This window comes from Advenella incenata (assembly GCF_004217095.1).
Classification (GTDB): domain Bacteria; phylum Pseudomonadota; class Gammaproteobacteria; order Burkholderiales; family Burkholderiaceae_B; genus Advenella; species Advenella incenata.
Map to the genome: position 1 here is coordinate 1 of NZ_SHKO01000003.1, position 461,373 is coordinate 461,373.

At 55.2% G+C, this 461,373-nt stretch carries 404 protein-coding genes, 7 tRNA genes, 1 other RNA gene, 1 pseudogene and 1 riboswitch (1 of these 414 only partly in view); of the genes and pseudogenes, 213 read left to right on the plus strand and 200 right to left on the minus strand.

Annotated features, from left to right (window positions below):
• Positions 1 to 553: 553 nt before the first annotated feature.
• The gene (locus EV681_RS16240) at positions 554 to 1,588 is read right to left on the minus strand and encodes a LacI family DNA-binding transcriptional regulator (protein ID WP_128395081.1); all 1,035 of its coding nucleotides are present in this window, start codon (positions 1,586 to 1,588) and stop codon (positions 554 to 556) included.
• Between the two features lie 241 nt (positions 1,589 to 1,829).
• On the opposite strand from EV681_RS16240, the gene hpsN reads away from it, so the two are divergent.
• The 4 genes from hpsN (at position 1,830) to EV681_RS16260 (ending at position 6,435) form a co-directional block, all read left to right on the plus strand.
• The gene (gene hpsN / locus EV681_RS16245) at positions 1,830 to 3,143 is read left to right on the plus strand and encodes a sulfopropanediol 3-dehydrogenase (RefSeq protein WP_130304653.1); all 1,314 of its coding nucleotides are present in this window, start codon (positions 1,830 to 1,832) and stop codon (positions 3,141 to 3,143) included.
• Between the two features lie 20 nt (positions 3,144 to 3,163).
• Positions 3,164 to 3,931, plus strand: coding sequence for an SDR family NAD(P)-dependent oxidoreductase (locus EV681_RS16250; protein WP_130304654.1), 768 nt, complete (start codon positions 3,164 to 3,166; stop codon positions 3,929 to 3,931).
• Positions 3,932 to 4,010: 79 nt separating this feature from the next.
• Complete coding sequence (locus EV681_RS16255) at positions 4,011 to 5,378, plus strand: MFS transporter (RefSeq protein ID WP_128395079.1); 1,368 nt, start codon at positions 4,011 to 4,013, stop codon at positions 5,376 to 5,378.
• Positions 5,379 to 5,430: 52 nt separating this feature from the next.
• Positions 5,431 to 6,435: a galactitol-1-phosphate 5-dehydrogenase gene (locus EV681_RS16260; protein ID WP_130304655.1), complete on the plus strand. Its 1,005-nt coding sequence runs from the start codon at positions 5,431 to 5,433 to the stop codon at positions 6,433 to 6,435.
• 207 nt (positions 6,436 to 6,642) lie between these two features.
• Here EV681_RS16260 and EV681_RS16265 read toward each other — a convergent pair whose 3' ends face one another.
• The gene (locus EV681_RS16265; protein ID WP_242612295.1) at positions 6,643 to 8,844 is read right to left on the minus strand and encodes a TonB-dependent receptor; all 2,202 of its coding nucleotides are present in this window, start codon (positions 8,842 to 8,844) and stop codon (positions 6,643 to 6,645) included.
• A 290-nt stretch (positions 8,845 to 9,134) separates the two neighbouring features.
• Here EV681_RS16265 and EV681_RS16270 point away from each other — a divergent pair, with 290 nt between their 5' ends.
• Positions 9,135 to 9,449 carry a DsrE family protein gene (locus EV681_RS16270; RefSeq protein ID WP_128395077.1) on the plus strand — a complete coding sequence of 105 codons (315 nt, stop codon included), beginning with the start codon at positions 9,135 to 9,137 and terminating at the stop codon, positions 9,447 to 9,449.
• A 287-nt stretch (positions 9,450 to 9,736) separates the two neighbouring features.
• Here EV681_RS16270 and EV681_RS16275 read toward each other — a convergent pair whose 3' ends face one another.
• The gene (locus EV681_RS16275; protein ID WP_128395076.1) at positions 9,737 to 10,012 is read right to left on the minus strand and encodes an SWIB/MDM2 domain-containing protein; all 276 of its coding nucleotides are present in this window, start codon (positions 10,010 to 10,012) and stop codon (positions 9,737 to 9,739) included.
• A gap of 482 nt (positions 10,013 to 10,494) precedes the next feature.
• On the opposite strand from EV681_RS16275, the gene pyrC reads away from it, so the two are divergent.
• The gene (gene pyrC / locus EV681_RS16280; RefSeq protein WP_130304656.1) at positions 10,495 to 11,556 is read left to right on the plus strand and encodes a dihydroorotase; all 1,062 of its coding nucleotides are present in this window, start codon (positions 10,495 to 10,497) and stop codon (positions 11,554 to 11,556) included.
• A 290-nt stretch (positions 11,557 to 11,846) separates the two neighbouring features.
• Complete coding sequence (locus EV681_RS16285) at positions 11,847 to 12,527, plus strand: O-methyltransferase (protein ID WP_130304657.1); 681 nt, start codon at positions 11,847 to 11,849, stop codon at positions 12,525 to 12,527.
• On the opposite strand, the gene EV681_RS16290 is transcribed toward EV681_RS16285, so the two are convergent.
• Positions 12,528 to 14,348 (minus strand): ATP-binding cassette domain-containing protein, encoded by a 1,821-nt coding sequence (locus tag EV681_RS16290; protein ID WP_130304658.1) that lies wholly within the window; start codon positions 14,346 to 14,348, stop codon positions 12,528 to 12,530.
• Positions 14,349 to 14,484: 136 nt separating this feature from the next.
• Here EV681_RS16290 and rnpB point away from each other — a divergent pair.
• The 16 genes from rnpB to lpxC all read left to right on the plus strand — a co-directional run bounded on the left by rnpB (position 14,485) and on the right by lpxC (position 33,915).
• Positions 14,485 to 14,867, plus strand: an RNA gene (gene rnpB, locus EV681_RS16295) — RNase P RNA component class A.
• 251 nt (positions 14,868 to 15,118) lie between these two features.
• Complete coding sequence (mraZ, locus tag EV681_RS16300; protein ID WP_128395134.1) at positions 15,119 to 15,547, plus strand: division/cell wall cluster transcriptional repressor MraZ; 429 nt, start codon at positions 15,119 to 15,121, stop codon at positions 15,545 to 15,547.
• Positions 15,547 to 16,626 carry a 16S rRNA (cytosine(1402)-N(4))-methyltransferase RsmH gene (gene rsmH / locus EV681_RS16305; RefSeq protein WP_128395072.1) on the plus strand — a complete coding sequence of 360 codons (1,080 nt, stop codon included), beginning with the start codon at positions 15,547 to 15,549 and terminating at the stop codon, positions 16,624 to 16,626. Before mraZ ends, rsmH begins: the two co-directional genes overlap by 1 nt.
• The gene (ftsL, locus tag EV681_RS16310; RefSeq protein WP_242612296.1) at positions 16,608 to 16,952 is read left to right on the plus strand and encodes a cell division protein FtsL; all 345 of its coding nucleotides are present in this window, start codon (positions 16,608 to 16,610) and stop codon (positions 16,950 to 16,952) included. Before rsmH ends, ftsL begins: the two co-directional genes overlap by 19 nt.
• Positions 16,949 to 18,769: a peptidoglycan D,D-transpeptidase FtsI family protein gene (locus EV681_RS16315; protein WP_128395071.1), complete on the plus strand. Its 1,821-nt coding sequence runs from the start codon at positions 16,949 to 16,951 to the stop codon at positions 18,767 to 18,769. The genes ftsL and EV681_RS16315 overlap by 4 nt, the downstream gene beginning before the upstream one ends.
• Positions 18,766 to 21,564, plus strand: coding sequence for a bifunctional UDP-N-acetylmuramoyl-L-alanyl-D-glutamate--2,6-diaminopimelate ligase MurE/UDP-N-acetylmuramoyl-tripeptide--D-alanyl-D-alanine ligase MurF (gene murF, locus EV681_RS16320; protein WP_130304659.1), 2,799 nt, complete (start codon positions 18,766 to 18,768; stop codon positions 21,562 to 21,564). Before EV681_RS16315 ends, murF begins: the two co-directional genes overlap by 4 nt.
• Entirely contained in the window at positions 21,554 to 22,723 is a 1,170-nt protein-coding gene (gene mraY / locus EV681_RS16325; protein ID WP_128395069.1) for a phospho-N-acetylmuramoyl-pentapeptide-transferase, read from the plus strand. The genes murF and mraY overlap by 11 nt, the downstream gene beginning before the upstream one ends.
• Entirely contained in the window at positions 22,720 to 24,252 is a 1,533-nt protein-coding gene (murD, locus tag EV681_RS16330) for a UDP-N-acetylmuramoyl-L-alanine--D-glutamate ligase (RefSeq protein ID WP_128395068.1), read from the plus strand. The genes mraY and murD overlap by 4 nt, the downstream gene beginning before the upstream one ends.
• On the plus strand, positions 24,249 to 25,469 hold the full coding sequence (ftsW, locus tag EV681_RS16335) for a putative lipid II flippase FtsW (protein ID WP_128395067.1): 1,221 nt from the start codon (positions 24,249 to 24,251) through the stop codon (positions 25,467 to 25,469). The genes murD and ftsW overlap by 4 nt, the downstream gene beginning before the upstream one ends.
• A complete protein-coding gene (gene murG / locus EV681_RS16340; protein ID WP_130304660.1) occupies positions 25,466 to 26,554 on the plus strand; it encodes an undecaprenyldiphospho-muramoylpentapeptide beta-N-acetylglucosaminyltransferase in 1,089 nt (362 codons plus the stop codon). Before ftsW ends, murG begins: the two co-directional genes overlap by 4 nt.
• Positions 26,551 to 27,966, plus strand: coding sequence for a UDP-N-acetylmuramate--L-alanine ligase (murC, locus tag EV681_RS16345; RefSeq protein WP_128395065.1), 1,416 nt, complete (start codon positions 26,551 to 26,553; stop codon positions 27,964 to 27,966). Before murG ends, murC begins: the two co-directional genes overlap by 4 nt.
• Complete coding sequence (locus EV681_RS16350) at positions 27,956 to 28,918, plus strand: D-alanine--D-alanine ligase (RefSeq protein ID WP_128395064.1); 963 nt, start codon at positions 27,956 to 27,958, stop codon at positions 28,916 to 28,918. The genes murC and EV681_RS16350 overlap by 11 nt, the downstream gene beginning before the upstream one ends.
• The gene (locus tag EV681_RS16355) at positions 28,919 to 29,728 is read left to right on the plus strand and encodes a cell division protein FtsQ/DivIB (protein ID WP_128395063.1); all 810 of its coding nucleotides are present in this window, start codon (positions 28,919 to 28,921) and stop codon (positions 29,726 to 29,728) included.
• Entirely contained in the window at positions 29,725 to 30,954 is a 1,230-nt protein-coding gene (ftsA, locus tag EV681_RS16360; protein WP_025371687.1) for a cell division protein FtsA, read from the plus strand. Before EV681_RS16355 ends, ftsA begins: the two co-directional genes overlap by 4 nt.
• Before the next feature lie 324 nt (positions 30,955 to 31,278).
• The gene (ftsZ, locus tag EV681_RS16365) at positions 31,279 to 32,499 is read left to right on the plus strand and encodes a cell division protein FtsZ (protein ID WP_128395062.1); all 1,221 of its coding nucleotides are present in this window, start codon (positions 31,279 to 31,281) and stop codon (positions 32,497 to 32,499) included.
• A 492-nt stretch (positions 32,500 to 32,991) separates the two neighbouring features.
• Positions 32,992 to 33,915: a UDP-3-O-acyl-N-acetylglucosamine deacetylase gene (lpxC, locus tag EV681_RS16370; RefSeq protein WP_130304661.1), complete on the plus strand. Its 924-nt coding sequence runs from the start codon at positions 32,992 to 32,994 to the stop codon at positions 33,913 to 33,915.
• Here lpxC and EV681_RS16375 read toward each other — a convergent pair.
• Positions 33,894 to 34,325 (minus strand): DciA family protein, encoded by a 432-nt coding sequence (locus EV681_RS16375; protein WP_165393096.1) that lies wholly within the window; start codon positions 34,323 to 34,325, stop codon positions 33,894 to 33,896. The genes lpxC and EV681_RS16375 overlap by 22 nt on opposite strands.
• Before the next feature lie 131 nt (positions 34,326 to 34,456).
• On the opposite strand from EV681_RS16375, the gene EV681_RS16380 reads away from it, so the two are divergent.
• A complete protein-coding gene (locus EV681_RS16380) occupies positions 34,457 to 35,497 on the plus strand; it encodes a M23 family metallopeptidase (protein ID WP_128395060.1) in 1,041 nt (346 codons plus the stop codon).
• Positions 35,498 to 35,580: 83 nt separating this feature from the next.
• Entirely contained in the window at positions 35,581 to 38,331 is a 2,751-nt protein-coding gene (secA, locus tag EV681_RS16385; protein WP_128395059.1) for a preprotein translocase subunit SecA, read from the plus strand.
• Positions 38,332 to 38,579: 248 nt separating this feature from the next.
• Here the strand turns inward: secA and mgtE are convergent, their stop codons facing one another.
• The gene (mgtE, locus tag EV681_RS16390) at positions 38,580 to 40,061 is read right to left on the minus strand and encodes a magnesium transporter (protein WP_128395058.1); all 1,482 of its coding nucleotides are present in this window, start codon (positions 40,059 to 40,061) and stop codon (positions 38,580 to 38,582) included.
• Between the two features lie 20 nt (positions 40,062 to 40,081).
• A complete protein-coding gene (locus tag EV681_RS16395) occupies positions 40,082 to 40,933 on the minus strand; it encodes an inositol monophosphatase family protein (protein ID WP_128395057.1) in 852 nt (283 codons plus the stop codon).
• A gap of 209 nt (positions 40,934 to 41,142) precedes the next feature.
• Here EV681_RS16395 and EV681_RS16400 point away from each other — a divergent pair, with 209 nt between their 5' ends.
• From EV681_RS16400 to EV681_RS16415, 4 genes are all read left to right on the plus strand, one after another.
• A complete protein-coding gene (locus EV681_RS16400; protein WP_130304663.1) occupies positions 41,143 to 43,119 on the plus strand; it encodes an FAD-dependent oxidoreductase in 1,977 nt (658 codons plus the stop codon).
• 131 nt (positions 43,120 to 43,250) lie between these two features.
• Positions 43,251 to 45,476, plus strand: coding sequence for a glycoside hydrolase family 31 protein (locus tag EV681_RS16405; protein ID WP_423191222.1), 2,226 nt, complete (start codon positions 43,251 to 43,253; stop codon positions 45,474 to 45,476).
• A gap of 107 nt (positions 45,477 to 45,583) precedes the next feature.
• Positions 45,584 to 45,659 (plus strand) — tRNA-Lys (locus EV681_RS16410).
• A 441-nt stretch (positions 45,660 to 46,100) separates the two neighbouring features.
• Positions 46,101 to 47,297 carry an MFS transporter gene (locus EV681_RS16415; protein WP_130304664.1) on the plus strand — a complete coding sequence of 399 codons (1,197 nt, stop codon included), beginning with the start codon at positions 46,101 to 46,103 and terminating at the stop codon, positions 47,295 to 47,297.
• 194 nt (positions 47,298 to 47,491) lie between these two features.
• On the opposite strand, the gene EV681_RS16420 is transcribed toward EV681_RS16415, so the two are convergent.
• Genes EV681_RS16420 through EV681_RS16455 form a run of 8 tightly spaced genes read right to left on the minus strand, consistent with a single transcriptional unit; the run spans position 47,492 to position 55,449 of the window.
• Positions 47,492 to 48,796 carry an ABC transporter substrate-binding protein gene (locus EV681_RS16420; protein WP_423191218.1) on the minus strand — a complete coding sequence of 435 codons (1,305 nt, stop codon included), beginning with the start codon at positions 48,794 to 48,796 and terminating at the stop codon, positions 47,492 to 47,494.
• Between the two features lie 28 nt (positions 48,797 to 48,824).
• Positions 48,825 to 49,949: a zinc-dependent alcohol dehydrogenase family protein gene (locus EV681_RS16425; RefSeq protein ID WP_130304665.1), complete on the minus strand. Its 1,125-nt coding sequence runs from the start codon at positions 49,947 to 49,949 to the stop codon at positions 48,825 to 48,827.
• 12 nt (positions 49,950 to 49,961) lie between these two features.
• Positions 49,962 to 50,714, minus strand: a complete 753-nt coding sequence (locus EV681_RS16430; RefSeq protein ID WP_128395040.1) for a glucose 1-dehydrogenase — start codon at positions 50,712 to 50,714, stop codon at positions 49,962 to 49,964.
• Between the two features lie 31 nt (positions 50,715 to 50,745).
• Complete coding sequence (locus EV681_RS16435; RefSeq protein WP_128395039.1) at positions 50,746 to 52,179, minus strand: aldehyde dehydrogenase family protein; 1,434 nt, start codon at positions 52,177 to 52,179, stop codon at positions 50,746 to 50,748.
• Positions 52,160 to 52,855, minus strand: a complete 696-nt coding sequence (locus EV681_RS16440) for an ABC transporter ATP-binding protein (protein ID WP_130304666.1) — start codon at positions 52,853 to 52,855, stop codon at positions 52,160 to 52,162. Before EV681_RS16440 ends, EV681_RS16435 begins: the two co-directional genes overlap by 20 nt.
• Positions 52,855 to 53,598 carry an ABC transporter ATP-binding protein gene (locus tag EV681_RS16445; RefSeq protein ID WP_130304667.1) on the minus strand — a complete coding sequence of 248 codons (744 nt, stop codon included), beginning with the start codon at positions 53,596 to 53,598 and terminating at the stop codon, positions 52,855 to 52,857. Before EV681_RS16445 ends, EV681_RS16440 begins: the two co-directional genes overlap by 1 nt.
• Positions 53,599 to 53,611: 13 nt before the next feature.
• Positions 53,612 to 54,547: a branched-chain amino acid ABC transporter permease gene (locus EV681_RS16450; RefSeq protein WP_128395036.1), complete on the minus strand. Its 936-nt coding sequence runs from the start codon at positions 54,545 to 54,547 to the stop codon at positions 53,612 to 53,614.
• Positions 54,544 to 55,449, minus strand: a complete 906-nt coding sequence (locus EV681_RS16455) for a branched-chain amino acid ABC transporter permease (RefSeq protein ID WP_128395035.1) — start codon at positions 55,447 to 55,449, stop codon at positions 54,544 to 54,546. Before EV681_RS16455 ends, EV681_RS16450 begins: the two co-directional genes overlap by 4 nt.
• A gap of 348 nt (positions 55,450 to 55,797) precedes the next feature.
• Between EV681_RS16455 and sodC the strand changes: the two genes are divergently transcribed.
• The 4 genes from sodC (at position 55,798) to rraA (ending at position 59,154) form a co-directional block, all read left to right on the plus strand.
• The gene (gene sodC, locus EV681_RS16460) at positions 55,798 to 56,331 is read left to right on the plus strand and encodes a superoxide dismutase family protein (RefSeq protein WP_130304668.1); all 534 of its coding nucleotides are present in this window, start codon (positions 55,798 to 55,800) and stop codon (positions 56,329 to 56,331) included.
• 327 nt (positions 56,332 to 56,658) lie between these two features.
• A complete protein-coding gene (locus EV681_RS16465) occupies positions 56,659 to 56,991 on the plus strand; it encodes a YnfA family protein (RefSeq protein ID WP_128395033.1) in 333 nt (110 codons plus the stop codon).
• A 6-nt stretch (positions 56,992 to 56,997) separates the two neighbouring features.
• Complete coding sequence (locus EV681_RS16470) at positions 56,998 to 58,512, plus strand: patatin-like phospholipase family protein (RefSeq protein ID WP_130304669.1); 1,515 nt, start codon at positions 56,998 to 57,000, stop codon at positions 58,510 to 58,512.
• Between the two features lie 144 nt (positions 58,513 to 58,656).
• Positions 58,657 to 59,154 (plus strand): ribonuclease E activity regulator RraA, encoded by a 498-nt coding sequence (gene rraA / locus EV681_RS16475; RefSeq protein ID WP_128395031.1) that lies wholly within the window; start codon positions 58,657 to 58,659, stop codon positions 59,152 to 59,154.
• A 96-nt stretch (positions 59,155 to 59,250) separates the two neighbouring features.
• On the opposite strand, the gene EV681_RS16480 is transcribed toward rraA, so the two are convergent.
• Positions 59,251 to 60,141, minus strand: a complete 891-nt coding sequence (locus EV681_RS16480) for a pirin family protein (protein WP_130304670.1) — start codon at positions 60,139 to 60,141, stop codon at positions 59,251 to 59,253.
• 402 nt (positions 60,142 to 60,543) lie between these two features.
• Here EV681_RS16480 and EV681_RS16485 point away from each other — a divergent pair, with 402 nt between their 5' ends.
• From EV681_RS16485 to EV681_RS16530, 9 genes are all read left to right on the plus strand, one after another.
• Positions 60,544 to 62,862: a TonB-dependent hemoglobin/transferrin/lactoferrin family receptor gene (locus EV681_RS16485; RefSeq protein WP_130304671.1), complete on the plus strand. Its 2,319-nt coding sequence runs from the start codon at positions 60,544 to 60,546 to the stop codon at positions 62,860 to 62,862.
• A gap of 65 nt (positions 62,863 to 62,927) precedes the next feature.
• A complete protein-coding gene (locus tag EV681_RS16490) occupies positions 62,928 to 63,980 on the plus strand; it encodes a hemin-degrading factor (RefSeq protein ID WP_165393126.1) in 1,053 nt (350 codons plus the stop codon).
• Positions 63,981 to 64,014: 34 nt separating this feature from the next.
• The gene (locus EV681_RS16495; protein WP_165393097.1) at positions 64,015 to 64,860 is read left to right on the plus strand and encodes a heme/hemin ABC transporter substrate-binding protein; all 846 of its coding nucleotides are present in this window, start codon (positions 64,015 to 64,017) and stop codon (positions 64,858 to 64,860) included.
• Positions 64,850 to 65,860, plus strand: coding sequence for a FecCD family ABC transporter permease (locus tag EV681_RS16500; RefSeq protein ID WP_130304672.1), 1,011 nt, complete (start codon positions 64,850 to 64,852; stop codon positions 65,858 to 65,860). The genes EV681_RS16495 and EV681_RS16500 overlap by 11 nt, the downstream gene beginning before the upstream one ends.
• Entirely contained in the window at positions 65,857 to 66,672 is an 816-nt protein-coding gene (locus EV681_RS16505; protein WP_242612298.1) for a heme ABC transporter ATP-binding protein, read from the plus strand. The genes EV681_RS16500 and EV681_RS16505 overlap by 4 nt, the downstream gene beginning before the upstream one ends.
• 847 nt (positions 66,673 to 67,519) lie before the next feature.
• Entirely contained in the window at positions 67,520 to 70,333 is a 2,814-nt protein-coding gene (gene acnA, locus EV681_RS16515) for an aconitate hydratase (RefSeq protein WP_128395025.1), read from the plus strand.
• A gap of 124 nt (positions 70,334 to 70,457) precedes the next feature.
• On the plus strand, positions 70,458 to 70,889 hold the full coding sequence (locus tag EV681_RS16520; RefSeq protein ID WP_130304673.1) for a GFA family protein: 432 nt from the start codon (positions 70,458 to 70,460) through the stop codon (positions 70,887 to 70,889).
• A 150-nt stretch (positions 70,890 to 71,039) separates the two neighbouring features.
• Positions 71,040 to 71,789 carry an AzlC family ABC transporter permease gene (locus tag EV681_RS16525; RefSeq protein ID WP_130304674.1) on the plus strand — a complete coding sequence of 250 codons (750 nt, stop codon included), beginning with the start codon at positions 71,040 to 71,042 and terminating at the stop codon, positions 71,787 to 71,789.
• Positions 71,776 to 72,111: an AzlD domain-containing protein gene (locus EV681_RS16530; protein ID WP_165393098.1), complete on the plus strand. Its 336-nt coding sequence runs from the start codon at positions 71,776 to 71,778 to the stop codon at positions 72,109 to 72,111. The genes EV681_RS16525 and EV681_RS16530 overlap by 14 nt, the downstream gene beginning before the upstream one ends.
• 9 nt (positions 72,112 to 72,120) lie before the next feature.
• On the opposite strand, the gene EV681_RS16535 is transcribed toward EV681_RS16530, so the two are convergent.
• From EV681_RS16535 to EV681_RS16550, 4 genes are all read right to left on the minus strand, one after another.
• A complete protein-coding gene (locus EV681_RS16535; RefSeq protein WP_130304675.1) occupies positions 72,121 to 72,921 on the minus strand; it encodes a thiazole synthase in 801 nt (266 codons plus the stop codon).
• Between the two features lie 18 nt (positions 72,922 to 72,939).
• Positions 72,940 to 73,167 (minus strand): sulfur carrier protein ThiS, encoded by a 228-nt coding sequence (gene thiS / locus EV681_RS16540; protein ID WP_130304676.1) that lies wholly within the window; start codon positions 73,165 to 73,167, stop codon positions 72,940 to 72,942.
• Positions 73,164 to 74,237 (minus strand): FAD-dependent oxidoreductase, encoded by a 1,074-nt coding sequence (locus EV681_RS16545; protein ID WP_130304677.1) that lies wholly within the window; start codon positions 74,235 to 74,237, stop codon positions 73,164 to 73,166. The genes thiS and EV681_RS16545 overlap by 4 nt, the downstream gene beginning before the upstream one ends.
• A 179-nt stretch (positions 74,238 to 74,416) precedes the next feature.
• Positions 74,417 to 74,854 (minus strand): hypothetical protein, encoded by a 438-nt coding sequence (locus tag EV681_RS16550; protein WP_128395018.1) that lies wholly within the window; start codon positions 74,852 to 74,854, stop codon positions 74,417 to 74,419.
• 128 nt (positions 74,855 to 74,982) lie between these two features.
• Between EV681_RS16550 and recQ the strand changes: the two genes are divergently transcribed.
• Together recQ and EV681_RS16560 are read left to right on the plus strand one after the other, a co-directional pair.
• Positions 74,983 to 76,812, plus strand: coding sequence for a DNA helicase RecQ (gene recQ, locus EV681_RS16555; RefSeq protein ID WP_130304678.1), 1,830 nt, complete (start codon positions 74,983 to 74,985; stop codon positions 76,810 to 76,812).
• A gap of 146 nt (positions 76,813 to 76,958) precedes the next feature.
• Positions 76,959 to 77,864, plus strand: a complete 906-nt coding sequence (locus EV681_RS16560) for a polysaccharide deacetylase family protein (protein ID WP_128395016.1) — start codon at positions 76,959 to 76,961, stop codon at positions 77,862 to 77,864.
• 136 nt (positions 77,865 to 78,000) lie between these two features.
• On the opposite strand, the gene EV681_RS16565 is transcribed toward EV681_RS16560, so the two are convergent.
• Both EV681_RS16565 and EV681_RS16570 read right to left on the minus strand, forming a co-directional pair.
• On the minus strand, positions 78,001 to 78,783 hold the full coding sequence (locus EV681_RS16565; protein ID WP_165393099.1) for a (2Fe-2S)-binding protein: 783 nt from the start codon (positions 78,781 to 78,783) through the stop codon (positions 78,001 to 78,003).
• A complete protein-coding gene (locus tag EV681_RS16570; RefSeq protein ID WP_242612299.1) occupies positions 78,777 to 80,939 on the minus strand; it encodes a TonB-dependent siderophore receptor in 2,163 nt (720 codons plus the stop codon). The genes EV681_RS16565 and EV681_RS16570 overlap by 7 nt, the downstream gene beginning before the upstream one ends.
• Positions 80,940 to 81,097: 158 nt before the next feature.
• Between EV681_RS16570 and EV681_RS16575 the strand changes: the two genes are divergently transcribed.
• Positions 81,098 to 82,042, plus strand: coding sequence for a helix-turn-helix transcriptional regulator (locus EV681_RS16575; RefSeq protein WP_130304680.1), 945 nt, complete (start codon positions 81,098 to 81,100; stop codon positions 82,040 to 82,042).
• 127 nt (positions 82,043 to 82,169) lie between these two features.
• Here EV681_RS16575 and ruvB read toward each other — a convergent pair whose 3' ends face one another.
• The 10 genes from ruvB to EV681_RS16625 all read right to left on the minus strand — a co-directional run bounded on the left by ruvB (position 82,170) and on the right by EV681_RS16625 (position 92,258).
• Complete coding sequence (gene ruvB / locus EV681_RS16580) at positions 82,170 to 83,222, minus strand: Holliday junction branch migration DNA helicase RuvB (protein WP_128395013.1); 1,053 nt, start codon at positions 83,220 to 83,222, stop codon at positions 82,170 to 82,172.
• 99 nt (positions 83,223 to 83,321) lie between these two features.
• A complete protein-coding gene (locus tag EV681_RS16585; protein ID WP_130304681.1) occupies positions 83,322 to 84,596 on the minus strand; it encodes a TRAP transporter large permease in 1,275 nt (424 codons plus the stop codon).
• Positions 84,597 to 84,780: 184 nt separating this feature from the next.
• Positions 84,781 to 85,281 carry a TRAP transporter small permease gene (locus EV681_RS16590; protein WP_130304682.1) on the minus strand — a complete coding sequence of 167 codons (501 nt, stop codon included), beginning with the start codon at positions 85,279 to 85,281 and terminating at the stop codon, positions 84,781 to 84,783.
• Between the two features lie 26 nt (positions 85,282 to 85,307).
• The gene (locus tag EV681_RS16595; protein ID WP_423191223.1) at positions 85,308 to 86,231 is read right to left on the minus strand and encodes a TRAP transporter substrate-binding protein; all 924 of its coding nucleotides are present in this window, start codon (positions 86,229 to 86,231) and stop codon (positions 85,308 to 85,310) included.
• Positions 86,232 to 86,712: 481 nt separating this feature from the next.
• On the minus strand, positions 86,713 to 87,279 hold the full coding sequence (ruvA, locus tag EV681_RS16600; protein ID WP_128395009.1) for a Holliday junction branch migration protein RuvA: 567 nt from the start codon (positions 87,277 to 87,279) through the stop codon (positions 86,713 to 86,715).
• A gap of 277 nt (positions 87,280 to 87,556) precedes the next feature.
• A complete protein-coding gene (gene ruvC, locus EV681_RS16605; RefSeq protein WP_128395128.1) occupies positions 87,557 to 88,108 on the minus strand; it encodes a crossover junction endodeoxyribonuclease RuvC in 552 nt (183 codons plus the stop codon).
• Between the two features lie 57 nt (positions 88,109 to 88,165).
• Positions 88,166 to 89,755: a bifunctional phosphoribosylaminoimidazolecarboxamide formyltransferase/IMP cyclohydrolase gene (gene purH, locus EV681_RS16610; protein ID WP_128395008.1), complete on the minus strand. Its 1,590-nt coding sequence runs from the start codon at positions 89,753 to 89,755 to the stop codon at positions 88,166 to 88,168.
• Between the two features lie 10 nt (positions 89,756 to 89,765).
• On the minus strand, positions 89,766 to 90,002 hold the full coding sequence (locus EV681_RS16615) for a helix-turn-helix domain-containing protein (RefSeq protein ID WP_128395007.1): 237 nt from the start codon (positions 90,000 to 90,002) through the stop codon (positions 89,766 to 89,768).
• 35 nt (positions 90,003 to 90,037) lie between these two features.
• The gene (dusB, locus tag EV681_RS16620; protein ID WP_130304684.1) at positions 90,038 to 91,051 is read right to left on the minus strand and encodes a tRNA dihydrouridine synthase DusB; all 1,014 of its coding nucleotides are present in this window, start codon (positions 91,049 to 91,051) and stop codon (positions 90,038 to 90,040) included.
• Between the two features lie 49 nt (positions 91,052 to 91,100).
• Positions 91,101 to 92,258, minus strand: a complete 1,158-nt coding sequence (locus EV681_RS16625; protein ID WP_130304685.1) for an FAD-dependent monooxygenase — start codon at positions 92,256 to 92,258, stop codon at positions 91,101 to 91,103.
• Positions 92,259 to 92,379: 121 nt separating this feature from the next.
• Between EV681_RS16625 and EV681_RS16630 the strand changes: the two genes are divergently transcribed.
• Both EV681_RS16630 and EV681_RS16635 read left to right on the plus strand, forming a co-directional pair.
• The gene (locus tag EV681_RS16630; RefSeq protein WP_242612300.1) at positions 92,380 to 92,814 is read left to right on the plus strand and encodes a hypothetical protein; all 435 of its coding nucleotides are present in this window, start codon (positions 92,380 to 92,382) and stop codon (positions 92,812 to 92,814) included.
• Positions 92,815 to 92,868: 54 nt separating this feature from the next.
• Positions 92,869 to 93,801, plus strand: coding sequence for a cytochrome c oxidase assembly protein (locus EV681_RS16635; protein ID WP_423191219.1), 933 nt, complete (start codon positions 92,869 to 92,871; stop codon positions 93,799 to 93,801).
• Positions 93,802 to 93,922: 121 nt separating this feature from the next.
• Here EV681_RS16635 and EV681_RS16640 read toward each other — a convergent pair whose 3' ends face one another.
• The 3 genes from EV681_RS16640 to EV681_RS16650 form a co-directional block, all read right to left on the minus strand.
• Positions 93,923 to 94,918, minus strand: coding sequence for a YheT family hydrolase (locus EV681_RS16640; RefSeq protein WP_242612301.1), 996 nt, complete (start codon positions 94,916 to 94,918; stop codon positions 93,923 to 93,925).
• Positions 94,919 to 95,053: 135 nt separating this feature from the next.
• Positions 95,054 to 95,512, minus strand: coding sequence for a YybH family protein (locus EV681_RS16645; protein WP_128395004.1), 459 nt, complete (start codon positions 95,510 to 95,512; stop codon positions 95,054 to 95,056).
• A complete protein-coding gene (locus EV681_RS16650; protein ID WP_014751614.1) occupies positions 95,502 to 95,699 on the minus strand; it encodes a zinc-finger domain-containing protein in 198 nt (65 codons plus the stop codon). The genes EV681_RS16645 and EV681_RS16650 overlap by 11 nt, the downstream gene beginning before the upstream one ends.
• Before the next feature lie 277 nt (positions 95,700 to 95,976).
• Between EV681_RS16650 and EV681_RS16655 the strand changes: the two genes are divergently transcribed.
• The 3 genes from EV681_RS16655 to EV681_RS16665 all read left to right on the plus strand — a co-directional run bounded on the left by EV681_RS16655 (position 95,977) and on the right by EV681_RS16665 (position 98,583).
• Complete coding sequence (locus EV681_RS16655; protein WP_128395003.1) at positions 95,977 to 96,741, plus strand: AzlC family ABC transporter permease; 765 nt, start codon at positions 95,977 to 95,979, stop codon at positions 96,739 to 96,741.
• A complete protein-coding gene (locus EV681_RS16660; protein WP_128395002.1) occupies positions 96,738 to 97,058 on the plus strand; it encodes an AzlD domain-containing protein in 321 nt (106 codons plus the stop codon). The genes EV681_RS16655 and EV681_RS16660 overlap by 4 nt, the downstream gene beginning before the upstream one ends.
• Positions 97,059 to 97,164: 106 nt before the next feature.
• Positions 97,165 to 98,583, plus strand: coding sequence for a DEAD/DEAH box helicase (locus tag EV681_RS16665; RefSeq protein ID WP_130304686.1), 1,419 nt, complete (start codon positions 97,165 to 97,167; stop codon positions 98,581 to 98,583).
• 155 nt (positions 98,584 to 98,738) lie between these two features.
• Here EV681_RS16665 and EV681_RS16670 read toward each other — a convergent pair whose 3' ends face one another.
• The gene (locus EV681_RS16670) at positions 98,739 to 99,125 is read right to left on the minus strand and encodes a thioredoxin family protein (RefSeq protein ID WP_130304687.1); all 387 of its coding nucleotides are present in this window, start codon (positions 99,123 to 99,125) and stop codon (positions 98,739 to 98,741) included.
• Positions 99,126 to 99,209: 84 nt separating this feature from the next.
• Here EV681_RS16670 and EV681_RS16675 point away from each other — a divergent pair, with 84 nt between their 5' ends.
• The 4 genes from EV681_RS16675 (at position 99,210) to phaP (ending at position 102,714) form a co-directional block, all read left to right on the plus strand.
• On the plus strand, positions 99,210 to 100,022 hold the full coding sequence (locus EV681_RS16675; protein ID WP_242612302.1) for an EI24 domain-containing protein: 813 nt from the start codon (positions 99,210 to 99,212) through the stop codon (positions 100,020 to 100,022).
• A gap of 48 nt (positions 100,023 to 100,070) precedes the next feature.
• A complete protein-coding gene (locus tag EV681_RS16680) occupies positions 100,071 to 100,880 on the plus strand; it encodes a competence/damage-inducible protein A (protein WP_128394998.1) in 810 nt (269 codons plus the stop codon).
• Between the two features lie 106 nt (positions 100,881 to 100,986).
• The gene (locus EV681_RS16685) at positions 100,987 to 101,793 is read left to right on the plus strand and encodes an IclR family transcriptional regulator (protein WP_130304688.1); all 807 of its coding nucleotides are present in this window, start codon (positions 100,987 to 100,989) and stop codon (positions 101,791 to 101,793) included.
• 339 nt (positions 101,794 to 102,132) lie between these two features.
• Complete coding sequence (gene phaP, locus EV681_RS16690) at positions 102,133 to 102,714, plus strand: TIGR01841 family phasin (protein ID WP_128394996.1); 582 nt, start codon at positions 102,133 to 102,135, stop codon at positions 102,712 to 102,714.
• A gap of 109 nt (positions 102,715 to 102,823) precedes the next feature.
• Here phaP and EV681_RS16695 read toward each other — a convergent pair whose 3' ends face one another.
• The 5 genes from EV681_RS16695 to EV681_RS16715 all read right to left on the minus strand — a co-directional run bounded on the left by EV681_RS16695 (position 102,824) and on the right by EV681_RS16715 (position 106,739).
• Entirely contained in the window at positions 102,824 to 103,885 is a 1,062-nt protein-coding gene (locus EV681_RS16695) for a quinone-dependent dihydroorotate dehydrogenase (protein ID WP_130304689.1), read from the minus strand.
• Positions 103,886 to 103,891: 6 nt separating this feature from the next.
• Positions 103,892 to 104,644 (minus strand): arginyltransferase, encoded by a 753-nt coding sequence (locus EV681_RS16700; protein ID WP_128394994.1) that lies wholly within the window; start codon positions 104,642 to 104,644, stop codon positions 103,892 to 103,894.
• Positions 104,645 to 104,702: 58 nt separating this feature from the next.
• Positions 104,703 to 105,449, minus strand: a complete 747-nt coding sequence (gene aat / locus EV681_RS16705) for a leucyl/phenylalanyl-tRNA--protein transferase (protein ID WP_130304690.1) — start codon at positions 105,447 to 105,449, stop codon at positions 104,703 to 104,705.
• A 27-nt stretch (positions 105,450 to 105,476) separates the two neighbouring features.
• Entirely contained in the window at positions 105,477 to 106,049 is a 573-nt protein-coding gene (locus tag EV681_RS16710) for an NUDIX hydrolase (RefSeq protein WP_128394992.1), read from the minus strand.
• Positions 106,050 to 106,118: 69 nt separating this feature from the next.
• Complete coding sequence (locus EV681_RS16715) at positions 106,119 to 106,739, minus strand: DUF2946 family protein (RefSeq protein WP_128394991.1); 621 nt, start codon at positions 106,737 to 106,739, stop codon at positions 106,119 to 106,121.
• 248 nt (positions 106,740 to 106,987) lie between these two features.
• On the opposite strand from EV681_RS16715, the gene EV681_RS16720 reads away from it, so the two are divergent.
• From EV681_RS16720 to EV681_RS16730, 3 genes are all read left to right on the plus strand, one after another.
• The gene (locus tag EV681_RS16720) at positions 106,988 to 107,269 is read left to right on the plus strand and encodes a 4a-hydroxytetrahydrobiopterin dehydratase (RefSeq protein WP_128394990.1); all 282 of its coding nucleotides are present in this window, start codon (positions 106,988 to 106,990) and stop codon (positions 107,267 to 107,269) included.
• A gap of 298 nt (positions 107,270 to 107,567) precedes the next feature.
• Positions 107,568 to 108,467 (plus strand): phenylalanine 4-monooxygenase, encoded by a 900-nt coding sequence (gene phhA / locus EV681_RS16725; RefSeq protein WP_130304691.1) that lies wholly within the window; start codon positions 107,568 to 107,570, stop codon positions 108,465 to 108,467.
• Between the two features lie 215 nt (positions 108,468 to 108,682).
• A complete protein-coding gene (locus tag EV681_RS16730; RefSeq protein ID WP_130304692.1) occupies positions 108,683 to 111,265 on the plus strand; it encodes an OmpA family protein in 2,583 nt (860 codons plus the stop codon).
• 763 nt (positions 111,266 to 112,028) lie between these two features.
• Here EV681_RS16730 and EV681_RS22870 read toward each other — a convergent pair.
• The 8 genes from EV681_RS22870 to araD all read right to left on the minus strand — a co-directional run bounded on the left by EV681_RS22870 (position 112,029) and on the right by araD (position 119,309).
• Positions 112,029 to 112,223, minus strand: coding sequence for a hypothetical protein (locus tag EV681_RS22870; protein WP_130304858.1), 195 nt, complete (start codon positions 112,221 to 112,223; stop codon positions 112,029 to 112,031).
• Positions 112,224 to 112,346: 123 nt separating this feature from the next.
• Positions 112,347 to 113,573 carry a YeeE/YedE family protein gene (locus EV681_RS16745; protein ID WP_130304694.1) on the minus strand — a complete coding sequence of 409 codons (1,227 nt, stop codon included), beginning with the start codon at positions 113,571 to 113,573 and terminating at the stop codon, positions 112,347 to 112,349.
• A gap of 217 nt (positions 113,574 to 113,790) precedes the next feature.
• Complete coding sequence (locus EV681_RS16750; RefSeq protein WP_128394986.1) at positions 113,791 to 114,651, minus strand: aminoglycoside adenylyltransferase family protein; 861 nt, start codon at positions 114,649 to 114,651, stop codon at positions 113,791 to 113,793.
• A 101-nt stretch (positions 114,652 to 114,752) separates the two neighbouring features.
• Positions 114,753 to 114,962: a hypothetical protein gene (locus tag EV681_RS16755; protein ID WP_128394985.1), complete on the minus strand. Its 210-nt coding sequence runs from the start codon at positions 114,960 to 114,962 to the stop codon at positions 114,753 to 114,755.
• 746 nt (positions 114,963 to 115,708) lie between these two features.
• Positions 115,709 to 115,782: transfer RNA gene (locus tag EV681_RS16760), tRNA-Cys, on the minus strand.
• A gap of 154 nt (positions 115,783 to 115,936) precedes the next feature.
• Positions 115,937 to 116,656: a GntR family transcriptional regulator gene (locus EV681_RS16765; RefSeq protein WP_128394984.1), complete on the minus strand. Its 720-nt coding sequence runs from the start codon at positions 116,654 to 116,656 to the stop codon at positions 115,937 to 115,939.
• Positions 116,657 to 116,845: 189 nt separating this feature from the next.
• Positions 116,846 to 117,562: a ribonuclease activity regulator RraA gene (locus tag EV681_RS16770; protein ID WP_128394983.1), complete on the minus strand. Its 717-nt coding sequence runs from the start codon at positions 117,560 to 117,562 to the stop codon at positions 116,846 to 116,848.
• Between the two features lie 13 nt (positions 117,563 to 117,575).
• Complete coding sequence (araD, locus tag EV681_RS16775; RefSeq protein ID WP_128394982.1) at positions 117,576 to 119,309, minus strand: L-arabinonate dehydratase; 1,734 nt, start codon at positions 119,307 to 119,309, stop codon at positions 117,576 to 117,578.
• A gap of 287 nt (positions 119,310 to 119,596) precedes the next feature.
• Here araD and ada point away from each other — a divergent pair, with 287 nt between their 5' ends.
• Positions 119,597 to 120,676, plus strand: coding sequence for a bifunctional DNA-binding transcriptional regulator/O6-methylguanine-DNA methyltransferase Ada (gene ada, locus EV681_RS16780; RefSeq protein ID WP_128394981.1), 1,080 nt, complete (start codon positions 119,597 to 119,599; stop codon positions 120,674 to 120,676).
• Positions 120,677 to 120,967: 291 nt separating this feature from the next.
• The gene (locus tag EV681_RS16785; RefSeq protein WP_242612303.1) at positions 120,968 to 122,626 is read left to right on the plus strand and encodes a 3-(methylthio)propionyl-CoA ligase; all 1,659 of its coding nucleotides are present in this window, start codon (positions 120,968 to 120,970) and stop codon (positions 122,624 to 122,626) included.
• A 5-nt stretch (positions 122,627 to 122,631) separates the two neighbouring features.
• Here EV681_RS16785 and EV681_RS16790 read toward each other — a convergent pair whose 3' ends face one another.
• Positions 122,632 to 123,537 (minus strand): LysR family transcriptional regulator, encoded by a 906-nt coding sequence (locus EV681_RS16790; protein ID WP_128394980.1) that lies wholly within the window; start codon positions 123,535 to 123,537, stop codon positions 122,632 to 122,634.
• Positions 123,538 to 123,712: 175 nt separating this feature from the next.
• Here EV681_RS16790 and EV681_RS16795 point away from each other — a divergent pair, with 175 nt between their 5' ends.
• Both EV681_RS16795 and EV681_RS16800 read left to right on the plus strand, forming a co-directional pair.
• The gene (locus EV681_RS16795; RefSeq protein ID WP_128394979.1) at positions 123,713 to 124,720 is read left to right on the plus strand and encodes a Bug family tripartite tricarboxylate transporter substrate binding protein; all 1,008 of its coding nucleotides are present in this window, start codon (positions 123,713 to 123,715) and stop codon (positions 124,718 to 124,720) included.
• Entirely contained in the window at positions 124,717 to 125,679 is a 963-nt protein-coding gene (locus EV681_RS16800; RefSeq protein WP_128394978.1) for a M14 family metallopeptidase, read from the plus strand. The genes EV681_RS16795 and EV681_RS16800 overlap by 4 nt, the downstream gene beginning before the upstream one ends.
• Positions 125,680 to 125,805: 126 nt before the next feature.
• Here the strand turns inward: EV681_RS16800 and EV681_RS16805 are convergent, their stop codons facing one another.
• On the minus strand, positions 125,806 to 126,642 hold the full coding sequence (locus EV681_RS16805) for an isocitrate lyase/PEP mutase family protein (protein ID WP_130304695.1): 837 nt from the start codon (positions 126,640 to 126,642) through the stop codon (positions 125,806 to 125,808).
• A 201-nt stretch (positions 126,643 to 126,843) separates the two neighbouring features.
• Between EV681_RS16805 and EV681_RS16810 the strand changes: the two genes are divergently transcribed.
• The 4 genes from EV681_RS16810 to EV681_RS16825 all read left to right on the plus strand — a co-directional run bounded on the left by EV681_RS16810 (position 126,844) and on the right by EV681_RS16825 (position 131,058).
• The gene (locus EV681_RS16810; RefSeq protein WP_128394976.1) at positions 126,844 to 127,542 is read left to right on the plus strand and encodes a GntR family transcriptional regulator; all 699 of its coding nucleotides are present in this window, start codon (positions 126,844 to 126,846) and stop codon (positions 127,540 to 127,542) included.
• A 125-nt stretch (positions 127,543 to 127,667) separates the two neighbouring features.
• Positions 127,668 to 128,645, plus strand: coding sequence for a Bug family tripartite tricarboxylate transporter substrate binding protein (locus tag EV681_RS16815; RefSeq protein ID WP_128394975.1), 978 nt, complete (start codon positions 127,668 to 127,670; stop codon positions 128,643 to 128,645).
• A gap of 64 nt (positions 128,646 to 128,709) precedes the next feature.
• Entirely contained in the window at positions 128,710 to 130,077 is a 1,368-nt protein-coding gene (locus EV681_RS16820) for an MmgE/PrpD family protein (RefSeq protein WP_128394974.1), read from the plus strand.
• A gap of 12 nt (positions 130,078 to 130,089) precedes the next feature.
• Positions 130,090 to 131,058: a D-2-hydroxyacid dehydrogenase family protein gene (locus tag EV681_RS16825; protein ID WP_128394973.1), complete on the plus strand. Its 969-nt coding sequence runs from the start codon at positions 130,090 to 130,092 to the stop codon at positions 131,056 to 131,058.
• Between the two features lie 73 nt (positions 131,059 to 131,131).
• Here the strand turns inward: EV681_RS16825 and EV681_RS16830 are convergent, their stop codons facing one another.
• From EV681_RS16830 to EV681_RS16870, 9 genes are all read right to left on the minus strand, one after another.
• Positions 131,132 to 131,980, minus strand: coding sequence for an SAM-dependent methyltransferase (locus EV681_RS16830; protein ID WP_128394972.1), 849 nt, complete (start codon positions 131,978 to 131,980; stop codon positions 131,132 to 131,134).
• Positions 131,981 to 132,002: 22 nt separating this feature from the next.
• A complete protein-coding gene (locus tag EV681_RS16835; RefSeq protein WP_130304696.1) occupies positions 132,003 to 133,376 on the minus strand; it encodes an APC family permease in 1,374 nt (457 codons plus the stop codon).
• A gap of 639 nt (positions 133,377 to 134,015) precedes the next feature.
• Positions 134,016 to 135,143, minus strand: coding sequence for a metallophosphoesterase (locus EV681_RS16840; protein WP_130304697.1), 1,128 nt, complete (start codon positions 135,141 to 135,143; stop codon positions 134,016 to 134,018).
• Between the two features lie 369 nt (positions 135,144 to 135,512).
• Entirely contained in the window at positions 135,513 to 136,331 is an 819-nt protein-coding gene (locus EV681_RS16845; protein ID WP_242612304.1) for a phosphodiesterase, read from the minus strand.
• A gap of 10 nt (positions 136,332 to 136,341) precedes the next feature.
• Positions 136,342 to 137,601 carry an ABC transporter substrate-binding protein gene (locus EV681_RS16850; protein ID WP_130304859.1) on the minus strand — a complete coding sequence of 420 codons (1,260 nt, stop codon included), beginning with the start codon at positions 137,599 to 137,601 and terminating at the stop codon, positions 136,342 to 136,344.
• A 15-nt stretch (positions 137,602 to 137,616) separates the two neighbouring features.
• Positions 137,617 to 138,459, minus strand: coding sequence for a carbohydrate ABC transporter permease (locus EV681_RS16855; RefSeq protein WP_130304699.1), 843 nt, complete (start codon positions 138,457 to 138,459; stop codon positions 137,617 to 137,619).
• Complete coding sequence (locus tag EV681_RS16860) at positions 138,456 to 139,328, minus strand: carbohydrate ABC transporter permease (protein WP_128394967.1); 873 nt, start codon at positions 139,326 to 139,328, stop codon at positions 138,456 to 138,458. The genes EV681_RS16855 and EV681_RS16860 overlap by 4 nt, the downstream gene beginning before the upstream one ends.
• A 9-nt stretch (positions 139,329 to 139,337) precedes the next feature.
• Positions 139,338 to 140,474: an ABC transporter ATP-binding protein gene (locus EV681_RS16865; RefSeq protein ID WP_130304700.1), complete on the minus strand. Its 1,137-nt coding sequence runs from the start codon at positions 140,472 to 140,474 to the stop codon at positions 139,338 to 139,340.
• Positions 140,467 to 141,159 carry an HAD family hydrolase gene (locus EV681_RS16870; RefSeq protein WP_130304701.1) on the minus strand — a complete coding sequence of 231 codons (693 nt, stop codon included), beginning with the start codon at positions 141,157 to 141,159 and terminating at the stop codon, positions 140,467 to 140,469. The genes EV681_RS16865 and EV681_RS16870 overlap by 8 nt, the downstream gene beginning before the upstream one ends.
• A gap of 127 nt (positions 141,160 to 141,286) precedes the next feature.
• Between EV681_RS16870 and EV681_RS16875 the strand changes: the two genes are divergently transcribed.
• The 4 genes from EV681_RS16875 to EV681_RS16890 all read left to right on the plus strand — a co-directional run bounded on the left by EV681_RS16875 (position 141,287) and on the right by EV681_RS16890 (position 145,686).
• Positions 141,287 to 142,069, plus strand: a complete 783-nt coding sequence (locus tag EV681_RS16875) for a DeoR/GlpR family DNA-binding transcription regulator (RefSeq protein WP_128394964.1) — start codon at positions 141,287 to 141,289, stop codon at positions 142,067 to 142,069.
• 187 nt (positions 142,070 to 142,256) lie between these two features.
• Positions 142,257 to 142,517, plus strand: a complete 261-nt coding sequence (locus tag EV681_RS16880; protein ID WP_128394963.1) for a helix-turn-helix domain-containing protein — start codon at positions 142,257 to 142,259, stop codon at positions 142,515 to 142,517.
• Between the two features lie 4 nt (positions 142,518 to 142,521).
• Positions 142,522 to 143,877 carry a type II toxin-antitoxin system HipA family toxin gene (locus EV681_RS16885; protein WP_130304702.1) on the plus strand — a complete coding sequence of 452 codons (1,356 nt, stop codon included), beginning with the start codon at positions 142,522 to 142,524 and terminating at the stop codon, positions 143,875 to 143,877.
• A gap of 957 nt (positions 143,878 to 144,834) precedes the next feature.
• The gene (locus EV681_RS16890) at positions 144,835 to 145,686 is read left to right on the plus strand and encodes an alpha/beta fold hydrolase (protein ID WP_130304703.1); all 852 of its coding nucleotides are present in this window, start codon (positions 144,835 to 144,837) and stop codon (positions 145,684 to 145,686) included.
• Between the two features lie 196 nt (positions 145,687 to 145,882).
• On the opposite strand, the gene EV681_RS16895 is transcribed toward EV681_RS16890, so the two are convergent.
• The 8 genes from EV681_RS16895 to cyoA all read right to left on the minus strand — a co-directional run bounded on the left by EV681_RS16895 (position 145,883) and on the right by cyoA (position 154,312).
• A complete protein-coding gene (locus tag EV681_RS16895) occupies positions 145,883 to 146,848 on the minus strand; it encodes a glycosyltransferase family 9 protein (RefSeq protein ID WP_130304704.1) in 966 nt (321 codons plus the stop codon).
• 406 nt (positions 146,849 to 147,254) lie between these two features.
• Positions 147,255 to 147,800 carry a response regulator transcription factor gene (locus EV681_RS16900; protein ID WP_130304705.1) on the minus strand — a complete coding sequence of 182 codons (546 nt, stop codon included), beginning with the start codon at positions 147,798 to 147,800 and terminating at the stop codon, positions 147,255 to 147,257.
• The gene (locus EV681_RS16905) at positions 147,797 to 149,146 is read right to left on the minus strand and encodes an ATP-binding protein (RefSeq protein WP_130304706.1); all 1,350 of its coding nucleotides are present in this window, start codon (positions 149,144 to 149,146) and stop codon (positions 147,797 to 147,799) included. The genes EV681_RS16900 and EV681_RS16905 overlap by 4 nt, the downstream gene beginning before the upstream one ends.
• Before the next feature lie 48 nt (positions 149,147 to 149,194).
• Entirely contained in the window at positions 149,195 to 149,974 is a 780-nt protein-coding gene (locus tag EV681_RS16910) for an SURF1 family protein (RefSeq protein ID WP_128394957.1), read from the minus strand.
• 173 nt (positions 149,975 to 150,147) lie between these two features.
• The gene (cyoD, locus tag EV681_RS16915) at positions 150,148 to 150,549 is read right to left on the minus strand and encodes a cytochrome o ubiquinol oxidase subunit IV (protein WP_128394956.1); all 402 of its coding nucleotides are present in this window, start codon (positions 150,547 to 150,549) and stop codon (positions 150,148 to 150,150) included.
• Entirely contained in the window at positions 150,546 to 151,184 is a 639-nt protein-coding gene (gene cyoC, locus EV681_RS16920) for a cytochrome o ubiquinol oxidase subunit III (protein WP_128394955.1), read from the minus strand. Before cyoC ends, cyoD begins: the two co-directional genes overlap by 4 nt.
• Positions 151,177 to 153,168 carry a cytochrome o ubiquinol oxidase subunit I gene (gene cyoB / locus EV681_RS16925; RefSeq protein WP_128394954.1) on the minus strand — a complete coding sequence of 664 codons (1,992 nt, stop codon included), beginning with the start codon at positions 153,166 to 153,168 and terminating at the stop codon, positions 151,177 to 151,179. Before cyoB ends, cyoC begins: the two co-directional genes overlap by 8 nt.
• 73 nt (positions 153,169 to 153,241) lie before the next feature.
• Positions 153,242 to 154,312 (minus strand): ubiquinol oxidase subunit II, encoded by a 1,071-nt coding sequence (gene cyoA, locus EV681_RS16930; RefSeq protein WP_128394953.1) that lies wholly within the window; start codon positions 154,310 to 154,312, stop codon positions 153,242 to 153,244.
• A gap of 193 nt (positions 154,313 to 154,505) precedes the next feature.
• Between cyoA and EV681_RS16935 the strand changes: the two genes are divergently transcribed.
• Both EV681_RS16935 and EV681_RS16940 read left to right on the plus strand, forming a co-directional pair.
• Positions 154,506 to 155,813, plus strand: coding sequence for an MFS transporter (locus EV681_RS16935; protein ID WP_128395122.1), 1,308 nt, complete (start codon positions 154,506 to 154,508; stop codon positions 155,811 to 155,813).
• Between the two features lie 563 nt (positions 155,814 to 156,376).
• Positions 156,377 to 156,673, plus strand: a complete 297-nt coding sequence (locus tag EV681_RS16940; protein ID WP_128394952.1) for a helix-turn-helix transcriptional regulator — start codon at positions 156,377 to 156,379, stop codon at positions 156,671 to 156,673.
• Between the two features lie 146 nt (positions 156,674 to 156,819).
• Here the strand turns inward: EV681_RS16940 and EV681_RS16945 are convergent.
• Positions 156,820 to 156,895 (minus strand) — tRNA-Gly (locus EV681_RS16945).
• Positions 156,896 to 157,194: 299 nt separating this feature from the next.
• Here EV681_RS16945 and murB point away from each other — a divergent pair.
• Entirely contained in the window at positions 157,195 to 158,208 is a 1,014-nt protein-coding gene (gene murB / locus EV681_RS16950; RefSeq protein WP_130304707.1) for a UDP-N-acetylmuramate dehydrogenase, read from the plus strand.
• A gap of 171 nt (positions 158,209 to 158,379) precedes the next feature.
• Here the strand turns inward: murB and dapB are convergent, their stop codons facing one another.
• Positions 158,380 to 159,171 carry a 4-hydroxy-tetrahydrodipicolinate reductase gene (dapB, locus tag EV681_RS16955; RefSeq protein WP_130304708.1) on the minus strand — a complete coding sequence of 264 codons (792 nt, stop codon included), beginning with the start codon at positions 159,169 to 159,171 and terminating at the stop codon, positions 158,380 to 158,382.
• A gap of 135 nt (positions 159,172 to 159,306) precedes the next feature.
• A complete protein-coding gene (locus EV681_RS16960; RefSeq protein ID WP_128394949.1) occupies positions 159,307 to 159,897 on the minus strand; it encodes an outer membrane protein assembly factor BamE in 591 nt (196 codons plus the stop codon).
• 152 nt (positions 159,898 to 160,049) lie between these two features.
• Here EV681_RS16960 and fur point away from each other — a divergent pair, with 152 nt between their 5' ends.
• Positions 160,050 to 160,484, plus strand: a complete 435-nt coding sequence (gene fur / locus EV681_RS16965) for a ferric iron uptake transcriptional regulator (protein WP_278044088.1) — start codon at positions 160,050 to 160,052, stop codon at positions 160,482 to 160,484.
• A gap of 160 nt (positions 160,485 to 160,644) precedes the next feature.
• Here fur and recN read toward each other — a convergent pair whose 3' ends face one another.
• Both recN and EV681_RS16975 read right to left on the minus strand, forming a co-directional pair.
• The gene (recN, locus tag EV681_RS16970) at positions 160,645 to 162,297 is read right to left on the minus strand and encodes a DNA repair protein RecN (RefSeq protein WP_128394948.1); all 1,653 of its coding nucleotides are present in this window, start codon (positions 162,295 to 162,297) and stop codon (positions 160,645 to 160,647) included.
• 65 nt (positions 162,298 to 162,362) lie between these two features.
• Positions 162,363 to 163,250 carry an NAD kinase gene (locus EV681_RS16975; protein WP_128394947.1) on the minus strand — a complete coding sequence of 296 codons (888 nt, stop codon included), beginning with the start codon at positions 163,248 to 163,250 and terminating at the stop codon, positions 162,363 to 162,365.
• A gap of 163 nt (positions 163,251 to 163,413) precedes the next feature.
• On the opposite strand from EV681_RS16975, the gene hrcA reads away from it, so the two are divergent.
• From hrcA to EV681_RS17030, 11 genes are all read left to right on the plus strand, one after another.
• Positions 163,414 to 164,415 (plus strand): heat-inducible transcriptional repressor HrcA, encoded by a 1,002-nt coding sequence (gene hrcA, locus EV681_RS16980; RefSeq protein ID WP_130304709.1) that lies wholly within the window; start codon positions 163,414 to 163,416, stop codon positions 164,413 to 164,415.
• A 218-nt stretch (positions 164,416 to 164,633) separates the two neighbouring features.
• Positions 164,634 to 165,620 (plus strand): ferrochelatase, encoded by a 987-nt coding sequence (hemH, locus tag EV681_RS16985; RefSeq protein ID WP_130304710.1) that lies wholly within the window; start codon positions 164,634 to 164,636, stop codon positions 165,618 to 165,620.
• Between the two features lie 39 nt (positions 165,621 to 165,659).
• Complete coding sequence (locus tag EV681_RS16990; RefSeq protein ID WP_130304711.1) at positions 165,660 to 166,535, plus strand: MOSC domain-containing protein; 876 nt, start codon at positions 165,660 to 165,662, stop codon at positions 166,533 to 166,535.
• Positions 166,536 to 166,780: 245 nt separating this feature from the next.
• The gene (gene grpE, locus EV681_RS16995) at positions 166,781 to 167,362 is read left to right on the plus strand and encodes a nucleotide exchange factor GrpE (protein ID WP_128394943.1); all 582 of its coding nucleotides are present in this window, start codon (positions 166,781 to 166,783) and stop codon (positions 167,360 to 167,362) included.
• Positions 167,363 to 167,588: 226 nt separating this feature from the next.
• Positions 167,589 to 169,517: a molecular chaperone DnaK gene (gene dnaK, locus EV681_RS17000; protein WP_014751546.1), complete on the plus strand. Its 1,929-nt coding sequence runs from the start codon at positions 167,589 to 167,591 to the stop codon at positions 169,515 to 169,517.
• 98 nt (positions 169,518 to 169,615) lie between these two features.
• Positions 169,616 to 170,740 carry a molecular chaperone DnaJ gene (gene dnaJ / locus EV681_RS17005; protein ID WP_128394941.1) on the plus strand — a complete coding sequence of 375 codons (1,125 nt, stop codon included), beginning with the start codon at positions 169,616 to 169,618 and terminating at the stop codon, positions 170,738 to 170,740.
• A 114-nt stretch (positions 170,741 to 170,854) separates the two neighbouring features.
• Complete coding sequence (locus EV681_RS17010; RefSeq protein WP_128394940.1) at positions 170,855 to 171,745, plus strand: methylglyoxal synthase; 891 nt, start codon at positions 170,855 to 170,857, stop codon at positions 171,743 to 171,745.
• 252 nt (positions 171,746 to 171,997) lie between these two features.
• Entirely contained in the window at positions 171,998 to 172,774 is a 777-nt protein-coding gene (modA, locus tag EV681_RS17015; protein ID WP_128394939.1) for a molybdate ABC transporter substrate-binding protein, read from the plus strand.
• Between the two features lie 12 nt (positions 172,775 to 172,786).
• On the plus strand, positions 172,787 to 173,458 hold the full coding sequence (modB, locus tag EV681_RS17020; protein WP_128394938.1) for a molybdate ABC transporter permease subunit: 672 nt from the start codon (positions 172,787 to 172,789) through the stop codon (positions 173,456 to 173,458).
• Between the two features lie 62 nt (positions 173,459 to 173,520).
• Positions 173,521 to 174,219, plus strand: coding sequence for an ATP-binding cassette domain-containing protein (locus EV681_RS17025; RefSeq protein ID WP_128395120.1), 699 nt, complete (start codon positions 173,521 to 173,523; stop codon positions 174,217 to 174,219).
• Positions 174,216 to 175,085 carry a TOBE domain-containing protein gene (locus EV681_RS17030; RefSeq protein WP_128394937.1) on the plus strand — a complete coding sequence of 290 codons (870 nt, stop codon included), beginning with the start codon at positions 174,216 to 174,218 and terminating at the stop codon, positions 175,083 to 175,085. The genes EV681_RS17025 and EV681_RS17030 overlap by 4 nt, the downstream gene beginning before the upstream one ends.
• A 108-nt stretch (positions 175,086 to 175,193) precedes the next feature.
• Here EV681_RS17030 and EV681_RS17035 read toward each other — a convergent pair whose 3' ends face one another.
• Both EV681_RS17035 and EV681_RS17040 read right to left on the minus strand, forming a co-directional pair.
• Positions 175,194 to 176,366, minus strand: coding sequence for a vWA domain-containing protein (locus tag EV681_RS17035; RefSeq protein WP_128394936.1), 1,173 nt, complete (start codon positions 176,364 to 176,366; stop codon positions 175,194 to 175,196).
• 34 nt (positions 176,367 to 176,400) lie between these two features.
• Complete coding sequence (locus EV681_RS17040; RefSeq protein ID WP_128394935.1) at positions 176,401 to 177,273, minus strand: AAA family ATPase; 873 nt, start codon at positions 177,271 to 177,273, stop codon at positions 176,401 to 176,403.
• Between the two features lie 163 nt (positions 177,274 to 177,436).
• On the opposite strand from EV681_RS17040, the gene EV681_RS17045 reads away from it, so the two are divergent.
• Together EV681_RS17045 and EV681_RS17050 are read left to right on the plus strand one after the other, a co-directional pair.
• Positions 177,437 to 177,790 carry a c-type cytochrome gene (locus EV681_RS17045; protein ID WP_128394934.1) on the plus strand — a complete coding sequence of 118 codons (354 nt, stop codon included), beginning with the start codon at positions 177,437 to 177,439 and terminating at the stop codon, positions 177,788 to 177,790.
• Positions 177,791 to 177,803: 13 nt separating this feature from the next.
• Positions 177,804 to 178,172, plus strand: coding sequence for a c-type cytochrome (locus EV681_RS17050; RefSeq protein ID WP_128394933.1), 369 nt, complete (start codon positions 177,804 to 177,806; stop codon positions 178,170 to 178,172).
• Positions 178,173 to 178,510: 338 nt separating this feature from the next.
• Here EV681_RS17050 and EV681_RS17055 read toward each other — a convergent pair whose 3' ends face one another.
• Entirely contained in the window at positions 178,511 to 178,939 is a 429-nt protein-coding gene (locus EV681_RS17055; protein WP_130304712.1) for a DUF1841 family protein, read from the minus strand.
• 255 nt (positions 178,940 to 179,194) lie between these two features.
• Between EV681_RS17055 and EV681_RS17060 the strand changes: the two genes are divergently transcribed.
• Both EV681_RS17060 and icd read left to right on the plus strand, forming a co-directional pair.
• Positions 179,195 to 183,280 carry a Pls/PosA family non-ribosomal peptide synthetase gene (locus EV681_RS17060; protein WP_341273447.1) on the plus strand — a complete coding sequence of 1,362 codons (4,086 nt, stop codon included), beginning with the start codon at positions 179,195 to 179,197 and terminating at the stop codon, positions 183,278 to 183,280.
• A 189-nt stretch (positions 183,281 to 183,469) separates the two neighbouring features.
• Positions 183,470 to 184,726, plus strand: coding sequence for an NADP-dependent isocitrate dehydrogenase (gene icd, locus EV681_RS17065; RefSeq protein ID WP_128394930.1), 1,257 nt, complete (start codon positions 183,470 to 183,472; stop codon positions 184,724 to 184,726).
• Between the two features lie 321 nt (positions 184,727 to 185,047).
• Here icd and EV681_RS17070 read toward each other — a convergent pair whose 3' ends face one another.
• The gene (locus EV681_RS17070) at positions 185,048 to 186,043 is read right to left on the minus strand and encodes a tripartite tricarboxylate transporter substrate-binding protein (RefSeq protein WP_130304714.1); all 996 of its coding nucleotides are present in this window, start codon (positions 186,041 to 186,043) and stop codon (positions 185,048 to 185,050) included.
• 39 nt (positions 186,044 to 186,082) lie between these two features.
• Positions 186,083 to 187,249 carry a mandelate racemase/muconate lactonizing enzyme family protein gene (locus EV681_RS17075; RefSeq protein WP_128394926.1) on the minus strand — a complete coding sequence of 389 codons (1,167 nt, stop codon included), beginning with the start codon at positions 187,247 to 187,249 and terminating at the stop codon, positions 186,083 to 186,085.
• 122 nt (positions 187,250 to 187,371) lie between these two features.
• Here EV681_RS17075 and EV681_RS17080 point away from each other — a divergent pair, with 122 nt between their 5' ends.
• Positions 187,372 to 188,295: a LysR family transcriptional regulator gene (locus EV681_RS17080; RefSeq protein WP_130304715.1), complete on the plus strand. Its 924-nt coding sequence runs from the start codon at positions 187,372 to 187,374 to the stop codon at positions 188,293 to 188,295.
• Between the two features lie 141 nt (positions 188,296 to 188,436).
• The gene (locus EV681_RS17085) at positions 188,437 to 189,405 is read left to right on the plus strand and encodes a Bug family tripartite tricarboxylate transporter substrate binding protein (RefSeq protein WP_128394924.1); all 969 of its coding nucleotides are present in this window, start codon (positions 188,437 to 188,439) and stop codon (positions 189,403 to 189,405) included.
• Here EV681_RS17085 and EV681_RS17090 read toward each other — a convergent pair whose 3' ends face one another.
• Positions 189,406 to 190,110: a GntR family transcriptional regulator gene (locus EV681_RS17090; RefSeq protein WP_128394923.1), complete on the minus strand. Its 705-nt coding sequence runs from the start codon at positions 190,108 to 190,110 to the stop codon at positions 189,406 to 189,408.
• 146 nt (positions 190,111 to 190,256) lie between these two features.
• Between EV681_RS17090 and tcuA the strand changes: the two genes are divergently transcribed.
• The 3 genes from tcuA (at position 190,257) to trhO (ending at position 193,895) form a co-directional block, all read left to right on the plus strand.
• Positions 190,257 to 191,651, plus strand: a complete 1,395-nt coding sequence (gene tcuA / locus EV681_RS17095; protein ID WP_128394922.1) for an FAD-dependent tricarballylate dehydrogenase TcuA — start codon at positions 190,257 to 190,259, stop codon at positions 191,649 to 191,651.
• Positions 191,638 to 192,732: a tricarballylate utilization 4Fe-4S protein TcuB gene (gene tcuB / locus EV681_RS17100; RefSeq protein ID WP_130304716.1), complete on the plus strand. Its 1,095-nt coding sequence runs from the start codon at positions 191,638 to 191,640 to the stop codon at positions 192,730 to 192,732. The genes tcuA and tcuB overlap by 14 nt, the downstream gene beginning before the upstream one ends.
• A 134-nt stretch (positions 192,733 to 192,866) precedes the next feature.
• Positions 192,867 to 193,895: an oxygen-dependent tRNA uridine(34) hydroxylase TrhO gene (gene trhO / locus EV681_RS17105; protein WP_130304717.1), complete on the plus strand. Its 1,029-nt coding sequence runs from the start codon at positions 192,867 to 192,869 to the stop codon at positions 193,893 to 193,895.
• A 335-nt stretch (positions 193,896 to 194,230) separates the two neighbouring features.
• On the opposite strand, the gene EV681_RS17110 is transcribed toward trhO, so the two are convergent.
• Both EV681_RS17110 and trxB read right to left on the minus strand, forming a co-directional pair.
• Complete coding sequence (locus tag EV681_RS17110; RefSeq protein WP_165393100.1) at positions 194,231 to 194,962, minus strand: Smr/MutS family protein; 732 nt, start codon at positions 194,960 to 194,962, stop codon at positions 194,231 to 194,233.
• Positions 194,963 to 195,005: 43 nt separating this feature from the next.
• Entirely contained in the window at positions 195,006 to 195,965 is a 960-nt protein-coding gene (gene trxB / locus EV681_RS17115; RefSeq protein ID WP_128394918.1) for a thioredoxin-disulfide reductase, read from the minus strand.
• A gap of 305 nt (positions 195,966 to 196,270) precedes the next feature.
• On the opposite strand from trxB, the gene EV681_RS17120 reads away from it, so the two are divergent.
• The 7 genes from EV681_RS17120 (at position 196,271) to EV681_RS17150 (ending at position 205,614) form a co-directional block, all read left to right on the plus strand.
• Positions 196,271 to 198,658 carry a DNA translocase FtsK gene (locus EV681_RS17120; RefSeq protein ID WP_128394917.1) on the plus strand — a complete coding sequence of 796 codons (2,388 nt, stop codon included), beginning with the start codon at positions 196,271 to 196,273 and terminating at the stop codon, positions 198,656 to 198,658.
• Between the two features lie 237 nt (positions 198,659 to 198,895).
• Positions 198,896 to 199,627, plus strand: coding sequence for an outer membrane lipoprotein periplasmic chaperone LolA (lolA, locus tag EV681_RS17125; protein ID WP_128394916.1), 732 nt, complete (start codon positions 198,896 to 198,898; stop codon positions 199,625 to 199,627).
• Between the two features lie 119 nt (positions 199,628 to 199,746).
• Positions 199,747 to 201,084, plus strand: a complete 1,338-nt coding sequence (locus tag EV681_RS17130; protein ID WP_130304718.1) for a replication-associated recombination protein A — start codon at positions 199,747 to 199,749, stop codon at positions 201,082 to 201,084.
• Between the two features lie 364 nt (positions 201,085 to 201,448).
• Positions 201,449 to 201,946: a hypothetical protein gene (locus EV681_RS17135; RefSeq protein ID WP_130304719.1), complete on the plus strand. Its 498-nt coding sequence runs from the start codon at positions 201,449 to 201,451 to the stop codon at positions 201,944 to 201,946.
• A gap of 166 nt (positions 201,947 to 202,112) precedes the next feature.
• The gene (gene serS, locus EV681_RS17140; protein ID WP_128394913.1) at positions 202,113 to 203,471 is read left to right on the plus strand and encodes a serine--tRNA ligase; all 1,359 of its coding nucleotides are present in this window, start codon (positions 202,113 to 202,115) and stop codon (positions 203,469 to 203,471) included.
• Between the two features lie 143 nt (positions 203,472 to 203,614).
• Positions 203,615 to 204,385, plus strand: coding sequence for a peroxide stress protein YaaA (yaaA, locus tag EV681_RS17145; protein WP_128394912.1), 771 nt, complete (start codon positions 203,615 to 203,617; stop codon positions 204,383 to 204,385).
• Positions 204,382 to 205,614 carry an MFS transporter gene (locus EV681_RS17150; protein ID WP_130304720.1) on the plus strand — a complete coding sequence of 411 codons (1,233 nt, stop codon included), beginning with the start codon at positions 204,382 to 204,384 and terminating at the stop codon, positions 205,612 to 205,614. Before yaaA ends, EV681_RS17150 begins: the two co-directional genes overlap by 4 nt.
• A gap of 189 nt (positions 205,615 to 205,803) precedes the next feature.
• On the opposite strand, the gene EV681_RS17155 is transcribed toward EV681_RS17150, so the two are convergent.
• On the minus strand, positions 205,804 to 207,993 hold the full coding sequence (locus EV681_RS17155) for an FUSC family protein (RefSeq protein ID WP_128394910.1): 2,190 nt from the start codon (positions 207,991 to 207,993) through the stop codon (positions 205,804 to 205,806).
• Positions 207,994 to 208,483: 490 nt separating this feature from the next.
• Between EV681_RS17155 and EV681_RS17160 the strand changes: the two genes are divergently transcribed.
• The 6 genes from EV681_RS17160 to EV681_RS17185 all read left to right on the plus strand — a co-directional run bounded on the left by EV681_RS17160 (position 208,484) and on the right by EV681_RS17185 (position 214,967).
• Complete coding sequence (locus EV681_RS17160; RefSeq protein WP_128395118.1) at positions 208,484 to 210,202, plus strand: acetolactate synthase 3 catalytic subunit; 1,719 nt, start codon at positions 208,484 to 208,486, stop codon at positions 210,200 to 210,202.
• Between the two features lie 9 nt (positions 210,203 to 210,211).
• Entirely contained in the window at positions 210,212 to 210,706 is a 495-nt protein-coding gene (gene ilvN / locus EV681_RS17165) for an acetolactate synthase small subunit (protein ID WP_014751512.1), read from the plus strand.
• 62 nt (positions 210,707 to 210,768) lie between these two features.
• Positions 210,769 to 211,785: a ketol-acid reductoisomerase gene (gene ilvC, locus EV681_RS17170; protein ID WP_128394909.1), complete on the plus strand. Its 1,017-nt coding sequence runs from the start codon at positions 210,769 to 210,771 to the stop codon at positions 211,783 to 211,785.
• Between the two features lie 167 nt (positions 211,786 to 211,952).
• Positions 211,953 to 212,732 (plus strand): transporter substrate-binding domain-containing protein, encoded by a 780-nt coding sequence (locus EV681_RS17175; protein ID WP_130304721.1) that lies wholly within the window; start codon positions 211,953 to 211,955, stop codon positions 212,730 to 212,732.
• Positions 212,733 to 212,802: 70 nt separating this feature from the next.
• Positions 212,803 to 213,945, plus strand: coding sequence for a methionine aminotransferase (locus tag EV681_RS17180; RefSeq protein WP_130304722.1), 1,143 nt, complete (start codon positions 212,803 to 212,805; stop codon positions 213,943 to 213,945).
• Positions 213,946 to 213,977: 32 nt separating this feature from the next.
• On the plus strand, positions 213,978 to 214,967 hold the full coding sequence (locus EV681_RS17185; protein WP_130304723.1) for a Bug family tripartite tricarboxylate transporter substrate binding protein: 990 nt from the start codon (positions 213,978 to 213,980) through the stop codon (positions 214,965 to 214,967).
• Between the two features lie 206 nt (positions 214,968 to 215,173).
• Here the strand turns inward: EV681_RS17185 and EV681_RS17195 are convergent, their stop codons facing one another.
• From EV681_RS17195 to EV681_RS17225, 7 genes are all read right to left on the minus strand, one after another.
• A complete protein-coding gene (locus tag EV681_RS17195; RefSeq protein WP_128394905.1) occupies positions 215,174 to 216,421 on the minus strand; it encodes a D-amino acid dehydrogenase in 1,248 nt (415 codons plus the stop codon).
• Between the two features lie 132 nt (positions 216,422 to 216,553).
• A riboswitch (glycine riboswitch) is annotated at positions 216,554 to 216,640 on the minus strand.
• A gap of 207 nt (positions 216,641 to 216,847) precedes the next feature.
• The gene (locus EV681_RS17200) at positions 216,848 to 217,807 is read right to left on the minus strand and encodes a Bug family tripartite tricarboxylate transporter substrate binding protein (RefSeq protein ID WP_128394904.1); all 960 of its coding nucleotides are present in this window, start codon (positions 217,805 to 217,807) and stop codon (positions 216,848 to 216,850) included.
• 261 nt (positions 217,808 to 218,068) lie between these two features.
• Positions 218,069 to 218,668, minus strand: coding sequence for a nitroreductase family protein (locus tag EV681_RS17205; RefSeq protein WP_128394903.1), 600 nt, complete (start codon positions 218,666 to 218,668; stop codon positions 218,069 to 218,071).
• Between the two features lie 501 nt (positions 218,669 to 219,169).
• Complete coding sequence (locus EV681_RS17210; RefSeq protein ID WP_128395117.1) at positions 219,170 to 220,111, minus strand: tripartite tricarboxylate transporter substrate binding protein; 942 nt, start codon at positions 220,109 to 220,111, stop codon at positions 219,170 to 219,172.
• A 126-nt stretch (positions 220,112 to 220,237) separates the two neighbouring features.
• Positions 220,238 to 221,392, minus strand: a complete 1,155-nt coding sequence (locus EV681_RS17215; protein WP_128394902.1) for an acyl-CoA dehydrogenase family protein — start codon at positions 221,390 to 221,392, stop codon at positions 220,238 to 220,240.
• 33 nt (positions 221,393 to 221,425) lie between these two features.
• Positions 221,426 to 222,178, minus strand: a complete 753-nt coding sequence (locus tag EV681_RS17220; protein ID WP_128394901.1) for an enoyl-CoA hydratase-related protein — start codon at positions 222,176 to 222,178, stop codon at positions 221,426 to 221,428.
• Positions 222,178 to 223,146 (minus strand): NAD(P)H-dependent flavin oxidoreductase, encoded by a 969-nt coding sequence (locus EV681_RS17225; RefSeq protein ID WP_128394900.1) that lies wholly within the window; start codon positions 223,144 to 223,146, stop codon positions 222,178 to 222,180. The genes EV681_RS17220 and EV681_RS17225 overlap by 1 nt, the downstream gene beginning before the upstream one ends.
• 372 nt (positions 223,147 to 223,518) lie before the next feature.
• On the opposite strand from EV681_RS17225, the gene EV681_RS17230 reads away from it, so the two are divergent.
• Entirely contained in the window at positions 223,519 to 224,340 is an 822-nt protein-coding gene (locus EV681_RS17230; RefSeq protein ID WP_128394899.1) for an IclR family transcriptional regulator, read from the plus strand.
• Positions 224,341 to 224,416: 76 nt separating this feature from the next.
• Here EV681_RS17230 and EV681_RS17235 read toward each other — a convergent pair whose 3' ends face one another.
• The 3 genes from EV681_RS17235 to EV681_RS17245 are packed head-to-tail and all read right to left on the minus strand — an operon-like array spanning position 224,417 to position 227,266.
• A complete protein-coding gene (locus tag EV681_RS17235; RefSeq protein WP_128394898.1) occupies positions 224,417 to 224,836 on the minus strand; it encodes a PaaI family thioesterase in 420 nt (139 codons plus the stop codon).
• A 15-nt stretch (positions 224,837 to 224,851) separates the two neighbouring features.
• Positions 224,852 to 226,015: an acyl-CoA dehydrogenase family protein gene (locus tag EV681_RS17240; protein ID WP_128394897.1), complete on the minus strand. Its 1,164-nt coding sequence runs from the start codon at positions 226,013 to 226,015 to the stop codon at positions 224,852 to 224,854.
• A 54-nt stretch (positions 226,016 to 226,069) separates the two neighbouring features.
• Positions 226,070 to 227,266: an acyl-CoA dehydrogenase family protein gene (locus tag EV681_RS17245; protein ID WP_128394896.1), complete on the minus strand. Its 1,197-nt coding sequence runs from the start codon at positions 227,264 to 227,266 to the stop codon at positions 226,070 to 226,072.
• 330 nt (positions 227,267 to 227,596) lie between these two features.
• Between EV681_RS17245 and EV681_RS17250 the strand changes: the two genes are divergently transcribed.
• The 6 genes from EV681_RS17250 (at position 227,597) to pcaF (ending at position 235,394) form a co-directional block, all read left to right on the plus strand.
• Positions 227,597 to 229,681 (plus strand): 3-hydroxyacyl-CoA dehydrogenase NAD-binding domain-containing protein, encoded by a 2,085-nt coding sequence (locus EV681_RS17250; protein ID WP_130304724.1) that lies wholly within the window; start codon positions 227,597 to 227,599, stop codon positions 229,679 to 229,681.
• A gap of 219 nt (positions 229,682 to 229,900) precedes the next feature.
• Positions 229,901 to 231,079 (plus strand): acetyl-CoA C-acyltransferase, encoded by a 1,179-nt coding sequence (locus EV681_RS17255; RefSeq protein ID WP_128394894.1) that lies wholly within the window; start codon positions 229,901 to 229,903, stop codon positions 231,077 to 231,079.
• Positions 231,076 to 232,725 (plus strand): long-chain fatty acid--CoA ligase, encoded by a 1,650-nt coding sequence (locus EV681_RS17260; protein WP_130304725.1) that lies wholly within the window; start codon positions 231,076 to 231,078, stop codon positions 232,723 to 232,725. Before EV681_RS17255 ends, EV681_RS17260 begins: the two co-directional genes overlap by 4 nt.
• An 86-nt stretch (positions 232,726 to 232,811) precedes the next feature.
• Positions 232,812 to 233,492, plus strand: coding sequence for a 3-oxoacid CoA-transferase subunit A (locus tag EV681_RS17265; protein ID WP_128394892.1), 681 nt, complete (start codon positions 232,812 to 232,814; stop codon positions 233,490 to 233,492).
• Positions 233,493 to 233,504: 12 nt separating this feature from the next.
• Positions 233,505 to 234,143 carry a 3-oxoacid CoA-transferase subunit B gene (locus EV681_RS17270; RefSeq protein WP_128395116.1) on the plus strand — a complete coding sequence of 213 codons (639 nt, stop codon included), beginning with the start codon at positions 233,505 to 233,507 and terminating at the stop codon, positions 234,141 to 234,143.
• A gap of 48 nt (positions 234,144 to 234,191) precedes the next feature.
• Complete coding sequence (pcaF, locus tag EV681_RS17275; protein WP_128394891.1) at positions 234,192 to 235,394, plus strand: 3-oxoadipyl-CoA thiolase; 1,203 nt, start codon at positions 234,192 to 234,194, stop codon at positions 235,392 to 235,394.
• A gap of 126 nt (positions 235,395 to 235,520) precedes the next feature.
• Here the strand turns inward: pcaF and EV681_RS17280 are convergent, their stop codons facing one another.
• The 4 genes from EV681_RS17280 to EV681_RS17295 form a co-directional block, all read right to left on the minus strand.
• On the minus strand, positions 235,521 to 236,255 hold the full coding sequence (locus EV681_RS17280; RefSeq protein WP_128395115.1) for an amino acid ABC transporter ATP-binding protein: 735 nt from the start codon (positions 236,253 to 236,255) through the stop codon (positions 235,521 to 235,523).
• A 17-nt stretch (positions 236,256 to 236,272) separates the two neighbouring features.
• Positions 236,273 to 237,040: an amino acid ABC transporter permease gene (locus tag EV681_RS17285; RefSeq protein ID WP_128395114.1), complete on the minus strand. Its 768-nt coding sequence runs from the start codon at positions 237,038 to 237,040 to the stop codon at positions 236,273 to 236,275.
• Positions 237,041 to 237,049: 9 nt separating this feature from the next.
• A complete protein-coding gene (locus EV681_RS17290; protein ID WP_128394890.1) occupies positions 237,050 to 237,814 on the minus strand; it encodes an amino acid ABC transporter permease in 765 nt (254 codons plus the stop codon).
• A gap of 83 nt (positions 237,815 to 237,897) precedes the next feature.
• Positions 237,898 to 238,788, minus strand: a complete 891-nt coding sequence (locus EV681_RS17295) for an amino acid ABC transporter substrate-binding protein (RefSeq protein ID WP_128394889.1) — start codon at positions 238,786 to 238,788, stop codon at positions 237,898 to 237,900.
• Positions 238,789 to 239,391: 603 nt separating this feature from the next.
• Here EV681_RS17295 and EV681_RS17300 point away from each other — a divergent pair.
• Together EV681_RS17300 and pssA are read left to right on the plus strand one after the other, a co-directional pair.
• Positions 239,392 to 240,075 carry a phosphatidylserine decarboxylase gene (locus EV681_RS17300; protein WP_128394888.1) on the plus strand — a complete coding sequence of 228 codons (684 nt, stop codon included), beginning with the start codon at positions 239,392 to 239,394 and terminating at the stop codon, positions 240,073 to 240,075.
• Positions 240,072 to 240,989: a CDP-diacylglycerol--serine O-phosphatidyltransferase gene (gene pssA, locus EV681_RS17305; protein ID WP_130304726.1), complete on the plus strand. Its 918-nt coding sequence runs from the start codon at positions 240,072 to 240,074 to the stop codon at positions 240,987 to 240,989. Before EV681_RS17300 ends, pssA begins: the two co-directional genes overlap by 4 nt.
• Before the next feature lie 29 nt (positions 240,990 to 241,018).
• Here pssA and EV681_RS17310 read toward each other — a convergent pair whose 3' ends face one another.
• Positions 241,019 to 241,630, minus strand: a complete 612-nt coding sequence (locus EV681_RS17310) for a hypothetical protein (protein ID WP_128394886.1) — start codon at positions 241,628 to 241,630, stop codon at positions 241,019 to 241,021.
• A 520-nt stretch (positions 241,631 to 242,150) separates the two neighbouring features.
• On the opposite strand from EV681_RS17310, the gene rpsO reads away from it, so the two are divergent.
• Both rpsO and pnp read left to right on the plus strand, forming a co-directional pair.
• Positions 242,151 to 242,420 (plus strand): 30S ribosomal protein S15, encoded by a 270-nt coding sequence (gene rpsO, locus EV681_RS17315; RefSeq protein ID WP_014751468.1) that lies wholly within the window; start codon positions 242,151 to 242,153, stop codon positions 242,418 to 242,420.
• A 160-nt stretch (positions 242,421 to 242,580) separates the two neighbouring features.
• The gene (pnp, locus tag EV681_RS17320; RefSeq protein ID WP_128394885.1) at positions 242,581 to 244,743 is read left to right on the plus strand and encodes a polyribonucleotide nucleotidyltransferase; all 2,163 of its coding nucleotides are present in this window, start codon (positions 242,581 to 242,583) and stop codon (positions 244,741 to 244,743) included.
• Between the two features lie 204 nt (positions 244,744 to 244,947).
• On the opposite strand, the gene gdhA is transcribed toward pnp, so the two are convergent.
• From gdhA to EV681_RS17335, 3 genes are all read right to left on the minus strand, one after another.
• The gene (gene gdhA, locus EV681_RS17325; RefSeq protein WP_128394884.1) at positions 244,948 to 246,300 is read right to left on the minus strand and encodes an NADP-specific glutamate dehydrogenase; all 1,353 of its coding nucleotides are present in this window, start codon (positions 246,298 to 246,300) and stop codon (positions 244,948 to 244,950) included.
• Between the two features lie 367 nt (positions 246,301 to 246,667).
• Positions 246,668 to 247,075: a heme-binding protein gene (locus EV681_RS17330; RefSeq protein ID WP_128394883.1), complete on the minus strand. Its 408-nt coding sequence runs from the start codon at positions 247,073 to 247,075 to the stop codon at positions 246,668 to 246,670.
• A 291-nt stretch (positions 247,076 to 247,366) separates the two neighbouring features.
• Positions 247,367 to 250,927, minus strand: coding sequence for an indolepyruvate ferredoxin oxidoreductase family protein (locus tag EV681_RS17335; protein ID WP_130304727.1), 3,561 nt, complete (start codon positions 250,925 to 250,927; stop codon positions 247,367 to 247,369).
• A gap of 397 nt (positions 250,928 to 251,324) precedes the next feature.
• On the opposite strand from EV681_RS17335, the gene EV681_RS22565 reads away from it, so the two are divergent.
• Positions 251,325 to 251,495, plus strand: coding sequence for a hypothetical protein (locus tag EV681_RS22565; RefSeq protein WP_165393101.1), 171 nt, complete (start codon positions 251,325 to 251,327; stop codon positions 251,493 to 251,495).
• Positions 251,496 to 251,793: 298 nt separating this feature from the next.
• Here the strand turns inward: EV681_RS22565 and EV681_RS17340 are convergent.
• Positions 251,794 to 251,869: transfer RNA gene (locus EV681_RS17340), tRNA-His, on the minus strand.
• Positions 251,870 to 251,986: 117 nt separating this feature from the next.
• Between EV681_RS17340 and EV681_RS17345 the strand changes: the two genes are divergently transcribed.
• From EV681_RS17345 to EV681_RS17360, 4 genes are all read left to right on the plus strand, one after another.
• Positions 251,987 to 253,441, plus strand: coding sequence for a phospholipase D-like domain-containing protein (locus EV681_RS17345; protein WP_128394881.1), 1,455 nt, complete (start codon positions 251,987 to 251,989; stop codon positions 253,439 to 253,441).
• A 243-nt stretch (positions 253,442 to 253,684) separates the two neighbouring features.
• The gene (locus EV681_RS17350) at positions 253,685 to 255,676 is read left to right on the plus strand and encodes a BCCT family transporter (RefSeq protein WP_130304728.1); all 1,992 of its coding nucleotides are present in this window, start codon (positions 253,685 to 253,687) and stop codon (positions 255,674 to 255,676) included.
• Between the two features lie 611 nt (positions 255,677 to 256,287).
• Complete coding sequence (locus tag EV681_RS17355; RefSeq protein ID WP_130304729.1) at positions 256,288 to 257,448, plus strand: SMP-30/gluconolactonase/LRE family protein; 1,161 nt, start codon at positions 256,288 to 256,290, stop codon at positions 257,446 to 257,448.
• 271 nt (positions 257,449 to 257,719) lie between these two features.
• Positions 257,720 to 258,043 carry a VOC family protein gene (locus EV681_RS17360; protein ID WP_207227097.1) on the plus strand — a complete coding sequence of 108 codons (324 nt, stop codon included), beginning with the start codon at positions 257,720 to 257,722 and terminating at the stop codon, positions 258,041 to 258,043.
• Between the two features lie 342 nt (positions 258,044 to 258,385).
• Here EV681_RS17360 and EV681_RS17365 read toward each other — a convergent pair.
• Positions 258,386 to 258,462: transfer RNA gene (locus EV681_RS17365), tRNA-Arg, on the minus strand.
• Between the two features lie 93 nt (positions 258,463 to 258,555).
• Here EV681_RS17365 and EV681_RS17370 point away from each other — a divergent pair.
• From EV681_RS17370 to bamC, 3 genes are all read left to right on the plus strand, one after another.
• Positions 258,556 to 259,185, plus strand: coding sequence for an L-threonylcarbamoyladenylate synthase (locus tag EV681_RS17370; protein ID WP_128394877.1), 630 nt, complete (start codon positions 258,556 to 258,558; stop codon positions 259,183 to 259,185).
• 203 nt (positions 259,186 to 259,388) lie between these two features.
• Positions 259,389 to 260,294 carry a 4-hydroxy-tetrahydrodipicolinate synthase gene (gene dapA / locus EV681_RS17375; RefSeq protein ID WP_130304730.1) on the plus strand — a complete coding sequence of 302 codons (906 nt, stop codon included), beginning with the start codon at positions 259,389 to 259,391 and terminating at the stop codon, positions 260,292 to 260,294.
• Positions 260,295 to 260,381: 87 nt separating this feature from the next.
• A complete protein-coding gene (gene bamC, locus EV681_RS17380) occupies positions 260,382 to 261,431 on the plus strand; it encodes an outer membrane protein assembly factor BamC (RefSeq protein WP_242612305.1) in 1,050 nt (349 codons plus the stop codon).
• A gap of 75 nt (positions 261,432 to 261,506) precedes the next feature.
• Here bamC and EV681_RS17385 read toward each other — a convergent pair whose 3' ends face one another.
• The 3 genes from EV681_RS17385 to EV681_RS17395 all read right to left on the minus strand — a co-directional run bounded on the left by EV681_RS17385 (position 261,507) and on the right by EV681_RS17395 (position 266,091).
• Positions 261,507 to 262,694, minus strand: a complete 1,188-nt coding sequence (locus EV681_RS17385; RefSeq protein WP_130304731.1) for a JmjC domain-containing protein — start codon at positions 262,692 to 262,694, stop codon at positions 261,507 to 261,509.
• On the minus strand, positions 262,691 to 265,324 hold the full coding sequence (gene mutS / locus EV681_RS17390; RefSeq protein ID WP_242612306.1) for a DNA mismatch repair protein MutS: 2,634 nt from the start codon (positions 265,322 to 265,324) through the stop codon (positions 262,691 to 262,693). Before mutS ends, EV681_RS17385 begins: the two co-directional genes overlap by 4 nt.
• Positions 265,325 to 265,401: 77 nt before the next feature.
• The gene (locus tag EV681_RS17395; protein WP_165393103.1) at positions 265,402 to 266,091 is read right to left on the minus strand and encodes a FadR/GntR family transcriptional regulator; all 690 of its coding nucleotides are present in this window, start codon (positions 266,089 to 266,091) and stop codon (positions 265,402 to 265,404) included.
• A 153-nt stretch (positions 266,092 to 266,244) separates the two neighbouring features.
• Here EV681_RS17395 and EV681_RS17400 point away from each other — a divergent pair, with 153 nt between their 5' ends.
• The 3 genes from EV681_RS17400 to EV681_RS17410 are packed head-to-tail and all read left to right on the plus strand — an operon-like array spanning position 266,245 to position 269,366.
• Complete coding sequence (locus EV681_RS17400) at positions 266,245 to 267,213, plus strand: Bug family tripartite tricarboxylate transporter substrate binding protein (RefSeq protein WP_242612307.1); 969 nt, start codon at positions 266,245 to 266,247, stop codon at positions 267,211 to 267,213.
• Between the two features lie 6 nt (positions 267,214 to 267,219).
• On the plus strand, positions 267,220 to 268,425 hold the full coding sequence (locus tag EV681_RS17405) for a mandelate racemase/muconate lactonizing enzyme family protein (RefSeq protein WP_130304734.1): 1,206 nt from the start codon (positions 267,220 to 267,222) through the stop codon (positions 268,423 to 268,425).
• A 32-nt stretch (positions 268,426 to 268,457) separates the two neighbouring features.
• Complete coding sequence (locus EV681_RS17410; protein WP_130304735.1) at positions 268,458 to 269,366, plus strand: dihydrodipicolinate synthase family protein; 909 nt, start codon at positions 268,458 to 268,460, stop codon at positions 269,364 to 269,366.
• A gap of 285 nt (positions 269,367 to 269,651) precedes the next feature.
• On the opposite strand, the gene EV681_RS17415 is transcribed toward EV681_RS17410, so the two are convergent.
• Entirely contained in the window at positions 269,652 to 269,906 is a 255-nt protein-coding gene (locus tag EV681_RS17415; RefSeq protein ID WP_130304736.1) for a hypothetical protein, read from the minus strand.
• Between the two features lie 319 nt (positions 269,907 to 270,225).
• On the opposite strand from EV681_RS17415, the gene ehuB reads away from it, so the two are divergent.
• The 4 genes from ehuB (at position 270,226) to ehuA (ending at position 273,496) form a co-directional block, all read left to right on the plus strand.
• Entirely contained in the window at positions 270,226 to 271,080 is an 855-nt protein-coding gene (ehuB, locus tag EV681_RS17420; protein ID WP_242612308.1) for an ectoine/hydroxyectoine ABC transporter substrate-binding protein EhuB, read from the plus strand.
• A 177-nt stretch (positions 271,081 to 271,257) separates the two neighbouring features.
• Entirely contained in the window at positions 271,258 to 271,929 is a 672-nt protein-coding gene (gene ehuC, locus EV681_RS17425; RefSeq protein WP_128394868.1) for an ectoine/hydroxyectoine ABC transporter permease subunit EhuC, read from the plus strand.
• A 2-nt stretch (positions 271,930 to 271,931) separates the two neighbouring features.
• Positions 271,932 to 272,624 (plus strand): ectoine/hydroxyectoine ABC transporter permease subunit EhuD, encoded by a 693-nt coding sequence (gene ehuD / locus EV681_RS17430; RefSeq protein WP_128394867.1) that lies wholly within the window; start codon positions 271,932 to 271,934, stop codon positions 272,622 to 272,624.
• 8 nt (positions 272,625 to 272,632) lie between these two features.
• The gene (gene ehuA / locus EV681_RS17435; protein ID WP_278044089.1) at positions 272,633 to 273,496 is read left to right on the plus strand and encodes an ectoine/hydroxyectoine ABC transporter ATP-binding protein EhuA; all 864 of its coding nucleotides are present in this window, start codon (positions 272,633 to 272,635) and stop codon (positions 273,494 to 273,496) included.
• A 160-nt stretch (positions 273,497 to 273,656) separates the two neighbouring features.
• Here the strand turns inward: ehuA and EV681_RS17440 are convergent, their stop codons facing one another.
• The 4 genes from EV681_RS17440 to EV681_RS17455 all read right to left on the minus strand — a co-directional run bounded on the left by EV681_RS17440 (position 273,657) and on the right by EV681_RS17455 (position 277,849).
• Positions 273,657 to 274,313 (minus strand): nicotinamidase, encoded by a 657-nt coding sequence (locus EV681_RS17440; protein WP_128394866.1) that lies wholly within the window; start codon positions 274,311 to 274,313, stop codon positions 273,657 to 273,659.
• Positions 274,313 to 275,266, minus strand: a complete 954-nt coding sequence (locus EV681_RS17445; RefSeq protein ID WP_130304737.1) for a D-2-hydroxyacid dehydrogenase family protein — start codon at positions 275,264 to 275,266, stop codon at positions 274,313 to 274,315. The genes EV681_RS17440 and EV681_RS17445 overlap by 1 nt, the downstream gene beginning before the upstream one ends.
• A 151-nt stretch (positions 275,267 to 275,417) precedes the next feature.
• On the minus strand, positions 275,418 to 276,347 hold the full coding sequence (locus EV681_RS17450; RefSeq protein WP_128394864.1) for an AEC family transporter: 930 nt from the start codon (positions 276,345 to 276,347) through the stop codon (positions 275,418 to 275,420).
• Positions 276,348 to 276,355: 8 nt separating this feature from the next.
• Positions 276,356 to 277,849: an AMP nucleosidase gene (locus EV681_RS17455; protein WP_128394863.1), complete on the minus strand. Its 1,494-nt coding sequence runs from the start codon at positions 277,847 to 277,849 to the stop codon at positions 276,356 to 276,358.
• Positions 277,850 to 278,101: 252 nt separating this feature from the next.
• Here EV681_RS17455 and EV681_RS17460 point away from each other — a divergent pair, with 252 nt between their 5' ends.
• Complete coding sequence (locus EV681_RS17460; RefSeq protein WP_165393104.1) at positions 278,102 to 278,941, plus strand: mechanosensitive ion channel family protein; 840 nt, start codon at positions 278,102 to 278,104, stop codon at positions 278,939 to 278,941.
• Positions 278,942 to 279,159: 218 nt separating this feature from the next.
• Here EV681_RS17460 and EV681_RS17465 read toward each other — a convergent pair whose 3' ends face one another.
• Positions 279,160 to 280,020, minus strand: coding sequence for an RNA methyltransferase (locus EV681_RS17465; protein WP_207227098.1), 861 nt, complete (start codon positions 280,018 to 280,020; stop codon positions 279,160 to 279,162).
• Between the two features lie 111 nt (positions 280,021 to 280,131).
• Between EV681_RS17465 and EV681_RS17470 the strand changes: the two genes are divergently transcribed.
• Positions 280,132 to 280,926 (plus strand): inositol monophosphatase family protein, encoded by a 795-nt coding sequence (locus tag EV681_RS17470; RefSeq protein ID WP_128394862.1) that lies wholly within the window; start codon positions 280,132 to 280,134, stop codon positions 280,924 to 280,926.
• A 25-nt stretch (positions 280,927 to 280,951) separates the two neighbouring features.
• Positions 280,952 to 281,809, plus strand: coding sequence for an undecaprenyl-diphosphate phosphatase (locus tag EV681_RS17475; protein WP_423191224.1), 858 nt, complete (start codon positions 280,952 to 280,954; stop codon positions 281,807 to 281,809).
• Between the two features lie 133 nt (positions 281,810 to 281,942).
• Here EV681_RS17475 and EV681_RS17480 read toward each other — a convergent pair whose 3' ends face one another.
• Together EV681_RS17480 and EV681_RS17485 are read right to left on the minus strand one after the other, a co-directional pair.
• Positions 281,943 to 282,809, minus strand: coding sequence for a MaoC/PaaZ C-terminal domain-containing protein (locus tag EV681_RS17480; protein ID WP_130304738.1), 867 nt, complete (start codon positions 282,807 to 282,809; stop codon positions 281,943 to 281,945).
• Between the two features lie 17 nt (positions 282,810 to 282,826).
• A complete protein-coding gene (locus EV681_RS17485; protein WP_128395109.1) occupies positions 282,827 to 283,741 on the minus strand; it encodes an SDR family NAD(P)-dependent oxidoreductase in 915 nt (304 codons plus the stop codon).
• A gap of 155 nt (positions 283,742 to 283,896) precedes the next feature.
• On the opposite strand from EV681_RS17485, the gene EV681_RS17490 reads away from it, so the two are divergent.
• A complete protein-coding gene (locus EV681_RS17490; protein WP_130304739.1) occupies positions 283,897 to 284,805 on the plus strand; it encodes a LysR family transcriptional regulator in 909 nt (302 codons plus the stop codon).
• Between the two features lie 115 nt (positions 284,806 to 284,920).
• Here EV681_RS17490 and EV681_RS17495 read toward each other — a convergent pair whose 3' ends face one another.
• Together EV681_RS17495 and EV681_RS17500 are read right to left on the minus strand one after the other, a co-directional pair.
• Entirely contained in the window at positions 284,921 to 285,130 is a 210-nt protein-coding gene (locus EV681_RS17495) for a CsbD family protein (RefSeq protein ID WP_128394859.1), read from the minus strand.
• A 110-nt stretch (positions 285,131 to 285,240) separates the two neighbouring features.
• Positions 285,241 to 285,429 (minus strand): hypothetical protein, encoded by a 189-nt coding sequence (locus EV681_RS17500; RefSeq protein ID WP_130304740.1) that lies wholly within the window; start codon positions 285,427 to 285,429, stop codon positions 285,241 to 285,243.
• 207 nt (positions 285,430 to 285,636) lie between these two features.
• Here EV681_RS17500 and EV681_RS17505 point away from each other — a divergent pair, with 207 nt between their 5' ends.
• Both EV681_RS17505 and EV681_RS17510 read left to right on the plus strand, forming a co-directional pair.
• A complete protein-coding gene (locus tag EV681_RS17505; protein WP_207227099.1) occupies positions 285,637 to 285,849 on the plus strand; it encodes a CsbD family protein in 213 nt (70 codons plus the stop codon).
• Between the two features lie 250 nt (positions 285,850 to 286,099).
• Positions 286,100 to 287,098, plus strand: coding sequence for a Bug family tripartite tricarboxylate transporter substrate binding protein (locus EV681_RS17510; protein ID WP_128394857.1), 999 nt, complete (start codon positions 286,100 to 286,102; stop codon positions 287,096 to 287,098).
• Positions 287,099 to 287,202: 104 nt separating this feature from the next.
• On the opposite strand, the gene EV681_RS17515 is transcribed toward EV681_RS17510, so the two are convergent.
• The 6 genes from EV681_RS17515 to EV681_RS17540 form a co-directional block, all read right to left on the minus strand.
• A complete protein-coding gene (locus tag EV681_RS17515; RefSeq protein ID WP_130304741.1) occupies positions 287,203 to 288,177 on the minus strand; it encodes a Bug family tripartite tricarboxylate transporter substrate binding protein in 975 nt (324 codons plus the stop codon).
• A 78-nt stretch (positions 288,178 to 288,255) separates the two neighbouring features.
• Positions 288,256 to 289,239 carry a Bug family tripartite tricarboxylate transporter substrate binding protein gene (locus tag EV681_RS17520; RefSeq protein ID WP_423191220.1) on the minus strand — a complete coding sequence of 328 codons (984 nt, stop codon included), beginning with the start codon at positions 289,237 to 289,239 and terminating at the stop codon, positions 288,256 to 288,258.
• A gap of 226 nt (positions 289,240 to 289,465) precedes the next feature.
• Positions 289,466 to 290,164, minus strand: a complete 699-nt coding sequence (locus EV681_RS17525; RefSeq protein WP_128394854.1) for a 3-oxoacid CoA-transferase subunit B — start codon at positions 290,162 to 290,164, stop codon at positions 289,466 to 289,468.
• Positions 290,157 to 290,831: a 3-oxoacid CoA-transferase subunit A gene (locus EV681_RS17530; RefSeq protein ID WP_128394853.1), complete on the minus strand. Its 675-nt coding sequence runs from the start codon at positions 290,829 to 290,831 to the stop codon at positions 290,157 to 290,159. Before EV681_RS17530 ends, EV681_RS17525 begins: the two co-directional genes overlap by 8 nt.
• Positions 290,832 to 291,014: 183 nt before the next feature.
• Positions 291,015 to 292,187, minus strand: coding sequence for a thiolase (locus EV681_RS17535; protein ID WP_130304742.1), 1,173 nt, complete (start codon positions 292,185 to 292,187; stop codon positions 291,015 to 291,017).
• A complete protein-coding gene (locus EV681_RS17540) occupies positions 292,184 to 292,582 on the minus strand; it encodes a Zn-ribbon domain-containing OB-fold protein (RefSeq protein WP_128394851.1) in 399 nt (132 codons plus the stop codon). Before EV681_RS17540 ends, EV681_RS17535 begins: the two co-directional genes overlap by 4 nt.
• A gap of 317 nt (positions 292,583 to 292,899) precedes the next feature.
• Between EV681_RS17540 and paaG the strand changes: the two genes are divergently transcribed.
• Positions 292,900 to 293,700, plus strand: coding sequence for a 2-(1,2-epoxy-1,2-dihydrophenyl)acetyl-CoA isomerase PaaG (paaG, locus tag EV681_RS17545; protein ID WP_128394850.1), 801 nt, complete (start codon positions 292,900 to 292,902; stop codon positions 293,698 to 293,700).
• 88 nt (positions 293,701 to 293,788) lie between these two features.
• Here paaG and EV681_RS17550 read toward each other — a convergent pair whose 3' ends face one another.
• The 3 genes from EV681_RS17550 to EV681_RS17560 form a co-directional block, all read right to left on the minus strand.
• Positions 293,789 to 294,592 carry a UDP-2,3-diacylglucosamine diphosphatase gene (locus EV681_RS17550; RefSeq protein WP_165393105.1) on the minus strand — a complete coding sequence of 268 codons (804 nt, stop codon included), beginning with the start codon at positions 294,590 to 294,592 and terminating at the stop codon, positions 293,789 to 293,791.
• Positions 294,579 to 295,088 carry a peptidylprolyl isomerase gene (locus EV681_RS17555; protein WP_128395106.1) on the minus strand — a complete coding sequence of 170 codons (510 nt, stop codon included), beginning with the start codon at positions 295,086 to 295,088 and terminating at the stop codon, positions 294,579 to 294,581. Before EV681_RS17555 ends, EV681_RS17550 begins: the two co-directional genes overlap by 14 nt.
• 122 nt (positions 295,089 to 295,210) lie before the next feature.
• A complete protein-coding gene (locus EV681_RS17560) occupies positions 295,211 to 295,924 on the minus strand; it encodes a tetratricopeptide repeat protein (RefSeq protein WP_128394848.1) in 714 nt (237 codons plus the stop codon).
• A 194-nt stretch (positions 295,925 to 296,118) separates the two neighbouring features.
• Here EV681_RS17560 and cysS point away from each other — a divergent pair, with 194 nt between their 5' ends.
• The 8 genes from cysS to EV681_RS17600 all read left to right on the plus strand — a co-directional run bounded on the left by cysS (position 296,119) and on the right by EV681_RS17600 (position 303,941).
• Entirely contained in the window at positions 296,119 to 297,570 is a 1,452-nt protein-coding gene (cysS, locus tag EV681_RS17565; protein WP_130304743.1) for a cysteine--tRNA ligase, read from the plus strand.
• Between the two features lie 11 nt (positions 297,571 to 297,581).
• Positions 297,582 to 298,205 (plus strand): DNA-3-methyladenine glycosylase family protein, encoded by a 624-nt coding sequence (locus tag EV681_RS17570; RefSeq protein ID WP_165393106.1) that lies wholly within the window; start codon positions 297,582 to 297,584, stop codon positions 298,203 to 298,205.
• Positions 298,206 to 298,250: 45 nt separating this feature from the next.
• Complete coding sequence (locus EV681_RS17575; protein ID WP_128394845.1) at positions 298,251 to 299,210, plus strand: acetyl-CoA carboxylase carboxyltransferase subunit alpha; 960 nt, start codon at positions 298,251 to 298,253, stop codon at positions 299,208 to 299,210.
• Positions 299,211 to 299,217: 7 nt separating this feature from the next.
• The gene (tilS, locus tag EV681_RS17580) at positions 299,218 to 300,261 is read left to right on the plus strand and encodes a tRNA lysidine(34) synthetase TilS (protein ID WP_165393107.1); all 1,044 of its coding nucleotides are present in this window, start codon (positions 299,218 to 299,220) and stop codon (positions 300,259 to 300,261) included.
• Positions 300,262 to 300,649: 388 nt separating this feature from the next.
• A complete protein-coding gene (locus EV681_RS17585) occupies positions 300,650 to 300,976 on the plus strand; it encodes a PepSY domain-containing protein (protein WP_130304744.1) in 327 nt (108 codons plus the stop codon).
• A 551-nt stretch (positions 300,977 to 301,527) separates the two neighbouring features.
• Positions 301,528 to 302,766, plus strand: a complete 1,239-nt coding sequence (sorA, locus tag EV681_RS17590; RefSeq protein ID WP_128394842.1) for a SorA family sulfite dehydrogenase catalytic subunit — start codon at positions 301,528 to 301,530, stop codon at positions 302,764 to 302,766.
• 11 nt (positions 302,767 to 302,777) lie between these two features.
• A complete protein-coding gene (locus EV681_RS17595) occupies positions 302,778 to 303,188 on the plus strand; it encodes a cytochrome c, class I (RefSeq protein WP_128394841.1) in 411 nt (136 codons plus the stop codon).
• A gap of 99 nt (positions 303,189 to 303,287) precedes the next feature.
• A complete protein-coding gene (locus tag EV681_RS17600) occupies positions 303,288 to 303,941 on the plus strand; it encodes a glutathione S-transferase (RefSeq protein ID WP_128394840.1) in 654 nt (217 codons plus the stop codon).
• Here the strand turns inward: EV681_RS17600 and EV681_RS17605 are convergent.
• Complete coding sequence (locus EV681_RS17605) at positions 303,934 to 304,830, minus strand: LysR substrate-binding domain-containing protein (RefSeq protein ID WP_128394839.1); 897 nt, start codon at positions 304,828 to 304,830, stop codon at positions 303,934 to 303,936. The two genes, EV681_RS17600 and EV681_RS17605, sit on opposite strands and share 8 nt — an antisense overlap.
• A gap of 126 nt (positions 304,831 to 304,956) precedes the next feature.
• Here EV681_RS17605 and EV681_RS17610 point away from each other — a divergent pair, with 126 nt between their 5' ends.
• Complete coding sequence (locus tag EV681_RS17610) at positions 304,957 to 305,796, plus strand: class II aldolase/adducin family protein (RefSeq protein WP_128394838.1); 840 nt, start codon at positions 304,957 to 304,959, stop codon at positions 305,794 to 305,796.
• A gap of 105 nt (positions 305,797 to 305,901) precedes the next feature.
• Positions 305,902 to 307,275 carry an MFS transporter gene (locus tag EV681_RS17615; protein ID WP_128394837.1) on the plus strand — a complete coding sequence of 458 codons (1,374 nt, stop codon included), beginning with the start codon at positions 305,902 to 305,904 and terminating at the stop codon, positions 307,273 to 307,275.
• A 29-nt stretch (positions 307,276 to 307,304) separates the two neighbouring features.
• Here the strand turns inward: EV681_RS17615 and EV681_RS17620 are convergent, their stop codons facing one another.
• Positions 307,305 to 307,985, minus strand: coding sequence for a GntR family transcriptional regulator (locus EV681_RS17620; RefSeq protein WP_128394836.1), 681 nt, complete (start codon positions 307,983 to 307,985; stop codon positions 307,305 to 307,307).
• A 250-nt stretch (positions 307,986 to 308,235) separates the two neighbouring features.
• Between EV681_RS17620 and EV681_RS17625 the strand changes: the two genes are divergently transcribed.
• Complete coding sequence (locus EV681_RS17625) at positions 308,236 to 309,798, plus strand: Rieske 2Fe-2S domain-containing protein (RefSeq protein ID WP_128394835.1); 1,563 nt, start codon at positions 308,236 to 308,238, stop codon at positions 309,796 to 309,798.
• A gap of 70 nt (positions 309,799 to 309,868) precedes the next feature.
• Entirely contained in the window at positions 309,869 to 310,867 is a 999-nt protein-coding gene (locus EV681_RS17630) for a PDR/VanB family oxidoreductase (protein WP_130304745.1), read from the plus strand.
• 183 nt (positions 310,868 to 311,050) lie between these two features.
• Here the strand turns inward: EV681_RS17630 and EV681_RS17635 are convergent, their stop codons facing one another.
• The 3 genes from EV681_RS17635 to EV681_RS17645 are packed head-to-tail and all read right to left on the minus strand — an operon-like array spanning position 311,051 to position 314,975.
• Entirely contained in the window at positions 311,051 to 313,135 is a 2,085-nt protein-coding gene (locus EV681_RS17635) for an acetate--CoA ligase family protein (protein ID WP_130304746.1), read from the minus strand.
• 19 nt (positions 313,136 to 313,154) lie between these two features.
• Complete coding sequence (locus tag EV681_RS17640) at positions 313,155 to 313,955, minus strand: enoyl-CoA hydratase/isomerase family protein (RefSeq protein WP_128394832.1); 801 nt, start codon at positions 313,953 to 313,955, stop codon at positions 313,155 to 313,157.
• Positions 313,956 to 313,982: 27 nt separating this feature from the next.
• Complete coding sequence (locus EV681_RS17645; RefSeq protein ID WP_128394831.1) at positions 313,983 to 314,975, minus strand: tripartite tricarboxylate transporter substrate binding protein; 993 nt, start codon at positions 314,973 to 314,975, stop codon at positions 313,983 to 313,985.
• A gap of 152 nt (positions 314,976 to 315,127) precedes the next feature.
• Here EV681_RS17645 and EV681_RS17650 point away from each other — a divergent pair, with 152 nt between their 5' ends.
• Positions 315,128 to 315,904: an IclR family transcriptional regulator gene (locus EV681_RS17650; protein ID WP_130304747.1), complete on the plus strand. Its 777-nt coding sequence runs from the start codon at positions 315,128 to 315,130 to the stop codon at positions 315,902 to 315,904.
• Positions 315,905 to 316,024: 120 nt separating this feature from the next.
• Here the strand turns inward: EV681_RS17650 and EV681_RS17655 are convergent, their stop codons facing one another.
• From EV681_RS17655 to EV681_RS17680, 6 genes are all read right to left on the minus strand, one after another.
• The gene (locus EV681_RS17655; RefSeq protein WP_130304748.1) at positions 316,025 to 316,429 is read right to left on the minus strand and encodes a DUF1801 domain-containing protein; all 405 of its coding nucleotides are present in this window, start codon (positions 316,427 to 316,429) and stop codon (positions 316,025 to 316,027) included.
• A gap of 192 nt (positions 316,430 to 316,621) precedes the next feature.
• Entirely contained in the window at positions 316,622 to 317,191 is a 570-nt protein-coding gene (locus EV681_RS17660) for a GNAT family N-acetyltransferase (RefSeq protein WP_128394828.1), read from the minus strand.
• A gap of 294 nt (positions 317,192 to 317,485) precedes the next feature.
• On the minus strand, positions 317,486 to 318,466 hold the full coding sequence (locus EV681_RS17665) for a Bug family tripartite tricarboxylate transporter substrate binding protein (protein WP_242612309.1): 981 nt from the start codon (positions 318,464 to 318,466) through the stop codon (positions 317,486 to 317,488).
• Between the two features lie 45 nt (positions 318,467 to 318,511).
• The gene (locus EV681_RS17670; RefSeq protein ID WP_130304749.1) at positions 318,512 to 319,024 is read right to left on the minus strand and encodes a carboxymuconolactone decarboxylase family protein; all 513 of its coding nucleotides are present in this window, start codon (positions 319,022 to 319,024) and stop codon (positions 318,512 to 318,514) included.
• A gap of 40 nt (positions 319,025 to 319,064) precedes the next feature.
• Positions 319,065 to 319,871 carry an SDR family NAD(P)-dependent oxidoreductase gene (locus EV681_RS17675; RefSeq protein ID WP_128395104.1) on the minus strand — a complete coding sequence of 269 codons (807 nt, stop codon included), beginning with the start codon at positions 319,869 to 319,871 and terminating at the stop codon, positions 319,065 to 319,067.
• 18 nt (positions 319,872 to 319,889) lie between these two features.
• Positions 319,890 to 320,684, minus strand: a complete 795-nt coding sequence (locus tag EV681_RS17680) for an SDR family NAD(P)-dependent oxidoreductase (RefSeq protein WP_128394826.1) — start codon at positions 320,682 to 320,684, stop codon at positions 319,890 to 319,892.
• A gap of 93 nt (positions 320,685 to 320,777) precedes the next feature.
• Here EV681_RS17680 and EV681_RS17685 point away from each other — a divergent pair, with 93 nt between their 5' ends.
• Together EV681_RS17685 and EV681_RS17690 are read left to right on the plus strand one after the other, a co-directional pair.
• Positions 320,778 to 321,680, plus strand: a complete 903-nt coding sequence (locus EV681_RS17685; RefSeq protein WP_128394825.1) for a LysR family transcriptional regulator — start codon at positions 320,778 to 320,780, stop codon at positions 321,678 to 321,680.
• A 165-nt stretch (positions 321,681 to 321,845) separates the two neighbouring features.
• Entirely contained in the window at positions 321,846 to 323,045 is a 1,200-nt protein-coding gene (locus EV681_RS17690; RefSeq protein ID WP_128394824.1) for an MFS transporter, read from the plus strand.
• A 31-nt stretch (positions 323,046 to 323,076) separates the two neighbouring features.
• On the opposite strand, the gene EV681_RS17695 is transcribed toward EV681_RS17690, so the two are convergent.
• Complete coding sequence (locus EV681_RS17695) at positions 323,077 to 324,051, minus strand: glutathione S-transferase family protein (protein ID WP_130304750.1); 975 nt, start codon at positions 324,049 to 324,051, stop codon at positions 323,077 to 323,079.
• Between the two features lie 378 nt (positions 324,052 to 324,429).
• On the opposite strand from EV681_RS17695, the gene EV681_RS17700 reads away from it, so the two are divergent.
• Positions 324,430 to 325,929 carry a catalase gene (locus EV681_RS17700; RefSeq protein WP_130304751.1) on the plus strand — a complete coding sequence of 500 codons (1,500 nt, stop codon included), beginning with the start codon at positions 324,430 to 324,432 and terminating at the stop codon, positions 325,927 to 325,929.
• Between the two features lie 350 nt (positions 325,930 to 326,279).
• Here EV681_RS17700 and EV681_RS17705 read toward each other — a convergent pair whose 3' ends face one another.
• The 11 genes from EV681_RS17705 to EV681_RS17755 all read right to left on the minus strand — a co-directional run bounded on the left by EV681_RS17705 (position 326,280) and on the right by EV681_RS17755 (position 337,639).
• The gene (locus EV681_RS17705) at positions 326,280 to 327,299 is read right to left on the minus strand and encodes an NAD(P)-dependent oxidoreductase (RefSeq protein ID WP_165393110.1); all 1,020 of its coding nucleotides are present in this window, start codon (positions 327,297 to 327,299) and stop codon (positions 326,280 to 326,282) included.
• Positions 327,281 to 328,429 (minus strand): mandelate racemase/muconate lactonizing enzyme family protein, encoded by a 1,149-nt coding sequence (locus EV681_RS17710; protein WP_128394820.1) that lies wholly within the window; start codon positions 328,427 to 328,429, stop codon positions 327,281 to 327,283. Before EV681_RS17710 ends, EV681_RS17705 begins: the two co-directional genes overlap by 19 nt.
• A gap of 53 nt (positions 328,430 to 328,482) precedes the next feature.
• On the minus strand, positions 328,483 to 329,454 hold the full coding sequence (locus EV681_RS17715) for a Bug family tripartite tricarboxylate transporter substrate binding protein (protein WP_128394819.1): 972 nt from the start codon (positions 329,452 to 329,454) through the stop codon (positions 328,483 to 328,485).
• Positions 329,455 to 329,632: 178 nt separating this feature from the next.
• The gene (locus EV681_RS17720) at positions 329,633 to 330,577 is read right to left on the minus strand and encodes a LysR family transcriptional regulator (protein WP_130304753.1); all 945 of its coding nucleotides are present in this window, start codon (positions 330,575 to 330,577) and stop codon (positions 329,633 to 329,635) included.
• A complete protein-coding gene (locus EV681_RS17725; protein WP_128394817.1) occupies positions 330,574 to 331,467 on the minus strand; it encodes a LysR family transcriptional regulator in 894 nt (297 codons plus the stop codon). The genes EV681_RS17720 and EV681_RS17725 overlap by 4 nt, the downstream gene beginning before the upstream one ends.
• A gap of 113 nt (positions 331,468 to 331,580) precedes the next feature.
• On the minus strand, positions 331,581 to 332,552 hold the full coding sequence (locus EV681_RS17730; RefSeq protein WP_128394816.1) for a Bug family tripartite tricarboxylate transporter substrate binding protein: 972 nt from the start codon (positions 332,550 to 332,552) through the stop codon (positions 331,581 to 331,583).
• Positions 332,553 to 332,630: 78 nt separating this feature from the next.
• On the minus strand, positions 332,631 to 333,617 hold the full coding sequence (locus EV681_RS17735) for a Bug family tripartite tricarboxylate transporter substrate binding protein (protein WP_130304754.1): 987 nt from the start codon (positions 333,615 to 333,617) through the stop codon (positions 332,631 to 332,633).
• A gap of 91 nt (positions 333,618 to 333,708) precedes the next feature.
• Entirely contained in the window at positions 333,709 to 334,740 is a 1,032-nt protein-coding gene (locus tag EV681_RS17740; RefSeq protein WP_130304755.1) for an acyl-CoA dehydrogenase family protein, read from the minus strand.
• Positions 334,741 to 334,749: 9 nt separating this feature from the next.
• The gene (locus EV681_RS17745; protein WP_130304756.1) at positions 334,750 to 335,901 is read right to left on the minus strand and encodes an acyl-CoA dehydrogenase family protein; all 1,152 of its coding nucleotides are present in this window, start codon (positions 335,899 to 335,901) and stop codon (positions 334,750 to 334,752) included.
• A 36-nt stretch (positions 335,902 to 335,937) separates the two neighbouring features.
• Positions 335,938 to 336,402: a MaoC family dehydratase gene (locus EV681_RS17750; RefSeq protein WP_128394812.1), complete on the minus strand. Its 465-nt coding sequence runs from the start codon at positions 336,400 to 336,402 to the stop codon at positions 335,938 to 335,940.
• A 13-nt stretch (positions 336,403 to 336,415) separates the two neighbouring features.
• Positions 336,416 to 337,639 carry a CaiB/BaiF CoA transferase family protein gene (locus tag EV681_RS17755; protein WP_128394811.1) on the minus strand — a complete coding sequence of 408 codons (1,224 nt, stop codon included), beginning with the start codon at positions 337,637 to 337,639 and terminating at the stop codon, positions 336,416 to 336,418.
• A gap of 271 nt (positions 337,640 to 337,910) precedes the next feature.
• On the opposite strand from EV681_RS17755, the gene EV681_RS17760 reads away from it, so the two are divergent.
• From EV681_RS17760 to EV681_RS17770, 3 genes are all read left to right on the plus strand, one after another.
• Positions 337,911 to 338,528: a TetR/AcrR family transcriptional regulator gene (locus EV681_RS17760; protein ID WP_128394810.1), complete on the plus strand. Its 618-nt coding sequence runs from the start codon at positions 337,911 to 337,913 to the stop codon at positions 338,526 to 338,528.
• A 79-nt stretch (positions 338,529 to 338,607) separates the two neighbouring features.
• On the plus strand, positions 338,608 to 339,720 hold the full coding sequence (locus tag EV681_RS17765) for an efflux RND transporter periplasmic adaptor subunit (RefSeq protein WP_130304757.1): 1,113 nt from the start codon (positions 338,608 to 338,610) through the stop codon (positions 339,718 to 339,720).
• Entirely contained in the window at positions 339,717 to 342,782 is a 3,066-nt protein-coding gene (locus tag EV681_RS17770; RefSeq protein ID WP_130304758.1) for an efflux RND transporter permease subunit, read from the plus strand. Before EV681_RS17765 ends, EV681_RS17770 begins: the two co-directional genes overlap by 4 nt.
• A 152-nt stretch (positions 342,783 to 342,934) precedes the next feature.
• On the opposite strand, the gene EV681_RS17775 is transcribed toward EV681_RS17770, so the two are convergent.
• Positions 342,935 to 343,180, minus strand: coding sequence for a hypothetical protein (locus EV681_RS17775; RefSeq protein ID WP_165393111.1), 246 nt, complete (start codon positions 343,178 to 343,180; stop codon positions 342,935 to 342,937).
• Between the two features lie 502 nt (positions 343,181 to 343,682).
• Here EV681_RS17775 and EV681_RS17780 point away from each other — a divergent pair.
• Both EV681_RS17780 and EV681_RS17785 read left to right on the plus strand, forming a co-directional pair.
• Positions 343,683 to 344,396 carry a response regulator transcription factor gene (locus EV681_RS17780; RefSeq protein WP_128394807.1) on the plus strand — a complete coding sequence of 238 codons (714 nt, stop codon included), beginning with the start codon at positions 343,683 to 343,685 and terminating at the stop codon, positions 344,394 to 344,396.
• The gene (locus EV681_RS17785; protein ID WP_130304759.1) at positions 344,393 to 345,763 is read left to right on the plus strand and encodes a sensor histidine kinase; all 1,371 of its coding nucleotides are present in this window, start codon (positions 344,393 to 344,395) and stop codon (positions 345,761 to 345,763) included. Before EV681_RS17780 ends, EV681_RS17785 begins: the two co-directional genes overlap by 4 nt.
• 270 nt (positions 345,764 to 346,033) lie before the next feature.
• Here the strand turns inward: EV681_RS17785 and EV681_RS17790 are convergent, their stop codons facing one another.
• The 3 genes from EV681_RS17790 to EV681_RS17800 form a co-directional block, all read right to left on the minus strand.
• Entirely contained in the window at positions 346,034 to 347,545 is a 1,512-nt protein-coding gene (locus EV681_RS17790) for a tripartite tricarboxylate transporter permease (protein ID WP_130304760.1), read from the minus strand.
• A gap of 12 nt (positions 347,546 to 347,557) precedes the next feature.
• Positions 347,558 to 348,007 carry a tripartite tricarboxylate transporter TctB family protein gene (locus EV681_RS17795; protein ID WP_130304761.1) on the minus strand — a complete coding sequence of 150 codons (450 nt, stop codon included), beginning with the start codon at positions 348,005 to 348,007 and terminating at the stop codon, positions 347,558 to 347,560.
• Positions 348,008 to 348,481: 474 nt separating this feature from the next.
• A tRNA-Arg gene (locus EV681_RS17800) sits at positions 348,482 to 348,559 on the minus strand.
• A 289-nt stretch (positions 348,560 to 348,848) separates the two neighbouring features.
• On the opposite strand from EV681_RS17800, the gene EV681_RS17805 reads away from it, so the two are divergent.
• Positions 348,849 to 349,301, plus strand: coding sequence for a hemerythrin domain-containing protein (locus EV681_RS17805; protein ID WP_207227100.1), 453 nt, complete (start codon positions 348,849 to 348,851; stop codon positions 349,299 to 349,301).
• A gap of 185 nt (positions 349,302 to 349,486) precedes the next feature.
• Here the strand turns inward: EV681_RS17805 and EV681_RS17810 are convergent, their stop codons facing one another.
• Together EV681_RS17810 and EV681_RS17815 are read right to left on the minus strand one after the other, a co-directional pair.
• Entirely contained in the window at positions 349,487 to 349,621 is a 135-nt protein-coding gene (locus tag EV681_RS17810) for an entericidin A/B family lipoprotein (protein ID WP_014751378.1), read from the minus strand.
• 126 nt (positions 349,622 to 349,747) lie between these two features.
• Positions 349,748 to 350,320: a ferritin-like domain-containing protein gene (locus EV681_RS17815; RefSeq protein ID WP_128394789.1), complete on the minus strand. Its 573-nt coding sequence runs from the start codon at positions 350,318 to 350,320 to the stop codon at positions 349,748 to 349,750.
• A gap of 229 nt (positions 350,321 to 350,549) precedes the next feature.
• Here EV681_RS17815 and EV681_RS17820 point away from each other — a divergent pair, with 229 nt between their 5' ends.
• Positions 350,550 to 351,014, plus strand: a complete 465-nt coding sequence (locus tag EV681_RS17820; RefSeq protein ID WP_130304762.1) for a GNAT family N-acetyltransferase — start codon at positions 350,550 to 350,552, stop codon at positions 351,012 to 351,014.
• Positions 351,015 to 351,168: 154 nt separating this feature from the next.
• Here the strand turns inward: EV681_RS17820 and EV681_RS17825 are convergent, their stop codons facing one another.
• On the minus strand, positions 351,169 to 351,810 hold the full coding sequence (locus tag EV681_RS17825) for an FMN-binding negative transcriptional regulator (RefSeq protein ID WP_128394787.1): 642 nt from the start codon (positions 351,808 to 351,810) through the stop codon (positions 351,169 to 351,171).
• A 371-nt stretch (positions 351,811 to 352,181) separates the two neighbouring features.
• Here EV681_RS17825 and EV681_RS17830 point away from each other — a divergent pair, with 371 nt between their 5' ends.
• The 3 genes from EV681_RS17830 to bioA are packed head-to-tail and all read left to right on the plus strand — an operon-like array spanning position 352,182 to position 355,287.
• Positions 352,182 to 353,342, plus strand: a complete 1,161-nt coding sequence (locus EV681_RS17830) for an aminotransferase class I/II-fold pyridoxal phosphate-dependent enzyme (protein WP_128394786.1) — start codon at positions 352,182 to 352,184, stop codon at positions 353,340 to 353,342.
• 2 nt (positions 353,343 to 353,344) lie between these two features.
• On the plus strand, positions 353,345 to 353,965 hold the full coding sequence (gene bioD, locus EV681_RS17835; protein ID WP_128394785.1) for a dethiobiotin synthase: 621 nt from the start codon (positions 353,345 to 353,347) through the stop codon (positions 353,963 to 353,965).
• Positions 353,966 to 353,976: 11 nt separating this feature from the next.
• Positions 353,977 to 355,287, plus strand: a complete 1,311-nt coding sequence (gene bioA / locus EV681_RS17840; RefSeq protein WP_130304763.1) for an adenosylmethionine--8-amino-7-oxononanoate transaminase — start codon at positions 353,977 to 353,979, stop codon at positions 355,285 to 355,287.
• Between the two features lie 267 nt (positions 355,288 to 355,554).
• Here the strand turns inward: bioA and EV681_RS17845 are convergent.
• Together EV681_RS17845 and EV681_RS17850 are read right to left on the minus strand one after the other, a co-directional pair.
• Positions 355,555 to 355,648, minus strand: a tRNA-Ser gene (locus tag EV681_RS17845).
• Between the two features lie 160 nt (positions 355,649 to 355,808).
• Positions 355,809 to 357,071 (minus strand): aspartate kinase, encoded by a 1,263-nt coding sequence (locus EV681_RS17850; protein ID WP_128394783.1) that lies wholly within the window; start codon positions 357,069 to 357,071, stop codon positions 355,809 to 355,811.
• A 266-nt stretch (positions 357,072 to 357,337) separates the two neighbouring features.
• Between EV681_RS17850 and EV681_RS17855 the strand changes: the two genes are divergently transcribed.
• From EV681_RS17855 to EV681_RS17875, 5 genes are all read left to right on the plus strand, one after another.
• Positions 357,338 to 358,285 carry a 2-hydroxyacid dehydrogenase gene (locus tag EV681_RS17855; RefSeq protein ID WP_165393134.1) on the plus strand — a complete coding sequence of 316 codons (948 nt, stop codon included), beginning with the start codon at positions 357,338 to 357,340 and terminating at the stop codon, positions 358,283 to 358,285.
• A gap of 229 nt (positions 358,286 to 358,514) precedes the next feature.
• Complete coding sequence (gene mmsB, locus EV681_RS17860; RefSeq protein ID WP_128394782.1) at positions 358,515 to 359,408, plus strand: 3-hydroxyisobutyrate dehydrogenase; 894 nt, start codon at positions 358,515 to 358,517, stop codon at positions 359,406 to 359,408.
• Positions 359,405 to 360,571 carry an acyl-CoA dehydrogenase family protein gene (locus EV681_RS17865; RefSeq protein WP_128394781.1) on the plus strand — a complete coding sequence of 389 codons (1,167 nt, stop codon included), beginning with the start codon at positions 359,405 to 359,407 and terminating at the stop codon, positions 360,569 to 360,571. Before mmsB ends, EV681_RS17865 begins: the two co-directional genes overlap by 4 nt.
• 73 nt (positions 360,572 to 360,644) lie before the next feature.
• The gene (locus EV681_RS17870) at positions 360,645 to 361,910 is read left to right on the plus strand and encodes a magnesium and cobalt transport protein CorA (RefSeq protein ID WP_130304764.1); all 1,266 of its coding nucleotides are present in this window, start codon (positions 360,645 to 360,647) and stop codon (positions 361,908 to 361,910) included.
• A 160-nt stretch (positions 361,911 to 362,070) separates the two neighbouring features.
• Entirely contained in the window at positions 362,071 to 363,219 is a 1,149-nt protein-coding gene (locus EV681_RS17875) for an NAD(P)/FAD-dependent oxidoreductase (protein ID WP_130304765.1), read from the plus strand.
• A gap of 157 nt (positions 363,220 to 363,376) precedes the next feature.
• Here the strand turns inward: EV681_RS17875 and EV681_RS17880 are convergent, their stop codons facing one another.
• On the minus strand, positions 363,377 to 364,075 hold the full coding sequence (locus tag EV681_RS17880) for a tellurite resistance TerB family protein (protein WP_130304766.1): 699 nt from the start codon (positions 364,073 to 364,075) through the stop codon (positions 363,377 to 363,379).
• A gap of 226 nt (positions 364,076 to 364,301) precedes the next feature.
• Between EV681_RS17880 and EV681_RS17885 the strand changes: the two genes are divergently transcribed.
• On the plus strand, positions 364,302 to 364,787 hold the full coding sequence (locus tag EV681_RS17885; protein ID WP_128394777.1) for a YajQ family cyclic di-GMP-binding protein: 486 nt from the start codon (positions 364,302 to 364,304) through the stop codon (positions 364,785 to 364,787).
• A gap of 338 nt (positions 364,788 to 365,125) precedes the next feature.
• On the opposite strand, the gene efp is transcribed toward EV681_RS17885, so the two are convergent.
• The 7 genes from efp to acnB all read right to left on the minus strand — a co-directional run bounded on the left by efp (position 365,126) and on the right by acnB (position 376,091).
• Complete coding sequence (efp, locus tag EV681_RS17890) at positions 365,126 to 365,683, minus strand: elongation factor P (protein ID WP_128394776.1); 558 nt, start codon at positions 365,681 to 365,683, stop codon at positions 365,126 to 365,128.
• A gap of 96 nt (positions 365,684 to 365,779) precedes the next feature.
• The gene (locus EV681_RS17895; protein ID WP_130304767.1) at positions 365,780 to 367,099 is read right to left on the minus strand and encodes an elongation factor P maturation arginine rhamnosyltransferase EarP; all 1,320 of its coding nucleotides are present in this window, start codon (positions 367,097 to 367,099) and stop codon (positions 365,780 to 365,782) included.
• Positions 367,083 to 368,282, minus strand: coding sequence for a DUF2863 family protein (locus EV681_RS17900; RefSeq protein WP_128394774.1), 1,200 nt, complete (start codon positions 368,280 to 368,282; stop codon positions 367,083 to 367,085). The genes EV681_RS17895 and EV681_RS17900 overlap by 17 nt, the downstream gene beginning before the upstream one ends.
• A 178-nt stretch (positions 368,283 to 368,460) precedes the next feature.
• On the minus strand, positions 368,461 to 371,148 hold the full coding sequence (acnA, locus tag EV681_RS17905; protein WP_130304768.1) for an aconitate hydratase AcnA: 2,688 nt from the start codon (positions 371,146 to 371,148) through the stop codon (positions 368,461 to 368,463).
• A gap of 151 nt (positions 371,149 to 371,299) precedes the next feature.
• The gene (locus EV681_RS17910) at positions 371,300 to 372,490 is read right to left on the minus strand and encodes an aminotransferase-like domain-containing protein (RefSeq protein ID WP_130304769.1); all 1,191 of its coding nucleotides are present in this window, start codon (positions 372,488 to 372,490) and stop codon (positions 371,300 to 371,302) included.
• A 398-nt stretch (positions 372,491 to 372,888) separates the two neighbouring features.
• Positions 372,889 to 373,260, minus strand: a complete 372-nt coding sequence (locus tag EV681_RS17915; protein WP_128394771.1) for a glyoxalase superfamily protein — start codon at positions 373,258 to 373,260, stop codon at positions 372,889 to 372,891.
• A 245-nt stretch (positions 373,261 to 373,505) separates the two neighbouring features.
• Positions 373,506 to 376,091, minus strand: coding sequence for a bifunctional aconitate hydratase 2/2-methylisocitrate dehydratase (gene acnB, locus EV681_RS17920; RefSeq protein WP_130304770.1), 2,586 nt, complete (start codon positions 376,089 to 376,091; stop codon positions 373,506 to 373,508).
• A 232-nt stretch (positions 376,092 to 376,323) separates the two neighbouring features.
• On the opposite strand from acnB, the gene EV681_RS17925 reads away from it, so the two are divergent.
• The gene (locus tag EV681_RS17925) at positions 376,324 to 377,289 is read left to right on the plus strand and encodes a DUF3139 domain-containing protein (RefSeq protein WP_128394769.1); all 966 of its coding nucleotides are present in this window, start codon (positions 376,324 to 376,326) and stop codon (positions 377,287 to 377,289) included.
• A 27-nt stretch (positions 377,290 to 377,316) separates the two neighbouring features.
• On the opposite strand, the gene EV681_RS17930 is transcribed toward EV681_RS17925, so the two are convergent.
• From EV681_RS17930 to EV681_RS17950, 5 genes are read right to left on the minus strand one after another with little or no spacing between them, the layout of a single operon-like run.
• Positions 377,317 to 379,422, minus strand: coding sequence for an acetate--CoA ligase family protein (locus tag EV681_RS17930; protein ID WP_130304771.1), 2,106 nt, complete (start codon positions 379,420 to 379,422; stop codon positions 377,317 to 377,319).
• 14 nt (positions 379,423 to 379,436) lie between these two features.
• On the minus strand, positions 379,437 to 380,417 hold the full coding sequence (locus EV681_RS17935) for a tripartite tricarboxylate transporter substrate binding protein (protein WP_128394767.1): 981 nt from the start codon (positions 380,415 to 380,417) through the stop codon (positions 379,437 to 379,439).
• 37 nt (positions 380,418 to 380,454) lie between these two features.
• The gene (locus tag EV681_RS17940; protein ID WP_242612310.1) at positions 380,455 to 380,751 is read right to left on the minus strand and encodes a Zn-ribbon domain-containing OB-fold protein; all 297 of its coding nucleotides are present in this window, start codon (positions 380,749 to 380,751) and stop codon (positions 380,455 to 380,457) included.
• 56 nt (positions 380,752 to 380,807) lie between these two features.
• Entirely contained in the window at positions 380,808 to 381,953 is a 1,146-nt protein-coding gene (locus EV681_RS17945; protein WP_130304773.1) for a thiolase family protein, read from the minus strand.
• Between the two features lie 11 nt (positions 381,954 to 381,964).
• A complete protein-coding gene (locus tag EV681_RS17950) occupies positions 381,965 to 382,714 on the minus strand; it encodes an IclR family transcriptional regulator (protein ID WP_128394764.1) in 750 nt (249 codons plus the stop codon).
• Between the two features lie 204 nt (positions 382,715 to 382,918).
• Between EV681_RS17950 and EV681_RS17955 the strand changes: the two genes are divergently transcribed.
• The 6 genes from EV681_RS17955 (at position 382,919) to EV681_RS17980 (ending at position 388,722) form a co-directional block, all read left to right on the plus strand.
• Positions 382,919 to 383,686 carry an SDR family NAD(P)-dependent oxidoreductase gene (locus EV681_RS17955; protein WP_130304774.1) on the plus strand — a complete coding sequence of 256 codons (768 nt, stop codon included), beginning with the start codon at positions 382,919 to 382,921 and terminating at the stop codon, positions 383,684 to 383,686.
• Between the two features lie 10 nt (positions 383,687 to 383,696).
• Complete coding sequence (locus tag EV681_RS17960) at positions 383,697 to 384,893, plus strand: acyl-CoA dehydrogenase family protein (protein ID WP_130304775.1); 1,197 nt, start codon at positions 383,697 to 383,699, stop codon at positions 384,891 to 384,893.
• A gap of 73 nt (positions 384,894 to 384,966) precedes the next feature.
• On the plus strand, positions 384,967 to 385,932 hold the full coding sequence (locus EV681_RS17965) for a phosphotransferase family protein (RefSeq protein WP_242612311.1): 966 nt from the start codon (positions 384,967 to 384,969) through the stop codon (positions 385,930 to 385,932).
• Positions 385,916 to 386,293 carry a DUF6285 domain-containing protein gene (locus tag EV681_RS17970; RefSeq protein WP_130304776.1) on the plus strand — a complete coding sequence of 126 codons (378 nt, stop codon included), beginning with the start codon at positions 385,916 to 385,918 and terminating at the stop codon, positions 386,291 to 386,293. The genes EV681_RS17965 and EV681_RS17970 overlap by 17 nt, the downstream gene beginning before the upstream one ends.
• A 13-nt stretch (positions 386,294 to 386,306) precedes the next feature.
• Positions 386,307 to 387,962, plus strand: coding sequence for an AMP-binding protein (locus EV681_RS17975; RefSeq protein ID WP_130304862.1), 1,656 nt, complete (start codon positions 386,307 to 386,309; stop codon positions 387,960 to 387,962).
• A 64-nt stretch (positions 387,963 to 388,026) separates the two neighbouring features.
• Positions 388,027 to 388,722, plus strand: coding sequence for a TetR/AcrR family transcriptional regulator (locus tag EV681_RS17980; RefSeq protein ID WP_128394759.1), 696 nt, complete (start codon positions 388,027 to 388,029; stop codon positions 388,720 to 388,722).
• 50 nt (positions 388,723 to 388,772) lie between these two features.
• Here the strand turns inward: EV681_RS17980 and EV681_RS17985 are convergent, their stop codons facing one another.
• From EV681_RS17985 to EV681_RS18010, 6 genes and pseudogenes are all read right to left on the minus strand, one after another.
• On the minus strand, positions 388,773 to 389,048 hold the full coding sequence (locus tag EV681_RS17985; protein WP_128394758.1) for a GNAT family N-acetyltransferase: 276 nt from the start codon (positions 389,046 to 389,048) through the stop codon (positions 388,773 to 388,775).
• A gap of 61 nt (positions 389,049 to 389,109) precedes the next feature.
• Positions 389,110 to 389,526 carry a hypothetical protein gene (locus EV681_RS17990; RefSeq protein ID WP_242612312.1) on the minus strand — a complete coding sequence of 139 codons (417 nt, stop codon included), beginning with the start codon at positions 389,524 to 389,526 and terminating at the stop codon, positions 389,110 to 389,112.
• Between the two features lie 267 nt (positions 389,527 to 389,793).
• Positions 389,794 to 391,245, minus strand: a complete 1,452-nt coding sequence (locus EV681_RS17995) for a bifunctional 2-methylcitrate dehydratase/aconitate hydratase (protein WP_130304777.1) — start codon at positions 391,243 to 391,245, stop codon at positions 389,794 to 389,796.
• A gap of 39 nt (positions 391,246 to 391,284) precedes the next feature.
• Positions 391,285 to 392,502 (minus strand): bifunctional 2-methylcitrate synthase/citrate synthase, encoded by a 1,218-nt coding sequence (gene prpC, locus EV681_RS18000; RefSeq protein ID WP_128394756.1) that lies wholly within the window; start codon positions 392,500 to 392,502, stop codon positions 391,285 to 391,287.
• A 27-nt stretch (positions 392,503 to 392,529) separates the two neighbouring features.
• A pseudogene (gene prpB / locus EV681_RS18005) lies at positions 392,530 to 392,802 on the minus strand (methylisocitrate lyase); the annotation flags it as partial.
• Positions 392,803 to 393,079: 277 nt separating this feature from the next.
• Positions 393,080 to 394,069, minus strand: coding sequence for a malate dehydrogenase (locus EV681_RS18010; protein ID WP_128394755.1), 990 nt, complete (start codon positions 394,067 to 394,069; stop codon positions 393,080 to 393,082).
• Positions 394,070 to 394,246: 177 nt separating this feature from the next.
• Between EV681_RS18010 and EV681_RS18015 the strand changes: the two genes are divergently transcribed.
• The 7 genes from EV681_RS18015 to EV681_RS18045 all read left to right on the plus strand — a co-directional run bounded on the left by EV681_RS18015 (position 394,247) and on the right by EV681_RS18045 (position 400,019).
• Complete coding sequence (locus EV681_RS18015; RefSeq protein WP_128394754.1) at positions 394,247 to 395,002, plus strand: GntR family transcriptional regulator; 756 nt, start codon at positions 394,247 to 394,249, stop codon at positions 395,000 to 395,002.
• A gap of 97 nt (positions 395,003 to 395,099) precedes the next feature.
• On the plus strand, positions 395,100 to 395,513 hold the full coding sequence (sdhC, locus tag EV681_RS18020; RefSeq protein WP_014751349.1) for a succinate dehydrogenase, cytochrome b556 subunit: 414 nt from the start codon (positions 395,100 to 395,102) through the stop codon (positions 395,511 to 395,513).
• Positions 395,513 to 395,890 carry a succinate dehydrogenase, hydrophobic membrane anchor protein gene (gene sdhD / locus EV681_RS18025; protein WP_128394753.1) on the plus strand — a complete coding sequence of 126 codons (378 nt, stop codon included), beginning with the start codon at positions 395,513 to 395,515 and terminating at the stop codon, positions 395,888 to 395,890. Before sdhC ends, sdhD begins: the two co-directional genes overlap by 1 nt.
• Positions 395,891 to 395,893: 3 nt before the next feature.
• Positions 395,894 to 397,672, plus strand: coding sequence for a succinate dehydrogenase flavoprotein subunit (gene sdhA, locus EV681_RS18030; RefSeq protein ID WP_130304778.1), 1,779 nt, complete (start codon positions 395,894 to 395,896; stop codon positions 397,670 to 397,672).
• 10 nt (positions 397,673 to 397,682) lie between these two features.
• Entirely contained in the window at positions 397,683 to 398,399 is a 717-nt protein-coding gene (locus EV681_RS18035; protein ID WP_128394751.1) for a succinate dehydrogenase iron-sulfur subunit, read from the plus strand.
• Between the two features lie 6 nt (positions 398,400 to 398,405).
• Complete coding sequence (locus EV681_RS18040; RefSeq protein WP_128394750.1) at positions 398,406 to 398,663, plus strand: FAD assembly factor SdhE; 258 nt, start codon at positions 398,406 to 398,408, stop codon at positions 398,661 to 398,663.
• Between the two features lie 42 nt (positions 398,664 to 398,705).
• A complete protein-coding gene (locus EV681_RS18045) occupies positions 398,706 to 400,019 on the plus strand; it encodes a citrate synthase (protein ID WP_128394749.1) in 1,314 nt (437 codons plus the stop codon).
• A gap of 401 nt (positions 400,020 to 400,420) precedes the next feature.
• Here the strand turns inward: EV681_RS18045 and EV681_RS18050 are convergent, their stop codons facing one another.
• Together EV681_RS18050 and EV681_RS18055 are read right to left on the minus strand one after the other, a co-directional pair.
• On the minus strand, positions 400,421 to 400,819 hold the full coding sequence (locus tag EV681_RS18050) for a DoxX family protein (RefSeq protein ID WP_207227109.1): 399 nt from the start codon (positions 400,817 to 400,819) through the stop codon (positions 400,421 to 400,423).
• Positions 400,816 to 403,098 carry an NADP-dependent malic enzyme gene (locus EV681_RS18055; protein WP_128394747.1) on the minus strand — a complete coding sequence of 761 codons (2,283 nt, stop codon included), beginning with the start codon at positions 403,096 to 403,098 and terminating at the stop codon, positions 400,816 to 400,818. The genes EV681_RS18050 and EV681_RS18055 overlap by 4 nt, the downstream gene beginning before the upstream one ends.
• Positions 403,099 to 403,199: 101 nt before the next feature.
• Between EV681_RS18055 and EV681_RS18060 the strand changes: the two genes are divergently transcribed.
• The 13 genes from EV681_RS18060 (at position 403,200) to EV681_RS18120 (ending at position 420,621) form a co-directional block, all read left to right on the plus strand.
• Positions 403,200 to 403,394 carry a hypothetical protein gene (locus tag EV681_RS18060; protein ID WP_130304780.1) on the plus strand — a complete coding sequence of 65 codons (195 nt, stop codon included), beginning with the start codon at positions 403,200 to 403,202 and terminating at the stop codon, positions 403,392 to 403,394.
• 300 nt (positions 403,395 to 403,694) lie between these two features.
• A complete protein-coding gene (locus EV681_RS18065) occupies positions 403,695 to 406,571 on the plus strand; it encodes a 2-oxoglutarate dehydrogenase E1 component (RefSeq protein ID WP_128394745.1) in 2,877 nt (958 codons plus the stop codon).
• Between the two features lie 33 nt (positions 406,572 to 406,604).
• A complete protein-coding gene (gene odhB / locus EV681_RS18070) occupies positions 406,605 to 407,840 on the plus strand; it encodes a 2-oxoglutarate dehydrogenase complex dihydrolipoyllysine-residue succinyltransferase (RefSeq protein WP_128394744.1) in 1,236 nt (411 codons plus the stop codon).
• Positions 407,841 to 407,932: 92 nt separating this feature from the next.
• Positions 407,933 to 409,363, plus strand: coding sequence for a dihydrolipoyl dehydrogenase (gene lpdA, locus EV681_RS18075; RefSeq protein WP_128394743.1), 1,431 nt, complete (start codon positions 407,933 to 407,935; stop codon positions 409,361 to 409,363).
• A 214-nt stretch (positions 409,364 to 409,577) separates the two neighbouring features.
• Positions 409,578 to 410,669 carry a cell division protein ZapE gene (zapE, locus tag EV681_RS18080; RefSeq protein ID WP_128394742.1) on the plus strand — a complete coding sequence of 364 codons (1,092 nt, stop codon included), beginning with the start codon at positions 409,578 to 409,580 and terminating at the stop codon, positions 410,667 to 410,669.
• Between the two features lie 24 nt (positions 410,670 to 410,693).
• Positions 410,694 to 412,100, plus strand: coding sequence for a tryptophan--tRNA ligase (locus EV681_RS18085; protein WP_128394741.1), 1,407 nt, complete (start codon positions 410,694 to 410,696; stop codon positions 412,098 to 412,100).
• A 164-nt stretch (positions 412,101 to 412,264) separates the two neighbouring features.
• Positions 412,265 to 412,828, plus strand: a complete 564-nt coding sequence (gene ddpX / locus EV681_RS18090) for a D-alanyl-D-alanine dipeptidase (RefSeq protein WP_128394740.1) — start codon at positions 412,265 to 412,267, stop codon at positions 412,826 to 412,828.
• A 230-nt stretch (positions 412,829 to 413,058) separates the two neighbouring features.
• Positions 413,059 to 414,609: an ABC transporter substrate-binding protein gene (locus EV681_RS18095; RefSeq protein ID WP_165393112.1), complete on the plus strand. Its 1,551-nt coding sequence runs from the start codon at positions 413,059 to 413,061 to the stop codon at positions 414,607 to 414,609.
• Positions 414,610 to 414,930: 321 nt separating this feature from the next.
• Positions 414,931 to 415,944: an ABC transporter permease gene (locus EV681_RS18100; protein WP_242612313.1), complete on the plus strand. Its 1,014-nt coding sequence runs from the start codon at positions 414,931 to 414,933 to the stop codon at positions 415,942 to 415,944.
• Positions 415,944 to 416,822 (plus strand): D,D-dipeptide ABC transporter permease, encoded by an 879-nt coding sequence (gene ddpC, locus EV681_RS18105; RefSeq protein WP_128394739.1) that lies wholly within the window; start codon positions 415,944 to 415,946, stop codon positions 416,820 to 416,822. The genes EV681_RS18100 and ddpC overlap by 1 nt, the downstream gene beginning before the upstream one ends.
• Entirely contained in the window at positions 416,822 to 417,874 is a 1,053-nt protein-coding gene (locus EV681_RS18110) for an ABC transporter ATP-binding protein (protein ID WP_130304781.1), read from the plus strand. The genes ddpC and EV681_RS18110 overlap by 1 nt, the downstream gene beginning before the upstream one ends.
• Positions 417,867 to 418,829 (plus strand): oligopeptide/dipeptide ABC transporter ATP-binding protein, encoded by a 963-nt coding sequence (locus tag EV681_RS18115; RefSeq protein WP_130304782.1) that lies wholly within the window; start codon positions 417,867 to 417,869, stop codon positions 418,827 to 418,829. Before EV681_RS18110 ends, EV681_RS18115 begins: the two co-directional genes overlap by 8 nt.
• Positions 418,819 to 420,621 carry an ABCB family ABC transporter ATP-binding protein/permease gene (locus tag EV681_RS18120; protein WP_128394737.1) on the plus strand — a complete coding sequence of 601 codons (1,803 nt, stop codon included), beginning with the start codon at positions 418,819 to 418,821 and terminating at the stop codon, positions 420,619 to 420,621. Before EV681_RS18115 ends, EV681_RS18120 begins: the two co-directional genes overlap by 11 nt.
• A 248-nt stretch (positions 420,622 to 420,869) precedes the next feature.
• On the opposite strand, the gene EV681_RS18125 is transcribed toward EV681_RS18120, so the two are convergent.
• Complete coding sequence (locus EV681_RS18125; RefSeq protein WP_128394736.1) at positions 420,870 to 421,832, minus strand: Bug family tripartite tricarboxylate transporter substrate binding protein; 963 nt, start codon at positions 421,830 to 421,832, stop codon at positions 420,870 to 420,872.
• Between the two features lie 148 nt (positions 421,833 to 421,980).
• On the opposite strand from EV681_RS18125, the gene EV681_RS18130 reads away from it, so the two are divergent.
• Positions 421,981 to 422,931, plus strand: coding sequence for a dihydrodipicolinate synthase family protein (locus EV681_RS18130; RefSeq protein WP_128394735.1), 951 nt, complete (start codon positions 421,981 to 421,983; stop codon positions 422,929 to 422,931).
• Between the two features lie 122 nt (positions 422,932 to 423,053).
• Complete coding sequence (locus tag EV681_RS18135; RefSeq protein ID WP_242612314.1) at positions 423,054 to 424,022, plus strand: Bug family tripartite tricarboxylate transporter substrate binding protein; 969 nt, start codon at positions 423,054 to 423,056, stop codon at positions 424,020 to 424,022.
• Between the two features lie 49 nt (positions 424,023 to 424,071).
• On the opposite strand, the gene EV681_RS18140 is transcribed toward EV681_RS18135, so the two are convergent.
• The gene (locus EV681_RS18140) at positions 424,072 to 426,447 is read right to left on the minus strand and encodes a Tex family protein (protein WP_130304784.1); all 2,376 of its coding nucleotides are present in this window, start codon (positions 426,445 to 426,447) and stop codon (positions 424,072 to 424,074) included.
• Positions 426,448 to 426,566: 119 nt separating this feature from the next.
• On the opposite strand from EV681_RS18140, the gene yoaA reads away from it, so the two are divergent.
• On the plus strand, positions 426,567 to 428,657 hold the full coding sequence (yoaA, locus tag EV681_RS18145; RefSeq protein WP_242612315.1) for a DNA repair helicase YoaA: 2,091 nt from the start codon (positions 426,567 to 426,569) through the stop codon (positions 428,655 to 428,657).
• Positions 428,658 to 428,737: 80 nt separating this feature from the next.
• Here the strand turns inward: yoaA and EV681_RS18150 are convergent, their stop codons facing one another.
• Complete coding sequence (locus tag EV681_RS18150; protein WP_165393113.1) at positions 428,738 to 429,562, minus strand: outer membrane protein assembly factor BamD; 825 nt, start codon at positions 429,560 to 429,562, stop codon at positions 428,738 to 428,740.
• Positions 429,563 to 429,663: 101 nt separating this feature from the next.
• On the opposite strand from EV681_RS18150, the gene EV681_RS18155 reads away from it, so the two are divergent.
• The 5 genes from EV681_RS18155 to phaR all read left to right on the plus strand — a co-directional run bounded on the left by EV681_RS18155 (position 429,664) and on the right by phaR (position 434,566).
• Positions 429,664 to 430,629, plus strand: a complete 966-nt coding sequence (locus EV681_RS18155) for an RluA family pseudouridine synthase (RefSeq protein WP_130304786.1) — start codon at positions 429,664 to 429,666, stop codon at positions 430,627 to 430,629.
• Positions 430,626 to 431,363, plus strand: coding sequence for a peptidoglycan editing factor PgeF (gene pgeF, locus EV681_RS18160; protein WP_423191221.1), 738 nt, complete (start codon positions 430,626 to 430,628; stop codon positions 431,361 to 431,363). Before EV681_RS18155 ends, pgeF begins: the two co-directional genes overlap by 4 nt.
• Before the next feature lie 164 nt (positions 431,364 to 431,527).
• Positions 431,528 to 433,156, plus strand: a complete 1,629-nt coding sequence (locus EV681_RS18165; protein ID WP_128394729.1) for a PHA/PHB synthase family protein — start codon at positions 431,528 to 431,530, stop codon at positions 433,154 to 433,156.
• A 51-nt stretch (positions 433,157 to 433,207) separates the two neighbouring features.
• A complete protein-coding gene (gene phbB / locus EV681_RS18170) occupies positions 433,208 to 433,945 on the plus strand; it encodes an acetoacetyl-CoA reductase (RefSeq protein ID WP_128394728.1) in 738 nt (245 codons plus the stop codon).
• 45 nt (positions 433,946 to 433,990) lie between these two features.
• On the plus strand, positions 433,991 to 434,566 hold the full coding sequence (gene phaR / locus EV681_RS18175; RefSeq protein ID WP_128394727.1) for a polyhydroxyalkanoate synthesis repressor PhaR: 576 nt from the start codon (positions 433,991 to 433,993) through the stop codon (positions 434,564 to 434,566).
• Positions 434,567 to 434,724: 158 nt separating this feature from the next.
• On the opposite strand, the gene EV681_RS18180 is transcribed toward phaR, so the two are convergent.
• Positions 434,725 to 435,885, minus strand: a complete 1,161-nt coding sequence (locus EV681_RS18180) for a GNAT family N-acetyltransferase (protein WP_128394726.1) — start codon at positions 435,883 to 435,885, stop codon at positions 434,725 to 434,727.
• A gap of 67 nt (positions 435,886 to 435,952) precedes the next feature.
• Between EV681_RS18180 and EV681_RS18185 the strand changes: the two genes are divergently transcribed.
• The gene (locus tag EV681_RS18185; protein ID WP_165393114.1) at positions 435,953 to 437,047 is read left to right on the plus strand and encodes a CobW family GTP-binding protein; all 1,095 of its coding nucleotides are present in this window, start codon (positions 435,953 to 435,955) and stop codon (positions 437,045 to 437,047) included.
• Between the two features lie 518 nt (positions 437,048 to 437,565).
• On the opposite strand, the gene EV681_RS18190 is transcribed toward EV681_RS18185, so the two are convergent.
• Positions 437,566 to 437,775: a CsbD family protein gene (locus EV681_RS18190; protein ID WP_014751317.1), complete on the minus strand. Its 210-nt coding sequence runs from the start codon at positions 437,773 to 437,775 to the stop codon at positions 437,566 to 437,568.
• Between the two features lie 422 nt (positions 437,776 to 438,197).
• Positions 438,198 to 438,938 carry a haloacid dehalogenase type II gene (locus EV681_RS18195; protein ID WP_130304789.1) on the minus strand — a complete coding sequence of 247 codons (741 nt, stop codon included), beginning with the start codon at positions 438,936 to 438,938 and terminating at the stop codon, positions 438,198 to 438,200.
• Between the two features lie 402 nt (positions 438,939 to 439,340).
• Here EV681_RS18195 and EV681_RS18200 point away from each other — a divergent pair, with 402 nt between their 5' ends.
• The 3 genes from EV681_RS18200 to EV681_RS22780 all read left to right on the plus strand — a co-directional run bounded on the left by EV681_RS18200 (position 439,341) and on the right by EV681_RS22780 (position 441,489).
• Positions 439,341 to 440,438: a YadA-like family protein gene (locus EV681_RS18200; RefSeq protein WP_165393115.1), complete on the plus strand. Its 1,098-nt coding sequence runs from the start codon at positions 439,341 to 439,343 to the stop codon at positions 440,436 to 440,438.
• A gap of 304 nt (positions 440,439 to 440,742) precedes the next feature.
• A complete protein-coding gene (locus tag EV681_RS22875) occupies positions 440,743 to 440,934 on the plus strand; it encodes a hypothetical protein (RefSeq protein ID WP_130304791.1) in 192 nt (63 codons plus the stop codon).
• Between the two features lie 420 nt (positions 440,935 to 441,354).
• The gene (locus tag EV681_RS22780) at positions 441,355 to 441,489 is read left to right on the plus strand and encodes a hypothetical protein (RefSeq protein WP_278044092.1); all 135 of its coding nucleotides are present in this window, start codon (positions 441,355 to 441,357) and stop codon (positions 441,487 to 441,489) included.
• A 93-nt stretch (positions 441,490 to 441,582) separates the two neighbouring features.
• Here EV681_RS22780 and EV681_RS18210 read toward each other — a convergent pair whose 3' ends face one another.
• Positions 441,583 to 442,152, minus strand: a complete 570-nt coding sequence (locus EV681_RS18210) for a TetR/AcrR family transcriptional regulator (protein ID WP_165393116.1) — start codon at positions 442,150 to 442,152, stop codon at positions 441,583 to 441,585.
• 191 nt (positions 442,153 to 442,343) lie between these two features.
• Here EV681_RS18210 and EV681_RS18215 point away from each other — a divergent pair, with 191 nt between their 5' ends.
• Entirely contained in the window at positions 442,344 to 443,864 is a 1,521-nt protein-coding gene (locus tag EV681_RS18215) for an MFS transporter (RefSeq protein ID WP_207227102.1), read from the plus strand.
• 159 nt (positions 443,865 to 444,023) lie between these two features.
• Here EV681_RS18215 and EV681_RS18220 read toward each other — a convergent pair whose 3' ends face one another.
• The 5 genes from EV681_RS18220 to EV681_RS18240 form a co-directional block, all read right to left on the minus strand.
• A complete protein-coding gene (locus EV681_RS18220; RefSeq protein WP_130304794.1) occupies positions 444,024 to 444,656 on the minus strand; it encodes a flavin reductase family protein in 633 nt (210 codons plus the stop codon).
• Between the two features lie 6 nt (positions 444,657 to 444,662).
• The gene (locus EV681_RS18225) at positions 444,663 to 445,634 is read right to left on the minus strand and encodes a Bug family tripartite tricarboxylate transporter substrate binding protein (RefSeq protein ID WP_130304795.1); all 972 of its coding nucleotides are present in this window, start codon (positions 445,632 to 445,634) and stop codon (positions 444,663 to 444,665) included.
• Positions 445,635 to 446,017: 383 nt separating this feature from the next.
• Positions 446,018 to 446,848, minus strand: coding sequence for a DNA-binding transcriptional regulator (locus EV681_RS18230; RefSeq protein ID WP_130304796.1), 831 nt, complete (start codon positions 446,846 to 446,848; stop codon positions 446,018 to 446,020).
• Between the two features lie 91 nt (positions 446,849 to 446,939).
• On the minus strand, positions 446,940 to 447,683 hold the full coding sequence (locus tag EV681_RS18235) for an HpcH/HpaI aldolase family protein (protein ID WP_130304797.1): 744 nt from the start codon (positions 447,681 to 447,683) through the stop codon (positions 446,940 to 446,942).
• 53 nt (positions 447,684 to 447,736) lie between these two features.
• Positions 447,737 to 448,693 carry a Bug family tripartite tricarboxylate transporter substrate binding protein gene (locus EV681_RS18240; protein ID WP_165393117.1) on the minus strand — a complete coding sequence of 319 codons (957 nt, stop codon included), beginning with the start codon at positions 448,691 to 448,693 and terminating at the stop codon, positions 447,737 to 447,739.
• A 211-nt stretch (positions 448,694 to 448,904) separates the two neighbouring features.
• Between EV681_RS18240 and EV681_RS18245 the strand changes: the two genes are divergently transcribed.
• Positions 448,905 to 449,330 carry a hypothetical protein gene (locus EV681_RS18245; RefSeq protein ID WP_242612318.1) on the plus strand — a complete coding sequence of 142 codons (426 nt, stop codon included), beginning with the start codon at positions 448,905 to 448,907 and terminating at the stop codon, positions 449,328 to 449,330.
• 17 nt (positions 449,331 to 449,347) lie between these two features.
• On the opposite strand, the gene EV681_RS18250 is transcribed toward EV681_RS18245, so the two are convergent.
• The 9 genes from EV681_RS18250 to mdeB all read right to left on the minus strand — a co-directional run bounded on the left by EV681_RS18250 (position 449,348) and on the right by mdeB (position 459,321).
• A complete protein-coding gene (locus tag EV681_RS18250; RefSeq protein ID WP_130304799.1) occupies positions 449,348 to 450,217 on the minus strand; it encodes a cupin domain-containing protein in 870 nt (289 codons plus the stop codon).
• 29 nt (positions 450,218 to 450,246) lie between these two features.
• The gene (locus tag EV681_RS18255; protein ID WP_130304800.1) at positions 450,247 to 450,882 is read right to left on the minus strand and encodes a flavin reductase family protein; all 636 of its coding nucleotides are present in this window, start codon (positions 450,880 to 450,882) and stop codon (positions 450,247 to 450,249) included.
• The gene (locus tag EV681_RS18260) at positions 450,883 to 451,743 is read right to left on the minus strand and encodes an amidohydrolase family protein (RefSeq protein WP_130304801.1); all 861 of its coding nucleotides are present in this window, start codon (positions 451,741 to 451,743) and stop codon (positions 450,883 to 450,885) included. It lies immediately after the preceding gene.
• Positions 451,744 to 451,911: 168 nt separating this feature from the next.
• The gene (locus EV681_RS18265) at positions 451,912 to 452,739 is read right to left on the minus strand and encodes an amidohydrolase family protein (RefSeq protein ID WP_130304802.1); all 828 of its coding nucleotides are present in this window, start codon (positions 452,737 to 452,739) and stop codon (positions 451,912 to 451,914) included.
• Between the two features lie 5 nt (positions 452,740 to 452,744).
• Positions 452,745 to 453,626, minus strand: coding sequence for a Bug family tripartite tricarboxylate transporter substrate binding protein (locus EV681_RS18270; RefSeq protein WP_128394709.1), 882 nt, complete (start codon positions 453,624 to 453,626; stop codon positions 452,745 to 452,747).
• A 273-nt stretch (positions 453,627 to 453,899) separates the two neighbouring features.
• Positions 453,900 to 454,886 (minus strand): Bug family tripartite tricarboxylate transporter substrate binding protein, encoded by a 987-nt coding sequence (locus EV681_RS18275; RefSeq protein ID WP_130304803.1) that lies wholly within the window; start codon positions 454,884 to 454,886, stop codon positions 453,900 to 453,902.
• A 546-nt stretch (positions 454,887 to 455,432) separates the two neighbouring features.
• Entirely contained in the window at positions 455,433 to 455,885 is a 453-nt protein-coding gene (gene queD, locus EV681_RS18280; protein WP_130304804.1) for a 6-carboxytetrahydropterin synthase QueD, read from the minus strand.
• On the minus strand, positions 455,882 to 456,514 hold the full coding sequence (gene queE / locus EV681_RS18285; RefSeq protein WP_128394706.1) for a 7-carboxy-7-deazaguanine synthase: 633 nt from the start codon (positions 456,512 to 456,514) through the stop codon (positions 455,882 to 455,884). Before queE ends, queD begins: the two co-directional genes overlap by 4 nt.
• A gap of 95 nt (positions 456,515 to 456,609) precedes the next feature.
• A complete protein-coding gene (gene mdeB / locus EV681_RS18290; protein WP_130304805.1) occupies positions 456,610 to 459,321 on the minus strand; it encodes an alpha-ketoglutarate dehydrogenase in 2,712 nt (903 codons plus the stop codon).
• A gap of 120 nt (positions 459,322 to 459,441) precedes the next feature.
• Here mdeB and EV681_RS18295 point away from each other — a divergent pair, with 120 nt between their 5' ends.
• Positions 459,442 to 459,921, plus strand: coding sequence for an Lrp/AsnC family transcriptional regulator (locus tag EV681_RS18295; RefSeq protein ID WP_128394704.1), 480 nt, complete (start codon positions 459,442 to 459,444; stop codon positions 459,919 to 459,921).
• A 292-nt stretch (positions 459,922 to 460,213) separates the two neighbouring features.
• Here EV681_RS18295 and EV681_RS18300 read toward each other — a convergent pair whose 3' ends face one another.
• Together EV681_RS18300 and EV681_RS18305 are read right to left on the minus strand one after the other, a co-directional pair.
• Positions 460,214 to 461,065 (minus strand): N-formylglutamate amidohydrolase, encoded by an 852-nt coding sequence (locus EV681_RS18300; RefSeq protein ID WP_130304806.1) that lies wholly within the window; start codon positions 461,063 to 461,065, stop codon positions 460,214 to 460,216.
• A gap of 2 nt (positions 461,066 to 461,067) precedes the next feature.
• Positions 461,068 to 461,373, minus strand: partial view of a Bug family tripartite tricarboxylate transporter substrate binding protein gene (locus EV681_RS18305; RefSeq protein ID WP_130304807.1) — the 3' end only. The gene runs 684 nt beyond the window's last position; 306 of the gene's 990 nt are visible here — the last part of the coding sequence; its start codon lies off the right edge, out of view; it ends in the stop codon at positions 461,068 to 461,070.

The window sequence follows — 461,373 nt, forward strand, 5'->3', positions numbered from 1 at the left end:
CCTACTGGGATGAATTACTCCACCAAGAACCTGATGGAGATTCAATCCTCTACGATCTGTCGCTGATATTCAAGATGGGTTTACCGGACGCTTACCACCTGAGCTGTGCACCTAGCCTCGATCTCTCAATATATTTCATTCCCTGACGCGCCGCCTTGGCTAAAATTACACTAGCAATGGCGTTCGTGATTGCAACTTCTGAACGATGCCTTCCAGGGCATTCGTTCAGCGGTGCACTCTACGTAGTTCTCCGCTTTGCTTAATGATTTGCTTTGGCTTTATTTTGTGTGAGGGTTTTGTGTGACGTGGTTTGCTTAACAATCAGTCCTATCCACCGAAACTTACCGGCCGGCTTCACGGATCGGCATACATTGGCCCGGGCCCCAGTGGTTTCGCAGACTATTGCATTTGCCATAGCATGTGTTTGAATTCTGGCCAGCGGGCACACTGGGTGCGACCCATGTCAATGTGCTTTTTCATAGAGGTAGCGGCCTGGCAACCCATTGGTTGTCGACCTATGTGCTTGCGGCCGTTTGTGGCTTTATTCGGATTTTTATTTGTTTGCAGAAATGGCGGTAGGCATCTTTGGCGGATGACTCGTGGTGCCGCGGACAATCAGCTCGATATCCAGGCACACGGACACTGGCTGTACATCCTTTTCTATCCATTCCAGTATCGAATGCGCACATTCGATACCCAGTTCATAAGTAGGCAATTGCACCGTGGTCAAGCCTGGAGGCAGGTGCGACACAATGGGTAGATTATCGCAGCCTACAATAGAAAGGTCTCGGGGCAATTGAACCCCGTGTTTCTGCGCTTCGAACATGCATCCCATTGCGAGTACATCATTGCCGCAAAAAATGGCCGTGGGAGGCACGGGCAATTGCATCAGGCGTGCCCAGCCAGTGCGGCCACCGGCAAACCCAAAGGGCTGTTCGATCAGATTGCGTTTGTCAAATGCAATGTCGTTGCGGCGCAAGGTGTCGATGAATCCTTCAGCACGTTGTCGCGCCCGGTCATTGTGGCGTGTGTAGCCCGAAATCATGCCAAATTGCCTGTGCCCCAGCGCAATGAGATGTTCGGCGGCCAATTGACCAATAAGGCGATTATCGAAAGCCACCGAAGGATAGCTTTCGTGAGCGGCCCAAGCGACCAGCAATGGGGTCCGACTGCGCCGCACCAGATCCCATGTTGTTTCGGCGTGATGTGTGCCAACCAGCACCAGCGCATCTATTCGCGTTTCCAGTAAGGCACGGACCTGCTGTGCTTCGGTTTCAAGATTATATTCATGAGCTGCGATGAGTAGCTGGTAGCCGTGCGCTGCCAGCGTCGTTTGCAGGCCTTGGACCGCCAGCGCAAATATCGAATTATCCAAAGTGGGAACGACCATACCAACTGTGTGACCATGGCCTGAGGCCAGTGCGCGGGCCGACCCATCCATAAAGTAGTTCAATTCATCAATGGCGCGCTGGACCCGTTCGCGGGTAGCGGGCTTGACTGAGTCTGGATTCGATAGGGTACGGGATACAGTGGCAACTGACACTCCTGCCAAGGATGCAACGTCAGCGATGCGCGCCCGGTGTTTCATGGCTGGCCTTTGTCTTCGTTCATAAACAGAATGTATTATAAGCCGCTGCCGGGTAGAAATTTATTGTTTATACATTGACGCACTTGCAATCCTTCACTACAATAAAATGTAAGCGCATACATTATATAGATCAATAGCGCGAAAACTTATTCGAGACAATAGATAATATTCAACAAATACAATGCATTATATTAATTAAAGTATTCTCTTTAATGAAAGCGAATACATTTTAGGATGAAAAATGGCGATTGAATACTTAAAGAAGGCAGACAAGACACCAGAGACCGAGACAGGCGCTGCAAGGGCGGTGGTTGACCAAATGCTGGCCGATATACGCGCCCGTGGGGAAGTAGCGGTGCGCGAGTATGCGAGCAAGCTGGATAAATGGACTGGAGAGATTGTGATGAGTGATGCACAAATCAACCAGGCCACTCGGGATATTCCCACAGCCATCAAAAAGGATATTGAGTTTGCCGTACGTCAGGTTTATGACTTTGCAGTAAGACAACGCGACTCTATTGAAGAGTTTTTCGTTCAACTTGAGGGCGGCGTCACCGCCGGTCAGCGGGTGTTGCCTGTGAATGTTGTAGGCTGTTACGCACCTGCCGGCCGCTATGCGCATATTGCATCTGCCTATATGGGTGTGGCCACCGCTAAAGCGGCGGGTGTAAAAAATATTATTGCCTGCTCCAGCCCGTTCCGTGGCGGTGCCATGCATCCATACGTGTTGTATGCGTTTCGGACTGCCGGAGCAGACACCATCATGACGCTCGGTGGCGTGCAGGCGATCGCCAGCATGGCTTTCGGCCTCTTTACGGGAACCCCGGCAGATGTAGTAGTGGGACCGGGCAATAAATTTGTTGCTGAGGCCAAGCGCAGCCTTTTTGGACAGGTTGGTATCGATGTATTCGCCGGCCCTTCAGAGGTCGCAGTGATTGCCGATGAAACGGCTGATCCGGAAATTGTCGCCAGTGATCTGGTGGGCCAAGCAGAGCACGGTCATGAATCACCGGCCTGGTTGTTTACGACATCACGCCCGTTAGCGGAAAAAGTGGCGCAGCGTATACCGCAACTTATCGAACAGCTTCCTGGTCTTGCCCGCGACGCGGCTACCGCTGCGTGGCGTGATTATGGTGAAATTATTCTCTGTGATACGCGTGAGGAAGTGGCAGAGGTTTCCGATAGATATGCATCGGAACATCTTGAAGTCCAGGCCGATGATCTGGATTGGTGGCTCGAGCGCCTGACGTGCTACGGTTCGCTGTTCCTGGGTGAAGAATCCACCGTGGCCTTTGGCGACAAATGCAGCGGGCCCAATCATGTGTTGCCGACCAAGGGTGCGGCACGATACTCGGGCGGGCTGTCTGTTCATAAGTTCATGAAAACACTTACGTGGCAGCGCATGTCCAAAGATGCCGTCAGGCAGATCGGTCAGGTGACAGCGCGTATATCCCGGCTGGAGGGAATGGAAGCCCATGCTCGTACCGCTGACGATCGTCTGGCAAAATACTTCCCCGGTGAAACATTCGATTGCGGCCAGGCCGTGACCGTATAGGCGACGGACAGGAGGCAATGATGAAAAATCGAGCACTGTTCGATCTTTCCGGCAGGACAGCGCTGGTGACCGGAGGCAACTCCGGCATTGGTGCTGCCATTGCCAGAGGGCTGGGACTGGCAGGCGCACAGGTGGTATTGGTGGCCCGTCGCGAACAGCCGTTGCGCGACCAGGTGGCGCTACTGGCTGAAGATGGCATAAAAGCGCGCTATTGCATCTGTGATCTGGCTGATCACTCGGCGCTGCAGGCTTGCGCCAGTGAGGCAGTTGGCAGCGCCGGGGCGATCGATATTCTGGTCAATGCAGCGGGGGTCAATCTGCGCCAGCCGTTTGAGCAGGTGGATCACGAATCCTGGCGCCTGCAGATGGAGCTTCATCTGGCGGCGCCATTTTTCTTAACCCAGGCGCTGGCACCGGCGATGAAAAAAAATGGCTGGGGACGCATCATCAACATTGCGTCGTTGCAGTCCTACCGCGCGTTTGCCCATAGCGCCCCGTATGGTGCGGCAAAAGGCGGCGTGGGGCAACTGACGCGTGCCATCGCCCAGGAGTGGTCGCCACATGGCATTACCTGCAATGCGATCGGGCCGGGTTTTTTTCCAACGGCGCTGACCGCGCCGGTATTTGGCGATACAAGCCTGAGCCAGCATCATGCTGCGCAAACGTGTATTGGTCGCAATGGTCAGTTGGAAGATTTACATGGTGTTGCCGTGTTTCTGGCCAGCCAGGCATCAAGCTATATCACCGGGCAGGTAATCATGGTCGACGGAGGTTACACCGCGAAGTAGGCAGTATTCTTGCGGCAGAATTTTGCCGTTCCTCAATATATATAAAAACAGAATAAAAGCGCTATGGAGCAGAGACAGCATGAACAATTCAGAACATGGACAGGCCCGCACTAATCTACACCGGGCGACGATATCAAGCCTGTTTGGGTCGATTATCGAGTGGTACGATTTTTTCCTGTACGGTGTGGTAGCCGGACTGGTGTTTGACAAGCTTTATTTTCCCGGGGAAAACGAGTTTATATCCACCATGCTGGCGTACGGAACGTTCGCGCTTGGATTCGTTGCCAGGCCCCTGGGCGGCATCATATTCGGGCATTTCGGCGATACGGTTGGTCGCAAGAAGATGCTGATGCTCACGCTACTGTTAATGGGCGGTGCCACAGTCGCGATTGGCTTTATTCCAACCTATGCCCAGATCGGTATCTGGGCGCCGATTCTATTGCTGTTCTTTCGCATCGTGCAGGGAATTGGCCTGGGCGGTGAATGGGGCGGGGCGGTATTGATGACCTACGAATCAGCCCCGCAAGCGCGACGTGGATTTTTCAGCAGCATTCCCCAGACCGGCATGTCGCTGGGGTTGGTGCTCGCCTCTGGTGTGGTGGGGTTGTTGTCATGGCAACTGAGCAACGAAGCTTTTCTATCCTGGGGCTGGCGCGTTGCTTTTCTGTTAAGCGGCCTGATGGCGCTGGTCGGTGGTTATATACGCAATCATGTGTCCGAGACGCCTGAATTTGAAGCAATGAAACAAAAGGCCACTGCAGCAAAAAGCACTGAAAAACCTGTGCTGCCACTGGTTGATACCTTGCGCCGATACCCTCGCATGATTCTGGCATGCATGGGCGCGCGCATGATCGACGGCGTATTCTTTAATGTGTTTGGTGTCTATTCACTTAACTATCTGACGCGTGAACTGGATTTGCCGCGTACACATGCACTGCTGGGCGTGATGATGAGTGCAGTATTGATGACGTGCTTTATTCCGTTCTGGGGAGCGGTTGCCGATCGCGTCGGTAAGGCTCGCGTATACGGACTGGGCGCACTGTTTGCATCGCTGTCAGCGTTTCCTGCGTTCTATGTGATGCAGACATTCTCCGACAACATCTATCTGGTCTGGCTTGCCATTATTATTCCGTTTGGCATATTTCATGCTGCGGTGTTTGGCACCATGTCGTCATTTTTCTCATCATGCTTTGATGCGAAGGTGCGCTATACCGCGATTTCATTTGTGTATCAGCTGGCAGGCGTTGTGGCGGGTGGTCTTACGCCCATTATTGCTACCGTGCTGACCGATATCAATGGCGGCGATCCGTGGTTGTTGTGCCTGTATGTTCTGGCGGCCGGTCTGCTTAGTGTCGCATGCACTCGGTGGATTGCCCGGCATGTGCCGGATCAGGTCACATATGCACGCCGTGAACCGGCAGGCGCCGCGCAAACGTCAATATCTTGATTCGGTACCGGATCCGGCAGGCGCCGGATCTGCACACAAGGAGTTTTATCAAATGAAAGCACTGGTTTATACCGCGCCCAACCAAATGGCGCTACAAGAGCGTCCCCTGCCCGAATTGCACGCGGGAGAAGTGGTCCTGCGTATCGAAGCCGCAGGCATTTGCGGATCTGATATGCACGCCTATCATGGACACGATCCCAGACGCAAGCCGGGCCTGGTTCTAGGGCATGAGCTGGCTGCCATCGTGGCAGAAAGCGCAACAGATGCAATCAAAGTTGGCCAGAGGGTGACGGTCAATCCGCTGATCACCTGCGGGGTTTGCCAATATTGCTTGCAGGGCAGAGACAATTTATGCAGTAATCGTGGCATGGTAGGAATGTCGCGGGCCGGTGCGTTTGCGCAATTTATGTCGGTGCCTGGCAAATCGGTGGTCCCCGTTCCTGCCGATATGAAGCCTGTGGTGGCGGCCTTGACTGAACCGGCTGCCACGGTGCTGCATGCATTGAACTTGGCAATGGAAAAGATGCATCGTCCTTTGCCGGAGGGCCGCGTGCTGGTGATAGGAGGCGGGGCAATCGGACTGCTGACGGCAATTTTACTGCGCGCATATGGCTGCAAACAGGTGGACCTGGCAGAAACCAATGCATTGCGACGGACATCGGCCGAGCAACATGCCGGGTGCGTGGCCATCGACCCGATGGCGACAACGCCTGAGCAGGATTGCTACGATCTGGTTGTGGATGCGGTTGGGGCAAAACCCACACGCAATACGGCGCTCAACAGTGTGCGACCAGGCGGCACGATATTGCATATCGGCTTGCAGGACTGGAGCAGCGAAATTGATATGCGCAAGCTGACCCTTGCAGAAATCACCTTGCTGGGAACCTATACCTATACGATGGCAGACATGTACGCCACCGTCAATGCCTTGCACAATGGAACCTTTGGGGACCTTTCCTGGGTAGAGACGCGTTCCCTTGATGAGGGTGTGACTGCATTTACCGAACTGGATCGGGGGAACATTGCTTCGGGCAAAGTAGTATTGCTGCCGCAATGATTTGCAGGCGATCTGCTAGTGGTACGTGATGCACCTGCAGCCGCGACGTTACGTATCCGAAATAACGCCGACGGTACTGCGGTACGATGCACCATAGACAGTGATTGACGGTGTGCTCAATGCCGGCGGCGATTACGGCATTAAATAGCGCAGCGTGATGCATTGGACGGTTGTCATTGCACGCTCAATTGATCGGGTTGATTGCCTCTAGAACTCCATTTCTGCCGACAGTAGTACGGTGCGCGGCGCGGCGGCCGTTGCGACGGTAAGCCGTGAGCTGCTCGATAGCCAGTATTTCTTGTTAAAGACGTTTTCGACGCTGGCACGCAATGTGAGCGGGCGGCCCTGGAAGGTCGTGCGATAACGTGCACTCAGGTCATAGCGTGTCCACGATGGCAGTGTGAGGGTGTTTTCGGCATTATAGGGTGTTGCTGCGGTGTGAATGGCGCGTCCGCCCACGCTCAAGCCGGGTACCCACGGCAAGTCCCAATCAGCTGCCAGGTTGAACGTGCGCTTGGGCACACCATTGGCCTGGTTGCCCTGATTGACGCCACCTGCAGTGCGACGCAGTTTGGCATTATAAAAAGTGGCACTGGCCATAACGCGCAGACCATCGGTCACTTCACCGACAGCCGACAATTCCACTCCGCGATTACGCTGCTCGCCATCGTAACTGTAGATATTGGTGTCCGGGTCGGTAATCGCGTTTGGACGATCTACCTGGAAAACCGAGACCGTGGTCATGACGCGACCCCAGTCGACTTTGACGCCGGCTTCGTACTGCTTGGACTTATAAGGTGCAAACACTTCGCCGGCATTGGCTGCATCGATGGGAGCCGTGCTACCCGTGCTCAGGCCTGATGTAAAGTTACCGTATATCGACACGTTGTCCAGCGGGCGTATAACAATACCGAAAAGCGGTGATACCGCGCTTTCATTGTACGAGGAGGTGACTGCGCCAGCGAGGTTGAAATTTTCCGACTTCACCTGTTGCCTGCGCAGGCCGCCGGTAACCAGGATGCGGTCGTTGGCAAACGACAGGGTGTCGGTCAGGGAAATGCTGGAGAGCTGGGTTTCCGAATTCTTGCTCGGCGACTGGCGATCGCCGGTCATTGGAATCAGCGGCACCGGATCGTAGATATTGGAGTCGATCTTTTGACTCAATGGCGCTGACAAGTAGAAGCTTCCCGCTTCTGTTTTGAGAATAGAGCCGGACAGGGTGACCAGGTGGTTCACACCAAATGTACTGAATTTTGCGCGCGCGCCGATCTCGGCCGTTTTGTTGCGTGCGTAGGCGTCATACCACGAATTGATAACCCGCAAATTACCCAAATCGTCCACTGCATCGGTCGCACGCGCAGAAGGGAAATCCTGTTCGCTGGCGCCGGAGTGGTAGCCTGCCGCCGCATAGACCATGAGTCGGTCGGAGATATCGTATTCCAATCGTGAGGCGATGGTCGAGTCGCGAATCGTCAGGTCAGCACCTGAATAGATGGCACGATGGCCCGAAGGGGCTGATGGCACGTTTGCTGTATCAGGATGGAACCCGGTCTGCGCACGAAAGTTGTCAACGTTCTCACGTTGTGCATACGTGTCCAGGGACCACCGCAGTTTGGCCGAGCGGTAGTCCAGTGACAGCGCGCCAAGGGCAAATTTCTGGCGACCGTCGTCCAGACTTGTTTTGCCATTGCGGTATACGCCGTTAAAGCGGATGCCCCATTGCTTGTCATCGCCAAAGCGGCGTCCCATATCCAGGTGCGCGCCAAAAATTGATTTGCTTTCGTACGTTGTGGTGAGGCGGGTCAACGGTTCATCTTCGGCGCGCTTGGTAACGATATTGATGTTTCCGCCAATGCTGCCAGTGGGGCTGATGCCGTACATCAGTGTGCCCGGCCCTTTGAGAACTTCAACCCGTTCCATCATGGCTGTGGGCATGCGGTTGGATGAGGCCAGGCCATATAGTCCGTTAAAGCCGACATCGCCGCTTTCAACGTTGAAGCCACGGATCTGGAAATCTTCGCTGAAACTGCCCGTTGACGTCATCACGCGTACAGATGCTTCGTTGACGACTACGTCAGCCAAGGTACGGGCTTGCTGGTCATTCAGAAATTGCGATGTGTAATTGGTGGTGCTAAAGGGCGTATCCATGACATCAGACGAACCCAGCACGCCCAGACCGCCACCGCGCGCGACCTGGCCGCCGGCGTAGGCAGTGGGAAGCGCATCGTCGGCGCCGCTTGCCATGATAGGGGTCAATTGCACAACGCTGCTTTGAGCGTAAGCGGCCAACGGCAATCCCAGTACAGAAAGACTAAGGGTATTGATCACAAGCCGGTTCATGAGCGAGGGCGAGTTCGGCGACGTGGTTTCGCAGGCGGGAGCGAGTCTCGCAGGCTGAATGGTTCTCATGAACGGGCCTTCAATTAATTTGGAAAGGGCAAATTATATAACAATAATGATAATGATTATCAGTAATCCTATCGTTTTTGTTGTCTGTGCATTTGTGAATGTGAATGTCGGCGGACGTCATTCGTCCTCTGAGGCTGGCCAGCTCAAATATTGAAATGATGTCAGCGTGCTCGCCGGTGAAGTCGGTTTCGGCAACTGCCCCGGCTATTGCGGGAAGCAGGGGGCAAACGTGTGGTACTCGCACCAGGTGCTGAACGGTGGGATAATGGTCTTTTTGAAAGTGAATTGTGATGACTGATCAAGCTGTTCTGAAAGTGGTGCTTCATGCGCCAACCGCAGATGCTTTGCAGCGTGCCCGCAGCAATGCAGGCAATCTGCTGCGTGAGGAACCGGGCGCGCGCGTTAAAATTGTACTCAATGCCCAGGCGGTGATTGCTGCCCTGGATGAGCCACAGGAGCAGCTTGATGCCATTACCTGGTTATGTCCCAACACCCTGAAGCGGGCAGATCGGCAGAACAGAGACCCGCTGCAGGTACTCCCGCACGGCGCTATGGTTGAGCTAGCTCGGCTGCAGCAGGACGGATGGGTATACATTCGGGCGTAATCCCATTGCACCTGGGCCCCTCACGCGCATGACGCGTTGTTTTGTATATGGCCCGGCACGCAGGGCAGAGGCGCCGGCAACGCTCGGACTTGTGGTTGACTGCAGCAGGTGATGCAGATGCAGACTGCGATCGTTTTTTCCGCGGGGCGCCGTGGTCTGTTTGCCGTTCGATAAAAATCTTATAAAACAGGCCGTTTAATGTGCTGATGTGTCATAGGAATGGCAAAGCAGGACGAAAAAAAACGAACCCACGGGATTCGTTTTTTTAACCGGCAATGAACAGCTGATTATTTCAGGTGTGTGCTGACCAGTTTTGTCATTTCGAACATGCTGACCTGATCTTTACCGAAAATGGGCCGCAGTTTTGCGTCGGCATTAATGTTGCGACGGTTTGCTGGATCCTGCAGATCGTGTTTTTTGATGTATTCCCAGATTTTCTTGGTCACTTCTGTACGAGGTAACGGATCACTGCCGATTACTTGAGCCAGCTCAGCGCTGGGAGTCAGCGGTTTCATGAAAGCTGCGTTTGGCTTACGGGCTGGTTTTTCTGAAGTTGTTGCCATATTTGTAAATCTCCATAAAGGCGTGTGTATATTCGTACATGGGAGAGAATAACGTGTAATTTGCCTCTTGCATAGTTTTTTTTTATGCGAAATTGGCGAAAATTACAGATATTGTTTTTTGAAAGCAAAATAAAAGATATTGAATGAAATAGAATGTCTTTTACGCGATTTTTGTGATTTTTTAGAAAATGGCCGATTTGTTAAGAATTATTAGCATTGTCGTGCATAAGCCGCTTTGTGCGGGGCGCTGCGGCGTTTTGTTCAGCCCCCGGTCAGTGTAAACCATTGCTGCCAGCGGCAGCCGGCTGGATCTGCGGTGCTCGTATCTGGTGGTGCAAGCGCCGCACTTGCTCAAAGTTTGCTCAAAATGCTGCAGCCCGATTAGGCGACTGTCTTTGCTTCTATATGCGACGGATGCGTCAGCACGAAATTTCCCTTCGGTTTTCTGTATAGTATTGGTCATCAAAAGGACATCCATCATTATGCTGATTACAGATACTGCCATCACCCTTATTCAGCCAGACGACTGGCATTTGCATATGCGGGACCAGGAGGCGTTGCGAGCCGTGGTCGCGCATTCTGCGCGCCAGTTCCGACGTGCCATTATCATGCCTAATCTGCGACCACCCGTAACGACGGTGGAGCAGGCGGGGGCTTATCGTGATCGTATTGTCTCGGCCCTGCAAGAGGCCGGGCGCGATCCGGCTACCTTTACTCCCCTGATGACGTTATATCTGACCGAGGGCACGACGGCGCAGGACATTGCGCAGGCTGCCGCCTCTGATTTCGTACACGCGGTCAAACTGTATCCGGCCGGCGCCACCACCAATTCAGATGCCGGCGTGACCAATTTGCTGGATCAGTGCGACAAGGCGCTGGCAGCCATGGAAAAACACGGCGTACCATTGCTGGTGCACGGAGAGGTCACCGATCAGACGGTCGATCTGTTCGATCGTGAGGCGGTATTTATCGACCGGGTAATGATCCCGCTGCGTCAGCGCTATCCATCGCTGAAAGTGGTATTCGAGCACATTACGACCAAAGAGGGCGTCGATTATGTGACGCAGGCAGAGGGCCCGGTCGCGGCCACGATTACGGCGCATCATTTGCTGTACAACCGCAATGCCATTTTCACCGGTGGGATCCGGCCGCACTATTATTGTTTGCCGGTATTGAAGCGTGAAACACACCGCCTGGCTCTGGTGGCTGCGGCCACGGGCGACAGCGATCGTTTTTTCCTGGGAACCGATAGCGCACCGCATGCCCGGGGGCTCAAGGAGCATGCCTGTGGGTGTGCCGGTTGTTATACGGCATTGCATGCGCTGGAGTTGTACGCCACGGCATTTGAACAGGCCGGGCGTCTGGATCAACTGGAGGCCTTTGCCAGTCTGAATGGGCCTGCCTTTTACGGGTTGCCTGTCAATGCGGGCACGGTAACGCTGGAACGCAAGGCGTTTGAGATTCCCTTTACGCTTGCCTATGGCGCCACTGAATTGGTGCCGCTGGCGGCAGGTGAGACGCTGGGCTGGTCATTTTCCGATTGACCAGACAGGTTGATGGTCTGGGTCGTCAGTATGGAGGCCAGAGGTCTTCGTATGAATGGGGCAGGCCTGGATATAGGCGGATCCAGGCATGTGCCGGCCCTGATGAGTGCGGCGCTGCAGTCGTTATCTGGCCGCAGTGACTCGACGGGCGCTGGCAAAGACGGCCTTGGCGGTTGAGTCAACCGATCTCGATGCCCTGTGCGCATTTCCCCGTGGCTTGCTCCCGCCGGCCTAACCTGTCCTGCCCGGCAATCGCTGCTGGCTACTTTTGTTATTAGAGTCTTAATGCTATGAAAATTCAGATTACTCCCGAGCGTTACGTTGCGGTCGATGATTATTTCAATAGTCTGCTGCTGGCTGACGATGCCATTCCTGCCAAGGTGCTCGCCCATTGCGAGGCGCATGCCATACCCGCGATTCAGGTCGCGCCCAATCAGGGCAAGCTGCTGAACCTGCTGGTGCGTATCAAGGGGGCAAAGCGTATTCTGGAGCTGGGCACGCTGGGCGCCTACAGTACCGTTTGGATGGCGCTGGGCATGGGGCCTGATGGCCGGCTGCTGACGCTGGATTTTGACGAAAACTATGTGAGAGTGGCGCGAGAGAGTCTGCGCATTGCCGCGGTGGATGACCGCGTGGAGATCCGCCTGGGACGGGCCGCCGATCTGATGCGGGCGCTCATTGATGAAGGCGCGGCGCCGTTCGATTTCATCTTTATGGATGCAGACAAGGAAAACAATCCTCGCTATCTGGAATTGGCGCTAAAGCTATCGGCGCCAGGCACGGTTATCGTGGCCGATAACGTGGTGCGTCAGGGGCAGATTCTGGACGCCCATTCGGACGGCAGCAATATCAAGGGTTTGCGTCGTTTCTTTGATGACATGGCCGGCAATGAACGCCTGTCGGCCACGGCCTTTCAGACCGTGGGCAGCAAAGGCTGGGATGGCCTGTCAATTGCCATCGTCAACGGCTGATCAGCCGCCTTTTTTGCTTTCGAGCAATTCCCAGCGCTCCAGCTTGGCCAGCAGCGTTTCTTCAATTTCCAGCAAACGCTCGTGAATGCCGGCGGCTTTTTCCGGGCCATCGGCATACAGGTCGGGCTCTGACAGATGTTGGGTCAGCTCGCTTTGTTCCGTTTCCAATGCAACGATTTCCTTGGGAATGCGGTCCAGTTCCTGTTGTTCCCAGTTGCTCAGACGGCCGGATTTGCCATCCTTGCGTGCGCTCGCCTGCGTCTGGCCCGATGCGTTCTTTGCTGACATCGATGTGCCTGCGTTATCCTCTGGCTCTTGTATGGATGCAGGCCGCTGGGCAAGCCAGTCGTCGTAACCACCTACATAATCGCGCCATTGGCCGTTGCCTTCGCAGGCAATGGTTTGGGTAATCACGTTGTTCAGGAATGTGCGGTCGTGGCTGACCAGCAATACGGTGCCGGAAAACTCCTGCAGCAGTTCCTCCAGCAATTCCAGCGTTTCAATGTCCAGGTCGTTGGTGGGTTCATCCATGACGAGGATATTGGCTGGGCGGGCGAAAAGGCGCGCCAGCAGCAGCCGGGCGCGTTCGCCGCCCGACAGGCTGGATACCGGCGAGCGGGCACGGGCCGGTGAGAAAAGAAAGTCGCCCAGATAGCTCATGACGTGCTTGCGCTGGTTGCCAATTTCCACCCATTCGCTGCCTGGATTGATGACGTCGGTGAGGGCGGCGCTGTCGTCCAGCTGTTCGCGCATCTGGTCGAAATAGGCCACCGACAGATTGGTGCCCAGTCTGACGTTGCCGCTGTCTGGCGCAAGTTTGCCCAGAATGATTTTGAGCAGCGTGGTTTTGCCAGCGCCGTTGGGGCCAATAATGCCGATCCGGTCGCCACGCATGATGGTCGTGGAGTAATCGCGTAAGACGGTTTTGTCGCCGAAAGCCTTGTTGACGTTTTCCAATTCGGCAACCAGCTTGCCCGAACGCTCGCCTGTGGCCAGGGCAAAGTTCACATTGCCTACACGCTCCCGTCTTTCAGTGCGCTCGCGCCGCAACTGCTCCAGCCGCTTTACCCGGCCTTCGTTGCGGGTCCGCCGGGCCTGTACGCCCTTGCGTATCCAGACTTCTTCCTGTGCCAGGACTTTGTCGAATCGTTCGTTCTGTACTTTTTCAGCGGCCAGCCATTCGGCCTTGTGGGTTTGCCACTGGCTGAATGTGCCGGGGTAGCTGTGCAGTTTTCCGCGGTCCAGTTCTACAATGCGTGTAGTGACGGCATCCAGAAAGCGCCTATCGTGGGTGATGACTACGCAGGCCCCACGGTTTTGCAGGATGCGTTTTTCAAGCCAGGCGATACCCAGGAAGTCCAGGTGATTGGTCGGCTCGTCCAGCAACAGGAGATCGGGCTCTTCGACAAAGGCGCGCGCCAGGGCAATACGCTTGCGCGTGCCACCAGACAGGCCGGCGATTTTAGCGTCTGGGTTCAGACCCAGGTCTTCGATCATGGCGTTTGCCCGTGTAGGACGCTGCCAGTCTTCTGTGCTCAGAAAATCACCAACAATGGCATCGTATACCGTACTTTCTTCGGGAAGCTCGGGTTCCTGTTCGACAGTCATCGAGCGCAGTGACCCCAGTCGAGATACCTCCCCGTCGTCCGGGTCGGAGCGGCCGTCCAGGATGCGCAGTAACGACGATTTGCCGGCGCCGTTGCGGCCGATCAAGCCTATGCGATCGCCCTCGATAATGGTGAGCGAGGCATGATCGAGCAGGGCGTGATGGCCGAAGGCCAATTGTGCGTTCAGAAGCGTGATGAGCGTATTTGCTGCCATAGGGAAACTGCGAACCTGAAAGAGAAAGCCTGAGAGAGCTGAAATTGAACAATACCAACATTGTCGCATTATTCGTGGGCCCACTTGTGGATATCGCTGGCTAGTGAGGCATTATCACGGTTACAATAGTGGCCGCAGGGAAGGTTGGGCAATCGCGGTACTTCAGTATCGAGGAATGTCCGGACTCCGCAGGGCAGGATAGCGGCTAACAGCCGTCCGGTGGTTTGCGCCATCGAGGAATAGGGCCACAGAGACGAGACTGGCGCGCGGGCTTAACCGCACTGATACGGCGACTTCCGTACGACGTCATCCGAGAAGGGTGACAGCGCGTCAGGGTGAAACGCGGTAACCTCTATCCGGAGCAACATCAAATAGGCATGCGTGTGATTCGTCACGAAGGGCGGCTCGTCCAAGCATGCGGGTAGATGGCTTGAGTGCCTTAGTAATAAGGTTGCCAGAGGAATGATTGCCAACCGGGAAACCGGTTTACAGAATCCGGCTTACAGACCTTTCCTGTCTTCTTTTTCTCACATGTCGCTAATGTTAATAAATGCTAATAATTATTCCGAAATTAGCGACTGTTTCTGACATTTTCCTGTAATTAATTTTAACTCCCTGATTTTTATAAACAAAAATTTCGCGTTTTCGGCGAAGTTGGCTAAGTCTTTGTTGTGATTGAAAAAAGTCACTAAATAGAACTTGACCATTTACGCGCATTCACTTAAAGTGGGAAAAAGTAGGATTTTGTGTAAAATTGTGGGATAAAAGTGATATTTCAGGGAAACAGTGCGCTCACGCTGGATGCCAAGGGGAGGATGACCATTCCAACCCGGTATCGTGACGCCCTGACCGAGGCCGCAGACGGCGCCCTGACTGTCACCCGCAACTTTGACGGCGGTTTGCTTATATACCCGCGCCCGGTATGGGAAGAGAAACGCGAGGCCATCATGGCGTTTCCTATGTCGGCTCGCCACGTGCAGCGCATGTTGCTGGGTAATGCCCAGGATGTCGAAATTGACGGCTCGGGCCGCATTTTGATTGCGCCGGAATTGCGTATGGCAACCAGCATTGCGAAAGATGTGGTGCTGGTGGGCATGGGCAAGCACTTTGATTTATGGGATGCCACGATCTTTGCGCAGCAACAGGCACAGGATCTGGCCAAGGGTCTGCCTGACAGTCTTGAGCATTTTTCACTGTGATGGCAGAAGCAGGATACGAACACAAGCCGGTTTTGTATGAAGAAACCGTCAACGCACTGGTACTTGCCGATTTTTACGCCAAATCTGCCGCTGTCAGGCAGTGGGCGCCACCGGCAAAGCGCGATGGTGTGTTCGTAGATGGAACTTTTGGTCGGGGTGGGCACAGTCGCCTGCTGTTGTCCGCCCTGAGCAAAAGTGCCCGGTTGTTTGTGTTTGATAAGGACCCGCGCGCGATAGAAGCGGCAATGCAGTTAAGTCGCGAGGATGCCAGGGTCACGGTAATTCATGATGGTTTTGCCACCATGGTGCCGGCGCTGGCCGAGCAGGGTGTGACGCAGATTGATGGCGTCATGATGGATTTAGGCGTTTCATCGCCACAGATTGATGATGCAGCCAGGGGCTTTTCGTTCATGCGGAATGGGCCACTGGATATGCGGATGGATACAAGTCGCGGTCAGACGGCCGCACAGTGGCTGGCCCAGGCCAGTGTGGACAACATGAAGGAGGTCATTAAATATTATGGCGAAGAACGGTTTGCTTTCCAGATTGCAAAGGCGATTGATGCTCGCCGCCAATCCAGCCCTTTGTGCACAACGCTCGAACTTGCCGAGCTCGTCGCAAACGTCGTCCGTACGCGGGAAAAAGGCCAACATCCGGCCACACGCACCTTTCAAGCTATACGGATTCACATCAATGAAGAACTCAAGGAATTGGCGGACACCCTCGCGTCAATTCTGAAGGTACTGGCTCCACAAGGAAGAATGGCGGTGATCAGTTTTCATTCTCTTGAAGACCGCATGGTCAAGCAGTGTTTTGCCGCAGCTTCGTCGCTGCCGCCCGAGCTTGCCCGTATGCCTTTGCGTGAGAGTGAAATGCCCGAGCCGGTTCTGAAGAATCTTGGCAGGGTATTGGCCGAAGAGGGTGAGGTTCGCGATAATCCGCGTTCGCGCTCTGCCGTGCTGCGTGTTGCCGAACGCACCGATGCAGCCTGGAATCAGGCACATGAGAATGCGATCCGCGCGGCGCTGCCCGGCGTGGATACACAGAAAAGGAGAGGATCGTGGCCCGCCTCGCACTGATATTTCTGATCGGTTTTTTCATGTACAGTGCCATTTCTCTGGTGTCCAGCCGCTATCAGCAACGTTTACTTTATATCGATATTGGTCGGGCCCAGGCCGCCGAGCGCGAACTGGAAGTTGACTGGCGTCACTTGCTGCTTGAACGTGCGCAACTGACCACCAGCGCCAATATAGACCGGGTGATGTCCGATAAGCTCAGCATGCAGACCCCGCAGATTAATCAAACCGTTTTCATCAAAGAATCAGAAATGAATGCAGGCATTGCCCGAGCGGCAACGGCCACGGAAAAATCTGCTGCCACACCGGCGCCAAGGGGAGCGCAATGAAGCTGAATCTGGACTTGTTCAAATCAAAAAAAACAACACGCGGCGGTTACCAGCCAGGTAAGCGCCCGTCCCAACATCACTACTACAGCAGCAGTCCGGTGCTGCATGTGCAGATACCCAAGTGGCGTGCGCGTTTGCTGTTTGTCGTGATCAGCCTGGGGTTCACCACCGTCATTGCAAAATCGCTTTACCTGCAGACGATGAACAATGATTTTCTGCAGGCCGAAGGCGGCAAACGCTATGAACGCACCCTGGTGCTGCCGGCCAATCGCGGACGTGTGCTGGATCGCAATGGCGAATTTCTTGCGACCAGTATTCCGGCAAAAGCGGTCTGGGCTTCGCCTGAAGAGACCCGCAGCGCCACGCCTGAACAGCTGGCACGCCTGGCGCAGCTGCTGGATATGTCACTCAAAGATCTGACGACGCGCCTGAGCAGTTCGGATAAAACCTTTGTCTACCTGCGCCGTCAGGTGGCCATGGAGCCGGCGACCGAGATCCAGAAAATGAAAATTCCCGGGATTGGACTGCTGTCCGAAACCCGCCGCTCTTACCCGCAAGGTTCACTGATGGCGCACATCGTGGGCTTTACCAATATCGAAGATCGCGGTATTGAGGGCGTAGAGATGGAATTTAACAAGCAGTTGTCGGGCCAGCCCGGACTGCGCAAAGTGCTGCGCGATCGCCTGGGCCGCATCATTGGCGACATGCAGGAAGTAGAGCCGGCGCGCGACGGGCAGAATCTGGAGTTGACAGTCGACAGCCGCGTGCAGTTCCTGGTTTCCAAGGCCCTGCAAAAGGCCATCGCGGATCATGAAGCATCTTCTGGTGCGGCAGTGGTCGTCGATGCACAGAACGGTGAAATCCTTTCAATGGTCAGCCTGCCTACATACAATCCCAATATCCAGCAGGAGCGGCGGGGTGCAGCGCTGCGCAACCGGGCCATTACCGATACGTTCGAGCCTGGCTCTATTGTGAAGCCGCTTGTGGCCGCGCTGGCGCTTGATGCGGGCGCTGTGACCACAAAAACCAAATTCAATACCGGACGCGGCACCTACCGTTACCAGGGTGCAACCATTACCGACGTGAGTACGCGCAACGGCGTACTGGACGTGGCCGGCATCATCCGCCGTTCAAGCAATATCGGGATGACCATGATCTCCGAGCGTCTGCGTTCGGAACAAATGTGGACAGTATTCAATGCGCTGGGCTTTGGGCAGGCGCCCAATATGGGCTTTCCCGGCGCCGCTTCCGGACGCGTGCGTCCCTGGGAGCGCTGGCGGCCTATCGAGCGGGCGACCATGGCCTATGGCTACGGCCTGTCGGTCTCGTTGCTGCAAATGGCGCATGCCTACACAGCGCTGGCCCGTAACGGCGACATGATTTCGCTGTCCCTGGTGAAAAACCGGGCCAACCCGACCAGCATCCAGATTTATAAACCGGAAACTGCGCGCGCCGTGCGTCAGATGCTGGAGGATGCGGCCGGCTCTGAAGGTACCAAAATTCAGGGCAAGGTCATGGGATACCGGATTGGTGGCAAGAGCGGCACTGCGCGTAAAATTATTGATGGTCGTTATAGCCGTAAAGACTATAGGGGCTCATTCGTGGCCATGGCGCCCATTTCCAAGCCGCGGATTATCGTGGCCGTCACGCTTGATCAGCCGCGCAAGGGCGGTTACTACGGCAGCGTGATTGCCGGGCCGGTGGCGGCTTCCATTATTGAAGATACGCTGAAGTATCTGGCCGTCCCACCCGATGCGCCGATCGAACCAGCTCCTCTTGAGGCGCGTAATACCGTACCCAAGAGGAGCCAGGGATGAATAGCCGACAGATAGCACAATGGCTTGCAGGCCATGTCACGGATAAAGCGGATTTAAGGCTAGACTCCAGAGACATCCAGAAAGGGGATGTCTTTGTTGCTTGTACAGGTAGCGTCGTTAACGGCCTTGCATATATTCCCGATGCCATAAAAAAAGGTGCTGCGGCAGTGATCGCCGATGTTGCGAACACGGAGCAGGGCCAGGCATTGCTGGATGCCGGACATGCGGTGCCGGTATTGCCGGTGGTGGGCCTGCGAGCCTTTTTGGGCGAGATCGCCGATAGCTGGTATGGCCATCCTTCGGCAGCGGTCTCGGTCATTGCTGTTACCGGCACCAACGGAAAAACCTCTTGCGTCACCTGGATTGCCGAAGCGCTCAATGCCGTGGGCAAGTCCTGCGCGACCATCGGCACTCTGGGAACGGTGATGCCAGACGGAGCCAACCTGGGCGGCAATCTGACCACACCCGACGTGCTCACGCTACATCGGCAAATTGCCCAAATGCGCGACGCCGGCGTTGAGTATGTGGCCATGGAAGCGTCTTCCATCGGCATCGAGCAGGGTCGCATGGACGGACTGCAGGTCAAGGTAGCTGCATTTACCAATCTGACGCTGGATCATCTGGATTATCATCAGAGCATGGCGCGCTATGAGGCCGCCAAGGCGGCTTTGTTTGTCTGGCCGGGGCTCAGTCATGCCATTGTGAATATGGACGATGAGGCCGGCGAACGAATTTTTGCGAAAACCACGGCGCATGCCAGGGCGGGCTATTCACTGAAGGCCGCGCCGCAGGCAACATTCACGGCAGTCGAACATGAGTTTCGCGATTATGGCCTGGTGTTTACGCTGCGCACGCCAGGTGGCGATGCGCAGGTGACCACGCGTCTGCTGGGTGAGCATTCCATTGCCAATATTCTGCTTGTCGTTGCCGTGCTGGATGCCTTGGGCATTCATTTGCGCCAAAGCGCCGGGCTGGTATCGTTGCTTACCCCGGTGCCCGGACGGTTGCAGACCGTTACGCCGGCAAGTGCCGACGCGGGGCACAAACGCCCGTTGGTGGTGGTCGATTACTCGCATACCCCCGATTCGCTGGAACGCGCATTACAGGCCTTGCAGCCGGTTGCCACGGCCCGTGGCGGCCAGTTGCTATGCGTTTTCGGTTGCGGGGGCGATCGGGATAAGTCCAAGCGCCCGATCATGGGGCAGATCGCCGCGAGTCTGGCTGATCAGGTGCTGGTGACCAGCGATAATCCGCGCACCGAAGCGCCCGGCGATATTCTGAACGATATTCTCAGGGGTATGCCGCAAGGCGCACGAGCTGAACCCGATCGCGGCTGCGCGATTATCGAAATGATCCTGAAGGCATCTGCTGCCGACGTGGTGCTGGTTGCCGGCAAGGGACACGAGACTTACCAGGAAATCAACCACGAGCGCCAGCCTTTTGACGATCTGGAGTGGTCGCGACTGGGGCTGCTGCTACGCGATCGGCCCGAGATTTCAACCGATTCCCGGCATGTTCCGGAGAACGGCTTGTTTATCGCCATTCGCGGCGAGCTGCATGATGGCCACGAATTTATTGGCGCTGCCGGGCAGGCTGGCGCTGTCGCAGCACTAGTCAGTCGCCGCGATCCGGCCGTGGATCTGCCGCAAATTCTGGTTGCCGATACCACGCTTGCCTTGATGAGTATGGGCCATGCCTGGCGTCGCCAATATTGTCTGCCGCTGATTGCCGTGGCCGGCAGCAATGGTAAAACCACGACCAAAGAGATGATCTCCTGCGTGCTGGCCGCTGGCGTGGGCACTGAACGTCGCTTTGCGACCGAAGGCAATTTGAATAACCAGTGGGGCGTGCCGCGCAGCCTGCTTAAATTAACCTCGGAGCATCAGATGGCTGTGCTGGAACTGGGCATGAACCATCCGGGTGAAATTGAGCAACTGGCCGTGTTATGTGAACCCAGTATCGCAGTCGTGACCAATGCGCAGCGCGAGCACCAGGAATTCATGCACACGGTCCAGGCCGTAGCCATTGAGAACGGACAGGTGTTTTTGTCCCTGCCTGCCGACGGGACCGCTGTTTTTCCCGTCGATGAGCCTTACGCTGATTTGTGGCGGGAGCTGGCCGGCAAGCGTCGAGTGCTGACCTTCGGGCAGACGGCCGATGCCGATTTTTACGCCGAATCTGTTGTTCCCGATCCGCTTGGTATTTCGTTTGTCATGAAAACCCCGGCAGGGCAGATCGATGTGCGTCTGGCCATCGCGGGCACCCACAATGTGCGCAACAGTCTGGCGGCAGCCGCTTGCGCCTATGCTGCGGGCATTAGTCTGGCAGATATCCGTGAGGGACTGCAGGCATTTGCCCCGGTCAAGGGACGAATGCGCAGCCATACCCTGTCCGGCGGCCTCACGCTGGTCGATGACTCGTATAATGCGAATCCGGACTCCGTAATTGCGGCGATCGATGTTCTGGCCGCGCTGCCTGCGCCAACCGTGCTGGTTCTGGGCGATATGGCCGAAGTGGGCGAGAACGGGCCGCAAATGCATGAGGAAGTAGGGCAATACGCCCGTAATAAAGGCATTTCATATGTGTTTACATATGGAAATGCCAGTGCGCTGGCTGCGCAGGCGTGTGGCCAGACGGCAGAACATATGACAGATATACATGAAATCGCAGAAAGGGTCGTTGCAAGACAGCCCGCAAGCATATTAGTAAAGGGCTCTAGATCAATGCGGATGGAACGGGTAGTACAGGATTTGCTGTCCTGGTCAGAAAAAAAAGAGGCCGGTCATGCTCTATGAACTGACCCAGTGGCTCTCGCCCACATTTTCCGTCCTGAGTGTTTTTGAATACATTACGTTGCGGGCCATGTTTGCTTGCGCAACGGCGCTGTTTATCGGGCTGATGGCCGGGCCGCATGTGATTCGCAAGCTGACCGAGCTCAAAATCGGCCAGGCCGTTCGCAGCTACGGCCCCGAGACCCATCTGGTCAAAAACGGTACGCCGACCATGGGCGGCGCGTTGATTCTGATTGCTATCGGGATTACGACACTGTTATGGGCAGACCTGAGTAACCGTTTCGTCTGGGTTGTACTGCTGGTAACCTTCGGCTTTGGCGCCATCGGCTGGGTCGATGACTATCGCAAGGTGGTCCATCGTAATCCGGAAGGCATGTCCTCGCGCGAAAAATTCATGTGGCAGGCCATTATTGGCCTGATCGCCTCTGTGTACCTGACGTTTGCCGTCTCGGCGCCAGCCAATGCCGATATTTTCCGCCTCATGTGGGCCTGGGTGAGCAGCGGCTTTACCATGCCGCTGCCTTCCCGTGCCGACCTGATCGTGCCGTTTTTCAAAAGCGTGAGTTATCCGCTGGGTGTTTTCGGCTTTGTGATTCTGACCTGGATGGTGATTGTAGGGGCCAGTAACGCCGTGAACCTGACCGATGGGCTCGACGGCCTGGCCATTATGCCAACCGTCATGGTCGGTAGCGCACTGGGGATTTTTGCCTACGTGGTCGGTCGCGTGGACTATTCCAAATATTTGCTGTTTCCGTATATTCCAGGTGCGTCCGAAGTGCTGGTGCTGTGCGCCGCGCTGGGCGGTGCCGGCCTGGCCTTTCTATGGTTCAACGCCTATCCGGCCCAGGTATTCATGGGCGACGTGGGCGCGTTGGCGCTGGGCGGCATGCTGGGCACGATCGCCGTGATCGTGCGTCAGGAAATCGTGCTTTTCATCATGGGTGGCGTATTTGTAGCTGAAACGCTGTCGGTCATGATCCAGGTGTTCTGGTTCAAATACACAAAGAAAAAGACCGGCACCGGCAGGCGAATATTGCGCATGGCGCCGCTGCATCATCATTTTGAAGTGGGTGGCTGGAAAGAAACCCAGGTTGTGGTGCGTTTCTGGATTATTACGATGATGCTGGTTCTGCTGGGACTGGCGACACTTAAACTGCGATGAGTACCGATACAGACGGCGTGGCCGTTTTTCCTTCTCGTGTCCTGATTCTTGGCCTGGGTGAAACCGGGCTGGCTTCGGCATTGTGGTGCCTGCGCCAGAGTGCGGCACTGCATATTGTCGATACGCGGGACTGCCCGCCAGGGCTTGCCACGCTACAGGAGCAGGGCCAGGGCGAGATCACACAATTTCTGGGCGCTCAGGCATTTACCGATGCCGCGCTCGAAGGCGTGCAGCAGATCGTCCTGAGTCCTGGACTCGCACCCTCGGAACCGGCACTGGCAGCCTTTCTGGAAAAGTCGCAGCAACGGCAGATCCCGGTCATCGGCGAAATCGAACTGTTTGCCCTGGCCCTGGGCGATCTTGCAACAACACAAGGCTATAAGCCGAAAGTACTGGCCATTACAGGAACCAACGGCAAAACCACGGTTACCTCGCTGACGCAAGCCATGCTGGAAACGGCGGGCAAAACAGCCATTGCAGCGGGCAATATCAGCCCTTCGGCGCTGACCGCGCTCATGCAGGCGCTGGACGCGCAGTCGCTGCCGCAGGTTTGGGTGCTGGAACTGTCCAGTTTCCAGATGCAGACGACGCAGTCACTGGCACCGGATGCCGCCACCGTGCTGAACTTGACGCAGGACCACCTGGATTGGCACCGCGATATGCAGGAATATGCCGCTGCCAAGGCGCGCCTGCTGGCGATCAGCAAAGTTGCCATTGTCAATCGCAACGACGCCGCCGTCGTGGCCATGATCGACGATATCAATGATGTGCAGGTGCGCAGCTTCGGTGTGGATGCCCCCGTATTGGTGGGCGATACCGGTATGGAAGGCGCGCACGGCGTGACCTGGATTACCGCCAGTGAAAAGGATGATTTCGAATTGCCTGAAGCGCCGGGCGCCCGGCGCAAGAAAAATGCCGAAAAACCCCGGCGCAAACCGGGCCTGATCAAGCGCCTGATGCCGGCCGACGCCATGCAGATTCGCGGACAGCACAATATGCTCAATGCCCAGGCCGCGATGCTTCTGTGCCGCGAGCTGGGGGTAGGCTGGGGCCCAATGCTCAACACGCTGCGGGATTTTGCTGCCGGTCTGTATCGGACGCAATTTGAACGCAGTATCCGTGGCGTTGATTTTTTCAACGACAGCAAGGGCACCAATGTGGGTGCAACCGTGGCAGCCCTCGAAGGTATGGGACGCGATATTGTGCTGATTGCCGGTGGTGTGGGCAAAGGCCAGGATTTTTCTCCGCTGGCTGCGCCTGTGCGCCGCTGCGCCCGCGCGGTCATTCTGATCGGTGAGGCGACGGCGGTGATTGAACAGGCGCTGGCGCAGACCGGCGTAGCATGTCATCGCGCCGATTCCATGGATGCGGCGGTCAGACAGGCCCTGGAACTCGCTCAAGAGGGGGACGCAGTATTAATGTCTCCGGCATGTTCCAGCTTCGACATGTTTAAAAGCTATGCGCATCGCGGCCAGGTCTTTTCTGCTGCCGTGCATGAGCTGGCGCTCGATAACGGAGAAGTGGCATGAGTCTGCTGGGCGACCTGAGAGCAAGCGTCAATGCGGTCAAGCCTGGCCGCACCAGAATGCGCAATTACGACCTGCTGCTGGTTGCCGCGGTTGCCGCTCTCCTGATGTTCGGCTTGCTGATGGTGTTTTCTGCCTCGATCGCCCTGGTGGACGGACCCAAGTATTCCAATTCCACCCGTTATTATTTTTTCGTACGCCATGCCGTTTTCATTGCCATCGGCCTGGTGGGTTTCGCGATTACGATTTCCCTGCCCATGCACATCTGGGAGAAATTTACCCTCCCGCTGTTTTTTGTATCGCTGTTCATGCTGGTGCTGGTACTTATCCCGCACATCGGTAATGAGGTCAATGGCGCGTATCGCTGGATTCCCCTGGGGCCGTTGAATTTTCAGCCGTCCGAGCTGACCAAGCTGGCCATGCTGCTGTTTGCCGCCGACTATACCGTGCGCAAGCAAAAGTACATGCATGATTTCTGGCGCGGCTTTGCGCCGATGATGGTGGCTCTGGGCGTGGTCGGCATATTGCTGTTGCTTGAGCCCGATCTGGGCGCCTTTATGGTCAGCGTCTCGATCGCGGTGGGGATACTCTTTCTGGGCGGCATCAGTGCGGTGTTGTTCCTGCTGCTGGTTGTGGTGCTGCTGGGCTGCTTTGCCTTGTTGATCCTGATGGCGCCTTGGCGCGTGAAGCGTATTTTTGCCTATCTGGACCCGTTCGATCCTGAAACGGTGCAGTCTACCGGCTATCAGTTGGCTCATTCGCTGATTGCCATCGGGCGTGGCGAGTGGTTCGGTGTCGGACTGGGGTCCAGCGTCGAAAAGCTGCACTACCTGCCCGAAGCGCATACCGATTTCATTATGGCTGTAGTGGGTGAAGAACTGGGATTTGTAGGCATCATTGCCGTGGTGATACTGTTTCTGATTATTGTGCATCGTGGCTTTGAAATCGGCCGTCAGGCCATCGCCATGGATCGCGAATTCAGCGGCCTGGTGGCGCAGGGCGTGTCCATCTGGATGGGCGTGCAGGCACTGGTCAATCTTGGCGTGTGCCTGGGACTGCTGCCGACCAAGGGCCTGACATTGCCCCTAGTCAGTTATGGCGGCTCGTCCATTGTGATGAATCTGGTGGCCATCGCCATTCTGATGCGCGTGGACTATGAAAGTCGCTTGATGATGCGGGGAGAGCGCCCCGACCGAAGGCCCTTGCGAGAATATCGATGAATAGCGTTCGTTCCGATTCACGTACGTTGCTGGTGATGGCCGGCGGAACCGGCGGGCATATCATGCCCGGTCTGGCCGTGGCCGCACAAATGCGTGCGCGGGGCTGGCAGGTCGTTTGGCTGGGTAATCCGGACAAAATGGAAGGTCGGCTGGTGCCGGCCGCGGCGATTCCTCTGCTGCCATTGCGTTTTGCCGGTTTACGCGGCAAGGGGCCGGTGGCGCTGCTCAAATTGCCATTCATGCTGGGCAAGGCATGTCTGCAGGCGCGACGCGCCCTCAGGCAGTGCCGGCCTGCGGTTGTGCTGGGTATGGGCGGCTATGTTGCCGTGCCTGGCGGCCTGATGGCAAGACTGGCCAATATTCCGCTGGTAATTCATGAGCAGAATGCCGTTGCCGGTACAGCGAACCGGTGGCTTGCTAAAATGGCGGCTTTCGTATTGACGGGTTTTCCAGATGTGCTGCCTGGCGGGCAGATGGTGGGCAATCCTGTGCGCAATGAATTGGCCAATACGCCGGAACCGGGTGTGCGCTATGGCGCGCGCGACGGTGCCTTGCGTATTCTGGTGGTGGGCGGCAGTTTGGGTGCGCAAGCCCTGAACACCGTGGTGCCTGCCGCCATGGCGTTGATTGCACCGGGGCAGCGCCCACAAATTATGCATCAGGCCGGCGAGCAGCATATTGCCAGCCTGCAGGACACCTATAAGCAGGCGAATGTCAGCGCAGAATGCCTGCCTTTCATCGATGATATGGTTACGGCCATGATGTCGGCCGACCTGATTATCTGCCGTGCCGGCGCCATGACGGTGGCCGAAGTGGCTGCGGTCGGGGTGGCCGCATTGTTTGTGCCGTTGCCGCATGCCATCGATGACCATCAGACGGCAAATGCGGCATGGCTGACCAGCCGCAACGCGGCCTGGGCACAACCCCAGCGCGAATTTACCGCTGCCTGGCTGGCCCAATGGATACAAAGTCGTACTCGTGATCAATTGATGCAGACTGCAGTGGCTGCCAGAGCCTGCGCCAGAACGCAGGCCGCACAGACCATTGCAGATATTTGCGAGCGCGCGAGCGCAGGAAAAACATGAAACATCGGATTAGACACATTCACTTTGTCGGTATCGGCGGCTCCGGTATGAGCGGTATTGCCGAAGTTCTGGTGAATCTCGGATATAAAGTCAGCGGCTCGGATCTGCAGGAGTCGGCGGTGACCCGTCGTCTGGAACAATTGGGGGCGCAGATTTTCATCGGTCATCACGCTGAAAATGTCGGCGAGGCCGACGCCATTGTTACATCCACGGCCGTGGCCAACAGCAACCCTGAGGTCCTGACGGCCAGGGCCAAGCGAATTCCCGTGGTGCCGCGTGCCATCATGCTAGCAGAGCTGATGCGCCTTAAACGCGGCATTGCCATTGCCGGCACGCACGGCAAAACCACGACCACCAGCCTGGTGGCCAGTGTGCTGGCCGCAGCTGGCCTGGATCCTACCTTTGTGATCGGTGGACGCCTGAATTCGGCCGGCGCCAATGCGCGGCTGGGTCAGGGTGAATATATTGTGGTCGAGGCTGACGAATCCGATGCCTCGTTCCTGAATCTGTTGCCTGTCATGTCCATCATTACCAATATCGATGCGGACCATATGGACACGTATGGTCACGACATGACGCGCTTGAAAAGCGCGTTCGTTGAATTTACCCAGCGCATGCCGTTTTATGGCAGTGCCATCGTATGCGTTGACGACAGCAACGTTCGCAACATTATTCCGTTTATCTCACGCCCGCTGGTGACCTATGGGTTTGGTGAAGAAGCGATGTACCGGGCGGTCAATGTGCAGGCTCGGCAAACGCGCATGGCGTTTACCGTTGAACGGCGGATTACCCCGGCCAAGCGCCTGCCGGATCTGGATATCGTACTTAATCTGCCCGGCCGTCACAATGTGCTGAACTCGCTTGCCGCCATTGCCGTGGCCACCGAGCTGGAGCTGGCCGACGAGGATATCGTGAGCGCCCTGGCTGGTTTCAATGGTGTCGGTCGCCGCTTTTCCTATGCCGGTGACTTTGCCGTCCCGCAGGATCATGGTGGCGGCACCTACACGCTGATTGATGACTACGCGCACCATCCTATCGAAATGGCCGCCACGGTTGAAGCAGCGCGCGGTGCCTGGCCCGAACGCCGGCTGGTCCTGGCTTTCCAGCCTCATCGATATACACGCACCCGGGATTGCTTCGAAGACTTTGTCAATGTGCTCAGTCGGGCTGATGCCGTTCTTTTAAGTGAAGTGTATGCCGCCGGCGAGCAACCCATTGTAGCCGCCGATGGCCGCGCCCTGTCGCGTGCATTGCGTGTGGCGGGCAAGGTAGAACCGGTTTTTGTCGAAGATGTGGCTGAACTGCCGCAAGCGATTATCAACTTTGTTCGCGACGGCGATGTGGTCATCGTCATGGGCGCCGGATCCATCAACAAGGTGCCGGGGCAGTTGGGAGAGCGCAATGAGCAATGAATTTGGCAAGGTAGGGGTGCTGTACGGCGGCCAGTCCGCGGAACGGCCTGTGTCGCTGGTTTCCGGCAAGGGCATATACGAAGCCTTGCTCAGCAAGGGTATTGACGCCCATCTGTTTGATACTGCCGAGCATTCCCTGGCAGAGCTTGCTGCGGCCGGCTTTGACCGGGTTTTCATTGCCCTGCACGGCCGGTATGGCGAAGACGGTTCGCTGCAGGGGGCGCTGGAACTGCTGCGCATTCCCTACACAGGAAGCGGCGTGATGGCTTCCGGGCTGGCCATGGATAAAATCATGACCAAGCGCATCTGGATCGAGCAGGGCATTCCGACGGCACCTTATTGCAAGGTGCGAACCCGCCAGGATATGGATGGCGCCAGCCAGATACTGGGCTATCCCTTTATCCTCAAGGCGCCCCATGAAGGCTCGACGCTGGGATTGAGCAAGGTGACCGGCCCGCAAGATCTGTCTGCCGCCTTTGACGAGGTGTTTCAGTTTGACAGCGAACTGCTGGCCGAAAAATTCGTCGTCGGGCGCGAGCTGACCGTTGCCATTCTGGGCAAGGGCGACACGGCGCGGGCGTTTCCGATTATCGAAATTGTGGCGCCCGATGGCAAATACGATTTTGAGCACAAATATGTCTCGGACGAGACGCAATACCATTGCCCGGCGGACCTGCCACAGGATCTGGCCGCCAGCATCCGACAAACCTGCGAGCAGGCGTTTGTCGCCGTAGGCTGCGAGGGCTGGGGCCGGGTTGACGTGATGCTGGACAATGACAATCGCTATTTTCTGCTGGAGGTCAACACCTCTCCGGGCATGACGCCGCATTCGCTGGTGCCCATGGGGGCCAAGGCCGAAGGCGTCAGTTATGCCGATTTGTGCGTGCAGATTCTGGCGCAGGCCAGTTGCAAGATCCAGCGCACCAAACCCGTGACGCAGGCAGGATTGTAAATGATTACGCCAAGCGCCCGAATTACCAACTTTGTCGCCAACCTGATCATGTTGTTGGCGGTAGTGGTATTGCTGGGCGCTGGCGGATACTGGCTGATTCACCGGCCCATGTTCAATCTGACCCGCATCGTGATCGAGCCGATGAAGGGTAACAAGCTTGAATATGTTTCGCCGGCAAGTATCCAGCAAACCATTGCGGGCAAGTTGCAGGGCAATTTCTTTACCATCAATCTGCCCGAATCGAAAAAACTGTTCGAGCAGTCGCCGTGGGTGCGTCATGCCGACATTACCCGCGTCTGGCCCGATGGCCTGCTGCTCAAAATCGAAGAGCAGGAGCCGTTTGCCTACTGGAACGAGCGGCAGATGATCAATACCTGGGGTGAAGTATTTACGGCAAACCAGGCTGAACTGCCCGAGGATGCGGATTTACCACAGTTTAACGGCCCATCCGGATCCGAAATGCTTGTGGTACAACGCTATGCCGAACTGGTGCGCTGGCTGGCGCCGCTAAATTTGGGTGTAGATGAGATTACACTTAGTGATCGCTATGCATGGCGTGTAGAATTGAACGATAATACCAAACTGGTATTGGGCAGGGATCCCGGGGCCGATGCATTAAACCCACATGGCGGGCAGGGTGCGGTATCATTCGCATCTACGATTGAACGTTTTGTTCAGGCGTGGCCTGTTTTAAAAGAAAAGGTAGCCGGCCGGCAGATCGCCCAGGTGGACTTGCGTTATACCAAAGGTTTTGCCATCACCTTCGAGCCGGCAGCGACAACACAATCGGATAGTAAAGAGAAAAAATGACTCGTGACCTAAAGGACCTCATCGTTGCTTTAGACATAGGCACCAGCAAAGTGGTGGCAGTGGTGGCTGAAGCTTTGCCTGAAGAAGGGCGCTTTGAAGTAATCGGACTTGGACAGCATGAATCCAAGGGTATGCGCAAAGGGGTAGTGGTCAATATTGAATCCACGGTCAATTCCATTCAGCGTGCCCTTGAAGAGGCTGAGCTGATGGCCGATTGCAAAATCCGTGAAGTATATACAGGCATTGCCGGCAACCATATTACCAGCTTCAACTCCAGCGGCATGGTCGCGGTCAAGGACAAGGAAGTATCGGAAGCCGATGTGGCACGCGTGATCGAGACAGCCAAGGCGGTCAACATCCCCACCGATCACCAGGTGCTGCATGTGCTGACCCAGCAATTTATCGTCGATTCGCAGGAAGACATTCGCCAGCCGGTAGGCATGAGCGGCATCCGGCTGGAAGTGCGCGTGCATATTGTGACCGGTGCGGTCAGCGCGGCGCAGAATATTGTCAAATGCGTGCGGCGCTGCGGCCTGGAAGTGCAGGACCTGATTCTGCAGCCGCTGGCCTCGTCCATGGTCTGCCTGACCAACGATGAAAAGGAACTGGGTGTCGTGCTGGTCGATATCGGCGCGGGCACCACCGACATCGCCATTTTTACCGGTGGCGCAATTCGCCATACGACCGTGTTGCCGGTATCGGGAGATCAGGTGACCAGCGATATCGCGGCCATGCTGCGCACGCCGACGCCCGACGCCGAAGAGATCAAATTGCGTTATGGGATTGCCAAGCAGGTGCTGGCCAATCCCGATGAGCTTATCGAAGTGCCAGGCCTGGGCGATCGTGATGTTCGTCGCGTCAAGCGGCAGACTCTGGGTGCCGTCATTGAACCGCGTATCGAAGAGTTGTTCATGATGGTGCAGCAGGTTGTACGGGACTCCGGCTATGAAGACCTGATTGCCTCGGGCGTCGTATTGACCGGCGGCACTGCGCTTATGCCAGGCATTGTCGAACTGGCTGAAGATGTCTTTCTCAAGCCGGTGCGCGTTGCCGTTCCCGACTATCGTGGCAGTCTTGCCGACATGGTCCGCAACCCGCGGTTTTCCACAGTCATGGGGTTGTTGACCGAAGCGCGCGTGCAGCGTTTGCGTGGTGGTAAGATTAAGCAACAAAATGGAACGCTAAAAGATATTATTTCCCGCATGAAAGAGTGGTTTATGAATTAGAATATGCAAGAAGCTGAGACGTTTGTTTCAGCAGTTGCAAAAAGGGGCGTGTTTCATGTCCCTTATGGTGTTTTGTTAAGGTGTTTTGTTAATGCGAAGTGAAGCACTTGCAAATCACCGCGACAGCAGTGCAGTAAAGCAGCAGAAGGTTGTCGATGTACCGCCGGGCAGGGCGGATCAACTGCCAGACAATGGCCGGGCAGGTGGCCATGGAGACGGTTCAAGTACGATGCGAGACAGGCGCTGGCATTGTTTTTGAGACGGTTTCCGAAAAACGCAGTGGCACTTTTCGTTAATACGTTTCGGAATACAGGAGTTGGGAATATGGACTTTCAATTATTGGACGATAGCAGTAACAGCGGTACCGTAATCAAGGTGATTGGCGTGGGTGGTGCAGGTGGCAATGCCATTTCACACATGATGCGGGCCGGCCTCAAGGGCGTGGATTTCATCTGCGCAAACACAGACATGCAGGCGCTGATCGCGACCGAAGCACCGGTACAGATCCGTCTGGGCCGCAGTGGTTTGGGCGCAGGCGCCAAACCTGAACAGGGTCGTGCAGCAGCAGAAACAGCACGCGAAGAAATTCGCGCCGCGCTCAATGGCGCAAATATGGTGTTCATTACCGCCGGTATGGGTGGTGGTACAGGAACGGGAGCAGGTCCTGTTGTGGCCGAAGTGGCCAAGGAATTGGGTATCCTCACCGTTGGTGTCGTTACAAAACCATTTTCGTTCGAAGGAACCAAACGACTGCGCGCTGCCGAAGAAGGCATTGCCGATTTGTCCAAACACGTCCATTCCCTGATCGTGGTTCTGAACGAAAAGCTGTATGAACTGATGGGCGACGACGCATCCCAGGACGACTGCTTCAAGGAAGCCGACAACGTGCTGTACAACGCCTGCGCAGGTATTGCAGAAATCATTAATGTTCAGGGTAATATCAACGTCGACTTCGAAGACGTGAAAACCATCATGGGCGAACATGGCCAGGCAATGATGGGTACCGCAGTCGCCTCCGGTCCGGATCGTGCTCGCATCGCTGCAGAAAACGCGATTGCCTGCCCGCTGCTCGAAGGCGTGGACCTGAACGGTGCGCGTGGTCTGCTGGTCAACATTACCGCCAGCCGTTCACTCAAAATGAGCGAAACCCGTCTGATCAACGAAATCATCAGCAGTTACGCTGCCAAAGACGCCACTATTATCGTTGGTAGCGCTTACGATGACGACATGGCCGACGAGCTGCGCGTGACCGTTGTCGCAACGGGTCTGGGTCGTAAGCAGCCGGAACTGGTAGTCAATAACGGTTCCGATGTCGAGTTTGAAGCATTGACCGGGACGCATGGTGGCAATACCGATCTGTACGGCGGCAGCTTCCTGAATCAGCCTAGCGGTGGCCGTGCACCTGTGCCGCCTACCGTGATTCGTTCTGGTCGTGGCGGCGCTGCGCCTAACAAGGCGCAATTTGAACAGCAGGTTCGTGCAATGGAATCTTCGGGCGTCGAGCGTTTCGATATTCCGGCATTCCTGCGCAAACAAGCCGACTGATCGCCGTTTTCTTCCCAACACGGCGTCCGGGCTGCTGCCCGGTCCGGACCCGTTTGCTCCTATGAAATGGCGCCCGTTAGCAAAAACGACCCTTCGGGGTCGTTTTTTTGTCGTTGTCGCCCCGTCCCGGTTTCAGATGTCAATTGAAACAGTTGTACTGTCAATCAAGGGCTTTTAAGCGCAAATCAGAGTAAAATACTCGGAAACGACACGTGTCTGCGGACATTGCGTATTGAAAATTGGCTTTAGCAGCCCGGCGCAAGCAACAAACCGGCTGCAATGCAGTATGGGCGCCACATTTGTTACAGGCCGCCACTATCTGCGCGTCGCACTTTGCTTGCTGTACATTCAAAGGACGGCGCCACATGTGTGTCTGGTTCCGTCATCAGGCAGCTTGCTCCCATCTTATTGGTGACAGTGAACGGCCAGCCACGCCATCCGTTTACGGGTGCTCCCATGAATATTGTTACATTTTTGTAAGTTGAGAATACGATGCTACGACAAAGAACCATTAAGAACCTGGTGAAAACCACCGGCGTCGGCATGCATTCAGGTCGCAGGGTTGAAATCACTTTACGGCCTGCCCAAGCCAATACCGGCATTATTTTCCACCGGGTAGATACCCCCGAGGTCGTTGATCTGCCCGCCGTTGCGGACAAAGTGGGTGACACCCGGATGGCTTCGGTGCTGCAGAACGGCGATGTGCGCGTGTCAACAGTAGAACACTTGATGTCGGCATTGGCCGGCCTGGGCATTGACAATATCCACGTCGATCTGAATGCTGAAGAAGTACCTATTATGGACGGTAGCGCCGGAACCTTTGTGTACCTGCTGCGCTCGGCTGGTATTGAAGAGCAGGATGCGCCCAAGCGCTTTTTGCGCGTTCTGAAAACCATTGAAGTGCAGGATGGCGAAGGAGAAAACGCCAAATGGGCCCGCCTTGAGCCCTATGCGGGCTTCTCCCTGGCCTTTTCCATCAACTTTCATCACCCGGCCATTGATTCAACGGCCAGTTTTGCCGAAGTAGATTTTGCGCGCGATTCTTATACCCGGGAAATTGCCCGTGCGCGCACATTTGGTTTTGCACAGGAAGTGGAAGCCATGCGCGCCCACGGTCTGGCGCGTGGCGGCAGCCTGGATAACGCCATTGTGATGGATGAGTTCCGGATCCTGAATTCGGACGGCCTGCGTTACGATGACGAATTCGTCAAACACAAAATTCTGGACGCCATTGGCGATCTGTATCTGATCGGCCATCCGTTGCTGGCCCGTTATGTGGCCTGCAAATCCGGCCATGCATTAAATAACAAGCTGGCGCGTACGCTGCTGTCGCAGCCGGATGCGTATGAAATTATTACCTACGATTCAGCAGCGGCAGCCGCCGATGCCATGAGTCAGGATTGGCGTTTGGCCTGATTTTTTTCAAGAATCCGGGCCAGTGTTTCAGCCAGTTGCTGGTTGTCTGTGGTTTGTTGCAGTTCAAGCAAGGCGTCACGCGCTTGTTCGCCCAACGGGGGCATGTGGATCGGTGGTGTTGAGGTTGCCGTGATCGCAGCACTCTTGAGCCCAGCCTGGATTTTTATGCGGATTTGATCCACCCGTTGCCCTTTTGCGACCAGCAGCTGATGTATAGTTGTGGTCAATTGTCGAATTTTTGCTGCGTGGGCAGCGCTGGGAACGGCAATAATCAGTGTGCCGTTTTCCAGCCCGACCACGCGACACGCATGACCCACGGGAAGTTGCAGAGCCTGTGCAATCAGTCCCTGTATCAGGTTGAACTGTTCTGCTGTTTCCAGCAACCGGCCCCGGCGGGTGTCATGTCCCAACCAATTTGCGGCCGTTTTACCTTCGCCTCGATCGCGGCGCGAAGCACCGTTTTTTTTGTAAAACAGAGCCATTATTTTAAACAGGTACGAAATTGAAAGAAGAGCAACATGCTTCGCAGAATACCACTCCTGTGAAGACAAAGAAAGTATGGACCTTTAGCGTGTCCATGCTCAGCCTGGGTCTGGCAGTTGCCGCCGGCGCCTTGCTGGAACGCCATTTTGGGCTGCCATCGCTGCCTATGCACGAACAAGTCGCTTCTGTAGAGTCTACACCCGAAGCGCTGCGTGATGCGGCCTTAATCCATCATAATCTGAATGTGATGGCCTCACAGATCGGGCAGTTGCGAGCCAAGGCAGACACCATCGCCCGGTTGGGTGAACGCCTGGCCGTCAGTACCGGTGCCGATGCTGAAACGTCGGAATTGCACAAGCTGCTCAGCCAGAACGCCCTGGCCAGTGACGAGCCAATGGAAGATCTGGAGCCGGAGAACGACAGCGTCATGTCTGCCGAGGAACTCGGGCGTGAGCTCGACAGCCTGAAAGTGGCCTTATCGCGCGGCGATGATATGCTCAAAACCGCCGATCTGGCAATGCAACTGCAAGGCGCAGAGCAGCAGCGTACGCCCACCGCCATTCCGGTTTCCATGAACAATGCACGAATTTCATCCACTTACGGCTGGCGCAAGAACCCGGTTACCGGGCGTCATATGCTGCACAGTGGGGTAGATTTTGCCGCGCCGGCCGGCACGTCCGTTTATGCCGCTTCGGCCGGCATCGTGGTGGCCGCGGGCTGGATGAGTGCCTACGGCAACGTCGTAGACATCGATCATGGCAAGGGCGTGGTCACGCGCTATGCGCACAACTCAAAGCTGCTGGTCAAGGCAGGTGATCTGGTGGCCAAAAGACAGGTCATCGCCAAGGTCGGTAGCACCGGGCGCTCCACCGGCGCTCACGTGCATTTTGAAGTGCGGGTCGACGGTGAGCCGACAGACCCGATCGCCTTTCTAAGTCAGATGTCGTCGTCCACCGCTGTGGCCAGCGCGACGCCGGACAGTCTGCTTAAACGGGCAGAGCAGGTGGGAGCGGCAGCGCTCAGTAGCAAAATCGTCACGGATACAAAAGAGCACGTCAGATTGCCTTCCGGAATCACTACCCGGCCTCGTATGCGTTAAACTATCGTGATTTTCTCGTGATGACTCACTAACCTGTCAGGAAGAACACCCATTGAAGTCTTCCTGATTACTCTGAAAGCAGAATGATTTCTTTACTCAAAAAAATTGTTGGCAGCCGTAACGATCGCCTTCTGAAGCAGTATCGCAAAATGGTTACCAGAATCAATAGTCTGGAAAAAACCGTCGAAGCCCTGACCGATGAAGCGCTGGCCGCGAAAACCCAGGAATTCAAGGCTCGCTATCAGCAGGACGGAGATCTGGACGCCATATTGCCCGAAGCTTTCGCTGTTGTGCGTGAAGCCTCGCGTCGGGTGCTGGGTATGCGTCACTTCGATGTGCAGCTGATCGGCGGCATCACCCTGCATTACGGTAAAATTGCCGAGATGCGCACGGGTGAAGGCAAGACGCTGATGAGTACGTTGCCTGTTTATTTGAACGCCATGTCAGGCAAGGGCGTGCATGTAGTCACGGTCAACGACTACCTGGCGCGTCGTGATGCGCAGCAAATGGGTCGACTGTATAACTTTCTGGGCCTGTCGGTGGGTGTGGTGGTGCCAGAGCAGGACAGCACAGAGAAGGTCGCTGCATATCGCGCCGATATAACCTACGGTACCAATAACGAATTCGGCTTTGATTATCTGCGCGATAATATGGAATACCGCGCCGAGGACCGGCGCCAGCGTGAACTGACCTACGCCATTGTCGATGAGGTCGATTCGATCCTGATCGATGAGGCCCGTACACCGCTGATCATTTCCGGCCAGGCCGATGACAATACCGAACTGTATGTCAAGATGAACCAGGTTCCGGCCATGCTCACGCGCATGGCGTCTGAACCCAAGCCGCAGGAACCGGAGCCGGAAGGCGATTTCTGGGTGGATGAAAAATCCCAGCAAATTTACCTGTCCGAAGCAGGGCACGAACACGCCGAAGAAATTCTGACCCGCCTGGGCATGCTGCCGCAGGGTGAGTCGCTGTACGAGCCGCGTCATATCACGTTGATGCATCACCTGATGGTGGCATTGCGTGCCCACAATCTGTTTTTCCGCGACCAGCATTATGTGGTCAATGACGGTGAAATCGTGATCGTGGATGAATTTACGGGACGTTTCATGGCGGGGCGCCGCTGGTCCGATGGCCTGCATCAGGCTGTGGAAGCCAAGGAAGGGGTGGCGATCCAGAACGAGAACCAGACCCTGGCTTCGATCACGTTCCAGAACTTTTTCCGCATGTACAAAAAGCTGGCCGGCATGACTGGCACGGCCGATACCGAAGCCTACGAATTTCAGGAAATCTACGGTCTGGAAACGGTCATTATTCCGACCAACGTGCCAATGGTGCGAAATGACCAGAACGATCAGATTTTCAAGAACGATCAGGAAAAATTCGCAGCCATCATCAAGGATGTGCGCGATTGTCACGAACGCAATCAGCCGGTGCTGGTGGGTACTACGAGTATTGAAAACTCTGAGGTTCTCTCCGAGCTGCTGAAAAAAGAAAATCTGCCGCACGATGTGCTCAACGCCAAGCAGCATGCGCGTGAAGCCGAGATTATTGCCGAAGCGGGCAAGCCGGGCAAAATCACCATTGCGACCAACATGGCTGGCCGCGGTACCGATATTGTGCTCGGTGGCAGCATAGAGAAAGCCATTTCCCTGGTGCGTGCGGACGATACGCTTACGCCAGCCCAGAAGGAGGAGCGTATTGCCGCTATCCGTGAAAAATGGCTGCCAGTCAACGAACAGGTCAAGCAGGCCGGCGGCTTGCGCATTATCGGTACCGAAAGACACGAATCGCGTCGTATCGATAATCAATTGCGAGGCCGCGCCGGACGCCAGGGCGATCCCGGTTCATCTCGCTTCTATCTGTCGCTGGATGATTCGCTCATGCGTATTTTCGCGGGTGATCGCGTGCGCGCCATTATGGACCGCCTGGGCACCGATGGCGAACCGATAGAAGCCAAGATGGTATCGCGTTCCATTGAATCGGCGCAGCGCAAGGTGGAAGGTCGTAACTTCGACATTCGCAAGCAGTTGCTAGAGTATGACGACGTGTCCAACGACCAGCGCAAAGTACTGTACGGTCAGCGCAATGAGGTGCTGGAAGAGGCCGACTCCGGCCCGCTGGTGGCCAACTTGCGCGATGCGGCGATTACCGACTTTGTGCGCACGTATGTGCCGGCAGAAAGCATGGAAGAGCAGTGGGACATTCCTGCGTTGCAGACTGCACTGGAAGCCGAATGGCAGGTCAGCGTGCCCCTGATCGATATGCTTGAAAAAAACGACAGCATGGGCGACGAAGATATCGTAGAAGCGGTGCTGGCACAGGCTCGCGAGAATTACGAAGCCAAAGTGGCGCTGGTCGGCAAGGAACAATGGGTCTCTTTCGAACGCGCTATCCTGCTGCAAACCATCGATACACTCTGGCGCGAGCATTTGTCTTCGCTGGATCACCTGCGTCAGGGTATTCATTTGCGTGGTTATGCGCAAAAAGATCCGAAACAGGAATACAAGCGCGAAGCCTTCGAGCTGTTCTCCGGCATGCTGGAACGCATTCGGAACGAAACTGCACGCGTGCTCATGACCGTGCAGATTCAGTCGCCGGAGCAGGTTGAAGAGGCTGAGGCCGATGCCGCGCAGTCTCATGTGTCCAACATGCAGTTTCATCATTCTGACTACGATGAAGCGCTGGCCAATGCCGAAATCAATGAACAGGGCGATGTGTCTGCCGGTGGTATCACCGTCAAGAACATGGTGGGCAGAGTTGGCCGTAACGATCCGTGCCCGTGTGGCAGTGGTAAAAAGTATAAACATTGCCACGGTAAACTGAGCTGATCAACATCGGACTGGAAACCTGCACAGGGCGCGTGGACGTGTCAGTGCAGGGCGGTGCAAGTTTACAGATCGACGGTAAAGATTGACGGCGCAAGCCGATGTCGACTGAAATAAAAGCCATGTCTTCCGATGGTATGCGTAAATGAAAATCCCTCGCGGCTTAAAACTGCGAGGGATTTTTTGTTATGCAAGATGTCCGCGAATAATCGGGGCCGCGCGTTGTGCCGGATAACGGTAGCTGACGCATGCTAGATAAGAAACAGATTTGCCAGACCCAGAAAGACAAAGAAGCCAAGCGAATCGGTGGCGAAGGTAAGCAGCACCGAAGACCCCATGGCTGGATCCTTGCCGAAGCGGTCCCGTGTCAATGGGATCAGGACGCCCAGCATGGCGCCAATCAGCATGTTGCAGACCAGTGCCGCCATCATCACCGCGGCAATGGACAGGCTGCGTGAGACAAGCCAGGCAAAGGCGGCGGCGACCAGGCTGCCTGAGATACCTACCAGGAATGTCACCACAAATTCACGTCGCAGCAGCGACTTCACGTTGTTGGAGGTAATACGGCCCATGGCAAGGGCACGAATGACAAGTGTCATTGTCTGGTTGCCTGAGTTGCCGCCAATGCCGGCCACAATGGACATCAGAAAAGCCAGGATCACAATGGTGCTTACGGTTTCTTCAAACTGAGAAGCCACATAGGAGGCGACCGACGCCGTGCACAGGTTCAGGAACAGCCATGGCGCCCGGTTGCGGATCGCACTGGAGACGGGGGCGAAAATATCCTCTTCCTGCAGACCAGCGCGTGACAGATCCTGTTCCTGCGAGTCTTCGCGGATCACGTCCACCACTTCGGCAATGGTCAGCCGGCCGATCAGCCGGTTTTGCTGGTCCACCACGGGCGCAGAAACCAGATCGTAACGTTCGAACGCGCTGGCCGCTTCACGATCTTCGTCATCAGGCCCCAGTGAAAGGTAGTCGGTATTCATGACGTCTTTCACGATGGTATCTGGATCGCTGACCAGCAAGCGGGAGACGGACAGTACCCCCAGAATCTGATCACCGCGGTCGACCACGAAAATCTGGTCGGTGTGATCCGGCAATTCATTAAGGCGGCGCAAATAACGCAGGACCACTTCCAGGGTGACGTCCTCGCGCACCCGGACCATCTCGAAGTCCATGATGGCGCCGACAGTACCCTCGGGGTAGCCCATCGCTTCGAGCAGTTGCGCCCGTTCGGCATCGGTCAGGCCTTTTTGTACCTCTGCCACAATGTCCGGAGGCAGGTCGGCGGCCAGGTCGGCCAGCTCGTCGGCGTCCAGGTCTTCCGTGGCAGCCAGCAGATCGGCCCGATCCATGGACGCAATCAGCGACTCCCGGACCCAGTCATCCACTTCCAGCAAAATGTCGCCGTCGTACTTGGAATTGACCAGGCCCCAGATAAGCTGGCGCTCTTCGGTGGGCAGCGATTCCAGAATGAATGCGATATCGGCCGGGTGCAGGGCATTCAGGGTATTGCTCAGTTCGGCTTCGTGCTGGCGCCGGATCAGGCCCTCAACCAGCGTTGACTGCTCATCGCCGGCTTCCTGGCGATGCACCAACTGTTCGACAATGGCGTGCTTTTTCAGCAGTTCCTGAATGCGCTCGAGCGCAAGCTGCGCATCCTCGGTGTCGAGTCTGCGCGGCACATGGACCAGGACGGCTTCGGACGGTTGCTGATTTTGTTGCGCCATGACTGTAACTGCCGGTTAGGCTATCGCGGTTTGAGATGAGGGGTAATCATGGCCGAGAGCGCCGGAAACAGACCGTCGCCTGCGGCGACCACATACCCGTTGATGGGCCAGGGGTCTTTGCCGTACATATCCTCTGCGTGCCCGTGTGCTTCGCGTACCAGCAGGGCGCCGGCGGCGACGTCCCACGGCGCCAGGCCCATTTCAAAATAACCATCGAAGCGCCCGCAGGCGACCCAGGCCAGATCCAGTGCCGCGGCTCCGTTGCGGCGCAGGCCGCGCGTGGAGTGAATCGCCGTGTCAAAGATCGGCGTGTATTGGTCTTCGAAGGAAAAGTCGCGGAAGGGAAAGCCCGTTGCCAGCAGTGAGTCGGCCAGCGTGGCTGTTTTGGAGCAGGAAATGCGCTGGCCGTTAAGCCAGGCGCCTGCGCCTGCCACAGCCGTAAACAACTCTTCGCGGTTGGGGTCGTACACAATCGCAACGACCGGGGTATCGCGGCTCAGCGGTTCGGTTGCCTGAGGCAGGACCGTGCCGGCGTGGGCAATAAGCCCGAGCGAGACGGCATAGTGCGGAATGCCATGCAGATAATTGGTTGTGCCGTCCAATGGATCGATATACCAGGTGGCAACGCCTTCGGGCTTGCCGCCGGTTTCTTCGGCAACAATGCCAAAGTGGGGAGTCAACTGGGCGAAAGTGTCCAGAATGGCCTGTTCTGCTTCTTTATCGGCCTGGGAGACCAGATCATTCCTGGCTTTGTGATCGATGATCAGGTCGGATCGGCGATGCGAATAGGCCTGCAGTACCGAGGCTCCCGCATGGGCTGCCTTGATGCCGGCATCAAGTGCAATACCGAAGTCGATGAGGGAAGAAGACATGCGTGATACTCCGTCTGGATTTGAATCGGAACAGCAGCCGGGATAAATCCCGATAATCGGAAGATTATAAAATGAATACCTTTGCCCGGGTTCGCATTGCGGCAAAACCGGGTATTCTTTATGTAAATGGCGCGACGGAGATGCAAGGTGGCTCAATGCTGGCCGCCACGGGTGCGCCTGTCTGTTAAGTAGTGGTAGGGAGAGGGTTAATGGAAGGTGCGCTGGACAAATTCAGTGCGGTGCTGGAACAGGCGATGGTGCATCTGCAAAAAAGCATGCAGCAGGAGAACACCTATACTGCCCTGGTGCTGGCCGCTGATGGCGCTCACATTGCGGCGAGCTTGCTGGCGCACTGGCAACGCCACGCGCCGGCTCAGGCACAGTTGCATCTGGTATTTTTTGAAGCTGCCGCGATCGCCTCGTCAGGCACGACAGTTGCGGCTGATGGTACATCGGCGTCTGCCCTGGCGCAGCAGCGCCCGCTCGCAGCAAACTGCGATGACCCACGTATAGTCCTGGATACGCTGCTGGCGGCCTCTGATGATGCCGGCGTGCCGTTGCTGCCCGGCGTGCATCGGTTTGATGCGCCGACGTACCGGCTCACGGTGACACGCCTGATTGGGGCGGTCGGGCAGACCTTCTCGCAGTTGGTTGCTGTTGTGGACCTGGTGTTGGTGGAATCGACCAGCCGGGTCGCCGACATTGCTCACTTTGCCGACAGTGTGTTGCGTATTGCCGGGCCCGATCTGGCCATGGTGGCACCACAGCCGGTGTTGGAGCAACTGCAGCAGGCGATCACAAGCAAGGGCTCGCGGGCCCTGGCTTTGCATCCATTGGCTCGGCCATGGCAAGTGCTGCTGGCGCGGCTGCATAAACCGGCCAAGCCGCCGCTTGCCTCGGCTCGCACGGCCTGGGTGGTGGGTGGCAGTCTCGCCGGCGCGGGGGTGGCCTATGCGCTGGCATTGCGCGGCTGGCATGTGCACGTGACCGACCCGGCACTGGCCTGTGATCAGTCAGGACCGCAGGCAGGCCATCTTGCCGCTGCCCTCACGCCGCTTATTTCCGTAGATGATAATTTCAAGGCGCGCTTGAGTCGGGCCGGCGTGTATCGCGCCCATCAGCGCTGGGCGGACTTTGACGCCGATATTATCGTCTCGCGTAGTGGCACGCTGGAGCTGGCGCGCAGCAAAGGGCATGCGCGCGACCTGTTGCAGGCTGTGCACGCTATGGCCTATCCCGACGGGTGGGTCAGTCTGATCGCGCAGCCCCAGGCCGCCGCGTGCGCCGGCGTGGGCGTTGCCCGGCATGGCGCGTACTTTGCCAAAGGCATGACGGTTTCTCCCCCGAATTTGATCAGCAAGCTGCTATCCCATTCCAATATTGTCTGTCATGGGCAGCAGGTCGATTCACTGCATAAAGGGGCGCAAGGTTGGCAACTGCGATCTCATCAGAACGGTGAACCCGTGGTCCTGGCCGAATGCGATACCGTTATCCTGGCGGCCGCCGCCCACACGCCGGCACTGTTGGCCGCAAGCGGTCTGGATCAGCATACCCTGCGTTCAGGACGCAGGCAGTCGATCATGCCGGCGATCATGTCCATGGATACGCTGGCCGGACAAGTCATGCACGTGCCGGCGGCCATGTTGCCGCAGGTGCCGGTCAGTGTGATTGGCGCAGAAGGCTATTTTCTGCCGCCAGTGCAGGGACAGTGTGTGCTGGGCAGCACCTACGAACGGGAACCGGCCGGTCAGGGATGTACCCGTAGCGGCCAGCAGCAAATCGTGAGTAAACTGGCGCCGGCGCTGGGGCCAGCCGTCTTGCAGCCGGTGGTCGATGCAATGGCGGGGTGCGCACCCATTGCCGGATGGCCGCCCTTGGCCTCGTCCGGTGAGGCGGGCGATGCAAGCAGCGGAGAGGGGGGTGATGCAACGCCAGCCCGTGCGCAGGCAGTGCAACATAGCGATGCCCCGGTTTTTGCTGGCTGGGCCGGCAGCCGGGCGGTCATCCGGGGTCGGTTGCCTGCATTTGGCCCAATACGCCATGCGCCCGGCCTGTGGCTGGCCTGCGGCTACGCCTCCCATGGTCTGACTTGGTCGGCGTTGGCCGGCGATGTCATTGCCGCCATGCTCAACGCAGAACCGGTTCCGCTGGAGCGCGATTTGCTGCATGCGGTGGCGCCGCGCTGAAAAAATCGCCTGAAAAACGGCCGCATCCGCTTTGTTTTTTAGCCAAAACACGAAATTGATTTTATTTTGTGTGCTAAATGAGTCAGAATAAGCGTTTTTAGGGAATCTCTTGCCCGTTTCCATGCTCCGGTATTTTCCCCTCACTGAAAAGAACTCACGTGATTCAATTTGATCGTCTTGTATTCAAGTCCGCTCATGCAACGCATGCCGAGTTTTCTACGGACACTGATTTATTATTGCGTGTCGAGGCTCATGGCCCGGGCGTATTCAGAATCCTGGCAGGGTTGCCCGACAGGCTCTCCGAAGAAAAACAAACCCCGCGCCAAAAACAGCGCCAGGCATTGACCGTCGCTCGTGAAGAGTGCATCGGCGACATGCTTACCGAGTCGCTGATCGATGAGTCCGGCTGGCGTTTCACCCAGGGCGACGTCTCTCTGGTGATCTGCAACAGTCCGCTGACCATTTCGCTGTTCCGTGGCGATTCATGTATTTTGCGCAGCGATGATGGCTTTGAAACGCCGCTGGTCATGGAGTCCGAAGCCGGACAGCCTGCCCATTGGTCGGTCATGTTCGATCTGCCGGAAAACGAACCGGTTTTCGGGCTTGGTGAAACCGCAGGCGACTTCAACCGCCGCGGCGTGGAAATTGTATCGGACTTGAACGACTTCCGTTATTTGCCGCTGGCCTGGAATCCCAAGGGCTGGGGCGTTTACGCGAACTCGCTTGAACGGGTCATGCACGATCCGGGCACAGAAGATAATCCGGGTACCTATCAGATTTTTATTGATGGTCCGGTCTTTGACCTGTTTCTGTTTGCCGGCGATGTGCCCGAAATTTTCAATCAGTATTCCGCGCTAACCGGTCGTGCCGGCCAGCCGCCGTTGTGGGCCATGGGTGCATGGCTCAAGCAGCAGACGGGCCAGTCTACGCCAGACTTTATTGCGCAGGCCGAGGCGCTGCGACAGTCCCAGTTTGCATTGGACGTGCTCGATTTTGCCCAGCCTTCCATGGTGCAGTTCCAGGCGGACAAGCTGGTGCTGGAGTGGGATGATAGTCGTATGGACGATGCACGCCGCACGCTTGGCGCGTTGCGCGAAAAGTTTTTTGAAATCTGTGTGCCGTCCTTTCCAGGCGTACCGCGCGAATCGGTCCTGTTCGACGATCTGGAAGATCGCGGCTGGCTGCTGACCGGCGATGATGGCAATGCCTTTGTCTTTGACGGTGTACCGGAAAACGGCAATGCGCCGTTTGGCCTGCTGGACCTGACCTACAAGGATGCTTATGCGTTTTGGGTGGAGCGGCATCATCAACTGGTGGACGAAGGCGTTGGCGCCTTCCACAGTTCGTTTCCGGTAGAGATTCCCGATGCGGTCAGTGCGCGCAATGGCGAATCCGGCGCGTTGCTCAGAGAGCTGTATCCGCTGTTGCTGCGTCGTGCGCTGTTCGATGCGGTTTCCATGAACAAGACACCGACAGAAGGCGTCGTGCCGTCTGCAGATCTGATTATGGCCGTGCAGCGCGTGGCCTGGCAAAAAACGCCGGCATCGGCCAATGACTGGGACGGACTGACGCAGTGGTTGCGCCAGGCGCTGTCGATTCAGGCCAGCGGCGTGATCGCGGTCACGCATGATCTGGGTAACCCCGAGCAACTGGATGGCGATACCCCGCTGGATGCGACGTTGTATCTGCGCATGCTGGGCCTTTGCGTATTTTCTGCCGGGTTTGCCTTTCAGGCCGCGCCGGCATTATTGCCCAGTGCCTATCCGGAAGACATGCAGACCAAGATCCGGACATTGCTTGAACTGCGCTATCGCCTGATCCCGTATATTAATGGCGTCATTGAAGATTCCGTACGCACCGGCCTGCCGGTACAGCGGATGATGGCGCTGGCGTATCCGGACGATGCCAAGGCGCGTGCCTGGGACCAGCAATACATGCTGGGTCCTGCGCTGCTTGTGGCGCCGGTGCTGCAGCCGGGTTCGTCAGTGAATGTTTATCTGCCCGAAGGCGATGCCTGGTGGGATCTGAACCTGAACCAACGCTATGAGGGCGGGCAGGTGCTCACGGTTGAGTGTGGGCTGGACTCAGTACCAGTCTTTGGTCGTGAAGGCCATATGCTGTGTCTGGGGCCCGTGCTGCGGCATATGGGTGAGTTCAACTCTGCGCGCATTCTGGACGAAGTCTGGATGTTCGGCATGCCCATGCATAATCCGGTTGTCATGCGCAACAAGATTCGCGTCATGCAGATGCAAGGCTCCAGTTATATCAAAGGTCTGGAAGGACTGAAGATTCTTCAGTCTGATGGCCTTGAAGTGAAACGTCGCGGCGCAGAAGTGCGTATCTCGCGCGAGCGGTAAAAGTAGTTGTGCCCGTTGCGACAAAGAAAAAAAGTAATTTCTTTGTCGCAATTATGCAAATAGTATTGACAGCAGGTTCGAATTCCTTCATAATCTTTTTCTTTCCTGGGCTGGTAGCTCAGTCGGTAGAGCAGTGGACTTTTAATCCATTGGTCGCGAGTTCGAGTCTCGCCCAGCCCACCAGGAAAATCTTGTAGAAAGAATATCTTAGCCGCTAGCCTAGAAATAGAGTAGCGGCTTTTTTATTTTCCGACTCTACAACGTGCTGCAGCCCCCGATCGCGGCTTGTCCGCAGCTCCACTTTCTGCCTTGTATAACGAATAGCCGCCAGCAATGGCTGGTCAACGACGATCTGCGCAGTGGTCAATTAGCAGCGTGTATTGCCCCGCCTGCTACCTCATGTGGCGGACATATTCCTGGTCTGGTCAGCGTCCAAAATCGTTCCTCTAAAAGCGAGGCTGGTCTCCCCGGCAGCATAGAGCCAGTTGGGGAAAGGACCGCGTCACGGCCCGCGACAGGCGCCGCAAGCGCACAGCATGCGCCCAAAGACGTTCATTACTGCAACGATTACCCTGGCGCCGGGTAAAATAGCGGACATCATCAAGCGTTACGAAGGACACCCGCATGGCGGACAGCAGTTTTAGTTTAAAAAGCATTGCCGTGCCTGCGTACGGTCCTTCGCTGCTGTTCGGTTTTGCCAACGGTGCGATTTTGCCGGTGATTGCATTGAGCGCCCGCGATCTAGGTGCTACGCCTGCCTTGGCAGGATTGATCATTGCGCTGATCGGTCTGGGTTCGCTGCTGGCCAATATTCCCGCTGCACTGATTACCTCGCGCGTGGGTGAGCGAAGCGCGCTGCTGGGAGCATCGGCGATTACCATTGTCGCGCTGTTGCTGTGCATTTTCGCCAATCATGCACTGCTGCTGGCCTTGGCGACGTTGCTGATCGGCGTGTCAACCTCTGTCTTCTTTCTTGCCCGGCAAACTTACATGATCGAGGCCGTGCCTTTTTATATGCGCGCCCGGGCGCTCTCGGTACTGGGCGGGGTGAACCGCATCGGCATGTTTGCCGGGCCGTTCGTGGGGGCAGGGGCTATGCACTTTGTAGGGCTGTCTGGTGCCTACTGGGTGGGGCTGGCCGCCCTGGTCGCCTCAACGGTGCTGACCTACTATATGCCGGATCTGAAGGTCGAACCCAGGACGCCGAGCCTGTCGGCGGCCAAACCCCGTATGGCGCGTATAGCCCGCGAGCATGCCGGTGTGTTCATGTCGCTGGGCCTGGCCGTCTTGCTCATCAGCGCCATGCGCGCGGCAAGGCAAATTGTGATCCCGTTGTGGGCCGATTATATCGGCCTGAGCCCGACTGCAACCTCGGTCATCTTTGGCTTGTCCTCGGCGGTAGATATGCTGATGTTCTATCCTGCCGGCAAGATCATGGATGAATGGGGGCGGCTGTGGGTTGCCTTGCCCTGCACGCTGATCATGGGTATTTCACTTGTGATCATGCCATTTACCACCACCGTGTTCTCCTTTATCGTGGTTGCCATGTTGTTGGGGCTGGGCAATGGTTTTGGTTCGGGGATCAACATGACGCTGGGGGCGGACGCCTCTCCCGATCATGGGCGCACCGAGTTTCTGGGGCTTTGGCGCCTCATCAGCGACGTGGGCAGCAGCGCCGGCCCCTTTCTGTTATCCGGCATGACCGCGCTGGTGTCACTGGGTGCTGGCGTCGCGCTGACTGGCGGCTTTGGTTTTATCTCTGCAGCGATTTTCTGGCATTTCCTGCCGCATGCACGAGGCACGAAAGTACGCGATCAGTAGACGCGCACATAGCGCAGATACCTTCAGTCTTGCGCCAGGCGCTCGTGCTAGCGACGCAACATAAAAAAACGCTGCAGCCTGGCGTCGTTGATATCCATGACGATGAGGCGCAGCGTTGTTGCTTGCTGTCGGTTTTGTCAGGGCGTTAAGTGCAAAAGTGCTTCTATACGCCCTGAGTGTTGCTGCTGCGGATTTCAGTGATCGTACTGCTTGCCTTCTTCCGCCTTCAGCGCTGCCGGCTCGACGGTGCTGAGCCACTCCATGGATTTTTTACCGACCGGCGCGATCAATTTGTCGCCAGAATAGATAATCATCTTGTCCAGCACCGCGAACGGGTACTCAGGCACTTTCTTGGTAATGCCGAGCAATTGCGCCTCGTAAGCCTGACCGTCGGCGCGATCGATTTTCAGGCTGCGACCAAAGCCAGTAAATTGCACATCGTGCATGGCCGCGGCCACCTGTTCGGTGCTCGGCCATTTGCCGCCGTTATCCTTGATTGCTTTTTCGTAACCCGCTTTCAGGCCATGGATCGCCTGCACCATGTGGTACACCGAGTAAATCGGATAGGCATTGGTTTTTTCACGAAATTTCTTGATGAAGGCCTGGTGCTTCGGATCATCCTTGGTTTCCGGATGCAAGAAGTAGTGGTCGCCACGGGCGCCGACAATCACGCCTTCCGGTAGGGCGCTGCCCAGGCGTTCCAGCGAACTTTCTGCCAGCGGCAGCACGAACGTGGAGTTTTTGAACAGATTGCGCTGCGAAGCCTGCCGCACGAAGTTGTCCAGATCTCCGCCCCAGGAAGTGGACAGGATGACATCCGGCCGCAGTGCCTGCAAGCGGCTGATTTCTGTAGAGAAATCGGCGGCGCCAAATTTCGGGAACATTTCCGCGACGACACGCACGTCAGGCTTGAAGCGTTTTAGCGTTGCCAGGAAAATCTCTCTGGAATCACGGCCCCAGGCGTAATCCTGATTGACAATGGCCAGAGTCTTGAAGTCCGGCTTTGTCTTGAGCAGATACAGAACCGAGGCGACCATTTCAGCGGTGGCATTGGCCTGGGTTCGTACCACGTATTTATATTCTTTCTCTTCCAGTACCTTTTCGGTGCCGCAATCCCACAAAATATTGAGTGTCTTCAGGTCTTCGGCCACCGGTGCAATGATGTTGCAGTTGCCACTGGAAATGGCAGAAAGAAAGACGCGGGTGCCGTTCTCTGCCAGACGACGATACTCGGAAAGCAGCTTTTCGCCACCACCGCCTTCGTCAATATAGGTGGGTACGATCTTGACGCCATCGATGCCGCCGGCCGCATTGATGTCGCTGATCAGCAGATCAGCTGCATGACGTGCCGGTACGCCGAACACCGAAGCAGAGCCGGAAAGAAAAGTGGATATGCCCAGCTTGATCTCGGCTGGTTTTTCCTGGGCAAAAGCATTGGTACTCATGGCAATGCCGGCGAATGCCGCCGTCGCCATGAGCCGCATGGTTTTTTTTAGCATGGTTATGTCTCCTGATTGTTATTGCACTCTAAAAGAGGATGGTGTCTCTCAGTCCGTTACCCGACGCAAGGTGATCAAAACCTTCATTGATCTGGTCCAGTGTGAAAGTCTGTCCCATCAGCTTGTCTACGGGTAGTTTTCCAGCGACATACAGATCTATATATTTTTCAATGTCCCGCGACGGTACGCCGGACCCCAGATAACTGCCTTGCACCGTTCTCTCCTCGCCCACCAGTTGCGCCAGCGGCAGCGCGAAATTTGCCCGGGGATTGGGCAGGCCGGATGTTATGGTCGCCCCGCCTCTTTTGGTGAGCGTATAGGCCGTCTCGAACGCCTGCACGGCGCCGGCCATATCAAAGCCGTAGTCTACGCAACCGCCGGCCTGCGCGATCAGCTCGCTCTTGTCCTGGACGGCTTTTGGATTGATACAGTGTGTTGCCCCCAGCGTTTTTGCCAGCGCCAGTTTATCGTCGCTCAGATCGACAGCCACAATCCTTCTTGCGCCAGAGGCGACCGCAGCGATCAGCGCGCTCAGGCCGACACCGCCCAGGCCGACGATGGCAGCGGTATCACCGGCCTGCAATCTGGCCCGGTTGATGACGGCGCCGGCGCCGGTGAGAACGGCGCATCCGAACAGCGATGCTTCCCTGTGGGAAAGATCGCGAGTGACCTTGACGCAGGAACGCCGGGAAACCACGGCGTATTCTGCAAAGCACGAAACACCGGTATGGTGGTTTAGCAGCTGGCCATCCTGGGACAGGCGCTTGTCGCCAGATAGCAGCGTGCCCGCCGTATTGGCGACGGCACCGGGAATGCATAATGCGGGTCGCCCCTCGGCGCATGGTGCGCAGCAACCGCAGCTGGGCACGAACACCATAACCACATGGTCGCCTGGCTTCAGGTCGGAGACGCCGCGCCCGCATTCGATGACGGTGGCAGAGGCTTCATGGCCCAGCACGATGGGCATCCCCCTGGGGCGATCGCCATTGATGACCGACAGGTCTGAATGACAAAGACCACTGGCCTGCATTTTTACAAGCAGTTCGCCGTCGCCGGGCGCGCTCAGGTCCACCTCTTCAATACTTAACGGCCGGCTTTGCGCGTAGGGCAGCTGCGTGCTGATGGCCCTTAATATGGCTGCTTTGATTTTCATCGCATGTTTTCTTTATACAGTTCGCCCGCCATCGACCGGCAACTCGACGCCGGTCAGGAACGCAGCGGCATCGCTGGCCAGAAAGACGGCAGCTGCGGCCACGTCTTTGGGCGTGGAAAACCGGCCCAGCGGGATGGATGAAATGAATTTGGCGCGGTTCTCGGGCGTGTCGGGCAGGCCCATGAACAGTTCGAACATGCCGGTGATCCCCATGACCGGGCAAATGGCATTGACCCGGATATTGTCGGGGCCCAATTCGACCGCCATGGATTTGGATAGCACATTGACTGCGCCCTTGGACGCGTTGTACCAGCTCAAGCCAGGGCGCGGGCGTATCCCTGCCGTTGAGCCGATATTGAGAATGACGCCGGCACCGGTCTGGCGCATAACGGGAACCACTGCCTGGGCCATATGGTAAATCGACTTGACGTTGACGTCGAACATCCGGTCAAACATCGCTTCGTCTACATCCAGCATGGGCTGGTTCTTGTGGGTAATGGCAGCGTTATTGACTACGATATCTGGGGGCCCGAAAGTGTCCACGCAATGGGCGACCAGGGCTCGCACCTGCTCTCCATTTGAAACATCTACGGTAAACGCACTGGCATTGTCCCCGAGTGCGCCGGCAACGCGCAAGGCTGCCGCTTCGTTGATATCGGCCACAATGACTTTTGCGCCTTCATTGATATAAGCAGTGGCAATGCCTTCGCCAAAGCCGCTGCCGGCGCCGGTGACAATAGCGATTTTATTATCCAGAACAGCCATGTTGTATGCTTCCTTTATAGAGTGAAGTGGATTAACCGTGATAGTGAATGATTGTTTTGGTCGTGCTCATTTCCTCGAGCGCAACCAGACCTTTCTCACGTCCGTGTCCGCTGCGCTTGACGCCGCCAAAGGGCAGTTCAACACCGCCGCCTGCGCCAAAGCCGTTGATATACACTTGTCCGCATTTCACTTCTTTGGCTACGCGCTGCTGGATACCGCCGTTCTCGCTCCAGACAGCGGCCATCAAGCCGTAATCGGTAATGTTTGCCAGATGCACGGCTTGCTCTTCGGTATCAAAAGCCAGCGCAACCAGGACCGGGCCAAAAATTTCCTGCATCAACAGATCGCTGTCATGGTTGTCGGCAACAAACAGGGTCGGCGTTACGTAATAGCCTCCGTCCGGAACACCGGCTTGGATCTGTCCCTGCGCAAGTATTTTCAGGCCGTCCTTTTTACCCTGTTCCAGATACCGGTTAACACGGTCAAACTGCGATTTGTTGATAACCGGGCCGCAATGCAAATCCATGTCCGGCGTGCCCACTTTCGTTTTGGAAAACTCTTCGGCAACAAGGCCGATGAATTCGTTGAAAATATCGCGCTGAATCAGCAGACGGCTGCCTGCGGTGCAGGTCTGGCCGGTGTTGGCGATGATGCCCTTCACAATGGCCGGGACGGCCAACTTCATATTGACATCGTTAAACACCACATGAGCGGATTTCCCACCCAGTTCCAGGACACACTTGACCGCATGTTCTGCGGCTGCCTTCTGCACCAGCACGCCTACTTCATTGGAGCCGGTGAAGGTAACGAAGTTGATGTCCTCATGCGCCGACAGGCTGGCGCCGGCTTCTTCTCCCAGGCCGGTGACCACATTGAATACGCCGGCAGGCAGGCCGGCTTCCAGCGCCAGTTCGGCAACCCGGATCACCGACAGGCAGGCGTCTTCCGCCGGCTTGACCACGCATGCGTTGCCCATGGCCAGGGAGGGCGCAACACTTCTGCCTACCATTTGCGCCGGATAGTTCCAGGGAATGATATGCGCAGTCACACCCAGAGGCTCGCGGATGACCTGAACCGAGTAGCCATTCAAAAAGGGAATGACCTCGCCGTGCACCTTGTCGGCCGCGGTGCCATAGAACTCGAAATAACGGGCCATCACCTGGATATCATTTCTTGCCGAGGAAATTGCCTTGCCGGTATCCTTGGCTTCCAACTGGGACAGTTGCTCTGCGTTCTCCAGAATCAATCCGCTTAATTTGACCAGCAGTCGACCGCGTTCGAGTGCCGTGAATTTTTTCCAGGGGCCTTCAGCCGCAATTCTGGCTGCCTTGACCGCAAGGTCGACATCGGCCTCATCGCCTCGTGGAATTTGGGTGAAAACGGTGCCATCCACCGGCGAAATCACATCCAGCATCTGTCCGGATATTGCATCTGTCTTGCGTCCATTAATGATCATTTGCGGCATTTTCAGTTGTCCTTTGGTTTGCGTATAAGCTAATTTCTCCGCGTTCAATATTCCATATCTGATTTGGAATATCTCCCAGCAGCTTGATATTTGATTCTGTAATCACGATGCTCAGTTCGGGCTCTAGCTGCTTTAACCGGTTCAGAGCCTCGGTATATTCGGCGCCCAGTCGCGGCGCCAGGCCCTGAAAGGGTTCGTCCAGAAGCAGCAGTTTTGTGCCGATCATCACCGCGCGTCCCAGCGCCACCATCTTGCCCTGTCCGCCCGATAAGGCCGACCCCGAGCGGTCCAGCATGGGCACCAGCTGTGGTATGGCTTGCAGCACACAGTCCAGGCGTGCCTTGATCGCGTTGGCACTCATATTCTGTACTTCACAGGGCAGGCGCAGATTCTGTTCCACCGACAAGGTCGGGAAAATAACCCGGTTTTCCGGTGCATAGCCAATGTGCAACGCTGCCCTGGCATGACCCGCAAGCGCAGTCAGGTTGGTGTCGTCGAACCGGATCTGGCCGCTACGCGTCTTGACCAGACCCATCATGGCGCGCAGCAGGGTGGTTTTACCTGCGCCATTGCGCCCGACAATGCCTATCGTCAGGCCGCTATCGAACGTTGCTGTGATATTTCTGAGGATCTGATTGCCGGCCAGATCGACACTGACGTTGTTCAGGCTGAGCATCAATGGTCTCCAAGCACGGCGCTGCGCACCAGCGGATTGTTCAGTACCTCGGACGGGCTGCCGTCGGCGGCGATTTTCCCGGAAATCCATGCCGCAACGCGGGTGGCATAGCAGGCAACGATGTCTTCATCATGTTCGACAAACCAACTGGTTACTTTGCGCTGCTCAAGCGCATCCATGACCAGTCGCATCAGGCTGTGTTTATCTTCTGATGCGACACCGCTGGTCGGTTCATCCATAATCAGCAGTTGCGGGCGCAGCGACAGGGCCATGGCTACATCCAGGAGTTTTTTCTTGCCTTCTGGCAGGTCCACCGAAAGCGCACTGGCGTCCTGCGACAGACCCACCAGTTCCAGTGTCTCACCCACTTCACGGGCGTCGGCCAGACGGCTCAATGGCCGAAAATAGCTCAGGCGGGTATTTCTGCTTGCCGCCGCAATCTGAATGCATTCGCGCACGGTATGTTCGGTAAATAGCTGAGGAAGCTGAAAGGATCTTCCCATTCCAAGCCGGACAATTTTCCGGGGCGACAGGGCGGTAATGTCCTTGCCAGCAAAGTAGACGTTGCCCGAATCGGGCTTCAGGTATCCGGTGCAAATATTGATGAAGGTGGTCTTGCCGGCGCCGTTCTGACCGATGACAGCCAGCCTTTCGCCTTCATGCAGTTCAAAATTGATCTGGTCGGCCGCGACCACGCCGCCAAAGGCGAGACTGAGATTTTGCGTCTTTACTAATGGTTGCATCGCTTATGTTCCCCTAGGCTCGCTTCAGTTTGTGTTTTCGCATGATTTGGCCTACCACCCCGTTAGGCACGACGAAAATCACCAGGATCAGTGTCAGCCCCAGAATGGCTTGCCAGAAACCGGGGAAATAGGCCGACGAAATCAGCTTGACGGTTTCAAAGATAGCGGCACCGATAAATGCGCCGCTTACATGGGCGGCACCGCCCAGAATCGTGATGTACACATACTCTGCAGAGCGCAGCCAGGTGCCGATTTCCGGCGTGACCAGTCCCTGTATCAGGGCCAGGATGGCGCCGGAAAACCCCACCACGGCGCCCGATAAGATATAACCCTTCCATAGTACGTGGCGCGGCGAAATGCCCAGATACTCAAGCCGGGTTTCGTTGGTCTTGATCGCTGCCAGCGCCTGGCCATTGCCCGAGCGGAAATAGCGCTGCACTGCCCAGGCAATAAGCAGCGAACCGGCCAGGGCAATGCACATCAGCGTAAACTCGAAGGCGCCTCGCTCAAGCACAATGCCCGCAACGGTCGGCCTGCTGACGCGAATGCCGTCGGTGCCACCGGTAATATCGTAGAATTTTGTGGTGAGGGCAAACAGCACCATGCTTAACGCGAGATTGAGCATGCCGAAGAAAATCCCCCGGTACCGGACTACAAACATGCCGATTAAGGCGCTGAACAAGGTGGCAATGGCCACGCTGCACAAGATGAGAACGATGACATCGGTCTCAGGTCGCAATCGGGTGATAAAGGCAATGCTGTACGCAGCGACTGATGCATACATGGCATGCCCGAATGACACCTGGCCGGCACGCAGCATCACTGAAATGCCCAGCGCCGCAATGGCATAGGTCAGGCCGATAATCAGGGGGGTGATGGTCCAGGGAACCAGGTAGCCGCAAAGCAGCACGAGCAGTGCCGACACCAAACTGAGTGTATAAATTTTCATATTGTTCTGGCCTGTGCTACTTTGAATAATCCGTTTGGCCTGAAGATCAGCACCAGCACCATGATGATGTATGGCACAGCCACTTCCACTTCCGGCGCCAGGTAGATAGAGAAAGACCGTATTACGCCTATCAGTATTGCGGCAATAAGTGCGCCGGTAATCTGCCCCAGCCCGGCGGTGGCGACCACGGCAAAGGACAGGACCACCATATCGGCACCCACGCCCGGCACGAGCGAGGTGGTAGGCGATGCGAGCGCTCCGCCAAGCACGCCCAGAATTGTGCCTATGACAAATGTGAAATAGCTGATGCGCCTGGCATTGATTCCCATCGCGGTGGCCACTTCGCTATTATGGGTAATGGCAACAATCTGTTTGCCAAGCCTGGTATACCGGAGAAAATAGACCAGGGCCACATACGCAACCAGGGCAGTGCCGGGGATGATCAGCAACTGATAGGTGGTGTAGGTAATGTTGCCCAACTCTATATTTCCCAGGCGCCCGACAACTTCGCTGGCGGTATAGGGCTGCGCGCCCCAGATGAATTTTTGCAGATCTTCAAAGATAAGAAAGGCGCCAAACGTTAACAGCAGTTTGAGAATGGGATCGTAGCCATGGGTCCTGCGTATCAGCACAAATTCGACAACCGAGCCCAGTATGATGCCCACAATAATGGCCACCAGAAACAACGAGAGCAATGGCAGCAGCGCCGACTCTGTGGTTGGTGCATAAACGGCGATGAGCGTTGCGGCTGCGTATCCGCCATAGGCATAGAATGCACCGTGGGCGACGTTCAGAATACCCATTACGCCAAAGATTAGCGTCAGCCCGAGCGACACCAGAAAGAGCAGGCCGGCGTATGAAAGGCCGTCCAATAAAGCGATCAGGATTAAATCCGAATTCATGTTGTCCCCACCTTAATTTTTAGCTATTAGACAGGATATATACAGTAATCCACACAGGTAAAACCCTTAGCGTACGCTTTGTCTTTTTGAAACCCGGACTTTTCTATTCTGATAGTCGCGCCAGAACAGTTCAGGGTGGTGGCAAGCAACCGGCATTTTCGGTTCACCTTTTGGCTTGCGTGCCAGACCAAAATTTTCCGGCAATGACAGTTGCCATCAACAGTTGTGATTGATGCCGGTGTTCATGACAGATTTGCATCCAGTTATAAGCAATTGAAACATTCATTTGATCGCTTCGTTTTGGATGTTAGCCTTTTACTTTGTTGATTTTCATTGAGGGAGTACGCCATGAAATTGGAAAAACTGTTACTGACCGGTATGTTATGTGCAGGAATGATATCCACGGCAAGTGCCGCCGAACTGAAAGTGACCATGAACGAGGCGACCACCTCGGGGGCGGGCAAGGCAATGGGCCAGGTGACCATCAGCGAGACACCTTTTGGCTTGCTCTTTACACCCGATATCAAAGGGCTTGAACCCGGCGTGCACGGTTTTCACGTTCACGAGAATGCCAGTTGTGATGCTGCTGACAAAGACGGCAAAACGGTGCCAGCCCAGGCTGCCGGCGGCCATCTGGATCCGAAGAAAACAGGCAAGCATGAAGGACCGTATAGCGAGCAGGGCCATTTGGGCGACCTGCCAGGGCTGGTTGTCGCTGCCGATGGCACCTCGACATACCCGGTGCTGGCTCCGCGACTCAAGGCCTTGTCCGATGTGCAGCAGCATGCGCTCATGATTCATGAGGGCGGCGATAACTATTCAGACCATCCCAAGGCGCTCGGCGGTGGCGGTGGACGCATGGTGTGCGGCGTGATTAAATAAATTCATGCTCTATGGCATGGGCGGTCGCCGTTGTCCAGGGATTTCCGGCCTGCGGCCGGCTGCGTGCGGGCCAGCTTGTGGCGTTGATCACCCGCAGCGCTGCGGGTGATCGGCCGGCCTCGATTGTTGCCGATTGGAACGGGTGTTAGCGGGGCAGGGCGCATGGAGCAGGGGCGCCTTTACCTGATCACGCAATCGTGCGCCTGACAGGGGATCACTTTTACTGGATCACGCAGCGACACAGCCGGTGCAGGCGCCTTATTGAAAGACGCTAACGGGTATTACGCGGTATGATCAGCACAGTTTCGAATCCACCAGGGGACGGTTGTGCTGCGAGTTTTTTTTCTTTTCACACTGACTGCCATTGCGGAAATCGCCGGCTGCTATCTGTTCTATTTCTGGCTGCGCCGCGATGGCAATTGGTGGGTATTGATTGCATCGCTGGCCTCGCTTATCCTGTTTGCCTGGCTGCTGACCCTGCATCCGGTGGCCACGGGCCGAGTTTATGCGGCGTATGGCGCAGTCTATGTGGTGGTCTCGGTGATATGGCTCAATCTGGTGGACCGCAGTTCAATGTCGGGGCTGGAGTGGGCAGGGCTGCTGCTGGCGCTTGCCGGTATGGGCCTGATGGTGTCGGGTTGGACCATTGCACATAAATAGGCTGCCATGCGGATTCATAAATTTGTTTTCATTGTTTTGCTGTCGGCGCTTTCTGCCTGCTCGTCCCTGACGCCGTGGCGCAATCCGCCGCTGCCGCTGGGCACCCCTGACACTGGCGTTGACACGGCGCGGCTGACCGAGAGAACCGATCCGTCTTTTATCATCATCCTGAGCATTTCCGGGGGCGGGGCGCGCGCGGCGGCATTTGGCTATGGGGTGCTCAAGGAATTGGCCGACACACAGATCCGGTGGAACGGTCATACCCAAACGCTGCTCAGCCAGGTCGATGTGGTGCGTGGCGTATCGGGAGGCAGTATCGTGGCTGCCTATTATGCGCTCAATGGCAACAAGACTTTCCCGGCGTTTAAAAACGAATATTTGTACAAGGATTTCCAGCAGAGTCTGGTGTCCGCCATATTCAGTCCGCAAAATTTTGCCGCGGCGGTCTCGCCTACGGTCGGTCGTGGCCATGTGCTGGCCCAGAAACTGGATTTGCTCTATGAAGGCAAAACCTACGATGACTTATATCGTAACCCGCATGCAGACCTGATCGTGCTGGCGACCGATTTATCCCAAGGCACGAGTTTTGAGTTTTCACCCGATCAGTTGGCGACCATGTGCGCGGACATCCGCAAGGTGCCGCTCTCGTTTGCGGTGGCATCCTCGGCCGCTGTGCCAATGGTACTGTCGCCGCTGACGCTGAAAAATTATGCCGGACAATGCGAGTATTCCGCCCGAAAACGCGAGCAGGTATCCAGGCTGCAGGGCGACTACCGGATGCGTGCTTACCGCTCGGATGTCCTGGGTTATCTGGACAGCAAAAACCGGCCCTATATCCATTTGGTCGACGGCGGCCTATCGGACAACCTGGGCGTGCGCGGCCTGATGGATCGCGTCACGCTTGGTATCGGCCAATTGCGCCGCGGTCAGATCAGCAAGGGCACTGTCAGAAAAGTGGCGTTTGTGGTGATCAATGCCGAGCGTGATCCCAGCGTCAATATCGACAAAAGCGAAAATGTTCCCACGCTGTCGGATGTTTTTGACACGATCATGTTCAGTACGTCGGGCCGGGTCACCACGCAGACCATGCAGATGGTGCAGGACACTGGACGGCACTGGGCGACGTTAAGAAAATCGCTCAATCCCCAATTGCAGGGGTTGCTGGCGCCCGATGCGCAATTGCATGTTGTGCCGGTCAGTCTGCGTGAAGCGCCAGCAGGATTGTCGGTGCCACGCGGGCATTTGCTGCGCATTCCCACGCTGTTTACCGTCAATCGCAAGGATGTGGACGCGCTTATTGAGGCCGGCCGACAGACGCTGCGGCAGAATCCAGAGTATCAGGCGCTGTTGCAGGGGTTGGGCACGCAGATACCACAGCAGGCAGCTGCGGCAGGCTCGCCAATCACGCCTGTCGGTCCGTTGCCGCCCGCGTCATCGGCTTACGCGCCGCCAGGCCGATCAGCTTTGGCGCCGCGTCCTGCCACGGGTCGTGAGGTGGACGCCCTGTATTCGGGAGGCTAGCGCCGATGCGGCGGTTCGCCTGGTTGCCGTTCAGTCCGCTTGCCAGATCCCGAAAGCGGCCGGTTCGACAAAAGGGGATGCTTTTTGTAGCGCCGATCTGGTATAACAATGGCTGTTCAAGTCTACCCTTTACCGGAGTTTGCCATGTCCGCTTCACCCCTTGCCGCGCTGATCACTTGCGATATTATGGATCAGCACCCGTCGCTGCCGTCCTGCGATACCCAGTTCAGACTCTTCGGCCGTAAACGCGCCATTGCGGGACGGGTTCGTACGGTCAAAGTGTTCGAAGACAATACCTTCATTCGTCAGGTCCTGTCCGAACCGGGTCAGGGAGCCGTATTGGTGGTGGACGCCGCTGCTTCCCTGCATTGTGCGGTGGTGGGCGATATGATCGCCAAGCTGGGGCAGGATAACGGCTGGTCCGGGATCATCGTGTATGGCGCGATCCGGGACAGTGAGCAGATTGATGCCATGGATTTTTGCGTGAAGGCGCTGGGCACCAATCCGCGCAAAAGCGGTAAAAACAGCCTGGGCCTGATCGATGTACCCGTTACTTTCGGCAATGTCCGTTTTGTCCCTGGTCAGTACCTGTATAGCGATGCCGATGGCATTGTGGTCTCTGAGCAGGCGCTGTCGCTGTAAAAAGCAGTGGCCCCTGTTGGCACCCAACGCGACAGTGGAAAAGTACCGGCTTAGTGCGTTGCAGGCCCAGCCATTGCCGGGCCTGCAGCCGCTTGGCTATTCGGTAGCGGAGCGGTCCCGGGCCTGTCCGATACGTCCGAACTGCCCGGCATTGAAGTCGGCCAGTGCCTGGCGAATTTGTTCTTCGGTATTCATAACAAACGGACCATACCCGGCTATCGGTTCTGCGATGGGCTCGCCACTCATCAGCAACAGAGCGGCCGCCTCTTTCGCCTGAATGGTGATGGTGGTGCCGCCTTGGGCAAACGTGACCAGTTGGCTGGCCCCAGCGTCGGCACTGCCGTTTATATTCACGGTGCCATGGCGCACCAGCAGCATGACCGTGTGGTTCGCAGGCAGCTCGAATGTGGCGCGGCTGCCCGGTGCCAGGCTGGTGTCCCATAAGTTGACCGGGGTGAACGTGGCTGCCGGCCCCTGATGATCTTTGTACCTACCGGCGATGACCCGCAATGTACCCGCCTCATCGGGTAGGGTGACGGTCGGGATATCGTCGGCTGTGATGCTCTGGTAGCGGGCCGGCGTCATTTTGTCGCGCGCCGGCAGGTTCAGCCACAGTTGCACCATTTCGAAATCTCCCCCTTTTTGTGAATACGCTTCGGAAAAGAATTCGTCGTGCATGATGCCTGCGCCGGCTGTCATCCACTGGACGTCGCCCGCGGCGATGATGCCGCCGCCACCTGACGAGTCCCGGTGCTCCACTTCGCCCTTGTAGGCGATGGTGATGGTTTCAAAGCCGCGGTGCGGATGCTCGCCTACGCCTCGCCGCTGCTGGCTGGGCGAAAAATGCCGTGGTTGCGCATAATCGAGCAGCAGAAACGGATCGGGATTCACGTTCCGTTGCCCATAGGAGAACATGGACCGTACGTGAAAGGCATTGCCGACCCAATGGGGGGCAGGGGCGTGGTGAATAAGCGGGGTTTTGTCCATGATCGGCTCCTGGTTACCAATATATTCATATATTGGGCGCCTTTGCGCAATGACAATATAAAAGCGAAGCTGTTGTTTTCTGTCGATCAAAGGATGGGGAGACGGCGACTAACATGCGCGCGTGCCCGCAAGTAACATCAAATCCCCCGCATTTGGACACGGACTTGTCCTGTCTTTCCTGCATTCGTTTCGTCATTTTCTCTATTGCATGCAGGGTAGAGCGCAGCAACGGGGGGTGGCCCAATGGTTTATTGGATGCTGATATTTAATAAGAATGGTATTGATAACTATTATCATTCATAGTATTATTCAGTTTCAGTTATTTCAACATGTATCTCCGGCGTCAGGTTTCTGGTTTGGCACGTTCGGCATGCCGAGATCTTCTTTCCCTATCCTGCAACTATGAAAACAGTCTCTTTCCCATTCTTTCGCCTGACGCTACTTGCATCGCTTCTGTGCACTGGCGTTGCCCATGGCCAGGCCACGACTGGGAGCGGTAACGCGGTTGCGTCACCGAATCCGGCTATCCCCAAGCTGGGCGCGGTCCACGCGCAGGCAGAGGCTGCTGCTGCCAGTTGGGAAACCTCCACCAGCGCGGCCGAGATTGCCGACAGACAGGTTCAGAACTGGTCTGACCTGGGGCGGTTGATTCCCGGGCTGGATTTCAATCGCAGCAATAAAAGCGTCAATATGCGAGGGCTGGATGGCAATCGGGTCCGGATTCTGGAAGACGGTATTCCGCTACCATGGTTGAATGATGGCAGCCGGGGCGTAAAAGGCGGCATGGAAACGATTAATTTCAATACGCTGTCGGCTGTTGATGTGGTGCGTGGTGCCGGTGCCGGCAATGCTGCTACCCTAACGGGTACAGTCATGCTGCGCGGACTGCGTCCCGACGATTTGCTGACAGAGGGCAAAAATATCGGTTTGCTAGTCAGGGGCACGCATGATGGGCTGGATGACAGCATTGGTGGCGACATGGCATTTGCAGCCCGATTGGGGGCCTCAACGAAAATGCTGATTCAGTACGGTATCAGTACCGGCAGCGAAGAAGAGAATGGCGGCGATATCGGCGGCTACGGCGCGGCGCGCACCAAGATGAATCCGGCCGACTACACCCGCAAGAACGTAGGGCTTCGCCTGGAGCATGAGCTGGCCCCAGGTCATACGCTCGGCCTGGGCGCCAGTACCTTCAGGCTGGACCGCGATATCGATCTACAGCATGAGCAGAACACCTCTACCTATGCGATTGGCAATAACCAACTGACTGAGCGCCTGAAACGAGATCGTATATGGGTCGATTACAACTATCAATCCACACAGGCCTATTCCGCATTGGATCAGGCCGGCATCCAGCTGTACTGGAGCAAGACCCGGCTGGACAATAATCAGCATGCTTTTCGCAAGAAGGACGGGCGCGCTTTTGCCAGGCCAGGAGATCCTTTCATGTATGGCTATCCTAGCGGCTTGTATGAGCGCAATAACAGCATCGAACAAAAAGGCTGGGGTCTCAATCTGAGTGCGGGCGGCTATTGGGGCGATGCCGCGTTGCGCGGTCACTGGACCGTGGCCGGCACTTTTGCTGATGACACCTATGAACAGTACTCGGCCGGGGTAGATAATTGTCCTGTCGTTCCCGCCGGGCTGCCTGCGCCCATGGGGCCGCGTACCTGCGACTTCCTGCATTCCAACCAGGGTGATACGCCCGAAGTCAAAAGCCGCGACTGGTCGCTGTTTGCCAGTCATGCGTTCATATGGAACGACGGCCAGTTCGAACTGACCCCGGCCCTGCGTTACGATGGCTGGTCGCGCAAACCGCAGACCGGCGGCGGTTTTGCCTCCAACCAGAACGGCTATGAAAGTGAACTGCGAAATCGCAGCGGCAATCAGGTTTCTCCATCGCTCGAATTCGCCTGGAACGCTTCGGACATCTATCGTGTGACCGCCCGCTATGGTTATGGCTATCGGGCGCCCACCGCACCAGAGCTGTTTCTACAGTATGGGTCCCCCGCCAACTACATGCGCAAGGGCGATCCCAATTTGAAGGCCGAGCGCAGCCGCGGCTGGGAATTGGGTTTTCAGGCCAGGGGGCAGATAGTCGGCGGTTCCCTGAATATATTCGAGACACGATATAAGGATTTTATCGATGAGGATGTTCCTGTCGGTCCTGACTCTCCGTTCTATGCCATGATGCAGCAGGGTCTGTATCCCAATGGCGTGACCACTTACGCCAATCGCGATCGCGTCCGGATTTACGGCGCAGAAGCCATGGGCTATTGGAACGTCAATGACAATTTGTACACCCGCGCGACGGTGGCATGGACGGTTGGCAAAGACCTGGAAACCGGCCAGCATCTGAATTCGGTCGCACCGCTCAAAGGCACGCTGGCACTGGGCTACAGAACGCCGCAGTGGGGGGCGGAGACAGTATGGACACTGGCAAATAAACGCGATAAAGTGCAGTATCCGGAAGCTGCCGCAGGTGCTCCAAATGCGGATTTTCAGGCCCCCGGTTATGGTACGCTTGATGTACACGGATGGTGGGCGCCGGCCGGTTTGAAGGGCGTCAAGTTCCAGCTTAGCGTGGTCAATTTGTTTGACAAGAAATACTGGAATGCGCTGAACGTGCCTACCGCAGGTCCAACCGCCATCGCTCGTCCGGTCGATTATTATTCCGAAGCAGGCCGCTATGTGCGGGTGTCAGTCAGCTATCAATATTGACCGACAAAAAATTTGAGACTGGCCGGGCCGTCGCAAGATCGCCCGGTCAAAACCGTTTAGCTACTATAAGAGAGATATCCATGACACAACAGAGCACTGATTTGAAAGCCCGTTACGATGCATTATTGCAGGATGAGCCCAAAATGCGCGTACGCAATGCGGCAGAAAAACTGGATGTCAGTGAAATGGAGCTGGTTGCCGCCCAATGTGGCGATATTGAAGCCACATTGCTGGAAGGCTCGGCGCAAACCATTTTCAAGGAGCTGCCAACGCTGGGCGAAGTCATGCTGCTGACACGCAATGAATGGTGTGTTCACGAACGCCACGGGCGTTATGAATCGGTCAAGGTTGGCCATGGCCCGGTCGGCTTGGTATTGGGCGCAGATCTTGACCTGCGGGTGTTTTTCTCCAGCTGGAAATATGCCTGGGCCGTCACTCAGAACGGCCGCAAGAGCATCCAGTTTTTTGACGGCGCAGGCATGGCCCTGCACAAGGTGTATTGCACCGAAAATTCGGACATGGCGGCATATGATGCGTTGGTTGAAAAGTTTCGCGCCGCCGATCAGGAGCCAGCACCGGTTGACCGGACACCTGCAGCGCCAAAGGCCTATGCCAGCGAAGTGCCTGAACTTTTGCGCCAAGAGTGGCTGGGCATGACCGATACGCACGACTTTGCCGGCCTGTTGAAAAAATGGAATCTGCCTCGCGTGCAGGTGCTGCAAAGCGCTGGTGAAGATCTGGCGCAGCGTGTAGACAATGATGCCATCGAAGTCATGCTGCAGAAAGCGGCCGAATCGGATCTGCCCATTATGTGCTTTGTTGGCAATAAAGGCATGATCCAGATTCACTCGGGTCCGGTCAAAAAACTCATGCGTACCGGCCCCTGGTTCAATATTCTGGATCCGAAATTCAATCTGCATCTGAATACCACGGCCATCCACAGCATCTGGATCGTGAACAAGCCCACCGAAGACGGCTGGGTGACCTCGCTGGAAGGGTATTCCGAAGATGGAGAACAAATTGTGCAGTTCTTCGGCGCGCGCAAGCCCGGCGTACCCGAGATCAGGCAATGGCGCGAGCTGCTTGAATCGCTTTGCAAGCAACCGCTGGCCGCCTGATGGCATGACCGAATCGACAAAACGGAATCACCCAATGAAACCAAATGCCGTCACCCGTTGCCTTGCCATACTGGCCGCCGCGAGTTTTTTCTGTGGCAGCGCCAGCGCGCAGCAGGCTCAGCGAATTGTCTCACTGGGCGGCACGGTAACGGAAATTATTTACGATCTGCAAATGCAGCATAATCTGGTCGCCGATGACCAGTCCAGCCTGTATCCCGAGGCAGCCACCAAATTGCCGCGCGTGGGCTATTATCGCGCCGTGCCTGCTGAAGGTGTGCTGTCGCTCAAACCCGATCTGGTGATCGCCTCTGAGAATGCAGGGCCCGCCGCTTCGCTGGAGAAGGTCCAGTCGGTAGGCGTCAAAGTGGTAACTGTCTCGGATAAACCGACCGTAGATTCTTTGTATGAGCGGATCGGGCAGATTGCCCAGGCCCTGGAGGTACCGGAAAAAGGCAAGGCGCTTGTTGCCGAAATCCAGGCGAATGTGAAACAGGCGCAGGCCAGGCCGAGCGATAGCCTGCGTACCGTGCTGATCCTGAACCGTACGGGGGCCAAGTTGATGGCCGGTGGCGACACAACGGCCAGTGCAATCATGGAAATGGCAGGCCTGGAAAATGTGCTTAAGTCGCAGCGCGGGTATAAACCGGTGTCTGCAGAGAGCCTGCTGGCGCTGAAACCGGAAATGATTATTGTCACCAATGGTTCGCTGCAAGCGGCTGGCGGCATCGACAAATTCAAGTCGGATCCTGCCATCGCCTTTACGCCAGCGGTCAAAAACAATCGCATTGTGGTGATGGATGATTTGCTCGCACTGGGCATGGGGCCGCGGGTCGGTCTGGCAATTTCGCAACTGAAGGCTGCGGCCGGCTATGCAAATTAACACTGCGCCAGGTCAGGGCAGGGTCAGGAAATCTTTTACTATTCTGCTGCTCATATTGCTGGCTGCCATTATTCTGGGCAGCGTCAGCGGCGCGGTGGTCATCCCCGTCCAGCAATGGTGGCCGGTGCTCACGGGTGGGCAGGGGGATGAAACCCAGTTGCTGCGTCAGATTTTTCTGGATATCCGGTTGCCGCGCGTGGTCTTCGGTATTGTCACGGGTGCGGCACTGGCGTTATCGGGTGTGGTCATGCAGGCGCTGTTTCGTAACCCGCTGGCTGAGCCCGGGCTGATCGGCGTCTCGGCCGGTGCGGCGTTGGGTGCGGTCTCGGCCATTGTGCTTACTGCCGCAGGCTTCTGGGTTATTTCCTTTGCTGCGTTCGCGGGCTCTCTGCTTAGTACCTGGCTGGCTTATCTGGTCGGGAGACGTTATGCCGGTGTGGCCGGATTGCTGCTGGCCGGTATTGCCATCAATGCCATTTCGGGCAGCCTGATCGGCTTGCTTACCTATATTGCGACGGACACCCAACTGCGTGACCTTACCTTCTGGGGCATGGGCAGCCTGGCATCTGCGAACTGGCGTACGATCGGTTTGCTCGGCCCCTGGGCGCTGGTGATCTGTGTGTTGTTGTGCCGGGAATGGCGCGCGCTGAATGCATTGCTGCTTGGCGAACGCGAAGTATCACATCTGGGTTTTTCCATGAAGCACTTGCGCCGCCGTCTGATCGTCGGCATTGCGCTGCTGGTCGGCCCACTGGTGGCCGTGACCGGCGGCATCGGCTTTGTCGGGCTGGTCGTGCCGCATTGCCTGCGCATGATCATGGGCGCCAATCATCGTCATCTGTTGCCGGCCTCCATGGCCGGTGGCGCTCTGGCCCTGGTAATGGCAGACTGGCTGGCGCGCGTGGTCGTTATTCCAGCGGAGCTGCCCATAGGCCTGGTGACCAGTCTTATCGGCGGCCCGTTCTTTCTTTGGCTGCTGGTAAAAAGGAATATGCGATGACCGTCATGGATCAATGCATGCGCGGCAGCGACATCTGCGCAACCCGCGGCCAGCGCCAGGTGCTGCGTGATATTTCAATTGAAATTAAACGAGGAGAAGTGCTGGCGCTGCTTGGCGCCAATGGCGCCGGAAAATCCACATTGTTGTCCATCCTGGCGCAGGAAAGCCAGGAGGTTCACACCCGCGACACAGGCACCATTTACATCAACGGTCACGAGGCCGCTTCGCAGTCGACGCGGGAGCAGGCGCGTCAGCGGGCCGTGCTGCCTCAGGGTAGCGGCCTGACCTTTGATCTGGGCATCCAGGAAATTATTCAGATGGGTTTGTACCCATTTCCGGAGCTGGATCCCGGCCAGGCTGATGCCGTATTGCAGCACGCTGCGCGGACCGCAGGCGTGCAGGATCTGCTTGACCGCTCATGGGTGACTCTTTCCGGCGGTGAGAAACAGCGGGTACAGTTTGCAAGGGTGCTGGCGCAATTGCTGGCGCGGCGCCATGATGGCCAGACGCGGTATTTGTTGATGGATGAACCCACCTCGGCCCTGGATCCGAAGCATCAGCATGCGTTTTTTCGCATTGTGTCGGATCTGGCGCACAGGGATGAAGTGGGCGTGATGGTTATCGTCCATGATATCAATCTGGCGGCGCAGTATTGTGACCGTATTGCGTTGCTGGCTGATGGCGAACTGGTCATTTGTGATACGCCCGAACGGGTGCTGACGCGCGAGCACCTGTATGCAACTTATGGCATTTACAGCCAGACCATGCCGCATCCATTCAAGCAAGGCAAGTTGCTGGTTGTTTGGGAATAGCAGCCTGTTCATGTCGCCCCGGATAGTCTGGCGCAATGCCACCGGGGCGTGGCTGCTAACTTCGGATCATGGTCGTTGGTCTGGGCCGTACTCTGCGCCATCTTCTTATCCATCATCTGCGCTTGAATCTATCCTAGATCAGATCCTTTGATGTGATTCTTGGTCAGATTCCGGGCCGGCCCCATACTTTGATGTTCAAACTTGATCCTCTGGTTTGATCATCACACCCGTCATCACACCCGTCATCACACCCGTCATCACACCCATCATCACACCCATCATCACACCCATCATCACACCCATCATCACGTCTGTGATCTGACATCTGCCTGCGCTGTACTCGCGGCGAAAAGGACAGCAACTTCAGGCATTATGCGCCAAAGGGCAGACTGGTTTGTATAGCTTGGCAAGTTATGGCATGATCGCTGTGTGGGGTGCCGTTCTGGTTGGCACCCATCGCCCGGCGTGTGACAAGTGGAAAAAACGTTTCTGCTTGGGCAGACAGCGTTGCAGACCTAACTTAATAGATGTGACTTAACGACTGTGGTTTTACAGGCGGTTTGACAGGGGAAGTATTCAATCAGTTTTTTATGACGACAATTCGGACAGTGGACATACAAGTATCGGTATCAGCCCGAGGCAGTGCATGTGTTCACGCTCTTGCAGCAGTGGTTGTCAACAGACAATAGCAACAAGCCCGAACCAATTGTTTTCGCCCCGCCGGTGCCTCCCTTGTGTAAGCCCGTATCACTATACCGGCAATGGCAGCCGAGTTCCAATCGTGCAGTAGTTGCCATTTGCGATATGAACACAGGCCAGCAAGTTTATGATCAAGGAGAAAAACGTCATGAAAAGTATGGATAGTTTTGGCGCTCGCAGCGTACTCGAAGTGGGAGAACAATCATATCGAATCTACCGGCTTGATGCGTTAAAGGAGGAAGGACTGGATGTTGCCTCGCTTCCTTATGGCCTGAAAATACTGCTGGAGAACCTGCTGCGTACGGAAAACGGCAAGGACATTACGGCGGCAGACATTCGAGCGCTTGCAGGCTGGGACCCGCAGGCACAACCGGATCGTGAGATCGCCTTTACGCCGGCCCGCGTGGTGCTGCAGGACTTTACCGGCGTGCCTGCAGTGGTTGACCTGGCCGCCATGCGCGAAGCCATGCATGCCCTGGGCGGAGATCCGAAGCGCATCAATCCCCTGGCGCCGGTAGAGCTGGTGATTGACCACTCGGTTATTGTCGACGTTTTCGGGCAGGCCAATGCGTTCGAACGCAACGTCGAAATCGAATATCAACGCAATCTGGAACGCTATCAGTTTTTACGCTGGGGACAGCAGGCATTTGCTGACTTCAAGGTCGTGCCTCCCGGCACCGGCATTGTCCATCAGGTAAATCTGGAGCACTTGTCGCGTGTGGTCTTTACCGCCGATGACGATGATATGAAAGTGGCCTATCCGGATACCTGTGTCGGGACCGATTCCCATACACCGATGGTCAACGGCCTGGGTGTTGTTGCGTGGGGCGTGGGTGGCATCGAAGCTGAAGCGGCCATGCTGGGTCAGCCCATTTCCATGCTGATTCCGCACGTGGTCGGTTTTAAACTGACCGGAACGTTGCCGGAAGGAACGACTGCAACAGATTTGGTATTGACGATTACAGAAATGTTGCGCAAGCATCGCGTCGTTGGCAAGTTTGTCGAATTTTATGGGCCCGGTGTGGCCGCTGTTCCCCTGGCCAACCGGGCGACCATCGGCAATATGAGCCCTGAGTATGGCTCGACAATTTCCATTTTCCCCATTGATGCAGAAACGCTTCGTTATCTCGCGTTCACGGGCCGCTCCGAGCAGCAGATTGCGCTGGTCGAAGCCTACGCCAAGGCGCAGGGACTGTGGCATGACCCGCAAGCCGAACCGCGTTATTCAGAAAAGCTGGAGCTGGATTTGTCGCAGGTGGTGCCGTCTATCGCCGGTCCCATGCGTCCGCAAGATCGCATTGCGTTGTCAGATGCGAAACCGGCATTTCAAGGGGCGCTGGCCTCGTCTATCGGAGAGCCGCAGCAGAAACCGCGAGGCTATGACAAGGTCGTTGATCAGTCTTTTCCCGCATCGGATCCACCGCCCCATGAGGAGCCCCAGGCGCGCTCGGCCCTGCCCACCGATCATATGGAACAAGCGCCGACAAACGAAAGTCGCATGCCTGCGGCGATTCCCATTACGTTTGGCGACGGCACGCAGGGCCAGATCAATCACGGCTCGGTGGTGATTGCCGCCATTACCTCCTGTACCAACACGTCCAATCCCACTGTCATGATTGCGGCGGGAATGCTGGCCAAGCGCGCAGTTGAGAAAGGCCTGCAGCGCAAGCCGTGGGTCAAGACCAGTCTTGCGCCCGGTTCCCGGGTCGTGACCGATTATTACGAACGCGCCGGTTTGACGCGTTATCTTGACGCATTGGGATTCAACCTGGTGGGGTATGGATGCACAACCTGCATCGGCAACTCCGGTCCACTTATTCCCGAAGTAAGCCAGGCGGTCACAGATCATGATCTCTCGGTGGTGTCTGTGCTATCGGGCAACCGAAATTTTGAAGGCCGCATCCACGCTGAAGTCAAGATGAACTATCTGATGTCGCCGCCGCTGGTGGTCGCTTATGCGCTGGCCGGCACCATGGACATTGATCTGTTCAACGAGCCGCTGGGACAGGGCAGTGATGGGAAAGATGTTTATCTGCGTGATATCTGGCCATCAGCCGTGCAAGTGCAGGAAGTGGTCGATGCTTCCATCATGTCCGACATGTACACGGCGGGCTATGCCGATGTCTTTGCCGGCGATGAACGCTGGCGTGCTTTGTCTACGCCCGAGGGCGAGCGGTTCGACTGGGACGAGGCCTCTACCTATGCACGCAAACCGCCATATTTCGACAATATGTCGCGCCAGCCGGAACCCGTTTCGGACATACAGGGCGCGCGAGTGCTGGCCATGCTGGGTGATTCGGTCACCACAGACCATATCAGTCCGGCCGGCTCCATTGCCAAAACCTCGCCGGCCGCAGCCTACCTGACTGAGCACGGCGTGAATCCCAAAGACTTCAACTCGTATGGGTCGCGGCGTGGCAACCATGAAGTCATGATACGTGGCACGTTCGCCAATGTACGCCTGCGCAATCAACTGGCTCCAGGCACCGAGGGCGGTTTTACGCGGGACTTTACGCGCAGCGATGGTCCGGTGACAACCATTTTCGAGGCGTCACGATCCTATATCGACAAGGGCATACCCCTGGTCATTCTCGCTGGCAAGGAATACGGCTCGGGTTCGTCGCGTGACTGGGCGGCAAAGGGGACTGCGTTGCTGGGCGTGCGGGCCGTGATTGCCGAATCGTATGAGCGGATTCACCGATCAAATTTGCTGGGCATGGGCGTGTTGCCGCTGCAATTTCCAGAGGGGCAGAATGCGGCGACGCTTGGCCTGACAGGAAAAGAGACCTTTAACATTACTGGTATCGTGACATTGAACCAGGACATTTCACCCACGACGGTGCGGGTGCAGGCCGATGGCGTGCAGTTCGACGCGATCGTGCGCATTGATACGCCCAGCGAGGCAGCCTACTATCGCCACGGCGGAATCATGCAATACGTCCTGCGCAGTTTGCTGGACTGATTTTTCTGTCATGCATCGGCTGGCCATCCCCTCACAGACCGGGGTGATGGCCAGCCGCCGTTGCGCAACGCCAGACCCTGGTCGCAACGGCTGATTCAGAAGGTTCAGGCACAAGGAGAGGGCATTGAATGACGGTATCAAGCTTGCCGGCGCCTGTCATTGTGGTGCAGTCCAGTTTACCGTATTGATCGCGGACGGGCTGCGCAATGTCAGGCGTTGCAATTGTTCCTATTGCGCAATGAGAGGGGCCGTTGTGGTCACGGCTGATCTTGGAAATATTCACTATCAGTGCGGCAGGCAATGGCTCACGTGCTATCAGTTCAACACCATGACCGCAGAGCACTATTTTTGCTCGCGCTGCGGGATCTATACCCACCACAGAAGGCGCTCGGATCCCTCGCAAATCAGCGTGAACGTTGCCTGCCTGGAAGGTGTGAGCCCTTTCGATTTTCCATCTGTGCCTGTTGAGGAAGGGGTCATCCATCCACTGGACGATCCGGCTGCGGCACAGCGGGCAGGGACACTCAATTATGTAGCGGCCCGACATCAAAACTGAACTGTTTGCCGTCGCTTTGCGCCGCGCGTGGTGCAGCCAGCCAACCGACCTGTGTCGCTGCCAACCATTTGCAGCAGTCTGAGGTCACTGCAGGATTTTAGCCCGATACCTGTGATGTAATAACTGTCTGTTACAGGAGGGGCGGCAAGAATGTCGGTGTTACACAATGGTTTGCGTGGGGTTCGGGCTGGTGTGCCGGTGCTGCTCGGCTATGTGCCGGTGGCCATGGCATACGGGATCGCGGCCAAGGGAGTGGGTCTGTCGTTTTGGGAGACCGTGCTCATCTCGATATTTGTCTATGCCGGCGCCTCGCAGTTTTTCATTCTAGCTGCCATCAAACTGGGCACACCGCTGCCCGGCATCGTCGCCATGGTGTCATTGCTTAATGCGCGTCATCTGCTGTACGGTCCGCTCATCGCCAAGTGGCTGCCGCATGCCTTGCACAAGCGTTTGCAGGCTGCCTTTTTGCTGACCGACGAAGTGTTTGCCACCGCTTTTCATGCGATGGGGCATCAGCCGGCCAATGCGCAATTTGCGTGGTATGTCGGGCTGGGTCTGACCGCATGGCTGTCCTGGATTGGCGGCACAATCATCGGGCTGGTCGCCGGGTCCGGGCTGACCTCACAGTTTCCGCAGATCGACCAGATATTGCGCTTTGCCCTTGTGGCCCTGTTTTGTTCGCTGGCGCTGCTCAGCGTAAAGCGCCCCATGCTGCGCGCGCTATTAATTGCGTCTGTAATTACCTTGCTGTGTATGATGTACGCGGGGGCTACGCCTGCCATCCTGGCCGGAACGGTCAGTGCCTGGTTGTGCTATGTACCCGGTGATCAGGCTGCTGTTGCAAGTGATGGTGGCGCACAGCATAAAGGCATGGATGGAGAACCTCATGGGACAGAATGAATTCTGGCTGGCCATCGTCGTCATGGCTGTGGTGACCTGGCTGTCGCGTGCCTTGCCATTTGTGCTGATGCGCAAGTCAACTATTTTTGGCCGCCTGGCCTCGGGCCGGTTCGTCATTCTGGGGCCAGCGCTGCTGGTTTCCATGACTGTCGTCGTGGTGTATTCCGATTTGCAGCAGGCCACCGGCGTCAGTAGCGTGCTGAGCTATTTTTGCGGTCTGGTCGCGGCAGGCCTGTGCGCCAGGCTTACCCGTAACGCGGGGTTTGCTGTACTGGCCGGGATGGCGGGCTATGGGGCAGCGCTGTTGGTGCTGCCGGCATAATCGGCGCGGTTACAGTAGAAATGGCCGGCCGGTGACCTGGGTAGAAGGAACAGCCATGTCCTGTCTGGCCATGATGCCTGCCTCAAAGCCCATGCGTCCGGCCTGTATGGCCAATTTGAATGCTTCTGCCATTTTCACCGGATCATGGGCCTGAGAGACGGCCGAGTTGAGCAGGACGGCATCGTAGCCCATTTGCATGGCTTGCACCGCGTCCATGGGCGAACCGATGCCGGCGTCGACAATGAGTGGGACGTCCGGCAGGCGCGCACGCAGGATGCGTAGCCCGTGCGGGTTGGTCAGGCCTTGCCCGGAACCGATAGGTGCCCCCCAGGGCATCAGCAGCCGGCAGCCGACATCCAGCAGCCGACGGCAGGTTACCAGATCGTCCGTGCAATAGGGAAACACTTCAAAACCGTCTTTGGCCAATTCCTCGGCCGCACGAATCAGCTCTATCGGATCGGGCTGCAGCGTGTAGTCGTCGCCGATTACTTCCAGTTTGATCCAGTGTGTTCCAAAAATTTCCCGTGCCATCTGCGCCAGCGTAATCGCTTCACGACCCGTTTTGCAGCCAGCGGTATTGGGCAGCAGATGCAGGCCGGAGTCTTTGAGCATCTGAAAAAAGGAATTGTCCAGCGCCGTACCGGCGCCGCCGCTTGCCGAGGGCGTAAGCTGCCGTTTGAGCCCGACGGTAATGACCGCCGCCCCTGAGGCAGCGATTGCGTCCTGCAATACTTTGGGTGACGGGTAGCCTGCAGTGCCCAGAAAGAAGCGGCTCTCCAGCAATGTGTCTGCTATAGCAAATGGTTTCATAATCGTGATGCAGGCGGGTTAGCCGCCGGTGATAGGGCTGAAAGTAAATACCTGATCGCCGTCGGACAATACGGTGTCGCCGCGCTTGAGTCGGGGAATAAAAACTTCATTGACCGCAGTGGCAATGGCGGCGGGGTCATCCGCCTGGCCAGCCGTGCTTTGCAAATGCGAAATCAGCTGGGCCAGGGTGGTGCCGCTGGCGACGTTGTGTTCGGTTCCGTTGACGGAAATGTGAATAGTGCTCATGCCGTTTGAATCAGATTGAAATCGGGTTCAAATATTGATTGTAGGGCCTTTTCCACAACGGCGGGCGCAATCAGCCAGCCATGGCGGAACAATCCGTTGATGCGTGTCAGGCCCTGTTCGTTTTCGATGCGGGGCAGATTGTCCAGCAGGGCAGGGCGTAAGTTGACCTCGGAGTGGATCAGGCGCGCTTCGGCCAGCTCGGGCAGCATACTGTGTGCGGCGGTGAGCAATTCCACGGTGCTGCGCAGCGATACCGGCGAGCGATCTTCGCTCTCGATTTCGCTGGCGCCCACCACGACCGTATCGGGCGCGCGTGGCACGATATACACACGGTAACGCGGATGCAGCAGGCGAACGGGCCGGCTAAGGGTCAGGCCACTGGCCTGCAGCCAGAAAATTTCACCTCGTACGCCCCGCACATTGCGGCAGTTCAGTTGGTGGCTGTTGGCGTGAGGACGCTCCCGGGCGCCGGTGCCGCGCACATCGAATACCCAGTCAAATGCATGCACGCCTTGCGCTGTCTGCAGCTGCCCGGGTTTCAGGCTGATCACGGGGGTTCCCCAGTGCCAGGTGGTGTTCTCTGCAGATTCGGCCAGCGCCTGCATGGCCTGGACCGTATGGATCTGTCCTTCGCCTTGCAGCATCCAGGCGTGGCTGGGGCCCTGGATCGACGGCTCCAGCGACTGTAACTGATCACGAGTGAGCATTTGCGGGCGCGCATGTTGCGGTGCTTTGGCCTCCAGCAGCGAGGTCAGGCGCGTTGCCGCTCCTTCATCGCCGCGATGCGCAACCAGCAGGCTGCCTCGCACATGAAATTGCACCGGCAGGCGCAGCGTGGGAACCAGTGCCGACCACAGCTCGATCGAGCGCAAGCCCATGTCGAATACCTCGGCATCGCCACTTTCGAGTTCGGCGATGGGACTGAGCATGCCGGCGGCAGTCCAGCCGGCGGCTACCCGTGCCTGTGCGGACGTGGCCGGATCAAATACGGAAACCTGGTGCCCCTGGCGTGAGAGCACCAAGGCGAGGATGCGCCCCAACAGCCCGGCGCCGGCAATGCCAATATTCATGATGTGATTCGCTTGCGGACCCGCAGGCCCTGTGATATTCGATTCGATGCAACAGTATATCGTTGTCCTTGCCTGGTGCAAGGGCAACAGATAACTGGTATAGCAATTGCGCTGCATCTGGACTCATGAGGCCGCGTGGGCGAGGGCCGTGAAGTCAGCCTGTCGGCTGACTGTCGCGCCTATCTGCCCAGCTTTTGCTGCAGCGGCGGGCCATATTGCAGGGCCACGGAGGTCAGGTCATTTACAATGGTGGTGGCGCAGCTGCCGCTCGATTCTGACAGGCAGATACGGATGTGCTGCTGGATATTGAGCCAGGGATTGATGGGCGAGGCGGCGTTGACGATGTCCACATTTTCCGCGATGGCGGTAAATCGGCCCTCGCGCGTGGGGTCTGCGCTTTGCAGATTCAAGCGGGCGACCGCCTGATTCATATCGTTGACCAGGGTAAGCGTGGGCGAGCTGGCAATCTGATTTCGGATCTGCGCCGTGATGTAGGTGCCGATCGGATCATTGGGCGTATTGCCAAAGACATACACCGGAATTTTTGCCAGCGCAGATTGCGCAGCAACGGCAAGCAGGCAACCGATGGCCCCTGTCAGCACATGTGTGATTTTCATATCGAACTCTCCGTAGCGGTATAACGATTATAATAGCTTAATCCCTGTGCCGGACAGCAGATCCATGATCGCTGCGGCTTAAACCTTGTCAGTTAATTACCGGCTTTTATTTTTGTGTCTCATTTCTAGTGTCTGATTCCACCACCCCGCTGTCTGTCCTGAAACGTGTTTTTGGTTACGATTCCTTTCGTGGCGAGCAGCAGGCCATTGTTGAACATCTGGTCGCTGGCCACGATGCGCTGGTGCTTATGCCAACCGGCGCCGGCAAATCGCTGTGCTACCAGGTGCCTGCGCTTATCCGCCCGGGAACGGCCATTGTGGTCTCTCCGCTTATTGCGCTGATGCAGGACCAGGTGGATGCCCTGCGCGAGCTGGGCGCACGCGCGGCTTTTCTCAACTCCAGCCAGGAGTGGGAGACCATTCGCGAGGTCGAAAACGCGTTTGCACGCGGCGAACTGGATTTTCTCTATGTCGCCCCCGAGCGCCTCTTGACCGACCGCTGCATGCGCCTGCTGGAGCGGGGCCGCATCGCACTGTTTGCGATTGACGAAGCCCATTGCGTCTCACAATGGGGGCATGATTTTCGTCCTGAATACCTGGGCCTGTCCCGCTTGCAGGAACAGTGGCCAGATGTACCCCGCATAGCACTGACGGCCACGGCAACGCCGCAGACCCGCGATGAAATCGCTCAGCGACTGGGCCTGACGCAGGCACGGCATTTCGTGGCAGGGTTTGATCGTCCCAATATCAGATATGTCATTGTCGAAAAAAATGACGTGCGCCGCCAGCTGCTGGGCTTTATTCGCGAAGAGCACGCGGGCGATTCGGGTATCGTGTATTGCTTATCGCGCAATAAAACCGAAGATACGGCTGAGTTTCTTTGCCGGGAAGGCATTGACGCGATGGCCTATCATGCGGGCCTGCAGGCCGAGTTGCGGGCGCAGCGCCAGGCACGCTTTTTGCGGGAGGACGGCGTGGTCATGGTTGCCACGATTGCATTTGGCATGGGTATCAATAAGCCGGATGTGCGTTTTGTGGCGCACATCGATCTGCCCAAATCGGTCGAAGGCTATTATCAGGAAACCGGCAGGGCAGGTCGGGATGGCTTGCCGGCCACCGCTTGGATGGCCTATGGGCTGCAGGACGTCGTGCAGCAACGTAAAATGATTGACGACTCTACGGGCGATGAATTTTTCAAGCGTCGTTCGGGGGCGCAACTGGATGGCATGCTGGCCCTGTGCGAGACCGTGCAGTGCCGGCGCACCCGTCTGCTGGCCTATTTCGGCCAGCAATCAGAGCCCTGCGGCAATTGTGATGTCTGTCTGACGCCGCCGCAAACCTGGGACGGCACCGTGGCAGCCCAGAAAATTCTGTCGGCCATTTATCGGCTGCATCGCGAACGTGATCAGCGTTACGGGGCAGGGCATCTGATTGATATTCTGCGTGGCAAGCGCACCGAGAAGGTGGCGCAGCATTCGCATGACACCCTGTCTGTCTTCGGCATTGGCGAGGATATTTCCGAGCAGGGCTGGCGCAGTGTGCTGCGACAACTGATGGCAGCCAATGTCGTCACGGTCGATGGCGACGGTTATGGGACGCTGGCGCTCACCGAAAAAAGCCGCAGTGTGCTCAAGGGCGAGCAGGTGCTGATGATGCGCAAGGAATCGGCCAGGGCCGCAGCAAAATCACGCAATATCATGCCCCGTGGCAAACGCGAGGTTCGCGTGTTGTCGGCAGCGGCGCAAGCGCGATTTGAAAGCTTGCGACAATGGCGGCGCGACATTGCCAAGGAGCATGGCGTGCCGGCTTACGTGATTTTCAAGGACGACACGCTGGCGCAAATTGCCGAACTGGAACCGAGCACGCTCAGCGACCTGGCGGCGGTCAACGGTGTCGGACAGCACAAGTTGGATACCTACGGCGAGGCGATACTGACGTTTCTGGATGAGCTGGAATAAAACGCTTTTCCTGGAGTTGTCCAGTGCCGCGATCTGCGACGGTCAATATGAGACATCAGGCTCAAGGCCGCAATCCTGCGCCATCAGAAACAGTCGTTAAGCACCACGTGGCGTTATGCCCACAATCCCAAAAATGGTCAATTTGCATGCTTAGTATTTCCAGATTTTTTTTAGCGCTGGCTTTGGTCGCCGGTTCCTGTGTTCATGCAAAGCAGTTATCTTTCAGCTTTGACGATGGCCTGAATCCGGATACAAACCCAGAGGCGGTCACGATTAACCAGGCATTGCTCTCTCAGTTACAAGAATCCAATATTCATGCAATCATTTACCCAAGCCTGATTAAATTGGGAGGCAGCGCCGGGTTGCAATTGGTTGCCCAGTGGGGCATACAAGGCCACGCGATTGGCAACCATAGCGAACGGCACTTGAATCTGAATAAAGAGCAAGTGAGCGCGGCAGACTATATTGAAGGAATCGCCGGCGCAGAACGCCAATTGCAAACCCTGCCTGGCTGGACAGCCCGTTACCGGTTTCCATTTTTGAAAGAAGGCGACACCAGGCAAAAGCGCGATGCTGTACGCCATTGGCTGGCTGATCGGGGCTATCGATCCGGTGCAGTGAGTATCGATGCCAGTGACTGGTTTTACAATATGCGATATCTGGCGTATGAAAAAGCAGGCGATACGGGCAGTCTTGTACGTTTGAAAAAAGCGTACATCAGGCACTTGCTTGATCGGGCGCATTACTATGATGAGCTGGGAAAAAAGACGCTGGGCTATTCTCCCAAACATGTGATCCTGCTTCACACGAACAAAATCAATGCTCAGTCGCTGTCCGATATCATCTCTGCGTTCAAGGGCCATGGCTGGGAATGGATCGACACAGAGATGGCTTATGCCGATCCTCTTTACAAGCAACAACCGGATGTGATTCCTGCGGGAGAAAGCATTATTTGGTCGATTGCCAAAAAGAATGGCAATACGACGCTCAGATATCCCGCAGAAGATGCCCCCTACGAACTTGAAAACCTCAAGCGTTTCGGTTTGGAGTAAATATCAATGTGAGCTCTGCGGGGCACGGCGCCGGCTTAGCCTTGCGGCAGAACGTCAATGAATGCGCGCTCGTTCGGCTTTCCAGCTCAATCAAAGCAGGGGCAGCCCTTGCAATCGCCCTTGATTTAATTCGGCTTTATACGTCACTTTCGGCGTGTGCGCGATCGTGTTCTGCCCATTCGCTGGCCAATAGCGGCAGGCGTTCTTCCATGGGGATCTTGGGGCAATTGCTGCACAATTTGGCATTCGGGCAGCGAAAGTATTGGCAGCAGACGCGACGGTTCAGCGACAGCCGGTCCGGCAGGCTGTAGCGGCTCATATCAATGTCCAGATAACCGCTTTCTGCCGGCAGGCCGATCGCCTGCAGCCAGACATGGCCACGGGCGCGAATATGGGCGGTGCTAAATTGCGGCAGATCATGGTAGTACAGCAGCAACGCAGCCAGCACGCTGTCTGCGGTATGGCGCCCAGCCAGCTTGGCCGCCACCGGTGTGATATTGCACAAGGCCAGGCGAACCTGCTCCAGGCTGTCGGCCAGCGTAGCGGCTGCCTTTGTTTCATCTGCCATATTGCGCGTGATTGCATGTTCGGGCAGATAGACTTGTTGGGCCAGACCGTCAGAAAAATGCACCTGCAACTGGCGAGAATCGATCAGGCAGCGATGATGTTCGTAGGCAAGAATAGTCGTATATACAGGCACCCACATGCAGGTGCGCCAGGTATGGGCGTTCCAGTAGTGGCGGCCAGCTTCGGGATGCAGCCGCGCCACGTCGTCAAATAGCAATTGCAATACATCCTGTTGCACCTGGCCGAAGGTCAGGTCGGCAGGGCCGCACAGCGGTGTCGTTGAAACAGGCAACAGGCGCCCAAGCGCCTGTTGCAATTGCTCATAGAAGGAGAGGTCTTCCTGGATTACCATTTGTAGCTGAAGGTCGCCTTGATATTGCGTTTTTCCCCATAGTAGCAGAAGTCGGTGGTAGCGCATGAGGCTACATAGGTCTTATCGGTCACGTTGTTCACATTCAGGCGGACGGTAGCGCCTTTCAGATTCGAATTCATGCGGCCCAGGTCATATTCTGCACCCAAGTCAAGCAGGGTATAGGCCGGAACCCGCACGGTATTCTCGTTGTCTGCCCAGCTCTTGCCAACATAGCGCACGCCTGCCGACAAGGCCAGCCCGTTATTCATGCTGTAGCGGCCCCACAGGCTGGCCATTTGCTTGGGCGCCTGAAATGGCCGGTTGCCGGCATTGTCGCCTTTTTTCAGCTTCATGTTGTTCATGGTGTAGCTGGCCATGACGGTGAAGTTGTCGGTGATATTGGCGTTGGCTTCCAGCTCGATGCCACGCGAATGCACCACGCCCAGCGGCACGTAGTAATTGGTAGCCGAAGAATGCCGTGCAGCAACGTTCTCCTGCTTCAGATCGTAGTAGGCGGCAGAGAGCATGACATGTTCGTTCGGCTGGTATTTCACGCCCGCTTCATATTGCCTGGCTTCGGTTGGCGGCAGCACCTGATTGTTGATGTCAGTGTAGCCATTGGGGTTGAACGACTCGCTGTAACTGGCGTACGGCGCAATGCCGTTGTCGAAGGCGTAGCTTAAGCCGGCGCGGAACGTGGTGTTGTTGCCCTTATAACCGGATTTGGTATTGAGCAGGGGGTTGCGATTGTCCAGGTCCACGATATCATGACGAATACTGAACAGGCCGGTCAGCGCGCCGTAGCGGACCGTGTCCTGCAAATACATGCCGAATTGTTCCAGCGTACGATCAAACGGTTCGCTGCTGTAGATATTCAGGCCAGGGTTGCCATATACCGGGTCAAAGGCGTCCAGCGGGTTGGCCATGCCGTAATCCCACCGACCACTGGCGTTGCGATGTTGATAGTCAAAGCCGGCGATCACTTCATGTGCGGCTGCGCCGGTGTGAAAAACCGCTGTCAGGCTGGTATCGAACTGATGAGCTTCCAGTTCTTCGTAGCCGCCTGAATAGTACCGGTTCAGCGAGTTCTCATCGTACCAGCCGTAGCCATAGAACTGAGCCATTTTTGATTTCAGGCTGGTCATCCGGAACGAGTTTTTGAATGTCAGGTTCGGCGTGAAATCATGTTCGAACTGGTAGCCCAGCATAGACAGCGTGCGGCTGAATTTTCCGCCTTCATCATCGTCCGAGAATTCCGGCGAAATGCGGCGGCCGTTATGATCGGTATTGATGGTTGCATCTGCCGGGAAACCGCTATGAAAACCGGTGCTGGGGTCTTTCTGGAAGTAGCCCTGCAACAGCAGGCGGCTGTTTTCACCCAGTTTGAATTTTAGCGACGGCGCCAGTGTATAGCGTTCGACCCGGTTGTTGTCGAACTGGGTCTTGCTGTTGCGTGTGATGCCCACGACGCGATAGGCGGCGTTGCCTTCTTTGTCTATCGGGCCGGTCATGTCAAAGCCAAGATGGGTTTGCCCCATATTGCCGATGCCGGCTGTGACTTCGTGGTAGGGCTCATCCAGCGGCCGTTTTGAACTGTAGGAAACCAGGCCGCCCGGTGAGTTGCGACCGTACAGTACGCTGGTTGGGCCGCGATAAACGTCAATGCGCTCCAGGGTGTACGGATCAATTTGTACCGAACTATAGGTGCCCGAGTCGCTCAGGACCTTTTGGCCATCCAGATTCAGGTTGTCAGTGCTGTTTTCGTTAAAGCCGCGCAGGCTGATGTAATCGTAGCGGGTCGCGCCGCCCACCAGTCCGGTAAAGGCGCCGGGCGTATAGCGCAGCGCATCGGTTCCCGTGGAAGCGCCAATGGCATCAATACGATCCCGAGTCAGGGATGAGACCGAATGCGGTGTTTCGATCCAGTCCATGTCGGCCCGGCTGGCCGCCCGGCTGACCGTAGATTGAAAACCGATAGTGGGTTCGGTTGACGTCGCGTCGCTGGTCGCACGAATAATACCCAATTGGGCGACAGGCGTCGTTTTGACCTGCTCCTGCTGCGTCTGGGCATGGGCGCCGGAAACAGAGAGCATAGCCAGGACGGCGACATACAGAGTGCGAGGTACCGCTGAAAAGCGAACCATGGACGGGGTCATGATAGAAAAATATCCTTAAAGGCAATAAGCAACACAAATAAGAATGATTGTTATTTATAATTCGTCAATTATAGAAATAATGTCATAATTCATATGAAATATGTCAGAAAGCACAGTTTTTTTGTTGCAAAACTGTCTACACGCGGGCGCTCGAATCGATGACCAGAACCTTTACCTATGCCGATTTTGTGCAATATGGCCAGCAGCACGGGGTAACGCATTACCTGCCCGAAGCCATTGTGCAGGACCCAAGCCGCCATCAGGAGACTCTGGCTTATGGCCTGGTGCGCGAATACACGCTGTGCCAGGGAGTGACGCTGCTGCATACCGATATGCATTTCCTGGTGCCATATCACGCCCAGTCCCGCGTACAGGAGGCGTATTCTTTTGCCATGCTGCTTAACGGCCAGTTGCGTATCGGGCGCGAACGTTCGCCCTTGCAAACCGTGGGACCGGCCTGCGGTATCAACACCAGCTATCACAATGAGCGCATGCAGACCCACTATTTGCCGGGGATGCGATTGGCGGCGCTGGATGTACTGGTCGACCAGACCCAGATTGAACAGAACGCCTATACTGAAAGACTGCTGCCCATACTGGATGCGGCGCCACCCACGTTTGCCGTGGCCGAACAGGATGATGCGTTTCTGGATCACGTGCGGTTGCAATTGCAGATGGCGCAGGACGATAGTGTCAGCCCGTTGATTTACGAGGCGCTGGGCCTGCAATTGCTGGCCCGGGTCAGGGCGGCGCCCAGCGCGCCGGCCGAATGGCAGAACAACGACAGGTTAAGCCGACAGGACCATGAGCGACTGGGCGCGCTGCGTGAATACATTCACAAAGAGCCCTGGCAAGCGCATACCATACGCTCGATGTCACAATTTACCGGCATGGGCGAGAGTGCGCTCAGAAAGAAATTTCAATTGAAATTCAATACTTCTATCATGGCATGTGTGAAGGAGTATCGGTTGCAGATGGCGCAGCGTTATCTGGAGCAGGGCGAATCGGTGGAAAAAGTGGCTATGCTGGCCGGTTACCGGCATAGCAGCAATTTTTCCACGGCATTCAAAAAGCGTTTCGGCGTCAATCCACGCCGCTGGTAGATGAACAAGGGTCAGCAGATTGCCAAGCGTAGTGTAGGCTGAAGGGAAGGCATGCCTTGAGAGGCTTGCAGCCGGGCAGGGCCGGCGCTGTTGCAGCCCCGGCGGATCATCCACAAAGCCTCGATGTTTAGAATAGTGGCTTGTTCGTGCCTTCTGGTGGCGTGCAGCCCAGATGCTGCCAGGTGCTCAGCGTCGCCACGCGCCCCTTGGAGGTGCGTTGAATATATCCCTGCTGGATCAGATAGGGTTCGATCACGTCTTCAATCGTATCGCGCTCTTCACCCACGGCAGCCGACAGATTATCAATGCCGACCGGTCCGCCATCGAATTTGTGCACAATGGTTTCCAGAATCTTGCGGTCCATCAGGTCCAGTCCCATCGGATCGACGTCGAGCATGGCCAGCGCAGCCATTGCCGCTGCATTGTCAATGACACCGTTGGAGCGCACGTCGGCATAGTCGCGCACGCGGCGCAGCAACCGGTTAACAATGCGCGGGGTGCCGCGCGAACGGCGCGCGATCTCGTGGGCGCCTTCAGGCGTGATGCCGGCATTGAGCAGATGGGCGCTGCGGGTCACAATGCGGGCCAATTCTTCGGTGTTATAGAACTCCAGGCGCGAGACGATGCCAAAGCGATCGCGCAGCGGATTGGTAAGCATGCCTGCGCGGGTCGTGGCACCCACCAGTGTGAACGGTTGCAAGTCGATTTTGACGCTGCGCGCGGCCGGGCCTTCACCAATCATGATATCGATTTGGAAGTCTTCCAGTGCTGGATATAGAATTTCTTCCACAACAGGTGAAAGCCGGTGAATTTCGTCAATGAACAGAACGTCGTTTTTTTCCAGATTGGTCAGCATGGCGGCCAGATCGCCTGGGCGCTCCAGCACGGGACCCGACGTCTGTCGCAGTTGCGAACCCATTTCCCGCGCAATGATGTGGGCCAGCGTGGTTTTGCCCAGGCCGGGCGGCCCGAACAGCAGCACGTGGTCCAGCGCTTCCTTGCGCATGCGTGCAGCCGAAATGAAAATTTCCAGTTGTTCCCGCACCCGTACCTGGCCAACGTACTCGTCCAGCGCCTTGGGGCGCAGGGCGCGTTCAACGGACTCTTCGTTCGGGGTCAGGGGCTCCGGAGAGACAATGCGTGGGGCAGCGCTGGTGAGCGCGTCGTTTTGAATGGCCATGGGGCAGCGGTATCTTCGTCAAGACTGAGGGTCTGGGCCTATTTTACCTGAATCGCCGGGCCGCGCCGCCCGGGACGCTCGATCCTAGGCGGTATCCTGTTAACGATATGCCAGATCACGCAGGACCAGGGAGATCCACGGCACGTAGGTAATCAGCATCAGGCACAGCAAAATCACGCCGACAAACGGGATCAGTGACTTGAACAGCCGTTCTATGGGCAGCTTTGCCACGGCACATGCCGCAAACAGATTGACGCCAAACGGCGGCGTAATCATGCCCAGGGCAAGATTGACCACCATGATAATGCCAAAGTGCGTCGGATCTACGCCGAACTGCTGGGCGACTGGCAGCAGCAACGGCGCCAGTACCACAATGGATGCAGAGGTTTCAATGAACATGCCGATAATGAACAGGGCTGCATTGACACCCAGCAGGAAGGTGATTTTGTCGCTGAATATGTGGCTAAGCCATTCACCCAGCATATTCGGTACGCCGGCGCGGTTAAGCAGGAATCCAAACAGGCCGGCATTGGCAATCACAAACATAATAATCGCCGTGGAAATGACGGTCCGATGCAGCGTTTCGGTCAATATGCTGAATGAGATGCGGCGATAGACCAGGGCGCCAACAACCAGCGCATACACCACGGCAACCACCGATGCTTCGGTCGGCGTGAAGATGCCCCCGTAGATTCCGCCCAGAATGATGACCGGCATCAGCAGCGCCAGAAATGATTGCCGGAAAGCTTTGAATACCGGTAAACGCCCATCTCCATCCTGCTTGCCGTAGCCATGACGTTTGGCATAAATCCAGACATACAGCATCAGCGCAACGCCGATCAGTATGCCCGGGAAGATACCGGAGATGAACAGCTCGCCCACCGATGTATCGGTGGATACGGCAAACAGGATCATGGGGATGGAAGGCGGGATGATCACGCCCAGTTCGGCGGCGGTTGCCTGCAGCGACGCCGAGAATGGCTTGGGGTAGCCGTGGCGCACCATGGCCGGAATCAGGATTGCGCCTACCGCAAACGTGGTGGCTACGCTGGAGCCGGCCACTGCCGCAAAAATCATGCATGTAATAATGCATGCCATGGCCAGTCCGCCCTGTACCGAGCCGACCAGGCTCTTGGCAAAATTGACCAGCCGCTCCGAAATGCCGCCGGCCTCCATCAGGTTGCCGGCAAGAATAAAGAAGGGAATGGCGACCAGAGGATATTTATCCAGCGAGGCAAAGATCTGCTGGGCAATCACCAGCCAGTTGATGCCAGCCACATACACGCCGAACAGACTTGCCAGCCCAATGGATACGGCGACCGGGATGGTCAGTGCAAAACAGACCAGCATGGATAAAATCATCAATTGCGACATAATCTGTCTCGAAGGCGGTAGAAATGTGGATGGAGCAAAAAAACGGTCATTGTCTGCAACGGCAGCCGATGGGCAACTTCATGATGCAAATCGGCTTGTGCACCAGGGCCCGGCATTTTTCCCGTTTGTACGTCCTGCGGGCAGGCCGATACGGTATACATGCCGCCAATCATGACCATGCTTGTTACAGCAGCGTCAGGTCTTCTTCCTGGGATTCTTTCCTGGCATTGGCCCATTGCACAATGACCGCCAGCAAGGCCAGCGCCATGCCGACAGGAATGGCGGCATAAATCCAGGAAATGGAAATACCCAGGCTTGGAATGGTCTGAAAGCGTACCCGGTAAGTCATGAGTACGCCGATCCAGGTCATCAGTCCGAAAAAGCCCGCCATGATGAGCATGACCAGATGCTCCAGACGGCGCTGCCAGGGATCTTTGAGCAAGGAATGAAGCATTTCCACTTTGAGCATGGCGCCCTGGCGGCAGGCCAGTACCACGCCCAGCAGAACCAGCCAGATCATGGCGGTGCGGGTCCAGCCCTCACTCCAGTCTGATGGTTCCTGCAGGATAAAGCGGGCGATCACCTGGTAAAAGGAGGCGCACACCGCTGACACCAGAAACAGCTGGGCAATGACGGAAATCAGACGAAACAGGGTACTGTCCAGCAAGCGTGTCAACGTGCTCATTCAAGCCTCCGTGATCAGGTAAAGAATCACTTGGTATTGCGGATGGATTCGACCAGTTCCTTGCCGAATTTTTTATAGAACTCGGGATAGACCGGCTCCACCGCCTTGACAAAGGCGTCGTGATCAACCTTGTCTTGCACCTGCATGCCTTCTTTTTTCAATGTTGCAACGCCACTGGTTTCCACGTCGTCGACAAATGCACGCATGGCTTTGGCCGCAGCCAGGCCGGCCTCTTTGAGTTTGGTCTTGTCTTGGTCGGACAGACCCTCATAAACCGAAGGTGAGACCAGGATCAGGGCCGGACCATAGACGTGTGCTGTCAGCGACAGGTATTTTTGCATTTGCGACAGTTTGGCCGATACGATCACGGAAATCGGGTTTTCCTGACCGTCAATGGTGCCTTGTTGTAAGGCCGTGGCCACTTCGGGCCAGGCCATGGGGGTAGGCAGCATGCCGATCTTGCGGAAGGCGGTTATGTGGATCGGGTTTTCCGTGGTGCGAATTTTCAGGCCCTTCAGGTCAGCAGGCGTCGTGACAGCACGCACGTTGTTGGTCAGGTGACGGAAACCCTGTTCACCCCACGCAAGCGCGATCAGGCCCTTGGCAGGAAAATCGGCCAGCAGCTTCTGGCCGATCGGGCCGTCCAGCACCTTGCGGGCGTGGTCCAGGTCGCGAAACAGAAAGGGGATATCAATCACCCCTGTTTCAGGCACGAAATTGAGTGTCGCGCCGGTAGACACAACGGCTGCGTCGATGGTGCCCAGTTGCAGTCCTTCGATCACTTCCCGTTCACCGCCCAGTGCGCTGTTCGGAAACTGCTGAACCTTGAACTGACCATTGGTGCTTTTGCCAAGGGATTGTTCAAAGGCATCTGCTGCGACGCCATAGTGTGAAGTCTTGGACAGGGCATAGGCCATTTTCAGTGTCTGTTCAGCCATGGCTGGCGCCATGACAACGGCTGACAGCAAGCTGGTTACCAGAGCTTTTTTGATCCAGTGAGCGCGCATAATATTGTCCCCCCAAAGTGGGTGTTATAGGTCGAAATAAAATTATCGGGTAACTTTACGGCAATATTTGCGATGCACAGTGCAATTCGATTACGACTAGTGCAAACCCTAGGGAAATCGGCCGCTAGCCGGCTGTCAACGGTGGTGGCTGGTGCCAGCATTCTGGGCATGGCACGGGTGACCACAATAGCGCATGCCGGTGCGTTCAGCTCCAGCGCAATTGCATTACAGTACAGGACAGCGTCATTGTGTGCAGGACTGTCGTTGCTGGCCGATGGCAGGCCGGCACAGCATTGACCTGTAGCAGTGGTCGTGCATGCCGGCGTTTATTGTTTGTGTTTATAGCCTGCGTTTATGCGCAGCTGTATGTACGGTTTTATGGGCCCTACCATGGCGGTTTTGTGGCGCGCCATGTCGGCAACATTTAACTGGATAGTATTTTAAGCGCGGCGCGGATGCCTTCGGAAACGCCCAGATCAGCCGGCAACGATTTGACCGTCGCGCGCGCTTCGCGATCGGAATAACCAAGCGCCAGCAACGCGTTGAGCACATCATGTTGGCCCGAGGCGGCAGGCGTGGCCGGTGCGATGGCATCGAGCTTGCCGCGCAACTCCAGCAACAGGCGTTCCGCCGTTTTCTTGCCGATGCCCGGTACCCGGGTGAGCAGGGCGGTGTCTTGCTGGGCGATCGCTGCCGACAGATCGGCGCTACTCATGCCCGAGAGTACCGCCAGGGCTGTGCGTGCACCAATGCCGGTGACCTTGATCAGGGCCCGGAAGGTGGCACGTTCGTCCTGTCGCAGAAAACCATAAAGGACATGCGCATCGTCACGGATGGCCAGGTGGGTATATAGCGTGACCTTGGCGCCCGCTTCGGGTAAATCATAGAACGTGCTCATGGGCACATCGATATCGTAGCCCACGCCATTGACATCCAGGCATAGGCCCGGCGGTTGTTTTTCAATCAGCAGGCCGGTTAGTCGTCCGATCATCAGGAACTCCACAGACCCTGTTTATGCAGGGATCATCAGAAAAAGTCAAAGAGCTATGGTACACAACCTTGTCGTCTCCCGCTTGAAAAACCGGGCAGTTTCACAAGTACGGCAGCAGGTGCACATACGCGAGGCAAGCGGCATCGCGGCAGACCGCAGCGCAGTTAACAGACATGCATCCGGGTATGATGTTTGACGCAGCTTGGGCCAGGGTCGTAACGGTCCTGGTCATATGCAGCTTGCGTTGTCTCTCGGTCGTTAGGCGGATATTAGTCGATCAGTCGATCAGTCGACCGGCACGCAGGCGACTGCGACCACGTCGGGCACCCATCAACACATCCTTGTCGGCCAGGCGCGCCGCCAGCGGTGCGGCGTGCGCGTGGCAGATGGCGCAGGCCAGCGCGTCGGCCGAATCCGGGGCGGGCAGGCTGTTGAGCGTCAGCAGGCGTTGCACCATATGCTGGACCTGCTCTTTTTGTGCATGGCCGTTACCGACCACGGCCTTTTTGATTTGCAGGGCGGTGTATTCAGTCACATCCAGATGCCGGTCCGCCAGCGCGCACATGGCTGCGCCACGGGCCTGTCCCAGCAGCAGGGTCGAGGCCGGGTTGGTATTGACGAAGACTTTTTCCAGCGCAGATTCGGTGGGGGAATAGGTATCGACCACCTCGCGGATGCTATCGAGGATGACTTTAAGGCGTTCGTGCAGGGGGATATCGGAGGGGACCACAATGGTGCCGCTGCCCACGTAGGAGATGCGCATGCCGGCAGCGTCTATCACGCCAAAACCAGTGCGGCGCAGGCCCGGGTCAATGCCAAGAATCCGCAACATCAATGACTCCCTGGAGTTGCCCCGGCGCGGGCCGGGGCATTATCACAACTGCAATTAGTGACGGAAGTGCCGGGTGCCTGTCAGTACCATGGCAATGCCGTGCTCGTCGGCGGCGGCGATCACTTCATCGTCGCGCATGCTGCCGCCGGGTTGTATGACGCAATCGGCGCCCGCCTTGACAATAACATCAAGCCCATCGCGAAACGGGAAGAAAGCATCGGATGCAGCTGCCGTATTCTGCAGCGACAGGCCGGCGTTTTCGGCCTTGATAGAGGCGATGCGGGCAGAATCGATACGGCTCATCTGGCCGGCGCCTACGCCGTAGGTCATGCCCTCGCGGCAGAAGACAATAGCGTTGGATTTGACGAACTGGGCTACATTCCAGGCAAACAGCAGATCGTCCATTTGCTGCGCTGTGGGCTGCTTGCGTGTGACGACTTTGCAGTCGGCCGCTGCCAGCGGTTTGTGATCAGGATTTTGCACCAGCCAGCCACCGCCAACACGTTTGACATCAAAGGCATTCTGGCCATCGCCCAGGGCTACGGTCAGCACGCGAACGTTTTTCTTGCTGGCCAGCAATACCAGTGCGTCAGGCGTATATTCGGGTGCAAGCAAAACCTCAACGAACTGTTCGCTCACGGCTTGTGCGGTCGCTTCATCGACGATGCGGTTAAAGGCGATGATGCCGCCAAACGCGGAGGTCGGATCGGTCTTGAATGCCTTGCGATAGGCGCCGGCCGCATCGTCGGCAACGGCGACGCCGCAAGGGTTTGCATGCTTGACGATCACGCAGGCGGGGGCGGCAAAGGTGCGCACGCATTCCCAGGCCGCGTCGGCATCGGCAATGTTGTTATAGGACAGTTCCTTGCCCTGCAATTGGACATAGTTGCCCAGTACGCCGGCCGGCACTGTGGCGTCCAGATAGAAAGCGGCGGACTGATGCGGGTTCTCGCCATAACGCAGCGCCTGATGCTGACGCAATTGAATGGTCAGGTTCTGCGGCCAGCTTTGGCGGGCCGGCTCGTTTTCCTGTTCAGGTTCGGCGTCGGTAATCGCGCTCAGATAGTTGGCAATGGCGCCATCATAGGCAGCAGTATGCGCATACACTTTTTTTGCCAGGGACAAACGCAAGCCATATGAAGTGCCACCCTGCTCGTCAAGCTCGCGCAACACGGCTTCGTAATCGGACGGGTCAATCACAACGGTCACGCCGCCTTCGCGTGTGCCGTGGTTCTTGGCAGCTGCGCGCAACATGGCCGGACCGCCGATGTCGATATTTTCAACGGCATCGGCAAAAGTGCAGCCAGCCTTGGCGATGGTTTCGCGGAAGGGATACAGGTTGACCACCAACAGATCGATCGGATCGATATTGTGTGTTTTGAGCGTGTCCAGGTGCGCCTGGCTGTCGCGTCGTGCCAGCAGCCCGCCGTGAATGCGCGGGTGCAAGGTTTTGACCCGGCCATCCAGAATTTCGGGGGACTGGGTATGTTCTGCAACCTCGGTTACGTCCAGCCCTTCTTTTTTCAGCAGCGCCGCGGTGCCACCGGTTGACAGAAGTTTTACACCCCGGCCGTGAAGCGCACGGGCGAAGTCCACGATACCGGTTTTATCCGATACGGAAAGCAAAGCGGTCTTGATAGTCATGAGAGAATAATTACAGTAAATGATGAGAAATCAGTTTCTTGCGCAGCGTGTTGCGGGTAATGCCCAGCATGTCTGCGGCGCGCGACTGGTTATGTCCGGCCTTGAGCATGACCACTTCAAGCAGCGGCTTCTCTACGCAACTTGTGACCATGTTCCAAAGGTTGCCGGCCTCGCCGTCGCCCAATTCTTTAAAATAAAGTTCAAGGTTTGTGCGTACACATTCCTGAAGATCTTGTGTGTTGTTCATAATGGCGGTGTTGGGGAAGTTTTTGTTGTTCTGACTTAATGGACTGCAGCTTGTGGAACCCGCGGTGCCGATTCATTGACCAGCTTGGTGAACCACTGATTGACTGCATTGTACTGCTCCTGACAGCTTTCGAGGCGATTCATTTGTTGCCGAAACAATTCTGCATCCGGAAGACTGTTTATATACCAGCCGATATGTTTGCGGGCGGTGCGCACGCCGGTGTATTCACCATAGAACCCATAGTGATGATCAAGATGGGCAAGCAGCACATCGCGCATATGTTCCCACGATGGCGGCGCCAGAAAGGTTCCGGTTTGCAGGTAGTGATTGATTTCGCCGAATATCCACGGATTGCCCTGAGCGGCGCGGCCCACCATGATGGCATCGGCGCCGGTGTAATCGAGCACATATCGTGCCTTGATCGGATCGGTGATATCGCCATTGGCGATCACGGGAATGCCGATGGCCGCCTTGACTGCAGCGATGGTATCGTATTCGGCCTGACCGGTGTACAGATCACAGCGGGTCCGGCCGTGCAGGGTCAGCGCAGCAATGCCCGCGTTTTCCGCCAGCCGGGCAATGCGCAAGGCATTGCGGTTTTGCCGGTCCCAGCCGGTACGCGTCTTGAGCGTGACCGGCACGTCAAAGGGCCGGCAGGCAGCCACGACCGCCTCCAGAATGCGCGCCACCAGATCTTCGTCGCGCAAGAGCGCCGAACCCGAGGCGACATGACATACTTTCTTTACGGGGCATCCCATATTAATGTCGATGATGCGTGCCCCCTTGCCAATATTGAATACGGCAGCCTCGGCCAGCATGGCCGGATCGGCGCCGGCAATCTGTACCGCGATGGGGTCGATCTCGCCATCGTGATTCAGTCTTCTGGAGGTTTTGACACTTTCCCATAATGCCGGATTGCTGGCCGCCATTTCGGATACGGCATAGCCGGCCCCCAACTGTTTGCACAGCTGACGAAAGGGCCTGTCGGTTACGCCCGCCATGGGAGCAACAAAAACAGGATTGGGAAGGGACCAGTTACCGATTTGCATGGACTCATTTTAACCAAGGTTGGACAGCAGGGCCGGCAAAGCCGTTGCCCTAGTTGCGATAACCCTGCAACAGGTGGCGGGCCAGTGGCCGCCGCAACGGTTCGGTCAGGTCCAGCGCCAGCAAAGACAAGCCACAGGCATGTTCGATCAGCGGGTTGCCGGTGGTGAAAATACGCGGCATGAGGTCAGTCAGTTGACGTGTGATGCCGCGATCGGCACGACGGGAGCCAGCAAAGGCGGACAGGGCCGGTTGGGGATCCTGGACAGGGTCGATGAGCCACGGTTGCAGTGCTCGCAACAGCCCCGCAACATCGCGCAGCCCGAGGTTAAGCCCCTGGCCCGCCACTGGATGCAGTGCCTGGGCTGCATTGCCTATGGTCACAATGCGGCCGTTTACGGTGTTTTTGGTAACGCTGAGCGCCAGAGGGAAAATATGACGCGACTCCAGCACGGAAAAGAGCCCCAGCCGGTCACCGAAATGGTCGGTGAGTGCCCGGGAAAAACTCGCGTCGTCTGCCGCCAGCAGTTCTCGTGCGCGCGCAGGGCTGGTGCACCAGACGATCGACTGGGCATCGGCAAAGACCGGATGCGGCAGGACCGCCAGCGGGCCTTCGCGGGTAAATCGCTCCCAGGCCCAACCCGGTCTGGGCAGGGCGGCGCGGGCCGAGGTAATGATGGCATGCTGGTTGTAGTCACGCAGTTGCGTGTCCGGCTTTGCGCCATCGCATTGCACGACAATACGCGCCCGATAGGTTTTACCGTTCTGGCTGATGCTGGCTGCGGCACTGTCCGGTTCATTGGCTACAGTGGCCGGTGCCCCGGCCAGGCGCAAGGTGTGCCCGTCGTTCACATTCTGCTGCAGGCTGGCGTGAACCGCACGATAGGGAACCACATAGCCCAGCGCTGCAACGTCAAAATCGGTGTGGTTAATAAGCGTGCGTCCCAGGCGGCCTTTTTGCGAGACATGCACGGTTTCAATGGCAGCGTATTGGCCGGGCCAGCCCTGCAATTGTTCCAGAAAGACCCGGCTGCCGTGATTGAGGGCAAGCACGCGGGTGTCGCGGGCCGGATTATGCATGACCGGATGGTCGGCCTGGAACAGGGCGACCGTTGGTCGGATGCCGGGCAGTTTGTCCAGGGCGCAGGCCAGTGCCAGCCCTACGGGGCCGGCGCCGATGATTGCAATATCGAAATCAACATTTTCCATGCCGCTATTTTACCCTTTTGCCTGAAAAAATCCGGCGCACGCACCTGTGAGCCCGCGTGTCGTACAATATAGCCTTCAAAGTTGGCAGCGTGCCTGACATAGTGCAAATGTTGAATCAGAAATGTTGAATCAGTTGTGGCGGGCCAGGCCTGCAAACCATTTTCGTTACAAAATCGTCGCCGGGTTTCTGGCCTGTTTTTTTGGCGTGCTGGGTCTGCAGGGCTGGTATCTGAAGCGCCCTGTTGCACCTGTCATTACGTTGTTCAGTCTGGCAATGCTGGCATGGTCGTTCACCCAACCTGTGTGGTGGGACTCCATTCCGTTTTTCTTCCTGTTCATCCCGCTTTGGGCAGGTTTCATTGAGTCGGCTGTTTATTGCCTGCGCGCCGATGAGAAATTTGACGCGCTTTATAATGTCAATCAGGTGCGGCGCAAACCGTCGGGTGTGCCGCCAGGGCTGATGGCGCTACTCAATTTGCTGATTGCTGGCATGGTGTCCATGTTCACCCTGTCCATGGTTGTGGCGCACGTCACCTGTCTGCACATGACCTGCTAGTGACCGGGATGCCGTTTGTGATACGGCTCCGATATATTCAAGAGGTTTTATTCGATGGATCTGGACTTGATGCATTGGCTTGCCCCCTGGGAGTTTTCTCCTACGCTGATTGCCCTTTTTCTGCTTGCCGGCTGGCTATTCGTTCGCGGTACACGCGTGCATCGCGTCACGCTTGCGCGACAGCTTCTGTTCTGGTCAGGTTTTGTGGTGCTTTATCTGTCGCTGCATACGCACGTTGACTATTATGCCGAGCGCATGTTTTTCATTCACCGCATTCAGCATCTGGTATTGCATCATCTGGGTCCCTTGCTCATTATGGGCGCCTATCCCGGGCAGGTGATGCGCGCCGGTCTTCCCCTGCGTGCGCGGGTGTGGCTGCGCGATTATCGTCGCAGTTTTTCCGGCAGATTCATCACCGGCGTGCTGACCAATAAAATCCTGGTTCCGTTCCTGTTTGTCTTTCTGGTGTTGTTCTGGCTGCTGCCGACCATCCAGTTTTACTCCATGCTCGACTGGCGCCTGTACCGGCTCATGAACTGGTCTGTGGTGGTCAGCGGGTTCATGTACTGGAACCTGATCCTGGATCGTCGCCCCTATGTCGCGCCTGTACTTTCGGCCAAAACATGGATCGGTCGTTTCTTTCAATGGACGATTGCGTCGGGCTCTCCGGCTGTCCTGTCGCCGGGCGCACGGATTCTGTCGCCCATCATCACCATGTTGCCGCAAATGATCGTGGGCGCTGTCATCACGTTCACCACCACCGACATTTACCCGCTCTTCGATCTTTGCGGACGGGCGTTGCCCATGTCTGCGATAACCGATCAGAGCATTGGCGGCCTGACCATGTGGATTCCGGCGGCAATGGTCGAAACGTTCGGTCTGCTGTTTGCCCTGAGCACCATGATGCGCCTGTCGGCCAAGGGACGTCAGAAAACCGGCAGGCAGATGCGCGAAATGCGCCTGGCGCAGCAGCTCAAGGTCGTGTAATGCGGGTTGTGGCGCTTTGCGATATCAAACAACGGTTCTGATCGCGGCAAACAAGCGGCGGCGATCGACGTCGGTCTCTTCCGGGTCGATGCATTGCGGCAAGACGACGTGCGCGACGGCCTTATTGGTTCTGAGTGAAAAACTGTTCGATCCGGCGCGGCAACCAGGTCAGCTCGCCGCGCCCCGAACCGCTGGCAAAGCCAGCGTGGCCGCCACTGCATGGGTAATGCAGCAGCACCTGATCGCTTGCCTGGTCAGGGCCGGGCAGGCTGGCTTCGGGGATAAAGGGGTCATTGCGCGCAATCAATAGCAGCGTTGGTACCCGAATGCCATGCAGATGATATTGGCTTGAACAGCGCGACCAGTAATCCAGCGCACTGCGATAGCCGTGTACCGGCCCCGTATAGGCGTCATCGAACTCAAGCAGCGTGCGCGCTTGCAGCGCTTTGTTCCAGTTGACGGCGCCCGGGAAGGCGCTGGCTTTTTGCTGTATTTTGCCACGCATGGATGCCAGAAAGTGAGGGGTGTACACGTAGCGCCCCATCAGGCTGGTTTGTAGCCGCATGCCAGTGGCCACCAGGTCTACCGGTACGGAAATGCCTGCTACTGCATTGAGCCAGTGCAGCTGTTGGCCTTGTTCCCCTGTATATTTGAGCAGGGCGTTGCCTCCCAGCGAAATGCCCGCTGCGTGCCATTGCGCCAGCGGTAACTGGCGGCGCACCTGGCTCAGGATGCAATCAATATCCCGGGAGTCGCCGGAAAAATAAGAACGGGCCAGCCGGTTCGGTTCGCCCGAACAGCCGCGAAAATGCGCCACGGCAACCATCCATCCGCGTTCAACAAAGTACGAGCCGATAGCCTGGGCGTAATGGCTTTGGCTGCTGCCTTCCAGCCCATGAAAAATGACCAGTGCCTGCCCATTGAATTGGCAATGGGTATGCGCCTGCGGTCCGGCCCAGTCAATATCCAGAAAATCGCCATCGGGCATATCCAGTCGCTGGCGGACGAACCGCTGTTGGGGGCGGCGTCCCCACTTCATGGCGGCAATCGTCTGGATATGGCCTTCACATTGCCAGTTTGGGGAAGGGCAGGCGTCAAGATTGAGTCGGGCAGTCACAGCAGGTCCAGTGATTCCGTTGAGTCAGGCACATGAATTTTCAGGCAGGCAAGCATGGCCGGGCCAGGGGTGATAGGCATTGTTCTTGTCCTTTGCGATCGCGGGTGCGGCCGACAGGACGGTGTTGCAGGTGGATTAATGCAGCAGGTTGGGAATATCGTGCATTTCCGATAGCAGAACATCAGAGGGGGCGGGGGCCGAATGATGGTGGACCAGGTGCCAGCCGGTGCGACCCTTGTGGTACACATTGGTTGCATAAAACAGCAGTTCCCGATTACCCCGCGGGGTATTGGCCTGCACTTCTTCGATCAGGATATGTATGACCGTCATGCCGTAGGTAATGACCACGGGATGATGGGCATGAATATGGAGCGGGCCGCTATTGAGCAGCTCGTGCCACGAAGCCTGGATGGCGCTGGTGCCCGTCAGGCGCTCGCCGCCTGGGTGAATGCAAACGGTTTCTTCATCGTCAGCCCAGGTATGCATGACCCGCATGACATCTCCCAGGCGCAGCGCTTCGTAGAAGGCCTGTTCGACCTCCTCGGGGCTGGCGAAAACCGCGCGCTTGGGCGCAGCAGTGCTTTTAGTGCCCATGCACTTTCTCGCCTTCTTTGAGGCGGTATACAGTGCCGCAATAAGGGCAGGCTGCCGAGCCGGTTTTGCTTACGTCCAGAAAAACGCGTGGATGCAGGCTCCAGGTCGGCGCATTCGGGCCAGGGCAATAAACAGGCAGATCGCTTGCAGACACCTCGATGGGTGCCGTTTGTACTTGTGCAGACATCAGTTACTTCCTAAAAATGCGGAAAGACATGTTAAGCGCGCTGTGCAAACGACGCGCACGTGTATTTGAGGGTAAACAGCCCGAGTGTTGCCGCGCAGCGTCACTTTGCTCTGGCCGATGGGTGCTGACGTATTATATTTCTGCCCTGAGGCGGGTGCAATGAGGATGAGCGCGCTGCTTTTGCTAGAATTCCCAGCATATCTTCATTGTCTACGCCGCTGCCGGGCATCCGTTCATACGCCGTCGCACGGTGTATTGTACAGCACAAGGAACCATTTTGTTTTCCCCGTTTATTCTTTTAGCGCGGGTTTTGCCTGCCGCCAGCGATGCGCACCGGTTGGCGCGCCGCCAGGCCGTCCAGTTGGGGATGCGGGCGGTGGCTCCTCATCTGCTGGCGTTGTCCGCATGGGGGTTCGTCTCTGGCGTGGCTATGGTCAATTACGGCCTGTCCTTCTGGCAGTCCATGATCATGTCGCTGTGGGTGTATGCCGGTTCGGCGCAGCTGACGGCATTGCCGCTGATGGCCGCGGGCGCTCCGGTCTGGATGGTGTTTCTGGCCGGCTTCGTCGTCAATATCCGGTTTGTCATCTTCGGCGCGACGCTTTATCCTTTTTTTGAACGATATTCCCATTTCAAGCGGCTGGTGCTCGGGTACCTGCTGACCGATATCAATTACGTCGTGTTTGTCAGCCTGTTCCGTCATGTTCGCCAGAAACGTCGCACGGTTTATGTATGGACCTATCTGTCCATGGGTACGGCAATTGCTGGGGCATGGCAGTTAAGCACCCTGGCCGGTGTGTTGATCGGCGATCGCGTGCCGCGTGAATGGTCGCTGGAGTTTGCGGGCGTGCTCACGCTGATGGCCGTTGTCATACCGCTCATCAAGGGCCGACCCATGCTGGTGACGGTGCTGGTCGCCGGCGCAGTGGCCTGGCTGGGCCAGCCGTTACCGCTGCGCATGGGTCTGTTTGTTGCCATTGTGGCCGGGATCGCTGCCGGCATCCTGTCCGAGAAATTCATGACCAAAGGAACACGTGCATGAGTGATACCTATATTGCGCTTGTCATTGTGTTGCTGGGCATCGGCAGCCTGCTGACCCGGGCTGGCTATCTCATGTTGGGCCAGTATTTCCCCTTGAGCAAGACCGTGAGCCGTGGCTTGCGCTACGCGCCGGTTGCCGCCTTGACGGCCATTGTTGTGCCCAGTCTGCTGCCCTGGACTGTGGGGCAGTGGCCGCAGGTCGGCGCCGAGTTTTTTGCGGCGGTCGTCGCTGCGCTGGCTTTTTTGCGAGTGCGTAATATTCTTTTCATGATTGCTGTCGGTATGGTCGTCTTGTGGCTTTTACGCTGGATTTTCTAAGGCTTTCTCCCTATTTCCGGGCCGATGGGCATAGATGAGTACATGAGTAGAGTAAAATGACGTTTTCGCGGCTTGCCGCAATTTTCAGTTCCTTTACATACACTTGATGACCGACGCCAATACGACTACCTCCGGCAAAACCACTACCTTCGAATCCTTTACCGAGGTCGGCCTGCACCCCGATCTGCTAAAGGCGGTGATGGCCAGCGGCTATACCAAGCCAACGCCCATCCAGGAACAGGCCATGCCGCTGATTATGGACGGACGCGACATCATGGGCGCTGCCCAGACCGGTACTGGCAAAACAGCGGCATTTACGCTTCCGCTGCTGCACCGGCTCATGCCCATGGCCAACAGCAGCATGTCGCCAGCCCGCCATCCGGTACGCGCCCTCATCCTGGCACCCACGCGGGAACTGGCCGATCAGGTCGCAGAAAGCGTTAAACGCTACAGCCACAGCTCACCCTTGCGCGTGGCTGTTGTTTTTGGTGGGGTGGATATGAACGCCCAGCGCGACCAATTGCGCAAGGGCTGCGAACTGCTCATTGCCACGCCGGGACGGCTGCTGGATCATATTGAACAGAAAAACGTCAGCCTGAGCCAGGTCAGTGTGCTGGTGCTGGATGAAGCCGACCGCATGCTGGATATGGGTTTTCTGCCAGATCTGGAACGGATCGTCCGATTGCTGCCCAAGCCGCGCCAAAGCCTGTTGTTTTCGGCGACGTTCAGCAATGATATTCGCAAGCTGGCACGCAGTTTTCTGAACAATCCGGTGGAAATCAATGTGGCGCCGCGCAATGCCACGGCCGAAACCGTGACACAGATCGCCTATCCGGTTTCGCCAAACGAAAAGAAAGCAGCGGTGCTGTATACGCTGAAGTCGCGCAACTTGAGCCAGGTCATTGTTTTTGTCAATACCAAAATCGGTGCCAGCCGCGTCGCCCGGGAACTGGTCAGTGAAGGCATCAATGCCGAATCGATTCACGGCGACCGTTCGCAGGCCGAGCGCATCAAGGCGCTTGAGGGCTTCAAGTCGGGCGAGATTGCGGTTCTGGTGGCCACCGATGTGGCGGCCAGGGGGCTGGACGTGGTCGGATTGCCTTGCGTGATCAATATGGACCTGCCTTATAACGCCGAAGATTATGTCCACCGTATCGGCCGCACCGGCAGGGCAGGCGCAAAGGGCGAGGCCATCGCCTTTTATACGCAAACCGAAGAACGCCTGCTGGAAGATATTGAAAAGCTGATCAAAACGCCGGTGCCAAGGGGCGTGCTGTCCATTCCCAGCGTTTTTCTGGCGCGTGGCCACCACCCGGCGCGGGCAGCAACCGGCAAGCCTGAACGTTACAAGAAAACCTTTCCGGCAGCCCGGGCGACGCCTATCGACGACTTTTTCTTTCGTCCTTACGAACCGACCAAGCAAAATGGGCAATCCGATACGCCGGTAAACCGGGCCCCTGAAGGCCATGGCCCTAAACCCATGCTGGCCGTTTTGCTCGGTGGCCGTCCCAATACCGAAAATTAATCCGAAAACTCATGTTTCAGCCGCGTTCAAATGCTTGAAACCGCGGCTCACGACTCCCACATTCCTGTTTAAATCAACGTTGCGGCAAGCGGACACCGATGGTGTTGCTCAATTGCCGCATTGCCTGTCCTTGCGCCTGGCTTCGCTGAGCGTGCTCAGGCTGAGGTGGTCAACAGCGTTCGCAGATCAGCCGGCCCGTCGGCGCGTGTGTCCGGTTCGTCGCCCACAGCCTGCAGCATGCGTTCCAGGTGGCTGATGTAGGGCAGCATAGTGCCGAAAAAACGGGTTTGCCCGCTGGTCTGGATCAACAGGGTGGGGAAGTTCTCGACGTCCAGGTCATCGAGCAGTTCAGGGTTGTCTTCAACGTCGATCCACAGGAACAGGTGCTGGGGGTAGCGTTCACTCATGGCCTGGAAGGCCTCGTGATAGTCGCCGCAAGTGTCACACCAGGCTGCGCAATAACAGGCAATAAGCCAAGTGTCGGGATTGTCCAGTGCCTGGAGCAACTGCGGAACGTGCTGGCCGGGAGTTTGAATGAACATATGGGTCTGCAAATGAGTAACGGGTAACGAAACAGGTAAAGGTTGGATCTGAAACCATTTACGCCATCGCGCAAAGGGAAAGTTATGCAAAATAGTACACCATTCGGACAGCAATCAGAAAGCGCGCCATCGCCATACGAAGGCGTCGGTCGCGCTTTCGGACGTGCAATGGTCTCGCAACTGCAGCCACGCATGTTGCTGGCGCTGCTACTGCCGTTTGCCGCGGCGTTGATTGTCATGCTGTTTTTTGCGCGCTTTCTGTGGGAGCCGGTGGCCGATTGGTTAAACTTGTTTGTCACGCAGTCGGAAATGATAACTGGTATGGAAGGCTGGATGGCTGGCGTTGGGCTGTTGTCGATGACTGTCTATCTGGTTCATATTCTGGTGTTTGTCATCATGGTCACGATTGGCAGCAGTATTGGCTTGCTGATTGCCGCTGTACTGGTCATGCCCATGGTGGTAGGCCATGTGGCGCGGACCGATTATCCGGAACTGGATCGTCGCGGCAGCCAGGTCTTTGTGTCAAGCCTGATGAACTCGGCCAAAGTGGTGCTGATTTTTATCGTTGGCTGGGTCATTACGCTGCCGCTGTGGCTTATTCCACCGGTCGCCGTGCTGTTGCATGTCTTCTGGTGGGCTTATGCGTTTACCCATATGTTGCGGTTTGATGCCTTGGTCGAGCATGCCACGCGTCAGGAGCGGGCGCAGGTTATCGCCCGCCGGCGCGGTGGTGGCTGGCTGATCGGCACGATCTGCGCCACGATCAACCTGATTCCCCTGACCTGGATTGTATTGCCGGTATTTACATCCCTGGTCTACGCGCATCATGGTCTGGCTGCACTGGCCGAACAACGTCGGAACAGCCCGTCGCTATTGTCTGCACAGTCCAATCTTTAGCGTTAGAATAGCGTCATCCCGAGACGGGCCAACAACAGGATGAGCATTATGAACGATAAGGCAGCACGTAAAATCAGTTTGATCATTGTGGGAGACGAAATCCTTTCTGGCCGGCGTCAGGACAAGCATCTGTCCAAAATTATCGAGTTGCTTGCCGCGCGAGGCATGCAACTGTCGCGTGCCGAATTCCTGCCGGACGATCTTGAAACCCTGATTGCTGCCTACAAACGCAGTTTTGCATCGGACGATATTGTTTTTTCCAGTGGCGGCATTGGCGCCACGCCCGACGATAAAACCCGCACGGCGGTCGCGCAGGCACTAGGTGTGCCGCTGGCCCTGCATCCCGAAGCCGAAAGGCTGATCACTGAACGCTTTGCGCAACTTGCGCTGGAAGGGCGTGGTACGCACGATCCTGGCTCGCCAGAGAACCAGCGCCGGCTCGCCATGGGGGTGTTTCCGGTGGGCGCCGAGATTGTGCCCAATCCCTATAACCGCATTCCGGGCTTTTTTATCCAGGATCATACTTTTGTCCCGGGATTCCCGGAAATGGCCTGGCCCATGGTCGAGTGGACCCTGGACAACCGTTATGCAGATTATCAGAACCTGAGTCAACTGGTCTCGCACAACATTCTGGCCTACGGTGTTCCCGAATCGCGGATCACGCCGGCGCTGGAGCATATCGAAACGAATTGGGCCGGCATCAGCACGTTCAGCCTGCCGACCATGGGCCAGGGCGCGGGCGCCTATATTGATCTGGGTGTCAAGGGCGAAGAGCCGGCCGCAACAGCAGCGTTCGACTATTTGAAAGGTGAGATCTTGCGCGTGGGCGGACGTTTTCATCCGGACAAACCCGCATAAAGGGCTACATTGTCGTATTTGAAAGGAAATCCGACATTGTCGGGTTTTCATTTTTCACAATATGATATAGAATATATTGCACTGCAATATTTTGAATCCCTCGATCATGGCTAACCGGCTCTTAACTACGCAGGCTGCGTCCGATTCTGACAAGACTAATGCTGTTTCCGGCATCAGTATTCAGGTCCTGGAACGCACAATGAAGGTGCTGGATGTCCTGGCTGACCAGCCGCATCCGGTCTCCCTCAAGGATATAGCGGCGCTCACGGCGCTGCACGCCTCCACCGCCCACCGCATTTTGAACGATCTGGCCGTAGGCCGCTATGTTGAGCGTGTCAATAACGGCATGTACCAATTGGGTATCCGGCTTCTGGAGCTGGGGGCGTTGGTCAAGGACCGGCTGAATGTGCGCGATGTGGCGCACGATCATCTGCAGACCCTGCACCATCTGACCGGACAGACGGTGAACCTTTCTATCCAGCAGGGGGATGACATTGTCTATATTGATCGCGCCTGGAGCGAACGCTCGGGCATGCAGGTTGTGCGGGCCATTGGCGGCCGCGCGCCGCTGCACCTGACCTCTGTCGGTAAGCTCTTTCTGGCTTCGTCCGACGCCCGTTATGTGCGTGCTTACGCAACGCGCACAGGCTTGTCGGGCAATACCCGCAACAGTCTGACGGATCTGGATCGCCTTGAGCGCGACCTGAGCTTTGTGCGTCGCCATGGCTACGCCCGTGATAACGAAGAACTTGAGCTGGGCGTGCGTTGCATCTCTGCCGGGATCTACGACGATTCGGGCAAACTGGTGGCCGGGCTGTCCATTTCCGCACCAGCAGAGCGCTTGCAGGAAGAGTGGGTGGAAATGTTGGTAAGCACCGCAGCAAAAATATCCGCAGCTCTGGGTTACGAATAGTCAGTTGCGTGACAATGACGCCTCGCTTGAATGCCCTCCAGCACTACCTGCGTGTCATGTCGGAGTCACACAATTCATATAGTATTCAATAAATTATCGCTGTTTGACGGATGGAAAAGCAGATTTTGTTGCGTTGCACAAAAAAGGCTTGACCCGCTGAAAATGACGTGTATAATTTAAATTGTGCAATGCAACAATAAAAGGGTGGGTGGTTATAGCCCAGGAAGTGAAAAGAACATTGCCGCCGATGCAGCAAACTGTTTGAACAGATCCCTGTCGTGCACGAGCACCAGGCCCTGTATTACTTAACACTGTACTATCTACCGAGGATACATCATCATGAGCGCCATTCCACAACAAATTCTTGACCGTCAAAAAGCTGCACTGAACGCTGCTGTTGCCGTTCAGGGTTCCCTGTTCAGCGGCTTTGAAAAGCTGGTTGACCTGAACCTGAAAGTAATCAAAGCGACATTGGGTGAAGTTGCAGAACAAACCCAGCAAGTGTCTGAGCTGAAAGATCCACAAGAAGCTGCTGCTTACGTGTCTTCACTGGCCCAGCCCAACTCAGAAAAAGCCATCGCTTACACCAAACACGTGTATGACATCGTTTCTGGCGTCAGCAACGAACTGATCAAACTGACAGAAGCGCAAGTTGCCGAAGGTCAGCAACAGGTTTCCGAAGCTATTGACCAACTGGCCAAAAACGCGCCTACAGGTTCTGAAAGTGCTGTTGCGTTGATGAAATCATCACTGGCAACGGTCTCCACTGCCTACGATTCAATGAATAAAGCTGCCAAGCAGGCTGCTGAAGTTGCCGAGTCCAATATCTCTGCTGCAACCAATGCAACCATCAAGGCAACAGAAACAGCCACCAAAGCTGCAGCAACGGCAAGCCGTTCAACTGCTCGCCGCCAGGCTTAATCTGCGCCAATAACGGGCGAGCGCTTCGGCGGCGCCCGGGATGAAAAAATAGCCCTTTCATTGTGAAGGGCTATTTTTTTGCGTATTCGAAAAGGATATTCAAAAAGAGTCAGGCAGCGCCGGGCTGGCTTATCTGTGCCATCGCCCTGACGCATTCGTCCACCAGCACCGGGCCGCGATAGATCAGTCCCGTGTAGAGCTGAATGGCATTGGCGCCCGCCTGTATTTTTTCTGCTGCCTGAGCGCCTTCCATAATACCGCCCACCCCGATAATGGGATAGTCGGCAGACAGTTCCTGTCGTAAACCCCGAATGACTTTGAGTGAAGCTTCATGTACAGGCGTGCCGGACAAGCCGCCCTTTTCCTTGGCGTGAGACAGCCCGTTGACGCCTTTGCGCGACAAGGTTGTATTGGTGGCAATGACGCCATCAATCTCGTACTGCGACAATAGCCCGGCAATGGTGGCGATCTGATTTGCGTCCAGATCGGGCGCAATTTTTACCACAACGGGTACGGCGCGCCCGTGTTTATCGGCCAGTTCCTTGCGTTTTTCACGCAATGCGGTCAGCAAACCGGTCAGTTCGTCTACCTGTTGCAGCGCGCGCAGGTTCTGGGTATTGGGCGAAGATATATTAACGGTCACATAGTCTGCGTGCGCGTATACGCCGGCCAGTCCCAGAAGATAGTCCTCGGCTGCCTGTTCTATGGGGGTAGCCGCATTTTTTCCGATATTCAGGCCAAGAATGCCACCACGTTTTTTCCATTCGCTGCGGGCGACATTGGCTAGGAATGCGTCCAGCCCCTGGTTATTGAAACCCAGGCGATTGATCAGGGCATTGGCTTGCGGCAGGCGAAACATACGCGGTTTCGGATTGCCCGATTGCGCTTTGGGCGTTACCGTGCCCACTTCGATGAAGCCGAAGCCCATATGGCTTAGCGCGTCAATATAGGCGCCGTTTTTGTCCAGGCCGGCGGCCAGCCCGACCGGGTTGGGCAAATTCAGGCCCAGCAAGCGCAGGGGGGCACTGGGCTTGGCATCTAGCACCTTTTTCAGCAGGCCCCATTGATGCAATCTGTTCAAGCCTTCCAGGGTGCGTTCGTGCGCCCGTTCAGGGTCCATGGAAAACAGGACCGGGCGGATCAGTGGGTAGAGGCGATAGGCAAGTGACATGGCAGATCAGAAAGAGGATAGTTCAGACAGGTCAATGTTTGCGCTGTCGATCCATCGGTGGTTGATATAAAGCTCGATAGGCCGGAAATTGATTTTGTACGCCATTTTGCGGCTTTGAGCGATCCAATAGCCCAGATACAACCACGGCAGGCCACGGTCGTTGCAATGACCGATCTGCCACAAAATACCATACGTACCCAGGCTGCCAGCATAATCGGGATCGTAAAACGTGTATACGGAGGATAACCCGTCATCGGTCACATCGATGATGGACACCATTCTGAGTACTTGGTCCTCATCATGAAACTCCACCAGTTGCGAATCGATGCGACTGGTCAGTAGAAACTCCTCGTATTGTTCGGCGCTGTCGTCGTCCATGCCGCCACCGGCGTGGCGCGAGGACTGGTATTTCTTATACAGGTCAAAGTGGCTTTCGTCCCATTCCAGGGCGCGGATGCTGGCCCGCAAATTGTCATGACGTTTCAGAATGCGGCGCTGGGTGCGGCTGGGCGCAAATTGCGCGCAATTTATTCTGACTGAAATACAGGCGCGACATTGGTCGCAGCGGGGGCGGTAGGTAAACAGGCCGCTGCGTCGAAAACCATTGCGCAGCAATTGGGCATAAACCGGCGGGCGAATCAGGTGCCCGGGCACGACCACCTGCGAGCGCGCCATTTTTCCGTCCAGATAGCTACAGGAATAGGGCGCGGTCAGATAAAACTGCAGGACGTTGAAGGACGGATCGTGGATATCGCTCATGGGCTGGTTACCGGCTGGTGGGGCATTTTCGCCAACTATACCTTAAAAATGGTTTTGCTCACACCGGGGGAACGATAGTGCCGTTACCCAGCATCTGGCCGGCGGGCCAGGGCAGGGCGGGCTGATTGACTGCCTCGGATACATGGCGCAGAAACGCTGCCCGGGGCTGGGGGCGTGCGCCCATACTGGCCAGATGAGGCGTATCCTGCTGGCAGTCGATCCAGGGTACCTGATTGGCTTTAAGAAAGCGCACCAGCCAGGCCAGGGCGATTTTAGAGGTATTGTTGCTGGTGGAGAACATGGATTCTCCATAAAACATGCGCCCGATGCCGATGCCGTACAGGCCGCCGGCCAGCCGCCCGTCTTGCCAGGTTTCAATTGAATGGGCATAGCCCTGGCGGTGTAGTTCCGTGTAGGCTGCGATCATTTCATCTGTAATCCAGGTGCCGGCCTGTGCGCCACGCGGTGCAGCACAGGCGCGCATCACTGCCTCGAAACACGTATCGGTCGTTACCCGGATGGCCGCGTCGTGCTGGCGCTCGTGACGGGCAACCCGCTTGAGCAGCTTGCCCAGGCTTGGCGATATCCTGAAGGCATCGCATTGCAGTACCATGCGCTCAGACGGAGACCACCACAGCACCGGCTGATCGGCCGAGTACCAGGGGAAAATGCCAAGTTTGTAGGCTTGCAGCAGGCGGGAAATGGACAGATCACCGCCAAACGCCAGCAGACCATCCGGCTCTTTCAATGCCTGGCAGGCCGGAGGAAATGGCTCGCCGTTATCAAGGCAGGGCAGTGTAATCATGGTGGCGAAGAACCCCGGTGCAACTGCTTATTCGATGCTGTGATAATGCGTGGTAAATACGCCGCTGGCCCGATCCTGCAGGTAGGCCTTCAGGGTATGAGAAACGGTGCGAAAAGACAGCTCATCCCAGGGTATTTCATCCAGGTTGAAAAACCGGGCTTCGAGTGATTCGGGCCCGGGGTCCAGGCGTTCGCTTGTGACCGTTGCCAGAAAATACATATGCACTTGATTGACGCGTGGTACGTCCAGGACCGTAAACAGGTTGCCCAGGCTGATATCCGCGCCGGCTTCCTCATCGGTCTCGCGCAAGGCCCCCTGGCTGGTCGTCTCTGACAGTTCCATAAAGCCGGCTGGCAGGGTCCAGGTGTCGTAACGAGGCTCAATGGCCCGGCGGCACAGCAGGATCTGATCGTTCCAGATCGGAACGGTACCGACGACGATCAGCGGATTGCGATAATGGACGGCGCCGCAATGGTTGCAGACGTCGCGTTCGCGATTGTCATCAGGCGGGATTAGACGCGTCAGCGGATTGCCACACTGGCTGCAGAAAGCCTGGGTCGTGGGGGCAGGAAAATAATGCAAAGCGCTGGGTAACGTCATGGTGTTTTTTCTGTTGCGATGGATTCAGGCATAGTGTAAACAATAATGCCCGATTATTGGCAAAAAGCATCAGCCGGCTGCAGGCTCACGAACAAAGCCCAGTCTTGCCGGAATATGCGTGCTTTCCAGCCATTGCATGGGCGCCGTCCAATCGGGCGCGCCGTCCAGGGACACCGGCAAGGTGCGGCCGTCTTGCAGTGCTTGCAGATGACTCTGGTCAAGCGGTGTGGATGCTAACGGCGTGCCGGCTTCGGCCATTACCTGCAGCCGGGTGCTCAGCAGGCCCATATCACGGCTAGCCAGCATTGCCGCACCGTGTTCGGTCTGCATATACAGCCGGCCCTGCCCATCCAGCAGCCATTGGCTGATCCGGGTGACGGCCAGTTCATTATGGGTGATGAGCGTTTGCATATCGTCGGCCAGCCGGACAATATAGGGGGCGCAGGCAAGATCGACAAATACCCGTTGCGGGCCGTTCTGGAAGAACCATTCTCCAGCTTCATTTGTCGCGTAGTTGCGGTTCATGAAATGGCGGATCTGTGCGTTGGCGATTTTCTCGCCGCTTTGCCCTTCGCGTGCGCCGCCATGGGTATGCAGCAGCCAGTCGCCGTGGGCGTTGAGCGACAGCCAGCCATATACTGCCGGCACATCGGGCCACTTTTGCATGGCCCCCAGGACCTGTTCATCCATGATCTGTGTTCCTTCGCATGATTACTCTACTATCGATGATAACGTCAGTCGCGCGACCCGGGGCAGCATGGGGCGTCGAGCCGGCAAGAAAGTGCGGGTGCAAATGCGGGTTAATAGAGGGCGTTAAAAGTTGGGGCTTCCTGTGGGGCGACCGGCTTCTTGTTGCAACCGGCGCTTTGCATTACTATAGAAAAAACAGCTTATCAATGATCAAGCCATCTGGATGCAGATGGCAACAGGAGTTTGTCATGACACCATTGAATGATGCAGATATTGGCATTGCGCTGGCCTCGCTCGATGGGTGGGGGCTGGACGAAGACGGCAAAGCGTTGCGTCGGCATTTTACTTTTGATTCGTTTGTCCAGGCCTTTGGCTTCATGACAAAAGTCGCTTTGTTGGCCGAGCAAGCCAACCACCATCCGGAATGGAGCAATGTTTACAACAAGGTGGATATCCGCCTGACGACCCACGACGCTGATGGCCTGACCGAAAGAGATGTCAAACTGGCCCAGGCAATTGATGCGCTTTGACAGTCGGCTGCGTGGGTTCGATACACGAGTTGGCGGTTTGGACCAATCGCTTGTCTGCTCGGTTGTGGCGGCATAGGCTGCCAGCGCGATTCGCGCGATGAAGAGCGGCCATACGTGTGGGGCCTTGGCATTTTCTGCACTGCCCGACCTTATTTCAAAAGGGAAAATAAAAAAAATTCTATAAAAATAGAAATAAAGAAGAAATTATTGCTTTGTTTGGCGAAACTCAGCATGAATTCACCCTGATTTTATGTGCGTGATATTGTTTCCAAATAATAGTGACATCTGGAGACACCTTATGGAAACGCTAAATTTGAACCCCGGCGAGAAACATGGTTGCGCCGATCCGCAAGCGATTGCGCCGTCGGCCGACTGGACTATCGATCAGAACTGGGAAGCCTATACGCAAGAAGAACACGGCGTCTGGAAAACGCTTTATGAACGGCAAAGCAAATTACTGCCCGGGCGTGTGTGCGACCAGTATCTGGATTGCATGAAGCAAATGCCCATCACCGCAGATGAAATCCCGGATTTTCGTCGCGTGAACGATTTGCTGATGAAGCACACCGGATGGCAGATTGTGGCTGTGCCCGGCCTGGTGCCCGATGACGTGTTTTTCACCCATATTGCCAACCGTCGCTTTCCCGCAGGCCAGTTCATCCGCTCGAAAGACAAGCTGGATTACTTGCAGGAGCCTGATGTATTTCATGATGTTTTCGGGCATGCACCCATGTTGATGAATCCGGCCATTGCCGATTTTATGCAGGCCTACGGCCAGGGCGGATTAAAAGCGCTCGAGCATGGCATTCTGCCCTTCATCTCTCGCCTGTACTGGTACACCATTGAGTTCGGCCTGGTCCAGCAAAAAGACGGTATACGAATTTATGGCGCGGGTATCAGCTCCTCATTTACCGAAAGTCAGTACTGTCTGCAAGATGATTCGCCCAACCACATCGGCTTTAATCTGGAGCGGGTCATGCGTACGGATTATCGTATTGACGATCTGCAGAAAAGCTATTTTGTAATTAACGCACTGGATGATCTTTTCGAACTGGCGCAGATTGATTTTGATCCGATATATGCACGCATCATCAATCAACCCACCTATATGCCGGATCAGATTCTGCCGGGCGATCGGGTGCTCCATGCCGGAACGCAGCGGTATCATCGTCAAAAGGCTACGCGCGCCGACGGCTAAGGCTGACAATTCATTCACAGTGGTTCGGTGCGGGTCTTGGGCGCATTTTTTGCGGCTTTGCGCGCAGGCAGACGAAAAGCCTTTACTGGATATCGCTCGACCCGTCCTGCCATGTCAAGTCAACATGCTTAATTGACGCTGAATAAAGTGATACTATGGAACCGCAAGCGCCCGGCTAGCGGCCCGTTCAGTTCCAGTAAAGGTATGAGGATTCCATGAGTGTCGATTTCAGTCAGTTCTTTAATGGCCCGATTCGTGACAGCCTGATTGCGCAGGTGTCCGGCTATCTGGATATTTCCCGCCAGCAGGCGACCACTGCCTATGACAAGGCTGTCGCGCTGGTGATCGGTGCGATGGCGCGGCAGGCGGGTAAGCCCGACGGAGCGCAAGCTCTGGCAGCTCACATTCAAAATAGTCAGACTCAAACCAGTCTGACTTCCAGCGCCTTGTCGCCGACAGTGCTGACCAACGATCAGTTCGCACAGATTGTGACGCTGGGCGAAAGCGAGCAGGCAATCATACTGGGACCACGGCAGGAAGCGGTAAGCGCTCATCTGGAAGTAGCAACTGGCCTGGATTCCAAAGCGGTTGGATCACTATTGTCTATTGTTGTGCCGTTTGTGCTTTCCTTTCTGAAAAACAATATCACAACTGAAAGCGAGCCAGGGCAAAGCCTGCCCGTGTTGCTGGCCGCCCAGGCGCCGCACGTGGCCGCCCAGCTGGACGCGCCGGCGCTTGCTGCGCTTGGTGAAGACAGCCTGGAAGGCCTGTTCGGACCGGATGCGCTGGCCGCTGTAGACGCCAGTGCTGCTACGTCACAAAATGGCAAGCACGGGTCGGCACAAGGCACAATGACAAATGATAAACCAGCTAATGGCTGGTTCAAATGGGTGCTGACGCTGGCCGTGGTGCTGGCCGGTGCAGCCTGGATCAAAAGTTGCACGCAATCGGATACGACAACGACCGAAAACGCCAAGCCGGCAGATCAGCAACAGTCTGCAACCGACGCGCCTGCGCCTGATGCGGCAACGGCACCCAGCGCTGCGCCAGGCACCCCGGGTGCCGCTACAGAGCCTTCTGCCAATTTCCCCGCACCGGATGCGACGCAATCTGCTGGCCAGGCGGATGCGCCCGCCGCCGAGAGTGCGCAGGCAGGCAGCACAAAACCGGAAAGTACGCAGGCAGATAGCGCAGACAAACCCGCAACGCCTGCTGCTACAGAAAGTACAGAGGCTGTCCCGCCGGCAACAGACAGCACTCCGCCGGATGCTGCAGCAACGCCAGCGTCCGAGCCTGCCGCCGATACAGCGGGTAACGATTCGACTAACGGATCAACTGATGGCCCGACCTATGGCCAGGCCAGCGACACCATGGAGCCTGAAGCGCAGGCCGGTGCATCTGCCGGTGCCACCGATTCCGCTGCGCAGACGACCGAGCAAAAAGCCGCAACGTCTGTGCAAGAGGTCAATACAGACAATGCCAAGACAGAAGCGTCAGGTGCAGACAAGACCAAGTCTGATCAGGCGCCAGCGCCAGCAGCAGAGGGGGCCGCAGCAACGACCGCTGCACCCGATGCATCGAGCGCCACGGCCGAACAAGCCGGGTCAAGCAGTGCCGCAACTGATAGTGCGGCACCAAGCAACGCAACAACTAACAGCGCTACAACTGGCAACGCCGCACCGGGCAAGACAACAACTTTCGCCGAGCCCGCGCCCATTGCAGACAAGCCGGACACACAGTCTGCTGCGCCAACACCTGAAACGGCGGCTGGCAAAACCACGAGCTTTGCAGAGTCCGATTCGTCTGGCAGTCAGTCCGCACCTGCAAAGCCACAAGAAGAAAAGGCTGATCAACCCGCCGATACTCAGTCTGGCAATGCGCCAGCCAGCGACGCGGCGGCACCGCCCACAACGACCACCGAGTCTTCTGGTAAAACCACGACATTTGGTGATGCGGGACAGGACAAATCTGCGAGCGGCAGCGCAACGCAGACCGACAGTACTACAACCCCCGCCGAAGGTGCAGGCCAAACTCCTGTTGCCGCCGAGCCGGCTACAAGCGGTGCTCAGGACGGAGCCACGGCGCGGGTTGAGCTTGAACGTGATGGCGACGCGCTCAGAATCCGTGGGACAGTACCTGACGAATCGGCGCGCAATCGCATTTTGAGCGCGGCCAAATTTGTTGATGGACACAGCAAAATAGAAGATGAACTGAAAGTGGATAGTCAGGCAGCAGCATCAACCTTCGATGACTATTCTGGCTTGCTCAGTCTGCTTCGCGGATATCACGATGTTAATGTCAAGCTGGAGCAGGATGTGCTGACGTTGACCGGACGGGTATCGTCCAGTGAGGAAAAAGAGGCGCTGACCACCAAGCTGCAGAATCTGGTAGGCACCAATATCCAGGTCAATAACCAGGCCGAAGTTGTGGCTCCTGCCCGTACAGCAACGCCCGATGTGGCAGGGGCACCGGCGGCGCTGCCTCAGGTGCAATTTGCTTCTGGTAGCGCCCAGGTCGACAGCCGTTACCATAATGATCTTGACCAGTATGCGCAGCAATTGAAAGCGAGTGGAAAATCGGTGCAACTGGTCGGATTCGCCGATGAATCCGGTAGCGAGCCGGGTAATGAAACGTTGTCCAAACGTCGGGCTGAGTCGGTCAAAGCCTATCTGATCCTGCGCGGGGTGCAGGCGCAGCACATCCAGGCCGACGGGCAGGGCACGCAGGCGCCGGTGGCCGACAACACCACAGAAGCTGGGCGTGCGAAAAACCGCCGCGTGGAAATTAGAGAGCAGTAGTCATCACCCGGTGCGCGCCAGGCTTATTACAGATGTGTTTGTAATAAATCTGCGCGCAGCTCAGGGGACGCGTATTCAGGTTGGACAAGATGCATGATGGCAGACATCAACGTGACGTTATCAATCATCAAAAGAACGAGGCCGGATTCAATGTCCGGCTTCGACGTTTTTGGCAACAATACGGCCAGCGGCACAGGTGCCACTTACACGTCATTGCCAGCGATATCGCAGTGTGTCAATGTCCTGTGACAGGAGCACCGGCAACCGCGCAACCGGTGTATTTTCTGTTTTTATAAAATAGTATGGCGCTCCAATCATAGGTGCCGCGGGAGTTTACACAAGGTTTTCTGTTTATTGTCAGATTGACGCTGTTTTTGCGGCGTCTGTTTTGCTGTTTAACGGCGTGATCTGTCGCTATGAACCTGATGCCGCCTTTGTCGTTAAATCTTTCGGCCGTGAGCGTGACCAGATCGCTCGTAGACCTCTCTATCTGCAACAAGGGGCCGTCAATGACAGCGCTCCAGACGGCAGGTTTGTTGCCAAATGCGGTGAATGCGCGAGTGGGTGGGCTGATGCTGCCGGCCGATGAGTCACCTGCGGTAAATGGGTCCGGTTTTGGCTGGCGTGTTCCGGTAAGGCTGGTCTGCGAATTGACGCCGGTACCAGACAATAGCGTACATGCGGTGATTGGTAGTATCAGGCAGCCTAAGACAAGCAATGAAGGAATAGAGTCCATTTTGTATTCCCTGAAAATTCAGTTTGTTCATCCTGTGCTGGCTGCCAGTTTTGAATTTTGCTGGTGGCGGCTACGGCGCAGTAGATAGACTTTTTTATTACGCGGAACCGGCATCAAAGATCCCTGGTTCTGAGATCCTTGGTTCAAAGACCCTTGGTTCAGAGATCCTTGGTTTAAAGATCCTTGGTTTAAAGATCCTTGGTTTAAAGATCCTTGGTTCAGAGGCCCCGTGTGTCCTGTCTTAAAGTAAAAAAAGACGTGACAATTTTAACATTGTCACGTCTTCGTAATCGTTGATTTTTGTTAAGTATTTACGCCGATCAAACGTAAATCCCAACATTTCCTTTAGCAGGCAGTTTGCGATGTTTTCTCTACTGCCAGACCGAAAAAGGGGCGTATTTTGGTGCCGATCACGTTGCCGGCGAAGGCAGCGACCAGCCAAAGCCAGCCATGCAGACTTCCCGACAGAATACCGCTGAAATAGGCGCCGATATTGCAACCGAAAGCCAGGCGTGCGCCATAGCCAAGTAGCAGACCGCCAATGATCGCTGCCAGTACAGATCGTGCGGGCAACTTCCAGACCGGGGCGAATTTTCCAGCCAGACTGGCCGCCAGCAACGCACCCAGGATGATGCCGATGTCCATGACACTTGTGATGTCATTGCGCACGGGGGCGGCCAGGGAGGCAGCCGCTGGCCCTTGCCAGAAGCCCCAGCCACTGACGTCGTAGCCAACGGCCATCAATATTTTCGAGCCCCACAAGGCAAAGGCAGAGGTAATTCCCCAGGGGCGCCCGGCCAATGCCAGGGTAGCGAAGTTGAGCAAGACCAGTACGATAGAGCCGATCACCAGCGGCCAAGGGCCGGAAAGCAGCCTGCCCCATCCGCCGGCCTGGCCGACGCTAACGGCAGAAGAAATCAACGTTCCATGCCGGCGCTTTTCAGCCCAGATGGTGAACAGGGCAATACCCAGAAACAATACGAAGCTGCTGACCAATGCGGTAGGGGCGCCCCACTCCTGCACGATGGAATACGGGGCGAACGACGGCCGGCTCGCCCACCAGGGTAGGTGGGCTGCGCCGATGACAGAGCCGATAATGAAACCGATCAACGTAATAATCATACGCGTGCTGCCACCGCCAACGGTATAAAGCGTACCGGAGGCGCAGCCGCCGCCCATTTGCATGCCAATCCCGAAAATAAAGGCACCCACCAATACCGATGTGCCCACCGGGCTCACAAAACCGCTGACGTTCTGTCCCCACAGCGTTCCATTGCCCAGCACCGGAAAAAACAGCAGGCAGCCAAACGCCAGCATCAGCATCTGCGCGCGCAGTCCGGCGCCGCGCCGATCTGAAATAAATACGCGCCAGGATGATGTGAAGCCAAAGGCGCTGTGATACAGCGTTGCGCCCAGCAGGATGCCCACGATCCACAACGCGGCCTGCCGGCTACTGACCGTGCCATTCAGATAGATAAGGCCCAGCGCAATCAGTGCAGCTGATACTGCTGCGGGAACCAGGTTGATCTGCGATCGCGCAGGAGACGGAAGCGTAGAAGGATTCGAGGCCATGATGAAAAAGTCGCCCGGGTGACGACACTGAGTTTGAAAAGGGTATCTTACGCCGCGGACCAATAAAATCCAAACGGCATCATTCATTATTTTAAAGATATCTGCGGTGGCGACGACGCGGTAACCTTGCTGCTGGCAGGGTCGTCACCATTGAGGGAGGCACGGCGGGTAAATTCAGCTCAGTGCGAAAGTGCTGGCAAGGCACGATTGCATAACGCTATTTCAATCTGTCTGGATTGGCTCGCTTCTCGGGCGCAAACAGGTCCAAGGCGTAGATTGTCGCTTTCACAAAGTGCACATAGGCCGCGATCCGCAAGTTGTCATTGGCCAGATCGTCAGCCGCCTGACCCAAATAGGACGCCATTGCGCTTTGCAGCACCGGTTGATGTTGCGCCGGCAGCCGTTGCAGCGCCCATTGTGCGGCGCTATCTTTTGGCGCGAAGCCGCCTGTTGCCAGGCTGAACCAGATGCGGGCAAGCGCCAGCACCACGTTGCGTTCATCTGCCTCCCAGTCAGCCGGCGCTTGCCATTGGTCAATGGTGTCCTTGAACGCGTTGAGCAGGTCGCGCCGTGGCACCGGTTCGAACAGTTCGCCCGCCGGCATACCCAGCAGGCATATGCTGTGTGCCTGTGCTTTGGTGATCAGGATGGCAAGATCATGATCCACGCAGGCGCCCTGAATCTGGCCTGAGGACAACTCGTCGCGCAGCCATTCACCGTACTGGCATTCCCGCCTTGGCGGATAGCGCCAGGGGACCACGGCAGCACGCTGTACCACGGTCACTTCCAGTGGCCGTATGGCATTGACCACGGGCCAGGCGGAAATGGCTTGCAAATCCATCATCAAATCATGCCTGAGCTGCTCCGTCAGCGCCTTGCTGACGGTCACCAGCAGATCGATATCGCTTTGCGGCTTGAGACCGCCGTCCACCGCAGAGCCAAAAAGATGGATGGCTTGCAGCGAATCGCCTAAATGATGCGAAAGCAGTGCACAGGCGCTTGCCACTTGCCCGGCGACCTCGGCAGGCACAGAGCCATTCGGCCTGGTGCTGCTTAATGATTCGTTATTAATATTCATGACACTTTTTGAGCAAACGTCAGAAAAAATGCCATGATACCTGCCAACAGAGGCCACCGTCCAATCGCGGGTGCCGCAGGAATAGGGCGGCCGCTACAGGTTCAATAAAAATGCTGATTAGCGACATATTTGCGAACGCGACTCATATCCATGAAATCAATATCGCTGCGATGACGTTCGCTTTGTGCAAGACTGACGAATTTGATTGCCTGTTCCTCATTCAAAGTGCGGGTTTCCCCGTTTTCGTAATGGAACTTTACACCGGGCACCCCGTGTTCGTACAAAACGCTAACTGATTGAACGTGATTCATAATGACCTCCAAATAATATTTACATAGCGCTACTGAGCCGACATCTGTGTGACTGTTCGGTCCGTCTATGCGTGCGCCTATGTCGATACGGTTTGTGCCAATCGACTTGGGCGCTTTAACAAGGGCTGATGATTATTAAAATTAATACCTTGAATGTTGGGGTCGCTTGCTCCGGGGCTACAAAACCAGCAAATAGCCTGAGCGTCGATCGCATCCATTAAAGCGAGCTGCATCAAATGGCGCCGAAATACATGACGCGGCAATAAATTACGCCACTGATAAAAAACGGAAATTAAATAACGCTTGATGTGCTGTATATCTGTAAATAACAGGGCTGCTTATGTATATGTTATTTATTAAGTTAGTAAGTTAATGAATTAGTGCGGGAATTGGTGCGGTCGCAAATTTTTGATATTTATAAATACTACGACATGTGAAAATATACTACAACTTATTACATTTAATATCAATGGAGTAAACCCGGTTTTTAAAAATAAAATCGGGTTCTCATTGATTAGGTGGGATTTGCAGCAGGATCGGACAGATCACGGTCCACGTGCCGGGCGCCACGGGCAGGGCTCGGCTTGGGCTGTGCCGTCGCGATGCGGGCTTGCAGGCAAGGCGTCAGTACTTTCTGAGCTGAAAGTCGGGTTTCGGTTTTTTTTTGGGGGAAAGACGTGTTTTGCCAACAGGTCGTTTTGCAAAACTGTCGTAAGTTCAGAATGGCTCTGAACCCGTATAAATAATGGAGGCGCAGAGCGGAGTCGAACCGCTCTGGACGGATTTGCAATCCGCTGCATAACCGCTTTGCTACTGCGCCTAAGTAATAACAAACGAAGAGTCAAGCATTATGGTCGATTTTTCGTGTGCAGTCAAGGAGATGGACGGGATCGGCAATCAAAATGCGATTCGGCACCACTCGAATGCGTGGAAAAGCCTGCGTATGTAGCAGCTTGATATCGCCGCCAGCCTGATCAATGATCTGCAGGCGGTCTCATCGTGGCTTCGTTGTCTATCCGAATCCAGTGCGGGTGCGAATGCAGGATCTGTTCTACGTATTCAAGCGTTCCCGATAAATGTTCGCGCAAGCGCTGCTGCGCCTGTTCGGGCGCGTTGCCGGAAATGGCTTGCACAATCAGGCGATGATCGCCGATGATGCGTTCCAGTTTGCCGGACACCGGCAGATGCAGGCGACGCAGTCGGTCCAGGTGTCCGCTATTGCTGTGCACCAGATGCCACAATGCATCTTTTCCTGCCGCCTGATAAAGCATACGGTGAAATTGCGTATCGGCCTGGCTGAAAGCGCTCAGATCTTTGGCGGCGCGCAGGGCGTCCTGTTGCTGTACCAGCGCCTGCAATGATTCGATTAAGCCCGGCTCATGTGATTGGGCCAGTTCCCGCACCAGTTCCAGTTCAAGAGACTGGCGCAGAAAATGAGCCTGTTTGGCCAACGTGATGTCAATCAGGCTGACACGCGTCGATGCCTGAGGATAGATATCCACCAGCATTTCTGCGGCCAGTTTTAGCAATGCTTCGCGTACCGGTGTCTGACTAACCCCATAGCAGTCGGCCAGTTCGGCGCGTGAAAGCAGGGCGCCTGGCGCCCATTCCAGCGCAATGATTTTCTGGCGTAGTAACTGGTACAGTTGCGGCGCTGCCTGGCGGCTGCGATCAAGTGGCGTGGTCGGTCTCATGTTTTATTTGGATGGGCGGTAATGCGACCGTTGCAATAGCCATGCAATAGGAAATGGAAATGCGTAAGGCTCAATATTACATACGCGTATGGCCGCAGACGATCAACCAAGCCGTTGATCAACGGTACGCGGTACGTGTTGTGCGCAGACCGGTTTGCCTGCGCTGCTGATTTTGTCACGTTCAAAATGCTATCGGCCGTTGCGTTGTCGCCAGGCGGAAAAATCGGCTTTTGCCTGTTCGTCGGTAGCGGGATACAGCCCGATAATGGATCGGCCCTTGAGTACCTCTTCGGTGACAAAATCTTCGTATGCGGTCATTTCTATGGCCTCGGCGGCAATATCTTGCGCCAGATGGGCGGGGATCACGACCACACCCTCGGCATCGCCGACGATGACATCGCCGGGGAAAACAGCGACGTCGCCGCAGCCGATAGGCACGTTGATGTCCAGCGCCTGATGCAGGGTAAGATTGGTGGGCGCAGAGGGGCGCTGGTGATATGCGGCAATAGACAATTTGGCAATTTCCGGTGAGTCACGAAAGCCGCCATCGGTGACCACACCGGCCGCACCGCGCTTCATCAGACGGGAAACCAGAATGGAGCCGGCCGAGGCGGCACGCGCATCCTTGCGGCTGTCTATCATCAACACAGCGCCTTGCGGGCACTGATCAACTGCAACTCGTTGCGGATGGCTGCGGTCCTGAAAAACGGTAATGGGGTTGAGGTCTTCGCGTGCCGGAATGTAGCGCAGCGTGTAAGCCTCGCCCACCATGGTCGGCAAATCAGGGTTAAGCGGATGTACGTCCTGAATGAACTGATTGCGCAGGCCGCGCTTATACAAGGCAGTACAAAGCGTGGCGGTGCTGACGGTTGTCAGTTGCTTGCGAACTTGTGGGTCAAGGGCCATGATGAATTCCTGATCAATAAATGCTGGGTTCGTTGTTGGGGGCGCCGAAGCTGGTTTCAAGAAAGTCGAAATCACAACCGGCATCGGCTTGCAGAATATGCTGCGAGAACATCCAGCCGTAGCCACGTTCGAAGCGGCGTTCGGGCGCGATCCAGTCTGCTCGTCTTGCAGCCAGTTCCTCATCGCTTATCTCAAGGTGGATGCGACGGGCTGGAACATCAACGGTAATCATGTCGCCGGTGCGCACCAGTGCCAGATTGCCGCCGACATAGGATTCGGGCGCCACATGCAAAATACAGGCGCCGTAGCTGGTGCCGCTCATGCGCGCATCGGACAGGCGCAGCATATCGCGTACGCCCTGTTTGATCAGCTTGACCGGAATCGGCAGCATGCCCCATTCAGGCATGCCCGGACCACCCAGCGGGCCGGCATTACGCAATACCATAATGTGGTCGGGCGTGACATCCAGGTTTTCATCATCCACCGCTGCTTTCATGCTTGGATAATCATCAAAGACGAGCGCGGGGCCTGTGTGCTGCAGGAACTGCGGCGCGCATGCGCTGGGTTTAATTACGCAACCGGACGGCGCCAGATTGCCGCGCAATACGGCCAGTGCGCCCTCGGGATACAACGGGTTGTCCATGGGGCGAATCACGTCGTCGTTATACACTTGCGCGTCTTTGATATTTTCGGCCAGCGTCTGGCCGGTAACGGTCATGGTCTCGCCCTGCACATGGTCGCCAAGGCGGCGCATCAGACCTGGCAGGCCACCTGCATAATAAAAATCTTCCATCAGATAGGTACTGCCGCTGGGGCGCACATTGGCAATGACCGGAACCTTGCGGCTGGCCGTATCAAAGTCATCCAGCGTGACATCACAGCCAGCGCGGCGCGACATGGCAATCAGATGAATGACTGCATTGGTGGAGCATCCCATGGCCATGGCCACGGCAATGGCATTCAGAAAACTGGTTCGGGACAGGATGCGGGCCGGCGTGAGATCCTCCCATACCATGTCCACGATACGGCGGCCACAAGCGGCCGCCATGCGAATGTGGTTGGCGTCGACTGCGGGAATCGATGATGCTCCAGGTAGCGTCATGCCAATGGATTCGGCAATGGCGGTCATCGTGCTGGCGGTGCCCATGGTCATGCATGTGCCTGCGCTGCGGGCAATGCCGCCTTCTACGCCAATCCATTCGGTTTTGCTGATTTTGCCGGCGCGTCGCTCATCCCAATACTTCCACGCATCCGAGCCCGATCCCAGGATTTTTCCTTGCCAGTTACCGCGCAGCATGGGGCCGGCGGGCAAATAAATACAGGGCAGTCCCGCACTGATGGCACCCATCAACAGGCCGGGCGTAGTTTTATCGCATCCGCCCATCAATACCGCGCCGTCTACCGGATGGCTGCGCAGCAGTTCCTCGGCTTCCATGGCAAGCATATTGCGATACAGCATGGTCGTGGGCTTGACGAAGTTTTCCGACAGGGAGATGGCCGGCAATTCTATGGGGAAGCCTCCGGCCTGGAAAATACCGCGTTTGACATCCTCCACCCGTTGCTTGAAATGCGAATGGCAAGGGTTGATATCCGACCAGGTGTTCAGGATGGCAATAACGGGGCGGCCTTCCCAATCCTCTGGCGCATAGCCCATTTGCATGATGCGGGATCGGTGTCCGAAAGAGCGCAAATCATCCGGGGCAAACCAGCGGGCGCTGCGCAGCGAATCATAGGTACGTTTTGACATGGTGAATGACCTTGGGGGCAGAAATAGTGAGTTCAATCCCATTGAAACATTAATATATTAGTTGGTCTATTCGGGATATCGATGAGTGCCGAACTGGCTGGCTGACCATGGTTGAATTTGCCAGCGGCATCTATCTATTGCATTCGTAATTGTGGCTGACCGAGCGTACGGGAGCGTTGGGGGTACTGTCTGTCGTTTGCTGATAATTCAATCGCAAGAAAAAGATTGCTTGCGATTGAATTGGTCTCTATTCTGATCATGACTGCCATCTTTCCAGGAGATCAATCATGACATCATCGCAAGCACAGGCCCAGTTTACTTCCGACGAAGCTCGCTGGCAGGCCGTGCAAAGTCGCGATCGGCAAGCGGACGGACAATTTGTTTATGGTGTAAAGACCACGGGCGTGTATTGCCGTCCCAGTTCCTCGGCCCGCCTGCCACAGCGAAAGAATGTCGTTTTTTTTGATACGGCACAAGAGGCCGAGGCAGCAGGCTATCGCGCCAGTCGCCGGGCGCGGGCCGACCGGACTGCCGCCGCAAACGAACGCGCTGAACTGGTTGAGCGGGCTTGTCGTCAAATTGAGTCGGCGCAAACGCCACCGAGTCTGGACGAACTGGCGGCACAAGCCAATATGAGTCCATTTCATTTTCATCGCGTATTCAAGGCTGAAACCGGTGTCACACCGAAAGCCTATGCATCGGCCTGGCGCGCCAGGAAACTGCGTGATGAGCTGGGATCATCAGTCACATCGATTACAGACGCCATCTATACGGCCGGTTTCAATTCCAACAGCCGCTTTTACGAAGCATCGGAGCAGTTGCTGGGGATGCGTGCCGGGGAGTATCGGGCTGGCGGGCAGGGTGCTGTCATCCGTTTCGCCATCGGACAATGTTCGCTGGGCGCCATTCTTGTGGCGCAAAGCCACCGTGGAATCTGCGCCATTATGCTGGGTGATGATCCCGACATGCTGTTGCGCGACTTGCAGGATCAATTTGCCAGGGCCCAGCTGGTTGGGGGCGATGCCGCCTTTGAGCGTCTGGTGGCGCAGGTCATTGGTTTTGTAGAGGCGCCGTCTGTGGGTTTGAATCTACCGCTCGATGTCCGTGGTACGGCTTTTCAGGAGCGGGTGTGGCAGGCATTACGAGACGTGCCTGCTGGCACGACCGTCAGTTACGGTCAGATTGCCGAGCGGATCGGCGCGCCCACTGCTGTGCGCGCCGTTGCCCAGGCCTGTGGCGCCAATCGCATTGCCGTTGCCATCCCCTGCCATCGCGTGGTCAGGCGCGATGGCGATATCTCAGGCTATCGCTGGGGCGTAGAACGCAAGCGCCAGCTACTGGAAAGGGAAGCGACCGCACAGCCGTGACCGGTGGCAGGATGCGCGCCGCTATCCTGCGGCGGGGCCATTGACCGCTATACAGGGTGAGGGCGGAAGGCTGTTGTTTGATCTGCGGCTGAGATTGGCAGCCGCCCGCGTGGACCCCCGGGCTGGTCATCGTGGAATCAGCAATTGAATAATTGAACAATTGTGGGACAATAATCGCGTAATAGGAGCAATCGCGTAGCGGGTGCTGCATTGGGTGGATATGGCAATTGGTTCGCCTGGGCAATCATCGTACGTGAGGGTGGACAGAATAAATCCAAAAGAGAGAGACTTATGACAGATGAAATACAGATGGGCCTGATGCAGCCGCATCCATTGCTGATATCGTCGTTGATTACTCATGCCGAGCGTCATCATGCTGATGGTCAGATTGTCTCGCGTCGCGTTGAGGGCGATTTGCATCGCTACCAATGGCGCGATGTGGCCCGCCGGTCCCGCCAGGTAGCCAGAGCGCTTGATGCCATGGCCCTGCCACTTTCTTCGCGGGTGGCCACGCTCGCCTGGAATGGTTACCGCCATCTGGAACTTTATTTTGGTGTTAGTGGATCGGGCAGGGTGCTGCATACCATTAACCCGCGCCTGCATCCTGATCAAATTGCATGGATTGCCAATCATGCCGATGACCAGGTCTTATGCTTTGATCTGAGCTTTTTGCCTTTGGTGCAGGCAGTGCATGGCCAATGTCAAACGATCAGGCATTATGTTGCGCTATGCGACCGTGACGCGCTGCCATCCGACAGTGCGATACCCGGCCTGATCAGTTATGAGCAGTGGGTTGAAGAACAATCTGACGACTATCGCTGGCCGCAGTTTGACGAGAATGCCGCTTCCAGTATGTGCTACACCAGTGGAACCACAGGCAATCCGAAAGCGGTCATGTATAGCCATCGTTCAACGCTGCTGCATGCCTATGGTGCAGCGCTGCCCGACTCCATGGCAATATCGGCTCGGGATGTAATCCTGCCCGTGGTGCCCATGTTCCATGTCAATGCCTGGGGCATTCCCTATGCAGCGGCATTGACCGGCGCTACGCTGGTCTTTCCCGGCCCGCAGCTGGATGGAAAATCGGTCTACCAGTTGATGCAACAGGAGGGAGTGACATTCGCTGCCGGTGTGCCCACCGTATGGCAGATGCTGCTCGATTATGTTAAAGGCGAAGGCCTGCAATTTTCCACCCTCAAGCGCACCGTGATTGGCGGGTCGGCGTGCCCGCCGGCCATGATACAAGCGTTCCAGGAGCAGTACGGGGTCCAGGTGATACATGCCTGGGGCATGACAGAGACCAGCCCGTTGGGAACGCTGTGTACGTTGAAAAATAAATCCCTGATGCTGCCACAGGAAGAGCAAATGAAACTGCGGCGCAAGCAGGGACGGGCGCTGTACGGGATTGATTTCAAAATTGTCGGCGACGATGCTGTTGAATTGCCGTGGGACGGTAAAACATTTGGCGATTTGTATGTCAAGGGGCCCTGGGTGGTGCGTGACTATTTTCCCGGTAAGGACAATGCAGCATTGGTGGACGGCTGGTTTCCCACAGGAGATGTGGCGACCATCGACGCCGATGGCTACCTGCAGATCACAGACCGCAGCAAGGATGTGATCAAATCCGGTGGCGAATGGATCAGCTCGATTGATATCGAAAACATCGCCATGGCGCACCCGGCCGTGCAACTGGCTGCCTGCATCGGTGTCAGTCATCGCAAATGGGATGAGCGTCCGGTTGTGGTGGTCGTCAGGCGCGAGCACATGGCGCTCGATAAAGATGAACTGCTGCAGTTTTATGAAGGCAAGATTGCCAAATGGCAGATACCGGATGACGTTATATTCGTTGACGCCATTCCGTTGGGTGCCACAGGAAAAATGCTCAAATCCAAAATCAGGCAGATGCCCGAGGTTACAGCGTATTGCGCACTTGCGGCAAGTCGGGCATAACCGCGTTAGCGCGTGGTTCTTTCCCAGATCATCTCTGCTGCGACAGACAGGGGTTCCTTGGAACGATAAAGCCGGACTTCGAAAGGCACTTCGTTTTGCCTGCCGCCCAGTACGCGCAGTTTGCCTGATTTGCAATCTTGCGCGACCACAGACCAGGGCAGCCAGCCGATACCACGGCCTTTTTTAATCAGTGCCCAGGCCACTTCCACTGAATCGCAATAGGCCACTGGCGCCAGCGCATAACTGCTCGCACGCAGATGGTCGCTCAGTATATGATGAAGTGAAAGTGTATTGAGATAGGTTACGTGAGGAATGGGCGTGAATTCGTCAAGCAAATCATAGGCCGTTTGGCTGTATTTGTCGGCGCTGCACACGGGCACAAATCGGTCTGCACCCAATTGCAGGTACTGAAAGCTCGCAGTCGCGACCGGGACCGATAAATTGGGGTGCTCGTAGCAGCACAGAAAATCCACTTCCTCTCGTTGCAGCAGGGCGACCATATCCGGCGTTGAGCCGGTTCTGATCTGGACAGACACGGCAACAGACAGCTCCTTGCTAATGGCATCTGACATTTCACAGGCCCAGTCCGCCACCAGCGTGCTGGCCAGATAGCGCCCGGTCGCAATGCGCAATGCATGGCTTGTATCCTGCCCGGGTGATTTTATTTTCTTGCTGACCGTGTTGAGTCTGGCAACGATGTATTCGGCTGTCACCAGCAGTTCGCGTCCCTCTTGCGTGAGTCTGACGGGAATTTTGCTGCGATCAACCAGCGTTGCGCCAGCCCAGTGTTCCAGCTCCCTGATGCGTCGGCTGAAAGCTGGGTGGGTCACGTTGCGCAACTCGGCAGCCTTGGTAAAGCTGCATGTTTTGGATAAGGCGATCAGGTCTTTCAGAAGCTTGGTTTCTGCCATGGGATAGCCTCCGTATCAATAGGGGTTCGAAGCGTGCCTGCCTGATCGAAATAGCGCGGCTGCGCAACAGGCCATTGCGGTTTTATTTTGCACGTCATTGTGCAATAAAAGCACAATGATAGTGTTTTTCAGCATTTAGTATAGAGGCAATCAAAATTTCAACGGAGACATTGTCATGAAAAAGTTAAGTAATAACGCTAAGCGAACGGCATCCTGTGCCTTGTGTGCGTTTACCTTGCTGGCAGTAAGCGGCCCGGCGGCGTTGGCCGCGTCGACATATCCCGATCGCCCCATCACGATTGTGGTGGGGTATCCGGCCGGCGGCAGTGTTGATCTTAACGGCAGGGTGGTGGCCGAAACGCTGGCCAAAAAAATAGGCGCCAATGTGGTGGTTGAAAACCTGGGCGGAGCAGGCGGCACAATCGGCGCGCAGAAAGTGATTCGAGCCAAACCGGACGGCTATACACTGCTGGTGGGCTCGCTCAATGAAATCGTGATCGCCAGCCTGGTCAATCCAGCGGTTAAATATAACGGTATTACCGATTTGCAGGCCATTGGCCTGATCGGCGATCAGCCATTGGTGCTGGCCGCCTCTAAAACGACCGATATCAAGAACACCGCTGATCTGGTCAAGGTAGCCAAGTCGGGAAAATCGGATAGCTACAGCTTTGGCTCATCCGGGGTAGGAACCTCGTTGCATATGGCAGGTGAAATGGTCAACGCCGAAACCGGAGCCAAGTTTTTGCATGTGCCTTATCGTGGCGTTGCCCCCCTGGTAACAGATCTGACCAGCGGGCGTCTTCCTTTGGGCGTGTTTGCCTTGTCTTCGGCGTTGCCGCAAATACAGTCAGGCCAGATAACGGCCATCGGCGTAACCAGCGCAAAACGTTCCTCTTTTTCCCCCGATATTGCCGCGCTGGCTGAAAACCCCGCCCTCAAGGCCATGGATATCAGTGTCTGGTTTGGCCTGTTCGGCCCCAAAGGCATGCCCGAAGCGGTTGTCACGAAATTGCAGACCAGTCTGCAGCAAGTGCTGGCGGACCCGGCATTTCAAGAGAAATACCGAACAACCGGCAGCAACGTCATGCGCACACAGCCCAATCTGGCCTCGTTCTTTGAGGCAGAGCACAATAAATTCAAGAAACTTGCCGAAACGGCCCATATTGCAACGGGGCGGCCATGAATACAACGTTTGAGATTGCGGTACCGGATTTGTCTGCAGAGCGCTTGGGCAATACCGATACACCAGGCGTATGGGCGTTTGATTCGGGCAATGCCGGTCCCACGCTATTGATCACGGCCTTGATTCATGGCAATGAAATTTGCGGCGCCTGGGCGTTAAAGGAACTGCTGGCCGCTGGCCTGCGACCGAAAAAAGGCCGGTTGGTGCTGGCGTTTTGCAATCTGGCTGCATTCGATACGCTGGATGTGGCCGCGCACGATGCCGCCCGTTTTGTTGATGAAGACATGAACCGTGTCTGGACCAGTGACAAATTGGATCAGCCGGTCACGCAGGAGCGCCGGCGGGCGCTTGAGCTTAGAAAATGGGTCGAGGCGGCAGACTGGTTGCTTGATATCCATTCCATGCATGAACCCAGCCCGCCGCTGATGATGACGGGGATGTTGAAACGCAATGTGGATCTGGCAAAACGGCTGGGTGTGCCCCAACACGTGATCATGGATGTGGGGCACAAGGACGGCACACGCATGCGTGACTTCGCTCAATTTGGCGATCCGCAATCGCAGGCGCTGGCGTTGCTGATCGAATGCGGGTATCACGGCGCTCCGTCTTCGGTGGACACGGCGCGAAACGTGGTGGCACATTTCCTGATTGAGTCAGGTATCGTTCAGGCGGACGACCTGCCAGGCCACTGGACGCTCGCGCAACAAGGGCCGCAAACGGTGTTGCAGGTAACTGCGCCGGTCGTGGCGACGTCAGAATCATTGTCTTTTGCCGAGCCATATCAGGGAATGGAGTGTATTGCGCATGCAGGCACGCAGATCGGCAAGGATAACGACAAGCCTATTGTCACACCTTATGACAATTGTGTTTTGGTTATGCCTTCTCTGCGTCAGTTGAAGGTGGGGGTGACTGTGGTGCGATTTGCGCATGAACTGCAGGCTGTCCCGTCACTGGTATAGACCGACCGGTGCAGGCAAGGGTAGCGCATGCCGATGCTGCTGCAATAGCACGCTACCCGAAATCGTTATTGATATGCAAGGCAGGCGTATGGGCTTTGCCGGCGTATGCATTGTGCCGTTATCGTGCTAGTCGGATTGACGCGCAAACTGGCGATCCAGTTGCGCGCCGCCAATAATTCCGTCAAAGCCGTCGAACCTGCCTTCCTGTGCGATCTGCTGTGCGACCCGCAGAAAACTGTCCATGGCCACGCGCGCCAGCGCGCCGCCTACGCTGATCCGACGCACGCCGAGTGTCTCAAGCTCGGCGACTGTCATGCCCATCGCGCTACCGCATAACATATTGACGGGGCAGCCATTAGCGGCCTTGACTACGGCGCTGATCTGCTCCACGGTTTTTATGCCGGGGGCATAGATGCAGTCTGCTCCGGCCTCTACGAACGCTGCAATGCGCCGGGTGGTTTGCTCAAGATCGGGTGCGCCACGTATAAAACCTTCGGTCCGGGCCGTGAGCAGCACCCGCTCTCCTGTGTGGTCTATGGCTGCGCGCGCCGCGCTGATGCGCGAGACTGCCACGTTAAATTCATACAAACCATCCGCGCCACCTTGTGGTGCGTCTTCAATGGACAGCCCTGCCACGCCGGTCGCAACACACTTGATAATGTTTTGCTGCATCTGCTCTATATCATCGGCATAGCCATTTTCGAAATCGGCATTCAGCGGAATATTTACTGCAGCAGCCAACTCACTTAGGTGGGCCAGAACCATCTCCAGCGGCTGTGTTCCGTCGGGCATGCCATTGGCGTAGGCATGTCCGGAACTGGTCGATGCCAGTGCGGCAAAACCCATCTGCTCCAGGCACCTTGCGGTACCGATATTCCAGGGATTCGGGATGGTGAAGCAGCCGGTCTGATGCAATTGAAAAAAAGCTTCACGCTTCTGGATGGTTGTGCGCACTGTGGTCATTGGACACCTGTTTTACTGTTCTATAGCGAAGAATACTGGCTCTTGGCAAATATTAGCACGCTGCGATGGCTGGGGCGGGCACCCTTATCGTGTGGTTGCTGATGCCATCACGGCTGTTATATCAACAGTAGATATTAGGGAAATCCCCTGGTTTGATTTTCGTATAATCGTATACAATTATACGAACTTGAGGGAATAGATATGGATTGGTTAAATGGGCAGGTCGGACAGGAAACGTTCGAAGGAATCAAGAACACTTCACTGGGCAAGCTGGTGCGCGACTATCTGCTTAATCAGATCATGTCGGGAACGTTAACGCCGGGTCAGGCTTTGCGCGAACCGGAGTTGGTAGAGCAAATGAAAGTATCCCGTGTGCCGGTGCGCGAAGCGTTGCGGGAACTGGAAAGCATGGGGCTGGTGGTTTCGCGCAAGCACTCGGGTGTCTACATCCGGGAATTGTCCGAGGAAGAGGTGCACGATTTGTACCAGTTCCGGGCGCTGATGGACAATCATGCCGGCCAGATGGTCGCGCAATTGACGCCCGAGCGACGCATGGCTCTGGTTGCTTTACTGGATATCTGCGTGGCGCAAATGGACCAGGCCAATCTGGAAAATAATGTGCAAGCGTATTACAACGCCAACTTGCACTTTCACTGGCACTTCATCGAATTTGCCGGCAATCGTGAAATTGCCAAAAGCTATCGCGAAGTGATCCAGAAACTGCATCTTGCCCGGGTCAAGAATCTGTCTACGCCGGATCATCGCCACAAATCCAATGCCGAGCATAAGGAAATTGTGCAGGCGCTGCGTGATGCCGACAATATTGGCGGCGCGCTGCATTGCGCCGAACTACTGTCGCATCATGTTGTCAAGGCACACAAGCGCCTTGCCGACATGTGAGCTCCACTGCGACGGTCCATATTTTTCCGAGGTTACTAATCAGACATTGAATATTGCGCTTTGCTGCCGGCACAGACCGGCATTTCACAACTAACACATCCGAAATATATCGGAGGAGACAAATCATGGATCGTCGTTCATTCCTGCTCAGTATGGGAGCAGGCGCCATTGCTTTACCTTCAATTTCCGTGGGACAGGACAAATATCCCGCCAAACCCATCAGTTATATCGTTCCGGTCGCAGCCGGTGGTGGGAGTGACTATGTCGCCCGCGCCACCACAAGCGAATGGGGCAAAGGGCTGGGCAACGTCACCTTCGTGGTTGAAAATCTTGGCGGAGGCGGCGGGGTGATTGCGTGCCAGCGTACGGCGCGCGCCCCGGCAGATGGCTATACCCTGATGCAGGGGTATGTTGCAACGCTGGGCACCGGCCCCGCGACGAGAAAAGTATCCTATGACCCGCTCAAGGATTTTACGCCAGTGGGCATGATCGGCGGCACACCTAATGTACTGGTCGTGGATGCCAAGCTGCCCATTACCACGTTCGCCGAATTCGTAGATTATTTCAAACGAAATAACACGAGCAATTACGGTTCTGCAGGTGCCGGCTCACTGACTCACCTGCTGATGGAGTTGCTCAAGCAGGATACCGGCCTGCAAACCCAGCATATCGCCTACAAGGGCATTGCGCCCGCCTTTCAGGACCTGGTTGGTGCGCGCACGCAAGCGATGTTTCCCGGGCTGGCCGCGGCTGTTCCCCATCTGCTTTCAAAAACCGTTCGCGCGATTGCGCTGACGGGCAACAAACGTAATGTGCGATTTCCGGATATTCCCACGTTCGAGGAGCTGGGCGTCAAGGGGTTTGATGACGTGCTTCAGTGGTATGGCGTGTCGGGCCCCAGGGGAATGAAAGACGATGTTGTCAAAATACTGAACGATTCGCTTAATGCTGTTTTGATCAAGCCCGAGCTGGAAAAGCGTCTGCAGATCGAAGCCATTTTGCCGATGCCGATGAGCCCGCAGGAATTTGGACACTATGTTCAGAAAGATCTTGAACGCTGGAAGAAAGTAGCGCAGGACCAGAATATACGGCTGGATGCATGAGCCTGGTGCGCACTCCAGGCTAATTTCTTTTGTAATAATTTAATTGAACTTTATCAGGACTATCATGGCTGTAAACACCAAGGTTGAAGCAGATCAGAACGCACCGGCGGTAACCCGCATTCTTGCGGAGTTTGTCGCTACCCATCCATCAAAAGGCTGGAGCGATGCAGTGGAGCATGAGGCTCATCGCACATTTCTAAACTGGCTTGGATGCGCGGTGGGTGCTTCGCAACACGAGGCTGTTCAGGCCGCGCTGCGTGCCGTACAAGTGCTCGAGCCGGCCACTCAGGCCATGATCGCAGGTCGTCAGGAACGGGTGGATATTGCCAATGCCGCCCTCATCAATGGGATTTCATCGCATCTTTTTGATTTTGACGACACGCATCTTAAAACGATTATTCATCCTGCCGGGCCGGTCTGCTCGGCGGTGCTGGCGCTGGCAGAGCTGAGCGGCGCAAGTGGTCGCCAGCTTATCGATGCCGTTGTACTGGGTATCGATGTTGCATGTCGCATTGGCAACACCATTTATCCTCATCACTATGACAGGGGTTGGCATATTACCGGGTCTACCGGCTCCCTTGGTGCTGCCGCAGCTTGCGCACGGCTGCTTGGCCTGGACACAGACAAGACGACAATGGCATTGGGTATTGCAGCTTCGCAACCGGTTGGGCTGCGCGAGCAATTCGGCACCATGACCAAGCCCTTTCACCCTGGTGGTGCTGCACGGGCGGGCTTAATGTCGGCCTTGCTGGCGCGTGAGGGATTTACAGCCAGCCCGCGTGCGATTGAAGCACCCAGGGGCTTTGCGCAGGTGGTATCGACAAAGTTCGACTGGAATGAAATTACCGATGAACTTGGTCAGCGTTTTGAAATTTCCTTCAATGCATATAAGCCCTTTGCCTGCGGTATCGTGATTCATCCCAGCATTGATGCATGCGTGCAGCTCAGAGGGCAGGGTGTGACTGCAGATAATCTGGTGCGCCTGGACTTGCGGGTTCATTCACTGGTGCTTGAACTGACTGGGAAAAAAGAGCCGGCAGATGGTCTGCAGGGCAAGTTCAGTGTTTATCACGGTTGTGCCGCCGGTCTGATTTTCGGCAGGGCGTCCGAAGAGGAGTATGACGACGCGATTGTCAATCGGGAAGACGTTGTGGCAACACGTCGCAAAGTCGTTGCCATTGTGGACGACACGATTGATGAAGCGGCGGTCGAAGCCACGGCCACACTCAAGGATGGCAAGAGCGTGCACATACGCGTGGACCATGCCATTGGATCGCTGCAGCGTCCAATGACCGATGAGGATCTGATGGCCAAGTTTACGGCCATGTCCGTTCCGGTTCTTGGGGCAAAAAAAACCCGCAGTCTGATACAGCAGTGCTGGAGTCTGTCTGATGCAGGCGACGTGCGTGCGCTCGTCGCGCAGGCAAGCTGAGCAGGTTCGGGTATGAATAGCAAACCGACTATTGTTGTTTTGGATGACTGGGAAAATGTCTTGCGCGACCGCGTAGACTGGCGGGCAATACGGTCGCAGGCAAACGTGATCATTCACAATACAAGTCTACGCAGATACGACTTGCCTGCTGCGCTCGCATCGGCCCAGGTGCTTGTTGTATTCCGCGACCGAACGCCAGTTGACGCCGATTTGATTGCCCGGCTGCCTGGTTTGCAACGAATCATTAGCACCGGCGCGCGCAATCGCACCCTGGATACCGAGGCCGCAAAGCAGGCCGGTATATCTGTCGGTCATACCGCATGGGGGCCGTCCAAGGCCAGCACGTGCGAACATACCTGGGCGCTGATTCTGGCTGCGGTCAAGCGTGTGCCTCAATCGGCATTGTCTGCGTCAAACAGCCGCTGGCGCAATCCTGATGTCAGCGCCTTTATGCCGCCTGTCATGGAAGGTAAGCGGCTTGGGCTGATCGGTTTGGGTCAGATTGGCCAGCGTGTAGCGGCCATCGGCAAAGTGTTTGGTATGCAGGTTGTGTCGTGGAGCCCGAACATGACTGCAGAACGCGCCGCTGAACATGGCGTACAGGCAGTGTCGTTGCAAGAGCTGCTCGAAACGTCGCTGGTGGTCAGCCTGCACCTGGTGCCATCGGAGCCGACGCGTCACTTGCTGAACGCTGAGCGCCTTGGCTGGATGCACGCTGGTGCGATCCTGGTCAATACCTCGCGCGCCGAACTCATTGATACGGACGCGCTGGTGCATGCTTTGCAGCACAAACGTATTGCCTATTGTGCTCTGGATGTATTTGACCATGAGCCGCTGGCGCCCGACCATCCATTATTGAGCATGCCCAACATGTTATTGACACCGCATGTCGGTTTCTTGTGTGATGAAGTCGTCCACAATTTTGCAGTGGGTGTACAACAACAGTTGGAAGCCCATCTATTGCAACAGGGCAATGCATAACCGGCTTTGATCAGGAAGCGACCTGCACTGCATGCCGGGCAGGTGCAGGCTGCTGGGTTCGGCAAGTCGCCTCTTACTGCATGGATACCAGGCGCGCTGTCCAGTCAGATTTGCCGTTTATCGTTCCGCGCATTTGTTTATTCTCAACTTTGCCAGAGTAGGTCTGACCATCGACTGAAAAGGTAATATTCGCCCCGTTCAGGCGAGCATTGCTGATGCGTCGTTGGTTGGCGCCGTCGCTCAGCGTTCCGTCCAGCATCTGGAATGTTTGCTTCAATTCAAGCTCGCGCTCGCCTATTTTCCAGGTGCCGGCAACCTTGGCCGGAACGATCCATTTGTAGGCATGGCAGTAATTGGTGCAGTTCTCTTTGACTTCGACTGTTTCGTCAGGCTCCCATGCCTCCATTGCAAATGAATTGGAAACCACCCGCGTGCCGGGTTTCATGTCCAGCAGGGTCGGACGCAAGCGCAGATTCAGGCTGGGTAACAGGAAAAGGGTGACGACAGAGGCATCTGAAAAATCCGATTCGAAGATATCTGCCTGTTCGAAGGTCGCACGCTGTGTTACGCCTTCGGCTTGTGCCGCCTGTTTTGATATGGCAACCAGGTCCGGGTTGAACTCGATTCCGCGCGAGACCGCGCCGCGCTTGGCCGCGGTGATAACCAGCCGGCCATCGCCCGAGCCCAGATCAACCAGCCGGTCATCAGCAGTCAACTGGGCCATTTGCAGCATGCGGTCCACCAGCGCCTGTGATGTCGGCACCCATACGACGTCCTTGCCCTGTTGCCCGACAGATGGCGTGTATTTTTCAGAGGCCGCGTTTTGGTCGGAGGTAGTGGGCGCGGTTTGTGCCGCAAGAGGTGTGCTCACCATCATGGTGAATAGTATCGCAGCGACCAGGGGTTTTGCAGGCATAGTCATCGATTCTCTCCTGTTGATGTGTTTACTTCAAAGCGGTGATTTCAGTTTGTGCTTGCGGGCTGTCCGGCTCCTGATCGTCTTTGATCCGGAACAGGAGAATGGGAGCGCCCGCGGCCAGCACGCCCAGGCCGATCAGCGCAGCCACGCCCGTGTATACGACGCTGGCGTAGAACATGTACAGGCAGGTCAGGCAAAACAGAATGGGAGTGATGGGGTACAAGGGCACCTTGTAGGGCAGCACGCGCTCTGGATAGCGCCGGCGAAGCACGAACAGCGACAGCCCGACCAGCAGCATGAAAGCCCAGAACACCGGTGCTGTATAGTCCACCATGGCCTTGAAACCATCACGGGTGATGGCTCCCAGGGCAATGAGCGCCAGGGCAACGGTGCCTTGCAGAACCTGGCCGTTGGCCGGGGTTTTGCCGCGGCTGTCCCAGATCGCAACCCACTTGAGTATGGTCATGTCGCGCGCCATCACATAAAAAACCCGGGCGCCGGTAAATATGGTTGCATTCAGGGTGGATATCGCCGCGACGATAATGGCCAGGGTTACCGCAATCCGGCCGGGTTCGCCAGCGACCACGTACATCATATCTGCGGCAACGGCATTAGATGCGCGAAGGCCCTCCAGGCCCAGAATCGAGAGCAGCGCCAGATTGGTCAATACATAAAGCGTCACCAGAATCAGGGTGCCCAACATGAGCACTTTGGCAATGTTGCGCGGTGCATCCTTGAGTTCACCGGTCAAATAGGCCGCTTCGTTCCAGCCCCCATAGGTGAGCAACACGAATATCATGGCCATGCCAAGGGCCGCGGTTTCCGGGGCGGCGGATTGCGTTGTTGCCGGCGCCTGACCAGAGCCCAGAAGACCAAACAGGATGATGGCGGCGACCGCTGCAATTTCGATGAAGGTGACGATTATCTGCAGGTTCTTGCCTTCGGTGGTGCCTATGAAATTGACCCCGGTCAGGACAATAACCGATATAGCCGCATAGAGGGAAGGGCCGTATGGCCCCAGCGGAACGATTTGCGCCAGGTAGTCGCCAAGCATGAAGGCAACCGCCGCGATAGCACCAGTCTGGATCACCGTGCAGCGTGCCCAGCCGAACATCATGGCAACGGAGCGACCGTAGGCGCGCGACAGGAAATGGTATTCACCACCGGCATGAGGATGCGCCGCAGACAGTTCGGCGTAGCACAGCGCACCCACAAGTGTGATAAGTCCGCCAACAATCCAGACAAGGATAAACAGCCATTCGTGGGTGACATTGGCCGCGACAATCGAGGGCGTACGGAAGATGCCGATACCCACGACCAGCCCGACAACAATAGTGACGGCGTCAAAAACAGAAAGCTGGGGCTGTGGTCTGGCCTGGTTCTGGCTGTGATCGGTCATCTGAATCCCTTGCTGTCAAACAAAAAAATGTCAAACAAAGCTGCATGCTGCGTGGCAAATACGTTGTGGCGTCTGGATATCGAGGTGCTGCAAAGGGTGCCGCAGATACTGTCCCGTCAAAGGAGATGGGCAGAATGGGCATGGTCGGCGCGGCTTGGGCATTATGCCCGGCAGGGCAGCGCTTAACGCTGACTAACCGGCAATGATGGATCCGCCGGTAGGCGACTGGCGGAATCAAAATATCAAATCTTACAACCAGCTGAAAATTACTTTACCATAAAAATAATGACAAGGCGGTGTAATTTTTTTTGAAAAACACAAAAGTGATTTCTGTGCTTTATGGCGAGGTTATAACGAAAAGACTCGGGGTGCGGCAGGTCAGGGCCGGACTTTGTCAGCGTGCAGTTCACGTCTGTGATAGCTCGAGAAGGTGATTGCGCAAGGCGAGGAGACATCGTTAACGCTGTCCGGGATGGACGACAGGTTATTGAGCAGATTGATCAATGCTTTTATTTGCGCTCTGATGGACTCTGCTCTGCAAGGAGTATGCTTCTCTTGTATCGGCAGGGGGTGCCGATATGGCCAGGCATGTACTGCATGTGCCCGGCCAGCCGACGGATTGTTTGAACCTGGTGTTGTTCAGCTTTTGGTTCGAAGCACGATCTGCGTGATCTCGGATGGGCGTCCCAGTCGAATTGGAAACCCGTTCCACAGTCCTGTCCCCATGCTTACATACATTTTCATGGCATCCACATCATATAAGCCATTGACGAACCCGTCGTTGGCCATTTTGGTGAGCACGTGCGCGCCTAAAATCTGGCCGCCATGCGTGTGCCCGGACAGTTGCAGCGACACGCCGGCTTGCGCATGGGCGGAGGCACCCATCGGGCGGTGGGCCAGCAGGATGATGGTCTGGTTTGCCGGCGCCTGTTCCAGGGCAGCAGCGATATCCGGATCGGGAAGGCCAAAGCGAGCGGCCGCGTGATCGGTGATGCCGGCCACCACAATCTGCTGATTTTCGTGGGTGATAATAACGTGCTGGTTAATAAGCATGCGTAGCCCGAGCTCGTTGAATGCCGCCAGCCAGCTTTGATAGCCGGAATAATATTCGTGGTTTCCTGGTATGGCCAGTACGCCGTATTTGGCCGTCAGCGATTGCAGCGGCTTGACGTCGTCTGCCCTGGCCTGTGGTGAGCCATCGACCATGTCACCCGTGATGACCATCAGATCCGGTTCCAGGGCATTGGCCCGGTCAACGACGGCGGCCATCCACGGCCGCTGCAGCAGGCGACTGGCGTGCAAATCGGTTAATTGAACAATACGAAAGCCATCAAAGGCTGCGGGCAGGTTGGGCAACGCAATTTCAATCGTTTTTACTTTCGGGATCTTCACTGCGTTCCAGACGCCGATAGCGGCTATCACAAGGGTGATAACGGTAATGGCGACAAGTAGCCGCGGCGAGGCCAGCAGCACACGGCCGGTGGCGGCTGATACAGGGTAGGCCACCATTCCCAGCAGGTCTTTTATAAGAATGAAAAAGCCCAGCAGCAGTATCGTGCCAAATAACCACCCCAGCAGCATCAATACCGCAGCAGGGATTTCCGGCGAGGCCATGGAGCCAAACCAGGTTCGGGTGATCAGATGATGTTCGGCGACGCAAAGGACGGCAAGGGTCAATACGATTTTGGTGGTCAGGTTCAGCGAAAGCGGCCAGATGCCGCGCGCGCTGACGTATAGACCAATGACCGCCATAATAATATGGAGCACGGGGAAATTCCTGTTGAAGTTATTGTGGATTCACGGATGCGGCACTGGCCTATATTAAACCAGACACCGATTTCAATCGTCATGATCAGCCGGTGCTGACAGCGATGGACGACATGAATGGAGATCGTATTATACGCAAGCGCAGAGCCTGACTGGCGTGTTTACCGTAAATAGGCAGACCGTTTCAATCATGATTGGCATGCCCGGTGTGTCAGCCGCCACACCCCAGGCGGATGCATGGGCCTGGTGTTAACTGTCTTGGATGGGATAGCTGTTTGTATATACCCATGAGGTATATACAAACATGCTAACTACACATATGCCTGCGTGTTACCTGGCCTTGTGTTCAGGAGCACGGCTGTGCTGTGATCAGGCGGTAGCGGTGGTATCGTCGGCCATTTCATGCAGGCGATAGCGCCGGTCGCAGTCAAGGAAATCCTCTGCATGAATCAGGACTTGTGCTTCATTGAGCAGCACCACGCCGTACTGAGGTTGCTCATGACTGCCATGGATGCAGCTTTCATCGCCATGCAGGTCAAGCGCCACCTGATGATTGGTGCCCTTCAGGGTTGAATATCCCATGCCTCGGAACGTTCCACAAATAGGCCGATGGATGTGGCCGAAAAAGACCTGGCGGATGCGATGTTCAAAACCTTCAATCGCACCGAAAAAAGCTGCGGTGTCCAGTAGTGAAAGTGCATCCATACTGCGAATGCCTATTGGAAAGAACGGATGATGCATGAACAGCAGCACAGGTTTGCTCGATTCGGCCAAGCGTGCGCGCAGCCAATTGGCCCGGATCTCGCAATAGACGCCCCAATGAACGCCCGGTTCGTTGGTATCGAGAAACAAGGCAAGGTATGAGCCGAAATCACGGGCATATTGAACAAAACCGTTTTCGTCGGTATCGATATGAGCAAAGTGATGGCGGAACTCCTGCCGGCTATCGTGATTGCCCAGGATGGGGTACACCGGCATGGTCAATGGCGCGAGACATTCGCGCAAATGGACGTATGCCTGGGCGTGCCCATAGTGCGTGAGGTCGCCGGTAATAACAACGGCCTGCGCATCGGGTTGGTGCGCGAGCATATGCGTTACGGCTTGTTGCAGGCGTTGCTTTGGATTGGTGCCATACAGAACACCGGCATCAGCAACCAGATGCGTATCAGTCAAATGGATAAATTTCATGATTGTCATATCACTTGAGAAGGTTTTGCACGTCTTGCGTCATGGCTTCAAGGGCCGGCTGAGGCTGGGCCGATTTATCGAATACGGTTTGTAGACGGTCATTGATGACATCGGTGATTTTCAGGCCGTTCTCTCCGGGGAAAGCATACCAGCCGGTGAGCCAGGGCATCTGCTTGACCGCAGTGTATTGGTTGGGGTTGGCATCGTAGTACCCTTTAAGTTTGGCCGGATCGTCAATAGGCAATGTGTTGGCAGGGAAGTAGCCGGTTCCTTTGGTCATGATGGTGGCGCCTTCGGGCCCTGTGGCAAATTTAATGTATTCCCAGGCTGCCTTCTGGCGTTCCGGGTCCTTGGTGAACATCATTGCCACGTTGCCGCCGGCCGGGACCTTTCCTTGCTCGCCATAGATTGGGAAATAACCTGTCACCATCTTGAACTTGTCACCAATTTGTTCAGCGATGCTCGACAACCGCGAGGTAGATGATGACAGGACAGCCAATTTGCCTGTTACGAACAGTTGGGTCGCATCTTTGTATCGCAGATTCTGCATGGTGTCGTTTTCGACCATGCGGCCCATCTGTGCAATGGATTCCTGGCCAATTTTATCGTTGAACGCCACCTTGGTTTCATCGGCGTTCAGCATCGTGCCGCCTTTGGAGAAAACCATAGCCTGCCAAAGCCAGTTGCCGGTAATTTCCCAGTCGTAATGCAGCCCATTGGTGCCGGGGTTGGCATTGCGCGACTTGTCGGCGATGGCGATGATCTCGTCCCAGGTCTTGGGCAGCGCATCTGCTGTGACGCCAGCTTTGCCCAGCAAATCCATGTTGTAGTACACAATGGGGGTAGAGAGCGAAAACCCGATGCCGACCTGTTTGCCATTAACCTGGCCCAGCGAGAGCAGGGCGGGGCTGTAGCCGCTTTTGACCCAGTCTTTTTCGGCATTGATAAACGGAGTGAGTTCCACCGCGATATTGCGATCGACAAAAACACGCTGGCGATTTAAGCCCTGGTATGACACGTCGGCCAGCTGTTTGGTAACGGCGTGACGCAATGCCTGTTGTGTGGCCTCTTCGTACTCCGGTGTAGGAGCACGGAATTTGACCGAATAGTCAGGAAATTTTTCGGTAAAGCGTTTGGCAATTTCAGCGTGTACCTGATTGAACACATCAGGATACGGGTAGTCGACAATAAGTTCAATTTTGGCGGCATAGGCCGCATTGCTTGTCAGGGACAGGCACGCCAGCGCGCGCAACAGATTTTTAGTTTGCATCATGAATTCCTTTGTTTAACCTTTGACACCCGAGAGGGTGACACCTTCGATAAAGCGCTTCTGCGCGGACAGAAAAAACAGCAGTAGTGGCAGCGTGATGATGACGGTGCCCGCCATCAGCGGCCCGAAATCGGTTCCCGCTTCCTCGTTCTTGAAGAACATTGTCCCCAGCGGCGGCGTGGCCAGATCAGCGGTATTGATGACCAGCAACGGCCAGAAATAATCGTTCCAGTGCCAGACCACCGAAAATATCGAGAGCGCGATCAACGCCGGCATGGCTGCCGGCATCATGATGCGCCAGACCAGTTCGAACTCGCTCATCCCGTCAAGACGAGCGGCGTGAATGAGGTCATTGGGCACTCCCATTAAGAACTGGCGCATCAGAAAAATACCGAACCCGGATGCGATAAACGGGATGATCAGTGCGGCCGTGGTATCCAGCAGGCCTGCGTGATAGAGCAGAATGTAGAGTGGGATGGCAGTCGCCTGGAAGGGAATCATCAGCGACATCAATATCAATCCCCAGGCAAGGCGTTTACCTCGGAACTGCAGCTTGGCAAAGCAATAGGCGGCTGGCAGCGCAACGATGATTTGCAAAATCAGGATGCCGGCACAGACCACGATGCCATTGAATAAATAGCGAAGCAGGGGAACCTGGGTCAGCGCTTTCGAATAGTTTTCGATCGCAGCCCAATGCTGTGGCAACAGATGAAAACCTTCACGGAAAATTTCATCAGCCGGTTTCAGGGAAGTGGACAGCATCCATATAAAGGGCAGCAGGAAGATCGCCGCCCCCGTCATCAGCACAACGTGTCGGAATATTTGCCAGGAAAGCGAAGCGTGCATGGGATTTTTCATTGGTAATGTGTCCGTTTTTCCATGCCAATCTGCTGGATCAAGGTGAGTACGAAAATGCAGGCGACGAACACCAGCACGATGGCGGCGGCGTAACCCATGCGGAAAAATGCGAAACCTTCGGAGTAAATCGTATGCAGGAGGACTTCTGTGGACTTGTTCGGCCCGCCCTGAGTGAGCGCATGTACGGTATCGAAAACCTGCAGTGACCGAATGCAGCAGACGGTGACCACGAACAGCATGGTTGGCCCCAGCATGGGCAGGGTCAGTCGCAGCAGCCTGTCCAGTGGATGGCGCATGCCGTCAAGCAGGCTGGCGTGGCGCAGTTCCATCGGAATATTTTTCAGGCCGGCAAGGAACATGACCATGGCCAGTCCCGACATTTGCCAGATCCCGATGGCAGCCAGCGACGGCAGGGCCAAATCATAATCGTTCAGCCAGTTCTGGGGACCGATGCCAAACCATGACAGCACGTTGTTCAGAAAACCCACAGTGGGATGCATGAGAAATTGCCATACCACAGCCATGGCAATCAGCGTGGAGGCGACCGGCATGAAAAAGGCAGTACGGTAAAACCCGCGCAAGGATTCGTGGGATTCGATGAGCAAGGCAACACCCAGGCCGACCGCAATGGAGCACACTGACACGATGACCAGGTAATAGACTGTGTTGGCAAAGCTTTTACGGAAGGTCGGGTCATTCCAGAGATCGACGTAGTTGCCTAGCCCGACCCAGTTCCAGGTACCGGCGCCGAATTGCCAGTCCGTCAAAGACATGAGCGCCACAATGAGCAGCGGCACGATTAACAGCAATACAGTCAGAACCAGGCAGGGACCGAGTAACAGCGAAAGTTGCAGTGGCTTGATGCGCATACAGATCTCCTAGGCTGCCAATGACAGGCATTGCCTGTCAGCGCGCAAACTGTGTCCCTGCGTATCGAATACGTGCCATGCCTCGTGTGGTACATGCACTTGCAATACTTCACCGATCTTCAAGTGTGGCGCTGTATCCAGCACGACGACGACAGCTTCACCAGCCGGTGTTTGCATGGTCACCATGCATTCGGGCCCCGTGAATTCGACCAGGGTGATCCTGCCTCTGACGCTCAGCGTATCGTCCGAGGCGGTGAGCAATGCCTGCTGCGGACGAAATGCCAGTTGTGATGCGTGCTTTGGAAAGAAATCGTGCAGCGGTTGATCCTGCAGGCAGGCATGGCCTGCCGCATTCTGCCTAACCCCCAGGAAGTTGACCCGAGGCGCGCCAACAAAGGAGGCCACATCGGTATGGCTGGGGCTGTGATAAATTTCCTGGGGCGTGCCCAGTTGCAGGATGTGACCGCCCTTCATCACGGCGATGCGATCAGACATGGACATGGCTTCGTGCTGGTCATGCGTGACATAGACGAAGGTGACGCCCAGCTCATCGTGCAGTTGCCGAATTTCGCCGCGCAATGATTGGCGCAGGCTGGCGTCCAGATTCGACAGCGGTTCATCGAACAGGAACAGGGAGGGGCGTCGCACCATTGCACGCGCCAGCGCGACACGCTGGCGCTGGCCGCCGGAAAGCTGCACGGGCTTGCGATCCCACAGGTGGGCAATGCCCAGGATTTCGGCAATTTTTTGTCCCTGCTTTTGCGCGTCTTGGGTTTTGCGGCGCGTTGCCGGGCTGATCCAGCGTGCCCCCGGCAGCCGTTGTGCAAAGTGCAGCGTGCGCATATAAAGTGGGGTGCAGATATTGTCGCCTACCGTCATATGAGGATAGAGCGCATAGGATTGGAACACCATGGCGCAGTCTCTTTCACCGGGCGATTGTGTCAGTAAATTTGCATCCCCTTTTTTGATCGTTCCGGTATCGGGCATTTCCAGCCCTGCCAGCAGTTTGAGCAGGGTTGATTTTCCACAACCGGAAGCGCCAAGCAGGGTTAGAAATTCGCCATTACGTATGGTGAGCGATAGCTTGTCAAGAACGGTGGTGGTGCCGTAAGACTTGCTGATGTGATCAAGGACAATATCAGTCATGATTCAGTTCCGGTAGAAGGGTGAACCGTTCGGCCAGCCATTGACTGAGCTCACCTGCTTTTCGGTAGCTCAGCACGGCAGGGCTCAGTTCACCCGGGTGAGTGTGATAGCCGCCAAGATGGGCTGCAAAGTCGACGCCAGCCTGTGCAGCGCAACGCGCGTCAATCCAGGAGTCGCCTACGAATAAGGCATCCCGCAGCGGACATTGGAGATGCGATAAGGTAGCCAGGATGGCAGTTGGGTCCGGTTTGGGCGGCAGGCCATCATCCAGGCAATGAATATGTGAGAAAAGTGACCGCCATTCGGCCTGGTTCAGCAGGGCCAGTGTGGAAGCGCGATCGCGATTGGTGCACAGCGCCAGCGTCAAACCTGCCAATTGGAGTTGGGGGAGCATATGACCAACGCCCGGGTAAGGCACGGCGGTAGATAGGGTATGGCCAAAATAGGCGCTTTCCATGTCGCGCAGGGTTGCTTGCGCCGCCCCGGCGTCCAGTGCCATTTGTTCAGTGGCCCGGGCAAACATCGCGCCGATGCCTTGGCTTAATGCCAGACGCAGTGCTGCGGGTTCGATGGTTGTTACCCCGGGCGTAACTGTGCGTACGGCCTGCAGCAGGCTGGGCCAGGTGTCCAGAAGTGTGCCATCCAGATCAAAGATGATCGTTTTGTAAGGAGTATGTGGTGTCATGGCGCCACTTTAACGATCAAATATGACATAGACATGAACAAAAATGATCAATTGCGATCTTTTTTTCTATAGGCTAGAATCACGATTGTTCATGTTATGGTAGTGGCTCAGCCAAAATGGATCATATATGCTCAAAGTAGAACGTCAACAGCGCATTTTGGCGCTTATGCAGGAAACCAACGCCGTGACGGTGCGGGATCTGGCGCGCGAATTCTCAACGTCGCCAATTACCATCCGGCGAGATTTGCTTGAGTTGGGTGAAAAAGGGTTGCTGGAACGCACTCACGGTGGCGCAGTGGCCTCACAAGAGGTGCTTGCGGAAGGCAATGCCCGCTACGAGATGTACAACTACGCGGAAAGGCATCGCCAGCAATCGGCTGAAAAGACCGCTATTGCCGAATGCGCCATGCAATACATTTCTGACGGCGACAGCATTCTCATCAATGCGGGGACGACCGCCCATGCGCTGGCTCAGGCGCTGAGCGGTCATCAGGATCTGCATGTGATTACCAATGGCCTGACGGTTGCCGCGGCAGCCGGGCAAAGTCATCTTGCCCATGTCTATGTGTTGGCCGGGCGCCTGGATCCACGCAAGCAGGCCACTATAGAGCGCGCCGACAATGATGTGTTATCCGGCATTCAGATTCGCGAAGCTTTTTTGGGTGTACACGCAGTATCGGCTGCAGGTATTTTTATGCGCGATAGTGAAGATGCTTCCATGAATCGCGCTTTTGTTGCGGCAGCCAGTTGCACCACGGTTATGGCAGACCATACCAAGCTAAACGCCTTCGCGAGCTTTCGTATCTGTTCATGGTCGCAAGTAGAGCGCCTGATCACCGATGCTGCTGCCGATCAGGCCGTGTTGCAGGCGATTCGTGATCAGGGTGTGGAAGTAGTCGTCAGCGGTTAATCGTTGTTGGCAAAAAAGCTCAATTGCTGCATAAACGCGCTTTTGCCTGGGCGCTTCTTTAAATACTCAATACATAATATAATTTGTATATTAAAAATACAATATATAATTTGTTTTCTGAAAATACAATTTAAATGCTGTATTTTATATTTACAGCTTATAATTTGTAAAATCTCAGGAGATAGACATGCGTGACTATACTGTTCAAACATCGGCACAACTGCCCATGCTGCTGCAGGCATTCCGTAAGGAGGCCGGGCTCACGCAACGTGAAGCCGCCCTTCGGCTGGGCGTGACGCAGCAGACGTTGTCCGCACTGGAGCGTCACGCCGACACCGTGAGCGCAGACCGATTGTTGCGATTGCTCAGCATTCTGGGCGTGGATCTTGTGCTGCGCAAAAGTGGTGAGCCCAACACCGCAGGCGGCGCAGCCCCCTCAGTCTGGTAACGCCATGGGCAGACGCTCTCATGCCCGCACACTTGGGCTATGGATGAATGCAGACTATGTGGGGACTTGGCATACACGGCCAGGCGACGGCGAGGTTCTGCAATATGCCGACAGCTGGGTTGCCTCGACGCGCGGACGGGCGCTTTCCCTGTCTCTTCCTTTTGCACCTGGCAATCCGCCGCATCGTGGCGAGGCCGTGCGGACTTACTTCGAAAATCTGTTACCTGACAGCAAAGAAATTCGTCAACGGGTGGCGCGTCGGTACCAGACGGGTTCCACCGATGCGTTCGATTTGCTGATGCAGGTGGGCCGCGATTGCGTGGGTGCCCTGCAACTGCTTCCCGAAGGCATGCAGCCCGAGGCAATAAACGCTGTCCTGGCCACGCCATTGAGCGAGGCCGAGGTCGCCCGCTTGTTGCGTGATACGCTCAATCCCGGCCCCCTTGCTGGCGCAGCCGGTTCCGATGCGCAAGACCTGCGCATCTCCATCGCCGGCGCCCAGGAAAAGACGGCCCTGTTGTACTTCCAGGGCCGTTGGTGGCGGCCACAAGGCGCCACGCCCACGACCCACATTTTCAAGTTGCCAATGGGCCTGGTCGGGAATATGAAGCTGGATCTGAGCGAGTCCGTCGAAAACGAATGGCTTTGTGCCGAGATCCTGCGCGCCTACGGGTTGCCGGTAGCCGAATGCGAACCGCTGCAGTTCGAAGACATGAAGGTATTGTCCGTGACGCGATTCGATCGTGCCTGGATTGCCCAGGATGAGCAAAAGCCGTGGCTGGTCCGGTTGCCACAGGAAGATTTTTGCCAGATCACGGCAACCCCGCCCCATTTGAAATACGAGGCCGATGGCGGACCTGGCGTGGATCGCATCATGAGGCTGCTTGACACCTCACTTTATTCCGAACGTGATAAGCGCACTTTTTTCCAGTCGCAAATACTCTTCTGGATGTTGTGGGCGCCCGATGGTCATGCGAAAAATTTCAGCGTTTTTCTTCGGCCTGGTGGCGGCTATGAGCTCACGCCACTATATGACATTCTTTCCGTTCTGCCTTTTCTGGGAGAAGGCAAGGGCAAGCTCTCGCCCTTCAGGGTGAAAATGGCGATGGCCGTGCGCTCAAAAAACGCACATTACCTGATGCGCACAATTGAGCGACGGCACTGGTTAAATGTGGGCGAGCGATATGGCGTGGTAACGCCTGACGGGCGCGGCGCACAAGCGGTTGTAGATGATCTTGTGGCGCGAACGTCCACGGTTGTGCGTGCCGTGCGGGCCAGGCTACCCAAGTCATTTTCCGAGTCGCTGGCCGACAGTATTTTACAGGGCTTGCAGGCTTCGGCTGACAGGCTGGCTGGGTGATGCTGCGGAGCAGATTTGGTTGTTTGTTTGCCAGCGCCTGTTTAAGCTGAAGGACACATCAGCAAGCCGGTGTGTGCAAATTCATTATTTGCAATCACCCATCGCGCTCCTCTATTTGCGATGCGTCGATTTCTGCCTTTTCGCGGGTGCAGGCAGACGGTTGCATCAACAGCCACTGTAATGCTGCCTTTCCCCGAGGCATGTTGGCTGGTGTCCGCCAGCGAGAGATTGGTATTGCGCTTCAGACAGCACAACGGCAGCCGATTTTTTGCGTTTAATGATATGTACCGGAGCATGGCGCAGCCCGTCCTCAATGGCGGCCATACCACGTTGCTTGATTTCGCCGATGGTTCCGGTGCTTTGCACACAGCCTCTTTAATAGTACTGTTTGTGAAAATATGGTACTCGCTTCGGTATTGAAATAGAAGATTCCTTCGCTGTAGTAGATGTTGAAATGACAGTCATTCAATTAAAAGGTCAATAACATAGCTTATTGACATAAAAACAGGAAGCAGTTAGGATGGGCGGGCATCGCATTGATAAATAAATATGCAATGTGTTATGAGCGCCCAGCAGTTGCTTCGATCAATTCGGGCGCTGGATGCGCAGGGAAATTGCAAAAAAGGGCATAGTCATGAGATTGCCAGGCCGTTTTTTATAGGCAGGATTCGATAGTTCGCGGGTACCGCTGCGCTTGCGAACGCGCATTTGTGCTCGGTTCTCATAACAGTAACTAGTGATGGGCATGACAAGTGACATGCGTGATAAGCGATGAGCATGATGCTTTGAAACCTCATTTTAAAAAAACGGCGGCAGCTTTTTTTTTAGAACGAAAGCACCGCTATATCGGGCGCGAGATGCAATACGTTTTCGCTGCCTCAAAAGATTGTTAGCTACACGTTTTACCAGATTAATTTCGCTTGAATAATTGTCACACATAATAATGGGAGAGTAGAGATGAGAATAAAAATTCGGGCGGCGGCACTTGCTGTTGGCGCCATTGCAATGATCGGCATGGGACCAGCACGCGCAGAAGAGGCTGTCGTCAAATCGGTGAAAAACGGCGCCGCGACGATTAGCTATCACGCACAAGGAAAAGGCCCGCTTGTTGTGTTGATTGCATCGACAGGGCGGGGAACCGAAGAGTTTGGCCAGTTGGCCGAGCGCCTGGCGCAACGGGGTTACCGCGTACTGCGACCGGAGCCGCGCGGTATTGGCGGCAGTCACGGTCCCATGCAAGGAGTTTCCTTTCACGATTTTGCCAAGGACTTTGCTGCGGTCATCAAAAACGAGGGCGACAAAGCCATTGTCGCGGGCCATGCCTATGGCAACTGGATTGCTCGCACGATTGCGTCGGATTACCCTGAACTGGCGCGCGGCGTTGTTCTTGTCGCGGCGGGCGCCAGTTCCTGGCCGAAGGAGCTGAGCGACGCCATTACGATGATCAATGATCCGGCATCCTCGCGCGAGCAACGTCTTGAAGGCTTAAAGCTGGCTTTTTTTGCACAAGGCAGCAACCCGGAACCCTGGCTTGAGGGCTGGAATCAAGCGGTGACCAAAAGCCAGCGTGCAGCCCGCAAACTGACCAACCGGGATGACTGGTGGGCCGGTGGTACTGTGCCCATGCTCGATCTGCAAGGCGGCGTCGATCCTTTTCGCCCGTCCGCCTCGCGTGAAGAATTGAAGAAGGAGTTCGGCGATCGGGTAACGGTCAAAGTGATTGACAATGCAAGCCATGCGCTGCCGGCTGAAAAACCGGTTGAGACGGCGGATGCCATCGCAGACTGGGGTGATACATTAAAAGATTAGTCTGCGCCGCAAGGTCCTTGAAAAGACCGGCCGAATGAGCAGGCCGATGTCGCCGCATTGCTGATGAGGCGATGAGTCTGCGTCATCGCAGGGCCAGCCTAAATCGTGGCATGTAAAGGTTCGCTGAATGCGGTATGTGAACGGTATGGTCGCCTTTAACAATGTTGGCATGGGTGCATGAGCGCCTGGCCTATCGTTATGCTGGCGGTATTTCGGTGACTACTGCTTTGCCCAGCCCCGGGGGAGCGGTTACGTTCGGCCGGTCGTTGCGCGCTTCCATTTTCTGCAGTTGGCGCAATGACCGGGTGACAGCAGCAACCGTGACCGCAAGGCGCCAGTACTTGCGGCGCCAGGCGCGTAGCGGCAACCACAGGTGTGGCACGATCACACCTGGCGCCCATTGGGGACGCCAGCGCAACATATTACGGGGCCGGTGGGAAATCGTGACGGTTGGCACACCCAGGGCCGAGGCCAGATGGCCAATGCCTGAATCGTTACCGATCAGATAGCCGGATTCGTGGATATAATCGCCCAGCGCCTGCAACGATTCAAAATGATTCACAGTGAAGGGTTGTCCCTGTGCGGCAGCCTGCCATGCCGCTGCCTCGCGTTCTTCAACCACAAAGGCGACGTCATGGCCATCACGACACAAGCGTTGGGCCAATTGTATAAATTTGGAATCTGACCAATAGCGTTCGGCTGAGCCGGCGGTCGGATGAATCACAATGCGTCTGCGGTTTTGCCGCCAGCGCTCCGGATGCTGGGTGACCAGGCCGCAGGCGGCGGACCAGTCTTCGATGCCATAGACGGCTTTCGCAAAATGGCGTAATTCGTCCAGAAAAAGTCTGGGCTGTGCTGGCTGCTGGCGCAACCACATGGTCAATGACCTGAGCGGGCGCGGGCAATTGTGCGGATCAAGCGCGATGGGCTGATCAACATCCATCTGGAACAGGCTGTCAAATTGAGCCAATGCTGACACGCCCTCAGAAGGAACAGGCCGGACGTCAAGGCCCGGCAACCACGAGGAAAGTGCATGTGCCTGCTGTCCGAACACGGTGACCCGATGGCCGCTACGCACCAGGTTGTGGGCAAGTGGTAGCAGCAACAGGGAATCGCCAAGTTTATTGGAAACCAGGAAAGCGATATGTTCGGAATGGGTCATGAAAAATGTGCAGCAGAATACGAATGATCCGTATCATATTGTTACGTCAGGAAAAAGGCAATACCGGCGCGTGTTGGGCAAAAAATAGTTGATGCGGAATGCAGATGGCGGGAGGGGCGATGCACTTGGTGCTGCCGGAGCGTCGGTATCTCGGTGCGTGGTTTATAGTTAGTCAAGGTTTTGTTGGCGTCAGGGCATTGGCGCCTCGCAGCGTGCGCAATCAGGCGCTTGCAGCAACCCAGATCGGTTCTGCATGAATAAGGTGTAAAAAGAACTGCGGCCTGTTGCTTTGCTTGACGCGAACGGATGTGGCTGCAAATAAAAAAGCCGAAAAGAATAATCTTTCGGCTCTTCTGTATGCCTGTGAAAATTTCATGACACTAAATCAATTGCATTTGTAATAGGGCTATTTCACCTGTTGTTTGTTCAGTTTGCGGGCAAGTGTACGGCGATGCATGCCCAGGCGGCGTGCGGTTTCCGAAATGTTGAATCCCGTTTCTGCCAAGGTTTCGTGGATGCGCTCCCATTCCAGGGTCTTGATGGATGACTGGCGCGCACTGAGTTTGACGTTGGTCACGCCGCCTGAACGGCCAAAGGCGGCTTCAATGTCATCGGTATTGGCTGGTTTTGCAAGATAATGACAAGCGCCCAGCTTGATGGCTTCAACGGCGGTGGCGATGCTGGCGAACCCGGTCAGTACGACGATCAGCATGTCCGGATTATGAGCATGCAGATTCTTCACGCAGGCAAGTCCCGAACTTTCCCCTTTTAGCTTGAGATCAACAACCGCAAATGCGGGTGTGCGGTGCTGCAAAATGGCAAGCATGGAATCCTGGCTGTTGGCGGCAACGACGTGATACCCGCGACGTTCCAGCGAACGGGTTAATGTGCGTGCGAACGCCGCATCGTCTTCCACGATCAGCAGCTCACCTTTAGTGGCATCTTCGCTCAATGTGCGTCTCCGTTTTCCAGTTTGATGGCCGATAGGGGCAGTGACAGTGTAACTGATGCGCCGCCAGACAGCAGATTCTGCGCGGTAATGCTGCCCCCCAGGGTGCGGGCAACATTGACCGAGAGAAACAGACCCAGCCCGCCACCCGGTTTGCCTTTGTTGGAGTTATAAGGCTGTCCCAAATGAGTCAGCATTTCAGCAGCGAATCCGGAACCGGCATCCATGACGGTAAGGATCAGGATATCGTCTTGACGTGTGACTTGCACGCGCAGCCAGTCAGGCGAGGCTTCCAGGGCGTTGTCCAGGACATTGCCTATCATCTGTTGTAATGCAGAGTCTGAAACGATGCGCACGTCCGGGCCAAAATGGTTTTCATAAAGCATTTGTTTGGGCTGGCGCAGCGTGCGCCATTGCTCCAGCACTTGATCAAGAAACTGATGCACGGTTGTTTCTGTTGGAGAGTCACCGCGTGTTTTACCGGCAGAGACCAGAATGCCGGTAACGATTGCCTTGCAGCGCATGACCTGGGTCTGCATTTCATCGACTTCCTGCAGCAATTCCGGATTTTTGGTAAAGGGTGACATATGCCGCCAGTCGCCCAGAATGACGGCCATCGTAGACAGCGGCGTGCCCAGTTCGTGCGCCGCGCCGGATGCCAGCAGCCCCATGCGGACAATATGTTCCTCTTCTGCAGCAGCCTGGCGCATGGCAGCCAGGTGGGTATCGCGCATTCGCAGGTTCCGGCTGATCCGTGTCATGAACACCATGATCAAGGCGGCATTGAGCGCGAAGCATACCAGCATGCCCAGTACGTAAAGGCTATTGAGGCCCTGTTCGTGGGCAGGTTGCAGGATCAGCGTTTGCTTGGAAAGAGCAAGCCAGGCGAAGCAGGCACTGGTAATGCCTACCATTATCCACGTGCTGCGGGGCGTCAGCAGAATCGCTGCCAGGGTGAGCTGCAGCAAGTACAGAAAAATGAATGGGTTGCTCGCGCCGCCGCTAAAGTGCAACTGAGCGGTCAGTATGCCTACATCGGCCAGCAACGCGACGAAAAGCTGTGTGTTGCTGACTGGATTGCCGGCACGAAGGAACAGCATGCTACCCACGTTGAACAGCACCAGTAGCAATACCAGGGCCAGCATGTCATGCAGCGGCAGTGCAAGACCCAGGACAAACTGTGCTACCAGGATTGTCATTACCTGACCCAGCACGGCAATCCAGCGCAATTGGATCAATTGCAGCATATTCTTGCGGCCCGTGGCATTGCCATCATCGAGCCTGTCCGGATCAGTTGCCTGCAGGAATGTGGTCCGACTCAGGGAGGGGGGGGTGCGAAAAGGGTCCAATTCAGATGCCTTGGCGTCGTCGCCTGGTTCATGGTGGAAAACTGCGCGTCATTTTCCCGGCTTGCGCATGCGATATTCCTCACGCAAAACATAGCACACGGCGAGGATGACCATTATGGCCAGACCAAACCAGGTGATGGCATACATTAAATGGTTATTGCTAAATGATACTACTGTCAGACCTGCCACAGGCAGATGTTCGTCGGCAATATGCATCTGACCCGAGGCGCTCGCAGCGGTAGCCTGTACTGGTTCATTGCTACGGGATGACGCGGCCGATGCAAGGCCCGGAAAAGGGGAGGCACCAGGCCCATCGGCATCGACGAAATAGGGCGCTAACGGATTGAGCCCACGGCTTTGCCCAATTTGCTGCACGTCCCTGGAAAACCAGCGATTTTCTTGCGGACGGTTGTCTCGCAGAAAACCGCCATGGGGTTCGGTCAAGCGTATCAGGCCCGTCAGCGTGACCTCACCTGCCGGCTCGTGCCTGTGGCGCCAGGGGCCATTGCTTTGTGCCTGCGGAACGAAGCCCCGGTTGACAAGAACAATGCTCTGGTCATCAAGACGCAGGGGAGTCATGACCCAATAACCTGTGCCAAGAACGGTTGATGCTTGCACCAGCGCAGATTGGTCATGCAGATAGGTGCCGCGAAGCCTGATGCGGCGATATTCATCGCGGGATGCCGAAATGCTATCCCAGTCGCTGCGATCAAGAGGTGCAACGGCGGGGGCATGAATGCGCTGCGCCACCCGTTCCATGAGATCCAGTTTCCAGGCACGCCGTTCCACTTGCCAGATACCAAGCGCACAAAAGCCGGCGAAAGCCATGATGGCAATCAGTAACCAGACCAGGCGCACCCAGGCCCGTTTCGGACGATGGGAATCAGGTCGGACAAGTGAGGGGTGAGAAGGGGAGGTAACGATGGTCTCCTGCTGGGCTCCCAGGCATTACCGAACTATAGTGATCGGCATGCCTGGGCGCGATCCATGAGAGGCATGGATCAGAGCATGTCTTTCATGTCGTGAATCATGTTGGGCATCATGTTGGTGTTCAGATGGTACATGACCCACAGGGAGCCAGCTAACGCGATGACGACGATGATGATCGTGAAGATCATGGCCAGCATGCTCCAGCCACCTTCTGCGCGCGTGTTCATGTGCAAGAAGTAAACTACATGCACACACATCTGTATGGCGCCCAGTACCAGGATGATCAGGGCCGTTACGCCGGATTTTTCGAACACATTGCCCATGACGAGCCAGAAGGCAAGAACGGTCAGGATGACAGACAGGATGAAGCCGGTCATATAACCGCGAAATGTGATTTCGCCGTGTCCGTCACTATCGTGGTGATCGTCGTGTGCGTTTGCGTGGTGATGCGAAGTATCGGAAGGTGTGGTCATGGCAGGACCCCCATCAGGTAGACAAAGGTGAATACGGCGATCCAGATGACATCCAGGAAATGCCAGAACATGGACAGACACATCAGGCGTCGCCGGTTCTCTGGAATCAGGCCGTGCTTTTTCAATTGAAACAGGAGCGTGACCAGCCAGATGATCCCAAAGGTAACGTGCAGGCCATGCGTGCCAACCAAAGTAAAGAAGGATGACAGGAATGCGCTACGCTGGGGGGCGGCATTCATATGAATCAGATGAGCAAATTCGTACAGTTCCAGTCCCAGGAAAGTGAGCCCGAAAAGGCCGGTAATACCCAGCCAGATCATGGCCGGACGCAGGCGATTGCGCTGGGCTTCCAGCATGCAGAAGCCGTAGGTAATCGAAGACAGCAATAGCATGGCTGTATTGATGGCGACCAGTTGCAGATCAAACAGATCTGCCCCGGATGGGCCTGCCGCATAATTGCGGCCCACTACGCCATGTACGGCGAACAGGCAGGCAAAGATCAGGCAGTCACTCATCAGGTAGATCCAGAATCCCAGTGCGGTTCCGTTCTGTGGATGGTGCTCTTGCTTCAGGTAGAAATTAAGCGGCGCAGCGGCCGCTACCTGACGGGGGGTGATGGCGGTGGTATCAGACATGGTTTGCTAGCAGACGAGTGCGTTCGGCTTCGGTACGGGCAACATCTTCTGCACGAATGTAATAATCGCGCTTGTAGTTGAACGTATGGTAAATGGTGCCGCCAATGATGGCGACAAATGTCAGGGCGCTGACAAGCCACATGTGCCAGACCAGCGCGAATCCAAGCAATGTGCATAGACCGGCGATGATAATGCCTGCACCGGTATTGGCGGGCATGTGGATTGGCAGGAAACCGCTTTGTGGACGCTGGGCATTGTGTTGTTTCATGTGGGCCCAGGCATCACCGTCATGCACTTGCGGTGTGAACGCGAAGTTGTAAGACGGCGGAGGTGATGAGGTAGACCACTCCAGTGTGCGTCCATTCCAGGGATCGCCGGTAATATCGCGCAAAGAATCACGCTTGCGATAGCTCACGACCAGTTGGATCAGGAAGCTGGCAATACCCAACGCAATGACAAAAGCGCCGGCTGCAGCGATCTGGAACCAGATCTGCAAGGATTGATCCTCGAAGTGATTCAGGCGGCGGGTAACGCCCATGAAGCCCAGCACATACAACGGCATGAAAGCCATGTAGAAGCCAACCAGCCAGCACCAGAACGAGCACTTGCCCCAGAAAGGATCCAGCTTGTAACCGAACGCCTTGGGGAACCAGTATGTGATCGCCGCAAACAGGCCGAATAACACGCCCCCAATAATGACATTGTGAAAGTGTGCAATCAGGAAAAGGCTATTGTGCAGGACAAAGTCGGCCGACGGGATGGCCAGCATCACGCCTGTCATACCACCGATGACGAACGTCACCATGAAGCCAAGTGTCCACATCATGGGAACATCGAAGCGGATGCGGCCGCGATACATGGTGAAGAGCCAGTTAAAGAGCTTGGCGCCGGTAGGGATCGAAATGATCATGGTGGCAATGCCGAAGAAGGAATTGACACTGGCGCCTGAGCCCATGGTAAAGAAGTGGTGCAACCAGACCAGGTAAGACAGAATCGTGATCACGACCGTGGCATACACCATGGATGCGTAGCCGAACAGGCGTTTGCCGCTATAAGTGGAAACGATCTCGGAGAAGACGCCGAATAATGGAAGAATCAGGATATAGACTTCAGGGTGACCCCAGATCCAGATCAGATTCACATACATCATTGGGTTGCCGCCCAAATCGTTGGTAAAGAAATTGGTGCCCACGTAGCGATCCAATGTGAGCAGGGCCAGAACGGCAGTCAGCACGGGAAATGACGCCACGATCAGCGTGTTGGTACACAGCGAAGTCCAGGTAAATACCGGCATTTTCATCATGCCCATGCCGGGAGCCCGCATCTTGATGATCGTCACGATCAGGTTGATACCCGACAGGGTCGTACCGATCCCCGCAACCTGCAAGGCCCATATGTAGTAATCCATGCCGACACTGGGGCTGTGTTCTATGCCGGACAGCGGGGGGTAGGCCAGCCATCCGGTAGTGGAGAATTCACCAATGAACAGCGAAATCATCACGAGCACGGCGCCACCGGTGGTCATCCAGAAACTGAAGTTGTTCAGGAACGGAAATGCGACATCCCGTGCGCCGATCTGTAGCGGGACGATGTAGTTCATCAGGCCTGTCACCAGGGGCATGGCCACGAAGAAGATCATGATCACGCCATGTGCTGTGAATATCTGGTCGTAATGATGGGGCGGCAGGTAACCAGTGGAATCGCCAAAGGCAATGGCCTGCTGGATCCGCATCATGATGGCATCGGAAAAACCGCGCAGCAGCATGATCAGGCCGAGGATCATGTACATGATGCCGATTTTCTTGTGATCGATGCTGGTAAACCATTCGAGCCAAAGGTAGCGCCACAGCTTGAAATGGCTGATTGCGGCAATCAGTGCGACACCGCCAAGCAACACGGCGGCGAAGGTGGCGATCAGGATAGGTTCGTGGAAGGGTATAGCGTCCCAACCGAGGCGACCTAGAATAAGAGAATGCAGATCCATGGGCTCAAATTATCGAAAATAGAGTGACGGCCAATAGTGCTGGCCGGGATAATGCTTATGGGAGGGCACCGCCTCAGGGCGACGCGTTCATCAGTTTAAGCGAGGAAAAGGCGGGGTCTGTGGTCGTGCAAAAGCCACTCACATAAGTTCGGGACCTGACGTTCTCCAGGCCCAGGTTGATCCGGGTTGTTTTATCCAGTTCCGCCATGTTGTATATGCCAGGCACGCCCAATCCGCCCTGCGCATCAATGGCCATTATGTCGCGCATGCACATGCGGTTTGGCTCGACGCAGCGATTCAGGATGGCGTCATACAGTCCGGGAGCCACGCTGGCATAATGCCGTACCGGTTCGCGCTCGCTCGGTACTTCCAATTGCAGGTAACCCACGCGGCTGAGCTCAGCCTGGCTTTGCTTGACTGTTTTTACCCATGCGTCAAAGTCTTCCGTATTCAGTCCATGGAATTTGAACCGCATGCCCGAAAAACCGGCACCACTGTAATTGGCGGAAAAGCCCTCGTAGACACCTTCCTTGTTGATGATCGCATGCAATTGCGTCTCCATGCCGGCCATGGTGTAGATCTGGCCTGCCAGCGCTGGAATGAAGAAGGAGTTCATCACGCTGGATGATGTCAGCCTGAACGCAATAGGGCGGTCGACAGGAGCCGCCAGCTCATTGACGGTGGCGATGCCGTATTCCGGGTAGAAAAATAGCCATTTCCAGTCCAGGGCGACGACCTCCACCCTTAAAGGCTGGACGTTCGCAGGAAGCGCGCGCTGTGCGTCAATACGCTCCAGTGGGCGGTAGGGGTCCAGCTTGTGCGTGCTGACCCAGGTCACGGCGCCCAGCGCAATGATGATTAGCAGGGGGACCAGCCAGATGACGAGCTCAATGAGCGTTGAATGATTCCATTCTGGCGCATACGTCGCCTTGGTGTTGGAAGCACGGTAGCGCCAGGCAAAGAACAATGTCAGGAAAATGACGGGCACGATCACAATCAGCATGAGTGCAACTGAAATATAGATCAGGTTGCGCTGCTGCAGTGCGATATCGCCGGAAGGTGAGAGCAGGACAGCGTTGCACCCCGTAAGAATGGGTGCAAGTGCCAATAGGGCCAGAAATCGGAAGGTCTTGGATTGAAGCATGCCAAAGTTACCAGCATAGAGCCGTGGAAAAATATAGCATATACTTAAACCGTTCCCATTAGGAATTGGACGTTTTGTCCTATGGTGTAAATGCGCGGCAGATGCGATCCTTCGCTTTTAGACTATATTACCTTGAATTGGACCTATGATGTCAAGCGTTAACCAGACAAGCACTGAGCCCTCCTCGCGTACGATGGAAAATGATGCCAGAGAGCAAATGACCGGCCATGGCCCGGTTGCTGCTGGCGAAATAGCGATTGGTGTTGTCATTGGCCGCGCATCCGAGTATTTCGACTTCTTTGTCTACGGTCTGGCATCGGTCCTGGTCTTTCCGGCACTGTTCTTTCCGTTTGTCGACACCCTGACCGGTACACTCTATTCGTTCACCATTTTTGCCTTTGCCTTTATTACCCGTCCCTTCGGTACCGCTCTGTTCATGAACATCCAGCGGCGATGGGGCAGGGGAACCAAGCTGACCCTGGCGCTATTTCTGCTCGGTACTGCGACGGCCGGCATTGCATTTTTGCCGACCTATGAATCGCAGGGAGCGTTGTCTATTGGTCTGTTGATCCTGTTTCGCAGCCTGCAGGGTGTCGCGTTTGGCGGTTCATGGGATGGCTTACCGTCGTTGCTCGCCCTGAATGCGCCCAAGCAGCGCAGGGGTTGGTATGCCATGCTCGGTCAACTGGGCGCACCAGTCGGTTTTTTGGTGGCCAGTTCCCTGTTTCTGTTTCTGCATTCAACTTTGTCAGCCGAAGATTTTCTCGGCTGGGGCTGGCGCTATCCGTTTTTCGTGGCCTTCGCCATCAATGTCGTGGCCTTGTTTGCGCGCTTACGGCTTGTCCTGACGGAACAATACACGCAGTTGCTGGAAGAAGGGGAACTGGAACCCATTGGTACCTGGGAGATGCTTGTTGGGCAAGGATACAATCTGTTCATAGGCGCGTTCGCCGCACTGGCAAGCTATGCCTTGTTTCATATTGTGACAATTTTTCCACTATCCTGGATCACCTTAACGGCCACTCAGTCCGTCAATGAAGTGCTATTCATTCAGGTTATCGGCGCTGCCGTGGCCATGGCAGCGACCATTGCGTCCGGCGTGATTGCTGATCGCATCGGACGCCGTACGACACTGACTGCGCTGGCCATTCTTATTGCGATTTTCGGGTTTTTTGCGCCCTTGTTGTTAAATGGCGACGCGATGGGGCAGGACGCGTTTATTTTGATTGGTTTTGCCTTGCTTGGTTTGTCCTATGGTCAGTCCTCAGGAACGGTTACTGCCAATTTTTCGTCGCGTTTCCGTTATACGGGTGCGGCGTTAACGTCAGATCTGGCATGGTTGCTGGGTGCGGCGTTCGCTCCGCTGGTGGCGCTAGGCTTGTCGATACATTTCGGCCTGGTTGCTGTCAGCCTCTACCTGCTGTCCGGTGCTGCATGTACGGTGTTGGCATTGTGGATCAATCGTAAGCTTAAGCCGTTGACCGTGCGCAAGCGCGGATGAGAGCCGTGTTTGTAATGGTGGCGCTGCGAGTTTCCCTTACAACAGACCGCAGCTAAATCGAATTACGGAGTCTCTTTGAATTGGAGATTCAGTTTGAGAAAAACCGGGTTACACAAGCCCAGTCCCAGCTACAATTCGGATCTGGCGCCGTCCGTATTTCTTTGCCCTTAAAAATGCTGGCTGTAGGTGGATGCCGGTAGACTTCGCTAGATGCAAGAAAGGTCGAAACAATACGTTTCGGCCTTTTTTTAATTTTCGATGAAGGTTAGTGGAAGTAAGCAGATTGCCCATAGACATACAAAAGGCCGCACCCAAGTTGGTTTTTTTTAATTGTGGAGCGGGAAACAAGGCGCGTATGAGGCCTGTATGGTGTGAATATTGAACGCGTGTGGTTTCCTGGCTGGTAAATCCCAGTATTAATTGTGGTCTGGATTCAGGTGGTCGTTGCCATAGTGCGGGTGTCTGTAGTGGTAGGGCCTAAACGTTCAGTCTAGATTGATTATTTGATGCTCATGGGCTACATTTTTAGCGTAAATATTCATTTCTGATGCCCAAGGGATACAATGACAACACTAGCTGACGTTGCGGATGTGCTGCGCAGTGTGCGCCGGGAAGCGGGCTTGAGCCAAGAGGCCTTGGCCCAACGCGCTGGCGTCTCCAGAACGACCGTAGCCCGCATGGAGACGCTCGCCAAGGGCGATATGAGTGTTTCCGTATTGCTACGATTGCTGGAAGCCGCAGGCTATGATCTTAAGCCGGTTAAGCGGGGCCACAGCCGGACCATTGAGGATATCCTGGCCGAGCAGCGGCGAGGGGATGGGTCATTAAACTCGATATGCATGTCTGTGGAAGACCGGTAGCCAAGCCTGATCTCTGCCGACATTCCTACTTCCGTCTTTGTCCGATCGGCAGCTGCGTTGGTAGTAAATCATGTGGGCTATCTTCGATTAGCTCAGGCAAAACGAAAAAAAGCCCAAACCGAAGTCTGGGCTTTTTTTATAAATTCTGGAGCGGGAAACGAGGCTCGAACTCGCGACCTCAACCTTGGCAAGGTTGCGCTCTACCAACTGAGCTATTCCCGCAATTCAGCTGAAAATCACTTTGCATTTAGTCGAATAATGTTTACTTATTCGGTAACTGCATTTGCAATCTCGATCAGCTAAGCCATAAATTATATACAAGCTATTTGAGATTTGCAACATGTTTTCCTGCTGCGTTCTTCGAAATTTCAATTCTGTGTTTTTTATGCATCACCGGGGTGATTCCGTCGCCATAACGGAACAGTCGCTGCTGCCACATGAATCTCTTTGCGAAGAGGCGAAACTATAGCAGTAAATTAATTATAATGTCAAATTAATTTCACACTAGCGGGTGCTTTTTGATGCGGGACGAAACAACGCAGGATCTTACGGGTCTCAATACATTGGGACTGGTCTCGCATGCCGCCCATTATTTTCGGCTCGAAAGCGAACAGCAGTTGCCCATGGTCACGCAATGGCGGCAGATGGCAGGCGGCCTGATCTACGTGTTGGGCGGCGGCAGCAACCTCATACTGCGTGAGCGCCTGTCCCGTCCTGTGGTGCATAATCTGCTCAAGGGAATCCGGCTGATCGAAGAAAGTGCCGAAGCCTATATTGTGGAAGCGGCGGGTGGTGAAGTGTGGCACGACTTTGTTGCAACGTGCATTCGCAATGGCTGGTATGGGCTGGAGAATCTTGCACTCATTCCCGGTACGGTGGGCGCTTGCCCGGTACAGAATATCGGCGCCTATGGCGTCGAGGTCATGGATCGGATCGACAGCGTACACACTTGGGATCTGGCGCAAGGCCAGTCCCGTTTGTTCAGCGCGCAGGACTGTGCGTTTTCTTATCGCGACAGTCTGTTCAAGAAGCCGGCAGGACAGGGCTATCTGATCACGGCGGTACGCTTTCGTTTGCCCAAACAGTGGGCTCCAGTCATCTCGTATCCTGATCTCAAAAACGACCCTGAGCTTGCGCAGAACGCCACACCACAAAAGATTTTTGACGCGGTTTGCAGAGTTCGGCAGGCCAAGTTGCCTGATCCGGCCAAAATCGGCAACGCCGGTTCTTTTTTCAAGAACCCGATCGTGTCTGCAGCGAAGCAATCGCAATTGAAAACAGACTATCCTGCGCTCGTGTCCTATCCACAAGCTGATGGCAGCTTTAAGCTGGCGGCCGGCTGGATGATTGAGCAATGCGGCTGGAAGGGGCGCTCGCTCGGGTCTGTCGGCATGCATGATCGCCAGGCGCTGGTGCTTGTCAATCATGGTGGAGCAACGGCAACAGATGTATTGGCACTGGCCGATGCGGTAATAGCGTCGACGCAGCAGAAATTTGACGTGACGCTGGAGCGCGAGCCGGTGTTGTTCGATTGATTCATCAGAGCGCCCGTTATTACAACTGTCGTTATCACGACTGTCATTGTTGCTGCTGACATTATCATCATGTCTGTGGCGATTCTTTCAAATGCAAAAACGGCTGCCTGATGGCAGCCGCTCCTTTCGCTTCAATCGATGGATCAGAGGGCGCTAAGCCCTCACTGGGTGTTATCCGCCAATCACATCCTGCATGGAAAACAGACCGGATGGCTTGTCCTGTAAAAACAGCGCGGCCCGCACACTGCCCTGGGCATAGGTGCTGCGGTTGGAAGACTTGTGCGTAATTTCGATACGCTCTCCGGTGCCAAGAAACATCACGGTATGATCGCCAATGATATCGCCGCCGCGCACCACGGAAAAGCCGATCTGGCCGTCCTTGCGCGCGCCCGTGTGGCCGTGCCGGCTCCAGTCTGCAATGTCTTCCAGCTTTTTGCCCCAGGCATTGGCGACGGTTTCGCCCATGATCAGCGCCGTGCCGGACGGTGCGTCTACTTTGTGCTTATGATGTGCCTCGTATACTTCCACGTCATAACCACTGTTGAGCATTTTTGCAGCCTGCTCAAGTAGGCGCAGCGTCGCGTTGACGCCAATACTCATATTCGGGGCAAACACGATGGCAATGTGCTCGGCGGCTGATGCGATCGCTGCCTGGCCTGTGGCATCAAAACCCGTTGTGCCGATGACCATTTTGACCTTGTGCTGTACGCAAGCCTGGATATGCGCCAGGGTGCCTTCGGGGCGGGTGAAGTCAATCAGGCAGTCGCAGTCTTTGAGCGCTGCCAGATCGCTGCCCAGTTGCACGCCGGTATTTTTGCCCAGGAAGGCGCCGGCATCTTCCCCAAGATGGCTGCTGCTGGCATGATCCAGTGCGACAGCAAGCGTGAGTTCGGGACGCGCCAGGACGGCTTCGATAAGCATGCGGCCCATACGGCCGCTGGCTCCGGAAATGGCTATGCGCATGTTAGGTTATTTCCTGAAGAAAGCTGCAGCCCGATGCGGGCGTGCAAATGAATAGGGAGTCAAATCGGGAATGCAGCCCGTGGCAATGCATCATCCTGCCCGAACCACAGGTCCGGGTGCAGGATGTGGGCCGGTTTACTGGGTGCGGGTTGCGCCGGGAGCCGGTTCGATATTGATGGGTTCATTCGATGGCGCAGCAGGGGCGGAACCTGCGGCCCCCTGGGTACTGCCATCGTCCATCGGGTAGGTCGTAACTGCGTTGCTGTCAGTGCCTGCCGGCGCCGCCTGCAGGGCCTGTGGATCAGTCACTTCGTTTTCCGGTGCTTTGTCGCCGGGCCGATACAGGCGCGCTTCTTGCTTAAAGGGCTGGAAGGAGGGCTGTTCATCGCCTTCCCAGCGGTCTACCCGGCCGTTGACAAACCAGACAGAGAATTTGCGTTGTACAGGATCTCCATAGCCCGGTTTGAAGTAATAAGGGTAATCCCAGCGATCAGGATGGAACATGTCTTTGAGTGTCGGCGAGCCCAGTGCGTAGCGCACCTGGTCCTCTGTCATGCCTTTTTGAAGGAGAGCGACATCTTCGGCGGTGATCCAGTTACCTTGTTGAACAGAAGGCCTGTATGGGAAACCCCATTCTCCTGAGGCGCAACCACCCAGCACTGCAAGTGCTGTAAGGGAGGCGACCAGACCATACCGGATACGGGGGAAAAGGCGAGTTTGGTTCATGACTTGGCGACGTTCCTGTATTTGGACTCGTAAAAGCGTTATGATAATAGTTCTGGGCAATCAATAGGATTGTTTAGCCAGGTAATCTCAAAAATTAGTCGGAAGCGTGTTTTCCGCAATATCTTATCCACCTCCCAATCAGCGAGCGAGCCTTGAACGAATTACACGATCCCAGTGAACTCAAAAGCATGGGTCTTAAAGCCACTTTCCCACGGCTCAAGATCCTGGACATCTTCCGCAAGGCAGAAATGCGGCACTTAAGTGCCGAAGATGTCTATCGTCTGCTTATTTCCGAAAACGTTGATATCGGTCTTGCCACGGTCTACCGGGTGCTCACGCAGTTTGAGCAGGCCGGAATTCTGTCCAGAAGCCAGTTTGATAATGGCAAGGCAGTCTATGAACTGGATGATGGCGCACACCATGACCACCTGGTATGTTCCGTCTGCGGAAAAGTTGTTGAGTTTTCCGATCCGGAAATTGAACGACGCCAGTCAAAAGTTGCAAAAGACAATAACTTTTTGCTGGAAAGCCACGCCATGGTTCTTTATGGCATTTGTGGTGACTGCGAATCCAAGCACCGTCGTTAGACCGGTAACATGGGGCCTGTGGTAGCAGGCCCTTCGATTCGACCCACCATACATCAGGCGGCATGGCCGTTCAGTAGGGTGTTGTCAAAAAAAGGCAGATTGCAATCTGCCTTTTTTATTGTCCTGCGGGTTTGTTTTCTACCCAGTGGGTTTGCGACGCTCAGTCGCCGTGAGTCAACATTTCGCGGGCATGCTGGCGCGTAGTTTCGGTTATTTTGACACCCCCGAGCATGCGGGCAATCTCTTCGGTGCGGGCATGGTCATTCAACAGATCAATGCGCGACACCGTTTCTTTTTTACCCTGTTTTTTCTGCACTTCGAAATGGTGATGCGCGCAAGCAGCCACCTGCGGTAGGTGAGTGACGCAAAGAACCTGATGATGTCGTCCCAGATCACGCAGCAGCTTGCCGACCACTTCGGCAACCGCGCCGCCAATACCGGTGTCCACTTCATCGTAAATCAGGGTAGGTACCTGATGGGCGCGATTGGCCATGACCGACAGGGCCAGCGAGATCCGGGCCAGTTCACCACCAGAGGCCACTTTGGCCAGTGGGCGCGGTTCGCTGCCAGTGTGGGCTGCCACGTTAAACTGTACATTGTCCATACCCGAGGCGCCGGGGTCGGCCGGCTGTATCGTTATTTCAAATGTGCTGCCTTTCATGGCAAGCGTCTGTAGTGCTTTGCTGACTTCTTTGGACAAGGTGCCTGCTGTGGCCTGGCGCGCCTTGGTCAGCTTTTCGGCGGCCTCGCGATACGCTGCTTCATGTTTGGCGACCTGTTGCTCCAGTCCTGCCAGATCCGATTCGCTGTTCAGGGCTTCCAGTGCCTGGGTCAGTTCCTGCAGGCGATCGTACAGCATTTCGGGTTCAAGCCGGAATTTGCGCGCGGTAGCGAACATGGCGCCCATGCGTGCCTCGGTTTCGGCCAAGCGGTCTGGGTCCAGTTCGGCCTTGTCCAGGTAACTGGCAAGATCGGATGATGCTTCGGTGGTAGCGATACGGGCAGATTCAATGGCCTCGTGCACGCCCTGCAGACGCTCGTCATTGCGCAATAAGGGCTCGATGCGGTGCAATGCAGCGTTCAGAATTTCCAGGGCAGAAGTCTGCTCGCCATCGAGCAGGTTGAGTGCGCCAGCGGCGCCTTCAAGCAGCGCAGAAGCATTGGCCAGCCGATTATAGTCGGCGTTGACAGTCGCCCATTCGTCTTTGCCCGGATTGATCTGGCTGATTTCATTCAATTGCCATTCCAGCCGTTCCCTTTCGACTTCTGCATCACGCTGGCTGCTACGGGCGCGCTCCAGTTTCTGCTGGGCTTGCTGCCAGTCGGTCCAGTGGGAGCGAACCTGGTTGGCCAGTGCTTCGTGCTGTCCGTGAGCATCAAGCAGGATGCGCTGTTCATGGCGCTGCAGCAACTTCTGGTGGGCGTGCTGGCCGTGAATATCCAGCAAGTGCGAACCGATGGTCTTGAGCTGGCTGAGCGTGCCGGGGACGCCGTTGATAAACGCCCGGGATTTACCGGCCCGGTCTATGACCCGGCGCAGCACTAGTTGGTCGTCTTCCGGTTCCAGTTCCTGTTCTGCCAGCAGCGTGCGCAGCGAAGCAGGAACGTCGAAGATGGCACTGATGTCGGCCTTGTCGGCGCCTTCGCGGATGGCGCCGCTGTCGCCGCGGGCGCCCAGCGTGAGCGCCAGGGCATCGATCAGGATAGATTTGCCCGCACCGGTTTCCCCGGTGAAGACCGAGAAGCCGGCGTCAAAGTGCAGTTCGGTCTGTTCAACAATGACAAAATCACGGATATGCAGGGAACGGAGCATGAATACGTACTTCTGTGATAAATGGGATTGCTGGGGTGGGTGGATCAGGGTCCTGGCGCGGGTTGCTAAGCGGTTTCTGGCATGATATTCCAGTGCAGCTTCTGGCGCAGGGTGGAGAAAAAACTATAGCCTTTTGGATGCAGGAAACGGATCTGATGATCTGCCTTGGTCACCACGATTTTGTCGCCCAACTGCAGATCGGACCAGGTTTGCATGTCGAAATGCACGCTGGCGCCGGTTTCTACCCGACCCACCTCTGTCAGGGTCAGGGTGAGCGTACCGGTGTCGGGTACCGCAATGGGGCGGTTCGACAACGTCTGTGGGGCCACCGGGACCAACAAAAACGCGTTGACCGCCGGATGCAGGATCGGGCCGCTGGCGCTGAGCGAATACGCGGTAGAACCGGTCGGGGTGGCAACGATCAGGCCGTCGGCGCGCTGCCGATACATGAGCGTTTCATTGTATTCCACGCAGATTTCGATCATGCCGCCGCGACTTGCCCGGTTCAGCACCACATCATTTAAGGCCAGGGCACAGGTCAGGGTTTGATCATCGCGCACCACAGAGGCCTGCAGCAGCGAGCGGTGCTCAATATCGTACTGGCCATCAAGAACCGATTCGATGGCTTCCAGGGCGTTTTGCACCGGAATGTCGGTGATAAAGCCGAGCCGTCCGTGGTTGATGCCCAGCAGCGGGACGTCGTACTGGGCCAGCTTGCGGCCGACGCCCAGCATCGTACCATCGCCGCCCATGACAATGACCAGGTCGGCCTGGCTGCCGATTTCGGCGGTTGTCGCCGCGGGATATTCGGTCACTCCGGTGTTCTCGGACGTTTCCTTTTCAATCAGAACCTGTCGGCCTGCTGCGTGCAGCACACCTGCCAGCGCTCGTAGCGGGGCATCAAGACCGGAGTCATGATATCTGCCGACCAGCGCTATGGTTGAAAAATGCATAATGAAACCATATACAATAAACGAAACGACAATGAAAAGTAACAGAAGTACCGGAAATGAAACCTACGGCAAACGTCATAATACGTTATTCTACATTGACTGCAGGTTTAACAATTAACGTGCCCGTAAAATATCCTCTGGTACAAACCATAACAGACCCACCATGGATGATCGCGCAAACGCACTATTGAAAGCTCTGATCGAGCGGTATATTGATGATGGACAGCCGGTAGGTTCCAGAACGCTGTCCAAGCTGTTCGAGCTCTCGCCGGCCACAATCCGCAATGTGATGGCGGACCTGGAAGACCTGGGCCTGATTCACAGCCCGCATACGTCCGCAGGCCGCATTCCCACGCCCCGTGGGTACCGCCTGTTCGTGGACAATCTGCTGGTGATCAAGCCCTACGAACTGGAGCAGCCGTCCGAACTGCATGATATTTTTTCCAACACGGCGCCCAGCAAGGCGCTCAGCGTGGCCGCGTCGCTGGTGTCCAACCTGACCCAGTTTGCCGGTGTGGTGCTCACGCCCAAGCGCTCGCAGGTATTTCGCCAGATTGAATTTATCCGGTTGTCGCAGCGGCGGATCCTGCTTATTATCGTGACGCCCGATGGCGACGTGCAGAACCGGATTCTGTCCCCCGTGCACGATTACACCGAAGCCCAGCTCATCGAGGCCGCAAATTATTTCAATTATAATTTCGCTGGTAAATCCTTTGAGCAGGTGCGCGAGCAGATCGGGACCGAGCTCAATGAGCTCAAAGAGGAAATTTCCTCGCTGATGCAGGCTGCGGTGGACGCAGGCAATGACGATGATCAGGAGTCGTCCGTGGTCATTTCCGGCGAGCGCCGGTTGCTGGAGATCAAGGATTTTGCCACCGATATGGATCGTCTGCGCAAGATGTTTTCGCTGTTCGAGCAGAAAACCGACCTGATGCAACTGCTCGATGTAACAGACCGATCACAGGGCGTGAAAATCTACATTGGTGGTGATTCGAGCCTGGTGCCCATGGAAGATGTCTCTGTCATTACTGCGCCGTATGGCGTTGACGGGAAAATCGTGGGTACGCTGGGCGTGATCGGCCCAAGCCGCATGTCCTACAATCGCGTCATTCCTATTGTGGACTTGACGGCCAGGCTGTTGTCCAACGCGCTCAGCCACCAGTAAAGCGCTGCAGGCCCCACTGCAGCAGACAGCGCGCGGCAGTCCATTGTGGCAGTTGCAGGTGCTGCGGCCCATGGCGGGTGCGCAATCCGGGTACAATCCTATCTCGATATTGCATTTGTAAAAGCTGCCATGCGTGGCACTTTTTTTGAGTTGCCGCGCCGTTCGTGTCTGGCGGACAGTCTGATGGGCGGCACCGTATCCGCAACCTACAGGAAAGCATGAATACAGGAGTTGTACTGATCAACCTGGGCACCCCGGCCAGTCCAGATGCAGGCGCAATCAGGGCCTATCTGTCGGAGTTTCTGTCCGATCCACGCGTGGTTGAAATCCCGCCCGCCGTCTGGAAGCCGATACTGAATCTGGCGATCCTGCCGCTGCGGCCGTCCAAGCTGGTGCCAAAATACCGCGAGATCTGGATGGAAGACGGTTCGCCGTTGCTTGTGTATGGCAAGCGCCTGGCCCAGGGTGTGCAGGCGCAACTGGATCGCGAGCAGATTGCCGCTACCGTGGTGCTGGCCATGCGCTATGGACAACCGTCAATGCAACAGGCCTTTACACAATTGCGTGAAGCAGGCTGCGAGCGGATTCTGATCGTTCCCCTTTATCCGCAATTTGCCGCCAGCACAACCGCAACCATTTTCGAGCACACGCTGGCGCTGTATCGCGATGCACGTGATTTGCCCGAGTTGCGTTTCGTTAAGCGGTTCCATCAGTTACCCGGTTATCTTGATACGCTTGCGCAAAATGTGCGCGATTTTTGGCGCGAACACGGTAAACCCCAGCAGTTGCTGCTCAGTTTCCACGGTTTGCCCAAGCGCTCTGTGGAGCTGGGCGACCCCTATCTGCGTGATTGCACGGCCACGGCCGAGGCGCTGCAGCTGCGGCTGGCGGCAGAAGGGGTGCCGATCGACATCGCCTTTCAAAGCCGGTTTGGCCGGGCCGAATGGCTCGGGCCTTCGACGCTGTCGGTGCTGCAGGCTTATCCGGGAGACAATATCCGCCACGTCGACGTGCTATGCCCTGGTTTTGTGGCCGATTGCCTGGAAACACTGGAGGAAATCCGAATTGAGTGTTCGCGTGCCTTCAGTCAGGCAGGCGGCGAGCAGTTTCGCTATATTCCCTGTCTGAATGATCAACCGGCATGGATCAATGCCATGTCGGGCCTGATCAGGCAACATATTGCCGGCTGGCCCGACATGGTCTGACCGAACCATTTTATTTATTTGTTTTTTTAGAGAGTCATCATGGCCGTTACCATTAGTGGTCTGTATGTGTATCCCATTAAATCCTGCGCCGGCATTGCGCTCGATCGTGCACAAATCAGCGCGGCAGGGGTCCAATGGGACCGGCAGTTTATTCTGGTTGATGCCGCCGGTGCGATGATGACCCAGCGCACGGTGCCGCGCATGGTGCTGATCCAGCCGGCGCTTGATCTGGCACTGAACCAGCTGCGCTTGCAGGCCCCCGGCGCGTCGACGCTGACGGTCTCGCTGGATGCACCGCAGGCGGATGACAAAGCGATTGTCGTCAGGGTGTGGAGCGGTCAGCCGCAAGGCATGCCCGTCAGCGACCAGGCAGACCAATGGTTCAGCCAGGTGCTGGGTCAGCCCTGTCGCCTGTTGCGCCTGCATCCTGAGTCGCAACGACGCGTTATGCCCGAATTTCCCGAGAGCTGGCAACAGCGCCACCGCGACTGGATGCCGTTAAATGCGCAGGACCAGACCTTCGGGTTTGCCGACGGCTTTCCGTTTTTGTTTGCCAGCACCGCTTCACTGGATGCGCTCAATGCCACCCTGGCCGGCAAGCAACAGGCGCCGGTACACATGATCCGTTTCCGGCCCAATATCGTGCTGGACGGTTTGCCCGAGTATGAAGAGGATTATGTTTTCGGGCTCACCGCAGGAAAACTCAATTTTGCCTTCGTCAAACCGTGTACCCGCTGCACGATCCCGAATGTTGACCCGGCATCGGCTACGTTCGCCGATGAGCCGGGCATTACATTGATGCAAACCCGCAGTGCCGACCTGGGCGTGCTGTTTGGCGTAAATGCCGTATTGACCGACAACATCAGCGATGTGCTGCATATCGGTCAGCAAGTGCAGCCAGAATACGATTTCTGAGCTTATGCGGTGGCAAGTGCGCGGGTTTTGCGGTTGCCGTCTGCATTAATCCCTGGTTGTGCCGCGCTCGCCCTTTGAGGCGGCCGCAGCGATAGCGCCTTTGGCCGTTGTTATGCAACAGCCCGATTATGGGCAGGCATGGCGCAGGCATGGAAGCCGCCAATACTGCCACAGTTGCACCCTTGAATTTATCTTCGCCGCCCCCAAGTGGGGGGTAACTATATTGATTTGATGCAGGAGTAGAAATGACACAGGAATTTGATCCTAACAAGAACCAGGCCCCCAAGGCTGACAACGAACAAACCACTCAGGCTGAGGTTGCCGACACTGAACAGCCTGACCAGGACGCGGTAAATACGCCGACAGACGATCTGGAAGCCAAATATACCGAACTCGAAGCCAAAGTCAGCCAGTATCATGATCAGTTGCTGCGTGCTCATGCCGAAATGGAAAATGTACGCCGCCGTGCCCAGGATGATGTGTCCAAGGCGCGTAAATTCGGTACCGAATCTTTTGCAGAAAGCCTGGTTCCCGTTCGTGACAGCCTTGAAGCCGCGTTGGCGCTGGAAGACCAGTCGTTTGAATCACTCAGGGAAGGGCTTGAGACCACCCTGCGTCAACTGACAGCCGCCTTTGATCGCAATAATCTTAAGGAAGTGGCTCCCGCCGCAGGGGACAAGTTTGACCCGCATGTGCATCAGGCCATTTCTACTGTTCCAGCCGATGTGCCATCAGGCACGGTCGCCACTACGTTGCAAAAAGGCTATACCATTGCCGATCGGGTCCTGCGTCCTGCGCTGGTCACCGTCTCGGCGGGCCAGGGGTAAATATAATGCGCCGGCAGACCCAGGTCTACCGGCCGTTTTTCTGTCCAAATGACGGTTTGTGATCAAAAAACGTGCCAGAAATGCAAAAAAATCACAAAAATCGGGTTTTTTTCTCTTGAAATCGCAAACCGCCAGCCCCACGTACTAGACAACGAAAGATCCTGTGTCGCGAATCTCGCAAGCAGGATCCATTATTTTGAATTATTTGATAATAGGGTAGACTCAAATGGGAAAAATCATTGGTATTGACTTGGGTACCACCAACAGCTGTGTGGCAGTATTGGATGGCGATAAGGTCAAAATTCTGGAAAACGCAGAAGGCACACGCACGACCCCATCCATTATTGCCTACATGGAAGACGGTGAAACGCTGGTTGGCGCACCTGCCAAACGTCAGGCAGTGACCAATCCGACAAATACACTTTACGCAGTCAAGCGTCTGATCGGCCGCAAATTCGAAGAAAAAGCCGTGCAAAAAGACATTGACCTGATGCCTTACACGATTGTCAAGGCTGACAACGGTGATGCATGGGTCGAAGCTCGCGGCAAGAAAATGGCGCCTCCACAGGTTTCCGCTGAAGTGCTGCGCAAAATGAAAAAGACTGCCGAAGACTATCTGGGCGAAGAAGTGACTGAAGCCGTTATCACGGTGCCAGCCTACTTCAACGACAGCCAGCGCCAGGCAACCAAAGATGCAGGCCGCATTGCCGGTCTGGAAGTCAAACGGATCATCAACGAGCCAACTGCGGCTGCCCTGGCTTTTGGCCTGGACAAGACCGAAAAAGGCGACCGCAAGATTGCGGTGTATGACCTGGGTGGCGGTACCTTTGACGTTTCCATTATCGAAATTGCCGACGTTGATGGCGAGAAACAGTTCGAAGTGCTGTCTACCAATGGTGACACCTTCCTGGGCGGCGAAGACTTTGACCAGCGTATTATCGATTACATCATTGCCGAGTTCAAAAAGGAACAGGGCGTTGACCTGAGCAAAGACGTGCTGGCGCTGCAACGCCTGAAAGAAGCGGCTGAAAAGGCCAAAATCGAGCTGTCTTCCGCAACGCAGACTGAAGTTAACTTGCCATACATCACTGCTGATGCATCTGGTCCGAAACACCTGACCCTGAAGATTACCCGCGCCAAACTGGAAGCGCTGGTTGAAGATCTGATTGAACGCACCATTGCGCCTTGCCGTACAGCGGTTACCGACGCTGGTGTCAAAGTGTCAGATATCGACGACGTGATCCTGGTCGGTGGTATGACCCGCATGCCAAAAGTGCAGGAAAAAGTCAAAGAGTTCTTCGGCAAGGACCCACGTAAAGACGTGAACCCTGACGAAGCCGTGGCTGCTGGTGCTGCGATTCAGGGCTCGGTGCTGTCCGGTGATCGTAAAGACGTGCTGCTGCTGGATGTGACACCATTGTCCCTGGGTATTGAAACCCTGGGTGGCGTCATGACCAAAATGATCCAGAAAAACACCACGATCCCAACCCGCTTTACGCAGACATTCTCTACAGCAGAGGACAATCAGCCTGCCGTGACCATCAAGGTGTTCCAGGGTGAGCGTGAAGTGGCCGCCGGTAACAAGGGGCTGGGCGAGTTCAATCTGGAAGGTATTCCACCTGCTGCACGTGGTCTGCCACAAATTGAGGTGACGTTTGACATCGATGCCAACGGTATTTTGCACGTTTCAGCAAAAGACAAAGGCACCGGCAAGGAAAACAAAATCACGATCAAGGCAAACTCCGGTCTGACCGAAGACGAGATTCAACGCATGGTCAAGGACGCCGAAGCACACGCTGACGAAGATCATCGTGTCGCCGAGCTGGCCCAGACCCGTAATCAGGCCGATGCGCTGGTTCACTCAACCCGCAAGTCACTGACTGAATATGGCGACAAGCTGGAAGCGGCCGATAAGGAAGCGATCGAAGCGGCACTCAAAGAGCTCGAAGAAGTGCTCAAAGAGGGCGATAAGGCTGCGATCGATGCCAAGGTTGAAGTGCTGACAACCGCATCCCAGAAGCTGGGCGAGAAAATGTATGCGGACATGCAGGCCCAGGCGCAAGCCCAGGGTGAGCCTGGTGCTGAGCAGGCCCAGCCAGCAGACGACAACGTTGTTGACGCTGACTTCAAAGAAGTGAAACGCGACGACAAATAATGCAGGTTGTCTGATTAGAAAAACCCGGCCGGTCTGAAAAATGACAGGGCCGGGTATTGTTTTTTATATATTTAAAAAGAAATCAAAGGCGTATAACGATGGCAAAACGTGATTACTACGAAGCCCTGGGTCTGGCCAAAAACGCTTCGGACGAGGACATCAAGAAGGCGTATCGCAAACTCGCCATGAAGTATCACCCGGATCGCAACCCGGACAGTCACGAGGCAGAAGAAAAATTCAAGGAAGCCAAGGAAGCCTACGAAATCCTGTCCGATCCGCAGAAACGCGATGCCTATGACCGCTATGGTCATGCGGGCGTAGATCCCAATGCAGGCATGGGCGGCGCCGGCGGTGCCGGCTTCGGAGATGTCTTTGGTGACATCTTCGGCGACATCTTTGGCGGTGGCGGCGGCGGACGGCGAGGCGGTGGCCCGCAAGTATTTCGCGGCGCCGATCTGCGCTATCGGCTGGATATTACTCTTGAGCAAGCTGCCAAGGGGATGGAAACCGAGATTCGCGTACCTAGCTGGGAAAATTGTGATGTCTGTCACGGCTCCGGCGCCAAACCCGGCACCGAACCTACGACCTGCCACACCTGCCATGGCGCAGGCGCAGTGCGTATGCAGCAGGGCTTTTTCAGCGTCCAGCAAACCTGCCCGACCTGCCACGGTACCGGCAAGGAAATCAAAGATCCGTGCACGGCATGTGATGGTGTAGGCCGCAAGCGCAAGAACAAAACCCTGCAGGTCAAGATCCCAGCCGGGATCGATGACGGGATGCGTATTCGCTCGGGTGGTAACGGCGAGCCGGGCGTCAATGGTGGCCCTGCGGGCGACCTGTATGTCGAAATTTCCATCAAGGAACACAGTATTTTCAAACGTGATGGCGACGATCTGCACTGTGAAGTGCCGCTACCGTTTGTGACTGCAACCCTGGGTGGCGATCTGGAAGTGCCCACATTGGGTGGCAAAGGCGAAATTACGGTTCCTGAAGGCACGCAGACCGGCAAGGTTTTCCGTTTGCGCGGCAAGGGCATCAAGGGTGTTCGGGCGTCCTATCCGGGTGACCTGTATTGCCACGTAGTTGTCGAAACACCCATTCGGTTGAGCGACGAACAGAAGGCGCTGTTGCGGCAGTTCGAGACCTCGCTTAACGATGGAGGCGATCGCCATTCCCCAAAGAATAAGTCCTGGACCGACAGAGTGAAAGATTTTTTCAGCTGATCACTGAACATGCCTGTCCAGGCTGCGGTTCCTATTTAGAATGCACGTATCACTACGTGCATTTTTTTTGCATGAGTTTGTGTTTGCTACGTTCAATATCGGGGAGTATGTCATATGTCATCAACGAGCAGTCTTCGTTTTGCGCTTGCAGCCAATCGCCTGCACCATGCAACGCCTGATGCGGGGCTGTTTACCTGGCTCAAGGCGTCATCCGAGACGATTCGCGAACTGGATATAGAACTACATACCGTTGGCCGTACGTATGACGCCATCCAGCGCGAAGGTTTCCTGTCGGGTTACCGGAAAAATATCCGCTATCCATACGGACGAGAAGGGGGGCTGATGAAGCTGGTATCACGCGTAACCATTCATGAAGCAACGCCCATTACACTGGATGGCGCCATTTATCTTATTGATCCGGTGGACCCTTCCTCGATTTTTCCCGAGGCGCTGGCGCTCAAGCGGCAGTGCATTACGCACGGCAAGCCATTTATTTCAACTGTGGCTGGCGCCATCGAATGGATGGAAGTCGAACGGGTGTTGGCTGGGCTCGATCCCCTGTCCGACTGCCTGTCGTCCGACGTGATTCGCGGACAGACCCTGGCGTTGATTTCCCACGATGCGCTCAAGGCGGAAATGGTCGCCTATGCCTCGCAGTATTTCGAGATACTGTCGCTGTTCGAACGTCGTGTTGCCACTGGCACCACCGGCGGGCTGCTGAACGAACTGGCCTGGTCCAAGGGCTGGCCGGCAGGCAAACCCTGGGTAGACCGCTATCTGAGCGGTCCATTGGGAGGGGATGCGCAAATTGCCGATCTGGTGCTGGACAGAAAATGCCAGCGGGTCATCTTTTTTGAAGACCCGCATGTTGCCAGACAGCATGAAGCAGATATTCAGTTGCTGGAACGCGCAGTGCGAGTGGTAACGCACGACGCGACCTGCGCCACCGCAAGGCAAGTGGCCCGCAAATGGGCGGATGCCGTGCAACGCGCCAACGCTGTATAGGCGCGTGTGCCGGGGCTGTATCGACTGAAAGCTGATCGCTGCAGGATGCGGTAGCGCGCAAGCAGGCGTTGTCGCCTTGCCGGTTCGATATCAGCAACCGGGCTTGCGTTTGGCGTGCGTGCTCTGCATCAAATTCGGCCGCAGACAGTTTTCGATATATAATCGACTATATATCGAGTTGGACCAGCCATCATGAACGTTTCAGGCACCGGGACCCGATACCTCTTCAATGTTCATTTTTTGCAGGAAGCCATGAAACAAAATAATATTCGCAGGTATCGCCGGGTGCATGCGCTGGCCGTCGGTCTGGTTTTTTCGGTCGCATCGCTTGCGGCTGGTGCCGACACGCTGACCGTGTCGGCCGCTTCCAGCCTGACTAATGTATTTAAGGAAGTGGCAGCGGCATACAGCAAAGCCCATCCAGATACCCACATTCAGTATAACTTTGCCGCCTCGGGGGCGCTGGTGCAGCAGATCCGCCAGGGCGCCCCGGTGGATGTATTCGCTTCTGCCGACCAGAAAAGCATGGATGACGCAGCTAAAGGCGGCCTGCTTGATGAAGCAACTCGAAAAAATTTCGTACGTAATGAAGTGGTGCTGATCGTCCCGGCCTCCTCCAACGGCGCAGTCAGAGATCTGCAGAGCCTGGAGGCCTCGGCAGTCAAGAGAATCGCCGTGGGCAACGTGGCCAGCGTGCCTGTCGGCCGTTACACCCGCGAAGGCCTGGAAAAAAGTGGTCAGTGGGATAAGCTCGCGTCCAAATTCATTTTTGCCGAGAATGTACGCCAGGTGCTGGACTACGTCTCGCGTGGCGAAGTGCAGGCCGGATTTGTCTATGCCACCGATGCCGCCGTGCGCAGCGACAAGGTCAGCGTGGTGCAGACCTTGCCGATCAATACGCTCGTCAGCTATCCGGTTGCCGTCATCAAGTCTTCGGCCCACGCGGCGCAAGCCCGTTCGTTCGTGCAGTTTCTTGATTCTGCACCGGCACAGGCCATCTTTGCCAATGCTGGCTTCAAAAAGCCCTGATCTCAATACGTTATGGAACCCGTCTGGATCCCCTTGCTGATTTCCCTGAAGGTTGCCGGTTTTGCAATTCTGATCAATCTTGTCCTGGGCATTGGCACGGGCTGGTTGCTGGCGCGTCGCGCCTTTCCCGGGCGGGACCTGCTCGATACCATCCTGACCCTGCCAATGGTGCTGCCGCCCACTATTCTTGGATACTATCTGATTGTGCTTCTGGGGCGCTATGGCTGGCTGGGGCGCTATCTTGATCAATGGTTTGGCATACAACTGATCTTTACCTGGCAGGGTGCAGTGGTGGCCGCGGTCGTGGTTTCGTTTCCGCTGGTATTTAAGCCAGCGCGCGCCGCCTTCGAAAGTGTTGACAGCAATTATGAAGATGCCGCCCGGGTGTTGGGACTGAACGAGGTGGCGCTGTTTTTGCGCGTTACCTTGCCGCTGGCCTGGCGCGGCATTCTTGCAGGTTTGCTTTTGGCGTTTGCACGCGCGCTGGGCGAGTTCGGTGCCACACTCATGATTGCCGGCAATATCCCCGGGAAAACCCAGACGCTTTCCATTGCGGTATATGAAGCCGTGCAGGCGGGGGCCGATGCGCAGGCCAATTTCATTGTGGCGATCATCTCAATTGTATGCGTTATCATTCTGTTTTCCGCAAGATATCTGGCGCCGCGCCGTTTGGAGCAGCAATGAGATCCGCAATGAGACCGACAGCAGTGGCGCCCGATGAGGGCCAGCGGGGTGCAGATTCTGTTATGAATCAGCCCGATACGCCGTTTGTGCTTGATGTGTCCATTCGCCGTCAAATGCCTCTTGCGCAACATGGTTTTACACTGGATGTAGAATTTTCTGCGCGTACCCGGCGCATTGTGATTCAGGGCCCGTCTGGTGCCGGCAAAAGCATGACATTGCGCGCTCTGGCTGGGTTGATGACACCGGACAGCGGTCGGGTTGTGCTGAACCAGGATGTCTTGTTCGATTCTGCTGCGGGCATTGCCAAAACACCCCGGGAACGGCACATATCCTACCTTTTCCAGGACTATGCGTTGTTTCCTCATTTGACGGTGCGGCAAAACGTAGCTTTCAGCCTTAGCCGCGGTTTGTTGAACCCGGCGCGCAATGCCTGGCGTGAACAAACGGATTATTGGCTGGATAAAATGCATATGCAAGCCTATGCTGATCGCTATCCGGAACAGCTTTCCGGCGGACAAAAGCAAAGGGTCGCGCTGGCGCGGGCACTGGCCAGCCGTCCGCGCCTGCTGTTGCTTGACGAGCCTTTTGCCGCGCTGGACACTAACTTGCGACAGCACCTGCGTCAGGAGATCAGCCAGTTGCAATCACAATTGCAATTGCCTTTGATTTTGGTCACACATGATCCTGTTGATGTGGCTGTTTTTGGAGATCTGCTGCTGCATGTTCATAACGGCAGTATTCGTGAGCGGGGGACCGCATGACCCGGCGGCGAGCACCTGCTGGGGAATCTGCCGGCGCCCCTGAGCCGGCAACCCATTCTTCGGCGAGCACAGACACGGTCGTTGAGCGTTCACGACCACGACTGAATGTGCGTACGGCAATTGGCTTTGGTCTTGAGCAGCACGACCTTGCCGATGAACGCGATCTGCAATTGCTGGGTCACGTCAAGCAGCTGGGTTCCATTACTGCCGCGGCCAAAGCTGCTGGAGTCACTTATAAAACGGCCTGGGACAGGCTGCGCAATCTGCAGACTCGTCTTGGTCAGGCCGTTGTCATTGCCGCCAAGGGCGGGCGCGGCGGCGGACGCACACTGCTGAGTGAAAAGGGGCAGGCGCTGCTGCAGTATTATGAACAACTGCGCAGGCAACAGGACCACGCCGTTGAGCCCGACGTTGAACTGGATGCTGTGGGTGGTCTGGCAGCACGCCCGTTACCCCTGCGAAAAACCAGTGCGCGCAATCATTTGCAGGGTGTGGTCGCGACCATTGAGCGCGATGGCATGCGCGACACAATCGGCGTCGGACTGCACGACTCGCTGCAAGTGAACGTGAATATTACGCACGCCAGCACGCAGGCGCTGGGTCTGAAAAAGGGCGTGGCCGTCTATTTGCTCATCAAAGCGCCGTCAATCCGGTTCGCCCGGCAGCAGCATGTGCGGCAGAATGAATTTTGCGGGCTTATCCGCAGTACCCGGCGCATGCACAATCAACAGGAGCTCGAGGTGCAGATTGCGCCCGACGTTCACCTGATTGCCGTTGCGGGCCAGGATCAGGCACAGCCCTTGCGCAAGGGAGACCAGATCTGGGTTCATATCGATCCCGACGCGGTGATTCTGGGCGTCGATTGAAAGGGTGTGTTCAGCACGGACATGTTTATTTGTCCGGCAGGGATGCGCCAGTCGATGTTGTCGCCAGATAGAAAAATGCCGGGATGCGCCGATAATAGAGAAAAAAGATTATTTCGACAATTGCCGCATGGCCGCTTCGATACCCGTCATGGTGACCGGATACATGTGGTTCTGCATGATATTGCGAATGACATCAATTGACTGCCGATACTGCCAGTAGGCTTGTGGTTCGGGATTGAGCCAGATGGACTTGGGCCAGGCGTCCAGGATGCGGGCCAGCCAGACGGCGCCAGCCTCTTTGTTGTAGTGTTCCACCGAACCACCGGGGTGGACGATCTCGTATGGGCTCATGGTGGCGTCGCCCACGAAAATAACACGCCAGTTGGCATTGTAGGTTCGCAGCAACTCCCAGGTGTCGGTATATACACGGCGCCCGCCTGTGTCATAGCGCCAGAAACGCTCATAGGGGCAGTTGTGAAAATACCAGACTTCCAGGTTGCGAAACTCCGTTCGCGAGGCTGAAAACAGTTCCTCGACGCGCGCGATGTGATCATCCATGCTGCCACCAACATCCAGAAGCATCAGCACATTGACTGCATTATGCCGCTCCGGCACCATTTTGACATCAAGAAAACCGGCGTTGCGCGCCGTGCTGCGAATGGTGTCGTCCAGATCCAGTTCTTCTGCAGCGCCTTCCCGGGCAAAGCGGCGCAAGCGCCGCAGGGCTACCTTGAAATTGCGTGTGCCCAGTTCCTGTTGATCGTCATATTCCCGAAAACGGCGTTCTTCCCACACCTTGACTGCGGTCCGGTTGCCTGCAGACGGGCCGCCAACGCGGATGCCTTCCGGATGATAACCACTATTGCCAAACGGTGATGTACCGCCGGTGCCCACCCATTTGCTGCCTCCGGCATGGCGTTCTTTCTGCTCGTTCAGACGTTCTTTGAACATCTCCATGAGCTTGTCCCAGCCGTGCTTTTCAAGCGCCGCTTTCTCTTCGGGCGTCAGGTTTTTCTGCATCTGGCTGATCAGCCAGTCCAGCGGAATGTCGGGGCCGGCGGGCAGGGTGGCGGGCAGCTTTTTGACAAATAGGGCAAAGGCCTGGTCAAAGCGGTCAAAAAGCGTTTCGTCCTTGACCAGCGTCAGGCGCGCAAGATGATAGAAGTCATCCAGAGACGGCGGCATGACGCGCTCGCGCAGGACTTCGAGCAGGGTCAGGTATTCCTTGACCGAGACCGGAATCTTGTGATTTTTCAGGTGATAGAAAAAATCGATAAACATAGTAGGCTTGTCACCCCGAAACCAGCACGCCTGATTAGCGCCGTGTCTGACGGGCCAGACCCGACAGGCGTTCCAGCAGGCTGATGTCCTGCTCGTTCTTGAGCAGCGCGCCGGCCATCACGGGAACCGAGGTTGCCGCGTGGGCATCAATGCGGGCTGCGTCGATGTCTTCGGCCAGCAACAGGGCCAGCCAGTCCAGGAATTCGGACGTAGACGGTTTTTTCTTTAGGCCCGGCGCATCGCGCAGCATGAAAAAGTGATCCATCGCGGCGCGCAGAATGTCGGTTTTGACTTCCGGGTAGTGCACCTTGACGATTTCACGCAGCGTATCGCGGTCGGGGAACTGGATGTAATGGAAAAAGCAGCGGCGTAAAAAGGCGTCAGGCAGTTCCTTTTCGTTGTTGGAGGTGATAATGACCAGCGGTCGATGTTTGGCACGAATAGTCTGGCCGGTTTCATACACATGAAACTCCATCTGGTCCAGTTCGCGCAGCAGGTCGTTGGGAAATTCGATATCGGCCTTGTCTATTTCATCGATCAGCACCACGGTAGGCACATCGGATTCGAAGGCCTGCCATAGCACGCCTTTGCGAATGTAGTTGGCAATGTCGCGAACCCGTTCGTCACCCAGCTGCGAGTCGCGCAGGCGCGAGACGGCATCGTATTCATACAAGCCCTGATGTGCTTTGGTAGTGGATTTCACATGCCATTGCAGCAACGGATAGCCCAGGGCGCCGGCCACTTCTTCGGCCAGCATGGTTTTGCCCGTACCCGGCTCACCCTTGATCAACAGCGGCCGTTGCAGTGTAAGGGCGGCATTGACAGCCAGTTTGAGATCGTCAGTGGCAACGTAACGTTCAGTACCGCCAAAGCGGCTGGGATTCGAAGAAGATTGGCTTGGTTTCATTTCAATTCTGCAACAAAATAGGGATGATTTGAGCATCTGATCCTCAATACTACCCTAATCTAGATCAATTATGTCGTACAATCTGAAGCTTTAAAGCTGATCTGACCCGCTGGCAGTCTCGCGGTACGTTCAATCTCGACATTCGCTAACAAAAGAGCAAAATATGAAGTTATCCGCTTTCAAGCGCTCAGTTGCTGCGCTCGCCATTGTGGTTCCCTGTGCCTTCTTTAGTCAGGCATTTGCCCAGCAGGCCGCTGCTCCCAAAGGGGACATCGAAGCTGCCAAAGGTAAAATCTCCATGTGTATTGGTTGTCACGGCATTCCTGAATACCGCGCCAGCTTTCCCGAAGTCTATCGGGTTCCCATGATTTCGGGCCAGAATGCGGACTACATTGTTGCTGCATTGAAAGAATACAAATCCGGTGCCCGGACTTTCCCTTCCATGGTCGCTATCGCAAAAAGCCTGTCTGATCAGGATATGCTGGATATTGCAGCCTATTTCTCTCAAGTAAAATAATCCGGGAACTGATATGAAACGCGTCTCTATTTTATTGTCAGGTGCCGTATGCGCACTCGTGGGTATCGCATCTGCTCAGGCTGCAGATCTGGCTGCCGGCAAGGCCGCATTTGAGAAGAACGGTTGTGTGGCCTGTCACGGCGCCGCCGGCGACAAAACCATTGCACCGATGTACCCCATTCTGGCTGGCCAGCATGATGATTACCTGGTCCATGCCCTGACTGCATACCAGCGTGGTGTAAGCAATGCGCCCAATTCTGCCAATATTCGCAAAAATCCGATCATGGGCAACGAAATCAAGAAACTGGGTTCAGCCGATATCGTCAATATCGCAGCATGGCTTTCCGCACAGAAAGGTCCGCTGACACACAACCGCAAATAAACTGACCTGCGGTCATTACGATCGGAATATTGCAGTTGTAGATTATTGCTGTTGTCATATAGGTGCCGTCATACATATGCATGCACGAGTGCCAGACAAAAAAACCGGAATGTATGTTCCGGTTTTTTTTCGTCCTGGCGTGGGCAGCAGGTTCACAGGCCGATAGGTCTGACGCCTTGACCGCATCTCCCATCTCCGATCTCCCTTCGCACAAAGTGTTCAATGCACTAACCCAGTGCGCTGGACTTGTGCATGACAGCAGCCTGTCTGGTTGTTGTCTGCGACAGGCGCAAGAAGGGTATCAGAAGAGGTGGTCTATCGGCTCCACATCGGCAACGTTAATGCCTGGTTGAATGCTGGCGCAGCAGTTCCAGGTAATGGTCGGTGTCCAGCGGTTTGCCCAGTCGCTGTGATTCCCAGATAACCTGGCCCAGGCACTCCATGATTTCGTGCATAGCGTGATGTTCGTCGCTGCGGGCAGCCAATTGCTCATAGATGCCGCGAATGCCTGGCGGGTGGTCGATAGATACTTGTTCGTTGATGGCCAGATGCATGGACAAATGCAAAAACGGATTGACCTGTCCTTTTTCTACCGAGAATTCCTGCAGAGCTGCATCCGGATTCTCCAGTGCAGGGTGATACTCTGGGTGTTGCAAAATCCAGGTCAGAGCCATGGACTCCATGGGCGTGAGAATTTTATTCTGACGATGTTTGGCCCAGGTTTCCGTAAAAAACTGGCGAACCTGATCGCGGGATGGATTGAACATAAAAAGAGGGCAATTAAAACCGGCGTCGTGCGATCGCGCGGGGACATGAAAAAAAACACGATGAAACAGATAGAAACAGGTAGCGGGCGCCGCCTGAATATTCGGGCCACTTATTAAGTGCCCCGTCAGTTCGGATTCGTCATACTTGCTGCCACTGACTGATACCTCATCATACCACGGCCATTGCAGGGGTGCTCGCGTGACAGGATCGGTTTTTTTATGCTATCTGATTGCCCCGGGCGCAAGGAGCTACACGTGTTTACTCCCAATCTGTCGATTTTGCGTGGGCCCTGTATGCCGCAATTTTTGCGACATGAAACGCTGGCCGACATCTTTGAAACCACGGCAGCCACCTACCCAGAACATATCTGCCTTATCGACGGCTCGCAGCGGCTAACCTATCGCCAGGTAAATGACAGGGCAGATTTGATGGCCCATCATTTGTTATCCGCCGGTGTTGCACCGGGTGATATTGTCGGCCTATGGCTGGAGCGGGGCAGCCAGTTGTTGATCGCGCAACTGGCTATTACCAAGGCGGGGGCTGCGTGGCTTCCCTTTGATATTGACACGCCTGCCGAGCGAGTAGCGGTCTGCCTTGAAGACGCCGATGCACGGGGTATTATTGCCGACAAGCAATATATCAATTCAGGTAAGTCGGGCAGCGACATAACGCAATGGCATCCCGGGAATCTGACTGTCAATGTCGGCCGGCACATGCTGCGACGGCAGGGTGTGCTGCCGTCCGATCCCGCGTACTTGATCTATACGTCAGGCTCTACCGGCAAGCCCAAAGGCATTGCGATTCGTCATGAGAATATCTGCCCATTCCTGCGCAGTGAAAATCATATATTGGGGATCGCCCATTTTGACTTGGTGTATCAGGGGTTTTCTGTGGCCTTTGATATGTCGTTCGAGGAAATCTGGATTTCCTGGCTGGCCGGCGCCAGCCTCTGGATTGCGCCCAAACAGGTGGCTGCTGATCCGGTCGGGCTGCCTACAGTTTTGCAACAATCCGGTGTGACCGTATTGCACGCGGTTCCGACGCTACTGGCCATGTTTGCAGAGGTCCCGGAAAGTCTGCGGATTATCAATATGGGCGGTGAAATGTGTCCGGATGCGCTGGTGGCCAAGCTGGATAATGGCCGCATTCGCCTTTTCAATACGTATGGGCCGACAGAGGCGACCGTGTCTGCAACGCTCGAGCAACTGTCGATCGACAAGCCGGTGACTATTGGCACGCCTTTGCCCAATTATGGATTGGCGGTGATCGATGACCAGCAGCAACTGGTGCCTGTCAACGAGGTCGGGGAACTCTGTATTTTTGGACCTGGCGTGGCGCATGGCTATCTGGGACGTACCGATCTGACCGCGGAGAAATTTCTTGTCAACCCTTTTGCTCAAGGGGAGCAGGAAGCGCGGCTGTATCGAACCGGTGATCTGGCGCGAATATTGCCAGGCGGAACAATTGAGTGCCTGGGACGCGTGGACGATCAGATCAAGATCCGCGGCTTTCGCGTTGAGCTTGGTGAAATCGAAGCGGCGCTTGCAGAGCAAACGGGCGTGGCAACTGCGGCGGTCCTGGTGCGTACGATTGCGGGCGTGGACCAGTTGGTGGCATGGATTGTGGTTGATCCCGGACAGGAAAAACTATTGGCTTCGGGCGCCACCTTGCGCAATATCCTGAAAACGCGTCTGCCAGCCTACATGGTTCCCGCTTTTTTTGAATATACCGACAGCGTGCCACGTCTGGTTTCTGGCAAGATCAATCGCCATGCGCTGGCGCAGATGCCAGTACACATCGGGCCAGATGCCGGTCTTGAGTCTGACGAACCGCAGAATGACGCGCAAAAAAACCTGTTCGATGTATTGCGCTCGCTATTTCCCGGACAAGCAATTCGTTTGCAGGCCGATTTTTTCTCGGATATGGGCGGGCATTCCTTGCTGGCCGCGCAATTGGTATCGCTTGTTCGCAGCGTGCCCAGATATGCTGCACTGACGGTGCAGGATGTATATCAGAAGCGTACCGTGCAGGCCATCGGCGACTGTATGCAACGCGCCGATTCGCAACAATCGGCTGCGCCAGCGCAGGCGCCATTTTCACCTGCGCCAAGCAATACCTGGCGCCGCCGGCTGGTCTGCGGCATCGCCCAGTTTGCTGCTGTGCCATTCTTGATTACGTTATCCATCATGCAGTGGCTGGCTCCCTTTTTTACTTACCATAATCTGACGGGTGAAATGTACGACAGCACCTGGTATGCCATCGGGATGTCATTCATTGTCTTTATAGCGGTCTATCTGCTTAGTTTTGTGCTGGCAATCCTGGGCAGGCAATTGCTTACTGCGGGACTAAAACCCGGTCGTTATCCCCTTTGGGGATTCACCTTTTTTCGTTGGTGGCTGTCGGATCGGCTGGCCAATGTGGCGCCGCTTTATTTGATCGCCGGAACACGCATCTATGCTGCCTACTTACGATGCATGGGCGCACGTATCGGGCGCGAAGTCATGCTCAGTTCCATGACCGTTCGTGTGCCTTCAATGCTCACGATCGAAGAGGGCGCCAGTGTAGGTGCAGAGGTCCATATTGAAAACGCCCGGGTACAGAACGGACAACTGGTGCTGGGGAACACGCATATTGGCAAAAACGCTTATGTTGGTTCCTACTGTGTGCTCGAAGGCAATACCGGCATTGCACAGGACGGCAGATTAAACGGCTTGTCTTCGCTTTATGACGGGCAGCAGATTGGCGCTGCCCAGGTCTGGGAGGGATCGCCTTCGCGAATGATTGCCAGCGATTATTGTTCTGCCTTGCCACCACGGCCCGCGCCTGGCCCGGGCCGGATTGCTTTTGAATGGCTTTTTTATGCGTTGGGTAGCCTGTTCATTGCCTTGCTCTTTTTTACGCCCCTGTTTCCCACCTTCATATTCATCGACCTGCTGGATCCGAATTTTGATTATGACAATTTCCTGTTATCGGGAATGAAATATTTCATCATTGCCATTCCGGCGTCATTCGTGCTGATTCTATTTACTGCACTGCTCTCGGCATTGGTGCGCTGGCTGGCCTTGCCCAAAATGCAGCCGGGACGGTACTCGGTGTATAGCGCGCTGTATTATCGCAAATGGCTAATCAACCAGATACAGGCGGCCAGCCTGCATACCCTGCATGGTGTATATGCAACGATATTCGCCTCGTCATGGTACCGCCTGCTGGGGGCACGGATCGGCAAGAATGCCGAAATTTCAACCATCATGGGGGCGGCGCCCAATATGCTTACGCTGGGCGACGATGCATTCATTGCCGATGCCGTCATGCTGGGTGACGACGAAGTGGATGGGGGCTGGATGACCATTCGCAACACCGTCATCGGCCATCGCAGCTTTATCGGCAATGGTGCCTACGTACCGGACGGGACAGTGGTCGCGCCCAATGTGCTGATTGGCGTGCAAACACGTGCACCGCAAAGCGAGCAGATGAGGCCGGGCGACACCTGGTTTGGTTCGCCACCGATCATCCTGCCTGCCCGTGAAATGATGACGCGGTTTGATGAACAGTCGACCTTTCGTCCCACCGTCGGACGTCGCCTGGGTCGTGCCTTCGTGGAATCGCTGCGCATTGTATTGCCAATGGCATTTACCATTTGCGCCGGCTACCTGATCGTTTATGATGTGGTTCGTTACGAATCCATGGTTTCAGTCGTGCAGGCACTGCCTTCATTGATGCGCGATGGTCTTTGGTATGGTATCAGTTCCTTTGTCCTGGTCGTGTTGCTCAAATGGCTGTTGCTGCAGCGCTATCGGCCAGGCTCGGCGCCCATGTGGTCGTTGTACGTATGGGTCAGCGAGGCGGTGACGAATGTCTATGAATCAATGGCTGTTTCCAATTTTCTCGATTATCTGCGGGGCACCGTGTTTCTGCCGCTCCTGATGCGTTTGCTGGGAGTTCATATTGGCAAGGGTGTGTATCTGGACACCACGGATATGACGGAGTTCGATTGTGTACATATTGGCGATTATGCCGAACTTAACGGTTTGTCCGGTCCGCAAACCCATCTGTTTGAAGATCGGGTGATGAAAATCGGGCAGGTACATATAGAGGAGGGGGTCAATCTGCGGGCGCGCACGACGATCCTGTATGGTAGTCGGGTCGGACGGGGCGCGCGGATCGGCCCGTTGACCACCGTGATGAAGGGCGAATCGATTCCTGCCAATAGTAGTTGGATCGGCTCACCCGCACAGAATTGGCATCAATCCCAGAAGCATGCCCAGAAGCATGCAGATGACGCGGTGACAGGCGTGGCAGGCAATTGCGAGACAGATGTGCGGGCTGAAACGATGGCTTGACGCGCTGTCTGCCTGTTCACAAAAGACCGCAAGGAAGCGGGCACGGCCTGTGCTTACCATATTTTGTTTGGATATGGGGGATTCCCACCGCAAAACAGCCGTTTTTCAGTTAAACTAATATGTCTTATATAAGACTCGTTTATCCAACGATTGTCTTCATGTTTTTTACTTGTGGGTTACGGAGCCAGCATGTCTTACCAGCACATTAAAGTCCCTTCATCGGGCGAAAAAATCACGGTCAACGCCGACTTTTCTCTGAATGTCCCTGACCAGCCGATCATCCCATTCATCGAAGGCGACGGCACTGGTGCCGATATCACGCCTGTGATGCTCAAGGTTGTGGACGCTGCGGTCGAAAAAGCTTACAGCGGTAAACGCAAAATCCACTGGATGGAAATCTACGCTGGTGAGAAATCCACAAAAGTATATGGCTCAGACGTCTGGCTGCCTGAAGAAACACTGGAAGCGGTCAAGGATTACGTGGTTTCCATTAAGGGTCCGCTGACTACGCCTGTTGGCGGCGGTATCCGTTCGCTGAACGTGGCGCTGCGCCAGCAGCTGGATCTGTATGTCTGCCTGCGTCCGGTACGCTACTTCAAGGGTGTCCCTTCACCTGTACGTGAGCCGGAAAAAACCGATATGGTTATTTTCCGTGAGAACTCCGAAGACATCTATGCCGGTATCGAATTCGAAGCAGAATCTGACCAGGCCAAGAAACTAATAGCGTTCCTGCAGAACGAACTGGGCGTCAAGAAAATCCGTTTCCCCCAGACTTCCGGTATCGGTGTGAAGCCCGTATCACGAGAAGGCACTGAGCGCCTGGTGCGCAAGGCTATCCAGTACGCGATCGACAATGACAAGCCAAGCGTGACCATTGTTCACAAAGGCAACATCATGAAGTTCACCGAAGGTGGCTTCCGTGACTGGGCCTACGAACTGGCACAGAAAGAATTCGGCGCCGAGCTGATCGATGGCGGCCCATGGAGCAAAATCAAGAATCCACGCACAGGCAAAGAAATCATCATCAAGGATTCCATCGCCGACGCCTTCCTGCAACAAATCCTGTTGCGTCCGGCCGAGTACTCTGTGATCGCCACATTGAACCTTAACGGCGACTACGTGTCCGACGCGCTGGCCGCCCAGGTGGGTGGTATTGGTATCGCTCCTGGCGCCAACCTGTCCGACTCCGTTGCCATGTTTGAAGCAACCCACGGCACAGCGCCCAAATATGCTGGCAAGGACTACGTGAACCCAGGTTCAGAGATCCTGTCTGCAGAAATGATGCTGCGTCACATGGGCTGGACTGAAGCGGCTGATCTGATCATCTCTTCAATGGAAAAATCCATTCTGTCCAAAAAAGTCACTTATGACTTTGCCCGTCTGCTCGAAGGCGCAACGCAAGTGAGCTGCTCCGGCTTTGGCCAGGTCATGATCGAAAATATGTAATACCGGCTGACGTATTACGTCGGTTCTCAAACCCGCATGGTTCATATCATGCGGGTTTTTTGTTTTTCGATTCTCAATGCGCGGATTTCAAAAATGCAGATTTTAAATACGCAGAGCCATTCAGCTTTTCCTGCACGTCTGTGTTTGCAGGCGGCTGCGGGCAGATTACTGCTGCTCTTTCAGATGATCAATCATGCGAACTCTGATGAAAACCCGTTACTACGATGATTGGGCGAGTGGCATGAGGCCGGTTGCGCCGGGCCTGGTTGATATCAGGCCCGGCGTTTTTAATTGCCGTTTTTAAAAACAGAAGGCATGGTGCTATTCCGGCTGAATACCCGCTTGCCTGATCACGTCAGCCCAGCGGGCGGCTTCTTTTTCGAAGAATGTCCTGTGACCCTCAGAGGACCGTCTGTCGTCGTTCACAATTGAAATGCCCAATGCTTGCTGGCGTTTGATCAGTTCAGGATTTTTCAATGCGACGCGCAGGGCGGCATTGATCTTGTCTACGATTGGCCTGGGCGTACCCTTGGGTGCATAAAGCCCATGCCAGACGCTGAAATTGAACCCCGATAGTCCGGCTTCATCCAGTGTCGGCACGGAGGTCAACGCAGGTATGCTCATGCGTTTCATGCTGCTCACACCATACACTTTTACCTTTTTGCTTTCGATTTGAGGAATGCTGTTGGTTGCCTGCTCGCACATGATATCAATTTGCCCACCCATCAGATCGGTCATTGCCGGCGCAGTGCCTTTATAGGGAACAAAAGTCATCTTGCTGTTCAGTGCGCTTTGCAACATCAGGCTGCAAAGATGCGAGGCCGAGCCAACGCCTGCGTTGGCCAGATTGATGGCGCTGTCTTTTTCTGCAATGTACTTTTTCAATTGCGCAAAATCGTTGGCAGCTAACCCTGGTTTACCAATCAGGGTCGACGGTGCCTCATTGATCAGGCCCAGAAACTCAAGGTCCTCTATTTTGTAGCCCGGGTCTTTGTACAGCGAGTGTGCCGTGGCCAGGCCAATGTGATGAACCAGCAGGGTATAGCCATCATTTTTTGCCCTGGCAACGCGGGCTGTGCCGATCGTGCCGCCCGCGCCAAGGCGGTTTTCGATAACGATGGCTTGCCCCAAGGGTTCCCTGAGCGCTTCGGCGACATCGCGTGCTATTTTGTCGGAAGGCCCGCCTGCCGAGAATGGCACCACAATCGTGATGCTTTTTTCCGGATACTCGGCCAACGCGGCTGTGGCTGCAGTCGCGGCAAACAGGCCCGCAAGCAGGGTGAAGCCGAATTTAATTCGTGTTGCATTGCTGTGCATCTTGTTGTCTCCTCTATGTCGTTATTGGGGTGTTGCGGGTTATGCCGATAGTTGCTGCATGACCTGATACAGATCGGCCTTGCCTTCAAATCCGATGCCCGGTAGATCGGGCATGGTAATGAAGCCGTTCTCCACTTTCACGCTATCGGGAAAGCCGCCGAATGGCTGAAAAAGATCGGGGTATGATTCATTGCCACCCAGACCCAGGCCGGCAGCAATATTCAAGGACATCTGGTGACCGCCATGCGGGATGCATCTTGCGCGCGACCAGCCATGTTCATGCAACATGTCCAGGGTGCGCAGGTACTCGACCAGACCGTAGCTCAGGGCGCAATCGAACTGCAGCCAATCACGGTCGGCGCGCATGCCGCCGTAACGAATCAGGTTTCGCGCATCCTGCATGGAAAACAGGTCTTCACCGGTAGCCATGGGGTTTGGATAATAATTTCGCAGGGCGGCCTGCAGTTCGAAATCCAGCGGGTCGCCGGGCTCTTCATACCAGAACAGATCGTACTGGCTCAGCGCCTTTGCATAGGCGATGGCGGTGTCCAGATCAAACCGGCCATTGGCGTCCACCGCCAGTTTCTGTCCGTCTTGCAGGACGCTCAGAATGGAGTCGATTCGGCGCAAATCTTCATCCAGAGAGGCGCCGCCGATCTTTTTCTTGACGACGGTATAGCCGCGATCGATATAGCTGCGCATTTCATCCTTGAGCTTTGCGTGATCCTGGCCGGGGTAATAATATCCACCCGCCGCATACACAAAAACCCGGCGATCCGGCTGTCCGTTGCCATAGCGATCGGCCAGCAGCTGAAATAGCGGTTTACCTTCTATTTTTGCAACGGCATCCCATATTGCCATGTCGATCGTGCCGATCGCCACTGAGCGCTCGCCATGTCCGCCGGGTTTTTCGTTTGAGAACATGGTGGCCCAGATTTTGTGCGGATCCAGGTTGTTGCCCGAATCATCAATCAGCGTTGCCGGGTCCGCTTGCATAATCCTTGGGATAAAGCGTTCGCGCATCAACGTGCCCTGGCCGTATCGACCATTGGAGTTAAAGCCGTAGCCGATAACGGGCTTTCCGTCACGAATCACATCTGTGACCACCGCCACGAGACTGAGCGTCATTTTGGAAAAATCAATGTAGGCATTACGGATGGGTGAACTGATGGGCAGCGTTTTTTCGCGAATTTCAACGATTTTCATTAAGGTTCCTGAAGTCTGGGTACATGCTGTAATTGTTTGGACAGGTCTTAAGATTACGAGCAAAATGGCTTTTTATAATTCACTTATAATTAATTATCTATTTACTTAAAGTGAACAGAATAATGATCTCTGACCTGCAATTCATGGTGATATTGGCCCGGCATGGCAATTTGGCGGCAGCAGCGCGGGCGCTGAATGTGACGCCGCCGGCGGCGACCAAGCGCCTGGCCTTGCTTGAAAAGCGACTGGGTGTTCGGCTTGTCAACAGGACCACGCGAAGTTTCAGCCTGACCAGTGAAGGCGAAACCTATCGCCAGCACGCAGCACGGATATTGGGCGATATTCTGGATATGGAAGACGTTATTTCTTCAAGCCGCAAGCCGCGTGGACTGCTGCGGGTCAATGCCACGCTGGGCTTTGGCCGGACCACGATCGCTCCATTGCTGTCCGAGTTTGCCAAACGTTATCCGCAGGTCGAGGTGCAAATGGAAGTGACTGACAGACCGGTGGACCTGGTCGAAAACGGTTTTGATCTGGCCATTCGTTTTGGCGCTTTGCCAGACAAGCGGCTCAATGCCAGGCGGATTCTATCCAATCAACGGTTTCTTTGCGCTTCGCCGCTGTACCTGGAGCGCCACGGTACGCCGTCCAGCCTGGCTGACCTGGCCCATCACCGTTGCATTATTCACCGGCAGAATGATGATGCCTATGGTATTTGGCGCTTTACCCATCACGATCATAGCGAAGTGGTGAAAGTCCATGGGATGCTCTCGAGCAATGACGGCGATATTGTGCTCGGCTGGGCGCTGGATGGACACGGTATTCTGATCCGCTCCGAGTGGGATCTTGCGAAGTATCTGCAAAGTGGCCGGCTCAGGATCGTGCTGCCTGACTTTACGCTGCCGGCTGCAGATTTGTATGTTTACTATCCCAGCCAGCGCAATCTGCCCGCGCGTACCCGGGCGTTCATCGATTTTCTGGTGGTGCATTTTGACCAGCCCGGCCAGAGTGAAGGGCTGACGGAAAAATCTGCGCCGGCAGGGTGATGGTTTATTTTAGCCACCGCGCATGCGGCCAGAGGTGTGCTTCAGGGCGTTAGGGTTTTCATTGTTAGGATTGTCTATTATTGTATTCTAATGTATTCAATAGTATATTATCGTTCGAATTCTATTTCTGGAGACTAACCAATGACCTCGTTCAAACCCTGTATGCTTGCGGCCGTGCTGGCCACCACTCCGCTAGTCGCGCTTGCGGCTTATCCCGAGCAGCCCATTCGTCTTGTCGTGCCGCATCCTGCCGGGGGCTCTTCGGATATCCTGGCCCGGACGATGGCGGCCGCCATGTCAAAAGACCTGGGGCAGTCCATTGTTGTGGAAAACAAAGGCGGCGGTAACGGCGCGATTGCTGCCCAGTCGGTGGCGAGCGCCAAGCCAGACGGGTATACGCTGCTACTTGCGACAGCCAGCACACACGGGATCAACCCCACGCTGTACAGGAAGCTGAACTACGATGCCATCAAGGATTTTGCGCCGGTTACGCTGTTTGCGACCGTGCCCAATGTGCTGGTAGTGGGTAATGCACATAAGCAGATGAGCGGCCTCAAAGATCTTATTGACTATATGAAGGCCAATCCAGGAAAGACCAATATGGGCTCGGCCGGCAGTGGAACACCGGGCCATCTGGCCGGTGTCATGCTCAAGGATGCGGAGCATCTGGATCTGGTGCATGTGCCGTTCAAGGGTGGGGCGCCTGCGATCAGCGCGCTGATCGGTGGACAGACTGATTTCATGTTCACCACCATTCCCGGCGCGATCAGTCATATTAAAGCCGGATCTATCAAGGGGTTGGCGGTGTCGTCGGCCGAGCGCTCCGATGCACTGCCGGACCTGCCAACGGTTGCCGAGGCCGGTGTACCAGGATTTGAAGCCGTGTCCTGGCATGGTCTGGTGGCTCCCGCCAATACGCCGCAGCAGGTGATCGATGTGCTGTATCAGTCAGCCAGCAAGGCGCTCGCCAGCGAAGAGGTCAAAAGCAAGTTGAGCCACGAAGGGGCAAAGGCCGCCAAGATGACGTCGGCAGAATTTGGCGCTTTCATTCAGGCGCAGATCGGTAGTTGGGGCAATGCGGTCAAATCATCGGGCGCGCGCGTTGACTGATCACTTGCGATCAAGCAGGAAGCGACTGAGCCGGACCTTATAGGCCTCACTGATATGCCGGCTTGACACTTCCTGCGCCTTGTCTGGGTCGCGTTGTTCCAGGGCATTGATAATCTGCGCATGTTCTTCGCGTGCGGTTGATGGGCGACCGCTTTCACCCAGGGTGCTCTTGCCCAGCAACAGCATGGCGTTTTGCAGCACCTGTAATGTTTTGAGCAGGTAGCGGTTGTGCGCGCACTGGTACAGCGTCTGATGAAACAGCCGGTTGTTATAGGACAGGGCGGCTGGATCGTCCAGTGTCTCGTCCCGATCGATGATCTGCCTGAGCACCGCGATTTCAACGTCTGTGGCGTGGCGGGCTGCCAATGCAGCGGCCGTGCTTTCCAGGACCCGGCGCATTTCGTAAAGTTCGCCAACCATGTTCTGGTCCAGCTCGGTAATGATCAGGCCCCGCTTCGGATCGTTGGTGACCAGCCCTTCGGACATCAGCCGATTCAGCGCTTCCCGGATGGGAGTGCGGCTCAAGCCGATATCGGCGGCCAGTTCTGTTTCGCGCAAACGGGTGCCGGGCGGCAGGCTGCCGTTCTCCAGAGACTGGACAATATAGTTATATGCCTGATCGCTCAATGTGACGCCGCGATCGTTGGCTTGCTCCGAGTCGGCCTCGGAACGGTTGGGAGCTGGGGATGGTTTGGATTTTGCCATGGTGCGATTCCTTGCTGCTGTTGCTTGCTTTTAGCACAGCATAACGCAATCGAGAAGGTTTGAGGCTGTTTTTGACTTTTTTTGGCACAGTCATAAATATTTGTGTACAATAGAATACAACAGTATATTAAGTAAGGATATATAGCATGAATGACACGTTGGCGTGTGATGTTCTTGTTATCGGAGGCGGCAATGCGGCACTGTGCGCCGCGCTGTCAGCCGCTGAACAGAACGCATCAGTAATTCTGGTCGAAAGTGCGCCGCGCGCCTGGCGCGGGGGCAACAGCAGTCATACCCGCAATTTTCGCTGTATGCACAATGCGCCCACCGATGTGCTGATAGACCGTTATCAGGAAGATGAGTATTTTCAGGATGTGTTCCGGGTAACGGGCGGAGAAACCAATGAGGATATGGCGCGCTATGTGATTCGTGAAACCGAGGGCTGTACCCCGTGGATGAAGGCCAATGGCGTACGGTTTCAGCCATCGCTGGGTGGCACGCTGCATCTGGGACGCACCAATGCGTTTTTCCTGGGCGGCGGCAAGGCGCTGGTCAATGCCTATTACAAGGCGGCCGAAAAGGCCGGCGTGCAGATTCTGTACGATACGGAAGCCAAAAAACTGAATTTTTCCGATGGTAAATGTGACAGTGTAGAACTGGTCAGAAACGGCCAGGCATTGACCATCGCGGGTAAATCCGTGGTCATTGCCTCGGGCGGTTTCGAGTCCAATTTGGAATGGCTGGAAGAGGCATGGGGGCCGGCGGCACGCAATTTCCTGATTCGCGGCACCCGGTTCAACCAGGGCGTCATGCTGCGCGAGCTCATGCGTAACAAGGCCTGTATTATTGGCGACCCAACCCAGGGTCACGCCGTGGCTATCGATGCGCGGGCGCCCAAGTATGATGGGGGCATCGTCACCCGTGTAGATTGCGTCTCGCTGGGCATCGTGCTTAACAAGGAAGGGCGGCGCTTTTATGACGAAGGCGAAGATTTCTGGCCCAAACGCTACGCCATCTGGGGACGTCTGGTTGCCCAGCAACCCGATCAGATTGCCTATTGCATCATTGATTCGAAGGCCATTGGCCGGTTCATGCCCTCCGTTTTCAAGTCCATTAGTGCCGATTCCATTGAAGCGCTCGCGCAACGCCTGCAGCTGCCGGTCAAGACTGTCGTGGAAACGGTGGCCGCATTTAACGCCGCCGTTGAACCCGGTCAATTTGATCATAGCGTGCTGGACGGTTGCCGCACGCATGGTTTGCAACCGAATAAAACCAATTGGGCGCAAAAAATCGATACCGGGCCATTTTATGCGTACCCGCTGGCCACCGGAATCACCTTTACCTATATGGGGGTGAAGGTAACGAAAAAGGCGCAGGTCATCATGGACGACGAGACCTTGGCGGACAACGTTTTCGCCGCCGGTGAAATCATGGCGGGAAATATTCTGAGCAAGGGTTACGTAGCTGGTTTTGGGATGGCTATCGGAACCGTATTTGGTCGTATTGCAGGCACGGAGGCAGCAAAGCATGCAGCAGCTTGAACAACTTATCGAAGACGCCCGCAACGCAGTGGGGATCTGTAACTCCTGTCGTTATTGCGAGGGCTTCTGTGCGGTCTTTCCCGCGCTTGAGCAGCGGCTGGATTTTACCCGCGGCGATCTGCATTATCTGGCCAATTTGTGCCACAACTGCAGCGAATGCTATTACTCCTGCCAGTACGCGCCACCACATGAGTTCAATGTGAATCTGCCGGTGCAACTGGCTGCGGTACGCCAGACAACCTATCAGACGTATGCGTGGCCCGGCGCCATTGCCCGCGGTTTTGACAAAAGCGGCCTGCTGGCCAGCCTGGGGTTCCTGTTGGCGTTGGTCGTGCTGCTGGGGTTGGCGGCGCTTATCGGCGGACCGCCAATGAATGATCTGAATGGACAGTTCTATGCCATTTTCCCGCATGGTGTGCTGGCCACGGTTTTCGGATTGGCGGCATTGTGGGTCGTTCTCGCCATGGGCATGGGGTTTCGCAATTTTCTGAAGGATGTGGGCGAGACGCCCTCGTTGCTGCTGACCTGGGCGCATGTCCGTCAGGGGCTGTCGGACGCGTTAAGCCTGAAGTATCTGCATGGCAATGTGAAGACCGGCTGCACTTACCCGGACGATAATATTTCACCCTGGCGCCGTCGCTTTCATCACCTTACCTTTTATGGATTTATGTTGTGTTTTGCCGCTACAGTGTCCGGCACTATTTTCCATTATGTGTTTGGCTGGCAGGCGCCCTATGCGTTCTTTAGCCTTCCCAAGCTGACCGGTACCATCGGCGGGATTTCATTGGCCATGGGTACGGCAGGGCAGTTCTGGCTCAAGCAAAAAGCCGATCCGGATATTCGCAATATCAGGCAAATGGGAATGGACTATGCCTTTATTGCCCAGTTGTTTCTGGCCGCGGTTACCGGCCTGGCCCTGATGGTCTTTCGGGAAACCGCCGCGCTGGCGCCGTTGCTGGTCATTCATTTGGCCGTTATCCTGTCGTTGTTCATTACTATGCCTTTTGGCAAGTTTGTCCATGGCTTGTATCGCACCGGCGCGCTCATCAAATATGCAAAGGAACAGCCGGCTTCCCACTGAAGTTGTCGGGGTTTGATTTACAATTAAGCGTTAATTTTCAGGCAAGTTGAGAATAATCAAACAGAAGGCTGTTCTGCTACTGGCAGGACAGCTAAAATGAAAGACTTGCCGTTCAAACCCCCAAATTCAGTTCTATGTCTCATACCATTGCCGCCCTATACAAATTTGTCGACCTGCCCGACTTCGAATCACTCAAGGAGCCGTTGCAGGCGTTTTGCGAGCGCAATCACGTCAAGGGAACGCTGCTGCTTGCCCGCGAGGGAATAAACGGTACGATTGCCGGTCCCAAGGAAGGCATCGATGCTGTTCTGGCGTACCTTCGCAATGATCCGCGAATGGCGGACCTGGAGCACAAGGAATCCTGGTCCGATGAGCGCGATCCATTTCACCGGATGCGCGTGCGGCTGAAAAAGGAAATCGTGACCATGGGGCAACCCAATGTCAACACCACCAATACCGGTACCTATGTCCCGCCGGAAAACTGGAACGATCTGATTTCCGATCCCGAAGTGGTGCTGGTAGATACGCGCAACGATTACGAAGTTGATATTGGCACGTTCAAGGGGGCGGTCAATCCCAATACCGTGACGTTCCGCGAGTTTCCCAACTGGGTGCAAAGCCAGACTACCGAGGGCGGGTTGCTGGATAAAACCAAAGCACGCAAGGTGGCCATGTTCTGCACCGGCGGGATTCGCTGCGAAAAATCCACGGCGTATATGAAATCCTTGGGGTTTGACGAGGTATACCATCTACAGGGAGGTATTCTGAAATACCTTGAAACGATTCCTCCCGAAAAAAGCCTGTGGGAAGGCGAGTGCTTTGTCTTTGATGAGCGCGTCTCTGTCGGGCATGGGCTCAAGCCGGGTCCATACATTCAGTGTCGCGCCTGCCGTCATCCCCTGAGTGAAGAAGAACGCGCTTCACCCAAGTACATTCGGGGTGAAAGCTGCCCGCATTGCTGGGACGATAAAACCGAAGAGCAACGCGAGCGCTTCCGCGAACGGCAGCGCCAGGTTGATCTGGCAGCAGCGCGCAAAGAGGAACATATTGGTGCAGATATGCAGGAGCAGATCCGCCGGCGCCGTGCCCTGAAAGCGGCTCGTAAAGAGCAGGCGCGTCAGCGGGCCATGCAAAAACAGGTGCAAAAAGGTGCAGAAAACTAGTTGATTATGCTAAAAACTAGTGCATTCCCTAAGTGTCATATATACGAATCACGTGCATAATTTGTTTCATGCAGGTGAGGAGACAAACGCTCTGCATGAGCAGGCTTTACCACTTAATTGGAATATTCGATTAAGTGTGTGCATGGTAGCTGTACCCATAACAAAAATAAACGAAAGGCGGAAAATCAATATAAATTGATTCCGCCTTTCTTTTTTTTTTTCCATACTTTAAATTGTCAGCTGGGCTTAGCGTTATCAGGCCGGGCTTTGAATTTTTGAGTAGCGCTGCGCGTCAGCCTGCAGTCAGTCTACTATCCGTTGTCCAGACTATTATATTAGTCGCTTTCAGGCGTTTTTAACAAAACAATCTGGGCCCCCGCGCCACCCATATTTTCGGGTGCAGGCGCAAATGCCAGTACGGCATCCAAATTTTTCAGCCAGGCCAGCACCTGTTCCTTTAACACAGCGGTGCCTTGGGCAGAGCCATAGCCTTTGCCGTGCACAATACAAATACAGCGGACCCGATGCTCCAGGCAGGAATGAATGAACCGATCAAACCGTTCAGCTGCCTGGGCTGAATTGGCGCCATGCAGATCCAGTGTGGCCGCAACCGGCCACTGTCCTGATAACAGTTTCTTGATCAAATCAACACTATCGGCCCGCTGCACATAGGCGCCTTCGGGCAGATCCGCGCGACGCCGGCCTTTATTGACCGGCGCTGTGCGTTTTTGCTCGCGTGCGCGCTCAGGAGCGGCTGGCTTATGCGGATCAACTGAAGCTGCGCCTTCTGCCTGACGCCGTTTGGCACGAAAATACTCGTTATTGCCGTAGTCCAGTGCCTGCCGCGCATAGCGGTTGGCTTGGGGCAGCGGTGTGACGGATCTGACCGTTTGACGAAACAGCGCAATATCTTCCGGCGTAAAAACGGCAGTTGCAGCAGGATCTGTTGTTGTCTTATTATGCCTGGGCGCAGCAAGCTGCGCCTTGGCGCGACGCGTTTCTTCGCGCACCTTGGCTTTTTGCAACTGACGCAGGTCTTCGAGCTTGCCTTTGATGGGGGTAACCATAGCATTGCGGCCCGCGCCACTGGCTGGGCGGGCCTGTCCTGTTTTACTCAGGCTGACTTTCGAGCCAGCGCTGTACATCCAGTGCGGCCATGCAACCGGTGCCGGCGCTGGTAATGGCCTGACGGTAAACATGATCCTGCACATCACCCGCAGCGAATACGCCGGGGACCGAAGTCATTGTGGCCAGGCCGCCGTGGCCGCTTTTGGTCACGATATAGCCGTTTTCCAGTTCCAACTGACCCTCGAACAGGGTGGTGTTGGGGTGGTGGCCAATGGCAATGAATACGCCGGTCGCGGCGAGGTCTTCCAGGTGTCCGTCCACATGACGCAGCCTGGCGCCGGTCACGCCGCTCTGGTCACCCAGTACTTCTTCCAGCGTATTGAACAGTTTCAGCGACATGGTGCCGCCGTTTACCTTGTCCATCAGCTTGTCGACCAGGATAGGCTCGGCACGGAATGTGTCGCGACGATGCACCAGCGTCACGTGGCGGCAGATGTTGGACAGATACAATGCTTCTTCGACGGCGGTATTGCCGCCGCCCACTACAACGACATCCTGGTTGCGATAGAAGAAACCATCGCAGGTGGCGCAGGCCGATACCCCTTTGCCCATGAAGGCAGTTTCAGAAGGCAGGCCAAGATATTTGGCTGAAGAGCCGGTCGCAATGATCAGCGCGTCGCAGGTAAATGTGGTGCCGGACTCCGAGACCAGCCGGAACGGACGCACCGACAGATCGGCTTCTTTAATGTGTTCCTGAACAATGTCGGTGTTAAAGCGCGTTGCGTGTTCCAGAAAGCGCTGCATCAGGTCGGGGCCCTGCACGCCCTGGGCGTCGGCGGGCCAGTTGTCCACGTCAGTCGTAGTCATGAGCTGTCCGCCCTGTTCCATACCGGTAACCAGTACCGGATTCAGGTTGGCGCGGGCTGCGTAAACCGCGGCGGTATAGCCAGCCGGACCGGCGCCCAGAATCAGCACTTTTGCATGTTTGGTTTTGTCAGCCATTGTGTCTTATCCTAAAAATCCAATGGGCAATTATAATGGATCGCTACGCGCCGCCGTTCAAAACCCCGAAACTGCCACGGTTTTGCCGCGGGCGGCGAAAATGCCGCCCGATGGCGACTTCGCTACCGGGAAATACGGATGTTGTCCGACATGATGTTGCCTCATTGACAATCATTAAATGGGGACGAGGCCTGTTAAAACAACAGCTTACGAAGAATTCACAATCAATGAGTATTCCACAGCTAGAATATAAATAACATTTAATATCAATAAGCTATAATGTTTTATTGACCGAATTTATAGTTATGGCACGCACTTCAAATACCGCACCCACTCGTTCCGCCCGCAATACACGCAATACCGGGTCACGATCGTCCGCCAGAAATGCGCGCAACGCACAGAATGCCGAACCCAGTCGGCTGGCCGCCATGTTTACGGAAGCCAAATGGGTTTTGTATGCTGCGTTGGCCGCTGCCCTGTCGGTAATGTTGTTTACCTGGCATCCGAATGACCCCGGTTGGGTCAGCACCTCGTCATCCACGCTGGTTCATAACCGGCTGGGAGCGGTCGGTGCGTATGTGTCCGATATCCTGCTGTATCTTTTCGGCTTGTCGGCCTGGTGGTTTGTCGCCTTGTGCCTCAAGCGCATGTGGGTGGGTTACAAATTGCTCATGAGTCGTATTGTGGCCAATTCCGATGCAGCGCTACCGCGCGTGCACTGGGAGCAGGGCGTGGGTTTCGCCTTGCTTTTTATCGGCTCCATGGGCTTTGAAGCCAGTCAGCTGGCGCACATTGGTTCGCAATTGCCGGGCGGCGCCGGCGGCGTGCTGGGCCAGTATATTAGCAGCCTGTTTGCAACGGCGGTCGGGGTGCCGGGTGCGGTGCTGATTCTGTTTTTCATGGTTGTGCTGGGTCTGGGCCTGTTTCTGGATTTTTCCTGGTTATCGCTGGCGGAAAAAATTGGCTCGGGCATGCAGCGCATGCTCAATACGTTGATCAATCTGAAAACCGCTCGCCAGGACCGCAAGGCTGGTGAAATTGCCCAAGTGGCGCGTCAAGCAGAGGTGGTGACGCAAAAAGAACAGCTGGTGCACGAGACTTCGGTACGTATTGAACCGCAGATTACTGTGTTTCCCACCTCCGAGCGCGTCATCAAGGAAAAGCAGCGCACGCTGTTTGAACCGCCCAAAAATGCCAGCGGCGAGCTGCCTGCACTTGAATTGCTTGATCCGCCTGGCGAAAATATAGAATCGGTCTCGCCTGAGACCATCGAATATACGTCGCGCCTGATCGAGAAAAAACTGCGCGACTTCGGTGTTCAGGTGACCGTGGTTGCCGCACAGGCTGGACCGGTTATTACCCGTTATGAAATTGAGCCGGCCACCGGCGTCAAGGGAAGCCAGATCGTCAACCTGTCCAAGGACCTGGCGCGTGCGCTCAGTCTGGTCAGCATTCGCGTGGTTGAAACCATTGTCGGCAAAAACCTGATGGGCCTGGAATTGCCCAACCCACGGCGACAAATGGTCCGGCTATCGGAAATCATTGGCTCCAAGACCTATCATGACAACGCCTCTTCGCTGACAATGGCGCTGGGCAAGGACATTGCCGGCAATCCGGTGGTTGCTGACCTGGCTAAAATGCCTCACTTGCTGGTCGCCGGTACAACCGGGTCGGGCAAGTCAGTCGGTATCAATGCCATGATTATTTCACTGCTATATAAAGCCGACGCTTCCCAAGTCCGTCTTATTCTCATTGACCCGAAAATGCTGGAAATGAGCATTTATGAGGGTATCCCGCATCTGCTGGCGCCGGTGGTCACCGATATGCGCCAGGCAGCCAATGCGCTGAACTGGTGTGTGGGAGAGATGGAAAAGCGCTACAAGCTCATGAGTAAAATGGGCGTGCGCAATATCAGCGGCTTCAACAGCAAAATCCGCGAGGCTGCCAAAAAAGGCGAATCCATTCCCAATCCGTTCTCACTAACACCGGAAGAGCCCGAGCCGTTGAAAACCCTGCCCATGATCGTAGTAGTGATTGACGAGCTGGCCGACCTGATGATGGTGGTGGGCAAGAAAATTGAAGAACTCATCGCCCGTCTGGCACAAAAGGCGCGGGCTGCTGGTATCCACCTGATTCTGGCGACACAGCGCCCCAGCGTGGATGTGATTACCGGGCTGATCAAGGCCAATATTCCCACGCGTATTGCGTTTCAGGTTTCTTCCAAAATTGACTCGCGCACCATTCTTGACCAGATGGGTGCCGAGGCGTTGCTCGGTCAGGGCGACATGCTGTATCAGCCGCCCGGCACCGGTTTGCCCAATCGGGTGCACGGGGCGTTCGTCGACGATGACGAAGTGCATCGTGTGGTCGATTATCTCAAAGAGCAGGGCGAGCCCGACTATATTGATGGCCTGCTCGAAGGTGGTGTCGGTGGCGAAACCGGTGACGGCGTAGGCAGTGTGACCGGCTTTACTGATAATGAGTCCGACCCCCTGTACGATCAGGCGGTGGCGGTGGTGTTGAAAAACCGTCGCGCGTCCATCTCGTCGGTTCAACGGCATCTTCGCATCGGCTATAACCGCGCGGCGCGCTTGCTGGAGCAGATGGAGCAGTCTGGCATTGTCTCTACCATGCAGTCCAATGGCAACAGGGAAATTCTGGTACCCGCCGGGCAAGAAGAGCCGGACGCTTAAAGCTGGCGTGCCTGGCATGACCAGCCTGTAATACGCAGTAACCGCCAGTTCCTGCTTACGGCATCCATAGGGATGCCGTAAGTATTTGCAGCCACGGTCAAATTACAGCGGTGCAATTGTATTTACGATTTCGTTACATCCTTTCTTGCCCTGTTAATGGTAAAACAGGTCATGTTTCCGGTGGTATTCACAGGGCATTGCCCGACTGCCGGGCCGAACAACAACAGGAGTTCATTCATGAAAAAAACGTTACTTGCGGTCTGCCTGGCGATGGTTGCGACGGTCCCTGTCTCGACACTGGCACAGGACATCAAGGTGAACCCCGATATGATGAATCCGGATGCGGGCCTGTCAACGACGCTAGAGGGCGTGACATTCGAGAAGATTCCCGAGGTCAAGAACACGCAGCAGACGGACGCCCGGCAACAATTGAAGGATTTTGTGGCGCAGGTCAAATCGGCCAGCGGGGAGTTTGCCCAGAAAACATCTGGCGGCAAAGGCAAGAACAGGGCAGCCCAGACCGGTACCTTTTCTTTTGAGCGTCCGGGAAAATTTAACTGGAGCGTGGTCAAGCCCTATGCGCAAAGCGTGATCTCGGATGGCAAAACCGTCTATCAATATGACCCCGACCTGCGACAGGTGACGGAACGTCCGGTAAGCAAAGCGGTTGGCGCTTCGCCCGCGGCCATTCTGTTTGGTTCCGGTACACTGGACGATTCATTCAAGCTGTCGGCGCTGCCTGATAACCAGGGTATGGTGTGGATGCGTGCAACCCCCAAAGTGTCTGACGCCGGGTTGACGCATGTGGATATCGGCTTTGCCAACAACCTGCCGGCCGAGCTGATCATTCTGGACTCTTTCGGACAGACCACGTCGATCAAATTGCGCAATTTCAAAAGCAACGCGAAAATTCCAGCCAGTGCCTACCAGTTCAAGGCCCCCCCTGGCGTAGATACCGTTAAAATGTAGGCTGTCAAAGGGCCTGTGCCCTTACCGCAGTCCAGTTCAAGGGGCCGTTGCGACGGCCCTTTTTGCACAATGCTGTGGTTTACCGACGAGCGCAGTGGTTCTGGAAACCCAATATATTTATGAGTGATTTTTCCGATAGCGATCTGTTCAATGGCGCTGGTGCGGGCACGAATGCCCCGCTGGCCGAAAGACTGCGTCCGCGCAATATCGACGAGGTCATCGGGCAGTCGCATTTGCTGGGGCCCGATAAGCCGTTGCGCGTGGCGTTCGAGGCGCGTCGTCCGCATTCCATGATTTTCTGGGGCCCGCCGGGCGTTGGGAAAACCACGCTGGCGCGACTGATGGCTGACGGTTTTGATGCGCATTTCATTGCCATCTCTGCAGTGCTCGGCGGCGTCAAGGATATTCGCGATGCTGTCGTCAAAGCGCAGGTCGCCCAGGCGCAGGGACGCAAAACCATTCTTTTTGTGGACGAGGTGCATCGCTTTAACAAGGCGCAGCAGGATGCATTTTTGCCCTATGTGGAAAGCGGGCTCTTCACGTTCATTGGCGCCACCACCGAAAATCCGTCGTTTGAAGTCAATTCGGCGCTGTTATCGCGCGCCCAGGTCTATGTGCTCACCTCGCTGTCGGACGAGGAACTAGGCCTGTTGCTGGTGCGCGCCAAAGACAGTGGCGCGATAGATCTGGACTTTGACGAGCAGGCCATTGCTGTGCTTACCGGCTACGCCGATGGCGATGCCAGGCGGTTTTTGAATTTGCTGGAGCAGACCAGCACGGCTGCAACTGCGGCAAACGTAAAACAGATCACCCCCGAGTTCATGCAAAACGCGCTCACGCTGAATCTGCGGCGTTTTGACAAGGGCGGCGATAGCTTCTATGACCAGATCTCCGCGTTGCACAAGTCGGTGCGCGGCTCTCATCCCGACGCAGCATTGTACTGGTTCACTCGGATGCTCGATGGCGGCGCCGACCCCAAGTATCTGGCGCGCCGCATTGTGCGTATGGCCTGGGAAGATATCGGCCTGGCCGATCCGCGCGCCATGCAAATGGCCAACGAAGCGGCCGCTACTTTTGAGCGCCTGGGCTCTCCGGAAGGAGAACTGGCGCTGGCACAGGCGGTTATCTATCTGTCCGTTGCGGCCAAGAGCAACGCGGGGTACAACGCCTACAATCAGGCACGCGCGTTCGTGAGGCAGGATAAATCGCGCGAAGTGCCGGTACATCTGCGCAATGCGCCCACCAAGCTGATGAAAGAATTGGGCTACGGACATGAGTATCGCTATGCGCATGACGAACCCGATGCTTATGCCGCTGGCGAGACCTATCTGCCTGACGGCATGCGCGAACCGGGTTGGTATCGTCCGGTGCAACAGGGGCTGGAAACGAAAATCACGGAAAAACTCAATTACCTGCGCTCGCTTGATCGTGAGGCACGGCAAAACAAAAAGCGCTAGCCAGATTCAATGTGCGGCAATGCTTCGCACAGATGCTTTTCGTTCAATACTTTGTCGCGTACTGGACGCACCGCGCCGCGCCGCGCCCCGATCGCGATCTGCGTGTTTGCGCTCAGTACCGCAGCAACGCCACGGTTCCTCCTGGTTTGCGTACTTCTTTTGAATTTAAGCTGAAATACAGTTACATAATATCTCGCAAGAAGTTGTAATAAACGGCCCCACGATGCTGTCTAAGGAGTAAGTTAGGTATGACCGGCAACGATTTTCGGTCAGGCCCTGACTACCGCGCATAGGCTGGCATTCTGATATTGGAAGCTGGATTTGATACGCGGCAACTTACGTCATCAATCACAGGAGCAACAGAATGAAAAATACCACGATAGCGGCGCTGGCCGGTGCAATCACACTGGCGTTGGGTATGCATTCAGGCATGGCAGCAGACCTGAAAGTAAATGCCGACAGTAAAATTGATCAGAAGCCTGCACAACATACCGGGGCAACATCTGCGCCGACGCCGGGTTGGGAAAAGCTGAATAAAAGTAAAAAATGGAAGTCTATCGAGTCCGGTTCGAATCAGCACCACGCCAACAATATGAAAGCGGATAGCAAGGTTGTTCCCGAACACCAGGGCAAGAGCGGCGTGACCATGTCGCACGAAAGCAAAGGCATGTCCGGGTCCCGATCCGATATGCATAAGTCAGGCACGCCGGACAAAGGGCAGGGTGAGCACATGAAGTCCGGTGCGGCCAAACCCGCCGGACAGGATGGTGCCATGCCCATGCAACATAGTTCGTCAGGCATGAAAACCGATAGCAATGTGGTTCCGGCAACCAAGGGTGAGATGCCCAAACCGGGAATGTAGACAAAGAAAACGCCCGCGAGCATGAATTGTTTTCGGGCAGACTACCTGATTCTTTCTGGCAAAATCGATTGCGGGCACGCGTTGTTCGGTCTGTGGCCCCACCGGGCGCGTATAGCTGTATATAATGATTACCCTATACTTCTCCCACACGAAACCAGAAAAAATCATGTTAGATCCTGTTTTACTGCGAAAAGAGCTTCCCCTTGTCATCGCCGCGCTCAAGCGTCGCAATGTTGATTTTGACGAGGCCCGCTTCAATCAGCTCGAAGCCCGGCGCAAAGACGTGCAAATCCAGACCGAGACCCTGCAGGCGCAGCGCAATGCGCTGGCCAAGCAGATTGGTCAGCTCAAGTCGCGCAAAGAAGATGCCAGCGCCGTGATGGCCGAGTCACAGGCGCTGCCTGCCAAGCTCAAGGCGCTGGAAGAAGAGCTTGCTGGTATTCGCAGTGAACTGGACGGCTGGCTCATGACAATTCCCAACCTGCCGCACAGCTCCGTACCCCAGGGCAAGGACAGCGACGACAACGTCGAGGTCCGGCGCTGGCTGGGTACCCAGGCTGGCTACGTGACTGATCACAGCGAACCGCCAGCCAAAGGTTTCGAGACCCAGGATCATGTGACCGTGGGAGAACGCCTTGGCCTGGAATTTGATACGGCAGTCAAGCTCACCGGTGCGCGCTTTTCTTTCATGCGCGGCGGCATGGCGCGCCTGCATCGCGCGCTGGCCCAGTTCATGCTCGACCTGCACACGAGCGAACATGGCTATACCGAATGCTACACGCCGTATATTGTCAACAGCTCAACCCTGCTGGGTACCGGCCAGTTGCCCAAGTTCAAGGACGATATGTTCTGGGTCACCAAAGGTGGGGAAGACGAACCGCAGACCGATCAGCAGGGCAAGCCGATAGAAAAGGAAGATCTTTATCTGATCTCCACATCGGAAATTACGCTGACCGCTACCGTCAAGAACGAAATTGTGCCCGGCGCCAGCCTGCCTTTGCGCCTGACGGCGCATACACCGTGTTTTCGTTCTGAAGCCGGCAGTGGCGGCCGCGACACCCGGGGCATGATTCGTCAGCATCAGTTCGACAAAGTGGAAATGGTGCAGATTGTCCATCCGGACTCCTCCTATGATGCGCTGGAGCAAATGGTCGGGCATGCTGAAAAAGTGCTGCAGTTGCTGCAACTGCCTTACCGTGTCATGCAGCTGTGCACCGGCGACATGGGTTTTGGCGCTGCCAAGACTTACGACCTGGAAGTGTGGATTCCGGCGCAGAACACCTGGCGCGAGATTTCCTCTGTCTCCAATTGCGAGGCGTTCCAGGCGCGACGCCTGCAGGCGCGCTTTCGCAACGAACAGGGCAAAACAGAATACCTGCATACGCTCAATGGTTCCGGCCTGGCAGTGGGACGCACGCTGGTGGCGCTCATTGAAAACTATCAGCAGGCCGATGGCAGCATCGACATTCCTGAGGTATTGCGTCCCTACATGGGTGGTCTGGCGCGCCTGGCCCCTGCAGTTTAAGTGATCAAGGTCAAACCCTGCCGGGCGGCTGTATCCGGCAGGCAGACCCGATTTGCCATGATGTATTGACGGCGTTCCGGGCCCCTGACGGAAGCGGCGTTTTTTCCAGATTCAATCAAACATTCCCTTCAAGGTTGTCCGTCATGCTTTTCCTGCTTTCTCCTGCAAAAAAACTCGATTACGACTCTCCTGTTTCTACCAACACCCATACCCAGCCGCTTTTTATCAAACGCTCCGCAGAGCTGATCAAAGTGCTCAAAACCAAGCGTGCCGATGATATTGCCGCACTCATGAAGCTGAGCCCGGCGTTATCCGAACTGAATGTCCAGCGGTACGCGGAATGGAAACCCAAGTTTGACCAGAAAAATTCACGCCAGGCCGTGCTGGCATTTAATGGCGACGTGTACGAAGGCCTGGCAGCAGCGACGTTGAGTGAATCACAACTGTCATGGGCCCAGGAACACGTGGCCATTCTGAGCGGCCTGTATGGCGTGTTGCGTCCGCTGGACCTGATGCAACCCTATCGGCTGGAAATGGGCACGCGCCTGCAGACTGCCCGCGGCAAGAATCTGTATGAGTTCTGGGGGGACGAGATCGCCCAATACCTGAACGAGCGGCTGAACGAGCAGACTTCGCGCATTGTGATCAACCTGGCTTCTGAAGAATATTTCAAGGCGGTCGATCAAAAAGCGCTGGATGCGCGCGTTGTCCAGTGTGTGTTTCAGGACTACAAAAACGGTGTCTACAAAATTATCAGTTTCAACGCCAAGCGCGCGCGCGGGCTGATGGCGCGGTTTGCCATCGAGACCAAAGCGAAAACGCCGGCAGCCTTAAAAAAGTTCAATGTCGAAGGTTATGCCTTTGCCGCCGAGCAGTCTTCGGAAGACAAACTGGTCTTCCGGAGAAAACAATGAGCCGTCAGGCTGCGATAAGGATTTTTGTTCTTTTTGCTCTGGGCTATTTTCTGTCCTATGTGTATCGTGGCTTGAATATCGGCTTTGCGCCGTTCCTGTCACGCGAAATGAATCTGACGGCCAGTGACCTGGGCTTGCTGACCAGTTTTTACTTTATCGGCTTTGCCCTGGCCCAGCTTCCTGCCGGGCTGGCGCTGGACCGCTATGGCGCACGCCGTACCGACGCAGTCCTGCTGCTGGTGGCTGCCGCCGGGACGGTGCTTTACGGCATGACACATACCATGCAGGGGCTGATTATCGGCCGCATCATGATCGGCGTGGGGGTTTCGGTCTGCCTTGGTGCGGGCTTTCTGGCGATTGCCCAGAATTTTCCATCCTCGCGCTGGCCGCTGCTCAATGGCCTGATGGTGGCGTTAGGCGGCATGGGCGGTGTGGTGGTCGGTACGCCGCTGGCGGTGCTGCTGACACAATACACCTGGCGGGAAATCAGCGTCGGCATGGCCGTGTTCACAATTGCCGTGGCTGCGGTCATCTGGCTGCTGGTACCTGAATCAAAGCAGCGGATGGCGTCGCATGAGTCGGTATCCAAGCAAATTCATGGTGTACGTATCATCTTGAAGAATGCGGTGTTCTGGCGCGTGGTGCCTTTTCCCTGCGCGGTGGGTGGCGCCTTCTATGCCGCGCAGTCGCTGTGGGTTAAACCGTATCTGATCGACGTTTCCGGATTGACGGCGCGCCAGGCCGACAGCCTGGTGTCCATGCTGGGGCTGACCATGGTGGCCGGCACGGTCATCACCGGGTTGGTGGCGCGTCGCATTGAACGTTACGGCCTGGGCTTGCGGGCCTTTTGCGGGCTGGGGATGACGCTGTTCGTACTGGTGCAATTGCTGATTCTGTTCAGGGTGCCCCTCTCGCCAGCGCTGATCTGGGGTGCGTACGGGTTTGTCGCCGCCAGTTGCATTCTTGCCTATGCCTTGCTGGCCGAGGTCTTTCCACGCAAGGTTGTCGGGCGCGTGACGACCGCTTTCAACATGATTTTTTTCATCAGCATTTTTTCCATGCAGGTTGGCGTAGGATTTGTGTTGGATTTCTGGCCCGCAACGGACGGTCATTATCCTGCCGTGGCCCACCTGACCGGTTGGGGCATCATGATTGCAATCCAGTTGGTGTCGGCGATCCTGTATTTCTGGCCCGGCGCCCTTAAAGTGGATGAGCAGCTGTTCGAATAGACGGCCATGGATTTCGCACACGCATGGAGTCTGGCAGCAGGCCACCATGGGGCGGGTCGCAGCAGTGCGGCAACACGCTGCGCAGATAATAACGATAAACGATCGGCGGTTAACGATGCGCCATGTGTGAATGCGTTCATGCCGGCCTGCGGGCTGGCTGCCCGATCCTGCCGACAGGGTTTGTCGCGATTACATTAAACCGATATTGGTCGCCTGCTGGCGGATGCGCAGCGCGGCCTGCTGCATTTGTTTGAGCGGAAAAACCAGGCTGCCGTACTGGCCCTCGGTTTCAATTTGCGATGGCGCTTCGGTAATGGCCTGCGCGTCCTTGTCCAGCAAGTCAGAGACGTTGGTGAGGGTCTGCTGCATATTGGGCGGTATTTTGTCCAGGCCGGCCAGGACCGGCGCAATCGCGGCGATCTGGCTGGCCACGGCATCGGTCTGCACCAGAATCGTATTTAGTTCCTTAATATGGATCTGCTTGGATTTGGGTTCGTTCATCATCCGGTAAAAGCTGTCTGCGAACGCGCCAAAGGCCGTGTGCATATTTTTGCGAGACAGTTGCGCCTGCACATAGCGTTCGTTGTCGGCCGTTGACACTTTTTGCTCCGGGTCGGCGTGAACCGAAGTGATGTACGCCTGCACGGCCAGAATATAGTCATGCGCGGCCGCTATGGCCTCCTGCGCCAGCGGCATGATGCGCTGCTTTTCCCACCAGGGGAGAATCGAGCCGCAGGCAAAGGCCAGTGCACAACCGGCCAGAGTGTCCAGCGCACGCTCGCCGATAATCAGCAGGTTGCCCGGGCTCAGGAAGTGAAAGGCGATCAGGATGTAGATCGTCATTAACAACGAGCTCAGCGGATAGTTGGTCAATACGAAAGCATTGCCCAGCACCATCGCCGGAATCATGATTGCAATAAGGATAAACGGATTGCTGGTCAGGTTAAACAGCGCAATAGTGATCAGGCAGCCGGCCAGCGTGCCGGCCAGCCGACCGATCGTGCGCTGGCGAGTCAGCGCGAACCCGGGTCGCATGATAATGAGCACTGTCAGGATGATCCAGTAACTGTGCGAGGTAAATGCGCGCACAATTTCCGAGTGTCCATAGACCAGGCTGACGACTGTGGAAATGAGCAGCACCAGGGTGACCACGAATGTGGTGCGCAAGGCGTAGCGGAAAATGGACGAGTTCAGATTCAGATTGCGCTTGAAGGGGGTGAGGGTAATGGCTTGCGGCGTAATAAAACGGCGCAGCGAGTTATCGCGCTTCAGGCTATTGACGGGCTCAAGCCGCATGCCGCGCAGATTATCGGCAATCCGGTCCACGAACCGGCTGGCATTACGCAGGCGCCGCACAATCTGCACCAGCAGCAGATAGGTTTCCGGTTCTGTGCGCTGGATGCCATCCTGTTTCAGTTGCAGCAGCTCGTATTCCATCGCGCGCAACTCCGCTTTGACACTGTTGCGATAGTCCACCGGCTTGTTGCGCGCCAGGCTATAGGCGGTCCGGTTCAGGGTGCGGCTGATCTTGAACAGGGTGTCGCGCATGAACAGCAGGATGTCGTGATCCTGGAAACGTGCGCGCAAGGTGGCATAGTCGGTCTGCGACGCCACCATGGTATCGAGCAGGGCAATCATGTCGATAAACACATTCCACAGCAAAATGCGCTGCTGGTCGCTGGCATCGTTGTCGCGGGGCAGATTGCGCAGCACGACATCGCGTGCACTCTGGTGCTGCTCTGTCATTGCGATCATTTGCGGAATCAGTCGTCGATAGCTGTCGTCCAGGTTCTTGTGCGTGTCGTAGAAATCAGCACGCGTGCTCACATAAGATGCCGTGGCATACAGGGCAGCGGCCAGGGTCTGTCTTTCTTCGCGCAGCTTGAACAGGTGACTGATGGACGTGCTGTACAGTATGTAGAAAATACCGCCCATGGCCGTGTAGCTGGTATGGGTGAGCGCCTCGTCGACCGACATGGGAGTGTGCATGGACAGCATCATCTGCAGCAAACATCCGAACCCGATCAGCCCTCCGCGCCGGCCATAGACCGACAGCATGGAATAGAAGAATACCTGGGCCGAGACCACCAGCCAGAGCAGGGCGGGGTAGGGGCTTGCCAGCCCGGTGATCAATCCCGAGATCTGTCCCAGTATAATGCCGCCCAGCATTTCGTTCAGGCGCGAGCGCTTGGTGCCGCCTACCTGATCGATAATGGCCGGACACAGGGCCCCGGTGGCCAGTGCCACGCCTATCATGGGCTCGTTGAAAAACCCTGCCATCACCAGTACCGGTAGCAGCACTCCCGTGGCCTGGCGCGTTCCATGGAAAAGATGGGAACTGTAGAAGAATTTGACGAAGTTTTCCGCGCGAATATCCATACACCAAACCAGTGAAAAGACGCAGGCTCCCGAGTGCCGATCGCGGGCAGGCGACAGGCAGTGCCCAAAGAGGCGACACAGCAAAGAGTACTATTGTACCGTTGGCCGACAATAAATTTGTGCATAATGAATATTCCCGATTGCGTTTGGTGTTGCAATGCGGTACATTTGAGGACTATACCTGCGCACAATCCGTCGCCGGTATCTACGGACACCCTGTTTTAGCTACCCGCTTCAATTGCAGTGCGCCTTAAACTTAACGAACAATAGCGGTTATTCGTGCCAAAAGCGTGAATAAACGTCTCCATTTCGAACTCTCCCGCACCCAGTGTGCGCGCAGACCCAGATTGATGGCCAGGCTGGTACATCAATGTCTGCAGGTGGCGTTCCTCCGTGAGGAACAAAGCGCTGCAGATGTTGGCGGAACCTTCCGAAGCCGCAGGTTGCAAAACCAATCAACGCGGGAATGCTGGTTATGAAAGGAAATAATATGGAACTCAATGGCGCCGATATCGTCGTGCGCTGCCTGGCCGAAGAGGGCGTCGAGCACGTTTTCGGTTATCCTGGTGGCGCGGTGCTCTACATTTACGACGCAATCTATAAACAGAAAGACTTTAAGCATATTCTGGTGCGACACGAGCAGGCTGCCGTGCACGCTGCCGATGCCTATTCGCGCTCCTCCAACAAAGTAGGCGTGTGTCTGGTCACCAGCGGCCCCGGCCTGACCAATGCGGTCACTGGTATTGCCACTGCCTACATGGATTCCATACCGCTGGTTATTATCAGCGGACAGGTGCCCACCAAGGCCATTGGCGAAGACGCCTTTCAGGAATGCGATACGGTCGGTATTACCCGACCCTGCGTCAAACACAATTTCCTGGTTCGCGACGTCAAAGACCTGGCCGATACCATGCGCAAGGCATTCTACATTGCCCGCACCGGCCGTCCCGGCCCGGTTCTGGTCGATATCCCCAAGGATATCTCCATGACCATGTGCAAATATGCGCCGCCCAAGTCTGAAATCAAGATGCGCTCCTACTCACCTGTGGTTAAGGGCCATTTGGGGCAGATCAAAAAGGCTGCCCAGTTGCTGGCCGGTGCCGAACGCCCCATGATTTACGCGGGCGGCGGTGTCATCCTGTCTGACGCTTCCGAAGAACTGCGCGAATTGGTGCGGCTCAGCGGTGCACCGGTCACCACCACGTTGATGGCGCTGGGCTCGCAGAATCCGGATTCCGATCAATATCTGGGCATGCCGGGCATGCATGGCACGTATGAAGCCAATATGTCCATGCAGAACTGCGATGTGCTGATCGCTGTGGGTGCGCGCTTTGACGATCGCGTGATCGGCAATACCAAGCACTTTGCACAGGCCCAGCGCAAGATTGTTCATATCGATATCGATCCATCGTCCATTTCCAAGCGGGTTAAGGTTGACATTCCCATCGTGGGCAACGTCAGGGAAGTGCTGCAGGAAATGAACCCGCTGGTCGCAGATGCGCTGGCCGAGCAAAAAAACAGCCGCTCGCTGCAGGCCTGGTGGAAGCAGATCAACGAATGGCGTGGTCGCGATTGCCTGAAATACGATCATGGCAGTGAGCTGATCAAGCCGCAATTTGTTATCGAAACCCTGTGCAAGGTTACCGAAGGCAATGCCTTCGTTACCTCGGACGTGGGCCAGCACCAGATGTGGGCGGCGCAATACTATCGATTCAACCATCCGCGGCGCTGGATCAACTCGGGCGGCCTGGGCACCATGGGTGTCGGCCTGCCATATGCCATGGGTGTGCAGATGGCGCATCCCGATGCGCAAATTGCCGTCGTGACCGGAGAAGCGTCGATCCAGATGAACATCCAGGAACTGGCTACCTGCACGCAGTATCATTTCACGCCAAAAGTGCTGTGCCTGAACAACCGTTATCTGGGCATGGTACGTCAATGGCAGGAAATCGACTATCAGTCGCGCTACTCCGAGTCTTACATGGACTCGATCCCCGACTTCGTCAAACTGGTCGAAAGCTATGGCCATATCGGTCTTCAAATCGATAAGCCGGCTGATGTCGAGCCGGCCATCAAGGAAGCTTTCGGCAAGCACAAAGACCGTCTGGTCTTCCTGGACTTCATCACTGACCGGACTGAAAACGTCTGGCCAATGGTCAAGGCAGGCAAGGGCCTGACCGAAATGTTGCTCGGTTCAGAAGACTTGTAAGGGGAAACCATGAAACACATTATCTCCATTCTGCTGGAAAATGAACCCGGTGCGCTGTCCCGCGTGGTGGGCCTGTTCTCGGCCAGGGGCTACAACATTGAAACGCTCACTGTTGCGCCCACCGAAGATGCGACGCTATCGCGCCTGACAATCATGACTGCGGGCTCCGACGATGTTATCGAGCAGATCACGAAACACTTGAACCGGCTGGTCGATGTGGTTAAAGTAGTCGATCTGACTGAAGGGGCTCACGTCGAGCGTGAACTTATGCTGGTCAAAGTTCGTGCAGTGGGCAAGGAGCGCGAAGAAATCAAGCGCCTGGCCGACATCTTCAGGGGGCATATTGTGGATGTGACCGATAAGTCCTACACAATTGAACTGACGGGTGTGCAGGAAAAGATCCAGGCGTTTCTGTCTGCGCTGGATCGCAGTGCGATCCTGGAAACTGTTCGTACAGGCGTGTCCGGTATCGGTCGCGGCGAACGTATCCTGCGGGTGATGTAATCTGGTGGTAAGCGCGGTAAGCAGACATTCAAACAAATTTAACTAAATTCTTGAGGCTTTAAATGAAAGTTTTTTACGACAAAGATTGTGACCTGTCCCTGATCAAAGGGAAAAATGTTGCCATTATCGGTTACGGTTCCCAGGGCCACGCCCACGCACTGAATCTGCATGAGTCCGGCATCAACGTCACCGTTGGCCTGCGCAAAAATGGCGCATCATGGAACAAGGCTGCCAATGCCGGTTTGAAAGTGGCTGAAGTGGCCGACGCCGTTAAAACGGCCGATCTGGTCATGATCCTGTTGCCCGATGAAAACATCGCCCAGGTTTACAAAGAACACGTTCATGGCAACATCAAGGCCGGCGCAGCATTGGCTTTCGCTCATGGCTTTAACGTTCATTACGGCCAAGTTGTGCCCCGTGACGACATCGACGTCATCATGATTGCGCCCAAAGCGCCAGGTCACACTGTTCGCGGTACATACTCGCAAGGCGGCGGCGTACCTTCCCTGATCGCCGTGCACCAGGACAAATCCGGTGCTGCGCGTGATGTAGCGCTGTCTTACGCCAGCGCAATCGGCAGCGGCCGCGCCGGTATCATTGAAACCAACTTCCGTGAAGAAACAGAAACCGACCTGTTCGGCGAACAGGCCGTGCTTTGCGGCGGTGCCGTGGAACTGATCAAGGCCGGCTTCGAGACACTGGTAGAAGCCGGGTATGCGCCTGAAATGGCCTACTTCGAATGCCTGCACGAACTCAAGCTCATTGTTGACCTGATCTACGAAGGTGGTATTGCCAACATGAACTACTCCATCTCCAATAATGCCGAGTATGGTGAGTATGTGACCGGTCCGCGCATTGTGACTGACCAGACCAAACAGGTCATGCGTGATGTGCTGAAAGACATCCAGACGGGCGAATATGCAAAAAGCTTCATCATTGAAAACGCTGCCGGTGCGCCGACACTGACTTCACGTCGTCGCATCAATGCTGAATCAGACATCGAAGTGGTCGGCGAAAAACTGCGCGCCATGATGCCCTGGATCGCCAAAAACAAACTGGTTGATCAAACCAAAAATTAAGAGTAGGCTTTTGCGCCAGAGGCTGGTTTTTCAGTTCTGGCGCAGGGCGACTGCCAAAGGGCAGGCGCCTGGGCGCACAAAAAAACAGGTATGCACGCGGCTGCGTCATATCCTGGTTCAAAACCTCTGTTTATCAGGGGTTTTCTCTATTTTAAGGTCGGCAAGCTATGAATATCAAAACCCTTATCGCGGCGGGTGTATTGGCCGCCAGCGCGTTTGGCGCACCAGCCCTTGCTCAGGAAGTGCTCAAAGTGGGCGTCGAAGCCCTGTATCCGCCATTTGAAAGCAAAACGCCCGATGGCAAGCTGGTCGGTTTTGACGTCGAGCTCAACGATGCGGTCTGTGCCAAGCTGCAGGCCAAGTGTGAATGGGTCGAGACCAGCTTTGATGGGCTGATCCCTGCACTGAATGCACGCAAATTTCATTACATCAACTCGGCAATGAATATTACCGCGCCGCGCCAGAAAGTCATCGACTTTACTGTACCCATTTACGATGTGCCAAGTCAGCTGATCGCCAAAAAAGGCTCGGGTCTGCAGGCCACACCAGAAAGCCTGAAATCCACCGTTGTCGGGGTATTGCAGGGATCGGCGCAGGAAGCCTTCGTTAAGAAGCACTGGGCAACTAAAGGTGTAAAAATTGTCTCATACGCCTCACAGGATCAGATTTATCAGGATCTGCAAAGCAATCGCATTCAGGCGGCTGTGCAGAAAACGCCAAGCGCAGTGAGCGCGTTTCTGGAGAAACCCGAAGGCAAGGACTACGAGGTGACGGGCGCACCGCTTGACGATACCTCGGTATTGGGCGTTGGCACCGGTTTCGGTATACGCAAGGGCAATGATGAACTTAAAAAGCGTCTTGACGGCGCGATTGATGCCCTCAAGAAAGATGGTACGATAAGCAAACTTACCCAAAAATATTTCAACGCCGACTGGGTCGCCAAATAGGTCGAGAGCGCGACAAGCGCAACCGGCCCGGGCGGCCGGTTTTTTTCATTCCGTTTATCAGGTAACGATCATGCAGATCCGTTCGAAGCTACCCGCCGTAGGCACCACTGTTTTCAGCGTTATCGGAGATCTTGCCGAGCGTCATCAGGCCATTAATCTGGCGCAGGGTGCGCCCAATTTTCCGTGTGCGCCGGAACTGATCGATCATGCCATCGACGCCATGTCCGAAGGGCACAATCAATACTCTCCCATGATCGGCATTGAGCCATTGCGCAACAAGATTGCTGAAAAAATCCAGCTGCTGTATGGCCACAGTTATGATGAGCTCAACGAAGTGACCGTCATGGGCAGCGCTAGTGAAGCGCTTTATTGCGCCATTGCGGCACTGATCCATCCGGGCGATGAGGTGATTTATTTTGAGCCGTGTTTTGACAGCTATGCGCCGATCGTCACATTGCAGGGCGCCGTGCCGGTGGGAATCAAGTTGTTGCCACCGACCTACGGTATAGACTGGGATGCGGTGCGCGATGCAGTCAATGAACGCACGCGCATGATTATCATCAATTCGCCCCATAATCCCAGCGGCGCCGTACTCTCGGACGCCGATATCGCCGCGCTGCAGGATATCGTCGCAGACACCAATATCATCATTCTGTCCGATGAAGTCTACGAGCATGTGGTATTCGATCAGGATATTCACCGCAGCATGTCTCGTTACGACGAGCTGCGCGAGCGTGCCGTGGTGGTGACGTCCTTTGGCAAGACATTTCATGTGACAGGGTGGCGGATCGGCTATTGCGTCGCGCCCGCGGCAATCACGGCTGAAATACGCAAGATTCATCAATTTCTCATGTATTGCGCCGATACGCCCATGCAGTATGCGCTGGCCGCCATGATGGAGACGCCCAATCATTATCTGAACCTGTCCACCATCTATCAGGAAAAGCGCGATCTGCTGGCCCATGCGCTCAAAGGTTCGAAGTTCGAACTTTTGCCGAGTAAGGGCGGTTTTTTCATGCTTGCCCGCTTCCAGCACTTCAGTTATTTGTCGGACGTGCAACTGGTGCGTAAGCTGATCGAAGAATTCGGCGTCGCAACCATTCCCGTATCAGCGTTTTATTCTGATGGAACCGACCTGGGCGTTATCCGCCTGTCGTTTTCAAAGGATGATGCCACTCTGGAAGAGGGTGCAAGGCGTCTTTGCAAATTATGATATTAATCAGTTATCTCGTTCAAGGAAATACGATGAAAAACTTCAAGAAACTGACCATCAGTACGGTTCTGGCAGCCAGCGGCGTGCTGGGCGCATCGGCCACTGCCACAGCCCAGGACAACTGGCCCGCCAAACCCATTACGTTTGTCGTTCCCTACGCTGCAGGTGGCTTTGCCGATACCCGCATGCGCTTGTTGGCCGAAGAGCTGGGTAAAGAGCTCAAGGCTAACGTTGTAGTAGAGAATAAGGCCGGCGCTGGCGGCGTGATTGGCACAGACTACATTGCTCGCGCCAAGCCCGACGGTTATACAATCGGCAGTGGCAATCTGGCGCCGCTGTCGGTTAATCCCACGCTGATGCCAAAGAACGTGAAATATGACGTCGCCAAAGACCTGGCCCCGGTTATTCTTATCGAAGAAAGCCCGCTAATCCTGAGTGTCAACAATAAACTGAACGTCAAAACCGTTGCAGATCTGATTGCGCTGGCCAAAAAAGAACCCGGCAAACTGACTTTCGGTTCGTCCGGCGTGGGCGGCGCTCACCATCTGTCTGGTGAACTGTTTGCCTCCAACGCACAGGTAGAGCTGACCCATGTTCCATACAAGGGTGGCGCCCCAGCCGCCAGCGACCTGATGGCGGGCCATATCGATATGATGTTTGAAATGGGTTATGCTGCCATGCCGGCCATCCAGTCTAAAAAAGTGCATCCGCTGGCCGTTACCAGCGCCAAGCGCCTGCCTTTGCTGCCCGATGTGCCTACCCTGCAGGAAGCCGGCCTCAAGGGCTTTGAGTCGTACAACTGGCAGGGCGTGATTGCACCTGCAGGCACCCCCGAGCCGATTATCAGCAAACTGAATACGGCGTTCAACAATATCCTGAAAAAGCCCGAAGTACAAAAGGCCTTTGAAAGCACGGGCGGCCAGTCTGCCGGCGGCTCACCGGAAGATTTCGCCAAGTTTATCCAGAGCGAAACAGCCAAATGGGCCGAGGTTATCAAAACCTCGAACGTGACGGTAAACTAAACTACGCGCAGCGCGGGTCAGTCACGTGTATTGGTAAAAAGGTGGTGTTCATGAATGCAGGCGCCATTGTCGAAAAATCAGACAAGGATGCATTCTTTACCCGCCCGCAAAGTGACCGGGCCCGCGCTTTTCTGGAAAAAATACTGATGTGAATGCGGCGATATGCAAGTTCAGGTGATCTGCATATCGCACGCGTCTGATGCGTTTCAATAAGCCGGCTGTAATGTGGGATTTTGCGTGGATGCTTCCACCAACTCGCCCAGCATTTGGGCGGTGACAGCAGACAGTGTCCATCCCAGATGCCCGTGTCCGGTGTTATAGAACACGCCCGCTTTGCGTCCGCGGCAAACGCGCGGCATCATATCGGGCATCATCGGGCGCAGGCCGCACCAGGGCACCACGCGTCGGGTGGATATCTCGGGAAACAGGCGACGAGTCCAGTCCACCAGGGGCTGTACCCGGTCTGCGCGGATGTCCTTGTTGAAGCCATTGAATTCGGCAGTACCAGCCACCCGGAAGCGATCGCCCAGAAAGCTGGTGACGATTTTGGCGTCCTCATCCAGCAGGCTGACCCGGGGCGTGGCGGCCAGACTGGCCGCGTCGTCCAGATGGACGCTGATGGAGTAGCCTTTTACCGGATACACATTCATAGTATCGCCCAGCATGCGGGCGATGGCCCGGCTGCCTGTGCCGGCGCAGACAACGATATTGTCGGTTTCAAGATGGGCTGATTCTCCATTGTCGTAGCGCTGATGGAAAATCTGGTGATGGTGCCGATCGCTGGCAATACGTGTGACCGATGTGTCCATGATAAAACGCACGCCCAGCTTGCGGCATGCTGCGGCCAGCCCGTTAGTGAACTTATGGATGTCGCCGGTGGCATCCGACGGGGTATACAAGCCTGCGAAGAAGTCCCCGGTCAGCGTCGGTTCAATGGAGCGGGCTTCCTCACGCGTGACCGCGAAACGCTCCAGTCCGCCGGCCTGCAGCAGTGCATTGGTTTTTACGGCTTTGTCAAAGCTGTCCTTGTCATAATAGATGTGCAGTATGCCCCGGCGCTCCAGATCAAAATCGATGTTCTCCTGCTCTGCCATGGCGTACAAATGACGGCGCGCTTCAATGGCCAGCCTTGTGGTTTCGATGGTATTGGCTTTGTGGTTGGGAATATTGCGAATGAACGCCGCGAGCCAGCTGTATTTATGCCAACTGAACGACGGATTGAGCAGCAGCGGCGCGTTGCGTTTGCCGATCCAGCGCAGACCTTTCATGATGGTGGCGGTGCTGTTCCAGACTTCGGCGTTGCTTGCCGAGAGCTGACCGCCGTTGGCAAATGAGGTTTCCATGGCGGCGTCCCGGTTTTTGTCCAGGACAGTGACCGAATAGCCGAGTTTGGCCAGGGTGTAAGCGGTGGTGATGCCGGTAATGCCGGCGCCGATGATGGCGACACGTGACATAAACGTCTCCGATAGCGGTGATGCAAATCACACGATCTGCATACCCCATCTGTCACGGTACCTGAGAGTTTCACCGGCATGCATGAAGCCGGTTCCCCTTCGGTGGGCGCATGCGCCTCTCTCCAGAGTGTCGCGTTATTTACAGTCCTTTTGCCTGAGAGTTTCCGGGGTGGTTGCTCCGTCGGCGTCAGCAGGGCTGAGCTCTCCTGCAAATACGTATGTCGACAACGCATATGATAGTCGCCTGCCGCAAGACAGCAAGTAGGTGTTTACCCTAAGCAAATAAGAAGAAGGGTGAAAATCCGCTCAGTCTTTAACGCGATGCGCCATGCTGCCGGTATATCCATGGCCTTTTAAAGCAAAAACCCGGTTACCCCGCTGAGGGGCGAACCGGGTTACTGTCGCGATGGCGGTTTGATCGCGATGTTATTGCACCGTAATTTTATTTTCCTTTACGATTTTTTCGTACAGCGCAGAATCCCGTTTGATGAGTTCGCTCAGTTCTGCGGCAGAACCCCCGACGGGCACAAAGCCGGCAGTCCTGAACTTGTTTTTCACATCCGGGTCCTTGACGATTTCGGCAAGCTCCGAGGAGACGCGATCCACGATTTCCTGCGGCGTTCCTTTAGGAGCCAGCAGCGAGGTCCATGAATTCATCACAAAGCCCTTGAATCCTGCTTCTTCCATGGTGGGGATGTCATCTTCACCTTCCCAGCGTTTGGCCGAAGTAATTGCCAGCGCATTGAGCTTGCCTTCCTTGACGTAACCCATGGGCACCAGGATCGGATCGAAGACCATGGAAACCTGACCACTGAGCAAATCTGCAAGAATGGGGGCGCTGCCCTTATAGGGAACGTGGGTCATTTCAAGCCCGGCTTCATCGGCAAAGTGGGCGCCGGTCAGGTGGGCGCTTGAGCCTGTGCCGCTGGAGGCATAGGTCAGGTGGTTTTTCTTACCGTATTCCACCAGTTCTTTCACATTCTTGGCTGGCACCTGTTTGCTGACAAACAGGAACAGGGGCAGGTCGGCAATATGCGATACCGGAACGAAATCCTCGTTGCTATAGTTCAGCTTGTATAAATGCGGGTTGGCTGAATAAGCGGCCAGCACAGTGACAAACGTGTACCCGTCCGGCTTGGAACGGGCGGCCTGGCTGGTTCCGATCGTACTGTTGGCGCCCGGTTTGTTTTCAATAACGATCGGTTGCTTGAGTTTTTCCGACAGCTTTTGCATCACGACGCGCGTTACGGTGTCGGTTGCGCCGCCCGGCGTGTAGGGAACGATAACCTTGATGGGTTTGTCGGGCCACGCCGCATACGCTGCCATGGGCAGGGCAAGGGCAGCAAGAGCGGTGTACGCGAGAAGAGATGTCCCTTTTATTTTCATTTGAATAAATCCTTATGAGATTTGGATAACCAGTAAAGGATAACAAACATTGATCAAGAATTAGCATTCTCTTAGTGAAATAAAAAAGGAAAACTGATCGCTCCAGCAAAAATGACAAAAGCCCGCAGCACTAGACTGGACGGGCTTTTGCACAGCGGAACAGGATCCGGATGTAAAGGGCAATTTGCCCGATTCTGGTGTTCCGGTCAATGGAATGTCTGGCCTGATGCAGGCGGCGCTGCAGTGCTGGAAAACGCGGGTTTACGCAAAGACGCGGAAGCGGTCCTTGTCGTCCATATATTCTTTTTCACCGGCCGGATTCACGATGCTGCCAAAAGGCATCTGGGCACGCAACTTCCAGCTGGACGGGATATTCCATTCTGCCTGCACTTTATCGTCGATGAGCGGATTGTAGTGCTGCAACGAAGCGCCGATGCCGTGTTCAGCCAGCGCAGTCCAGACGGCCAGTTGCGCCATGCCGGTTGAGTGTTCGGACCAGATGGGGAAGTTCTCGGCGTAGGGCGCGAATTTTTCCTGCAGATCGGCTACGACGCCCTGATCTTCGTAGAACAGCACGGTGCCGTAGGCAGCCTGAAAGCCGCTGAGTTTTGCATCGGTGGCCGGGTAAGCGTCAGCCGGGACGATCGCTTTGAGCGTTTCCTTGGCAATTTCCCAAACGCGGTCCTGGTTTTTACCCAACAGAATGACAGCGCGTGAAGACTGGGAGTTGAAGGAAGAGGGCGCCTGCTTGATCGTGTTTTGAATCAGGCTGACCAGTTCGTCGTTGCCCAGTTTGATATCGCGATCCAGCGCGTAGATGGTACGGCGGTTTTTCAGGTGCTGCAGAACATTTGCGGACATGATAGTAAAACCCTTAAAAAATAAGTTCAGTAGTCGTTGTTTGTTTTCAGATACCGCAATTGCTTACGGCTCTTGCATAGTCAACATTATGCTGCAATGCGGGGTGAGTTTGTTTCATCTGGTTTGTAGGTTATATTCAAAATATTTGAATGGTAGCGGCGGCAAGAAACACGCAGTGAGCCGCCGAGAGATGTCGGCAGGTAATGTGGAAGGAGGTATTGGAAAGCGTGCGATGGCAGGCAGAGCCCCGCGCGATGGGCAGCAACGTGGTGCGAGGCGCCAGATGCCACCCGTTGCGGGCGGTATCAGTTCAGGGTGACTCGGTCAATCGTCTCGCGGCGCGGTCAAGGCACTATGCTTTTTGCCGATTCCAGTGCGGCAATAGTGCTTTTCCCCCGGATTGTGATCGTTGGGGGAGTTCAATGCGAATAATAGGGCGAGGCACTGTCAGTACTGATGCAGGCGTGAACCGGACAGCGCTTGCCTCTGTTTTGTGGCGTTTTACTTTTTCTTGAACCCCAGGGACTCAAGCACCTTGCCTTCGTCTGCCGTGGTTTTTTTCGCAAACTCGGTGTATTGCTGGGTGCTCATGTAGAGCGGCTCCATATCATATTTTTCCAGCGCTTCGCGAAAATTGGGTTTTTCCATGGCCAGCTTGAGTGCGTCATGAAGCTTTTTAACGATGTCCGGATCGGTGTCTTTAGGAACGGCCAGTCCGAAAGGAGAAAGCTGGACTCGGTTAATGCCTGACTCTTTGAGGGTGGGCGCATCAGGAAATTTTTTGCTGCGTTTTTCGCCCCAGGTAGACAATAGGCGCAGCTTGCCGTTTTCTACATAAGGCGCCCATGCGGGTGTATCGGCCACCGACATGACAAACCCGCCAATAATGGCTTTGAGTGATTCCGCATTGCCTTTGTAGGGAACATGCACCAGTTTGATGTCGGCGTCCTGGGCAATGGCCTCCATGGTGATATGCAGGGTGGTCATAATGCCCGGCGAACCATAGGTGAGTTTTTCCGGATTTGTTCTGGCGTACTCGATATATTCTTTCATCGATTTGATTGGCGAATCGGCTGGCACGACCAGTCCGAAAGAATAGCCTGCCAGGCCGATGACATAGGTCAGGTCGGTGGCCGGGTTCCAGTCAATCTTGCTGATGTAGGGCAGGCGGAACACCGGTGTTGGCGTTTGGGCAAGGGTGTAGCCGTCCGGCTTTTTGTTATGCAGCTGCATGGCTGGCAAAACGCCGCCGGCACCCGGTTTGTTTTCGACAATCACCGGCTGCTTGAGAATACCTGTCAGGTTTTCTGCCAGCACACGGAATGGAATGTCGGTTGAGCCGCCGGCCGTATAGCCAATCACGATTGTGATTGGCTTGTTGGGAAAGTTCTTGGCTGCCTCGGACATTGCCTGAGCTGACTGCATACCGCCTGCCATGAGCATGGCAAAGGCGGCAGTATAGATGGACTTGCCTGGTTTTATCACACTTGTCTCCTGTTTTTTAGTAATGCGGATAATTGCAGATGGCTCGTCTGGATGTCTGATCTGGTTACTGCAGGATCTTACAAGTCAGATATTACCTTCTTTAATCAGATCCTTCGCAATAATGATTTGCTGAATTTGTGATGTGCCTTCGTACAGACGGAACAGGCGTACATCACGATAGAAGCGTTCGATCGCGTATTCGGAAATATAACCGGATCCGCCATGAATCTGCACCGCCCTGTCGGCAACGCGGCAGCACATTTCGGTAGCAAAGTATTTTACGCAGGAGGCCAGCGCAGACACGCTTTCACCGTTGTCGCGTCGACGTGCAGCATCGAGCAGCATGCATTCGGCTGCGTAAATATCCGTTTTGCTATCTGCAAGCATACCCTGAATCAATTGAAAATCAACTAGAGGATGCCCGAATTGCTTGCGGTCCTTGGCAAACGCCAGCGCATCGGCCAGCATGCGTTTGGCCGCACCGATAGCGACACTGGAAATATGCAGGCGGCCTTTGTCCAATACTTTCATGGCAGTCTTAAAGCCCACGCCTTCCTTGCCGCCGATCAACTGGCTTGCTGGTATGCGGCAGTTATCAAAAATGACATCGCTTGTGTGCGCGCCTTTCTGGCCCATTTTTTTATCACGTTTGCCCAATGTGAGTCCGGGCGTGCCAGCCTCGACAATGAACGCTGAAATCCCCGAAGCACCTTTGATGTCGGGATTGCTGCGTGCCATGACGGTAAAAATGCCGGCATGCGGCGCGTTGGTAATAAAGCGCTTGGTGCCATTGATGATGTAATGGTCGCCATCGCGTACTGCCGTTGTGCGCAGGGATCCAGCGTCGGATCCTGCTTCCGGTTCTGTCAGGGCAAACGAGCCGATCAGATCGCCGCTGGCCAGGCGAGGCAGATATTTTTCTTTCTGTTCCGGGGTGCCGTCGATTACGATGCCTGACGAGCCGATGCCGTTGTTGGTGCCGATGTACGAACGAAATGCGGGGGAGGTGCGACCCAGTTCCATCGCAATGCGCGCTTCCTCTTCCATGGTCAGGCCCAGGCCGCCATATTCCTCAGGCAAGGCCAGGCCAAACAGACCCAACTCTTTCATCTGGTCCCGGATCTGCTGGGGAATCTCGTCGGTCTCGGCAACTTCGTTTTCGGCGGGGACGAGAACTTCGCTAACGAAGCGGCGAACGCCTTCTTCAAGAAGGGTCTGGGTTTCCTGATCACGTATCATGACTGTGATTAATCCTTATAAAAAATGAGTGCGTTATTTTGCCAGAAACCGGCTGAACGCCGTCTTTGCTTCGGGCGATGCCAGGCATTGCGCAAACCGTTCTCTTTCGGCGTCCAGCGTCTCAGCGACATCCTGGGCCGCAGCGCGCTGCATCAGCGCTTTGGTGTTGGTCAGGGCAAGCCTGGATTGATTGGCCATTTCGCGGGCCAGTTCCTGGGCGGTGCTTTCGGCCTGGCCGGCAACGACCACGCGATTGATCAGGCCTGCCTGCTGGGCTTCTTCAGCCGTAAAGGGGGTGCCGCGGTAAAGCCATTCGTTGGCCTTGCGAATCCCGACATAACGGGCAAGCAACAGGCTGGATGCGCCTTCAGGGCACAGGCCCAGCGGGACAAAGGGAATGCGAAACTGGGTGCCGGTGCCGGCAACCACAAAGTCACAATGCAGCAGCATTGTGACGCCGATGCCAACGGCGCCGCCTTCGACGGCGGCGATGATGGGAATATTAACCTTGCTGATGGTTTTGAGAAATGTCAGGCCCGGGCTGGCGCCTTCGGGCGCGTTGACAAAATCGCGCAGATCGTTGCCCGCCGTGAAATAGCCGCCCGCACCGGTCAGTACAATGGCATGCAGGTCTTCCCTTGCGGTGGCCTGCGCCAGTGCCGCTGTGAGTGCAGCATAGGTGGTGCTGTCCAGTGCGTTTTTCTGTGCTGGTCTGTTGATGGTGAGCGTCAGAACCCGCTCGCTAACATTGGACAGGAGCGTGGGCGTGGTTGTTGTATCGTTCATCAGGGGTTCTCGCTGGCAAGGCGCTGGCGCGCGGTCTGATATTCCTGCTGCATGCGCTGGGCAATCGTGGCTACCGGATCTACTGAGTCGATGGTGCCGACGCCCTGACCGGCCCCCCAGACATCTTTCCACGCCTTGACGCGGGTTGAACCAAAGTTGGTCGATGATTTTTCCTGCTCTTGCAGGTTGTCAGGATCCAGGCCAGATGCCGTAATGCTCGGCGCCAGGTAATTACCGGGGATGCCCGTGAAAAACGGCGTGTACAGAATGTCCTTGGCGGCGGCGTCGACGATCATCTGTTTGTAGCGAGGGTCGGCGTTCGCTTCCTGGCTGGCAATAAAGCGCGTGCCGATGTAGGCGAAATCGGCTCCCATCGCCTGGGCGGCAAGAATGGCATCGCCGTTGGTTATCGAGCCGGAAAGAATAATCGGGCCGTCGTAGAATTTACGCACTTCCGACACCAGTGCGAACGGACTTAGCGTGCCTGCGTGGCCGCCTGCGCCGGCAGCCACAAGAATCAATCCGTCCACGCCGGCTTCCAGCGCCTTCTCGGCATGGCGGATGGTCGTGACATCATGAAAGACCAGGCCGCCCCAGCGATGGACCGCAGAGGCGACGTCCGACGGGGCACGCAGGCTGGTGATGATAACGGGAACCTTGTATTTCTCGCAGGCCTGCATGTCATGATCAAGCCTGTCGTTCGACGTGTGGATGATCTGGTTGACGGCGAAGGGGGCGATTTTTTGCTCCGGATGCCGGCTGCGTTCTTCATCCAGCGTGCTGGTGATCCGGGCCAGCCAGTCATCCAGCAGCGATGCCGGACGGGCGTTGAGGGCCGGGAACGATCCGATCAGGCCGCTTTTGCATTGCTCGATGACCATATCCGGATTGGACACGATAAACATGGGTGAGCAGATCACAGGAAGCGACATTTGAGCGCGCAATTTTTGTACGACAGGATGAGCCATAAACAACCTCAGTCAGAAAAAATATCATATGCAATATTGGCAGCGAACGGATGCATGATGCAGGCCGCAGGCGAAAGATGCCGACGGGGCAGATCGATGCCGCCACCGGGTAGCACGCCGCGGTATCAGGGGGCCGCTTGCATTAAATCGAAACAAAATTCTGCAATGCGGTACATATTCTACTTTTGAGTGCTTGCCGTCAGCGCTTTATCATAGACTACTCTGAACGCGTGGGCAATGGAATTTTCTTTTTAAACAGAGTATAAAACGGGTATTATTATACTATTGAGCAAATGCGGAAGGCATGAAGCGCCACGCAATGCGATTCTGTACTATATTCTGCACATTGGAATTATTCCGGCGAATTTATTTATGACATCTGACATTCGGAAAACCCTTAACAAACCCCCTTTGGCCAGCGAGTATGAGGACGACCGCCATTTCATCACGGCGATCGCCCGCGGCCTTGATGTGCTGGCTTGCTTTCGCTCCGGCAACAAAGTGCTGGGGAATCAGGAAATTGCGCAGCGCTGCAAGCTGCCCAAGTCAACGGTGTCGCGCATTACCTATACGCTGACCCGGCTGGGTTACCTGACGCACGACGAAGAAAGCAGTAAATACCAATTGGGTATGGCGACACTCTCGCTGGGCGTGGGTTTGCTGGCCAAGCTCGATATCCGTCAGGTTGCCCGGCCCCTCATGCAGGCGCTGGCTGACGAAACTCAGGGTATGGTCACGCTGGGAACACGCGATCGACTGTCAATGTTGTATCTGGAAAACTGCCGCAGCCGGTCGGCGCTGACGCTCAGCATGGACGTGGGCGCCCGTATTCCGATCGTATCCACGGCCATGGGCAGGGCGTATCTGGCGGAAATCCCGCTGCAGGAGCGCGAAGAGATATTCGGCCGCGTACGCGAACTTGATGAGCTGGCCAGTGATGCGTTAATGAGCGGGATCGCCACGTCGCTGGCCGATTACGAACGGCTGGGATGCACCTGCTCGTTTGGCGATTGGCAAAAGGATGTGAACGCCATTGCGGTCGGCTTGAATCTGGGGCGGCAGTTTCCGATTATGTCGATCAGTTGCGGCGGGCCGTCCTTTAATTTATCCGAGCAATATCTGCTTGAAGAGGCGCGCCCCCGATTGCTGGAAGTGGTCAGCAAACTCAAGGAGACGGTGGGCCAGCCAGCCTGACCCGCCCATTGCAAGGCTTATTGGTAAGCCTGCGGTGCAACGGTCGGCAGGCTCGCCGGCCGACCGTTCGTGCTGGCTATTTCTTGTCGATCATGGAAAACAGGGCAGTGGCAAAGGCCACTTTTTTGTCACCCACACGCATGTCGCAGTTGGCGAAAACCACCCGCTTTCCCTTGCGCTGAATATCCACCGTTGCTTCCAGCCAGTCGCCTTCGCGCACCGGCGACATGAATTCACAGGTCAGTGACATCGTCACGAAAGCCACCGGTTCATCATGAGCGTTAAGTATGGCATCGCCAAAGGCATTGTCAGCGACGGTCATGATCAGCCCGCCGTGGGCGACCCCCACCTTGTTCAGATGCGTTGCCTGTACCCGCAGGCCAATGCCTGCATGGCGCTCGTCTACTATTTTTTCATAAAAAGGTCCGGTCAGATCCGAAAAGGAACTGTAGCGGTTTAGCAGGCGGTAGTGTTCTGGAATAGTCTGGTCAATCATGATACGGGTGTTTCCTCAAGCGGGGTCCTGGGTTTTCTGTAGCGTTAGCAAACTATCACTATATCGCTGCAAATGAAAGTCTGCATCGCCATACTGACTATTTAGCACAGTGACCCGTTTGAAGTAATGGGGTACGACCAGCTCGTCGGTGACGCCCATACCGCCGTGCAGCTGCACGGCCTCTTCGCCGACATGGCGCGACAGTTTTGCCAGCAGCACCCTTGCCGCTGCGCCTTTGATGATGCGATCCTGCGGGTCATCGCCAGCCTGGCTGATGGCTGCCAGCAGCGCCATGGAAGTGGCCTGTTCTGCCGCGATGGCCATATCGGCCATGCGGTGCTGCAATGCTTGAAACGTGCCAATGGCCACGCCAAACTGCTTTCTGGTTTTCAAATACTCCAGGGTTGCGTCATTCAACGCCTGGATCAGGCCGGCGGCCTCGGCGGCCAGCGCGGCATTGGTGGCTGCCAGCGCTTGCATGATGGCAGGGTAGGCCGTGTCTGCGTCGCCAATCAGCGCCTCTGGGGGCAGCTCGGCGTTTTCGATCACCAGATCGGCCGCCAGATGACCGTCATGCAGCCGGTACGACTTGGCCGTAATGCCAGGATGGTCCGCCTTGACCAGGAAGACTGACAGACCATGGCTGTCATTTTCCTGTCCGGCAGTCCTGGCTGTGATCAGCCAGTGGTCGCACACCGGCGCATCAATGACGATGGCCTTGTGGCCGTTCAGTACCCAGTTGCCCGCTTTGTTGACGGCCTGGGTATGGATACGCGATTCCTGATAGCGCGATTGGACATCGTAGTGGGCAAAGGCAAAACGGGCCGAGCCGTCTGCGATCGCGGCAATCAGCACGCTGCGCTGCTGCGCTGTGGCGTGCTGCTGCAAAAATGTACCTGACAGTACTACCGTGCTGATGTAAGGCTCAAGAACCAGTCCTTTGGCCAGTGAGCGCATGACCAGATAGGTATCTAGCGGTGTGCCCTGCAGGCCGCCGTCTTCTTCGGCAAAGGGCAGGGCAAGAATGCCCAGTTCTGCAAAGGCTGCCCAGGTGTCCTGGCTCATGTGCCGATTGGCGGCAAGATTTTTCCGGCGCTGTTCAAAGGTATAGTCTTTGTCGATAAAGCGGGTAAGCGTATCTTGCAGGGCAAGCTGTTCTTCGGTAAAGGTAAAGTCCATGTGGATGACTCCGTAGCGTATTTTGTTCTGTATCGGGAAGGGATGCCGGGCCGTTTACAGCCCCAGAATCATCCTGCAGATAATGCTTTTCTGCACTTCATTGGATCCGCCGTAAATGGTGGTTTTGCGATAATTGAAGTATTGCGCCGTCATATGTTCCTGGGCCTGCGGGAAGGCGCTGGACAATTCGTGTACCTGATCGTCCGGCAGAATATGGGCCGCGGCATACGGGCCTGCGACCTGTGAGGCCAGTGCAGTAATCGCCTGCTGTATCTCCGAGCCTTTCACTTTAAGGATGGAGGCTTCCGGCCCTGGGGCATGGCTGCTGCCTTCCTGGGAAATCAGCTTCAGATTGGTAATTTCAAGCGCCATCAGATCCAGCTCGACCTGTGCCAGGCGATCGCGGAATCGTGCATCCTGCAATAGCGGCAGTCCGTCATTGCCGGTTTGCCGGGCGGCTGCCTGCTTGACCAGTTGCAGTGCTGCCTTGGAACGGCCCACGCGGGCAATGTTGGTTCTTTCGTGGCCAAGCAGAAATTTCGCGTAGGTCCAGCCTTTGTTTTCTTCGCCGATCAGGTTGGCGGCGGGAACGCGAACATTCTCCAGCCAGACTTCATTAACCTCATGGCCATCGTCCAGCATGATAATGGGCCGCACGGTAATGCCCGGCGTTTTCATATCGATAAGCAGGAATGAAATGCCTTCCTGCTTGCGCACCTCAGGATTGGTGCGCACCAGGCAAAAAATCCAGTCTGCGTGTTGGGCCAGCGTGGTCCATGTTTTCTGGCCGTTGACGATATAGTCGTCGCCATCGCGCACTGCCGTCGTTTTTAGCGACGCCAGGTCGGAGCCGGCACCGGGTTCCGAATATCCCTGACACCACCAATCCTGGCCAGACAGAATGCGTGGCAGGAAGCGCGCCTGCTGTTCTTTGTTGCCGTACTTCTGAATGACCGGCGCGACCATTTTCAGGCCGAAAGGCAATTGTTCGGGTGCGCCGAAAGCAGCGCATTCTTCTTCGAAGATATGGCGCTGCACGGCATCCCAGCCGGTGCCGCCAAATTCCACTGCCCAGGACGGCGCTCCCCAGCCTTGTTCAAACAGGCTGCGCTGCCATTGCTCGCGTTCGGCTTTTGATAGCGGCAGGCATTGTTGTGTCTTGTCGCGGACAGTGGCCGGCACCGCCTCTTTCAGGAAAGCGCGAACCGAATCGCGAAAGGCCAGTTGTTCAGGGGTGTAGCGGATATCCATGGACGCAATTCCTTTTCAGGTTGTTGAGCGGCAGAAGCGAAACCATCATTGTCGCAGCACAAGCGGCTGTGCAGGTGGTTTCTTTTTGTTCTGCATAGTGGAACTAATAAATGATTTATGGAATTGATTATAGCGAGCAATGCGGTAAATGAAAAGACAGGCCGATAGAAAAAGCAGAAATGCTTACAGCCGACAATTCGCTTTACACCCGATGCTGCTGCAGAGTATTATCGAAGAATTCTCGGGGTGCGTAAGTTCTGCTATGCGAAACAAAAAGGTGTAGTAACGACGTGCCATGTATTTAATCGCGCCAGACAAGGAGACATCGCCATGGATCACGCTTTTTACGAAGAAAAGGACGGGATTGCCGTCATTACATTCAATAACCCGCCGGTCAACGGCTTAAGTCACGGCCTGCGCAAAGCCATTGTCGAAGGCGTCGATCGCGCCAATAACAATACGGCAGTTCGGGCGATCGTATTGGGTGGATCCGAGCGGGCGTTTTCCGGCGGTGCGGATGTGACCGAATTTGGCACGCCCAAGGCGTCGCAGGCGCCCACCTTGCGCACGGTCATAGAAGTGCTGGAGCAATCGGCCAAGCCGGTCGTGGCTGCCATCAATGGCGTATGTCTTGGCGGTGGTCTGGAACTTGCGCTGGGTGCGCACTATCGCGTTGCTGCTGCTGCGGCCAGAGTCGGTTTGCCTGAAGTCAAGCTTGGCATTCTGCCCGGAGCGGGCGGCACCCAGCGCCTGCCGCGGGTAGTGGGACTGGAAAAAGCGCTGAACATGATTGTGTCCGGTCAGATCGTCAAAGCCGCTACGCTTGCCGATACTGCGCTGTTCGATAAAGTCGTTGACGGTGAGCCGCAAGCGGCGGCCATTGAGTTTGCCAAAGGCCTGGCCAGCGATGCGCCGCTCAAGCGGATTCGCGATCTGGCAGTTGTCGAGGCCGACGCTGACGCCTTGTTACTCAACGCCCGCAATGCGGCCAAGGCAGGCTCTGCGCGCTTTCCTGCGCCTGCCGCCTGCGTCGAGGCAGTGGCGGCCAGCACGAACATGGGCTTTGATGATGGGCTGGCATTTGAACGCCAGCACTTTACCCAATTGCTGGCCTCGCCCGAATCACTGGCGCTTCGTCATGTGTTTGCGGCTGAACGTGCCGCGACAAAAATTCCTGATGTGCCGGCCGATACCCCGTTGCGTCCGATTGGCCTGGTTGGCGTGATCGGCGCCGGCACCATGGGTGGCGGCATCAGCATGAATTATCTGAACGCCGGCATTCCGGTGATCCTGCTTGAGCAGAAGGAAGAAGCGCTGGAGCGTGGCGTTGCGACCATTCGCAAGAACTACGAAAACACCATGAAAAAAGGGCGGATTACAGCCGAGCAGGTAGAAGAACGCATGAAGCTGCTCAGCACGACCCTGTCCTATGACGCATTGAGCGACGTTGACCTGGTCATCGAGGCTGTCTTTGAAGACATGGGTGTTAAGGAAATTGTGTTCCGTGAGCTTGATCGCGTCATCAAACCCGGTGCAATTCTGGCCTCCAATACCTCAACCCTGGATGTTGACCAGATCGCTTCTTTTACCAAACGCCCGCAAGACGTGATCGGACTGCATTTTTTCAGTCCGGCCAATGTCATGAAGCTGCTGGAAATCGTGCGCGGTGAAAAAACGGCCAAAGATGTGCTGGCCACGTGCATCGACATGGGCAAGAAAATCGGCAAAAAACCGGTAGTGTCGGGTGTGTGTGACGGGTTTATCGGCAACCGTATGCTGTATGCCTATCGCGATGCGGCTGACGAGGTAATGTTGCAGGGCGCCGCGCCGTCGCAGATTGACCGCGCGCTGGAAAATTTCGGTTTTGCAATGGGTCCGTATCGCGTGGGCGATCTGGCCGGGCTGGACATTGGCTGGGCGATCCGCAAGCGCAAGAAGGAAGCCGATCCGCAAGCGTATGAAGAGGTTGTGGCCGATCGTCTGTGTGAGGCCGGGCGTTTTGGCCAGAAAACAGGAGCGGGCTGGTATCGTTATGTTGCAGGCGATCGCAAGCCACAGGTTGACCCAGAGGTCGAAAAAATGATCGACACCTTCCGCAAGGAAAAGGGCGTTACACCGCGCAAGATCAGCGACCAGGAAATTGTCGAGCGTTGCGTTTACGCGCTGGCCAATGAAGGGGCGAAGATTCTTGAAGAGGGCATTGCCCTGCGCGCGTCGGATATCGACATTGTTTACCTGAATGGTTACGGCTTCCCGTTGCATCGCGGCGGACCGATGCACTACGCGCAACAGGCTGGCCTGTTCAATGTGGTGCGGGCGCTGGGTCAATTTGGCGCCGGTTCGGCTCGGCCCAAGGCGTGGCAACCGGCTGCCTTGCTGGAAAAGCATGCACAAAGTGGTGAAGCACTGAAGTAAAGTAGAAAGTGCTTGGGCAGGCAGGCCATCGCCGGCCTCCCGTATCTACGGGCACGCGGCAGGCACTAAAGGGGTATGCCAGGAAACTGAGCATTTGGTGTCTGCCAGTGTCAGCAGGATTGAGTTTTTTCTGTTCCGATACAATTGAAGTTTGCGTTGGTTGGCCGTGATGTTGTCGCTATGCAGCCCAATGTCATGCGCCCGGCCTGGAGAAGAGACATGAGAGAAGCGGTAATTGTTTCAACCGCCCGTACCGGACTGGCAAAGTCCTGGAAGGGTGCATTCAATATGACCTATGGCGCAACGCTGGGTGCGCATTCAGTGTCGCACGCAGTCGCGCGTGCCGGTATCGATCCAGCTGAAGTGGAAGATGTCATTATTGGTTCAGCCTTGCCTGAAGGCACAACCGGTGGCAATATCGCCCGGGCTATTGCCTTGCGGGCCGGCCTGCCGGTTAGCGCAGGCGGGGTGACCGTCAACCGGTTTTGCTCATCGGGGCTGCAGGCCATTGCCATGGCGGCGCAGCGCATTATTGTCGACCAGGTTCCGGTGCTGGTGGCCGGTGGCGTTGAAAGTATTTCCTGCGTGCAAAATGATGCCAACACCCTCATGCGCCAGGACCCCTGGTTGCGTCAGCACAAACCAGAACTTTACTGGAGCATGCTGCAGACAGCGGAAACCGTGGCCAAGCGCTATGGTATTTCGCGTCAGGCACAGGACGAATATGGCGCGCGCAGCCAGCAGCGTGCTGCCAGGGCCCAGGCCGAAGGCCTGTTCAATGATGAAATCGTGCCTATGACAACGGTCATGAGCGTCTTTGACAAGGCAACTGGCGGCATTGCCCGCCGTGAAGTAACGATTGCTGCAGATGAAGGTATCCGTCCCGATACCACGCTTGAAGGCGTGTCTAAAATCCGCCCGGTGTTTCCCAAAGGTGTTATCTCGGCGGGCAATGCCAGCCAGTTTTCAGACGGATCATCGGCCTGCGTGCTGATGGATGCCGAAGTGGCGCGCCAGCGCGGTCTGAGCCCGATGGGCATTTTCCGCGGATTTGCCGTCGCAGGTTGTGAGCCCGATGAAATGGGCATCGGCCCGGTTTTTGCGGTGCCTCGTTTGCTCGAGCGCGCCGGCTTGAAGGTCGACGATATCGGCTTGTGGGAATTGAATGAAGCCTTCGCCTGCCAGGTGCTGTATTGCCGTGACAAACTGGGTATCCCGGACGATCGCCTCAATGTTAACGGGGGGGCGATTGCTGTGGGCCATCCGTATGGCGTGTCTGGCGCCCGCATGGTCGGCCACGCCCTGATCGAGGGCAAGCGCAGGGGGGTTAAATACGTGGTGGTTACGATGTGTATCGGTGGCGGCCAGGGCGCAGCAGGGCTGTTCGAAGTGGCATGAACCGTCCCGATTATTCCGCCGTCTGGCCGCGTGGGCGCAGCCACTCGCTAAGCGTACCGGAAACGGCGCTGCACGCCAATCTGGAGATATCGGCCCTGCGCTATCGGCACAAGCCGTGTCTGGTGTATTACGGCGCCAGCTACAGTTATGGCCAGGTGCTGGCGCAGGTGCAGGCCCTTGCAGGGTTCCTGCAGCACGATTGCGGCGTGCGCAAGGGCGACCGGGTGTTGCTGTATATGCAAAACAGTCCGCAATTCGTCCTTGCTTACTATGCCATTTTGCGGGCCGATGCAGTGGTGGTGCCAGTCAACCCGATGAACCGGGCTGACGAGTTGCAGCATTACATTCGTGATACCGGCGCCACTGTAATCATTTATGGACAAGAACTGCACGAGCAGGTTGCCGTGCTTGGCGCTGCGGCGCCGGCCAGCAAGCTGGTGGCGGCGTATCACGATTATCTGCCTGCGGCAGGATCGGATCAGAACGTACCGGATGTTGTAGCCGAGCCTGCGCAAGCCCTGGCCGGCGACGGCGTCGTGCTTTGGCGCGACGCACTGGCTAGTGGTCGCGTCCCGTTGCCCTCATCGGCCGTGCCGGCAGATATGGCTGTCATGCCGTATACGTCCGGCACCACTGGCCATCCCAAAGGCTGCATCCATACCCATCGTTCCACCATGTATAACACCGTGTCCGCAGCGGTATGGTACGACGGGGGAAACCAGGACGCGGTTTTTCTGGGCGTGTTGCCGTTTTTCCATGTCACCGGCATGGAAGGGGTCATGAACAGCGCCATTTATCTGGGTGCGACCATTGTCATTATGACGCGCTGGGATCGAGTGGTGGCGGCCCAATGCATCGAGCGCCATCGCGTCGGTCGGCTGGCGCTGATCGCCGCCATGGTGGTTGATCTGCTGGCCATGCCCGATCTTTCGACCTATGATCTGTCCAGTATTGCCCGGATCAGCGGGGGAGGGGCGGCCATGCCCGAAGCGGTGGCAGAAAAATTGCAACGCGAGTTTGGTCTGACCTACATCGAAGGCTACGGCATGTCCGAAGTCATGGCGCCGTCGCACATCAACCCGGAGCGGCATCCCAAAAGACAATGCCTGGGGATTCCGATTTTTGATGTGGATTCGCGTATTATTGATCCGGTCACTTTGCAGGAGGTGCCGCAAGGTGAGGTCGGTGAAATTGTCGTGCATGGGCCTCAGGTCATGCAGGGCTACTGGAACAATGAACAGGCTACGGCCGAGGTTTTCATTACCATTGACAACAAGCGTTTTTTGCGCACCGGAGATCTGGCGCGCATGGACGAAGATGGATACTACTTTATGGTGGACCGGCTCAAGCGCATGATCAATGCCTCGGGTTTCAAGGTCTGGCCAGCCGAAGTGGAGTCCATGATGTATGCCCATCCGGCGATTCTTGAAGCCTGCGTTGTTGGCGTGACTGACGAAAAACGCGGTGAGACCGTCAAGGCCTGGGTTGTGTTGCGCGACGGTAGTCGCGGCAGTGTCACAGAGCAGGACATCCTGGATTGGTGCCGCCAGAAAATGGCCTCGTACAAGGCGCCACGGATTGTCGTCTTCACCGACGCGCTACCCAAAACGTCCTCGGGAAAAGTCTTGTGGCGTGCGCTTGGGTAAATAGCACAAGCGAAATATGAAATAATGACTTGCACCAGTAATGGCACACATACAGATTCAGACAAAAGAGAATACAGGTATAACAGATGATCAATAAATTTATAGACGATATACAGGTTGCGGTTGCCGATGTCTTTGATGGCGCCACTGTGCTTATCGGTGGGTTTGGTGGCGCGGGCCACCCGACGGAGCTGATCCATGCCCTGATCGACCAGGGCGCAAAAGAGCTGACCGTCGTCAACAACAATGCGGGCAATCATGATACGGGGCTGGCAGCGCTGATCAAGGCAGGTCGCGTACGTAAAATGATCTGCTCATTTCCCAAGGCTTCGCATTCCTACGTCTTTAACGAGATGTACAAAGAAGGGAAAATAGAGCTCGAGTGTGTTCCGCAGGGCACGATCGCGGAACGACTGCACGCTGCCGGCGCCGGCATTGGCGGGTTCTATACGAGAACCAGCTATGGTACGGACCTGGCCAAGGGCAAGGAAACGCGCAATATCGATGGCGTTGACTATGTGTTCGAAAAGCCGATACACGGCGACTTTGCACTGGTTCTGGCCGAGAAGGGCGACCGCTGGGGAAATCTGATCTATCGCAAGGCTGCCCGCAACTTCGGGCCGGTCATGTGCATGGCGGCAAAAACCACCATCGTTCAGGTGAAGCAGAAAGTCGAACTGGGCCAGCTTGATCCGGAAACGATTATCACCCCAGGTATTTTTGTGAATCGGATTGTCGAAGTAGCCAATCCGGCCATCTCCAGTTAAGCAGGTCATATGATGAATAAATTGAACAGAAACCAAATGGCCGAACGCCTGGCCAAAGATATCGCCCCCGGCAGTTATGTCAATATCGGCATCGGCATGCCCGAGCTGGTCGCCAACTATCTGAAGCCAGAAGACGAGATTCTGCTGCACAGTGAAAACGGCATTTTGGGCATGGGCCCTGCCGCGACAGGAGACGACATTGACGGCGAACTGATCAATGCCGGCAAAAAGCCGGTCACATTGCTGACCGGCGGTGCATTCTTTCACCACGTGGATTCATTTGCCATTATGCGCGGCGGACATCTGGACTTGTGCATCATGGGCGGAATGCAGGTATCTGCCGACGGCGATCTGGCCAACTGGTCGCTGGGCCGTCCTGGCGAGCCACCGGCAGTAGGCGGGGCCATGGATCTGGCTGTGGGTGCCCGTAAAGTGTATATCCTGATGGAGCACAATGCCAAAGACGGCTCACCCAAGATTCTGGAAAAGTGCACGCTCCCGGTCACGGGTCTGGGCGTAGTCAGTCGTGTCTACACCGATATCGCCGTGCTGGAAGTCACGCCGGCAGGTATGACGGTGGTGGAAAAACTCGTCGATATCACCGATGAAGAACTGCAGTCGCTCACCGGGGCGAAACTGATTTTCGCCTGAGACTCCGATAGCCATTAAGATCAGAATGAAATAACACAGAGGAAATGTATGAATAACGCTTATATTTGTGATGCTGTCCGTACGCCGATCGGCCGCTATGGTGGCGGTCTGTCCACCGTGCGTACCGATGACCTGGCTGCACTGCCGATCAAGGCATTGATGGAACGCAATCCGAACGTAGACTGGAGCAAACTGGATGATGTGATCTATGGCTGCGCCAACCAGGCCGGCGAAGACAATCGTAACGTAGCCCGCATGGCGCTGCTGCTGGCGGGTATTGATGTACAGGTTCCGGGCGCGACATTGAATCGTCTTTGCGCATCCAGCCTGGATGCCGTGGGTACGGCTGCGCGCGCCATCAAATCGGGCGAAGTCGATCTGATGATCGCCGGCGGTGTAGAAAGTATGTCACGTGCGCCGTTTGTCATGGGCAAGGCCGAATCCGCTTATTCCCGGGCTGCCAAAATTGAAGATACCACGATCGGCTGGCGCTTTATCAACCCGAAAATGAAAGCAGCGTTTGGTGTGGATTCCATGCCAGAGACTGCTGAAAATGTCGCCGACGACTTCAAGATCTCCCGTGCCGATCAGGATGCATTTGCATTGCGCAGCCAGCAGCGCGCTGCAAAATCCATTGCCGATGGCGTGTTCAAGGAAGAGATTATTCCTGTGAGCGTCCCTCAGCGCAAGGGTGATCCCGTGGTTGTTGATACGGACGAGCACCCGCGTGCAACGACGCCGGAGGCGCTTGCCAAGCTCAAGGGCGTCGTGCGCCCCGATGGCAGCGTGACAGCGGGCAATGCGTCCGGTGTGAATGATGGCTCCTGCGCCGTGCTGCTGGCCTCTGATGAGGCCGTCAAGAAATATGGCCTTACGCCCAAGGCGCGCGTAGTGGGGATGGCCGTGGCCGGCGTCGCGCCACGCATCATGGGCGTGGGCCCCATTCCGGCCGTGCGCAAAGTGCTGGAAAAAACCGGCCTGACCATCGAACAGATGGATGTCGTTGAATTGAACGAAGCCTTTGCCGCACAGGCGCTGGCAGTGACACGTGATTTGGGTCTGCCTGATGATGCTGCGCATGTGAACCCGAATGGTGGTGCGATTGCCCTGGGTCACCCCCTGGGTGCGTCAGGTGCACGTCTGATAACGACTGCCATGTATCAATTGCAGCGTACCGGCGGCAGGTACGCCTTGTGCACCATGTGTATTGGTGTCGGCCAGGGCGCTGCCGTCATCATTGAACGCGTGTAATACGTGTTCGGCTCGTGCGTAGGCGGACGGCGTGAGAACGCCGGCATTGCTGAACGCATGTAGCGGTAAATAAAAAAGGCTGGGCAATCTAGGTTGCCCAGCCTTTTTTAATGGAAAAACTGCGGTTTAATGCCCCAGGATTTTCGACAGGAAATGCTTGGCCCGGTCTGAGCGCGCTTCCTGGTTGCCGAAGAACTCTTCCTTGTCGCAATCTTCAACAATCAGGCCTGCGTCCATGAAAACCACGCGGTCAGCCACTTTGCGGGCAAAGCCCATTTCGTGGGTAACTACCATCATGGTCATGCCTTCTTTGGCCAGATCCACCATGACATCGAGCACTTCGTTGACCATTTCAGGGTCAAGTGCCGATGTGGGTTCATCAAACAGCATGGCCATGGGGTCCATGGCCAGCGCGCGCGCAATGGCCACACGCTGTTGCTGCCCGCCGGAGAGCTGGCCTGGGTACTTGTCCTTGTGCTCAATGAGCCCGACACGGTCAAGCAGCTTGCGGCCGCGCTCCATGGCCTCGTCCTTGGAGCGATCCAGAACCTTGATCTGAGCCAGTGCCAGGTTTTCCATGACGGAAAGGTGCGGGAACAGTTCGAAGTGCTGAAACACCATGCCGATTTTGGAGCGCAGTTTAGGCAGGTCCGTCTTTGGGCTGCCTACCGAGACACCGTTGAAGAAAATCTCGCCTTTCTGGAAGGGTTCCAGGCCGTTGGCGGTTTTGATCAGTGTGGATTTGCCTGAGCCCGACGGACCGCAAACCACCACAACTTCACCTTTGTTGATTTCGGTTGTGCAATCGGTCAGAACCTGGAATTTTCCATACCATTTACTAACGTTTTTAAATTCAATCATAGCCATGGAGAAATACCTTATCGAATAATCGTCAAACGCCGATCGATCACTTTGACCAGACGAGAGCAAACTAAAGAGATGACAAAATAGATAGCCGCTGCGAATATGTACAGCTCAACTGGGCGACCGGTAATGTCGGCGTTGATGCGGGCCATACCCAGCAGGTCATTCAGTGACAGTACGGTCACCAGAGACGTATCCTGGAAAAGAACAATCATTTGCGTGAAAATCACAGGCAGCATATTGCGGAAAGCCTGCGGCAGCACGATCAGTCGCATTACCTGAAAATAACGCAGTCCGAGCGCATAGCCTGCACCCACCTGTCCGCGGGGAATCGACTGAATGCCGGCGCGCATGATTTCGCAGAAATAAGCGGCTTCAAATAGCGCGAAGGTAATCAGTGCGCAGGTAAACCCGTTCAGCGGCCGCGAGACCAGCCTGGCCGATTCGTTACCGTCTATATAGGTTGCCCACATGAAATCGATCCAACCCAGGATATACGGCACCAGGAAAAAGAACCAGAACAGGATCAGGATCAGTGGCAGCGAACGCATTATGTTGACGTAGGAGCCGGCGAACCAGCGGAAAATCTTGATGGACGACAGGCGCATCAACGCCAGCACAGTGCCCCAGATTAGCGCCAGAACGGTGGAATAAAGCGTCAGCTTCAGCGTAAAAATCAGGCCTTGCTTTAGCAATGCGGGCGCTGCCTGCTGAATAACGCCCCAGTCAAAGGCGGCAATGCTGACCGATGACGCAGAGAGAAGTAAATCTTGAAAATTCATCATGTGCTCCTACCCTTTTCCTGAAATAAAGCCAGGAACACTGAAGAAACGTTCAACGGCTGACATGATTACCAGAATCAATAAGTTGATGATGACATACAAAGCGGTTGCCGCCAGGTATGAAGGGAACGTCTGGAATGTGGATTCCTGCATGGACGCGGCAGCGCCGGTAATCTCCAGTAGGCCGATAGTATAGGCGACCGAAGAGTTTTTCAGCAGGTTCAGCATTTCAGAGGTCAGTGGCGGCGTAATAATGCGCATGGCCATGGGCAGCAGCACATATTTGTACATCTGATAACGCTTCAGGCCAAGCGCAGTTGCGGCCATGGACTGTCCGCGTGGCAAAGAGCGAATGCCCGATGATAATTGAATGGCTATCCGTGATGAGGTAAACAGGCCCAGACACAATACCGCCGGCCAGAAGACCGAGTATGGGTACTGCATGCTGATGATTGCCTTGCCCATGGATTCGGGCAGTACTTGTGGGACGACGTAATACCAAAGGAACAGTTGCACCAGCAGCGGGATATTTCTGAACAGCTCGACATAGCCCGAGCAAATTCTGGACACCAGCCGGTTCTGGCTGGTCAGCCCGACACCTACCGCGACACCCATGACAAATGCGAGCACCCACGCGATTGCAGACAACTGCAGTGTCCATCCGACAGCAGAGATGAATGCCTCCAGATAGCTATTGCCGCTGGGAGACATCTGGCAAAACAGGGACGCGTTATCGATATTGGCCGGGTCACAAAATAATGTGGAGATTGACATAATTTGAAACGCTATTTATAGAAAACAAAAAACGGCACAAAACCCGCTTCCGCTGTGTTTTGTGCCGTCGGACAGAGACCGGTTTATTGGTAAGTGGCCGGGTCTGGAGAATCTGTAGGATTAGCAAGCGCTTTTTTCAGGGCTTCTGACATAGGCAGATTCATATTGATATTTTTCGGAGGAATGGGGCTTTCAAACCATTTTTTGTAGAGCTTTTCGATTTCGCCGCTTTTGATCATGGCGATCACTGCGTCGTCCACTGCTTTCTTGAACTCGGGATCATCTTTGGGTTCGATCATCGCGTAAGGCTCGATTGTGAGTGCCTTGTCGCTGACGACCCATTTGTCAGGATCTTCTGAGTTGGCAACCAGGCTGGCCAGCAACACGTCATCCATGAAGAATGCTTTGGCACGACCGGCCTGAACTGTCAGGAAGGCGCCTGCATGGTCTTTCGAAGGAATAATGTTCATGCCCAGGTTTTCCTTGGCATTGGTAGCGGCGAGCCATTTGATGTTGCTGGTGCCGGCAGTGGATGTCACTGTCTGGCCTTTGAAGCCGGCGACATCCTTGATATTGTCAGCCTTGGCCGAGACGAAGCGGGTAGCGGTCACAAATGTGGTCGGCGCAAAACTAACCTGTTTCTGGCGTTCCGCATTATTGGTTGCCGAGCCGCAAGCCAGGTCGATCGTACCGTTCATGATCAGGGGAATCCGGCTGGCCGAGGTCACAGGCACCTGTTTGACAGTGAGTTCTGTGCCCAGCTGTTTTTCCAGCGCTTTGACGATGCCGTCGCAAATTTCCTTGGAGTATCCAACTGGCTTACCACCGTCCAGGTAGGAAAAGGGTATAGAGGAGTCACGATGACCCAGAGAAATTGTTTTTGTACTTTTGATTTTGTCCAGACGGCCTTCGGCGTGGGCAGACAAACCAATTGAAGAAATAAGTGCAGCAAGCACGAGACTTGATAACTTCATGGAAAACTCCTTTATAACGGTGTTGCTAGTATGAACGAAATGCTCATGCTTAGGGTTCAGGTTTTACCCTAATTTTTGACGAACTGTCTTTTGGACTAAAACTGCAACTGTATTTTTAATAGATTTTAACGTATTTTAAAACATAATATACATATCGATACATATTGCATTATGGTGGCGTTGCAATGCACCAAAGCGATTTTGCCGATGTGCAAAACCGGTGCGGTTTACCGGCTGGCGCAAGTATGGGGTGGGTGAAAATATCATTTTGCGGATGCGAAACAATACTCCTGCAGAAAGGGAAACTATCACATTTGTGTTGCGCTTGCACACTGATGGGAGGTAGCGCTGGTACCCCTGTGATGGCGAAGCGGCAAAGGTTGCGCTGTCTTAAGGGCAAGCTGAGAGTGGGGGCTTATTGCACCTGGCTGATTGGGCGTGTCTGATAAAACAGCGCTCCTAGATAAAGCAGCGTACATTATCGCGCCGACCAGCGTGAAAACGCTGGGTGTAATACAAAAATTACACATTTGGTGTATCGCCATTCTCTGATGCAGGTGTTTGCGACTAAAATGATGTTTTAATCAGCCGGTTTCCAATTGCATGTATAAACCCTCCTACCCGCATCCTGTTCTGGCCCGAGAGGGCTGGCCCTTTATCGCCGGCTCCCTTATTCTGGCGCTGTTGGTGTCATGGTGGTCTATTGCTGCAGGGCTGATCTTCTGGCTGCTGGCCATTTTTGTGATTCAGTTTTTTCGTGATCCGCAACGCCAGGCGCCTGATGGCGAGCGCGTGGTGCTCTCACCGGCCGACGGCCGGATTGTGTCGGTAGACAAAACCACCGACCCGTACACCCAGCAGCAGGCCCTGAAAATCAGCGTTTTCATGAATGTCTTCAATGTGCATTCCAATCGCTTTCCGGTCAGCGGACGGGTAACCCAGGTTCAGTATTATCCTGGCTCGTTTGTCAATGCTGCGCTGGACAAGGCATCGGTCGAAAACGAAAGGAACGCGGTGCATATTGCGCTCGATTCAGGCGAGCAGGTCACTGTTGTGCAGGTTGCCGGCCTGGTGGCCCGCCGCATTCTATGCTACGTCAAGCCTGGTGATAGCCGAAAGGCCGGAGAGCGTTATGGATTCATCCGTTTCGGTTCCCGTGTCGACGTGTACTTGCCACCCGCTTCCCGCCCCAGGGTAGCCATTGGCGACAAAGTGTCGGCCACTTCTACTGCACTGGCTGATCTGCCCGAACCCGGTGCATCGGTCAATCAAAGCGATACCTTATGAACGAAAATCTGCCACGTCCGCGCAGCGCTATTTATTTGCTGCCCAACGCATTTACGACGGCCAATCTGTTCGCCGGCTTTTATGCCGTGGTGCAAGCCATGAGCGGGAACTTCGAGGTGGCAGCCATCGCTATTTTTGTCGCGATGGTGCTGGACGCGATGGATGGTCGCGTGGCGCGGCTGACCAATACTCAGTCGGCTTTCGGCGAGCAATATGATTCCATGTCCGATATGGTCTCTTTTGGTATTGCGCCGGCGCTGGTTATGTATGAGTACCAATTGCAGGCGCTGGGACGCTGGGGCTGGATCGCTGCCTTTATATATGTGGCTGGTGCGGCGTTGCGTCTGGCTCGCTTCAATACCAATATCGGCGTGGTCGATAGCCGGTTCTTCCAGGGGTTGCCCAGCCCCGCTGCGGCGGCGCTGGTGGCCGGTTTTGTCTGGCTTTCGGTCGATAATCGTATTCCAGACTATGAATCGCTGGCTTGGCTGGCCTTTGTGCTGACGGTATACGCAGGCATCAGCATGATTTCAAATGCGCCGTTTTTCAGCGGCAAGTCTCTGGCGCTGGAGAAAAAGCTGTCGCCGCAAAACGTCATGCTGGTGCTGGTACTTGTTTTTGCCTTCGTCTCGTCCGATCCCCCCATCGTGCTTTTCCTGCTGTTTATTGTGTATGGGCTGTCCGGTTGGATCGTGTGGTATTGGCGTTGGCGTCGTGCGCAGCAGTTGCACGACAGTCGCCGCGAGAGCAGGGAGGCAGAAGCGGCAGAGGTTGCTGGATCCAAGCCCGAGGGCGCCTCGACGTCGCATAAGGTGGATCAGGCTGGCCAGCCGCCATCGCCATCGCGCAGTGAGCCGCATATTGTCGACTCACAGGACCAGGACAAACCCAAAGACTGGTTTAAAAAAGACTGACCAGGAACGCGCCGGAACCCGGCGTGTTCTTAAAAGCCCATGATTTCAAATTCATAATCGTAGGCGGGATCCGGGCCGGGATGGTGATGCGTTACCTGCTGGCCGTCACGACCCAGATATACATACATCAATGAGTTCCAGGCATTGGCCTGCTTGTAACGGTATTCCCAGACCACTTCATTTTTTTCTCCCAGCCCCACGCGGGTCACTCTGGCGGGCGGGCCGAACTCGCAAGTGACGTCCTGTGGCGTCCATACCCCCTTGTCCAGCTTGCGAAAATTCTCATCGGTCAGAATGGATTCCACCCGATCGGCAATACCTGCGCTATTGAAGCGCGTGCCGTAAGCATATTGACCGCTCGGTTGCCGGGTCCAGATGGCCCGGGTGCCGCCGTCGGCAGTAGGGCAGGTGAAATTGGGCGATCCCATGGTTTCCAGGACGACAGATTTGGGCGAATTGGGCGGCACATCCCGGTAGGAGGCGCAAGCGCCCAGCGTCGCGCAAATGCCGATCAGACCCACGGTGCGCAGCATTTTACGCGGCGCGGCCGGCTGCGGTAAAAATGCACTTTTGCGCCGGTGCTGCTGGCCAGTGTTGGGAAAAAAGCCCGGAAGTTGGGAAAAACAACGGAAATTAGGCATATTTGAACCTGTATGGCTAAGGTTTGCGTGCGTTTTCGGGCTGAATCAGATATAATTGTCGGTCTTGACTGAAGCCAAAAGCAGCCCTGCATGGTGTCTGGCGTGTCCATTGTAGCGTGTAAATTCGCAACGGGACAGACCAGAATGAGCATGTGGGGCACGCAGCCGTCTATCACGGGAAAATAGCGTATGTCGTATTTTCCGGAAGCAGATGGTCACCACGGCGCAATCATCGTGCATAAAAACCAATGGTTTGTTTGACAGTTGTTCTTTGGCTGTCAGGTCGCTGGGGTTGTTGCCTGTCATTTGCTTTGCTTGTCGCAACGTTCTGACGCGGTAGTGACCAGGGCCTGCGTCGAAAGCAAATGCAATCGCGAAAGTCGGTGTCAGCAGATATATCCCTCGGTTATTTCTGTTTTATGCCATGGTGGGTCGGTCGGGAAATTATCCGATATTTTATTTTTAATACTTCACGGTAAAACGCCTCGGTTTTACCGCCAGTTCATGAGGCTTATTCAATATGTCAGTTGCTGATATCAAAAAATCCGAAATTGTTGCTCAATACGGTCGCGCTCAGGGCGATACAGGTTCTCCCGAAGTGCAGGTTGCTTTGCTGACCGCCCGTATCAACGAATTAACCGGTCATTTCAAAGAACACATGAAAGACCACCACTCACGTCGTGGTTTGTTGCGCATGGTTAGCCGTCGCCGTAAACTGCTCGACTACCTGAAAGGTCGTAACCCTGACGCTTACCGCTCACTCATCGAAAAACTCGGTCTGCGTAAGTGATATTGGGTTTGCGCCCAACACAAAACCGTGCAGAGCGCCAGGCTGGCGCCTGGCACGGTTTTTTTTATTGTGCCGGGAAGGGGTTTGGACGCGTACACAGAATCGTGGTGTGCGGTTGAAAACGGACAGATCTCTCTGGCTTTATTGTAAGGATTGAAAAATGTTTAACAAAGTGACCAAGTCGTTTCAGTATGGCGATCAGACTGTTGTACTGGAAACCGGCGAAATCGCCCGTCAGTCTTCAGGCGCCGTTGTGGTTTCAATGGGTGATACCGTTGTGCTGGCCACCGTCGTTGCAGCAAAAAACGCCAAGCCCGGACAGGATTTTTTCCCACTTACTGTCGATTATGTTGAAAAAACCTATTCTGCCGGCCGTATTCCCGGTGGTTTTTTCAAGCGCGAAGGCAAGCCTTCCGAAAAAGAAACACTGACTTGCCGGCTTATTGACCGCCCATTGCGTCCGCTGTTTCCCGAGGGCTTCTATAACGAAGTTCAGATCATTGTTCACGTATTGTCGGTAGATCCTCAAGTCGATCCCGATATTGCTGCTCTGATCGCCAGTTCAGCTGCGCTGGCCGTGTCCGGCATTCCTTTTGATGGTCCGATTGGCGCCGCTCGTGTTGGTTACATCAACGGACAGTATCTGCTCAATCCTACGCAGGATCAGTTGCAAGACTCCGACTTGAATCTGGTTGTTGCCGGTACCGAAAACGCCGTGCTGATGGTTGAATCCGAGGCCAAACAGTTGTCCGAAGAAGTGATGCTGGGCGGCGTGGTGTTTGGTCATGAGCAAATGCAAGCTGCCATCAATGCCATTCATGATCTGGTGGCCGAAGCCGGCAAACCTGAGTGGGACTGGCAGCCAGAAGCCAAAAACGAAGCGCTGATCGCTGCGGTGACTGCCGCTGCCGAATCGGGCTTGAAAAGCGCCTATGAAATCCGCGAAAAACAGGAACGGACAACCAAACTGCGTGAAGTGACTGCTGCAGTCAAGCAAACGCTGGCTGAACAGGCCGCGCAAGCAGGCCAGGATGCGCCTGATAGCGTGGCCATCGAAAATATTATTTTCGATCTGGAATCCAAAATTGTGCGTGGCCAGATCCTGGCTGGTGAACCCCGCATTGACGGTCGTGACACCCGTACGGTACGTCCTATCTCTATCCGTCTGGGCGTGCTGCCGCGTGCTCATGGCAGTGCACTGTTCACTCGTGGTGAAACGCAGGCGCTGGTTATCGCTACGCTGGGCACCAAGCAGGATGAGCAGATCATTGACTCGGTGATGGGTGAATACCGTGACCGTTTCATGCTTCACTACAATATGCCTCCGTTTGCAACGGGCGAGACGGGTCGTTTCGGCGCACCAAAACGCCGTGAAATCGGCCATGGTCGCCTTGCCAAGCGTGCGCTGATTTCAACGCTGCCTGCTCACGAAGATTTCCAGTACACGATTCGTGTTGTGTCTGAAATTACAGAATCCAACGGTTCTTCATCCATGGCTTCTGTTTGCGGTGGCTCACTGGCCATGATGGACGCTGGCGTACCTGTGAAGGATCACGTTGCCGGTGTCGCCATGGGCCTGATCAAGGACGGCGGCAAATTCGCCGTACTGACCGATATTCTGGGCGACGAGGATCACCTGGGCGATATGGATTTCAAAGTGGCCGGCACCAAAAACGGTATCACTGCTTTGCAAATGGATATCAAGATCCAGGGCATCACCAAGGAAATCATGCAGGTCGCACTGGCTCAGGCCCGCGATGGCCGTATGCATATCCTGGGTAAAATGACTGAAGCGCTGACCGGCTCTCGTGAAGAGCTGTCTACCTTTGCGCCACGCATGTTGTCCATGAAAATCAATCCGGAAAAAATCCGTGATGTGATCGGCAAGGGCGGCGCCACAATCCGTGCGCTGACAGAAGAGACTGGTTGCCATATCGATATCAGCGACGAAGGGGTGGTTACCATCTCCAGCGCCGACCTGGACAAAGCCAAGGAAGCAGAGCGTCGTATCGCCGAACTGACTGCGGTGGTTGAAGTAGGTCAGGTCTACGAGGGCACCGTGCTGCGTCTGCTGGACTTTGGCGGTATCGTGCAGATTCTGCCTGGTCGTGATGGGCTGTTGCATATTTCCGAAATCGCCAACTACCGCATCGCCAACATCAATGATGTGCTCACGGTAGGGCAGAAAGTCAAGGTCAAGGTTATTGAAGCCGATGATCGTGGTCGTCTGCGCCTGTCAGCCAAGGCATTGGGCGGTCTGGAAGGTGCACAGGAAAATGCGCCGGCCGAAGGCGGCGAGCCGACTGAAAAACCGGCAGAGTAAGCCATACCAGCAAAGCGTATTGTTTCGTCAGAAGCAATACGCTGGTACGGCAGGTCGCTGCGGTGCAGGCACTCGATGCTTCGCTGCCAGCGTATCTGCCAGGCAATAAAAAACACCCGATCAGAAATGACCGGGTGTTTTTTTATTCTGGCTCAGGCTAACCGATAGTGGCAGGCGCCCCAATCGGTTGGTGGTGATCGTGGATCAGACCGCGCCCTGGTCGATCATGGCATCGGCGACCTTGCGAAAGCCTGCAATATTGGCGCCCAGCACCAGGTTACCTGGCTGGTTGAACTCGTCAGCCGTTTCCCATGCGCTGGTGAAAATATTTTTCATGATGTTTTTCAGGCGCAGATCAACCTCGTCAAAACTCCACTGGATCATGGACGCGTTCTGCGCCATTTCCAGCTGACTGGTAGCAACGCCACCGGCGTTGGCTGCTTTGCCGGGCGCGTAGTGGATGCGGGCCTTGAGAAATTCCTCTACGGCTTCTGGTGTGGAAGGCATGTTGGCGCCTTCTGCGACCAGTTTGCAACCATTGGCGAGCAAGGCCAGTGCGTCGGCCTGGTTCAGTTCGTTCTGTGTTGCGCTGGGGAAGGCCAGATCGCAGGGAACAGACCATACTTCGTTGCGGCCAGGCGCATAGTCGGCCACGGGCTTATATACCGCATCGGGGTGCGTTTGGAGATAGTTCTGCAGCGGGGCCTGCTGCTTTTCCTTGAGCTGCTTGAGCGTTTCCAGATTAATACCGGATTTGTGATAAATCATGCCGCGCGAATCGCTGCAGGTCACTGGCGTTGCGCCGAGCTGATACAGTTTTTCGATTGTGTAGATGGCCACGTTGCCGGCGCCCGAGACGGCGCAGATCTTGCCGTCCAGATGGTCGCCCGCATTTTGCAGCATATTCTGGGCAAAGTAGACTGCGCCATACCCGGTGGCTTCGGTGCGTACCAGAGAACCGCCCCATGGAATGCGCTTGCCGGTCAGTACGCCTTCGTAGCGACCTGTCAGGCGTTTGTACTGGCCGAAAAGATAGCCGATTTCGCGGCCGCCTACGCCAATGTCGCCGGCAGGTACGTCGATGGTAGGACCGATATGGCGGTAGAGTTCAGACATAAAGGCCTGGCAGAAACTCATGATTTCATTGTCTGACTTGCCTTTGGGATCGAAATCGCTGCCGCCTTTGCCGCCGCCGATAGCCAGGCCGGTGAGCGAGTTCTTGAACGTTTGCTCAAAGCCAAGAAATTTGATAATGCTGGCCGAGACGCTGGGATGAAAACGCAAACCGCCTTTGTATGGACCGATGGCGGAGTTGAACTCGACCCTGTAGCCCTTGTTGACGTTGATTTTACCTTTGTCGTCTACCCAGGTAACCCTAAACATGATCTGACGCTCAGGCTCAACGATTCGTTCTATGATGTTCTGATCCAGATAGTGTTTTTCTTTTTCGAACAGCGGAGAAAGTGATTCGAGTACTTCCAGGACAGCCTGATAGAACTCCGATTGCGATGGGCTGGATTTGGCCAGTCGGGCCAGCGTCGTATCAATATATGTCATATGAATTGAATGTAATGAGCAGATTAAGGGTTACAGGCAAACGTATGCGCGCCGGGCATACCCAACGCGTAGGGCGGCAGGGTGAAAAACGACGGGGTGCACAATGATTGTTATGCGAGGGGTAAATATAATACCGCTATATTGTGTGCGGTGCAGCGAAAAATGCACTATCTAGGTGATTGCCCTGATTTATTTTGGCGCATTTTTACAAATCACCAACTGCATTGTGTGCATTTGGCGCGTTTTTCATGTTTTCCTGCCATATTTAAGGGCAGGGTACCATAGGCGAAAGCACGAAGCCTTAGGGGCCACCAGGCAGGTGCCGTGTGTCGGCACGGCGACCCCTGGTGATGCATGGGCTGATGGATCAGCCTGTAATCGCAGCGATACCGGCTATGGCCGTTTCAGCGTCCTGGCTGGCCTGTACGCCGGATACACCGACAGCGCCAATGGTCTGGCCATCAATCACAACAGGCACGCCGCCTTCGAGCATGCCTGAAATGGCTGGCGCCGACAGAAATGCGTAGCGACCATTGTTGATCATCTCTTCGTAGCCTTTGGTTTCACGGCGACCCAGCGCTGCTGCATGGGCTTTGGCCGGTGCAATATGGGCGGAAACGGGCGCGGCGCCATCCAGGCGTTTCAGGGCCAGCAGATGGCCGCCATCGTCAGTCACGGCGATGGTCACGGCCCAGTTGTTTTTACTGGCGTGGGCGGTGGCTGCATCGATGATTTTCTGTACGTCTTCCTGGACGAGAACGGGCTTGGTTTTCATAATGGCTCCGAAATAGGTTGTCAAACCGTCTATTATAGTGAGGAACCATGTCGGCTTTGTAACTTCTGACGATAAAGCGGTGTGCACCAAAGTTTCGAATCGGTATGCAGGCTGGCAGCGCTGGCGCCAGCAATGCAGGCCCTGGATAGGAAAGAGCCTGCAACGCTGGCCGTGTGCGTGCCATACGCGTGTTGTGTAAAAGCCGATGATGGGACGCGAGATCGCGCCGATCAGGCGGGTCCGACTGAAGGCGATCGGCAGCGGCGCAACGGGGCGCCGCTGCCAATGTCATCATGCGGCCTTGCTTAACGCTGTGCGGCGATAGGTTTCAAGCAGCTGCGCCCGCCGTGCGGCTGCCTTTTGCATATTGGCCTCTTTGATATGACCATAGCCACGGATATCGTCGGGCAGGCGGGCCAGCTCGACGGCCGTGTCATAGTTGCTGTCATTCAAACTCTGAACAATTTCATCCAGCAAAGCGAAATACTCCTCGACCAGGGCACGCTCGGCCCGTCGTTCTTCGGTGCGGCCGAAGGGATCAAACGCAGTGCCACGCAACGGTTTCAGGTGTGCCAGGACAGCGAAGGCTTTCATCACCCAAGGGCCGTATTTCTTTTTGATCAGATGGCCTTTTTTATCTTTTTTACTGAATGCTGGCGGCGCCAGATGAACATGTAGTGCGTAGTCGCGGCCCGGTTCTCCTTCAAACTGCTCGCGCAGTTTATCTAAATAGGCTGGATCCGTGTACAGGCGAGCCACCTCATATTCATCCTTGTAGCTCATCAGCTTGGCCAGGTTGCGGGCCACTGCCTCGGTCAGGATATGGCCGCTGAAACCGCGTTCTTTTTCGGTCTCGCGGATGCGCGCGACTGCCTGTGTAAAGCGTTGTGCGTACCGCTCGTTCTGGTATTTCACCAAGTGTTGTTCAAGGCGCTTGATCAGTGTGTCTGTGCTTTCCGGCATGCTGATCAGGTTTTCGTGGCGCGCCGTGCGCTTACTGTTGCCAAGCGGTACTGACTGCAGGCCATGATGTGCCAGATAGCGACCCCATTCGAAAGCGGCCAGATTTTTGTCGACGGCAACGCCATTGAGTTCGATGGCGCGCTCCAGGCTTTCGTGGCGCAGGGGAATCCATCCTTTTTGCCAGGCATAACCCATCATCAGCGGGTTGGCGAAAATCGCATCGCCCAGCAACGCGACCGCATAGCCATTGGCATCCAGGAAATCACATTTTTCCTTGCCCAGCAAATCCTGCATGTCTTGTTCTGTAATGGCCGAAGGGAACTGCCATTTCGGATTCTGGAAAATTTCCGCAGTGGGCACCTTGGCGCTGTTAATGGCTGCTACCGTTATGCCCTTGCGAGTTTTGGATGTGATTTCGCGGGAGGCAGCCACAATGGCGTCGCAGCCAATAATCAGATCGGCTTCGCCCATGCCGATGCGGGTCGAGTGCAGGTCTGCCGGCTGGTTGCCGATCTGCACATGACTGACGACAGCGCCGCCTTTCTGTGCCAGTCCGGTAATGTCCAGTACGTTGACGCCTTTTTCTTCCAGGTGAGCGGCCATGCCCAGTAGGGCCCCGATGGTGACGACCCCGGTGCCACCTACGCCAGGCACCAGAATGTTATAGGAACGTTCGATCACAGGCGCTGCAGGCACCGGGATATCCGCTTCTATTTTTTCAAAGGACAGCGTGGCCGTCTGGGGCTTGCGCACTTTGGCGCCCTCGGCGGTCACAAAGCTGGGGCAAAAACCGTTCAGGCAAGAATAATCCTTGTTGCAGGAAGATTGGTTAATGCGGCGCTTGCTGCCCATCGGGGTGTCTACCGGTTCGACAGAAAGACAGTTCGATTTTACCCCGCAGTCGCCACAACCCTCGCAGACCGCTTCGTTGATAAAGACGCGTCGGTCGGGATCTGGATAGGCATTGCGTTTGCGACGCCGGCGTTTCTCGGTCGCGCAGGTTTGATCGTAGATCAGAATAGTCGTGCCTTGCGTATCACGCAGTTCCAGTTGTACATCATCGAGCGAATCGCGATGGAATACGTCGGGGTTGCCAATCAGGCTGACTCCTTTGTATTTTTCCGGTTCATCGCTGACGATCACGATGCGGGTCGCGCCTTCGGCGTGCAACTGAGCATTGATTTGCGGCACCGTCAGTGTGCCATCCACAGGCTGCCCGCCTGTCATGGCAACTGCATCGTTGAATAGAATTTTGTAGGTGATGTTGACTTTGGCTGCGATGGATGCACGGATCGCCAGAATGCCTGAATGGAAATAAGTGCCATCACCCAGATTGGCAAAAATATGCTTGGTGGTCGTAAAGTCTTTCTGGCCGATCCAGGGTACGCCTTCGCCGCCCATCTGGGTAAAGGTATCGGTGTTGCGATCCATCCAGATGGTCATATAGTGGCAGCCGATGCCGGCTACTGCCCGCGAGCCTTCGGGCACGCGAGTCGACGTATTGTGGGGACAGCCGGAACAGAACCAGGGTTTGCGATCCTGCACGACGACCGGCCGTTTGGCATCCTGTTCTTTGGCATGAATGACCGCAATGCGGGCCTGAATGCGGGCGCGCACCTCATCGGGAAGGGCGTGTTTTTCCAGACGCTTGGCAATGGCCTTGGCGATAATGGCAGGAGACAGTTCGTAATTGGCCGGCAGCAACCAGTTGCCGCGGGGAACAGACCATTCGCCGCCGCCATCGTCGCGCGCATCGAATTTACCGTAGACATCGGGACGAACGTCGTCGCGCCAGTTATACAGCTCTTCCTTCAGGGCGTATTCCATGATCTGGCGTTTTTCTTCAACCACCAGAATTTCATCAAGGCCTTCGGCAAAGTGTCGGGCGCCTTGCGCTTCAAGCGGCCAGACGCAACCCACTTTGTATAGCCGAATCCCAATGTCCGTACAGGTCGCTTCGTCCAGGCCCAGGTCGGTCAGCGCCTGACGCACGTCCAGATAGGCCTTGCCGGCAGTCATGATGCCGAACCGGGCCTTGGGCGAATCAAAAATGATCTTGTCCAGCTTGTTGGCGCGCACATAGGCCAGCGCCGCGTAGAATTTGTAATTGTTCAGCCGGGCTTCCTGGTCCAGCGGTGGATCGGGCCAGCGAATGGACAAGCCGCCCTCGGGCATGTCAAAATCCGGCGGCGTAATGGTCTGGACGCGATCCGGATCCAGTTCGACTGACGAGCTCGATTCGATCACATCGGTGACGCATTTCATCGCGACCCATAGGCCTGAATAACGGCTCATGGCCCAGCCGTGCACGCCGAAGTCCAGATATTCCTGCACATTGCTGGGGTATAGAACGGGAATGCCGGCCGACTGCAGATTATGTTCGGACTGATAGGCTACCGTGGACGATTTGGCGGCATGATCATCGCCTGCCAGTAGCAGTACGCCACCAAACTGGCTGGAGCCGGCCGAGTTGGCGTGTTTGAATACATCCATGGAGCGGTCCAGGCCCGGTCCCTTGCCATACCACATGGCAAATACGCCCTGTTTGGTTGCGCCGGGAAACAGATTGACCTGCTGTGAACCCCACGCTGCGGTGGCGCCAAGTTCTTCGTTGACACCGGGCTGGAAAGAGATCTCATGTTCGGCGAGGTATTTTTTTGCCTTCCACAGACTCAAATCCAGATTGCCCAGGGGCGAACCGCGGTATCCGGAGATGAATCCGCCGGTGTCCAGTCCGGCGCGCCGGTCCCGGTCTTTCTGCAGCATAGGCAGACGCACCAGCGCCTGGGTGCCACTCATATAGACACGGCCCCTTTCGAGGCTATATTTGTCGTCAATGGTGGTATTCTTCAGGGCATCCTGTGCCACTTTTGGTAGTGGGGCATTCATACTTTTGTCTCCGATATGGTCCATTTGCATATAAGCGCATGATTTCCTTGCATTGTCATAGTCGTCTTGTGAACGGTATGAACAACGGCCTGGAATGTTCACCGCCTTTCGGGGCGATGCTATATCGTCCTGATGAATGGCAGCCGATTTTTTGCTGCAACTCATCATGTCTGCCTGCCGATGTGACCCCGGAGTTGCAGCGGAATCACAGGAAACGAAAATCGGAAGGCAAATTCTTTAATTGACGTTAACGTAAAGTTAAGGCATTTTCAGCTACAGCGAAACAAAAATAACCCGCATTAGGGTATATCCTAGAATCATGTTAGTCGTGTGCGCAACAAAGCGCAAGAATCAGGAAAGAAAAGTGAAAGGTGTATTGTCAAAACTGGGAAATATAGTGTCTGCTCTGGGAGCCAGGCCGCTGTCGGTCGGGCTGTTGTTGACCGTTATATTCTGGATATTGCTTGGCAATTTTGTGGTGGCTGCATTCGCGGGGCTGTTGGTGTCTTTTTTTATTGCCGCGGCCGTGTCGGTGTGGAAATTGAATCGTCGCTCGCGCGATGAGTAGGCGTTGATGCTGGACCGGCTGTTGCGGGTGGGGAAGGTGGGGTAGGTCCATCGTTTGTTAATGGACAGAAGCCTGCGGCATGCAGTGAAATGGTGCGCTTAAATCGTGCTGTCGTAAACAGCCGCCTCTCTTATATAGAGGTAGCGAGAGTCAGAAAATATTTAAGGCAGGCGCGATCATGCGCGCGTGGTCTGTTGCGCGGGTCTTGGATCAGAATTGATTGATTGTTTTTTTTTTCTCATGTAACGAGTGCGGTTACATGGGTGCTGTGATAAGCTTCTGTTTTTATTAGAAAACTTGGGGTGACTGATGGGGCTCGAACCCACGACAACCGGAATCACAATCCGGGACTCTACCAACTGAGCTACAGTCACCATCCGAGTAAGCGTAAGAGTATAGCAAGTATATATTCGGCGCACAAGAAAAAACTGGCGCAACACACTATTATGTTGTCTTTTTAGTGGTTATGAAGGTAAGCGGGTGTCTTTGTGATGGCTTCTCTGTGGAAATTTCTGGTTGAATATCAAACCCATCTGATTTTCGCAGCAAGTGTGGTTTTGAGCGTTGCGGCAGCGGTTCATATTGCGCTGACCAAGCGTGATGTTCGCGCCGCAATTGCGTGGGTCGGTGTTGTGCTGTTTTCCCCGTTTCTGGGGCCGGTTCTGTACTTTGTCGTTGGTATCAACCGCATTCGGCAAACTCGGATCAAATCCCACCGGGACAGGCTGCTCAAAGAGGGAGCCGATCATACCAGTGTCACGGTCAGTGATCTGGCCCAGCATGCCGCCGTCCAGTGTCTGTCACTGAAAAAAGCCAGCGACACGGTGACCCGTTTCCCTCTGTGCGGAGGCAATGAAATTGTCCCGCTCAATGGTGGAGACCAGACCTATCCAGCCATGCTTGCCGCCATAGACGCTTCGGTCGACTCGGTATTGCTGCAAACCTATATTTTCGATAATGATATTGTCGGCCATCGTTTTGCCGACAGTCTGATTGCCGCGTTCCTGCGTGGTGTTCGCGTCCGGGTGCTGATCGATTCCATTGGCGTGCGCTATTCCCATCCGACCATTGTGCATCGGCTAAGAGAGCAGGGCGTGACGGTGGAACTTTTCGAAACCAATGCCGTTACGTGGCGCATGCCATACGCCAACATGCGCTGTCACCGCAAAATTCTGGTTGTGGACGGCGCCCAGGGGTTTGCCGGCGGGATGAATATCCGTGAAGAGTTTCTGACGGAAATTGCACATGACAATACGGCACGCGATATTCATTTTCAGATGCGAGGCCCAATTGTCGCGCAGTTGCTGGTCGTTTTTTGTCATGATTGGCTGTTTTCTACCGGCGAGCAACTGAAGCTGGGTGACTGGATTGCCGCCGAGCCTGCTTTTATGCCCGCTAATATGGCCGCGCGCTGCGTTCCTTCCGGTCCCGATCGTGAAATCGAAAGCACGCACAAGGTCTTGCTGGCCGCCTGCGCCGTTGCGCAACAGCATATCCGGATCCAGTCGCCCTATTTTTTGCCAGACCAGGTGCTGATCGGGGCCTTGACCACCGCTGCCAGACGCGGTGTGCAAGTGGATATTGTGATCCCCGGCAGGAATAACCTGCGTCTGATTCAGTACGCCATGATGGCCCAGATCGATCAGATCATTGAGACCGGCTGCCGGGTCTGGAAAGGATCCGGCAATTTCGATCACTCCAAGTTGATGACGGTGGATGACAGTTGGTCGCTGATCGGCTCGTCCAATTGGGACTCACGTAGCCTGCGACTTAATTTCGAAATTGATATCGAGGTGTACGATCGGCGTCTGGCGGGGTGGATTAACGGCGCCATCGATAATGAAATTGCGCATGGCGAGCGGGTGACCTTTGAATCGATACGCAAGCAGGGCTTGCTGGCGACGCTCAGGAACAAACTGATCTGGCTGGCGTCGCCCTATTTGTAGGGCAAGCCCGTATCCCTTGCGTTTGCATGCTGCCGCGCCAGTGACTGGATTTGGTTGTTTCAAGTTCTGCCTGGAAAGCCGATTCAGATTCCTCTTCCAAGGTATGACCCAGGGTCAGCGGTCATGGCAGATGCGTCAGACGCAGACGCGACCGAAGAAGGAAGTCGTACTTGAACAAGCGCAAGAAAGTACAACAGCCAAGTGTTACACTTTTAGGCGGAGCAAGCACAAGGGAGAGTGATAATGGGGTTCCGAGTTAAGAGTACGATACATCCCAGAGTATTCTGGGGGTCAACAATCATTGTGGTTCTGTTTCTATTGATCGGAATCCTGTTCCCGGCTGATGCGGAGCAGATTTTCGGCAGGCTGCAAAGCGTTGTCATTGAAAGCTTTGGCTGGTTCTATATCCTGAGTGTGGCCATATTCTTTTTTGTGGTTGTCTATCTTGCGCTGAGTCGTTACGGCAACCTGAAGCTGGGTCCGGATGACTCGGAACCCGATTATCCCTACTTTACCTGGATGGCGATGCTCTTCGCAGCGGGCATGGGTATCGGCCTGATGTTCTTTGCGGTTGCCGAACCCATGCAGCATTTTTCCGCACCTCCTTCGGGCGTGGCCGACGCTGCCGCCGCTGCCCGGGAGGCTCAGGTCATTACGTTCTTTCACTGGGGCCTACATGCCTGGGCCATCTATGCGGTTGTCGGTTTATCGCTGGCCTATTTCTGCTTTCGCTATAACCTGCCGCTGACCGTCCGTTCCGGCCTTTATCCCTTGCTCGGCAAGCGTATCAATGGCTGGATGGGCGATGCCGTGGATATCTTTGCCGTATGCGGCACGCTTTTCGGCATTGCGACATCCATGGGGTTTGGTGTATTGCAAATCAACTCGGGTCTGGCCCATCTGGTGGGCGCGCCGCAAGAACCGTGGTTCCAGGTCATCCTGATTGCAGTGGTAACTACATTGGCTACGCTGTCCGTGGTAAGCGGATTGGACGTAGGCATCAGAAGGCTATCTGAATTCAATCTTATCGTAGCCGTTATTCTGATGCTGTTTGTACTTGTTGTCGGACCCACCAGCTTTCTGATGAATGCTTTTGTGCAGAATATTGGCGCCTATCTGGATAACTTTTTTGCACGTTCATTTACCACTCAGGCATTTCGTGCTCAGGACTGGATGAAGTCGTGGACCCTTTTCTATTGGGCATGGTGGATTTCATGGTCGCCTTTTGTGGGTATGTTCATTGCCCGCATCTCACGAGGCCGCACAGTACGCGAGTTCATCCTTGGCGTGCTCCTCGTGCCGACCACATTCACGTTTCTCTGGATGACAGTCTTTGGCAACACGGCCATATTTCTTGATATGGGTGTCGCGGCAGGCCAATTGTCAAGCGATGTTGCGGCCGATGTCTCTGTCGCGTTGTTTCAGTTTTTCGAATTCCTGCCCTGGCCTGGCCTGACATCGACATTGGCAGTTATTCTTGTCGCAGTCTTTTTCGTCACATCCGCCGATTCGGGCTCACTGGTTATCGATACCCTTGCTGCGGGCGGCAAGGAAGATGCACCGGTCTGGCAACGAATCTACTGGTGCGCGCTTTCGGGTACAACGGCGGCTTTGCTGCTGCTGGCTGGCGGGCTCACTGCGCTGCAAACGGTTACGCTGGCCAGCGCGCTGCCATTCGCAATCATCATGATTTTTCTGGTGCTCGGACTCATCAAAGGCATGAAAGCGGATATGCATCGCCTGGATCGACGGCGAACGTACGCGACCCCAGCGCCGGGTTCTGAGGTCTCCTGGCGCACACGTTTGTCGGCAATCATGCACACCCCGCGAAAAGAGGATGCAGCGCGGTTTATTGCGAAGGTTGCCAGCCCGGCAATGCACGAAGTTGCCGAAGAGTTCAAAAAACGCGGGCTTGATGTCGACATCGCTACGATCGAAGAAACGGTCAAGCTTACGGTGGTTGCCGAGGATAAGCGCAATTTTGTCTACGGCGTGCAACCCGAAGCCCGGAGAATGGCCGCATTTACCGCTGCCGCGGCTCGTAACGAAACAGTGCATCCTCATGAATGGCAGGCGCGTACGGTGTTTGCAGATGGCAGCCGGGGTTATGACATTCTTGGGCTGACCTCTGCGCAAGTCATCAACGATATTCTTGCTCAATTCGAGCGATATCAAATGCTGGTCACCTCAACGAACACCGCCCTGTATGCGAGTTCACCAGACCCAGTCGCGTAGCGCTGTCAGTTGCAGGCGAGTGATTTTTTAAATCAAAGTATCCGGGTCAGCGCCTTGCTCCAGCCGGTATTCGGAGCAAGGCGCACTGTCCGACTATTTGTTTGTCGGGGGAGGCTGCCTCTATGGCTATTGTCAAACTTCCCGTCTCAAATCTCAGATGCATTTCGCTGCGCTGACGGTGCGTTCAATCCATTGGCTATAAGCAGTGCGCCCGCTGCGTTGCTCCTTACGCAAGCAATTAGCTGCACATGCTAAACTTGCCGGCCATATTTATTCACCCTCAAGTGTGACGCAGGGTCGGCGCAGGGCCAGGTTTCCAAATGAATGTACTTTATACGTTACGGCACCATTATGCTGGGAGTCGTATGCCTTGCCGGCGGTGTTCTCATGTTCAGAAGCGCCTGGCGGCAGCGCCGGCAGGCCAGGCAGCTTGAAAAGAAAAAAAACAGAGTAGGTGGTATTTTATTGCCATGCTCAATTGATGCCATGGGCAAAAATAACCGATCATGCTCCCTAAATTGGCGATACACTAAAATTACACGGTACGACAGAAGACCGCAGTACGCAGTGCCAATTTGCGAATCAGAAACACACCAAGAGGAGAAGCATCAATGAGACAGACGCAACAGGAAGGGCTCAATGGATCCGTGGACGGTCAATCAGCCCGTTCATCATTATCGGGCGCCACCATAAACCGTCGGGGCTTTCTTACCGCAGCGACAGCAACTGCTGCAACTGTGCTCACATCTGCCGTTGCCGCCAGGCCGGCAATAGCACGTAATTTCGGATCACAGACAGAACCGATACGTTATCCGGACCCCGATATCGTGGTGCTGGACAAACGTTTCAAATACAAGCTGGGCAATGCGGCCATCATGCGCTTGCATACCGGTATGCAATGGGCTGAAGGCCCGGCCTGGAATGCAGTCGGCCGCTATCTGGTATGGAGCGATATTCCCAGCAATGAACAACTGCGCTGGTCTGAAGAGGATGGGCATGTAGGCCGCCGCTTTCGCTCACCTTCAGGCAATTCGAACGGCAACACCTTCGACTTCCAGGGCAGGCAGCTCTCCTGCGAACATGATGCGCGTCGCGTTGTACGTTATGAACACAATGGCCAGGTCACAGTGCTTGCCGACAGTTTCGATAATAAAGGATTGAATGCGCCGAACGATGTCGTGGTGCATCCGAATGACGGTTCGATCTGGTTTACAGACCCGGGCTATGGCGCTTTGATGGAATATGAAGGTAACCGGCATCCGGCCAGCGCCGATTCGGTCAGCCCGATTCAGAAGGAAGCCGTCTACCGGATTGACGCGCAAACGGGCGCCATGGCCAAAGTGGCGGATCAGCCGTTCAAACCCAATGGACTGTGCTTCAGCCAGGATTACAGCAAACTGTACGTCGCCGATACGGGAAACTCACACTATCCCTCGGCAAAGAATCAGATCTGGGTCTTTGATATAGATGGAGCCAAACTGACGAACCCGCGCACCTTTGCAACCATGGAGTTCGAAGGCAAGTCAGGCTCGGCTGACGGGATCCGCTGCGATGAGGACGGCAATATCTGGGCCAGTGCCGGCTGGGGCGGTGAGGGCTATGATGGCGTACACATTTTTGCGCCTGATGGCGTACGGATCGGACAAATCCGGCTGCCGGAAATCTGCTCCAACGTATGTTTTGGCGGGGCCAAGCGTAACCGCCTTTTCATGACGGCCAGCCAATCGCTGTACGCTGTTTATGTGGAAACACGCGGCGCGCATATTACATAAAGTCGCATCAAGCACAACTGGCCGGCGATGCCTCTGAAATGTAAAAAAAACGACCAACCATTGAAGCGCAACGCGGGACCGGCTATTGTTATAGCAACACATCTGTCTTGGCATCAGGCATGAGCAGCGCTCCTGCCTGATGCGCCTTTGCGCGGATGACAGATTTGCGATTGATGCTACTTTCCGGAGATTGAAATGATCAGCTATACCATGGTAGGAAACCAATGATCTGGAACAATCGATCTGCTTCTATGATCCGCTGTTTGCTCAGATGGGGCTGGAGCAATGTTTCAGAGATGACAACTGTGTTTCCTGGGGCAAAAAATCGGATATTACTTTTCCCCTTTTCTTCACCGGCTATCCCTTTGATGGGAAAAAAGCCAATGCGGGCAATGGCGTGATGACGGCTTTTGTACTGGAAGATTCGGCAACGATTGATCGGCTTTATGCGATTGCTATGCGCGAAGGTGGCAGCGATGAGGGGGAACCGGGATTTCGCCCACGGTATGGAAGCGGTTTTTATGCGGCTTATGTGCGGGACCCTGACAATAACAAAATTGCTTTTGTTGCATACCTCGAGTCAGAACAGGATTAGATCGGCGGTCCATTTGCTTTTGCCCCAGATTCAGCGATATCAGTAGCAATTTGTATTTAGATGAGTCATCTTGACAGATGAATAGATTCGTCGATAGTATCAACCTGTTGCGTTGGCATGATTCTAAACACTTTTGTTTATGAAAGACACTAGTGCTACGCGCCGCGTAGATTTATCTCATGATGAAATGGTCATTCGTACTCTCGCTAGCGATAGCGCGATGTAAAAAGTACGGGTGCGAAAAATGGCAGGTCATCGGTCAAAGCGGAAAAAGAAGATGCAAGCTTAAGCCACTGATTTTTATAATAATTTGTGCGGTTTGAAAACAAAATGAGGTATAGTTGGTGCCTCCGGCGGGACTTGAACCCACAACCACCCGCTTAGAAGGCGGGTGCTCTATCCAGTTGAGCTACGGAGACAATCCAGCCCGTGATTCTAACCCGAACCTGCACCATGTGTCACTCAATTCGCTACAATAGGTGCATAGCCAGCCACAGAGTGAAATAATAATTATGTCCATACTTTTTGATGTACACCCGGTCAACCCGCAGCCGCGCCTGCTTAAACAAGCCGCGCAATTGCTGGATAATGGCCGGTTACTGGCCATACCCACCGATTCCAGCTATGCGCTGGTGGCTCGTCTTGACGATAAGACGGCGGCGGACGGCTTGCGCCGCTTGCGCGGCCTGGACGAACGCCATCACCTGACGCTGCTGGTGCGAGATCTGGCGGAAATCGGCAAATTCGCCAAGGTCGACAACGCGCAATACCGCTTGCTGAAAAACGCGACCCCCGGCCCCTGGACGTTCATCCTTGAAGCAACCAAGGACGTGCCGCGGCGGGTTTCGCATCCTTCTCGCAAAACCATTGGCATTCGTGTCCCGGACCATCCGGTCACCTTGATGCTGATCGAGGAGTTGGGATCGCCACTGCTGTCAACATCGCTGATTCCCGAAGGCGAAGACATGCCGCTGAATGATCCGGATGAAATTACCGATCGTTATGGCCATGCGCTGGCCGGGGTGATTGCCAGCGGCTCCTGCCCAACCCAGCCGACCACGGTCATTGATTTGACAACGGCGACGCCCTCGATTATTCGCAGGGGATCAGGGGATCCCAGAACCATTGGCCTGGCCGAGTGAGTTTGCGTGTCCGCAGGCAAGCTGCAGCGCTACCGGCCAAAAGGGGCGGTCGAATCTGGTCGCCTGCCAGCGGCAGATGCCGATTGAAACGTGTTTTACGGAATTGTCATTAAATTTTCTATTAATTTTATGCATTTCAATTAAACTACCGAATTAGCTATAAGCTAGGCACTTAATATCAACCTTTTCTGGACGTTTCTATCATGGCGGTCGACAGTTCTTCGTATCCTGTATTCACCGGCAGTTTTCCTGCCCTTGTGACTCCAATGCAACCCAATGGGGATATAGATTACGACGCATACAAGAAGCTGATCGACTGGCATATTCAGGAAGGATCTGACGGTCTGGTGGTCGTGGGCACGTCTGGCGAATCGCCCACAGTAGATGTGAACGAACACACCGATCTTATCCGGGTGGCGGTAGAACATGTGGCCGGCCGAATCCCGGTGATTGCCGGAGTAGGCGCAAACTCAACTGCAGAAGCCATTCATCTGACCAAAAAGGCCAGGGAAATGGGGGCTGATGCGGGTCTGTCGGTCGTGCCATACTACAACAAGCCCACCCAGGAAGGTTTGTTCCGCCATTTTGAGGCTATTGCCCGCGAAGGCGGCCTGCCCATCATGCTGTACAATGTGCCCGGTCGCACCGTTGCAGATTTGTCCAACGATACGATATTGCGACTGGCGCAAGTGCAGGGAATTATCGGTATTAAGGATGCCACCGCTGATATTGCCCGCCTGGGCCTGTTGCTTCGGGATAAACCAGAGTACTTTCAGGTTTTCAGTGGCGATGACCCCACTGCAGCGGCACTGATGCTGCTGGGCGGCAATGGCAATATTTCGGTTACGGCCAATATAGCCCCCGCGCTGATGCACGAACTCTGTGTGGCTGCACGGTCTGGCGATGTGCCGCGCACGCGTGAACTGAATGCGAAGCTGGCACTTGTCAATAAAGTGCTCTTTGTCGAAGCCAATCCCATTCCGGTCAAATGGGCGCTTGTGCAAATGGGCCTGATCCAGGCCGGGTATCGGCTCCCAATGTGTGATCTGGGCGCCCAGCATCATGAAACTGTTCTGACTGCCCTGAAAGATCTCGGGCTGGTCAAATAATATAGGATTGAGAATATGCGTATGAATGCACGCTTTCTTGCAGTATCTGGTTTACTGTCACTCACCCTCCTGGCAGGATGTAATGTCATGGACGAAGTTATGGGTGATACCGAGCAGGTTGACTACAAAAGTACCGTAAGAGGTGACCCGCTAAGCCTGCCGCCTGATCTGTCCTCGTCACAGATTAATCCGGCGTACAAGCCACCAGGCGGCTATGCATCTGCCAACGAATATAACAAGGCGGTGGCCCAGGCTAATCGCAACGCCGCATCCGGCGATTCGGTCCTGCCAGAAACTCCCGGCCTGAAAATCCAGAGTTCCGGCGCCAATCGCTGGCTGGAAGTGAGCCAGGAAGCTGGGAGCGTCTATCCGAAACTGATCGACTTCTGGGTTGATTCAGGCTTTACCATCAATCGCGATAATCCTAAGGCCGGACTGATTGAAACCGATTGGGCCGAAAATCGTGCAAAAATTCCAGGCAACCTGCTTAACCGCGCATTGGGCGCCATCATCAATATGGTTGAAGACAGCGGCGAGCGCGAACGTTTCCGTACGCGTCTGGAACGCTCCAATGGCAAAACGCTGGTGTTCATCAGTCACGAACGCATGGTCGAAACACCCATGGATCGCGATGGTACATCATTCAAATGGCTGCCTGCCAAGGAAGATCCGGGCCTGAACGCCGCGATGCTGTCGCGCTTGATGGTTTTCCTGGGGGCGACCAAACAGCAGGCTGAAGCGCAAGTGCGTCAAACGGCTGCCGCGGCGGCCGCGCCAACCCATCCGGTCGTGATGGCCGACGTTGCCGCGTTGCCACTGCAAGTGGGTCAAAGCCAGGCTTACACTCAGGTGGGCGCCGCGATCAATTCTGCTGGTTTCACAGTAGATAATCGTGACCCGCAAGCCGGTACCTATACAGTCCGTTACCTGGATACCGATACCGGCGAGAAGCGCCAGTCATCCAACTTTATCAGCCGGCTGTGGGGCGATAAAGGCAATCTGACGCCGTTGCCATACACAATTGCGGTTACGTCCGAAGCCAATCAGTCTGTTGTGACTGTACGCAACGAACAAGGCCAGGCGGATAACAGCGCGACCGCGCGCCGCATTCTGACGGTACTGGCCGAGAGAATGTAAGCTGATCGCTATCCAGGATCGTGTTTTGATATTCAGAAGACCCGGCAAGCCATTGCCGGGTTTTTTTTCGTCTGGCTATTGCGCAATAACCCAGCCGTCGTCCAGCCATTCCTGCAACAGCGTAAGCGTTGCTGCATTGGCTTTTTTCAGGTCGGCGCTGGTCAGCGCGCGCGTGTCGGCGAATTTTTTAAGCGTGGCGTTGGTTTTCAATTCCAGAGCCTCGCCGTTGATGAACAGGTCTGCGCCCCGATAGATCATGCGGCTGCGACGATCCAGCACCAGGCTGCCGTTGCCGTCGATCACGTCGTCAAGATCGACCATCTCTTGGGCAATCGGAAACACAGTCAGGCTATTGGGTTCGGTCAGCCAGCAGCCCAGAAAGCGTGCCGCCATGCGATCAGTAAACGCGATTTTTTGCACAGCAGCCAGGGCGCTGTCGATCAGTTCATCAGGCAGCGAGGCAGGCTCTGTGGTGGCGGACAGGCGTTTATCCTGGAACATGCCCGATAGGTCTGGCCCCGGTAATGCTGGCGTGGAGTAGGGGCCAAAGCCCAGTCCGTTACGCGCACTCAGCTGATCGGCCGCAACCTCCAGCAGCCCACGCGCAAGAACGGCCAGGGATGGGGCACGAAACCCGATAGAAACGGTGATGCACTCGTCCGACTCCGAGATGCCGTCGTGCGCAATATGTGGCGGCAGATAAAGCATATCTCCCGGCTCCAGCACAAACTCCTCTTCAGGCTCAAAATGCTGCAAAATCTTGCACGCAATATCGGGAACCAGCGACAGGTCTTTCTGCTGGCTGATGCGCCAGCGTCGCTGCCCGCGACCCTGCAGCAGGAAAACGTCGTAGCTGTCAAAATGCGGACCAACACCGCCGTTGCGGGAGGCCAGGCTGATCATGATGTCGTCCAGCCTGGCGTCGGGAATAAAGCGGAACTGCTGCATTAGCGCTGCAGTTGCATCGTCATGCAGGTCCACACTTTGCACCAGCAAAGACCAGTTGGGTTCGGCCACCTTGGGAAAGCGTGCGAACGGACCGCTTTCCATATTCCATTCGTCATTTTCCTGCCAGATCAGGCGTGATTCGACATCATCGCGTTTTGCCAGTTTCTTCAGCCCGGCCGGGGGCACGGGGCTGGCAAAACCTGCAATGGCCTGTCTGATGAGCAATGGTTTTTTTTGCCAGTAAGTCCGCATAAATTCGGCGGGGCTGCGTCCGCCCAGCAATGTCATGGGGGCGTGAATGTCAATGGATGTCATGATTCTCCGCCAAAGCGGTTATGCAATTTGTACAGGGCGTCCAGCGCTTCGCGCGGACTCATATTATCGGGATCCAGTTCATGCAGGGCGTCGCGAAAGGCGGTAAGCTCAAGCGCATTGTCGCTCTGCTGGTCATCGGTCTCGTGCGTGGCAGTAAAAAGATTCAGCTGGGAGATGTCGCCAGCCTGGCTTTCCAGGCGATCCAGTTCCCGTTTAGCCTGGCGAATGACCGCTACAGGCAGGCCCGCCCGCTGTGCGACCTGGATACCATAGCTGCGACTGGCCGGTCCTTCCTGAACTTCATGCAGAAACACGATGCCGCTGGCCGCTTCGGTGGCGGCAAGGTGCACGTTGATTGCTGACGGGTTCAGATCAGGTAGTCGGGTAATTTCAAAATAATGGGTGGCAAACAGTGTCAGCGCATGATTGTGGTCCAGCAACCGGCAGGCGATGGCCCATGCCAGTGACAGGCCGTCATAAGTAGATGTGCCGCGGCCTATCTCGTCCATCAGCACCAGGCTGTTGGGTGTGCTGGCAGCCAGAATGGTGGCGGCCTCGGTCATCTCCATCATGAAGGTGGACTGGCCGCCCGCCAGGTCGTCGGCAGCACCAATACGGGTGAAGATACGATCAATCACACCAATGGTGGCGGCAGTTGCCGGCACGAAGCTGCCCATGCGCGCCAGCAGCACGATCAGGGCGATCTGTCGCATATAGGTCGATTTACCACCCATATTGGGGCCGGTAATGAGCAACATGCGTCTGTCGTGGTCCATCAGACAGCTATTGGGTGTGAATTGTTCGATTGTATGCTCGACCACAGGATGGCGGCCGGCCTCGATATCGATCACTGGGTGTTCGGCCAGTTGCGGCGGCACCCATTCGTTGTCTCTGGCGTGACTGGCCAGTGCAAGATAAACGTCCAGCTCGGCAATGGCCTGCGCGCATCGCTGCAGGGGAGTCACCCATGCTTGCATGGTGTCGAGTAATTGCTCGTATAGCCATTTTTCACGCGATAGCGCCCGGTCGCGTGCCGACAGTACCTTGTCTTCGAATCCCTTGAGCTCGGGCGTAATATAGCGTTCGACATTCTTGAGCGTCTGGCGACGCCGGTAGTCGTCGGGCACTTTGTCGACCTGGCCCTTGGATACTTCAATGAAAAATCCATGAACACGGTTGTACTCGACGCGCAGATTGGCAATGCCACTGCGATGGCGCTCCCTGGCCTCCAGTTCGACAAGAAAGGCGCCGCTGTCGCTGGCCAGGGTACGCAGCTCATCGAGTTCGTCGTCAAAACCGGGTGCGATCACGCCGCCATCGCGGATCATCGCTGCCGGTTCCGTTGCGACGGCAGCCTGCAGCGCCGCGTGCAAGCGTGCATCCAGAGTCAATTCGTCGTTGAGTACATCAAGGCGTTGTGCATTGGCGTGTTGGTTGCGCAAAACAGTTTGCAACTGTGGCAGACGTGCCAGTGCATCGCGCAGGCTGGCCAACTCGCGTGGACGCACCGAACGCAAGGCGATTCGTGTTGCAATACGTTCAAGATCGGGAAACGCATTGAGTTCCGTACGCAGATTATCCAATGCAATATGCGGGTGCACGGGCCCGTCCGGACGGCCGGTCAGCATGGCCGCAACAGCGGTCTGGCGTGCTTCGATCTGGCTATTGGAGCGCAAGGGGTGGTGTAGCCAGTGACGCAGCTTGCGGCTACCCATGGGTGTTTCACAGTGGTCCAGCAACGAGAACAGGGTGGGCCGACTCTCTCCGCTGATGGTCTCAGTAATTTCCAGGTTTTTGCGCGTGACCGGATCAAGCACCAGATAATCCAGTGCATGATCCACCATGATGTGCTGGACGTGCGAGAGCGATTGCGTTTGCGTGCGTTCCACGTAGCGCAGCAGCGCGCCGGCAGCGCAAGTGGCGGCAGGCATATCGGCCATGCCGAAGCTACCCAGCGAGTCGATCTGAAAATGCTGACAAAGCAGGGTGTTGGCATCATTCAGGTCATAGTGCCAGTCGGCAGTGTGACTGATCGAGCCGCCAAATTTTGTCTCAAGGGTAAAGGAGTCAGCGTGCACGATTTCCGCGGGAGCGATGCGGTGAATTTCCGAGTCCAGGGCTTCCTTGTCGCATTGCGTGACTTTGAACTGGCCGCTGGCCAGGTTCAGCCAGGCCAGCCCGTATTTTGGCGCCTTGCCTTTGGGTGGCAGGAAAATTGACAGCAGGGGCCGGTCCAGCTTGGAAGGCAACAGGGTTTCGTCGGTGAGCGTGCCGGGCGTAACAATGCGCACGATCTTGCGTTCAACGGGGCCCTTGCTTGTAGCCGGATCGCCGATCTGCTCACAGATCGCTACCGATTCGCCCAAGGCGACCAGACGCGCCAGATAGGTTTCCATGGCATGCACCGGAACACCTGCCATGGGAATGGGCTGGCCATTTGAGTTTCCCCGCTTGGTGAGCGTCAGATTCAGCAGCCTGGCGGCCTGCTCGGCATCCTCATAGAACATTTCATAAAAATCTCCCATACGATAGAACAGCAGTACAGACCCCGCCTCAAGCTTGAGGCGCAGGTACTGCTGCATCATGGGAGTGTGGCCGGGAGTCGCAATTTTACTGGTTTCTGCTGGCATGAGTGATAGGTTGTTTAAGGTATTCTGGCGTTCAATCGGCTATTTTACGATTATCCTGGGCCCGGTTGGGCGACGAGTCATTCGCCGATCCGCATTACCGCTCTGTCGATCAGTGCCAGCACTGCATTTTCCGCAGCCATGGGGTCGCCGGCACCGATTGCATCCAGCAGTGTCTTATGCAGCTTCAGTGCCTGGGGATCCGGACCCCACTGGTCACTGGATGCCCGAAAACTCATGGTCCACACTGCAGATAAGGCCATTTCCAATTGCCGGAAGAAAACGTTGCCGCTCGCGTGTACGACCGCGCCATGAAAACGTAAATCGGCTTCGATATAGTCCGCCCGATTGTTTGCGCAAGCCATGGCCTGGTATGCAAGCTGTAATGCCTCGATATCTGTTTGCTCGGCGCGCAACGCGGCCAGATGCGCAGCCTGGGGTTCAATAGCCTGCCTCAGTTCCATCAGGTCGGCCATCAGTTTTTTGTCTGGCGGCAATCGTGCGTACCAATCCAGTACCGAGGGATCGAAAAGATTCCATTTGCTGCGTGGCAGTACATGTGTGCCGGTGCGCGGCCGGATTGATATCAGGCCTTTGGCAGCCAGGCTTTTCATTGCCTCTCTGATAATAAGGCGGCTGGCGCCATAAGTATTGGCCAGTTCTGGTTCGGTGGGCAGCTGGATGCCTTCGGCAAAATGCCCGGCAACAATACTGCTGCCTAAAGCATCGACTATTTGCTGATGAAAGTTTCGTAACTGGGATGAAGACATGGCGACAAGTATACCTGTAACGCAGGGGTTCACATGCTCCTGAAGCATTGACATTAATTATATAATGATTATATGATTGATTTTTGAAAATAAAACTATTGAACGCAGCACAACAACGAACGAGAACGTATGTTCGCAACAAGGAGACACTGCATGAAAAAAACAATGACCACGCTGTTGCTGGCGCTGGCCGGGGCGTTGATCAGCCCGGGTCAGGCCGGTGCTCAGCCGTTTCCGTCCAAGCCGATTCGCATGATTGTTCCGGTCCCGCCTGGCGGCTCTGGCGATTTGGTTTCCCGTCTTGTAGCCGGTGCTGCCGCAAACGATCTGCAGCAGCCCATCGTGATTGACAATCGACCGGGCGCAACCGGCAATATTGGCACCGTTGCCGCAGTCAATGCGCCAGCCGACGGCTACACCATATTTTTATGCAGTATTGGCAACTGTTCGGTCAACGCCAGTCTGTACGCCAATCCGGGCTTTGATCTGTTCAAAGACATTGCACCGGTCATCTTGCTGGGTTCATCCATCAATGCGTTTGTTACCGGACCCAATACAGGCATCGATAGCCTGCAGACGCTGATTGGTAAAGCAAAAACGGGCGATATCAGCTATGGCTCTTCCGGCGTGGGGGCATCCAATCACCTGGCAGGCGAACTGCTCAAGAAAATGGCTGGCATCTCTCTATTGCACGTGCCATACAAAGGGTCAGGTCCTGCGATTACCGATTTGATAGGCGGACAAATAGACGTTTTCTTTGACAACGAACCGTCGATTCTGCCCTTTATCAAATCGGGAAAAGTCAAGGTGCTGGCCGTAACCGGGCGCACCCGCTCAGCCAATTTGCCCAATGTGCAAACCATGGAGGAGTTGGGCTATAAAGGGTTTGTCATTGAGCCCTGGTTCGCTATCGGGGCACCAGCAGGGACTCCCGAGCCTGTGATTCAAAGATTGAATGCGGCGTTCAATCACGCCCTCAAGGACCCTGCTGTCATCAGCAAACTGAATCAATCGGGCATCGGGGCCATTGGTGGTGCACCTTCTGTACTGGCAGGGCACATCAAGTCCGAACATGACAAATGGGCCGAATTGATCCGCGCCCAACGTATTTCCACAGAGTAGAAAAACATGCGTATTACAGGTATTGAAACCACAAGACTGACATCCCAGCCTAATCTGATCTGGGTTGAAATAGAAACAGATGAAGGTATTACTGGACTGGGTGAAACCTTTCGCGGCGCACAGGCGGTGGAAACCTATCTGCATTCCATGGCGGCGCCGTTGATTCTGGGAGAAAATCCGCTAGACATCGAACGCCTGCATAAAGTGCTTTTTCGCGGCTATCTGGGGTTCAACGGCAGTGGTGTAGAGAGCCGTGCTGCGTCGGCGATCGATATCGCCCTATGGGATATCTTCGGCAAGGTTACCGGTCAACCCGTGTATCAGTTGCTGGGTGGCGCTTGTCATGAACGCATGCGCGCGTACAATACCTGCGCCGGCGTTGACTACAATAGTAAAAGTATTCAACGTCGGCTGATTGAGCCCGGGGCAGAAAAAATCCGTGGCCGTTATGATGATCAGATTGCTTTCATCGAAGACCCGGCGCAACTTGCGCTTAGCCTGATTGACGAGGGCTTCGGCGCCATGAAAATATGGCCGTTCGATGGCGCCGCCATGGAAACCGGCGGTCAGTATGTCAGTGCACGGCAAATGCGGCAGGGCCTTGAAGTGTTTGAGAAAATCAGGCTTGCCGTTGGTGACCAAATTGAAGTCATGTGTGAATTTCATTCGATGTGGAACGTCACCAGCGCACTGGCCATCGCCCGTGAACTCAAGCAATTTCGGCCCTTCTGGGCCGAAGATCCAATAAAGATGGATAGCCCTGGACTGTTGGCCGATTACCGCAGGCTTGCGCAGATTCCGGTGTGCGGCAGTGAAACCCTGGCGTCTCAGAGCACGTTTCGCGATTTGCTGGCGGAACACGCACTGGATATTGTGATGCTTGATCTGTCCTGGTGTGGCGGCATTAGCGAAGGCCGGAAAATTGCCAGCCTTGCCGATGCATATCAAAAGCCGATCGCGCCGCACGATTGTACCGGGCCGGTGGTGCTGTGGGCTTCCCTGCACCTGGCGCTGGCTTCGCCCAATGCAATTTTTCAGGAAGTGGTGCGGGCGTTTCTTAATACCTTTTATAAAGACCTGGTTACTGAGCTGCCGGTTCTGGATAAAGGATTTCTGTTGCGTCCGGATGCCCCTGGCCTCGGTACCGCGCTGGCACCGACGGTCAAGAGCGATGCGCAGGCATGCATTCGTCGCAGTACACTACCTATTTAACGGTTCAGACAATTTTACTTACGGAGACGGACATGGCAACTTTCGACCGAGCACAGGTGCGGGCTGCGCTTGATGGCATTTCAGGAATTTTGGTTACCCCCTTTGATGACAACGGCAAGATTGAACCGGCGCGACTGCAGCCCATTATCGATAATGCAATAAATGCAGGCATACACATATTGGTGGCCAACGGAAATACCAGTGAGTACTACAGTTTGCGCTATGCGGAAAGCGAAGCCATGGTGTCTGCGGCGGCGGGCCAGATACGTGGGCGGGTTCCGTTGCTTGGCGGAGTGGGGCGCGGCATTGAAGAGGCCTGCGACCTTGCGGCCGCTTCCCGGGCGGCAGGCGCTGATGCGTTGATGATTCACCAGCCACCTGATCCGTTCGTGTCGCCACGAGGCATACTTGCCTACGTACGTCGCATTGAAGAAGCCGCGCAGGGGCTGCCGCTAGTGCTGTATTTGCGTAATGAGGCAATTGGTATGGCGTCGATAGAGGACCTGTGCAGTGTTGACTCTGTGGTTGGTGTCAAATGGGCATCGCCAACGCCTCTTGTGCTGGCCGACGCAATTGCCCGCACGCGGCATCTGGATATAGCGTGGGTAGGTGGCCTGGCCGAGACTTGGGCGCCACCGTTTTACGCGGTAGGCGCCCGCGGGTTTACTTCAGGGTTGATTAACGTGGCCCCCGGCCATAGTGCTGCAATTCATGCTGCGCTTGACAAAGGCGATTACGCTGCGGCAAATCAGTTGATCGCGCAAATGCTGCCATTCGAGCAATTACGGGCAGAAGAAAATAACGGCGCCAATGTGACCGTTGTGAAGACCGCATTACAACTACTGGGCCACAATTGTGGTGCGACCCGACCACCGTCAGCATGGCCCATGAATCCACAGGCGCTTGACACACTCAGGCAATTGTTGAAAATCTGGCAGTAGGCAGCTGCAACCGGCGGGGTCAGCGCTGACCGAGCGGGATGGCTGTCCTGCCTATATTGCATGGCACAACATGGGTCCTGACATGATATGAGATGGTCTGATGGCTGCCGCGACAGCCAGGCAGTAGTGTGGCGTGCGCATATGGCATATCCAGGGTGCCACGCCAACATTGCGACCATCACCAACATCCCCAACATCATGGCCATCGCATATGAAATATTTATGCCTGGCTTGTACTTTTCCCAAAAAAATTGATAGCGCGCCCAGAGATAGCATTTCAATTTATCAGGCACGCTTGCGTCGTTCTTGGCGTCGCACGGCTGTAACTTTTTGTATGAATGAATTTCCAATTCGTCTTGCATGGGAAAATTGCAATTGATCCTGATTGTCGCAATTATCTGTTGAGTTTGGATCAAGCGAAAAAACATTTCCTGGATGAATGGCAAATGCTCGCAATAACCAGCACAGGCCGCTACCTGGTTGGAAAATATAGCCTGTTTTCCCGGCGATTATAAAATTGCATGACCATGGTTTTTTCATTTATAAAACTTATTTCATTTGAAATAAACCTAGGGTTTTCCATGTATATATTTCATCTAAATGACGCATTTTTGAATGTAACGAATATATCGAAATTCATGTATTGCGGTTGTGCTGTACCATTTATTTATGTTACTTCTATAAATGAAGCGATAACCGCTAGCGCAGAAAACACACGCTTCATGCGATGAATTTTATGCATGAAAATGTGCTGTACGCTGCGTTTGAAAGTTATTTCAAATGCAATTTTTATCAGGACGCTTTCCAGATAAAAACTTCAGGATAAATCAACTTCAAGGGGAGTAGAACGATGAATAGAATGCTCAAAACTCGAACCCTGCTGGCTCTCGCTGTAGCAACCGCTGCGGCTTTTGGTACAGCGGCGTCAGCTGCCACGTTGCAGGAAATTAAAGAAAAAGGCGTGGTGCGGATTGCCGTTGCCAATGAAATACCCTATGGTTTTGTCGATCCCACTGGCGAGGCCAAAGGCGCCGGACCGGAAGTGGCCAAGCATATTATGGAACAGCTTGGTGTCAAGGAAATCAAATGGGTCACCACGGGGTTCAGCTCACTTATTCCCGGTCTGAAAGCCGACCAGTTCGACATGGTTGCAGCCGAGATGGCTATCCTGCCCCAGCGTTGTCAGCAGGTGGCTTTCTCTGAACCTAACAGCTCTTATGGCGAAGGCCTGCTGGTTGCCAAAGGCAACCCGGACAATCTGCATAAATATGAAGACTTTAGCAAGTCGGACAAAAAAATCGCCATCATGGCGGGTGCCGACCAGCTGGAAATGCTGCAAAAACTCGGCGTTGACGACAGCCGCATGGTGACTATCTCCAATAATGCAGATGCGATTTCGACAGTGTCTACCGGTCGCGCTGCAGCCTATGCAGCAACCAGTCTGACGGTCAGCCAACTGGCCGACAAGAGTGATAAAGTCGAGCCGGCAGGAAAATTTGAAGATCCGGTGATCGATGGCAAACCGGCACGCAGCTGGGGTGGTTTCACCTTTGATCAAGGCTCGGATGATCTGCGTAAAGCAGTGAACGAAGAGCTGGCCAAGTTCAAGAAAACACCAGAGTGGAAGAAAATTCTGACTACTTATGGCTTTACCGAGCATGATCTGGAAGAGTCTACCAAGCAGACCACAGAACAACTTTGCGCAGCAAAGTAATCAGGATGTAGCGCTTATTAGGGTTATGCAAAAGCCCTATGGCGTGTGCACACGGGTCTGCGAGGCAATTGCAGACCCATCCTTGGCTTGGCGACACCAGCCAGCCGCAAACTCACCGGCTCGTGCAGGCTTGCGCTTGTATCCTTCATCTCATTTCCAAAAAATAAAAGGCGACCGATGGATTGGAATATATATCTGACGCCCCTGTTACAGGGGGCGTGGGTGACCGTTCAACTGACAGTCTATTCGACCATACTGGGTGCGATCACCGCGTTTGTGTTTGGTATCGGCAAGCTTTCAAGCAACTGGTTTTATCGTGGCTTCTCGATCTGTTTTGTCGAGATTTTTCGCGGAACGTCCCTGCTGGTTCAACTGTTCTGGCTGTTCTTTGCGCTGCCGCTATTGGGCCAGGCCCTGGGTCTGGACTTTCGCATGGCGCCGCTGGTGGCCGGGACGCTGGCCTTGGGGTTCAATATCGGCGCCTATGGCGCCGAGGTCGTGCGCGGGGCTCTTCAGGCAGTGCCGCGCTCGCAATTTGAGGCGGCCAAGGCGCTGGACTTTACGCCTCGCCAGACTTTACGGTTTATTTGCCTGCCACAGGCCATTCCGGAAATGATGCCCAGCTTTGGTAACCTTGCGGTGCAAAACCTTAAGGATACGGCGTTGGTATCGTTGATCAGCCTGGGCGATATGGCGTTTCGTGCCGAACAGATCCGCAATTACACACAGGACAGTACGACGGTATACACCATTTTGCTGTTCATGTATTTTGGCATGGCGCTGATTCTGACCGGAATCATGAAATTGCTGGAGCGCTCCGTCGGACGCTGGCGCGCGGGGAGGGCCTGATCATGCTTTTTGGTATTGAATGGGACACCAGCAGCAATTGGGCGTTTGCAGTTTCGATTTTTCCGATACTGCTCAAAGGCTTGGTGGTTACGCTGCAAGCGACCGTGCTGGGCTTTCTCGTCGCTATGGTGCTGGGCCTGATTCTGGCTGGCCTGAAAAGTGCCCGGCTGGCTATCATCTCGTGGCCCGCAAAATTTATCACTGAATTTATCCGTGATACGCCATTGCTGGTCCAGCTTTTCTTTCTTTATTATGTGTTACCCGAGCATGGCATTGTCCTGCCCGCTTTTATGACCGGTGCGCTGGCATTGGGTGTGCAGTACAGCGCCTACCTGTCCGAGGTTTACCGGGCCGGCATCGAGTCCATCCCACGCGGGCAGACCGAGGCGTCCCGGGCATTGGACCTTGCGCCTGTGCGCACGTTCGGTTTCATCATTCTGCCGCAGGCCATCCCGCGCATTATCCCGGCGATGGGGAACTATCTGGTGTCCATCATGAAGGATGTGCCAGTGCTGTCGGTCGTTACGGTGCTGGAAATGCTCAATGTGGCAAAAATCATAGGTGATCGTACCTTCAATTATCTGATACCGCTATCCATGGTGGGGGTCATTTACCTGATCCTGACGATTGTCGCGTCCTATGGAGTGCGATATCTGGACACCCACCTGCCAAAACGAGGAATACCTTTACGATGAATAACCCGATGAATAATGATAATGCGAATACCGCCCCGGATAAGTCGCAGGGCGAAGCAGTTGCGAATGGCGATGAGGCTGCGGCCCGTTCGGATACAGGCGAGCCGATTATTCGCTTTGAAAAAGTGGTCAAGAAGTTTGGCGATGTGACGGTGCTGGACGAACTGGATTTCGAAGTTCGCAAGGGCGAAAAAGTGACTATTATCGGCCCGTCCGGTTCTGGAAAATCTACGGTGCTGCGTATCCTGATGACACTTGAAAACATCAATGATGGCGTCATTTACGTGACCGGCAGACCGTTATGGCACGAAGAAAAAAACGGTGAGCTGGTGCCCGCTGCAGAAGAGCACTTGCGCGAGATGCGCAAGGAAATGGGCATGGTATTTCAGCAGTTCAATCTGTTTCCGCATATGACGGTGCGTCGCAACGTGACTGAAGCGCCGGTGCAGGTGCTCAAGCTGTCCAAAGACGAAGCCAACGAGCGCGCCGACAAGTATCTCGAACTGGTGGGCCTGTCCGATCAAAGCGACAAGTTCCCAAGCCAGCTATCCGGCGGCCAGCAGCAGCGCGTGGCCATTGCTCGCGCGCTGGCGATGCGACCCAACATTATGCTGTTTGACGAGCCAACTTCGTCACTGGATCCTGAACTGGTGGGCGAAGTACTTAACGTGATTCAGCGGCTGGCCGAAGAGCATGATTTGACAATGTTGCTGGTTACGCATGAAATGCAGTTTGCCAAGCAAATTTCCGATCGTGTCTGCTTCTTTGACAAGGGAAAGATTGTGGAACAGGGCACACCCGATGAAGTGCTGGTCAACCCTCAAGAGCCTCGAACACAGGAATTTCTCAAAAGCTTTATCGAACAGCATTGATATCAGGCAGGGCACGGCAACGTGTCCTGCTGCGTATGCGGCGGCTGCCGTTGCTGGTGTGGTGTTGCAGAGAAAGCGCGTTATCGGCAGGACTCATGCCTTTGCAGGCGCTTTGCGCTCAGGTTCGTGCGGTACGAGTCCGATTCGCCCGCTGCAGATTTTAAGGGGTGCCGGTCAGGTTATCGCTGTACACGATTCGGATGTCCTGTTCCAGCAGCGCCTTGCGCGTGTTCGCATCCGTTTGCGCGGTAACCGGGGCGGTTGCATCCCATATGACAAATGTATTGAAGCCGGCCGCCCGCGCGTCCTGCGCAGTCCATAGTACGCATACATCTCTTGCCAGGCCGCCAATATACACATCCCGTACCTGACGATCCTTCAGCCAGCCGGCAAGGCCGGTCAGCGGGCGTTCGCCTGCAGGGTTGTAGTTTTCGCAAAACGCGCTGTACGAATCAACAGCTGGATCGGTGCCTTTGCGTACGATGACACTCATCCTGTCCCAGTCGATGGCGTCATGCAGTGCTGCCCCATTGGTTCCCTGCACGCAGTGATCCGGCCATAGCACCTGGGGATGGCCGTAAAGCGCAATGCTGTCAAAGGGTTTGCTGCCACTGTGCGATGAAGCAAAGGAAATATGGCCGCCTGGATGCCAATCCTGGGTGGCGACATAATGGGCAAAACGATTCTGCGCCAGAATGGTCTGTATGGGTGCGACAACAGCATCTGCCTGTTCGCATGCGAGTGGGCCGCCCGGCATGAAATCCGGCTGGAGATCGACCAGAATAAGTGCGCTGTGAGGCAATATGCTGTTTTTCATTACTCGTTTTCGTCCAGCCACTGGATCAATTGGTGTTGCACATTGATCGAAAATTTTTGGTATACCTGTTCACTGACAAAGCCCATATGCGGCGTCAGCAATAGGTTGGGCAACGCCAGCAACGCGGGGTTGATGCCTGGTTCATCATCAAAGACATCCAGTGCGGCAAACCCCGGGCGGCCCTGTTGCAGTGCCTTGACCAGAGCCGGCGTGTCGATCAGGCTGGATCGCGATGTATTGACCAGCAGGCTGCCCGGTTGCATCAGCGCCAGCGTGTCGCTGTTGAGCAGCTTGCGCGTAGCATCCGAGACAACAATATGCAGCGACACGACATCGGAAGTCGACAACAAGGTTTCCAGTGATACGCTGCTTGCGTCCGCTTCGCGGGCACGTTCTGGGGTCATGTGCGGACTCCAGGCCTGCACTTGCATGCCGAAGGCGCGACCGACGGCTGCCATGCGCTGGCCGATATGTCCAAGGCCGATCAGACCCAAACGCTTGCCTTCCAGTACTTCGGGCAGATGCTGGCAGATGGCGGGCGTACGCCACAGCGGTTGTTGCGGGCTAACCAGCAGGTCTGGAAGTTTTTTGGCAGACGCCATAATCAGAGACCAGGCCAGCTCGCAGGTGCTGGCTTTTGACGGACCGAATTCGGTCGCCGTGACCTTGATGCCGACCGCTTCGGCTGCCTGCTGATCAAGCGTGTTGTTGCGGGTGCCGGTAAAAATGATGCGTTTCAGATTGGGCAATTGCGCGATCAGCGACTTGGGAAAGGGTGTGCGGTCGCGCATTAGTACAATACATTGCGCCTGGGCCACTGCGGCCAGCAATTGCTCGTCGCGCAAGCGGTCGTGATGGATCGCTAGTTGACTACGGTTTTGTATGTCGGACCAATCTACCAGACGGGCCAGCCCGTGTTCCCAGTCATCCAGTATCACAATTGAAGGTTTCATGTAATGCTCCGCAAATAGGGCAATTGATGCATGCGTTGCGCCAGTGGGCGGCAACCATAGCTTTTACGGTCAGTAAAAAACAGTATATTACCTTGCCGCCCGGCACCGTGCATGCGCACAGGGTGGGAACGATAATTCGGCCGCCAGGCGCCTAGCCCTGAAACCAGGCCAGCAGCACAGAAACGCTGATGACCGAAAGTACCGTTGAGATAAAGATGGATTGCGAAACCAGTTGCGTGTCACGCTGGTACATGGTGGCCAGCATGAAGGGGCCGGTGCCGATAGGCAGGGCGGCAAGCAGTACGGCCGCTTCGCGTTGCACCGGCGGCATGTCAAAGACGATAAAGGCCAGGAATGCCGTGGCAGCCGGCAGAAACAGCATTTTCATGAAAAGCACCGCGCCCAGTGCCGGGTGCGGACGGATACTGCGCGTTTGCGCCAGGAACAGGCCAATGGTGACCAGGGCGCAGGGGCTGGCCGAACTGCCCAGCAGGCGCGTCAGTTCCGCCAGAGGCGCCGGCAACGCAATGCCCAGGCCTGATAAGGCCATGCCTGCCACGGGTGAGACAATCAGCGGATTTTTTGCCAATGCAACGCCGGTATGGCGCAGGCTGGTCCATACAGTGCCATGCTTTTTCAGTCCGGTTTCCAGGCAGACGATGGACAGGGCAAACAGGACGCAGGCGGTCAGTATCATGGTGATAATGACGGGTATGATACCGGCCTGACCGTAGGCCAGCATGCATAGCGGCAGGCCCATATAGCCGGCATTACTATAGGACGCCGACAGGCTGGCCACACTATTGTCCGGCAGACTGAAACGGCGCCGCTGCCAAATCATGAAGATAAAAAAGGTGGCCAGCATGCCGCCGGTACTGGCCAGGATGAATGGAATCTGGTTCAGTTCTTCCCAACTGACCGTGGCCATGGCATGAAACAACAGCGCCGGCAAGGCCAGCCAAACCACATAGCTATTGAGGTGCTGGCTTGCCTGATCCGACAGGACCCGCCGGCGAGCGGCGATGTAGCCGGTCAGAATCAGCGCAAAAACCGGAAAAGCGGCATTGATAACGGAATTCAAAATACGGTTTATTTAAAAGCGGTTTCGATAAAGCTGCGCAGTTTACGAGAATGCAGTCGCTCCCGGGGCATTTCACGCAGTTTTTCCAGCGCTCGCATGCCGATGCGCAGATGCTGGCTAACCTGCTTGCGATAGAAGTCCGAGGCCATGCCGGGCAGCTTTAATTCGCCGTGCAGGGGCTTGTCGGACACACAAAGCAGTGTGCCGTACGGGACGCGAAAGCGAAAACCGTTGGCTGCGATGGTCGCCGACTCCATGTCAAGTGCAATGGCTCGCGATTGAGAGAAACGCTGCACCGGTTCATGCTGATCTCGCAACTCCCAGTTACGATTATCAATGGTGGCTACGGTTCCGGTACGCATAATACGTTTAAGTTCCCAGTCAGACAGCCCAGATATTTCTTCGACAGCATGTTCCAGGGCAATCTGGATTTCCGCCAAAGGAGGGACAGGCACCCAAAGCGGCAAGTCGGCATCCAGTACGTGATCTTCACGCACATAGCCGTGCGCCAGCACATAATCGCCCAGGCGTTGCGTGTTGCGCAGTCCGGCGCAATGGCCCAGCATGATCCATGCCGATGGCCGCAGTGTTGCGATGTGGTCGGTGATGGTCTTGGCATTGGACGGCCCCACGCCAATATTGACAAGGGTGATGCCGTTGCCATCCTCGCGTTTCAGGTGATAGGCTGGCATTTGCGGCAACCGTTGCAGTCTCTGTGACGGATTCGGCTGTCCCTTGCGCGTAATGTGGTTGCCCGGCTCGACCAGCGCCGTATAGCCCGATGATTCATCCTCGATCAGTTGCGCGGCCCGCTCAATAAACTCGTCGACGTAAAACTGGTAATTGGTAAACAGGACAAAATTCTGGAAGTGCTCCGGCGCGGTTGCGGTGTAGTGCTGCAGCCTGTGCAATGAGTAGTCAATACGTGGTGCGGTAAAGGGCGCCAGCGGCCCCGGTTGGCCAGGTTCTTCACGCAAAGTGCCATTGACGATGGCATCGTCCATGACGGCCAGATCAGGGACATCGAAGAAATTGCGCAGTGAAGAGCCGATCGTGTCGGCATAGACGCCTTCAATATACTGGCCGCCGGTAAATGCGAAATGCAGGGGGATGGGAATATCGGATTCGCCGATCTCCACTGGCAATTGATGGTTTTTCATGATCAGCCCGATTTGCTCGAGCAAATAGCTTTTGAACTGTTGGGGCTGGGTGATCGTTGTCTGATAAAGACCGGGTTCGGTGGTATGCCCGTATGACAGACGTGAATCGACTTCCTGATGGTCGGGCACATGCAGGCGAATAGCGGGGTAGCAGGCGCGTGTGCGTTGGTCTGACCGGTTCTCGCCGCTGATGTAGCGGTAAAAGGACTCGCGGATGAACAGTGTATTGCGCTCGTAGATGCGCAGCAGTTCTTCGAAGGCCAGGACCGGGTCACGAAAACTGGAAAAACCGATTCTTTGTGGAGAATGAAAGGTAGAGGGCGTACTTTGCTGTGTGTTCATGGATAAGCGCTGATTGTTATGGTCGTTGACGAAAGCGGGCCATATTGCCATCTGATCCCATACGAAAGCTTTGCTGTCGGCAAATAAGGGGCCGGAAAGTGGTGTCGCTTTGCTGTCCTGAAGTATATTCTGTCATTATGACACGTTAAAATCCTGACATAGCGAATGCCCGCTATCGGTGTGGGCCTGTCCGACAGCGTACCGGCCATCAGCCAATTGCGTTTTCGAAAAATCTGTAAGAGAGTGATTTATATGGATATCCAACAAATCGAAAGTTTCTGGCCCTTTGTACAGCGCTTCGCTGTTGACCTGGTGGTCGCCTTTGTCATTCTGGGCATTGGCTGGACCATTTCCCGGTGGCTGGGCAATATGGTGCAGCGCCTGAGCGCCAGATCAGAAAAAATCGATCCCACGATCATTCCCATGTTCCGTACGGTCGTAATCTGGAGCGTGCGGATCTTTACCATCATCGCAGTATTGTCGCAATTCGGTGTGCAAACGGCCAGCCTGATTGCGGTATTGGGCGCCGCTGGCCTGGCTATCGGCCTGGCTTTACAGGGCACGCTGCAAAATATTGCAGCAGGGATCATGCTGCTGGGTTTGCGACCCCTGCGAGTGGGGGAGAGCGTGACAGTGGCTGGGGCCATTTCTGGCACCGTCGACGAAGTCGGGCTCTTTCTGACGCGGATTGTGCAGGCTGACGGCGTACAGGTAACGGTTCCCAATAGTACGGTCTGGAATGGAACGATCATCAATCTGAGTCGTAATCACAACCGTCGCATGGACGTGCCTGCTTATATTTGCTATGGCGACGACGTCAACCGGGCGATCGAAGTGCTGCTCAAACTGGTCGACGAACAACCGGGTGCCATGAAAATGCCTGCGCCGTCCGTTTTCGTGGGCGATCGCAAGGACGGCACCGTCACCCTCACTGTGCGCGTCTGGGCCAGTGCCGACAACTTCACCAATCTGCAGAATGATCTGAACCGCCAGGTGCAGATGCGACTGAAAGAAGAAGGGTTTGAAAGCCCGAGCCCGTTACGGGTAGCTGTGCAGGCAGTGGCCCCCAACAATCAGAATGGCGTCAAATAGCCACCATTGACCATCGGACGCCGGCGCCGTTGGCATGCCAGGCGGTGCGCCGCAGCGGGGCGTGCTTACTTTTGCCAGTCAGGGTGGTTAATGCTGCGTTATTGCCCCGAAGGGCGGGATTGGCGCAGGAAGTTCTCCTGTATCCCCACATCAGGAGCCCGCGCTGTCACGCCTGCACTGAGCCCCATTCGCCGGGCTACCTTGATCGTCCAGACAGCTTATGGCCGATAGACTGTTTTCAGAATATTGGTACACACCCCCCGCATCATATCCACTTCTTCCTGGGTCATATGGATGCGTGTAAACATATAGCGCATGCGTGGCATCAGTTTTTTCGGATGATTGGGATTGAGAAAATCGATCCCAATCAGTGCGCTTTCCCAGTGATTGATGAACGCTTCCACTTTTTCGGCCGGTGCATAATCGCGATCAGCGATGTCTGTATAGCCTTGGGCGGGCGTCGATAGCAACCGGTCGGGGCGATCGGTCAACTCCTGCGTCACTGTCGAGAGCGACTGGCTGGCAGCAGCCGGCGCCGTTGTGCTGATATGTCGGGCGGTCGGCGGCGCCTGCATGGCGTAGTTCAGTTCCCAGGCTGCCAGCAACAGGGCTTGTGAAACGTTCAGGGAGCTGTACGAAGGATTGGCGGGGATATGGCAGATGCGATGGCAGCGACTGATATCGTCATTGTCCAATCCCGTTCTTTCTGTTCCCAACACAATCGCAATACGCGTATCGGTGTGATTATTCAGATGCGTTCGCGATAACTGGGCTGTCTGGCGAATGTCCAGCGAAGGCGGGCCCATGTCGCGGGTGCGGGCAGTCAGGGCAAAGGCCAGGGTAATGCCGGTCAGGGCCGTGTCAAGGTCGGGTGCGATCTGCGCCGTCTCCAGGATATCGGCGGCCCCGCTGGCCAGTGCCAGGGCTTCCTCATGGGCCAGGATGCCGCTATCTTTCGGATTGACCAGAACCAGATCGCCAAATCCCATGTTTTTGATAGCTCTTGCGGCAGAACCCACATTGCCAGGGTGGGTCGGTGACACCATGATAAAGCGGACCCGGGTATGTAGCGGTGACATAAAATTCCTTCGAACGGCATGAATATGGACAGAATTGATGGGATTTGCAGAAGTCTGCTTTATTGTCCATTAAAATGCTTATTTTACTACTCAACCGAAGTCTGGAAAGCTATGCACCCCATGCTCACCATCGCCGTACGTGCTGCCCGCCGTGCCGGCGCCATTATCAATCGTGGTAGTCTCGATCTGGATAAAGTCCAGATTGCACGCAAAGGCCCCAACGATTATGTTACCGAAATTGATCGGAACGCAGAACAGGCAGTGATCGAGGTGTTACGCGACGCTTATCCGGACCACGCTTTTCTGGGCGAGGAATCGGGCCATATCCCGGGCCCCAAGGATAAGGACAATGAAGTGCCGGAGTATCAGTGGGTGATCGATCCGCTGGATGGCACCACCAATTTCGTACACGGGTTCCCCAATTACGCTGTCTCCATCGCCCTGTTACACAAGGGTGTCGTTACGCAGGCCGTGGTCTATGATCCGGCCCGCAATGAAATGTTTACTGCCACTCGTGGTGGTGGCGCCTTTCTGAACGACCGCCGGGTGCGTGTCGGCAGTCGGACCCGCTTTTCCGACGCGCTGATCGCCGGCCGTTTCCCTTCGGTTTCTGGTTCCAATCGTACCGGCGCCGAGCGCTATTACGGGCTGGTCGACGACTGTTCCGGCTTTCGCCGCCTTGGCGCGACGGTACTGGAGCTGGCTTACGTTGCCGCCGGTCGTTTCGATGGCTATTGCGGGGTTCACCTCAAGCCCTGGGACCTGGCGGCAGGTAGCCTGCTGATTCTGGAAGCAGGCGGGCTGATTGCCGATTTCGAAGGGGAACAGACCTGGCTCAAAACCGGCAATGTGCTGGCCGCCAGCCCCAAAATCTTCACTCAAATGCTGATTTCGCTGAAGCAGTAAATTGTTGTCCGGTTCGGAGCCCGTCATTATGGATCAAGTGTGGTACCTGTTTAAAGCCGTTGTTCTGGGTATTGTCGAAGGGATAACCGAGTTTCTGCCGATTTCCAGCACCGCCCATTTGCTGATCTTGGGGGACTGGATCGGCTTTGACTCCGGGCAGTTCAAGGTGTATGAAATCGTAATCCAGCTCGGATCCATTCTGGCGGTGATGTGGCTGTACCGGCAGCGCCTGCGCGAGATTATCGTGGGCACCTTCACCGGTAACCGGACCGAGCAGCGCTTTACCATGAATCTGATCATTGCCTTTTTGCCGGCGGCCATTATCGGCCTGCTGCTGATCAAGCATATCAGTCAATTGCTTGATGGCAAGTTCATGATTTACGCTTTTACCCTCGTGGTGGGCGGCATCATTATGCTTTGGGTGGAACGGCGTCCCTCAATGGCCAAGCACACTACCCTGCAAGAGCATGAGCTGGCCCATCAGACAAGAAGCCTGGAAGATATCACCTGGAAACAGGCGCTGGTCGTGGGGTTTGCTCAATGTCTGGCCATGATTCCGGGGACCTCGCGTTCGGGCGCAACGATTATTTCCGGCATGATGGCCGGCATTCACCGCAAGACAGCGACCGAGTTTTCCTTTTTCCTGGCCATGCCAACCATGATCGCCGCCACGGTACTGAGCTTGTACAGGCACGGTGGCCAGTTGAGCCAGAGTAATCTGCTCGCGGTCGTGCTCGGCTTTGTTGCTGCCTATATCAGTGCATTGGTTGTGGTGCGCGCCCTGATGCGATTTCTGTCCAGTGCGTCCTATCGTCCTTTCGGCTGGTACCGTATCGTCTTTGGTATTGTCGTTGCACTATGGGCCTGGAACCAGGTAGCCTAGTTCTTATCGAACCCGCAGAAAATGAGAAAATGCCGGTATTGCCCGGCATTTTCTCATTTCATTGTCTGTAATCCGCTGTGATGCACGACGCTGCGGCCTATTGCAAGCGTGATCATGTCAGAGCCATCGCAGGTTAATGCCCGCTGCGCAGTGCGGCATAGCCGTTACTGAGCACAACAACGTTGCGCTCCTGGACGCTGGCCTGAAAGTGAATCTGATCCGCGCCTTCGCGCCAGATGTCGCAAACCAGTGTTTCACCGGGATATACTGGCGCTGAAAATCGGGCATCGAAACGGTATAGCAGGGCAGGGTCGTTATCGCAGCAGTCCTGTACAACCGCTCTGGCGGCATGGCCGTAAGTGCACAGTCCGTGCAAAATTGGCCGTTCGAACCCGGCGGCAGCGGCTGTCTGCGGGTCAATATGCAGCGGATTCGGATCTGCATTCAGGCGATAGAGAATGGCCGCATTGGGTGCCACGGCAATCCTGCGCTGATAATCGGGCGCACGCCCAGGCGCCTTCGGCAAGGCAGCCACGGGGGCATCACCCTGTCCGAATCCACCATCTGCACGGCAAAATGTAGTCTGCTGGACGGTGGCCACAAGCGTATTGTCTGCATCGTACATATTGCGCTCTGCAATGACCAGTGCGCCTTTGTCGGCACCCTTGTCGATCACATGCGAAATATGTGTCGTGCCGGTCAGTACGCCTTCGGCCGCCAGTGGCCTGTGCCAGATACTGCGTTGCTCACCATGCACCAGTTTGACCCAGTTGATCCCGGTTGCCGGGTCTTGCATCCAGAAGCCCGGGTAGCACAGAATGCTGCTCATCGTGGGAAATGCCTGCAGCTGTTTTTCATATACAAATTGCAGTTGTGATGGATCGAGGGGGTCTGCGCCCAGGCCGATACCTAGCGCGTACAGTATGCTGTCGCGCTGCGTATAGCTGTGACGGGTATCGGCAAAACGCCAGTTCTTGATCCGTTCGTAGTCCAGTGGCATGTGGCTGCTCCTTGTAATCAGATGGGATCCCAATTGATGACGTCGGGAGAGCGTTCCAGTTTATGAAACTGGCCCTGCATGGCCGGGATGGCAATCTGGGCGATCAGCTCGGGCGTCCAGCCATCGGACATATGCACGGAACGAACTGGGCGAGGCTGGCTAAAGAGAAGAATTTCATTGGCCCTAACCCCGAAAATCTGTCCGCTTACTTCTGCTGCGGCATCGCTGCCCAGATAGACGGCCATCGGCGCAATTTTATGTGTTTCCATTTTCTGCAGTTTTTGCACCCGCGCTTTCTCTTCAGGCGTTTCGGCGGGGATGGAGCTGGTCATGCGGCTCCAGGCAAATGGCGCAATGCAATTGGATCTGACGTTATATCGGGCCATGTCAAGTGCAATAGACTTGGATAAGGCAGCGATACCCAGCTTGGCGGCGGAATAGTTGGACTGGCCGAAATTGCCGATCAGCCCGGATGTAGAGGTCATGTGCACGTAAGCGCCCGACTCCTGTTCGCGAAAATAGGGTGCAGCAGCGCGACTGACAAAAAATGTGCCATGCAGGTGCACATCAATGACCTGGCGCCATTCTTCTTCGTTCATTTTATGGAACAGTCGGTCGCGCAGATTCCCGGCGTTGTTGACGACAATATCAATACGACCGAAATGGTCCATGGCGGTCTGCACAATCTGGCTGGCCGACTCGTAACCGGCGACACTGTCGGTATTGGCCACTGCAGTGCCCCCTGCAGCGGTGATTTCGTCGACCACGGCATGCGCGGGGCCATCAGTACCGCCCTGGCCGCTCAAAGACACGCCGATATCATTCACAACCACTTTTGCGCCGGCCTTGGCATAGGCGATTGCAATGTCCCGGCCGATACCACCACCGGCACCGGTAACAATCACTACTTTTCCTTCTGCAATTGAGCCCATCGGCTTCTCCTGTAAAATTTCATTCATCAGCTCGCCGGCACGGCCGGTCGATCTGGTTAGGGATTACTATCTATTGGTGCTGGATTTCATGATAGGCCATAATGGTGGACAGCATTGTTCGTATTTCTCAACTACCCCCTTCGTGTAAGCTTAAGATGCGCTATGACCTGACAGACCTCAAACTATTCATCAATATTGGTGAAGTATCAAACTTGACCAAGGCCGCAGAAAAAACCTTTCTGTCGTTGCCGGCGGCCAGCGCCCGTATCAAGAATCTGGAAGACTCCCTCAAGGTCCGCCTGCTGATCCGTCAGGTTACCGGCGTGAGCGTCACCCCCGCAGGCGAGGTCTTTTTGAAATATGCCAAGGGGGTGTTTCAGCAGCTCGAATGCATGCACGCCGAGCTTCAGCCGTTTTCCACCGGCATCAAGGGCAAGCTGCGAATTATGGCCAATACCGCTGCCACCCATTCGTTCATGTCCGAAGCGTTGTCGACGTTCCTGGCCGAAAATCCCGATATTGATATTGAACTGGAGGAAAAGCTATCCAAGGAAATTGTCTCTGCCATTCGTGGCGGCTCGGTAGACATTGGCATTGTCTCCAGCAACGTTAACCTGGATGGCCTGGATGTGGTGCCGCTATTTAGGGACGAGCTGGTGGCTGTGACCCATTTGGCGCACCCGCTGAAAGATTTGAAGGAAATTTCATTTGAAACCCTGATCGACCAGTACCAGTTTATCGGCATCAATCCCGAAAGCGCGATTCAGACGTTCCTGGATGATAAAGCTTACAAGCTGGGCAAGCGCTTGCATCAGCGCGTACATGTTGGCAGTTTCGAAGCGGTCTGTCGCATGGTAGACGCAGGTATCGGGCTGGCAATCGTACCGGTAGAATGTGCCCGGGCCTACAGCCGGGCCCCGCGCTTGCATATACTCAAACTCACAGATGAGTGGGCCGATCGCGAACGCAATGTCTGCCGTCTGGCCGGGCGTGATCTGCCAGCGTATGCAGAAAAGTTCATTGGGCATCTGCTTGAGGTATCGCACCGGATGCATGATCGCTAGCGGTGGGCGGCTTTGAACTTGACCACTAGCGGTGGGAACAAGAATGCAATGCATGTGCGACGCTGCGAAAATTGACACAAAAAAACACCCTGAAGGGTGCTTTTTACTCGCTAGACTATACTGCTGCAGGTTGCTTCTTATCGATGAAATCCTGAACTTGCTGTTGGGCTTCTGTTTGGGACACCGAGTATTTATCTTTAATAGCCGTTACCAGCTTATCAGCATGACCATTAATCTGCCTGACGTCACCATCGTTCAATTTACTCCATTCAGTTGTGATTGAACCTTTGATTTCATCCCATTTTTTATCTTTGAAACCGACCATGATAATACTCCTATTATCAATTGTTGGAGATACGAAAAACTCGCACATCCCGTGCGCCATGCATACAAAATTTGTCATTCTTTATATACCGTAAACTGGCGCGAAAAATTTTAATGTTTTTTGTGATCGTTCCACACTGCGATATCTCGAATATCCACACGGTGTTTTAATACGCCATTGTCAAAGTCGAGCGTGCAAGCTGCGTAGGTTTTTCCTTGCTCTACGCGCATTCTCCATTCATTTTTTATCGTACTTTGTATGAATTTGAGTCGCTGAGCAAATTTTATTTCGGTAAGCATATGATGCTCCTTAACTATGGGTAAGAAAGTCAGCCCATATCGCCCACAGTACTCCACTTACTTGAATTGACCTAAGAATTAAGTGTAAGTATAAAAATGTTGAAAAATACTAATTTGTGAAATATGTTCGCAAAGGCCTTTTGTGGCCGCAACGGTGTAGAGTAAGAGATGCAGTGTGAACTAACCTGCATCAATAAGGACAGTGCCATGATTATATTTAAAAATAAATGGAAAGCTGATGCCTTCAAAGTTATCCTTAAAGAACGTTGGATTAATCTGTCAACAGATGAATTGACCGAGATTGGCGGCGACCCCGAAAAATTGATGTCAATATTGCAGTTTGATTATGGTTACCCCCGCAAGGCAGCTGAGCGTGAAGTGAAAAGCTTTTGGGCTTCATATTCAGCTGCGCATGTATGAATGGGGCAGCAGCTCCCGTTTGGTGGTGAAATGTTGCCGGTGTGTGCCATATCAACGGCTCTGGTAAGTACCGCAGATGCTGAGGACGCTCAATTTGCCGGAGAAAACGGCGTTAACCGGTCTTAGGCAGCGCTGAGGGGATCCTTCACATATAAAAAACAGGGAATGGATGGTTCTCACGGCATAATTGATGGTTGAAGAACCCACAAGAACGTTATGTCATTGCGAACATGACAATAAGGAGACTGTTTTGAAAACCCTGATGATGCAACGCAGGCAACTGCTTAAATCTGCGCTTTATGGCGCTGCTGCCGTATACGGCCTGCATCCGGCCATGAGTTTTGCTGCGCAATGGCCGACCAAGGCGGTGAGTTTTATCGTTCCTTTTGCGCCGGGCGGGCCGGTCGATACCGCCGCGCGCATTGTGACGAATGGCTTGACGCAGCAATGGAATCAGACAGCCATTATCGAAAATCGCGCGGGTGCCGGTGGCATCCTTGGGGCCAGGCTGTCGGCCCAGGCCAAGCCGGATGGGTACAATTATTTTTTTGCCGCCATTCACCACGCCATCTTGCCCAGTCTGAATAAATCGCTGGACTATGATATTCAGAAGGACTTTGTACCGGTGGGCATGGTGGCACGCTTTCCGATCATATTGGTAGCCCATCCGTCGCTGAAGGTCAAATCAGTCAAGGAACTGATCGCACAGGCAAAGGCACAGCCCGGTAAAATTGCCTATAGTTCCTCGGGGACGGGCGGCGGTACGCATCTGGCCGGCGCCTTGTTTGCCAGCATGGCCGGTATTGAGCTGCAACACGTACCCTACAAGGGAAGTGCACCGGCGGTTCAGGACCTGGTGGGCGGACAGGTGCAGTTGATGTTTGCCGATGCTACGTCTGCTTTGCCTTTCATTAAATCAGGCAAGGTGATTCCATTAGGTGTAGGCAATCCCCAGCGGTCTGACCTGGCGCCAGACGTACCAGCCATTGCCGATGAAGGCTTGCCCGGCTACGAAGCTTATTCCTGGAGTGGTTTGTTTGCGCCCGCGGGCACGCCGGCCGACATTGTGAAGCAGGTCAATGAAAATCTCAATGCCCAGTTGAACGACAAAAGTGTCATTGAGAAAATGCATGGCAGCGGGTCGGAGGCCATGCCCATGACGCCGGAGGAGTTCGGCAAATTTCTGAGCGACGAAATTGCCAAGTGGCATAAGACCATTGCCGAGGCCAACATCACTATCCAGGGTTGACGTATCGCGCAACAATGACAATACAGGCAGTATGCGATGTGCACTGGAGATGCAAGCGCGTACTGCCCGGTTGCGTTAACTGAAGCGTCGGGCGGCGGCAGGTTCTATTTATCTGCCTGGATGCCGGCCTTTGCAGTGACCTCGCCCCACAGCCGGTATTCGTTATCGATACGTGACTTGAGCTGGCTGCCACTGCGCAGCGAAATGGTATAACCCACTTTTTCCATCTGCTTGCGGTACTCGGGCAATTCAGAGACCATCTTCAGGGCTTTTTCAATCTGCGCGGCGGTAGCATCGTCCAGTTTTGCGGGGGCGACAACACCGTACCAGCCGGTTACATCGTAGTCGTCGATGCCCGCTTCGGACATGGACGGAACGTCGGGTAACGCGCGATTGCGCTCTTTGGAAGTGACAGCCAGGGCGCGCACCTTGCCACTATTGATGTAATTGATCGCCGTGCCGGTGATGTCAAACATCATTGAGGTCTTCCCGCCTATCACATCGATCATGGCCGGCGCATTGCCGCGATAGGGAACATGCAGCATTTGCGTGCCGGTTCGCTGCTTGAGCAGCTCGGCAGACAACTGATTGGATGATCCTATGCCTGCCGAACCAAAGGATAAGGCGCCCGGATTGGCTTTGGCGTAGGCAATGAGTTCACTGATATTTTTAACCGGCAGTTTATTATTGACGACCAACACATTGGTATATTCGACCAGGTTGCCCAGGTAACGGAAATCCCGATCCTTGTCGATCTGGATTCCTTTTTGAATATGCGGCGTGATGGTCAGCGTCGGGCTGGCCAGAAAATACAGCACGCTGCCGTCGGCCGTGGCGCGTGCCACGTTTTCCGCAGCAATGATGCCACTGGCGCCAGTTTTGTTTTCGATAACGACAGGCTGTCCGATCTGGTCTCCCAGAAATTTGGCAAATTGCCGGGCGGCTGTGTCTACCGGCCCGCCGGCCGCGTAGCCAACCACCAGTTTGACCGGCTTGTCAGGCCAGTGATTGTTTGCCCAAACAAAGGCGGGGGACAGCAGCAACAGCAGGGGAGTGAAACGCAGGTAACGTTTTGACATGATGTCTCCATTGGTCAGTTCGCGGTCGTAAGGCGCACAGGGGCACGCCTTACGCAATACACAGCTGCAGGCCCGGCGTTATTCGATACGGGCGCCTGACTGGTCGACCGCGGTTTTCCATTTTTTGATTTCAGTTGTGATGAGATCGGCAAATTGCTTTGGTGTGGACCCTTCTATTTCGTAGCCGTATTGGGTCAGTTGTTGCCTGACTGCAGGCGTTTGCGCTGCATCGTTGAATGCCTTGTTCAGTTGCGTGACTACCTCTTGTGGGGTGCCTGCCGGCGCCAGGATACCGTACCAGCCATTGACGGAAAAGCCTGGCACACCAGATTCTGCCACAGTAGGCACATCGGGCAGGACAGTGGAGCGCTTGGTTCCTGTCACTGCAAGACCTTTGAGTTTGCCCGCTTTCACATGGGGCAGGGAGGTGGAAATGCTATCAAACATCAGCGAGACTTCGCCCGAGAGCATGGCCACCACAGCGGGTCCGCTGCCTTTGTAGGGGATATGGATCATTTTGGTGTTGGTGGCGCTTTTGAACAGTTCTGCCGCAAGATGGCTGGTGTTGCCATTGCCGGCAGAGGCAAATGTGAGCTTGTCCGGGTTGGCCTTGGCATAGTCGATCAACTCCTGTGTTGTATTTACCGGCGTCTGCTTGGCGGCGGTGACCAGCATGGGCAAGGTCGCCAGGACCGATACCGGCGCGAAATCCTTTTCAGTATCGTAGGGCAGCGACTTATACATGCTGGGGTTGATCGCGTGCGCGGCCAGCACCATCAGCACGGTATAGCCATCGGGTTTGGACCGTGCCAGTTGTGCCGTAGCGATCGTGCCGCCGGCGCCGGGGCGGTATTCAAGCACAACGGGTTGTTTGATTGTTTTCTGCATTTGCGCGGCAATCGGCCGGGCCAGCATATCGGCGCTGCCGCCCGGTGGATAAGGAATCAGCAGCGTAATGGGTTTGTCGGGAAAGGCCTGGGCGCCTGCGCTTAGCGCCAACCCGAACGCCAGCACGCTTGCGTGCAGCATCAGATGTCGCAGTCGGTTGAATGTTGTCTTCATGATGTCTCCTTGGATTTTATATTGCTCTTGATGGCAGGCAATGGATGCCTGCCAGTGATGCTTTGCTGCCGTGTAATCAATCACATTTGTAATCGCCGTTTGCAGGACGTTTTTTGCAGGATACGGCAAGGTGGTGCAACCTTTTGTTGCTCAATGGCAGGCAATGGCGCGGGTTCCTCCTGGCGCCTGTGCGCCACACGCTATCATTGCACTGCCAATCTGTTTTTCAATCCAGATAGGGTTGTCCCGCACTGTCCACCCGGATTGTCTGGCACGGGTCATCCATATGCAACGTAGCCTCGCTCAGGTCCTGCAATTGCTGCTGCGTCAACCCTTGCACCATGGCCCGTATAATAAAGCGGCCCTCGCATACCTGAACGATGGCCAGATCGGTGTAAATGTAGTCGACCACGCCGGCGCCGGTCAGCGGGTACGTGCATTGATGCAGCAGTTTGGCTGCGCCGGTCTTGGTCGTATGCTCCATCATGACCAGCACCTGCTTTGCTCCTACTGCCAGATCCATCGCGCCGCCAATCGCTGCAATGGCATCGGGTGCATCTGTGATCCAGTTTGCCAGGTCCCCGTTTTCGGCTACCTGAAAGCCGCCCAGGATCGAGTAGTCCAGATGTCCGCCACGCATCATGGCAAATGAATTGGTGTGTTCGGTAATGGAGGCGCCCTGCAGCAGGACAATGGGTTTACGGCTGGCGTTGATGATATCGGTATCGATTTCGTCATCAATTGCGCTGCGTCCCATGCCCAGAATGCCGTTCTCGCTGTGCAGGATAATTTCCCTGTCTGGCGGCAGATAGTCTGCGACCGAAGTAGGCATGCCGATACCTAGATTGACGTAGGCGCCATCGGGCAGGCTGTTGGCTACCAGTCTGGCAATCTGTTCCCTGTCAAGACGGATGTAGTCAGTCATGCTGTGCTCCTGCAAGTACGATATGTTTCACAAAAATTCCGGGCGTCATGACCTGTTCGGGATGTATGCTGCCCAGTTCGACCACTTTATCGACTTGCGCGATGGTGTGTTTGGCGGCAGTACACATGACGGGATTGAAGTTTCTGGCCGCCCAGCGATAGGTCAGGTTGCCCCAGCGATCTCCCAAATGGGCGCGCACCAGCGCAAAATCGGCATGCAGGGGTTCTTCCAGCACGTAGCCAACACCGTTGACCACGCGTTCTTCCTTGTTTTCCGATACGCGCGTGCCATAGCCGGTAGGCGTAAAAAACGGACCCAGTCCTGCGCCGGCTGCACGCATTCTTTCGGCCAGAGTGCCTTGCGGGGTGCATTCGAGCTCAATCTGGCCGGCACGAAACGCTTGTGCAAATACATCCGATTGCGGCGGGCGGGGATGAGAGCATATAATTTTTCTGACCTGGCCATTTTTGATCAGGCGGGCAATACCTACCTCGCGCGTGCCGGCGTTATTGCTGATGATCGTTAAATTGCGGGTCCCCATCTTTGCAAGCGTGGCCAGCATTTCAAATGGAATGCCTGCGTCGCCAAAGCCGCCCACCATGATGGACGCCCCCTCGGGGATCAGGCTCAGTGCCGCTTCGTGTGTTTCTAGAATCTTGTTTATCATCTCATTCCAATGTAGGGCAGCTTGCCCGGCTATTGTTGTGTATGCGCTTGTTGTGTCTGCGCCTGCTTGGCATGTTCGCGGCAGCCTGGTGGCGGACCTTCATCTGCCACCATTGCACCAAGCCTGATGTCGCCCGTTTTCCAGGTTCGTATGTTCTGTTCTGGGAGCGACACTTAATGATTTTTAAAGTGTCGCTTCGGTGCCCAAGATCGCAGTCGATTGGCTCGAGAGCGTGCCACCGTTGCCATGGACGACAGCCAATTGGGCGTTGGCAACCTGACGGGCATCGCATTGACCTCGTAATTGCCTGACCGCTTCGATCAGAATAAAAATGCCGTACATGCCTGGATGCACGCAAGACAGGCCACCGCCGTTGGTATTGACAGGCAAGTGTCCGCCGGGGGCGATTCCGCCTTTGCTTACAAAATCCCCGCCTTCACCCTTGCGGCAAAAGCCCAGATCTTCCATGAACAGAATGGTATTGATGGTAAACGCGTCATATACTTCGGCGACATCAATATCCGCGGGCTTGACGCCAGCCATGTCAAACGCAATTTTCCCGGACTGCTGGGCTGCGGTCACGGTCAGATCGTCCATGGAGGAAATCTGGCGATTCCACACGGCCGTGGAGTTACCCAGGACGTAAACGGGTTTCTGCTTGAGCGTTTTGGCCCGGTCTGCACGCACCAGTACATAGGCCCCGGCGCCATCGCTTACCAGGCAGCAATCGCGCACCGTCAGTGGATCAGACACCATGCGTGCCGAGAGCACCTGATCAATTGTCAGCGGATCACGCATGGACGCCTCTGGATTGAGCTGGGCCCATTGCCTGGCGGCAACAGCTACTTCGGCCAGATGTTCGCGTGTCGTGCCGTATTGATGCATGTGCCGGGCGGCAGCCAGGGCATAGGAGCTTAGCGGGCTCAATGGCTGATATGGGTTTTCGTAAGGTTGCGGGTCCATGACCTTGCGCATGTTACCGATTGCGGCCCGATTCAATGTGGAGCTGCGTTGCGTACTACCGTAACAGACGAGTACGGCATTGCACTGTCCGGACGCCAGTGCCTGCATGGCCGGCATCAAGTGCGCAACAAAGCTGGAGCCGCCCACCATCGTGTTATCAATAAAGGTCGGTTTGATGCCCAGGTGTTCGATCACCGGCATCACCCACATGGTCGAGGCGACGCTCGCGGTGGCGATGCCGTCGATATCCTGCATTGTCAGGCCGGCGTCGCGTACGGCACGTGTGGCGGCCTGAACCAGAATTTCCATTTCGGTATAGCCCTGGGCCAGACCCAGTCCAGCATGTCCGACACCGACAATGGCGGTTGCACCGCGCAGTTTCTCATCTATCATGCCCGATCTCCTGCTGGAACAAAAACCAGCAAAGCGCTGTCGTCTGTCTGATTGATGCGGGCGCTGACCGCCAGGCCGATTTTTACCTCGTCAGGCGCGATCTGTTCTACCCGGCTCATCATGCGTGGGCCTTCTTCCAGGTCGATCAGCGCCACGTTATAGTCGCCGCCTTTTTCCGGTTTGTTGCGAACGACAGTGGTGGAATACACCGTGCCCTTGCCTGAAGGTTCGTACCAGTGCAGATCGTCGCTGCCGCAATGGGGGCAGATCATGCGTGGGTAGAAGATGCTGTTATTGCATTGGCCACAGCGCTGAATGGTAAACACGCCGGCCTGCAGCTGGGTGTGGTAGTAGTTTTCTGCGCCGGTTTCCAGCGCCTGATTACTCACGGTCATGGGCTATTCCTGTATCGAAAATTGCATATGTCGTACAGTATTGATTCGAGGCCCCCGCTTGGCAATCTGTTTTTCCCGAAGGATAACTTCAGACACACTTAACTCACGTTTTCCCTCAAGTGGCGCGAGGCTCAAAAACAGGCGAACGGGGGCTTCGGCAATCCAGAATTGCTGTTCCCGGCAATTTGTAGTGAGATAGGGCCTGTGCCGCTTGTTTGCCAATGGCTTATCGCCATATTGGTTATGATGACGGGTTAATTCAAGCCGATAGCCATGTCTCGCGTCGGTCTGTATGCAATTTTCAGGGGAGTGCAGCTGTGGAAAAAAAAGACTATGAAACGATTTTGTTTGAGTATCGTGACTGCGTGGGATACATCACGCTTAACCGGCCGGACAAACTCAACAGCTTTACGAGCCAGATGCACAATGAGTTGCGCGATGTGCTGGACTTTCTTGAGTCGCGGGCGGATTTGCGCGGGGTCATCCTGACCGGGGCAGGGCGCGGGTTTTGTGCGGGGCAGGACCTGGGCGAGCGCCAGCCGCTCGCGCCTGGGCAATTTCGTGACCTGGGCGAAGCGCTGGAGAAAAATTACAAACCACTTATTTTACGGATGCGCGCCTTGCCGGCACCGATTGTCTGTTTCGTCAACGGCGTAGCCGCCGGGGCAGGCATGAGCCTGGCATTGGCCTGCGATCTGGTTTTTGCAGTCAAGTCTGCCAAATTTATTCAGGCATTTGCCAAAATCAGCCTGGTTCCTGACGCCGGATCGACCCATTTTCTGCCGCGCCTGATCGGTACCCAGCGCGCCATGGGCGCCGCGATGCTGGCAGAGCCGGTATCTGCCGAACAGGCCGAACAATGGGGCATGATCTGGAAGTGCATTGCCGATGATCAATTGCAAGGGCAAATGCAAACCGTCCATGTGCAACTGACTACCGGCGCGACACGCGCCTTGGCGGCAACCAAGCACGCACTGTACGCGAGCGCCGATAACAGTCTGCCCGAGCAGCTCGAGCTGGAAATTGAACTGCAACGCGAGATGGGAATGAGCGAGGATTATCGGGAAGGTACCAAGGCCTTTCGGGAAAAGCGCAAGCCGCTGTTTCAGGGCCGCTAGCGCGCTGGCGCCTGTTAGGGATGTACGGCGCGGGCTGTGGCGGACTCCAGCGACCAGCTACAGTCCGATCCGGTAGTGCCGTGCGGGCTTATTGTTGTGCTGGTTGACCGGAGTCTGGCGCCGTATAGCCGTGCATGGTGATCCCAGCTGAGCTGATCGACAGATAGCCGCCCCGAAAAGGCGGGTGATCCCATTCCCAGTCGGGTAACACCCAGCGACACCGTTGCGTGCCGTGGTCTTCGAATTGATGGCACTTCGGTTTGTGGGTATGGCCATGTATTAAATGAATCAGCGCGGGATGATCGCGAAATACATCCGATACCGCCTCATGGGCGACATCCATCAGATACATTGGTTTTGTGCCATGCGCATGCATGCTGGTCTTGCGGGCGCGACGCGCGATCGCCCGCCGCACTTGCAATGGCAGGGCCAGAAATAGTCGTCGTGTAAAAGGGTGGCGCGACAGTTTACGGAAACGCTGGAAGGACACGTCGTGTGTACATAGCTCGTCGCCGTGGCTGATATGGATGGGGCCGGCATCTGTATGAAACAGGGTCGAATCGGGCATGAGTGTTGCGCCCAGGGCACGGGCCAGATCCGGTCCCATCAGAAAGTCACGGTTGCCATGGCCTATGAACAGGGGAATTTTTTTCGCGGTTTCGGACAGATGCCCGATGGCCTCCCGCAGCCAAGGTTCGGGATCATTGACAGCGGCATCATCGCCAATCCAGGCATCAAAAATATCACCTGCCAGTATGAGCCCGTTGGCATGCGCTGCCGCCTCGGCCAGAAAAGCATAGAAAACGCGGCAGGTTTCGGGAACCTGCCGCGCCAGATGGATATCCGAGGCGACCCAGATTGTTCCGGGCAGCGTAAAATCAGTTTTCGACAACGCTGGCTTTTTCAATGATGACGGGTTCAACCGGCACGTCTTGATGGAAACCTTGGTTACCGGTTTTGACGCCCTCAATTTTGTCGATCACGTCCTGGCCCTGGACAACTTTACCAAATACGGCGTAGCCCCAGCCTTGGGCTGTGGGAGCCGAGAAGTTCAGGAAATCGTTGTCCTTGGCATTGATGAAAAACTGGGCAGTGGCCGATTGCGGGTCATTGGTGCGAGCCATGGCAATGGTGTACTTGTCGTTTTTCAGGCCGTTATCGGCTTCATTTTTGATCGGCGCTTCGGTCGCTTTCTGTTTCATGTCAACGTCAAAACCGCCACCCTGGATCATGAATCCTTTGATCACGCGGTGAAAGATCAGATTGTCGAAGAAACCATTATTGACATATTTCAGAAAGTTTTCTGTGGTAACTGGTGCTTTTTCAGCATCCAGTTCCAGGACGAAATCGCCCTGATTGGTTTGCAGTTTGACCTGTGGCTGACTCATGGATGTTTCCTTTTTAGTTGAAGAATCTGCGGCGTGTGCCGCCTGTAGCGCGGCGACCGACAGAACGGCCCCCAGAGCGACGCCGGCAATGCGGCGTGAAAATACAAAGTGTGATATCACGTTCAGTTACCTTCAATGATGCGTCCGATGGCTTGCGCCTGGGCTGCCGCCCCGGGGATGCCATGGCGGGAAGCATCGGCAAACGCTTTTTGGGACAGCATCAATTGCACCATACCCATGTTGCGCAATGCAACCCCATAACGGGGATTAATTGACAGAGCGGTCTTGAGCGCCTCGTAGGCCGGGTCTGTCAGCCCCGCCTGCAGATAGAGCGCGGCCATATTATTCCATGGTTCGGCCAGCTCCGGGTAGCTGGACGTCATGCTGCGATAGACCTCCAGTGCCTGCGGCTTGCGGTCCAGCGCTGCCAGCGCGCGCCCTTTCAGAAACAGCAGTTGAACATCTGTTGCCGGCGCGATAATGCGATCATTGGCATTCTGGCGGCGTTCGATCTCCTGCAGCGCCTTGGCTGCCTGGCCCTGCGTGATCATTGCGCTCAGACGGCTTGCCGCGCCCGACGCCGTTTCCGGAATGGACGTGTCAACCGAGGGTTCCAGCTTTTTCAGAACGTTTGCCAGCCCCTGCCAGCCGGGCTCGCGCGCGTTGGCGCCGTTGTCCTGGGTATACATGGGGGAGGGGATGCCATTGGTTGCGCCGCCTGAAGGCGTCGAGCCGGCCTGATACGGGGTTGTCGCCTGCTGGGCCATTGCCTGCAGCGCTGGCAACAGGCACAGGGAGCACACTAACAGCGAACGGTGAATAACATTAAGTTTCACAGCGCTTATCCAGAAAATCGTGAAAGAAAACCTTCAAGTACATGCAGCCTCTGGTGAGGACTTGCTATACTTACTCCTTCGTATTTTAGCCTTAGTTGAGGGTGCGGCGTATAAACCCTAACCCGCTACGGCTTTTTTTCTTTGCTGCATCGGTCAATCCCGACCGAAGGCACGTCCGGTTTTTTATTTCCGCCATGCAAATATTCAATACCCTTTCCCGCGCCAAAGCGCCTTTTGTTACGGTAGAGCCCGGCAAAGTGCGGATGTACGTTTGCGGCATGACGGTCTATGATTTCTGTCATCTGGGCCATGCCCGTATGCTTGTCAGCTTCGATGTGGTCCAGCGCTGGCTGCGCCAAAGCGGCTATCAGGTCGACTACGTACGCAATATCACCGATATCGACGACAAAATCATCAACAAGGCAGTGTCGCTGAACCAGCCTTTACATGCCGTTACGTCTTTCTATACTGACGCCATGCATGCCGATGAGCGGGCGCTGAACGTACAGCCTCCCGACCGGGAACCCCGCGCCACCATGCACATACCCGGTATGCTGCAAATTATCAAGGACTTGCAGGACAAGGACCTGGCGTACCAGACCCCCGACGGGGACGTTAACTATGCAGTACGCAGTTTTCCTGGCTACGGCAAGCTATCGGGCAAAGTGCTGGACGATCTGCGCGCGGGCAACCGCGTTGCCGTTTCCGACGGCAAGCGCGATCCGTTCGATTTCGTTCTGTGGAAACAGGCCAAACCCAACGAACCCGAAGACTCCATCTGGGATTCGCCTTTCGGGCGCGGTCGTCCAGGCTGGCACATTGAATGTTCGGCCATGAGCAGGGAGCTGCTTGGCCAGCCTCTGGATATTCATGGCGGCGGCCCTGATCTGAAGTTTCCGCATCATGAAAACGAAATTGCGCAGTCCGAAGGCGCTTATGGCGGTACGCTGGCCAATTGGTGGATGCATTGTGGCCCGCTGATGGTGGATGATGAAAAAATGTCCAAATCACTGGGCAATTTCAGAACAATCCGTGATACTGTCAGCTCAGAGTCCGATAGCGCGTCGGCCGATTACCAGATCAACACGCGCGAAGCGGAAATGCTGCGGTTTTTTGTTGTGCGCAACCATTACCGGAGCCCGCAGAATTTTACGCCAGACAACCTGTACAATGCACAGGCTGCGCTGGATCGAATTTATCAGACGTTCAACAATACCGGAGTGACCGATACAGCATCCATCGATTGGTCGCTGGATTTTGAACAGGCGTTCAAAGCCGCCATGGATGACGACTTCAATACCGCAGTGGCCATTGCTGTCCTGTTTGATATGGTTACCGAGGCAAACCGGCGCAACAGCGCCGTGCTCAGCGGTCGGATCCGTGCACTGGGCGGGGTATTGGGCCTGTTGCAACAGGATCCGCAGCATTATCTGCAGTCGCCGACACGCTATATCAAGCGCGAAGGTCAGTCTGTTGCCGCAACGGCCTTGAGCGAGTCCGATATCGAAGCATTGATCGAGCAACGTCGCCAGGCCAAGCTAGACCGTGATTTCGGCAAGGCCGATCAGATTCGTGCACAGCTCAAGGAGCAGGGCGTGGAACTTGAGGATAAACCAGGTGGCCTGACGCAATGGCGTCGCGCCTGATAGGGGAAGACATGTCATCTGCAGCACCTGCGGCGATAAAGCCCGAATATTGGGACGAGGCCGTTACATATCTGATCAAGAAAGATCGCATTCTTCGTAAAATCATTCCGGCCAATCCCGATTTATGGCTGTCTACCAACAAAACGGCCTTTGTCACATTGGCGCGGGCCATTATCGGCCAGCAGATTTCGTCCAAGACAGCAGACCTGCATTGGAAAAATTTCACACAGCTTTGCGGTCATCGACCATCGCCGGCCACTGTTCTTGAATACAATGAGGCCCAATGGCGGGAAGCGGGGTTGTCCAAGCGAAAAACGGAATACATTCTGGATTTGGCGAATCATTTCAATGAGCGGAAAGTAAATCCGCTGAAATGGTCTAAAATGGACGACGAAGACATCATTACCGAATTATGTGCGATTCGGGGCATCAGCCGCTGGACAGCGGAAATGTTCCTTATTTTTAATTTGCACAGACCAGATATTCTGCCAATCGATGATCCGGGGCTGCTCAAGGCAATCTCGGAGCACTATTTCAGCGGTGAGCCTGTATCACGGTACGAGGTACGCGAAGTAGCGCAATCGTGGCAACCGTGGCGAACAGTGGCGACATGGTACTTATGGCGCAGCCTTTAAGGGTGCAGCAGGTACGCGTGAACAACCATTCATGACAAGATAACTATGAAATTTACTTTTTTAGAATTTGAAGGACCTATAGCAGAGCTCGAGCAGAAGATCGAGCAGTTGCGCCATGTTTCCTCTGATTCGGCAGTCGATATTTCCGAAGAAATCACCAAACTGCAGCAAAAAAGCGAGAGTCTGACCAACAGTATCTATTCCAAGCTCACGCCCTGGCAGACCGCACTGGTTGCCAGGCATCCGCAAAGACCGTATACCATGGACTATGTTCGTGAAATCTTTACCGATTTTCACGAACTGCATGGCGATCGCATGTATGAAGACGATCTGTCCATCGTAGGGGGCCTGGCCCGCTTTTCCGGCGAAGCCTGCATGATTATCGGCCACCAGAAAGGGCGCGACACCAAAGAGCGCGCCAAGCGCAATTTCGGCATGCCACGCCCCGAAGGATATCGCAAGGCGATGCGACTGATGCGTCTGGCAGAAAAATTCCAATTGCCGGTATTTACTTTTGTAGATACCCCGGGCGCCTATCCAGGTATTGGCGCCGAAGAGCGCGGGCAATCTGAAGCCATCGGGCATAATCTGTATGCCATGGCAGAGTTGCGAGTTCCCATTATTTCCACGATCATCGGCGAAGGCGGCTCGGGTGGTGCGCTTGCCATCGCAGTGGGTGATGTCGTGCAGATGCTGCAATATTCTACTTATGGCGTCATTTCCCCCGAAGGCTGTGCCTCCATTCTCTGGCGCAGTGCCGACAAGGCACCTGTGGCGGCCGAAGCGCTGGGCATTACCGCGCCGCGGCTGCTGGATCTGGGCCTGATCGATAAAGTTGTACCCGAGCCGGTGGGTGGCGCGCAACGCGATGCCGTGACCATGGCCAAAACGCTGAAACGCTCGCTTTCCGAAGCACTGCGGCAGGTGTCTGGTATGGACGTTGATGAGCTTCTGGATAGAAGGCTGGAGCGACTCATGTCTTATGGTCGTGTCCAGGACAAATAATTCTTTCTTGCAGCAGACGGGCTGGCTTGAAGACACCACGCTTCTTGAGCCCTTGCATGCCGTTCTTTGCACGATAGACGCAGGCAGCATTGCAATTGGGGTAAGCGGCGGCGCCGATTCGGCCATGTTGCTGGTTGCTGCAGCCCAGATTGCTGAGCAGCAAAAAAAAACCATTCACGCTGTTCACGTACACCACGGGCTGGTGGCCGCGGCCGATGCCTGGGCTGCGCATACGGCGCAACTGGCACAACAGGTCGGTGTGGCATTTCATTTTCTGCCGGTGCAGGTCGCATTCGACTCTGGCAAGGGTATTGAAGCGGCGGCCCGGCTGGCGCGTTATAACGCATTTGAACAATGGTCAGTAAATTACGATTGCCATCATATGCTGCTTGCCCATCATCGTGATGATCAGGCTGAAACCATGCTGCTGCGTCTGTTGCGCGGAGCCGGCGTGCAGGGCATGTCAGGTATGGCGGCCCGGACCCGACGCGGGTCCCTGCAGTTATACCGCCCATGGCTGGATGTGGGGCGCAACAAGATCCTGGATGCCGCAGCCCGTTATGAAGCGCAGACCGGCTGGATGCCCGTGCAGGACCCGACCAATCGGGATGAAAAATATACTCGTGCCGCCGTGCGCACGCTGCTCACACCGGTTCTGAACAAGCGCTGGCCCCAATGGCAGGGAAACCTGTTGCGCCATGCGCGGGTGATGGCCGAAAGCACCTTGCTGCTGCAAGACCTGGGCGATATGGATTTGCAGCATTGTCTGCTTACTGAAGACGGACTGGGGTTTTCTCTGGCCCGTTGGCGGCAATTGCCACAACATCGGCAGGCCAACGTGATGCGCCAGTGGCTGCGCCGCCTGGATATTGCCATGCCTACCGAAGCGCGCCTGAACCAGTGGTTGCAGCAGCTGCGACAAGTGCATGCGCTAGGACACGATCGTAATATTCTACTGAAACACCAAGGTTGCCATATCATATGCCGGCGCGGCCAGGTGCAAGTACTTCTTGACGATGCGGACGGATCAATCACGATTGGTAGTGCCTGATCTGCAGTGACCTGCAGGCAAAACAATAAAGCGTATCAGCAGAAAATCGTCTCATCTTGCCAATCACGGTACGAGGCCGTTTTAGGCAGGCAATATCATTTCCTGGCCTGGTGGCCTCATTTGCGTGTCATTACCCCGCGGTTTTAGACAGCCGGACAGTGCGCAAGTCATGGCGCAGGCCTGCCATTTCATCCGTTGCAAACCTGTATGCAGCGCAATCAGACTGCAATGTGTTTCTGTTGCCCGCCAGATGTGTCATCACTTTTCAAAATAAACAGGCTTCTTTTTTTGTGATTATATTGATTCAGAGCGCGGCTTTTTGCCGTGTCTGCAGAAGCGTCAATCTGATATTTCTGCCCGATTCCTGACGTATTCACAAGGTGATATCATGAAAAAAATACTAACTGCTGGCATGATTGGTTTGCTGATTGCAGTGGCGCCTGCCACCGGGGCCCTGGCGTATCAGAGTGGACACCGCGGCGACGTTTCTCCGGCACAGGCGATGCGTATCGCCGAAAGAGCGGTGGGCGGCCAGGCCTATAAAGTCGAACCTGACCATTATCGGGGACGGCGCGCATACAGTGTCGATGTCAGAAAGGCCAGAAGGGTGGTGCAGGTTGATGTGGACGCCCGCAATGGAAAAATCCTGCATACGGAACGCCATAATCGCCGCGGGCCGGTTGAGCAACATCCGCGAGCATACCACCACCGTTGAACCTGCCTTGTTTTGCCATACCGTGCCTTGCTGCACGGCATGGCAGTACATCTCAAATGAAATAATATGCCTCATTGCAAGTGGCCTGGGTACATCCATCACAAATGAATTTGAGCATTACAAGCGAATTGCTGCAACAACACTCAATTGCGGTCTCCCGACTGAATCAGTGCAAAATAATTGACGACATCACGCGCCACGATTGCTGCTATCAACTTACGTTAATCTGAATACTTCTTTCCACAAAGGTCTGGCATTCTGGTATGGCGTGGGTCTGTTGTATCAGCATTATTGCAACTGTGTTTGGGTACGTGTTTTTTTTTGCAGCTCGCTCTATTTAGTAAGTGTTTGATTTGACGTTGTTTACATGCGCGCGGCGCGCGACTGGTCCCATGAGGGCGAGCCAACTGGTTCTATGCCGATTAAATCACTTGTCGTACTATAAAAAAGGAAATCGCCTTGTCTGTTGCATGTCAGTCATGCTGAACCAAATGCAGCGACGGCTCAAAGCGGCGCATGTGACGCGCCGGCGATACACACAAGGAAGAGACATGCAAGACCCAAACCGCTCTCATGCTGCGCGACGACGCTTTCTGAAATCTGCCGGCTATACCGGCATCGGATTATGGTCCGGGCTGGCGCTGCCTTCGGCATTTGCTGCAGGCAAGGAAACAATCACATTGCCCTTTGGCAATGGTGAGCGTGTTCTTGAAGCCTTCCCGGGAAAACGTCCGCTGATTGTGCTGACTAATCGTCCTCCCCAGCTGGAGACACCATTTTCAGTGTTCAACGACGGTATGATTACGCCGAACGATGCTTTTTTTGTGCGTTATCACTGGAGCGGTATTCCAACAGAGGTCGACTTGAAAGGTTTTCGACTGAAGGTGCATGGGTCGGTCAGCAAACCACTGGAACTGACGCTGGATGACTTAAAGAAACTGCCCAACAAAGAAATCACCGCAGTACATCAGTGTTCCGGTAACAGTCGCGGTTTCTTTGAACCGCGCATAAATGGTGGTCAATTGGGCCACGGCGCGATGGGCAATGCCAAATGGAAAGGCGTTGCCCTGAAAGACGTGCTTGAGTTGGCCGGTGTTGCCGGTTCGGCCAAACAGGTGGCCTTCAACGGATTGGATCATCCCCCCGTGCCTGACGGACCGGATTTTATCAAGGCATTGGATATTGATCATGGCATGGATGGCCAAGTCATGCTGGCATGGTCAATGAACGATGAAGATCTGCCGCTGCTCAACGGCTATCCATTGCGTCTGGTTGTGCCTGGCTATTTTGGCACTTATTGGGTCAAGCATTTGAATGACATCCATGTCATGGACGATGTTTTTGATGGCTTCTGGATGAGCAAGGCCTATCGTATTCCTGACAATGACTGTCATTGCGTAAAGCCTGGTGAGACACCAGAAAAAACCATTCCGATCGAAAGATTTTCGGTTCGTTCATTTATCACAAATGTGGCCGATGACACGCGAATAACCGTGGGCAAACCGCTGGCCTTGCGAGGCATCGCATTTGATGGCGGATCGGGAATTAAATCGGTACAGCTATCTACCGACGGCGGCAGCAGCTGGTCGGATGCCAAGCTGGGTGACGAAATCAGCAAGTACTCCTTTCGCGAATGGACCGGCCAGTTCACGCCCCCAAAACAAGGCGAATTCAAGCTCATGGTTCGTGCGACTAACCAGAACGGTGAAACCCAGCCCATGCAGGCCAACTGGAATCCGTCCGGCTATCGCATGAACCGTATTGAACAGATTCGTGTGATCGCAGCATAGGGAGCGGACTAATGAAATATTTATCTACACGTAAACAGATGTTGCGCTGCGTCGTCGTCGGCTGTGCATTGCTGCCCGTGGCGGCTATCGGTGCCGGCGTCGAATTTCCCCAGGAAGCCGGTGGCTACAAGAAAAGTGATCTGCCCGGATACCAGATTGCCAATGGCCTGTGTCTGATGTGTCATTCGTCTCAGTATGTTTCGTCGCAGCCGCCGAAATCGTCGCCAAAATACTGGAATGCCACTATCCACAAAATGAAAGATGTCTACAAGGCGCCGTTGCAGGACGATATGATTCCTGCTGTGGTGGAGTATCTGAGCGTTGAATATGGTGGCCAGGACCGTGCAGCAGCGCATGCCGATTATGAAAAGGCCATGGCCGCATTGAAGAATCCTGCAACGGCCGATACCAGCAAAAAATAGCACTGCCAGCATCTTTCGCATGCGAATGTGGTAGAGTCAAAGCATGCCTGCACTTCACGAATGTGAGGCAGGCATCTTTTTTTTTACCCTGGCTCGTTTATGTCCTATCCTGTTCTCTATTCCTTCCGACGGTGTCCGTACGCCATGCGCGCCCGGCTGGCCATCGCGGCCAGTGCTCAAACCTGCCAATTGCGTGAAATAGTGCTGCGCAACAAACCCGCTGCCATGCTGGCGGCTTCGCCAAAGGGAACCGTGCCGGTCTTGATTCTTCCCAATGGCGAGGTGATAGAGCAAAGCTTGGACATCATGCTGTGGGCCTTGCGCCAAAATGACCCGTCGGGCTGGCTTGCGCCGGTGGGGTGTTTGCTGGCCGACATGCTGGCGCTCATCGAGTCCTGCGAACAGGACTTCAAGTGTCATCTTGACCGCTACAAATATCCGCAACGTTACGATCTTGAACACGGATTGCAACACCGCACTCAGGCGGCGGACTGGTTAATGACACTGGAGGGCACTCTGAGCCATACGCCTTATCTTTCGGGCTCGCATTGCGCGCTTGCCGACATGGCCATTGCACCATTTGTCAGGCAGTTTGCGCATACTGATTTTGCCTGGTTTGAAACGCAGGCCTGGCCGCATGTGCTGCGCTGGCTTGAAAACTGGAAGCAGTCAGCAATTTTTGCGCGCGTGATGCACAAGTATGCGCCGTGGGAAGAAGGGCAGGCGCCGGTGCTGTTTCCACCACCTATGTAGGCTGCGTTTTGGCTATCTGATATAACCAATCCTTGAAAATGCGAATTTTTGGGACCTGGCTTTCATCGGCGCGCCAGGACACCGTGTGGGTGACCACGTCCATTTCTTTAAAGACACCTTTTCCCAGTTCGATCAGATCGCCACGGGCCAGCTCGCGCTCGGCCAGGCGTGTACTTTCCAAGGCCACACCCATACCGTCGGTTGCCGCCGATAGCGACATTGCGGCACGATCAAATGATGGCCGAGGCCTGGCCGGCAACCGAAGGTTGTTCAAGGTAAACCAGCTGGCCCAGGTCACGTTATTCAATTGTGAATCAATCAGAAGCAGTTTTTTTATCAATGCCGCCGCGTCTGCGCCCGGTTCAATCAGCGAGGGCGAACACAAGGGAACATTTCTCTCGGTGCCAAGCGGCTCATTCACAATGCCGGCACGGTCAATGATCGTGCCATAACAAATCGAAATATCCAGCTCGCGCATGCGGACCAAATCCACTTGTTCCGACCCGGTTGTCAGGCGAATCGTAATATCGGGATGCGCTTTCATAAATTGCGGCAACTTGGGTCCGAGCCATTTGACCGCCAGGCTGGGGGCGCAATACAGCGCCAGCACTTGTGCCTTGGGTGCGAGCGACACTTCGGCGCAGGCGGCTTCGATAACGTCAAATATTCTTGAAAGACTCTCCAGGAACCGCTGGCCTTCAAGCGTGAGCTCAACACGCCGGTTGCGCCTGATAAAGAGCGCGCAGCCAAAATAATCTTCAAGTTTGCGGACCTGATGACTGATTGCCGATTGGGTCAAATGCAATTCCTGTGCAGCCAATGTAAAGCTTTTCAGGCGAGCGGCCGACTCAAAGGCGCGTAGCAATGTGAAGTGCGGGATGTTTCTCATATTTTTCATTATCCATGAATCACATTCATGATTCCATGAAGAACTATCGTTTGTCAAGGGTACGGGTGCGTGGGACGATGAGTGCGTTCAAGGTTCAACTATTGAGTATTTAACAGGAGAAAACGCATGGCAGCTGTACTTGAAAAAACCGGGATCGTGCTCGATGACGGTCGTGTATCCATTTACCAGCCTGAGCAAAAAGAGTTGATATTTCCCGAGCTCCCGCAGTTCACGAGTGTAGCGGCGCATAGGCAGCATTTGAAAGAACGGCTTGTTGCCGCTTGCCGTGCCTTTGCCTTGCAGGGGTACGACTACGGCTTTGCCGGGCACCTGACCATCAGGGATCCGGAAGACCCAGGGTTGTATTGGACCAATCCGATGGCGATTCACTTTTCACAAGTAAAGGTATCAAACCTGATTCTTGCCGACCACACCGGAAAAGTGGTCGAAGGCAGACACGCCATTAACCGGGCAGGGTTTGTCTTGCACGCGGCGGTACACGAGCAGCATCAGGATATTGTTGCCATGTGTCATGCACATACGGTGTACGGGACTGCATTCGCAGCTTTGGGAAAACCACTGGCGCCCATCAGTCAGGATGCTGCTGCGTTTTTTGAAGATCATGTGGTAATAGGCGACGAAGCAGGGCAGGTCGCGGTAGAGGTCAAGGCTGGCCATAAAGTTGCCAATGCATTTGCCGGTGTGAAGGCGGCAATTCATCAGAATCACGGCCTGCTGACGGCGAGCCGTCACAGTATAGAGGCCGCGGCATTCTGGTTTATTGCACTTGAACGTTGCTGCCAGCAGCAATTGATGATCGAGGCCACCGGGATTACGCCACGCCTGGTAACGCCGGAACGTGCACGTTATAGCCGGGAACATGTGGGCAGTGAATATATCGGCTGGCTGCATTTCCAGGCAATCTGGGATCAACTGGTGGCTACGCAGCCTGACATGTTTGATTAATGTTTACTTGGCAGATCTTCGCATGACCTGGGTCATGCGAGGCGAGCAAGCCTGAAATGACAACAATCGGGCCGGCCAATTAACCCTACTATGGTGGAGACAATAATGCAGATTGAAAATGATGTTGAGCAAGGTGCTGTCAAGGATGAGGCAGGGCTTTACAGGAAAGTGATGTGGCGATTACTGCCATTTCTCTTTCTTTGTTATATGTGCGCCTATCTGGACCGCATCAATGTGAGTTTTGCCAAATTACAAATGTTGAATGATTTGTCGTTCAGCGAAGAAGTTTACGGATTGGGCGCCGGGATATTTTTTGTAGGCTATTTATTATTTGAAGTGCCAAGCAATCTGATACTGTTGCGTGTCGGCGCGCGACGCTGGATTGCCAGGATCATGGTCACCTGGGGAGCGCTATCGGCCTGCATGATGTTTGTCACTACACCAACCAGTTTTTATATTCTGAGATTTTTGCTGGGGGTCGCAGAAGCCGGTTTTATTCCCGCCATTTTGCTGTACCTGACATACTGGTTTCCGTCATCACGCAGAAGCAAAGTGACCGCATTGTTTCTTACCGGCATTCCCATGTCAGGCGTGATTGGCGGACCATTGTCCGGCTGGATACTGAATGGTATGGGCGGCGTATATGGCCTGACGGGTTGGCAATGGTTGTTTGTGCTGGAAGGCATTCCGACTGTACTTGTCGGTATTATTGCTTTTTTCTATCTGGATGATCGGGTATCTGACGCCAAATGGCTCAATGCTGCAGAAAAGCGGCTAATAAGCTCGAACCTGAATGCGGACAAACAGGGCCATCAATTGCATTCGGTCAAAGAAGGCTTGCTTGATCCAAAAATCTGGCTGATGAGCTGCATTTATTTCTGTTTCACCATGGGCCTGTATGGCGTGAGTTTCTGGCTGCCGTCACTGATCAAGGCTACCGGTGTAAATGATCCACTCAATATTGGGATGCTTACCGCCATCCCGTATGCAGCTGCAACGCTGGCTATGATTCTGGTCAGCCGACGCTCGGACGAAAAGGGCGAGCGCAGGTGGCACCTGGCTATTCCGGGTGTCGTGGGGGCACTGAGCCTATGCGCGAGTGTCGTCTTTGCTCATAGCCCGACAATCGCTATTGTTGCCTTAACGATAGGAACGATGGGTGTGATGACAACCATTTCCCAGTTCTGGACACTGCCGCCGGCGATTTTGGGGGGCGCGGCTGCAGCTGCCGGAATTGCACTTGCAAACTCGGTCGGGAGTATCTCGGGTGTCGTCAGCCCATATCTGATCGGCTGGTTTCAGACCCATACCGGCGCTACCGGTGGCGGCGTCTATGGCTTGGCCATCAGTATGTTGATTGGTAGCGCGCTGGTCTTTGCCATCCCGGCCAGAATGGTCAACAGTAAAAAACAAGCAGCAATGAAGGTTCAGAGCGATACAGGGGGCGTGCGCCGTCCCGTTGTTACGGCAGAAATCTGATCGCTGTAAAGACAAGCAGAGTGATCAGGCTATGCCTGGTTGCTTTGCTGTTTGAGCACTTCGTCCAGTCGTTTTACCAAACTCACACGGGCACGACTGGTATGTAAATCGGTCAGTTCCACTGCGCGTTTGCTGTCGCCCTGCGCAATTGCACTGGCAATGGCTTCATGTTCATCCCAAATGGATTGCCGTTGCGCTGACGATTGCAGCACCGCGCCCATGACTCGTCGCAAATGGTTCCAGTGCACCAGCGCGCTCTCGGCAATGAGCGGATTGCCCGAAGCCTGGTATATGGCTGTATGAAAAGCAACGTCCGTGTCGATAAGCGCTTTGACAACACCACTTTTGGAGGCTTGGCGGCCATTAATGATCAGTTCCGGATCTATTTTTGCCTTGCGCTCGGCAGCCAGACGAACCGCGAGCATGTCCAGTGCACCCCGGATTTCGTAAAGTCTGCCGGTCCAGTCCGGGTCCAGGGGAGAGACCAGAATGCCTCTACCGGGCGCGTCCTGAACAAAGCCGTCTTTTTTCAGTAAGCGCAATGCCTGTAGCACCGGAGAGCGCGAAACCGCCATCTGTTCGGCGATCTCTTCCTGAGTGATGCGCATTCCCGGCGCAAGACTGCCATCGCTGATGGCGTCAAGTAGCGCTTTATACACTTCGTCTACGTAGTCGGGACGAGACTGCAGTTTCATAAGTTTGTTGTTCATGATGCTCTTTTAATACGACTGTATTTGATAACGCCGCCGGTTATGGATGCCATTGCAGGTCAAGCGCCGGAAAGTTCGATTGATTTTACAAATTGTAGTGCATTCTCTGTATACGGAATACAAATGCAAGGGTTTACCCATATGTACAGCGCTTTGGTGTCGTTTTATTCTTTGTATACAGAGTTCAGTATACATTAAATCGATAATTTAACCCGTAATGGGTATTCACAACCTTAGAGGAAGAGATCAAATGAGCAAACCAATGGATAAAGCCGAGCAGGGTCGAAGCGGCGGCGCCGCGGGTGCGGTAACAAAAAAACTGATTCCTTACGGCGGCTATTACACCAACAAGATTCCAGGCCATGATCCGGAATTGACAGAGGTCGGGCCAGGCACGCCGATGGGGGAATACATGCGTGGTTTCTGGCATCCGGTTTGCATGGCAATGGAATTGACCGACACGCCCCGGTTTTTGAAAATTCTGGGCGAAGAGCTGGTGGCTTTCAAGGACGGCAGCGGGCGCATTGGTTTGTTGCATGCGCATTGTGTCCATCGCGGCGCTTCGCTCGAATATGGGGCAATTCAGGAACGCGGCATTATGTGTTGTTATCACGGCATGGTGTTTGATGTTGACGGTACCTGCCTGCATGCGCCGTTTCCCAAAGGCGAAGAAAAAGAAGCAGAAAAATTTGCCTGTTCGATTCAACAGGGCGCCTACAAAGCAGTGGAACGCAACGGGCTTATTTTTGCGTACATGGGGCCCCCGGATAAAGAGCCGCCTTTGCCCGAGTGGGAAGGAAATTTCACTGTTGCGCAAGGTGATGAACTAGTGCCGTTCAGCAATTTCCAACATTGCAATTGGCTGCAGGTCCAGGATAATGCAGCTGACAATTATCACACCATGGCCTTGCATGCTGCAAAAAATGTGGTTGATGGGCATTATCAAGGCACAACCTTTGATGAAGTTGGTGCCGCTTCCATGGAGGTGCCGCCTGATATGCAATTTATTCCGGTGCATCAGGGCCGCAGCCTGGCTTGCTCAGGGGCACGCCGAGTGGACAAGGACCGTTTGTTTATTCGTGTACAACACCAGATACTGCCGAATCTGAGCCTGCATGCCTATACATCGGAAGATGGCTCGAAGAAAAAACTGTTCAGCCGTTTTCATATCATTCGCTGGACCGTGCCCGTTGATGATGAGAATGCCAAAATGATCGGATGGCGCGTCATGGGTCCTGGCATCGATACGCGTGGGGTGGGCGACAAAGGTATGGTCGGTTATGAAAGCATCGATTTTCTGGAAGGTCAGGTTGCCATGCGCCGACCCGAGCGTTTTGGCAAATATAAGCTGGAAGATATGCCGCCTATTCCACCCAACCACCGGGAGCGGGCAAATTATAAAGAATGCCAGTATGCGCCAGGCGATTATGAAGCCATTATCAGCCAGCGCCCGATTGCTATCCATGCGCTGGAGAACCCGACCAAATTTGATGCTGGTTTGTACATGTTCAGGAAACTGTTGCGGGATGCCATTCGAGGCACTAACCCGGCCGCGTCAGCCGACGGATTCAGGCAGTGGCTGGTGGAGACAGGGGGTGCGCCCAATAGTTACTGCTCGGGTAACGTTTTTGATTTGCCCGAAGCGCAGACCGTTGAGGCCGAAGTGGCGCAGCGCCGATTTGTCGCCAAGCAGATTGTTGCCATTCTGACTGAAAGCGATAAGCACACCGGCCCTGCCCGGGCAGCCTTCGTACGCGACAGGATGGAGTTGCTGGAAAAAACGGCGAAAGACACCTACGGTAAACAGCAGTAAACGACCAGGCGGGCAGGGCGCCCGCCGCGAGCGCGTTTCGAATAACGATATCAAAGATGGTAGACACGATATGAGTACAGATATAACGACGAATCCGGCGAGCGCGACAGCGTCAACGCTCTCATTGCTGGTCAGGCAGATCCGTTATGAGGCCACCGGCATTAATTCATATGAACTGGTTCATCCGCAGGGTGACGATTTGCCGGTATTTACTGCCGGGGCCCATCTGGATATACACATACAGCCTGGACTGATCCGGCAATACTCACTTTGTAATGATCCGACCGACACAAAGCGCTATGTTATTGCTGTGCTCAAATCCGAGAGCGGATTGGGGGGCTCAAAAACCTTGCATGAAACGCTGCGGGTGCAGGACATGGTCAAGGTCAGTATGCCGCGCAACCATTTTCCGCTGCAGCCCGATGCCAGAAAAATCCTGCTTCTGGCAGGAGGCATTGGTATAACGCCTTTAAAATCGATGATCCACACCCTCGATAGTTGGTCGCTGGATTATCAATTGCATTATTGCGCGCGGGACGCGTCCTGCGCGGCGTTCACCGACGCTTTCGCGGACCATGCAAAGGTGTATTTGCACTTTGACAATGGCGACCCGGCCCAAAGTTTGGATATTGCAGCGCTGCTGAGCGCCCCAGAAGATGGCACTCATGTGTATTTTTGCGGTCCTCCCGGCTTTATGCAAGCCTGCTCACAAGCAACGCAGGGGTGGCCCGACGGTACTGTTCATTGTGAGTATTTCAAGGCGCCGCCAACTGAGCGTAAAGATCAGGAATCGGGTTCAGCATCCGACGGCAGCTTTAAGGTGAAAATAGCCAGCTCAGGACAGCACATTGGTGTGCCTGCCGATAAAAGTTTGATCGAAGCGCTGGCCGACGCGGGCATTGAATTGGAGACGTCCTGCGTTTCCGGCTTGTGCGGGACATGCAAGATTCGCTATCTGGAGGGTGAGGTTGATCATCAGGATTACATTCTGAGTCCTGATGAACAATCCGAATATCTGACCGCATGTGTATCCAGAGCAAAAAGCGAGCTGCTAGTGCTTGATCTGTAAAATGGGCAATGACCGATTGCCGTGGCTGCGTTTTGTTGCGGCGGGCCCTCAAGCCCAGTCCACGAGGCCACACAGCGATAGCGCCGGCAATCCTCTGGTCATTGCATCGCTCAACCCAATCGTTGGCCGGTATTAATTGACCGGACTCGTTGGCCAGTTTAATCGGTCCAATTGCTCAACCCATCAATCGGCCAGGATCGCGATACCGTCTGCCGCTTTGACGCCTTGCCCGTCGGGCAGCACAAACAGTGGGTTGATCTCGGCCTCAATCAGCCTGTCTCCCACGCTGGCTACCATATTGGAAAAGTCCACGATGGCTTGGGCCAATGCTTGCTGATCCGCTTTAACGCGGCCGCGGTAGCCATCGAGCAGCGGCCAGGTACGCAGATCGTGCATCATGTCATAGGCGTCAGCAAGACTGAGCCCACCTTGTTCCGGCAACAGACGCATTGTGGTGTCCTTCAGTAATTCTGCAGTTACGCCTCCCATGCCAAGCAAAATGGCGCTGCCCAGCGCATCACGGTGAAAGCCCAGGATCAGCTCGATGCCCGATGTCACCATCTGCTGCACCAGAAACTGTTCAGGACGCACGCCGGTTTTGGCATAGACTTCTGTTTGCATCCGGGCGATGCGCTCAGCTACCTGCTCGGGTGCAACGCCCACGCACACGCCACCCACATCGCTTTTATGCATGATCTGGCTGGACAATATTTTCAGCACGACGGCAGATCCATATTGCAGGGCGGCCGCCTGTGCCTGTGCCGGATTCGAAACAATGGTTTGTTCGGCGCCGGCAATGCCGAACCGGGAAAACAGGTCTCTGGCCTGGGCTTCATTCAATGTTCCCGCCGGCAGGTCTGTCAGTGGCGATGATTGGACAATGGCAGGCGTCTGCAGTGCAGGTTCTGCCTGGGTTTGCCACATGGCATCCAGGGCAACGGCGCAGCACTCCGGTTCCATGAATGCAGGTATTTGTCTTTGGTTGAGTAGACGGGCGACATTTGGCGCATGCGGGCTGATGAATGCGACAATGGGTTTGTCTGTTTCGGGCAGACAATCACAGATGGCATCGGCCATCAATTGCGGGTTGCCCAGGCTGGACGAACCTACAATCATGACCAGTGCGTCATAGTCGTCACTGGCCGACAGGGTGCCAATAGCGCCGCGCAATAGATCAGGCTGTAAACCAGCCAGGGTCACATCAACTGGGTTGCGATCCAGCGCCGCCGGCATATCGCCCTGAAGTGCTCGTAATGCGGCAGCAGTCCGGGCGCCTGGCGCCGGGGTTTCAAAACCGGCCACACCCAGGCTGTCTGACACCAATGTGCCGGCGCCGCCGGTTGACGTCAGAATGGCGACACGTCTGCCACGCAGTATGCGTCCGGTCGATAATGCACTTGGCATATCCAGCAGGTCGCTGAATCGCTGCGCACGGATCACACCGGTTTGTTGGAACAGGGCGTCATACATCGTGTCCTGGCCAGCCAGCGCGCCCGTATGCGAGATGGCCGCCTGGGCGCCCGCTTCAGATCTGCCAATCTTGAATGCCACGATAGGCTTTCCGGCAAGTCGCGCGCGCAAGGCGGCGGCGCGAAATTTCTGTGGGTTGCGTATGGATTCAATATACAGAGCAATCACTTTGGTGGATGCGTCGTCAACCAGATAGTCGATGAAATCGGCCATTTCCAGGTCCACTTCATTGCTGGTCGATATCAGCTTGGACATGCCGAGTCCGCGTGCCGCGGCGCGCGAGAGCAGGGCGCCCAGAATGCCGCCGCTTTGCGAAACCACGCCAACGTCACCGACCGGGAACTGATCCATCTCCAATGCACCGCTTGCAGATAGAGGAATGCCATCGGTCAGATTGACCAGGCCAATGGTATTGGGGCCCAGTATGCGCATTGCGCCGGCGGCCTGCCGCAGTTGTTGCTGGCGCTCTTTTCCTTCGGCCCCGGCTTCGGAGTATCCGCTGGCCAGCACGATTGCCGCCGCGGTGCCTTTTTGCGCCAGTTCCCGAACCGCCTGATGCGCACGCCCGGCACCCAGCAGGATGATGGCCACATCAGGAACCTGCGGCAGGGAATCGATATCCGGATAGCACGGTACGTCACCAATATGCGTAACGCGTGGGTTGACCGGATAGATGGCGCCATCAAAGCCGTGTTTGCGCAAATAGGCCAGGGGCCTGCCCGCTGTTTTTCCCGAGTCGGCAGAGGCGCCGATGATTGCCACGCTGCGTGGTCGAATAAGACGTGATATTGCATTCATGATTGTGTTGCTTTCCCCGTTATTTGGTGGTCTTGTTTTCGGCCATTCTGGCCAGAAATGCCATCACGGCTTCCCGGTGCTCGGTGCTGGTGTAGCAGATGCCCTGGGCCTGGCTGCCCTGGGCAAATGCTTGTGCTGCAGTCAGTTCGAATGTCTGGTTCAAAATGGTTTTTCCCAGGGCCAGTGCGGTTCCTGAACCGGCGCTCAGTTCTTGTGCCCATTGTTGTGCGTGGTCCAATAATGCGTCGGGCGCGACCAGACGATCGGCGATTCCCAGGGCCAGTGCTTCCTGTGCGGCGACGGTGCGCCCGCTGAATATGAGTTCCTTGGCTTTGGGCAGGCCGATGCGTCGTGGCAGGAAGTACATGCCGCCGCCATCGGGAATCAGCCCGCGGTTAATGTATGACCAACTGAACGTGGCGGCCTCCGAGGCAACGATGAAATCGCAACTCATGGCCGTATCGGCGCCCAGGCCCGAGGCGGCGCCGTTGACCGCAGCAATGGTCGGTTTGGGCATGGTATGCAGCAGCGACACGGCGTGGTGAACGCGCTGCTGGCGACTCCAGCCATTGATGGCGACTTCGCCGGGCTGCGCCTGCATGCGTCGCTGCATGCCGGCGATATCCCCGCCGGCGCAAAATCCTTTGCCATTGCCGGTCAGGACCAGCGCTCGAATGGATTTGTCGGCTGCGATTTGTTCCAGGGCCTCGATGAATTCTGTCCGCATATCGTCACTCATGGCGTTGCGTTTTTCAGGCCGGTTCAGAAATACCGTTGCAATACCGGATTGCACCTGGACGTTGATCAATGTGTATGTCATATCACTGTTTCCTTTTTTCGATTGCCACTAGTCCAGCGTGATTTTGCTGGATGAAATTACCTTTTTCCAACGCGCTTGTTCGCCCTTGATATAGTCGTCGAGCGCCTGGGGGGTACCCGTTGATATCACCAAGCCCTCGCCTTGAACTTTTTTCCTGAACGTGTCGGTACCGGCTGCTTTATGCGCAGCGGCATTCAGCCTTGCGATGACCTCCGGTGGTGTGCCGGCCGGTGCATACAGGCCATACCAGCTATCCAGCACGTAGTCAGCCACACCGCTTTCAGCGATCGTCGGAACGTCTGGCAGTGCGGGAGAGCGCTCGGTTGTGGTCACACCCAATGCCCGCAATGTGCCCGCTTCCAGGGAGGGGCCCACCGCAGCGGCGGTACCGAACATCGTATCGACATGGCCGCCTAACAAATCATTCAGCGCCGGTCCTGCGCCCCGATAAGGCACATGCGACATATCTATTTTCGCCAGAGACTCAAGCAATTCGCCGGCCAGATGCGCAGAGGTGCCTACGCCCTGAGAGGCATAGGTAAGCGTACCGGGCTTTTGTTTTGCGGTCTCGATCAAATCCTTTACGGATTTGATCGGACTGTTAGGCTTGACCACGAGTACGCTGGGAGAGTGACCGATCATGCTGATTGCGGCAAATGCCTTATCAGTATCGTAAGGCAGCTTGGGATGCAGATATGGATTGACGACGTGGGCAAAGGTTGCCATCAACAGTGTGTAGCCGTCGGGGCGTGCTCTGGCCACTTCGTCCGAGCCGATCGTGGTGCCTGCACCGGGCTTGTTCTCTACAATCACCGGTTGTTTCAGCTCACGCGCCATCCCTTCTGCCAGCAACCGGGAAATCATATCGGTGCCGCCGCCCGGCGCAAAGGGTACGATCAGGCGCACTGGCCGTTCCGGAAAGGCTGCATGCGCTGCCTGGCCCGCCACGGCAGCAGTCAGGCCGGCGATGGCCACAACGGCTGCTTTCAGGCAAGCGCTTGATATGTTTATGATTTTCATGAGGTCTCCTGTCATTGTCTGGTTGTTCAGGCACTGCCTTGCCGCGGCCCAAACTTGTGTTGGCGTATCAATATTACGATTGCAGTTTATGCGTTAAACTGGCCAAACGTAATAATCAAATTTCACTAGATGGAATTGCTAGGGAGTGCCCAGTGGCCAACAACAAAGTGCAGGAACGCCTGGATCGCCCGGCTCAAAATCGCTCGCTGGAGCGCGGGATCGACATTCTTCGGGCGTTTCGCCCAGGAGCGGACTTGATCGGCAATAGTGAACTGGCCGAACGCACCGGCCTGGCGCCGGCAACGGTCAGCCGCTTGACGCAAACACTGGTGCGCACCGGGATGCTTGATTACGACGCCCGCGAACGAGCCTATCGGCTGGCAGCGCCGTTGCTCAGCTTTGGACATGCAATGCGTTCGGGATCGCCAGTGTTGAAAATTGCAGCGCCGCTGATGCAGCACGTTGCCCAAGCGCACAAAATCAATGTAGGTATAGCGGTGATAGACCATGATGAAATGGTTTATCTGGAATCGGTCCGCTTCAATAAGAAAGTCTCGCTGCGCAATGTGGTCGCGGGGCAGCGCGTGCCTATTGAACTGACCTCGCTGGGTCGGGCGTATCTGGCAAGCATGGCGCCGCAGGCACGCGATCAATTGATGCAACGCCTGCATCTGCGTCGTCATGCAGACTGGGCGTCGCTGGAACGGCAAATTCAGCAATCACAGCGGCAGGTGCGAAAATCAGGTTTTTGCGTCGCATCCTGGCAGCCGAACGTGGTTGCACTGGCAACGCCATTGCGTTTCAAATATCAGCCTGTTCATGTATTGAATGTCAGCGTCAACACGCATCTGCCGGTTGCTGATATCGTGAGCAGACTCAGTCCGGTTCTGATGGAACTGGCCGGTGCAGTGCTAGAGGCAGAAAGTTGATGGCTCGGTGGCATCGCCGTCGGAAGAGAGCGGCAGTACTGCGTATGCTCTGACGGGGCCGTAATTTCAGTTGTGATTGATTTTCCGCAGCGCTGTCCGGCCCTGGCTCACATCGATCAGTCAATTTTTCCCGGCTGGCGATTTTTTGGATTGTCTGTCCTGCCGTTTTTGCTGATTGAACACAACCGCTGCCCGAATAAGATTCTTTAGTGCGGGCTTATTGATTTGGTCGCCTTCAAACAGGTCAATGGCGCGCCATTGTTTTCCGTCCAGCCCGGCGTTAAATAGTTTCTCTGGATCGGGCAGGTGGGCACCCTGGGAAAAGGTGAGCTTGACCTTGTTTTTGTGCGCGTTGCCAACCACGATATTACCGTCACGGGACCATACCGGGCTGCCCATCCATTTGAATTCTTCAATGATGTCGCCATCGGCGGCAAGAATCGTCTTGCGAATATTGGACAGCATGTTGCCACGCCAGTCTGCGAGTTTTGCAATCAAAGCATCAATGTGTTCGGCAGCAGTCATGGCAAAAATTCTCCATTGGATTTTCTGGTAAAAGACGGGGCAGGTGGATAAGGCCATATTCCAGTCTGGCATCCTGGCCACGGTGTCGAACAATAATAATGTGTTCTTGTCAGCAGGGCATGCCAGCCAATGCAATCAGGAAAAAGTTCGCCAGTTATAACGTTACCCTTAAAATTAAGTGGTATTCAACGCTCAATAGAGCGGTTCACTTGTTTGCCAATCTTCCCGTGTCATCCGGTAGAGTACATGTTGGCGCAAGGGGTGGCCTTCGACCAGCGCGGGATGTTCGAAATCATCGCAGGCCTGGTGGCGCATGCCCAGTCGCTGCATGACCGAAATGGAAGGGGTGTTGGTTGCCGTGGTGAAAGCAACGATCTGTGGCAAATGCAAGGTGTCAAAGGCGTAGCCCAGGGCTGCGCGTGCGCCTTCGCTTGCGCAACCCATTTTCCAGTATGGTCTGGCGAGCCGCCAGCCTACTTCCACACATGGCATAAACGGGGCGTCGAAAGAAGGCACAGACAGTCCGATGAATCCTGCAAAATCAGCTACGCCGGCAATCTGTACTGCCCACAATCCAAATTGTGTGGTGTCAAGGCGGTGCCGTATTCGGGCCGCCAGGGCGTCGCTCTCGTGCCGCTGCAGCACTGCCGGGAAATAACGCATCACTTGCGGATCGGCATTCAATGCGGCAAAGGCGGGTAAATCACTATCTTGCCATTGCCTTAAAACTAAACGAGGGGTGGATAGAACCGGGGCTGCCATTGCTGACCTTTTACGGAGAGTTCGGGAATATTTTACACGCGATAGGTTGGTGTGCCCAGGTTAACAGTGAACCACGTTTGTCATAGGCGAATGCAATCTCGTCTGGCAGCAAAAAGGGCCTGTGGATTGTCTCGCAAGCCCCTCAATAAAGAATCGATAGCCGTTGCGGTCGGCTGCCCTGGAGCCAGCCCATGGCTAGAGGGGCACCAGTTCATAGCGACGCGGGCAATGTACGAGTCAATGTCCAAAGCCTGATGTATTCGCCACTAATCGCGTTCTGCCACAGGCCAGAATTTACTGCTGTCCCACCTTCAAACCATCTATCGCCTTTGAAAACATGGCTTTCTGCTCCTGTAGATATGCCCTGTATTGCTCGGGATCCAGCAACTGGATCTCCGCACCCAGGGTGGTCAGGTTCTTGTTGATTTCATCTTTATGTGTCTCGATGGCTTTTTTTGCAGCCTCATAGATGGCATAAACCCGTTCTTTCGACGTGCCTTTAGGCGCAACGATGCCATACAGGGCCGGGCTGCTTACCCCATACCCCAGTTCCGCCACCGTGGGTACGTCTGGCAGCAATGCAGAGCGGCGATCGCTGATGACAGCCAGCGCACGCAATCGGCCTGATTTAACATAGCCTAGTGCTGGCGCTATTGCTGCTGTGGCCATGTTGATTTCTTTACCTAGCAGGTCGACCACCGCGGGTGTGCTTCCCTGATAGGGGATATGCATAAGTTCGATGTTGGCATTCTTGGAGAATATTTCAGTCAGCAAATGAGTAATGCCCATTGTGCCGGAACTTCCATATGTGATCGTACCGGGTTTGGTTTTTGCCGCGTTCACGAGATCTTCCAGTGTTTTATAGGGTGAGTCGCCTGGGACTAGTAGCAGGAAGGCGCCTTTGGTGAACGCCGCTACGGGCGCGAACGACTCGGTTTCGTATTTGAACTCCTTATTGGCCAGAGGCACGATGACCAGTGCGCCCGGTGAGCTTCCGACCAGGGTGTAGCCATCCGCTTTTGCATTGGCTACCTGGCTAGCCCCTACGCCGCCCCCTGCGCCGGGTTTATACTGCATGACTACCGGTTGTCCGAGCGCATCCCGCATTCTGTCGGCAATGGGGCGCAACATTTTGTCTGTGTCGCCGGGCGCGAAGGGAATGATCAGTTCAATGGGCTCTTTCGGAAAGGCCTCCTGCGCATTTACGAGAGGCGTCATGCAAAGGCTGAGGAAAAATGCAGTTGCTATTTTCAAGCCGTGACGTTGGACGTTCATATTTGTCTCCTGATTATTTTGATATGCTTTTGGCTAGCGTACTGGTCAATCGTGGTCTATCTGTAATGCCTCCAGAAATCGTGAAACCATGTTGTAGGCACCGATGGTCGCGGTCACTTCGACTAGTTCCTGGTTGTTGAAGTAAGGACGTATCGCTTCAAAAGTCTGATCTGGTACGCGAATGTCACGTGTCATGGCATCGCAATAGGCAATGAGCGCCCGATCTCTGTCATTAAAATCGAGCAGATCATTGTGGCGTAACTGTTGCATCTGAGTTTCAGTAAAGCCGGCTCGCAGTGCGAACGGCATATGTTGTGCAAACTCATAATCTGCTTCGTTAAGCACGGCCACCCGCATAATCAGCAACTCCCTGACATCGGCTGGAAACGTGCTTTTCTGGCGAATCGCTGTCAGAAAAGCCAGCCATCCTTCTGCGACAGGCGCACTGTTGAGCAGCATGGCATACAGGTTAAATACCTTGCCTCGTTCTGCGGTAATGCGCTTTTCCAGCGCCTGCGTTTCTGGTTGGCCCAGTTTTGCATAAGGTATTCTTGCCATCGTCGGTCCTTGTCGAGTTTGAAATAGTCAAATGAATGGTTCAGTCGCAGCGCACGCTCATGCCGCCATCCACAACCAGTTCGGTTCCGGTAATGAAGCGTGCTTCGTCTGATGCGAGAAACAATACGGCGTTTGCCGTATCCCGTCCGTCGCCAGTAACTGATAGCGGAATTCGTGCCTTGCGGCGGTTGAGTAGCGCCCGTATGTCGCCCTTTGCCTGATCCCTTGCTAGAAATGCATCTACGAGCGGGGTATGTAGTTGCCCCGGTACGACCGTATTGACTCGGATACCTTTTGGTGCATACTCGACGGCTGTAACGCGGCCGAACTGGATCACACCGGCTTTAGCACAGGCATAACCAATTTGTGCCGCTCCGGTCCAGCGTATACCGGACGTAGAAGCTATATTGACAATGGCGCCGCCGCCCTGTGATTCCATTAATGGCAATACATGCCGACAGGTCAGAAATACCGTGGAAAGGTTCAGATCCAGCTGCGCGTGCCATTGTTCGGTGGACAGCTGGGCAGGGCCTCCAGGGACAGGACTGCCGACGTTGTTGACAAGAATATCGATATGCCCGAACCGGTTTTTGACGGTATCTAAGAGCTTACCTATTGCATTATCATCGGTGACATCGCATGCAAGCGGCGTAATGGCGTCGGCATGGCCATTTGCCAGCTTGATGGTTTCATCCATTGCATTGATGTCCCGGTCAACTGCGACGACAAGGGCCCCTTCCTGGGCAAGCCGAATTGCAGTTGCCCGACCGTTTCCCCAGCCTGGCCCGACGCTGCCGGCACCAGTGACAATGGCGATCTTTCCATTTAGACGGGCATGGGTGTGAATCACGCGCTTCTCCTTATATCAACGGGTTGCCATGGTTACGCCGCCATCAACCACAATCTGCTGCGCGGTAATGTAGCGGCTTTCATTGCTGGCCAGAAACAGGACCGCGTGTGCGACATCCCACGCGTCGCCCATTCTGCCCATGGGCACCTGTCCGTGTCGATGGGCGACAAAGCCTTCGTAATCTCCTTTTGCATATTTTTTTGCCAGCCGTTCAACCAGGGGGGTGAACATCAGCCCGGGAACCACCGAGTTAAGGCGTATGTTTTGTTCGGCATAGATAATTGCGGTTGTCGAGGTCATTTGCATCAGCGCAGCCTTCGCAGCAGCGTATGCCACTTGTGGTTTGCCTACGTAACGCAAACCAGCTATAGACGATATGTTGATGATGGAACCGCCCCCCTGGCTTTGCATCACCGGTATAACGTGCTTGCAGCACAAAAAGGCCGAAGTCAGGTTGACCTGTAATTGTTCATTCCAGACATCTTCGGCCATTGTCACAGGATCGCCGGGTTCGGATCGCCCGACGTTATTGACCAGGATGTCGATACGGCCATATGCCTGCAGGCAATTGGCCACCAGCTGCGCGACTTCGTCCGCGCTAGTAACATTGCATGACTGGACCGTTGCCGTACCCCCTTCCTCCTGAATAATGGCGTGCGTGTTTTGCGCCGCATCCAGACTCAGATCACAACCGTAAACTGTCGCACCTTGCCGCGCCAGCATGACCGCTGTTGCCTTGCCGTTGCCCCAACCGCTTTGCATCGTACCGCAGCCTGTCACCAAAGCCACCTTGCCATCCAGCCGTAACATATCATCACCTCTTTCTTATACACAGCCACAAGGTTACACTCGCAAAGACAAAAGAATAAGTTCATTTTTTTACCTTATTAATAGAAGAAAGGCATGAATCTGACTCCAAGACACCTCCATGTATTTGTTGTTCTTGCCGATTCGCTGAGCTTTCATACGGCGGCCGATCAGCTTCATATTACTCAGCCCACGCTCAGTAAATTGGTAAAGACAATTGAAGAGATGGCGGGGGTACGACTGTTCGAACGCAGCACCCGGCACGTGAGCCTGACGCGTGACGGACAGGCGCTGCTGGAGATCGCCCGGCAAACCGTTACCGGCTATCGGGACGGCCTGAATAATTTTGAACAGATGGTCAGATTCCGCAACCAGCGGGTGGCCATTGCAGCGTTGCCGACGCTGGCTGCCACGCTGTTACCGAAGTTGATCACGGCCTTGGGCAGGACTCATCCGCAAGCAAAGTTACAGGTATTTGATGTTATCGCCAATGAAGCGATGCAATTGCTTTACGACAGAAAGGTGGATATCGTGCTGGCGGCCAGGGAAAACACTTCGGAAACGCTGCGGTTTACAAAACTGTTTGTTGAGCCTTTTGTCCTGATGCATCGCCCGGATAACCATATCAGTCTGAAAAAGTGGGACGTAGCCGGATTGTCGGCGCTTCCGATCATTTCCATGCCTCAGGGGACCAGCACCCGATCGGGTGTGGACGACTATTTCGCCGCACACAACGCCATATTCTCGCCGACGTTCGCGCTGCGGGATTTGAATACTATTTCCCAGTTTGTTCGCAGCGGATGCGGCATCGCAATACTTCCATGGTCAGCGGCACGACCGTTTCTGAAGGACGATCTGCAGATCTGCTATTTGAAAGGCGCTCCGCATCGCTATATTGGTATTTTTACATTGAAAGGATTATCCCATTCGGAACTGACCCTTCATGTTATGCGCTCCCTGGTCGCCATGAGTGCAGAACTGCCAATGCCGAATGAATAGCTGTTGCATTGCCCAATGCTTTGCCGATAAGGCCTGACGGTCGCCACTGGGTGAGCAAACGACGTCCATGCGGCGGTGCGTTACAATCAGAGCTTCAATCATTAAAATATTCGTCAGAGGCATTCGTTGAATACGCAGTCGATCTCAATAAATAAAGTCAAGCTCATGCTTTATTTTCTCTTGTCAGGGTTTGTTTTGAGTCAGGCTTATCGTACCCTGGGCGGTATTCTTTCCGTGCCATTGAAGACCGAATTCATGCTCGACAGCGACAGGCTGGCAGGAGTGATTGGTTCTTTTCATATTGCATTTGGCTGCCTGCAGGTGGTGATCGGTATTCTGATCGATAACTTTGGTATCCGAAAAACCATTCTCTTTGTTTCTCCATTTTCAGTGGTAGGCGCGGTGCTTTCGGGCATGGCAGTGTCTCCGGCGATGCTGCAGTGGGGGCAGATTTTGATTGGCTTTGGCTGTGCCCCGGCCTTTCTGGCATGTATTGTGTTGATGGCCCGGCATTTTTCGGGCAAGCAGTTTTCAATGATGTACGCCTTTGCCTTGGGGTCGGGCAGTCTGGGGCTGATTTTTACTGCAACACCCACCGCCTGGCTGGTTGGTCACTTCGGCTGGCGTAGCTGCTTTTATATTTTGGCCGTCTTGAGTTTTCTGACCTGGCTACTGATTTACTTTGGCGTTCGTAATGTGGACAGCGGACTGGAGGCCTCATCGCTCAGTCTCAAACAGAAGACCGTTATGGCAGTGCGTTCAATATCTGGATATAAGGCTTTGCTGAAAATCCGGGAAACGCCAGGCATTCTGTCGATGGTGTTCGTCATTTACGCCGCTTTTTTGACGCTGCGTGGCTTATGGCTGGGGCCGCTACTGGTCGAGCGTCATCACGCTAGCCTGGTTTTTGCAGGGAACCTGGCTCTGCTGCTGTCCATTATTTCGGTGTTCAGCCCGATGCTGTTCGGCCGCCTGGATCCGGGCCCCGGCAAACGCTATGCGTATTTATGCGTTCAGCCGTGGGTTCTGGTGATCGCTTTCGTTGTCCTGGCGTATAGCCAGCAGCTGTGGCTCAGTATCGCCACAATCGTGGTTATTGCAGTCGGAGCCAGCAATACCGTCTGGCAACTGGCCGACGCCAAAGAGGTTTACCCGCAGAACATGCAAGGGCGCGCCATTGCGCTATTTAACACGTCGCTGTTTCTTGGCGCATCATTTATGCAGTGGATCTCGGGCAAGGCCCATGATATTTTTAATTTGCAGGGCCAAGATATTTTTACCTCGGCCTTTCTGATGTCCGCCATTGTCCTGTCCATAGGAATTATTGCATACATCATATTGCGGCGGCCGGCACGCCGGCTGTAAGTGGCGGGGCAGGCCGTAGGGCTTGCTGCTACTATAGCTTGCGGCTTGGTGGGCGTTCCAGGTCCAGAATCGGGCCCAGCGGAACGATGCCATTCGGATTGATCGTCTGATGGCTCTGATAATAATGCCGCTTGATATGATCAAAGTCTATCGTGGCAGCGACCCCCGGCCATTGGTATAGCTCACGAGTGTAGCTCCACAGGTTTTCGTAGTCGACCAGGCGTCTGAGATTGCATTTGAAATGGCCGTGATACACCGCATCAAAGCGGATCAGGGTGGTGAACAGGCGCCAGTCGGCTTCGGTCACTGTCTGCCCCGGTAGATAACGGCGCTGGCCAAGTTCGGCCTCCAGCTCATCCAATGCGGCAAACAGGCTGCTAACCTCTTTTTCATAAACAGCCTGATCTGTCGCAAAGCCTGCCTTGTACACGCCGTTATTGATGCTGTTATAAATTCGCGAATTGACCTGATCGATTTGTGGCAACAGCGCAGCAGGAGAGAAGTCAACTGGAGTTGCGCCAATGTCGTCAAATGCGCTATTGAGCATGCGGATAATTTCCGCCGATTCGTTATTCACAATGGTGTTGCGTTCCAGATCCCACAGCACCGGTACCGTGACGCGACCACTATAGTCCGGCTGTGCTTTCAGATAGACCTCATACAGATACTGGGCGTTGCCGACAGGATCGCCCACCACCCCGGCGTCAGGTTCAAATGTCCAACCCTTGTCTCCCATGTATGGATTAACAACCGACACACTGATCTTGTCTTCCAGACCTTTGAGGGCGCGCAGAATCATTGTGCGATTTGCCCAGGGGCAGGCCAGCGACACATATAGATGGTATCGTCCGGCTTCGGCCCGGAACCCGCCATCGCAGCTCGCACCGGGGCTGCCGTCTGCTGTGATCCAATGACGAAACTGCGTGTCGCTGCGGACAAAGCGGCCGCCGCTGCCTGCCGTGTCATACCACTGATCCTGCCATTTTCCGTCAATTAATAGTCCCATCGTATTCCTTGCTATTTGCTCTGCCTGGCGTGGCTCGTTAACGATTCGCCGGCTTTTGATCAATCAATTCATGGCTAGCCACAGGTGATGCAGGTCACTGATGGATACAGCTGAACGCCAGCAACAGAGACGTGTGCTGGGCACCTGATGCCCAACGAATCTATATGGGGCGTCGGTAGCCTTAAGTATAATAGCATTGCCAAGCAGATTGCTGTGTGGATGCGACAAGGATGCATGCGTACCTTTGTCCGATCGGGTGAAACATGAGCCGCATAGAATGGAACCTTTATGGCTAAATATGGCCTATATTAACGGTGCCATGCTGATCGGATACAGCGATCACTTCGGCCATTATTTGTGCAACAGGAGATATTTTCCATGAATGAATCAAACAAAAAGCCCGCTTCCGGATCTACCACAGGCGCTGGCGCGCCCGCGCAAAGCGATCGCAACTCGCTAACTGTCGGACCTAACGGGCCAATTTTGCTTCACGATGTCCATTTTCTTGAGCAAATGGCGCACTTTAACCGTGAAAAAGTGCCGGAACGTCAGCCTCATGCAAAGGGCGCCGGCGCATTTGGCGAGTTCGAAACGACGGAAGATGTTTCTGCATACACGAAAGCCGCAGTCTTTCAAAAAGGCTGTAAGACCGAGATGTTGGCGCGGTTCTCGACTGTGGCCGGAGAAGCTGGCAGTCCTGATACCTGGCGCGACGTGCGCGGCTTCTCCCTGAAGTTCTACACCGATGAGGGTAACTACGATTTGGTGGGCAATAATACTCCGGTCTTTTTTGTGCGCGATCCGATGAAATTTCCGCACTTTATTCGCAGCCAGAAACGGTTGCCCGATTCCGGATTGCGCGACAATCATATGCAGTGGGACTTCTGGACCAGCAACCCTGAAACGGCGCACCAGGTTACCTATCTGATGGGAGAACGTGGCTTGCCGCGTACCTGGCGTCATATGAACGGTTACGGTTCGCATACCTATATGTGGATCAACGCCGCAGGTGAAAAATTCTGGGTCAAATATCATTTCCATACAAACCAGGGAATGGCGTTTTTCAGTAATGCCGAAGCCGCTGCAATGGCGGGTAAAGATGCCGACTTTCACAGGCGAGATCTGTTTGATGCCATTGCCCGCGGCGAGCATCCGAGCTGGGTGATGTCGGTGCAGATCATGCCTTATGCCGATGCCGGCAAGTACCGTTTCAATCCCTTCGATCTGACCAAAACCTGGTCGCACAAGGATTATCCACTGATCAAGGTCGGTACGATGACACTGAACCGCAATCCGGAGAACTTTTTTGCACAGATTGAACAGGCTGCGTTTTCGCCTGGCAATGTGGTTCCGGGTATCGGCCTGTCTCCGGACAAAATGCTGCTGGGACGCGCATTTGCGTATAACGATGCACAGCGCAATCGGATTGGCACCAATTTTCACCAGTTGCCGGTGAACCGGCCCAAAGTTCCCGTCAATACCTATATGTTCGATGGTCAGATGGCCTACGAGCACAGCGGTAACGCGCCCGTTTACGCACCCAACAGTGCCGGACGCGACTGGGCCGACAGTACCGGGAAAATGGACGACGGCTGGGAAACGGATGGCGATATGGTTCGGCAAGCTTATACACTGCATGCCGAAGATGATGATTTCGGCCAGCCCGGCACGCTTGTGCGCGACGTTTTCAATGATGATCAGCGTAATAAGCTGATCGAACAAGTGGCCGGCAGCCTGCTGGGCGGTGTGCGCAGCCCGGTCCTGGAGCGCGCCTTTGACTACTGGAAGCGTATTGATGCGGATGTGGGGCGTCGTATTGAAGAAAAAGTGCGTGCAGGCAATGCCGCCGAGCCGGTCGCTGGCGAAGGCGAAGCCTGACCGGGAATGCACCGGATCGCCCGCAAGCGTTCCAAGACGCATGGCTTGATCAACGATTTAAGCGATGCGTTTATTTGACGCACTTAAGCGATATGTTTAAGCGGGTGAAAGACGACTTATATGGCTAGTGGAGCGCTGAATGTCAACTGTGATGGTTGATATTTCAGCGCTTTTTTTCGCCTGCAGGTTCGATTGTGCGAACCGGCTTCAAAGATGGTGGCCTGAGGTGTTAGATTGATGCCGTTATGGGACAAGAAAGGGGGAGGGTGCGCTTTTGCTTCGATCGGACATCATGGCTTCTGATAGGTTTGTAATCGGCAGATAGCACAATATTTCTGCTGTCGCTGCGCTTAACCCGCAAGAGTTGTTCGCTGCTTGGTGAGCCATCGCTCATATTCCCGCTCGAAAATCCTGACAACACGCTGACCGTGTCCGGCTGATGCTGCGCTGTTATGGGGGGTGATCCATACATTGGGCAGCGTCCAGAATGCAGATGACGTGGGTAACGGTTCTCTCATGAAAGTATCCAAATAGGCACCTGCAATGTGACCCTGCGACAGCGCCTGTATCAGTGAAGATTCATCAATCAGCGCGCCCCGTCCGACATTGGCGATACGTGCATGAGCCGGCATCAGTGCAAGACGGCGTTGATCGATCAATCCATGTGTCTGTTCATTCAAGGGTAAAGCCAATACAAGCCAGTGACACTGGCCCAATGCGTGATCCAGCCCAGTGTAATCAATGACGTTTACAAACGGCGGTATCGGCGTGGCATTTCTGCGTACAATGGTCACCTTGAAGCCGACTGCCAATAGCATGCTGCCAAGCGTCAGGCCGATCGCGCCCGCACCGGCAATGATCACATGCTGCGTCTCGATATCTGCGGGCAACGCTTTCCCTGTCAGCGGTGCCCAGTCTTTTCTCGCCTGTGCCGGCAGCCAATGTCCAAAACCCCGCGACAAAGCCAGTATGGCGGCAAGCGTAGTCTGGGCGATCGGCAGCGCAGTCGAACCACTGGACGTCGTGATCCTGATTCCTCTTCTTATAGTGTCCTGATATTGGGGCAAATCCAGGCCCGAAGAACAAACATGTAGCCATGTAAGTTGACTTGCTTTGTCCACGATGTGAAAAAAAGCATTCGAGGACGGGCCTGGTTCGTGCAGTGAGCTGCCGTCATACAAATCCCGAGAAAAAAAGGCGGCGTTGATTCGGTCTATTTTTCCCTGTACTTCGTTTATCGTATATCGTTGCACAGGCACGCCGATACGCTTTGCAATCTCATCGAACTGCTTTCCATATTCTTGATTGACAGCTTCCGAAAGGAGCAGCCCAACCGGAAGGGCGGGCTGCGCTACTTGATGCTTATCCACTGGCTTTTTTCCCCGGGATAGATCACACCATATTGTTCTATGGCGGCATCGTCAAACTGAAAACCCAGACCGTCGCCTTGGGGCAGCAAAATGTCGCCATTTTCTGCGATCAGCTGCCTGTCAATGACCTTGCGAAAGTTGACGATGTGGTCATCAGGCATCCATTCGACGTAGGTTGTATTGGGGGTGCTGGCCACCAAATGAATGTGTACATCATGCCAGGCATGGGGTTCGATCATAATTCCATGACTGGCGGCAGTTGCCGCGATTCGTTTCCACTCAGTTATGCCACCGCACACGGTTGCGTCTGTCTGAAGCAGCGTCGTGGCTTGCTGAGCAATAAGATCCTTGAAACGCCACCTGCCGGCCTCCACCTCGCCAGTTGCTACGGTTACGGGCGTAGCCTTGGAAAGACGAATGTGATTATCGATGTCGTCGGGGGAGAAGGGCTCTTCAATCCAGTAAGGGTTATAGGGTTCGAAGCAGCGCATATATTCCAGTGCTGTCGGCAGATCTTGCCAGGCATTGTTGGCATCAAGCATAAGTCGGACATCGTCGCCAATCGCTTCGCGTACCGCCGCGAGTCGCTTGCGTTCATTCGCTACGCTTTCGAGGCCCACTTTGATTTTTACCGCCCTGAATCCATCCGCTACGTGATTAGCCATTTCCTGAGCCAGATGCTCGGTTGTTTTCCCCGGCAGATAATAGCCCCCGCTTGCATAGCCAGGCACGCGCTCCAGTGTTTTCGCGCCAAGATACCGGTACAGAGGGAGCTTGGCGGACCTGGCATTCAAGTCCCACAGCGCAGTGTCAAGTGCAGATAAGGCACGCATGACGGCGCCCGTGCGACCAACCAGTAATGCTTCCTGGTACATTTCTGTCCATAGTCCTTCTACGCGGTGAGAGTCCTGGCCGACGAGCCTGGCGGCCAGCAGATCGGTAACGGCCACTGATAGAAGGCGCCCGGCACTGTTGACGGCATAACAATAACCCAGTCCTTCAATGCCGTCCGTCGACCGGATGCGAACCAGGCAATATTCGCGTGCTGTGACCTTGCGTGTGGAAAAAGTTACCGGCTGCGCCAGGGGAACGCGCGCGATACATACGGAAACTGACTCAATGATTGGCATGAGATAAAACACTCCTGATAATTGAAAATAGGGTGAGGCAGAGTTCGCCGGCGTTATTGGAATTGGATATTTGCTTTTTTAATGACGTCCTGCCATTTTGTCTGTTCCTGTTCGAGCAAGGCCTGGAACTGCTGTGTGGTGCTGCCGATAGGATTGAGACCCAGATCCTGAAGGCGCCTGCTTATCTTGTCGCCTTTCACAATGTTGTTGATTTCTTTATTCAGTGTTTGAATAATGTCGTCGGGCGTATCTTTAGGGGCGATAATTCCAAACCAGACATTGGCTTCGTAGCCGGCCAGCCCTGCTTCGGCAAAAGTCGGGACATCGGGCAGCTGCGGTAGGCGTTTTTGGGAGGTGACGGCAATTGCCTTCAATTGCTTTTTCTGGATGAATGGCAGGCTCTGGGTAGGCGTGGCAAAAATGACGGGGATCACACCGCCCAGCAGGTCAGTCTGTGCAGGCGCGCCACCTTTATATGGGACATGATTCATTTTTATTCCGGCCATCTGGTCCATGAGTTCCATGGCGATGTGTTGCGTCGAGCCCAGGCCAGGCGTTCCAAAGTCTATTTTTTGCTCACTGGACTTTGCCAGATCGATAAACTGTTCGAGTGTGTCGGGCTTGAACTTGGGGTTGGCGACCAATACGAACGGGGTGTCGGCGATCACTGTCACGGGCTTGAAGTCTGCCAGCTTGTAATTCAGGTTCTTATACAACATGGTGTTGGTCACATGTGATGAAATGACAAGCATCAAGTTGTAGCCATCCGGTTTAGCCCGCTTCAATTCGTTTGTAGCGATTGTGCTATTGGCGCCCGGTTTGTTTTCCACAACGAATGTTTTACCCATTTTTTCCGACAGCTCTGCTGAGATCAGCCGGGCGATGGTGTCATTGGATCCGCCGGGCGCCATGCCCACAGTTATCCGGACGGGTTGACTGGGATATTCCTCGGCCAATACACTGGCGGCGCCAGCCGACAATGCGACAAAAACGACCGCTCGGATCAGTCTTATAACGTGATTCATGAATAGATCTCCTTTTTGATGTAGCGCGGGTTTTTTAAGATTGTTTTATGCAGTCTACCGCGCTTGAGCTAGCTGATATATGGATTATTTTTGTAAATTAATCGATAAAACAGCATAATCAAAAAGTGTTCTTATTCGACCCGAAGATGTATATCGTTGCCTGCTGCAAACGCAGGCGTTATTTCAGGGTCGGCTGGCGTGATGCAAGCAGTGCCACCTCCTGAGGCAGCCGGTTCCGCAGCAGGCGGATAAATTCCTGTGCGGCTATCGATTCAGTTGCATCCTTCCTACGCAACAGGCAAATATCGCGCTCGTTAATAGGCAGGGTGACCGGAATAGCCAGCAGCTTTTTCAGATTGAATTGACACAGTCCGAGCACTGGGACAATGGTTGGCCCGATACCCGCAGCCACCAGTCCTGCAGCAGTTGACAGGTTGTTGACCTGAAGAACTTTTATCCATTGTTTTGGATAGACCGAGGCATCCAGATGCTGGCGAATACTGCTGGCCTTCTCAAAAACAATAATTGAATAAGGAAGAATATCAGCAACAGACAGGCGCTTGTAGTCTGCCAGCGGATGATTCGTCTGGCACACAAAGTAGAATGTGTCCGATGCCAGTTTTTCCATAACGAGGTCGGTTCCCGGCTCTGCCGACGCGCACAAGGCGAAATCTACCTGGCGGTTGCGTACCAGCGCTACACAGGCAGTATTGGGTACATCTTCTACAATTAGTGCGATACCTGGATATTCATTGATAAAAGTAGCGATGATGTCCGGCAGCAGCGACGAAAATATCGTCGGCAAGGCAGCAATGGCGACCCGACCCTTGCGTCTGGATACATGGTCCTGCATTTCCGATAACGCACGCTCGGTTTCCGGAATAAGATGATTGACGATATTGAGAAATACCTCGCCTTCGGCGGTAAGCTCCACATTGCGCGTATTTCTTGAAAACAGCTTGGCGTTCAGTCCACTTTCCAGGTTTACGATAAGCGCACTGAAAGCAGACTGGGTGATATTGCAATGCTCTGCAGCTCGTGTGAAGTTGCGCATTGTTGCCAGCGCTGCAAAGGCCTTCATTTGGCGCAGGGTAAGGTTCACGGTGGGTTTGCTGTAGCTCATGTCCGAACCGACATATCCGAGGCCAGCGCCCTGAATCTGGAGGTGGCCATTGATTCCGTTTCCTGCCGGTATACCAATCCGTAGCCAATACGCTTGATGGCCGATTCGTCTTCAAGCCGTTTGTAGATGATGCGATAGCGGTTGATATTTTCCATCACTGACGGCACCAGGGCCAGGCCAAAATGGCTTTCGACCAGCGACAGCACCGTCTGCACCTGTACGGCAACCTGCGACACCTTTGGCGAGAAGCCGGCCGACTGGCATGCAGCCATCATCGCATAATGCAGACCGCGGGCATGTTCGGACGAATAGACGATGAATGGGGTGTCGGCCAGATCGCTTAGCCGTACCGGCTGGTCGGCCAGCGCGTGCCCCTCGGGCAACGCCAGAATGAAATGATCGTTTTCCAGAATTTGCATATTGACATCGGCGCTGGCCAATATCGGGGTCCTGATCAGCCCGATATCGAGCTTGCCCGAACTGACAGCTTGCACAATTTGTGTCGAGGTGGCTTCACTGAACGAGAGCGAAATTTTTGGATATGACGTACGAAATGCCGATACCAGCTTCTGGAACAGCTGCTGGGTGGTCGAGCCTACTATGCCTATACGCAACGAGCCGTTGGTGCCCTCGCGTATTTCAAGCGCTGTTTGTTCCACTTGCTCGGCCGCTTGCAGAAGACGGATTGACAGCGGCAGAATATGGGCGCCTTCTTCTGTGAGCGACACGCCTTTGGGATTGCGAAGAAACAGCGTAAGCCCCAGTTCAGCTTCGAGTTTCTGAATAGAGACAGAAAGCGGGGGCTGGGCAATATGCAGTTTTTCGGCTGCCTTGTGAAAGTTCAGCGTTTCGGCTAGCACGACAAAATGTCTGATACGGCGCAGTTCCAATTTGAATATCCTGATAATCGCATACCCGGGGCGTTGCCGGTACGCATTACCGGAACAGTCTGACAGATTTTATCAAGCTTGGCGCGATTTTAGCTGATGCTGCGCCGGCAAGCTCACTGTTTGGGTATACCCGCGCGCGCTGCCGCCTGCGACCAGCGTTCAATTTCGGTGCGTTGAAAACGGGCCAGATCGCCTGAGTTGCCGGGGAAGGCTTCCCAGTTGATTTTGGCCAGGAAAGCTTTGGCATCGTCAGTCCGATAAATGTCCTCCAGCGTTTGGCTAAGCAGATCGCGCACATGATCGGGCAACCCGGCGGGGCCAAACGCCGCTGTCCAGTTGACCATGTAATAGTCAGGATAGCCCAGTTCCTTCAGGGTGGGAATAGACGGGGCTGTTGCCAGTCGATCGGTACCGGTGACAGCAATGATGTTGACTTTCCCTGCGTTAGCCAGCGGCAGTATCGCGCCATAGTCGGCAAATACAAAATCCACCTGGCCCGAGGCCAGGTCCGTGAGCGCCGGCGATGCGCCTTTGTAAGGAATTTGTCTGGCGGTAATCTGTGCCATGGACAGAAATAATTCAGTTGCAATCCGATAGGAAGCGCTGCCGCTACCGTAGTTCATTTTCCCAGGATGTTTTTTGGCATATTCGAGCAATTGGGGAATCGACGAATAAGGTGCGGAGGCATTGACGGCGACGCCCATTGCCCCAAAGCTGAGTTTGGCCAGTGGTGTCAGGCCCTTGACGGGGTCGTAGGGCAGGGACTTGAACATCGCTACATTGGTGGCAACGGGCGAGTTGCTGGCAAATAGCAGGGTGTAACCATCCGGCTTGGCATTGGCAACGGCTTCGGCGGCGATGAAACTGTTGCCGCCGGGTTTGTTTTCTACTAGCACAGGAACGCCGAGTTTTTCCGACATGTTTTTCGCTGCATAACGGGCATTGGTGTCAGTCCCGCTACCCGGAGGAAACGAGACGATCATTTTGATGGGTTTTTCCGGATAGGCTGCCCATCCGGCTGCCGGGGCAATCGCTGCGGCGAGCACAGCGGTGGCCCAAAGCGCTGCTAAGGGGGATTTTTTCATGTTGTCTCCATCATTCTATGTTGAATGTCATGACGTCTATGGTGGCCGGCGATTGTAGAACCGACTGGCAGGGCTGCTTTAATTGGATTGGACGCCGGCTTGCTGCACCACCTGTTTCCAGCGTTTGGTTTCCTGCAGAATAAACTGGCGGTACGCCTGGGGCGTTGAGCCAAGCGTGTCTGTTCCCTGTTTTTGCAGGGTTGCTTTGAAGTCGGGCGAGTCCAGCGTATCCCGGATGGTTTTGTTCAACTTGTCGATAATCGACTGTGGAGTGCCGCGTGGCACGACGACGCCTTGCCAGGCGCCAATTTCAAAGCCCTTCACACCAGCTTCGTCTACAGTCGGTACGCCGGGCAACACCTGCTCGTTGCGCTGCAGGCTTGCAAGGGCCAGTATCTTCACTTTTTTGCCACGGATGGCAGACAGGGAGTCATTCAGCGTATTGACCATGTAATCAACCTGGCCACCCATCAAATCGACCATCGCCGGGGCGCTACCCTTGTATGGCACGTGCAATGCCTTGATATCGAGCCCTTTGTTAAGCAAAAAGCCGCCCAGGTGGGTGATGTTGCCCATTCCGCTGGAGGCATAGCTGGTCTTGTTTGCGATGACATGTGCCTTGAGTTGTTCCAAATTGTCTACCGGCATTTTTGGGTTGACCAGTACGACCATCGGTACATTGGCCGTTGTCGATACGGGATCGAACGCCGTCGTGGGGTCATATGACAAGTTCGGGTACAGTGCGGGGCTCAAGGCAATGGAGGATGTGTTGTACAGAATGGTGTAGCCATCGGGTTTAGCGGTGGACACATGTTGCATGCCAATGGTCGCATTGGCGCCGCCGCGGTTTTCCACCACGAACGGCTGTCCAAGACGTTGCGCCAGTTGCTTTGCCAGATGCCTTGCCACAATGTCGGTCGGCCCGCCCGGTGGAAACGGGACCACCATGGTAACCGGCTGTTGTGGCCATGGGACATCGGCAGCAGCAGCTGTGCTGCAAAAAGTGACCAGGGTGCAGCCTAGAAACAGGGCTGCGGCGGATTTGCGGGTGTTGCAGAAATACATGATTGTCTCCTCATGTGATTGTGGACTGCACCTGCGTGAGCGTGCTTACGGCCAGGCTTTATTTAGCGGGCCGGTTCGCTGGAACCGGTACTTAGCCCGTCCTTTTTTCATCCCGGGTCCAAGTCAGGACTGCCAAAAGCGTGTCATTATTTTTGTGCAGGATCTGCTGCCCGATTTCGGCCGCCCAGTATTGGGCTGAGCCGAAGCAGGATTTGCATTCCCGGATTCTGCGGGTGTAGTGATGCAGGGGGTATTCCTGGCTGATGCCGATCGCTCCATGTATGGCATGTGCAATATCGGCAATGTTGTCTGCGATATGTGCAATTTGAAATTGCGCGATAGCAAGCTGATGGGAGGCGGGGACAGTCAGGGCGTTGTCGTCGGTGGCGGCTGCCAATTGCAATGCCATATCGGCAGCGCACACGTGTTCGGCCATTTCGCTGATCTGATGCTGCACGGCCTGAAATTTGCTTACCGGTCGGCCAAATTGCTGGCGCTGGGCAGCATATGCCAGCGTGAGTTCAAAGGCTTTTTCCATGGCCCCCAGGGTCACTGCCAGCATGGCTAAAACACTGAAATTAAACAGGTCGTGCGTTGCCTGCTCGTCCAGATCAAGCCTGGTCAGGCCTTGAGCCGGCCAGGCCACAGCTGCGAACAGGCCGCCATGATAGGTTTGTAAAACCCGGCGCTCATGACTGTGTGCCATTAAGCATTGCTGGTCTGTGGCGATCAGCATATGGTCAACCCAGTGACCGTGCCAGGCCTTGTGCAGTGTGGCCGAACGGGTCTGCTCGTCAATCTGAAGCGCCGAACTGGCATAGCTGAACGTGCCTTCTGGCAGATTCACACTGTGGGCGTGTGCCCAGGCACGTGTGACCACGGTCTGGGCAAAAGGTATGGGCACGTTGTAATACCCTTCCATCTTCAATAATCCAATCGCCTCAGACAGGCTGATGCCGCTGCCGCCGGCCGCTTGCGGCAGCAACAGGTCAGCAAAGCCGCTGGCGTAAATTTCATTTGATATTGCCTTGCGCTGATCGGTCGTTATTTCAAGCCCAGGCGCTGCGCCTGACGTGACGTGCCGGAACAGCTCGCCAAGGGCATCTTCGAGTAATGTGTCCATGTTATTTCCTTAGCGCAAGCCCAGGCCGCGTGCGATAATGCCGCGCAATATTTCGCGTGTACCGCCACGCAGCGAATAGCTGGGGCAAATCTGGCTGACGAACGACAGGGTATTGATCAGCTCTGTCGAGGGCATGTGAGCGGGATACAGGCCAAGGCATCGGTCGATGAGTTTGGGAATGTCCTGCTCAAGCGAAGTACCGTAATCCTTGACCAGTGTGGCTTCAAGTGCAGGATTCTGTCCATTGGCCAGTTTTGCTGTCACCGCAAGCGACATGGCGCGCAACACCGCCAGCCGCGCGGTGATTTCGCCCACCGTGCTTTGAATAGCCGGGCTGTCCCAACCCTGTTGACGGCACTCGCGGATAAAGCATTCGACCAATGCCATGCTGGAATACAAACGTTCCGGTCCGCTGCGCTCGAAGGCCAGTTCTGCGTTGACCTGCTCCCAGCCCGCGCCTTCCTGGCCGATCAAGGCCTCTGGCGCCAACTGTACATCAGTAAAAAATACTTCCGAGAAATGGGCATCGCCGGCCAGGTCATGAATGGGCCGAATGGTGATGCCTGGCAGGCTCAGGTCGATAATAAATTGCGAGAGGCCTTTGTGCTTGTCCTGGGCGGTGCCGCTGCTGCGTACCAATGCGATCATGTAGTGCGAGTGTTGCGCATTGGTAGTCCAGATTTTGCTGCCATTGAGCGTCCAGCCATCATCTGTTTTTATTGCCCGAGTGCGGATGCTGGCCAGGTCGGACCCCGAGTCCGGTTCGCTCATGCCAATACAAAAAAAGGCTTGCGCCCGACAAATTTTGGGCAGATAGAAATCGCGTTGTGCCTGGCTGCCATAACGCAGAATCAGCGGGCCGCTTTGCCGGTCGGCAATCCAGTGTGCCGATACGGGCGCGCCGGCGCCCAGCAATTCTTCCGATACCACGAAACGGGTGAAATAGCCCTTGTCGGCGCCGCCATATTGCTGCGGCAGGGTAAGGCCCAGCCAGCCTTGCTGCGCAAGCTTTTTACTGAAATCAGCATCAAACCCCATCCATGACCGGGCGCGCTCAAACGCAGTCATGTGCTGCGTATTTTCCTGGATGAATGCGCGAATCGGTTGCCGTAAGGCTTCGTCGTGGTCTGGCAGCCGCGCAAATTTAAAATTAGTCAGCATGGTTGCTCGCTCTGTTTTGCCGATGTCATGTCGCAATTATTGCGGGCGGCCAGCCAGCATCCGCTTTACGTCATAACTGATCACTACAACATCATGCTGATTTCGGATGTCTATGTGAGTGTCGACGACGGCGCGATTCTGCTTGCTGGTCGGTTTGATGCCTGTAACCAGAACATCTGCATGAACCGTATCGCCGGCGATGACCGGCGCCAGCATCTTTTTATGAACCTCAAGCAGGGCAAGACCGGTGCCCTGGACCATCGATTGCATGAGAATGCCTTCAATGATGCCGTAGGTAAGCGCACCGGGTACGGGCCTGCCGGATATGGCGCCGGCATCGAACGTCTTGTCTATGAAGATGGTTTCGAGCATGCCGGTGCAACTGATGAAATTGATGATATCGGTTTCAGTGATGGTTCGCTTGAAGGTAACAAATTTCTGTCCCACTTGCAGATCCTGCCAGTAAAATCCCATGCCCAGTATTTTCGGGTCGTGTTGCATTTTTATACTCCTGTTAAGTGGTTTGGTCCGGCCGGTCTGCGCCCACAATATGCTGCTGACGTAAATGATCGATTTGTTCTGGCAAATAGCCCAGCTGCTCCAGAACTTGCTGTGTGTGCTGGCCAAGCCGTGGCGGCATTTTCAATGGCACTTGTGAGTTCGATAGGTGTACCGGATTATTTGTAAAGCGGTAATGGTGCCCCTGGTCGGTCAGCTCGGAAAAAAAGCCGGTAGACTGCAAATGGGGATCCTGCTCCAGTTCATTGAGCGTATTGACGCGTGCCGCGGGAATTTCCTGTTCATGGCAAAACTGCAACCAATGCGCGGTGGACTGGTTTTTAACGATGCTGCCGGTCAGCTCGTACAACTGGTTGATATTCTGGGTGCGTGCGCTGATGCTGTGAAAGCGGCTGTCTTGCGCCAGTTTGTCATGGCCTGATTCAGTAAAGAACCGCTTCCAGTGCTCATCGGTGTAGGGCATCATGCAAATATGGCCATCTGTTGTCTGGTATGGCCGACGCCACTCTGACAGCACCCGGACATAGCCAGCGTCCAGATCCTTGTCGGCCAGATGACGTCCGTAGAAATGTTCAACCAGCACATACGAGACCATGGATTCGAACATCGGGATTTCGATCAGTTGCCCGCGGCCATCGCGCTCGCGCTGGAAGAGGGCGGCCAGAATCGCGTGGGCAGCCATCAGGGCGCAGGTTTTATCGGCGGCAATGATCGGCATATAGCGCACCGCGCCGGTCTGTTGCCTGATCAAATCCGGTATGCCGGATAAGCCCTGAATAATATCGTCATACGCCGGCATGCCGCTATAAGCGCCATTCGATCCGTAGCCCAGCAGCGCTGCGTAGATCAGTTTCGGATTGCGCCCTGTCAGGGTGGCCGGATCCAGCCCCAGTTTTGTCAGTTTCTGGGGGCGGATACTGTGCATGAAGACATCGGCGTCTTGCAGCAATCGCTGCAGCACCTCGAGCCCTTGTGGGGTTTTGATGTCGATTGCAATACTCTGCTTGTTTCTGTTGGAACCCAGAAAAACGGCTGATAGGCCTTCCTGATAGGCTGGTCCGGTATACCGAGTGGAATCGCCCTGTAGCGGTTCAACTTTGATAACCGTCGCGCCATAGTCGGCCAGGATCAAAGAGGCGTACGGGCCAAAGACCACGGAGGTCAGGTCAACAATGGTAATACCGGCTAATGCGCTGGGAGAGGATGTGATGTCGTTCATATTATGATTTTCCGAATAAGGAAAAGCATAAGCACAAATACGATATTGGTCCAATATTAAAAATAGATTATTTGATACTGTCTGAATATCAATATTGCCGATTATTACGTACTCTTTTCCCGGCGGTCCTGATACATGCCACAAGCCAGATCTGTCCAGGCTTTAATAATGAGCTATCAATACCAGGCTCGATACCAGGCAATGTAAAGTGTCCAAAATACGAAACAGTCACTTGTTGTCGAATCATCCTACATGAGGTAACCTTCCACCCATGACCAAATCCATTGCTTCCCCTGCCTCGGCGCGTGGCCCGGCTGATCACGACGTGAGAGACCAAATCGTTGCTGCCGCCACTGAGCATTTCAGCCGATATGGCTACGAGAAAACCACGGTTTCGGACCTTGCCAAAGCCATTGGCTTTTCGAAGGCCTATATATATAAATTTTTCCAATCCAAGCAAGCCATTGGCGAGGTCATTTGTGCCAACTGCCTGAGCCAGATTGAATCCGAGATCAGGGCGGCGGTTGACGATGCCGAGCGTGCGCCCGAAAAGCTTCGGCGGATGTTCAAAATAGGGGTTCAAGCAAGCCTGCGTCTGTTTTTCCGGGACCGCAAGCTGTATGAGATTGCGTCCTCGGCCGCCGGTGAACGCTGGCACGCAGTACTTGTTTACGAGGAGCGTATCCAGGGCATGCTTACGGATATTTTGCAGGAAGGGCGCAGGACCGGAGATTTTGAACGCAAGACGCCGGTCGATGAAGCGACCATGGCAATCTATCTGGTAATGCGTCCTTATCTGGACCCGTTGTTGTTGCAGCACAACTTCGACTATGCCGATGCGGCGCCGGCGCAGTTGTCCAGCCTGGTGCTGCGCAGTCTTTCACCATGATTTGCATATTAGTGACTATTGACTAAATTGGTCACTTGATGGAAAATGAAAGTCCTGATTACATTGTCGATGGACTTTCATGTGCCTGCACCGCCTTGCCACCTATAGCGCGATTGGTGCGCTGTCGCTTTTACTGGCCGCTTGCGGCGAAAACACGCAACCTGACCCGCGCACCAACGTGCCATTGGTGCGTGTGGCTGCCGTGCAGCACGCCACGCCTGCGGCGCGCTCCTTCACGGGCACTGTGGCTGCACGGGTGCAAAGTGATCTGGGCTTTCGCGTATCCGGCAAGGTGCTCGAGCGCCTGGTGGACACCGGGCAAACCGTCAGGCGCGGCCAGCTACTTATGCGTATTGATGCGATTGATCTGAAGCTGGCCGCCCGGGCGCAACAGGCAGCAGTGGCTGCTGCCCGTGCGCGCGCGAAACAGACGGCAGAAGACGAAACCCGCTATCGCAGCCTGCGTGGAACCGGGGCAATATCGGCCTCGGAGTATGACCAGGTCAAAGCGGCGGCCGATGCTGCCAAGGCTCAGTTGAATGCGGAACAAGCCCAGGCTGAAGTGGCCAGTAACGCGAATCAATATGCGCAACTGCTGGCAGATGCCGATGGCCTGGTCATGGAAACCCTGGCCGAGCCCGGCCAGGTTGTGGCCACCGGGCAGGTCGTGGTACGTATTGCCCACGCCGGACACCGAGAGGCCGTTATTCAGTTGCCGGAAACCCTGCGTCCGACCGTGGGTGCTACCGCGCAAGCCAGCCTTTTTAGCAAACCAGACGTAATCATCCCGGCCACACTAAGACAGCTTTCGGATGTAGCGGACCGACTGACCCGAACGTTCGAGGCCAGATATGTGCTGCAGGGCGAGTTCGCCGATGCGCCGTTGGGCACTACGGTTACGGTAACGATTCCAGACGAAACAAATGCTGCAGCAAGCGATTGGCAAGTGCCGATCGGCGCGTTGTCTGACTCGGGCAAGGGGCCGGGCGTATGGGTTGTCAACGGCAAGTCGTCGACCATAGACTGGCGACAGGTCACGCTCCGGCGTCTGAATGTCGACAGCGCGTTTATTGCCGGCCAGTTCGAGCAAGGCGATCGGGTCGTTGCACTGGGGGCTCATCTGCTGCACGAAGGTCAGAAGGTGCGGGTGGCTGACCAGGCTGCTGGCCTGACTGCCGGGAGTCATCCGTGAGCAAGCGCGGTTTCAACCTGTCAGCGCTCGCCGTACGCGAGCACTCGGTCACCTTGTTTTTGATTTGCATGATTTCGCTGGCCGGGCTCATCGCATTCTTTCAGCTTGGTCGTGCGGAGGATCCCGCTTTCACGGTCAAGGTGATGACGGTTATTACTGCATGGCCAGGCGCGACCGCGCAGGAAATGCAAGATCAGGTTGCCGAAAAGATCGAAAAGCGCATGCAAGAGCTGCGCTGGTATGAGCGTAGCGAAACTTATACACGGCCTGGCCTGGCATTCACCACCGTTACGCTGCTTGACAGCACGCCGCCATCGGAAGTGAACGAGGCGTTCTATCAAGCCCGCAAGAAAATCAGTGATGAGGCAGGCAATCTTCCGTCCGGAGTGATCGGCCCGATGGTGAACGACGAGTATGCGGATGTCACCTTTGCCCTGTTTGCCCTCAAAGCCAAGGGCGAACCGCAACGCCTGCTCGTGCGCGATGCCGAGAGATTGCGTCAGCGCCTGTTGCATGTACCCGGTGTCAAGAAGGTCAATATCGTTGGTGAGCAGTCTGAACGCATTTATGTCGCGTTCTCGCATGAGCGCCTGGCAACGCTGGGCGTAAGCCCCCAGGCCGTATTTGCTGCGCTCAACAGCCAGAATGAACTGACGCCGGCCGGCTCGGTGCAAACCAAAGGCCCCCAGGTGTTCATTCGCCTGGACGGCGCTTTCGATGAATTGCAAAAAATCCGCGATACGCCCATCCTGGCTCAGGGACGCACGTTGAAACTGTCGGACATAGCGACGGTGACGCGTGGCTATGAAGATCCGGCCACATTCATGATTCGCAATGGTGGTGAACCTGCTTTGCTGCTGGGCATCGTCATGCGCGACGGCTGGAACGGGCTCGACCTCGGCAGGGCAATAGATAAGGAAGTGGACGCCATCAATACCGACATGCCGGTCGGTATGAGTTTAACCAAGGTCACAGATCAAGCCGTTAACATCAGCTCAGCGATAGATGAATTCATGGTCAAGTTCTTCGTTGCCTTGCTGGTGGTGATGTTGGTGTGTTTTGTGAGCATGGGCTGGCGTGTAGGTATCGTGGTTGCTGCCGCCGTGCCGCTGACGCTGGCGATCGTATTTGTGGTGATGGCAGCAACCGGCAAGAACTTTGACCGCATTACCCTGGGTTCTCTCATTTTGGGCCTGGGTCTGCTGGTGGACGATGCGATCATCGCCATCGAAATGATGGTGGTGAAAATGGAAGAGGGCTACAGCCGCATCACCGCCTCCGCCTACGCCTGGAGCCATACGGCGGCGCCAATGCTCGCAGGTACGCTGGTCACCGCAGTCGGTTTCATGCCCAACGGCTTTGCTCGTTCTACCGCAGGGGAATACACCAGCAATATGTTCTGGATCGTTGGCATTGCGCTGATAGCTTCCTGGGTGGTGGCGGTGGTTTTTACGCCTTACCTTGGTGTGAAGCTGTTGCCTGATCTGAAAAAGGTGGAAGGCGGCCACGGTGCGCTCTACGATTCGCCACGCTATAACCGCTTTCGGCAACTGCTGGGGCAGGTAATCAAAGGCAAATGGCTGGTTGCCGCTATGGTCATCGGTTTATTCGTTGCCGCTGTGCTGGGCATGGCGGTGGTCAAGAAACAGTTTTTTCCGGTCTCCGATCGTCCCGAAGTACTGGTCGAAGTGCAGATGCCCTATGGCACCTCAATTGAGCAGACCAGCGACGCCGCTTCGAAGGTGGAAACCTGGTTATCCAAACAGCCTGAGTCGAAGATCGTCACCACTTATGTGGGGCAAGGTGCACCTCGCTTTTATCTGGCAATGGGGCCGGAACTGCCAGATCCCTCTTTTGCCAAAATCGTGATCCGCACCGATAACCCGGACGAGCGCGAGGCGTTGAAATTCAGGTTGCGGCAAGCGATCGCCGATGGTCTCGCGCCCCAGGCGCAGGTCCGCGTCACTCAACTGGTTTTTGGCCCTTATTCGCCTTTTCCTGTCGCCTACCGAATTGCCGGCCCGAATCCGGATACGCTGCGCCAGATTGCTGGCCAGGTACAGCAGGTGATGATTGCCAGTCCGATGATGCGCACGGTCAATAATGACTGGGGAGTGCGTGCGCCAACATTGCACCTGGCCCTGCAGCAGGATCGGCTGCAAGCCCTGGGACTCACTTCCAGTGCCGTCGCCCAGCAATTGCAGTTCTTATTGAATGGCGTGCCGATCACTGCGGTGCGTGAGGACATTCGTACTGTGCAGGTCGTCGCGCGCTCTGCAGGCGGGGTGCGGCTTGATCCTGCAAAAATAGGCGACTTTACCTTGACGGCTGCCGATGGTCAGCGGGTTCCGCTTTCACAAATAGGCAGCGTTGATGTGCGCCTGGAAGAACCCCTCTTGCGCCGTCGCGACCGAATGCCTACCATCACTGTCCGAGGCGATATTGCCGAAGATTTACAGCCGCCAGATGTGTCGGCAGCCATTACCCGGCAGCTGGAGCCGATTATGGAAAAGCTCCCGGATGGCTATCGCATTGAGCAGGCCGGCGCCATCGAGGAATCCGGCAAAGCGACAACAGCCATGCTGCCTTTGTTTCCCATCATGCTGGCAATGACGCTGCTTATCATTATTCTTCAGGTGCGCTCGATCTCGGCCATGGTCATGGTTTTCCTGACCAGCCCCTTGGGGTTGATTGGCGTGGTGCCGATTTTGTTGCTGTTCCAGCAACCATTTGGTATCAATGCGCTGGTTGGCCTGATTGCGCTGTCCGGAATCTTAATGCGTAATACGCTCATCCTGATCGGGCAGATTCACCATAACGAACAGGCGGGGCTAAGCCCATTTCATGCTGTCGTGGAGGCGACGGTTCAGCGTGCGCGGCCGGTGATTTTGACTGCCCTGGCAGCGATCCTGGCGTTTATTCCATTGACCCACTCGGTGTTCTGGGGAACGCTTGCATACACGCTGATAGGAGGCACCTTCGCAGGGACCATTCTGACACTGGTTTTTTTACCCGCCATGTATTCCATCTGGTTCAGAATCAAACCCGACAAGGCGAGTTGATATGCACTATTTCAAGCGTATCCGGCGTACCCCAGTTCAGGGGACCCCTTTTCAAGTGGGCATTTTGGAGAAGCCGACAGCCCAGGACATGGGTGCGAATCGATGCAATCGCATCAATTGCAAGCGTTATTGTGTGGGGCACAGAGGGGCGATTATTGCCAGGTGCTGCGAGTCAGCCGGATAGTCTGGGCCAGATTCAGGCGTTTGGCCTCTCGTTCTGCGTAGTCCCGCTCGTCCGGCTCGTATGAGCCTTCATACAAACAGCTGCTGCGGTGCCACGTGCAATCGTTGCGCAGTTCTGCAGCGACAGGTTTCTTATTGGCGCCTCCACCGCAGCCGGCAATAAAGACGGCGAGAGACAATACCACGGCGCATCGGCCAAATGTTTGAACGAACATGTTTGCTTCTCCCAAAGAGGTGCAACGGCCATTTTATAGCATGTCTGCCAAATACCCGGATCTCTGGGCAATATAGGCGGGAAAACTGTGCTGTGCGCGCCGGTGCATGTTTGCATCATCTTGGTCAAACCCCATCCGGCACCCATTACGATAGTCTTACCGTTTGGTAAGAAAACGGGCAGAATATGACGCAAATTATGTTGCTTTGTCTTGCTCAGGCGCCTTGCTGGTTCGTCTCCAGGAACCGGCCTGTGTGGTCCAATCGGGCAGTATGCATGACTGGGTAGCTCTGCTTGGTGATCCAATACCTGAGAATCCAGCAAGCGTCGGGCCAACATAAGCACATCACGCAAACATGATCACCGTAACACTGCTGTCTTGAGTCGATTGGTGCTTGGTGATATGGTCGTCGATAGCTGCACGAAAAGGGCGCCTGGCCTACAAAGTGCTGCTAATCTTCAAGAGGCTGTTGCCTCACACTTATTTCGCGTGGAAAACAGATATGTGGCAATGTCTTATTATTGAGGACGACCGAGATAACGCTCGATATCTTGCCAATGGCCTGACGGAACTGGGGCATTTGGTGAGCGTTTGCGGGGACGGAGCAAGCGGGCTTGAAAACGCCATGAAGGACAAATGGGACATTATCATTTTGGATCGTATACTGCCCAATCATGTCGATGGCCTTTCAATACTATCGGCCCTGCGGGTAATGGGGAAAAAGACGCCGGTTTTGGTGCTTAGCGCGCTGTCGGCCGTCGATGATCGGGTTGATGGTTTAAGAGCTGGTGGTGATGACTATCTGGTCAAACCATTTTCCTTTTCTGAATTGGTCGCGCGACTGGATGCACTAATCAGGCGAACGCGACCCGATCTGGAAGTCAAACAACTTCGGGTTGCAGATCTGACGATTAATGTCGCTACGCAGAAAGTACTGCGTGCCGGACGATCGATCGCCTTGCAGCCGCAAGAATTCCGTTTATTGATGTATCTCATGCTTAACGTTCACCGGATCGTGACGCGAACCATGTTACTTGAAACGATTTGGGGATACAGCTTTGATCCCCAGTCGAATGTTATTGATGTTCAGGTGAGCAGGCTGCGCCGCAAGATCGATTCCGTTTGCACAATCCCGCTGATTCACACTGTGCGCGGTGTGGGGTACACCCTTTCTGATAGACAGGGCTCCAGCAATAGGCAATTCGAAGAAGAATGATTCATTTTTTTAAGCGCCAGTGGAATTCCATCTCTTTTCGCCTGACGTTGAATTATGGCTTGTTAGCTATTTTCACTACGTCAATATTGATCGTATTCATATACGTTCAGTTCATTGGCGCATTACGCACCGAATACACAAGACAGATAACAGCGACCGGACAACGTTTAATTGCAGCCTTTGAAGATGGTGGCAGTGATGCACTTATATCGGCGATTGCACTGACGCTTTCGGATCGAATCGACTCAGACCGGGAGATCTACCTGCTTCTTGACAAGGATGGCCGCAAGCTGGCTGGAAACCTGGCGAGCTCCCCACAATTTAACTCAACAAATACTGAAGTGTTTGACGCAGAGGTGATTCAAAATGGCATCCCTACGCGTGGCTATCTAAAAATCCAAACCCTGGCCGACGGTAAGATATTAGTCGTTGGGCAGGATTCAAGTGAGATAGGCGACATCACTTCATTAATAGGGCGGGCGACAGCGGCGGCCATTCTTTTGGCTGTACTTATGGTGCTTTTGGGGACCTATATATTTAGAAGAGAATTGGCGTACCGCGTTAGCCACATTCGACGAACGACGCAGCAAATTGGCGCTGGCAAACTCTCTAAACGTATCTCGGCACCGACAAGCGCCGACGAGTTCACTCTGCTTAATCGTGACATTAACACGATGTTAGACAGGATCGAACTGTTGATGAAGAGCGCCAGGCACATTTCGGATACCATCGCACATAATCTTCGTACGCCGTTGACTCGCATTATTGGTGCATTGCGAGTGGCGCAGCAGCCGGGTGTGTCCCTGGCCGCAGCGCTAAAGGCCAACCAACAAGCCATAGAAGGCATCGAAAGTCTTAATGTATTGCTGGAAAAACTATTGCAAATTGCAGAGATGCAGGCAGGCATACAACGTCGTTCGTTTAAGCCCTGCGAGTTGGATGTCATCGTCACCGACGTGGTTCAGATGCATGAGGCGTTAGCGGAAGAAAAAGGTATTTCGTTATACCGTGCGAACCTGGATTCCGTTACGCTTCTTGGTGATGTGAATTTGCTCGCCAGCGCGCTTGCCAATCTGCTGGACAATGCGGTTAAGTACGGTACCCATCAGGTCGTTGTTAAAGTGGTCAAGCAGGGGCGTTCCGGACTCATTACTATCGAAGACGATGGGCCTGGGTTGCCCGCCAGCGAATATGAGCATCTGGGCAAGCACTTTTATAGATCTGATCCATCTTCAGATGGGCACGGTTTGGGCTTGACCAGCGTCATGAGCATTGTCGGTTTGCACGGTGGAACGCTTTCTTTTTCGAATGCTCATCCAGGGCTGCGGGTAATCGTATCACTGCCCCTTGATACAAAACACAGTTAACGCCATAAGCATTGTAAAAGATGCTTATGTTCGAATTCGGCCTCACGGTCTGATGAGATAGCACCAGTGCAAAAACCTCTCTAAGACAATCCATTTGCTGTACTCATTGAACCGCGAACAGTGGCAACTGCACGGGCACATGAAGCTACTCAATCGGCGTTCCAAGCGTATTCGTACATACTTGCCCGGCCTTCGAATCAGCTGTGCAGCCTGGTTCAAAAAGTAATGGCCGACTGAGTCGGCCATTCTTCAATCAACCATCCAGGTGCTTCAAATCGATTCCGGAGATTGGGCCACGGTCGATCGCTGGCGCAGGCCACTCCACAATCCCCATACCAGCAACGCTGCCGTCAGGACCAGCACCCACATGCTGATCGGGCGCTCGATGAAGGTCTGGATACTACCTCGCGAGAGCAACATGGCGCGCCGGAAGTTTTCCTCCAGCATCGGGCCCAATACGTAGCCCAGCAGCAGCGGAGCAGGTGGAAAGTCAAGCACGCGCAGTACGTAGCCACCAATGCCGAACACAAGAACGGCGTAGACATCAAAGACGTTGTTGTTGACCGAGTAGGTGCCGATGCAGATGAACATCACGATGGCCGGGTAGAGGATGTGATATGGAATGGTTAACACCCGGATCCACAAACCGATCATCGGCACGTTCAGGATCACCAGGACGATGTTGCCGATCCAGAAACTCATCACCAGGCCCCAGAACATCTCGGGCTGCTCGGTCAGCATTTGCGGTCCGGGCTGGATGCCGTGGATCATCAGCGCACCAATGATCAACGCCATCGTCACACTGCCGGGAATGCCCAGCGTCATTGTCGGAATGAAGGATGCCTGGTCTGATGCGTTGTTGGCCGATTCCGGGGCCATGATCCCCTCGATTGCGCCCTTGCCGAAGCGCTCGGGTGTCTTCGAAGTCCGCTTCTCCAGCGCATAGGCCATGAAGGCGGCTACGGTAGGGCCCACGCCGGGCAGCACGCCGAAGAATGATCCCAGGCTCGAGCCGCGGGCCATTGGTCCCCAGGAACGCCTCATTTCGTCACGCGTTGGCAACATGGCCTTCATCGATACGTCGATCTTGCGGTCGGCCGCCTTCACATGATTGATGCTGGCGATGATCTCGGTGACGCCAAACAGGCCCATGGCAATGGCGACGATCTGCACGCCATCCTGAAGCTCGGGGAACCCCAAATCGAAGCGCGCTACGCCGGAATTGACGTCGGTGCCGACCATGCCCAGCAACACGCCGGCCACGACCATGGTGATGCCCTTGATAGCTGAACCGGACGACACCACAGAGGCTGCCACCAGGCCGAGCACCATCATTGAGAAGTACTCTGCGGGACCGAATTTGAACGCGACTTCGGCAACGAGTGGAGAGAACAGCATCATCATGAGTATGCCAACGCTGGCGCCAAAGAACGAGGCGATGGTCGTCATCAACAGCGCGACGCCAGCCCGTCCCTGTTTGGCCATCGGGAACCCGTCCAGACACGTCACAGCATTGGCTGGCGTTCCCGGAAGATTCAACAGAATCGAGGCTGTTGATCCCCCGTAGGTGCTGCCATACCAGATGCCGGCCAGCATGATCAGCGCGGCGGTCGGCTCCAGGACGTAGGTGATCGGAAACAGCAGCGACATTGTCGCCAGGGTACCGACTCCGGGGATTACGCCAATCAACGTGCCGAGCGATACGCCAATGATGCACCAGAGAAGATTGTTCCAATCGAGCGCGGTCGTCAGACCGAGCATAATGTTGTCAAAAATGTCCATCTTTATCTTCTCCTACCAAGGCCAGGCGAACGTCGGCAGGATGACGCCCAGTCCAACTTTAAACACCAGGGTCGCTCCTGCAGAGAGGCCCCCCGCCAGGAGCAGTGACTGCTTCCAGGACAGTTTGCTATCGGAAATGCCGGCCAGGATCGTCTGCGCAATGATCGCGGGTACCAGGCCGAAAGGCAGGACCAGCAACGCGAATGCGAGCATCGAAAGACTGATCCAGAACAGTGGCCGTAATTCGAAGATTGGCATGGGTCCTTCACGCAGCAGTGCAGGAATCAGTATCATGATTCCGCACAGCATTAACAGGCCACCTACGAGAGCGGGAAAGTAGCCTGGCCCCATCCGGGCCGCCGTGCCAAGATCGAAAGCGGTCAATGAATGGTACATAGCCCCGGCTCCGGCAATGGTGATCAATACCCCCCCGATCAAGTCTCGGTAGTCGACTCGACGCATGCAGTTGTCTCCTTGGAAATTGTTTAATACAGCTTCGGTTCAGTGCGCGAAGCTTCGAGCCCACAATTATGTCTTTGGGTAGCCTGTGCAGCAACTTAGCTTTTCCTTACTATTTAGTCATGTATTGGTTCTTCGGGGTAGGCGATAAATCATTGCACGCCATCTCAGTAGGGGTAGTGAATGGCGCGCGAGCAAAGACCCGGGTGTTGAGCGATACCAAGGCTATCTCGGGCTTTACTGAGCCAGATGAGCAAGAATACGCATCTGATGCCTGCACGCGTGAGCACGCCAGAGGGCGGCTATCGTAATATTGGATTTACCGGCGAAAACCGGCGAGGGTAGGCCCATTGAAGGACGTGGCGTGCGTTGGAATAGTTGTTGTCCTCAATTGAGTATTTTTCTAATTTAAATAGGACAATGACGTTTCAACAGCACAAAAAACAAAAGGCCTCCATATGGAGACCCTAAGTAATGTGGCGCGCCCGGCAGGATTTGAACCCACGACCCCTTGGTTCGTAGCCAAGTACTCTAATCCAACTGAGCTACGGGCGCGCTGTAACTGCAAGAAAAGAATTATGCGCTAAATAGAGTCTGATTGCAAGCGCTTTTTGCTTTGCATTTTAAATAATGTCGACAACGCGCGACAGGGCGGCAAATTTGCTTTTTTTGACGGGAATTTTGTTGTTTGTAAACAACGTAAGTTGTTGCGTATTCGTCTGGGTTGAGGCTAGATAAGGGTGTGGTTGCGACTGCTGAATTTTTTTGCGACTGCCTACGGCTTCATGACGGCCATTGCGAATGGCACAGAAAGCCCCGACAAACAGAGAATATGAAAGGGACTATGATGGAAACAGTTTATGACGCACTGCGCGAGAGCCACGAAACGCAACGCAGTCTCTGTAAGCGGCTGCTTCGCACCAAGCCCGGTACGGGCAGCCGGGACGATATTTTCAAGGCGTTGTATGTGGAGCTCGAAGCGCACGCAGCCGCAGAAGAGCGCTTTTTGTATGCCCCCATTCTGATGGACGACAACGGGTTGTCGCCTTCGCGCCATGCGCTGGCCGAACATCATGAAATCGAGGAAATGCTGGAGGATTTGCAGTCTGAGCCCTCCAATTCACCGGGATGGCTGGCACAGGCCAAGGCGCTGTCAAAAAAAGTGCACCACCATTTGCGTGAAGAGGAAAAGAAATTCTTTCAGGCGTCGGGGAAAATTCTGACGGATGCACAAAAGACCAAACTGGCAAAGCAGTATCGCCGTGATTTCGAGCGGATGAAGAAAGTGCTCGCCTAGGGCGATTGGCTGCCGGTACGCTTTGTGATGCCGGTTAGATGAATCCGCGAGCTGCGGCGGACTATAAAAAAAGCTGCCTGTGTAATGCATCCGTAAGGGCATTCACAAGGCAGCTTTTGGTCGATCACCGATCTTGTCGTCTGTTGTTAGACAGGGAACAGCACCGGAATATTGACGCCTGGAATTTATTTATGGCGTTCAGCAGCGCCTGATATCGCAGCACCACCGCGTTCCAGATCCTGTCCGGCGCCGGAAATGGTATTGCATGCAGCCAGGCCGAGCAGAGATACCAGTACAGCAACAAGTCCCAATTTTTTCATGATTTATTCTCCTATGTCGGTCTAATTACAAATACAAACGTGATAATCCGCGATTACCGATAAACTGTCAACGCCCAATTATGATTGCGAGCCGATTTTTCCGGAAATGTTATTTCAACGCACTACTTATCTGGTTACGACGGATCGCATCCAGTCGCTCAGTTCGTCGGCATGTTCTTCTTCGTCATTCAGGATGCTCTCCAGAAGTCGACGAGTTGTGGGATCCTTGTCGCCGATCAATTCAATCATTTGCGTGTAGGATTCAATCGCAACCCGCTCGGCAATCAGATTCGATTTGATCATTTCATGCAAACCAGCGTCGTCGTTATAGTCGGCGTGACTGCGAGACAATAATGTGTCTGGTGAGAAATCCGGTTCGCCGCCCAGTTGTACGATACGTTTGGCTATGGCATCGGCATGTGCCGATTCTTCATTGGCGTGCACCAGAAATTCATCGGCGATGGCAGGGGACTCCAATCCTGTTGCAGTAAAATGGTGGCGCTTGTAGCGCAAGATACAGACAATCTCTGTTGCTAACGCATCGTTCAGCAGACGCACAATGTCTTCGCGCCAGGGATTGTCATGGCCTATAACGGCGCCATCATCCAGGCTTTGTTTTGCTTTTTCAATGGCCGCCTCGTCCAGTTTCAGGCGATTGGCGGTGCTTTTTTTCACACTTGCTTTGCTCTTTTCTTTCATAATAACTCCTGTCTTTAAATAAACATTTAATAAGGAATATCGAATTCAGAATAGTGTCAGATCGAATGAAAGCCAGCTAACCAGGGATCTATGTTCAAATAATAACATCAATAGGCAAGGTGAAAAAATTACTGACGCAGGGGCAGTGATCATATGGCATCTGTCATGGCATCGTGGCTGTCATGCAATCACGGCTGATTCGCGGTCGTTTCAACTACAGGAATAACATATGCAGGATATAGACATGCAGGATACGGATATCAGACATGCGCAAGTTGAGGATTTTGATCAGTGGAGTGAGCTATGGCGCGGCTACCTGGCGTTCTATGGCGAGCCGGAGGACACTCAGACCAGTCAGATTACCTGGCAGCGGTTTATAGATGAGCAAGAGCCAATGCATGCATTTGTGGCTGTTCGAAACGGGCAGGTCGTCGGGTTTGCGCATCTTATTGGCCATCGGTCCACCTGGTCGCCAAAAGACCGACTGTACCTGAATGATTTGTTCGTCGCTCAGGCCCACAGGCAGAATGGGGTGGCCCGGCAATTGCTTGAGCACGCCCGGCATTTTGCCGCCAGCAACAACTATGAGTGGCTGTACTGGACGACGCGCGAAGGTAACGCTACTGCAAGAACGCTTTACGATCAGGTCGCCAGCCGAACAGACTTTCTACAGTATCGTGTTTTTATAGAATGAGGCCGATCTGCTGAGCCTCAGGTTCAAGGCGTATATCCCTGTCGCATCGGCGCCTGGCCACTTTGGCGGACAACCGCACAGGCTTGTTATTGCCGTCCGACGCTGAGCTGCCAGGCCAGACGCCGCTGACCATGCTGCGCCCCGGCTGGGGCTGTCAGGTTTTTTCTCGCGATTGCATTGCCTGCGCCAGTGCCTGGCTGTCGGACAAGCCATCACCCTGACGCAGGTTTTCAATGACGCCGGCCAGATCTGCCTGGCTGCGATTCTGGCTCAATTTCCATTTCCCATCAATGCTCGCCACCGTGATTTCCAGTCCAACGATGGCGCGCTTTTGCCGGTCGATAAAATCGGCGGGCGCATCTGTTACCTGCCACGGAGCGGGTCTGCCGGTTTCCTGCATGCGGGTCAATGCGCTGATCTGGCTTTGCAGCCAGTCGGCATCATCTGTGGTGGCAAGGGTGCCTCGCATCTGCGCCATGACATAATTCCAGGTGGGAACAACCTGATGGGTCGTGGCCTTACTTGCATACCAGGATGGCGAGATGTAGCCCTGTTCGCCCTGGAATACAACCAGACAGGCCGGATCTGCCATCAATAATTTCCAATGCGGATTGGCCCGCGCCATATGCGCCCGCAATATGCCGTGCTCGCCCTCTTCGGGGAAGTACAGAAATGGTATCGGGCTGGCCTGGACGCCTTCCGGGCTCTGGGAAATCAGCAGGCCCAACGGATGCCGGCGTATCAAATCCGATATTGCTTCGGAGTCGGCAACGCGAAAGTGGGAAGGGTTATACATGACAGTCTGATTCAAAGTGGGATGCCGGTCGGGGAGCTGCAAGCAGCAGTCTATATACATTATACGAAGTGCCATTTGCGGGCAAGATGCAAGGCACGCGCAACACATAAAAAAAACAGGCTTGGCTGGCAATTGCCAGGCATTTGGCTGCTGCGGTTGTGCTCGCTTTAGGTTTGCTGGTAGCGCGCGCTCATCAGGCAATATATCTATATTCATGCATAATCGCTTTTCGTCTTTTATTTGGTGCTTATTTTTCAATTTATTAAAATTTCAATTGCTATGCCTTCTTTTTAGAATAGGGGCTGAACGTCGCATATGCCTGGTTGATGCCGGGAGTCTCATGTTTGCGACAAATATTCAGGTGTCGCCCCATGTATCGTTTTTATGATCAGTATTGTGTTGAGCAGGATGCGAAAAGCCGGCTGCGCGCGCTGCCGCCAGTGGATCTTCCAGTCTCGCTCGATTTTTCCAGTAACGACTATCTTGGTCTGGCTACGCATCCCGATGTTGTGAATGCCGCGATTGCAGCGGCCAGGCAATACGGTGCAGGTTCAACCGGTTCCCGACTGCTGTCTGGAAACTACAGTCTGATTGAATCCTTTGAAAGGCAGATCGCCCAGAGCAAGCATACTGAGGCTGCCCTCATATTCAACTCGGGTTATCAGGCCAATATGACTGTACTGGCCAGCTTGCTGAGTCAGCGGGTCCTGCCGGCGCCGCCCATTGTTTTTTTCGACAGGCTCAATCATTCCAGTCTTTATAACGCGATGTTTTTATCGGGCGCGGAATATGTGCTGTTCGAGCGCAACGACATGGCAGATCTGCGCCGTCAGTTGCAAACGCATTGTGTGGCATCCCGGCCCGCGTTTATCGTGACCGAAACCGTTCATGGGATGGAGGCGGACCTGTTGCCTATTGCGCAGGTGGTCGATATTGCCGCCAGCTACAACTGTTTTCTGTATCTGGATGAGGCGCATGCCACCGGTTTGTATGGTTCGCAAGGCTATGGTTTGTCCACGACAGTGGATTTGTCCCCGGTACCCCATATGGTGATGGGGACATTCAGCAAGGCGATCGGCGGAGCCGGCGCATACATTGCCTGCAATGCGATCATGCACCGGTTCATGTTGAACAGAACGGCTGGCTTCATTTATTCAACGGCGCCATCACCCATGAGCGTGGCGGCCGCGGCCCAGGCATGGCGTATGGTTCCGACGCTTGCTGCACAACGCCAGCAGGTATTTGCCTTGGCCGATTTGCTGCGCCAGCTGTTGCGTGATCGCGGCATAACTGTCATGGGAGATGGCACCAATATCGTGCCCGTATGTCTGGGAGATGAATCGGACACGCTGGCATTGAAGCAGGCATTGCAGCAAGAGGGCATGATGGTGTCGGCGATCCGACCGCCCACCGTACCGACCGGTACTTCCCGATTGCGTATTGCCATTAATGCGCTTCATGACAGCGCGGGCGTGAACCGTTTGGCCCAGACGATTGTGCAGCACTTGTCCCGCCCAGGAACAAGGGGTTGACCATGCGTATTTTTGTCACTGGAACCGATACCGATGTGGGCAAGACGCTGGTGTCGGCTTGGCTGTGCCAGCATTTTGGATTTGATTATTTCAAGCCGGTACAGGCGGGCTTGCTGCCGATGACCGATAGCGAGTGGGTGAAGATCCACGCTGGTTGTCATACTTACCCGGAAACATACCGGCTGTGCGAGCCGGCATCACCGCATTACGCCGCCCAGTTGGAGGGCAGGCAGCTGGCGCTGGAGGATATCCGCCTGCCTGACGCGCAACGGCTGGTGGTGGAGGGCGCGGGCGGTGTCATGGTTCCGCTGGGTGCGGGATGCCTGATGATTGACCTGATCGCCTGGCTAGGTCTTCCTGTGCTGGTGGTGGCCGCAACCAGGCTGGGGACGCTTAACCATACGCTGCTTACTTTGCAGGCCTTGCGCTTGCGGGGTATTGCTGTGCTGGGCGTCATACTGAACGGGCCGCCATGCGACATGACTGCGGGCACAATTGCAGACTATGGCAGTGTGCCCGTGCTGCAGCAAATTCCGGCGTTATCTGCCGGGGTAAGTGCATCTGCCTTGATGCAAGTCGCGCCAACGGCGGCGCTTAAACATGCTTTGGGAGTGAAAGAATGAGCAGGGAAGCGATGAGTAGAGAAACCAAGCCTACTTTGGCGCAACGGGACAAGGCGCTGGTGTGGCATCCGTTCACACAGGAGCAAACCGCCGCGCCACGCCTGCCGGTCTCGCATGGACGCGGACCATGGCTTTACGATACGGACAATCGTGCCTATCTTGATCTGGTATCGAGCTGGTGGGTGAATCTGTTCGGGCATGGCTGCCCGCCCATTGCGCAAAGTATTGCCGCGCAGGCAAACAGGCTGGAGCATGTGCTGTTTGCCGGTTGCACCCATGAGCCTGCCGTGCAGCTGTGTGAAGCGCTCAGTGCCATGCTGCCTGCTCAACTGGGCAAGTTCTTTTTTTCCGATAATGGTTCAACGGCCGTTGAGGTTGCGCTGAAAATGGCGCACCAGTACTGGAAGAATGCGCATGGGCAGGAGCGCAAGCTGTTTATCGGCTTTGAAGGTGGTTACCATGGCGACACTTTTGGCGCGATGTCGGTTGGCGCGCATTGCGGCTATCACGATCAATTCCGTTCTTTGTTTTTTGAATCGGTGGCGATCCCTTTTCCGGATACCTGGTGGAATGACCAAGAGGTGCAAGCCCGGGAGGATTCAGCTCTTGCTGCACTGGAAGCGGCGCTGATACGACATGCAGGGCAGGTCGCGGCCATGATCATGGAACCGTTGGTGCAGGGTGCGGCAGGCATGCGGATGTGCCGGCCGCAATTTTTTGCCAAGGCGTGTGCGCTGGCCCGTGCGCACGACACGCTGGTCATCTTCGATGAAGTCATGACCGGATTCGGTCGCACCGGTACCCGCTTTGCATTCGAGCAGACAGGCGCAGTGCCTGATTTTTTATGCGTGTCCAAGGGGATAACGGGCGGTTTTCTTCCGCTGGCATTGACCATTACGGGCGATCATATCTACGAGGCATTTTTGTCTGAACAGGCTGATCGGGCGTTTTCTCACGGGCATTCCTATACAGCCAATCCGCTGGCCTGCGCCGCCGCCGTCGCGGCCATGGCCTTGCTGGTTACCGATGAGACGTCCCGCGCATTACAGGTGTTGCCGCAATGTCACCATGAGGGATTGCAACGGCTGCAGCAGGCCGTGCCGGCGATAGTGCGCCCCCGAGTTACCGGAACCATCGCTGCCTTTGATTTGCCGCCGGCGTATCCGTATTCGGCAGGGCAGTTGCATCAGCGATTTCTGGAAAAAGGTCTGTTGATTCGTCCCATTGGACAGACGGTGTATGTGTTGCCGCCCTATGTAACCAGCCCGGCGCAGTTGCAGGCAGCGTATGAAACCATGGGGCAGGTTCTTGCTGCGCAATGAAGGCCGAATCGGACGATTTCACGCTTTGGGGCGGACAGCCACTTAATGTGTGCGGTCACCCCAAAGTCTGCAGACAGAGGTCCGCGGATAGACGGTTGAAGATAGACGGTTGAAGATAACGGGGCCGAAGATAACGGGGCCGAAGATAACGGGGCCGAAGATAACGGGGCCATTGGGGACGGCCAAGTGCGGCGACTCATCAGTGACCGGTGGTTGTCCCGCTGAAAATGAAAAAGCCCTTGAATTTCAAGGGCTTTTAAGTGTTTTTGGCGGAGACGGAGGGATTCGAACCCTCGATGCAGGTTTTAGCCCACATGCTTCCTTAGCAGGGAAGTGCCTTCAGCCTCTCGGCCACGTCTCCGAACAATCCGAGATTCTAACACGATTTTTGTGGCTGCCGCCACAATATTTGCTCAAAATGCCAGCAACTAGCGGAAAAATGACCAGGGTGTGGCAGCAGCGCTATTGCCTGGTGCGCTTGCTGCCTCCAAACTGCTGTTATCCCGGCCATTGAGCCGCGATCAGGACTGTTCGGCTTCCTGGTCCAGGCCAAAGGCTTTGTGCAGGGCGCGAACGGCCAGTTCCATGTATTTGTCGTCAATCAGAACTGAGGTCTTGATTTCGCTGGTGCTGATCATCTGGATGTTGACGCCTTCCTTGGCCAGCGTGCTGAACATCAGGCTGGCGACACCGGCGTGCGAGCGCATGCCGATACCCACGATAGACACTTTGCACACCTTGTCGTCGGTCAGCACTTCGCGGGCGCCGACGGCAGGCAGGATGGTGTCGGTCAACAGCTCCGTGGCCCGTTTGAATTCGTTGCGGTTCACCGTAAAGGAAAAGTCGGTGGTGCCATCAACAGACTGGTTCTGGATGATCATGTCGACGTCGATGTTGGCTTTGGCAACGGGGCCCAGAATGGCATAGGCCACGCCGGGCTTGTCAGGTACACCCAGCAACGTCAGTTTGGCTTCGTCGCGGCTGAACGCGATACCGGAAATGACAGCGGATTCCATTTTTGAATCTTCCTCAAAGGTAATTAATGTTCCTGAATTTTTCTCTTCCTGCAGGGGAATCGCAGGGTCGGTGAGTGATGACAGGACGCGCAGCGGCACTTTGTATTTGCCGGCAAACTCGACGGAACGGATCTGCAGGACCTTGGAGCCCAGCGATGCCATTTCCAGCATTTCTTCAAACGAGACGACAGACAGGCGCCGGGCTTCGGGTACCACGCGCGGGTCGGTGGTGTAGACGCCATCGACATCTGTATAGATCAAGCACTCGTCGGCACCGATAGCAGCGGCAATGGCAACGGCAGACGTATCGGAGCCGCCGCGACCCAGCGTCGTGATGTGGCCGTCAGGGTCAATGCCCTGGAAACCGGTGACGATGACGACCCGGCCACTATCGAGCTCGGCCTTGACGCGTTTGTCGTCGATGGACTTGATGCGGGCCTTGGTAAAAGCCGAATCCGTTTTCACAGGCACTTGCCAGCCGGTGAAGCTGCGGGCTTTGATGCCTTCGGCCTGCAGGGCCAGGGCGAGCAGGGCGCTGCTTGCCTGTTCGCCGGTAGAGGCGAGCATGTCAAGTTCACGACCATCGGGCAATTCGGAAATTTCCTTGGCCAGCCCCAGCAGGCGATTGGTTTCACCGGACATGGCCGAGGGTACAACCACGACCTGATGGCCGGCGTTGTGCCACTTGGCTACGCGTTTCGCAACATTCTTGATTCGTTCAACGGAGCCCATGGAGGTTCCGCCGTATTTGTGGACTATGAGAGACATCGAATTTGCAATAAAAGTTGCCCGAGATCGGGAGTAACCCATTATTCTACAACGAGTGAAATATTTATTCTGGAAAAAGCCCGCCTGCCGTGGCATTGCGTCAGCCAGACCGCCCCGTTTCGCGTATTGCCGGACATCCTCCCAGGCCATCCCGTCAGGCTTGGTCTGGCTAGGCACCTCTTTGCACCCGGCCTGGGCATGTCATGTGATCACAGGCGTGGTATTCTCTTTTTCAGTGAACATAAACAATGTTTTTTGAGGAGGATATCATGGCAAAAACAAAAGTCGTTCAGGTCGCCAGCGGCACGCAACTGGTCAATAGTCATCTGCAGGAGAACTACGAGGTGCTGGCCTTGTGGGAGCAGCCAGATCCGCAGGCGTTTCTGGCTGAGCATGGCAAGGACGTGCGCGGTCTGGTGACCACTGCCGGGCACGGACTGAAGAATGAATGGCTGGACAGCCTGCCTGACCTGGGCGTAGTCAGCAGCTTTGGCGTGGGATACGATACGATTGATGCCGGTGAGCTGAAAAAAAGAGGCATTCAGCTGGGCAATACGCCAGATGTCCTGAATGCGTGTGTTGCCGATCTGGCGGTGTGTCTGCTGCTGGGCAGCGCCAGACAACTGGTCTGGGGCGATCGTTATGTGCGTGAAGGGCGCTGGCCGGTAGAAGGTCAATTTCCGCTGGCGCAGAGCGTATCAGGCAAGAATGTGGGTATCGTCGGCCTGGGCGGTATCGGGGTGGAAGTGGCGCGCCGGCTGGCTGGTTTTGATTGCGAGATTCGCTACCATAATCGCAAGGCGCGCGATGATGTGCCGTATGGCTATGAAGCCTCGCTGACGGCGCTGGCCGAGTGGGCTGATTATCTTGTGCTGACATGTGTAGGCGGGCCCTCCACGCATCACCTGATCAATCGCGAAGTGCTGCTGGCGCTGGGACGCAAGGGCACGGTTGTGAATGTCTCTCGCGGTACGGTGATTGACGAGACGGCCATGATCCAGTTGCTGCAGCAGGACAAACTGGGTTTTGCCGCGCTGGATGTATTCGAACATGAGCCGCAGGTGCCGTCGGCGCTGCGAGAGCACGCGCGCGTGACGCTGATGCCGCACTCTGCCAGCGCGACAGTGGAAACCCGTCTGAAAATGAGCCAGCGTGTGATCGATAACCTTGATCGGTTCTTTGAAACGGGCCAGGTGATATCACGGGTTGTGTAGACAGCAACGGCGCCGCGCGCCGACACTGCCGCAGAACGTCTTATAAATGACATTCTGAAAGACCAATTCGCAGTATCTTGCGGTATCGACATTTTCGTATAATGAGTTCAGGACCGGCCACAGCATTACCACACACCGTGGGACGTGGCCGGTCACAAGCAATATTGTCCAGGTCACAGGCGGGGCGCCAGTCTTTCCTGTGCCGGACTAAAAAATAATGGAGACAGCAATGAATATCGGTTTTATCGGGCTGGGTAATATGGGTGCGCCAATGGCGCTGAATCTGCTCAAGGCGGGCCATCAACTGCAGGTGTTTGACCTGGTTGCCTCGGCGGTGGCCGAGCTGGTTCAGGCAGGGGCCACGTCTGCTGCATCACCCCAGGAGGTGGCGGCCGCCCGCCCCGAGGTGCTCATTACCATGCTGCCCGCCTCGGTGCATGTGCGCAAAGTTTACCTGGGAGAGGGCGGGGTACTTGCTGCGGTCGATCCGAGTGTGTTGTTAATAGACTCTTCCACCATCGATCCACAAACGTCGCGCGAGGTGGCTGCCGCCGCTCAGCGGCAAGGCAACGCCATGCTGGATGCGCCGGTCTCAGGCGGCACCGTTGGCGCCAAGGCCGGTACGCTGACATTTATGGTCGGCGGAGAACAGGCTGCCTTTGATAAGGCCCTGCCGATACTGGAACAAATGGGCAAGAATATCGTCTATTGCGGCGGGGCCGGCAACGGGCAAGTTGCCAAGGTTGCCAACAATATGCTCTTGGGCATTTCCATGATCGGCGCGGCCGAGGCCATGAGTCTTGGCGTATCGCTGGGCATGGATCCCAAGGTACTGGCCGGTATTATCAATACTTCGTCCGGCCGTTGCTGGAGTACCGAAGTCTATAATCCCTGGCCCGACGTGGTTGAAACGGCGCCGGCCTCCAAAGGTTATGCCGGCGGCTTTGGGGCCGATCTGATGCTCAAGGATCTGGGGCTGGCCACAGAAGCGGCCCGCGCGGCCAAAGTGCCGGTGGTCATGGGCGCAACGGCGCAGCAGCTGTACCAGACTTTCAGCGCACAGGGCAATGGTCATCTGGATTTTTCCGCCATCATCCAGTCTATGGGAAAGGTTGAAAAATGAGCACATTCGACACGGCGCTTAGCGAAGAACAACGCATGATCCGCGATATGGCGCGTGATTTTTCCCAGCAGGAAATTGCGCCGCACGCTGCCGCCTGGGAGGCTGCCGGCTGGATCGATGATGAAGTATTGCGCCGCATGGGAGACCTTGGCCTGCTGGGCATGGTTGTACCCGAGGAGTGGGGCGGATCGAAAACTGATTACGTATCGTATGCACTGGCGCTGGAAGAAATATCCGCTGCCGATGCGGCAACCGGCACGTTGGTGTCGGTTCATTGCTCTGTGGGTTGTGGAACGCTGCTCAACAGCGGCAACGAGGCCCAGAAAAAGCAGTGGCTGCCCGACCTGGCCAGCGGTCGCGCCATTTCATGCTTCTGCCTGACTGAACCGCAGGCCGGGTCCGAGGCGCACAACCTGAAAACCCGCGCCCAGTTACAGGATGGCAAGTGGGTGCTCAATGGCGCCAAGCAGTTCGTGACCAATGGCAAGCGCGCCAGGCTGGCCATTGTTTTTGCAGTGACCGATCCGGACCAGGGCAAACGCGGTATTTCCGCTTTTCTGGTGCCGACCGACACGCCGGGGTTTATTGTGAACCGGGTGGAAAGCAAACTAGGTATCCGGGGATCGGATACCTGCGCCATCACGCTTGAAAACTGCGCGATCGACCAGGAAAACCTGCTTGGCGAACGTGGCCGGGGCTTATCGATTGCACTGTCGAATCTGGAAAACGGCCGCATCGGTATCGGAGCGCAGGCGGTGGGGATTGCGCGTGCCGCGCTTGAGGCCGCCATTGCTTACGCCAAAGACCGTGTCCAGTTCAATGAACCGCTGATCAAACACCAGAGTATCGCCAATATGCTGGCAGACATGCATACTCAGGTCAACGCTGCCCGGCTGATGGTGTTGCATGCAGCGTCATTGAAGGACAAAGGTATTCCGTGTTTGTCCGAAGCGTCCCAGGCCAAGCTGTTTGCTTCGGAAATGGCCGAGAAGGTTTGCTCGCATGCGATTCAGATTCACGGTGGCTATGGCTATCTTGAAGACTATCCGGTGCAGCGATTTTACCGCGACGCCCGCATTACCCAGATTTACGAGGGGACCAGCGAAGTGCAGCGCATGATTATCACCCGCGGACTGGTTGACTATACCGGGTTTTGCCCCTGAGATCGCTTGCATTTGCGGTAAACGCGGGTGTAAGGTAAAAATGGTATCATCGCCAATCTGCAGGGAGCCCGTTATGGAAGATGAAAAAAAAACCGATGCCAGCGAAAAAAACAATGAAAGCGTGGGGCCTGCCGGTCCCCGGGAAGATGTGAAAGATCAGCAGGACGGCGGCGGCGCTGCAGGCGATGCCGGCAACAAGGCGAGCGTTCAGGCAGCCGACAACCTGGAGAACAAGGCGGGCAAGCGGGCCGACAATGTTGCTGCCACTCCCGCCGCCGCTACTGCCGCCACAACCGATGCCCCCGGCGCCCCGCAAAAGAAAACGGCAGCCAGCTCCCCGGCAGCAAAAACGGCCAGTCCCGATAGCGGCTCAGGTGTCGTCGCTTCAGTGGAGTATGTCCGCGGTCAACGCCACGCCGTCATTGCGCCCGAAAAAATTGCCGGCTACAAGCGCGATGCAGATCACTTGCTATGGACGGGTCTGAAGGATCCGTCTGACGAAGAATTGCGCATGACCTGTAAAAACCTGTCTTTCAGCAAGCTGGCGACCAAGGAGATCGTCAAGCGTCATTACCGTCCGAAAGTAATTGACTATGGCGACTATATTCTGATTGTCGCCGTGACCATTTCTCGCGAAAACAAGAAAATCGTCTATGGCGAGATGCAGATGATTTTCGGACAGAGCTTTATTCTGACCGTCAGGCGGGGCGAAGCGATGACCAACACGCCCTTGCGCAAGCGCCTGGAAGGCTCGCCGGAGTTGATTGCCCGGGGCAGTGACTTCGTGGTGGCTGAAATACTGGATGGACTGGCAGACAGCTACCTGCAACTGGCCGGCAGTTTCGAAGTCGACGTTGAACAGCTGGAGCAGAAAATGATTCTGCATGGCTTTCGTGAATCCGATGTGCGCAAGCTCTACAAGATGCGGCGTGATTTATTGCGTGTGCACACGTCTATTGCACCTGTCATTGAAATCTGCACGCGAATGTCGGTGGTCAACCTGACCTTTGTGGAGCAGGACTCACAGGGTTATTATCGTATTGTTGCAGACCGGGTGGCGCGGATTGATGACCAGATGAACGCCTTGCGCGAATCGCTGGCCTTTGCCTTTGAAGCCAGCCAGATGATTGCCCAGGCGCACCAGACCGACATTACCAAAAAACTGGCTTCCTGGGCGGCGATACTGGCCGTGCCTACCGCCATTGCCGGGATCTATGGCATGAACTTTACCAATATGCCGGAATTGAACTGGACCTATGGCTATCCGTTGATCATGCTATTGATGTTCCTGATTTGTGGCCTGCTGTTTCGTCAGTTTCGCAAGACCGGCTGGCTGTAAATCCCCATGCTAATGATGAGGTGAGCGTGCGTTTATGAGCAATCTCATTCATAATATCTCAGAGAGTGTCCGGTCGGGTGTTACCCCGCCAGACCCGGCACGGTAACGATATGCTGCCGACAAAAATAGCAGCCATCGGCCAACGAAGCGGAGAAAAATTTTGAGCGATGCAGCAGTGTTTGATTATATTGTTATCGGATCCGGGATTGCCGGCGCCTCCTTTGCATATCAGCTGTCGCAGCGACCGGGCACGATTCTGGTGCTCGAGCGCGAGGCGCATGCAGGATACCATTCAACGGGGCGCTCTGCCGCCATGTTCATTGAAACCTACGGGCCGCCGCAACTGCAGGCACTGACCCGCGCCTGTCGGTCATTTTTCGAGAATGCCCAGTCCAGTGGCTTTTCCGAGCATCCGGTGCTGCATCCCAGGGGCTGCATCTATGTTGCAACCCATGCGCAAAAAGAAATTCTTGACAGCACCTATCGTGAGCTGCTTGCCCGTGCCCCGAATGTCGAATGGCTGACCGCGGCGCAGGTCCTGGAACGTGTGCCGTGTATGAAGCCGGACGATCTATACGGCGGCATATATGAACGAGACGCAGAAGATATCGATGTTGACGCTTTGCACCAGGGATACCTGAAGGGCATGAAGCGCAACGGCGCCGAGCTGGTTTTCTCGGTGGACATTCGCCAGGGACGACGGCAGGACGGGGTCTGGACCCTGGAAAGTGTCGACGGCAGGCAATTTCGTGCACGTCACGTTGTTAATGCCGCCGGTGCCTGGGCTGATGTTGTTGCACAGGCTTGCGGCGTGCAGGCCGTCGGGATTCAACCACGCCGGCGCAGTGCATTTACCTTCGCTGCACCCGAAGGGCTGAACCTGGAGACGCTGCCCATGGTCTGTGATATTGAAGAGACCTATTACTTCAAGCCAGATGCTGGTCAGTTACTGGGCTCACCGGCGAATGCGGATGATGTACAGCCGCAGGATGTCGTGGCCGAAGAGCTGGATATCGCGACCGGCATTTATTATATTGAGCAGGCAACGACCCTGCAGATTCGCCGGCCTACGCATGTCTGGGCAGGCTTGCGCAGTTTTGCACCGGATGGCAATCTTGTTATTGGGTGGGATCCTGCTGCAGAGGGGTTTTTCTGGCTGGCCGGACAGGGCGGCTATGGTATTCAATCTTCAGACGGCGTTTCTCGTCTGGCCGCTGCGCTGGCCTTGAACGAGGCCGTACCGGACGATTTGCTGGTACAGGGCGTAGATCCAGGGCTGTTGAGCCCCTTGCGGTTTCGTGCGGGTTGACCGTGCCAGCAGGCGAAAGGGAAAACGGCCGCGCCAGTAACATATAGGCGGGCCGTTTTTGCCTGGATGGTCTGCTTATTGACAGGCCGGGGTTCATTTGAATTGGCCGGGATGTATTCGGCGCTGTTCAGTTGCCGCTTTGCCGACCAAAACCGTCTTAAGCCTTGGCGACCTGGGTTTCCAGTTCTGTTTTGAGCTCCGGCGTCAGGTCAAGTTGCTTGGCCAGTTCATCCAGATACGCTTTTTCCATGAAATTCGTACTGTCAATAATGGACACGCTGATGGCATACATTTGCGATGCCAGGTGCGGATCGGTGGCCAACCTGGCGATGGCAACCGGATCTACTGGTTTGGCCAGTTCTGCCTTGAGCCATGCCTGTTCTTCGGGCGTGCTCATTTTGCTGAAATACTGGTCCAGGATGGTCTGCTCGTTTTCTTCGATATGACCATCGGCCTTGGCGGCGGCAATCATGGCTGTCAGAATGGCTTTGCTTTGCACTTCCGCCTGCGCTGGCGGCAATTGATTGATCGGTGTCGGTGGCTGTGCCTGAGCGGCAGCGGGGGCTGGGGCAGATGCCTGCATCTCGGGCTGGCGGTCAGACTGGTTTGCCTGCCAACGCTGGTAGGCACGATATGCCACGGTGCCCAGCGCGGCCAACCCGCCGTAGGTTGCCAGGTTGCTGTTGGCTTTGTGCCCCACCAGCATGCCCAACACACCTGCACTCAGGGCTGTTTTGTCACCGTCGGACAGCAGTGACTTGTCGCCGGATGTGGCTGTTTTTACTGATGATCCAGCCTGGTTCATTGCCGATTTGCCGGCGCTGAGCAGGGATTCGAGTATATTAAGTGCACTCATGAGGGGTATCCTTATTCAATGGTGGGGACCGATAGCGGTCAATCTGAGTCAGATCAATCGACTTCTATCAATGCTCAGACCTAGTCTACCAAGTTTGAGTGTCATATTGCAGTCAGTATTTGCTGGCTTTTATAAATATTTACGTTGGCCATTGCGGTGCTGTTTCGTTGAAACACCGTGACAGGACGCGTAGAATATCCTTTAATTTCAATTGATGGAGAGATGGATGCCAAGTTTTGACGTGGTCAGTGAAGCCGAAATGACAGAGGTGCGCAACGCAGTCGATCAGGCTAACAAAGAAGTTTCCACCCGTTTCGATTTCAAAGGGTCCGATGCCCGCATCGAGCAAAAAGAGCTGGAACTGGTGATTTATGCCGACGATGATTTCAAGGTGGCGCAGGTACGCGAAGTGCTGCTCAATAAACTGGCCAAGCGCAACGTGGACCTCAGGTTCCTGGAAAAAGGCAAGGAAGAGAAAATTTCCGGCGACAAGCTCAAGCAGTTCAATACCATCAAAAAAGGCGTAACCGGCGATTTGGCCAAAAAAATCGTGCGTATTATCAAGGACAGCAAACTGAAGGTGCAGGCAAGTATTCAGGGCGATAGCGTCCGGGTCACGGGCGCCAAGCGCGACGTGCTGCAGGACGTGATTGCCCTGCTGAAAAAAGAAGTGGCCGACGCACCGTTAAGCTTTAACAATTTCCGGGACTGATGTCGATACTATCAGTGGCTGCTATATCGGTGGTCAACTCTCGGTGTTGACATTTCGGTGTCGTTATTTCGCTGACGCCGTACCCTTGCGGCGTATCGGCCAGCAGCCTCGGGTAGTCGCCTTCGAAACCATACTCGGATATCATTCCTGATAACCCTAGTGACAGGCCGGTTGAACTTGTACGGGTAGTCGCCCAGTGTCGCGACAGGCTACCGCACACTGTTTTTTAGCATAAAAAAAGCCCGCCTGGCCTGCTGATACGATCAGCGGGGCTGGCGGGCTCTCTCATAATAGGGCTTGCGATTTTCGTGAAAAACGCCGGGCCCGATTATGCGCAATTACATGACACGACTGCGGTATTCGTTGGTGCGTGTGTCGATTTCGATTTTATCGCCGATATTGCAGAACAGCGGCACGGCCAGATTGTAACCGGTACTGATTGTGGCTGGCTTGAGCACTTTGCCTGATGTATCGCCCTTGACAGCGGGTTCGGTATAGGTGATTTCACGAACAATGATCGTAGGCAGTTCTACAGAAATGGCACGGCTTTCGTAGAACACGACTTCAACGGTCATGCCTTCTTCCAGGTAGTTCAGTGCGTCGCCCATGCTTTCGGCTTCGACTTCATACTGGTTGTATTCTTCGTCCATAAACACATACATGGGGTCGGCGAAATACGAATAGGTGCATTCTTTCTTTTCCAGCAAGACAACTTCAAATTTTTCGTCTGCCTTGGACACCTGCTCGCTGCCAGAACCTGTCAGCAGATTTTTGAATTTGAGTTTAACAACAGCGGAGCTGCGGCCAGACTTGTTGTATTCGGCTTTTTGCACGACCAGAGGTTCTGTGCCCACCATGACGACGTTACCTACGCGCAGTTCTTGTGCGGTTTTCATTAAATATGCTCCGGATGGAATGGATGTAGCAGATTCCGCTGCAGACCTGGCAGGTGTGGTGCCTGAACGCGGACGCCGGCGGAAAAAAGTATGATTTTAGCCTGAGTTGGCGGCTTTTTCATAAAAAATCCGGATGGATTCCGATAATGTCTTGTTTTTAGACAAATTTTCAGCAAATGTGCGACAGCTTCTGCGCCAGCTATCCAATTGCCCGGGGGTATTGAGCAAGGACGTAAGCTGATTGGTGAAATAGGCATGTCTGGAGGGCGAATTCCAGCTGCGCATCATGGCCTTGGTTTCTTCATGTCCGGGAAAAAGTGCCAGCCATGCCTGCAGTTTTTTCAGGTGAGTGTCGTCACTTTGCTCGTATATCTGCCATAGAAAGGGTTTGCGGGACCAGATGGCCCGGACAAAACTGTCTTCGCCGCGCACAAAATTCAGATCGCACAGCCATAATAATTGGTCGTATTCGTCCTGAGGCAGAAAAGGGATGCGCAAGAGCGTGACGCCGGGCAGCGGTGTCTGCTGGTCCTGCGCAGCGTCTTGCTCTGAAGCGGCAGGGCTTTTGGCCTGCCCCATCACCTGGGGTGCCGCCTGAAGTGCTGCACCCGGTGAGGCATCTGGCGAGGAGGCAGGGGCGTTGCTCATACCAGTATCCGGAATTGAAACAGCGCCATGCAATTGTGTAATGGCATCGCGTTCCAACTGAGGCAAGACTGATTGAGGCACCAGCAGCACGACCGGCTTGCGTGATTTTCGTAAGGCATGCAGCAGGCTGCGATAGGGCGCCGAGGCATAGCAGAACAGACTGACAAAAAGTGTGTCCGCTTCCAGATAGGCCTGCACTTGCGGCAGGCCAAGGCGCTGCAGAAACTGTTTTTTCTTTGCTGAGGAATGTATCCAGCTGCGCCGACGCTCGCTTAATCCGGCTTCGCCAATCAGCCCGCCAGTCTGGTCTGAAAAACCGGGAAAGAAGAAATACTTTGTGACGCCGTTGCGTTGCGGAGAAGGTTGGGCGTGAAAGCCCGCCGTCCAGGACTCGGCCGACAGATATTCAAGATTGAGCCATAGCTTTGTATGGCCCGGCATGGCGTCAATGTATGGGGCGGGTGGATCGCAGGCGAATGCCTCGATCACCAACTGTGCCGGCGTATGCGAGGTTTGATTGTCCGTCCAGTGAATGATCCGGATGCCTTCGACCAGTTGTTCATCCAGTTCAGGTTGCACCGTCGGGGCCAGGCGACTAAAAACATCCAGGTCATCAACCCAGAGCCTGACGTGTGCCGGCCATTCGCGATGCAGGGAGCGGGCAAGCCGCCAGCACACGCCGATATCGCCGAAATTGTCGACGACGCGGCAGAAGATATCGATATGGGGTTCGTTGCCGGTCGCTACGGGTTTAGTGGAAGCGTCCAATCGGATCCTCCGATACGTCAGGCATCATCACGGGCATCAATTCGCCAGCCGGATTGGGAAATAACGGTTCGTCCGACACATCGCTGCTGCCGTCGAGCACTTCTTTAAGGCAGGTGATATGGCGAATACCGTTGTTCTGCAGATGGTCCAGTAACGTATTGAGCTGAGCAAAATCGTTGATGGTCTCCAGTTGCTGATCTTCGGTCTCGTCAGGAAAGACCGGCCACAGGCACCCGTAAATCACTTCATGCGATTGCAGCAGCGTAAAGCCGATCCTGATCTCCCGCAAGGCCTCGTCCTGATACAGGGCGACGGTGGCGCGAAATGCATCCGGTGTGGTGTCAAAGACAGTTTGCAGCCATTGTGTGGCCGCTGTGATGGCTGCAAAGCGGATACGTTTATCAGCCTGGCGGTTGGCGATATAAAAGGCGTCGGGCAGCATGAGTTCTATGCCGCAGGCCGGCAACAGCTTCTGGAACAGCGGCGTTGCCGCAGTACGCCAGTTGTCAAGGCAGGCCTGGCGCTGTTCGCTGAACGGGCCCTGGACTTGTTGCCAGCGGAAAACCGCCTGGCCTTTCGGTGTGCACAAGGCTGCCAGCACAAAGCGGCTGTCCGACATCAACTGCATGTCTTCGGACTGGTCATCAACCGGCACTCCGGAACGAACTTGCGTGCCGAAAACCTTGCCGGTAATGGCCATCATCCACTGGAAAACACCGGTAAACGAACGGGGCATCTGATCGACGCTGAGAATTTGCGGATGGATGGCCATTCGCACGTCACTGGCGGCAATATGCTGACTAAGCAGCTTGCTGAGCGCCAGTTGTGCGGTGCCATCAAGGATGGGCAGGGGGATCTCGAAACGGGTCCAGGCGATGACCGGGATTGCCACGAACACGCAGTCGTAGGTCACGCCATCGTGGACCCACTCGCAGGACTCCGAGAGCGTTTCTGCATTCTCCAGCAGAATGTCATGGGTTTCGGAATCGCTATCGGATAAATGATCCAGCAGTCGTTCAACCGTCTTTTTGCGGTTCTGTTTAAAAATATCCAGAAGAGCGGTCTGAATCAGATTTTCCCAATAACGATCTTCAACAATGCAGCCTGATTGCTTCAGGGCAAGGCATAAATCGAGTAGCGGTTGATCGCTGGCGTGCAGGCTGGCTGGTTTTTTCCGGTTCATTACACTTGTAGTTGCGCTGCCGGTCTGCCTTCAAAAGACGAGCCGGGCAGCATGTTAGGATCGCGCGCCGTTGCGCTGATCGGGCAAAACACCATTTGTTCGCCCGGGCCGGCGGTGCAGGGACATGCGGCAGAAGACTCCGCCTGTTGTCCCGGCACGGTGCGGACCCCGGCGTTTATCAAAGCAGCTGGCGTAGTACGAACGGCAAAATACCGCCGTTCTGGTAATAATCAACTTCAATTGGGGTATCGATACGTAGTAGAACGGTGACGTCCTGCGAGCTGCCATCATCCCGACGAATGGTCAGCGTGACATCCTGCTGAGCCTTGATGCCGTCTTCCAGTCCGCTGATATCGAATGTTTCGGTGCCGGTGATGCCCAGTGTATCGACACTGTCATTGTCCTTGAACTGTAGCGGCAGCACGCCCATGCCAACTAGATTGCTGCGGTGGATGCGCTCAAAGCTGCGTGCAATGACGGCCTTGACGCCCAACAGCTGCGTCCCCTTGGCGGCCCAGTCGCGTGAGGAACCCGTGCCGTATTCTTCTCCGCCGAATACCACGGTGGATACGCCATCCTGGATGTATTTCATGGCGGCATCGTAAATGGACATCTGCTCGCCACTGGGCTGGTGCAGGGTCTCTCCGCCCTCTACGCGACTGCCTGTAGGCAACGGCGGAATCATCAGGTTTTTGATACGTACGTTGGCAAACGTGCCGCGCATCATGATCTCATGATTGCCGCGGCGCGAACCGTAGCTGTTGAAATCTGCTTTCATGATGCCGTGTTCGTTGAGCCAGCGGCCAGCAGGCGAGGTTTCCTTGATGGAACCGGCCGGCGAGATGTGGTCGGTCGTGACCGAATCGCCAAAGATACCCAGCGCCCGGGCATTCTTGACCGGCGGCATGGGTGACGGCGTCATTTCAAATGCGTCAAAGAACGGTGGTTTGGCTATATAAGTAGATTCAGGCCAGTTGTAAACATTTCCCGTCACGCCCTTGATCTTTTCCCACAACTTGCCCGGGTTGGCTTTGACCTGGGCGTAATTGTTGCGATAGACCTCGGGCTGCATGGCAGCTGTCAGCAGTTCCTGCACTTCTTGTTCGCTTGGCCAGATGTCGCCGAGCCATACGTCGCCGTTTTTGCCTTTGCCAACCGGCTCGGTCATGAGGTCTTTGTTGATGGTACCAGCCAGGGCATAGGCGACCACCAGCGGAGGCGAGGCCAGGAAGTTGGCCTTGATGTTCGGGTGGATCCGGGCTTCGAAGTTGCGGTTGCCGGACAGGACTGCGGCGCAGACCAGATCATTTTCAGTGATGGACTGGTTGATATCGGCCGACAGGTCACCGGCATTGCCAATACAGGTGGTGCAGCCGTAGGCCGCCACGTCAAACCCGAGCTTGTCCAGATAGGGCAGCAGGCCGGTTGCGGTCAGGTACTCGGTGACCACGCGGGAGCCGGGCGCCAGCGAGGTTTTGATATGGCTGGAGATTTTCATGCCAGCCTGCACTGCTTTTTTGGCGAGCAGCCCCGCAGCCAGCATCACACTGGGATTGGACGTATTAGTGCAGGAGGTGATGGCGGCAATCAGGATATCGCCATTTTTGAGCTTGGTACCTGCGCTGGTCTCGAAAGTCTGCTCGAATTTTTCAGGGCTCTGGTTAAAGCCGTTTTCGATGGACGGTTTGATGAACAGGTCGGCAAAGGTATCTTTGACGTTGCCGATCTCGATACGATCCTGCGGGCGCTTGGGGCCGGCCAGGGAAGGGGCCACGGTAGACAGGTCAAGGTGCAGCAGTTTGGTGTAGCGGATATCCTTGCCCTTGGGAATGCCATACATGTTCTGGGCTTTGAAATAACTTGCAAGCGCGTCCACTTCCTGCTCGGTGCGGCCAGTGCCCTTGAAGTAGTCGATGGTGTGATCGTCGACCGGGAAAAAGCCCATGGTAGCACCATATTCCGGCGCCATGTTGCCAATGGTGGCGCGGTTGGTCACCGACAGCGTTGCCGTGCCTTCGCCGCAGAATTCTACGAATTTTCCGACAACCTTTTCACGGCGCAGCATTTCGGTCAGTGTGAGCACCAGATCGGTCGCAGTGACGCCGCCGCGCAGCTTGCCGGTGAGTTCCACCCCGATCACATCTGGGGTAAGGAAATAGACCGGCTGGCCAAGCATTGCCGCTTCTGCCTCGATACCGCCCACGCCCCAGGCAACCACGCCAATGCCATTGATCATGGTCGTGTGGCTGTCGGTACCCACCAGGGAGTCCGGATAGTAAACGTTGTTTTTCTGGTAGACGCCGCGGGCCAGGTATTCAAGGTTGACCTGGTGGACAATACCAAAACCGGGAGGCACGACACCGAAAGTATCGAAAGCTTGCATGCCCCATTTCATGAACTGGTAGCGCTCCTGATTGCGCTGAAACTCCACTTTCATGTTCAGATCCAGCGCTTTTTTGGTGCCGAAATAGTCGATCATGACCGAGTGGTCCACGACCAGGTCTACCGGCACCAGCGGTTCGATCCGTTTTGGATCCCTGCCCATTTTTTCGGCAACCGCACGCATGGCGGCAAGGTCGGCCAGCAATGGCACGCCGGTAAAGTCCTGCAGGACGACACGGGCAACCACAAAAGGAATTTCGTCTTCGCGCTTGGCCACCGGTTGCCAGTTGGCAAGCTGGCGTACATGTTCTTCGGTTATTTTCTTGCCATCGCAGTTGCGCAATACCGATTCAAGCACAATCCGAATGGAAACCGGCAGCGACTGGACGTCAACGCCAAGTTGCTTGCCCAGTTCTGGAAGGGAATAATATTTTGCAGTGTTGCTGCCGATACTGAATTCTTTGAGGGTGCTTGCTAACGACATTTTTATCTCCGGGGCGGTTCCGCACAAACAGTATTAAGTGTAGATCATTTTACTCCTTTTTAGCGGTGCAACCGGCAACAAAAAAGGCAGCTACCCCACAGGATAGCCGCCTTTTCCGGATATTACAGTTGAATTTAAATGACCGACCGCATCACGCAGTGAAGAGTTTACCCAGATCGGCAATACCGGCCCGGATCTTTTCTTCGGTCACGGTCACGAAACTCAAGCGTAGCGTGTTTTTCGGCGCATTGACGTTGGGATAGAAAGGTTCACCCGGCACATAGGCCACTTTGTACTGTTCAACGGCCTGGGCCAGCGCTACGGTAGTGTCAAACTGTTCGTCCACTTTCACCCAGATAAACATGCCGCCGGTGGGGCGAGTCCACTTGGCCGACTTTGGAAAGTGCTCGTCCATGGCGTCAAGCATGTATTGGCACTGATTGCGATACAGCTCGCGTACCTTGGGCAGGTGCGTGTTCAGGAAGCCGTCCTTGATGGTTTCGTACACGGCCATTTGGGTTACCGTGGCGGTGTGCAGATCGGTTGCCTGCTTGATTTGCACCAATTTGGCAATGATTTCGCGAGGTGCAACCAGATATCCCAGACGCATGCCGGGCGCCAGCACCTTGGAGAAAGAACCCATGCGCAAGACGGTTGCACCGGCCTGGCGGCCCAGATGCAGCAGTCCGGGCAATGGTTCGCCCACGTAGCGCAGTTCACCGTAAGGATCATCTTCCACAATGGGTACATTCAGGCGGGCGCAGCGCTCTACCAGCGCCTGGCGGCGTTCCAGATCCATGGTGCGGCCGGTCGGATTCTGAAAATTGGGCAGGCAGTATATAAAGCGGGCGCCATCGGCTTTTTCGTCGCTGATGTCTTCGGGTATCAGGCCGCCGTCGTCGGTAGCGACCGGCTCGTAGACGGGTTCAAACAGCGAAAATGACTGGAGTGCTCCCAGATAGCTGGGAGATTCCACCAGCACTTTGCTGCCCGGATCAATGAACAGTTTGCCGATCAGATCCAGCGCCTGCTGGGAACCGGAAACGATGAGCACCTCGTCCACGTCGATTTGCGTGCCACGCGCCTGGAAGTCGCTGACAACCCATTCGCGCAGTGGCCGGTAGCCTTCGGTCGGCCCATATTGCAAAGCCACCTTGGGAGATTCAGACAGTACCTTGTCATATGCGGCGCGGATCTGTTCGGTAGGGAAACCCAGATGTGAGGGCAGGCCACCGGCAAATGATGTGACATCAGGACGTTCGGTAATTTTCAGGATCTCGCGGATGGCGGAGCTGGTCAGTTGCGTAGCACGTTGGGAAAATTGAAAGGGAACTCGGTTCATAATGACGGTTGGAATTGTTCGGACTGATAGATGAGGCGCAGGTTGTGCACTGGCACAGCCCGGCATCACAGGAATGGCTTTAACCCATACAGAACCGCAAGTCTTGTGTAAAAGACATGTTTATAGAAATTTTGTTAATTCGTATAAAGCGTCTATCTGGTAAAGTATGCTGTTGATTACACCACCACCGGCGCGGCTTTTCAAGCGATTGATGCAAAAGTGCCGAATTTGTGAGCTAAAGGTGGTTTTTGCCGCAAAACTGTTATGGCCGGCTCACCAATACAGCGCCAGTGAAGGCTTACCGCGTAGCCGGGGCTGCAGATTGGTCGCGCCGCAACGGGAGCCCGCTTGTCGATCCGGCCGGTGGATTTTCCTGCGAGAGGTGTCAATTCGCGAGGTCAGCTGTGCTCGTGATGCTGCTCACAAAATCTCAGGTGATTGCCAAAAGGATCCGAAATATTCATGGTGAACCCCCATGATTCTTTTGTTACGCCAGGGCGTGCAAATGACGCTTTTTTGTTGTTCAGGTCTTGCTGCAGCGTGTGGATCCCTTCCATGGGCAGGAAAACGGCGCTGCCCGGCGTGCCATCGCCGAAGTGTTCGCTCAAGTGCAGGACCAGGCTGTCACGGGCAATTTCCATGTATAACGGCAGGTCGGGCGCAAAGCGATGCTCCCAGCGCTTTTCAAAGCCCAGGAAATCCAGATAGAACGCCTGGGCAAGCGGGACGGAAAAAATGCGCAGAATGGGGATGGGGTGACCAAGATGCATGACAGCATATCCGAAAAAGGCCCGGGGGCCGGCGTGTTATTCCACTGCGTCAATCAAAGGTGATCGTCAATGGGGCCAAGCGTAGCAGGGCAATGGTACAGCATTGGCGCCTTGCTGGTGTAGCGGCTTGCAAAGCGGCAGCATAAAAATGGCACAAAAAAACCCGGTAACAGCGTACCGGGTTGATTGTCATGTCGCTCAACCCCGAAGGGCTGAGCGATGGTAATCAGATACCGACAGAATCATCAGATGCCAACAGAATCGGCGATTTCCTTGAAGTCTTCGATTTGGTCGAAGTTCATGTAGCGATAAATACTCTCGCTGTTCTTGGCGATAATACCCATGTCAGCCATGTATTCTTCGCGAGTCGGAATTTTGCCAAGACGTGAGCAGATAGCGGCCAGTTCGGCAGATCCCAGGTACACGAAGGTGTTCTTGCCCAGACGGTTGGGGAAGTTACGGGTACTGGTAGACATGACGGTTGCGCCTTCGCGAACCTGTGCCTGGTTACCCATGCACAATGAGCAGCCCGGCATTTCCATGCGGGCACCAGCGACCCCAAGCACGCCATAGTGGCCTTCTTCGGTCAGCTGTTTCTGGTCCATTTTGGTTGGCGGAGCAACCCACAATTTTACCGGGATATCGCGCTTGCCTTCGAGCAGTTTGGACGCAGCGCGGAAGTGCCCGATGTTGGTCATGCAGCTACCGATAAACACTTCATCGATTTTTGCACCGGCCACATCCGACAGGGTTTTGACGTCGTCCGGGTCGTTCGGGCAGGCAACGATAGGCTCGTGTACATCGGCCAGGTCGATTTCGATGACAGCAGCGTATTCGGCGTTGGCATCAGGCTCGAGCAATTGCGGGTCGGCAAGCCAGGCTTCCATGGCCTTGATGCGACGGCTCAGAGAGCGCTCATCTTCGTAGCCATTGGCGATCATCCATTTGAGCAATGTGATATTGCTGTTCAGATATTCGATAATGGGTTCTTTGTTCAGACGCACAGTACAACCGGCAGCGGAGCGTTCTGCAGATGCATCCGACAGTTCGAATGCCTGTTCGATTTTAAGATCGGGCAGGCCTTCGATTTCCAGGATACGGCCGGAGAAAATATTTTTCTTGCCTTGTTTGGAAACAGTGAGCAGATCGTTTTTGATGGCGTACAGCGGAATGGCATTGACCAGGTCACGCAGGGTAACGCCCGGCTGCATTTTGCCCTTGAAGCGCACCAGCACTGATTCTGGCATGTCCAGCGGCATGACGCCGGTGGCTGCGGCAAAGGCGACCAGGCCGGAACCGGCAGGAAAGCTGATACCGATCGGGAAGCGGGTATGTGAATCACCGCCAGTACCTACAGTGTCGGGCAGCAGCATGCGATTGAGCCATGAGTGGATGATACCGTCGCCGGGGCGCAGCGCAATACCGCCGCGATCACTGATGAAGTCAGGCAGCTCGTGGTGGGTTTTGACGTCTACGGGCTTCGGATAGGCTGCGGTGTGGCAGAAAGACTGCATGACCAGATCTGCAGAGAAGCCCAGGCAGGCCAAATCCTTAAGCTCGTCGCGGGTCATGGGGCCGGTTGTATCCTGGCTGCCGACCGAGGTCATTTTTGGCTCGCAGTATGTGCCGGGGCGAACACCGGTGCCTTCAGGAAGGCCACAGGCACGGCCGACCATTTTCTGGGCCAGGGTGTAGCCTTTGCCCGAATCTGCAGGGTCAACCGGCAGGCGGAACAGGGTAGATGCAGGCAGACCCAGTGCTTCACGGGCCTTGGCGGTCAGGCCGCGACCAATGATGAGGGGAATGCGGCCGCCGGCGCGCACTTCGTCAAAAAGTACCTCGGACTTGACCTTGAACTGGGCGATCACTTTGCCGTCTTTCAGGGCTTTGCCTTCGTAGGGGCGCAGTTCCACGACATCGCCCATATTCATGTCGGAGACGTCCAGTTCGATCGGCAGCGCGCCGGCATCTTCCATCGTGTTGTAGAAAATGGGGGCGATTTTGCTGCCCAGACAGACGCCGCCAAAGCGCTTGTTCGGTACAAAAGGAATGTCCTGACCAGTAAACCACAGGACGGAGTTGGTTGCCGACTTACGTGAAGAGCCGGTACCGACGACGTCTCCGACATAGGCAACCAGATTGCCTTTTGCCTTGAGTTCGTTCAACTGGCTGATCGGACCGATCTTGCCCGGTTCCTGAGGCTCGATGCCTTCACGCGGGTTTTTCAGCATGGCCAGGGCGTGCAGCGGAATATCCGGGCGGCTCCAGGCGTCAGGCGCCGGAGACAGGTCATCAGTATTGGTCTCGCCGGTGACTTTGAAAACGGTAATGGTCAGGCTTTCCGGCACTTCAGGACGGCTGGTGAACCATTCGGCATCGGCCCAGCTTTGCAATACGGCCTTGGCGTTGGCGTTGCCTTTTTCGGCTTTTTCCTGAACATCGTGGAATGCATCAAATACCAGCAGGGTTTTTTTCAATGCTTCGGCAGCCATCGTGCCCAGTTTTTCGTTGTCCAGCAGATCAACCAAGGGGCTGATGTTGTAGCCGCCCAGCATGGTCCCAAGCAGTTCAGTGGCTTTTTCATCGGAAATCAGGGCGCATTTTTCTGTGCCAAAGGCGACGGCAGCCAGGTAGGACGCCTTAACTTTGGCCGCATCGTCAACACCGGCCGGTACGCGGTGGGTAATCAGATCAAGCAGAAAAGCCTCTTGCCCGGCAGGCGGCGCCTTGAGCAGCTCAATGAGTTCTGCCGTTTGCTTTGCCGAAAGAGGTAGCGGAGGGATGCCCAGCGCATCGCGTTCTGCGGCGTGCTGACGATAGGATTCCAACATGATAAGACCCTTGAAATAGAGGAGGAGGGAAATGATTTTCGTCTATCATTATAAGGGTTTAGCGCTATATTAGCAAATGTCTTATATAAGACATAAGACTAAGGGCCACACTGCGGCAGATGCCGAAACCCGTTACAATCTCCTTCCGCCGACAGCGGATATTCAATTCTGTGTCAGGCTCACAGGTGTCAGACGCGGTTTGCCGCCGCTTAACGAATCGTAAGGAAACAAAATGGCCGGAACAAAGAAGTTCACACTCGCCGTTGGTACTATTGCTGTGGTCGCTGCGGCTGCCTGGTTTGGCGCCAATTACTATGCCAAAACCCAGATTGAGGAAAAACTGAACGCCTATCTGGTCGAAAACGATATCCAGAATAACGTGACCTGGGGCTCGCTTGACGCGTCCATACTGGGTAATGCCTCCCTGCATGATGTCAAAGTTGTGCGCAAGGACGATCCGGCAAAATTCTTTACCATCAAAAATGTGACGGTGCATGATCTGCAGACCGGCAGCGACGACAAAAAAGTGGATTTTGCCTTCGCCGGCCTGGCTGACGAAACCGGCAACAGCCCGTTTCGCGCGGCGTTAATGGAAAAGGCAGGCCAGTTGGGCTATGACAGCCTGCCCTTGCTGGACGGACGGGTCAAGGGTACGCTGAACGAAAAACAGGATACGTCCGACTACGATGTCACCCTGAGCCAGCCAGAGGTGGGCAATATCAATCTGGTGCTCAAAGCCGATAAAATCGTCGAACTGGTCAATACCGTTCGTACCCGCGAAGAAGAGCTCAAATCCAATCCGCTGCTGCTGATCAGCGCGCTCTCGCCCGTCACGATACGGCAATTGAATATCAAGTTTGACGACGCCGGCCTGATGCCGCGCGTGGTCAAGGTGCAGCAGGGCGTGGCGCCAGTGGAGGGCAAACCGACAGCGCAACAGACAGAGGCGTTCGACGCCCGTCTGGCCAAATCAGAAAGTGACTGCCGTCAGCAGGCGCCTACCTTGGGCATTGCGGACCCCGAAGGCGTATGCACCGCGGTCAGCCGTTTCATGAAGAATGAGGCCAAGAGCTTGAACGTGCAGGCCAGCCCCAACCCGCCCCTGCAACTTATGACATTTGTCATGCAAACGCAGATGGGCAACCCCCAGGGCATTATCAAGGCAGTGCAGCAACTGAACCTGAAGGTCACCAACTGATAGTCCGTCTTTGTCTGGCAAAATCAGTCAGGCAAATTCGACTAGTGCATCGACGGCGATCACCCCCAGGCCTTGCGCTCGGATCAAGACTGGGTTGATGTCAATTGATCGGATGCTGGCAGAATGGGTCAGGGCAAACTTGCCCAGCTTGACGACCAGTTCGGCAAAGGCCTGCATATCTGCAGGGGGATCGCCGCGTACACCCTGCAGCAACGGTGCAATTTGCAATGTGCATAGTTTGTCCATGACATCGTCTATGGAAAACGGTGGGATCAATACGAAAACGTCCTGCAGCGCCTCAATATATTTGCCGCCCGTGCCTGCCATGATCACCGGTCCGAATACCGGATCCATATGTACACCCGCGGCAAATTCAAATAAGCCGTTTTCCATCGGTGCCACAACCCAGCGTTTGTCCCTGATTCCCAGTTTTTCAAGCGTTGCCCACTGCGAGTCAAAAACCTCACGAACTTTCGCTTCTGAATCGATCGCCAACGCTACCAGGCCATGCTCTGATTTATGCGGTATTTTTTCCGAACATGCCTTGATGACAACCGGGCGCTTGCAGGTTTGCCAATAGGCAACGGCCTGGTGAGCGTCGGTGCAGCGTATATAGTCCACAACGGCAACACCCGCGCTGGCGAGCACGTCCAGACTATCGGCTTCACTCAGGATCGATCCTGCCTTGCCGGGTGCAATGGGTTTGCCAGGGATAGCCGACCAGTCGGCGGTGTTGCGCGTCAGGCTAGCGTGAAACCGGTGGGCGGCAGCAAGCGTACTCATTGCCTGTGCTTCATCGTCAAAAACCGGAATGTTTTTTGCCCTGAATGCCTGTGCGACGGCGGGCTGCCAGGCCACCACCACCACCGTTTTTTTTGAATCTGACACAAAATTTTCGGTATCTTCGGCAAAGGTCGCGACATCGTAGCCGCGACCGGCAACCGGAATGTCGATGACGAAACTGTCTGCCTTTGGATCATTGCCTATACACGAGAGCACCTGTCCGAAAAGCCGATTGTTTGACAATAGTGCCGCGGTGATATCGACCGGGTTGCGGGTCGTCGCAAAGGAGGACAGATGCATGGACAGCTTGTTTTGGGTCGCGGCGGTCAGAGGGAGAACGCGCAGGCCGTTGTCTTCGGCTGCGTCTGCGGCCAGAACGCAACTGGCGCCGGAGTTGCTCACGATCACGGTCTGGTTGCCGGCAGGCAGCGGGCTGCGCAGGACAAACTCGGCATAGCGCACCAGCTCATGAGGATCGCCAGCCCGCAAAATGCTGTGCTGCTCGAAGAAAGCATTGATGGTGCTGTCCTGATTGGCCAGCGCTCCCGTGTGAGAGGCCGCCGCTTGCGCACCCGATGGCGTATGGCCGGACTTGATTGCGATAAGGGCAACGCCACGCTGTTTTGCCAGGGCAGCGACGGCAGCGAGTTCTGCCGCGTTCTGGAGCGACTCCAGGTACATGAGAATCAATTTGATGTCAGGATCATGCAAGGACGCCATGGCCAACTGACCTACGGTTATATCCGCTTCGTTGCCGGTGGCATGCACGTGGCGCACACCGATGCCCCTGTTGCGCAGCAAGCCGTAGATCATGGCGCTCATGCCGCCACTCTGGCTGATCACAGAGACAGGCCCGTCACCCGGTTCGATCTCCAGAAACATGGTGGAAAAACACGCAATCGCGCCATTGCCGAAATTTGCCAATCCTTGTGAGTTGGGGCCAACGATACGCATGCCTTGTGCGCTTGCCAGGCTGCTCATGCGATCCTGCAACAGCTTGCCTTGCGGGCCGGTCTCTGAAAATCCGGCGGTAATGACAATGGCAGCGGATACGCCCAGTTCGCTGCATGCCTTGACCGAATCGACCGCTGCCTGGCCGGCAACCGCAATGATGACCAGCTCCGGGACCTCGGGCAGATCTTGCACGGATCCCCAGGATTTTTCTCCCTGAATGATGTCACGGGTTGGATTGATCGGGTATATTTTTCCGGTGTATCCATGCTTTTTCATGTAATAAACCGGCCGCCCGCCAATCTTGTCCGGATTGTCGGAGGCGCCGATGATGGCAACCGAGGAAGGATTGAGCAATGCCGCCAGGGAGGGATCACTTTGATACAGGAGTGTTGTCATTACGTGCCTTTGGGTCAGTTAACGGTTGCGCCGGAAGTGTTGACGACGTCTTTCCATTTGCTGATTTCTTCAGATAGATAAGTGGAAAACTGTGCGGGACTCAGCCATCTTGCGTCAAAGCCCTGGGCTGAAAAAGTCTGTTGGACTTGCCGATTGGCCAGAGTCGACTTTAATGCCGCACTCAATTTGTCAGTCACTTGTACTGGCGTTCCTTTTGGCGCCAACAGACCGTTCCATGCGGTAGCCGAGTAGCCGGCAAGGCCGCTCTCGGCCACCGTGGGTATGTCCGGCAGTACGGCTGACCTGCTTTGACCGGTTACTGCGAGCGCCTTGAGCTTCCCGTCTTTGATATAGGGCAAAGAAGATAAAAGGGTGTTGAACATGACATCGACCTGTCCCCCAATCAGATCCGTCATGGCTGGCGCACTGCCTTTGTAGGGCACATGCACCATCGTGATTCCGCTCATTGAGTTAAATAGCGCCGCAGACAGATGGGTGGACTGTCCGTTGCCGGATGAAGCAAAAGTCAGTTTTTTATCGGCTTTTTTAGCCAGACGGATCAGGTCCTGTATATTGTTGGCGCCCAGATCGCTGCGGGTGACAATGACCAGGGGACCTTCGGTCAGCAGGGTAATCGGCGTAAAGCTCGTGCTGACGTCGTAATTGAGCGCCCTGAACAGTGATTTGTTGATTGCATGCGCCGTGGTACCCAGCAATAAGGTATAGCCATCAGGTTTGCTCCTTGCGACCAGCTCAGCCCCAATATTGCCACCCGCGCCGGCCCGATTGTCCACCACGATTGTCTGCTGCAGCTGCTCGCCCAGGTTTTTGGCAACCACACGGGCCACGATGTCTGTGGGACCGCCGGGCGGGTAGGGTACAACCAGCGTAATGGGCTTTTGCGGCCATTGGCCCTGTGCCATCACCGCTGCAGGCAGACAGAGCAAGGCGGCCAGTGCAATACGGAAATGCCTTTTTGCATTTGATGTTTTCATTGTCTCTTCCTTTCTATATGAATGATCCCGCTATTGGTCAGGATTCAGGTTGTGCGTTTTGCTGATGCCGGCTGAACCGGATGAATTCGGTCGTGGATGCAGATTGCACGCTGCCGATAACGAGATCACCGACGGCGAGCTCGGTATCTGCCTGTCCCATGACGGTTGGCCCCTCGTCAAGCGTGACCAGTACAATGGTGTATGGGGCCAGCGCACGCCAACGAGCATCCGGCGCACGAGTGACGACTGAACAGGCTTTGACTACCCCCACACCTTTGCTTTGCAGATCGTGCAGTTGCGTGTTGCCGCAGGTTGCGCATGCAAACGGATGCAAAGACCAATTGCTGCCGCAACGGCTGCAGTGTTTCAGCATTAAGCAGCGTCCCGTCGTCATGCTGTTTCTCCCGTAGCCCGAAGGATCAGGCTGATATGCGAGGACAGGACACCGCCGTCAGCATGGATGAATGCCTGCTTTTTGCGTGCTATCTGTCTGTCCTTGGCCCGTCCTGCCAGTTGCGCCCATGTTTCGGCAATATGCGCCATGCCGCCGGCAACGCCCGAATGGCCGAACGAGAGCAGACCACCGTGGGTGTTCAACGGTAATGGCCCATCTGTGGAAAATTTTCCCTGTCGAACATCGTTGGCCGATTGCCCACGTTGTGCAAACCCCAATTCCTCAAGCAATATTGCGAGCGTGATCGTGAACGAATCGTAAATACCCAGGTAATCAATATCCTTGCGACTTATCTTTGCGTCTGCCAGCGCCCGGGTCGCGGCTGCGGCCGCGCCGGTATCGTAGATATCGCCAATTCTTGACAGATGCTGATGCTGATGGGCCTGACCTGCGCCCGTGATCGCTACGGGACCCGGCCTGGCGCTGACCAGAATGGCGCAGGCGCCATCTGAAATCGGGCAGCAGTCCAATAACTGTAATGGCGATGAGATGGGTTTGGATTGCAGGACATCGTCAACAGTAATGGCGTTCTGCAGGTGGGCATGGGGATGGGTCGAGGCATGGTGTCGCATGAGTACGGCAAATTCGGCCAGGTCGGCTTTTGTCAGCCCGGTCCTATGCATGTACTCGGAAGCAAGCAAGGCATAGTAGGTGGGCACCGAGGCCCCACAGGGCACCTCCAGGTCTGCTTCGCCTACCTGTGCCAGTGTTTGCATGGACGAGTCCGTGCTTTGCCCGGAAAGCCGGTTCTCGCCAGCTACGACCAGGACATGCTGACATCTTCCGGACAGGATCAGTTCCCGGGCGAGCATCACCATGGCAGCGCCTGTTGCGCCACCCAGTTGCATGCCATGGGCATAAGCAGGATTGAGGCCCAGCTTTTCAGAAAGCAGTGTTGCCAGCATCAGATGAGGAAATGTCGTGGCATATCCGCAGAGCACGCCGTCAATGTCCCGGCGTTCCATGCCGGCCATTGTGAGGCAATCGTTTGCTGCTTCGGCAAGCAGGTCTAAGGTTGTGGAGTCGTCGCGCCTGCCGAATTTTGTGGTGACAGCCGACAGGATATGGGCTTGTGTATTCATTTTTTGCTTCCTTATCTGGCAGGAAAATGCGTTTTTTCAATCAATCTGGCTTCTTGCATCAGGTCGTCTGCAATACTGTTTTGTCTGCTCAATATGCGTTCCGATAACGACGCCAGGCTCAACGCAGCAATGGCCGTGCCGTCCGGTGCCCGGATGGCAACACCGATCCCACCCATTTGCTTGACCACGACGTCGCACAACACCGCATATTGCTGCTGGCGGCAAAGCGCGATTTGCGTTTTCAGCATGGACTGGTTGAACATGGGATAGCGTTTGTCTATCTGTTCGTGAATGCATGGCAAATACATCTGTTGTTGCGCATCGCTCAGGGCGGCCAGCAGCACCAGACTGCCGGCACCTACGCCAAGCGGACGACGGCTGCCGATCTCAAGGTAGTTGGCGCGTATCGGATAGTCGCCCAGACAGGTATCCACGCACACCGACTCCCAGTTGCTTGGTATCGACAGGATCAGCGAGTCGCCATATTTCCTGGCCATGCGCACCAGGGCAGGGCGGGCCAGTGCGCGGATGTCCTGGCGCGCGACCATGGCATGATGCATTGCGTAGATTTCCCGGCCCAGGGTGTATTCCTTGGTTTGCGGTTCCCGTTCCACGAAATCCAGCTTTTCCAGATCTTTCAGGATGCGCAGCACGGATGAAATATCCAGATCGGTGAAACGCGCAATGTCGGTCAGTTTGCAAATACGGCGGTCTGACAGGCAGGATAGTATTCTGCAGATTTTTTCGGTTGCGGATGTCATTGCGGTTGCCGTTGAGTCATGAAATTGGGGTCATATCACAGTTGTGGCATACCTTATTCCTCTAGTTGCCTGGTGTAAATGTGCATCGCACAAAACTTTTGCCAGGCAAAAGTCTGGCAATCTATTAATAAAAATAAATAGAACGTTTGTTATATTTATTGACTTCATTTCATATGCAATTTATATTGGGGCCAGGAGACATCTATGACAAATCTGTTAAATCTGGATGGGAAAACCGTATTGGTGACTGGCGCCGCCGGTGGCCTCGGGACACATTTTTCTGAAACGCTCGGTGCGGCAGGAGCGCGGGTAGTGCTCGCGGGACGCCGTCAGGCGCCCTTGCAGGCCCTGTCCGGCAAACTCACTGAACTTGGCATTGAAAATCTGCCGGTGGTGATGGACGCCACCGACCCTGATTCGGTCTGCGGGGCATTCGATCAAATACACCGCGTGTTTGGCATTGTGGATGTTGTCGTGTGCAATGCGGGCCTGGGAATCAATAAGAAATCCCTGGCATTGTCGGTCAACGAATTTATCGAGGTGATCGATGTCAACCTGAAAGGCAGCTGGATCGTTGCCAATGAAACGGCCAGGCGTCTGATCGCAGCCGACCGGCAAGGCAGTGTGATCATGATTACCTCTATTCTGGGGCATCGCGTGGCCGGGGCAGTGCTGCCCTATACCACATCAAAAGCGGCACTTGAACAAATGACTAAAGCCCTTGCGCTGGAGTGGGCTCGTTATGGCATCCGCGTCAATGCACTGGCGCCGGGTTACATCCTGACCGACCTGAATCGGGATTTTTTCGAGTCGCAGGCTGGCAAGGCCCTGATCGGCAGAATTCCACAGCGACGTCTGGGGCAGCCGGATGACTTGACGGGTGCCTTGCTGCTGCTGGCGTCTGACTCATCAAACTATATGACTGGCAGCTGTATCGTTGTCGATGGCGGCCATTTGCAATCATCTTTATAGGGATAAAAAATTGGATTTCACTCTATCGGAAGAAACAGAACAGCTGCGCGTGAAAATCAGGCGCTTCGTTGACGAAACATTGATTCCGCTTGAAAAACAGCCGGACTCTTATGATGAACATGAAAATATCGCCCCTGCGCTGTTAAAGACAGTCCAGCAACAGGCGCGCGCCCAGGGCCTGTGGTCATTGCAAATGCCGCTGGCCAGAGGCGGGCGAGGCCTGAGCATGGCGCAAATGGCGCCGTGCTATGAAGAGATGAATCGGTCCCTGTTCGGGCCGGTCGTGTTCAATTCGGCAGCACCTGACGACGGCAATATGATGGTGCTTGAAAAAGTCGCAACCGAAGCGCAGAAGACACGGTGGCTGCAGCCTATCGTCGATGGCACGGTCAGATCATCATTTGTGATGACAGAGCCGGCGCCCGGTAGCGGGTCCGATCCTTCCATGATGCAAACCACTGCGACCCGTGAGGGGAACGACTGGGTGATTCGGGGGCGCAAGCATTTTATTACTGGCGCCGGTGTGGCATCCCATTTCATTCTTATGGCAAGAACCTCGGATGACAGTCGCAAGGGCCTGACTGCCTTTTTGTTTCACCGGGATGACCCTGGCTGGGAAATCGCTCGCCGGATTCCCATTATGGGGCCAGAGGAGCATGGCGGACATTGTGAGCTGATATTTGATGGCCTGCGGATTGCCGACGAGAATCGTTTGATGAACGTTGGCGATGGTCTGAAGCTGACGCAAATCCGCCTCGGGCCAGCCAGACTTACGCATTGCATGCGGTGGCTGGGGCTGGCCAAGCGTTCGATGGAAATTGCCACGGACTATGTTTCCCATCGTGAGTCCTTCGGCGCAAAGCTGGCAGAACGAGAAGGCGTGCAATGGCTGCTCGGTGAAGCCGCTATGGAAATACAGATCAGTCGCCTGCTGACCATGCATGCTGCCTGGAAGCTGGATCAGGGGGACTTTGCCCGCAAAGAGGTGTCCATGGCAAAAGTGGCAGTGGCCGATACCTTGCATAAAGCGGTTGATACAGCCATACAGTTGTGCGGGGCCCGTGGTTACTCCAAAGACACGCCGCTGGAATGGATCTACCGCTATGCACGACAGGCACGCCTGGTCGACGGAGCCTCTGAAGTGCATAAAATGGTACTGTCCAGAAACCTGCTGCTTGAAGGTAATGATTTCTGGCGCTGGGGTTAGCATGGATATGCAGTCGCTTTCCCGGAAAATTTCAGATGCGATAAAAGAGTGGACGGGTGCGTGCGCAGTGGCTGTGACGGATTTCAGAAAACTCTCCGGGGGCGCGATCCAGAATAACTACAGCATTTCACTTGAAATGACTTCGGGCACGCATCCGGGATCGCATCAGTTTGTGGTTCGCAGCGATGCGCCATCCCAGATTGATGCGTCGCTCAGCCGGGAACAGGAGTTCGCCGTTCTGCGTTGCGCCTGCGAAGCAGGGGTGACGGCGCCGGAACCATTATGGCTTTGCACCGATACGTCATTGATCGGCCATGCTTTTTACGTGATGCGTTGCGCGTCAGGATCCGCCAACGGCCGGCAATTGATAAAGACCTTGACCCAGGAACAGGGCAGAGCCCTGACATACCGGCTGGGTCAGGAACTTGGCCGCTTGCATCGTATCGGCCCCGACCATGCACAACTGGATTTTTTGCCGGTTCCTTCTGCGCCTGCTGCTCAAACTCGAATCGCCGAATACCGGCAGGCGCTCGATCGCATCGCGCAGCCGCATCCGGTGCTCGAATGGGCGCTGAACTGGCTGCAGGACCATGCGCCGGCGGCGTCACCTTTGGTGCTGTGTCATTGCGATTTCAGAACCGGCAACTATATGGTCTCGCAAGGTGAGCTGACTGCGGTGCTTGACTGGGAGTTTGCCGCCTGGAGCGATCCCTATGAAGATCTTGGCTGGCTGTGTGCAAAAAGCTGGCGCTTTGGCAATGTTGCCAGGGAAGTAGGCGGCGTCGGTGACAAGCCCGACCTGTTTGCCGGGTATACCTCTGTGACCGGTAAGCAGGTTGACGCACAAAAAGTCGGCTATTGGGAAATCATGGCCATGGTGCGCTGGTCTGTTATCGCTCTGCAGCAGGGGCAGCGCCATGTGTCCGGACAGGAAATATCACTGGAGCTGGCCCTGACCGGGCGCATGGTTCCGCAAATGGAGTTTGATATTTTATCGCAGTGCCTGAATACGGAAAACGCTTATGTCAAACCAACCTGATGCACATAATCTGCTGGTCACGGCACGTCAGTTGCTGTTGGACGAACTGGTGCCAGTGCTTGATGAACAACATCGCTATGCGGCGCTCATGATTGCAAATGCCATTGGCATTGCCGCCAGGGAGATCGCGCCGCCGGTGGCTGAAGATGATATTGGCAAGGCGCTCGACGCTTTTCTGGCGGGGGTGGGCGCAGACGGCGAGTATTCGTCGGTCAGGGCCGAGGCGGCGCTGGCGCAGCTGATCCGACATCGGAAAATTCCGGCAGACAGGAAGTCTGGTGAGGCCTTAACCGATTTGCTAATGCACCTGACCCGCAGCAAGCTGAGGATCAGCAATCCGAAATTCCTGAATGAAAACTGAGGAAGCAGCGACCATGACCGACGTCTATCATAGTGGTTTGGACAAAAATCCTGCCAATTATTCCAGTCTTTCTCCGGTCGATTTCCTGCGGCGCTCGGCAACCGTGTTTCCTGGCAAGACGGCAGTGATCGATCAGCAGTCATACAGTTATTTGCAATTATATAAACGGGTTGTACGCATGGCATCGTCCTTGTCCAGCATGGGCATCGGCAGAAACGATACGGTGTCCGTGCTTTGCTTCAATACCCTGGAGTTGCTGGAGACGCATTATTCTGTGCCTATGCTGGGCGCCGTGCTCAATACGCTGAATACCCGGCAGGATGCTGCCTCCTTGCGCTATATCCTGGCGCATTGCGAATCCAGTGTATTGATTTACGATACAGAGTTTGAATCGCTGGTCGGGCAGATTATCGATGACCTTGACAAGCCGCCGGCCCTGATTGCAATTGCCCGCGACGGCGGGCCTGCCGTAATGCAGGGGCATCAGCGTTATGAAGATCTGGTCAGTGCCGGGGACGACAGTTTTGTCTGGCAGAAGGTTCAGGATGAATGGGATCCGATCTCATTGAACTACACCTCTGGCACAACGGGCAATCCCAAGGGCGTGGTCTACCACCATCGGGGCGCCTGGCTGTCGGCCATGAGCAATGCCATGGCGTTGAACATGACGGCCGATAGCGTATATTTGTGGACCTTGCCCATGTTCCACTGTAACGGCTGGTGCTATACCTGGGCAGTGACTGCCGTGGGCGGCACGCATGTCTGTTTGCGCAAGATCGATCCTGAACAAATTCACCAAAAAATTGTTGACCATAAGGTAACCCACATGTGCGGTGCACCGGTGGTGTTGAATATGATATTGAATGATTTCAGCAACCGGGGATGGACCATTCCGCTGCCGACGCGTTTTGCGTTGGGTGGGGCGGCACCCTCGGCGACGGTGGTGCGCAAGGGGCAGGAAGTCGGGTTTGATATTTGCCATTTATACGGGCTGACCGAATCCTATGGCCCATCTGCTGTGTGTGTCTGGCAAAACGACTGGGAGACGCTGGACGCTGACGCGCTGGCAGAAAAAATGTCGCGCCAGGGCACAGGGCTGTATGCCATTGATGCGCTTGCCGTGTTGGATCGTACCTCGGCAGAGCCGGTGCCGGCAGATGGCACAACACTCGGAGAGCTGGCGCTGCGGGGCAATACGGTTATGAAAGGCTATTTGAAGAATCCCGCCGGGACACGGGAAGCGTTTGCGGACGGCTGGTTTCGCACCGGCGATCTGGCCGTCATGCACCCCGACAATTATGTCGAAATCAAGGATCGGGCCAAGGATATTATTATTTCAGGAGGGGAGAATATATCCAGCAAGGAAATCGAGGATGTTCTTTACCGCCATCCCGAGGTTTTCGAAGTGGCAGTTGTCGCATTGCCGGACGAAAAGTGGGGAGAGGTGCCCTGCGCTTTCATTACATTGAAAAATGAAGACACTGAGCGCGATCCGGCAGAGTTCGTCCGGTATTGCTCGCAGCACTTGGCTTCGTTCAAGGTACCTAAAAAAATTGTATTGGGGCAGTTGCCGAAAACGGCAACGGGAAAAATCCGAAAGAATATACTCAGGGACCTGGCACGCGAGACCGGCGACGACAGCCCACCGCCTGGAGCAATGCCGCAATAGCTGTTGAATCGGGTATTGTGTCGCTACCCAAATTTGTTCCTACCCCGCCCTTGGTAATCCTGTAATGAAAACTGATTTTGAAAACTTTAAACATGAGCTGAGCCTGACCAAGGCGGAAATATGCCGTCAGCTCTATGTACAACACACCGACATGATCCGGATAAAGAAAGAACATGTGGCCGTCAAGAATCTGATCAGGATTATTGATTCGACCCTGCGTCTGGCGTCCACGAAGGGATTTCACGCGATGACCCTGCGGGACCTGTGTGCAGATTCCGGTTTCAGTATCGGTGGCTTGTATGCCTATATCCGCAATAAAAATGATTTACTGGTTTTGATCCAGGGACACGGGTTTATGTTGACTCGCAGTACCCTGCGCAAGAGTATTCGTGATATAAGCGACCCGTTTGAGCGATTGCGTGCCGCCGTCTCGGCCCATCTCTTTTTAAGCGAAATTATGCTGCCCTGGTTTTACTTTTCATTTATGGAAGTCAAAAGCCTGCCCAAGGCGCAAATGAAAACGGCGATTGCGGTCGAACAGGAAATCGAAGACATTTTCTTTGACATTATCGACAGCGGGGTGCGCGACGGTGTTTTCAGAAGCGATAATGCCAGGCTTCTTGCGTCCATGATAAAGGCGATGATGCAGGATTGGTATCTGAAGCGGCGCAAGCATCGCAATCAGTCGATCACCGTGAGTCAATATGCAGATTTCATCATCGATATGCTGGCCTGCAGTCTGAAGGTGTCGCGCTCTTGAATGGATTGCGCACCTGAACGGATCCCAGCCATTCTTTGTTGCACTTTGGCTCAGGCGCGAAGCGGCTGCAGTTCCGGATGGCGTTGGAAATAGGCTGCCGTGTAGCTACAGACCGGATTGATTTTCCAGCCATTATCGCGTGCCAGATTCAGGGCGAACTCGGTCAGCTGGCCTGCGATGCCTCGCCCGCCGACAGCATCGGGCACAATGGTGTGCAATATATGCATGACCGGGGCTTGCAGCCGATAGTCAATGTAGCAAAGGCTGTTATCAACGGTGGCTTCGATACGGCCCGCTTCGGGCCTGTGAGTGATCTGCAAGGTCATCGGCAATCCTTTTTGATGGGCGGTCGTGAACGCACGGGCGCGGCGACTGCGAAGCAGGGTATTACTGTTTGGCCGTAAGCATCAGGCCCCAGAATATAATCATTAGAACAATACCCAACAGGCATGCGCCCCACAGACCGAGCAACGGCCAGCGAATGCGCAACGGAACCGTTTTGGGGTTGACATGCGCCAGCAGGATGTTGGCATGGCCGGCAAGCCATACGGTGCTGTTGGGCAGAAACAGACGCAAAAAATAATCCAGTAAAATCGCCCCTCGGATTCCCAGCGGATAGCGGTTAAACGGTTGTTGCGTCAGATAGGGGTGTTTAAGCAGTGCATTGGTCTCTTTGAGCGAGACAAACGCCAGATACAAAATAGAGGCAACGGCAATAACAAGACAGGCGACCAGCAGACTCAGGATAAACGGCAGCGCCGTCGCGACATAAGGATGAAACATGGCAGGAAAATAGTATGACAAAAGTGAATGGCGAATCTGTTAATAGTAAGCGAATTTGCCGGTAAGCAGGGTATGCATGGCCCTCAGTGGCGATATTTCCTGCCGGTGCAGGGTGTTTGCAGAATGCAGCTCGCCTGCCGCAGCGACACAGGGCCGCGGGACTGGCAGCAAAAACGGCATCCCGAGCAATGCCGTGTGCAAGGTCTGTGCTTGGCGGGCGTAGCAGGAAAGGAAGGCTGTACGTGCGCCCGGCTTGTGCCGATCTATCTTCCCGGTACGCTTGCCGGTTTAAATGACATACATGTCCACATATTCGTGCACTGGCATGGCTTCGAGCGCTTGCTGATCCAGCGAGACAGCCAGGATCTGCTCCTGTTGCTTGCCAGGAAACACCCGGGCCAGGTTGATACGGAATTTGGCTTCAAGCAGCGGGATACCGTCTTTACGACGGCGCTTGTGGCCTATCGGATATTCGCAGACAACTTCATCCAGCTTGCTGCCGTCGTTGAACTCAACCGTGAGAGCATTGGCGATAGAACGTTGCTCGGGATCATGATAGTCGCGAGTGAAGGCAGGGTCCTCTACACATTCGATTTTCTCGCGCAACGCATCGATGCGCGGGTCGGCAGCGATCCCATCCTCGTAGTCGCCTGCAGTGAGGCGACCGAACAGCACGGGCACGGCAACCATATACTGAATGCAGTGATCGCGGTCGGCCGGATTGTTCAGCGGCCCTTTTTTGTCGATGATACGGATACACGCTTCGTGGGTACGGATGGTGATTTTCTTGATATCGTCGGTGGTCTTGCCGGCAGCCTTGAGCTGATCATGAATCTGCATGGCGCATTCAACCGCTGTCTGCGCATGAAACTCGGCCGGGAACGAGATCTTGAACAGCACGTTTTCCATGACGTAGCTGCCGTAAGGGCGCTGGAACTTGAAGGGCTGCCCTTTGAACAGCACATCATAAAACCCCCAGGTTTTTGCCGTCAGGACCGACGGATAACCCATCTCGCCGGTTTTAGCCATCAATGCCAGGCGTACGGCGCGGCTGGTGGCGTCGCCGGCAGCCCAGGATTTGCGGCTGCCTGCATTGGGGGCGTGACGATAGGTGCGCAGGCTTTGACCATCCACCCAGGCCAGCGATACGGCGTTGATGATTTCGTCGCGCGTTAAGCCCAGCATTTGCGCAACCACTGCGGTCGACGCCACTTTGACCAGAACAACATGGTCCAGGCCTACTTTGTTGAACGAGTTTTCAAGTGCAATGCACCCCTGGATTTCGTGCGCCTTGATCATGCCTGTGAGCACTTCACGCATGGTCAGCGGCGCCTTGCCTGCGGCCACTGCGTTGCGCGAGAGCCAGTCAGCTGTAGCCAGAATGCCGCCCAGGTTATCCGATGGGTGGCCCCATTCTGCGGCAAGCCAGGTGTCATTAAAGTCGAGCCAGCGGATCATGGTGCCGATATTGAACGCCGCCTGTACCGGGTCCAGCGCAAATTGCGTGCCCGGAACCTTGGCGCCATTGGGCACCGTGGTGCCCGGCACGATGGGGCCCAGCAGCTTGCGGCATGCCGGGTATTCAAGCGCTTCCAGACCGCAGCCCAGCGTATCGATCAGGCAGTTGCGCGCGGTTTCGTACGCAACATCGCTGCTGATTTCATAGTTGAGAACGTAGTCGACAATATCGACAAGTACCTGATCGGGCTCAGGACGAACATTTGAAATATGACTGGACATGGAGCGACCTGTAAAGCAAGCTGAATAGTTCGACTGTGATTATTTGCGTTTGGACAGCGGTACGAATTTCTGATCGTCCGGGCCGGTGTAGTTGGCGGTTGGCCGGATGATCTTGTTGTCGATGCGCTGTTCAATAATGTGAGCTGACCAGCCTGCTGTTCGCGCGATGACAAACAGCGGGGTAAACATCGACGTGGGAATGCCCATCATGTGGTAGGACACCGCGGAGAACCAGTCCAGGTTCGGAAACATCTTTTTGATGTCCATCATCACTGTTTCCAGTCGTTCTGCAATATCGAACATCTTGGTGGTGCCCGCATCCTGTGACAGTTTTTTGGACACCCGTTTGATCACGACATTGCGCGGGTCGGAAATGGTGTACACCGGGTGACCGAATCCGATAATCACTTCCTTGTTTTCTACACGCTTGCGAATGTCGGCTTCGGCCTCGTCAGGCGAGTCATAGCGTTTCTGTACTTCAAAAGCCACTTCGTTGGCGCCGCCATGTTTCGGACCGCGCAGCGCGCCGATGGCCCCGGTGATGGCAGAGAACATATCCGAACCTGTACCGGCAATGACGCGTCCCGTAAATGTAGAGGCATTAAATTCGTGCTCTGCATACAGGATCAGCGACGTGTGCATGGCGCGAACCCATTCTTTGGATGGCTTCTCGCCATGAAGCAGATGCAGGAAATGACCGCCGATGCTGTCGTCGTCCGTCTGCACATCGATGATACGGCCGTTATGGCTGAAGTGGTACCAGTAGAGCAGGGCGGAACCCAGGCTGGCCATCAGTCTGTCGGCGATATCGCGGGCGTCGGCCACATTGTGATCGTCCTTCTCGGGCAGGGTGCAACCCAGGACCGAAACAGCGGTTCGCATGACATCCATCGGATGACTATGGGCGGGTAGCGATTCAAGCACTGTTTGCAGGTTGGCCGGCAGGCCACGATAACGTTTGAGCTTCTGTTTGTAGGCGGTCAATTCAGCCTGCGTGGGCAGTTTGCCATGGATGAGCAGATGAGCGATCTCTTCAAATTCACTGGAGTCGGCCAGGTCAAGAATGTCGTAGCCGCGGTAATTTAAGTCGTTGCCGCTGCGGCCGACCGTGCAAATGGCCGTGTTGCCCGCTACAACGCCGGACAGGGCGACCGATTTTTTCGGTTTGAAGCCGGCAGGATTGTCTGCGGTCGTTGCGGCGGCGGGTGCGCTGGCGGTTTTGCTGGCTTTTGTAGGCTTGGTAGCTTTTGTAGACATGGTGTTATCTCCTGACTAATTGAAGTGTTATTTTTTGCTGGCGAACAGGGCGTCAAGGTTCTGTTCAAAATCGTGGTAGCCAATGCGATCGTAGCGTTCATCGCGTGTCTGCATCTGGTCGATGGCATTTTTCTGGTGACCATCGCGGCGGATGGTGGTGTAGACATTCTCTGCTGCCTTGTTCATGGCGCGAAAAGCCGACAGTGGATACAGTACCATACTCGCGCCGACGCTGCCCAGTTCTTCTACGGTAAACAGCGGTGACTGGCCCAATTCGGTAATGTTTGCCAGCAGCGCAACGGCGCGTTTGGCCAGCAGGGCATGATCGGCGTTGATGGCGCCGATAATCTGCAGTGTTTTTTCTTCGGACGGGGCCTGGCGAAAGCGGGCGCCTGTGGACGCAATGGTCGACATACCGTCTCCGGATAGGGATGATATGCAGATCATTATCTGCATATTTGCGACTGAACACTGTCCTGCAGAAGATAATTGTCACCGGCTTTGGAACGTTTTCGTATCCGGTCGCGGTACTGGAAAAAAATAGCCACGAGACCGTGGCTATTTGTGTATCAATGGATCAGCCCAGCAGATCGGCTACCCCGTCGCGCTCTTCGAGCAACTCGTTCAGGGTAAAGTCCATGCGTTCACGGGAAAATTCGTTGATTTCCAGGTCTTTGACAACCGTGTACTCACCGTTTTCCGTAATGACTGGCACACCGTAGATAATACCTTCGGGAATGCCGTAAGAACCGTCAGATGGAACGCCCATGGTGACCCATTTGCCGTTGCTGCCCAGGACCCAGTCACGGACGTGATCAATGGCTGCATTGGCTGCTGAGGCAGCAGACGACAGGCCGCGCGCTTCAATGATGGCTGCACCGCGTTTGCCCACGGTGGGGATGAACGTGTCTTTGTTCCAGGCATCGTCGTTGATGAGTTTTTCCAGGCCTTCTCCACCAACAGTGGCAAAGCGGATGTCAGGGTACATGGTGGGAGAGTGATTGCCCCAGACCACCAGTTTTTCGATATCCTTGACTGCCTTGCCGGATTTTTGCGCCAGTTGGGTCAGCGCACGGTTGTGGTCCAGGCGCAGCATCGCGGTGAAATTCTTCGCAGGCAGATCCGGCGCAGATTTCATGGCAATATAGGCGTTGGTATTGGCAGGGTTGCCAACAACCAGTACTTTTACGTTACGGCTGGCCACTTCATTCAGGGCCTTGCCTTGTGCTGTGAAAATCTGGGCATTGACCTTGAGCAGATCCTTGCGCTCCATGCCGGGGCCGCGTGGGCGAGCACCTACCAGCAGAGCGATATCGGCATCTTTGAATGCGGTCTTGGGGTCGCTGTGAGCGGTAATTTCCTGCAGCAATGGGAAGGCGCAGTCATCCAGTTCCATGATGACCCCTTTGAGGGCCTTTTGCGCTTTTTCGTCGGGGATTTCCAGCAGTTGCAGAATAACGGGCTGGTCTTTACCGAGCATCTCGCCTGATGCAATGCGGAAAAGCAGAGCGTAGCCGATCTGACCGGCGGCGCCCGTGACGGCGACGCGTACGGCGGGTTTGGACATAGGGATCTCCAATAAATAAGGGGAAAAAAACGAATATATTTGAAAAGATTTTAACGCTAAAGCTTAGTAGAAATCTGCGGTATCGTCAAATTGTCTTATAACTTATATCTTATATAAGAATAGACAATTCTGCTTGCAATATGAGATAATAAGCAGGTTTTAATTTGTTCACAGAACATGTCTGAAATCCCAACCCCCTCGTTGAAATCGCCTGCTGCGGCATTCAGCCCTTTGTACAAACAGATCAAAGACCTGCTGGTCCATAGTCTGCATGAAGGCGAATGGAAGCCGGGCGAGAGCATTCCCAGCGAACTTGAACTGGCTGCACGCTTTCAGGTCAGCCAGGGCACCGTGCGCAAGGCAATTGACGAGCTGGCGGCCGAGAATCTGCTGATTCGTCGGCAGGGCAAGGGAACATTTGTTGCTACGCACCATGAAGCGCAGGTTCGTTATCGTTTTTTAAGGTTAAAATCCGATAGCGAAGGAAATGCGGCACGCGCCCAAAGTGTCTATTTGCAATGCGCCCGCCAGCGTGCGACGCAGGACGTGGCCCGTGTACTCTTGCTGCGGGGCAGCGATTCGGTGATTTATATCCGGCGAATCATGTCCTTTGGTACGGTTCCCACGGTGCTCGATGAAATCTGGCTTCCGGGCGATGCGTTCAAGGGCCTGAGCATTGAAAAGCTTCAGGCAATGAACGGTCCGCTATACGGTTTTTTTGAGACGGAATTCGGTGTAAACATGGTTCGCGCCGATGAAAAACTCAAGGCTGTGGCCTGTGATGCCGAGACCGCCGGGCTGCTCAATGTCGAGCAGGGTACGCCGCTGCTGCAGGTCAATCGCGTTTCCTACACCTATGGGGATAGGCCCATGGAGATTCGCCGCGGTTTATATGTTACAGAACATTATCATTATCGAAATGGTTTAAACTAATTCGATTAGCAAGTGCGGGGGCCGGACAGCGGTTCTTCGCCTTTTCACGTGCGTTTTTTATTTTTAATTTGTTGTAGTTTGTTTCCTAGAGGCCGTTATGTCAGACACCCCGTCAAAACAGCGCCCGCAGTATCGTAATATCGATATTGCCCAGATTACAAAATACCACCTGCCGGCTGCCGGCAAAGTGTCTATTTTGCATCGAATCAGTGGCGCTCTGCTTTTTCTCAGTCTTCCCATCATCCTGATCCCACTTTTTGCAGCCAGCGTGGCTTCGCCGGAAAGTTTTGCATCGTTGGGTAGCGGGGCGGGTGGCCTTATTCTCAAGCTGATCCTGCTGGTTTTGCTGTGGGGCTTTATGCATCATCTGTGCGCCGGCATTCGTTATCTGGTTCTTGACCTGCATATCGGTATCGACAAGGTCTCGGCACAGAAAAGCGCCGCTGTGGTAATGGGAGTCAGCCTGGCGCTGACCCTGGTGTTCGCCGTTAAAATGTTTGGAGCGATCTGATGGCCAAGGAACTGGTAGGTACTAAGCGGCTGGTTGTGGGTGCCGGCTATGGTATCAAGGATTTCATCGTGCAGCGTATTACAGCCGTGATTCTGGCTGTGTATTCAATCATTTTTCTGATTGCGGTGCTGTTTACCCCCATTAACTATGAATCCTGGAAGGGTTTCTTTACGTTCTCCTGTTGGGGCCTGCCCATCGGGCAGATTGCCGCAACGCTGGCTTTTTTCTCGCTTGCCTGGCATGCGTGGATCGGCGTGCGCGATATCTGGATGGATTACGTCAAGCCCGTAGGTGTCCGACTGACGTTGCAGGTGCTCACTATCCTGTGGCTGATTGCCGCCGTCCTGTATTTCGCAAAAATTGTCTGGAGTTTATAAGCCGTGGTCGCTATCAATTCATCATTACCGCGCCGCCAGTTTGATGTAGTGGTTGTAGGTGCCGGCGGGTCCGGCATGCGCTGCTCCCTTCAATTGGCTCAGGCCGGATTATCCGTCGCCGTCCTTTCCAAGGTTTTTCCAACCCGTTCCCATACGGTAGCCGCGCAGGGCGGTATCGGTGCTTCGCTGGGCAATATGAGCGAAGACAACTGGTACTGGCACATGTACGATACCGTCAAGGGCTCAGACTGGCTGGGCGACCAGGACGCCATCGAGTTCATGTGCCGTCAGGCGCCCAATGCGGTTTACGAGCTTGAACACTTCGGCATGCCGTTTGACCGCAATGCCAATGGCACCATCTACCAACGTCCTTTTGGCGGTCACACCGCCAACTTCGGCGAAAAGCCCGTACAGCGCGCCTGTGCTGCGGCCGACCGTACCGGACACGCGCTGTTGCATACCTTGTATCAGCGCAACGTTGCTGCGCGCACCCAGTTCTTTGTTGAATGGATGGCGCTGGATCTGCTGCGCAACGATGCAGGCGATGTCGTGGGTGTGACCGCGCTCGAAATGGAAACCGGTGAAATCTATATTCTGGAAGCCAAGGCTGTCGTGCTGGCTACCGGCGGTGCCGGTCGCATTTGGCAGGCTTCCACCAATGCCTTCATCAATACAGGTGACGGCCTGGGTATGGCTGCCCGCGCCGGTATCTGTCTGCAGGACATGGAATTCTGGCAATTTCACCCCACCGGTGTTGCCGGGGCCGGGGTGCTCATTACCGAAGGGGTGCGCGGCGAAGGCGGTATCCTGTTGAACAAGGATGGCGAGCGGTTCATGGAGCGCTATGCACCAACCCTGAAAGATCTGGCACCGCGCGACTTCGTGTCGCGCTCAATGGACCAGGAAATCAAGGAAGGCCGCGGTTGTGGCCCTGATGGCAGCTACGTGGTGCTCAAGCTGGATCACCTGGGTGCAGATGTCATTAACAAACGCCTGCCATCCATTCGCGAGATCGCCATCAAGTTCGGTAACGTGGATCCCATCAAGGAGCCTATCCCCGTGGTACCTACCATCCATTATCAGATGGGCGGTATTCCGGCCAACTATCATGGCGAAGTGGTTACCTGGGACAACGGCGAAGAGAAAATCGTCAACGGCCTGTATGCAATTGGCGAGTGTGCTGCGGTTTCTGTGCACGGGGCCAACCGGCTGGGCACCAATTCACTGCTGGACCTGGTGGTCTTTGGTCGTGCAGCGGGCAACCGGATCGTGGAGTCGCATCTGGAGCGCCAGATGTCTCATCAGGATCTGCCCAAGGAGTCGCTGGACTTCTCACTGTCACGCGTCAACGAACTGGAGTCGCGTACGACCGGTGAAAAAGTACAGGACGTGGGCAACAGCATTCGCGCTTCCATGCAGCGTCACTGCGGTGTGTTCCGTACCCTTGAGTTGCTCAAAGAAGGTGTCGACCAGATCAACGAACTGGCCGAGCAGGCCAAGCACGTCAAGTTTGATGACAAATCTAATGTCTTCAACACGGCGCGGGTCGAAGCCCTGGAGCTGGCCAATATGACTGAAGTGGCCCGTGCCACGATCCAGTCGGCAGCGAACCGCACCGAAAGCCGCGGCGCGCACGCCTTGAATGATCATCCTGAACGTGATGACGTGAACTGGCTCAAGCATACGTTGTGGCACTCTGCCGATAACCGCCTGGAGTACAAGCCAGTGCATATGAAACCGCTGACCGTTGAGTCGTTCCCTCCAAAAGCACGTACATTCTAAGCAGAGTATTATGAGCACAAAACGTATCATGAAATTCGAGATTTACCGCTATGATCCTGACAAGGATGAGCGCCCCTACATGCAGAAACTGGAAGTGGAACTGCAACCGACGGACAAGATGTTGCTGGACGCCATTATCCGCATCAAGAATGACGTTGATGACAGTGTAGCCATCCGTCGCTCCTGCCGCGAAGGTGTATGTGGCTCCGATGCCATGAACATCAATGGCCGAAACGGTCTGGCGTGCACAACCAATCTGAACGAGCTCAAAGAGCCGATTGTTCTGCGCCCATTGCCCGGCCTGCCGGTTATTCGCGATCTGATCGTGGATATGACCCACTTCTTTAACCAGTATCATTCCGTGCGCCCGTATCTGGTCAACGATACGCCGCCGCCGGAGAAAGAACGCCTGCAATCGCCCGAAGCCCGCGAAGAGCTTGATGGTCTGTATGAATGCATTCTGTGCGCGTGCTGCTCGACTTCCTGTCCTTCATTCTGGTGGAATCCTGACAAATTTGTCGGCCCTGCCGGATTGCTTCAGGCTTACCGGTTTATTGCAGACAGTCGCGACGAGGATACCAATGCCCGTCTTGACAATCTGAATGACCCATACCGTTTGTTCCGTTGCCATACCATTATGAATTGCGCCGATGTATGTCCGAAAGGGCTGAATCCGACCAAGGCAATTGGCAAAATCAAGGAACTGATGGTTCGTCGTGCGGTCTGATCAAAGATGACCACACTAACCGAACTGGAACGGGCGCGTCTTCGCTGGCGTGCCCGCCGGGGGCTGCTTGAAAACGATCTGATTATTACCAAATTTCTGGATCGTTATGAACAGGAGTTGAGCGATGAGGATGTCTCGTCGCTCACCCAGCTTTTTGAACTTGATGACAACAGTCTGCTTGATATTCTTCTTGACCGCGCCAATCCGGAAGGTATCTATGATACGCCTAATATACAACGCCTTATTGAATTGATGCGGCAGTGATAGCAGGTAGACCGAAGTCTGGTTTTTTCTTAAGGATGTTAAATGAACCTCTCTGACAAGAAAGCGATTCTGAGCTTTTCAGATGATTCGACGAAGATTGAGCTGCCAATATACAAAGGCACGGTAGGACCGGATGTAATCGACATCCGCAAGCTGTACAGCCAGACCGATATGTTTACCTATGATCCCGGCTTCATGTCTACAGCGGCCTGCGAATCTGCGATTACCTATATTGATGGTGAAAAAGGCGAATTGCTGTACCGCGGATATCCTATAGAGCAACTGGCAGTCAATTGCAGTTTCCTGGATATCTGCTACCTGATCCTGAACGGCGAGTTGCCTAACTCGGCGCAGAAAGAAGAATTTGACCAGACAGTCACACACCATACTATGGTCAACGAGCAGCTGCATTTTTTCCTGCGTGGCTTTCGCCGTGACGCCCACCCGATGGCTGTGCTGACCGGTCTGGTCGGGGCGCTGTCTGCGTTTTATCATGACTCTACGGATATTACCAATCCAGAGCATCGTCACATTTCAGCGATTCGCCTGATTGCGAAAATGCCAACGCTGGTGGCCATGGCATACAAATATTCTCTGGGCCAGCCTTATATCTATCCGCAAAATAACCTGTCCTATACAGGCAACTTCCTGCGCATGATGTTTGGCACACCTTGCGAAGAATACAAAGTCAACGATGTGGTAGAGCGCGCGCTTGACCGCATTTTCATTCTGCATGCCGATCACGAGCAGAATGCTTCTACGTCGACCGTGCGGCTTTGCGGTTCTTCAGGCACCGATCCGTTTGCGGCAATTGCTGCCGGCGTGGCTTGCCTGTGGGGCCCTGCTCATGGTGGCGCCAACGAAGCCTGCCTGAAGATGCTGGAAGACCTGCAAGCCAACGGTGGTATCGAGAAAGTCGGCGAGTTCATGGAAAAAGTGAAGGACAAGAACTCAGGCGTGCGTCTGATGGGCTTTGGTCATCGCGTTTACAAAAACTACGATCCTCGCGCCAAATTGATGCAGGAAACCTGCAAGGAAGTGCTCGAATCACTGGGTCTGCAAGACGATCCATTATTCAAGCTGGCGATGGAAGTGGAACGTATCGCTCTGGAAGATCCATATTTTGTCGAGCGCAAACTGTATCCGAACGTCGATTTCTACTCAGGTATCGTGCAACGCGCCATTGGTATTCCAACGTCGCTGTTCACCGCGATTTTTGCACTGGCTCGCACAGTAGGCTGGATCGCGCAGTGGAACGAAATGTTGTCTGATCCTGATTACAAAATCGGCCGCCCGCGCCAGTTGTATACCGGCTACTCGGCTCGTGATGTTGGCAATATCGAGACCCGCAAATAATTCTTGCGTGTTGCTTGTCGGAAAAAACCGCAGATCTTCGGTCTGCGGTTTTTTTTCGACTGTCTGTTTCCGAGTGCGCATCTCACTCATCTCATGGGTTTTGCTCTTGTGTGTTTTGCCAGTTGGGGCGCCTGCGCTGAATTGCCGTTTCGGATTGGGCGTGTGGTATGAAGCGTGACCTATCCTTGGTCATGTGGGTCGTGCCGTTGATGGCGTCGGCCATACCTGACAGTGTTGGGGTGTGAAAATAATCGGGATGTGGGGAAAATAGGAACGTGGGTAAAAATAGGAACATGAAAAAAGTCGGCGCGCGAAAAAAAGCCGAACCACGATTGTGATTCGGCTGGCTGGTCGCCCGGCCCCGCTGCCGCTTGTGCGGGCAGCAGGTTTTGCGTGTCCTGCTAGTTGTTGTACGGGCTATTCATGCTGAAACGGCCCGCGCCGGCAAAAAAGACAGCGACTGCAGTAAACAGGAAGAAGTATTGCGTTTCCAGTCTGAGCGCGCCGTTGCCAGTCACCATGAACAGCTGGCCGCTATGGGCCAGAGCAATGGCCACGATCATGTTGATCGCAATCAGTACTGCGGCAATACGCGAATAAAGGCCCACAATCAGCAGGATCGGCGCAATCACTTCACCAATATAAACGGCATACGCCAGCCATCCGGGCAGGCCGGCAGAGGCAACCATGCCCATAATCCCGCCGATGCCGTTTTGCACTTTGAAGATACCGTGCATGAGCAGGAGAATGCCAAGCGTCAGGCGCAGCACCAGTTTTGATAGATCGTCCGAGCGCATTATTTGGACTCCCCAAGTGTGTCAACGACGGCCAGCGCTGTCATATTGACAATGCGTCTTGTGGTTGTGCTGGTGGTCAGGATGTGGACCGGCTTGGCAGCGCCCAGCAGGATCGGCCCCATGGCAATACCATGGCTGCCGGTCATTTTCAGCATGTTGTAGGTGATATTGCCGGTATCCAGATTCGGCATGATCAACAGATTGGCGCGACCGGTCAGACTGGAGTCAGGGTAGGCATCCAGGCGGATGCGTTCGGACAATGCAGCATCGGCATGCATTTCGCCATCGACTTCCAGGTCCGGACGGCGCTGGGCAATCAGGCGACGGGCCGAGGCCATCTTGCGCGAAGAATCCGAAGGACGGCTGCCGAAGTTGGAGTGCGACAGCAGGGCGATTTTGGGTTGAATACCAAAGCGGATCATTTCATCAGCCGCCTGGATCGTAATGTCTGCAACCTGCTCGTCGGTCGGATCTTCGTTTACATGAGTATCGCAAATGAACAGGGTCTGGTCAGGCAGAATCAGCACGTTCATTGCAGCAAAGGTAGTCACGCCTTCTTTCAGACCAATCACTTCCGACACATACTTGAGCTGGTTGTCAAAGCGGCTGCCAACGCCGCAGATCATGGCGTCGGCGTCGCCGCGTTCCATCAGCAATACACCGATCAGGGTGTTGTGCTTGCGCACCATGGCTTTTGCCACGTTGGGCGTGACGCCATCGCGACCTTTGATCTTGTAGTAAGCCGTCCAGGTTTCGTTGAAGCGTTCGTCGTCTTCGGGGTTGACCACTTCCACGTTGGTGCCAGCCGCCAGGCGCAGTCCCAGTTTCTTGACGCGCATTTCGATCACGGCAGGGCGTCCGATCAGAATCGGATAGGCCAGCTGTTCGTCGATGACCGTCTGTGCTGCACGCAATACACGCTCGTCTTCGCCATCGGCATAGACCACGCGTTTCGGTGGGGTGGTGCGAGCCTGTTTGAACAGAGGGCGCATCAACGGACCGGAGCGGTACACGAAACCCAGCAGTTGCTGGCGATAGGCATCCATGTCTTCGATCGGACGGGTTGCAACGCCCGATTCCATGGCCGCCTTGGCAATGGCCGGGGCGATCTGGACGATAAGCCTGGGATCAAAAGGCTTCGGAATAATATATTCGGGACCAAAGCTCAGATCCTGTCCTTCATAGGCCAGTGCGACCTCGTCGCTTGGCTCGGCCTGCGCCAGATCGGCAATGGCCTGCACGCAGGCCATTTTCATTTCTTCGGTAATACGGGTGGCGCCCACGTCCAGCGCGCCGCGGAAAATAAAGGGGAAGCAAAGAACGTTATTGACCTGGTTGGGGTAATCGGAGCGGCCGGTGGCGATAATGCAGTCTGGGCGTACCGCTTTGGCGTCTTCCGGGCGGATCTCTGGGTCCGGGTTGGCCAGGGCCAGAATCAGGGGCGAGGGCGCCATGGTGGCAACCATGTCCTGCTTCAGTACATCCTTGGCCGAGCAGCCCAGGAACACATCGGTGTCGCGCATCACATCAGCCAGGGTCCGGTCCTCTGTTTTCTGCGCGTAACGCGCCTTGTTCGGCTCCATGTTCTGGTCACGACCTTCCCAGATCACGCCGCGAGAGTCCACAACAAAGATATTCTGGCGCGCAACGCCCAGGTTGACCAGTAAATCAAGGCAGGCAATCGCTGCAGCGCCGGCACCGGAACATACCAGCTTGATCTTGCTGATGTCCTTGCCGACGATTTTCAGGCCGTTAAGAATGGCAGCCGAGGAAATAATGGCCGTGCCATGCTGATCGTCGTGAAAAACCGGGATTTTCATGCGTTCGCGCAGTTTTTTCTCGATATAGAAGCATTCCGGCGCCTTGATGTCCTCCAGGTTGACGCCACCGAGCGTGGGTTCCAGCGCGGCGATAATATCCACCAGTTTGTCTGGGTCATTTTCTGCCAGTTCGATATCGAATACGTCAACGCCGGCGAATTTTTTGAACAGGCATCCTTTGCCTTCCATGACCGGCTTGGAGGCCAGCGGGCCGATATTGCCCAGCCCCAGCACCGCGGTGCCGTTGGTGATGACGCCGACCAGATTGGCGCGCGAGGTATATTTTGAAGCGGCTATATCGCCATCGGCGAAAATGGCCATGCACGCTGCTGCGACGCCAGGCGAATAGGCCAGCGACAGGTCATCCTGGTTGGCCAGCGGTTTGGTCGGAGTAACGGAAATTTTGCCCGGTGTCGGATAGGCGTGGTAATCCAGGGCAAGTTTGTTACGGTCGTGGCTCATGGTTTTTTATCCTTAAGGTTCAACAATATTGTTATGCTCATTGCTATGCTCGAATCGCAGTTTCGATATGATAACGCCGTTGCCCGCATTCCGGCGGTAACTTGGCCTCTGTGGCTGCAGGCGGCCCTCGCCCCGTTCCGGGCATGGGTGTTGCCGGTTTCTCTGCTGATGTGCCCGTCAGTCTGGCACTGCTCATGAGTGATGGGGCAGGCGGCGTTATCAATCGCGATGGTCCGGCCTGTTCAACCAAACAGACCTGTTCTGCGAAAACGGTCAACTACCGGTTTGCGCTTTAAACTGTGTCGGTCAGTTGCGACAAAATCAGGCTGGCGTCTTCATGGGGTAGGTCTCTTGGCGTGGGTCGTTAGCAACGAAATATCAAAATATACCAAGCACAATCGATTGAAACCGGTAATTTCTTTCATAATCGAAAAAGTTCCTTGGATTAACCCTTCCCGATGGTTATACTTGAATGTATTGGCTATCAAGGCTATGTTATGTGCCTTCTGCCCGCTATCCGCAACTCGGTCTAGCCGTAACCCGGAAGGTATACCTGCATCTCAAAGGGTGAAACACCCGCAACGGTGAAGCGATTTATGACGACGGAAACTGAAAAAAAATCTACCTCTTATTTATTTGGGAGTAACGCTCCCTACGTTGAAGAACTGTACGAAGAGTACCTGGTCAATCCGGCTGCCGTGGCTGACCACTGGCGCGACTATTTCGATCAGCTTCAGCACGTGCCTGCCACAGACGGGTCCCAAAGTACGCGGGACCAGAGCCATTATTCTGTTGTCACCTCCTTTGCTCAGCGAGCCAAGGCCAATGCCTTTGCCCAGGCTGTAAGGGGAGGCGCGCCCACCCTGGAGGTGGCCAGCAAACAGCTTCATGTCCAGTCATTAATCGCTGCCTATCGCACCCTGGGGGTGCGCTGGGCTGAGCTTGATCCGTTAAAACGCCGTGAGCGTCCCGAAATTCCAGAGCTCGATCCTGCCTTTTACGGCCTGACCGAAGCCGATCTGGACCAGGTATACTCAGCCACCAACACTTATTTCACGAAACAGGGCACCATGACCTTGCGTGAAATCCTCAACTCCTTGCGTGATACCTATTGCGGTGCCGTCGGCGTTGAGTTTATGCATATGTCCGATCCCAAGGCCAAGCGCTGGGTTCAGGAACACCTTGAGTCTACTCATGCCAACGGCTCCTTCGATGGCGAGACCAAGAAACGTATTCTGCAACAACTGACCGAAGCCGAGGGGCTGGAGCGTTTTCTGCACACCAAATATGTGGGACAGAAGCGCTTTTCGCTCGAGGGCGGTGAAAGCTTTATCGCCGCGATGGACGAGGTCGTCAATCACGCCGGTGACCTGGGCGTGCAGGAAATCATCGTGGGCATGGCTCACCGTGGCCGCTTGAACATGCTGGTCAACATCATGGGCAAAATGCCCGGCGACCTGTTCGCCGAGTTCGAAGGCAAGCATGCCGAAGGCCTGACCGATGGCGATGTGAAATATCACAACGGCTTTTCCAGTGACCTGTCCACCCGCGGTGGTCCGGTTCACCTTTCCCTGGCATTTAACCCTTCGCATCTGGAAATTGTTAACCCGGTTGTGGAAGGCAGTGTGCGGGCCCGTCAGGAACGCCGCGCCGACCCGCTGGGGCAGCAGGTGTTGCCTGTGCTGGTGCATGGTGATGCAGCCTTTGCCGGCCAGGGCGTGGTCATGGAAACGCTCAACATGGCGCAGACACGCGGCTACGGCACAGGCGGTACGCTGCATATCGTGATCAATAACCAGATCGGCTTTACCACATCTGATCCGCGCGACTCACGTTCAACGTTGTACTGTACTGATGTGGTCAAAATGATCGAAGCGCCGGTTTTCCACGTGAATGCTGATGATCCTGAAGCCGTGGTGTTCGCAACGCGCCTGGCGCTGGACTACCGCATGGAGTTCAACCATGACGTGGTCGTGGATATCATCTGCTACCGTAAACTGGGACATAACGAGCAGGATACGCCGTCGCTGACGCAGCCACTGATGTACAAGAGCATTGGTGCGCACCCCGGCACGCGCAAAATCTATGCAGACAAACTGACCGCGCAGGGTGTATTGGCTGATGGCGAAGGCGAAGAGTTCGTCAAGAATTATCGCCGGCTGATGGAAGACGGCCAGAAAACCGTCGAACCCGTTCTTACCGACTACAAAAACAAATATTCCATCGACTGGACGCCGTTTCTGGGCGCCAAGTGGACAGACAGTGCCGATACGGCCGTGCCCCTGGCCGAACTCAAGCGTATTGGCGAGCGCATTACGACTGTGCCAGACACCTTTACGCCCCATAACCTGGTGAAAAAACTGCTGGCCGATCGCCGCGCAATGGCAATGGGCGAGCAGAACCTTGACTGGGGCATGGGCGAGCACCTGGCGTTTGCAACGCTGGTGGCATCTGGCTATACCATCCGTATTACCGGTCAGGATTCCGGCCGCGGTACCTTCACGCACCGCCACGCGGTATTGCATGATCAAAAACGCGAGCGCTGGAACGACGGCACCTATATTCCACTGCAGAATGTCTCCGATTCCCAGGCGCCGTTCACGGTCATCGATTCGGTGCTCTCGGAAGAGGCGGTGCTGGGTTTTGAGTACGGCTATTCCTGCTCCGAGCCCAACACCCTGGTTATCTGGGAAGCGCAGTTCGGCGATTTCGTCAACGGTGCGCAGGTCGTGATTGACCAGTTCATCAGTTCAGGTGAAGCCAAATGGGGACGCCAGTCCGGTTTGACACTGATGCTGCCGCATGGCTACGAAGGTCAGGGCCCAGAGCACTCTTCGGCACGTATCGAGCGCTTCCTGCAACTGTGCGCTGACCATAACATGCAATGTGTGCAGCCCACGAATGCAGCACAGATTTTCCATCTGCTGCGTCGTCAGATGATTCGGCCGTTCCGCAAGCCGCTGGTGATCTTTACGCCAAAATCGCTGTTGCGTAACAAAGACGCAACCTCGCCGTTGAGCGATCTGGCCTCCGGCGAGTTCCATCCTATCCTGAGCGAAATCGACAGCAACCTTGACGGCAAGAAAGTCAAACGTGTACTGGTGTGTTCAGGCAAGGTTTACTATGATCTGATGAACGCACGCAAGGAACGGGATGCCAGTCATGTTGCGATCCTGCGGGTAGAGCAGCTGTATCCGTTTGCACACAAGTCGTTTGCCAGTGAACTGGCCAAGTATCCGAATGCGACTGAAGTCGTATGGGTACAGGACGAGCCTCAGAATCAGGGACCATGGTTCTATATCCAGCACCACCTGTATGAAGACATGTCTGCCGGACAGCGCCTGGGTTATGCCGGACGTATCGCTTCGTCCTCGCCTGCGGTTGGCTATATGGCCAAACATATTGAGCAGCAAAAAGCCTTGGTGGAACAGGCTTTTGCACCCAAGCTCAAAGGGTTCATTCTGACCAAGTAAGCGGTCTAATTACAATTTTACGGATTATCGAAAATGGCTATTATTGACGTTGTAGTTCCTCAGCTCTCCGAATCGATCTCAGAGGCGTCCCTGCTTGAGTGGAAAAAGAAAGTAGGCGAAGCTGTAACTCAGGATGAAACCCTGATCGAAGTCGAAACCGACAAGGTCGTTCTGGAAGTGCCGGCACCGGCCAGTGGCGTGTTGACTGAAATTGCCCAGGGCGATGGCAGCACGGTCACTTCAGGCCAGTTGCTTGCAAAAATTGACACCGAAGCCAAGTCCGGTGCAGCTGCGCCTGAAGCTGCGGCCGCTGCCGCCGCCCAGCCGGCTGCTGCCGAGCCTGCCAAGGCCGAAGCTGCGCCAGCCAAGGCCGCCGAAGCCAGCAAAGGCAGTGCGGGCGTTGCATCGCCCGCCGCCAGCAAAATCTTGTCTGAAAAAGGCATTGCTGCTGGTGACGTAGAGGGAACGGGTCGTGACGGTCGTGTGACCAAGGCCGATGCTGCCGGCGCAAGTGCCAAACCTGCTGCCCAGGCTGCTGCTCCCGCTGCCGCCACGCTGTCTCTTGATGGTCGTCCGGAACAGCGCGTGCCAATGACCCGCCTGCGTGCGCGCATTGCTGAGCGCCTGATCCAGTCCCAGCAGGAAAACGCCATTCTCACGACTTTCAATGAAGTTAACATGAAAGCAGTGATCGATTTGCGCAATGCCTATAAAGATCGCTTTGAAAAAGAACACGGTGTGAAACTGGGCTTTATGTCCTTTTTCGTCAAAGCCGCGGTAGCAGCACTGAAAAAATATCCATTGCTCAACGCCTCTGTCGATGGCAAAGATATTATCTATCACGGTTATTTTGATATCGGTATCGCGGTCAGCAGCCCACGCGGCCTGGTAGTGCCTATTATCCGCAATGCAGACCAGCTGTCTTTTGCCGAAATCGAAAAAACCATTGCAGAATACGGCGTTAAAGCGCGTGAAGGCAAAATCAGCCTGGAAGACTTAACTGGCGGCACCTTCTCCATTTCCAATGGCGGTGTCTTCGGTTCCATGCTGTCCACCCCCATTATCAATCCACCGCAGTCAGCCATCCTGGGCGTACACGCCACCAAGGATCGCCCTGTGGTAGAAAATGGCCAAGTGGTCATCCGTCCGATCAACTTCCTGGCCATGTCATACGATCACCGTATTATTGACGGCCGCGAAGCAGTGCTGGGTCTGGTTGCCATGAAAGAGGCCCTGGAAGATCCGCAACGCCTGCTGCTGGAACTGTAATCGACGCAGTCTGAATGCGCCCCTTCGCGGGGCGCGCGTTTTTCATAGGATGCGTGCAAGCGCATCTGCTCTATCGAAATCAAGAGAAAATTATGTCTTCACAATTTGACGTTGTCGTAATTGGTGCCGGTCCTGGCGGCTACATTGCAGCGATTCGCGCTGCGCAGCTGGGCAAGAAAGTAGCGTGTATTGATGCCTGGGCTGATGAGGCCGGCAATCCCAAGCCAGGCGGCACTTGCACCAATGTTGGCTGCATTCCGTCCAAAGCCCTGCTGCAATCGTCCGAGCATTTTGAACAGGCCAACCACCATTTTGCCGAGCACGGCATTGAAGTGGGCAGCGTCAAGCTCAAACTGGAAAACATGATCGGTCGCAAGGATACGGTTGTCAAACAGAACAACGACGGTATTCTGTATTTGTTCAAAAAGAACAAAGTCACATTCTTTTCCGGTGTAGGTGCGTTCGATGGCAAGGCCGAAGACGGCAGCTGGAAAATCAGTGTCACCGGCAAGAAAGCGGACAGTCTGACCGCGACCCATGTGATCGTGGCTACCGGTTCGGTCGCACGCGCCTTGCCTGGCCTGCCTTTTGACGAAAAACAGATTCTGTCCAATGACGGGGCTCTGCGTATTGCCGGTGTACCCAAGAAACTGGGCGTGATTGGCGCTGGTGTGATTGGTCTGGAAATGGGTAGCGTCTGGCGTCGTCTGGGCGCTGAAGTGACTATTCTGGAAGCCATGCCAGAATTTCTGGGTGCAGCCGACGTTCAGGTAGCCAAGGAAGCGCAGAAGGCATTTGCCAAACAGGGCCTGAAAATTGAAACGGGCGTCAAGATCGGCGAGATTAAATCTACCGCCAAGACGATCACCGTACCGTATACCGACGCCAAAGGCGCTGAACAATCACTTGCAGTAGACAAACTGATTGTCTCCATTGGCCGGGTGCCTTTTACCGGCAATCTGAACGCGGACGGTGTCGGCCTGCAATTGGACGAGCGCGGGTTCATCAGCGTTAACGAAGAATGCAAAACCAACCTGCCAAACGTCTGGGCAGTGGGCGACGTGGTACGCGGCCCCATGCTGGCGCACAAGGCCGAAGAAGAAGGTGTTGCCGTTGCTGAACGCATTGCCGGTCAGCACGGCCATGTCAACTTCGATACCATCCCTTGGGTTATCTATACCTCTCCGGAAATTGCATGGGTTGGCAAGACAGAACAGCAACTGAAGGCAGAAAAACGCGAAATCCGCACAGGCAGCTTTCCATTCCTGGCCAACGGTCGCGCCCGCGCCTTGGGCGATACGACTGGCTTTGCCAAGGTGATTGCCGATGCCAAGACAGACGAAGTGCTGGGCGTGCATATTATCGGCCCGATGGCTTCGGAATTGATTGCCGAAGCTGTCACCATCATGGAATTCAAAGGCGCCTCTGAAGATATCGCGCGTATTTGCCATGCGCACCCTACCTTGTCCGAAGCGCTGAAGGAAGCCGCACTGGCCGTTGATAAACGTGCCCTGAACTTCTGATCGGCAGCACCATGTTGAATACGGCAAGGGCACCAGTTTTGACCGGTGCCAGCCGTCAGTCTGATATTTCCGTATCGGGCAATCCGGGGTGCCACTGGCACCCCGGCCTGTTCTTGCGGTACGACCGTTTCGGTCTGCCTGCCCGGGCAGGGCGCGCCGTTGCCAGCTTGCGAGCCCTGCCATCAATCCGAATTGATTCGAATCGACCAGCTTCATGAACGTACTGCAATATTACGAAAAGACCCTTGCTGAGCGCGGCTATCGGGCCGATGAGGCCCAGCAGCGGGCCATTGCGCGCCTGCAGGTTTTTGCCGACGAACTGGTTGCCTATCAGCTGGAGCTGAGCAAGCCCTTCCGACGTTTTTTTCGCAAGCCCGAGCCGCCGCGCGGCGTGTACATGTGGGGCGGAGTCGGCCGCGGCAAAAGCTTTCTGATGGACTCCTTTTTCATGACGGTTCAGATCGAGCAGAAGACGCGGATCCATTTTCATGAATTCATGCGCAGCGTCCACCACCAGTTGCAGGCGTTGCGCGGCAAGAGCGATCCGTTGGACGAAGTGGCGCGTATCATCAGCGACAAGTACAAGCTGATCTGTTTTGATGAGTTCCACGTCTCGGATATTGCAGATGCAATGATTCTATACAAGCTGCTGCTCAATCTGTTTGAGAATGGCACCAGCTTTGTCATGACCTCCAATTATGAGCCCTCGACCCTGTATCCCGATGGCTTGCACCGCGACCGGATCCTGCCGGCCATTGCCCTGATCCAGAAACGCATGGACGTGGTCAATGTGGATACGGGCGTCGATTATCGTCAACGGACGCTGGAGCAGGTACGCATGTACCTGACGCCGCTCAATGAGGATACCCAGGCGCAGTTGCAGCAAGCGTTTGACAGCCTGGCCGAAACGGCGCCCCAGGACACGGATCTGCATATCGAGAACCGGGTTATCCGGGCCGTGGCAGTCGCCGGATCGGTGGTATGGTTCAGTTTTGCGGAACTTTGCGGCGGACCGCGGTCACAAAATGATTACCTGGAACTGGCCAATCGCTATCAGACCATCATTCTTTCCGACGTGCCGCGCATGATGCCCCGGCACTCGTCCGAGGCTCGGCGTTTTACCTGGCTGATCGATGTCCTGTATGATCACCATGTCAAACTGATCATGTCGGCCGAATGCCCTCCAGAGGAACTGTATACCGAAGGGGTGCTGGCCAATGAATTTCATCGGACAGTGTCCCGTATTACCGAAATGCAGTCCAAGGAGTATCTTGAGTCTGAAAGACGATTGTCGGTGAAACTTTAATACTATTGCAGTTGGAATGAGAATATGAGTGCTGAACAAACCTCCCCGGCCAATGGCGCAAGCCGGAACGTGCGCGTATTAACGGGCATTACCACATCCGGAACACCGCACCTGGGCAATTATGCAGGCGCGATCCGGCCGGCCGTTGCGGCCAGCCGCCAGCCCAATGTCGATGCCTTCTTTTTTCTGGCTGACTATCATGCATTGATCAAATGCGATGATCCGCTACGCGTAGCCAGCTCGCGCCTTGAAATTGCCGCGACCTGGCTTGCCGCAGGGCTGGACCCAGAGAAGGTCACCTTCTATCGCCAGTCGGATGTGCCGGAAATTCCGGAATTAAGCTGGATACTCACGTGCATTACGCCCAAGGGCCTGATGAATCGCGCCCATGCTTACAAGGCATCGGTGGATCAGAATGTGGCCCGAAGCGTTGAGCCGGATGATGGGGTGAATATGGGGCTGTTCTCTTATCCTGTATTGATGGCAGCCGATATTCTGATGTTCAATGCCAACCGAGTGCCGGTCGGCCGTGATCAGATCCAGCATCTGGAAATGGCGCGTGATATTGCGCAGCGCTTTAACCACCAATACGGGGCAGGGCGGGATTATTTTGTGCTGCCCGATGTTCAGATTGACGAAGATGTGGCAACGCTGCCCGGCCTGGATGGCCGTAAAATGTCCAAGAGCTACAACAATACCATTCCGCTTTTCGAGGGCGGTGCCAAGGCATTGTCAAACGCCATAGCGCGGATCGTGACTGACTCGCTCGCGCCCGGGCAAGCCAAGGACGCCGATGCGTCCCATCTGTTTTTGATTTACAAGGCGTTTGCAACGCCCCAGGAAACTGAAAACTTCCGGCGCGAGCTGGCTGACGGCATGGGCTGGGGTGATGCCAAGAAAAAACTGGCGGCTCATCTGGAAACGATTGTAGCGCCCATGCGCGAGCAATATGTGACGCTGATGGACAACCCCGAGCGGATTGAAGACGTTTTGCAGGCGGGTGCTGCCAAGGCGCGCAAGCTGGCGGTCCCGTTCATGCAACAAATCCGTGAGGCAGTGGGCTTGCGCAATGGGATACGCGTAAAAAGTGCGGCGCCCGTGAAAAAGAAAAGCGGCAAAACGGCCCGGTTTATCAGTTTTCGTGATGAAGACGGCGCCTTCAGAAGCCGCCTGGTGTCGGCCGATGGCGACACGCTGCTGTTGTCAGGCGCCTATGCCGAGCCCAAACAGGCTGGACAGTTTGCCTCACAACTGCTGTCGCTGGATCTGCGCTCGCTTATCCACCGCAATCCGGACTACAGCGTTTCGGTCGTGCTCGATGAGCAGGCCCTGGGTTCGAGTCCGGCCATGCAATCGGATATGGAGCGCGAAGCGCTGATTGTGCGTTTGTTACAGGCAGTCGAGTCGCTGGCGCCTGCCGGCGACGCCTAGTCGCCTAGTCGTCTGGTCGTATCACTTGGCAGTAGCAGCAAACGCATGGATGCACGGGTTTGCTGCTACCATCTTGGTTGCCGGGCGCCGCTTGCCGGATAAGGCTTGTGGCAGTCGACATTACACAATGGCAATCTTGCCCCCAACTTTTACAGAGTCAGCATATGGATACCCGGGCGACCGATCAGGATTTGCTTATCATCAATGAAGCACAGTATGGCGTTGTCATTGATCTGGTTTATGCCAGCAGCAATAACATCGCAGGGCGCATTGTGTATCAGACCGCCCAGTGCGCGTTGCACAAGGATGCTGCGCCATTATTGCTCAGGGCATCGCAGCTGGCGCGTTCGGCCGGATATACTCTCAAGGTTTTCGACTGCTACCGGCCACCTGCAGCGCAACACATCTTCTGGTTGGCGCTGCCCGATGCCCAATATGTTGCGGATCCGTCACAGGGATCGCATCATTCGCGCGGCACGGCGGTGGACGTCACTTTGCTGGACGAGAACGGCGTCGAACTGGATATGGGTACGGGCTTTGACGCCATGGAAGATGCGTCGCACCACGATTATGCAGATTTGCCCGCATCGGTGCAGAAAAACCGGCTGCTTTTGCTGGGCATCATGCTGCATGCGGGATTTCGGGGCATCAAGTCTGAATGGTGGCATTATGAATTGCCAAACTCGGGCGCCTACCCGATCATCGAGAGCACGCTCGTCACAGTATAGTGGGTACCGCAAGGTACTGCTATCCTGATATAGGGATATATGACTATTTCCTATTCCAATTACATTTGCTAAGATTTGCCCTTCATGTGCAGGGTGAGTGTCGACTCAGTATCCTGCATGCCTGTCATTGTCGCCTATGCCTGTTAACCGCAACACCCTGCTGCAGCCTGCGCAGGTAGCGGCAATCGGGCTGGGCGCCTGTCATCAGGACAATCTACCGGAGTCTTACCATGTCAGTTCGCCGTACGTTTATAAGAAACGCATTCATGGTGGCCTGTGCCGCCACCCTGGGATTGTCTGTCGGCGTCGCGGCGCAGGCGGCCACGCCCAAGAACATGCTGGTCATCTCCAAGAGTGCCGATCCGCAAATGCTGGATATCGCCGTGACCATGGACAATAATGACTGGTCCATCACTTATCCCAGCTATCAGCGCCTGATCAAATACAAGGCGGGTGGCTCGACCGAAGTGGAAGGGGAACTGGCAAAAAGCTGGACAACCTCTGCCGACAAGCTGACCTGGACTTTCACCCTGAATGACGGGCAGAAGTTCAGTGATGGCACGCCTGTGAATGCGCAGGCGGTCAAATACAGTTTTGACCGCCTCATGAAAATGAAGCAGGGCCCATCCGAGCCGTTTCCTGCCGGCCTGCAGGTGGCGGTCAAGGATCCCATGACGGTCGAGTTCAAACTGGACAAACCCTTTGCGCCCTTTCTGAATATTCTGGCCAACAACGGCGCGGGCATTGTTAATCCGGCGGTAGAACAGCAGGCGGGTGGCGCAGACAAATACCTGGCGGGGCACACAGCCGGTTCCGGACCATACCAACTGGCTAAATGGAACAAGGGACAGAGTCTGATCCTGGAGCGCAATCCGCATTACGGCGGAACCAAGCCGGCACTTGAAAAAGTGGCGTTTAAAATCGTGCCTGAAGCATCAGCCCGACGCCTGCAATTGCAGAATGGCGATCTGGACATTGTCGGCAGCATCCAGCCTGATCAGGTCAAAGCCATGCAAAATGCCAGCGGCGTGGTGTTCAAAAAAGTGCCTTCGCTACTGGTGTCGTATCTGTATCTGAACAACAAAACCGGCCCTCTGACCAATGTCGAACTGCGCAAGGGGATTGCCCAGGCAGTGGATTACAGCGGCATGATCAACGGTATTATGAATGGCGAGGCAAAGCCGCTTAATGGTCCCATCCCGCAGGGCATGTGGGCGCATGACGAAGCCGCGCCTGCTTTCAAAACCGATGTGGCAGCCGCCAAGGCAAGTATAGGCAGCGCAGCGCCGGTCAAGCCACTTACGTTGCTGTACTCCACCAAAGAACCGTACTGGGAACCCATTGTGCTGTCGGTACAGGCCACTCTTCAGGCGGTTGGTATCCAGGTAAAGTTGGAAAAACTGGCCAATGCCACCATGCGCGACCGTCTGGGCAAAGGCGACTTTGATATCTCGATCGGCAACTGGTCTCCGGATTTTGCCGACCCGTTCATGTTCATGAATTACTGGTTTGATTCATCCAAACAAGGGTTGCCCGGAAACCGTTCGTTCTATTCGAATCCTGACGTGGACAAACTCGTGCGCCAGGCTGCGGAAGAAACCGATCAGGTCAAGCGCACCGAGCTGTACCAGCAGGCGCAAAAGCAGGTCGTCAAAGATTACGCCTATGTCTATCTGTTCCAGCACAGCAACCAAATGGGTTTGCGCGACAATGTGAAGGGTTATGCATACAATCCCATGCTGCATGACGTCTACAATGTAGCGGATATTTCCAAAGACTGACACCAACAGGCAATGCCGGGTGCCCATGTGGCCTCGGCATTGCCACCAATGTTGCAGGCAGCGCCATAAATCGGCCCGACAACGGTAGTGTATGCCCAGCTGTGGCGTATCGCTTTTTTCAAGCCGTAGGCAGTGCTGTTGGCGCCGTGACGATTGCCTGTCTTTGTGCAATGCCGTTGGCGCGCTGCGGCTATTTTGTAAGAAACCCGGCTTGTGCAAGCGTCTTCTCATCGTAAGCGCTTGTCGTGGGTTGATCAACTGGGTGAAAGGGTCGTCTTGCCTTTGAAAAGACGCCGACACCAATTTACGAAAGGGCCTGTTTTGTTTTTCCAGATATTGTGTAAGCGCCTGCCCTGGATCATTCTGGTCATGCTTGGCGTATCAGTCATCACTTTCATCGTGTCTCATCTGATTCCCGGTGACCCGGCACGGCTGATTGCCGGAGATCGGGCGACCGAAGAAATCGTGGCCGGCATCCGGCAAAAGCTGGGACTGGATCTGCCGCTCTACGAGCAGTACTGGGTCTACCTGAAAGGGTTGTTGCACGCGGATCTGGGCACGTCCATTCGCACCGGCCGCCCGGTGGTCGACGATCTGCTCGCTTTTTTCCCGGCCACGCTTGAGCTGGCCATTGTGGCGTTGATTTTTTCCATGCTGCTTGGCATTCCCCTGGGCGTTCTGTCGGCAGTATACAAAAACTCATGGATTGACCAGCTGGCGCGCACCCTGGCCGTGACGGGTATTTCCATGCCGGCATTCTGGCTGGGACTGGGCTTGTTGATTATTTTCTATGGGCATTTGTCCTGGTTTCCTTCCGGCGGCCGCATCGACAGTCTGCTGGGTGATCCGCCGACGGTCACCGGCTTTTTTCTGATTGATTCGCTTATTGCCGGCGACTGGGATTTGTTTGTCAGCACTGTTGAACACCTGGTGCTGCCGGCTTTTACCCTGAGCTTTGTTCATCTGGGTGTGGTGGCCCGGCAGATCCGCTCCTCCGTGCTGGAGCAGTTGTCTGAAGATTATGTGCGTACCGCTCAGGCCTATGGGCTGGGCCGCTGGAAAATCATCCTGGGACATGCACTTCCCAATGCCTTGATCCCGTCTGTGACCGTGCTGGGCCTGGCCATGGGCGACCTGCTTTACGGCGCTGTGCTGACTGAGACGGTTTTTGGCTGGCCGGGCATGGGTCTGTATGTGGTCGAATCCATCCAGGCTTTGGACTTTCCGGCAGTGATGGGGTTTGCTGTGCTGGTCTCATTTGTCTATGTCCTGCTCAATATGCTGGTTGATTTGCTGTACAGCGTGCTGGACCCACGTATCAAGGATGCAGGCTAATGAGCACCGCCAACACTACCGCAACGTCGCAACTGTCATATTCGCTCTCTTATTTTTGGTATCAGCTGCGGCGCAGTCCCATGATGCTGCTCGGGCTTGTGCTGATTGTCTTTATGTGCCTTGCCGCAATTCTGGCGCCATTGCTTACCGGGCATGATCCGAATGCCATTGATCTGGGTAGCCGGCTGTTGCCACCATCGGCCATGCACTTTTTTGGGACCGACGAAGTCGGCCGGGACTTGTTCAGCCGGGTACTGTACGGTGCGCGCCAATCCATTGGCGTTGGTATTTTCGTTGCGTTCGTAGCCAGCGCTATCGGTTCGGTGATCGGCTGCTTTTCCGGCATAATCGGTCGGACCGTAGACACGATTATTATGCGTGCGATGGATATTGTGCTGTCGATTCCATCGCTGGTGTTGACGATGGCGCTGGCCGCTGCACTGGGGCCAAGCCTGTTCAATGCGATGATTGCCATTACGATCGTGCGTATTCCCTATTATGTGCGGCTGGCGCGCGGCCAGACGCTGAGCATTCGCGAAATGGCTTATGTGCAGGCGGCCAGGACATTCGGTGCCGGCAGAAGACATATTGTGCGTTGGCACGTGCTACGCAATGCATTGCCGCCGGTGATTGTGCAAATGACGCTGGATATCGGCAATGCCATCCTGATGGCGGCCGCGCTGGGGTTTATCGGCTTGGGCGCGCAGCAGCCCACTGCCGAATGGGGGGCAATGATCGCCTCGGGCCGTAACTTCCTGCTGGATCAGTGGTGGTATTCCACCTTTCCCGGTGTTGCGATCCTGATCACCGCCATTGGGTTCAATCTTGTGGGCGATGGCGTTCGTGATATGCTGGACCCGAAACAGAAGGTGAAATAATGACGCCAAACAGTCAGCTCAATACGTCGCGGCACGTTGCGGCGTCGGCAGCAGGGCAGGACAGCATCCCGCCTGTCCTGGACATAGATAATCTGCATATTGAATTTCCGATTTACCGGGGCGCTGTCCGGGCGCTCAATGGCGTGACCATTCGGGTACAGCCGGGTGAAATCGTTGGTATTGTCGGCGAGTCAGGATCGGGAAAATCTGTTACCGCAATGATGAGCATGCGCTTGATTGCCCAACACAACTATGTTGTTCGCAAGGGCAGTATTCATAAATCGGGAAAGAACATTCTGGATGCCTCGGAAAAACAAATGCGCCAGATTCGCGGCAGCGATATGGCCATGATCTTTCAGGAACCCATGACGGCACTGAATCCGACCATGAGGGTTGGCCGACAGATTACAGATGTCATCAGAAAGCACACTGCGCTTTCCCCGAAGCAGGCGCGCGAGCGTGCCATTTCGCTGCTGCGGGACATGCATATTGCCGACCCTGAGCAAGTGTTCGATGCCTATCCCTTTGAGCTGTCCGGCGGCATGCGCCAGCGGATCATGATTGCACTGGCATTTTCCTGTGATCCATCGTTGCTGATTGCCGATGAACCGACTACGGCCCTTGATGTCACGGTGCAGAAACAGGTCCTGATGCTGCTGCGCGAACGGGCGAGAAAAACCGGAACGGCCATTTTGCTTATTACGCATGACATGGCAGTGGTGTCGCAATTTTGTGAACGAATTTACGTGATGTATGCAGGCAGCGTGGTAGAGCAGGGCGCAGCCGCCGATGTGATTCATCGGCCAAACCATCCATACACCCGTGGGCTGCTTGGGGCGTTGCCGGAAAACGCCAGCCCGGGCGCGCCCTTGCTTGCTATTGCCGGGCAGGTACCAAACCTGGCAAATTTGCCTGATGGATGTGCTTTTCGTAACCGATGCAGTCTGCAAGGGCAGGCCTGTAGCCAGATTCCGGCGCTCACGCCAGTGGCCGGTTCCTCCGGACACACTGCTGCCTGCTGGATGACGGGCCGGGAGGAGCACAATGCCTGAAGCCGTCCTGACTCTTGATGACATCCATGTTCGCTTTCCCGTAAAACGTAACTGGCGTGGGCAGGCCCAATCCTGGGCACATGCGCTCAATGGCGTAGACCTGACTGTCAGGCGCGGCGAAACGCTGGGTGTGGTGGGCGAATCCGGCTGTGGCAAAACCACCCTGGCACAGGTGCTGATGGGCCTGCAACAGCCATCGCAAGGTCAATTGCGCTGGAACAATGACCGTGGCCAGCCCAATGTACAGATTGTTTTCCAGGATCCGCAATCCTCACTTGATCCGCGTTTACCCGTCTGGAAAATCATCACGGAACCTTCCTACGTCAAAGGCGAAGCCCAGGAATCAGCCATGCGGGCACGCGCGGCACGGCTGGCTGAGCAGGTTGGCCTCTCGCCAGATTATTTGAACCGGTATCCGCATGAATTTTCGGGAGGCCAGCGCCAGCGCATTGCCATTGCCCGGGCGCTGGCGTCCGACCCGGATGTGATCGTGCTCGATGAGCCGACCTCGGCGCTTGATATTTCAGTGCAGGCGCAGATTATCAATCTGCTGTTCACCTTGCAGCGGAAACACCAGCTCACGTATATCCTGATTTCGCACAACGTCTCGGTCATCCGGCACATGAGTAACCGCGTTGCGGTCATGTATCTCGGGCAGATTGTGGAACTGGGCGACACCGCCCAGGTCCTGGCCCGGCAACGCCATCCCTACACCCGGCTTTTGCTGGATGCGGTCCCGGTGCTGGGCGCACCATTGCCGGAGAGCGGGGTGCAGGCTATCCCTGAATTGCCGGGTAATCGCGTTTTGCCAACGGGATGTTTTTTCCTGGACCGCTGTGCTTTTCGCAAGCAGGGATGTGGGGAGCGGCAACAGCTCAAACCCGTATCCACAGAAACGCCGATGCATAGTGTTCGGTGCCACCGTTACGATCATGATGATTCCGATGGAAAATAACAAAACACAGGCTGACGCTGCTCGTGCAGCAAGAAAAAAAGGATTCGGCGTCATTGTTTCATTGCTGCCCTATATCTGGATGTTCAAGTGGCGGGTCATGGCTGCACTTGTATGCCTGGTAATCGCCAAAGTAGCCAGCGTTATGCTGCCGGTGTATCTCAAGGATATTGTCGACCAGCTCAGCCTGCCCGGAACTGCGCTCATGCTGCCGGTTGCCGCGTTGCTGGCCTACGGTTTTGCGCGTATCTCCAGCAGTGTCTTTTCTGAGTTGCGTGATGCTCTGTTTTCCAAAGTGACGCAGGGTTCGATACAACGTATTGCCACTACGATCTTTACACATCTTTTCGGGCTTTCCATTCGCTATCACCTGGAGCGGCAGACCGGAGGCCTCAGTCGCGATATGGATCGCGGCACCAAGGGCATCGGTTTCCTGCTCAACTTCACCCTGTTCAACATTCTGCCGACGCTGCTTGAGCTGACCATGGTCATGGTGATTTTGCTGGTTCGCTATGACATCTGGTTTGCCGTTGTCATCCTGGCTACCATCGCCGCCTATATCGTATTCACCCTTGTGGTAACCGAGAGGCGCATGGTGATGCGCCGGCGAATGAACAGCCTGGACAGTATGGCCAATACGCAGGCGATCGATGCTCTGATCAATTACGAAACCGTCAAGTATTTCAATAACGAATCGTATGAGATCAATCGCTACGATACCAATCTGGGCGACTGGGTAGAGTCTGCTGTCAAAAACCAGATCTCGCTGAACCTGCTGAATGCCGGTCAGGGCGTCATTATCACACTCGGCATGGTGGTGTTGTTGTGGATGGCAGCCAGCCGGGTCACTACCGGCCAGATGACGGTGGGAGACATTGTTTTGATCTCAGCCTACCTGACGCAACTGTATGCACCGCTCAATTTTCTGGGATTCATCTATCGCGAAATCAAAAACTCCCTGTCGGACATGGAGCGCATGTTCGGTATCCTTGATCAGCACCAGGAAATTGAAGACACGCCACAGAGCGTGCTCATGGACACGCGCAATGCAGAAATCCGCTTTGACCATGTGGGTTTTGCATATGAGCCGGAAAGGCAGATACTACACGACGTGAGCTTTACGATTGCTGCGGGCGAGACAGTTGCCGTGGTCGGGACCTCAGGAGCCGGAAAATCCACGCTGTCGCGATTGCTGTTTCGCTTCTATGACGTCACATCAGGACGAATCACGATCAACGGCCGTGATATCCGGGAGTACACCCAACTGAGTCTGCGCCAGCATATCGGCATCGTGCCGCAGGACACGGTCCTGTTCAATAACAGTATTTACTACAACATCGCCTATGGGCGTCCAGATGCAACACGGGAGGAAGTGCTGGAAGCTGCCCGGGCTGCCAGCATTCACGAATTCGTGATGTCGCTGCCTGAGGGGTATGACACGCAGGTGGGCGAGCGTGGTCTGAAATTGTCTGGGGGCGAGAAGCAGCGCGTGGCCATTGCCCGCACCATTCTGAAAAACCCGCCCATACTGGTGCTGGATGAAGCGACCAGTGCGCTGGATACGCGTACCGAAAGAGCGATCCAGGATGAACTGTACAAAATTACCAAAGGGCGCACCACCATGATTATTGCCCACCGGTTGTCCACGATTGTGGACGCCGACCGGGTGCTGGTCATGGACCAGGGCAGGGTGGTCGAGCAGGGTTCTCATGTTCGGCTGTTGCAGGCCAATGGCGTATACGCACGGATGTGGGCCATGCAGTTTGCCGCAACGGATGAAGGCACGGATGTCTGAAAGCGGGGCAGATGGGTTGTCTGGGCAGCGCGGCAGGCGGGTTCGGTAAACTAACAGCGCCGGTCGATTTGAGATCATTGATAAGCACTGCGCGGCTGTTTATGGCCCCTGTGGATCCCTTGCGGGTGGTAGCCGAGTGGTCCGACAGCCGGCAACCCCGGTCTATTGGTACTAGCTTGGTCGATACCGACTGGCAATGCAGATGCAATACATCGTGTTATTGCATCTGCCATTCATGCCATTAATGTTTACTGGCTCAGCCCGGCGGACTTGATCACTTCTTTCCACTTGCTCACTTCTTCCTGCTGAAATTTGGAAAATTGATCAGGATTATTGCCCACTACGGTGAAGCCCAGTTTTTTCATGGTTTCCTGTACACGCGGCTGCTTCAGGCTTTCACTTACAGCCTGGTGCAGTTTGTCTACGATTTCTTTTGGCGTGCCTTTGGGCGCGGCTACACCTTGCCAGGAATACACGACCATATTCTTGATTCCAGACTCGGCCATGGTTGGCGTATCGGGCAGCTCGGGCGAGCGCTGCTCACCCGTAATGGCCAGCGCCTTGAGTTTGCCGCTTTGCACGTGTGTCAGCACAGCCCCCAGATTCTGGAATGACACATCTACCTGTGCGCCCAGCAGATCTGCAATGGCAGCGCCACCGCCTTTGTAGGGGACATCAATGCCTGTTGTATTGCTGCGCTGTCGGAACATCGCAGCTGACAAATGATCTGACGACCCGGTACCGGAAGAAGCATAGGAGAGCTGGCCGGGATGTTTGCCGGCATATTCGATCAGTTCAGCCACGGTTTTGACCGGAATTTTTGAGGACACGACCAGCACATTCGGATTGCGGACCAACTGACTGACGTAATCGAAGTCTTCACTGGGGTTGTAGGATAAATTTTTATAAAGGCCTTCATTAATGGCAAAAGTGCCGATTGAGCCGACCATCAATGTATAACCGTCGGGCTTGGCGTTTTTCAGCGCCTGTGCAGCGATGGCACCGTTGGCGCCCGGCTTGTTTTCGACAATAACTGTCTGGCCCAGCACTTTTTCCATCCCCGGGGCGATGGTGCGTGCAGTAATATCCGAGGAGCCACCCGGCACAAAGGGCACAATAATTCTTACTGGTTTGTCCGGATAGGCTGCTAGCGCCGGTCCCACTACCATCAATGTCGTTGCAAGCGCACCCGCGATCACTTTTTCAATCATAGGTTTTGTCTCCGTCAATATTATTCTGTTAAGATAAGATGTCTGATGTTGTTTATACTTGTATGACAACTATATTTATACATCGGAATAAAGTCAAACGAAATATCAAATCAAACTTACGGGTCAATTATCTACAGCAGGATTGCAAATGAAAACATCGCCAGTTTCACACCAGGATCTACAACGCTCCGTGATTGCAGTACCGCCTCTGGCGCGTGACGGGGAATATCGTCTGAATAAATCGGCTAATCGGGCCTTGTTATCCCATCTTTATGAAGGTGGCGTGCGAACGGTGATGTACGGTGGCAATGCCAATTTCTATCATCTGGGCGTCAACGACTACACCGATACGGTGGCGCAACTGGCCGATCTGGCCCAGTCCGATATGTGGGTGCTGCCTTCGGTCGGCCCCGATTTTGGGAAAATGAGAGACCAGACCGCTATCTTGCGAGGCTTTGATTTTCCCACGGCGATGCTCCTGCCAATGACTTTTCCTTATACGCAGCAGGGGTTGGCCGATGGCATTCGTTATTTTTCCGATGCATTCGGCGACAAAATCGTGGTCTATATCAAGTCTGATAATTATCTGCCGGCCGAAACCATGGCCAGCCTGGTCGAGGAAGGCAGGATTGTAAGTTTCAAATACGCCGTGGTGCGCCCCGATCCCACGGATGACCCATATTTGCAATCCATTCTTTCTTGCGTAAGCCCCGAGTTGATCGTCAGTGGCATTGGCGAGACGCCAGCCATTGATCATATGACGCATTTTGGCCTGAAAACTTTTACCAGCGGTTCGGTTTGCCTGGCGCCTGCCGGCTCGATGGGATTGTTGCGCGCAATGCAGGCGAACGACACTGCCACCGCGCAAACTTTGCGCGCGCACTACATGGCATTTGAAGCGTTGCGCGATGGCATCAATCCGATCCGGGTTCTTCACGATGGCGTCACCCTGGCTGGCATTGCCGATATGGGGCCGATCCTGCCGATGTTCTCTGGCCTGACCGACGATGAGGCGCAGCAGGTCGGGCCGGTTGCTCGTCAATTGGCTACCTGGGGGCGCAGCCAACTGGCGGAAAATAAGCAGGAAAGCTATGCTTGATTTACTATTGGGCCATGCGGGTGGCCAGGCGTGACATTGAGTCGGGCGCAGTTGTTACCATTGCAATAACCAGTTAGACCTACACAACGGGGGCATGCAGCCCGCCAACAACGGAGATGAGGATGATAAAGTTCAGTAAAACAGTCAGTGCCATGATTCTGGCTTTGGGGATTGCCGGCAGCGCCAGTGCTGCTTATCCGGATGCACAGCCGGTCAAGGTATTGGTTGGGTATACGCCTGGTGGCACCACAGATCTGGTGGCGCGGATTGTTGCCAAGGGTTTGAGCGATGAGCTCAAGCAAAGTTTCGTGGTGGAAAACAAACCGGGCGCCAGCAACAATATTGCCATGACGGAAGTCGCTCGCGCCAAGCCCAATGGCTACACGCTTATCGTCACGACCATTGCCAGTTCAGTCAATGCCACGCTCTTCAAGAAGCTGAACTATGATCTGAAAAAGGACTTTGCGCCGGTCGCACTGATCGCCAAAGTTCCTAACGTCATGGTCGTCAATCCAAAGTTGCCGGTAAACAACATGAAGGAACTGGTTGAATACATAAAAAATAACAAGGACAAGGCCACCTATGCTTCTTCAGGTATCGGTTCCTCGCAGTTCCTGTGTGGCGAGCAACTCAATCAGGATGCCGGCACCCAGATTTTGCATGTACCGTTCAAGGGTAGCGCGCCGGGGCTGACAGCGGTGATGGCGGGCGATGTGTTGATGGAATGTGACAATATGCCTTCTGCCTGGCCGTTTATCAGTGCCGGCAAGCTCAAGGCGCTGGCTGTGACCAGCAAGGAAAAATCGGCCGTGGCCCCCAAATTGCCTACGATGATGGAGGAAGGTTTCAAGGATTTTGATATTTCATCGTGGTTCGGCGTATTGGCGCCAGCGGGCATGCCCAAGGAAGACGTGGCGTTGCTCAATAAGGCGATTCTCAAAGTGGTCGCCAAGCCCGATGTGCAGAAACAACTGGCTGACCAAGGCGCCATTCCGCAGGATATGACGCCCGAGCAGTTCGGCGCCTTCATCAGCGATGAGGTTGACCGCTGGGGTGCCCTGATTACCAAACTGGGCGTAAGCGCTAACTGACCCGTCAGACTGCGGCCCGTTATAGTAACGGACCGCAGTCTACTCTCTTTTATTTTTTGAGCTTGGCAAATGCAGCGGCCATGGCGTTCATGGATGTGGCCGCCGGCGCCTGGTTGCGCGCCTGTTGCCGCCCGCCATTGCTTGAGCGTGGCGCTGCAGCACCAGGCCGTGAATCACGCCGTGCCACAGGTCCGGTATCGTCATTGAGCCTCATGGTCAGGCCGATACGATTACGCGCCACGTCAACTTCCTGTACCTTGACTTTGACAGCCTGACCGACCCGCACCACATCCCGCGGATCTTTCACAAACGTTTCGGACAGGGCGGAAATATGCACCAGACCGTCCTGGTGCACGCCGATGTCCACAAACGCACCGAAATTGGCGACATTAGTGACTACGCCATCCAGAATCATGCCTTCGGACAGATCCTTGATCGTCTCAACGCCTTCCTGGAAGGTGACGGTCTTGAATTCAGGGCGAGGGTCGCGGCCTGGTTTTTCCAGTTCCAGGAAAATATCTTTCACGGTGGGCAGGCCGAAGCGTTCATCGGTGAACTCGTTCGGAGACAGGCCGCTTAACGCTTCCTTGTTACCCATGACCGTTTTGACGTCCTTGCGGATTTTATCCAGGATGCGCTCGACGACGGGGTACGCCTCGGGGTGAACGGCAGAGGCATCCAGGGGGTTATCGCCGTTCTGGATGCGCAGGAAGCCCGCCGCCTGTTCAAAGGCCTTGGCGCCGAAACGCGAGACGTCCATCAGGGTTTTACGCGTTGGGAACGCACCGTTCTGGTCACGCCAATCAACAATATTGCGGGCCAGCGTGGAATTTAAGCCCGATACCCGTGAGAGCAGGGCGGCAGAGGCTGTATTCACATCGACGCCCACAGCGTTCACGCAATCCTCGATAACGGTATCGAGCGAGCGCGCCAGCTCCCGCTGGTTGATATCGTGCTGATACTGGCCGACACCAATTGCCTTGGGTTCAATTTTTACCAGTTCGGCCAGCGGGTCCTGCAGGCGGCGGGCAATGGAAACCGCGCCACGCAGGCTTACATCCATATCGGGAAATTCCTTGGATGCCAGTTCCGAGGCTGAGTACACAGAAGCGCCAGCTTCGGAGACAACGATTTTGCGCAGCCCTGCATTGGGTAGGGCTTCGATCAGTTCGGCGGCCAGCTTCTCGGTCTCGCGTGAGGCCGTACCATTGCCGATGGCAATCAGTTCGATCTTGTGCTTATTGACCAGCGCCGCCAGCGTGGCCAGCGACCCGTTGCGATCGCGACGTGGCTCGAAGGGATAGATGGTGGCGGTATCGAGCACTTTGCCAGTTTTATCGATGGCTGCCACCTTAACACCGGTGCGAATGCCCGGGTCCAGGCCCAGCACCGATTTGGGGCCGGCCGGTGCAGCAAGCAGCAGGTCTTTCAGGTTCGCGGCAAAAACGCGGATGGCTTCGGCTTCGGCCTCTTCGCGCAGTTTGGTGATGAATTCGGACTCGAAGGCGGTGAGCATTTTCACGCGCCATGTCCAGCGTGCTACATCAGCCAGCCATTTGCCGCGGGCACTGGCTGAAGGCGAGTAATCGGCCTCCAGTTCCAGAAAACGGCTGATGCGTTCTACGCAGGGATGGGGCACCAACGCATCCTGCTCATCGCTCAGGCCGATGCGCAAATCAAGTGCGCCTTGCTGGCGGCCGCGCAGCAGGGCCAGCACGCGATGGGAGGGCAGGCTGCGGATGGACTCGCGAAAATCGAACCAGTCGCGAAAATTGGCGCCTTCTGCTTCTTTTCCTTCAATAACCTTGGAGTACAGAAAGCCATGCTGGCCCAGGTAGTCGCGCATATCTGCAACCAGGTCTGCATTCTCCGAGAACTGTTCAGCCAGGATGTCCCGTGCGCCATCAAGGGCGGCGCGGGTGTCTTTGACGCCGAGTTCTTCATTGACATAGTCCTGGGCCGCAACCAGCGGATCGGCAGTGCGCTCGGTCAGCAGCAGGTCAGCCAGCGGTTGCAATCCGGCTTCACGGGCGATCTGGGCGCGCGTGCGACGCTTGGGTTTGAAGGGCGCGTACAGGTCTTCCAGGCGCTGCTTGGTGTCGGCCGCTGCGATGGCTTCGCTCAGCTCCGGCGTGAGCTTGCCCTGACCGGTAATGGACTCGAGCACGGCCGCGCGGCGAGATTCCAGTTCCCTGACATAGGCCAGCCGCACTTCCAGGTTGCGCAAAACGGTATCGTCCAGGCCGCCCGTGGCTTCCTTGCGATAGCGTGCGATAAACGGAACCGTCGCCCCGTCGTCAAGCAGCGAAACGGTTGCTTCGATCTGGCTGGCACGAACATTGAGTTCGGCAGCCAGCAATGCAATGATGCGCGCCGGGTCAACCAGCGGGGACGAGGCGGTAACAGAAGGAGAGGATGCGTTCATACTTAACGGTGATAATTAAACTTAACGCGACATTGTGCCATAAGCATCGCGGTTGGCGCAGCAGAACTGGAGTATGATGCCACATGTAAATGCCGCAAGGCGAGGTCGTAGGAAACGTTGTGCGAGTACTTGATTTTGATATTTCCGACTGGTTTGATCAGGAGGGACCGCTGGCGGCAGCGGTGCCCGGCTATACGCTGCGTGACGCGCAGATCCAGCTGGCGCAGGCCGTGGACGAGACGATTGCCTCGCATTCGGTGCTGGTGGCCGAGGCTGGCACCGGGACCGGTAAAACCTGGGCCTACCTGATTCCGGCGTTCCTGTCGGGCGGCAAGGTGCTTATTTCCACCGGGACCCGGACCTTGCAGGATCAACTGTTCACTAAGGATGTCCCACGGGTTCGCGATGCCCTGGCCCTGCCGGTTCAGGTCGCGCTGCTCAAAGGGCGCAGCAACTACGTCTGTCATTATCATCTGGATCGGCTGGAGCAGGACGAGCGCGCGCTCAAGTCCAGGGACGAAATCTCCCAGTTGCGGCAAATCCGCGTATTTGCAACCCGCTCGCGCTCCGGCGACAAAACCGATTGTGGACAAGTGCCGGAAGACGCCGACATCTGGAACCGGGTTACTTCTACCCGGGAAAACTGTCTTGGTCAGGACTGCCCCAACGTCAAGGAGTGCTTTTTGCTCAAGGCACGCAGGCAGGCGCAGGAAGCCGATGTGGTCGTCATTAACCACGCCCTGTTTTTTGCCGATCTGGTTTTGCGTGAGGAAGGCATTACCGACCTGCTACCGGCCGCCGATGCGGTGGTATTCGATGAAGCGCACCAGTTGCCCGAGACGGCCACGCGCTTTATGGGCGATGTGGTCTATTCGGGCAACATTACCGATTTTCTGAAGTCCGCCGAAGTGGCGGCGCTGGCGTATGCGCGTGACAGCGCCAAATGGACCGAAGCCTGCCAGCGGGTATCTTATTACGTCAAAGATCTGCGCCTGGTGGCGGCACCCATAGAGAAAATGCCCGGACGCAAGGCGACGTTTGACCAGATTCCCGAAGCCGATCGATTTTTTGAAATTCTGAACAAGCTTTACGACGAGCTGGTCACATTGACCGGCATGCTCACAGCGGTGCAGGAGCGCCACCCCGATCTGGCGACTGCGGCAAAGTCGGGGACAGAGCTTTGTGCTCGACTGTACCGCTGGTCGCAACCGATCATTTTGCCTGAAGGCGTAACTCGCGATAGCGCTGACCCGGCCGCGAACACGGTGCAGCTGGCAACGCAGGCGGCTCAATCCAAAGCCGGCAACAGCGTGGCCGAGCAACTGGTTCGCTGGGTCGAGGTAGGGCTGCACCATTTTCGTCTGCAGATGGCGCCGCTGTCGGTCGCCGATGCCTTCTCGCGCCAGCGGCGCAAGGATCAGGCCTGGATCTTTACCTCTGCAACCTTATCGGTCTACAAGGATTTCACGCATTACACGCGTCAGCTCGGGCTCTATGGCGCGCGTACCGAAAGATGGGAGTCTCCTTTTGATTACCAGGATCATGCCATGTTGTATGTGCCTGACCATTTGCCCGAGCCGCAGTCACCCGATTTTCAGAAGCAGTTTGTGGCAACGCTGATCCCATTGATCCAGGCCAGCCCGGGCGGCGTGCTGGTATTGTGCACCACTTTGCGTGCTGTCGATAATTTGTCCGCCATGCTTGTCGAGGCCTTTGATACGCATTTTATTGAGCGGCCGGTATTGCGTCAGGGTGAAAGCTCGCGAGGCACGTTGCTGGAAAAGTTTCGTCAGTTGAAGAACGCGGTGCTGGTAGGCAGCGCCAGTTTCTGGGAAGGAATTGATTTGCCGGGCGATATGCTTACCCTGGTGGCGATTGACAAACTGCCTTTTGCGCCACCCGATGACCCGGTGCTTGAGGCACGCATCAAGGCCTGTCGTGAGTCGGGCGGCAATCCGTTTTTTGAGTATCAATTGCCCAGCGCCGCCATTGCCCTGAAGCAGGGTGCTGGCCGTCTGATTCGCACCGAAAAGGACTGGGGGCTGCTGGTGGTCGGAGACCGCAGGCTGGTTGAGAAACCCTACGGGAAACTGTTGTGGCGCGGTCTGCCGCCGTTTCGTCGTACCCGCAAGCTTGACGAAGCCACCGCGTTTCTGAAAACCCATGCCAAGGATATTGCACTGCCGGAAGGCGACGACGCAGTGTCGTAGCGTCGCTTGCAACAGTGGCAGAAAAAAAGGGCAACCCATGGGTCGCCCTTTTTTTATGAAGGTAATCTGTCCGGTCTGTCTTAATTGAAGACGCGGGCCGGATTTATCCATGAGAACCAGCCACCGCTGCTCTCCAGACCTTGTTCATAGTATTTGCTGTTAGGGTAGTTCTGATCCAGAATCCGTTTTGCATCATTGGCCTGATCGGGCATGCCAAGTTGCTGGTACGACTGCATCATAATATAGAGCGCAGGTTCGGCAGCGGCCACACCGGAAAAATCTTTCAGGACCGACTGGCTGCGGTTGATGGCGGCGACGTAGGCATGACGTGTGTAATAGTATCTGGCCACGTTGACCTCGTTGTCGGCAATGGTGCTGACCAGCCACGTCAGACGCTGTCTGGCGTCACGGCTGTATCGGCTTTCCGGAAAGCGCTGGACAAGCTCATTGAAAGCGTCGTACGACTGGCGCAGCCCCTTGGGATCGCGCTCGCTGGGATCCTGTCCGGTCAGGCTGCGCAGATAGGAGCTGGGCGGCGTAAACGTAACCAGACCTTTCAGATACAGCATGTAATCGGTGCCCGGATGGCTGGGATACAGGCGCAGGAAGCGGTCAATGACAGCCACAGCCTTTTCCGGTTCGTTGTCTTTCCAGTTCACATAAGCCTGATCGATCATCGATTGCTGCGCGAAACTGGAATACGGATAACGGGCTTCGACTGCTTCCAGATAGGTGCGTGCGGTTTTGTAGTCATTACTGCGCACGTTGTCGCGAGCTTCCTGATATAACTGGGGCGCTGACATACCGGCTGTTCTGTCAGCTTCTCGGGTCATCATGCTGCTGCAACCTGCAATAGTCAGGCAGCCCAGCGCAATGAGAGAAGTTCGAAGCAAACGTTTATGCATAATTTGGAAGTGACTGTTAGTTAAAGTTCAAAAAGCAATCTGATAATAGCATTGCCGCGTTATTATAAGAACATTATATGATTTTACAGTGTTTTCTATCGATGTCAGACCCAACTTTGCAGGATGCCGACGAAATTCCCGACAATGAGCAGCGGCAATTCCGTCTTCCCATGACCATGATCGGCGAACGCCTGGACAAGGTTCTGGCTACGCTCATACCCGAACATTCCCGCAGCAGGCTGCAGGGATGGATAGAAGAAGGGCATGTGCTGGTCAATGGCGTACCCGGCAAAATCCGTCAGAACGTCGGTGCCGACGATCTGCTACTGGTAACAATGCAGCAGGCGCCCGAGCAGACAGCGTTCACCCCGGAACCGGTAGATTTTATGGTCGTGGCCGACTCTGCAGACTGGATTGTAGTCAATAAGCCCGCAGGACTGGTCACTCATCCAGGTGCCGGCAACTGGTCGGGCACGCTGTTAAACGGCCTGCTCTACAGGTATCCCGAACTGGCCCATGTGCCGCGAGCGGGCATTGTGCACCGCCTGGACAAAGATACTGATGGCTTGCTGGTGGTGGCGCGCAATGAAGCGGCCCAGACGCATTTTGTCAGACAATTGCAGGCGCGCACCATGGGACGGGAATATGAAGCGCTGGTGATGGGGCATAGTCCTGCCAGGGGGAGTGTCACCCTGCCTATCGGCCGTGATCGCCATGTCCCGGTGCGTATGTCCACCGTGACGCCCATTGCTGCCAAAGAAGCCATTACCCATTATGAGCGCGTCGCTTTCGGTTATATCGACGAGGCGCCCGTCAGTCATGTCAAGTGCAAGCTGGAAACAGGCAGAACCCACCAGATCCGGGTCCATATGCATGCGCTGGGGCATCCCTTGCTGGGCGATACCCTGTACAACGGCAAACCGCTAGGTCTGGCACAACGCCAGATGTTGCATGCACGGCGTCTCACTTTTATGGATCCAGCCTCGGATCAGCCCCAGTCATTTGACGCGGCGCGTCCTGACGATATGGAACAAGTGATGGCAGCAATTGAATGGACATCAACATGAAGCCGTTACACGTAACTGGGCAGCGCTGGCCCGGCGTGCAGTATTTCACCACCACGCGTCATGGCGGTGTGAGCCGGGCTCCCTACGATAGCAATAATCTGGGGCTGCACGTCAAGGATGATCCGCAAGCAGTATGGGAAAACCGGGAGCGGCTGCGTGCTTTTTTACCGGGTGATCCGGTCTGGCTTGACCAGGTGCACGGCACCAGCGTACTGGACGTGGATGCGGCTGGGGCCGACGCCTCAGGACCGTTTGACGCCAGCATGACCATGACGCCCGGGCGGGTGCTGGCCATTCTGACCGCCGATTGCCTGCCGGTGGTGTTTGCCTCGGACAAGGGGGTGGCGGCGGCCCATGCAGGCTGGCGTGGCCTGGCGGCAGGGGTGCTGGAGAATACTGTCAAAAAATTGCATACTGCCTGCGGTAAACTGCCTGATTACGCTTGGATCGGCCCTGCCATTTCCTACCGGGTATTCGAAATTGGCCCGCAAGTGCGCGAGGCGTTCCTGGATGTTGATCCCACGGTGGCCACCTGTTTCATGCCGCACCCGGACAATGCCGGCAAGTGGCTGGCCGATCTTTCAGGCATCGCGGCCCATCGGTTGTCTGCGATGGGTATCAGGCATGTTGAGCAAAGTGGCCTGTGCACGTATCTGCAGGATGACCTTTTTTACTCCTACCGGCGCAGTCAGGTGAGCGGCAGATTAGCCACGGTCATCTGGATCGAGCCTTGATTGTTCCCGGTCGCTGGTAGCTACGCAGACCCAGGGCTGATGGGCGCTCAGGGTTTCCCTTAGTGGGGTAGATACCGTCTGACGTGCTGTTTGTTTTTATATAGAATGATTTGTACACGGTGAGCATGCCACGAATGAAAATCAGACCACAGCCGGAGAGACGAGTGACCAACGAGACTGATCAAGCATGGGCAGCCCAGGCAGATCCGGCGCAGCATGCAGCCTTCCAGGCGCAGTTGCAGGCCGAGTTTCTCGCCAAATGGCAGCAGATTGCCGTTGCCGGACAGCAGGGCACGTTGCCGCCGCTGACCGACAGAAGGTTCAGCAGTCCGGCCTGGCAGGAAAGCCCGCAGCATCTGCTGATGGCCCACCTTTATCTGCTGTCGGCCGGCATTATGCAGAAAATGGTCGATCAGGCAGCTGTGCCCGACAGTGTTCGGCAACGGCTGCGGTTCTCGGTTGAACAGTGGAACGACGCCATGTCGCCGGCGAACTATTTTCTGACCAATCCCGACGTGCTCAAAACCTTCACTGACACCAATGGTGAATCGTTGCAGAAAGGGTTTCTGAATCTGCTTGGAGATCTGCGCAAGGGTCAGATTTCCCAGACAGACGATTCGACATTCGAAGTGGGAAGCAATCTGGCCACAACGCCCGGTTCCGTGGTATTTGAAAATCCCTGGTTCCAGTTGTTGCAGTATGCGCCGCAAACGCCAACCGTGTACCGACGGCCCTTGCTGATGGTTCCGCCGTGCATCAACAAATATTACATTCTGGATTTGCAGTCAGGCAATTCGCTGGTAGAGTATGCAGTCAGCCAGGGCTTTACCGTGTTCATGGTTTCCTGGCGCAACCCGACCGTGGCAGATACCGATGGCATACAAAAATCAACGTGGGACGACTATATCGAAAAGGGCGTATTGACCGCGATTGATACGGTCAGCCAGATTACGGGGCAGCCGCAAATCAACGCCCTGGGGTTTTGCGTAGGCGGGACCATGCTTTCCAGTGCGCTGGCAGTGGCACGGGCACGTGGCGAGAACCCGGTGGCTAGTGTGACGCTGCTGACCACGCTGCTCGATTTTGAAGATACCGGTGTGCTGGACGTGTTCGTCGATGAGGCGCACGTGGCCTATCGGGAACAACTGCTGGGGCAGGGAGGAATGATGACGGCCAAAGAGCTGGCCACCACCTTTTCGTTTCTGCGGCCCAATGAACTGGTCTGGAACTATGTTGTCAGCAATTACCTGAAAGGCAACGCGCCGCCCGCATTCGACCTGTTGTACTGGAATTCAGACGGGACCAATCTGCCGGGCCCGTTCTTCACGTGGTACTTTCGGAATATGTACCTGGAAAACAGATTGTGCCGTCCGGGCGCACTGAAGATATGTGCTGAAGCGGTCGATCTTGCCGATCTGGACATGCCGGCATACGTTTATGGCTCAAAAGAAGACCACATCGTTCCCTGGCATGCCTCATTCGCCTCGGCGCGCCTGCTCTCGGGCGATGTCCGGTACGTCCTGGGGGCTTCCGGGCACATTGCGGGTGTGATCAATTCGCCGGCAAAGAATAAACGCAACTACTGGTCCAGTGATACCATGCAGGTGCAGCAGGCCGATGCCCGGCAATGGCTGGAAAATGCGCAATCGGTGCCGGGCAGCTGGTGGCCCGACTGGGCTGGCTGGCTTGCAGGGCACAGCGGGCGCAAGCTAAAGGCCAAAGCAACGCAGGGGAATGCCGCGTACCCGCCGCTGGCGCCGGCGCCGGGGCAATACGTAAAAGTCAAAGCCTGATCAGGTCAATGCATTATTTTATTACCGTGAAAGTAGCCTAAGGAGTTCAAAATGACACAAAAAATAGCATATGTTACGGGCGGGATGGGAGGAATCGGGACCTCCATATGCCAGCGCCTGCACAAAGATGGATTCACGGTTATCGCCGGCTGCGGTCCGCAACGCAATGCCCAGCAGTGGATTGACGAACAGGCGGCACAGGGATACACATTCTATGCTTCAGCAGGGAATGTGTCAGACTGGGATTCTACTGTTACTGCGTTTGAAAAGGTCAGGGCTGAACACGGTCCAGTGGACGTTCTGGTAAACAACGCCGGCATTACGCGTGATGGAGTTTTTCGTAAAATGTCCATTGATGACTGGCGTGCGGTCATGGACACCAATCTGAACAGTCTGTTCAATGTGACCAAACAGGTGATTGAACATATGTATGAAAAGCGTTGGGGGCGTATCATTAATATCAGCTCTGTCAACGGACAGAAAGGGCAGTTTGGCCAGACTAACTATTCCACGGCCAAAGCGGGTATCCACGGCTTTACCATGGCCCTGGCGCAGGAAGTGGCCAGTCGCGGGGTTACCGTCAACACGGTTTCTCCTGGTTATATCGGCACCGACATGGTGCGTGCCATCCGCCCCGAGGTACTGGAGCAAATCGTTGGAACCATCCCGGTTCGTCGTCTGGGTACGCCCGAAGAAATTGCCTCGATTGTGTCATGGCTGGCTTCAGACGAATCCGGTTTTTCCACCGGCGCCGACTTCTCGGTCAATGGTGGCCTGCACATGGGTTAAGTCCTTCAACCGGACAAAGACAGTTATTTAAAGGTTAAACAGGTAATGGCTAAAGCAACTGAAACGGACGCCGTCCGCACAATCAAAAAATATCCCAATCGTCGGCTCTACGATACGCAGACCAGTACGTATATTACGTTGCAGGATGTGAGACAGTTGGTGTTGGACAATGTCCGTTTTCAGGTGCTGGATGCCAAGTCGGGCGAAGAACTCACGCGCAGCATTCTGCTGCAGATTATCCTTGAGGCGGAATCTGGCGGCGTTCCCATGTTCAGTTCGACCATGCTGGCGCATATCATCCGTTTTTACGGTCACGCCATGCAGGGCGTCATGGGCTCCTATCTTGAAAAAAACATGCAGGCATTTGTAGATATTCAGGACAAACTGGCCGAGCAGTCAAAAGGCGTCTACACGCCGCAATTTGGTGCCGAAGCCTGGTCGCAGTTCATGAATATACAGGCGCCGCTGCTCAACAATATGATGAATAATTATGTTGAGCAATCCAAGAACATGTTCGTGCAGATGCAGGAGCAAATGCAGAACCAGACCAGCAACATATTCGGTGGTTTCCCGTTCAACCCCGCTGACGTCGACAAAGACAAAGATAAAGAAGACAAATAAGCAAACCGGCAGTCAGAATGTCAATTGCCCCAGCGGCCGGTTGCCATGACTCGCGCTTTGCTGCCCAGGGGTCACGGATCAGGATTGCTGCCCGGTATGCCTGGTGGTTACGGTCCGGCAGGGAAGGTCAAGTCAAGCCTTCCCCCTGCATACGATAGCTACTCAGGCAGTGACGAGGCAGGTCGTATTTGAGCGCTGTCCGTTTTCCTGAATGGCGAATGCTCGTGCAGTTCGTCCAGATAGGCCTGCACATGCACGGTTTCTTCATCCAGAAAACGATGTATGGCATCGGCAAACTCGGGTCGGGCGATCCAGTGTGCCGAATAGGTCGTTTGTGGCAGTAACCCGCGCGACAATTTGTGTTCGCCCTGGGCTCCACCTTCAAACAGGGCAATGCCGTGGTCGATGCAGTAGCGTATGCCCTGCATATAACAGGTTTCAAAATGCAGCCCGGGTATATATTCGTGCGCACCCCAATAACGACCGTACATTTTATTGTTGCCGATCATGTTCATGGCACAGGCTACCGGGGCTGCCTGGCGCTGCGCAATCACAAGGAGCAGGCTATCGGGCGCATGCTGCAGCAACTGACTGAAGAACGCCTCTGACAGATAGGGCTGGCGGCCACGTTCGTAATAAGTATTGCAATAGCAGGAAAAGAAAAACGACAGATCTTCAGCGGTAATCTGGTTGCCGCGCTTATATTCAAACGTGATATCGGCCTGAGCTACCTTGCGCGCTTCCTGGCGAATTTTCTTGCGTTTGTCATAAGTGAGGCTGGCCAGGAAGGCATCGAAATCGGCATAACCGGCATTGTTCCAGTGAAACTGGACGCTTTCGCGGACCATGTAGCCGGATTCGCGCAGCACGCTCAGATCATCCTGTTCGGGAAACAGCACGTGAATGGATGAGACCTGCAAGCGCCGTGCGACCTCAATTGCAGCGCGGGCGAGCACTTGCCTGGCCTGGGCGTTGCGTGCGATCAGGCGAGGACCGGTGACCGGTGAAAACGGGGCGGCGCACAGCAGTTTGGGATAGTATTCAAGGCCGTACTGGTCGAAGGCGCGGGCCCAGGCCATATCGAAGACAAATTCGCCCTGGGAATGGGTTTTCAGATACATCGGCATGAAACCGGCCGGTTGCCGGTGCTGATCGTATAGAATCAGGTGACATGGTTGCCAGCCAGTTCCCTCGCTGGTACAGCCGGTATTTTCCATGGCACGTAAAAATGCCGGAGAGATAAACGGATTATCGTCGGACCAGGCACGCCAGTCAAAGTCCGGCAGGTCTGCCAGCGAGTGCAGGAGTTCCACCTGCATGTTGTTTACGTCTTCAGATGACACTGCGTACCACCGTTTATTGCCACCACCACTTCAGACTCCTTGTATGACTACCACTGCATTCGATTCCGACAACAGGGTTGCGATTACCGCTGTTACCGGTTTTCTGGGTAGCGGAAAAACCCGCTATATCAACCAGCTGTTACAGCAACCCGGTATGGCCAACACGGTCGTGATCGTAAACGAAATCGGCCAACTGGGGATTGACCAGGCGAACTGGTCATTCGTGCAGCCTTCCACTATTCTACTAGAAGGCGGTTGCCTGTGCTGCCAGATGCAGGGTTCCATGAGCGCGACATTGCAGCGCCTGTTCACTGATGCCCTGGCGCGAACCATTCCCCGCTTCAATCGTATTATTGTAGAAACCAGCGGTCTGGCAGACGCGTCGGCGTTGCGATTTACCTTGCATAGTGATTTTTTTCTCAAGGAGCGTTTCTATTACAACGGCTGCATCTGTATCGTCGATGTTGTCAATGCCGATAAACAGAGCGCTTACATTGAATGGTCCCGGCAACTGGTGCAGGCTGATCTGGTCCTGCTGTCCGGCACCGATTGCGCTGCAGGTGACCAGGCACTGGGTGTAGCGCAACATGTATCAACCCTTACCGATGCGCCTGCAATGAGCATACCGCAATTTTTTGCGAACGAAAATACGCTTGATGTGCTGTCAAAGCTGCAGATATCACCAAGGCCGGGCACAGGATTCTCCCATTTTATGACAGGGCCGCTTGCCGGCGCCATTGTTACCAACCGCCGGGGGCTGGCGCAAGAGCAAGATTTGGCGCCCAATCGGGCTCATCAGCCACCAAAACCACAGTCATCGCTGCGACCTGTGCAGACGCATTCGGCCATAAAAATCGTGACGCTAGCGTTTACTCAGCCACTGCGGCGCAGCGTATTCAATCAGGCACTGGAGGTGATGCTCGCCGGACTGGGAACAACATTGATCAGGGCCAAGGCCTTGTTGCGTTTTGTCGATGATCCAGGTCTGTATCTTTTCAATATCGTGCATGCACAGCGATATCCCGCCCAGCGGTTGCGGGCTGCGCAAGAACAAGATCCGACAGCAATGGTGCTGTTCCTGGACGGCGCTACGCAACTGGCCAGATTGCCACAGGCAGAGGATTTTTATCGGCTATAGCAGCCGGACGTGATCGTTGTTGGCATAGTGTAACTGTGCTCACATCAATGGTCGCGTTGATTTGCCGGCAGGCACGTCGGTCCGGGCCATATTCGCTTTGATAGCTCACTTTGCTCGATCTTTTTGGGTATCGCATCGATTGATCGATGTGCATTATTGTTGTGCGTTGTCACTTCGTTTTTTCGTTGCGCTTTAACGCTACGGTATGCGCCTGCAGCTTGTCGATCTTTTTCCAGCAGGGCAGGCCATGGGTTCGCGGGGCGGGCAGCGATAAAACGGATCATAAAATGAATAACCGCAAGCTTTGCACCATCAGTTACTTGGCAGCAAAGCATGCGGTATCGTACTTGAACGTGTATGTTCACTTCTGCGGGCCGATAGGCTGCGTCAATTCCCAAGTTGCTCAACATCAGGCCATTCAAACATCGAGTCGTTTGACCCTTGGCAACTTAGCCGTCGCGCAAGGTATGCCGATGGGTTTTGAGCGCTGCGTCTATCAGCGAACAGGACAGGTCGGATCAAACGTCGTTGTTGTGGCGAGACCAGAAGTCACTTACCTGCTTTTCTGCTTCCTCTTTGGTGCGACCATACTTTTCCTGCAGGATGCCTGCCAGTTTCTGGGCGCTACCATTGACCTGAGCGACATCGTCGTCAGTCAATTCTCCCCATGTCTGTTTTACAGAGCCTTTGACCTGTTCCCACTTACCGGCTGCAATATCTTTATTCATACTGTGCTCCTGTTTCAGTTGATGTAAAAATCAGTGTGAGACACGCTGATCACTTGAGTCTTTAGCGTAGCACGCACGATGGCGTGCTAACTGTCATGGATGTAACGTGCGGTAAACGATCGCGATAATGGCATGCGCATCAAGCAAACGTGGCCATGCCAATTGTGTTTATTGCGCAAATCTGAAGACCCCTGCTATACAACGGTGTGCTGCATCTTTCGGCGTTGCCTGCCGGGACATAAATGTGCCGGCATAAGCGACCAATAGAAATAGTTACAAGAATCTGCATTACAGGCATGCGCGCGTTCGGATCGCATTTGTGTATTCGATTTGCATATTTATCTTGCAAGTCTCATCGGCAAAATCTCATCTGCACAGTTTCATTGCGTCTCCTGGGCGCTCGGAATAGGGCTGAGGATAAATCAATCCGGTGAGCAGCCAAGCTTTTGCGCCAGACCAAGCATATCCCGCGCTACGATGTCCCACTCCTGTTCTGGCACCAGGTCTTTGGTTTGCTGATGGCCATGCTCGGTCGTGCGAGGAATGAAAGCAGTGCGCATGCCGCAAAGACGTGCTGCGGCAAGATCACTGTTGTGCGCCGCCACCATGCAAATCTGCTCGGGCGGCAGATCCAGAATCTCTGCTGTTCGTAAATAGGCTTCGGGTGCAGGCTTATAAGCCTGGGCCGTTTCGGCGCCAAGAATGGCGTCCCACGGCAAGCCGGCCCGTTTGGCCATATCAAGCATCAGCCGGATATTGCCGTTCGATAACGGCGCAATAATATAGCGCCCTTTGAGCCGGGTCAGCCCTGGCACAGAGTCGGGCCACGGATCCAGCCGGTGCCAGGCCAGATTAAGCTGGGTCAGTGCATCCGCAGGCACGCTGGCGGTGGTCACGCCAAAGGTTGCCAGCGTTTTTTCCAGACTCTCCCGGTGCAGCACATCCAGCCGGGTAAACGGGCGTCTGCCACTGCGCACTTCTTCCATTGAGGGTGAGTAATGACCGCGCCAGACATCGGCAAAAGCAGCCGGATCAATGGCTGTTAGTACATGCTTGCGCGCAAATTCAGCCACCTGGCTGATTACACCACTGCGCCAGTCTACAACCGTTCCAAAAACATCGAACACCAGTGCGCGCAAATCAAGCTCTATTGCATCTGTCATAGTTTATTTCCTCTGAAACCGGGTTAAGCGGGTGCCACATGGCGCACAAAATGTACTGCATGACATGCTAGCCAATGTACTACATTGTCCGGCTGGATGGTGCCAGAGGCTCATTGTTCAAATGCAGACAGCGGTCCGGCAATCAGATTTGCCGGTATGCATTGCCTCTGAAAACGCATGCGATAGCGTGGACAGACGAACGAAGGTACGCGCACGCTGTGCTCATTACATCCTGAATTTTCTATGTAAATGTACTCGTCTTTCGGCATTTACGGATTTTTTGAGCGGATCAGAATCACTAGAATTATTTTGCCGCCGCAGGACCCAAATCTGGATTCGGATGAACGGATCGGTCATATATGCGCTGGCGCAAATGTTGATTCACTCAGAGAGATAATTTGTATGTGTAGACACAAGAAAACCATACCACACGTGGTCGCCATGACGCTTGCATCCATGTTGCTGTTTAGCCAGCACGCTGGCGCGGAGCAGAGCGAGCCGACGTATACCACGCTCGGCTATGAAGCCGAGGCTTTTGGCGCAGGCGCGGTAGCTATCGGTTGGGGTGCAACGGCACGGGGAAAGGGCAGCATTGCCATTGGCTCAAAAGGCGAGGTAATCAGTTTAAACGACGCATTTGCCACGGGCGGTGGCATCGCCATAGGCGGTGGTTCCCGATCCACAACCAACGGTGATGTCAATTTTGGTTCGCGCACACTGTCGGGGCTGCGTGATGGCGTCAGCGATGACGAGGCGGTCACCATGCGTCAAATGAAAGCGGCGCAAGCCTATACCGATACTGTAAAAAATGATCTGCTCAGGATGCTCGATCCGGCCGGTTCGCCGATGCTGGCGCAAGCCAAGGCCTATTCCGATCTGTCCAAAACCCAGGCCATTGCTGCCGCCAATGCATATAGCGATGCTGTAAAGAAAGAAACCATTGCGACCGCCAATGCATATAGCGACGCTGTAAAGAAAGAAACCATTGTGCAGGGTAAAAAGCAAGCAGAGCAGATCATTGCGGCCGGGCGCGCGCAGTATGATACAAAGCTGTTGGCACAGGCAAGATCGTACTCGGATCGAGAGAACCAGATCACATTGGAAAATGCCAATGCGTACAGTGAGAAAGTAGGGCGCGCGGTCCTCTCTAGTGCGAACGCGTTCACAGAACTTCGCAGCAGGCAGGCCCAGGACAATGCGGTGCAGTTGTCCAGGCAATATACAGACCGGCGCGTGGACCAATTGCAGTCGCAAATTAAAAAATTCCGCCGACGGGCCAATGCAGGTATTTCCGGTGCAATGGCAATGACCACCTTGACGCCACCGCCGACGGGTGCGAACACCTCTTTTGGGATGGCGATGGCAAGCTACAGAAATCAAGTGGCACTGGCCTCTGGTGTCACCTTCAGGACGGGAAAGAATAGCAATCTGCGCCTGAATACCTCATGGGATTCCGCTGGCGGTATAGGCGCGGCGGCCGGTTTTAATGTAGCCTGGTAGTCAGGACACAAGGTGTGCGTAACGACACCTGTCAGCTTTTTGGCTGGTGATTTCCCGTAAAAGGTGATTCTGGGAACTTGTCGCCAGAGAAAAATTCGACTGGCGACAAGGCGCTTGCCGCAGGTGGTGTACAAGCAGATGAACCGCATCATGGCGTTTTTTTCATAATGAAAACGGTTCAATAGTGGCTTTTTCACCATAAAGCTGGCAATTGTATATAAGTGAAATCAAATTTACATTTATGATATCAATAGTCGCAGGTTCGTCGCTAAGATGACCATATTTAACCCATGGGGAATCCATAATGAAAAAAATGATTGCGTTTCTTGGCCTTTCTGTCGTTTTCCTGGCTGGCTGTACGGCCCGGGGACCTTCTGTTTCAGTCGATCCAGGCGGTATTTATCCATATGGCTATGATGGCGGTGGCCATCATAGGGGCGGTGGCGGCGGCGGTCGTTTTTGCCCTCCAGGACAAGCCAAGAAAGGTAACTGCTAAATTTCGAGTGCTTGCCATGGCATAAAGCCCGTTTATAGGACGGGCTTTTTTTTAACTTTTTCCAGTGCGTTGTGTCCGGGCACGCACGATCTGACACGATACTAAATCATGGCATTTGGCAAAAAAGGAGGCAGCATTGACCCAGGTCTTCTGCCTGCAAAGGTGTGCGCATATATGGCTCATGCAATTTTAGTGCGCAGGCCGTAACTGGTCCCTTTGTTAATCTATTAATTGAGCAGACACCGTTATTGAACAGGCGCCTTCCCAAGATGCGTCTCGCGCAAGGGGAGATGGCGACCCCCTGTATTTGAACAATCTATTCACCTGATTGACCCAGAACATTGTCCGGCATCAAGTCCGGGAAAAATGGGTTGGGCTACAATAACAAATTCAGATAATAGTCAATATAAGGAAATTGGCATGATAGACGACATCTCTTCCAAACCTTACGGCGTGCCCAAATTATGGGACGGTTATGGGTTTCCGTTTGTTTTTATTCCAGCTCTGGTCGGTGCCTGTGTGGTGCTGTTACTTATCGAGCAGCTTTTTTCCTGAATAAATGTGCGCGTTGCGCCACGGGCGTTCTATCGCAAAAAAAGCCAACGCTTTTTCGTTCCTCATAAGAAACGATTAAATAGGACGTAGGGGTCAATCGGGTGGTTCAAGCAGGCGTTCGATATCTCCAAATACCGCCTGCCATTCCTGTGGCGATAGATCAAAGAAGTTAAAACTGCGCAGCAGGAAAGCGCCTTCGTTGGCGATAAAGGCCAGCCGGGCATTGCGTCCTTGTTCAGTGGAAAAATCCAGCCCCTGCAATTGCCTGGCGTACCAGGCGCGAGTGTCGGCCAGCTGGTCGGAGTTCGGAATCAGGCCGGCAAGCATGGCGGCAAAACGAGACTCATCCTGTACATCAGCCTCTCGGGTGACCTTTATGTGGGCGCGTACGTGCGCCAGCGCATCAGTATTGCCGCCTGCAGCCTGCGCAACCTCGGCGTCAAAATGATCACTCCAGCGCATGATCATCGCCTTGATCAGGCCCTCCTTATTACCGAAACAATACTGTACGCCGCCCTTGGTAATATTAGCGGCCCGGGCCAGCGCGTCCATCGTCAGGCCGGCGACACCGTGCTGTGCAACAATTGTCTCTGCTATGTCCAGCAACTTTTCTCGGTCAATTGAACGCGGCCTGCCCGCAGTTTGTGGTTTGTTGTCTTTCATATCAATAATTACTTTCCATACGTATGGATTTATATTATAGTACATCTCTTGATTCCCACAAGGAATAATTTGATTCCATACAAAGCAGACATATCGGACAGGATCGAACGCACACGTTGGTGCTATCCAGTATGTGACTGCAATGCGCTGGGCCTTTACTCATGGCCCTTGGCGCGAACGGATTTTTTATCATGACTGCAAACCTCAAACATTCACATAACCGGTGGCTCATACTGGCTATCGTTTCCAGCGCGCTGTTTCTTATTGTCATTGACATGACGGTGCTTTACACCGCCTTGCCGCGTCTGACGCATGATCTGCAGACCAGTACTTCACAGAAGCTATGGATCATCAATGCCTATCCATTGGTGGTTGCCGGTCTGCTGCCGGGCCTGGGTACGCTGGGTGACCGTCTGGGACACAAACAACTTTTTCTTAACGGTTTACTGGTGTTTGGGGTGGCATCGGTGGTTGCCGCTTTCGCGCCTGGCTCCGAAGTGCTGATAGCAAGCCGTGTATTGCTTGCCGTGGGCGCTGCCATGATGATGCCGGCAACATTGTCGATTATTCGACTGACCTTTGATGATGATAAGGAACGCGCCTTTGCCATTGGTATCTGGGCCGCTGTCGCGTCGGGCGGCGCCGCGTTCGGGCCGGTGGTCGGAGGTATTTTACTGGAGTTTTTCTGGTGGGGTTCGGTCTTTCTGATCAACGTGCCGGTGGTCGTGATCGCCTTTGTGCTGGGCGCACGCGTTCTGGAACAGCGGCCGGGTGATAAGACGCGAGAATGGGATCTGATCAGTTCCGGGCAAATCATGGTTGCTTTAATTTGCCTGACCTACGCGATCAAGGAGCTGGGAAAACCGCAGGCTGACTGGATGGCATTTGTTATTACGCTTGCGCTCGGAGCTGGTGCTTTGGCCCTTTTTTTACGTCGGCAAAAGCGCAGCGCGGCACCCTTGATTGACCTTGGCTTGTTTCGCAATAAACAGTTTCTGCTTGGTGTTATCGCCGCATCTGTTATGTCGGCGACCCTCATTGGATTCGAACTTGTCTTTAGCCAGCGGTTACAACTGGTAAGCGGCTACTCACCCTTGCAGGCCGGTCTGTTAATTCTGCCAATTCCACTTGCTGCCTTTTTTGCCGGACCACTAATGGGGTCGCTGCAGCCAAAGCTGGGCACGGCTCGCCTGCTGTGGCTTTCACTGTTGGTCTCGGGTGTCGGTTCGCTTTGGTATCTGTTTGTTTTCGATGGCGCCGTACTATGGTGGTCAGTGGCTCTGGCGGTCTTTGGTTTTGGCGCGGGCGCGGCGATCACCGGCGCGTCCACTGCCATTATCAACAATGCTCCGGCCAGCAGGGCTGGAATGGCCGCGTCAATCGAAGAGGTGGCCTATGAGCTGGGTGGTGCGATGGGAGTCACTATTTTCGGCAGTATCATGTCTGTGATTTATACGATGAAATTGGTGCTGCCCGCCGATTCTTTACTGCCGGATGTTGTACGTGATAGCCTGGATCAGGCGCATCTGGTGGCAGAGCAACTACCGGCCGAACAGGGCGAATGGCTGCTGTCGATTGCCTTCGCTTCATTTGACTCCGCCTTTATCTGGGTGGTAATGGGGGTGACTGCTATGCTGTTTGTGACCGCTGGTGTCATCTATCTTGTGAATTTGCGGTCAGCAGCAGCAGCGGGTTCTGCTACACGTCATTAACAACCAGTGCAAGCGCAACACTGTACGGCAGGCGCGTATACACAAGAGATGAACCAAAAAGTGAATTGCTTGGCGTAGCACGTGGTGAGCCTAAGAGGAATCTATTTGGCACTATTCTACTGACCAAATATCGCGCAAACACCATAGCGAAGGAGTCATTTAACGAGCTTTATGATTATGGGCAACAGATGCCAGTTGTGTAATTTGCCCAAGCTCTGAATAAAGATTTCCTCCGAGTCTGGCCATTAAACCCGCATCTATCGACCTGAAATGCCCGGCGGCATCGAGCAAGTGCGAGGCGACATAAAGTCCGGTAACTCTGCCGATGACGGCTGTGCAACCCAGATCGTCGGGCAGTTCGGGACGAATCCTGACCAGTGTGAGTAAACGGCATTCGAGTGCGGCCGGTGTTCCGTCGACACGCGGAGCTTGTACGGTTTCACTGCGTATTGCAGGCAGATTGACCATGTCAAATTCATTGACTCCATATGGGGCAGGCTCCGAGGTTACATGCATGCTTTCAAGAAACGCTCTGGAGACCATGTTTATTACGTATTCTTTAGAACTGCGTATATTTCGAAGGGTGTCCTTTTCTCGTCGGTCGACGGGGTTCACACAAGAAAAGATCACGGTTGGAGGGCTACTGGAAAGTAGGGTGAAATACGAAAATGGAGCGAGGTTGATAGTCCCGTCTATGCTTGACGAGCTTACCCAGGCAATAGGTCGTGGTGCCACAATTGCGTTGAAAATCGATGGTTTTACCAAACGAGAATTTCTAAGGTCGAAAAACATTTTTTCTCACTGAGGCTTAATGCCGGCATTTTTAACAATTTCGGCCCATTTGCTGTTTTCAGAAATTTGAAATTGCATCAGTTCGGTGGGGGACATTGGCATCGGAGTAGCACCGGTATTGCGAAACAATTGTGCAAGACGATCCGATGAGACTGCCTTGGTGAGTGCAATATTGAGACGCTCCACAATTGGCGTGGGCGTTCCGGCAGGAGCCCACATTCCGACCCACCAGGTCAGACTATAATTTTCCACTCCTGCCTCCTGCATCGTAGGTACATCGGGCAGCACGAGGGCGCGTGTGCCGCCGGAAACAGCCAGGGCGCGCAATTTACCCGCCTTGACCATTGGCGCCGAGGTATTCAAGTCAGCAAACATTGTGTCAAATTCCCCGCCAATAAGATCGGTCGTCGCCTGGGGGTTGGTTTTGTATGGGATCTCCAGCAGTCGGGTGTGGGTCAATTGACTATATAGCGCCATTGCGATACGTGGCGTGGTTCCGGCCCACCCATAGGTCAGCTTTCCAGGTTCCCGTCTGGCTTTTGCTGTGAGTTCAGCAACAGAATGGATCGTTGAAGTTGCTGGTACGAGTAACACCATAGCACCAGCGCCAATCCCTCCGATGGGGGCAAAATCCTTGACATAATCGTAGGGCAGATCCCGATATAAGCTTTGATTCGCAGCATGGGTTGCATTGGTTCCTACCAAAATGGTGTATCCGTCGTTTTTAGCCTTCGCGACATGATTGGCGGCAATCCCACCCCCTGCTCCAGGTCTGGGTTCAACGACAACAGCCTGCCCGAGTATGTCGGACATGTCATCGGCTATTGCTCGCGCCACCGCGTCGATTGCGCCGACACAGCACATCACCATGTGAATCTGCTTTTCTGGATATATTGCCTGTGCCTGAACTGGTAGACAAAGGGCTAAGCAGACCAGTACCGAGCTGGAAAAATGAGCAAGATTTTTACTTAGGCGCATGAGGGCTCTTTTCTAGTGAATGATTAATGCATTAATAGGGATCAAGTGATTGAAAAAATAAATGTATTGCTGCTTTCACTTATCTCATTCGACGAACTTCAGTGTGCTCCATTCGTAAAAGAATACATGTGAGTTTTGATTCTCGGCCAGGACAGTTTGCCAGGTCGCGTTACCGCGCCAGTTCGATGTGAAAACGAATTGATGACTGAAAAATTCAGATTGTGTTTTTTACTTGTTGCATTAGCGCAATCTTGCCTCTGGAAAGCGTTTTTGTCCAATCGCCAATCTGGTCTTTTCGCTGGCTGGAATGTGCATTGCAGCGATTGCTGTAGCGCTTTGAACAATGAAATCGTGCATCCAGCAGCGTGGGCTTTGCAAATGACTTATTTGTCTTTGTGTTTCAAGCTGTTCTTCGCGTTCGAGAGTGCTTGGTCATGCGAAGGATTATCCAATTGCTGCAGGCGGGTACTCACGTTTCGTGCCAGTTCCTGCAGATCCGCAAGATAGGTGGCAATCGCTTTTTTATCAGTCAGGACTGACGAAAAAAAAGTCAGGCCAACTGTGGCAACGACTCGGTTTTGAACGAGAATCGGAACGGCGATCGTTTGCGACACCGGCCGGACTGTCCTGCTTCTTGTGGCATAGCCATTGCTGCGTATATCCTGGAGTAAAGCCTGGAAGGCTACCCGATCACGAGTAGGTGCATCTTCCACATTATTCGAGAGGGTGAGGGCGTCAAGTATAATTTCCTGCTCCTCATTGTCACAAAACGCCAGATATGCGCGTCCTAATGCCCGGCTAGCCAGACTCAGACGCATGTTGATCGATGAATGTAATAACGCCAGCGGAGACAGCGGAATGGTGCTGTAGCGAACCACCACCGCATTGTCTTCAAAAACGGCGATCGCCATTGGCCACTTGACCTTCAATGTCATTGCATCCATGAGCGACATGGCAGCCTCGACAATTTGAGGCTCACTATGATAGCCAGAGGACAAAGATCGGACTTCCGAAGTCAAGTAATAGGCTCCGTGTTGCGGCGCGTGTCGCACCAGCAGCAGATCCTCGAGCGTTCTCAGCAGACGTACGATGGTAGGCTTGGGTAGGCTGGTCTGAAGGTGCAGCATATCTATTGTCGAGACGGGTTGACGATTCATGGCCTGTAAGATGCCGATGGCGCGCGCAACGGAGCGAACGGATTGAGATGAGCTCAAAACAGATTCCTGCAAAAAATTGACGGCGTATTTCGATTTATCCAGGCTCGGCCTTTAATCGTGTCTCTTGAAAACCCGGTCAGGTTTTATATTACACGACCAGGCAGGATGCGGCCGCTTTTGCGGCTTGACGCAATAAGGATTGATCGGATCCCACGACAATCCAGTTCGCTCCTAGTGCTGCATAGGTATCTCGCTCTGTAACATTGCCCACTGCGATGCCGGCAATCTTTCCAGCCGCTCGGGCACTTTTCATGGCGTGCTCAGTCGCGCGCGTGACGAGCGCATGTTTCGGATCGTCAAGTCCAAAGGACAGGGCAAGGTCTGCGCGGCCTATAAAAATGCCGTCGATGCCGTCAACAGACAATATATCCTCAATTGAATCGACTGCAGCTTTACTTTCGATCTGGGCAATGATCAAGGTGCCTTCTGCGTCGCTTAAGCACTGTTGCATGCTAAGCGTCCCGTAACGGGCTGAACGCGGCGAGCTTGAAAAGCCTCGCTCGCCATCACGGTAGCGCGATTTACCTACAATAGCACGCGCCTGCTGGGCATTATCGACATGTGGTACAAGCAAGCCCGCTGCACCTATATCAAGTACCGAAAGAATAGTTGAGGCGGCCGTATCAGGGATACGGACCATCAATGGCCAGTTTGCCGCTCTCCCGGCAAGCATAAGCAGATCAAGCGCAGATCTGTCCAGGGGGGCATGCTCGGCATCCAGGACACCGAAATCGAGCGAACTGAGACCTAGAATTTCAACGACATGTGCGGAACTTGATTTGATGAATGTCCCGATCTGTGCTCGATTAGTAGATGGTTTTGATAGTTTCATATATAGTTTGTTCGGTGTAAGCGGTGATGTTTTTGAGAAACACTCAAGCGAGCCTATTTTATTTTCATTCCCATATCCTGCATGAGCTTGGTAAAGAATTGGTCTTCCTCTTCTACTGCATGACCGTAGTCTGCAGGGTTTAAAAACTCAATTTCGTTGTAGCTCTTTTGCATCAGGTCAATGTAGCGAGGGTCTTTGATCGCATATTCAACGGCGCCGGAAAATTTGTTAACAATATCCGGGGGGGTACCATGCGGCATGAAGAAACCGTAGCGTGCTACCACAGCAATGTCTACGCCTTGTTCACGCATCGTTGGGACATCTGGTGAAGGAGCAAAGCGCTGCGCACTGGTAACAGCCAAAGCGATTATTTTTCCGTCCTGCGTTTGTGGCATGATAAGGCTTGGTGTGGCAATGGCTGTTTCGACGATGCCAGAGAGCAATGCGGTTGTGGCGGGCCCGCCACCCTGGTACGGTATTTCCTCAATTGTTATTCCGGCGACAGCGGCCATGGCATCGGCTGCCATTTGTGTTGATGTGCCATGTCCGGGAGAGGCGTATCGGATTTTGCCAGGCGCAGCGCGTGCCCGAGCCAGAAAATCCTTGAAGTTTTTGATGCCCGATCGCTCATGAGTGACCAGGGTGAATGGAATTGCGATGACATTAGCCACTGGCGCAAAACTTTTCCAGGTATAGGTGGCTCCTGTTATTTTGGGAGCGGTAACAATTGCTCCGCTACCGGCAAACAGCACTGTATAACCGTCCGGTTTGCCGGAAGCCACCCGGGAGGAGCCGACAACACCACCTGCACCACCCACATTTTCGACTACAACAGCTTGGCCAAGTTTTTCCTGTAAGCGCTCTTGTAGTGGTCGGATGTAATGATCGGATCCACCCGCAGCGTAAGGTACGATGATCCGAATGGGTCTCGTCGGATATTCACTGGCAGCACAAGCGGCCAGGGGGATTAAGGACGCTGCGGTTAAAGTCCAATAACGTATCAGATTCAAGGCGTCTCCTTTTGGCATTTATAGTGTTGTCAATTTGCACTGATCTTTTATAAAAATGAGTATACGGACGCGCAGGTGGCGCACCAAGCACTCTGTTTGAGCTTTCCGTCAGACGAAATATATTCTCGGCGCCGTAGCGGTAATGAGTCTAGTTCAGTAGCATTGGAATGGATCATGTTGAATCTTTCCATTTGAGGACAAAATGCAGAAAATGCTTTCAATAAGACAGGAGCTTGAGGCGCTGGCCGTTGACTATTGGTATGAAGTAGATGCCAATGGCGGGGTGCGGGCACATGAGTTTTATACCGCAGACGCGATCTTCTCCACGAGTATGAAGACGCGACAGGGGCAGGCGCAGATACAGGATTTTTACCGTATACGCAGGCAACGGGGCCCGCGTCTGTCTTTACATATCGTGCAAAATTTTCGACTTGAACAGGTACAGGACCAGCAGGCACGCTGCGGCTATATTATGAGTTTATATGCGGCCGACGGCGAGCCCGTGCTGCCTTCGCGACCGCCTATCATGATTGCGGCGGTCAAAGAGACATTGCTGCGCCAGCCCGACCTTTCATGGCGCTACAGTGTACGCACATTGACCGCATTGTTTCGTGACGACACGCCGACCACTGGATAAGAGCAAAGGCGGACGGGTTATGCTTCAGCGGTGTAGTCACCGGCGTTATAGACCCATCCTTTGGCAATAAAATCACCGCGTGGGGGCGAAAATATGTCCACAAGCACGTGCTGGTCCTGACCGACTCCCTCAGACGTATGTATAAGGTAAACCGGGATGACGAGCAGTGATGGGGATGACGCGTCACAGTGTTCATCGTCCTGCCAGAGATTGGCGTCTTTGCCCCACTTCACTCGTAAATGGTGTTTATAGTGGCCCTTGATAGCCAGTGATCCCTGCTCGTGATTGGCGTGGCTGTGCGGACTCAATTGGGTGCGCGAACGAGGGCCATCGTAATCCACCCAGTTGATGCTGAGCGTTTCTGTCTGGAACATTTTCAGACGGGGATTGTCCGCGGGCGCAGCAATATCGTTCAGCTGCAGCACCTGGACTGCGTCGAGACGGGTCAGGCGTCGATAAGGTTTTCCCACTGGGTTTACTCGTGGGTCCGGATCCAAATAGGCCGCCGCGTTCAGCATTTTTTTCAGATCAATATCGTCGCGTGATGAGGCAATGACGCAGTAGCGACCACCGCGTTGTAGCGTGATCGAATAGGGGCCGGCTGGTACGATGCAAATCGAGCCTGCCGCTGCGGTTACCGCAGGCTTTTGCTCCTGATGGATCGTGCCGCCTGCTTCGGGCATGAGAACCAATGTCTCGTGTATGCTTTGCACAGAGGTCGTTTCACCGTCGGCGTCGGCTTCGAGCCATTCCACGATGAAATTTTGCCCCCGCATCAGCCACCGTCGCAGGCCCCCGACCTGTTCTGATGAGGCCTCATCGAAGATTTGGAAACTGCGTTTGCGTACACTGAACGGGCTCATGGTCTGGTCTGGGGATGATTGCATGTTGTTAACCTTGATAAATAAACTGCGGATCAATTAGATTGGCCTGCACGGCGAAAGGGCGCGGGCATTTGCAATACAGTACCAACAGTGGCGTAGTCGATCCCGCCCAGGCGCGTTATTGGCCTGGCCTTGCCCGAATCGAAGCGACCATCTTCTGTCATGTATTGTTCGTCCATATGTATGCCCACCACGCGTCCTAATACCATGCTGCTGCGCGTTTCTCCTGGATGTGCTGGCAATATCTCGACGATCTGCAAAAGCTGGCATTCCAGATTGGCGGGGGCCGCCGCGACACGTGGCGGGCGTACGAAAACTGAGGGCGCCTTTTCCAGCCCCGCCAGTTCAAACTCATCGATATGCTGAGGGCAGGGCGTGGATGTCAGATTCATCGCTTCGCGCAAGTCCCAGGAAACGAGGTTGGTCACAAATTCCTTTGTATCCCTTACATTGGCCAATGTGTCTTTTTCAAGTCGATCGTCCGGCGTGTTACACGAGAACATCACGACGGCCGGAGCGGTCGAAACCAGATTGAATTGAGAAAAGGGGGCCAGATTGACCTTGCCTGAACTGCTGATCGTACTGATCCACCCGATAGGGCGGGGTGCGACGATTGCATTGAACAACGAGCGTTTAAAGCCGGGTGCGGTAAGAGGATCCAGAAACATCTATATTTCCTTGATGCCAAAAATTCGGGCCGGGTTATCCCAGAGCACCTTGCGCTGGTCCGCCATGTCCGGGAACCAGTGGGAAAGCATATTGAGCTCCGGTCCGTAATCGATGCGCGTTTTAGCGCGCAGAAAGGGCCAGTCTGATCCCCAGATACAACGGTCCTCTGAATAAGCCTCGATGAGCTTTGCAACATAGGGCTCCACATCGTGATAAGGCCAGCCTTGTACGGAGAAACGAAATAGCCCCGACAGCTTGATGATAGCGTTGTGTGATCGTCCCAGTTCCAGCAGTGCCTGAAATCCGGGTTGATTAACACCCTTTTCCAATATAGGGCGACCACAATGGTCAATCACGATAGGCGATCGGCATACCCGCAATATATCGAATGCAGCCAGCAAGTGGGCTTCTTCGTGGTAATGAATCTGTACGATAAGGTCGCGCTCTTCGGCCAGCGAAAGCAGTCTTGCGCCGCCAGCGCCGGTTAGCGCCGGACTGGCCGGAAAACTCAAATTGAAGCGTATTCCAACGACACCTGCATATATCATGGCGTCCAGTTGCGCCTCGGTGATGTCGTGGGGAACGACGGCGATACCCTTGAAGCGTCCGTTGGAGGCGCCAATGATATCCAGCATATTTCGGTTATCGACACCGTATCCACCAAGAGGATTGATGAGCACGGCATGGCTTATTCCATGCGCATCCAGGACCGCAGCATAGTGTTGGGCCGATCCCGTTTCGTTGGCCAGTATTGAAAATCCGCTGCTCTCGGCAAGCGGGTACCTGCTCAGGTCATAAACGTGGGCGTGTGTATCGACAGAAAATGACGGTGTATCGTCTCGTACTTCAGTGAAAATCATAATGAACTGGCCTAGTGTGAGCTGATGCTCAAATGGATCGATTCAGTTTAGAAGCAGGCATCGGCAGGGTCAATATCAAGTTGTGCGCTTTTCACTTGGCGAAAAGACATGCCGGCCGGCTGAACATTACAGCTATGAATTAACAGGGGATAGGGGCTGTTGCAGGTTCTACGAAAAATAGAGTTGCAATGCCGTTTCACCCGCAATCTTGCGTCGTGCTTGTTCATCGGGCACCCAGCTTTTAAACGCAGCAATGGTATCGGCATAACTGATTCTTTCTTCAAAGGCGGCAAAAGGCCAATCGCTGCCCCATAATAGCCGTTCGGGCCCGGCCGATTTGAGAAGCTGGGCAGCGCATTGCCGCGCGAGTTCCTGAGAAGCAAGCCTGAATCCGGCGGACAATTTGACCCATGTGTTGCCCTTGTCAATTGACTGCAGTATTGCCTGGAACCCGGCCGAGGTGAGCCCATGTTCCTGATCAGGCCGCCCGAAATGATCGATCACGACTTTGACGTTGGCTTGTTCGAGCAAACGGATTGTCTGCGGCAGGCGATGGCAGTCATCGTGCACATGCACATGCCAGTCCAGATCCGCCACTCGTTTGAGCAATCTGCGATATTCTGTAGAGTTCAGATCTGGACGGTCTTTGACGTTGCGCCACTGCAGACGTATTCCTACCACGCCATCATTTTTCATCCGTTCAAGTGTATACATGTCAAGCTGGGGATGGGCAATGATTGTGGTGCGCAGCCGGGGGTGTCGACGACAGGCTCTGATGTGGTAATCGTTGTAGTCGCCATAGATGCTGGCCGCAGCGAGCACGGCGAACTGTACCCCATGTTCGTCCAGGACCGATAGGTATCGTTCAACGCTTGCATCCTGCGTCGGCGCATGCCAGGCATTCGCGTTCAGAGGCATATCCAGGGTATACAGGTGTGCGTGAGTATCTACAAGCGGGGCTTCGGGCCGTAAGGGGGACAAGGGCGACAAAGACATGGTGATCACTTATTGATGGTGGATGAAAGATTTCTTGCAACTGTTTGCCATTTTGCCAGTTCGGCCAAGATGAACTGACCAAATTGGGCGGCGTCGCCACCCAAAGGGCGTAATCCTATCTTGTCCAGTCTGGAGCGAGCGTCCTGGCTATTTAAAAATTTATTGCCTTGCCCATTCAGTGTGTCAATGATACCCGCCGGTAAGCCTGCAGGACCTGCCAGCCCGATCCATCCGGTTGCCGAGGTCGGAATGCCAGCTTCACGCAGTGTTGGAGTGTCAGGTAGTGAAGGGTCGCGCGTCTCACCCAAAGAGGCAATCGCACGCGCTTTTCCGGACTGGATTTGGGTCAAATAAGTGGGTACGAGATCTATACTGAAATCGACAACGCCTGCGATAAGGTCGTTCATGGCTGGTGTTGAGCCTTTATAGGGAACGTGTAATATTTTTGTGCCAGTCTGAACCTGAATCATCTCGCCTGCCATGTGGCCCATGGAACCCTTACCAGCGGTAGCATAGGTATATTTCCCAGGTGCATGCATGACGGTTGCAATAAATTGATCCATCGTCGCTATCGGTACAGAGGGGTGAGCAACCAGTACGAGAGGTGCCTGCGCGACCAATAGTATTGGCGCGAAATCGCGGACTGGATCAAATGGTGTGTTTGTGTACACCAGCTTGTTCAGCGATAGCGGGCCTGTGGTTGACAGGAGCAGCGTATAGCCGTCGGCAGCTGCTTTGGCAACAAATGCGGCACCGATATTGCCATTAGCTCCTGCACGATTCTCTACGATAAAGGGCTGGCCCAGCGTGTTCGAAAAATAGTCTGCCATCATCCGGGCAAGCACGTCTGTAGATCCACCGACAGGGTAAGGAACGATCAGACGCACCGGTTTGTCTGGCCAAGTCGACTGTGCCCAAGCACAGGAAAAAGCAAGGGCCGATAAAAGAAAAAATAGCGTTAGCAACGGTTTTCTTGCAAAGCGATTGCAAGCAGATATTCGCCTGGGTGAAAGGGTTGAAATACTCAATTTTTGTCTCCGTCTGATTTCGAACTAGATCGGGCATTCTATCGTTATCGGATTTTTTAGACGATGTGATAGATTGCATGTTTTGTCAGGCGGAATGATCAATATCGTGCCTGACCGTCGACGCTGAGGGCTTTATTGAGCGCCAAGATTGATGGCGCTGGCAACCTCCCCATAGATCTTGAGTTCTTTTTTTAATCGTTGGGAAAACTGGTCGGGGGTCAAGGGTTCGGCAGCGACACTTCCTTGGGTAAGCAAGGCGTTTTTGAACGCTTCTTTTTGAATAATTTCGTTTACATCAGCATTGATCTTAAATACTATTTCAGGCGGCGTATCTGCCGGAGCCAGCAATCCATGCCACGTGCTGACTATAAAGTCTGGTACACCGCTTTCGGCAAAAGTGGGAACATTCGGAAGTTGCTTGAAGCGCTGATTTGAGGCAACAGCCAGGGCACGCAGTTTTCCCTGTTCGATAAAATTCATTACGCTGCCGGTGGAAGGAATCGACATATCTACTACACCGCCGATCAAATCCGTCATTCCTTGCGCGGCTCCTTTATAAGGCACATGCATGATGCGGGTGCCCGTTTTCAATTTGAACATTTCACCGGCCAGATGCGGAATACCTCCGATTCCCTGCGATGCATAGCTAAATTGCTCCGGTGCTGCTTTTACGGCGGTTATAAACTGGTCCAGGGTTTGATAGGGCGCATCGGCTTTGACTACCAGTATATTACTAACGTCGACGGTCATCGCGACAGGTGAAAACGATTTTTCAACGTCATATCGCAAATCTTTGTTAACGAATTTATTCAGATTATGGCTTGTTGCTGTTACCAGAATGGTGTAGCCGTCCGGTTTGGCATTGGCGACGGCGGTGGCTGCAATTGTGCCGTTGGCGCCCGGGCGGTTATCTACAACAATGGGTTGCCCCCAGCGCTTTGATAATTCCTGCGCTAACAGGCGAGCCGACTGGTCAATGGCGCCGCCGGGACTGTATCCCACAATGAAGGTGACTGTGTGGTTGGGAAAATTTTGCGCGAGGGATGCGCCGCAAAAGATGGCTGCGCACAGGGTTAAAACAGGTGCGAAAAAACGAACTGATCGTATCCGGTTATTCATGTGGCATGTTCTCTTTGTATGGATTTTAGTTTGTTGACAAGCTCGTGGTCACTATGTTTGCGCTCTTGACTCTTGCGTTGAAGCGGCTTGAACGTTGGTACGAAACAGGCATGGGCCGGCCGCGACCGTCGTTGGCCAATTGGCAAGCCCACCGGCTGTGGGAGCACAAGAATCGACCGTGTTCCCACGTGGTCGCAGTTCTTGGAATCCGGGCACGGCGTCGTCGAAGAATGAGTAAACTTGAAGTGGCCGGCCGTCGTAGGCACCATTGATGACACGGCTTAGTGTAGGAGCGGTGTGTAAAGTGCGTCAACGCCGGACTTCGAACTTTCCGTAGCGTGGAACACATCCCCACGATGATTGCGCGTTTGCAATACCTTACCCAATAGCATATCGGCTCAAATGACCGACCGTGAGGGAGTTTCCGCGAGGTGAGGTTAGAGGGCGTCTAAACTGACGCCCTTCACAGGAATTCTGCGGGCATTATCGGGCAAAACATTCAGAGTGTTATAGCCTTGCGTCTAATGATTAGGGCAGGCCGGCATCTTAAACCTGGGGAGCATAACAATCTGCCCAGCAGTTCGGGGTTTCGTATAGTCTGGCGTGTGTCAATTTGAGCCGGTCACCGTACTGCGCCAGATAAGCGGCGGCAAGCGTATCGAATGCAATCTGGACCAGATTTTCAGCAGTCGGAATGCGATCCAGTACAACGGTTTTATGATCGGCTATCGATTCCAGAAAAGTACGCACGACCGTATCACCGCTATAGACCAGGAAAGCATGGTCCCAAACGTCGACGATCAGCGCCTTGGCGATGGCTTTGACATCGGAAAAATCGATCACCATGCCGCGGTCGGGCGCGCCGTCAACCATTGAAACAGGGCCCGAGAGCGTTATTTCAAGCGTGTAGCGGTGGCCATGCATGTTGCGGCACTGGCTTTTGTGATCAGGAATGCGGTGGCCGGCATCAAAGTGCAGCGCACGGGTCACGGTAATCATGGAATGCCTATATATTTATGAGTTTGCACGCTCAGCCGCCATTTGGGATGATCCATGCAGTATTGCACCGCATGTTCAGTGGCGGCCAGGCGATCCGGCCCATCCATGGGCTGCAGGAAAAAATGCGAAAAATCCAGGGTCTCAAATCGCTCGGGCGGGGCATCGGACTGCAGAAAGACAAGTTTTAGTTCATTGCCGCGCGTTTGAACTAACTGGTTGTTTCCCTTCGGGCTCACACAAATCCAATCGATGCCAGCCGGTGCGGCAAGGGTGCCGTTGGTTTCTATGGCAATTTCAAAGCCTTCGGCATGAACCGCGTCGATCAGGGCGGTATCCAGTTGCAGCAGGGGCTCACCGCCGGTAAACACGACATAGCGTGAAGTCCGGTCTGGCCCCCAGGTTTTGGCCAGCGTTCCGGCCAGATCAACCGCGGTGCCAAATTTACCACCACCAATGCCATTGGTTCCAACAAAATCAGTGTCGCAAAACGTACAGGCGGCCGAAGCGCGGTCAATTTCGCGGCCAGACCATAAGTTGCACCCGGCGAACCGGCAGAAGACGGCCGCGCGGCCCGCTTGCGCCCCTTCGCCTTGCAGCGTTTTGAAAAGTTCTTTTACGGCGTATGTCATGTTTTGGGCCAAAATGGAGCTAATGTCACATTCTAGCCAATTGGGGTCAATCCGATAGGGTTATAGGTCTGCGTGTCGGAAATTTGTGAGCTCACTTAACACTCCCAGGGCGCCAAATCGGTCACGCAGATCTCATAGCGTGCCAGCGCTTCAGCGCATAGTGTTCTGCTTATTTTGCCCTGTAGCGCAAGCGCATTGAGCGCAGCAATCACAATTGAAAATTTGTCGACCTCAAAGAATTCGCGAAGTCTGGTTCGCGTGTCGCTACGGCCAAAGCCATCTGTACCAAGTACTGTATAAGGACAGTTGATATACGACGCAATGAGTTGTGGCAGCGCCCGTACATAGTCCGTGGCAGCAACCACCGGAATATCGCCGTTGATGCAGTCAGCCACATAGCTCGTGCGCGCTGGCTGGTCTGGATGCAGGCGGGTCCATCGCTCTGCCTGTCTTGCTTGCCGTGCCAACTCGGTAAAGCTGGTAACACTCCATATTTCACTCTCGATATTCCAATCCTGAGCCAGTAACTGTGCTGCTGCCAGCACTTCAGGAAAAATGGCGCCGGAACCCAGCAGTTTCACTGTTGCACGAGGTTTATCGACGTTCTGTTCAGAAAACGGATACATGCCTTTGATAATGCCGCTTTCCACGCCGTCCGGCAGGGTGGGTTGCGCATAGTTTTCATTCATCAGGGACAGGTAATAGAAGACATCTTTTTGCTCAACGAGCATCTCGCGCATGCCATGGTCAAGAATGACGGCAACTTCAAAAGCGAAGGCAGGATCATACGCCCGGCAATTGGGTATCGTTGATGCGATAAGCTGGCTGCTGCCGTCCTGGTGTTGCAGGCCTTCGCCGCCAAGCGTGGTTCGTCCGGCAGTGGCCCCGAGCAGAAAGCCCCTTGCCCGCTGGTCTGCAGCAGCCCAGATCAAATCTCCTATGCGCTGGAATCCGAACATGGAGTAAAAAATATAAAACGGCAGCATGGCTATCCCATGCACCGAGTAACTGGTTGCGGCCGCTACCCATGAGCTGATTGCTCCGGCTTCGCTGATGCCTTCTTCCAGAATCTGTCCATCTTTTGCTTCGCGGTAGCTCAGAATCGAATCGATATCTTCGGGTTCATACTGCTGGCCCGCGCTCGCGTAAATTCCTACCTGTTTAAACAAATTGGCCATGCCGAAGGTGCGTGCCTCATCTGCCACGATGGGAACCACATGCTTGCCTAATTGGGTGTCCTTCAGTAAGCCACCGAGCATGCGCACAAATGCCATGGTGGTTGACATCACCTTGTCGTTGGCTTTGATGGCAAATTGTCCATAGTGCTCAATAGCTGGTACAGGTAACGGCGGGGCGGCCTGGTTACGGTTCATCATGCTGCCACCCAACGCTTTTCTACGTTCCTGTAGATAGCGCATCTCCGCGCAAGCGCTGTCGGGTTTGTAAAATTCAAGATTTTCGGTCTGCGTGTCTGTCAATGGCAGGTGGAAACGGTCTCGGAAGGCCAGAAGCGCTTCCTTCGTTAATTTTTTTTGCTGGTGCGTGGTCATTTTCCCCTGGCCGGTATCGCCCATTCCAAACCCTTTTTTCGTTTGGGCCAGAATGACGGTCGGCTGTCCTGGGTGATTGGCGGCCGCTTTATAAGCAGCGTGGATTTTCACCAGATCATGGCCGCCGCGTTTGAGCATGTCAATCTGTTCGTCACTGAGCGCGTCGGCCAGTTTTTTCAACTGCGGATTTTGCCCAAAAAAATGCTCACGGTTGTAACGCCCGTCCTTGGCGGCAAAAGTCTGAAATTGCCCGTCTACCGTTTCAGCAAAGATTTTTTGCAACGCCTTTTCGTCGTCACGGGCCAGCAGTGCGTCCCAGTCTGAACCCCACACCAGTTTGATCACGTGCCAGCCGGCGCCTTTGAACAGCATTTCCAGCTCGTCGATAATCCTTCCGTTGCCTCTGACCGGGCCGTCCAGCCTTTGCAGGTTGCAATTGACAACCCAGACAAGATTGTCCAGCCGCTCTCTGGCGGCCAGGGTGAGGGCGCTCATGCTTTCTGGTTCATCCATCTCGCCATCACCGAATACGCCCCACACGGTGCGGCCCTCAGTGTTCTGAAGGCCCCTGTGCTGCAGATAGCGCATAAACCGGGCATGGTAAATCGAGCTGATCGGGCCAATGCCCATGGATCCTGTGGGAAATTGCCAGAAATCGGGCATCAGCCATGGGTGAGGGTAGCTGGACAGGCCCATGACGCCTGCGCGTTTTGCTTTTATTTCCTGCCGATAGTGCAATAGATTTTGCTCATCCAGCCGGCCTTCCAGGAAAGCGCGTGCATAAACACCCGGTGAGGAATGGGGCTGAAAAAAGACAAGATCACTTGCCACACCGTCTTGGGGAGCGCGAAAGAAGTGATTAAAGCCGACTTCAAACAAATCAGCGGCACTGGCGTAACTGGCAATATGGCCGCCCAGATCGGCAAACTGACCATTTGCGCGCACCACCATGGCCAGCGCGTTCCAACGCATGATGGACGCCAGTTTCTCTTCGATTTCAAGATTGCCCGGGAATGGGTCCTGCTCATCTGCATCAATCGTATTTATATAGGGCGTTCCGATAGCAGGCCGCCAGGGAATGTTCAGATCGCGACTTGTATCGAGCAGGACATTGAGCAGATGCTTGGCTCTGGCAGGCCCCGACGCGGTGGTTACAGAGGCAAGGGCATCACACCATTCCTGGGTTTCAAGCGGGTCATCGTCGTCTGTTCCTGAGCTCAAGTGCCGGGGGTTATAGGCAAGGCTGAAATCGTTCATCGTATTGTCTCCGTGATGGCTATATTATAATTTATAGAAGACAATATATTTAACTGATTATGCTGTAATATTGTCCAATATTCAGCATTTAATTTTTTTAAATCAATAGATGGCAGCATAATGAGCTTTGATGATATTGACCTGAAAATACTGAAAGAGCTGCAGAGCGATAGCAATCTTTCAAACGTGGAACTGGCTAAGCGGGTGCATCTGTCGCCATCCCCATGTCTGGCGCGGGTCAAGGCCCTGCAGTCGGCGGGCATCATCCGGCAATATGTCGCATTGCTGGATGCGCAGAAGCTCGGCCTGCATTTAAATGTTTTTATCTCGGTCAGTTTGAAGCGCCAGGACCGCACGTCGTTGCAGGCATTCGAATCGCGGATTTGTTCCCGAGACGAGGTCATGGAATGCTATCTGATGTCCGGTGACGCCGACTATCTTATTAGGGTGGCCGTGCCGGATATTGAGTCGCTGGAGCATTTCATCATAGAGCAGTTGTCGCCGATGCCGGAAATAGAAAAAATAAGATCCAGTTTTGCTCTCAAGCAGGTACGCTACAAAACAGCACTTCCATTACCGGCGACAGGACGTATTGATTGATGTCGTTGCAAATTTGTTTGCACAGGTATCCTGTTTGCCGGGGTGAAAATGCGGGAGGCTTGGTATGGTACTGTCAAAGAGTGCATGTGTCCGGCGGCAACAGGTCCCAGGGAACACTTATTTGCAGCATATGGCGCTACTGCTTCTCTAAAGCATGGCACCGGACTGCAATTTGCCGGCCCTTGCAGCAGAAGGGCGAAACTATAGTCGCCGACTATTGCAGGGCGGTGATTTTCCTGTGCTTGGAGATACCGTGTGATGTCATATTGCTCGCGTCGCGTTGTGGGTCGAACTACTTGATCGCGCTACGGATGAACGTTTCAATCTTGATCAGCAAGTCCCGAATGTCCTGTTGCACAATAGGAAAGTTTGCATTTTTGACTCTTGTCGTTTCATCCATGTAGAGTGGGCGGCGGATCTCAATCTGCATGCTGTTGCGCTTTTTCGAGGGATTCCCTATGTTCGCGATGAGCTGGACGCCTTTGTAAGGATCATTGCGGGCAACGGTGTAGCCGCGTGCGCGCAGATGCTCTTCAATGAGCGCCATGAAAGCAGGGTCGCAAGTTGTTCCATCTCGATCGCCTAACACAAAGTCTGCAAGAGGACGTGAACTCTGGATCTGTAGCCGCTCGTACGCGTTGTTCGGCATGGAGTGCAGGTTCAGGTGCCACACAGCCCCGAACGCAGCATGCGCACGTTCGACGGAGTTTCTCAGTGCCTCATGGTATGGCTTGTAGCACCGGTCAATACGTTGCTGCACTTCTTTCACAGAAAGTAACCGACAGTAGATGGGCTCAGTTTGTTTGACTGTTCGCCAGATTAATCCCGATCCAATGCGCGTTTTCTCGCCAGGGTTAAGATCGGTTGGCCAGTCTGCATCCAACAGTGCGGGATCGATATCCTCCAGCGTGCGATTCAAATCAATATAGCTACGTGGAAAATGGGCTTCAAGCAGTGTGCCACCGATTGCGGGAACGGCGTTCCAAAGCGCTTCTACGTGCGTGTCCTCTGCTGAGCGCAATATATGATGCGGTACGGCATAGCCGAAGTCAGCGGGGTAATCTGTTCCGCTATGCGGGGAATCGCAGATTAGCGCAATGGCATCTTTGACTGGGCTGTGCAGTGAGTATGGATTTAGACTCATGTTCACTTCCCGCCCAGTTCTGCAACTTTTCCGACCGCTCGATAGCGCTCCACTGCTTGTTGAATCTGAAGCTGAAATTCTTCGGGTGTATTCGGAATGAGTGTGGCGCCTGCATCTTTCATTTTACTGATGAAGTCCGGATTTTTCATTGCCACATGAACGGCTGAATTAAGTGTCTGGACCACGTCTGGTGGGGTTCCCGCTGGCGCCACGATACCGAACCAGCCGCCGGTGCCCATTTGAGGCAAACCTATCTCGCTGTATACAGGGACATCAGGCAGCACTGGCGATCTTTTGTCGGACAATAA

Excerpts from the sequence above, each read along its gene's own strand:
- EV681_RS16485 (WP_130304671.1), top strand. The coding sequence starts at position 60,544 with ATGAAAACAGTCTCTTTCCCATTCTTTCGCCTGACGCTACTTGCATCG.
- EV681_RS16830 (WP_128394972.1), bottom strand. The coding sequence starts at position 131,980 with ATGACTATGCCTGCAAAACCCCTGGTCGCTGCGATACTATTCACCATG.
- EV681_RS16680 (WP_128394998.1), top strand. The coding sequence starts at position 100,071 with ATGAACGATAAGGCAGCACGTAAAATCAGTTTGATCATTGTGGGAGAC.
- trhO (WP_130304717.1), top strand. The coding sequence starts at position 192,867 with ATGTCTCATACCATTGCCGCCCTATACAAATTTGTCGACCTGCCCGAC.
- ehuD (WP_128394867.1), top strand. The coding sequence starts at position 271,932 with ATGCTTTTTGGTATTGAATGGGACACCAGCAGCAATTGGGCGTTTGCA.
- EV681_RS17600 (WP_128394840.1), top strand. The coding sequence starts at position 303,288 with ATGTCCTATCCTGTTCTCTATTCCTTCCGACGGTGTCCGTACGCCATG.
- EV681_RS17790 (WP_130304760.1), bottom strand. The coding sequence starts at position 347,545 with ATGGACATTTTTGACAACATTATGCTCGGTCTGACGACCGCGCTCGAT.
- EV681_RS17385 (WP_130304731.1), bottom strand. The coding sequence starts at position 262,694 with ATGACATCCATTGACATTCACGCCCCCATGACATTGCTGGGCGGACGC.
- cyoC (WP_128394955.1), bottom strand. The coding sequence starts at position 151,184 with ATGTCTGATACCACCGCCATCACCCCCCGTCAGGTAGCGGCCGCTGCG.
- EV681_RS16935 (WP_128395122.1), top strand. The coding sequence starts at position 154,506 with ATGGAAAATGATGCCAGAGAGCAAATGACCGGCCATGGCCCGGTTGCT.
- EV681_RS17285 (WP_128395114.1), bottom strand. The coding sequence starts at position 237,040 with ATGAATTTTCAAGATTTACTTCTCTCTGCGTCATCGGTCAGCATTGCC.
- EV681_RS17525 (WP_128394854.1), bottom strand. The coding sequence starts at position 290,164 with ATGACTGACTACATCCGTCTTGACAGGGAACAGATTGCCAGACTGGTA.
- cyoD (WP_128394956.1), bottom strand. The coding sequence starts at position 150,549 with ATGACCACACCTTCCGATACTTCGCATCACCACGCAAACGCACACGAC.
- EV681_RS18125 (WP_128394736.1), bottom strand. The coding sequence starts at position 421,832 with ATGATTGAAAAAGTGATCGCGGGTGCGCTTGCAACGACATTGATGGTA.
- ehuA (WP_278044089.1), top strand. The coding sequence starts at position 272,633 with ATGAATAATGATAATGCGAATACCGCCCCGGATAAGTCGCAGGGCGAA.
- phaR (WP_128394727.1), top strand. The coding sequence starts at position 433,991 with ATGGCTAAAGCAACTGAAACGGACGCCGTCCGCACAATCAAAAAATAT.
- EV681_RS17490 (WP_130304739.1), top strand. The coding sequence starts at position 283,897 with ATGCGCTATGACCTGACAGACCTCAAACTATTCATCAATATTGGTGAA.
- sdhD (WP_128394753.1), top strand. The coding sequence starts at position 395,513 with ATGGCCAAGGAACTGGTAGGTACTAAGCGGCTGGTTGTGGGTGCCGGC.
- efp (WP_128394776.1), bottom strand. The coding sequence starts at position 365,683 with ATGAAAACCGCACAAGAACTGCGCGTAGGTAACGTCGTCATGGTGGGC.
- EV681_RS16895 (WP_130304704.1), bottom strand. The coding sequence starts at position 146,848 with ATGACCCATTCCGAACATATCGCTTTCCTGGTTTCCAATAAACTTGGC.
- EV681_RS17885 (WP_128394777.1), top strand. The coding sequence starts at position 364,302 with ATGCCAAGTTTTGACGTGGTCAGTGAAGCCGAAATGACAGAGGTGCGC.
- EV681_RS17415 (WP_130304736.1), bottom strand. The coding sequence starts at position 269,906 with ATGAAAAAACCATGGTCATGCAATTTTATAATCGCCGGGAAAACAGGC.
- EV681_RS16645 (WP_128395004.1), bottom strand. The coding sequence starts at position 95,512 with ATGGGCACTAAAAGCACTGCTGCGCCCAAGCGCGCGGTTTTCGCCAGC.
- EV681_RS17240 (WP_128394897.1), bottom strand. The coding sequence starts at position 226,015 with ATGGACTTTACCTTTACCGAAGAACAGCTTGCCCTGCAAGATACGCTT.
- ftsA (WP_025371687.1), top strand. The coding sequence starts at position 29,725 with ATGACTCGTGACCTAAAGGACCTCATCGTTGCTTTAGACATAGGCACC.
- EV681_RS17660 (WP_128394828.1), bottom strand. The coding sequence starts at position 317,191 with ATGGCAGCCCCGGTTCTATCCACCCCTCGTTTAGTTTTAAGGCAATGG.
- EV681_RS16350 (WP_128395064.1), top strand. The coding sequence starts at position 27,956 with ATGAGCAATGAATTTGGCAAGGTAGGGGTGCTGTACGGCGGCCAGTCC.
- zapE (WP_128394742.1), top strand. The coding sequence starts at position 409,578 with ATGAACGTACTGCAATATTACGAAAAGACCCTTGCTGAGCGCGGCTAT.
- ddpC (WP_128394739.1), top strand. The coding sequence starts at position 415,944 with ATGAGCACCGCCAACACTACCGCAACGTCGCAACTGTCATATTCGCTC.
- rpsO (WP_014751468.1), top strand. The coding sequence starts at position 242,151 with ATGTCAGTTGCTGATATCAAAAAATCCGAAATTGTTGCTCAATACGGT.
- EV681_RS17710 (WP_128394820.1), bottom strand. The coding sequence starts at position 328,429 with ATGCCAATCATTGAGTCAGTTTCCGTATGTATCGCGCGCGTTCCCCTG.
- EV681_RS17805 (WP_207227100.1), top strand. The coding sequence starts at position 348,849 with ATGATGGAAACAGTTTATGACGCACTGCGCGAGAGCCACGAAACGCAA.
- EV681_RS17720 (WP_130304753.1), bottom strand. The coding sequence starts at position 330,577 with ATGAGCTACAGCAAACCCACCGTGAACCTTACCCTGCGCCAAATGAAG.
- EV681_RS16470 (WP_130304669.1), top strand. The coding sequence starts at position 56,998 with ATGCGGATTCATAAATTTGTTTTCATTGTTTTGCTGTCGGCGCTTTCT.
- EV681_RS16395 (WP_128395057.1), bottom strand. The coding sequence starts at position 40,933 with ATGTCTTCTTCCCTCATCGACTTCGGTATTGCACTTGATGCCGGCATC.
- EV681_RS17155 (WP_128394910.1), bottom strand. The coding sequence starts at position 207,993 with ATGGATATTCGCGCGGAAAACTTCGTCAAATTCTTCTACAGTTCCCAT.
- EV681_RS16765 (WP_128394984.1), bottom strand. The coding sequence starts at position 116,656 with ATGAGACCGACCACGCCACTTGATCGCAGCCGCCAGGCAGCGCCGCAA.
- EV681_RS16420 (WP_423191218.1), bottom strand. The coding sequence starts at position 48,796 with ATGCTAAAAAAAACCATGCGGCTCATGGCGACGGCGGCATTCGCCGGC.
- EV681_RS16400 (WP_130304663.1), top strand. The coding sequence starts at position 41,143 with ATGGAAGGTGCGCTGGACAAATTCAGTGCGGTGCTGGAACAGGCGATG.
- tcuA (WP_128394922.1), top strand. The coding sequence starts at position 190,257 with ATGAATGACACGTTGGCGTGTGATGTTCTTGTTATCGGAGGCGGCAAT.
- tcuB (WP_130304716.1), top strand. The coding sequence starts at position 191,638 with ATGCAGCAGCTTGAACAACTTATCGAAGACGCCCGCAACGCAGTGGGG.
- EV681_RS16630 (WP_242612300.1), top strand. The coding sequence starts at position 92,380 with ATGTTGAATCAGTTGTGGCGGGCCAGGCCTGCAAACCATTTTCGTTAC.
- gdhA (WP_128394884.1), bottom strand. The coding sequence starts at position 246,300 with ATGACATATATTGATACGACGCTGGCCCGACTGGCCAAATCCAGCCCA.
- EV681_RS16495 (WP_165393097.1), top strand. The coding sequence starts at position 64,015 with ATGAAACCAAATGCCGTCACCCGTTGCCTTGCCATACTGGCCGCCGCG.
- EV681_RS16455 (WP_128395035.1), bottom strand. The coding sequence starts at position 55,449 with ATGAATTCGGATTTAATCCTGATCGCTTTATTGGACGGCCTTTCATAC.
- EV681_RS16275 (WP_128395076.1), bottom strand. The coding sequence starts at position 10,012 with ATGGCAACAACTTCAGAAAAACCAGCCCGTAAGCCAAACGCAGCTTTC.
- EV681_RS17220 (WP_128394901.1), bottom strand. The coding sequence starts at position 222,178 with ATGAACGATACAACAACCACGCCCACGCTCCTGTCCAATGTTAGCGAG.
- EV681_RS17700 (WP_130304751.1), top strand. The coding sequence starts at position 324,430 with ATGAATGAATCAAACAAAAAGCCCGCTTCCGGATCTACCACAGGCGCT.
- EV681_RS17075 (WP_128394926.1), bottom strand. The coding sequence starts at position 187,249 with ATGAAAATCGTTGAAATTCGCGAAAAAACGCTGCCCATCAGTTCACCC.
- EV681_RS16550 (WP_128395018.1), bottom strand. The coding sequence starts at position 74,854 with ATGAAAATCACACATGTGCTGACAGGGGCCATCGGTTGCCTGCTTGCC.
- EV681_RS17310 (WP_128394886.1), bottom strand. The coding sequence starts at position 241,630 with ATGCCTAATTTCCGTTGTTTTTCCCAACTTCCGGGCTTTTTTCCCAAC.
- EV681_RS17575 (WP_128394845.1), top strand. The coding sequence starts at position 298,251 with ATGAAATTTACTTTTTTAGAATTTGAAGGACCTATAGCAGAGCTCGAG.
- ilvN (WP_014751512.1), top strand. The coding sequence starts at position 210,212 with ATGAAACACATTATCTCCATTCTGCTGGAAAATGAACCCGGTGCGCTG.
- EV681_RS17760 (WP_128394810.1), top strand. The coding sequence starts at position 337,911 with ATGACCAAATCCATTGCTTCCCCTGCCTCGGCGCGTGGCCCGGCTGAT.
- EV681_RS17070 (WP_130304714.1), bottom strand. The coding sequence starts at position 186,043 with ATGCACAGCAATGCAACACGAATTAAATTCGGCTTCACCCTGCTTGCG.
- EV681_RS17955 (WP_130304774.1), top strand. The coding sequence starts at position 382,919 with ATGACAAATCTGTTAAATCTGGATGGGAAAACCGTATTGGTGACTGGC.
- EV681_RS17530 (WP_128394853.1), bottom strand. The coding sequence starts at position 290,831 with ATGATAAACAAGATTCTAGAAACACACGAAGCGGCACTGAGCCTGATC.
- sdhC (WP_014751349.1), top strand. The coding sequence starts at position 395,100 with ATGTCAGACACCCCGTCAAAACAGCGCCCGCAGTATCGTAATATCGAT.
- EV681_RS17270 (WP_128395116.1), top strand. The coding sequence starts at position 233,505 with ATGAATAAATTGAACAGAAACCAAATGGCCGAACGCCTGGCCAAAGAT.
- EV681_RS17820 (WP_130304762.1), top strand. The coding sequence starts at position 350,550 with ATGCAGGATATAGACATGCAGGATACGGATATCAGACATGCGCAAGTT.
- EV681_RS17355 (WP_130304729.1), top strand. The coding sequence starts at position 256,288 with ATGAGACAGACGCAACAGGAAGGGCTCAATGGATCCGTGGACGGTCAA.
- purH (WP_128395008.1), bottom strand. The coding sequence starts at position 89,755 with ATGACTATCAAGACCGCTTTGCTTTCCGTATCGGATAAAACCGGTATC.
- EV681_RS16710 (WP_128394992.1), bottom strand. The coding sequence starts at position 106,049 with ATGACGTTACCCAGCGCTTTGCATTATTTTCCTGCCCCCACGACCCAG.
- EV681_RS16670 (WP_130304687.1), bottom strand. The coding sequence starts at position 99,125 with ATGTTCATTCAAACTCCCGGCCAGCACGTTCCGCAGTTGCTCCAGGCA.
- rsmH (WP_128395072.1), top strand. The coding sequence starts at position 15,547 with ATGGCAGAAGCAGGATACGAACACAAGCCGGTTTTGTATGAAGAAACC.
- EV681_RS17130 (WP_130304718.1), top strand. The coding sequence starts at position 199,747 with ATGAGTGATTTTTCCGATAGCGATCTGTTCAATGGCGCTGGTGCGGGC.
- EV681_RS18260 (WP_130304801.1), bottom strand. The coding sequence starts at position 451,743 with ATGATTTTCACTGAAGTACGAGACGATACACCGTCATTTTCTGTCGAT.
- EV681_RS18040 (WP_128394750.1), top strand. The coding sequence starts at position 398,406 with ATGACCACACTAACCGAACTGGAACGGGCGCGTCTTCGCTGGCGTGCC.
- EV681_RS16885 (WP_130304702.1), top strand. The coding sequence starts at position 142,522 with ATGGGCAGACGCTCTCATGCCCGCACACTTGGGCTATGGATGAATGCA.
- EV681_RS17680 (WP_128394826.1), bottom strand. The coding sequence starts at position 320,684 with ATGTTACGGCTGGATGGCAAGGTGGCTTTGGTGACAGGCTGCGGTACG.
- EV681_RS17515 (WP_130304741.1), bottom strand. The coding sequence starts at position 288,177 with ATGTCAAAACGTTACCTGCGTTTCACTCCCCTGCTGTTGCTGCTGTCC.
- murC (WP_128395065.1), top strand. The coding sequence starts at position 26,551 with ATGAAACATCGGATTAGACACATTCACTTTGTCGGTATCGGCGGCTCC.
- EV681_RS17640 (WP_128394832.1), bottom strand. The coding sequence starts at position 313,955 with ATGACATACACATTGATCAACGTCCAGGTGCAATCCGGTATTGCAACG.
- EV681_RS18185 (WP_165393114.1), top strand. The coding sequence starts at position 435,953 with ATGACTACCACTGCATTCGATTCCGACAACAGGGTTGCGATTACCGCT.
- EV681_RS17010 (WP_128394940.1), top strand. The coding sequence starts at position 170,855 with ATGTCATCAACGAGCAGTCTTCGTTTTGCGCTTGCAGCCAATCGCCTG.
- EV681_RS17235 (WP_128394898.1), bottom strand. The coding sequence starts at position 224,836 with ATGATTGACCAGACTATTCCAGAACACTACCGCCTGCTAAACCGCTAC.
- EV681_RS17685 (WP_128394825.1), top strand. The coding sequence starts at position 320,778 with ATGAATCTGACTCCAAGACACCTCCATGTATTTGTTGTTCTTGCCGAT.
- EV681_RS17195 (WP_128394905.1), bottom strand. The coding sequence starts at position 216,421 with ATGTCACGTGTCGCCATCATCGGCGCCGGCATTACCGGCATCACCACC.
- EV681_RS17670 (WP_130304749.1), bottom strand. The coding sequence starts at position 319,024 with ATGGCAAGAATACCTTATGCAAAACTGGGCCAACCAGAAACGCAGGCG.
- EV681_RS17370 (WP_128394877.1), top strand. The coding sequence starts at position 258,556 with ATGTCCATACTTTTTGATGTACACCCGGTCAACCCGCAGCCGCGCCTG.
- EV681_RS16975 (WP_128394947.1), bottom strand. The coding sequence starts at position 163,250 with ATGCATTTTTCAACCATAGCGCTGGTCGGCAGATATCATGACTCCGGT.
- thiS (WP_130304676.1), bottom strand. The coding sequence starts at position 73,167 with ATGAGCACTATTCACATTTCCGTCAACGGAACCGAACACAACGTCGCC.
- EV681_RS16825 (WP_128394973.1), top strand. The coding sequence starts at position 130,090 with ATGAATAGCAAACCGACTATTGTTGTTTTGGATGACTGGGAAAATGTC.
- EV681_RS17290 (WP_128394890.1), bottom strand. The coding sequence starts at position 237,814 with ATGTCAATCTCCACATTATTTTGTGACCCGGCCAATATCGATAACGCG.
- hemH (WP_130304710.1), top strand. The coding sequence starts at position 164,634 with ATGAATACAGGAGTTGTACTGATCAACCTGGGCACCCCGGCCAGTCCA.
- EV681_RS16890 (WP_130304703.1), top strand. The coding sequence starts at position 144,835 with ATGAGAATAAAAATTCGGGCGGCGGCACTTGCTGTTGGCGCCATTGCA.
- EV681_RS16665 (WP_130304686.1), top strand. The coding sequence starts at position 97,165 with ATGACCGACGCCAATACGACTACCTCCGGCAAAACCACTACCTTCGAA.
- EV681_RS17780 (WP_128394807.1), top strand. The coding sequence starts at position 343,683 with ATGTGGCAATGTCTTATTATTGAGGACGACCGAGATAACGCTCGATAT.
- acnB (WP_130304770.1), bottom strand. The coding sequence starts at position 376,091 with ATGTTGGAATCCTATCGTCAGCACGCCGCAGAACGCGATGCGCTGGGC.
- EV681_RS17245 (WP_128394896.1), bottom strand. The coding sequence starts at position 227,266 with ATGGATATCCGCTACACCCCTGAACAACTGGCCTTTCGCGATTCGGTT.
- dapA (WP_130304730.1), top strand. The coding sequence starts at position 259,389 with ATGGCGGTCGACAGTTCTTCGTATCCTGTATTCACCGGCAGTTTTCCT.
- EV681_RS17745 (WP_130304756.1), bottom strand. The coding sequence starts at position 335,901 with ATGCTGACTAATTTTAAATTTGCGCGGCTGCCAGACCACGACGAAGCC.
- pssA (WP_130304726.1), top strand. The coding sequence starts at position 240,072 with ATGAACGAAAATCTGCCACGTCCGCGCAGCGCTATTTATTTGCTGCCC.
- EV681_RS16785 (WP_242612303.1), top strand. The coding sequence starts at position 120,968 with ATGACAGATGAAATACAGATGGGCCTGATGCAGCCGCATCCATTGCTG.
- mmsB (WP_128394782.1), top strand. The coding sequence starts at position 358,515 with ATGAATATCGGTTTTATCGGGCTGGGTAATATGGGTGCGCCAATGGCG.
- EV681_RS17925 (WP_128394769.1), top strand. The coding sequence starts at position 376,324 with ATGGCCGGAACAAAGAAGTTCACACTCGCCGTTGGTACTATTGCTGTG.
- EV681_RS17970 (WP_130304776.1), top strand. The coding sequence starts at position 385,916 with ATGTCAAACCAACCTGATGCACATAATCTGCTGGTCACGGCACGTCAG.
- EV681_RS16790 (WP_128394980.1), bottom strand. The coding sequence starts at position 123,537 with ATGGCAGAAACCAAGCTTCTGAAAGACCTGATCGCCTTATCCAAAACA.
- EV681_RS16990 (WP_130304711.1), top strand. The coding sequence starts at position 165,660 with ATGGCCGTTACCATTAGTGGTCTGTATGTGTATCCCATTAAATCCTGC.
- EV681_RS16595 (WP_423191223.1), bottom strand. The coding sequence starts at position 86,231 with ATGGCGCCAGCCATGGCTGAACAGACACTGAAAATGGCCTATGCCCTG.
- EV681_RS18200 (WP_165393115.1), top strand. The coding sequence starts at position 439,341 with ATGTGTAGACACAAGAAAACCATACCACACGTGGTCGCCATGACGCTT.
- EV681_RS22780 (WP_278044092.1), top strand. The coding sequence starts at position 441,355 with ATGATAGACGACATCTCTTCCAAACCTTACGGCGTGCCCAAATTATGG.
- EV681_RS17265 (WP_128394892.1), top strand. The coding sequence starts at position 232,812 with ATGATCAATAAATTTATAGACGATATACAGGTTGCGGTTGCCGATGTC.
- EV681_RS17715 (WP_128394819.1), bottom strand. The coding sequence starts at position 329,454 with ATGAATCACGTTATAAGACTGATCCGAGCGGTCGTTTTTGTCGCATTG.
- murF (WP_130304659.1), top strand. The coding sequence starts at position 18,766 with ATGAATAGCCGACAGATAGCACAATGGCTTGCAGGCCATGTCACGGAT.
- EV681_RS17950 (WP_128394764.1), bottom strand. The coding sequence starts at position 382,714 with ATGACATCCGCAACCGAAAAAATCTGCAGAATACTATCCTGCCTGTCA.
- EV681_RS17995 (WP_130304777.1), bottom strand. The coding sequence starts at position 391,245 with ATGTCCAGTCATATTTCAAATGTTCGTCCTGAGCCCGATCAGGTACTT.
- EV681_RS16940 (WP_128394952.1), top strand. The coding sequence starts at position 156,377 with ATGACAACACTAGCTGACGTTGCGGATGTGCTGCGCAGTGTGCGCCGG.
- EV681_RS17180 (WP_130304722.1), top strand. The coding sequence starts at position 212,803 with ATGCAGATCCGTTCGAAGCTACCCGCCGTAGGCACCACTGTTTTCAGC.
- EV681_RS17500 (WP_130304740.1), bottom strand. The coding sequence starts at position 285,429 with ATGCTTACCGAAATAAAATTTGCTCAGCGACTCAAATTCATACAAAGT.
- mdeB (WP_130304805.1), bottom strand. The coding sequence starts at position 459,321 with ATGAACGATTTCAGCCTTGCCTATAACCCCCGGCACTTGAGCTCAGGA.
- EV681_RS17775 (WP_165393111.1), bottom strand. The coding sequence starts at position 343,180 with ATGTTCGTTCAAACATTTGGCCGATGCGCCGTGGTATTGTCTCTCGCC.
- EV681_RS17915 (WP_128394771.1), bottom strand. The coding sequence starts at position 373,260 with ATGCATCTTGGTCACCCCATCCCCATTCTGCGCATTTTTTCCGTCCCG.
- EV681_RS18180 (WP_128394726.1), bottom strand. The coding sequence starts at position 435,885 with ATGCAGGTGGAACTCCTGCACTCGCTGGCAGACCTGCCGGACTTTGAC.
- EV681_RS16560 (WP_128395016.1), top strand. The coding sequence starts at position 76,959 with ATGCTTAGTATTTCCAGATTTTTTTTAGCGCTGGCTTTGGTCGCCGGT.
- EV681_RS17655 (WP_130304748.1), bottom strand. The coding sequence starts at position 316,429 with ATGACTGCTGCCGAACACATTGATGCTTTGATTGCAAAACTCGCAGAC.
- EV681_RS17395 (WP_165393103.1), bottom strand. The coding sequence starts at position 266,091 with ATGTCTTCATCCCAGTTACGAAACTTTCATCAGCAAATAGTCGATGCT.
- EV681_RS17520 (WP_423191220.1), bottom strand. The coding sequence starts at position 289,239 with ATGAAGACAACATTCAACCGACTGCGACATCTGATGCTGCACGCAAGC.
- EV681_RS18250 (WP_130304799.1), bottom strand. The coding sequence starts at position 450,217 with ATGCAATCATCCCCAGACCAGACCATGAGCCCGTTCAGTGTACGCAAA.
- EV681_RS17445 (WP_130304737.1), bottom strand. The coding sequence starts at position 275,266 with ATGAAACCTTCAATTGTGATACTGGATGACTGGGAACACGGGCTGGCC.
- EV681_RS16535 (WP_130304675.1), bottom strand. The coding sequence starts at position 72,921 with ATGAAACCATTTGCTATAGCAGACACATTGCTGGAGAGCCGCTTCTTT.
- EV681_RS18220 (WP_130304794.1), bottom strand. The coding sequence starts at position 444,656 with ATGTTTTTCGACCTTAGAAATTCTCGTTTGGTAAAACCATCGATTTTC.
- EV681_RS16255 (WP_128395079.1), top strand. The coding sequence starts at position 4,011 with ATGAACAATTCAGAACATGGACAGGCCCGCACTAATCTACACCGGGCG.
- EV681_RS16810 (WP_128394976.1), top strand. The coding sequence starts at position 126,844 with ATGGATTGGTTAAATGGGCAGGTCGGACAGGAAACGTTCGAAGGAATC.
- EV681_RS17945 (WP_130304773.1), bottom strand. The coding sequence starts at position 381,953 with ATGAATACACAAGCCCATATCCTGTCGGCTGTCACCACAAAATTCGGC.
- acnA (WP_128395025.1), top strand. The coding sequence starts at position 67,520 with ATGAAAAGTATGGATAGTTTTGGCGCTCGCAGCGTACTCGAAGTGGGA.
- EV681_RS17400 (WP_242612307.1), top strand. The coding sequence starts at position 266,245 with ATGAAAAAAACAATGACCACGCTGTTGCTGGCGCTGGCCGGGGCGTTG.
- phbB (WP_128394728.1), top strand. The coding sequence starts at position 433,208 with ATGACACAAAAAATAGCATATGTTACGGGCGGGATGGGAGGAATCGGG.
- EV681_RS17625 (WP_128394835.1), top strand. The coding sequence starts at position 308,236 with ATGAGCAAACCAATGGATAAAGCCGAGCAGGGTCGAAGCGGCGGCGCC.
- mutS (WP_242612306.1), bottom strand. The coding sequence starts at position 265,324 with ATGCCAGCAGAAACCAGTAAAATTGCGACTCCCGGCCACACTCCCATG.
- aat (WP_130304690.1), bottom strand. The coding sequence starts at position 105,449 with ATGATTACACTGCCCTGCCTTGATAACGGCGAGCCATTTCCTCCGGCC.
- bioA (WP_130304763.1), top strand. The coding sequence starts at position 353,977 with ATGAGTAGAGAAACCAAGCCTACTTTGGCGCAACGGGACAAGGCGCTG.
- EV681_RS16480 (WP_130304670.1), bottom strand. The coding sequence starts at position 60,141 with ATGGACAAAACCCCGCTTATTCACCACGCCCCTGCCCCCCATTGGGTC.
- ilvC (WP_128394909.1), top strand. The coding sequence starts at position 210,769 with ATGAAAGTTTTTTACGACAAAGATTGTGACCTGTCCCTGATCAAAGGG.
- EV681_RS17755 (WP_128394811.1), bottom strand. The coding sequence starts at position 337,639 with ATGAACGACATCACATCCTCTCCCAGCGCATTAGCCGGTATTACCATT.
- EV681_RS17200 (WP_128394904.1), bottom strand. The coding sequence starts at position 217,807 with ATGAAAATAAAAGGGACATCTCTTCTCGCGTACACCGCTCTTGCTGCC.
- EV681_RS17535 (WP_130304742.1), bottom strand. The coding sequence starts at position 292,187 with ATGATAGATGAGAAACTGCGCGGTGCAACCGCCATTGTCGGTGTCGGA.
- EV681_RS16720 (WP_128394990.1), top strand. The coding sequence starts at position 106,988 with ATGACACCATTGAATGATGCAGATATTGGCATTGCGCTGGCCTCGCTC.
- EV681_RS17695 (WP_130304750.1), bottom strand. The coding sequence starts at position 324,051 with ATGGGACTATTAATTGACGGAAAATGGCAGGATCAGTGGTATGACACG.
- EV681_RS17555 (WP_128395106.1), bottom strand. The coding sequence starts at position 295,088 with ATGAGTCAGCCACAGGTCAAACTGCAAACCAATCAGGGCGATTTCGTC.
- EV681_RS16910 (WP_128394957.1), bottom strand. The coding sequence starts at position 149,974 with ATGGCTTTCGCCGGCTTTTGTGCGCTTGGTATCTGGCAAGTGGAACGG.
- mraY (WP_128395069.1), top strand. The coding sequence starts at position 21,554 with ATGCTCTATGAACTGACCCAGTGGCTCTCGCCCACATTTTCCGTCCTG.
- sodC (WP_130304668.1), top strand. The coding sequence starts at position 55,798 with ATGAAATTGGAAAAACTGTTACTGACCGGTATGTTATGTGCAGGAATG.
- EV681_RS17280 (WP_128395115.1), bottom strand. The coding sequence starts at position 236,255 with ATGATTGAATTTAAAAACGTTAGTAAATGGTATGGAAAATTCCAGGTT.
- EV681_RS16850 (WP_130304859.1), bottom strand. The coding sequence starts at position 137,601 with ATGCAAACTAAAAATCTGTTGCGCGCGCTGGCGTGCCTGTCCCTGACA.
- EV681_RS17870 (WP_130304764.1), top strand. The coding sequence starts at position 360,645 with ATGGAAGATGAAAAAAAAACCGATGCCAGCGAAAAAAACAATGAAAGC.
- EV681_RS16635 (WP_423191219.1), top strand. The coding sequence starts at position 92,869 with ATGGATCTGGACTTGATGCATTGGCTTGCCCCCTGGGAGTTTTCTCCT.
- EV681_RS16565 (WP_165393099.1), bottom strand. The coding sequence starts at position 78,783 with ATGGTAATCCAGGAAGACCTCTCCTTCTATGAGCAATTGCAACAGGCG.
- EV681_RS16800 (WP_128394978.1), top strand. The coding sequence starts at position 124,717 with ATGAATACAACGTTTGAGATTGCGGTACCGGATTTGTCTGCAGAGCGC.
- EV681_RS17440 (WP_128394866.1), bottom strand. The coding sequence starts at position 274,313 with ATGAAAAACAGCATATTGCCTCACAGCGCACTTATTCTGGTCGATCTC.
- EV681_RS16545 (WP_130304677.1), bottom strand. The coding sequence starts at position 74,237 with ATGAATATTGGCATTGCCGGCGCCGGGCTGTTGGGGCGCATCCTCGCC.
- EV681_RS18235 (WP_130304797.1), bottom strand. The coding sequence starts at position 447,683 with ATGAAACTATCAAAACCATCTACTAATCGAGCACAGATCGGGACATTC.
- EV681_RS16505 (WP_242612298.1), top strand. The coding sequence starts at position 65,857 with ATGACCGTCATGGATCAATGCATGCGCGGCAGCGACATCTGCGCAACC.
- mgtE (WP_128395058.1), bottom strand. The coding sequence starts at position 40,061 with ATGGCGCAACAAAATCAGCAACCGTCCGAAGCCGTCCTGGTCCATGTG.
- serS (WP_128394913.1), top strand. The coding sequence starts at position 202,113 with ATGTTAGATCCTGTTTTACTGCGAAAAGAGCTTCCCCTTGTCATCGCC.
- EV681_RS18140 (WP_130304784.1), bottom strand. The coding sequence starts at position 426,447 with ATGAACGCATCCTCTCCTTCTGTTACCGCCTCGTCCCCGCTGGTTGAC.
- EV681_RS17975 (WP_130304862.1), top strand. The coding sequence starts at position 386,307 with ATGACCGACGTCTATCATAGTGGTTTGGACAAAAATCCTGCCAATTAT.
- EV681_RS17040 (WP_128394935.1), bottom strand. The coding sequence starts at position 177,273 with ATGAAACCAAGCCAATCTTCTTCGAATCCCAGCCGCTTTGGCGGTACT.
- araD (WP_128394982.1), bottom strand. The coding sequence starts at position 119,309 with ATGTCAAAACGTACCTATGATTCGCTGCGCAGCGCCCGCTGGTTTGCC.
- EV681_RS17985 (WP_128394758.1), bottom strand. The coding sequence starts at position 389,048 with ATGACCTTGCAGATCACTCACAGGCCCGAAGCGGGCCGTATCGAAGCC.
- EV681_RS16265 (WP_242612295.1), bottom strand. The coding sequence starts at position 8,844 with ATGAGAACCATTCAGCCTGCGAGACTCGCTCCCGCCTGCGAAACCACG.
- EV681_RS22875 (WP_130304791.1), top strand. The coding sequence starts at position 440,743 with ATGAAAAAAATGATTGCGTTTCTTGGCCTTTCTGTCGTTTTCCTGGCT.
- pnp (WP_128394885.1), top strand. The coding sequence starts at position 242,581 with ATGTTTAACAAAGTGACCAAGTCGTTTCAGTATGGCGATCAGACTGTT.
- EV681_RS17815 (WP_128394789.1), bottom strand. The coding sequence starts at position 350,320 with ATGAAAGAAAAGAGCAAAGCAAGTGTGAAAAAAAGCACCGCCAATCGC.
- EV681_RS18275 (WP_130304803.1), bottom strand. The coding sequence starts at position 454,886 with ATGAATAACCGGATACGATCAGTTCGTTTTTTCGCACCTGTTTTAACC.
- EV681_RS16685 (WP_130304688.1), top strand. The coding sequence starts at position 100,987 with ATGGCTAACCGGCTCTTAACTACGCAGGCTGCGTCCGATTCTGACAAG.
- EV681_RS17735 (WP_130304754.1), bottom strand. The coding sequence starts at position 333,617 with ATGTATTTCTGCAACACCCGCAAATCCGCCGCAGCCCTGTTTCTAGGC.
- EV681_RS17175 (WP_130304721.1), top strand. The coding sequence starts at position 211,953 with ATGAATATCAAAACCCTTATCGCGGCGGGTGTATTGGCCGCCAGCGCG.
- queE (WP_128394706.1), bottom strand. The coding sequence starts at position 456,514 with ATGACATACGCCGTAAAAGAACTTTTCAAAACGCTGCAAGGCGAAGGG.
- EV681_RS16675 (WP_242612302.1), top strand. The coding sequence starts at position 99,210 with ATGCAAAATAGTACACCATTCGGACAGCAATCAGAAAGCGCGCCATCG.
- murD (WP_128395068.1), top strand. The coding sequence starts at position 22,720 with ATGAGTACCGATACAGACGGCGTGGCCGTTTTTCCTTCTCGTGTCCTG.
- EV681_RS16430 (WP_128395040.1), bottom strand. The coding sequence starts at position 50,714 with ATGGCTGTTCTGGATAATAAAATCGCTATTGTCACCGGCGCCGGCAGC.
- EV681_RS16845 (WP_242612304.1), bottom strand. The coding sequence starts at position 136,331 with ATGAAATTTATCCATTTGACTGATACGCATCTGGTTGCTGATGCCGGT.
- EV681_RS16820 (WP_128394974.1), top strand. The coding sequence starts at position 128,710 with ATGGCTGTAAACACCAAGGTTGAAGCAGATCAGAACGCACCGGCGGTA.
- yaaA (WP_128394912.1), top strand. The coding sequence starts at position 203,615 with ATGCTTTTCCTGCTTTCTCCTGCAAAAAAACTCGATTACGACTCTCCT.
- EV681_RS17825 (WP_128394787.1), bottom strand. The coding sequence starts at position 351,810 with ATGTATAACCCTTCCCACTTTCGCGTTGCCGACTCCGAAGCAATATCG.
- EV681_RS17210 (WP_128395117.1), bottom strand. The coding sequence starts at position 220,111 with ATGCTCATGGCAGGCGGTATGCAGTCAGCTCAGGCAATGTCCGAGGCA.
- recN (WP_128394948.1), bottom strand. The coding sequence starts at position 162,297 with ATGCTCCGTTCCCTGCATATCCGTGATTTTGTCATTGTTGAACAGACC.
- EV681_RS17465 (WP_207227098.1), bottom strand. The coding sequence starts at position 280,020 with ATGTCACCGCTACATACCCGGGTCCGCTTTATCATGGTGTCACCGACC.
- EV681_RS17830 (WP_128394786.1), top strand. The coding sequence starts at position 352,182 with ATGTATCGTTTTTATGATCAGTATTGTGTTGAGCAGGATGCGAAAAGC.
- EV681_RS17765 (WP_130304757.1), top strand. The coding sequence starts at position 338,608 with ATGTGCCTGCACCGCCTTGCCACCTATAGCGCGATTGGTGCGCTGTCG.
- EV681_RS17120 (WP_128394917.1), top strand. The coding sequence starts at position 196,271 with ATGGCACGCACTTCAAATACCGCACCCACTCGTTCCGCCCGCAATACA.
- EV681_RS18255 (WP_130304800.1), bottom strand. The coding sequence starts at position 450,882 with ATGTTTCTGGATCCTCTTACCGCACCCGGCTTTAAACGCTCGTTGTTC.
- EV681_RS16450 (WP_128395036.1), bottom strand. The coding sequence starts at position 54,547 with ATGAAAATTTATACACTCAGTTTGGTGTCGGCACTGCTCGTGCTGCTT.
- EV681_RS16440 (WP_130304666.1), bottom strand. The coding sequence starts at position 52,855 with ATGCTCAGCCTGAACAACGTCAGTGTCGATCTGGCCGGCAATCAGATC.
- EV681_RS18265 (WP_130304802.1), bottom strand. The coding sequence starts at position 452,739 with ATGTCTTTGTCGCCCTTGTCCCCCTTACGGCCCGAAGCCCCGCTTGTA.
- EV681_RS17665 (WP_242612309.1), bottom strand. The coding sequence starts at position 318,466 with ATGAACGTCCAACGTCACGGCTTGAAAATAGCAACTGCATTTTTCCTC.
- EV681_RS17610 (WP_128394838.1), top strand. The coding sequence starts at position 304,957 with ATGGCAGCTGTACTTGAAAAAACCGGGATCGTGCTCGATGACGGTCGT.
- EV681_RS17540 (WP_128394851.1), bottom strand. The coding sequence starts at position 292,582 with ATGACCGTGAGTAATCAGGCGCTGGAAACCGGCGCAGAAAACTACTAC.
- EV681_RS18085 (WP_128394741.1), top strand. The coding sequence starts at position 410,694 with ATGAGTGCTGAACAAACCTCCCCGGCCAATGGCGCAAGCCGGAACGTG.
- pcaF (WP_128394891.1), top strand. The coding sequence starts at position 234,192 with ATGAATAACGCTTATATTTGTGATGCTGTCCGTACGCCGATCGGCCGC.
- EV681_RS16770 (WP_128394983.1), bottom strand. The coding sequence starts at position 117,562 with ATGGCCCTTGACCCACAAGTTCGCAAGCAACTGACAACCGTCAGCACC.
- EV681_RS17595 (WP_128394841.1), top strand. The coding sequence starts at position 302,778 with ATGAAATATTTATCTACACGTAAACAGATGTTGCGCTGCGTCGTCGTC.
- EV681_RS17585 (WP_130304744.1), top strand. The coding sequence starts at position 300,650 with ATGAAAAAAATACTAACTGCTGGCATGATTGGTTTGCTGATTGCAGTG.
- rraA (WP_128395031.1), top strand. The coding sequence starts at position 58,657 with ATGTCCGCTTCACCCCTTGCCGCGCTGATCACTTGCGATATTATGGAT.
- EV681_RS17785 (WP_130304759.1), top strand. The coding sequence starts at position 344,393 with ATGATTCATTTTTTTAAGCGCCAGTGGAATTCCATCTCTTTTCGCCTG.
- EV681_RS16715 (WP_128394991.1), bottom strand. The coding sequence starts at position 106,739 with ATGGATGAACAGGTCCTGGGGGCCATGCAAAAGTGGCCCGATGTGCCG.
- EV681_RS17470 (WP_128394862.1), top strand. The coding sequence starts at position 280,132 with ATGCACCCCATGCTCACCATCGCCGTACGTGCTGCCCGCCGTGCCGGC.
- pgeF (WP_423191221.1), top strand. The coding sequence starts at position 430,626 with ATGAAGCCGTTACACGTAACTGGGCAGCGCTGGCCCGGCGTGCAGTAT.
- EV681_RS16750 (WP_128394986.1), bottom strand. The coding sequence starts at position 114,651 with ATGAATATTAATAACGAATCATTAAGCAGCACCAGGCCGAATGGCTCT.
- EV681_RS16880 (WP_128394963.1), top strand. The coding sequence starts at position 142,257 with ATGCGTGACTATACTGTTCAAACATCGGCACAACTGCCCATGCTGCTG.
- EV681_RS17260 (WP_130304725.1), top strand. The coding sequence starts at position 231,076 with ATGAACCGTCCCGATTATTCCGCCGTCTGGCCGCGTGGGCGCAGCCAC.
- trxB (WP_128394918.1), bottom strand. The coding sequence starts at position 195,965 with ATGGCTGACAAAACCAAACATGCAAAAGTGCTGATTCTGGGCGCCGGT.
- EV681_RS17620 (WP_128394836.1), bottom strand. The coding sequence starts at position 307,985 with ATGAACAACAAACTTATGAAACTGCAGTCTCGTCCCGACTACGTAGAC.
- EV681_RS18190 (WP_014751317.1), bottom strand. The coding sequence starts at position 437,775 with ATGAATAAAGATATTGCAGCCGGTAAGTGGGAACAGGTCAAAGGCTCT.
- EV681_RS17935 (WP_128394767.1), bottom strand. The coding sequence starts at position 380,417 with ATGAAAACATCAAATGCAAAAAGGCATTTCCGTATTGCACTGGCCGCC.
- EV681_RS17795 (WP_130304761.1), bottom strand. The coding sequence starts at position 348,007 with ATGCGTCGAGTCGACTACCGAGACTTGATCGGGGGGGTATTGATCACC.
- lpxC (WP_130304661.1), top strand. The coding sequence starts at position 32,992 with ATGCTACGACAAAGAACCATTAAGAACCTGGTGAAAACCACCGGCGTC.
- EV681_RS16240 (WP_128395081.1), bottom strand. The coding sequence starts at position 1,588 with ATGAAACACCGGGCGCGCATCGCTGACGTTGCATCCTTGGCAGGAGTG.
- EV681_RS16425 (WP_130304665.1), bottom strand. The coding sequence starts at position 49,949 with ATGAAAATCAAAGCAGCCATATTAAGGGCCATCAGCACGCAGCTGCCC.
- EV681_RS17335 (WP_130304727.1), bottom strand. The coding sequence starts at position 250,927 with ATGAATGCCCCACTACCAAAAGTGGCACAGGATGCCCTGAAGAATACC.
- EV681_RS18015 (WP_128394754.1), top strand. The coding sequence starts at position 394,247 with ATGTCTGAAATCCCAACCCCCTCGTTGAAATCGCCTGCTGCGGCATTC.
- bioD (WP_128394785.1), top strand. The coding sequence starts at position 353,345 with ATGCGTATTTTTGTCACTGGAACCGATACCGATGTGGGCAAGACGCTG.
- EV681_RS18010 (WP_128394755.1), bottom strand. The coding sequence starts at position 394,069 with ATGTCCAAACCCGCCGTACGCGTCGCCGTCACGGGCGCCGCCGGTCAG.
- EV681_RS17205 (WP_128394903.1), bottom strand. The coding sequence starts at position 218,668 with ATGTCCGCAAATGTTCTGCAGCACCTGAAAAACCGCCGTACCATCTAC.
- acnA (WP_130304768.1), bottom strand. The coding sequence starts at position 371,148 with ATGTCGTTAGCAAGCACCCTCAAAGAATTCAGTATCGGCAGCAACACT.
- EV681_RS16855 (WP_130304699.1), bottom strand. The coding sequence starts at position 138,459 with ATGAAAAATCCCATGCACGCTTCGCTTTCCTGGCAAATATTCCGACAC.
- EV681_RS17030 (WP_128394937.1), top strand. The coding sequence starts at position 174,216 with ATGACCCGGCGGCGAGCACCTGCTGGGGAATCTGCCGGCGCCCCTGAG.
- EV681_RS16285 (WP_130304657.1), top strand. The coding sequence starts at position 11,847 with ATGAAAATTCAGATTACTCCCGAGCGTTACGTTGCGGTCGATGATTAT.
- EV681_RS17730 (WP_128394816.1), bottom strand. The coding sequence starts at position 332,552 with ATGAAAAAATCCCCCTTAGCAGCGCTTTGGGCCACCGCTGTGCTCGCC.
- EV681_RS17505 (WP_207227099.1), top strand. The coding sequence starts at position 285,637 with ATGATTATATTTAAAAATAAATGGAAAGCTGATGCCTTCAAAGTTATC.
- EV681_RS17150 (WP_130304720.1), top strand. The coding sequence starts at position 204,382 with ATGAGCCGTCAGGCTGCGATAAGGATTTTTGTTCTTTTTGCTCTGGGC.
- EV681_RS16500 (WP_130304672.1), top strand. The coding sequence starts at position 64,850 with ATGCAAATTAACACTGCGCCAGGTCAGGGCAGGGTCAGGAAATCTTTT.
- EV681_RS16835 (WP_130304696.1), bottom strand. The coding sequence starts at position 133,376 with ATGACCGATCACAGCCAGAACCAGGCCAGACCACAGCCCCAGCTTTCT.
- bamC (WP_242612305.1), top strand. The coding sequence starts at position 260,382 with ATGGACGAAGTTATGGGTGATACCGAGCAGGTTGACTACAAAAGTACC.
- ddpX (WP_128394740.1), top strand. The coding sequence starts at position 412,265 with ATGGATACCCGGGCGACCGATCAGGATTTGCTTATCATCAATGAAGCA.
- EV681_RS16695 (WP_130304689.1), bottom strand. The coding sequence starts at position 103,885 with ATGTCACTTGCCTATCGCCTCTACCCACTGATCCGCCCGGTCCTGTTT.
- EV681_RS17050 (WP_128394933.1), top strand. The coding sequence starts at position 177,804 with ATGAAACGCGTCTCTATTTTATTGTCAGGTGCCGTATGCGCACTCGTG.
- EV681_RS16415 (WP_130304664.1), top strand. The coding sequence starts at position 46,101 with ATGGCGGACAGCAGTTTTAGTTTAAAAAGCATTGCCGTGCCTGCGTAC.
- EV681_RS18215 (WP_207227102.1), top strand. The coding sequence starts at position 442,344 with ATGACTGCAAACCTCAAACATTCACATAACCGGTGGCTCATACTGGCT.
- EV681_RS18300 (WP_130304806.1), bottom strand. The coding sequence starts at position 461,065 with ATGAGTCTAAATCCATACTCACTGCACAGCCCAGTCAAAGATGCCATT.
- EV681_RS16615 (WP_128395007.1), bottom strand. The coding sequence starts at position 90,002 with ATGAACAACACACAAGATCTTCAGGAATGTGTACGCACAAACCTTGAA.
- EV681_RS17605 (WP_128394839.1), bottom strand. The coding sequence starts at position 304,830 with ATGAGAAACATCCCGCACTTCACATTGCTACGCGCCTTTGAGTCGGCC.
- EV681_RS17300 (WP_128394888.1), top strand. The coding sequence starts at position 239,392 with ATGTATAAACCCTCCTACCCGCATCCTGTTCTGGCCCGAGAGGGCTGG.
- EV681_RS17740 (WP_130304755.1), bottom strand. The coding sequence starts at position 334,740 with ATGGACACATTACTCGAAGATGCCCTTGGCGAGCTGTTCCGGCACGTC.
- EV681_RS17185 (WP_130304723.1), top strand. The coding sequence starts at position 213,978 with ATGAAAAACTTCAAGAAACTGACCATCAGTACGGTTCTGGCAGCCAGC.
- ehuC (WP_128394868.1), top strand. The coding sequence starts at position 271,258 with ATGGATTGGAATATATATCTGACGCCCCTGTTACAGGGGGCGTGGGTG.
- EV681_RS16250 (WP_130304654.1), top strand. The coding sequence starts at position 3,164 with ATGAAAAATCGAGCACTGTTCGATCTTTCCGGCAGGACAGCGCTGGTG.
- EV681_RS18195 (WP_130304789.1), bottom strand. The coding sequence starts at position 438,938 with ATGACAGATGCAATAGAGCTTGATTTGCGCGCACTGGTGTTCGATGTT.
- EV681_RS17345 (WP_128394881.1), top strand. The coding sequence starts at position 251,987 with ATGGCTTCTCTGTGGAAATTTCTGGTTGAATATCAAACCCATCTGATT.
- EV681_RS18135 (WP_242612314.1), top strand. The coding sequence starts at position 423,054 with ATGATAAAGTTCAGTAAAACAGTCAGTGCCATGATTCTGGCTTTGGGG.
- EV681_RS18120 (WP_128394737.1), top strand. The coding sequence starts at position 418,819 with ATGGAAAATAACAAAACACAGGCTGACGCTGCTCGTGCAGCAAGAAAA.
- EV681_RS18225 (WP_130304795.1), bottom strand. The coding sequence starts at position 445,634 with ATGCGCCTAAGTAAAAATCTTGCTCATTTTTCCAGCTCGGTACTGGTC.
- EV681_RS17455 (WP_128394863.1), bottom strand. The coding sequence starts at position 277,849 with ATGAACACACAGCAAAGTACGCCCTCTACCTTTCATTCTCCACAAAGA.
- EV681_RS17085 (WP_128394924.1), top strand. The coding sequence starts at position 188,437 with ATGACCTCGTTCAAACCCTGTATGCTTGCGGCCGTGCTGGCCACCACT.
- ruvA (WP_128395009.1), bottom strand. The coding sequence starts at position 87,279 with ATGATCGGACGACTAACCGGCCTGCTGATTGAAAAACAACCGCCGGGC.
- EV681_RS18130 (WP_128394735.1), top strand. The coding sequence starts at position 421,981 with ATGAAAACATCGCCAGTTTCACACCAGGATCTACAACGCTCCGTGATT.
- EV681_RS17900 (WP_128394774.1), bottom strand. The coding sequence starts at position 368,282 with ATGAACCGGAAAAAACCAGCCAGCCTGCACGCCAGCGATCAACCGCTA.
- EV681_RS16700 (WP_128394994.1), bottom strand. The coding sequence starts at position 104,644 with ATGAGCGATATCCACGATCCGTCCTTCAACGTCCTGCAGTTTTATCTG.
- EV681_RS16865 (WP_130304700.1), bottom strand. The coding sequence starts at position 140,474 with ATGACTGATATTGTCCTTGATCACATCAGCAAGTCTTACGGCACCACC.
- EV681_RS17330 (WP_128394883.1), bottom strand. The coding sequence starts at position 247,075 with ATGAAAACCAAGCCCGTTCTCGTCCAGGAAGACGTACAGAAAATCATC.
- EV681_RS17690 (WP_128394824.1), top strand. The coding sequence starts at position 321,846 with ATGCTTTATTTTCTCTTGTCAGGGTTTGTTTTGAGTCAGGCTTATCGT.
- EV681_RS16355 (WP_128395063.1), top strand. The coding sequence starts at position 28,919 with ATGATTACGCCAAGCGCCCGAATTACCAACTTTGTCGCCAACCTGATC.
- EV681_RS18245 (WP_242612318.1), top strand. The coding sequence starts at position 448,905 with ATGCTTTCAATAAGACAGGAGCTTGAGGCGCTGGCCGTTGACTATTGG.
- EV681_RS17615 (WP_128394837.1), top strand. The coding sequence starts at position 305,902 with ATGCAGATTGAAAATGATGTTGAGCAAGGTGCTGTCAAGGATGAGGCA.
- phhA (WP_130304691.1), top strand. The coding sequence starts at position 107,568 with ATGGAAACGCTAAATTTGAACCCCGGCGAGAAACATGGTTGCGCCGAT.
- EV681_RS18295 (WP_128394704.1), top strand. The coding sequence starts at position 459,442 with ATGAGCTTTGATGATATTGACCTGAAAATACTGAAAGAGCTGCAGAGC.
- EV681_RS17295 (WP_128394889.1), bottom strand. The coding sequence starts at position 238,788 with ATGAAGTTATCAAGTCTCGTGCTTGCTGCACTTATTTCTTCAATTGGT.
- EV681_RS16815 (WP_128394975.1), top strand. The coding sequence starts at position 127,668 with ATGGATCGTCGTTCATTCCTGCTCAGTATGGGAGCAGGCGCCATTGCT.
- EV681_RS16745 (WP_130304694.1), bottom strand. The coding sequence starts at position 113,573 with ATGGCCTCGAATCCTTCTACGCTTCCGTCTCCTGCGCGATCGCAGATC.
- EV681_RS16875 (WP_128394964.1), top strand. The coding sequence starts at position 141,287 with ATGCTCAAAGTAGAACGTCAACAGCGCATTTTGGCGCTTATGCAGGAA.
- ftsW (WP_128395067.1), top strand. The coding sequence starts at position 24,249 with ATGAGTCTGCTGGGCGACCTGAGAGCAAGCGTCAATGCGGTCAAGCCT.
- cyoA (WP_128394953.1), bottom strand. The coding sequence starts at position 154,312 with ATGCTTCAATCCAAGACCTTCCGATTTCTGGCCCTATTGGCACTTGCA.
- EV681_RS16570 (WP_242612299.1), bottom strand. The coding sequence starts at position 80,939 with ATGACCCCGTCCATGGTTCGCTTTTCAGCGGTACCTCGCACTCTGTAT.
- cysS (WP_130304743.1), top strand. The coding sequence starts at position 296,119 with ATGCAAATATTCAATACCCTTTCCCGCGCCAAAGCGCCTTTTGTTACG.
- EV681_RS16590 (WP_130304682.1), bottom strand. The coding sequence starts at position 85,281 with ATGAGCACGTTGACACGCTTGCTGGACAGTACCCTGTTTCGTCTGATT.
- EV681_RS18150 (WP_165393113.1), bottom strand. The coding sequence starts at position 429,562 with ATGCATAAACGTTTGCTTCGAACTTCTCTCATTGCGCTGGGCTGCCTG.
- EV681_RS17225 (WP_128394900.1), bottom strand. The coding sequence starts at position 223,146 with ATGGCTCATCCTGTCGTACAAAAATTGCGCGCTCAAATGTCGCTTCCT.
- EV681_RS17750 (WP_128394812.1), bottom strand. The coding sequence starts at position 336,402 with ATGCAACACGACCCGAAAATACTGGGCATGGGATTTTACTGGCAGGAT.
- odhB (WP_128394744.1), top strand. The coding sequence starts at position 406,605 with ATGGCTATTATTGACGTTGTAGTTCCTCAGCTCTCCGAATCGATCTCA.
- EV681_RS17570 (WP_165393106.1), top strand. The coding sequence starts at position 297,582 with ATGTCATCTGCAGCACCTGCGGCGATAAAGCCCGAATATTGGGACGAG.
- EV681_RS17025 (WP_128395120.1), top strand. The coding sequence starts at position 173,521 with ATGAATCAGCCCGATACGCCGTTTGTGCTTGATGTGTCCATTCGCCGT.
- EV681_RS17850 (WP_128394783.1), bottom strand. The coding sequence starts at position 357,071 with ATGTCTCTCATAGTCCACAAATACGGCGGAACCTCCATGGGCTCCGTT.
- EV681_RS16445 (WP_130304667.1), bottom strand. The coding sequence starts at position 53,598 with ATGCAACCATTAGTAAAGACGCAAAATCTCAGTCTCGCCTTTGGCGGC.
- pyrC (WP_130304656.1), top strand. The coding sequence starts at position 10,495 with ATGCTGATTACAGATACTGCCATCACCCTTATTCAGCCAGACGACTGG.
- EV681_RS17865 (WP_128394781.1), top strand. The coding sequence starts at position 359,405 with ATGAGCACATTCGACACGGCGCTTAGCGAAGAACAACGCATGATCCGC.
- EV681_RS16530 (WP_165393098.1), top strand. The coding sequence starts at position 71,776 with ATGGGACAGAATGAATTCTGGCTGGCCATCGTCGTCATGGCTGTGGTG.
- hrcA (WP_130304709.1), top strand. The coding sequence starts at position 163,414 with ATGGATGATCGCGCAAACGCACTATTGAAAGCTCTGATCGAGCGGTAT.
- EV681_RS17055 (WP_130304712.1), bottom strand. The coding sequence starts at position 178,939 with ATGTTCAATCCATCCCGCGATCAGGTTCGCCAGTTTTTTACGGAAACC.
- EV681_RS16435 (WP_128395039.1), bottom strand. The coding sequence starts at position 52,179 with ATGCCGCAAATGATCATTAATGGACGCAAGACAGATGCAATATCCGGA.
- EV681_RS18115 (WP_130304782.1), top strand. The coding sequence starts at position 417,867 with ATGCCTGAAGCCGTCCTGACTCTTGATGACATCCATGTTCGCTTTCCC.
- EV681_RS16650 (WP_014751614.1), bottom strand. The coding sequence starts at position 95,699 with ATGTCTGCACAAGTACAAACGGCACCCATCGAGGTGTCTGCAAGCGAT.
- modA (WP_128394939.1), top strand. The coding sequence starts at position 171,998 with ATGAAACAAAATAATATTCGCAGGTATCGCCGGGTGCATGCGCTGGCC.
- ruvB (WP_128395013.1), bottom strand. The coding sequence starts at position 83,222 with ATGGCCATTCAAAACGACGCGCTCACCAGCGCTGCCCCACGCATTGTC.
- dusB (WP_130304684.1), bottom strand. The coding sequence starts at position 91,051 with ATGCAAATCGGTAACTGGTCCCTTCCCAATCCTGTTTTTGTTGCTCCC.
- EV681_RS17485 (WP_128395109.1), bottom strand. The coding sequence starts at position 283,741 with ATGGGCTCAATTGCAGAAGGAAAAGTAGTGATTGTTACCGGTGCCGGT.
- phaP (WP_128394996.1), top strand. The coding sequence starts at position 102,133 with ATGAGCGCCATTCCACAACAAATTCTTGACCGTCAAAAAGCTGCACTG.
- EV681_RS17045 (WP_128394934.1), top strand. The coding sequence starts at position 177,437 with ATGAAGTTATCCGCTTTCAAGCGCTCAGTTGCTGCGCTCGCCATTGTG.
- EV681_RS18210 (WP_165393116.1), bottom strand. The coding sequence starts at position 442,152 with ATGAAAGACAACAAACCACAAACTGCGGGCAGGCCGCGTTCAATTGAC.
- EV681_RS16525 (WP_130304674.1), top strand. The coding sequence starts at position 71,040 with ATGTCGGTGTTACACAATGGTTTGCGTGGGGTTCGGGCTGGTGTGCCG.
- EV681_RS17090 (WP_128394923.1), bottom strand. The coding sequence starts at position 190,110 with ATGGCAAAATCCAAACCATCCCCAGCTCCCAACCGTTCCGAGGCCGAC.
- lpdA (WP_128394743.1), top strand. The coding sequence starts at position 407,933 with ATGTCTTCACAATTTGACGTTGTCGTAATTGGTGCCGGTCCTGGCGGC.
- EV681_RS16290 (WP_130304658.1), bottom strand. The coding sequence starts at position 14,348 with ATGGCAGCAAATACGCTCATCACGCTTCTGAACGCACAATTGGCCTTC.
- secA (WP_128395059.1), top strand. The coding sequence starts at position 35,581 with ATGATTTCTTTACTCAAAAAAATTGTTGGCAGCCGTAACGATCGCCTT.
- EV681_RS17135 (WP_130304719.1), top strand. The coding sequence starts at position 201,449 with ATGAAAAATACCACGATAGCGGCGCTGGCCGGTGCAATCACACTGGCG.
- EV681_RS17630 (WP_130304745.1), top strand. The coding sequence starts at position 309,869 with ATGAGTACAGATATAACGACGAATCCGGCGAGCGCGACAGCGTCAACG.
- EV681_RS17880 (WP_130304766.1), bottom strand. The coding sequence starts at position 364,075 with ATGAGTGCACTTAATATACTCGAATCCCTGCTCAGCGCCGGCAAATCG.
- ftsZ (WP_128395062.1), top strand. The coding sequence starts at position 31,279 with ATGGACTTTCAATTATTGGACGATAGCAGTAACAGCGGTACCGTAATC.
- EV681_RS17215 (WP_128394902.1), bottom strand. The coding sequence starts at position 221,392 with ATGATACGTGATCAGGAAACCCAGACCCTTCTTGAAGAAGGCGTTCGC.
- EV681_RS17495 (WP_128394859.1), bottom strand. The coding sequence starts at position 285,130 with ATGGTCGGTTTCAAAGATAAAAAATGGGATGAAATCAAAGGTTCAATC.
- EV681_RS17405 (WP_130304734.1), top strand. The coding sequence starts at position 267,220 with ATGCGTATTACAGGTATTGAAACCACAAGACTGACATCCCAGCCTAAT.
- EV681_RS17250 (WP_130304724.1), top strand. The coding sequence starts at position 227,597 with ATGGATCACGCTTTTTACGAAGAAAAGGACGGGATTGCCGTCATTACA.
- EV681_RS17480 (WP_130304738.1), bottom strand. The coding sequence starts at position 282,809 with ATGCCACTGGACTACGAACGGATCAAGAACTGGCGTTTTGCCGATACC.
- EV681_RS16625 (WP_130304685.1), bottom strand. The coding sequence starts at position 92,258 with ATGGAAAATGTTGATTTCGATATTGCAATCATCGGCGCCGGCCCCGTA.
- EV681_RS16270 (WP_128395077.1), top strand. The coding sequence starts at position 9,135 with ATGACTGATCAAGCTGTTCTGAAAGTGGTGCTTCATGCGCCAACCGCA.
- EV681_RS16860 (WP_128394967.1), bottom strand. The coding sequence starts at position 139,328 with ATGCGCATCAAGCCACTGCAACTTTCGCTGTTACTCGGTCCCTGCCTG.
- EV681_RS18110 (WP_130304781.1), top strand. The coding sequence starts at position 416,822 with ATGACGCCAAACAGTCAGCTCAATACGTCGCGGCACGTTGCGGCGTCG.
- EV681_RS17360 (WP_207227097.1), top strand. The coding sequence starts at position 257,720 with ATGGGGCTGGAGCAATGTTTCAGAGATGACAACTGTGTTTCCTGGGGC.
- EV681_RS16260 (WP_130304655.1), top strand. The coding sequence starts at position 5,431 with ATGAAAGCACTGGTTTATACCGCGCCCAACCAAATGGCGCTACAAGAG.
- EV681_RS16315 (WP_128395071.1), top strand. The coding sequence starts at position 16,949 with ATGAAGCTGAATCTGGACTTGTTCAAATCAAAAAAAACAACACGCGGC.
- prpC (WP_128394756.1), bottom strand. The coding sequence starts at position 392,502 with ATGTCTACAAAAGCTACCAAGCCTACAAAAGCCAGCAAAACCGCCAGC.
- EV681_RS16870 (WP_130304701.1), bottom strand. The coding sequence starts at position 141,159 with ATGACACCACATACTCCTTACAAAACGATCATCTTTGATCTGGATGGC.
- EV681_RS17255 (WP_128394894.1), top strand. The coding sequence starts at position 229,901 with ATGAGAGAAGCGGTAATTGTTTCAACCGCCCGTACCGGACTGGCAAAG.
- EV681_RS16805 (WP_130304695.1), bottom strand. The coding sequence starts at position 126,642 with ATGACCACAGTGCGCACAACCATCCAGAAGCGTGAAGCTTTTTTTCAA.
- EV681_RS17080 (WP_130304715.1), top strand. The coding sequence starts at position 187,372 with ATGATCTCTGACCTGCAATTCATGGTGATATTGGCCCGGCATGGCAAT.
- EV681_RS17645 (WP_128394831.1), bottom strand. The coding sequence starts at position 314,975 with ATGAAAATCATAAACATATCAAGCGCTTGCCTGAAAGCAGCCGTTGTG.
- EV681_RS16960 (WP_128394949.1), bottom strand. The coding sequence starts at position 159,897 with ATGAACCAAACTCGCCTTTTCCCCCGTATCCGGTATGGTCTGGTCGCC.
- EV681_RS17910 (WP_130304769.1), bottom strand. The coding sequence starts at position 372,490 with ATGAACCGAGTTCCCTTTCAATTTTCCCAACGTGCTACGCAACTGACC.
- murG (WP_130304660.1), top strand. The coding sequence starts at position 25,466 with ATGAATAGCGTTCGTTCCGATTCACGTACGTTGCTGGTGATGGCCGGC.
- icd (WP_128394930.1), top strand. The coding sequence starts at position 183,470 with ATGTCTTACCAGCACATTAAAGTCCCTTCATCGGGCGAAAAAATCACG.
- grpE (WP_128394943.1), top strand. The coding sequence starts at position 166,781 with ATGACACAGGAATTTGATCCTAACAAGAACCAGGCCCCCAAGGCTGAC.
- EV681_RS18045 (WP_128394749.1), top strand. The coding sequence starts at position 398,706 with ATGAACCTCTCTGACAAGAAAGCGATTCTGAGCTTTTCAGATGATTCG.
- sorA (WP_128394842.1), top strand. The coding sequence starts at position 301,528 with ATGCAAGACCCAAACCGCTCTCATGCTGCGCGACGACGCTTTCTGAAA.
- EV681_RS17160 (WP_128395118.1), top strand. The coding sequence starts at position 208,484 with ATGGAACTCAATGGCGCCGATATCGTCGTGCGCTGCCTGGCCGAAGAG.
- dnaK (WP_014751546.1), top strand. The coding sequence starts at position 167,589 with ATGGGAAAAATCATTGGTATTGACTTGGGTACCACCAACAGCTGTGTG.
- EV681_RS17410 (WP_130304735.1), top strand. The coding sequence starts at position 268,458 with ATGGCAACTTTCGACCGAGCACAGGTGCGGGCTGCGCTTGATGGCATT.
- ada (WP_128394981.1), top strand. The coding sequence starts at position 119,597 with ATGACATCATCGCAAGCACAGGCCCAGTTTACTTCCGACGAAGCTCGC.
- EV681_RS16575 (WP_130304680.1), top strand. The coding sequence starts at position 81,098 with ATGACCAGAACCTTTACCTATGCCGATTTTGTGCAATATGGCCAGCAG.
- EV681_RS18155 (WP_130304786.1), top strand. The coding sequence starts at position 429,664 with ATGTCAGACCCAACTTTGCAGGATGCCGACGAAATTCCCGACAATGAG.
- EV681_RS18035 (WP_128394751.1), top strand. The coding sequence starts at position 397,683 with ATGAGCACAAAACGTATCATGAAATTCGAGATTTACCGCTATGATCCT.
- modB (WP_128394938.1), top strand. The coding sequence starts at position 172,787 with ATGGAACCCGTCTGGATCCCCTTGCTGATTTCCCTGAAGGTTGCCGGT.
- EV681_RS18095 (WP_165393112.1), top strand. The coding sequence starts at position 413,059 with ATGTCAGTTCGCCGTACGTTTATAAGAAACGCATTCATGGTGGCCTGT.
- EV681_RS17230 (WP_128394899.1), top strand. The coding sequence starts at position 223,519 with ATGACATCTGACATTCGGAAAACCCTTAACAAACCCCCTTTGGCCAGC.
- EV681_RS16795 (WP_128394979.1), top strand. The coding sequence starts at position 123,713 with ATGAAAAAGTTAAGTAATAACGCTAAGCGAACGGCATCCTGTGCCTTG.
- EV681_RS16585 (WP_130304681.1), bottom strand. The coding sequence starts at position 84,596 with ATGTCGCAATTGATGATTTTATCCATGCTGGTCTGTTTTGCACTGACC.
- EV681_RS18055 (WP_128394747.1), bottom strand. The coding sequence starts at position 403,098 with ATGAGCCACGACCGTAACAAACTTGCCCTGGATTACCACGCCTATCCG.
- EV681_RS17110 (WP_165393100.1), bottom strand. The coding sequence starts at position 194,962 with ATGGTTACCCCCATCAAAGGCAAGCTCGAAGACCTGCGTCAGTTGCAA.
- dapB (WP_130304708.1), bottom strand. The coding sequence starts at position 159,171 with ATGCGCATAGCCATTTCCGGAGCCAGCGGCCGTATGGGCCGCATGCTT.
- ehuB (WP_242612308.1), top strand. The coding sequence starts at position 270,226 with ATGCTCAAAACTCGAACCCTGCTGGCTCTCGCTGTAGCAACCGCTGCG.
- lolA (WP_128394916.1), top strand. The coding sequence starts at position 198,896 with ATGAAAAAAACGTTACTTGCGGTCTGCCTGGCGATGGTTGCGACGGTC.
- queD (WP_130304804.1), bottom strand. The coding sequence starts at position 455,885 with ATGATTACCGTGACCCGTGCGCTGCACTTTGATGCCGGCCACCGCATT.
- EV681_RS17460 (WP_165393104.1), top strand. The coding sequence starts at position 278,102 with ATGGATATCCAACAAATCGAAAGTTTCTGGCCCTTTGTACAGCGCTTC.
- EV681_RS17930 (WP_130304771.1), bottom strand. The coding sequence starts at position 379,422 with ATGACAACACTCCTGTATCAAAGTGATCCCTCCCTGGCGGCATTGCTC.
- cyoB (WP_128394954.1), bottom strand. The coding sequence starts at position 153,168 with ATGGATCTGCATTCTCTTATTCTAGGTCGCCTCGGTTGGGACGCTATA.
- hpsN (WP_130304653.1), top strand. The coding sequence starts at position 1,830 with ATGGCGATTGAATACTTAAAGAAGGCAGACAAGACACCAGAGACCGAG.
- EV681_RS17810 (WP_014751378.1), bottom strand. The coding sequence starts at position 349,621 with ATGAAAAAATTGGGACTTGTTGCTGTACTGGTATCTCTGCTCGGCCTG.
- murB (WP_130304707.1), top strand. The coding sequence starts at position 157,195 with ATGCGGGACGAAACAACGCAGGATCTTACGGGTCTCAATACATTGGGA.
- EV681_RS18065 (WP_128394745.1), top strand. The coding sequence starts at position 403,695 with ATGACGACGGAAACTGAAAAAAAATCTACCTCTTATTTATTTGGGAGT.
- EV681_RS17350 (WP_130304728.1), top strand. The coding sequence starts at position 253,685 with ATGGGGTTCCGAGTTAAGAGTACGATACATCCCAGAGTATTCTGGGGG.
- EV681_RS16755 (WP_128394985.1), bottom strand. The coding sequence starts at position 114,962 with ATGAATCACGTTCAATCAGTTAGCGTTTTGTACGAACACGGGGTGCCC.
- dnaJ (WP_128394941.1), top strand. The coding sequence starts at position 169,616 with ATGGCAAAACGTGATTACTACGAAGCCCTGGGTCTGGCCAAAAACGCT.
- EV681_RS16730 (WP_130304692.1), top strand. The coding sequence starts at position 108,683 with ATGAGTGTCGATTTCAGTCAGTTCTTTAATGGCCCGATTCGTGACAGC.
- EV681_RS17035 (WP_128394936.1), bottom strand. The coding sequence starts at position 176,366 with ATGTTTATCGATTTTTTCTATCACCTGAAAAATCACAAGATTCCGGTC.
- EV681_RS17635 (WP_130304746.1), bottom strand. The coding sequence starts at position 313,135 with ATGAATGCAATATCACGTCTTATTCGACCACGCAGCGTGGCAATCATC.
- EV681_RS16660 (WP_128395002.1), top strand. The coding sequence starts at position 96,738 with ATGAGTGATACCTATATTGCGCTTGTCATTGTGTTGCTGGGCATCGGC.
- EV681_RS17980 (WP_128394759.1), top strand. The coding sequence starts at position 388,027 with ATGAAAACTGATTTTGAAAACTTTAAACATGAGCTGAGCCTGACCAAG.